At 67.2% G+C, this 461,373-nt stretch carries 403 protein-coding genes, 7 tRNA genes, 3 rRNA genes, 4 pseudogenes, 1 riboswitch and 1 other annotated feature (1 of these 419 running past the window's edge); of the genes and pseudogenes, 154 read left to right on the forward strand and 263 right to left on the reverse strand.

Features of this window, described 5'->3' with window-relative positions:
* Positions 1–9: 9 nt before the first annotated feature.
* From trpA to hisI, 7 genes are all read right to left on the reverse strand, one after another.
* Positions 10–864: a tryptophan synthase subunit alpha gene (gene trpA, locus L0M17_RS11120; protein WP_241054022.1), complete on the reverse strand. Its 855-nt coding sequence runs from the start codon at positions 862–864 to the stop codon at positions 10–12.
* Positions 861–2,228 carry a tryptophan synthase subunit beta gene (trpB, locus tag L0M17_RS11125; RefSeq protein ID WP_372498064.1) on the reverse strand — a complete coding sequence of 456 codons (1,368 nt, stop codon included), beginning with the start codon at positions 2,226–2,228 and terminating at the stop codon, positions 861–863. Before trpB ends, trpA begins: the two co-directional genes overlap by 4 nt.
* Positions 2,229–2,328: 100 nt before the next feature.
* Positions 2,329–3,159, reverse strand: a complete 831-nt coding sequence (gene trpC / locus L0M17_RS11130; protein WP_241054023.1) for an indole-3-glycerol phosphate synthase TrpC — start codon at positions 3,157–3,159, stop codon at positions 2,329–2,331.
* The gene (locus L0M17_RS11135) at positions 3,159–3,422 is read right to left on the reverse strand and encodes an HGxxPAAW family protein (protein ID WP_241054024.1); all 264 of its coding nucleotides are present in this window, start codon (positions 3,420–3,422) and stop codon (positions 3,159–3,161) included. Before L0M17_RS11135 ends, trpC begins: the two co-directional genes overlap by 1 nt.
* A gap of 85 nt (positions 3,423–3,507) precedes the next feature.
* Positions 3,508–4,176, reverse strand: coding sequence for a Trp biosynthesis-associated membrane protein (locus L0M17_RS11140; protein WP_241054025.1), 669 nt, complete (start codon positions 4,174–4,176; stop codon positions 3,508–3,510).
* 1 nt (position 4,177) lies between these two features.
* On the reverse strand, positions 4,178–5,734 hold the full coding sequence (locus tag L0M17_RS11145; RefSeq protein ID WP_241054026.1) for an anthranilate synthase component I: 1,557 nt from the start codon (positions 5,732–5,734) through the stop codon (positions 4,178–4,180).
* Positions 5,735–5,796: 62 nt separating this feature from the next.
* Positions 5,797–6,225, reverse strand: a complete 429-nt coding sequence (gene hisI, locus L0M17_RS11150; protein ID WP_241054027.1) for a phosphoribosyl-AMP cyclohydrolase — start codon at positions 6,223–6,225, stop codon at positions 5,797–5,799.
* A gap of 78 nt (positions 6,226–6,303) precedes the next feature.
* Between hisI and L0M17_RS11155 the strand changes: the two genes are divergently transcribed.
* Together L0M17_RS11155 and L0M17_RS11160 are read left to right on the forward strand one after the other, a co-directional pair.
* Positions 6,304–6,948 (forward strand): TIGR03085 family metal-binding protein, encoded by a 645-nt coding sequence (locus L0M17_RS11155; RefSeq protein WP_241054029.1) that lies wholly within the window; start codon positions 6,304–6,306, stop codon positions 6,946–6,948.
* A gap of 82 nt (positions 6,949–7,030) precedes the next feature.
* Positions 7,031–7,495, forward strand: a complete 465-nt coding sequence (locus L0M17_RS11160) for a hypothetical protein (RefSeq protein WP_241054030.1) — start codon at positions 7,031–7,033, stop codon at positions 7,493–7,495.
* A 40-nt stretch (positions 7,496–7,535) separates the two neighbouring features.
* On the opposite strand, the gene hisF is transcribed toward L0M17_RS11160, so the two are convergent.
* From hisF to L0M17_RS11230, 14 genes are all read right to left on the reverse strand, one after another.
* The gene (gene hisF, locus L0M17_RS11165; RefSeq protein ID WP_241054031.1) at positions 7,536–8,309 is read right to left on the reverse strand and encodes an imidazole glycerol phosphate synthase subunit HisF; all 774 of its coding nucleotides are present in this window, start codon (positions 8,307–8,309) and stop codon (positions 7,536–7,538) included.
* Positions 8,310–8,322: 13 nt separating this feature from the next.
* The gene (gene hisG / locus L0M17_RS11170; RefSeq protein WP_241054032.1) at positions 8,323–9,168 is read right to left on the reverse strand and encodes an ATP phosphoribosyltransferase; all 846 of its coding nucleotides are present in this window, start codon (positions 9,166–9,168) and stop codon (positions 8,323–8,325) included.
* An 89-nt stretch (positions 9,169–9,257) separates the two neighbouring features.
* Positions 9,258–9,521, reverse strand: coding sequence for a phosphoribosyl-ATP diphosphatase (locus L0M17_RS11175; protein WP_241054033.1), 264 nt, complete (start codon positions 9,519–9,521; stop codon positions 9,258–9,260).
* A 99-nt stretch (positions 9,522–9,620) separates the two neighbouring features.
* Positions 9,621–10,094 carry a 6,7-dimethyl-8-ribityllumazine synthase gene (ribH, locus tag L0M17_RS11180; RefSeq protein WP_241054034.1) on the reverse strand — a complete coding sequence of 158 codons (474 nt, stop codon included), beginning with the start codon at positions 10,092–10,094 and terminating at the stop codon, positions 9,621–9,623.
* Between the two features lie 59 nt (positions 10,095–10,153).
* The gene (gene ribA, locus L0M17_RS11185) at positions 10,154–10,834 is read right to left on the reverse strand and encodes a GTP cyclohydrolase II (protein WP_241054035.1); all 681 of its coding nucleotides are present in this window, start codon (positions 10,832–10,834) and stop codon (positions 10,154–10,156) included.
* A gap of 1 nt (position 10,835) precedes the next feature.
* The gene (gene ribB / locus L0M17_RS11190; RefSeq protein ID WP_241054036.1) at positions 10,836–11,483 is read right to left on the reverse strand and encodes a 3,4-dihydroxy-2-butanone-4-phosphate synthase; all 648 of its coding nucleotides are present in this window, start codon (positions 11,481–11,483) and stop codon (positions 10,836–10,838) included.
* A complete protein-coding gene (locus tag L0M17_RS11195) occupies positions 11,480–12,142 on the reverse strand; it encodes a riboflavin synthase (protein ID WP_241054037.1) in 663 nt (220 codons plus the stop codon). Before L0M17_RS11195 ends, ribB begins: the two co-directional genes overlap by 4 nt.
* Positions 12,142–13,257, reverse strand: a complete 1,116-nt coding sequence (gene ribD / locus L0M17_RS11200; RefSeq protein ID WP_241056417.1) for a bifunctional diaminohydroxyphosphoribosylaminopyrimidine deaminase/5-amino-6-(5-phosphoribosylamino)uracil reductase RibD — start codon at positions 13,255–13,257, stop codon at positions 12,142–12,144. Before ribD ends, L0M17_RS11195 begins: the two co-directional genes overlap by 1 nt.
* Positions 13,258–13,406: 149 nt before the next feature.
* Positions 13,407–13,548, reverse strand: a riboswitch (FMN riboswitch).
* Between the two features lie 131 nt (positions 13,549–13,679).
* A complete protein-coding gene (gene rpe / locus L0M17_RS11205) occupies positions 13,680–14,348 on the reverse strand; it encodes a ribulose-phosphate 3-epimerase (protein WP_241054038.1) in 669 nt (222 codons plus the stop codon).
* Positions 14,349–15,968, reverse strand: coding sequence for an RsmB/NOP family class I SAM-dependent RNA methyltransferase (locus tag L0M17_RS11210; RefSeq protein WP_241056418.1), 1,620 nt, complete (start codon positions 15,966–15,968; stop codon positions 14,349–14,351).
* Complete coding sequence (fmt, locus tag L0M17_RS11215; RefSeq protein WP_241054039.1) at positions 15,968–16,906, reverse strand: methionyl-tRNA formyltransferase; 939 nt, start codon at positions 16,904–16,906, stop codon at positions 15,968–15,970. Before fmt ends, L0M17_RS11210 begins: the two co-directional genes overlap by 1 nt.
* Entirely contained in the window at positions 16,903–17,517 is a 615-nt protein-coding gene (gene def / locus L0M17_RS11220; RefSeq protein WP_241054040.1) for a peptide deformylase, read from the reverse strand. Before def ends, fmt begins: the two co-directional genes overlap by 4 nt.
* A gap of 43 nt (positions 17,518–17,560) precedes the next feature.
* On the reverse strand, positions 17,561–18,478 hold the full coding sequence (locus L0M17_RS11225) for a cytochrome (RefSeq protein WP_241054041.1): 918 nt from the start codon (positions 18,476–18,478) through the stop codon (positions 17,561–17,563).
* A 108-nt stretch (positions 18,479–18,586) separates the two neighbouring features.
* A tRNA-Val gene (locus L0M17_RS11230) sits at positions 18,587–18,658 on the reverse strand.
* Between the two features lie 287 nt (positions 18,659–18,945).
* Here L0M17_RS11230 and L0M17_RS11235 point away from each other — a divergent pair.
* The 5 genes from L0M17_RS11235 to L0M17_RS11255 all read left to right on the forward strand — a co-directional run bounded on the left by L0M17_RS11235 (position 18,946) and on the right by L0M17_RS11255 (position 19,458).
* Positions 18,946–19,018 (forward strand) — tRNA-Gly (locus tag L0M17_RS11235).
* A gap of 40 nt (positions 19,019–19,058) precedes the next feature.
* Positions 19,059–19,129 (forward strand) — tRNA-Cys (locus L0M17_RS11240).
* Between the two features lie 33 nt (positions 19,130–19,162).
* Positions 19,163–19,234, forward strand: a tRNA-Val gene (locus L0M17_RS11245).
* A 24-nt stretch (positions 19,235–19,258) separates the two neighbouring features.
* Positions 19,259–19,331 (forward strand) — tRNA-Gly (locus L0M17_RS11250).
* A 55-nt stretch (positions 19,332–19,386) separates the two neighbouring features.
* A tRNA-Val gene (locus L0M17_RS11255) sits at positions 19,387–19,458 on the forward strand.
* Positions 19,459–19,913: 455 nt separating this feature from the next.
* On the opposite strand, the gene zapE is transcribed toward L0M17_RS11255, so the two are convergent.
* Positions 19,914–20,996, reverse strand: a complete 1,083-nt coding sequence (gene zapE / locus L0M17_RS11260) for a cell division protein ZapE (RefSeq protein WP_372498011.1) — start codon at positions 20,994–20,996, stop codon at positions 19,914–19,916.
* A gap of 180 nt (positions 20,997–21,176) precedes the next feature.
* Here zapE and L0M17_RS11265 point away from each other — a divergent pair, with 180 nt between their 5' ends.
* The 3 genes from L0M17_RS11265 to ybaK all read left to right on the forward strand — a co-directional run bounded on the left by L0M17_RS11265 (position 21,177) and on the right by ybaK (position 23,314).
* The gene (locus L0M17_RS11265; protein ID WP_241054044.1) at positions 21,177–22,091 is read left to right on the forward strand and encodes a sulfurtransferase; all 915 of its coding nucleotides are present in this window, start codon (positions 21,177–21,179) and stop codon (positions 22,089–22,091) included.
* A gap of 230 nt (positions 22,092–22,321) precedes the next feature.
* The gene (locus L0M17_RS11270) at positions 22,322–22,792 is read left to right on the forward strand and encodes a SufE family protein (protein ID WP_241054045.1); all 471 of its coding nucleotides are present in this window, start codon (positions 22,322–22,324) and stop codon (positions 22,790–22,792) included.
* Positions 22,793–22,798: 6 nt separating this feature from the next.
* Positions 22,799–23,314: a Cys-tRNA(Pro) deacylase gene (gene ybaK / locus L0M17_RS11275; RefSeq protein WP_241054046.1), complete on the forward strand. Its 516-nt coding sequence runs from the start codon at positions 22,799–22,801 to the stop codon at positions 23,312–23,314.
* On the opposite strand, the gene L0M17_RS11280 is transcribed toward ybaK, so the two are convergent.
* Positions 23,308–24,570 (reverse strand): alpha/beta hydrolase family protein, encoded by a 1,263-nt coding sequence (locus L0M17_RS11280; protein ID WP_241054047.1) that lies wholly within the window; start codon positions 24,568–24,570, stop codon positions 23,308–23,310. The two genes, ybaK and L0M17_RS11280, sit on opposite strands and share 7 nt — an antisense overlap.
* Positions 24,571–24,664: 94 nt before the next feature.
* On the opposite strand from L0M17_RS11280, the gene L0M17_RS11285 reads away from it, so the two are divergent.
* The 9 genes from L0M17_RS11285 (at position 24,665) to L0M17_RS11325 (ending at position 34,734) form a co-directional block, all read left to right on the forward strand.
* Positions 24,665–25,153, forward strand: coding sequence for a hypothetical protein (locus L0M17_RS11285; RefSeq protein WP_241054048.1), 489 nt, complete (start codon positions 24,665–24,667; stop codon positions 25,151–25,153).
* Between the two features lie 14 nt (positions 25,154–25,167).
* Positions 25,168–25,629 (forward strand): peptide-methionine (R)-S-oxide reductase MsrB, encoded by a 462-nt coding sequence (gene msrB, locus L0M17_RS11290; protein ID WP_241054049.1) that lies wholly within the window; start codon positions 25,168–25,170, stop codon positions 25,627–25,629.
* 285 nt (positions 25,630–25,914) lie between these two features.
* Positions 25,915–27,276, forward strand: coding sequence for a DUF6421 family protein (locus L0M17_RS11295; RefSeq protein WP_241056419.1), 1,362 nt, complete (start codon positions 25,915–25,917; stop codon positions 27,274–27,276).
* Complete coding sequence (locus tag L0M17_RS11300) at positions 27,273–28,031, forward strand: SDR family NAD(P)-dependent oxidoreductase (RefSeq protein ID WP_241054050.1); 759 nt, start codon at positions 27,273–27,275, stop codon at positions 28,029–28,031. The genes L0M17_RS11295 and L0M17_RS11300 overlap by 4 nt, the downstream gene beginning before the upstream one ends.
* A 74-nt stretch (positions 28,032–28,105) precedes the next feature.
* Positions 28,106–29,173 (forward strand): threonine aldolase family protein, encoded by a 1,068-nt coding sequence (locus tag L0M17_RS11305; protein ID WP_241056420.1) that lies wholly within the window; start codon positions 28,106–28,108, stop codon positions 29,171–29,173.
* 76 nt (positions 29,174–29,249) lie between these two features.
* Positions 29,250–29,864, forward strand: coding sequence for a DUF3000 domain-containing protein (locus L0M17_RS11310; RefSeq protein WP_241054051.1), 615 nt, complete (start codon positions 29,250–29,252; stop codon positions 29,862–29,864).
* 24 nt (positions 29,865–29,888) lie between these two features.
* Positions 29,889–31,256: an HRDC domain-containing protein gene (locus tag L0M17_RS11315; RefSeq protein ID WP_241054052.1), complete on the forward strand. Its 1,368-nt coding sequence runs from the start codon at positions 29,889–29,891 to the stop codon at positions 31,254–31,256.
* A gap of 109 nt (positions 31,257–31,365) precedes the next feature.
* On the forward strand, positions 31,366–32,583 hold the full coding sequence (locus L0M17_RS11320; RefSeq protein WP_241054054.1) for a thiolase family protein: 1,218 nt from the start codon (positions 31,366–31,368) through the stop codon (positions 32,581–32,583).
* A complete protein-coding gene (locus L0M17_RS11325) occupies positions 32,584–34,734 on the forward strand; it encodes a 3-hydroxyacyl-CoA dehydrogenase NAD-binding domain-containing protein (protein ID WP_241054055.1) in 2,151 nt (716 codons plus the stop codon).
* Between the two features lie 154 nt (positions 34,735–34,888).
* Here the strand turns inward: L0M17_RS11325 and L0M17_RS11330 are convergent, their stop codons facing one another.
* The 12 genes from L0M17_RS11330 to L0M17_RS11385 all read right to left on the reverse strand — a co-directional run bounded on the left by L0M17_RS11330 (position 34,889) and on the right by L0M17_RS11385 (position 50,644).
* Entirely contained in the window at positions 34,889–35,500 is a 612-nt protein-coding gene (locus L0M17_RS11330; RefSeq protein ID WP_241054056.1) for a hypothetical protein, read from the reverse strand.
* A gap of 62 nt (positions 35,501–35,562) precedes the next feature.
* Complete coding sequence (locus tag L0M17_RS11335) at positions 35,563–37,104, reverse strand: ABC transporter ATP-binding protein (protein ID WP_241054057.1); 1,542 nt, start codon at positions 37,102–37,104, stop codon at positions 35,563–35,565.
* Positions 37,101–37,919, reverse strand: coding sequence for an energy-coupling factor transporter transmembrane component T family protein (locus tag L0M17_RS11340; protein ID WP_241054058.1), 819 nt, complete (start codon positions 37,917–37,919; stop codon positions 37,101–37,103). Before L0M17_RS11340 ends, L0M17_RS11335 begins: the two co-directional genes overlap by 4 nt.
* A 1-nt stretch (position 37,920) precedes the next feature.
* Positions 37,921–38,760: an ECF transporter S component gene (locus L0M17_RS11345; protein ID WP_241054059.1), complete on the reverse strand. Its 840-nt coding sequence runs from the start codon at positions 38,758–38,760 to the stop codon at positions 37,921–37,923.
* A gap of 82 nt (positions 38,761–38,842) precedes the next feature.
* Complete coding sequence (locus tag L0M17_RS11350) at positions 38,843–39,916, reverse strand: nucleoside hydrolase (protein ID WP_241054060.1); 1,074 nt, start codon at positions 39,914–39,916, stop codon at positions 38,843–38,845.
* A gap of 23 nt (positions 39,917–39,939) precedes the next feature.
* Positions 39,940–40,917 carry an aldo/keto reductase gene (locus L0M17_RS11355; RefSeq protein WP_241054061.1) on the reverse strand — a complete coding sequence of 326 codons (978 nt, stop codon included), beginning with the start codon at positions 40,915–40,917 and terminating at the stop codon, positions 39,940–39,942.
* A gap of 79 nt (positions 40,918–40,996) precedes the next feature.
* Positions 40,997–41,554, reverse strand: a complete 558-nt coding sequence (locus L0M17_RS11360; protein WP_241054062.1) for a hypothetical protein — start codon at positions 41,552–41,554, stop codon at positions 40,997–40,999.
* Complete coding sequence (locus tag L0M17_RS11365) at positions 41,551–42,147, reverse strand: DUF402 domain-containing protein (protein WP_241054063.1); 597 nt, start codon at positions 42,145–42,147, stop codon at positions 41,551–41,553. Before L0M17_RS11365 ends, L0M17_RS11360 begins: the two co-directional genes overlap by 4 nt.
* Positions 42,144–44,120 (reverse strand): 1-deoxy-D-xylulose-5-phosphate synthase, encoded by a 1,977-nt coding sequence (gene dxs, locus L0M17_RS11370; protein WP_241054064.1) that lies wholly within the window; start codon positions 44,118–44,120, stop codon positions 42,144–42,146. The genes L0M17_RS11365 and dxs overlap by 4 nt, the downstream gene beginning before the upstream one ends.
* A 153-nt stretch (positions 44,121–44,273) precedes the next feature.
* On the reverse strand, positions 44,274–47,123 hold the full coding sequence (locus L0M17_RS11375; RefSeq protein WP_241054065.1) for an aconitate hydratase: 2,850 nt from the start codon (positions 47,121–47,123) through the stop codon (positions 44,274–44,276).
* A 219-nt stretch (positions 47,124–47,342) separates the two neighbouring features.
* A complete protein-coding gene (locus L0M17_RS11380; protein WP_241054067.1) occupies positions 47,343–48,674 on the reverse strand; it encodes a class I SAM-dependent RNA methyltransferase in 1,332 nt (443 codons plus the stop codon).
* Positions 48,671–50,644 carry an APC family permease gene (locus L0M17_RS11385; RefSeq protein ID WP_241054068.1) on the reverse strand — a complete coding sequence of 658 codons (1,974 nt, stop codon included), beginning with the start codon at positions 50,642–50,644 and terminating at the stop codon, positions 48,671–48,673. The genes L0M17_RS11380 and L0M17_RS11385 overlap by 4 nt, the downstream gene beginning before the upstream one ends.
* A 142-nt stretch (positions 50,645–50,786) precedes the next feature.
* Here L0M17_RS11385 and L0M17_RS11390 point away from each other — a divergent pair, with 142 nt between their 5' ends.
* Both L0M17_RS11390 and L0M17_RS11395 read left to right on the forward strand, forming a co-directional pair.
* Complete coding sequence (locus L0M17_RS11390) at positions 50,787–51,461, forward strand: potassium channel family protein (protein ID WP_241054069.1); 675 nt, start codon at positions 50,787–50,789, stop codon at positions 51,459–51,461.
* Positions 51,458–52,177: a potassium channel family protein gene (locus tag L0M17_RS11395; protein WP_241054070.1), complete on the forward strand. Its 720-nt coding sequence runs from the start codon at positions 51,458–51,460 to the stop codon at positions 52,175–52,177. The genes L0M17_RS11390 and L0M17_RS11395 overlap by 4 nt, the downstream gene beginning before the upstream one ends.
* 18 nt (positions 52,178–52,195) lie before the next feature.
* On the opposite strand, the gene L0M17_RS11400 is transcribed toward L0M17_RS11395, so the two are convergent.
* The 4 genes from L0M17_RS11400 to dut all read right to left on the reverse strand — a co-directional run bounded on the left by L0M17_RS11400 (position 52,196) and on the right by dut (position 54,494).
* Positions 52,196–52,900 (reverse strand): DUF3159 domain-containing protein, encoded by a 705-nt coding sequence (locus tag L0M17_RS11400; protein WP_241054071.1) that lies wholly within the window; start codon positions 52,898–52,900, stop codon positions 52,196–52,198.
* Position 52,901: 1 nt separating this feature from the next.
* A complete protein-coding gene (locus L0M17_RS11405) occupies positions 52,902–53,219 on the reverse strand; it encodes an OB-fold nucleic acid binding domain-containing protein (protein ID WP_241054072.1) in 318 nt (105 codons plus the stop codon).
* A complete protein-coding gene (locus L0M17_RS11410; RefSeq protein WP_241054073.1) occupies positions 53,212–53,922 on the reverse strand; it encodes a DUF3710 domain-containing protein in 711 nt (236 codons plus the stop codon). The genes L0M17_RS11405 and L0M17_RS11410 overlap by 8 nt, the downstream gene beginning before the upstream one ends.
* 65 nt (positions 53,923–53,987) lie before the next feature.
* On the reverse strand, positions 53,988–54,494 hold the full coding sequence (gene dut, locus L0M17_RS11415) for a dUTP diphosphatase (RefSeq protein WP_241054074.1): 507 nt from the start codon (positions 54,492–54,494) through the stop codon (positions 53,988–53,990).
* Between the two features lie 58 nt (positions 54,495–54,552).
* On the opposite strand from dut, the gene L0M17_RS11420 reads away from it, so the two are divergent.
* Complete coding sequence (locus tag L0M17_RS11420) at positions 54,553–55,038, forward strand: DUF3093 domain-containing protein (protein WP_241054076.1); 486 nt, start codon at positions 54,553–54,555, stop codon at positions 55,036–55,038.
* 75 nt (positions 55,039–55,113) lie between these two features.
* Here the strand turns inward: L0M17_RS11420 and L0M17_RS11425 are convergent, their stop codons facing one another.
* Positions 55,114–55,413, reverse strand: coding sequence for a DUF4193 domain-containing protein (locus tag L0M17_RS11425; protein ID WP_043122976.1), 300 nt, complete (start codon positions 55,411–55,413; stop codon positions 55,114–55,116).
* Positions 55,414–55,658: 245 nt separating this feature from the next.
* Here L0M17_RS11425 and sepH point away from each other — a divergent pair, with 245 nt between their 5' ends.
* Positions 55,659–57,113: a septation protein SepH gene (gene sepH / locus L0M17_RS11430; RefSeq protein ID WP_241054077.1), complete on the forward strand. Its 1,455-nt coding sequence runs from the start codon at positions 55,659–55,661 to the stop codon at positions 57,111–57,113.
* A 12-nt stretch (positions 57,114–57,125) separates the two neighbouring features.
* Here sepH and L0M17_RS11435 read toward each other — a convergent pair whose 3' ends face one another.
* The 5 genes from L0M17_RS11435 to L0M17_RS11455 all read right to left on the reverse strand — a co-directional run bounded on the left by L0M17_RS11435 (position 57,126) and on the right by L0M17_RS11455 (position 64,370).
* Entirely contained in the window at positions 57,126–57,626 is a 501-nt protein-coding gene (locus L0M17_RS11435; RefSeq protein WP_241054078.1) for a MarR family winged helix-turn-helix transcriptional regulator, read from the reverse strand.
* Positions 57,623–59,500: an MFS transporter gene (locus L0M17_RS11440; RefSeq protein ID WP_241054079.1), complete on the reverse strand. Its 1,878-nt coding sequence runs from the start codon at positions 59,498–59,500 to the stop codon at positions 57,623–57,625. The genes L0M17_RS11435 and L0M17_RS11440 overlap by 4 nt, the downstream gene beginning before the upstream one ends.
* A gap of 155 nt (positions 59,501–59,655) precedes the next feature.
* Positions 59,656–60,873, reverse strand: a complete 1,218-nt coding sequence (locus tag L0M17_RS11445; protein WP_241054080.1) for an alkaline phosphatase family protein — start codon at positions 60,871–60,873, stop codon at positions 59,656–59,658.
* Positions 60,870–61,580 carry a DUF5998 family protein gene (locus tag L0M17_RS11450; protein ID WP_241054081.1) on the reverse strand — a complete coding sequence of 237 codons (711 nt, stop codon included), beginning with the start codon at positions 61,578–61,580 and terminating at the stop codon, positions 60,870–60,872. Before L0M17_RS11450 ends, L0M17_RS11445 begins: the two co-directional genes overlap by 4 nt.
* Positions 61,581–61,649: 69 nt before the next feature.
* Positions 61,650–64,370: a bifunctional acetate--CoA ligase family protein/GNAT family N-acetyltransferase gene (locus L0M17_RS11455; protein ID WP_241054082.1), complete on the reverse strand. Its 2,721-nt coding sequence runs from the start codon at positions 64,368–64,370 to the stop codon at positions 61,650–61,652.
* Positions 64,371–64,435: 65 nt separating this feature from the next.
* Between L0M17_RS11455 and L0M17_RS11460 the strand changes: the two genes are divergently transcribed.
* Entirely contained in the window at positions 64,436–66,961 is a 2,526-nt protein-coding gene (locus L0M17_RS11460) for a DNA gyrase/topoisomerase IV subunit A (RefSeq protein WP_372498012.1), read from the forward strand.
* 60 nt (positions 66,962–67,021) lie between these two features.
* Here the strand turns inward: L0M17_RS11460 and L0M17_RS11465 are convergent, their stop codons facing one another.
* The gene (locus tag L0M17_RS11465) at positions 67,022–68,737 is read right to left on the reverse strand and encodes an MFS transporter (RefSeq protein ID WP_241054083.1); all 1,716 of its coding nucleotides are present in this window, start codon (positions 68,735–68,737) and stop codon (positions 67,022–67,024) included.
* Positions 68,738–69,116: 379 nt separating this feature from the next.
* Here L0M17_RS11465 and L0M17_RS11470 point away from each other — a divergent pair, with 379 nt between their 5' ends.
* Positions 69,117–69,635, forward strand: a complete 519-nt coding sequence (locus L0M17_RS11470; protein ID WP_241054084.1) for a DinB family protein — start codon at positions 69,117–69,119, stop codon at positions 69,633–69,635.
* Here L0M17_RS11470 and cydD read toward each other — a convergent pair.
* From cydD to L0M17_RS11485, 3 genes are read right to left on the reverse strand one after another with little or no spacing between them, the layout of a single operon-like run.
* Complete coding sequence (gene cydD / locus L0M17_RS11475) at positions 69,632–73,051, reverse strand: thiol reductant ABC exporter subunit CydD (protein WP_241054085.1); 3,420 nt, start codon at positions 73,049–73,051, stop codon at positions 69,632–69,634. The two genes, L0M17_RS11470 and cydD, sit on opposite strands and share 4 nt — an antisense overlap.
* A gap of 2 nt (positions 73,052–73,053) precedes the next feature.
* On the reverse strand, positions 73,054–74,139 hold the full coding sequence (cydB, locus tag L0M17_RS11480; RefSeq protein WP_241054086.1) for a cytochrome d ubiquinol oxidase subunit II: 1,086 nt from the start codon (positions 74,137–74,139) through the stop codon (positions 73,054–73,056).
* A gap of 10 nt (positions 74,140–74,149) precedes the next feature.
* On the reverse strand, positions 74,150–75,724 hold the full coding sequence (locus L0M17_RS11485) for a cytochrome ubiquinol oxidase subunit I (protein WP_241054087.1): 1,575 nt from the start codon (positions 75,722–75,724) through the stop codon (positions 74,150–74,152).
* A gap of 261 nt (positions 75,725–75,985) precedes the next feature.
* Between L0M17_RS11485 and L0M17_RS11490 the strand changes: the two genes are divergently transcribed.
* Together L0M17_RS11490 and L0M17_RS11495 are read left to right on the forward strand one after the other, a co-directional pair.
* Positions 75,986–76,348, forward strand: a complete 363-nt coding sequence (locus L0M17_RS11490; RefSeq protein ID WP_241054088.1) for a BlaI/MecI/CopY family transcriptional regulator — start codon at positions 75,986–75,988, stop codon at positions 76,346–76,348.
* 30 nt (positions 76,349–76,378) lie between these two features.
* On the forward strand, positions 76,379–77,356 hold the full coding sequence (locus L0M17_RS11495) for a M56 family metallopeptidase (RefSeq protein ID WP_241054089.1): 978 nt from the start codon (positions 76,379–76,381) through the stop codon (positions 77,354–77,356).
* A gap of 55 nt (positions 77,357–77,411) precedes the next feature.
* On the opposite strand, the gene L0M17_RS11500 is transcribed toward L0M17_RS11495, so the two are convergent.
* Positions 77,412–79,520 (reverse strand): DNA gyrase/topoisomerase IV subunit B, encoded by a 2,109-nt coding sequence (locus L0M17_RS11500; protein WP_241054090.1) that lies wholly within the window; start codon positions 79,518–79,520, stop codon positions 77,412–77,414.
* Between the two features lie 273 nt (positions 79,521–79,793).
* Here L0M17_RS11500 and L0M17_RS11505 point away from each other — a divergent pair, with 273 nt between their 5' ends.
* On the forward strand, positions 79,794–80,015 hold the full coding sequence (locus tag L0M17_RS11505) for a DUF7455 domain-containing protein (protein WP_241054091.1): 222 nt from the start codon (positions 79,794–79,796) through the stop codon (positions 80,013–80,015).
* A 190-nt stretch (positions 80,016–80,205) separates the two neighbouring features.
* Here L0M17_RS11505 and L0M17_RS11510 read toward each other — a convergent pair whose 3' ends face one another.
* From L0M17_RS11510 to L0M17_RS11525, 4 genes are all read right to left on the reverse strand, one after another.
* The gene (locus L0M17_RS11510; protein WP_241054092.1) at positions 80,206–81,516 is read right to left on the reverse strand and encodes an RNA polymerase sigma factor; all 1,311 of its coding nucleotides are present in this window, start codon (positions 81,514–81,516) and stop codon (positions 80,206–80,208) included.
* 250 nt (positions 81,517–81,766) lie between these two features.
* Positions 81,767–83,011 (reverse strand): DUF4192 domain-containing protein, encoded by a 1,245-nt coding sequence (locus tag L0M17_RS11515; protein ID WP_241054094.1) that lies wholly within the window; start codon positions 83,009–83,011, stop codon positions 81,767–81,769.
* A 113-nt stretch (positions 83,012–83,124) separates the two neighbouring features.
* Positions 83,125–84,462: an MFS transporter gene (locus tag L0M17_RS11520; protein WP_241054096.1), complete on the reverse strand. Its 1,338-nt coding sequence runs from the start codon at positions 84,460–84,462 to the stop codon at positions 83,125–83,127.
* Positions 84,463–84,472: 10 nt separating this feature from the next.
* The gene (locus L0M17_RS11525; RefSeq protein WP_241054097.1) at positions 84,473–85,462 is read right to left on the reverse strand and encodes a proteasome assembly chaperone family protein; all 990 of its coding nucleotides are present in this window, start codon (positions 85,460–85,462) and stop codon (positions 84,473–84,475) included.
* Positions 85,463–85,615: 153 nt separating this feature from the next.
* On the opposite strand from L0M17_RS11525, the gene L0M17_RS11530 reads away from it, so the two are divergent.
* From L0M17_RS11530 to L0M17_RS11550, 5 genes are all read left to right on the forward strand, one after another.
* Complete coding sequence (locus tag L0M17_RS11530; RefSeq protein ID WP_241054098.1) at positions 85,616–87,148, forward strand: leucyl aminopeptidase; 1,533 nt, start codon at positions 85,616–85,618, stop codon at positions 87,146–87,148.
* A 310-nt stretch (positions 87,149–87,458) separates the two neighbouring features.
* The gene (lpdA, locus tag L0M17_RS11535; protein WP_241054099.1) at positions 87,459–88,841 is read left to right on the forward strand and encodes a dihydrolipoyl dehydrogenase; all 1,383 of its coding nucleotides are present in this window, start codon (positions 87,459–87,461) and stop codon (positions 88,839–88,841) included.
* 59 nt (positions 88,842–88,900) lie between these two features.
* A complete protein-coding gene (gene sucB, locus L0M17_RS11540) occupies positions 88,901–90,748 on the forward strand; it encodes a 2-oxoglutarate dehydrogenase, E2 component, dihydrolipoamide succinyltransferase (RefSeq protein ID WP_241054100.1) in 1,848 nt (615 codons plus the stop codon).
* Between the two features lie 178 nt (positions 90,749–90,926).
* On the forward strand, positions 90,927–91,298 hold the full coding sequence (locus tag L0M17_RS11545; protein ID WP_241054101.1) for a hypothetical protein: 372 nt from the start codon (positions 90,927–90,929) through the stop codon (positions 91,296–91,298).
* A gap of 142 nt (positions 91,299–91,440) precedes the next feature.
* Entirely contained in the window at positions 91,441–91,869 is a 429-nt protein-coding gene (locus L0M17_RS11550) for an OsmC family protein (RefSeq protein ID WP_241054102.1), read from the forward strand.
* Between the two features lie 107 nt (positions 91,870–91,976).
* On the opposite strand, the gene L0M17_RS11555 is transcribed toward L0M17_RS11550, so the two are convergent.
* Together L0M17_RS11555 and L0M17_RS11560 are read right to left on the reverse strand one after the other, a co-directional pair.
* On the reverse strand, positions 91,977–95,480 hold the full coding sequence (locus L0M17_RS11555) for a S41 family peptidase (protein WP_241054104.1): 3,504 nt from the start codon (positions 95,478–95,480) through the stop codon (positions 91,977–91,979).
* Positions 95,477–97,009 (reverse strand): serine/threonine-protein kinase, encoded by a 1,533-nt coding sequence (locus tag L0M17_RS11560; protein ID WP_241054105.1) that lies wholly within the window; start codon positions 97,007–97,009, stop codon positions 95,477–95,479. The genes L0M17_RS11555 and L0M17_RS11560 overlap by 4 nt, the downstream gene beginning before the upstream one ends.
* A 76-nt stretch (positions 97,010–97,085) precedes the next feature.
* On the opposite strand from L0M17_RS11560, the gene lipB reads away from it, so the two are divergent.
* The 3 genes from lipB to L0M17_RS11575 all read left to right on the forward strand — a co-directional run bounded on the left by lipB (position 97,086) and on the right by L0M17_RS11575 (position 99,620).
* On the forward strand, positions 97,086–97,817 hold the full coding sequence (gene lipB / locus L0M17_RS11565; RefSeq protein WP_255731897.1) for a lipoyl(octanoyl) transferase LipB: 732 nt from the start codon (positions 97,086–97,088) through the stop codon (positions 97,815–97,817).
* Positions 97,814–98,824, forward strand: coding sequence for a lipoyl synthase (gene lipA / locus L0M17_RS11570; protein ID WP_241054107.1), 1,011 nt, complete (start codon positions 97,814–97,816; stop codon positions 98,822–98,824). The genes lipB and lipA overlap by 4 nt, the downstream gene beginning before the upstream one ends.
* 76 nt (positions 98,825–98,900) lie before the next feature.
* Entirely contained in the window at positions 98,901–99,620 is a 720-nt protein-coding gene (locus L0M17_RS11575) for a DUF4191 domain-containing protein (protein WP_241054108.1), read from the forward strand.
* 81 nt (positions 99,621–99,701) lie between these two features.
* Here L0M17_RS11575 and L0M17_RS11580 read toward each other — a convergent pair whose 3' ends face one another.
* Positions 99,702–100,136, reverse strand: a complete 435-nt coding sequence (locus tag L0M17_RS11580; protein ID WP_241054109.1) for an RDD family protein — start codon at positions 100,134–100,136, stop codon at positions 99,702–99,704.
* A gap of 262 nt (positions 100,137–100,398) precedes the next feature.
* Between L0M17_RS11580 and glnA the strand changes: the two genes are divergently transcribed.
* Together glnA and L0M17_RS11590 are read left to right on the forward strand one after the other, a co-directional pair.
* Positions 100,399–101,823, forward strand: coding sequence for a type I glutamate--ammonia ligase (gene glnA / locus L0M17_RS11585; RefSeq protein WP_241054110.1), 1,425 nt, complete (start codon positions 100,399–100,401; stop codon positions 101,821–101,823).
* A 169-nt stretch (positions 101,824–101,992) separates the two neighbouring features.
* Positions 101,993–102,208 (forward strand): hypothetical protein, encoded by a 216-nt coding sequence (locus L0M17_RS11590; RefSeq protein ID WP_241054111.1) that lies wholly within the window; start codon positions 101,993–101,995, stop codon positions 102,206–102,208.
* A 273-nt stretch (positions 102,209–102,481) separates the two neighbouring features.
* On the opposite strand, the gene L0M17_RS11595 is transcribed toward L0M17_RS11590, so the two are convergent.
* The 4 genes from L0M17_RS11595 to L0M17_RS11610 form a co-directional block, all read right to left on the reverse strand.
* Positions 102,482–102,658, reverse strand: a complete 177-nt coding sequence (locus L0M17_RS11595; RefSeq protein WP_156144116.1) for a hypothetical protein — start codon at positions 102,656–102,658, stop codon at positions 102,482–102,484.
* A 177-nt stretch (positions 102,659–102,835) separates the two neighbouring features.
* On the reverse strand, positions 102,836–103,162 hold the full coding sequence (locus L0M17_RS11600) for a cupin domain-containing protein (RefSeq protein WP_241054112.1): 327 nt from the start codon (positions 103,160–103,162) through the stop codon (positions 102,836–102,838).
* A gap of 30 nt (positions 103,163–103,192) precedes the next feature.
* Positions 103,193–106,222 (reverse strand): bifunctional [glutamine synthetase] adenylyltransferase/[glutamine synthetase]-adenylyl-L-tyrosine phosphorylase, encoded by a 3,030-nt coding sequence (locus tag L0M17_RS11605; RefSeq protein ID WP_241054113.1) that lies wholly within the window; start codon positions 106,220–106,222, stop codon positions 103,193–103,195.
* Positions 106,223–106,228: 6 nt separating this feature from the next.
* Positions 106,229–107,569 (reverse strand): glutamine synthetase family protein, encoded by a 1,341-nt coding sequence (locus L0M17_RS11610; RefSeq protein WP_241054114.1) that lies wholly within the window; start codon positions 107,567–107,569, stop codon positions 106,229–106,231.
* Positions 107,570–107,644: 75 nt separating this feature from the next.
* On the opposite strand from L0M17_RS11610, the gene panB reads away from it, so the two are divergent.
* Positions 107,645–108,535, forward strand: a complete 891-nt coding sequence (gene panB, locus L0M17_RS11615; RefSeq protein WP_241054115.1) for a 3-methyl-2-oxobutanoate hydroxymethyltransferase — start codon at positions 107,645–107,647, stop codon at positions 108,533–108,535.
* Positions 108,536–108,599: 64 nt separating this feature from the next.
* Here the strand turns inward: panB and L0M17_RS11620 are convergent, their stop codons facing one another.
* A complete protein-coding gene (locus L0M17_RS11620) occupies positions 108,600–108,788 on the reverse strand; it encodes an SPOR domain-containing protein (protein WP_241054116.1) in 189 nt (62 codons plus the stop codon).
* Between the two features lie 39 nt (positions 108,789–108,827).
* Between L0M17_RS11620 and map the strand changes: the two genes are divergently transcribed.
* Together map and ppgK are read left to right on the forward strand one after the other, a co-directional pair.
* On the forward strand, positions 108,828–109,706 hold the full coding sequence (map, locus tag L0M17_RS11625) for a type I methionyl aminopeptidase (protein WP_241054117.1): 879 nt from the start codon (positions 108,828–108,830) through the stop codon (positions 109,704–109,706).
* 91 nt (positions 109,707–109,797) lie between these two features.
* On the forward strand, positions 109,798–110,595 hold the full coding sequence (gene ppgK / locus L0M17_RS11630; RefSeq protein WP_241054118.1) for a polyphosphate--glucose phosphotransferase: 798 nt from the start codon (positions 109,798–109,800) through the stop codon (positions 110,593–110,595).
* 75 nt (positions 110,596–110,670) lie between these two features.
* Here ppgK and nrdR read toward each other — a convergent pair whose 3' ends face one another.
* The 26 genes from nrdR to dinB form a co-directional block, all read right to left on the reverse strand.
* The gene (gene nrdR, locus L0M17_RS11635) at positions 110,671–111,153 is read right to left on the reverse strand and encodes a transcriptional regulator NrdR (RefSeq protein WP_241054120.1); all 483 of its coding nucleotides are present in this window, start codon (positions 111,151–111,153) and stop codon (positions 110,671–110,673) included.
* A 68-nt stretch (positions 111,154–111,221) separates the two neighbouring features.
* Positions 111,222–112,601, reverse strand: coding sequence for a histidinol dehydrogenase (gene hisD, locus L0M17_RS11640; RefSeq protein WP_241054121.1), 1,380 nt, complete (start codon positions 112,599–112,601; stop codon positions 111,222–111,224).
* A 25-nt stretch (positions 112,602–112,626) separates the two neighbouring features.
* The gene (locus tag L0M17_RS11645) at positions 112,627–113,100 is read right to left on the reverse strand and encodes a hypothetical protein (protein WP_241054122.1); all 474 of its coding nucleotides are present in this window, start codon (positions 113,098–113,100) and stop codon (positions 112,627–112,629) included.
* The gene (dnaE, locus tag L0M17_RS11650; RefSeq protein WP_308196865.1) at positions 113,093–116,629 is read right to left on the reverse strand and encodes a DNA polymerase III subunit alpha; all 3,537 of its coding nucleotides are present in this window, start codon (positions 116,627–116,629) and stop codon (positions 113,093–113,095) included. The genes L0M17_RS11645 and dnaE overlap by 8 nt, the downstream gene beginning before the upstream one ends.
* Positions 116,630–116,659: 30 nt before the next feature.
* On the reverse strand, positions 116,660–117,586 hold the full coding sequence (locus L0M17_RS11655) for an RluA family pseudouridine synthase (RefSeq protein ID WP_241054123.1): 927 nt from the start codon (positions 117,584–117,586) through the stop codon (positions 116,660–116,662).
* A complete protein-coding gene (gene lspA / locus L0M17_RS11660; protein WP_241054124.1) occupies positions 117,579–118,187 on the reverse strand; it encodes a signal peptidase II in 609 nt (202 codons plus the stop codon). The genes L0M17_RS11655 and lspA overlap by 8 nt, the downstream gene beginning before the upstream one ends.
* A 70-nt stretch (positions 118,188–118,257) precedes the next feature.
* Positions 118,258–118,881 (reverse strand): DivIVA domain-containing protein, encoded by a 624-nt coding sequence (locus tag L0M17_RS11665; protein ID WP_241054125.1) that lies wholly within the window; start codon positions 118,879–118,881, stop codon positions 118,258–118,260.
* A gap of 126 nt (positions 118,882–119,007) precedes the next feature.
* Positions 119,008–119,295, reverse strand: coding sequence for a YggT family protein (locus tag L0M17_RS11670; RefSeq protein ID WP_241054126.1), 288 nt, complete (start codon positions 119,293–119,295; stop codon positions 119,008–119,010).
* A gap of 5 nt (positions 119,296–119,300) precedes the next feature.
* Positions 119,301–119,831, reverse strand: coding sequence for a cell division protein SepF (locus tag L0M17_RS11675; RefSeq protein WP_241054127.1), 531 nt, complete (start codon positions 119,829–119,831; stop codon positions 119,301–119,303).
* A gap of 74 nt (positions 119,832–119,905) precedes the next feature.
* Positions 119,906–120,643 (reverse strand): YggS family pyridoxal phosphate-dependent enzyme, encoded by a 738-nt coding sequence (locus L0M17_RS11680; RefSeq protein WP_241054128.1) that lies wholly within the window; start codon positions 120,641–120,643, stop codon positions 119,906–119,908.
* Complete coding sequence (locus L0M17_RS11685) at positions 120,636–121,376, reverse strand: purine nucleoside phosphorylase YfiH/LACC1 family protein (protein ID WP_241054129.1); 741 nt, start codon at positions 121,374–121,376, stop codon at positions 120,636–120,638. The genes L0M17_RS11680 and L0M17_RS11685 overlap by 8 nt, the downstream gene beginning before the upstream one ends.
* Positions 121,373–122,581, reverse strand: a complete 1,209-nt coding sequence (ftsZ, locus tag L0M17_RS11690; protein ID WP_241054130.1) for a cell division protein FtsZ — start codon at positions 122,579–122,581, stop codon at positions 121,373–121,375. The genes L0M17_RS11685 and ftsZ overlap by 4 nt, the downstream gene beginning before the upstream one ends.
* Positions 122,582–122,755: 174 nt before the next feature.
* Positions 122,756–123,871 carry a cell division protein FtsQ/DivIB gene (locus L0M17_RS11695; protein ID WP_241054131.1) on the reverse strand — a complete coding sequence of 372 codons (1,116 nt, stop codon included), beginning with the start codon at positions 123,869–123,871 and terminating at the stop codon, positions 122,756–122,758.
* Positions 123,861–125,279: a UDP-N-acetylmuramate--L-alanine ligase gene (gene murC / locus L0M17_RS11700; RefSeq protein WP_241054133.1), complete on the reverse strand. Its 1,419-nt coding sequence runs from the start codon at positions 125,277–125,279 to the stop codon at positions 123,861–123,863. The genes L0M17_RS11695 and murC overlap by 11 nt, the downstream gene beginning before the upstream one ends.
* Positions 125,276–126,388: an undecaprenyldiphospho-muramoylpentapeptide beta-N-acetylglucosaminyltransferase gene (murG, locus tag L0M17_RS11705; RefSeq protein WP_241054134.1), complete on the reverse strand. Its 1,113-nt coding sequence runs from the start codon at positions 126,386–126,388 to the stop codon at positions 125,276–125,278. Before murG ends, murC begins: the two co-directional genes overlap by 4 nt.
* 26 nt (positions 126,389–126,414) lie before the next feature.
* Complete coding sequence (gene ftsW / locus L0M17_RS11710; protein ID WP_241054135.1) at positions 126,415–127,671, reverse strand: putative lipid II flippase FtsW; 1,257 nt, start codon at positions 127,669–127,671, stop codon at positions 126,415–126,417.
* A 3-nt stretch (positions 127,672–127,674) separates the two neighbouring features.
* On the reverse strand, positions 127,675–129,234 hold the full coding sequence (gene murD, locus L0M17_RS11715; RefSeq protein WP_372498013.1) for a UDP-N-acetylmuramoyl-L-alanine--D-glutamate ligase: 1,560 nt from the start codon (positions 129,232–129,234) through the stop codon (positions 127,675–127,677).
* The gene (gene mraY, locus L0M17_RS11720) at positions 129,216–130,325 is read right to left on the reverse strand and encodes a phospho-N-acetylmuramoyl-pentapeptide-transferase (RefSeq protein ID WP_241054137.1); all 1,110 of its coding nucleotides are present in this window, start codon (positions 130,323–130,325) and stop codon (positions 129,216–129,218) included. The genes murD and mraY overlap by 19 nt, the downstream gene beginning before the upstream one ends.
* Positions 130,322–131,827 carry a UDP-N-acetylmuramoyl-tripeptide--D-alanyl-D-alanine ligase gene (locus tag L0M17_RS11725; protein WP_241054138.1) on the reverse strand — a complete coding sequence of 502 codons (1,506 nt, stop codon included), beginning with the start codon at positions 131,825–131,827 and terminating at the stop codon, positions 130,322–130,324. The genes mraY and L0M17_RS11725 overlap by 4 nt, the downstream gene beginning before the upstream one ends.
* Positions 131,820–133,412: a UDP-N-acetylmuramoyl-L-alanyl-D-glutamate--2,6-diaminopimelate ligase gene (locus L0M17_RS11730; RefSeq protein WP_372498014.1), complete on the reverse strand. Its 1,593-nt coding sequence runs from the start codon at positions 133,410–133,412 to the stop codon at positions 131,820–131,822. The genes L0M17_RS11725 and L0M17_RS11730 overlap by 8 nt, the downstream gene beginning before the upstream one ends.
* Before the next feature lie 164 nt (positions 133,413–133,576).
* Entirely contained in the window at positions 133,577–135,427 is a 1,851-nt protein-coding gene (locus tag L0M17_RS11735; RefSeq protein WP_241054139.1) for a peptidoglycan D,D-transpeptidase FtsI family protein, read from the reverse strand.
* Between the two features lie 46 nt (positions 135,428–135,473).
* Positions 135,474–136,121: a cell division protein FtsL gene (ftsL, locus tag L0M17_RS11740; RefSeq protein WP_241054141.1), complete on the reverse strand. Its 648-nt coding sequence runs from the start codon at positions 136,119–136,121 to the stop codon at positions 135,474–135,476.
* Positions 136,118–137,116 carry a 16S rRNA (cytosine(1402)-N(4))-methyltransferase RsmH gene (gene rsmH / locus L0M17_RS11745; RefSeq protein WP_241054142.1) on the reverse strand — a complete coding sequence of 333 codons (999 nt, stop codon included), beginning with the start codon at positions 137,114–137,116 and terminating at the stop codon, positions 136,118–136,120. The genes ftsL and rsmH overlap by 4 nt, the downstream gene beginning before the upstream one ends.
* A gap of 157 nt (positions 137,117–137,273) precedes the next feature.
* Entirely contained in the window at positions 137,274–137,705 is a 432-nt protein-coding gene (gene mraZ / locus L0M17_RS11750; protein ID WP_241054143.1) for a division/cell wall cluster transcriptional repressor MraZ, read from the reverse strand.
* 387 nt (positions 137,706–138,092) lie between these two features.
* Positions 138,093–138,452 carry a DUF3040 domain-containing protein gene (locus tag L0M17_RS11755; RefSeq protein WP_241054144.1) on the reverse strand — a complete coding sequence of 120 codons (360 nt, stop codon included), beginning with the start codon at positions 138,450–138,452 and terminating at the stop codon, positions 138,093–138,095.
* A 193-nt stretch (positions 138,453–138,645) separates the two neighbouring features.
* On the reverse strand, positions 138,646–139,953 hold the full coding sequence (gene dinB / locus L0M17_RS11760; protein ID WP_372498015.1) for a DNA polymerase IV: 1,308 nt from the start codon (positions 139,951–139,953) through the stop codon (positions 138,646–138,648).
* An 81-nt stretch (positions 139,954–140,034) separates the two neighbouring features.
* On the opposite strand from dinB, the gene L0M17_RS11765 reads away from it, so the two are divergent.
* Complete coding sequence (locus L0M17_RS11765; protein WP_241054145.1) at positions 140,035–140,592, forward strand: hypothetical protein; 558 nt, start codon at positions 140,035–140,037, stop codon at positions 140,590–140,592.
* Position 140,593: 1 nt separating this feature from the next.
* Positions 140,594–141,697: a polyprenyl synthetase family protein gene (locus tag L0M17_RS11770; protein WP_241054146.1), complete on the forward strand. Its 1,104-nt coding sequence runs from the start codon at positions 140,594–140,596 to the stop codon at positions 141,695–141,697.
* A gap of 6 nt (positions 141,698–141,703) precedes the next feature.
* Here the strand turns inward: L0M17_RS11770 and L0M17_RS11775 are convergent, their stop codons facing one another.
* Complete coding sequence (locus L0M17_RS11775; protein ID WP_241054147.1) at positions 141,704–142,057, reverse strand: Rv2175c family DNA-binding protein; 354 nt, start codon at positions 142,055–142,057, stop codon at positions 141,704–141,706.
* 215 nt (positions 142,058–142,272) lie between these two features.
* Between L0M17_RS11775 and L0M17_RS11780 the strand changes: the two genes are divergently transcribed.
* Together L0M17_RS11780 and pknB are read left to right on the forward strand one after the other, a co-directional pair.
* Positions 142,273–143,439 carry a LysM peptidoglycan-binding domain-containing protein gene (locus tag L0M17_RS11780; protein WP_241054149.1) on the forward strand — a complete coding sequence of 389 codons (1,167 nt, stop codon included), beginning with the start codon at positions 142,273–142,275 and terminating at the stop codon, positions 143,437–143,439.
* Positions 143,440–143,487: 48 nt separating this feature from the next.
* Positions 143,488–145,515 (forward strand): Stk1 family PASTA domain-containing Ser/Thr kinase, encoded by a 2,028-nt coding sequence (pknB, locus tag L0M17_RS11785; protein ID WP_241054150.1) that lies wholly within the window; start codon positions 143,488–143,490, stop codon positions 145,513–145,515.
* A gap of 26 nt (positions 145,516–145,541) precedes the next feature.
* Here pknB and L0M17_RS11790 read toward each other — a convergent pair whose 3' ends face one another.
* The gene (locus tag L0M17_RS11790; RefSeq protein WP_241054151.1) at positions 145,542–146,933 is read right to left on the reverse strand and encodes a class II 3-deoxy-7-phosphoheptulonate synthase; all 1,392 of its coding nucleotides are present in this window, start codon (positions 146,931–146,933) and stop codon (positions 145,542–145,544) included.
* 53 nt (positions 146,934–146,986) lie between these two features.
* Entirely contained in the window at positions 146,987–147,727 is a 741-nt protein-coding gene (locus L0M17_RS11795) for a lysophospholipid acyltransferase family protein (RefSeq protein ID WP_241054152.1), read from the reverse strand.
* Positions 147,728–147,794: 67 nt separating this feature from the next.
* Here L0M17_RS11795 and L0M17_RS11800 point away from each other — a divergent pair, with 67 nt between their 5' ends.
* From L0M17_RS11800 to L0M17_RS11810, 3 genes are read left to right on the forward strand one after another with little or no spacing between them, the layout of a single operon-like run.
* Positions 147,795–148,568, forward strand: a complete 774-nt coding sequence (locus tag L0M17_RS11800) for an alpha/beta hydrolase (protein ID WP_241054153.1) — start codon at positions 147,795–147,797, stop codon at positions 148,566–148,568.
* A 1-nt stretch (position 148,569) separates the two neighbouring features.
* Positions 148,570–149,325 carry an alpha/beta hydrolase gene (locus tag L0M17_RS11805; protein WP_241054154.1) on the forward strand — a complete coding sequence of 252 codons (756 nt, stop codon included), beginning with the start codon at positions 148,570–148,572 and terminating at the stop codon, positions 149,323–149,325.
* On the forward strand, positions 149,322–149,852 hold the full coding sequence (locus L0M17_RS11810) for a hypothetical protein (RefSeq protein WP_241054156.1): 531 nt from the start codon (positions 149,322–149,324) through the stop codon (positions 149,850–149,852). Before L0M17_RS11805 ends, L0M17_RS11810 begins: the two co-directional genes overlap by 4 nt.
* Before the next feature lie 58 nt (positions 149,853–149,910).
* On the opposite strand, the gene L0M17_RS11815 is transcribed toward L0M17_RS11810, so the two are convergent.
* Positions 149,911–150,975: an ROK family glucokinase gene (locus L0M17_RS11815; RefSeq protein ID WP_241054157.1), complete on the reverse strand. Its 1,065-nt coding sequence runs from the start codon at positions 150,973–150,975 to the stop codon at positions 149,911–149,913.
* A 142-nt stretch (positions 150,976–151,117) separates the two neighbouring features.
* Here L0M17_RS11815 and L0M17_RS11820 point away from each other — a divergent pair, with 142 nt between their 5' ends.
* Entirely contained in the window at positions 151,118–152,932 is a 1,815-nt protein-coding gene (locus L0M17_RS11820) for an AMP-dependent synthetase/ligase (RefSeq protein WP_241054158.1), read from the forward strand.
* Positions 152,933–152,950: 18 nt separating this feature from the next.
* On the opposite strand, the gene L0M17_RS11825 is transcribed toward L0M17_RS11820, so the two are convergent.
* Both L0M17_RS11825 and L0M17_RS11830 read right to left on the reverse strand, forming a co-directional pair.
* Positions 152,951–154,336, reverse strand: a complete 1,386-nt coding sequence (locus L0M17_RS11825) for a MinD/ParA family ATP-binding protein (protein ID WP_241054159.1) — start codon at positions 154,334–154,336, stop codon at positions 152,951–152,953.
* Positions 154,337–154,476: 140 nt separating this feature from the next.
* Positions 154,477–157,878, reverse strand: coding sequence for a pyruvate carboxylase (locus L0M17_RS11830; protein WP_241054160.1), 3,402 nt, complete (start codon positions 157,876–157,878; stop codon positions 154,477–154,479).
* 211 nt (positions 157,879–158,089) lie between these two features.
* On the opposite strand from L0M17_RS11830, the gene L0M17_RS11835 reads away from it, so the two are divergent.
* Positions 158,090–158,914: a ParA family protein gene (locus L0M17_RS11835; RefSeq protein WP_241054161.1), complete on the forward strand. Its 825-nt coding sequence runs from the start codon at positions 158,090–158,092 to the stop codon at positions 158,912–158,914.
* Between the two features lie 79 nt (positions 158,915–158,993).
* On the opposite strand, the gene L0M17_RS11840 is transcribed toward L0M17_RS11835, so the two are convergent.
* The 5 genes from L0M17_RS11840 to gcvH all read right to left on the reverse strand — a co-directional run bounded on the left by L0M17_RS11840 (position 158,994) and on the right by gcvH (position 161,977).
* A complete protein-coding gene (locus L0M17_RS11840) occupies positions 158,994–159,587 on the reverse strand; it encodes a MerR family transcriptional regulator (RefSeq protein WP_043123121.1) in 594 nt (197 codons plus the stop codon).
* A gap of 242 nt (positions 159,588–159,829) precedes the next feature.
* Positions 159,830–160,336, reverse strand: coding sequence for a bifunctional nuclease family protein (locus L0M17_RS11845; RefSeq protein ID WP_241054162.1), 507 nt, complete (start codon positions 160,334–160,336; stop codon positions 159,830–159,832).
* Positions 160,333–161,055 (reverse strand): transcriptional regulator FtsR, encoded by a 723-nt coding sequence (gene ftsR, locus L0M17_RS11850; protein ID WP_241056425.1) that lies wholly within the window; start codon positions 161,053–161,055, stop codon positions 160,333–160,335. Before ftsR ends, L0M17_RS11845 begins: the two co-directional genes overlap by 4 nt.
* A 15-nt stretch (positions 161,056–161,070) precedes the next feature.
* Positions 161,071–161,559 carry an FHA domain-containing protein gene (locus L0M17_RS11855; protein WP_241056426.1) on the reverse strand — a complete coding sequence of 163 codons (489 nt, stop codon included), beginning with the start codon at positions 161,557–161,559 and terminating at the stop codon, positions 161,071–161,073.
* 31 nt (positions 161,560–161,590) lie between these two features.
* The gene (gene gcvH / locus L0M17_RS11860) at positions 161,591–161,977 is read right to left on the reverse strand and encodes a glycine cleavage system protein GcvH (protein WP_241054163.1); all 387 of its coding nucleotides are present in this window, start codon (positions 161,975–161,977) and stop codon (positions 161,591–161,593) included.
* A 143-nt stretch (positions 161,978–162,120) separates the two neighbouring features.
* On the opposite strand from gcvH, the gene L0M17_RS11865 reads away from it, so the two are divergent.
* A complete protein-coding gene (locus tag L0M17_RS11865) occupies positions 162,121–163,038 on the forward strand; it encodes an Fpg/Nei family DNA glycosylase (RefSeq protein ID WP_241054165.1) in 918 nt (305 codons plus the stop codon).
* Between the two features lie 3 nt (positions 163,039–163,041).
* Here L0M17_RS11865 and L0M17_RS11870 read toward each other — a convergent pair whose 3' ends face one another.
* From L0M17_RS11870 to L0M17_RS11895, 6 genes are all read right to left on the reverse strand, one after another.
* Positions 163,042–163,617 (reverse strand): dienelactone hydrolase family protein, encoded by a 576-nt coding sequence (locus L0M17_RS11870; protein WP_241054166.1) that lies wholly within the window; start codon positions 163,615–163,617, stop codon positions 163,042–163,044.
* A gap of 37 nt (positions 163,618–163,654) precedes the next feature.
* Positions 163,655–165,004 carry an MFS transporter gene (locus L0M17_RS11875; RefSeq protein WP_241054167.1) on the reverse strand — a complete coding sequence of 450 codons (1,350 nt, stop codon included), beginning with the start codon at positions 165,002–165,004 and terminating at the stop codon, positions 163,655–163,657.
* A 199-nt stretch (positions 165,005–165,203) separates the two neighbouring features.
* Positions 165,204–166,256 carry an LLM class flavin-dependent oxidoreductase gene (locus L0M17_RS11880; protein WP_241054168.1) on the reverse strand — a complete coding sequence of 351 codons (1,053 nt, stop codon included), beginning with the start codon at positions 166,254–166,256 and terminating at the stop codon, positions 165,204–165,206.
* Between the two features lie 101 nt (positions 166,257–166,357).
* Positions 166,358–167,260 (reverse strand): carbohydrate ABC transporter permease, encoded by a 903-nt coding sequence (locus L0M17_RS11885; protein ID WP_241054169.1) that lies wholly within the window; start codon positions 167,258–167,260, stop codon positions 166,358–166,360.
* Positions 167,257–168,168, reverse strand: a complete 912-nt coding sequence (locus L0M17_RS11890) for a carbohydrate ABC transporter permease (RefSeq protein WP_241054170.1) — start codon at positions 168,166–168,168, stop codon at positions 167,257–167,259. Before L0M17_RS11890 ends, L0M17_RS11885 begins: the two co-directional genes overlap by 4 nt.
* A complete protein-coding gene (locus tag L0M17_RS11895) occupies positions 168,165–169,466 on the reverse strand; it encodes an ABC transporter substrate-binding protein (RefSeq protein WP_241054171.1) in 1,302 nt (433 codons plus the stop codon). Before L0M17_RS11895 ends, L0M17_RS11890 begins: the two co-directional genes overlap by 4 nt.
* Before the next feature lie 299 nt (positions 169,467–169,765).
* On the opposite strand from L0M17_RS11895, the gene L0M17_RS11900 reads away from it, so the two are divergent.
* The 3 genes from L0M17_RS11900 to L0M17_RS11910 all read left to right on the forward strand — a co-directional run bounded on the left by L0M17_RS11900 (position 169,766) and on the right by L0M17_RS11910 (position 173,218).
* Positions 169,766–170,938 (forward strand): Gfo/Idh/MocA family protein, encoded by a 1,173-nt coding sequence (locus L0M17_RS11900; RefSeq protein ID WP_241054172.1) that lies wholly within the window; start codon positions 169,766–169,768, stop codon positions 170,936–170,938.
* Positions 170,939–170,957: 19 nt separating this feature from the next.
* Positions 170,958–172,067, forward strand: a complete 1,110-nt coding sequence (locus tag L0M17_RS11905) for a Gfo/Idh/MocA family protein (RefSeq protein WP_241054173.1) — start codon at positions 170,958–170,960, stop codon at positions 172,065–172,067.
* Positions 172,068–172,165: 98 nt separating this feature from the next.
* Positions 172,166–173,218: a LacI family DNA-binding transcriptional regulator gene (locus tag L0M17_RS11910; RefSeq protein ID WP_241054174.1), complete on the forward strand. Its 1,053-nt coding sequence runs from the start codon at positions 172,166–172,168 to the stop codon at positions 173,216–173,218.
* Between the two features lie 606 nt (positions 173,219–173,824).
* Here the strand turns inward: L0M17_RS11910 and mobF (L0M17_RS11915) are convergent.
* Positions 173,825–177,367 carry a MobF family relaxase gene (mobF, locus tag L0M17_RS11915; protein WP_443729164.1) on the reverse strand — a complete coding sequence of 1,181 codons (3,543 nt, stop codon included), beginning with the start codon at positions 177,365–177,367 and terminating at the stop codon, positions 173,825–173,827.
* 1,363 nt (positions 177,368–178,730) lie between these two features.
* Between mobF (L0M17_RS11915) and L0M17_RS11920 the strand changes: the two genes are divergently transcribed.
* Entirely contained in the window at positions 178,731–179,591 is an 861-nt protein-coding gene (locus L0M17_RS11920) for a hypothetical protein (RefSeq protein WP_241054177.1), read from the forward strand.
* Between the two features lie 1,304 nt (positions 179,592–180,895).
* Here the strand turns inward: L0M17_RS11920 and L0M17_RS11925 are convergent.
* The 5 genes from L0M17_RS11925 to queC form a co-directional block, all read right to left on the reverse strand.
* Positions 180,896–181,645, reverse strand: coding sequence for a hypothetical protein (locus L0M17_RS11925; protein WP_241054178.1), 750 nt, complete (start codon positions 181,643–181,645; stop codon positions 180,896–180,898).
* Between the two features lie 85 nt (positions 181,646–181,730).
* Positions 181,731–182,546, reverse strand: a complete 816-nt coding sequence (gene folE2, locus L0M17_RS11930) for a GTP cyclohydrolase FolE2 (RefSeq protein ID WP_241054179.1) — start codon at positions 182,544–182,546, stop codon at positions 181,731–181,733.
* Positions 182,533–182,919, reverse strand: a complete 387-nt coding sequence (queD, locus tag L0M17_RS11935) for a 6-carboxytetrahydropterin synthase QueD (protein WP_241054180.1) — start codon at positions 182,917–182,919, stop codon at positions 182,533–182,535. Before queD ends, folE2 begins: the two co-directional genes overlap by 14 nt.
* Positions 182,916–183,551, reverse strand: coding sequence for a 7-carboxy-7-deazaguanine synthase (gene queE, locus L0M17_RS11940; RefSeq protein ID WP_241054181.1), 636 nt, complete (start codon positions 183,549–183,551; stop codon positions 182,916–182,918). Before queE ends, queD begins: the two co-directional genes overlap by 4 nt.
* Positions 183,551–184,246, reverse strand: coding sequence for a 7-cyano-7-deazaguanine synthase QueC (gene queC / locus L0M17_RS11945; RefSeq protein ID WP_241054182.1), 696 nt, complete (start codon positions 184,244–184,246; stop codon positions 183,551–183,553). Before queC ends, queE begins: the two co-directional genes overlap by 1 nt.
* 988 nt (positions 184,247–185,234) lie before the next feature.
* Between queC and dbpB (L0M17_RS11950) the strand changes: the two genes are divergently transcribed.
* The 13 genes and pseudogenes from dbpB (L0M17_RS11950) to L0M17_RS12015 all read left to right on the forward strand — a co-directional run.
* On the forward strand, positions 185,235–186,365 hold the full coding sequence (dbpB, locus tag L0M17_RS11950) for a DGQHR domain-containing protein DpdB (protein WP_241054184.1): 1,131 nt from the start codon (positions 185,235–185,237) through the stop codon (positions 186,363–186,365).
* Entirely contained in the window at positions 186,362–187,597 is a 1,236-nt protein-coding gene (dpdA, locus tag L0M17_RS11955) for a tRNA-guanine transglycosylase DpdA (RefSeq protein WP_308196869.1), read from the forward strand. Before dbpB (L0M17_RS11950) ends, dpdA begins: the two co-directional genes overlap by 4 nt.
* Positions 187,590–188,714, forward strand: a complete 1,125-nt coding sequence (dbpB, locus tag L0M17_RS11960; RefSeq protein ID WP_241054186.1) for a DGQHR domain-containing protein DpdB — start codon at positions 187,590–187,592, stop codon at positions 188,712–188,714. Before dpdA ends, dbpB (L0M17_RS11960) begins: the two co-directional genes overlap by 8 nt.
* Positions 188,715–189,241: 527 nt before the next feature.
* On the forward strand, positions 189,242–192,475 hold the full coding sequence (gene dpdE / locus L0M17_RS22540; protein WP_241054187.1) for a protein DpdE: 3,234 nt from the start codon (positions 189,242–189,244) through the stop codon (positions 192,473–192,475).
* Positions 192,465–195,026 carry a protein DpdF gene (gene dpdF / locus L0M17_RS11970; protein ID WP_255731923.1) on the forward strand — a complete coding sequence of 854 codons (2,562 nt, stop codon included), beginning with the start codon at positions 192,465–192,467 and terminating at the stop codon, positions 195,024–195,026. The genes dpdE and dpdF overlap by 11 nt, the downstream gene beginning before the upstream one ends.
* Positions 195,026–195,916 carry a protein DpdG gene (gene dpdG / locus L0M17_RS11975; RefSeq protein WP_241054189.1) on the forward strand — a complete coding sequence of 297 codons (891 nt, stop codon included), beginning with the start codon at positions 195,026–195,028 and terminating at the stop codon, positions 195,914–195,916. The genes dpdF and dpdG overlap by 1 nt, the downstream gene beginning before the upstream one ends.
* Entirely contained in the window at positions 195,909–198,929 is a 3,021-nt protein-coding gene (dpdH, locus tag L0M17_RS11980) for a protein DpdH (protein WP_241054190.1), read from the forward strand. Before dpdG ends, dpdH begins: the two co-directional genes overlap by 8 nt.
* A complete protein-coding gene (locus L0M17_RS11985; protein ID WP_241054193.1) occupies positions 198,919–199,605 on the forward strand; it encodes a hypothetical protein in 687 nt (228 codons plus the stop codon). Before dpdH ends, L0M17_RS11985 begins: the two co-directional genes overlap by 11 nt.
* Entirely contained in the window at positions 199,602–204,050 is a 4,449-nt protein-coding gene (dpdJ, locus tag L0M17_RS11990) for a protein DpdJ (RefSeq protein ID WP_241054194.1), read from the forward strand. Before L0M17_RS11985 ends, dpdJ begins: the two co-directional genes overlap by 4 nt.
* Positions 204,047–204,565 (forward strand): phospholipase D-like domain-containing protein DpdK, encoded by a 519-nt coding sequence (dpdK, locus tag L0M17_RS11995; RefSeq protein ID WP_241054196.1) that lies wholly within the window; start codon positions 204,047–204,049, stop codon positions 204,563–204,565. The genes dpdJ and dpdK overlap by 4 nt, the downstream gene beginning before the upstream one ends.
* Complete coding sequence (locus L0M17_RS12000; protein ID WP_241054197.1) at positions 204,562–206,496, forward strand: hypothetical protein; 1,935 nt, start codon at positions 204,562–204,564, stop codon at positions 206,494–206,496. Before dpdK ends, L0M17_RS12000 begins: the two co-directional genes overlap by 4 nt.
* Positions 206,497–206,943: 447 nt before the next feature.
* Positions 206,944–207,528 carry a hypothetical protein gene (locus tag L0M17_RS12010; protein WP_241054198.1) on the forward strand — a complete coding sequence of 195 codons (585 nt, stop codon included), beginning with the start codon at positions 206,944–206,946 and terminating at the stop codon, positions 207,526–207,528.
* 320 nt (positions 207,529–207,848) lie between these two features.
* Positions 207,849–208,790: pseudogene (locus L0M17_RS12015) on the forward strand (ISL3 family transposase); the annotation flags it as partial.
* Positions 208,791–208,831: 41 nt separating this feature from the next.
* Here the strand turns inward: L0M17_RS12015 and L0M17_RS12020 are convergent.
* Positions 208,832–210,121 (reverse strand): ISL3 family transposase, encoded by a 1,290-nt coding sequence (locus L0M17_RS12020; RefSeq protein ID WP_241052686.1) that lies wholly within the window; start codon positions 210,119–210,121, stop codon positions 208,832–208,834.
* Between the two features lie 109 nt (positions 210,122–210,230).
* Between L0M17_RS12020 and L0M17_RS12025 the strand changes: the two are divergent.
* Positions 210,231–210,611: pseudogene (locus L0M17_RS12025) on the forward strand (transposase); the annotation flags it as partial.
* A 220-nt stretch (positions 210,612–210,831) separates the two neighbouring features.
* On the opposite strand, the gene L0M17_RS12030 reads toward L0M17_RS12025, so the two are convergent.
* Positions 210,832–212,051 (reverse strand): IS3 family transposase gene (locus tag L0M17_RS12030; RefSeq protein WP_241052982.1). Its coding sequence is split into 2 segments (ribosomal slippage): positions 210,832–211,772 and positions 211,772–212,051, totalling 1,221 coding nucleotides; the frame shifts between segments, so codons are not numbered across the junction.
* Positions 211,660–211,773: a sequence feature (AL1L pseudoknot), on the reverse strand. Its footprint overlaps the gene before it by 114 nt.
* Here L0M17_RS12030 and L0M17_RS12035 point away from each other — a divergent pair.
* Positions 212,050–212,406, forward strand: coding sequence for an MFS transporter (locus L0M17_RS12035; protein WP_241054199.1), 357 nt, complete (start codon positions 212,050–212,052; stop codon positions 212,404–212,406). The two genes, L0M17_RS12030 and L0M17_RS12035, sit on opposite strands and share 2 nt — an antisense overlap.
* Positions 212,407–212,644: 238 nt before the next feature.
* On the opposite strand, the gene istB (L0M17_RS12040) is transcribed toward L0M17_RS12035, so the two are convergent.
* The 6 genes from istB (L0M17_RS12040) to L0M17_RS12065 all read right to left on the reverse strand — a co-directional run bounded on the left by istB (L0M17_RS12040) (position 212,645) and on the right by L0M17_RS12065 (position 219,531).
* Positions 212,645–213,430, reverse strand: coding sequence for an IS21-like element helper ATPase IstB (istB, locus tag L0M17_RS12040; protein WP_255731779.1), 786 nt, complete (start codon positions 213,428–213,430; stop codon positions 212,645–212,647).
* An 81-nt stretch (positions 213,431–213,511) separates the two neighbouring features.
* Positions 213,512–215,035, reverse strand: a complete 1,524-nt coding sequence (gene istA, locus L0M17_RS12045; protein WP_241053337.1) for an IS21 family transposase — start codon at positions 215,033–215,035, stop codon at positions 213,512–213,514.
* 1,123 nt (positions 215,036–216,158) lie between these two features.
* Positions 216,159–217,340, reverse strand: coding sequence for a tyrosine-type recombinase/integrase (locus L0M17_RS12050; RefSeq protein WP_241054200.1), 1,182 nt, complete (start codon positions 217,338–217,340; stop codon positions 216,159–216,161).
* A gap of 4 nt (positions 217,341–217,344) precedes the next feature.
* Positions 217,345–217,551: a helix-turn-helix domain-containing protein gene (locus tag L0M17_RS12055; protein WP_241054201.1), complete on the reverse strand. Its 207-nt coding sequence runs from the start codon at positions 217,549–217,551 to the stop codon at positions 217,345–217,347.
* Between the two features lie 436 nt (positions 217,552–217,987).
* On the reverse strand, positions 217,988–218,209 hold the full coding sequence (locus L0M17_RS12060) for a KTSC domain-containing protein (RefSeq protein ID WP_241054202.1): 222 nt from the start codon (positions 218,207–218,209) through the stop codon (positions 217,988–217,990).
* Positions 218,206–219,531 (reverse strand): ATP-binding protein, encoded by a 1,326-nt coding sequence (locus L0M17_RS12065; protein WP_241054203.1) that lies wholly within the window; start codon positions 219,529–219,531, stop codon positions 218,206–218,208. Before L0M17_RS12065 ends, L0M17_RS12060 begins: the two co-directional genes overlap by 4 nt.
* Here L0M17_RS12065 and L0M17_RS22715 point away from each other — a divergent pair.
* Positions 219,490–219,855, forward strand: a complete 366-nt coding sequence (locus L0M17_RS22715) for a hypothetical protein (protein WP_241056531.1) — start codon at positions 219,490–219,492, stop codon at positions 219,853–219,855. The two genes, L0M17_RS12065 and L0M17_RS22715, sit on opposite strands and share 42 nt — an antisense overlap.
* Positions 219,856–219,961: 106 nt before the next feature.
* Here the strand turns inward: L0M17_RS22715 and L0M17_RS12075 are convergent, their stop codons facing one another.
* Entirely contained in the window at positions 219,962–221,134 is a 1,173-nt protein-coding gene (locus tag L0M17_RS12075) for an SIR2 family protein (RefSeq protein WP_241054204.1), read from the reverse strand.
* A 259-nt stretch (positions 221,135–221,393) separates the two neighbouring features.
* Here L0M17_RS12075 and L0M17_RS12080 point away from each other — a divergent pair, with 259 nt between their 5' ends.
* On the forward strand, positions 221,394–221,657 hold the full coding sequence (locus tag L0M17_RS12080) for a hypothetical protein (RefSeq protein WP_241054206.1): 264 nt from the start codon (positions 221,394–221,396) through the stop codon (positions 221,655–221,657).
* Positions 221,658–222,073: 416 nt separating this feature from the next.
* On the opposite strand, the gene L0M17_RS12085 is transcribed toward L0M17_RS12080, so the two are convergent.
* The gene (locus tag L0M17_RS12085; protein ID WP_241054208.1) at positions 222,074–223,147 is read right to left on the reverse strand and encodes a YaaC family protein; all 1,074 of its coding nucleotides are present in this window, start codon (positions 223,145–223,147) and stop codon (positions 222,074–222,076) included.
* Between the two features lie 166 nt (positions 223,148–223,313).
* On the opposite strand from L0M17_RS12085, the pseudogene L0M17_RS12090 reads away from it, so the two are divergent.
* Positions 223,314–223,483 (forward strand): annotated as a pseudogene (locus L0M17_RS12090) (IS3-like element ISAar45 family transposase); the annotation flags it as partial.
* A gap of 215 nt (positions 223,484–223,698) precedes the next feature.
* Entirely contained in the window at positions 223,699–224,337 is a 639-nt protein-coding gene (locus tag L0M17_RS12095; protein ID WP_241054210.1) for a hypothetical protein, read from the forward strand.
* A 431-nt stretch (positions 224,338–224,768) separates the two neighbouring features.
* Here the strand turns inward: L0M17_RS12095 and L0M17_RS12100 are convergent, their stop codons facing one another.
* Together L0M17_RS12100 and mobF (L0M17_RS12105) are read right to left on the reverse strand one after the other, a co-directional pair.
* Positions 224,769–225,125, reverse strand: coding sequence for a hypothetical protein (locus L0M17_RS12100; protein WP_241054212.1), 357 nt, complete (start codon positions 225,123–225,125; stop codon positions 224,769–224,771).
* 592 nt (positions 225,126–225,717) lie between these two features.
* Entirely contained in the window at positions 225,718–229,251 is a 3,534-nt protein-coding gene (mobF, locus tag L0M17_RS12105; protein ID WP_443729165.1) for a MobF family relaxase, read from the reverse strand.
* Positions 229,252–229,869: 618 nt separating this feature from the next.
* Here mobF (L0M17_RS12105) and L0M17_RS12110 point away from each other — a divergent pair.
* Positions 229,870–230,250, forward strand: coding sequence for a hypothetical protein (locus L0M17_RS12110; protein WP_241054214.1), 381 nt, complete (start codon positions 229,870–229,872; stop codon positions 230,248–230,250).
* Here the strand turns inward: L0M17_RS12110 and L0M17_RS12115 are convergent.
* Genes L0M17_RS12115 through L0M17_RS12125 form a run of 3 tightly spaced genes read right to left on the reverse strand, consistent with a single transcriptional unit; the run spans position 230,238 to position 233,189 of the window.
* Positions 230,238–231,716, reverse strand: a complete 1,479-nt coding sequence (locus L0M17_RS12115; RefSeq protein ID WP_241054216.1) for a site-specific integrase — start codon at positions 231,714–231,716, stop codon at positions 230,238–230,240. The genes L0M17_RS12110 and L0M17_RS12115 overlap by 13 nt on opposite strands.
* Positions 231,709–232,062 (reverse strand): helix-turn-helix domain-containing protein, encoded by a 354-nt coding sequence (locus tag L0M17_RS12120; protein ID WP_208712570.1) that lies wholly within the window; start codon positions 232,060–232,062, stop codon positions 231,709–231,711. The genes L0M17_RS12115 and L0M17_RS12120 overlap by 8 nt, the downstream gene beginning before the upstream one ends.
* Positions 232,059–233,189, reverse strand: coding sequence for a tyrosine-type recombinase/integrase (locus L0M17_RS12125; protein ID WP_241054218.1), 1,131 nt, complete (start codon positions 233,187–233,189; stop codon positions 232,059–232,061). Before L0M17_RS12125 ends, L0M17_RS12120 begins: the two co-directional genes overlap by 4 nt.
* Before the next feature lie 516 nt (positions 233,190–233,705).
* Here L0M17_RS12125 and L0M17_RS12130 point away from each other — a divergent pair.
* Entirely contained in the window at positions 233,706–234,566 is an 861-nt protein-coding gene (locus L0M17_RS12130) for an alpha/beta hydrolase (protein ID WP_241054220.1), read from the forward strand.
* Between the two features lie 396 nt (positions 234,567–234,962).
* Here L0M17_RS12130 and L0M17_RS12135 read toward each other — a convergent pair whose 3' ends face one another.
* The 3 genes from L0M17_RS12135 to L0M17_RS12145 all read right to left on the reverse strand — a co-directional run bounded on the left by L0M17_RS12135 (position 234,963) and on the right by L0M17_RS12145 (position 238,004).
* Entirely contained in the window at positions 234,963–235,394 is a 432-nt protein-coding gene (locus L0M17_RS12135) for a universal stress protein (RefSeq protein ID WP_241054221.1), read from the reverse strand.
* Positions 235,395–235,906: 512 nt separating this feature from the next.
* The gene (locus tag L0M17_RS12140; protein WP_241054222.1) at positions 235,907–237,289 is read right to left on the reverse strand and encodes an MFS transporter; all 1,383 of its coding nucleotides are present in this window, start codon (positions 237,287–237,289) and stop codon (positions 235,907–235,909) included.
* A gap of 187 nt (positions 237,290–237,476) precedes the next feature.
* Complete coding sequence (locus L0M17_RS12145; RefSeq protein WP_241054223.1) at positions 237,477–238,004, reverse strand: cupin domain-containing protein; 528 nt, start codon at positions 238,002–238,004, stop codon at positions 237,477–237,479.
* Between the two features lie 292 nt (positions 238,005–238,296).
* Between L0M17_RS12145 and L0M17_RS12150 the strand changes: the two genes are divergently transcribed.
* The 5 genes from L0M17_RS12150 to L0M17_RS12170 all read left to right on the forward strand — a co-directional run bounded on the left by L0M17_RS12150 (position 238,297) and on the right by L0M17_RS12170 (position 243,170).
* Complete coding sequence (locus L0M17_RS12150; RefSeq protein ID WP_241054224.1) at positions 238,297–239,073, forward strand: electron transfer flavoprotein subunit beta/FixA family protein; 777 nt, start codon at positions 238,297–238,299, stop codon at positions 239,071–239,073.
* Positions 239,074–239,085: 12 nt separating this feature from the next.
* Positions 239,086–240,054, forward strand: a complete 969-nt coding sequence (locus L0M17_RS12155; protein WP_241054225.1) for an electron transfer flavoprotein subunit alpha/FixB family protein — start codon at positions 239,086–239,088, stop codon at positions 240,052–240,054.
* A 747-nt stretch (positions 240,055–240,801) separates the two neighbouring features.
* Positions 240,802–241,635, forward strand: a complete 834-nt coding sequence (locus L0M17_RS12160; protein ID WP_241054226.1) for a cytochrome b/b6 domain-containing protein — start codon at positions 240,802–240,804, stop codon at positions 241,633–241,635.
* 18 nt (positions 241,636–241,653) lie between these two features.
* Entirely contained in the window at positions 241,654–242,046 is a 393-nt protein-coding gene (locus L0M17_RS12165) for a cupin domain-containing protein (RefSeq protein ID WP_241054227.1), read from the forward strand.
* 221 nt (positions 242,047–242,267) lie between these two features.
* Positions 242,268–243,170, forward strand: coding sequence for an NAD(P)-dependent oxidoreductase (locus L0M17_RS12170; RefSeq protein ID WP_241054228.1), 903 nt, complete (start codon positions 242,268–242,270; stop codon positions 243,168–243,170).
* A 44-nt stretch (positions 243,171–243,214) separates the two neighbouring features.
* On the opposite strand, the gene L0M17_RS12175 is transcribed toward L0M17_RS12170, so the two are convergent.
* Positions 243,215–244,024, reverse strand: a complete 810-nt coding sequence (locus L0M17_RS12175) for a sugar phosphate isomerase/epimerase family protein (protein ID WP_241054230.1) — start codon at positions 244,022–244,024, stop codon at positions 243,215–243,217.
* Positions 244,025–244,234: 210 nt separating this feature from the next.
* Between L0M17_RS12175 and L0M17_RS12180 the strand changes: the two genes are divergently transcribed.
* The 6 genes from L0M17_RS12180 (at position 244,235) to prpB (L0M17_RS12205) (ending at position 250,711) form a co-directional block, all read left to right on the forward strand.
* On the forward strand, positions 244,235–245,041 hold the full coding sequence (locus L0M17_RS12180) for an SDR family NAD(P)-dependent oxidoreductase (RefSeq protein ID WP_241054232.1): 807 nt from the start codon (positions 244,235–244,237) through the stop codon (positions 245,039–245,041).
* Positions 245,042–245,081: 40 nt separating this feature from the next.
* Positions 245,082–245,900: a carboxymuconolactone decarboxylase family protein gene (locus L0M17_RS12185; protein ID WP_241054234.1), complete on the forward strand. Its 819-nt coding sequence runs from the start codon at positions 245,082–245,084 to the stop codon at positions 245,898–245,900.
* Positions 245,901–245,960: 60 nt separating this feature from the next.
* The gene (locus L0M17_RS12190) at positions 245,961–247,157 is read left to right on the forward strand and encodes a bifunctional 2-methylcitrate synthase/citrate synthase (protein ID WP_255731945.1); all 1,197 of its coding nucleotides are present in this window, start codon (positions 245,961–245,963) and stop codon (positions 247,155–247,157) included.
* A gap of 446 nt (positions 247,158–247,603) precedes the next feature.
* On the forward strand, positions 247,604–248,257 hold the full coding sequence (locus L0M17_RS12195) for a GntR family transcriptional regulator (RefSeq protein ID WP_241054236.1): 654 nt from the start codon (positions 247,604–247,606) through the stop codon (positions 248,255–248,257).
* Positions 248,250–249,770, forward strand: a complete 1,521-nt coding sequence (locus L0M17_RS12200; RefSeq protein ID WP_241054237.1) for an MmgE/PrpD family protein — start codon at positions 248,250–248,252, stop codon at positions 249,768–249,770. Before L0M17_RS12195 ends, L0M17_RS12200 begins: the two co-directional genes overlap by 8 nt.
* Positions 249,771–249,805: 35 nt before the next feature.
* Positions 249,806–250,711, forward strand: a complete 906-nt coding sequence (gene prpB, locus L0M17_RS12205) for a methylisocitrate lyase (RefSeq protein WP_241054238.1) — start codon at positions 249,806–249,808, stop codon at positions 250,709–250,711.
* 309 nt (positions 250,712–251,020) lie between these two features.
* Here prpB (L0M17_RS12205) and L0M17_RS12210 read toward each other — a convergent pair whose 3' ends face one another.
* A complete protein-coding gene (locus tag L0M17_RS12210; protein ID WP_241054239.1) occupies positions 251,021–251,626 on the reverse strand; it encodes a VOC family protein in 606 nt (201 codons plus the stop codon).
* Between the two features lie 519 nt (positions 251,627–252,145).
* Between L0M17_RS12210 and L0M17_RS12215 the strand changes: the two genes are divergently transcribed.
* Positions 252,146–252,886, forward strand: coding sequence for an IclR family transcriptional regulator (locus L0M17_RS12215; protein WP_241054240.1), 741 nt, complete (start codon positions 252,146–252,148; stop codon positions 252,884–252,886).
* A 69-nt stretch (positions 252,887–252,955) separates the two neighbouring features.
* Here L0M17_RS12215 and L0M17_RS12220 read toward each other — a convergent pair whose 3' ends face one another.
* From L0M17_RS12220 to L0M17_RS12285, 14 genes are all read right to left on the reverse strand, one after another.
* Complete coding sequence (locus tag L0M17_RS12220) at positions 252,956–253,774, reverse strand: enoyl-CoA hydratase-related protein (RefSeq protein WP_241054241.1); 819 nt, start codon at positions 253,772–253,774, stop codon at positions 252,956–252,958.
* Between the two features lie 37 nt (positions 253,775–253,811).
* Positions 253,812–255,914 carry an acetate--CoA ligase family protein gene (locus tag L0M17_RS12225; RefSeq protein WP_241054242.1) on the reverse strand — a complete coding sequence of 701 codons (2,103 nt, stop codon included), beginning with the start codon at positions 255,912–255,914 and terminating at the stop codon, positions 253,812–253,814.
* 38 nt (positions 255,915–255,952) lie between these two features.
* On the reverse strand, positions 255,953–257,101 hold the full coding sequence (locus L0M17_RS12230; protein WP_241054244.1) for an acyl-CoA dehydrogenase family protein: 1,149 nt from the start codon (positions 257,099–257,101) through the stop codon (positions 255,953–255,955).
* Between the two features lie 46 nt (positions 257,102–257,147).
* Positions 257,148–257,915, reverse strand: a complete 768-nt coding sequence (locus L0M17_RS12235; RefSeq protein WP_241054246.1) for an SDR family NAD(P)-dependent oxidoreductase — start codon at positions 257,913–257,915, stop codon at positions 257,148–257,150.
* Positions 257,916–257,966: 51 nt separating this feature from the next.
* Positions 257,967–259,109, reverse strand: a complete 1,143-nt coding sequence (locus L0M17_RS12240) for a thiolase family protein (RefSeq protein WP_241054248.1) — start codon at positions 259,107–259,109, stop codon at positions 257,967–257,969.
* A gap of 4 nt (positions 259,110–259,113) precedes the next feature.
* Positions 259,114–260,574, reverse strand: a complete 1,461-nt coding sequence (locus tag L0M17_RS12245) for an NAD-dependent succinate-semialdehyde dehydrogenase (RefSeq protein WP_308196870.1) — start codon at positions 260,572–260,574, stop codon at positions 259,114–259,116.
* Positions 260,575–260,577: 3 nt separating this feature from the next.
* On the reverse strand, positions 260,578–262,356 hold the full coding sequence (locus tag L0M17_RS12250; RefSeq protein ID WP_241054250.1) for a thiamine pyrophosphate-binding protein: 1,779 nt from the start codon (positions 262,354–262,356) through the stop codon (positions 260,578–260,580).
* Positions 262,357–262,400: 44 nt separating this feature from the next.
* Positions 262,401–263,789 carry an MmgE/PrpD family protein gene (locus tag L0M17_RS12255; protein WP_241054252.1) on the reverse strand — a complete coding sequence of 463 codons (1,389 nt, stop codon included), beginning with the start codon at positions 263,787–263,789 and terminating at the stop codon, positions 262,401–262,403.
* A 146-nt stretch (positions 263,790–263,935) separates the two neighbouring features.
* Positions 263,936–265,249, reverse strand: coding sequence for an MFS transporter (locus L0M17_RS12260; protein ID WP_241054254.1), 1,314 nt, complete (start codon positions 265,247–265,249; stop codon positions 263,936–263,938).
* 200 nt (positions 265,250–265,449) lie between these two features.
* Entirely contained in the window at positions 265,450–265,824 is a 375-nt protein-coding gene (locus L0M17_RS12265; protein WP_241054256.1) for a carboxymuconolactone decarboxylase family protein, read from the reverse strand.
* Positions 265,825–265,876: 52 nt separating this feature from the next.
* Positions 265,877–267,373, reverse strand: a complete 1,497-nt coding sequence (locus tag L0M17_RS12270) for an aldehyde dehydrogenase (RefSeq protein ID WP_241054257.1) — start codon at positions 267,371–267,373, stop codon at positions 265,877–265,879.
* Between the two features lie 45 nt (positions 267,374–267,418).
* A complete protein-coding gene (locus tag L0M17_RS12275; RefSeq protein ID WP_241054258.1) occupies positions 267,419–268,558 on the reverse strand; it encodes an ABC transporter ATP-binding protein in 1,140 nt (379 codons plus the stop codon).
* 35 nt (positions 268,559–268,593) lie between these two features.
* Positions 268,594–270,342: an ABC transporter permease gene (locus L0M17_RS12280; protein ID WP_241054259.1), complete on the reverse strand. Its 1,749-nt coding sequence runs from the start codon at positions 270,340–270,342 to the stop codon at positions 268,594–268,596.
* Positions 270,343–270,684: 342 nt separating this feature from the next.
* A complete protein-coding gene (locus tag L0M17_RS12285) occupies positions 270,685–271,644 on the reverse strand; it encodes an ABC transporter substrate-binding protein (protein ID WP_241054260.1) in 960 nt (319 codons plus the stop codon).
* 552 nt (positions 271,645–272,196) lie between these two features.
* Here L0M17_RS12285 and L0M17_RS12290 point away from each other — a divergent pair.
* The 5 genes from L0M17_RS12290 (at position 272,197) to L0M17_RS12310 (ending at position 278,691) form a co-directional block, all read left to right on the forward strand.
* Complete coding sequence (locus L0M17_RS12290; RefSeq protein ID WP_255732815.1) at positions 272,197–273,132, forward strand: NAD(P)-dependent oxidoreductase; 936 nt, start codon at positions 272,197–272,199, stop codon at positions 273,130–273,132.
* A gap of 78 nt (positions 273,133–273,210) precedes the next feature.
* Positions 273,211–274,176, forward strand: a complete 966-nt coding sequence (locus tag L0M17_RS12295) for an alpha/beta hydrolase (RefSeq protein ID WP_241054262.1) — start codon at positions 273,211–273,213, stop codon at positions 274,174–274,176.
* Between the two features lie 25 nt (positions 274,177–274,201).
* On the forward strand, positions 274,202–275,215 hold the full coding sequence (locus L0M17_RS12300) for a zinc-binding dehydrogenase (protein ID WP_241054263.1): 1,014 nt from the start codon (positions 274,202–274,204) through the stop codon (positions 275,213–275,215).
* A gap of 353 nt (positions 275,216–275,568) precedes the next feature.
* Positions 275,569–277,182, forward strand: coding sequence for a carboxylesterase/lipase family protein (locus L0M17_RS12305; protein ID WP_241054264.1), 1,614 nt, complete (start codon positions 275,569–275,571; stop codon positions 277,180–277,182).
* Positions 277,183–277,296: 114 nt separating this feature from the next.
* The gene (locus L0M17_RS12310) at positions 277,297–278,691 is read left to right on the forward strand and encodes an MmgE/PrpD family protein (protein WP_241054266.1); all 1,395 of its coding nucleotides are present in this window, start codon (positions 277,297–277,299) and stop codon (positions 278,689–278,691) included.
* A gap of 407 nt (positions 278,692–279,098) precedes the next feature.
* On the opposite strand, the gene L0M17_RS12315 is transcribed toward L0M17_RS12310, so the two are convergent.
* The 5 genes from L0M17_RS12315 to L0M17_RS12335 all read right to left on the reverse strand — a co-directional run bounded on the left by L0M17_RS12315 (position 279,099) and on the right by L0M17_RS12335 (position 285,789).
* Entirely contained in the window at positions 279,099–279,875 is a 777-nt protein-coding gene (locus L0M17_RS12315; RefSeq protein WP_255731954.1) for an SDR family NAD(P)-dependent oxidoreductase, read from the reverse strand.
* Between the two features lie 91 nt (positions 279,876–279,966).
* Entirely contained in the window at positions 279,967–281,115 is a 1,149-nt protein-coding gene (locus L0M17_RS12320; RefSeq protein ID WP_241054269.1) for a serine hydrolase domain-containing protein, read from the reverse strand.
* 771 nt (positions 281,116–281,886) lie between these two features.
* Positions 281,887–282,930, reverse strand: coding sequence for an ABC transporter permease (locus tag L0M17_RS12325; RefSeq protein ID WP_241054270.1), 1,044 nt, complete (start codon positions 282,928–282,930; stop codon positions 281,887–281,889).
* Complete coding sequence (locus L0M17_RS12330; protein ID WP_308196873.1) at positions 282,923–284,626, reverse strand: sugar ABC transporter ATP-binding protein; 1,704 nt, start codon at positions 284,624–284,626, stop codon at positions 282,923–282,925. The genes L0M17_RS12325 and L0M17_RS12330 overlap by 8 nt, the downstream gene beginning before the upstream one ends.
* Positions 284,611–285,789 carry a sugar ABC transporter substrate-binding protein gene (locus L0M17_RS12335; protein WP_241054272.1) on the reverse strand — a complete coding sequence of 393 codons (1,179 nt, stop codon included), beginning with the start codon at positions 285,787–285,789 and terminating at the stop codon, positions 284,611–284,613. The genes L0M17_RS12330 and L0M17_RS12335 overlap by 16 nt, the downstream gene beginning before the upstream one ends.
* A gap of 182 nt (positions 285,790–285,971) precedes the next feature.
* Between L0M17_RS12335 and L0M17_RS12340 the strand changes: the two genes are divergently transcribed.
* Positions 285,972–286,631 carry a TetR/AcrR family transcriptional regulator gene (locus L0M17_RS12340; RefSeq protein ID WP_241054273.1) on the forward strand — a complete coding sequence of 220 codons (660 nt, stop codon included), beginning with the start codon at positions 285,972–285,974 and terminating at the stop codon, positions 286,629–286,631.
* 594 nt (positions 286,632–287,225) lie between these two features.
* On the opposite strand, the gene L0M17_RS12345 is transcribed toward L0M17_RS12340, so the two are convergent.
* Together L0M17_RS12345 and L0M17_RS12350 are read right to left on the reverse strand one after the other, a co-directional pair.
* Positions 287,226–288,383 carry an MFS transporter gene (locus L0M17_RS12345; protein WP_241054274.1) on the reverse strand — a complete coding sequence of 386 codons (1,158 nt, stop codon included), beginning with the start codon at positions 288,381–288,383 and terminating at the stop codon, positions 287,226–287,228.
* 68 nt (positions 288,384–288,451) lie between these two features.
* Positions 288,452–288,790 carry a carboxymuconolactone decarboxylase family protein gene (locus tag L0M17_RS12350; protein WP_241054275.1) on the reverse strand — a complete coding sequence of 113 codons (339 nt, stop codon included), beginning with the start codon at positions 288,788–288,790 and terminating at the stop codon, positions 288,452–288,454.
* A 139-nt stretch (positions 288,791–288,929) separates the two neighbouring features.
* Between L0M17_RS12350 and L0M17_RS12355 the strand changes: the two genes are divergently transcribed.
* The 10 genes and pseudogenes from L0M17_RS12355 to L0M17_RS12395 form a co-directional block, all read left to right on the forward strand.
* Entirely contained in the window at positions 288,930–289,538 is a 609-nt protein-coding gene (locus tag L0M17_RS12355) for an MmyB family transcriptional regulator (RefSeq protein WP_241054276.1), read from the forward strand.
* Between the two features lie 17 nt (positions 289,539–289,555).
* Positions 289,556–289,990 carry a cupin domain-containing protein gene (locus tag L0M17_RS12360; RefSeq protein WP_241054278.1) on the forward strand — a complete coding sequence of 145 codons (435 nt, stop codon included), beginning with the start codon at positions 289,556–289,558 and terminating at the stop codon, positions 289,988–289,990.
* Positions 289,987–290,844 (forward strand): aldo/keto reductase, encoded by an 858-nt coding sequence (locus L0M17_RS12365; RefSeq protein ID WP_241054279.1) that lies wholly within the window; start codon positions 289,987–289,989, stop codon positions 290,842–290,844. Before L0M17_RS12360 ends, L0M17_RS12365 begins: the two co-directional genes overlap by 4 nt.
* Before the next feature lie 112 nt (positions 290,845–290,956).
* A complete protein-coding gene (locus L0M17_RS12370) occupies positions 290,957–291,115 on the forward strand; it encodes a MerR family DNA-binding transcriptional regulator (RefSeq protein ID WP_241054280.1) in 159 nt (52 codons plus the stop codon).
* Entirely contained in the window at positions 291,106–291,417 is a 312-nt protein-coding gene (locus L0M17_RS12375) for a MerR family transcriptional regulator (protein ID WP_241054281.1), read from the forward strand. The genes L0M17_RS12370 and L0M17_RS12375 overlap by 10 nt, the downstream gene beginning before the upstream one ends.
* A 109-nt stretch (positions 291,418–291,526) precedes the next feature.
* On the forward strand, positions 291,527–292,384 hold the full coding sequence (locus tag L0M17_RS12380; protein ID WP_241054282.1) for an aldo/keto reductase: 858 nt from the start codon (positions 291,527–291,529) through the stop codon (positions 292,382–292,384).
* A gap of 36 nt (positions 292,385–292,420) precedes the next feature.
* Positions 292,421–293,308, forward strand: a complete 888-nt coding sequence (locus L0M17_RS12385) for an aldo/keto reductase (RefSeq protein ID WP_241054283.1) — start codon at positions 292,421–292,423, stop codon at positions 293,306–293,308.
* Positions 293,281–293,661, forward strand: coding sequence for an FAD-dependent oxidoreductase (locus tag L0M17_RS22925; protein ID WP_372498016.1), 381 nt, complete (start codon positions 293,281–293,283; stop codon positions 293,659–293,661). The genes L0M17_RS12385 and L0M17_RS22925 overlap by 28 nt, the downstream gene beginning before the upstream one ends.
* The gene (locus tag L0M17_RS12390; RefSeq protein WP_241054284.1) at positions 293,546–294,421 is read left to right on the forward strand and encodes an FAD-dependent monooxygenase; all 876 of its coding nucleotides are present in this window, start codon (positions 293,546–293,548) and stop codon (positions 294,419–294,421) included. The genes L0M17_RS22925 and L0M17_RS12390 overlap by 116 nt, the downstream gene beginning before the upstream one ends.
* Positions 294,421–294,732 (forward strand): annotated as a pseudogene (locus tag L0M17_RS12395) (aldo/keto reductase); the annotation flags it as partial. The gene L0M17_RS12390 and the pseudogene L0M17_RS12395, both read left to right, overlap by 1 nt.
* A 302-nt stretch (positions 294,733–295,034) precedes the next feature.
* Here L0M17_RS12395 and L0M17_RS12400 read toward each other — a convergent pair.
* On the reverse strand, positions 295,035–295,916 hold the full coding sequence (locus L0M17_RS12400) for a helix-turn-helix transcriptional regulator (RefSeq protein WP_241054285.1): 882 nt from the start codon (positions 295,914–295,916) through the stop codon (positions 295,035–295,037).
* 307 nt (positions 295,917–296,223) lie between these two features.
* On the opposite strand from L0M17_RS12400, the gene L0M17_RS12405 reads away from it, so the two are divergent.
* Positions 296,224–297,618 carry an IS1380 family transposase gene (locus tag L0M17_RS12405; protein ID WP_229230975.1) on the forward strand — a complete coding sequence of 465 codons (1,395 nt, stop codon included), beginning with the start codon at positions 296,224–296,226 and terminating at the stop codon, positions 297,616–297,618.
* Positions 297,619–297,971: 353 nt separating this feature from the next.
* On the opposite strand, the gene L0M17_RS12410 is transcribed toward L0M17_RS12405, so the two are convergent.
* From L0M17_RS12410 to L0M17_RS12440, 7 genes are read right to left on the reverse strand one after another with little or no spacing between them, the layout of a single operon-like run.
* Positions 297,972–301,133, reverse strand: a complete 3,162-nt coding sequence (locus L0M17_RS12410; protein ID WP_241054286.1) for a putative type IV secretion/conjugal transfer ATPase — start codon at positions 301,131–301,133, stop codon at positions 297,972–297,974.
* A gap of 17 nt (positions 301,134–301,150) precedes the next feature.
* On the reverse strand, positions 301,151–302,857 hold the full coding sequence (locus L0M17_RS12415) for a hypothetical protein (protein WP_241054287.1): 1,707 nt from the start codon (positions 302,855–302,857) through the stop codon (positions 301,151–301,153).
* The gene (locus tag L0M17_RS12420) at positions 302,838–303,629 is read right to left on the reverse strand and encodes a hypothetical protein (protein ID WP_241054289.1); all 792 of its coding nucleotides are present in this window, start codon (positions 303,627–303,629) and stop codon (positions 302,838–302,840) included. Before L0M17_RS12420 ends, L0M17_RS12415 begins: the two co-directional genes overlap by 20 nt.
* 4 nt (positions 303,630–303,633) lie before the next feature.
* Positions 303,634–303,978 (reverse strand): hypothetical protein, encoded by a 345-nt coding sequence (locus L0M17_RS12425; RefSeq protein ID WP_241054291.1) that lies wholly within the window; start codon positions 303,976–303,978, stop codon positions 303,634–303,636.
* Positions 303,979–303,980: 2 nt separating this feature from the next.
* Positions 303,981–305,186, reverse strand: a complete 1,206-nt coding sequence (locus L0M17_RS12430) for a MinD/ParA family ATP-binding protein (RefSeq protein ID WP_241054293.1) — start codon at positions 305,184–305,186, stop codon at positions 303,981–303,983.
* Positions 305,187–305,215: 29 nt separating this feature from the next.
* Positions 305,216–305,764, reverse strand: a complete 549-nt coding sequence (locus tag L0M17_RS12435) for a hypothetical protein (RefSeq protein WP_241054294.1) — start codon at positions 305,762–305,764, stop codon at positions 305,216–305,218.
* The gene (locus L0M17_RS12440; RefSeq protein ID WP_241054295.1) at positions 305,754–306,830 is read right to left on the reverse strand and encodes a CHAP domain-containing protein; all 1,077 of its coding nucleotides are present in this window, start codon (positions 306,828–306,830) and stop codon (positions 305,754–305,756) included. The genes L0M17_RS12435 and L0M17_RS12440 overlap by 11 nt, the downstream gene beginning before the upstream one ends.
* A 435-nt stretch (positions 306,831–307,265) precedes the next feature.
* On the opposite strand from L0M17_RS12440, the gene L0M17_RS12445 reads away from it, so the two are divergent.
* Positions 307,266–307,820, forward strand: coding sequence for an HD domain-containing protein (locus L0M17_RS12445; RefSeq protein WP_241054296.1), 555 nt, complete (start codon positions 307,266–307,268; stop codon positions 307,818–307,820).
* Positions 307,821–307,846: 26 nt separating this feature from the next.
* On the opposite strand, the gene L0M17_RS12450 is transcribed toward L0M17_RS12445, so the two are convergent.
* The gene (locus tag L0M17_RS12450; protein WP_241054297.1) at positions 307,847–308,317 is read right to left on the reverse strand and encodes an NUDIX hydrolase; all 471 of its coding nucleotides are present in this window, start codon (positions 308,315–308,317) and stop codon (positions 307,847–307,849) included.
* Positions 308,318–308,319: 2 nt separating this feature from the next.
* Complete coding sequence (locus tag L0M17_RS12455; RefSeq protein ID WP_241054298.1) at positions 308,320–309,132, reverse strand: helix-turn-helix domain-containing protein; 813 nt, start codon at positions 309,130–309,132, stop codon at positions 308,320–308,322.
* 293 nt (positions 309,133–309,425) lie between these two features.
* Here L0M17_RS12455 and L0M17_RS12460 point away from each other — a divergent pair, with 293 nt between their 5' ends.
* From L0M17_RS12460 to L0M17_RS12510, 11 genes are all read left to right on the forward strand, one after another.
* Positions 309,426–310,511 (forward strand): ArdC-like ssDNA-binding domain-containing protein, encoded by a 1,086-nt coding sequence (locus L0M17_RS12460; protein WP_241054299.1) that lies wholly within the window; start codon positions 309,426–309,428, stop codon positions 310,509–310,511.
* Positions 310,511–311,410: a bifunctional DNA primase/polymerase gene (locus L0M17_RS12465; protein WP_241054300.1), complete on the forward strand. Its 900-nt coding sequence runs from the start codon at positions 310,511–310,513 to the stop codon at positions 311,408–311,410. The genes L0M17_RS12460 and L0M17_RS12465 overlap by 1 nt, the downstream gene beginning before the upstream one ends.
* On the forward strand, positions 311,410–312,072 hold the full coding sequence (locus L0M17_RS12470; RefSeq protein ID WP_241054301.1) for a DUF2637 domain-containing protein: 663 nt from the start codon (positions 311,410–311,412) through the stop codon (positions 312,070–312,072). The genes L0M17_RS12465 and L0M17_RS12470 overlap by 1 nt, the downstream gene beginning before the upstream one ends.
* A 167-nt stretch (positions 312,073–312,239) precedes the next feature.
* Positions 312,240–313,094, forward strand: coding sequence for a hypothetical protein (locus L0M17_RS12475; protein WP_241054302.1), 855 nt, complete (start codon positions 312,240–312,242; stop codon positions 313,092–313,094).
* Entirely contained in the window at positions 313,087–314,148 is a 1,062-nt protein-coding gene (locus L0M17_RS12480) for a ParB N-terminal domain-containing protein (protein ID WP_241054304.1), read from the forward strand. The genes L0M17_RS12475 and L0M17_RS12480 overlap by 8 nt, the downstream gene beginning before the upstream one ends.
* A 66-nt stretch (positions 314,149–314,214) precedes the next feature.
* Positions 314,215–314,724, forward strand: coding sequence for a hypothetical protein (locus L0M17_RS12485; RefSeq protein ID WP_241054306.1), 510 nt, complete (start codon positions 314,215–314,217; stop codon positions 314,722–314,724).
* Between the two features lie 29 nt (positions 314,725–314,753).
* Complete coding sequence (locus L0M17_RS12490; protein ID WP_372498065.1) at positions 314,754–316,502, forward strand: type IV secretory system conjugative DNA transfer family protein; 1,749 nt, start codon at positions 314,754–314,756, stop codon at positions 316,500–316,502.
* 84 nt (positions 316,503–316,586) lie between these two features.
* Positions 316,587–317,048: a single-stranded DNA-binding protein gene (locus L0M17_RS12495; protein WP_241054308.1), complete on the forward strand. Its 462-nt coding sequence runs from the start codon at positions 316,587–316,589 to the stop codon at positions 317,046–317,048.
* Positions 317,049–317,060: 12 nt separating this feature from the next.
* Positions 317,061–317,654, forward strand: coding sequence for a DUF4913 domain-containing protein (locus L0M17_RS12500; RefSeq protein ID WP_241054309.1), 594 nt, complete (start codon positions 317,061–317,063; stop codon positions 317,652–317,654).
* A complete protein-coding gene (locus L0M17_RS12505; RefSeq protein WP_241054310.1) occupies positions 317,642–317,851 on the forward strand; it encodes a helix-turn-helix transcriptional regulator in 210 nt (69 codons plus the stop codon). Before L0M17_RS12500 ends, L0M17_RS12505 begins: the two co-directional genes overlap by 13 nt.
* Complete coding sequence (locus L0M17_RS12510; protein ID WP_241054311.1) at positions 317,835–319,058, forward strand: tyrosine-type recombinase/integrase; 1,224 nt, start codon at positions 317,835–317,837, stop codon at positions 319,056–319,058. The genes L0M17_RS12505 and L0M17_RS12510 overlap by 17 nt, the downstream gene beginning before the upstream one ends.
* A gap of 125 nt (positions 319,059–319,183) precedes the next feature.
* On the opposite strand, the gene L0M17_RS12515 is transcribed toward L0M17_RS12510, so the two are convergent.
* From L0M17_RS12515 to L0M17_RS12535, 5 genes are all read right to left on the reverse strand, one after another.
* Positions 319,184–319,257, reverse strand: a tRNA-Pro gene (locus L0M17_RS12515).
* A gap of 144 nt (positions 319,258–319,401) precedes the next feature.
* Entirely contained in the window at positions 319,402–320,937 is a 1,536-nt protein-coding gene (gene der / locus L0M17_RS12520; protein WP_241054312.1) for a ribosome biogenesis GTPase Der, read from the reverse strand.
* Positions 320,938–320,972: 35 nt separating this feature from the next.
* Positions 320,973–321,755: a (d)CMP kinase gene (gene cmk, locus L0M17_RS12525; protein WP_241054313.1), complete on the reverse strand. Its 783-nt coding sequence runs from the start codon at positions 321,753–321,755 to the stop codon at positions 320,973–320,975.
* A complete protein-coding gene (locus L0M17_RS12530) occupies positions 321,737–322,837 on the reverse strand; it encodes a prephenate dehydrogenase (RefSeq protein ID WP_241054316.1) in 1,101 nt (366 codons plus the stop codon). Before L0M17_RS12530 ends, cmk begins: the two co-directional genes overlap by 19 nt.
* 3 nt (positions 322,838–322,840) lie before the next feature.
* Complete coding sequence (locus L0M17_RS12535) at positions 322,841–323,893, reverse strand: pseudouridine synthase (RefSeq protein WP_241054318.1); 1,053 nt, start codon at positions 323,891–323,893, stop codon at positions 322,841–322,843.
* A gap of 227 nt (positions 323,894–324,120) precedes the next feature.
* Between L0M17_RS12535 and L0M17_RS12540 the strand changes: the two genes are divergently transcribed.
* A complete protein-coding gene (locus tag L0M17_RS12540; RefSeq protein WP_241054319.1) occupies positions 324,121–324,366 on the forward strand; it encodes a hypothetical protein in 246 nt (81 codons plus the stop codon).
* A gap of 8 nt (positions 324,367–324,374) precedes the next feature.
* Here the strand turns inward: L0M17_RS12540 and scpB are convergent, their stop codons facing one another.
* The 4 genes from scpB to L0M17_RS12560 form a co-directional block, all read right to left on the reverse strand.
* On the reverse strand, positions 324,375–324,926 hold the full coding sequence (gene scpB, locus L0M17_RS12545) for an SMC-Scp complex subunit ScpB (RefSeq protein WP_241054320.1): 552 nt from the start codon (positions 324,924–324,926) through the stop codon (positions 324,375–324,377).
* Positions 324,916–325,866 (reverse strand): segregation and condensation protein A, encoded by a 951-nt coding sequence (locus tag L0M17_RS12550; RefSeq protein ID WP_372498066.1) that lies wholly within the window; start codon positions 325,864–325,866, stop codon positions 324,916–324,918. The genes scpB and L0M17_RS12550 overlap by 11 nt, the downstream gene beginning before the upstream one ends.
* Positions 325,835–326,734: a ParA family protein gene (locus tag L0M17_RS12555; protein WP_241054321.1), complete on the reverse strand. Its 900-nt coding sequence runs from the start codon at positions 326,732–326,734 to the stop codon at positions 325,835–325,837. The genes L0M17_RS12550 and L0M17_RS12555 overlap by 32 nt, the downstream gene beginning before the upstream one ends.
* A gap of 213 nt (positions 326,735–326,947) precedes the next feature.
* Complete coding sequence (locus L0M17_RS12560) at positions 326,948–328,345, reverse strand: cation:dicarboxylate symporter family transporter (protein ID WP_241054322.1); 1,398 nt, start codon at positions 328,343–328,345, stop codon at positions 326,948–326,950.
* A gap of 138 nt (positions 328,346–328,483) precedes the next feature.
* Here L0M17_RS12560 and L0M17_RS12565 point away from each other — a divergent pair, with 138 nt between their 5' ends.
* The 5 genes from L0M17_RS12565 (at position 328,484) to L0M17_RS12585 (ending at position 331,955) form a co-directional block, all read left to right on the forward strand.
* Positions 328,484–330,112, forward strand: a complete 1,629-nt coding sequence (locus L0M17_RS12565) for a sensor histidine kinase (RefSeq protein WP_241054323.1) — start codon at positions 328,484–328,486, stop codon at positions 330,110–330,112.
* Positions 330,109–330,807 carry a response regulator gene (locus tag L0M17_RS12570; protein WP_241054324.1) on the forward strand — a complete coding sequence of 233 codons (699 nt, stop codon included), beginning with the start codon at positions 330,109–330,111 and terminating at the stop codon, positions 330,805–330,807. The genes L0M17_RS12565 and L0M17_RS12570 overlap by 4 nt, the downstream gene beginning before the upstream one ends.
* A gap of 135 nt (positions 330,808–330,942) precedes the next feature.
* Positions 330,943–331,095 carry a hypothetical protein gene (locus L0M17_RS12575; protein ID WP_241054325.1) on the forward strand — a complete coding sequence of 51 codons (153 nt, stop codon included), beginning with the start codon at positions 330,943–330,945 and terminating at the stop codon, positions 331,093–331,095.
* 43 nt (positions 331,096–331,138) lie between these two features.
* Complete coding sequence (locus L0M17_RS12580) at positions 331,139–331,348, forward strand: hypothetical protein (RefSeq protein WP_241054327.1); 210 nt, start codon at positions 331,139–331,141, stop codon at positions 331,346–331,348.
* A gap of 4 nt (positions 331,349–331,352) precedes the next feature.
* Positions 331,353–331,955 carry a nucleotidyltransferase family protein gene (locus L0M17_RS12585; RefSeq protein WP_241054328.1) on the forward strand — a complete coding sequence of 201 codons (603 nt, stop codon included), beginning with the start codon at positions 331,353–331,355 and terminating at the stop codon, positions 331,953–331,955.
* A gap of 7 nt (positions 331,956–331,962) precedes the next feature.
* Here L0M17_RS12585 and L0M17_RS12590 read toward each other — a convergent pair whose 3' ends face one another.
* The 5 genes from L0M17_RS12590 to L0M17_RS12610 form a co-directional block, all read right to left on the reverse strand.
* Positions 331,963–333,621, reverse strand: coding sequence for a class I adenylate-forming enzyme family protein (locus L0M17_RS12590; RefSeq protein ID WP_241054329.1), 1,659 nt, complete (start codon positions 333,619–333,621; stop codon positions 331,963–331,965).
* Between the two features lie 60 nt (positions 333,622–333,681).
* Entirely contained in the window at positions 333,682–334,338 is a 657-nt protein-coding gene (locus L0M17_RS12595; protein ID WP_241054330.1) for a GntR family transcriptional regulator, read from the reverse strand.
* Positions 334,339–334,468: 130 nt separating this feature from the next.
* On the reverse strand, positions 334,469–335,422 hold the full coding sequence (locus tag L0M17_RS12600) for a transketolase family protein (protein WP_241056430.1): 954 nt from the start codon (positions 335,420–335,422) through the stop codon (positions 334,469–334,471).
* Positions 335,423–335,478: 56 nt separating this feature from the next.
* On the reverse strand, positions 335,479–336,351 hold the full coding sequence (locus L0M17_RS12605; protein ID WP_241054331.1) for a transketolase: 873 nt from the start codon (positions 336,349–336,351) through the stop codon (positions 335,479–335,481).
* A complete protein-coding gene (locus tag L0M17_RS12610) occupies positions 336,348–337,685 on the reverse strand; it encodes an MFS transporter (RefSeq protein WP_241054332.1) in 1,338 nt (445 codons plus the stop codon). Before L0M17_RS12610 ends, L0M17_RS12605 begins: the two co-directional genes overlap by 4 nt.
* A 189-nt stretch (positions 337,686–337,874) precedes the next feature.
* Between L0M17_RS12610 and L0M17_RS12615 the strand changes: the two genes are divergently transcribed.
* From L0M17_RS12615 to L0M17_RS12625, 3 genes are all read left to right on the forward strand, one after another.
* Positions 337,875–338,699 carry a sugar phosphate isomerase/epimerase family protein gene (locus L0M17_RS12615; protein ID WP_241054334.1) on the forward strand — a complete coding sequence of 275 codons (825 nt, stop codon included), beginning with the start codon at positions 337,875–337,877 and terminating at the stop codon, positions 338,697–338,699.
* 80 nt (positions 338,700–338,779) lie between these two features.
* Positions 338,780–339,553 carry an SDR family NAD(P)-dependent oxidoreductase gene (locus L0M17_RS12620; RefSeq protein ID WP_241054335.1) on the forward strand — a complete coding sequence of 258 codons (774 nt, stop codon included), beginning with the start codon at positions 338,780–338,782 and terminating at the stop codon, positions 339,551–339,553.
* Between the two features lies 1 nt (position 339,554).
* Positions 339,555–341,405, forward strand: a complete 1,851-nt coding sequence (locus L0M17_RS12625) for a dihydroxyacetone kinase family protein (protein WP_241054336.1) — start codon at positions 339,555–339,557, stop codon at positions 341,403–341,405.
* A 30-nt stretch (positions 341,406–341,435) separates the two neighbouring features.
* Here L0M17_RS12625 and L0M17_RS12630 read toward each other — a convergent pair whose 3' ends face one another.
* Together L0M17_RS12630 and L0M17_RS12635 are read right to left on the reverse strand one after the other, a co-directional pair.
* Positions 341,436–342,281: an NAD-dependent epimerase/dehydratase family protein gene (locus L0M17_RS12630; protein ID WP_241054337.1), complete on the reverse strand. Its 846-nt coding sequence runs from the start codon at positions 342,279–342,281 to the stop codon at positions 341,436–341,438.
* Between the two features lie 149 nt (positions 342,282–342,430).
* Positions 342,431–342,988: an NADPH-dependent FMN reductase gene (locus L0M17_RS12635; RefSeq protein ID WP_241054338.1), complete on the reverse strand. Its 558-nt coding sequence runs from the start codon at positions 342,986–342,988 to the stop codon at positions 342,431–342,433.
* Between the two features lie 112 nt (positions 342,989–343,100).
* Here L0M17_RS12635 and L0M17_RS12640 point away from each other — a divergent pair, with 112 nt between their 5' ends.
* Both L0M17_RS12640 and L0M17_RS12645 read left to right on the forward strand, forming a co-directional pair.
* On the forward strand, positions 343,101–343,739 hold the full coding sequence (locus L0M17_RS12640; protein ID WP_241054339.1) for a MarR family winged helix-turn-helix transcriptional regulator: 639 nt from the start codon (positions 343,101–343,103) through the stop codon (positions 343,737–343,739).
* Positions 343,740–343,748: 9 nt separating this feature from the next.
* Positions 343,749–345,140 carry a DUF1731 domain-containing protein gene (locus L0M17_RS12645; protein ID WP_241054340.1) on the forward strand — a complete coding sequence of 464 codons (1,392 nt, stop codon included), beginning with the start codon at positions 343,749–343,751 and terminating at the stop codon, positions 345,138–345,140.
* 98 nt (positions 345,141–345,238) lie between these two features.
* On the opposite strand, the gene L0M17_RS22930 is transcribed toward L0M17_RS12645, so the two are convergent.
* From L0M17_RS22930 to L0M17_RS22935, 7 genes are all read right to left on the reverse strand, one after another.
* Entirely contained in the window at positions 345,239–345,898 is a 660-nt protein-coding gene (locus L0M17_RS22930) for an HNH endonuclease signature motif containing protein (RefSeq protein WP_372498067.1), read from the reverse strand.
* Between the two features lie 35 nt (positions 345,899–345,933).
* Complete coding sequence (locus tag L0M17_RS12650; protein WP_372497987.1) at positions 345,934–347,292, reverse strand: IS256 family transposase; 1,359 nt, start codon at positions 347,290–347,292, stop codon at positions 345,934–345,936.
* Between the two features lie 26 nt (positions 347,293–347,318).
* Entirely contained in the window at positions 347,319–347,966 is a 648-nt protein-coding gene (locus L0M17_RS12655; protein ID WP_241054341.1) for a hypothetical protein, read from the reverse strand.
* 163 nt (positions 347,967–348,129) lie between these two features.
* On the reverse strand, positions 348,130–348,717 hold the full coding sequence (locus tag L0M17_RS12660) for a hypothetical protein (protein ID WP_241054342.1): 588 nt from the start codon (positions 348,715–348,717) through the stop codon (positions 348,130–348,132).
* A gap of 480 nt (positions 348,718–349,197) precedes the next feature.
* Positions 349,198–349,995, reverse strand: coding sequence for an IS21-like element helper ATPase IstB (istB, locus tag L0M17_RS12665; protein ID WP_308196793.1), 798 nt, complete (start codon positions 349,993–349,995; stop codon positions 349,198–349,200).
* Positions 349,992–351,524, reverse strand: a complete 1,533-nt coding sequence (gene istA / locus L0M17_RS12670) for an IS21 family transposase (RefSeq protein WP_290427274.1) — start codon at positions 351,522–351,524, stop codon at positions 349,992–349,994. The genes istB (L0M17_RS12665) and istA (L0M17_RS12670) overlap by 4 nt, the downstream gene beginning before the upstream one ends.
* A gap of 94 nt (positions 351,525–351,618) precedes the next feature.
* Positions 351,619–352,218 carry a DUF6318 family protein gene (locus tag L0M17_RS22935; RefSeq protein ID WP_372498017.1) on the reverse strand — a complete coding sequence of 200 codons (600 nt, stop codon included), beginning with the start codon at positions 352,216–352,218 and terminating at the stop codon, positions 351,619–351,621.
* Between the two features lie 148 nt (positions 352,219–352,366).
* Between L0M17_RS22935 and L0M17_RS12675 the strand changes: the two genes are divergently transcribed.
* Positions 352,367–353,089, forward strand: coding sequence for a PASTA domain-containing protein (locus tag L0M17_RS12675; protein ID WP_241054344.1), 723 nt, complete (start codon positions 352,367–352,369; stop codon positions 353,087–353,089).
* 5 nt (positions 353,090–353,094) lie between these two features.
* On the opposite strand, the gene L0M17_RS12680 is transcribed toward L0M17_RS12675, so the two are convergent.
* Both L0M17_RS12680 and L0M17_RS12685 read right to left on the reverse strand, forming a co-directional pair.
* The gene (locus L0M17_RS12680) at positions 353,095–354,924 is read right to left on the reverse strand and encodes a gamma-glutamyltransferase family protein (protein ID WP_241054345.1); all 1,830 of its coding nucleotides are present in this window, start codon (positions 354,922–354,924) and stop codon (positions 353,095–353,097) included.
* 37 nt (positions 354,925–354,961) lie between these two features.
* On the reverse strand, positions 354,962–355,504 hold the full coding sequence (locus L0M17_RS12685) for an acyl-CoA thioesterase (protein ID WP_241054346.1): 543 nt from the start codon (positions 355,502–355,504) through the stop codon (positions 354,962–354,964).
* A 118-nt stretch (positions 355,505–355,622) separates the two neighbouring features.
* On the opposite strand from L0M17_RS12685, the gene L0M17_RS12690 reads away from it, so the two are divergent.
* Genes L0M17_RS12690 through L0M17_RS12705 form a run of 4 tightly spaced genes read left to right on the forward strand, consistent with a single transcriptional unit; the run spans position 355,623 to position 359,906 of the window.
* Positions 355,623–356,276, forward strand: a complete 654-nt coding sequence (locus L0M17_RS12690) for a GntR family transcriptional regulator (RefSeq protein WP_241054347.1) — start codon at positions 355,623–355,625, stop codon at positions 356,274–356,276.
* A complete protein-coding gene (locus L0M17_RS12695; RefSeq protein ID WP_241054348.1) occupies positions 356,269–357,789 on the forward strand; it encodes an MmgE/PrpD family protein in 1,521 nt (506 codons plus the stop codon). Before L0M17_RS12690 ends, L0M17_RS12695 begins: the two co-directional genes overlap by 8 nt.
* Before the next feature lie 13 nt (positions 357,790–357,802).
* Complete coding sequence (gene prpB, locus L0M17_RS12700; RefSeq protein WP_241054349.1) at positions 357,803–358,720, forward strand: methylisocitrate lyase; 918 nt, start codon at positions 357,803–357,805, stop codon at positions 358,718–358,720.
* A 34-nt stretch (positions 358,721–358,754) separates the two neighbouring features.
* Positions 358,755–359,906, forward strand: a complete 1,152-nt coding sequence (locus L0M17_RS12705) for a bifunctional 2-methylcitrate synthase/citrate synthase (protein ID WP_241054350.1) — start codon at positions 358,755–358,757, stop codon at positions 359,904–359,906.
* Between the two features lie 6 nt (positions 359,907–359,912).
* Here L0M17_RS12705 and L0M17_RS12710 read toward each other — a convergent pair whose 3' ends face one another.
* From L0M17_RS12710 to L0M17_RS12720, 3 genes are read right to left on the reverse strand one after another with little or no spacing between them, the layout of a single operon-like run.
* Positions 359,913–361,715, reverse strand: coding sequence for a glycoside hydrolase family 15 protein (locus L0M17_RS12710; protein ID WP_241054351.1), 1,803 nt, complete (start codon positions 361,713–361,715; stop codon positions 359,913–359,915).
* 1 nt (position 361,716) lies between these two features.
* Positions 361,717–362,766 (reverse strand): glucose 1-dehydrogenase, encoded by a 1,050-nt coding sequence (locus L0M17_RS12715; RefSeq protein WP_241054352.1) that lies wholly within the window; start codon positions 362,764–362,766, stop codon positions 361,717–361,719.
* 10 nt (positions 362,767–362,776) lie between these two features.
* Positions 362,777–364,576, reverse strand: a complete 1,800-nt coding sequence (locus tag L0M17_RS12720) for a thiamine pyrophosphate-requiring protein (protein WP_241054353.1) — start codon at positions 364,574–364,576, stop codon at positions 362,777–362,779.
* Positions 364,577–364,695: 119 nt separating this feature from the next.
* Here L0M17_RS12720 and L0M17_RS12725 point away from each other — a divergent pair, with 119 nt between their 5' ends.
* Entirely contained in the window at positions 364,696–365,181 is a 486-nt protein-coding gene (locus L0M17_RS12725; protein WP_241054354.1) for a MarR family winged helix-turn-helix transcriptional regulator, read from the forward strand.
* Positions 365,182–365,218: 37 nt separating this feature from the next.
* Here L0M17_RS12725 and L0M17_RS12730 read toward each other — a convergent pair whose 3' ends face one another.
* The 3 genes from L0M17_RS12730 to L0M17_RS12740 are packed head-to-tail and all read right to left on the reverse strand — an operon-like array spanning position 365,219 to position 367,571.
* Positions 365,219–365,536 carry a hypothetical protein gene (locus L0M17_RS12730; RefSeq protein WP_241054355.1) on the reverse strand — a complete coding sequence of 106 codons (318 nt, stop codon included), beginning with the start codon at positions 365,534–365,536 and terminating at the stop codon, positions 365,219–365,221.
* Positions 365,533–366,552 carry an SDR family oxidoreductase gene (locus L0M17_RS12735; protein ID WP_241054356.1) on the reverse strand — a complete coding sequence of 340 codons (1,020 nt, stop codon included), beginning with the start codon at positions 366,550–366,552 and terminating at the stop codon, positions 365,533–365,535. Before L0M17_RS12735 ends, L0M17_RS12730 begins: the two co-directional genes overlap by 4 nt.
* A 47-nt stretch (positions 366,553–366,599) precedes the next feature.
* Positions 366,600–367,571, reverse strand: a complete 972-nt coding sequence (locus L0M17_RS12740; RefSeq protein ID WP_241054358.1) for an aldose 1-epimerase family protein — start codon at positions 367,569–367,571, stop codon at positions 366,600–366,602.
* Positions 367,572–367,678: 107 nt separating this feature from the next.
* Between L0M17_RS12740 and L0M17_RS12745 the strand changes: the two genes are divergently transcribed.
* Complete coding sequence (locus L0M17_RS12745) at positions 367,679–369,448, forward strand: glycoside hydrolase family 15 protein (RefSeq protein WP_241054359.1); 1,770 nt, start codon at positions 367,679–367,681, stop codon at positions 369,446–369,448.
* 7 nt (positions 369,449–369,455) lie between these two features.
* Here the strand turns inward: L0M17_RS12745 and L0M17_RS12750 are convergent, their stop codons facing one another.
* From L0M17_RS12750 to L0M17_RS12795, 10 genes are read right to left on the reverse strand one after another with little or no spacing between them, the layout of a single operon-like run.
* Entirely contained in the window at positions 369,456–369,944 is a 489-nt protein-coding gene (locus L0M17_RS12750; protein ID WP_308196877.1) for an 8-oxo-dGTP diphosphatase, read from the reverse strand.
* Positions 369,944–370,879 (reverse strand): site-specific tyrosine recombinase XerD, encoded by a 936-nt coding sequence (gene xerD, locus L0M17_RS12755; protein WP_241056432.1) that lies wholly within the window; start codon positions 370,877–370,879, stop codon positions 369,944–369,946. The genes L0M17_RS12750 and xerD overlap by 1 nt, the downstream gene beginning before the upstream one ends.
* A complete protein-coding gene (locus L0M17_RS12760; RefSeq protein WP_241054360.1) occupies positions 370,879–371,529 on the reverse strand; it encodes an NUDIX domain-containing protein in 651 nt (216 codons plus the stop codon). Before L0M17_RS12760 ends, xerD begins: the two co-directional genes overlap by 1 nt.
* 9 nt (positions 371,530–371,538) lie before the next feature.
* The gene (gene pyrG, locus L0M17_RS12765) at positions 371,539–373,290 is read right to left on the reverse strand and encodes a CTP synthase (RefSeq protein ID WP_241054361.1); all 1,752 of its coding nucleotides are present in this window, start codon (positions 373,288–373,290) and stop codon (positions 371,539–371,541) included.
* Positions 373,287–375,107 carry a DNA repair protein RecN gene (gene recN / locus L0M17_RS12770; protein ID WP_241054362.1) on the reverse strand — a complete coding sequence of 607 codons (1,821 nt, stop codon included), beginning with the start codon at positions 375,105–375,107 and terminating at the stop codon, positions 373,287–373,289. Before recN ends, pyrG begins: the two co-directional genes overlap by 4 nt.
* The gene (locus L0M17_RS12775; RefSeq protein ID WP_241054363.1) at positions 375,104–376,111 is read right to left on the reverse strand and encodes an NAD kinase; all 1,008 of its coding nucleotides are present in this window, start codon (positions 376,109–376,111) and stop codon (positions 375,104–375,106) included. Before L0M17_RS12775 ends, recN begins: the two co-directional genes overlap by 4 nt.
* Positions 376,108–376,938, reverse strand: coding sequence for a TlyA family RNA methyltransferase (locus tag L0M17_RS12780; RefSeq protein WP_241054364.1), 831 nt, complete (start codon positions 376,936–376,938; stop codon positions 376,108–376,110). The genes L0M17_RS12775 and L0M17_RS12780 overlap by 4 nt, the downstream gene beginning before the upstream one ends.
* Positions 376,939–376,941: 3 nt before the next feature.
* On the reverse strand, positions 376,942–377,088 hold the full coding sequence (locus L0M17_RS12785) for a hypothetical protein (RefSeq protein WP_241054365.1): 147 nt from the start codon (positions 377,086–377,088) through the stop codon (positions 376,942–376,944).
* An 18-nt stretch (positions 377,089–377,106) separates the two neighbouring features.
* Positions 377,107–378,108: an HAD-IIA family hydrolase gene (locus L0M17_RS12790; RefSeq protein WP_241054367.1), complete on the reverse strand. Its 1,002-nt coding sequence runs from the start codon at positions 378,106–378,108 to the stop codon at positions 377,107–377,109.
* Between the two features lies 1 nt (position 378,109).
* Complete coding sequence (locus L0M17_RS12795) at positions 378,110–378,970, reverse strand: ICP22 family protein (protein ID WP_241054369.1); 861 nt, start codon at positions 378,968–378,970, stop codon at positions 378,110–378,112.
* A gap of 6 nt (positions 378,971–378,976) precedes the next feature.
* On the opposite strand from L0M17_RS12795, the gene L0M17_RS12800 reads away from it, so the two are divergent.
* On the forward strand, positions 378,977–380,263 hold the full coding sequence (locus tag L0M17_RS12800; RefSeq protein WP_241054370.1) for a hypothetical protein: 1,287 nt from the start codon (positions 378,977–378,979) through the stop codon (positions 380,261–380,263).
* Positions 380,264–380,524: 261 nt separating this feature from the next.
* Entirely contained in the window at positions 380,525–381,919 is a 1,395-nt protein-coding gene (locus tag L0M17_RS12805) for an IS1380 family transposase (protein WP_229230975.1), read from the forward strand.
* A 204-nt stretch (positions 381,920–382,123) separates the two neighbouring features.
* Here L0M17_RS12805 and rrf read toward each other — a convergent pair.
* The 6 genes from rrf to L0M17_RS12835 form a co-directional block, all read right to left on the reverse strand.
* Positions 382,124–382,240 (reverse strand): 5S ribosomal RNA (gene rrf, locus L0M17_RS12810).
* A 218-nt stretch (positions 382,241–382,458) separates the two neighbouring features.
* A 23S ribosomal RNA gene (locus L0M17_RS12815) occupies positions 382,459–385,587 on the reverse strand.
* 590 nt (positions 385,588–386,177) lie between these two features.
* A 16S ribosomal RNA gene (locus L0M17_RS12820) occupies positions 386,178–387,709 on the reverse strand.
* Together the 16S, 23S and 5S rRNA genes form the textbook arrangement of a ribosomal RNA operon.
* A 452-nt stretch (positions 387,710–388,161) precedes the next feature.
* Positions 388,162–389,469: a tyrosine--tRNA ligase gene (tyrS, locus tag L0M17_RS12825; protein WP_241054371.1), complete on the reverse strand. Its 1,308-nt coding sequence runs from the start codon at positions 389,467–389,469 to the stop codon at positions 388,162–388,164.
* 17 nt (positions 389,470–389,486) lie between these two features.
* Positions 389,487–391,739 carry a HelD family protein gene (locus L0M17_RS12830; protein WP_241056433.1) on the reverse strand — a complete coding sequence of 751 codons (2,253 nt, stop codon included), beginning with the start codon at positions 391,737–391,739 and terminating at the stop codon, positions 389,487–389,489.
* An 87-nt stretch (positions 391,740–391,826) separates the two neighbouring features.
* Positions 391,827–392,378, reverse strand: a complete 552-nt coding sequence (locus L0M17_RS12835) for an adenine phosphoribosyltransferase (protein ID WP_241054372.1) — start codon at positions 392,376–392,378, stop codon at positions 391,827–391,829.
* 82 nt (positions 392,379–392,460) lie between these two features.
* Between L0M17_RS12835 and L0M17_RS12840 the strand changes: the two genes are divergently transcribed.
* The gene (locus L0M17_RS12840) at positions 392,461–393,150 is read left to right on the forward strand and encodes a GNAT family N-acetyltransferase (protein WP_241054373.1); all 690 of its coding nucleotides are present in this window, start codon (positions 392,461–392,463) and stop codon (positions 393,148–393,150) included.
* Positions 393,151–393,339: 189 nt separating this feature from the next.
* Here the strand turns inward: L0M17_RS12840 and L0M17_RS12845 are convergent, their stop codons facing one another.
* The 11 genes from L0M17_RS12845 to argC all read right to left on the reverse strand — a co-directional run bounded on the left by L0M17_RS12845 (position 393,340) and on the right by argC (position 404,111).
* Complete coding sequence (locus L0M17_RS12845) at positions 393,340–393,996, reverse strand: DNA-3-methyladenine glycosylase (RefSeq protein WP_241054375.1); 657 nt, start codon at positions 393,994–393,996, stop codon at positions 393,340–393,342.
* Between the two features lie 12 nt (positions 393,997–394,008).
* Positions 394,009–394,755, reverse strand: coding sequence for a maleylpyruvate isomerase family mycothiol-dependent enzyme (locus tag L0M17_RS12850; RefSeq protein WP_241054376.1), 747 nt, complete (start codon positions 394,753–394,755; stop codon positions 394,009–394,011).
* A gap of 77 nt (positions 394,756–394,832) precedes the next feature.
* Entirely contained in the window at positions 394,833–396,245 is a 1,413-nt protein-coding gene (gene argH, locus L0M17_RS12855; RefSeq protein WP_241054377.1) for an argininosuccinate lyase, read from the reverse strand.
* Between the two features lie 5 nt (positions 396,246–396,250).
* On the reverse strand, positions 396,251–397,456 hold the full coding sequence (locus L0M17_RS12860; RefSeq protein WP_241054378.1) for an argininosuccinate synthase: 1,206 nt from the start codon (positions 397,454–397,456) through the stop codon (positions 396,251–396,253).
* A gap of 104 nt (positions 397,457–397,560) precedes the next feature.
* Entirely contained in the window at positions 397,561–398,100 is a 540-nt protein-coding gene (locus L0M17_RS12865) for an SRPBCC domain-containing protein (RefSeq protein WP_241054379.1), read from the reverse strand.
* Positions 398,101–398,120: 20 nt separating this feature from the next.
* Complete coding sequence (locus tag L0M17_RS12870) at positions 398,121–398,639, reverse strand: arginine repressor (protein WP_241054380.1); 519 nt, start codon at positions 398,637–398,639, stop codon at positions 398,121–398,123.
* A 14-nt stretch (positions 398,640–398,653) separates the two neighbouring features.
* On the reverse strand, positions 398,654–399,637 hold the full coding sequence (gene argF / locus L0M17_RS12875) for an ornithine carbamoyltransferase (RefSeq protein WP_241054381.1): 984 nt from the start codon (positions 399,635–399,637) through the stop codon (positions 398,654–398,656).
* The gene (locus L0M17_RS12880) at positions 399,634–400,947 is read right to left on the reverse strand and encodes an acetylornithine transaminase (RefSeq protein ID WP_372498018.1); all 1,314 of its coding nucleotides are present in this window, start codon (positions 400,945–400,947) and stop codon (positions 399,634–399,636) included. Before L0M17_RS12880 ends, argF begins: the two co-directional genes overlap by 4 nt.
* Positions 400,944–401,894: an acetylglutamate kinase gene (gene argB / locus L0M17_RS12885; RefSeq protein ID WP_241054382.1), complete on the reverse strand. Its 951-nt coding sequence runs from the start codon at positions 401,892–401,894 to the stop codon at positions 400,944–400,946. The genes L0M17_RS12880 and argB overlap by 4 nt, the downstream gene beginning before the upstream one ends.
* A 7-nt stretch (positions 401,895–401,901) precedes the next feature.
* A complete protein-coding gene (argJ, locus tag L0M17_RS12890; protein ID WP_241054384.1) occupies positions 401,902–403,068 on the reverse strand; it encodes a bifunctional glutamate N-acetyltransferase/amino-acid acetyltransferase ArgJ in 1,167 nt (388 codons plus the stop codon).
* Complete coding sequence (argC, locus tag L0M17_RS12895) at positions 403,065–404,111, reverse strand: N-acetyl-gamma-glutamyl-phosphate reductase (RefSeq protein ID WP_241054385.1); 1,047 nt, start codon at positions 404,109–404,111, stop codon at positions 403,065–403,067. Before argC ends, argJ begins: the two co-directional genes overlap by 4 nt.
* Before the next feature lie 142 nt (positions 404,112–404,253).
* On the opposite strand from argC, the gene L0M17_RS12900 reads away from it, so the two are divergent.
* On the forward strand, positions 404,254–405,219 hold the full coding sequence (locus L0M17_RS12900; protein ID WP_241054386.1) for a quinone oxidoreductase family protein: 966 nt from the start codon (positions 404,254–404,256) through the stop codon (positions 405,217–405,219).
* Positions 405,220–405,333: 114 nt separating this feature from the next.
* Here L0M17_RS12900 and pheT read toward each other — a convergent pair whose 3' ends face one another.
* Both pheT and pheS read right to left on the reverse strand, forming a co-directional pair.
* On the reverse strand, positions 405,334–407,880 hold the full coding sequence (gene pheT / locus L0M17_RS12905; protein WP_241054387.1) for a phenylalanine--tRNA ligase subunit beta: 2,547 nt from the start codon (positions 407,878–407,880) through the stop codon (positions 405,334–405,336).
* A 4-nt stretch (positions 407,881–407,884) separates the two neighbouring features.
* Positions 407,885–408,946: a phenylalanine--tRNA ligase subunit alpha gene (gene pheS, locus L0M17_RS12910; protein ID WP_241054388.1), complete on the reverse strand. Its 1,062-nt coding sequence runs from the start codon at positions 408,944–408,946 to the stop codon at positions 407,885–407,887.
* 97 nt (positions 408,947–409,043) lie between these two features.
* Here pheS and L0M17_RS12915 point away from each other — a divergent pair, with 97 nt between their 5' ends.
* Positions 409,044–409,703 carry an SIMPL domain-containing protein gene (locus tag L0M17_RS12915; protein ID WP_241054389.1) on the forward strand — a complete coding sequence of 220 codons (660 nt, stop codon included), beginning with the start codon at positions 409,044–409,046 and terminating at the stop codon, positions 409,701–409,703.
* A 43-nt stretch (positions 409,704–409,746) separates the two neighbouring features.
* Positions 409,747–410,829, forward strand: coding sequence for an Rv2578c family radical SAM protein (locus L0M17_RS12920; RefSeq protein ID WP_241054390.1), 1,083 nt, complete (start codon positions 409,747–409,749; stop codon positions 410,827–410,829).
* Here the strand turns inward: L0M17_RS12920 and L0M17_RS12925 are convergent.
* Positions 410,826–411,245, reverse strand: a complete 420-nt coding sequence (locus tag L0M17_RS12925; RefSeq protein ID WP_241054391.1) for a (deoxy)nucleoside triphosphate pyrophosphohydrolase — start codon at positions 411,243–411,245, stop codon at positions 410,826–410,828. The genes L0M17_RS12920 and L0M17_RS12925 overlap by 4 nt on opposite strands.
* 196 nt (positions 411,246–411,441) lie before the next feature.
* Here L0M17_RS12925 and L0M17_RS12930 point away from each other — a divergent pair, with 196 nt between their 5' ends.
* Entirely contained in the window at positions 411,442–412,584 is a 1,143-nt protein-coding gene (locus L0M17_RS12930) for an MFS transporter (RefSeq protein ID WP_241056435.1), read from the forward strand.
* Between the two features lie 124 nt (positions 412,585–412,708).
* On the forward strand, positions 412,709–414,103 hold the full coding sequence (locus tag L0M17_RS12935) for an IS1380 family transposase (RefSeq protein WP_241054393.1): 1,395 nt from the start codon (positions 412,709–412,711) through the stop codon (positions 414,101–414,103).
* A 158-nt stretch (positions 414,104–414,261) separates the two neighbouring features.
* Here L0M17_RS12935 and L0M17_RS12940 read toward each other — a convergent pair whose 3' ends face one another.
* From L0M17_RS12940 to infC, 5 genes are all read right to left on the reverse strand, one after another.
* Positions 414,262–415,176, reverse strand: a complete 915-nt coding sequence (locus L0M17_RS12940; protein ID WP_241054395.1) for a cation diffusion facilitator family transporter — start codon at positions 415,174–415,176, stop codon at positions 414,262–414,264.
* An 18-nt stretch (positions 415,177–415,194) separates the two neighbouring features.
* Entirely contained in the window at positions 415,195–416,094 is a 900-nt protein-coding gene (locus L0M17_RS12945; RefSeq protein ID WP_241056436.1) for a TrmH family RNA methyltransferase, read from the reverse strand.
* 130 nt (positions 416,095–416,224) lie between these two features.
* On the reverse strand, positions 416,225–416,611 hold the full coding sequence (rplT, locus tag L0M17_RS12950) for a 50S ribosomal protein L20 (protein ID WP_138443805.1): 387 nt from the start codon (positions 416,609–416,611) through the stop codon (positions 416,225–416,227).
* Positions 416,612–416,710: 99 nt separating this feature from the next.
* Positions 416,711–416,905 (reverse strand): 50S ribosomal protein L35, encoded by a 195-nt coding sequence (gene rpmI / locus L0M17_RS12955; RefSeq protein WP_241054396.1) that lies wholly within the window; start codon positions 416,903–416,905, stop codon positions 416,711–416,713.
* 125 nt (positions 416,906–417,030) lie between these two features.
* Positions 417,031–418,191 (reverse strand): translation initiation factor IF-3, encoded by a 1,161-nt coding sequence (gene infC, locus L0M17_RS12960; protein ID WP_241054397.1) that lies wholly within the window; start codon positions 418,189–418,191, stop codon positions 417,031–417,033.
* 265 nt (positions 418,192–418,456) lie between these two features.
* Between infC and L0M17_RS12965 the strand changes: the two genes are divergently transcribed.
* Positions 418,457–418,834, forward strand: a complete 378-nt coding sequence (locus tag L0M17_RS12965) for a DUF1844 domain-containing protein (RefSeq protein WP_241054398.1) — start codon at positions 418,457–418,459, stop codon at positions 418,832–418,834.
* 60 nt (positions 418,835–418,894) lie between these two features.
* Here L0M17_RS12965 and L0M17_RS12970 read toward each other — a convergent pair whose 3' ends face one another.
* The 8 genes from L0M17_RS12970 to L0M17_RS13005 all read right to left on the reverse strand — a co-directional run bounded on the left by L0M17_RS12970 (position 418,895) and on the right by L0M17_RS13005 (position 425,104).
* Entirely contained in the window at positions 418,895–420,208 is a 1,314-nt protein-coding gene (locus L0M17_RS12970; protein WP_241054399.1) for an MFS transporter, read from the reverse strand.
* A 46-nt stretch (positions 420,209–420,254) separates the two neighbouring features.
* Entirely contained in the window at positions 420,255–421,148 is an 894-nt protein-coding gene (locus tag L0M17_RS12975; RefSeq protein ID WP_241054400.1) for an SseB family protein, read from the reverse strand.
* A complete protein-coding gene (gene priA / locus L0M17_RS12980; protein WP_241054402.1) occupies positions 421,129–421,869 on the reverse strand; it encodes a bifunctional 1-(5-phosphoribosyl)-5-((5-phosphoribosylamino)methylideneamino)imidazole-4-carboxamide isomerase/phosphoribosylanthranilate isomerase PriA in 741 nt (246 codons plus the stop codon). The genes L0M17_RS12975 and priA overlap by 20 nt, the downstream gene beginning before the upstream one ends.
* A gap of 27 nt (positions 421,870–421,896) precedes the next feature.
* Positions 421,897–422,052 carry a CG2302 family histidine operon protein gene (locus L0M17_RS12985; protein ID WP_241054404.1) on the reverse strand — a complete coding sequence of 52 codons (156 nt, stop codon included), beginning with the start codon at positions 422,050–422,052 and terminating at the stop codon, positions 421,897–421,899.
* Positions 422,053–422,766, reverse strand: coding sequence for an imidazole glycerol phosphate synthase subunit HisH (gene hisH, locus L0M17_RS12990; RefSeq protein WP_241056437.1), 714 nt, complete (start codon positions 422,764–422,766; stop codon positions 422,053–422,055).
* A 35-nt stretch (positions 422,767–422,801) separates the two neighbouring features.
* Positions 422,802–423,434, reverse strand: a complete 633-nt coding sequence (gene hisB / locus L0M17_RS12995) for an imidazoleglycerol-phosphate dehydratase HisB (protein WP_241054405.1) — start codon at positions 423,432–423,434, stop codon at positions 422,802–422,804.
* A gap of 55 nt (positions 423,435–423,489) precedes the next feature.
* Positions 423,490–424,620, reverse strand: coding sequence for a histidinol-phosphate transaminase (locus L0M17_RS13000; RefSeq protein WP_241054406.1), 1,131 nt, complete (start codon positions 424,618–424,620; stop codon positions 423,490–423,492).
* A gap of 106 nt (positions 424,621–424,726) precedes the next feature.
* Positions 424,727–425,104 (reverse strand): LysM peptidoglycan-binding domain-containing protein, encoded by a 378-nt coding sequence (locus L0M17_RS13005; protein ID WP_241054407.1) that lies wholly within the window; start codon positions 425,102–425,104, stop codon positions 424,727–424,729.
* Positions 425,105–425,291: 187 nt separating this feature from the next.
* Here L0M17_RS13005 and lexA point away from each other — a divergent pair, with 187 nt between their 5' ends.
* The gene (gene lexA / locus L0M17_RS13010; RefSeq protein ID WP_241054408.1) at positions 425,292–425,999 is read left to right on the forward strand and encodes a transcriptional repressor LexA; all 708 of its coding nucleotides are present in this window, start codon (positions 425,292–425,294) and stop codon (positions 425,997–425,999) included.
* On the opposite strand, the gene L0M17_RS13015 is transcribed toward lexA, so the two are convergent.
* Positions 425,991–428,024 carry an ATP-dependent DNA helicase gene (locus L0M17_RS13015; RefSeq protein ID WP_241054409.1) on the reverse strand — a complete coding sequence of 678 codons (2,034 nt, stop codon included), beginning with the start codon at positions 428,022–428,024 and terminating at the stop codon, positions 425,991–425,993. The two genes, lexA and L0M17_RS13015, sit on opposite strands and share 9 nt — an antisense overlap.
* On the reverse strand, positions 428,017–429,618 hold the full coding sequence (hflX, locus tag L0M17_RS13020; RefSeq protein WP_241054410.1) for a GTPase HflX: 1,602 nt from the start codon (positions 429,616–429,618) through the stop codon (positions 428,017–428,019). Before hflX ends, L0M17_RS13015 begins: the two co-directional genes overlap by 8 nt.
* A gap of 185 nt (positions 429,619–429,803) precedes the next feature.
* On the opposite strand from hflX, the gene L0M17_RS13025 reads away from it, so the two are divergent.
* The gene (locus L0M17_RS13025; RefSeq protein WP_241056438.1) at positions 429,804–430,427 is read left to right on the forward strand and encodes a class I SAM-dependent methyltransferase; all 624 of its coding nucleotides are present in this window, start codon (positions 429,804–429,806) and stop codon (positions 430,425–430,427) included.
* Here L0M17_RS13025 and dapF read toward each other — a convergent pair.
* The 7 genes from dapF to L0M17_RS13060 form a co-directional block, all read right to left on the reverse strand.
* Positions 430,424–431,374 (reverse strand): diaminopimelate epimerase, encoded by a 951-nt coding sequence (gene dapF, locus L0M17_RS13030; protein WP_241054411.1) that lies wholly within the window; start codon positions 431,372–431,374, stop codon positions 430,424–430,426. The two genes, L0M17_RS13025 and dapF, sit on opposite strands and share 4 nt — an antisense overlap.
* A 38-nt stretch (positions 431,375–431,412) precedes the next feature.
* Entirely contained in the window at positions 431,413–432,333 is a 921-nt protein-coding gene (miaA, locus tag L0M17_RS13035; protein ID WP_241054413.1) for a tRNA (adenosine(37)-N6)-dimethylallyltransferase MiaA, read from the reverse strand.
* Positions 432,334–432,336: 3 nt separating this feature from the next.
* Positions 432,337–433,854, reverse strand: a complete 1,518-nt coding sequence (gene miaB / locus L0M17_RS13040; protein WP_308196878.1) for a tRNA (N6-isopentenyl adenosine(37)-C2)-methylthiotransferase MiaB — start codon at positions 433,852–433,854, stop codon at positions 432,337–432,339.
* A 37-nt stretch (positions 433,855–433,891) separates the two neighbouring features.
* On the reverse strand, positions 433,892–435,154 hold the full coding sequence (locus L0M17_RS13045; RefSeq protein WP_241054414.1) for an aggregation-promoting factor C-terminal-like domain-containing protein: 1,263 nt from the start codon (positions 435,152–435,154) through the stop codon (positions 433,892–433,894).
* 55 nt (positions 435,155–435,209) lie between these two features.
* Positions 435,210–435,725 (reverse strand): regulatory protein RecX, encoded by a 516-nt coding sequence (locus L0M17_RS13050; protein ID WP_255731978.1) that lies wholly within the window; start codon positions 435,723–435,725, stop codon positions 435,210–435,212.
* A 3-nt stretch (positions 435,726–435,728) separates the two neighbouring features.
* Positions 435,729–436,775, reverse strand: a complete 1,047-nt coding sequence (gene recA / locus L0M17_RS13055) for a recombinase RecA (RefSeq protein WP_241054416.1) — start codon at positions 436,773–436,775, stop codon at positions 435,729–435,731.
* A 209-nt stretch (positions 436,776–436,984) separates the two neighbouring features.
* The gene (locus L0M17_RS13060; RefSeq protein WP_241054417.1) at positions 436,985–437,206 is read right to left on the reverse strand and encodes a DUF3046 domain-containing protein; all 222 of its coding nucleotides are present in this window, start codon (positions 437,204–437,206) and stop codon (positions 436,985–436,987) included.
* 51 nt (positions 437,207–437,257) lie between these two features.
* On the opposite strand from L0M17_RS13060, the gene L0M17_RS13065 reads away from it, so the two are divergent.
* Positions 437,258–437,815 (forward strand): MarR family winged helix-turn-helix transcriptional regulator, encoded by a 558-nt coding sequence (locus L0M17_RS13065; RefSeq protein WP_241054418.1) that lies wholly within the window; start codon positions 437,258–437,260, stop codon positions 437,813–437,815.
* Here the strand turns inward: L0M17_RS13065 and L0M17_RS13070 are convergent.
* The 7 genes from L0M17_RS13070 to L0M17_RS13100 all read right to left on the reverse strand — a co-directional run bounded on the left by L0M17_RS13070 (position 437,812) and on the right by L0M17_RS13100 (position 445,922).
* Positions 437,812–438,237 (reverse strand): helix-turn-helix domain-containing protein, encoded by a 426-nt coding sequence (locus tag L0M17_RS13070; RefSeq protein ID WP_290427284.1) that lies wholly within the window; start codon positions 438,235–438,237, stop codon positions 437,812–437,814. The genes L0M17_RS13065 and L0M17_RS13070 overlap by 4 nt on opposite strands.
* Positions 438,238–438,382: 145 nt before the next feature.
* Positions 438,383–438,874 carry a CinA family protein gene (locus L0M17_RS13075; RefSeq protein ID WP_241054420.1) on the reverse strand — a complete coding sequence of 164 codons (492 nt, stop codon included), beginning with the start codon at positions 438,872–438,874 and terminating at the stop codon, positions 438,383–438,385.
* Between the two features lie 7 nt (positions 438,875–438,881).
* Positions 438,882–439,433, reverse strand: a complete 552-nt coding sequence (gene pgsA, locus L0M17_RS13080) for a CDP-diacylglycerol--glycerol-3-phosphate 3-phosphatidyltransferase (protein WP_255732837.1) — start codon at positions 439,431–439,433, stop codon at positions 438,882–438,884.
* A gap of 96 nt (positions 439,434–439,529) precedes the next feature.
* Positions 439,530–442,397 carry an FtsK/SpoIIIE family DNA translocase gene (locus L0M17_RS13085; protein ID WP_241054422.1) on the reverse strand — a complete coding sequence of 956 codons (2,868 nt, stop codon included), beginning with the start codon at positions 442,395–442,397 and terminating at the stop codon, positions 439,530–439,532.
* A gap of 94 nt (positions 442,398–442,491) precedes the next feature.
* Entirely contained in the window at positions 442,492–444,183 is a 1,692-nt protein-coding gene (locus L0M17_RS13090) for a ribonuclease J (RefSeq protein WP_241054423.1), read from the reverse strand.
* 27 nt (positions 444,184–444,210) lie between these two features.
* Entirely contained in the window at positions 444,211–445,119 is a 909-nt protein-coding gene (gene dapA / locus L0M17_RS13095; RefSeq protein WP_241054424.1) for a 4-hydroxy-tetrahydrodipicolinate synthase, read from the reverse strand.
* 53 nt (positions 445,120–445,172) lie between these two features.
* Complete coding sequence (locus L0M17_RS13100; protein ID WP_241054425.1) at positions 445,173–445,922, reverse strand: carbon-nitrogen hydrolase family protein; 750 nt, start codon at positions 445,920–445,922, stop codon at positions 445,173–445,175.
* Positions 445,923–446,178: 256 nt separating this feature from the next.
* On the opposite strand from L0M17_RS13100, the gene L0M17_RS13105 reads away from it, so the two are divergent.
* A complete protein-coding gene (locus L0M17_RS13105; protein WP_241054426.1) occupies positions 446,179–447,510 on the forward strand; it encodes a heparan-alpha-glucosaminide N-acetyltransferase domain-containing protein in 1,332 nt (443 codons plus the stop codon).
* A gap of 3 nt (positions 447,511–447,513) precedes the next feature.
* Here L0M17_RS13105 and L0M17_RS13110 read toward each other — a convergent pair whose 3' ends face one another.
* The 11 genes from L0M17_RS13110 to L0M17_RS13160 form a co-directional block, all read right to left on the reverse strand.
* Positions 447,514–447,957: an HNH endonuclease signature motif containing protein gene (locus tag L0M17_RS13110; protein WP_308196918.1), complete on the reverse strand. Its 444-nt coding sequence runs from the start codon at positions 447,955–447,957 to the stop codon at positions 447,514–447,516.
* A gap of 35 nt (positions 447,958–447,992) precedes the next feature.
* On the reverse strand, positions 447,993–449,351 hold the full coding sequence (locus L0M17_RS13115) for an IS256 family transposase (protein ID WP_372497987.1): 1,359 nt from the start codon (positions 449,349–449,351) through the stop codon (positions 447,993–447,995).
* Positions 449,352–449,364: 13 nt separating this feature from the next.
* Complete coding sequence (locus L0M17_RS13120; protein ID WP_241054427.1) at positions 449,365–450,153, reverse strand: hypothetical protein; 789 nt, start codon at positions 450,151–450,153, stop codon at positions 449,365–449,367.
* 107 nt (positions 450,154–450,260) lie between these two features.
* Positions 450,261–450,893 carry a DUF6318 family protein gene (locus L0M17_RS13125; protein ID WP_308196879.1) on the reverse strand — a complete coding sequence of 211 codons (633 nt, stop codon included), beginning with the start codon at positions 450,891–450,893 and terminating at the stop codon, positions 450,261–450,263.
* A gap of 59 nt (positions 450,894–450,952) precedes the next feature.
* The gene (locus tag L0M17_RS13130) at positions 450,953–451,435 is read right to left on the reverse strand and encodes a hypothetical protein (RefSeq protein ID WP_241054430.1); all 483 of its coding nucleotides are present in this window, start codon (positions 451,433–451,435) and stop codon (positions 450,953–450,955) included.
* A gap of 1 nt (position 451,436) precedes the next feature.
* Positions 451,437–452,195 (reverse strand): 4-hydroxy-tetrahydrodipicolinate reductase, encoded by a 759-nt coding sequence (gene dapB / locus L0M17_RS13135; protein ID WP_241054431.1) that lies wholly within the window; start codon positions 452,193–452,195, stop codon positions 451,437–451,439.
* Between the two features lie 23 nt (positions 452,196–452,218).
* Positions 452,219–452,692, reverse strand: a complete 474-nt coding sequence (locus L0M17_RS13140) for a molybdenum cofactor biosynthesis protein MoaE (RefSeq protein ID WP_241054432.1) — start codon at positions 452,690–452,692, stop codon at positions 452,219–452,221.
* On the reverse strand, positions 452,682–453,158 hold the full coding sequence (locus tag L0M17_RS13145; protein ID WP_241054433.1) for a MogA/MoaB family molybdenum cofactor biosynthesis protein: 477 nt from the start codon (positions 453,156–453,158) through the stop codon (positions 452,682–452,684). Before L0M17_RS13145 ends, L0M17_RS13140 begins: the two co-directional genes overlap by 11 nt.
* Positions 453,155–453,709, reverse strand: a complete 555-nt coding sequence (moaC, locus tag L0M17_RS13150; protein WP_241054434.1) for a cyclic pyranopterin monophosphate synthase MoaC — start codon at positions 453,707–453,709, stop codon at positions 453,155–453,157. Before moaC ends, L0M17_RS13145 begins: the two co-directional genes overlap by 4 nt.
* On the reverse strand, positions 453,697–454,920 hold the full coding sequence (locus L0M17_RS13155) for a molybdopterin molybdotransferase MoeA (protein WP_241054435.1): 1,224 nt from the start codon (positions 454,918–454,920) through the stop codon (positions 453,697–453,699). Before L0M17_RS13155 ends, moaC begins: the two co-directional genes overlap by 13 nt.
* Positions 454,921–454,923: 3 nt before the next feature.
* Positions 454,924–456,525: a molybdopterin-dependent oxidoreductase gene (locus tag L0M17_RS13160; RefSeq protein ID WP_241054437.1), complete on the reverse strand. Its 1,602-nt coding sequence runs from the start codon at positions 456,523–456,525 to the stop codon at positions 454,924–454,926.
* A gap of 70 nt (positions 456,526–456,595) precedes the next feature.
* Between L0M17_RS13160 and moaA the strand changes: the two genes are divergently transcribed.
* From moaA to L0M17_RS13190, 6 genes are all read left to right on the forward strand, one after another.
* Entirely contained in the window at positions 456,596–457,648 is a 1,053-nt protein-coding gene (moaA, locus tag L0M17_RS13165) for a GTP 3',8-cyclase MoaA (RefSeq protein ID WP_241054439.1), read from the forward strand.
* A gap of 8 nt (positions 457,649–457,656) precedes the next feature.
* A complete protein-coding gene (locus tag L0M17_RS13170; RefSeq protein WP_255731985.1) occupies positions 457,657–457,926 on the forward strand; it encodes a MoaD/ThiS family protein in 270 nt (89 codons plus the stop codon).
* A 15-nt stretch (positions 457,927–457,941) separates the two neighbouring features.
* Positions 457,942–458,781, forward strand: coding sequence for a TolB family protein (locus L0M17_RS13175; RefSeq protein WP_241054441.1), 840 nt, complete (start codon positions 457,942–457,944; stop codon positions 458,779–458,781).
* Between the two features lie 92 nt (positions 458,782–458,873).
* Positions 458,874–459,953: a LolA family protein gene (locus L0M17_RS13180; protein ID WP_241054444.1), complete on the forward strand. Its 1,080-nt coding sequence runs from the start codon at positions 458,874–458,876 to the stop codon at positions 459,951–459,953.
* Positions 459,950–460,888, forward strand: a complete 939-nt coding sequence (locus L0M17_RS13185) for an ABC transporter ATP-binding protein (protein WP_241054446.1) — start codon at positions 459,950–459,952, stop codon at positions 460,886–460,888. The genes L0M17_RS13180 and L0M17_RS13185 overlap by 4 nt, the downstream gene beginning before the upstream one ends.
* Positions 460,875–461,373: the 5' portion of an ABC transporter permease gene (locus L0M17_RS13190; protein ID WP_241054448.1), read on the forward strand. Its footprint extends 338 nt past the window's final position; 499 of the gene's 837 nt are visible here — the first part of the coding sequence; the start codon lies at positions 460,875–460,877; its stop codon lies beyond the right edge, outside the window. The genes L0M17_RS13185 and L0M17_RS13190 overlap by 14 nt, the downstream gene beginning before the upstream one ends.

Genomic DNA, 461,373 nt, shown 5'->3' on the forward strand with positions numbered 1-461,373 from the left:
AAGCGGTTGTCACGCTCGATCGGAGCGCTTCAGGCCGCCGCTCAGCTCGGCCGTGAGCCGGCCAACGGCCTCGGGGCCGCCCTCGCGGAGGGCACTGACGATGGCGGTGCCCACAATCACCCCGTCCGCATAGGCGCCAATCTCGCGCACGTGCTCGGCGTTCGAGACGCCGAGGCCGACGCACACGCGTTCAGCACCTGCTGCGCGAGCCTCGGCGACGACGCGCTGGGCGCTCTCGTCGACGGCGGCGCGGGCGCCGGTCACGCCCATGAGCGAAACCGCGTACGTGAAGCCCCTAGTCGCAGCGACGGTCATCGCCATGCGTTCCGCGGTGGTCGACGGCGCGACGAGGAAGACGCGATCCAGTCCGTACTTGTCGGAAGCCTCGAACCACTCGGCTGCCTCGTCAGGAATGAGGTCCGGAGTGATCAGCCCCGCTCCCCCAGCCTCCGCCAGACGCCGCGCAAACTCGTCGACGCCCATCCTCATCACGGGGTTCCAGTACGTCATGACGAGAACGGCGGCCTCGGTCGCCTCCGTCACAGCTTTGACGACCTCGAACACGCTCGCCACGTGGAAGCCGTTCGCGAGAGCCTCGGTCGTCGCCGCCTGGATGACGCTGCCGTCCATGACAGGGTCGGAGTAGGGAATCCCTACCTCGATGACGTCAGCCCCGTTGCGCGCGAGCGCGATGGCTGCGTCGATGCTCTCCTGGACCGTAGGGAAGCCGGCAGGCAGATAGCCAACGAGGGCCGCTCGACCCTCCGCCTTCGCGCGGTCGATCGCAGCGGCCGCCTTGCTCGCCGTCGTCCCTCCGACGCCCTGTGCGCCTGTTTCCTTTGCTTGCTGCCCTACTGCGCTCATGCCAACTCCTCCACCGCACCGGTGCCCTCGCCCGGCACGAAGCCCTTCGGCCGGCGCGTCGAGAGCGTCGTGCCCTTCACTTGGCCGTTCTCGTCGAGCATGCCGAACCACTCGGCCGCCGTCTGGACGTCCTTGTCACCGCGCCCGGAGAGGTTCACGATCACGATCCGCTCTGCGGGTTCTCCGCCTTCAGCCGACAGACGCTGGCCGACCTTGATCGCTCCGGCCAGTGCGTGGGCGGACTCTATCGCGGGGATGATGCCCTCGGTCCTGCACAGGAGGCTGAACGCCTCCATCGCTTCGGTGTCCGTGATCGGCTCATACGTGGCGCGTCCGATGTCATGGAGGTACGAGTGCTCCGGCCCGACCCCGGGGTAGTCAAGGCCCGCCGAGATCGAGTGCGACTCGACCGTCTGCCCGTCGTCGTCCTGCATGAGGTACGACCGCGCCCCGTGGAGCACGCCGGGCCGGCCCAGCGTGATGGTCGCGGCGTGATGCCCGGTCTCGACGCCCTCGCCGCCGGCCTCGAAGCCATAGAGCCGAACCGACGGGTCGTCCAGGAAGCCGTGGAAGATGCCGATGGCGTTCGATCCGCCGCCGATGCAGGCGCAGACCGCGTCAGGAAGCCGTCCAGCCTGGGCCAGGATCTGCTCGCGTGCCTCGTCGCCGATGACCTCGTGGAAGAAGCGGACCATCGCCGGGAAGGGGTGCGCCCCGGCGGCAGTGCCAAGGAGGTAATGGGTCGTGCGGACGTTCGCGACCCAGTCGCGAAGTGCGTCGTTGATCGCGTCCTTGAGCGTCTGCGACCCATTGGTCACGGGGACGACTGTCGCACCGAGCAGCTGCATGCGCGCCACGTTGAGGGCCTGGCGGCGGCAGTCCTCCGCTCCCATGTACACGACGCACTCGAGCCCGAGCAACGCGGCCGCGGTCGCGCTCGCGACGCCGTGCTGCCCCGCCCCGGTCTCGGCGATGACCCGGGTCTTCCCCATCCGCTTGGCAAGGAGAGCCTGCCCGAGCACGTTGTTGATCTTGTGCGAGCCCGTGTGGTTGAGGTCCTCACGCTTGAGGAAGACCCGGACCCCACCAGCGTGCTGGGAGAATCGCTTGGCCTCGGTCAGGAGTGACGGGCGCCCGGAGTAGTTCCGGTTGAGCTCGGCGATCTCCCCGAGGAAGTCGGGATCCTGCTTCGCCTTCTCGAACGTCTCCTCGAGTTCGTCGAGGGCAGCGATGAGCGACTCGGGCATCCATCGGCCGCCATAGGCCCCGAAGTAAGGGCCCGGAGCGTGTCGCAGACTCCCCGAGAGGAAGGCGTCCGCCGGGTGGGCCCCCGCCTCATTCGTCGCAGCGCCGAGGGCGTTCACGCCCGGCACAGATGCTTCTGGTGCGTTGTGGGCCACCAGTCTCTCCGTCCTTGTTGAAGTCCACCGGAACAGGGCGTCCGAGAGCGGGCGCCCCTCCGGCTCAGTTCGCGCCGAGGCGCTCGGCGATAGCCGCCGCGCCGCTGCGCTGGAATGCTGCGATCCGCTCGAGCGGGGATCCGTGAGTCACGAGGGCCTCGCCGACTAGCACGGCGTTGGCTCCGAGGGCCGCGTACTCCGCGACGTCCTCGGGGCTCCGAACCCCCGACTCTGCCACCACCACGGGTCCCGCTGAGATCCGGCCGGCGAGGCGGCCGAACACGCCGCGGTCGACGTCGAGCGTCTTGAGATTGCGCACGTTGACCCCGAGAATCCGAGCGCCCGCCGCGAGGCCGCGGTCGATCTCCTCTTCCGTGTGGGTCTCCACGAGAGCGTTCATGCCCAGTTCGTGCGTGAGGTCGAGGAAGCCTTTGAGTTCGGCGTCGTCGAGTGCCGCGACGATGAGCAGCACGAGGTCCGCGCCATGGGCCCGCGCCTCGTGGATCTGGTACTCGTCGACCGTGAAGTCCTTGCGGAGGAGCGGAGTCCTCACCGCCGAGCGCACAGCATCGAAGTCATCGAGGCTGCCGCTGAACCGGCGCTGCTCGGTCAGCACGCTGATGACGGCGGCCCCGCCGTCGGCGTACTGCTGGGCTAGCGCGGCCGGATCTGCGATGTCGGCGAGATCCCCCTTGGACGGGCTGCGTCGCTTGACCTCTGCAATGACCTTGAGCTGGCGGCGCGGTTCCTCGTTGCCGCCGAGGGCGTCGAACGCATCGAGGGCCGGCGGCCGGGCCGCCGCCGCCTCACGAACCTCGCTCAGCGGGAATGCGCGGCGGCGCTCCTCAAGGTCCTCACGGACGCCGACGATGATGTCGTCGAGGACGGTCGCCATCAGTGGGTGTTGTTGAGCTTGCTGCCGCCGACCCCATAGCCAGCACGGCGCATGACCCAGCCCACGATCAGACCGATCGCGATGATCACGACGCCGGCCCAGAAGATCGGGGAGTTCGCGATGACGAACGCGATGCACGAGACGAGCGCGCCGATCAGCATGATGAAGACGCAAGTCCAGGCGGCCGGGCTGTTCCCGTGGCCGAGATCCTCGCCATGGAGGACCACCTTGGTGCTGTCCTGGGAACCGCTCGCGTTGCTCATGTCGTTTTCTCCTCGATTGGGTGTCTTACGGCCATTCTGCCATCTTCGATGCCGCCTTCGGCGCCTCGTGACGGGTCAGGCCGCTTCAGTTGGTCGGGTCTTCGCCGCGGGTCAGGCGGTCCCATCCGTCGATCTCGTCCACTTGGGCGCCACGGGCCTCGCCGCCGTCTTCGGGCGCCTTCCCCGAGACGCCACTCCCACGTCGACGGGAGGCCGATCCGGCGTCGTACTTCGTCCGCGTCGGCCAGCGGCGCGAGGCGACCATCGCGAGGATGCCGCACAGCGCGAGCAGGGTTCCCGCCACCGCGGCAGCGACCGGGAACCAGGTGAGCACCGTCGTCGCCGGTCCGCCTGCCACACCCGTCGCCTTGGCGATCGAGCTGTCCGCGGCAGCGCGCGGGTCCACGATCACCGCGATGCAGGAGGCAGCGACGCCGAAGCCCGCCAGGACGACGACGGTGCTCGCGACGAAGCGCCCGATGCGGCCCGCGACTGCGGCTGCCAAGACTCCCGCCAGACCGACCAGCGCGAGCGCGGTAACGGCAGTCGCCGCGTTGCTTCCTTGGACCATGACATGCGCCGTCCGTACGGCCGCGCCCTGGACGTCGGCATCGATCCACGTCTGGGTGGTCGAGGCGAACGCGAGGATCGCAACGAGGACACTGAGCCCGACGACAGTCGACTTCCGGGCCCACGCCGGTACGCGCGGAGGCTCGTGGCCCGAGGAAGGAACGATTTGGGAAGATTCGCTCACGCTAGATCCCATCCCCGATGCCCGGCAGCGTCGCAGCAGATCGCAACGCCGACGCGGTGTGGACCGCGCGCAGCGGCGCTGCCGCCTTGTTGACCGATTCGAGCGCCTCGGCGACCGGGTCCGAGTCGGCGACGATGCCGCCGCCCGACTGCACGTAGGCACGCCCCTCCCGGAGCAGCGCGGTGCGGATCGCGATCGCCATGTCCATGTCCCCGGCGAAGTCGAAGTAGCCGACGACGCCGCCGTACACCCCGCGGCGCCTCGGCTCGACCTCGTCCAGGAGCCGCAGCGCGCGCGGTTTCGGCGCGCCCGAGAGCGTTCCGGCAGGGAACGTCGCGGCGAGGACGTCGTAGGCCGTAGCGTCCGGACGGAGGCGGCCATCGACGGTCGAGACAAGGTGCATGATGTGGCTGAACCGCTCTACCGCCATGAATTCGCTGACCTCGACCGTCCCGGGACGGCACACCTTCGAGAGGTCGTTGCGAGCCAGGTCGACCAGCATGAGGTGCTCCGCGCGCTCCTTCTCGTCCGCGAGGAGCTCCTCGGCGAGAGCCCTGTCCGCCTCGACCGTCGCGCCCCGCGGGCGGGACCCGGCGATCGGGTGGGTGACGACCTGTTCTCCCGTCACGGTGACGAGCGCCTCGGGAGAAGACCCGACGATCGAGTACTCGCGTCCATGCGCGTCGGCCAGGCTCAGGAGATACATGTAGGGGCTCGGGTTCAGGGCCCGGAGGATCCGGTAGACGTCGAGCGGCGCGGCGTCGAAATCGAGCTCGAAGCGGCGCGAGATGACGACCTGGAAGACCTCGCCGTCGACGATTGCCTCCTTGCCGCGGGCGATCGCCGCCAGATACCCGGACTCCTCCCAGTTCTCGATCACTTTGTCCCGGTAGTCGACCACAGGGCCGAGGACGGACACCGCAGCCGCGGAGGGCTCGAGCACGCGCTCCACCATGCGGGTCAGACGCACCACGGCGTCGTGCCAGGCTTCGTCGACGCGCTCGTTGCTGTTGTCGAAGTTGATCGCGTTCGCCACGAGGGTGACGGTGCCGTCGACGTTGTCATGCACCACTAGGTCCGTGACGAGGTTCATCGCGAGTTCGGGAAGCTCGAGGTCGTCCTCGGGCGGCGAGAGGAGCTTCTCCCAGCGCCGCACTGCTTCCCAGCCGACGAAGCCGACCATGCCTGAAGTGAGCGGGGGCAGCGAGTCGAATCGCTCGGTCCGCAGCGCGGCCACGGTATCGCGGAGCGCCTCGAGCGGGTTCCCGCCCGTTGGGACCCCAACCGGTGGCTGGCCGGTCCAATGCGCCTCGCCGTCGCGGCTGGTGAGGGTCGCGCGAGACTCGGACCCGATGAACGAATAGCGAGACCACGAACCGCCCACCGCCGCGGATTCGAAAAGGAACGTGCCGGGGTGCCCGTCGGCGAGCTTGCGGTAAAGGCTGATCGGGGTTTCAGCGTCCGCCAGCAGCTTCACGCGGACAGGGATGACGCGCCGGTCCGCGGCGAGCTTCCGGAACTCCCCGAGCGTGGGTTCGATGACTCCTAGGTCCAGCATGGTGTGGGTGGCGGGCCTTCCATAGGCGGGTGGGCGAGGGATGAGCGGTGCGACAGAGGCATTCAGGCTTGGCCGACGACGGCGGGAAGGCCCCGGCCGTCGAAGCAGGTTCTCGTCCCGGTGTGGCAGGCTGCGCCGACTTGGTCAACTTGGACGAGCAGCGCGTCGCCGTCACAGTCGAGGGACACGGACTTGACCCACTGGACATGACCCGATGTGTCGCCCTTGCGCCAGTATTCCTGCCTTGAACGCGACCAGAACGTTACGCGGCCGCTCGTGAGCGTCCGTCGCAGCGCCTCGTCGTCCATCCACCCCACCATGAGCACCTCGAGGGTGTCGTGCTGCTGCACGACTGCAGCGACGAGTCCCGCCGGATCCCGCTTGAGACGCTCGGCGACATCGGCCGCGAGCGCTGGGGAGCCGTCGTCGGCCGCCGCGGGTTCCGCGACGACCTGGGCTTGCTCGGAGGAGGGCATATTCTGCTCAGACATCCCTTCAAGTCTAGTGGCCGCAATGGCTTGGGCTGACCGTGCGCGCGGCCACGCCCGCGCGTGCTAGTTTCGCTACTGATGCACTTCGTTCCGCCGTCCCGGGAAGTCCTGGCCGAGACCCTGCTCGCGGCCGGGCCGAACGCGCCCACTTTGTGCGAAGGGTGGACCACCAAGGAGCTTGCGGCGCACCTCTATCTTCGCGAACGGAACGCGCGCGTCGGCTTTGGCCTCGCGATCCGCAGGCTGCGCGCCGTCTCCGATGCCGCGACCGCCCGCCTGGCCGGCAAGACGGCAACGCCGGCGGCGTACGCGCAGCTCGTGTCGTCCTTCCGGGCAGGGCCCCCCAAGGCCTCGCCGCTCCGGATTCCCCGCCTCGACGAGGCCGCGAACCTCGCGGAGTTCTTCGTCCACACAGAGGACGTGCGCCGCGCTACCGAACGGTGGGCTCCACGTGCCCTCGACGATGATTACGCGGATGCACTGTGGGAGCACCTTGTGCGGCAGGCGGCGATCCTGTACCGGGGCGTCGACCTCGGCGTCGTGCTTGTCAGTTCCCGGGGGCCACGGCATGTGGCCAAACGGTCAGCGGTCTCGGTCGCGATCGTCGGCGAACCCGGCGAGCTCCTCCTGCACGCTACAGGCCGCGGCTCGCACGCACTTGTGACGTTCGAGGGCCAGCCCGATGCCGTGGCACTCCTGACCACAGCCGACGTCGGCCCCTGAGCCCCCGCGGGCGGCGACGCCTTCGCGCTGGCCTTGCCGGCCCTTGCCTCCGCGTCCACGGTCGAAGTGGCAGGATGGGGGCATGCCGACGTTTGACGAGACCTGGAAGTCCATCGGCCCGCTGTGGGCCGCAGTCAACGATTCCGAGGGTGCCGAAGCATCCGGCCTCGCCCCGTCATCCAACGACGGGGAGGCGACCGTCTTCGCAGTCAGGACCGGCGACGTCGAGCAGCCGCCGCAACTGCCTGAGGGAGGCGACGTGGTCGGAGCACCGCTCGGACCCTACGACGCCGTCGAAGTGACCTTGTTCGGCCGGGCCGCGGCGAGGGGCCGCATCGCCTTCGGCGACAGTGTCGCCGTCGTGGGCCGCTTCGATTTCGAGCACGGGACCGATCCCGACAAACTGGGTCCGGCAGTCCTCTCAGCGCTCGCGGAGGAGGCCTTCCTCGAGGGGGCAGACGTCATCTACACCGTCGTCGAGGGTCATCAAGCGCCGTCGTATCTCGGCTCCGGGTGGACCGAGGCCGGGCGCCTCGCCCGCTCGTAGCTGTCCCGCCCCTTCCCGACGTCGCCTCGCGCCGCTGGCCTCAGCGGACTTCGTGACCGGCCGCGCGGATTGCTTCCTTGACCTGGCGGATCATGTCGTCGGGGCCGAAGTGGAACATCGACGCCGCGAGCACGGCATCCGCTCCCGCCTCGATCGCCGGCGGGAAGTGCTCGGGCGCGCCAGCTCCCCCCGATGCGATGAGCGGGACCGCGACGGCCGCACGGATCAGCCGGATGAGTTCGAGGTCGAAGCCTTCCTTCGTGCCGTCGGCATCGATTGAATTCAGGAGGATCTCGCCGACGCCGCGGTCCGCGGCTTCCTTCGCCCATTGGACTGCGTCGATGCCGGTCCCGCGCCGTCCGCCGTGCGTCGTCACTTCGAATCCCGAAGGAGTCCTGACGTCGTCCTGGACCCGACGGGCGTCGACGGAGAGGACCAAGACCTGCGAACCGAAGTGCCGGGTGATCTCGTCGATCACATCGGGTCGGGCGATGGCAGCCGTGTTGATCGAGGCCTTGTCCGCGCCTTCCCGCAGGAGGCGGTCGACCTCTGCTACCCCGCGCACGCCTCCCCCGACCGTGAGCGGGATGAAGACTTCCTCAGCGGTGCGGCGGACGACGTCGAACGTCGTCTCCCGCTCGGACGAGGACGCCGTGACGTCGAGGAACGTGAGCTCGTCGGCGCCCGCTCGGTCGTAGCGATGGGCGAGTTCGACTGGGTCGCCGGCGTCCCGGAGACCCTTGAAATTGACGCCTTTCACGACGCGACCGGCGTCGACATCGAGGCACGGGATGACGCGGACAGCAACGCCCATGGTTCGCCCTCCCCTAGATCCGGCAGGCGTGGATGCTGCTCACGAGGATCGCCCTCGCACCCAACTCGTACAGCTCGTCCATGACCCGGTTCGTCTCCCGCTTCGGGACCATGGAGCGAACCGCAACCCACTCGGAATCCCGCAGCGGCGAGACCGTAGGCGATTCGAGGCCCGGGGTGAGGGCCGAGGCCCGCTCGACGAGTTCCTTGCGGACGTCGTAGTCCATGAGCACGTATTTGCGTGCGACCAGTACGCCCGTGAGGCGGCGGATGAGCACCTCGATCGCAGGCATCACATGCCCCTTGCGGCCGATGAGCACTGCCTCCGACTGGAGGATCGGCTCGCCGAAGACCTCCATTCCTGCGGCTTTGAGCGTGTTCCCCGTCTCCACGACATCCGCGATGGCGTCGGCGACGCCTAGCCGGACGGATGACTCGACCGCACCGTCGAGGCGGACGATGCGCGAGGGCTTCACGCCCTGGTCCGCGAGGTACGTACGGACCAGCCCGTCGTAGCTCGTCGCGACCCGGCGGCCCTCGAGCTGGTCCACGGACGCGAACTCGCCCATGGGACCGGCGAAACGGAACGTCGATGCCGCGAAGCCCAGCGGCAGGAGCTCTTCGGCCTCCACTTCGGCGTCGATGAGGAGGTCGCGGCCAGTGATGCCGACGTCGAGCGTGCCCTGGCCGACGTAGACCGCGATGTCGCGGGGGCGCAGGAAGAAGAACTCGACATCGTTCTCGGGATCGAGCATGACGAGCTCACGGCCCTCGCGGCGCTGGCGGTAGCCGGCTTCGGAGAGCATCGACGAAGCGGCCTCTGACAGGGAGCCCTTGTTGGGGACTGCTACACGGAGCATGGTGGTCTTTCTGGTTTCGAAGGGGAGGTGTACGCGGCTTCTCGCCACGGGGTTCCCCATCCGGCGTGGGATAGGGAAACGCACCGTGGCTAGAGATGCGTGTACACGTCCTTGAGCGTGAGACCCTTCGCGATCATGAGCACCTGGACGTGGTAGAGAAGCTGGGAGATCTCCTCGGCCGCCGCCGTATCCGACTCGTACTCGGCCGCCATCCAGACTTCAGCGGCCTCCTCCACGATTTTCTTCCCGATGCCGTGGACCCCTGAGTCCAGTTCGACGACGGTGCGCGAGCCCTCCGGGCGGCGTTTGGCCTTCTCGCTGAGCTCGGCGAACAGCGACTCGAAATCTTTCACGGAGTCAAGACTATCCGAGCGCATCAGCCGTCCTGATCCCGTGGCACGCGTGTGACTTGGGCCGTGTGACGAAGCCGACAAGGGGCGACCCGAGTCGGGTCACAGCGCCCGCAGGGTGGCCGCCGTGAGGAGCGCCGCCGTCGTCGCCTCGTAGCCTTTGTCCTCGCTCGAGCCGGGAAGCCCTGCTCGAGCGAGGCCCTGCTGCTCGTCGTCGCAGGTGAGGACGCCGAAGCCTACGGGAACCCCTGTGCGGACACTTACGTCGGTCAGCCCGACCGTCGCGGCTTCACACACATACTCGAAGTGGGGCGTCCCACCCCGGATCACGACCCCCAGGGCAACCACGGCGTCATGCGTCTCCGCAAGCTTTCCTGCTGTGACGGGGAGTTCGAAGCTCCCGGGGACGCGAACCACGGTGGGGCTGTCGATGCCGGCTTCCTTGGCCGCGCGCAGGGCGCCTTCAAGGAGCCCGTCCATGATCTGGGTGTGCCAGCTCGCCGCGACGATGGCGAGGCGCAGTTCGGCGAGCTGTGGGTCGTCAAGGGCAAGGGTGGGGGCGCCGTGTCCGCTCACGAGGGAGAAATCCTGTCTGTTGGTGGGCGCGCTCTCCGCGCGTCCGCAAGTTCTTGGGGTCAGCCGTTGTCGGGGTGGGTCGTAGGCAGCGCGGCCTGGACGTCGAGGGTCAGAAGGTGCGCCATGCGCTCCTTCTTCGTCTGCAGGTAGCGAAGGTTCTCGGCGCGCGAGGGAACCTCGGTGCGCACCATCTCGACCACATGCACGCCCGCCTGCGCGAGCCTGTTCTGCTTGTCAGGGTTGTTGCTCAGGAGCCGGATGTGGGTGAGGCCCATCTCCGAGAGGATCTGCGCTGCCGCGTGGTAAGAGCGGGCGTCCACCGGGAGGCCCAACTGCTCGTTCGCCTCGACCGTGTCGAAGCCGGCCTCCTGGAGGGAATAGGCCCGGATCTTGTTCGCGAGACCGATTCCGCGCCCCTCGTGACCCCGCAGGTAGAGGAGCGTCCCGCCCTGCTCTCGGATGAGCCCAAGCGCGTACGCGAGCTGTTCCCCGCAATCGCAGCGGTACGAGCCGAAGATGTCTCCCGTAAGGCATTCGGAGTGGAGGCGCACAAGCGGCGCGACTCCCGGGTCGGGAGGCTCGGGCGAGCTCACCGCGAGATGCTCGGCCCCGGTTTCCTCGTCGATCCAGGCCTGGGCGATGAACTCTCCGAAGGCGGTGGGCAGCTTCACCACTGGACCGCTCGTCACTGGGTGGCTGGGCCGTCTGGCTCCGTTGGCCGGGACCGTACTGGTCGTCATGTCATTCCTCCCCGGCGCCCCGGCGGGCCGCCACGAACTCGGCGAGATCCTCGATGGAGATGAGCGGGCATCCATGCTCGTCCGCGAACTCCCGCAATGCGGGGAGGCGCATCATCTCTCCATCGTCGTGGACCACTTCTGCGATCACTCCTACTGGAGCCAAGCCTGCCAGACGGCACAGGTCAACCGCCGCCTCGGTATGTCCCCTGCGCGCCAGCACACCTCCGTCAACCGCCCGCAACGGGAAAATATGCCCCGGGCGGGTGAAATCTGCGGCCGTCGAGCGGGCGTCCGCGAGGGCAACAACGGCCTTTGAACGGTCGGTCGCGCTGATCCCCGTCGAGATGCCGGACCGCAGATCGCACGAGACGGTGTAGGCGGTGCCCTTGGCGTCCTGGTTGTCCACCACCATGGGCGGGAGCTCGAGGCGGTCTGCGATCTCTCCGGAGAGCGGAGCGCAGACGACGCCGGACGTATGCCGGATCGTCCAGCCCATGAGGGCGGGAGTGGAGAACTGCGCAGCGAAGATGATGTCGCCTTCGTTCTCCCGGTTCTCGTCGTCCACGACGACGACGGCGCGGCCTGCGCGGAGCGCGTCAAGGGCCGCTTTGACTGGCTCGAGCCGGATGGCTTGGACCTGCGCGCTCATGCGGATGCCCCCTTCCCCGCGAGGTTCTCCTGGCCCACGAGTCCGCGGCCCCGATCCTCGAACGAGAGCAGCCTCGCGGTGTACTTCGCGAGGACGTCGACCTCGAGGTTGACTGCGGCGCCGACCGGCTTCGACCCCAGCCCCGTTTCCGCGAGGGTGGCCGGGATGAGGCCCACCTCGAACCATTGCTCGCTCTCCCCCGCCCTGCTCACGGCCGTCACGGTGAGCGAGACGCCGTCGACCGCGATCGATCCCTTCTCCGCAATGTAGGGCGCGAGCGCATCCGGAACGGAGAAGCGGAGACGATGCCAGTTCTCGAGCGGCTCACGTTCTGCAAGAACGCCCACGCCGTCCACGTGGCCCTGGACCACGTGCCCGTCGAGCCGTCCCCCTGCAGGGACGCAGCGTTCGAGGTTGACGGTGTCCCCCGCCTCGAGCCCGCCGATGGTTGTCCGAGCGAGCGACTCGCCCATGACGTCGACGGCGAAGGTGTGCCCGTCATTCCGGGTTGCCGTCAGGCAGCAGCCGTCGACGGCGATCGAGCCCCCGAGTGGCAGATCGGTGGCGAGGGTAGGCGCCGAGAGGGTGATGACGGCGCTCTCGCCCGTCGAATCGACAGCGACGACGGTGCCGCGTTCGGCGATGATCCCGGTGAACATCAGTTGCTTCCTTCTGAGATGGGACGAGTCGGGTCAAGGGGTAGTGCACGTTCGGACGCGCTGGCGGGGCGCAGGTGGAGGCGGAGGTCGGCGCCGAGGCGGCGAACCGCTCCCCCGCTGCTCTCGTCCCAGTCCCAGTGCTGGGCGTCGGCCAGTGTGCGGATCCCCAGGTCTGCTACGGAGGTCTTCCCTGCCCCGAGGAGGAGCGGGGCCTGATAGACGATGAGCTCGTCGACGAGGCCCGCGGAGAGGAACGCAGCAATGATCCTCGAGCCGCCTTCGACCATCACGTGGCGCGCCCCGAGATCGAAGAGCAAGGCGAGCGCCGCCGCGGGATCCTGGGTGCGGAGGTGGTGGAATCGGCCGTCGGCGCCGCGCACGGCTGCCTCTTCGGGCACATCGCGAAGCCCCATGACGGCGCGCAGCGGCTGGTGCTCGAGAAGGCCCCCGTCCTCTGCCCGCGCGGTGAGACGTGGATTGTCGACGGCGACAGTCTGGCTGCCTACGAGAATCGCGTCGATCCGGGCGCGGAGCGCATGATTGTCCATCAAGGACGGCGGGCACGTGATCCACTGGCTCGTGCCGTCCTCCGCCGCGATGCGCGCATCGAGAGTCTGGGCGATGTGCAGGGTCACGAACGGTCGCCTCTCCCGCACGGCAGCGAGCCAACGCTCGTTGAGGCGCTCCGCCTCACCGGCGAGGAGTCCGGCGTCGACTGCGATCCCTGCGTCCCGCAGGGTCCGCGCGCCGCCCGAGGCCACGTCATGGGGATCGTCGATCGCGTACACGACCCGCCCAACACCGGCGCGGATGAGGGCCTGCGCACAGGGGCCCGTCCTGCCGGTGTGGTTGCAGGGTTCCAGTGTGACGTACATCGTCGCCCCCGCAAGGTCGACCCCATCGCGCTCGGCGTTCCGAATCGCGTCCGCTTCCGCATGGGCGGTTCCGGCGCCGCGATGGAATCCGGTCGCGAGGATCTTGCCGTCTGATCCGACGGCGATCGCGCCCACGAGCGGGTTTGCACCGCGCACACCCTGCGCGGCGAGTTCAAGGGCCTCGCCCATATACCCCATGTCCTCCGCCGTCCAAGCGGGCGTCGAGGCTGGGGCGCTCATCCCGCCGCCTCCGACTGCCATGAAGGCAGACTCGAGGGCCGACATGCGAAGAGCCACTGCTTGATGTCCATCGCAACCTTCCTTTCCGGACCGCAGCGGCTCCGGGGTTGCGACAGACGCGGCGCGCCAGCGTGGCGCACCGCAAACTGCACGTGCTTCTCCCATCCAGACTCTGACTGTCGGTACCGGAATTCCACCGGTTCAACCGAAAGGATCACTCGATTCCGAGCAGGCCATCGGGTCGCGGACTGTCACCGCCGGTTCGGACTTTCACCGACCCCGGAGCACGTTCATTGCTGTGGCCGAACACCTTCCTGCGAGGGCAAGATCGGCTAACGGCCACTCACATTGTGGCACACGACGTAGCTACCCCCGTGACGGAGCGTCATCTGCGCACTGTTCGCTCTGAGCGAATGGCTGCTTTAGAAGCTGGCGCTGTCCTGGGCGGCCGCCCGGAGTGCCTCAACTGCGGCGGCAGGATCCTCTGCGCCATAGACGGCGGACCCGGCGACGAACACATCTGCTCCCGCCTCGGCGGCCCGCTCGATGGTGGACGAGGAGATGCCTCCGTCAACCTGAATCGCCACCTTGGCCCCGCTGCCGTCGACGGCAGCCCTTGCCTTCCGGATCTTCGGAAGCGTCACGTCGAGGAACGCCTGGCCGCCGAAGCCCGGCTCGACCGTCATGACGAGCAGCATGTCGATCTCGGCCAACATCTCGAGATAGGGCTCGACGGCGGTCGCAGGCCTGAGCGCCATGCCTGCCTTCGACCCTCGGGCTCGGAGCTCCCGTGCCAGCTTGATGGGCGCGATGGCAGCCTCGGCGTGGAAGGTCACCGATGCGAGGCCCAAGTCGGCGTACAGGGGGGCCCACCGATCGGCGTCGGCAATCATGAGGTGCGCGTCGAGGGGAAGCGGGCTCACGGCCTGGAGCCGCTCGACGACCGGCAGCCCCAAAGTGAGGTTCGGCACGAAGTGGTTGTCCATGACGTCGACATGGACTGCGTCGGCGGTGCTGATGCGCGCAAGCTCCGCCTGAAGGTTGGCAAAGTCGGCGGACAGGATGCTCGGGTGGATGCTGCAGCAGCTCACTCAGGACTCCTTGCTGGGTGCGTCGGTCGGTCCGCCGAGGGCGGGGCGCTTGCGGAAGAGGGCGAGGAACATCGCGTCCGTGCCATGGACGTGGGGCCAGAGCTGCGCGGTCCGCTCGTGGCCCGCGCCAAGCGGGCGGAGGGCGACGGTGTCGAGGGCCTCAGCGGCGTCGAGCTCCTCGATGTCCGTGCGACGGCGCAGGGCGTCCTCGACGACGGCGACGGTCTCGGCCGGATGTGGGGAGCACGTCACGTAGCCGACGACGCCCCCGGGCGCGGCGGCATCGATCGCCGCGTCGAGCAGCTCCCGCTGGAGTGGCCCGAGTTCGGCGATGTCCTCCGGGGTTCTGCGCCAACGGGACTCGGGTCGACGGCGCAGTGCGCCGAGTCCGCTGCACGGCACGTCCACGATGACGCGAGAGAAGGTGCCCTGGAGCTCGGGAGCGAGGGTCCGGCCGTCACCTGTGCGAACGGACCACGCCTCGCCCGGCACAGGCCTGAGGGCCTGCCGCACGAGGTCCGCGCGGTGCTCCGCCGGTTCGTTGGCAAGCAGGAAGGCCCCCCGCTCCTCGGCGAGGGCGCCTAGGAGCGCGGCTTTTCCACCGGGGCCGGCGCACAGATCAAGCCAGCGCTCGTTGGCGCTGGCCGCAACCCCCTGTTGCGTGACGGGCACGGCCGCGACGGCGCGGGCAACCAACTGCGAGCCCACGTCCTGCACGCGTAGGGTGCCGTTCCGCACGGAGGACCATCGTCCCAGGTCGCCACCAGACGAGAGCGCAGAATCCTCGACGAGCTCTCCGAGCGTGGCACCTTCCTCGAGTGCCTCTTCAAGGCTGCCGATCCCTGGGAGGGCCACGAGGTTGACGACGGGGGCCGCGTTGTCGGCCTCGAGCAGGGCCTCGATCTCGGCGGAGGGGCGCCCGTGGGCGACGAGCGACTGGCGCAGTGCCCGAACGATCCATGAGGGGTGGGCGTGGCGGATAGCAGCCGCCTCCGTCTCGTCCGCGCCCGCAGTCAGCCCATCGAGCCATTCCCCGAGGCTCTGCCCGCTGGCGCGCCGCAGCACGGCGTTCACGAGGGACCCGGGCCCGGCACCCACGACGGCGCGGGCGAGGGCGACCGTCTGGTTGAGCGCGGCATGTGGAGGAACCCGCATCGCAAGGAGCTGGTGTGCTCCCAGTCGCAGGACGTCAAGCACGGCCGGGTCGAGCCGGTCGAGCGGGCGGTCTACGCAGCGGGCGAGAATCGCGTCATACATCCCCTGACCGCGAAGCGCCCCGTAGGCAAGCTCGGTCGCGAACGCTGCGTCCCGGCGATCGAGGTGATGGTGGCGGATCCGGGCAGGCAGCACGAGGTTCGCGTACGCGTCATCCCGGGAGACCGCGCGCAGCACCTCGAAGGCGACGAGCCTGCTGGAGTCTGCCGTCCGGGACCGCTGGCTCGGAGCCTGCTGGCTGAAGCGACGGGGGGCCGAGCCTCCCCTGTTCCGCTCGCGGCCCTGCTCGTTCCGGCGTTGGCCGTGCTCTCGGCCGCCTCGCCCCTGTCCGTGGTCGCCCTGGCCGCCGTCGCGCTGACCCGAATTGCCGCGACGTCCGCCTACCGGGCCGGATCCACCCGCCATCATCCGAACCTCAATCCGTCGGGGTTCCCGGCGCCGCGAGCCCAGTCAGCCGCGGCCATCATCTTCTTCCCTGCCGGCTGCACCCGAACGAGTTCGAGGGCGTGCGTCGCCGTCCCGACGAGCAGCACCTTGCCGTCCCACGAGAGGACTCCTCGCTCGAGGCCCTCGACGTCGGGGCGAAGCTTCGGAGGCTCAAGCTTGATCCGCTGCCCATCGAGCAGGGTCCAGGCGCCCGGCTCCGGGGTGACGCCGCGGGCGCGGCGCTCGAGGGCGAGAGCTGGCTGGCCCCAGTCGAGGCGGCCGTCGTCGAGGGAGAGCTTGGGTGCGTAGGTCGGCTGGCCGTCCTGCGGCCGGGGAACGAGGCTTCCCTCCTCGATCCCCTCGAGCGTCCGTGCCAGAAGGCCGGCGCCGCTCTCGGCAAGCTCTGCCAGCAGGTCGCCGGCCGTCGCATCCGGGCGAGGCGTCACAGCCATCGTCCCGTAGACGGGACCGGTGTCGAGGCCCTCCTCAAGCCGGAAGGTCGAAGCACCGACGACGTCGTCGCCGTGGATGACCGCATGCTGCACGGGAGCCGCACCGCGCCACTCGGGGAGCAGGGAAAAATGCAGGTTGACCCAGCCGTAGCGCGGCACCGCGAGCGCAGAGCGGGGCACGAGGCCCCCGTAGGCCACAATCGCGGCCACGTCGGGTGCGAGCGAGGCGAGCTCTGAAGTGACTTCCGGCGTTATCCGCGCGGCCTTGATGACTGGCAGACCAAGCTCCGCGGCACGGCCCGCGACCGGCGACGGCGTGAGGACCCGCTTGCGGCCTATGGGAGCGTCTGGGCGAGTCAAGACTCCAACGAGCTCGAAGCTCCTGTCTCCGGCCTCGTCCGTGCGCGCCAGGCGGTCGAGGGACGGGATCGCGACTGCCGGGGTCCCCGCGAAGAGAACCCTCACGCGGTGGCCCCCGCGCCCTGTGACGACGGACCGCTGAAAGAGCTGCCTCCGAACGACGTGCCCGTGCCGAACGCAGAGCCGACGTGTCCGGCCCGCTTCGTGACGGTCTCGCTTGCGACGCTCGAATAGTCGAGTGCACGGATCGAGCGCTGGGCCGCACGTCGGTCATCCCCCTCGAGCCGATCGACGAACAGGACACCGTCGAGGTGATCTGTCTCGTGCTGGAAGGCTCTCGCCAGCATCCCTTCGGCCGCGACCTCCACCGGATTGCCGTGGAGGTCGTAGCCTCGCGCCTGGACAGCACGGCGGCGTCGGACAGGGAACGCCACGCCGGGAATGCTCAGGCATCCCTCGACGACGTCGTCCTGAAAGTCGTCGGACAGCGTGAGAACAGGGTTCACGAGGTGCCCCCGCTGACCATCGATCTGATAGGTGAAGACTCGCTGCCCCACCCCGACCTGGGGTGCGGCAAGACCCGCACCGTCGACGTCCTCCATGGTCTCCATCATGTCCGCGACGAGACGCTCGAGTTCCGGCCCGAAAACGGTCACGGGGTCCGCGGGCGTGCGCAGCACGGGGTCGCCGATGATCCGGATGGGCAGGATTGCCATGGCAGAAGCAGCCTTTCGATAAGGGTGGAGGACTGGGGAAAGTCTAGTCGCCGACGGTCTCCACAGAAGGCGGAGGTGTGGTGGGCAGCGGCTCACTCGTCAGCTGGACACGCGGTGGTGGTGGAGGAGGCAGTGGCAGAAGAGTCCGGCCCGCAGCGGCAACCTCGACTCGCGCCTCCCATACACGGCGCAGTCCGCAGAACGTGACCCAGTGGTGGCGGCGAACCTCGGGGTTGACTCGGACGGCAGCGAACTCGGTCTCGCCTACGGCGACCGCGATGAGCAGAGGGTCCTCGCCGTACTTCCACGGCTCCCACTCCCCTGCGGCCGGGTCGAGGACACTCTCTTCGGCCTTCATCCCGGCGACGAGCTGCATCGCGACCTTCTCGTCCGGTGGTTTCACGCGACCATCCCTGGTCGTTCCCTTCGTCTTGTAGTCGACGAGGCAGATTCTTCCATTGATCCGCGCCACGAGGTCCAGGGTGCCCGCGTAGCCTAGCGACGTATTCCAGACCGTCTGCTCCGCAGCGATGGGCTCGACGCCGAAGCTCTCCCACCACCGCTCGACGCTGACCGCGAAGCCCTCCTCGCCATGCGATCGAAGGAGATCGCGCGCCTCAGCGAGTTGGTGCGCACGCCCGAGCTCCCGGAGTGCCAGCTGCTCGGCGAACGCGTGGACGCGGTCCCCGCGCTGGGCAGCAGCACGGGCGTATTCCTCCGAGGCGTCGACGGCCGTGCGCACCAGCTGTCGGATCCGGGCAGGACTGTCGAGCGCTGTCCGGAGCTCGGGATGGTCGGCAAGATGGCGAGCGGCCATGTAGCTGCGCCATCCGTCCAAGTCCAGCGGTTGCTGGGCGATGACGGTGGTGATGGAGGGAACGCTCGGATCGGCTGAAAGGGAGCGCCGGTACATCCTGCCGAGGCCGTTCGGAGATTCTGCGGCAAGGCCGGGAACTGTCATAGGGGCACCTTTTCACACCGGTCCGACATTAAGGATCCGCACTGGAGATCCGCACTAAAGATCCGCCGAAAGACAAGGACCCCCGGACAGCGTCCAGGGGTCCATACGTGGGCGATACTGGGTTCGAACCAGTGACCTCTTCGGTGTGAACGAAGCGCGCTACCACTGCGCCAATCGCCCGTTTCGCCCGTCGCCGAGCGCTCTACGACTCTAGCCCACCGCCCCGGCCGATCTCAAATCCCCGCTTCATGCACACACGGCCCTTGAGCCAATCCTTGGGAACCGAATTGCATGCATGTGGTTCCGGTGCCACCCGCGGCATCCATGTGCCGGTCGCGATTTGTGCATCGACCCCGGTTCCTATAGAGTCTTTACTCGTTGAAGCGCGGCCTGAGGCCCAACCAACGACCCGACAGTTCAGCTGATCGCATCGGGTTCTGAGGACAGGGCGGCCAAGCGAAAACCCTGCGGACGTAGCTCAGTTGGTAGAGCACCACCTTGCCAAGGTGGATGTCGCGAGTTCGAATCTCGTCGTCCGCTCGCAGGACACTGTCGGAAGCATCTTGACGGATGCCAACACGGTGGGGTGGCCGAGAGGCGAGGCAGCGGCCTGCAAAGCCGTATACGCGGGTTCGAATCCCGTCCCCACCTCGGTGCAATCCTGGTTCCCGGCCGACGGGATTCGGGCGATTGGCGCAGCGGTAGCGCGCTTCCCTGACACGGAAGAGGTCACTGGTTCGATCCCAGTATCGCCCACGGAGAAGCTTCACGGCTTCCCCTGCGGACGTAGCTCAGTTGGTAGAGCACCACCTTGCCAAGGTGGATGTCGCGAGTTCGAATCTCGTCGTCCGCTCTCTTCTTCTCAACGAAGGGCTCTTGCCGGAGGCCGGTCGCGGGAAGAGGGGCTTGGGCGATTGGCGCAGCGGTAGCGCGCTTCCCTGACACGGAAGAGGTCACTGGTTCGATCCCAGTATCGCCCACACCCTTGGCGCCCTTGAGGCGCCTTTTTCATTGCCTCTCTGATTCCTCGCGTCACGAAACGGGCGCTGCCCGCTCTCAGTCAGCACGTAGCCACGTGTCCGCCGCGCCCAGCACCCCCTCGGAAACCCCGACGCCGAAGGGGTGTTGGATTGGGCGCGACACGTGGCTACCATCGTTCGTGGTGGAGCACAGTGGCTCCCTGAGTGAAAGGAGGTGGCCGTGTCTTCAAGCGACGCCATCATGGACGGGGCCGGTATCAGCGTCAGGAAGCTCGATCGGATCGAGGTTCTCTCCCGAATGCTCGGGGGCCAGTCCTAGAGACACAGTCCTAGGGACTTAGCCGGCGCAACGCCGGACCGACCCACGATACGTCACAGGGATGCCGGTACCGCTGAGAGGCGGGACCGGCATTTCTGCGTCTGGATTTCTGCATCTGGGGAGCGTGCGCCCAGGCTCAGGAAAGCTCGCTCGTCTGCGCTTCCCGGGCGAGGGCGGTGAGACGGGAGACGGCGCGGAAATACTTCTTCAGGTACCCGCCCGCCATCATCTCCTCGCTGAAGAGCTGGTCGAAGGGGACGCCGGAAGCGAGGATCGGAACGTCCTTGTCGTAGAGGCGATCCGCAAGGACGACGAACCGAAGCGCCACGGCCTGCTCCTCGATGGTGTGCACGTCCTTCCAGACGACGCCGTCGATCCCGTCGATGAGCTGCCGGTAACGGCTCGGGTGGACGCCCGCGAGGTGCTTCATGAGGGCACCGAAGTCGTCGACGGCGACGAGTCCGCCGTCGAACTCGGCGTTGATCCGCGAGTCAAGCTCATCCGGGCGAACGGGCGCAGGCGCTGCGGGAAGGCCGCGGTGCCGATAGTCCTCGCCATCGATCCGCACGACGTCGAACTGGTCCGCGAGGACCTGGATCTCGCGCTGGAAGTCGACGGCCGCAAACCGGCCTTCGCCGAGGGCGCCGGGAAGCGTATTCGAGGTGGCCGCAAGCTTGACGCCCGCGTCCGCCAGTTCCCGCATCAGCCGGGACATGAGCACGGTGTCGCCCGGATCGTCGAGTTCGAATTCGTCGATGCACACAAGCCGGTACGAGCTCAGCGCGTCGACGGTCTTGCGGAACGACAGCGCCCCGACGAGATTCGTGTATTCGACGAACGTTCCGAACGCCTTGGGGCCGGGCGAAGTGTGCCAGAGCGACGCGAGGAGGTGGGTCTTCCCCACCCCGAAGCCACCGTCGAGGTAGACGCCGGCGCGGGTCTTGACCTTGCTTCCGTTTCCCCCGAAGAGCCGGGAGAAGAGCCCTCCGCTGCTTCGGGCGCCGTCGATCGATGCGCCGAAGTCCTGAAGCGACCTGACGGCTGCCGCCTGCGAGGGCTGGGCAGGGTCTGGCCGATAGCTCTCGAAGGAGACTTCGCCGAAGCGCGGTGAGGGGTGAAAGCCAGCCAAGAGTTCGTCCACGGACACTTTGGGCGTGCGGGTGGTCAGGTGTGTGACAGTCGCCAAGGAATCCGTCCGTCTCGGGCCCGAAAGGGGCATTACATCGGTCTGAGGGCCAGTGGCAAGGATATCGCGCGGCCGAACGTCATGTTGCGCCTCATGACAGCGGGCGACGACGGCCCTCACTCTTGGGGCGCGTGCTGGCTACGCTGGAAGGGACATTTCAGGGGCGTCGTCCATGGCGCACGCCCCTGGCTCAGCCGAGCGAAAGGCCATGCCATGAGCTACCCTCTCGACACGAACGAGAAGTTCGCTGCCTACGCCCACCCCGAGCGCCTCGTCTCGACGGAGTGGCTCGCTGCCCAGCTCGCCGATGGCGCGCTCGAGGGCGGCAAGCTTGCGGTCGTCGAGTCCGACGAGGACGTTCTGCTCTACGAGACGGGCCACATCCCGGGTGCCGTCAAGATCGACTGGCATACCGACCTTAACGATGAGGTTGCCCGCGACTACGTCGACGGCCCTGCGTTCGCGAAGCTCCTCGCATCGAAGGGCATCTCCCGCGACACGACGGTCGTGATCTACGGCGACAAGTCGAACTGGTGGGCGGCCTACGCCCTCTGGGTCTTCACGCTCTTCGGCCACGAGGACGTCCGCCTCCTCGACGGCGGCCGTGACAAGTGGATCGCCGAGGGCCGCGAGCTCACGACCGACGTGCCGACCCCGATCGAGGGTGACTACCCCGTCGTCGAGCGCAACGACGCTCCGATCCGCGCCTTCAAGGACGACGTCCTCGCACACCTCGGCAAGCCGCTCATCGACGTCCGCTCCGCTGACGAGTACACCGGCAAGCGCACCCACATGCCTGCCTACCCTGAGGAAGGCGCGCTGCGTGGCGGTCACATCCCGACCGCGGCATCGATCCCCTGGGGCCGCGCTGCGGCCGAGGACGGCACCTACAGGTCGCGTCAGGAGCTCGAGGACCTGTACCTCGGCGAAGCGGGACTCACCGCTGGAGACGAAGTGGTTGCGTACTGCCGCATCGGCGAGCGCTCGAGCCACACGTGGTTCGCCCTCAAGTACCTCCTCGGCTTCGACAACGTCCGCAACTACGACGGCTCCTGGACGGAGTGGGGAAATGCGGTGCGGGTTCCGATTGTTAAGGGTGAAGAACGAGGCAGCTGGCCGCTCTCCTAGAGCGCTGTGCATAAGTGCCCGCATCAGGGTGGCGGATGGGCAGCGCTGGCCGCTCTCCTAGAGCGCTGTGCATAAGTGCCCGCATCAGGGTGGCGGATGGGCAGCGCTGGCCGCTCTCCTAGGGCGCCGCACCCAAGTGCTCCCATCAGGCGCGGCGGTCTCCTCGCGAGGCCGCCGCGCTCTTGTCTGGCCGGAACGGCCCGAACGGCCCGGAGTAGTCTGGAAGGAATATGACGACGAATACTACGATCCCCGCCCCCCTCGGCGAGATCATCGACGAGTTCCAAGGGCTTGAAGAGCGTGAGCGCCTTCAGCTGCTGCTCGAGTTCGCCCAGTCGCTCCCCGAGCTGCCGGACCGTTACCAGAACCACCCGGAGCGCCTCGAGCAGGTGGTGGAGTGCCAGTCGCCGGTGTTCATCACGATCGAGACCGAGCCTGGAACCGACGGCGCTTCGCAGGTTGTGCGGCTCTTCCTGACCGCTCCCAAGGAGGCTCCGACGACGCGTGGCTTCGCAAGCATCCTCTTCGAGGGCCTGGACGGCCTGACTGCGGGCGAGATCCTCGCAGTTCCTGACGACATCGCCCATGAGCTCGGTCTCGACCGGGCTGTCTCGCCCCTGCGCCTCCGCGGAATGACGGCGATGCTGGTCCGCATCAAGCGCAAGGTGGCGGGCGAGTGCCATCTGGGCCAGACGGCCTGAGAACAGGTGGCCAAACGGCCTCGAGCGGCCAAGCCCTTCTCGGCAGGTGGCCCAGGAACGCTCGCGACGGCGGCCCTGGACGCTGCTGGCGTTCCCTACACTGCGCATCCTTACGAGCATGACCCCTCTGCCTCGAGCTACGGCCTGGAGGCCGCTGATGTCCTCGGCATTGCTCCCGAACGGGTCTTCAAGACGCTCATGGTGGACGTCGCAGGGAAGCTGTGTGTCGCCGTCGTGCCTGTGAGCGGCAGTTTGGACCTCAAGGCGGCGGCCGCGGCATTCGGCGCGAAGAAGGCGTCGATGGCGGATCCCGTGGCCGCGGAGCGGCGGACCGGCTATGTGCTCGGCGGCATCTCGCCGCTCGGCCAACGTCAGGTCTCCCCCACCGCGATCGACGAGTCTGCATTAGACCACGAGACGATTCTCGTCTCCGGCGGTCGTCGCGGCTTCGACATCGAGCTCGCCCCCGCCGACCTCGTCCGGCTCACGAGCGCTTCAGTCGTACAGTTGCGGTGTCACTGACCGAGTTGTCGCCCTTGTCCGGGGGTCAGCCTCGGGGCGAGGGTCTCGGTAAGCCACGTCACGACCGAGCTTTCCCACCGTTCCGGGTCAACGTTCCATTCCTTCGTGTGGCGTGCCTTCCGAAACGTCTCGAGCGTCACCATCTCCGGGTTGCGCCCGGCAAGTAGCGCTGAAGGGCCGAACGGGACGAATTCGTCATCGACGCTGTGCAGGATGAGCGTCGGAGTCCGGAGTTCGACGGCGCGCGTGACCCAGTCCATGGCGCGGAAGTCCACGGGCGCTGCGAGTCCCGTGATCCGCCGCCCCCAAGGGTGCGCGAGGAGGAACTGTCCGAGGCGCCCGACGCCGCGGGGGATCCTGTTCTTCTGTGCCTGGTGGGCCAGGACGTCCACCCAGTCGACGACCGGCGCGTCGAGCACGAGTGCTCTGATGTACTGGCGGAGCGACGAGAGGTCGGCTGCAGCGAGGCTGATCGCTCCGCCCATCGACCAGCCGAACAGGACGATATCGCTTGCGCCGTGCTCGAGCGCGTAGCCGATGGCCGCCTCGACGTCGCGCCACTCAGTCATCCCGAGCCCGTACCGCCCGTCCGCGGTGGCGGGCGCGTCCCCGTCGTTGCGGTAGGAGACGACGAGGCTCGTGAACCCGAGCTGACGGGCTGGGATGAGGCCGCGGAGGGACTCCTGCCTCGTGGCCCCGCGCCCGTGGACCATGATGGCCCAAGTCGTCGTGGCACCGTTCGGCGCAGGCACGAGCCACGCTGGCGCGACCCCGAGTTCGGTCTCGATGAGAACGTCCTCGAAGTCGTAGCCAAGATCTGCCGGCGAACTGTAGACGACGCCGCTCCAGCGCCCCCGGACCGCCCGATCGAGATCGCCGCTGTACTCGGTGACGACCGGCCGCGTCACCGTCCCTTCGCCCGGGACGTAATCCTCAAGCCGTCCAAGTCGGGCGTGACCGGCGCCCGCGTCGAAGAAGAAGCTGTAGTCGCCGTCGACCACCGTCTCAGGGGTCGCCTTGAGGATGATCCGTCGCTGGGCACCGGTTCCCTGGACCGCAAGGACCTCCTGGTCCTCGATGCGCACGCGTTCCGGCGTCACGATGCGCCGAGCGAAGTAGGCGGCAAGGGCGGAACTGGAGGCCGCGACCGCGGAGGCGGTTCCCAGACCGACCCCGGCGCCGAGGAGAGCCCAGAAGCTGCGGGGTAGGGCTTCTTCGGACCCGTGCTGCCGAGGCGCCTTCCGTGCTGGGGACATACGGCCATTCTTACAGTCGGAACCGGCACCGGGGGCAGCGACCCGGCCAGTGGCGCCTGTGGGGAATTCCGGGGCCGCCCGCTAGTCTGAACCCATGACGGCGCCGATCCTCATCCTGACCGAAGTCGCCTTGGGCCCAGCGGAGCGGACCGCGGTGTCCGAGCTCGTCCAGGGCACTGACGCCCCGCTGGAGGTGCTCGTCCCCTCGGGACGGAAGCGCCGCCTCGTCGTGGACTTCCTTGACCATCTCTCGATGCTCGAATTCGGGAAGGCTTTCGAAGAGCTCTCCGCCAAGACAGACCCGGTGACCGAGCGGGCCGTCGCCGAGACGGCCCTCAACGGTTCCCTCGCAGCCCTCGAAGGCCTGGGCGCTGGGACAACGGGAAACCTCGTCGAGGGCGACCCTGTGGCCGCCCTCGCCAACCGCGCAAGCGCATCGGGGGCAACGCAGGCCGTTGTCGTCACCCTCCCCCACGCCGTGGAGGACACCTTCCATACAGACTGGGCCAACCAAGCGCAACGGAAGCTAGGCATCCCCGTCCTCCACCTGTACGCGGGGACGGGATTCATCGGCGACTCCTGAGCGTTGTGCTGGGTATGGAAGCTTCATTCGAGCCATCACAGGCAGCGACCCGCCCAGCAGATCAGAACACGGTTCCCGCGTCTCGGACCGAAGCGGAGTGGCGCGAGCGGCTCACGCCTGAGGAGTACCACGTGCTGCGGGAGGCCGGGACCGAGCGGGCGTTTACGGGTGAGTACTGGGACACGCACACGAAGGGCAGCTATCGGTGCCGCGCGTGCGGTGCGGAACTGTTCACGAGCCGCGAGAAGTTCGACTCCCACTGCGGGTGGCCGTCCTTCTGGGCACCGCTCGCGAATGACGCGGTCGTGTATCTCCACGACCGCAAGTTCGGCATGGACCGCGTCGAGGTCCGGTGTGCGAACTGCAACTCGCATCTGGGCCACGTGTTCGAAGGCGAGGGCTATGACACGCCGACCGACCAGCGCTACTGCATCAATTCGGTCTCGCTGACCCTCGTGCCTGACGAGAACGAATAGCAGGCTCGAGGCGTCAGCGCCGGCTGTTGACGCGCAAGTGGAAGAGGCCCCGAGCAATAGACCTTCTGTTGCTCGGGGCTTTTCAGCTTTAGCGATGCTTTTTCATGGCTACTCTCGGAATCAGCGTTCCACACCTTCAAGCCGAGAGAAAGCGAGTCCGCCGTGACGACCATTGTGCCCGAGATCCACAGCGTGCCCGAGATCCACAGCGTGCCCGAGACCCACAGCGTGCCCGAGACCCACAGCGTGCCCGAGACCCACAACGCCGCCGCTACAGCAGGAGGCATCGAAAGGTGGTCCGCCGCTGAGGATCCGGCTTGGCTCTCCCTCAAGTCGGCGGCAGTGAGCCTGCAGCCCCTTCAGGCTCGCGATGGCTCCATCCCGGAGCAGTCGGACCACGCCCTCGCCTCGGAGCTCGTCGAGCAGCTCGTCGCCGGCGTCGAAGGGCTCGCCCCACGGTTCCCGCATGATGCGGAGTACCTGCACCTCGCCGTCGCCGATTTCCGCCGCTGGGCCGCAAGTGGCTTCGGCGTCCCCGACTTCCTCGACTCGCTCGTTGCGTTCCAGCCGCAGCTGCACCGCGTGGACGGGCTGCAGCACCTCGTCGTCTTCCCGATGTACACGCAGAACGGGAGCCGCGACCGCCTCGTCGAGGCGGTCTTGGTCGAGGTGGTGTGGCCGGACTTCGTCGGAGAGCTCGAAGCCGGCGCCTACAGCAACAGGCTCTTCGTGCCGATCCGGTTCCTGGACTTCACGCCCGGCTATGCGACGAACTCCGCCGTCCTGTTCCCGGAAACCGTCGCAATGCGCGAGGTGCCGACCTTCACCTGGGGCGCGATCTTCGCCGATCGTGAGGCCGCGCGTTTCCGGCGCGTGCTCGACGCCGCTGCGAAGGTCACGAACCTCGAGCTGCCCGCGGACGCTGCCGAGCTCGTGGCGGATCAGAGGCTCGCGCAGGAGACCTTCGTCATGTGGGACCTCATCCACGACCGCACCCACATGCGCGGCGACCTCCCGTTCGACCCGTTCATGATCAAGCAGCGCATGCCGTTCTTCCTGTACTCGCTCGAAGAGCTGCGCTGCGACCTCACCGCGTTCCGCGAGTCTGTGAAGATCGAGCACGACGAGTCCGCGACGCCCGAGGCGCGCCTGCACGCCAAGCTGGTCCAGTACGCGGTGATCTTCGACCGCATCTTCCGCTTCGCGATCACGGGGAGCCGCGTCCGCAACTACGACGGCCTGGGCGGCCAGCTCCTCTTCGCCTGGATGCACCAGCACCGGGTGCTGCACTGGACGGACACCAAGCTCGCGATCGACTGGGCCGAGGTTCCCGCGGTCGTCAGCGCCCTGGGCGACGCGATCGATGAGCTGTACTGGCGTTCCATTGATCGCCCCAAGGTGGCACACTGGCTCGCAGCCTACGAGCTCGTCTCTGGCACGGTGACCCCGAATCCGGCCTCGGTGTGGGCCAAGGGCCCGGACGCCCTTCCCCTCGCCGGGACCCCTCGCGAGATCACCGACCAGGTGCTCGACGACGAGTTCCCCCTGTCGATGTTCTACGAGGCCTTGGAGAAGAAGATGCGCGCTGTCATCGAATCCACAGCCGGGATCACAGGCGAGACGCCCCTTCCCGGGGCTACGGCGTGAACTCGGACGCGCAGGGCGCGCAGGGCGCAGTCGTCGTTGTCGCGGGGGCAAGCTCGGCCTCTGGGATCGCGACGGTGCGCGCCCTGCGGGCCGCTGGCGCGACGGCGATTGCCGTCGGCAGCAGTGCCGCGCGCCTTGAGGCGGCTTTCGGCCCGCGTGGCGGTGCGGACGACGACGCAGTCCCCCAACGCGAGTGCGACCTCACCGACTTCGGTGCCGTCCAAGCACTGGCTTCGGAGCTGGACACGGCCTTCGGCGCGGTCGACGGCGTAGCCCACCTCGTGGGCGGGTGGCGCGGAGGGCATTCGCTTCTGGACCAGTCGGACGAGGACTGGGATTTCCTCGCGCGCAGCGCGATCACGACAGTCCGCAACACGAGCAGGGCCTTCTACGGAACTCTGCTCGCGTCGCCCCGGGGCCGCTTCGCCATGGTGTCGTCGACGCTCATCGAGCATCCGAGGGCGGGTTACGCAAATTATGCAGCGGCCAAAGCCGCGGCCGAGGCATGGACTCGTGCGGTGGCGCGCGGCTTCGCCTCCGACCAGTCGGAACGCGAAGGCGACCCCGCTCCCCTGACGAGTGCCGCCGTCGTGCTCGCCGTCAAGGCGCTCCTCGACAACGGCATGCTGGCCGCCCAGCCGGGGCGCCGGTTCCCCGGGTACACCCATGTGGACGCCCTCGCCGCCCGCTTTGTCGCCCTGTTCTCCGAGAACGCCGCCGCAGTCAACGGCGCGCGTCTCGACCTCACCAGCTGACGATCCAACGATTAGGCAATACTGTGTCAGTGACTTCGATCCATCCTGCCCATTCCCTCGCCTCAGCCAGCACCGTGACCGACGGCCCCACTGGCTGGCCGCTCCACGACACCACAGTGCGCGGCTTCGCCTCCGACAACTACTCGGGCGCCCATCCGGAAGTTCTCGCAGCCCTCGTCGCGGCGAACGGGGGGCATCAGACCTCCTACGGCAGCGACGACTACACCCTTCGCCTCAAGGATGAGATGCGCCGGCTGTTCGGGGACGGCGTCGAGTCCTACCCCGTCTTCAACGGGACTGGCGCCAACGTCCTGTCGCTCCAGTCGCTCATTCCCCGTTGGGGGGCGGTGATCTGCGCCTCCAGCGCGCACATCAACGTAGACGAGAACGGGGCCCCTGAACGGATCGGCGGGATGAAGCTGCTCGCCGTTCCTGCCGAGGACGGCAAGCTGACGCCTGAACTCATCGACCGCGAGGCGTGGGGCTGGGGGGACGAGCATCGGGCCCAGCCGCTTGCTGTCTCCATCACGCAGACCACCGAGCTCGGCACACGCTACTCGATCGAGGAGATTCGCGCCATCACTGACCATGCGCATTCGGTCGGGATGAGGGTCCACATGGACGGAGCACGCCTCGCGAATGCGACCGCGGCACTTGGCGTCCCCGTGCGTGCGTTCACGCGCGACGCCGGAATCGACATCCTCTCCTTCGGGGGGACCAAGAACGGGATGCTCTTCGGCGAGTGCGTGGTCGCCCTCGCGCCCGAGGCAGCCCACGGTCTCGACTACCTCCGCAAGATGGACATGCAGCTCGCGTCGAAGATGCGGTTCGTCTCGGCCCAGTTCCTCGCACTCCTCGAGGACGATCTCTGGCTCCGGTCCGCTGAGCACTCCAACGCGATGGCAGCACGGCTCCGCGCCGCCGTCGAGGGCCTTGAGGGGGTGGAGCTCACGCAGGAAACGCAATCGAACGGGGTGTTCGCGATCCTGCCGGAGGGAGTGGCGGATCGCCTGCGCGAGCGCTTCCGGTTCTACGACTGGGACGCCTCCCGCCGCGAGGTGCGGTGGATGTGCTCGTTCGATACGACAGAGGGCGATGTAGATGCCTTCGCGGCCGCCCTGCGGGAGGAGCTCGAGCGGTAGGCGAACCGACCCGAGAACGGCGAGGAGTTCCGGCGTGCCATAAGGGCCCTGCCGGAGCCCCGCGACGTACGCTGTGATGGTGACCGCATTAGCTCAGTTGCCTGCGGATTTTCTGAGTGCCCTGCGCTCCTTGCGCGCCGCCGTCGGCCGCCCCGAGCTCCGCCTCCAGGAAATCCCGGCGCCGGCCCGGCTCGCGCCGTATGCCGTGGCGCTCGAGGCCGAGGTTCTCGACCCAGCGAGCAAGAGTGTGGGACTGGACGAAAGCGCCGACGCCTCCTCGTCGCCCGAACTCGCGACAGGCCGCTTCATCCTGCTCCACGATCCGGAGCCGCCCACGGTATGGAAGGGCACGTTCCGGGTCGTGACGTATATTCGCGCCCAATTGGAGCCCGAGATGGCGGAGGACTCCCTGCTCGGTTCAGTTGCGTGGACGTGGCTGGTCGAGGCACTCGAGAAGCACGGCGCGGACTACACGGCGGCGGGCGGGACCGCTACCCGGGTCCTCTCGGAGAGCTTCGGGACGCTTGAGGGCCGCCGCGAGTCGATCGACATCGAACTGCGGGCATCGTGGACCCCTCAGAGCCCGGCGGTCAAGAGCCATCTCGAGGCCTGGGCCGACATGGTCTGCACGTTCGCCGGGCTTCCACCCCTTCCCGACGGCGTCTCCCCGCTGCCCCGCCGCCGTGATTGAGGCCCGGCGTAGACTCAGGAAATCATGACCGCACAGTCCCAAGGCTCCACACAGGCCGGTTCGGAACCCGGCCACCGAGCAGCACCGACCGCTTCCCCTGACACGGAGAACGGATCCACCCACGTCCACGTCGAAGGATTCGTCCATCCCGTCCCCGCCGTCATCGGCCTCGATGAGCCGCGCGAGGGCGTCCCTCTTGTCATACAGACCAAGGAAGGCCTCGAGCGGGCAGCCCATGCGATCGCTGCGGGAAGGGGGCCCGCAGGTGTGGATGCCGAACGGGCCTCGGGCTTCCGCTATGGTCAGCGCGCATTCCTCGTGCAGATCCGCCGCGAGGGTGCGGGCACTTGGCTCATCGACCCGGAGCCGTTCGATGACCTCTCCATCCTCGGAGATGCCCTGCACGGAGTGGAGTGGGTCCTGCACGCCTCGACCCAAGACCTCCCGTGTCTCGCCGAAGTAGGCATGTGGCCCGATCGGCTCTTCGACACCGAACTCGCCGCCCGTCTTGCGGGGCTTCCACGGGTGGGCCTTGCAGCCGTCGTCGAGCATCTGCTCGGGTTCGGGCTCGCGAAGGAACACTCGGCGGCAGACTGGTCCACGCGCCCCCTGCCCGAACCGTGGCTGCGCTACGCCGCGCTTGACGTCGAAGTACTCGTCGAGCTCCGCGACGAGCTTGCCGAACTCCTCGCCGCCCAGAGGAAGCTCGAATTCGCCGAGGAAGAGTTCGAAGCGATCCTCCACGCCGGTCTTCCCACGCCAAAGCCGGACCCCTGGCGCCGCACCTCGGGCGTTCACCAGATCCGCGACCGGCGGCAGCTCGCCGCGGTGCGGGAACTGTGGCTGGAACGGGACGCTCTCGCACGGAAGCGGGACATCGCACCGGGGAAGCTCATCCCGGACGCGGCGATCGTCGCCGTCGCCCGCGCCATGCCAACGACGGTCCCCCAGCTGCTCGCAACGAAGGGATTCCACGGCCGCGCGGCCCAGAGGGAGGCGCCTCGCTGGCTGCGCGCGGTCTCGGCCGCGCGGAATCTGGTGCCTGAGCAGCTCCCGCCGCTTCATCTCGCTACGAACGCACCGCCGCCACCGCGCGTCTGGGAGGACCGGGACCCGGAGGCTGCTGCTCGGCTGCAGACCGTTCGGCCCCGCGTCGCCGCCCTCGCGGAATCGATGGGCATGCCAACCGAGAACCTCCTGACGCCGGACCATCTTCGGCGAATCGCGTGGCGACCGCCGGCAACGCTGACCCCCGCATCACTTGCAGATGCCCTGCACGAACTCGGCGCCCGAAACTGGCAGATCGAACGGGTGCTGCCCACGGTTCTCGAGTCGTTCCAGCATCCCGAGCCCCTCAGCACGAGGAAGAAGGCGCAGCCCGCGGGTGAGTGACAGTCCCGACGAGGACAAATGGGGATTGCCCCTCAAGTTACTCGTCGGTAACATTGGCTCGGGGCGCTCGCAGTCCCGCAACAAGCCACCCTCCCCCTAGGAGCCGCCCATGTCATCGAGCAGGCACATCCGAGACGTCGTCTTCGTCGACGGCGTCCGCACACCCTTCGGCAAGGCCGGCGAGAAGGGCATGTACCACGGCACGCGCGCCGACGATCTCGTCGTCAAGACGATCCGCGAACTGCTACGCCGAAACCCGTCGCTTCCGCCCGACCGCGTCGATGAGGTCTCTGTCGCCGCGACAACCCAGACCGGCGATCAAGGCCTCACCATCGGGCGCAGCGCCGCGCTCCTCGCGGGCCTGCCGCGCACAGTGCCGGGATTCGCCGTCGACCGCATGTGCGCCGGGGCTATGACCGCGGTGACGACGACGGCGAGCGGCATCGCCTTCGGCGCCTACGACGTCGTGATCGCCGGGGGCGTCGAACACATGGGGAACCACCCCATGGGGCAGGGAACGGACCCCAACCCTCGCTTTATCGCCGAACGCATCGTGGACCCGAGCGCCCTCACGATGGGCAGCACCGCGGAGAATCTCCACGACCGGTTCCCTGCGATCACCAAGGAGCGCGCCGACCGCTACGCCGTCGCATCACAGGCCAAGCTCGCAGCCGCCTACGAGGACGGCAAGATCCAGAGGGACCTGGTTCCCGTCGCAACGCACCGGCCCGGGGAAGGATTTGGACTGGCGACTGCGGACGAGCCCCCGCGCCCTGGGACGACGCTCGAGGACCTCGCAACGCTTCGGACCCCGTTCCGCCCGCATGGACGAGTGACGGCGGGCAATGCGGCCGGCCTCAACGACGGGGCGACGGCCTGCCTGCTCGCCTCGACCGAAGCTTCAGAGGAACTGGGGCTGGCGGCGAGAATGCGACTCGTCTCGTTCGCCTTCGCCGGGGTCGCGCCCGAGGTCATGGGCCTCGGGCCGGTTCCGGCGACTGAAAAGGCGCTTGCAAAGGCCGGGCTGGGGATCGAGGACATCGGTCTCTTCGAGATCAACGAAGCGTTCGCGGTCCAGGTCCTCAGCTTCCTCGACCATTTCGGGATCGCGGACGATGACCCTCGCGTCAACCGCGACGGCGGGGCGATCGCCGTCGGCCACCCCCTCGCATCCTCCGGTGTGCGCCTCATGACCCAGCTCGCGCGGCAGTTCGCCGAGTCCCCCGAGACGCGTTACGGCATAACGACCATGTGCATCGGGTTGGGCATGGGTGGGACCGTCATCTGGGAAAACCCGAACCATCCCGACTACCGGAAGGGCGAGTGAATGACTGCCTCAGCCTTCGACCAGTTCGACGCCCTGGCCTCGCAGGTGGCGAACGAGGTCGTCACGCACTCGCTCGTCAAGGACGTCGTCCTTCCTGCTTCGGTTCCGAGCCGCCACCTCACGGTTGCGCTCATCACCCTCGACAACGGGCTCGACCACACCAAGCCCACCACCCTCGGGCCGAACACTCTTGTGGAGCTCGGCCGAACGCTCGAGGGCCTTCGGGAACGCGCTGCTGGGGGTGAGATCGACGCAGTGGCGGTCACGGGAAAGCCCTACTTCCTCGTAGCGGGGGCAGACCTGACCACCGTCAAGCAGCTCCGGGACCCGGAGCAGGGTGCCCAGATGGCCCGACTCGGTCACACGGCGTACGGGCTGCTCGCCGATCTGGGGGTACCGACGTTCGCGTTCATCAACGGCGTCGCTCTGGGCGGAGGGCTTGAGATCGCGCTCGCCTGCACCTACCGGACCGTCTCCTCAGCAGCGAACGGCATCGGCTTGCCCGAAGCCTTCATCGGCCTCGTGCCCGGATGGGGCGGTGTGTACCGCCTTCCGCGTCTGATCGGCCCAGAGGGGGCGCTCAAGATCATGATCGAGAACCCTCTGAGCAACAACCGGACGATTGGCGGCCGAGAGGCCTTCGAACTGGGCATCGCCGACGCGATCTTCGAACCGGCAGACTTCCTCGAACGCTCGCTCGAGTGGGCCGGGGCGATCCTCTCCGGTGAGCAGACCGCGGCGCGGCCGCGCGCCGTCGACCCTTCAGCCGACGCCGACGCCGCCCAACGCTGGGACGCCGCGGCGAAGGCCGCCCGGACCTTCGTCTCGGCCCGGACCGGGGACGCCGCGCCGGCTCCAAGCAAGGTCTTGGACGTATTCGAGGCAGGCAAGCTCGCAAGTCAGAAGGAGGCCGCGGAACTCGAAGTGGAGGCCCTCACCGAACTGACGCAGACGCCCCAGTTCCGGGATACCGTCTACGCCTTCCTCGATCTTGTGCAGCGCCGGGGGAAACGTCCCGCGGGTGCGCCCGACGCAAAGCTCGCGCGTCCCATCCAGAAGGTGGGGGTGGTGGGCGCAGGCCTTATGGCCAGCCAGCTCGCGCTCCTGTTCGCGCGCCAGCTCAAGGTCCCCGTGGTCATGACGGACATCGACCAGTCGAGGGTCGACAAGGGCGTGGCGTATGTCCGGGGCGAGGTCGACAAGCTGCTCGCCAAGGGACGCATCTCGACCGACGCGGCGAACCGGACCAAGGCGCTCGTCACAGGATCTGTCTCGAAGGCCGCGTTCGGTGATGCGGACTTCGTCATCGAGGCCGTGTTCGAGGAACTCGCCGTCAAGCAGCAGGTGTTCGCCGAACTCGAGAGCGTGGTCACGCCCGAGTGCATCCTCGCGACCAACACCTCCTCCCTCTCGGTCACCGCGATGGCCGAGGGCCTCGAACATCCCGAACGGGTCGTGGGCTTCCATTTCTTCAACCCGGTCGCGGTGATGCCGCTCGTCGAGGTGGTTCGTGCCCCTCTCACGGACGACGCCGTCCTCGCCACGGCCTTCGTCCTCGCGAAGTCGCTCAAGAAGACCGCGGTGCTCGTCAAGGACGCGGCCGCGTTCGTGGTGAACCGGGTCCTTCTGCGCCTGATGGGCGAGGTCACGGCTGCGTTCGACGAGGGCACCCCGGCCGAGGTCGCCGACTCCGCGCTCAAACCCCTGGGCCTGCCCATGTCCCCGTTCACCCTCGCCTCGATGGTGGGGCTTCCCGTTGCCCAGCACGTGGCGGAATCGCTGCACGCTTCGTTCGGAAACCGCTTCCACGTCTCGGCGAACCAGCAGGCCCTCATCGACGCGGGGGTCAAGGGCCTGTGGGCGCAGACCGACGAGCGAAGCCAAGAAATCCCGGCGTCCACGCTCGCGCTCCTTCGCTTCGGCAACCACCCTTCGACGAGCGACCAGGTGCTGAGGCGCTGCGAGGATGCCTTGGCCGAGGAGATCGGGCTGCTGCTCGCCGAGGGAGTCGTTGCCGGGCCAGAGGACGTTGATCTGTGCATGATCCTCGGTGCAGGGTGGCCCATGCATCTGGGCGGCATTACACCGTACCTAGACAGGGTCGGAGCGTCCGAGCGGGTCAACGGCAGGAAGTTCCACGCGGAATCCTGACAGCTCGAAGAAGTGGCCACTCGTCGCACTAAAGGTGGCCACTCGTCACCCGAGAAGTGGCCACTCGTCGGGGAGAGTTGACGAGTGGCCACCTTTTCACCGTCGAGTGGCCACTTTTACACCGTCGAGTGGCCACTTCTCGACCGGGGAGTGGTCAGGTCTTTCCGAAGCCCCCGCGGAGGAAATCGCTCAGCGGCTGGTCGAGCCCCTCGAGGGCGGTCGCCTCGGGGCAGGCAAACGTGAGCGCGCCGCCGGACGCGCCCCGGACGAGTTCGCCGTCGTGCGCCCACCACGCACCTACCCGCACCCCGCCGGCGACCACCTCCCACCGCTCAGCACGGAGGCTGCGTCCTTGGGGAAGGTCGATCGTTTCGACACGGCGGCGGTGCACCTCCGCGGGCGCTGCGGGCGCGGCGGGATTGGCCTCATCGACGCGTCGGAAGGTTCCTGTCTCCCGCCCGCTGCGCACAAGGCGCTCGACGAGGAGGTACTCGCCGCTCGCAGGCAGGGTGTCGACCCCGTGCTCGGAATCGTCCCGCCACGCACCGCTCCGCAGACCGCCCGGCTCCTGCCCGTACCGGAATCCGCTCCAAGTATCACCGTTGCGGCTCAGCCGCACGATGGACTCGCAGGTGAAAGGCGAGCCGACGCCGTCGTCGAACGCTACGCGCGTGATGAGGAGGGTGCCATCGAAGCACCGGAAGACGGCGCCCCGCCGCGTTCCGCCAACCCAGAAGCTCTCCCACCGCTCCCACGCCGACTGCACCCTGCCTCCTCCGGCCCTCTAGGCCACAGCCTCCGAGACTACCGGACGTCCGGCCTTGCAGCTCACACTTCATGGAAGCGGCCCGCGGTCAGGACGAGACCGCGGTCAGCTTGCCGGCGCGCCCAGGTGAGGGCGTGAGTCGAGAGCACGACGGCGGCTCCTCCTTCCGCTGCGCGCCGCACCGCGGCTTCGAGCCGCGCGAGCCCGAAGCGGTCAAGGCCAACGGTCGGTTCGTCGAGGAGCAGGACGCGCGGACGCCGCGCAAGCACCGTTGCGAGGGCGAGGAGCCGTTGCTCGGACATCGAGAGCTCGTAAGGGTGTGCGTCCGCGTGACGAATGAGGCCGACGGACTCGAGCGCGGCGAGCGCTCGAGTCCGAGCCTCGCCTCGGGAAGCTCCAAGGAAACCTCTTCGCCCGGAGAGCCCGAACGCAACCTCACGGACGGCGGTGCGCTCGAAGAGCTGGTCGCGCGGTTCTTGGAACAGGGTGCCGACGGTTCCCGCAACGCGGCCTGCGGGCTCGGCAAGGATGTCAACGCCCTCGATGCGGACCACGCCTCGCTGGGGCCTGAGGAGGCCCGCGAGATGCCTCAGGGACGTGGACTTGCCAGCTCCGTTCGGTCCGGTGAGAGCAACCACCTCGCCCGGGAGGACTGCCAAGCTGGCCTCATCGAGCACCCGTGTGCCGGGCGCGAACGCATGACGGCGCCGACCGGCGCGCCCCGCCTCGGGGTACGCGAACGTCACGCGGTCAAGTTCGGCGAGCGGTGTGGAAGCCGCGAGGCCCTCGCCCACGGACCGCGGGTTTTCCGCAGTGCCGGAATCGTCGCGCAGCACTCCAGAGGCGGCGAATGCGGCATCGGCTTCCACCTCGGCCCGTGGCCCTTCCGCGGCCACGGCGCCTCCTTCGAGCAGCAACCAACGCTCGGCCGCTCGCGCAATCGGGTCCGCCGCCGCTGTGAAGACAACCACTGCCGCCCCGGAGGCCCGAAGCGCGCCAATGAGCCGCGACAGGGCAGCGAAGCCCTCGGCGTCAAGGGAAGCACTTGGCTCATCGAGCAATACGACGCCCGGTCGCCCGACGAGCGCGCACGCGATGGCGAGGCGCCTTTGCTCTCCCCCAGAGAGCCGGCCGGGGTCCCGCTGCAGGAACTCGCCGAGTCCGACGGCGCGCGCTGCCGAGTCGACCTGCTCGAGCATCTCGGCCCGGGGCGTGCCGCGCTGCTCGAGCGCAAACGCGAGTTCCTCCCCCACCGTGGCGGCCGCCCCCGTCAAGAGGTCCGCCGCGCGCTGCGGCACGTATGCCACGTGCTGTCCCCATGCCCCGAGTCGCAGCCGCGGATCTTCCGGTGAGCCGTGGAAGTCGAGCCGCTCGGCCGCTCCGCCACGGGCCAACTCGAGCGTGCCGTTGAGCCGGCCGTGGCCACCCGCGAGTGCCCAGCCCGCGAGCACCTTCGCAAGCATCGACTTGCCGCTGCCCGAGGCGCCGAGGACGGCTGTCAGCGAGCCGGGGACGAGCTCAAGTCGCACGTCTCGCAACAGGGGCTTGCCGCCGTCGTCGTACGTGAAGCTGCGGACGTGAGCCGCCAAGACGAAGCCGCTCACCGCGCTGCCCCGGTCAGGACGCCGGCGACGGCGGGAACGACGACGGACGCCACAAGGACGACGCTCGCGCTGGCCAGAGTCCAACGAAGGACCCGCTGCGTGCGCGAGTCTGGCTCATCCACGTACGAGGTGCGTCGGCCAGGAAGCGCGTATCCCCTTGCCTCCAGGGCGGCAGCGCGCTCCCCCGCCTCGTCGACTAGTTGCAGGACAAGAGGCACGACCTGCATGCGTGCGGCGAGCAATCGCCCCGCGGGGCCATTCCGTACGACCAATCCCCGGGCTTCCTGGGCCTCTCGGATCCGCTGAAGCCGCTCGGCGACGGTCGCTGCGAGTCCGAGCGCAGAAGCGAGAACGTAGCCGAGCTGCGCTGGCGCGCCTCTGCGGACGAGGGCGGCACGCAGGGTGGGGACGCTGACCCACAGCGAGAAGGCCAGCATGACGACGACGAGCGATGCCGTGCGGAGGACGAAGGCCCCTGCGTAGGTGAGCCCCTCCGACGTCACGCGCGCGGGACCGAACGCGAGGAGGACGGTGCGGCCTTCGGGGAAGAACAGCCCATGGATTACGAGCGCCCAGAGGGCAAAAGGGACGACGACGATCGAAGCCGCCGCGACGACCCGCCGCAGGATTCCGCCCATCGCGGCAGCCAAGAGAGCCGCGGCGAGCACGGCGGCCCATACGCCCCACGAGGCCCACGCGAGGCACGCGACCGCCCCTGACCCGGCGAGCACGAGCCCGGTGAGGGGATTGAGGCGGCCCGTTCTCGCGCTCGTGGTGAATGCGTGGTCAGCCAGGCCGGTTTCGGGGCGGCTCACCTCATGCGGCCGGGGCAGCCTCGCCGTCCGCGTGCCGGGCGGCGGTCTGCTTGGCTCCCGCGAGCACCCGGTGGCGCCTCACGAACTCGAAGCGCTGGGTGCTGCGGCGCGGCAGGGCGTAGGCGAGCGCGGCGGCGACCGAGAAAGTCACGAGCTTGTCCGGGAGATCGGAGGTGAAGGCTCCCGTCGTCACCGACTGGACGAGGTTCTGGCCCGCCGCGCGGAAGAGCGCGATGACGGCACCCGTGGCGCCCGTAGCGGTTCCGCCGAAGACGATGACGGCGATAGGGGCCGCGATGGCCGCCGCGACAAAGCCCGTGATGAGCCCCGCGACCGGCACGAGGTAGAAGCGTCGAACGACGCCGAGCCGCGCCGCGAGGCCGGCGAGGGCGCCGATCGCGGCCGCTCCCGCGGCGAACGGGAGCACGGTGGGATTGAAGAACGACCAGACGAGCGTGCTCAGCAGCCCCGTTGCGGCGCCCGCAGCCGAACCCGCGAGGAAGCCGACGAGCACCGTTCCGATCGAGTCGAGGTAGATCGGGATGAGGGTGCTGCCGACGAACTGGCCGAGCACGATGTTGAGCACGAGCGCGACGGGGATGAGCGCAAGCGTGGTGGTCGGCAGGGACGGGAGGATGCCGGCGAAGAGCAGCACCATGGCGATGCCGAAGCCGGTGAGCGCGACAAGTGCCCCTGCCGCCGTCGGGCCGTTGGCGACGTCGGCGGGCTGGGACACGATGAGGAAGGCGTAGGTCGCGGCGACGGCCACGGCGCCGAGGACGGTGAGCGTGGTCCTCAGGGGCGAGCGGCGTGGCGCCTCGACCGTCAGGGGATGCGACATGGGGGCGCGTTCCTTCGGTTGGGAGTTGCTGGATGATTGATTCGCCTATGTCACCTCGGCGATCCCGCCTGCACGGGAACCCTCAAAAGTCTAGCCCAGCCGCGAGCCCAGCCACCGCCGTCACGAGCTCCTCGAACGCCTCGTCCGGCTGGTTGCCCCACACGATCCGCGCGTTCGGTGGCTCGCCCCACAGGCCCCTGTAGTCCGCGATGGTCGTGCCGAGGAGCCGTGGGGCGCTGGTCTCGACATGGACCGTGGCCGTCCGGGTCGAGAAATTGGCAGTCCCAGCCGCGACGCTCGCTGCGAAGTAGTCGTGGACGTGGGCAACGTAGCCCTGGTCGTAGTCCCGATGGAACTCGAAGTAGAACCGGAGCATGTCGCTCAGATGGCGCACGAGCGGATTCGAGGCCCGGCTTCGCAGTCCCAAGGCGTGCCCCGGATCCACCAGTTCGGGCTCCGCGCATCCAGCAGCCCTCGCCAGCGCTGCAACATGCTCCGGCCGCATCTCGATGCGCTCGGTCGTCTCGAGAGCGCACACGATCGGCAATCGCTCCTCAGGCTGCCCGGCGAAGGCCCTGAACACTTCGGCGGCGGCCTCGGGGTCGACGTGGGTGTTCCACTCGGCTGTGGGCGTCGTGTTGCCTTGGTAGTAGTAGGCGCCGCCCATGATGACGACGCCGCGCAGGAGTTCCGGGAGCTTGGGCTCGGCGCGAAGGGCGAGAGCGAAGTTCGTCAGGGGCGCCGTCAGGAGCGCTGTGAGCTCTCCTGGACGGGCGCGAGCAGCTTCTACCCATAGCTCGACGGCGTCGCGTTGCTCGGTGCCGCGGCTCGGCACCGGTAGCTCCGCGTAGCCGATGCCTTGGGGACCGTGCGTTTCAGGGGTCGTGACGAGGGGGATGCCCAGAGGCGCTCGCGCGCCGATGGCAACCGGAACGTCCGACCGCCCGCAGAGGTCGAGTAGCGCGAGGTTGTTCCGTGCCACCTGCTCAGCGTCGACATTCCCCGGGGTGCTGGTCAAGCCGACGAGTTCGACGTGTGGCTGGCTGCACAGGTAGACGAGCGCTAGCGCGTCGTCGATGCCCGTGTCGCAGTCCATGAGGATGGACACGGGCTCCCGACGCGCATCGTGCATCACGGGGCGGGATGCGTCATGCATTGGTGCTTGGGTGCCTGCCGCCCTTAGAAGAGCGCGACCTTCGGCGTGCGCGGGAAGATCTCGTCGAGTTCCGCGAGGTCCTCGGCACTCGGCTGCCAGGAGGCGGCCTCGGCGTTCTCGCGGATCTGATCGGGCTTGGTCGCGCCGGCGATCACGCTCGCGACCGACGGCTGGGCTGCGAGCCAGGAGAACGCGACCTGGAGTTCAGTGAGCCCTCGTTCCTCGGCAAACGCGGAGAACCTGTCGAGCTGGTCCCAGTCCGCGTCGTGGACGAGATTGGTCCGAGTGTGCGAGAGCCGCGAGCCCTCGGGCGCGCTGCCGCGTGAGTACTTGCCCGTAAGCAGGCCGTTCGCGAGCGGGAAGTAGGGCAGCACCCCGAGGCCATAGGCCTCCGCCGCCTGCGTCACCTCGAGCTCAGCGCGGCGGTCAAGGAGGTTGTAGTGGTTCTGGCTGGACACGAAGGGGGTGTAGCCGCCGATGCGAGCGGCGAACTCGGCCTCGGCGATCTGCCAGCCGGCGCGGTTCGAGTGGCCGATGTACCGGACCTTCCCCTCGTGCACGAGGTCGTCGAGCGCCGAGAGCGTCTCCTCGATCGGCGTCTCCGGGTCCGGGGTGTGGAACTGGTAAAGGTCGATCCAGTCCGTGTCGAGCCGTCGAAGGGACGCCTCGACAGCCTGCTTGATGTAGCGCCGCGAGCCACGGGCCCCGAAGTCCTTGCCGTTCGCACCGTGCATGTCCATGCCGAACTTGGTGGCGACGACGACGTCGTCCCGCTTTCCCTTGAGCGCCCGACCGAGCATCTCCTCGCTCAGCCCAGGCGTCTTGCCATACACGTCAGCGACGTCGAACAGCGTGATGCCAGCGTCGACGGCAGCGTGAACCACCGCGTCGGTGCCCTCCTGCGTCTCGGTCGGAGTGTTGGCACGGCCCAGGTTGTTGCAACCCAGACCGACGGTAGAGACGGTGAGGCCCGAACGGCCAAGACGGCGGTAGTCAGTCATAGCGCCAGCCTACTCGTGCCGGGTCACACGACCGCCAGCTGGGAAGACGCCGTCCGGAGCTTGCGAGACGGCATTTGAGCTAGAGCGAGAAGCTGCGGATTCCGGCGGGAGCGTGCTTGAGCTTGAACTCCTCGGGGGCATCCGCCTTCGCAACGGCGATCGAGAGCTTGGTGAAGTCGCTCGTGTTCTCACGCAGGCAGGTCTTGATGGCCGCCACGGCCTTCCCAGCGTCGACCGTGCGCATGAAAATCGTCAGGCGTCCCGACTCGATCGCGCTCTCCTCGACCGTCCCGAGTCCCCGCCACGCAAGGTGCCCGGTGAGCGCGCGCACCGCCTGCCGCTCAAGGAAGCGGTCGCGTTCCGTCCCCGCCTGGCTCTTGAGGGCGAACTGAGCCGCGACGCGGTCCTGCTCCGCCTCGGGGACCTCCGCGAAGCCGTCTTCCTCGCACTGGGTCGCGAAGGCGGCGAGAAGACTCTCGGCCGCGGCAGCGTCGACGTCGTTCGTTTCCTGGGTCGTCGAGACGTGACCCACGACGCCGTGGTTCACGACGAACTGGGCGGCCTCGTCGTCGTGCCATGCCTCCCGGAATTCGAGCGTGCCGTCGTCCCGGGTGCGGTAGACGCGCAGGAAACTCATGTGAAGTCCTTTCTTCCTTGGGCGAGCCATACGTCGGCGATTCCGCTGAACGGTCCCAGACGATCGTGCACGAGCTCGACAAGCTGCGCACACTGGGCTCTCACTGCCCGGACGAGCTCGTCCGGGTAGGCCATGCTCGCACGGTGCTCCTCGAACTCGTCCTCGTCGTCGACGAACACGCCCCGGCCGGCGGCACGGATCACGTCGAGGTCCATGTCGATCATGTGAAACTCAACGGTCCCGTCGGGGTCCTGTCGGATCCGCCGCCAGGAGAGGTCCCACGCGAGATCCACGTAGACGCGGAACTCGCCGGGGTTGAAGTCGTCGTAGAACGTCGCGGCGTAGCCTCCGTCGCGCGGTACAAGCAGCACGGCGTCTGTGAGCGTGTAGAGCGCCATGCCCGGCCGCGAGATGAATTCCCCGCGCCCCTGGTACATCCACCAGCCGTGTTCGTCCTCGCCGAGGTGGACTCCGGGAACAACCCAGTGCGCCCCGCCGTCCCACTTGCGGTTGCGGGCGACGACGAGATCACCCGGGCGCGGAAGGTCCGCTGGGCTGTGGTCCGCGAAGGGGGCGGCTGACCCGAGGGTCACAGCTTGGGAAGGCTGCCGGTTGCTGGCGCCGGCTGCCCCGGCAGGGGGCGTGCGAACGGCACCTTCATGCCGAGAACCTGGGCGACGACGTCGTGCGCGATCTGCTGGGCAGTCAGGCCGACCTGGGCGAGGACCTCGGATCGTGTTCCGTGGTCGAGGAACTCGACGGGCAGGCCGACCTCGTTGAGCGCTGTGTCGACGCCGACGGCCCTCATCTCCTGCCGGATCCGCGATCCGACTCCGCCGGCCCGCACGCCGTCCTCGAGGCACACGACGATCCGGTGCTGCGCAGCCAAGCGGATGACGCTCTTCGGCACCGGCAGGACCCACCGCGGGTCCACGACCGTCGAACTGATCCCCTGGTGGTCGAGCCGCTCGGCGACGTCGAGCGCGAGATCGCTCATGGCGCCGACCGCGACGAGGAGCACATCGCCGCCCTTGCCTCGCTTGGTCCCGGTGCGGCGCAGCACGTCGACGCCGTCAGCGAGGCGCTCGACGGCTTCGGTCTCCGGCCCGACGCTCCCCTTCGAGAACCGCACGACGGTCGGCGCGTCGGAGACGGCGATCGCTTCCCGCAACTCCTCCCGAAGCCTCGTGGCGTCCCGCGGCGCAGCGAGGTGAAGGCCGGGGACGCTCTGGACGAGAGCCATATCCCACTGGCCGTGATGGCTGGCGCCGTCTGGGCCGGTGACCCCTGCGCGATCCAGCACGATGGTCACTCCCGCCTTGTGGAGGGCGACGTCCATGAGCAGTTGGTCGAACGCCCGGTTGAGGAAGGTCGAGTACACGGCCACGACCGGGTGGAGGCCGCCGAAGGCCATGCCCGCAGCGCTCGTCATGGCGTGCTGCTCGGCGATGCCGACGTCAAACACGCGGTCGGGGTGCCGCTCGGCGAACTTGTGCAGGCCCACCGGGATGAGCATTGCCCCGGTGATGCCGACGACGTCGGGCCGCTCGTCCGCGATCGCGGCGATCTCGTCAGCGAACACGCTCGTCCAGGACGCGGCGCCGGCTGACGCCAGGGGCACGCCCGTCAGAGGATCGATGACGCCGACCGCGTGGAACTGGTCCGCCTCGTCCGCCCGCGCGGGCGCATAGCCGCGGCCCTTCTCGGTCATAGCGTGGACGATCACGGGCCCGGCGAAGTGCTTCGCCGCAGTGAGGGCATTCTCGAGGGCCCTCTCGTCATGCCCGTCGACCGGGCCGAGATACTTGAGGCCGAGGTCTTCGAACATGCCCTGCGGTGCCCACCAGTCCTTGACGCCCTTCTTGGCGGCGTGCAGGCCCTTGTAGGTGAAGCGGCCCATGGGGCCGCCCTCTTGCAGGCGCTTCTTCCAGAAGGCGAGGGTGCCCTCGTACGCGGGGGCTGCCCGGACGGCGTCGATGGCGGGGCGAAGGGACGCGAGGTAGTCGGCGAAGCCACCCACGGTGGGCGCGTACGAGCGTCCGTTGTCATTGACGACGATCACGAGCCGGCGGTCCTTGTCGGCCGCGATGTTGTTGAGCGCCTCCCAGGCCATGCCGCCCGTGAGGGCGCCGTCGCCCACGACGACGACCGTGTGGCGGTCGCCATGGCCGGTCAGCTTGTGGGCTTTGGAGATGCCGTCCGCCCAAGAGAGGGACGACGACGCATGCGAGGACTCGACGATGTCGTGTTCACTCTCGGCTCGCGACGGGTAGCCGGAGAGGCCCCCCTGCTGGCGGAGCGACGAGAAGTCCTGCCTGCCGGTGATGAGCTTGTGGACATAGGACTGGTGCCCCGTGTCGAAGATGATGCTGTCCCGCGGCGAATCGAAGACCCGGTGGAGCGCGAGCGTGAGCTCGACCACCCCCAGATTCGGACCCAGATGTCCCCCGGTCTGTGCAACATTGCGGATGAGGAAGCGACGGATCTCGTCGGCCAAATCCGTCAGCTCCTGGGAGGTGAGGCGGTCGAGGTCTTTCGGTCCGCGGATGCTCTCCAGAATGCCCAAGGGCTACTCCTTGCTCGAAAACTGCTCAACCCACTGTAGCCCCTTCCCCAGCGGGACCCCGGTTCACTCCGAAACGCCCGAGGGCCCCCACAGCCGTGGGGGCCCTCGGGGTCATGCGGAGGCTGGAGCCTCAACAGTGATGTGTCGAGTGCGTCAGTTCGCGGAGATCTGGCGCAGCACGTACTGCAGGATCCCGCCGTTGCGGTAGTAGTCAGCCTCGCCTGGCGTGTCGATGCGCACGACGGCGTCGAAGGACTTGGTGCCGCCGTCCTCGGCCGTAGCAGTCACCTTGACGGTCTGCGGCGTCGTGCCTTCGTTGAGTCCGGTGATGCCCTCGATGGAGTACACCTCGTTGCCCGTGAGGCCGAGGGTCGCCGCGGACTCGCCCTCAGGGAACTGGAGCGGAAGGACGCCCATACCGATGAGGTTCGAGCGGTGGATCCGCTCGTAGCTCTCGGCGATGACGGCCTTGACTCCGAGGAGCGCGGTGCCCTTCGCCGCCCAGTCGCGCGACGAGCCCGAGCCGTACTCCTTGCCAGCAAGGACGACAAGCGGGGTGCCGGCCTTCTCGTAGTTCACCGCGGCGTCGTAGACGTAGGCCTGCGGGGCGCCGTCCTGCGTGAAGTCCTTCGTGAAGCCGCCCTCGACGCCATCGAGGAGCTGGTTCTTGATGCGGATGTTCGCGAAGGTGCCACGGATCATGACCTCGTGGTTTCCACGACGCGAGCCGTAGGAGTTGAAGTCCTTCCGTTCCACGCCATGCGAGAGCAGGTACTGGCCCGCGGGGGTGTCCGACTTGAACGAGCCGGCCGGCGAGATGTGGTCGGTCGTGACCGAGTCGCCGAGCTTGAGGAGCACCCGAGCGCCCTCAATATCCGAGACCGGCTCCGGCTGCGCCTTCATGCCCTCGAAGTACGGGGGCTTCCGAACGTAGGTCGAATCGTCGCTCCACTCGAACGTCGAGCCCGTCGGCGTCGGCAGGGACTGCCACCGCTCGTCGCCGTCGAAGATCGTCGCGTAGGACTTCGTGAACATGTCCTGGTCGATCGAGGCGTCCATGACCTGCTGGACCTCGGTCGGGTTCGGCCAGATGTCCTTGAGGAAGACATCGTTTCCGTCTTGGTCCTGGCCGAGGGGCTCCGACTCGAAGTCGAAGTCCATCGTGCCGGCGAGGGCGTAGGCGATGACGAGCGGCGGCGACGCGAGGTAGTTCATCTTGACGTCGGGGTTGATACGGCCCTCGAAGTTGCGGTTGCCCGAGAGCACCGACGTCACGGAGAGATCGTTGGCCTGCACGGCCTCCGAGATCTCGGTCTCGAGGGGGCCCGAGTTGCCGATGCAGGTCGTGCAGCCGTAGCCGACCGTGAAGAAGCCCAGCTTCTCGAGGTAGGGCACGAGTCCCGACTTCTCGTAGTAGTCGGTGACAACCTTCGAGCCGGGCGCCACAGAGGTCTTGACCCAGGGCTTGGAGGTGAGGCCCTTCTCGACCGCGTTGCGCGCGAGAATGGCGGCGGCGAGCATGACCGAGGGGTTCGACGTGTTGGTGCAGGATGTGATCGAGGCGATCGAGACCGCACCGTGGTCGAGCTCGAACTCCCGGCCGTCGTCCATCTTCACGTGCACGGGCTGCGAGGGGCGGCCGAAGGCACCGCTCGCCGCAGACTCCACCGGGTTGGCGAGCCGGGCAGTGTCCTGCACGTGGCTGTCGGCCTGAGTGGTCGACGGGGAGTCCGACGCTGGGAAGGACTCGTCGATTGTCTCGTCGACGGTGCCGTCCACCGGGTGGCCATTCCCGACCTCGACGTAGTTGTGCAGGTCCTTGCGGAACTGCTCCTTCGCATCCGAGAGTTCGATGCGGTCCTGAGGCCGCTTCGGTCCGGAGATCGACGGGACGACAGTCGAGAGGTCGAGCTCGAGGTACTCGGAGAAGCGGGGCTCGCGCGAGGGATCGTGCCAGAGGCCCTGCTCCTTCGCGTACGCCTCGACGAGCGCGATGTTCTCCTCCGGCCGGCCGGTCAGGCGCAGGTAGTCGAGCGTGACCTGGTCGATCGGGAAGATCGCGGCGGTCGAGCCGAACTCGGGGCTCATGTTGCCGATCGTCGCACGGTTGGCGAGCGGAACCTCGGCCACGCCCTCGCCGTAGAACTCTACGAACTTGCCGACAACGCCGTGCTTGCGGAGCATCTCCGTGATCGTGAGAACGACGTCCGTCGCCGTCGCGCCCGCGGGGATCGAGCCCGAGAGCTTGAAGCCGACGACGCGCGGGATGAGCATCGAGACGGGCTGGCCGAGCATGGCCGCCTCAGCCTCGATGCCGCCGACGCCCCAGCCGAGGACGCCGAGGCCGTTGACCATGGTGGTGTGCGAGTCGGTGCCCACGAGGGTGTCGGGGTAGGCGCGGAGGACCTTGCCCTCGGGCGTCTCGACCTCGCGGGTCATGACGGTACGGGCGAGGTACTCGATGTTGACCTGGTGCACGATGCCCATGCCAGGCGGAACGACCTTGAAGTCTTCGAAGGCAGTCTGGCCCCAGCGGAGGAACTGGTACCGCTCGCCGTTGCGCTGGTACTCGATCTCCATATTCCGCTCGATCGCGCCCGCGTTGCCGAAGACGTCGATCTGGACGGAGTGGTCGATGACGAGCTCGGCCGGAGCGAGCGGGTTGACGCGCTCGGGGTCACCGCCGAGGTCCTTGACCGCCTCGCGCATGGTCGCGAGGTCGACGACGCAGGGCACGCCCGTGAAGTCCTGCATGATCACTCGGGCCGGGGTGAACTGGATTTCCGTGCTCGGCTGGGCATTCTGATCCCAGCCGGCCAGGGCGCGAACGTGGTCCGCGGTGATGTTGGCACCGTCCTCGGTGCGGAGAAGGTTCTCGAGCAGAACCTTGAGGCTGAACGGGAGGGACTCCGAGCCCTCAACCGCACTCAGCCGATAAATTTCATATTCAGTGCCACCGACGTTCAGTACGCCTTTGGATCCGAAGCTGTCCACAGTGCTCAATGCACCACTCCTCTCGCAACATTGCCATCTTTGCCGCGCGCAGGGACGGTTGCTAGTTAGGCAAGCCTAAGCTAGCTTGCGTCCGACGCGGACGGGCTTTCGGCGCCAAGGCCATCCTAGTTCCGGGACCTGCGCCAAGCGACGGGAGCTGCGGGGGCGCTTACGAGCGGGCTTCAACAGCGCGACCGTCTGCCCTCTCCCCCACCCTGATCAGATTGGCTACGAGCCGGGCTTCAACAGGGCGACCATTTCAACGTGGTGCGTCTGCGGATACAAATCCAACCCCCGCACCCACTCGAGGCTCCAGCCCGCCTCGAGGAGCCAGCCGAGGTCGCGGGCGAAGGAAGCCGGATCGCATGCCACGTAGGCGACGGCCCGGGGCGCGGCTGCCACGAGCTGTCGCACCACCTCGCGACCCGCGCCAGCACGGGGCGGGTCCAGGACCACGGCGTCCAGCCGCTGTCCCGCGCGCTGGCGCAGCACTCGCTCAACCCGGCCTTGGACGACGTCGACCTGCCGCTGTCGCTTGAACGTGCGCCGCGCGTCGCGGCTCGTCCCAGGAGAGCCCTCGACGGAGAGGACGGAACCCGATGCGCCGACACGCGCCGCTAGTGGTGCCGTGAAGAGGCCAGCACCGGCATAGAGATCGGCGACGGCCGCGCCCTCGACGAGTTCCGGTCCCACGGCGTCGAGCACCGCGGCCATGAGGGTCTCGGGTGCGCGACGGTGGATCTGCCAGAAGCCCTCGCCCGTGACCGTGTAGTGGTAGCCGTCGGCTTGCTCTGCAACCGAGCCCCGGCCTCGGAGCGTGAGCGGGGCGCCGCCGTTGGCCGAAACGACGCTCACAGAGGCTGCGTCGCCCACGGCCTCGGCGAGCGCGCTCAAGCGCGCCGACCCGAGGTCCTCGGCGAGGGTGAAGACAACGAGCGGGGTCTCGCCCGACGCCGGAGCCGCGACCTCGACGCGCTCGACTCCGGCGAGGTCCACGTCCCACAGGCCCAGGCGCTCGATCTCCTCGACGGCGAGCGGCATGTCCCTGATGGGTACGACAGTGTCCGAACGGTGGGCATGCATCGCGAGGCGGCCCCCGGCGTCGACCGCGAAGCTGCAGCGGGTGCGCCAGTGGAGCCCATCTCTGGGGGACACCGCGCCGTCGGCCGTCCGCTGCGTGGGAACCTCCTCGACCTCGACGTCGAGCGTGATGTGCGCGATCCGTGACAGCTGCTCGCTTACGACGGCGGCCTTGAGCCGCCGCTGCTCGGCGAGGCTGATATGCCCGAATTCGGCACCGCCGACCGGGACGCTCCCCTTGGCATACGCGGCGAGGGAGTCCGCCGGCGCCCACACGTGCGGACGGCGTTCGGGTGAGCCTTCGAGGACTTCGACGACGTCGCCGCGCCAGAACCTCCGCTCGGGCTCGGTGTCGGTCAGCCGTACGCGCACGAGCTCGCCCGGGAGCCCGTGGCGTACGAAGACAACGCGCCCCTCGTGACGCGCGACCGTGTGCCCGCCGTGTGCGATCGGGCCGAGCCGAAGTTCGAGATCGTTCACAGTTCCTGCAGCCTCCGCGCCGTCTCGGACGACTTGAGCTGCCACGGGACGCTCGCGACCATGACGCCGGGTTCGAAGTGGAGCCTCGCCTTGATGCGAAGCGCTGTCTGATTGTGCACGAGCTGCTCCCACCACTTCCCGACGACGTATTCGGGGATGTAGACGACGATGAGGTCCCGCGGCGATTCCCGCCGCATGCTGTCGATGTACTCGAGCAGCGGTGTCACCGTCTCGCGGTACGGACTCGCGAGGACCGTCAGCGGCACCGGGATGTCGAGCTTCTCCCAGTCCGCGACAGTCTGCGCTGTCTCCTCGGGGCTGATATCCACCGTGACTGCATCGAGGCGGGACGGACGCGACGCGCGGGCGTAGGCGAGGGCGCGCAGCACGGGCTTGCGGACGTGCGAGACGAGAAGGACGGCGTGGACACGGCTCGGCAGGGCACGAGCGGACGAATCATCACCGACGGCGAGTTCCCGGGCCACCTTGTCGTAATGCGCGCGGATGCTCCACATGACGAGGAACAGGACGATCATCGCGAGGATCGCGATCCAGGCGCCATGCTCGAACTTCGTGATGAGCACGATGATGAGGACGGTCGCCGTCATGCCGAAGCCGATCGAGTTGACGACGCGGGAACGCCGCATGCCCAGGCGCACCGATCGGTCCTTGACCCGCCTGAGCTCCCGCGTCCAATGTCGGATCATTCCGAACTGGCTCGCGGTGAAGGACACGAAGACGCCCACGATGTACAGCTGGATGAGGCGCGTGACGTCTGCGTTGAACGAGACGATGAGGACAAGAGCCCCCGTTGCGAGCAGGATGACGCCGTTGCTGAACGCGAGCCGGTCGCCCCGTGTGCGGAGCTGGCGGGGCAGGTAGCCGTCCTGAGCGAGGATCGAGGCGAGGATCGGGAAGCCGTTGAAGGCCGTGTTCGACGCGAACACGAGGATCACGCCCGTCGCAGCAACGACGATGTAGAACGCGATGCTCCCATTTCCGAACACCGCGTCCGCGATCTGGCTGATCACGGGTGACTGCACGTAGCTCGAAGGAAGGAGCTGCCCATTGAGGGTGAGCTCGCTCGAGGGGTCCTGCGCCATGTGGACGTGGGTCGCGCTGGCGAGGAAGAGGATGCCTGCGAGCATGCTCGCGGCGACGATGCCAAGGAGCAGGAGGGTGCGAGCAGCGTTCGCACTCTTCGGCGGCCTGAAGTTCGGGACGCCGTTGCTGATCGCCTCGACGCCGGTGAGCGCCGCGGCGCCCGAGGAGAACGCACGGAGCAGGAGGAATCCGCCTGCCAGCCCGACGAGGCCCTGGCTGAACTCGGCGCTCGGAACGATCGCGAAGGCAGCACTGACGGACTGGTGCAGGTTGCCCGTGAGGAACTGGACGAGGCCCACGAGAGTCATGCCGATGATCGAGAGCATGAAGATGTACGTCGGGGCCGCGAAGACCGTGCCGGCCTCCTTGACGCCGCGCAGATTGACGAGCGCGAGGACGAGGACGCCGACGACGGCGATGAGCGCCTGCTGCCCTTGGAAGAACGGCACAGCGGTCGTCAGATAGTTCGCCGCGGAGGAGATCGACACGGCGACAGTGAGGACGTAGTCGACCAGGAGGGCGGACGCGACGGTGAGCCCCGCGAATCGGCCGAGGTTCGTCGTCGCGATCTCGTAGTCCCCGCCGCCCGAAGGGTAGGCGTGCACGTTCTGACGGTAGGAAGCGACCACGGTGAGCAGCACGAGCATGACGGCGATCCCCACCCACGGGGAGAGCGCGACCGAGCCGACGCCAGCCAAGGCCAACGTGAGGAGGATCTCGTCCGGCGCGTAGGCGACCGAGGAGAGGGCGTCGGAAGCGAAGATCGGCAGGGCGATCCGCTTCGGCAGGAGCGTATGGCTCAACCTGTCGTTGCGGAACGGACGCCCAACCAGCACCCGTTTCACGGCGTTGAATATCTGCAGCACGAAGACACGGTATGCGCTGGGCGCGGCAAGTCATAGTCCGTGGCCCCGCGGCGGGATAGGGATTCGATACATTGGGTGTCGAACCTCCCGTCGGCGGAGGCGGCGTTGGCCTTCGTCTGGCCAGAGGGAGCAAGGAGCGCGGGTGGCGCATTACGTGATCATGGGGTGCGGGCGTGTGGGCGTCTCCCTCGCGCACACGCTCGAGGACTCGGGCCATTCGGTGGCCATCATCGATCAGGACGATCGGGCTTTCCGCCGTCTTCGGCGCACGTTCGGCGGACGCAAGGTCACGGGTATCGGCTTCGATCGGGACACCATGCGTCAGGCGGGGATTGAGGATGCGTACGCCTTCGCGGCCGTTTCGAGCGGCGACAACTCCAACATCCTCGCGACGCGCGTTGCTCGCGAGACGTTCCATGTGCCTCACGTTGTCGCGAGGATTTACGATCCCGGCCGTGCCGAGATCTATCAGCGGCTGGGAATCCCCACCGTCGCAGCGGTGAGGTGGAGCGCCGACCAGGTCCTGCGGCGCATCCTTCCGGAAGCTGGGATCGCGGGTGACTTCCGCGACGCGTCGGGTCGGCTCGTCCTGACGGAAGTAGACCTCGATCCCGCGTGGCTCGGGCAGCCGCTCTCCGCTATCGAGAAGGCGGCTCCCGTCCGCGTCGCCTATGTGACGCGCTTCGGCGAAGGCATGCTCCCCAACCCCAGCACGAGCTATCAGGAGGGGGACACCGTCCACGTCATGATGCGCCTGGACGACACGGGCGATGTCTCCCGCATTCTCGCGGCGCCGCCCGCCAAGGAGGGACTGTGAAGGTCATCATCGCGGGCGCCGGAAGCGTCGGCTCGTCGATCGCACGGGAACTGCTCGCGCACCGTCACGACGTATTGCTCATCGACCCCAAACCTGAGGTCATCGGCCGCAGCGGCCTCAGGGGCGCAAAGTGGCTCGTCGGCGACGCGTGCGAGATCTCGACGCTGAAGGAGGCGCGCGTCGAGGACGCCGACGTTGTCGTCGCCGCGACGGGAGACGACAAGGTCAATCTCGTCGTCTCTCTGCTCGCCAAGACCGAGTTCGGTGTCGGGCGCACGGTGGGGCGCGTCAACAACCCCAAGAACGATTGGATGTTCGACGGCTCGTGGGGCGTCGACGTAGCCGTCAACACTCCTCGTCTCATGACGGCACTCGTGGAAGAGGCGGTCGAGATCGGGGACGTCGTGCGGCTCCTGACGCTCCAGACCGGCGTTGCCTCGCTCGTCGAATTCACCGTCCCGGCGAACTCGGACCTCATCGGACGCACGGTCGGCCAAGTCGAATGGCCCAATGACGCGGCCCTCGTCGCGATCCTTCGCGACCAGTCCCCCATCACGCCCAGCATCGACGACGTGATCGACCACCGGGACGAGCTGTTCTTCGTGACCACCATCGCCGCTGAGGATGCGCTGCGCGCCTTGCTCTCGCCCGGGAACGGGGAGGAAGCGGAAGAACTCCCGAGCGAGGAAGGCGAAGACGACCTCTTCGACGGCTGATCCGCCAGCGGCTGAAAACTAGTCCCCTGCGGTCGCCTGCGACTGGGCCGCAGGGCGGGTGACGAGCCATGCAAGCCAGATGCCGAGCGCGTAGAGGGGGACGCCGAGGAGCAGGCGCATCGCTCCGAGGGCCACGAGGCCCGCGTCGCCCATGAGGTACAGCGGCACCTCGACGACCAGCCTCAGGGCCAGCACTGCGACCATGATCCAGGTTCCAAGCCGGTACTGCCGAGCGCGCTGCGCGTCGCCGCGCCAGTGGACGCCCTCATTGCGAAGGAAGCCGAAGACCACTCCCATGAGCGGCCACTTCACGACCACAGAGATGGCGAGCGCGAGAATGTAGGCCGCGTTCGTCAGGAAGCCCGAGACGTAGAAGTTCTCCGCCTTCCCCGTGAAGAGGGCGAGGGCTGCCGAGACCGCGATGCCCACGATTCCCGCGAACGCCTGGGTCAGAGAAGTCCGGGTGAGAAGGCGGACGACGACGAACACGGCCGCCACGGCGAGCGAGAGCACGGCGGAGAGCACGAGGTCGCGCACCGCCGTGAACGCCACGAGGAAGACGAGGCCAGGCAGGATGCTCTCGAGCACACCACGGACTCCGCCCGCGCTGCGGAGGACGTCAATACGCCCGTCGGCGTGCCGGTGGAGCCCTGCCCTCGCCGCGTAGGCAGCCGCCAACTCGGCGGCTCCGGGTTCCTTCGACGGCTGTCCCTCGGACTCCATCTCACTCCTCCTTCGCGAGGATCTCGTAGCGCGGGTTGTAGATGGTGGGTTCGCCCTGCACGGCGGAGAGCATTCCCGAGAATCGGACGGAAGTGCCCGCGTCGATCCCCCGGATGCGTCGTCGGCCGAGCCAGACCAGACGTATCGCCGGCCCCCGCCCGGGCCGTTCTGCCTCGGCGTCTTCGATCCTCGCGCTGAAGCGTGGTGCCTCGGACGGGGCGACGAAGGTCACGGAGCGGATGATGCCCTCGCCCGCGACCACGCCGCGCTCGGGAAGGCGGGAGAAATCAAGTGGGGCCGGTGTGGATCGCTCAGCCAAGATGCGTGATCTCCGGGCCGCGCTCGGGCGCAGCGAACCCGGGGGCGCCGGCCTGCTCCTGCGGGGGCTGGTCGACAGGGAGACGCAGAGGGAGGAGCTCGCTCGGCGGCAGAGGCGATTCGCCACGGTCGACGACGACGGAGCGGAACAGTTCCTCGAGCTCCTCCGCCGCGGCCCGGTCCATGACGGCATTGCCGGACATGACGCCGCGCAGGAACCAACGGGGGCCGTCGACTCCCATGAAGTGGGCCACGCGGTAGCCCCGCCGACCATCGGCCGTGGACGTTGGGAGCTTGGCGACGAGCTCGGGCCCGAAGCTTCCCTCGATCTCCTCGACGGTGCCGCCCTGACTCGCAACCGACTGGGCGATCTGCGCCCGGATCTCACCCCAGAGGCCCGCCGACCTGGGGGCAGCAAAGGCTTGGAGCTGAAGGCTCGAGCCGTTGAGGTCAAGGGTCACCGCGACGACGCGTCGGGTTGCCTCCTCGACTTCGAGGCGGATCTGCAGCCCTTCGATAGGACGGATGAGGATCGCGCCGAGGTCAACGTAGCCGACGGCGGTATCCCTCTCGCTCGCGTCGAACGGCCCCTTGGAAGAGCGCCCGAAGCCGCTCTTGTCCGGCTCGGCCTCTCGCTGGGGCGTGCCGAGCACCGAGGGGTCCTCGGCAGTCAGCTTGGCATTCTTGCCACGTCCGAACAGCACGTCAACTTCTCCTTCAGTCAGCCGTCCGCGAAGCCGCCCTCGCGCGCCTCCCGTCCGTGCAGGCGCTACCGCGCCGAGAATCCTCCGGTGGAGCCGAAGCCGCCGGTCCCCCGCGCCGACTCGGCAAGCGAGTCGACGGGGACGAAGCGCGCGTACTCGACGCGCTGGATCACCATCTGCGCAATTCTATCGCCGCGGCGCAGGCTCAGTGGTTCACGCGCGTCCGTGTTCAGGAGAGTCACCGCGATCTCTCCCCGGTAGCCAGCATCCACTGTGCCTGGAGCGTTCACGACCGTGAGGCCGTGGCGGGTCGCGAGCCCCGACCTCGGGTGAATGAGCGCGACATAGCCGAAGGGCAGGGCGATGCTGACTCCGGTCGGGACCAGAAGCCGCTCCCCCGGCTCGAGCGTGAAGTCGATCCGCGAGCACAGGTCGGCGCCGGCGTCGCCGGGGTGGGCGTACGACGGGGCGGGGAGGCCGTCGTCGAGCATGACCACCTCGATGTCGAGGGTGGGCTCCCATTCAAGGGCAGTGCGGGCGGTGGCGTCGTCAGTCGTCTCGGCTGCGGTCACCACACCACTCTATCGGTTGGCTTTGGTGCTCGCGTGCACGAGGTGAAAAGCTGGAGCCATGCCTGATTCGCCCTCCTCTGGTCCCGTGCCCCGCGACAGCGCGACGACCATCTACAGTGAAAAGCTCTGGCCCTCGTGGTGGGTCTGGATCGTCGTCATCGGCATTGCGGGTGCATGTATCCTCGTGCTCGCGCCGATCAGCATCGCGGCCGGTTACACGGGCGCGATTCTGGTCTTCCTCGTCCTGTGCGGAATCCTCATTGCGACGACTCCCGCCGTGGTCGTGACGCCGGGCGACTTCCGGGCCGGACGCGCAGTCCTCCCACGCCAGTTCGTGGCGTCCGTCGAGGCGTTCCTCGGCGACGAGGCCACAGCTGAGCGCGGGACGCGTCTTGATGGGCGCGCCTACCTCTGCATGCGCGGCTGGATCTCCCCGGTTGTGCGCGTAGAGCTCGATGACCCGGAGGACCCGACTCCGTACTGGCTCGTCTCGACGCGGCGGCCTGCGAAGCTCCTGGAAGCACTCGCCGGCAGCCAAGCCTGAAGCCGGAAAGAACCGGGAACGTGGAAGGGGCCGAGCATTTGCTCGGCCCCTTCCACGTTCCATCGTGCGGGAGGCTTAGCCCTCGCACTCCTTGCAGTAGTACAGCCCGTTCTTCTCGCGGGCGATCTGGGACCGGTGGCGCACCAAGAAGCAGGACGCGCACGTGAATTCGTCTGCCTGAGCAGGCAGGACGCGCACGAGCAGCTCCTCGCCGGAGAGATCCGCGCCGGGCAGCTCATAGCTGTCAGCGGCCTCGGCCTCATCCTCGTCCACCGAGGCGGACTGCTTGTCCGTGCGCCGCGTCTTCAGCTCTTCGATTGAATCCTCGTTGAGCTCTTCCTCGTTCTTGCGCGGCGCATCGTAGTCGGTCGCCATAGTTATTCGTTCACGCTCCGGTTACTCGCATCAGTCACGTGGCCACTCCACGTAGTCCACTCTCTAACGCACTCGGCCCCCATTTTGTGCCCAGTGACGGGGAGATTGTTCCCGATCGGCGCCAGTTTCGCCACTCGGCCCCCGATTGTGGCCGGAGAAGTCGCGGCACACCGAGCGATGAGGCTGCAAACCAGGCCGGAGAATGGCAGAGTTTCCGTCAAGACTAGGCAACGCTGGAGGCTTCAATGCGGGAGCAACCGCAGGACAATCTGCAGGAACTTCGCCTCGTCGGCGTTCACGACGACGGTCAGCACCTGCTGCTGAGCGCTGCCTCGGGCGAGCTCTTCCGCCTCCGCGTCGACGAGGCTCTGCGTCGTGCGGTTGCACGGCCAGCCCCGCAGCGCCCCGCGCCCTCCGGGGACGTGAATCTGTCGCCCCGCCAGATTCAGGCCGAAATCCGGGCCGGCGCGACTGCCGAGAGCATCTCGGAGTCCTCTGGCATCCCCATCGACCGCATCCGCCGCTATGAGAGCCCCGTCCTCGCGGAGCGCGAACACATCTCGCTGCTCGCCCAGGCAACCGAGGTCGGCCCTCCGCCTCCTGCCCACTCCGCGTTCGCTGCCGAGTTCGGTCACGGCCCCGCTCGCCTCGGCGACGTCGTAGCGCACCGTCTCGGCGTGCACGGCGTCAATCCGTCCTCCGTCGAATGGGATTCATGGCGGCGGCGCGACGGCCTGTGGACCGTCGTTGCCCGCTTCTCGCTGCCGGAGGGTGCGCCAGCGGCAATTGGCGAGGAGCCTCCCGCGATCTGGACCTTCAATCCCGTGCGTCGCAGCGTGGCCAACGCCAATCGGTGGGCTCAGCAGCTGAGTGAGCTTGAGCCGCTCGAAGGTCCGACGTCGCCGAGGCGGCTCTCCGTCGTCGACCGCCCCTTCGATGTGGAAGCCCCCGAGGCGGCCCGTCCCGAGACTCCGCTCCCCGAGCGGAGGGATCCCGAGTCGGACCTCCTCGACATGCTGCGTGCCCGCCGTGGGCAGCGCTTGGGCATCGACGAGGACGCAGAGGACGCCCTCGCTCTCCTGCTCACCCAGGGGATTCCGGCGGCCCATCCGAGGCCCGGAGAGACGAACGAGCGGACCGAGCCGGAGCGCGCGCCGGCCGGATCAGAGGATCGCGGGCAGCGAGAACGGCGCGGCCGAGGTGACGAGCGCGAGAACGAGCAGCGGCCTCGTCGACTCGAGCCAGTGCGGGATAGCGTGGCTCCGTTCTTCCCGCGCCTGCCTCGAGAGGACGATCCCAGCCGCCCACAGGAGGATCCGCACCTCCGGCTGGCCTCCGGCCTGAGCACCTCGACTTGCGAAGTCACGATCGTCCCCGCGCCCCGGACGAATGAGCCCAGCACGAATGAGCCCAGCTCAAATGAAGCAGGGGCCAACGTGCCCAGCGCCGACGGCCCGGTGGAGGATGGGCCCGTGGAGGATGGGCCCGAGACGGACGAATCTGCCGCTCACGCCACCGATCATCCCTCTGGGGGCACCGAGCAAGCTGGTGGCCCGGAGCGAACCGAGTCAGGCAAAGCCTCGGAGACGCCCTCGGACGAGACAGAGAGCATCCCGGAGCCAGCACGCCGTGCGTCCCGATCAAAGCGCTCCTCCATCCCGACCTGGGACGAGATCGTGTTCGGGACCAAGAGCGAATAACAGCTCTCTGGCCTAGGTGCCTGCCCGTGCTTCTGCCGTGAGCGGCGAGCGGGCAAGGCCGTCGAGATGCCGGTCGGCGAGGCCGGTCAGAACAGGAAGCGCGGCAACAAGCGCTGCCCGCTCCTTCGGCGAGAGCAGAGCGACTTCCTCCGCGAGCCGGCTCGTGCCTTCGCGGCGGACATCGTTGATCGTCGCGGTCCCCTCCTCGGTGAGAGCCAGCAGGAAGGCCCGCTTGTCGGCCGCGTCGGGCGTTCTGCGGACCCATCCGCCTCCCTCGAGCGCCTCCGTGAGCCGCGACATGCTCGCCGCGCTGATGCCGAGGCTCGCCGCGAGGTCGCCGGGCCGCTGGGGGCCGCCACGCTCGAGCGCCGCAAGGGCGGCGAGCCTGGACGGGGTCAGATCCCGTTTCCCAGCGTCCCTCCGGAGGTAGAACGCGAGCCGGTTGACAGCGGTGCGCAGCTCCGCGGCGAGGGCCGTAGTCTCGGCGTCACCGCGGGCCGGGCCCCCTGTCATCGCCGCCTTCCCTCTGGAGCGGAGGCTTCCGCGTCCTCCGAGGGAGAGTTTTCCATCCCCTGAGCTCCTGCTGTCTCTGCCGCCCCCGCTTCTTCCGCCCCTGACTCTCGTGGGCTCCCGGCTGTTCCTGCGGTCCCGGAACCGACCGCTGCCCCGGTACCGGGGTCCACATACCTCTCGCCGCGGAGGGCGGAGGCGATGGCCGCGATGAGGCACGCGGCTACGGCGAAGGCGAACGCTACTTCGAGACCGGATGCGAAAGGACCGGAGATGAGCGACGGGAAGAAGCCTCGGCCCGTCAGGTATTGCACGTTGGCCGGCGGCAGCGAACCGAGCACCTGCGGCCCGAGCAGCGTCTGAACGGGGTTGTAGCCGAGGAGCGAAGCGAACAGCACGCCCACGGGTGGCAGCGCAGCGATGCGGTCGGCCGCGGCCGCAGGGACTCCCTGTGCGGTGAGCCCAGCACTCAGCGTGTGCGGAAGAGACCCCGCGAGGCCTGCGATCATGAGCGAGAAGAAGATGCCGATCGAGAGCACCATCGAAGAGTTCTGGAACGTCGTGCTCATCCCCGCGCCGACGCCTCTCTGCCCCGGCGGCAGGCTGTTCATGATGCCGGCACGGTTCGGTGCGGCGAACAGGCCCATGCCGATGCCGTTCGCGAGGAGCGCCAGGGCAAACACCCAGTAGTCGAAGTTCACCGGAAGCACGAGCAGCCAGAGGAAGCTCGCCGCCGCGACCACCATGCCGCCCGTCGCGAGGAAGCGGGCGCCGAAGCGGTCTGAGAGCCAGCCAGAGGTCGGTCCGGCCACGAGGAAGCCGATGGTGAGCGGAAGCATGTAGATGCCGGCCCAGAGCGGCGTCGATTCGAAGCTGTAGCCGTGCCGGGGCAGCCAGATGCCCTGCAGCCAGATGATGAGGATGAACATGAGCCCGCCACGGCCGAGCCCTGAGAGAAGGCTTGCGAGGTTGCCGGCCGAGAACGCCCGGATGCGGAACAGGTCCAGGCGGAACATCGGGTCCGGCGTACGGAGCTCGATGATGCAGAACACGACGAGGACGGCTACGCCGCCGAGGATCGCGACGAGGACCGCCGGGTTGGCCCAGCCCATCGGGCTCGATCCGTACGGCTGGATGCCGTACGTGATGCCGACGAGCACCGCGATGAGGCCGATCGCGAAGGTCAGGTTCCCCCACCAGTCCATGCGCGAGCGCGGCCGCGTGCCGGACTCGTGGAGACGGAGGGAGGCCCAGATCGTCCCGAAAAGGCCCACGGGGACGGAGACGAGGAAGACGAGGTGCCACTCGAGCGGGCCCAGAAGACCGCCGATGATCAGGCCGAGGAATGAGCCTGCGATGCCCGCCACCTGGTTGAGGCCCAGTCCCAGGCCGCGCTGGTTGACGGGGAAGGCGTCGGTGATGATCGCGCTTGAATTCGCCATGAGGAGCGCTCCCCCGATGCCTTGGAGGATGCGCATCGCGATGAGCCAGATAGCCCCAGCCGTGCCGTGGAGCCATGTGACCGAGAGCAGGATGGAGAAAAAGGTGAAGATGGCGAAGCCCGCGTTGTACATCCGTACGCGCCCGTACATGTCCCCCAAGCGGCCGAAACTCACGACGAGGACCGCAGTCACCACCAGATAGCCCATGATGAGCCAGAGCAGGAGGCCCGTATTGCTGGGTTCGAGGGGGTTGATGCCGATCCCGCGGAAGATGTCCGGCAGGGCGATGAGCAGGATCGAGGAGTTGATCGTCGCCATGAGGACGCCGAGCGTCGTGTTGGACAGGACGATCCATTTGTAGTGGGGGCTCGCGAGGTCGCGCTCGGCGTGCGCTGCCCTCCGCGCGCGGTATGCGGTCAAGGCATTCGAGCTCATGGAAGCCTCCGAGTCGACGTGCAGCCGGTCTTGGAAAACGCCGGAGTTAGTTGACGTGTACTAACTACCGTACGCCGGTGGGCTCAGAAGCGGGAGGCCCCTCAAGAAGCGGGAGGCCCTCAAGGGACGGGAGGCCCCTCAAGGGAAAGGCGGCCTCAGCTGCGGCGCCGCCGCTTGGAATGCGCTGGGCCGGACGCACGGAACGCGACGAGTGGGACGAGCCGCTCGGCCTTCGTGAGCGAGCCGTGCTGTCCGACCATGGTGAAGGCGGCAGGCCGGACGCGGCGCCCGTCGTACAGCGCCAGCTCGCCATGCGGGGCCACGAGAAGGTCGCCGATGCGCTCCTGGACTTCCGGGCGCACCTCGCCGAAGAGCCCCTGCTCGATCGCCTGCCCCTTCGTAAAGACCCACGCCTGCTTGCCGAAGCGCGCGTGCCACCTCTCAAGCAAGCGCCGCAGCGCGCCGTCGTCCGAGGGATCCTCGAGATGGAGGTGGACCATGCGAGGCTCACCCGCTGTGAATCTGGTCCCCTCGACGAGCTCCGGCTCCAGGCCGAAGTCGACTCGGTGCGCCTCACGGACATCGACCATGCCGTGGTCGCCGGTGACGAGGATGAGCGTATTGGCTGGAAGCTGCGCGTCGAGCCTGCGGATCGACGCGTCGACCTCCTCGAGTGCCTCCTCCCACGCCCGTGATTCGCAGCCGGCGACGTGCCCCGCCTTGTCGAGCTCGTTGAGGTAGAAGTACAGGAGCATGCGCGGCGCCGCGGCGAGCGTCGAGGCGGCCGCCGTCGTCCTTGCGTGCAGCGTCTCGGCGCCGATGAAGCGGCCCCCGCGCAGCGCAGCGCGCGTCATCGGGGAGCCCTCGAACTGCGGAAGGCTCACGGTCGCGACCGGGATCGCAGGATCGAGGCGCTCGAACACCGTCGGGAACGGCTGCCACCTGTCGGGGTCGACGGCGGGGTCCCAGCCGTTGAGCTGGTTGACGACGCGTCCCAAGTGCGGAGCGAGCACGTCGTAGCCGACCATTCCGTGCTGCCCGGGGGGAAGCCCGGTGCCGAAGCTCGCGAGCGACGCGGCAGTCGTGCTGGGAAACGCGGCGTCGAGCGTCGCCGGGATACTCCCCTGCCCGGCCTGCAGCTTTCCGCGGAGGAAGGGCGTGTGGGCAGCACGCTGGGTCAGCAGGGATCGGCCGAGCCCGTCGACCATGACGACGCAGACGCGCGGGGCGTCCGGCAGCCCGAGGGGGTTCTCGAAGCCCTCTGCGCCAAGCGCTGCCGCGCAGCTCGGCAGGAGGTCGGCGATGCTCCGGCGGCCATACGCAGGAGCGGCAGGAAGGGATTCGACGGCCGTCGGAACGGGCGATCCCGTCACTCGCGTCCCCCGTGCCCACGCGAGGGACGCCCGCCCAGGCCTGCGAGCCGCGGACGGGAGGCGGGCGGAGGGGGCGCGGACGGGCTCTGCACCACTCGGGTGGGGCTTGCGACGTTCGCCGCGCGAAGCAGCCGCGCGAAGTGCTTGGCGGTGTTGACCGCCTCAGGCCCATCGGCCTCTGAGCTGATCCGCAGGACGATGTCCTCCTGCGCGATGCTGCCCGTGTAGCCGTGGTCGGCCTCGCAGTTCGGGTCCCCGCACGAGGCCGGCAGGAGGTCGAGGCGCTGGCCCCCCGACCACGCGATGGAGAGGGTTACCTCGCGGACCGGATCCCCCGGTTCATACGAGGCGGGCTCCGTGAACACATAGCTCAGAACGACGGTCCTGACCTGGGAGAGCGGGATGGATTCCGTGGACACCTGGGCTGTCGTGCGCTGCGGGTCCGCCTCGAGCGGGGCCTCGTCAACATGCGTGATGACAAGGAGCTCCTCGGTGAGCGCAAGGACGGTGATGTGACGCCGGACCTCGGCGCGCTCGAAGTGGGTCTCGAGGTGGACGAGGTGCGCGTGCGGCGAAGCGCCGTCGAGGGCATCGTGGACGACGTCGGCTACGAGCCGGGGGTAGAAGCCCGTGCGCTCGAGGTCTGCGCTCAAGGACCGCGCGGCCGGCTCATGGCCCGGCACATGGGAGGACGGCGTGTGGCTCATACGACCATTCTCCCAGACTGACGCATGGACCCTTCAAATGGGTCATCTGTGTGATAGGGGCATGCGAGGCTACTGATCCGACATCGCCCGGCGCGCACTGTCGGTCCGGTGAGCCGCGTTGCCGAGCCAGACCTCCGCGTGCAGGACGGTGAGACCGTGCTCGCTCACCACCACCGGCTTGAGTTCGAGCACGGAGACCTCGGGATGCCGGTCTTTGAGCAGCGACACCCGCCCGACGAGGCTTTCGAGCGCAGCCACGTCGAGGGCAGGAAGCCCTTCGTACCCGAAGAGCTTCTCGGATGCCCGCGGTCCGCGCACGAGGTCGCGGACGTCCAGCATCGTGAGCGGTGGGACCCGGTGCGCCCAGTCGTCGAGGAGAGCGACCGCATCCCCCGCGAGACCGAACGAAATGACCGGTCCGAGCAGCGGATCCTCGATCGCCCGCACGACGCACGCCTGCCCGAGCGGCGCCATGCTCTGTACTTCGAGCCGCGGCTCCGCGCTCGGGCCGGCCGCGAGCTCACCGTAGGCGGACAGGGACTGCTCCATGAAGTGGAATGCCGATCGGAGCGACGGCTCGTCCCGGATATCCAAGCGGACCGTGCCGAGGTCCAGACGGTGCCGAAGGCTCGACGACGTCGACTTGAGCGCGACCGGCCAGCCCAGGGCCTCTGCTGCCGCGACGGCCTCGTCCGCCGAGGCGACGGGCCGCGACGGGAGCAGGCTGATCCCATAGCACGAAAGGAGGTCGGCGGCCTGCCGAGGCCCGAGCCGTACGAGGTCCGGCCCGGTGACGCCTGCGAGCGCCGTGTCGATGAGGTCCTCGGCGCCGTCGTCGTCATGGGTCGCCTCGAAGGGCTCGCTCGCCTCGTGCGAGAGCCACTCGGTGTAGCGGACGACGGCGGCAAGGGCCGCCACAGCATCGCCTGCGCTCGTGAAGGCGGGGACCGTCGGCGAGCCGAGGCCCTCGGTGCCCCGGTCGGGGATCAGGCCCTCCGCTCGCTCGGGATGCCCGAGGATTCCGGTGAACGCGGCCACGATCGTCGTCGAGCGCGCCTCGGCGCATTCGGCCAGGATCTCCGCGATGCCGTCAGGTTTCACCCCGGCCGTGGGGACGAGGGCGACGACGATCGAGTCGGCAGCCCCTGCGTCGATGAGATCGAGGATGCGGGCCCTGAGGGCCGGAAGTGCTGTCGAACGGCCCGAGAGGTCGAGGTCGGTCACGGTATCGGTCACGGTGAGGTCGTATCCCTCGGCCCCGTCCGCCACGACGCGTCCGAGCGAGGCCGCATTCGAGACGACGGCGATCCGCGGGCCGCGCGGCTGTGGCCCTGAGAGGATCTGGGCGACGTCGACGAGTTCCTCGAGTGTCGAGACACGGATGACGCCGGCCTGCCGCAGCATCGCGTCGAGCGCCTCGGGCGGGGCCTGCGACGTCCGGACGGCGTGCCCGGGCGGCAGGCGCAGGCCGAGGATCTCGCTCTTGGCCACGATGACCGGCTTGCTACGGGCGAGCCGGCGTGCGATCCGGGAGAACTTGCGGGGATTGCCGAAGGACTCGAGATAGAGACCGACTGCGCTCGTTGCGACATCGTCTTCCCAGTACTGCATGACGTCGTTCCCTGACACGTCGGCCCGATTGCCTGCCGAGAAGAGCGAGGAGAAGCCGAGCTTCCGGCGGTCTGCGGCCGCGTAGAGGGCGATGCCTATCGCGGCCGACTGGCTGAAGAGGCCGAGGCTGCCCTGACGGGGCATCGCCGGGGCCATAGAGGCGTTGAGACGCACGTCGGGATCTGTGTTCGCTATCCCGAGCGAGCCCGGCCCGACGAGGCGCATCCCGCGGGAGCGCGCGTGCCGGACGAGTTCACGCTGGAGTGCGAGGCCGCGCTCGCCGTCCTCGGCGAACCCGGAGGAGGCAATCACGACACCCCGTACGCCCGCCGCCGCGCACTCGGCAACGACGGCCGCGACGTCGTCGTAGGGCACCGCGACGAGGGCGAGGTCGACCCTTCCGGGGGTGTCGCCGATCCGCGCGTAGGTGAGCATACCTCCGAGCTCAAGCGCCTCGGGATTGATGGCGCACACGCTTCCTGTGAAGCCCCCGTCGACGACGTGGGCGAGCAGCTGCTGGCCGATCGTCCCCCACCGGCGGCTCGCCCCGATCACGGCGACAGACCGCGGCGCGAGCAGCCCCTGGATCGATAGGGCCTCGGCGCGGTGTTCGCGGGCTTCCATCACCGCACGGGACTTCTCCGTCGGATCGATCTCGAACTCGACGCTCACCACGCCGTCGTCGAAGCGACGGTCGAGCGCGTACCCCGCCTCTGCGAAGACAGCCAGCATCTTGCGGTTCTCGGGAAGGACCTCGGCGGTGAAGCGGCGGATGCCGCACTCCCTCGCGGCGGCGGCCAAGTGCTCGAGCAGGATCGAACCGATACCGCGGCCCTGATGCCGGTCTGAGATGTTGAATGCCACCTCGGCTTCGCTAGGGTCCGCCAGCCTGTCGTACCGGCCGACGCCGATGAGCTCGTCCCCGACCGTGATCACGAGCGCGACACGGTCCCGGTAGTCCACCTCCGTGAACCGTTTGAGCTCGGCGTCCGTGAGCCGGGCCTTGTAGCTGAAGAAGCGGAGGTAGATCGAGCTCTCCGACTGGCTCACGTGAAACGTCTGGAGCGCTGGAGCGTCGCTTGGACGGATAGGCCTGAGGTGCGCGGTGCCCCCATCGCGGAGTACGACATCAGCTTCCCAGTGCTGGGGATATGCGCTGACCGTGCCCTCATCCGCCATAGGCTTAGCCTAGTTCAGGCCCTGTTCTCCCAGACCTCTTCGCATACGTAAGGACTCAGCAAGCGTTGGCACGTCGATCCACCCCGTCCGGGAAGTCCTCCGATCTGCTCCCTCTCGGCGAGGTTCCGGCCGAGAACATCACGGACATCGACGTCGCGTCGGAGATGGAGACGTCCTTCCTCGAGTACGCGTATTCGGTCATCTACTCCCGCGCCCTCCCGGACGCCCGGGACGGCCTCAAGCCGGTCCAGCGCCGCATTCTCTACATGATGAGCGACATGGGGCTGCGGCCCGACCGCGGCCACGTGAAGAGTGCCCGTGTCGTCGGCGAGGTGATGGGCAAGCTCCATCCCCACGGCGACGCTGCGATCTACGACGCCATGGTCCGCATGGCGCAGGACTTCGCCCTCCGCCTCCCGCTCATCGACGGGCACGGCAACTTCGGCTCCCTCGACGACGGACCGGCGGCGCCGCGCTACACCGAGGCGCGCATGGCAGCTGCGGCCCTCGCGCTCACGGACGACCTCGACGAGGACGTCGTCGACTTCGTGCCGAACTACGACAACCAGATCATGCAGCCGGAGGTCCTCCCGGCGGCGTTCCCCAACCTGCTCGTCAACGGCGCCTCGGGGATCGCCGTCGGCATGGCGACCAACATGGCGCCGCACAACCTCACGGAGGTCGTCTCCGCGGCGCAGCTCGTGATCTCCAACCCGGACGCGACGCTAGAGGAAGTCATGGAGCTCGTCCCGGGACCGGACCTGCCCTCGGGCGGCCGCATTGTCGGCCTGGACGGCATCCGGGACGCATACCGCACCGGCCGCGGTTCATTCCGCACCCGCGCGACGGTCGCGGTCGAGCAGCTCACCGCCCGCCGGACGGGGCTTGTCGTGACGGAGCTGCCCTACATGGTCGGACCCGAGAAGGTGATCGAGAAGATCAAGGACGCGGTGGGCTCGAAGAAGCTCCAGGGCATCAGCGACGTCATCGACCTCACGGACCGCAATCACGGCCTGCGCCTCGTCATCGAGCTCAAGAACGGGTTCAATCCGCACGCCGTCTTGGAGCAGCTCTACCGCTACACCCCGCTCGAGGATTCGTTCGGCATCAACAACGTGGCGCTTGTCGACGGCCAGCCGCAGACGCTCGGGCTGCTTCCGCTACTTCGGGTCTATGCGGACCACCGGATCTCGGTCGTGCGGCGCCGGACGGCCTTCCGGCTCGGCAAGCGCAAGGACCGGCTCCACCTCGTCGAGGGCCTCCTCGTGGCCATCATGGACATCGACGAGGTCATCCAGATCATCAGGACCTCCGACGAAGCGGCTGCGGCGCGCACGCGGCTCATGGCGGTCTACGACCTCACGGAGATCCAGGCCAACTACATCCTCGAACTGCGCCTTCGACAGCTGACGAAGTACTCCCGGATCGAGCTCGAGAAGGAACAGGACGAGCTGCGGCGCGAGATCGAGGAGCTCGAGGCGATCCTCGGCTCCGACACGCTCCTTCGCCAACTCGTCGCGGGTGAGCTCGGTGAGATCGCGGCGAAGTACGGCACCCCCCGACGCACCCTGCTGCTCGACGCTGAGGAACAGGCGCCCGCAACGGCACGCGCCCTCGCTGCCGCGGACAGCGCGAAGGACGGCGGGAAGAAGGCGTCCGGGAAGGCGCCCGCCCTAGCTCTGGAGATCGCGGACGAACCGTGCTGGGCGATCCTGACGGCTTCCGGCAACATCGCCCGCACGGCGAACGCCGACCCCCTCGTCGAAGGTGGACCGCGGGTGCGGCACGACGTCTTCCGCTCAGTTGTGCGGACGACGGCGCGGGGCGAGCTGGGTGCGGTGACCTCGACGGGACGCATGGTCCGGCTTCAGGCGGTCGACCTCCCGGTGCTCGCGCCAGCCGCGGGCCTTCCCAACCTCGCGGGAGGCGTCCCCGCGAAAGACTTCGTCTCCCTCGGGAAGGGCGAAACCCTCGTCGCGCTCGTGCCGCTCGACGCGGTCGTCGCGCTCGGAACGGAGCAGGGGATCGTCAAACGCCTGAGCCCCGACTACCCGCTCAACCGAGAGGACTGGGAGGCCATCACGCTCAAGTCCGGCGACCGCGTGATCGGCGCGGCTCCCGCTGGCGACGAGGACGCCCTCGTGTTCATCTCCGAGCAGGCACAGCTCCTGCACTACCCCGCCTCCGGCGTTCGTCCCCAAGGGCGCACGGCCGGTGGGATGGCCGGCATTCGGCTCGCCGACGGGGACAAGGCTCTGCACTTCGGTGTCGTCGCGTCGGGCGACGAGGGCGCCGTCGTCGTGACAATCGCCGGAAGCCGAGATGCCCTTCCCGGGACCGCGCCCGGCACCGCGAAGATCACACCGTTCTCGGAGTACCCCGCGAAGGGCCGCGGAACCGGTGGAGTGCGGGCCCACCGCTACCTCAAAGGTGAGGATGTCCTGCTCGTCGCCTGGGCGGGGCATGGACCGGCGAAGGCGTCCTCGAGCGCGGGCGTCGCGCGCTCCTTGCCGACTGAGCCCGGCCGCAGGGACGGCTCAGGGGTCCCGCTGTCGCAGACCGTGGAGGAGGTCGGCCCGAGCTTCGGCTGATTCCCGAAACTCGGACCGACCTCCTGTCCCTCCGGCAGGAGGGTGATAGAACTCGTCCGTCTAGGCCGACGTGCCCGAGGCGACCGGCTCCTCGCCCGAGACCTGCGCCTCCAATGCGGTCGCTTCGAGGTCGATGCCTGCCTGCTCCGCGGCGGCAATTGCAGCCGGGTGATCGAGCGGAAGCTGGACGGCCTCGCCGTCGGGCGCGACCGCAACCGGCACCTCGGCGAGCGGCATGTGCGCGAGGTCGATGAGGGGATCCTCCTCCTGGTTCTCGACGACGTCGATTGCCTCGGCGTCCGACTCGACGCTCGGCATCGACCCGGGAAGAGGCCGCCCCGCTGACTCCTGGAGGAAGAAGATCGCCACGGCGCCCACGAGCGAGGTGGCCATGAGGTAGTACGCGGGCATCATGTCGTTGTGCGTGGCCTTGATGAGGGCGTCGACGATGAACGGTGTGGTTCCCCCGAAGATCGCGACGGCGAAGTTGTACGCGATGCCCATCGCGCCGTAGCGGCTCGCGGTGGGGAACTGGGCGGGCAGCGTCGATGCGAGGTTCGCGACGTAGAACGTCACGGGGAAAGCGACAAGCGCAAGGCCCGCGAGCGTTGCCGGGACACTGCCGATGCCGATCAGGAGGAACGCAGGGATCGACAGGACGATCGTGCTCACTGCGCCGATCCACAGGACGGGGCGCCTGCCGATGCGGTCGGAGAGCTTGCCCGTCAGCGGGATGCATAGGCTCATGACGACGAGCACCGGGATTGTGAGGAGGGTGCCGTGGAGCTCGTCGTAGCCCTTCGACTCGGTGAGGTACGTCGGCATGTAGGACGTCAGGGCGTAGCCGACGGTGTTGGCCGCGGCGACGACGACCATCGCGACGAGAATCGGGCGCCAATAGGAGCGGACGATGCCGATGGGGCCCTTGGTCGCGCCCTCGTCGTTGGCTGCCAATTCGTGCACGGACCGTTCCTGCGCCTCGAGGGCGGCCTGGAAGGTCGGGCTCTCCTCGATGCGGAGGCGGAAGTAGATGGCGATCGCCCCGAGCGGCCCGGCGGCGAGGAACGGGATCCTCCAGCCGTACTCGCCCATGGCGGCAGAACCAAGGGTCATCTGCAGGACCGATACGAGCGCGGCTCCGACCGCGAAGCCGAGGTAGCTGCCCATGTCGAGGAAGCTCGCGAAGAAGCCGCGGCGGCGGTCTGCGGCATACTCGCTCACGAAGGTGGTGGCCCCCGCGTACTCTCCACCGGTCGAGAACCCCTGGACGAGCTTCACGATTACGAGCAGGACCGCGGCCCAGACTCCGATCTGGTCGTAGCCCGGCAGGAGACCGAGGGCGAAGGTGGACGCCGCCATCATGATGAGCGTCGCCGCGAGGACGCGCTGCCGGCCGATCTTGTCGCCGAGCCAGCCGAAGAAGACCCCGCCGGCAGGGCGGGCAACGAAGGTGGCCGCGAAGGTGCCGAGCAGGAAGAGCGTCTGCACGGACGCATCGGCCTCGGGGAGGAAGACCGGGCCCATCGTCGTGATGAGGTAGCCGAACACGCCGACGTCGTACCACTCCATCGTGTTGCCCACGATGGTGCCGCCGATGGCGCGGTGAAGCATCGAGCGGTCGACGACGTTGACGTCGTCGACCCTCAGCCGGCGTTTGCGGAACGAAATGCGGCGCCGCGGGGCGGTGCGCTGCACCCTCCCGTTGGAGCTTGGCTTGTCGGTTCCCGGCTCGCTTGCTGCGGATTCAGAGGCGGTTTGGTCGAGGTCTCTCGGCATTCTCTCTTCTCTCGAGGCTGTTTCCATGAGCTGTCTTGAAGTGGCTCTTTGCTACCCGGCTGGCGGGCGGTCATCCAGTTTAGTAAGCGGAATTGGGCCGGCGCTCTCGGATGGGCGGCCGGCGGGATGAGCAGAATCACACTCGGGGCGACGCCGCGTCACCGCGGAGGAGGCAGCGCTGACGCGTGCTCGCGCGGCAGATCCGCGCGGTGCAAGGGATCGAGGACGGGGTGCCGAGTGCTCGAACAGTACTGTCCGCCTTGCAAGGCGGCGCCCGTCCAACGTTATCGTTTCGTAATCAATCCTGGAGAAGCTGAGACCTCTTGGGAGCAGATTGTGATCCCGCACACTCGCCGGTCGAGGCGGCTAGACTCCGGACATGGCGATCATTCCCGACACGAAAGACTGGACGTGGGTGTTGGACCGCGTGTGCCCCGAGTGCGGCTTCGATGCTGACAGCCTCACGCCTCAGGATGTCGCTCGCCGGCTCGACACGGCCCTGCCTCGATGGGACGGCGTGCTGCTCCGCGACGACGTGCTCGAGCGCCCGGACCCTTCGACCTGGTCGCCCCTCGAGTACTCGTACCACGTACGGGACGTCTTCGAGGTGTTCCGTCGGCGCCTCGGCCTCATGCTCGACGAGGACGGTGCCCGTTTCGAGGACTGGGACCAGGACGCGGCCGCGGTCGAAAAGGCGTACGCCGACGCCGACCCGGCCGTGGTCCGTGAGGAACTGGCCGAGCAGGGCGCGCTCACCCGCGACGCCTTCGCGCACGTTCCGGAGGATGCCTTTGAGCGCCGGGGACTCCGGAGCAACGGCTCGGAGTTCACGGTTCTGACCCTTGGCCGGTACTTCCTGCACGACGTCGAACATCACCTGCACGACGTGCGCGGCTAGCCTGCGAGCGCAAGCCTCCGCACGCCGTCGTCCAGTGCATCGAGCCGCACGAGCAGGTCCCCGTCCCTGAGCTCGGATGCGCGGTGGGTCACCATGACGACGCTGCGATCCGCGAGCGCCGTGTGCAGGACCGAGACGAGCTCTTGGGCCGACGCCGGGTCGAGGTGCGCCGTGGGCTCGTCGAGGAGCACGACGGCGGCGTCCGCCACGAGCGTGCGGGCGACGGCGAGGCGTTGGCGCTGACCGCCCGAGAGCTGTGAGCCCCTGCTTCCGATGCGCGAGTCGAGCCCGTCGGGGAGCGCCCGGACATGGTCGCCCAATCCCACGCGGTCCAGCGCTTCCCACAGCTGGGCCTCGCTTGGCACCTCGGTGCGGTCTCGCGCGATCGCGAGATTTCCGCGCACGGTCGAATCGAACAGGTGCGATTCCTGGGGGCACCAAGCGATCCTGCCGCTGGACTGCACGCTCCCGGTCCGCTGGGGCAGGAAGCCGAGGAGGACGGCGAGGAGGGTTGTCTTGCCGCTTCCCGAGGGACCGGCGACCACGAGCCACTCCCCCGGTGCCGCCCGGGCCGAAAGGTCCACGAAGACGTCCGGCTGGCCTGGCCATCCGGCCGAGAGTCGGTCGATCGACAGGCCGGGGCCTGTCGCACGAAGTGCGGCGGCGCCTGCGTCTGTGCCGGTGCCCGTGCCCGCGGCGCTGCCTCCGTCTTGGCGGGGCGTGGCTTCGTCGTCGGAGTCCACGCCGACCCGGGCCAGGGCTGAGCCGAGCGCCGGGATCCGTTGGACAGCGCTGCTCGCGGCGGCGAGTGGGTCCGCGAGCGCGAGCTGCAGGAGCACGACGGCAGCGGCCGTGCTCGCGGCAGTGCCCGCGGTGGCTGGCGTCGCGAGCGTCGCGGCCGCGGCGAGGCCGGTCGCGAGGATCACGATGGCCCGGCCGAGTCCCTCCGCCGCGACGCCGCGCCGCTCGAGTGCGGTCAACCGCTGGTCTTCTGCCCGCAGGCGGGCCAAGACTGGTTGGGCGAGGCGGTTCGCGGCAAGGTCAGGGGCCGCTGCGAGAGCTTGGCCGATTGCTTCGAGGAGGCGCGCGGTGCCCCGTTGGACGGCTCGGGCAGCGCGCCGGTCGGCCCAGGCGGCCGCCAGTGGGGCAGCGACGACCGAGACCACGGCGGCGAGCGCGAGAACGGGAAGCTGCGCCGGGAGGAGAATGCCGACGGGGATGAGCGCGCCCGCGGCGAGGAGCACGGCGGTTGCGATCGGCTGGAGAATCCGTGGCAGCTCGTCGCGGACGGACTCGGCGTCGGCGACGAGGCTCTCGAGCGCGGCTCCGGGGACGAGCAGGCGACGCGCGCTCAGGCCTTGGCTCGTCAGAGCCTTCCAGAGTCGGTCGCGGAGCCGGGTGAGCGTCGAGAACACGGCGGAGTGGGTGGCCAGACGCTCGGCGTAGCGGAGGACGGCGCGCGCGATGCCGAAGAAGCGGACCCCGACCATTGCCGCCAGCAGATAGAGGATGGGCGGCTGCTCGGCGGCGCGGACGATGAGCCAGCCGGAGAGGCCGGCAAGGGCGGCGGCCGCCGCTGCAGCTCCCACGCCGGAGAGGGCAGCGACGGCGTAGCGGGTGAGATCCGGACGGATGAGCCTCCAAAGGCCAACGAGCCACCGACCGTCTTGGGACGCCGTTGCCTCGCCTCTCCTGGCCGGCGCGGCGTCCGCCGCGCGGTCTGCGACTGCGAACCTGCTTGAAGCCGAAGCCGCGTTGAGATTCTCGGTCGGTTCGGTCGGAACCAGCTCGATGCGGGTCCGGGCGAGCGCTGCCGTCTGCGGATCGTGCGCCACAAGCACCACCGTCGCGCGGCCGCTGAGCCCCGCGATGGCCGCCTCGACGGCGCTCGCGGAGCGGGCGTCGAGGTGCGCCGTCGGCTCGTCGAGGAGGAGGAGCGTGGCGCCGGCGTCGACCCTGAGGAGTCCGCGGGCGACGGCGATGCGCCGCTGCTGTCCGGGGCTCAGCTCAGCAGGGTTCGCCTGGGCGAGGTCGGCGCACAGTACCGTCTCGAGCGCACGGCACACCGCGGCTCCGACGCCCTCGGCAGGTAGCCCATCGGCGGCGAGCTCGAGTTCCGCCGCAACGGTGGGTTCCGTGAACTGCGGGTGCTGCGGGACGTACGCGACGCGACGTGGGTCGGCGCCCGACACCCGGCCCGTGAGCGTCGCCCCGGCGCCGTCGCGCACGAGGCCCGCGAGAGCCAGCAGGACGGTCGTCTTGCCCGCGCCGCTCGGGCCCGCGAGCAGCGTGGCCTCCCCCGCCGGCGCGGTGAACGACAACCCGTCCACGGCCGCGCGTGTTCGGCCGTCGTAGCGGACCGTGAGTCGATCGATGCAGAGCTCGACGGGACCGGGCGGGGACGGTTCGTCCTCATCCACGGCCACGCCGCCCAGGGCGGAGAGACGGGTCCCGGCAGGAGCCGCGATCGCGTCTTCCGCGCGGCGGAGCGCCTCGGCCCCGTCTTCGCTTGCGTGGTGGGCCGCCCCGAGATCGCGCACGGGCTGGAAGCACTCGGGGGCAAGCACGAGGGCAAGCAGCCCCGCCTCAAGGGGCATCTCTCCGCTCACAAGACGGATACCTATGAACACGGCGACGACGGCGACCGAGATGGTCGAGAGCAGTTCGAGGGCGAGGGACGACATGAACGCGACCCTCAGAGTTCCCATCGTCCGGTTCGAGAAGTCCTCGGACAGCGCGCGAAGAGCCTTGCGCTGCTCCGCTGCGCGCCCGAGGCCGACGAGGACGGGGAGGCCTTGGGCGAGTTCCACGAGGTGGGATCCGAGGCGGGCAAGCGCCTGCTGGGCCACGGAGACACGGTCCTCCGTGTGCTTGCCGATCAGGATCATGAAGATCGGGACCAGCGGGAGGGTGAGCGCGATGATGAGCGCGCTCACCCAGTCCGCGCCGAGGATCCGCAGGCCCACGAGGAGCGGTACGGCGGCGCACTGGACGAGGGCCGGGAGGTAGGCGGTATAGAACGAATCGAGGCCGTCGAGTCCCCGGACGGCGAGGACCGCGGTCGCGGCGGCCGACGACGCGACGCGCCGGTCGGCGTCGTCCGCCCCGTCGCCGGTGCTCCCGCCACGCTCGAGCGCAGCGCCGACAAGACGCGCCCGGAGCTCTTCCCGGACTCCCACGGCCGCCCATCGGCCGGCCTGCAGCGATCCCCATTCGGCGAGGGCCCGGAGCAGCACACCCGCCGCCGCGGTCAGGGCCGCCCCTCGCCAGTCGGTGTGTCCGGCGAAGGCCCCTGCGAGACCCGAGGCGACTCCTTGGGCGATGAGGATCAATGCGCCCGCCTTCACGACGGCGAGGACGCTCAGGAGCGTGACCGCGGCCTTGGTCGCGCTGCCGTTGGGAATGCTCGGGCGCACGCTCAAGCCCCCACTGGCGGTTCTGGTGCCTCACGGCCGGTCACGAGCCGGGTGAGGAACGCGGGGACCACGTTGTGGGCTGGCGGGATGCTCCCCAGAGTGATCCGTTTGCGGAACACCCAGTAGGTCCAGCCCTGGTAGACGAGCACGAGCGGAAGCCCGATGAGGGCCACGATCGACATGAGGCCCAGCGTGTATGCCGAGGACGATGCAGTCGAGACGGTGAGATTGTTCGCCGGGTCCAAGGTGGAGGGAAGCACGACGGGGTAGACGGCGCTGAAGATGGCAGCTGCCCCCGCGGCCAGGAACAGAGCCATGAGGAGGAAGGCGCGGCCCTCGGAACCGCGCTGTGCGAGCATCCACGAGCCAGCGGCGGCCACGGCCGCCACAGAGGTGAGGGCCCAGCTCCACCATTCCCCGCTCCGGAGCTGGATCGCGATCACCCACGCGACGAGCGGGACGACGCCGAGAGGCATCCAGCGGCGGAAGGCAAGATGCGCGCGCAGGCGGATCTCGCCGTCGGTCTTGAGGGCGAGGAACGCGAGCGCGTGGACGAGCGAGAATCCGACGACAGCCGCGCCGCCCAGCACTGCGTAGCCGCTGAACCACGCGAAGGGTCCCCCGACACGATCGCCGTTCGCGTCGAGGGGCAGGCCCGTCGTCGTCAGAGCGAGCATGGCGCCGACGCAGAAGGCGGCGAAGAACGAGCCGAGGGCTATTGCCCAGTCCCAGCGCGCCGCCCAGCGAGCCGAGGCTATCTTGCCCCGGTACTCGAAGGCGACAGCGCGGAGGATCAGCGCGACGAGCGCGAGCGTCAGAGGAAGGTACAGGCCTGAGAACAATGACGCATACCACCGCGGGAACGCCGCGAACGTGGCGCCTCCCGCGGTGATGAGCCACACCTCGTTGCCGTCCCATACCGGCCCGACGGTGTTGAGCAGGACACGGCGCTCGTCGTCGTTGCGGGCGAAGAGCTTCATGAGCATGCCGACGCCGAGGTCGAAGCCTTCGAGGAAGAGGTAGCCGATCCAGAGGACGGCGATAGCGCAAAACCATGTAGTGGACAGTGGGGTGGGAAGAGTCTCCATCAGTGCGCTCCTAGTAGGCGAAGGCCAGGACGTCGTCGGACTGCTTGTGCTCGCCGTCGTCGTCGTGCTTCTGGGCGAGCTCCGGCATCGCGGCCGCGACGCCGCCGCGCGTGTAGCGCCACAGCAGCCGTACCTCGACGACCATGAGTGCCGCGTAGAGGACGCAGAAGACGATGAGGGAGGTGAGGAGCTCCCCCGCGCTCACGCCGGGTGAGACTGCGGCCGCGGTGAACATGAAGACCTGGTCGAAGCTGCCGGCCATCGAGGGATTCGGGGCGACCACGAAGGGCTGCCGGCCCATCTCGGTGAAGATCCACCCTGCTGCGTTCGCGCCGAACGGAGCGAGGATGCCCACGACGGCGAGCCGCATGAGCCACCGCGCTTGGGGAACGGTCCCCTTGCGGGTGAGGTAGAGGGCGACGGCGGCGGCAAGCGCGGCGAGGCCACCGAACCCGATCATCATCCGGAAGCCCCAGTAGGTGACTTCCATGACCGGGACGTACTGGATCGGCTCGCCAGCGCGGTCACCGTAGACCGGGTTGTTGGGCAGGTTGGTCCCGTACGCGGCCTGATATTGCGGGATGAGGCTGTTGACGCCCTTGACGTCGGTGTTGAAGTCGCCGTGGGCGAGGAACGAGAGCAGGCCCGGGATCTCGATGACCGCGGCGACGTTGGAGCAGTCCTTGGAGCCGACGTCGCCCACGGAGAGCACCGAGAAGCTCGTGCCGTCGTGGCATGCGGCCTCGGCTGCCGCCATCTTCATGGGCTGCTGGACGAACATGAGCTTTCCCTGGATGTCACCCGTGATCGCGGTCCCGGCGAAGGAGATCATGGCGACGACGGCGCCGATGCGGAGGCTCCGCAGCCAGACCCGGTGATCGATGCGATCGCGTGCCGGCAGGTCCGGGTTCTCGCCGGGGATGACGCGCCCGTCTTCTCCCACAGTGTCGATTCCATCCTTGCGGCGCTGCCACAGGTGGTACCAGGAGATGCCCAGCAGGAACGCGCCGGCCACGCCGAGGGAGCCCAAGAGAGTGTGCGGCACAGCGACGAGTGCCGTGTTGTTCGTGAACACCGCCCATGCGTCGGTCATGACTGGGCGTCCGTCGACGACCTTGACGCCCACAGGGTGCTGCATCCAGCTGTTGGCGACGATGATGAAGTACGCCGAGATGGCGGAGCCGACGACGGCGCACCACAGTGTGGCGAGGTGCAGGCCCGGCCGGAGGAGCTTCCAGCCGAAGATCCAGAGGCCGAGGAACGTCGACTCGACGAAGAACGCGAGCAGTGCCTCCATGGCCAGGGGTGCGCCGAAGACGTCCCCGACGAAGCGGCTGTACTCGCTCCACGCCATGCCGAACTGGAACTCCTGAACGAGGCCGGTCGCCACCCCCATGATGAAGTTGATGAGGAAGAGCTTTCCCCAGAACTTCGTCATGCGGAGGTATTCGGGTTTGCGGGTCCGGAACCACACGGTCTGCATGACGGCGACGACGAGGCCGAGGCCGATCGTGAGCGGGACCATCATGAAGTGGTAGACGGTCGTGATGCCGAACTGCCAGCGGGCGATTTCCAAGGCGTCCATATGCGCTCCTGTCGGGGGCAGAAACCCGTCTTCTACAAACCGTAGAAGACTGACTTCTACAGAGTGTAGAACACTTGGGAGCCACGTACGAATGGATACGGGCCGCTTTCTCCGTGACGCGCGCACGACGCGCGTCTGTTGACCACTTTTTCTTCTACCTCGCGTAGAATGGGTTATGGGCCTCACAGGACGCTAGTGGTGGACATCACCTCGGGAGTCATCCAAGTGAGACCCGCATCGGAATCATGGAAGGACACAACGATGGCAAGCCTGGGGGAGCTCGAGCGCTCGGTCATGGACCAGCTCTGGTCGACAGCGGAAGCGGCAACGGCCAACGAGCTCCGGGATCGTCTCGCACAGAGCGAAGTGCAGAGCAAGGACCTCGCCGTCACGACCGTCCTCACTGTTCTCTCGCGTCTCGAGAAGAAGGGCCTCGTGGAGCGTGAGCGCGGCACCCGGCCCCACCGCTACCGTGCCATCTCGACGCGCGAAGACCACACGGCCCGGCTCATGCATGAGGCGCTCGGCACAGCCCCGGACCGCGAGGCAGTCCTCGCACGTTTCATCGGGAGCGTGTCCGAGGCCGAGGCCGCCACTCTCCGCAAACTGCTCACCCGGGGCTGACTCACAAGCCGCTCGTCGCCGAGGACGTCCGTGCTCGCAGCCTCGTATCTCCTCGCACTGCTGGCAATCCTGCTCGCATGGCCGGTGCCAGTGGCACTCTCCCACGCCCGGTGGACGTCGCGCTCGCCGTTTGCCGCGATGGTCCTGTGGCAGTCGATAGCCCTCGCGGGCGGGCTATCGATGATCGGAGCAATGCTCGTGTATGGCCTCCAGCCGCTCGGGGACAATCTACTGCAGGCCATCGGCCGAGCCGCATCCCTCGTCCTGGAGAACAAATCCTCCGACGAACTGCAGTTCTGGCACCTCTTTGCCCTCTGCGCCGCGGCGCTGCTCGGAACACACCTCGTGTTCACGCTTGGGCTCACCTACGCCCGCATCACAAACCAGCGTCGGAGGCATAGGGAACTCCTCGAGGTGCTCAGCCTGCCTTCAGGCGCTATCGAACGAACCCTCGTCATCAACCATCCGGCTCCGGTTGCCTACTGCCTCCCGGGCGGTTCGAGATCCGTCACGGTCCTCTCGGACGGACTCGTCGAGGCGCTCTCCCCCGGTGAGCTGGCCGCCGTCGTCGAACACGAACGCGCTCACCTCACGCAGCGGCACCATCTTCTGCTCTGGGCCTTCGAGGCCTGGCGCCAGGCGCTCCCGTGGCTTCCGACCTCACGGCTCTCGCGCGAAGCAGTGTCCTCGCTCGTCGAGATGCTCGCGGACGACGTCGCCCGAAGGACCGCACCCGACGACGTCCTCGTCCGGGCCATCGCCCTCGTAGCTGTAGGAAGTGCCGGGGCCGCAACGGATCCAGCCGAGGCTTCGCTCGAAAGCTCGAGAGTGACCGGAACCCCCGGGACTCCCGGCGACGGCGAGGCCTCGGTGGCCGCGCGTCTTAGCAGGCTCCTCACCCCCCAGCCTCAGCTCACGGCGGCGCAGACGACGGCGGTGCTCGCCGCGTCGGGGCTCATGCTCGCGGTGCCCACGGTGCTCCTGCTGGCTCCCGGCCTGCTCAGCTGAGCCCCGCAGGCCCCCCGAGCGAACCGCCGGCCCCCACCCGCTGCGGGACGTCCCGTCAGGCGTCGATGCGCTCGCGATCGAGGTTCGCGCTCCCCGAGACAATGAAGTCCTTGCGCGGGGCGACCTCGGATCCCATGAGGAGCTCGAACACCTCCTCGGCGCGCTGGGCGCTCTCGATGGTGACCCGGCGAAGGCTCCGGTGGCGCGGGTCCATCGTCGTCTCCGCCAGCTGGTCGGCGTCCATCTCGCCGAGCCCCTTGTAGCGCTGGATCGGCTCCTTGTAGCGCCGCCCGTCGCCCTCGAGGCGCTTCAGCAGAGTGTGCAGCTCGCCTTCCGAATAGGTGTAGACCATCTCGTTCGCCTTGCTCCCCGGGTTGATCACCTCGACCCGGTGAAGCGGGGGCACCGCGGCATACACTCGGCCCTCCTCGATCATGGGGCGCATGTACCGGAAGAAGAGCGTGAGGAGGAGCGTGCGGATGTGGGCGCCGTCGACGTCCGCATCGGTCATGAGGATGACCCGGCCATAGCGGGCCGCCTCGATGTCGAAGCTGCGCCCAGACCCGGCTCCGACGACCTGGATGAGCGCCGCGCACTCCGCATTGGAGAGCATGTCTCCGACAGAGGCCTTCTGGACGTTGAGGATCTTGCCGCGGATCGGCAGGAGCGCCTGGAACTCGGAGGAACGGGCGTGCCGTGCGGTGCCGAGCGCGGAGTCGCCCTCGACGATGAAGAGTTCTGACCGGGTGACGTCGTCCGTACGGCAGTCGATGAGCTTTGCGGGCAGAGTCGAGGACTCGAGCGCGGTCTTGCGGCGCTGCGTCTCCTTGTGCAGGCGCGCGGTGACGCGCGACTTCATCTCGTTGACGACTTTCTCCAGCAGGACCGAGGTCTGATTGCGGTCCGCGCGCGCCGTAGAGGTGAGCTTGGCACCGAGTTCCTTCTCGATCACCCTGGAGACGATCTGCCGGACCGGGGCCGTTCCAAGGATCTCCTTTGTCTGGCCCTCGAACTGCGGTTCCGCCAGCCGGACGGTGAGGACCGCCGTGAGGCCGGCCATCACGTCGTCCTTCTCGATCTTGTCGTTGCCGGCCTTGAGCTTGCGGGCGTTTGCTTCGACCGCCTTGCGGAAGACTTTGAGCAGCGCCGCTTCGAAGCCGGCCTGATGCGTTCCGCCCTTGGGCGTGGCGATGATGTTGACGAAGGTCCGCACCGTCGTGTCGTAGCCGACTCCCCAGCGCATTGCCACGTCGACGTCGCAATCGCGCTCGACCTCGGCGATCTGGCTGTGTCCGCGCTCGTCGAGCACAGGGACCGTCTCCTTGAACGTCCCCGAGCCGTGGAGGCGCCAGGTCTCAGTGACCGGCGCATCGATCGCGAGGAAGTCGACGAACTCGGAGATGCCTCCGTCGTGGTGGAACACTTCCTCGTGGGGACCCGACTCCCCCAGGGTGCCCGGCAGCCGCCGCTCGTCTCGGACGGTGATCCGGAGGCCTGGGACCAGGAACGAGGTCTGCCGCGCGCGGCCCACGAGCTCGTCGTAGGAGAACTTCGCATCCGGAGTGAAGATCTGCCGGTCGGCCCAGTAGCGGATGCGTGTTCCCGTCACCCCGCGCTTCGCCTTGCCGACGACGTCGAGAACGGAGTCGTCGACGAATGGTTCGAAGGGCGCTTCCGGGCTCAGCCGTGAGCCGGTGTCGACGAAGCGGCCAGGCTCGCCTCGACGGAAGGACATCTGGTAGGTCTTTCCGCCGCGGTCCACGTGGACGTCAAGCCGCGCCGACAACGCGTTGACGACCGAGGCCCCGACGCCGTGGAGGCCGCCCGAAGCCGTGTACGAGCCACCTCCGAATTTGCCGCCCGCGTGCAGCTTCGTGAACACGACTTCGACGCCCGTCAGGCCCGTCTTGGGTTCGACGTCGACAGGGATGCCGCGCCCGTCGTCGTGCACCTCGACAGAGCCGTCCGGGTGAAGGATCACCTTGATGTCGTGCCCGAATCCCGCAAGCGCCTCATCCACCGAGTTGTCGATGATCTCCCAAAGGCAGTGCATGAGACCGCGGGAGTCGGTCGAACCGATGTACATGCCGGGGCGTTTGCGAACAGCCTCGAGCCCTTCGAGGACAGACAGATGCCTAGCGGTGTATTCAGAGCTCGGGGTCACGCTCGAGGGGCTCCTTCATGGTGCAGGGGAAGGCAGGCGCGCGGTGCACGCACTACCGTTACAGGGTAGTCGCACCCGCGCCGGTTCCCTCTCTCGCCACCCAGGAGGAGTCAGAATCCGGGGTGAAACGCTCCTCGCCAGCTCCGCCCCGTTATCGAACATTGATACGCCGCCAGCGAAAAGCAACCTTTTAATGGAAGGTCCTGTGGGGGCCGGGGTGTTAGATGGGTAAGACCACCGTGGAACCGCCCGGTATCTGTGAAGGAGGCCAAGATGACTTCAGCCCTTGCGGACCGCACCCTGACCGCCGTCGACCGCTGCGACCGCTGCGGCGCCCAGGCCTACGTCCGAGTGGTTCTCGAGACGTCGGGCGGGGAACTCCTGTTCTGCGCCCACCATGCGCGCGCGGTCGAGGGGCGCCTGCGCCCCCTCGCGTCGCACTGGCACGACGAGACGGAGCGGCTGAACGAGCGCGCAGCCGTACCAGAGGACTAAGCTCCAGCTCGAAGAGCTCCAGCTCGAAGTTAAGCGAGGGCCCGGACACCGTTAGGCGTCCGGGCCCTCGCACGTGCTCACTGTATTTGCCGGCTGGTTGGTTTGTCAGCTGGCCCTGCTGGCTGCCGGCCGACCGTGCTGGTTGCCGGCTGACCGTGCTGGGCTCGCCGCAACGAGCCCAGCATCCGGGTTAGTCGAGGTAGTCGCGCAGCACCTGGGAGCGCGACGGGTGACGCAGCTTGGACATCGTCTTCGACTCGATCTGGCGGATGCGCTCACGCGTCACCCCGTAGACCTTGCCGATCTCGTCCAGCGTCTTCGGTTGGCCATCGGTGAGGCCGAAGCGCATCGCAACCACTCCGGCTTCACGCTCGGAGAGCGTGTCGAGGACCGAGTGCAGCTGCTCCTGCAGGAGCGTGAAGCTCACCGCATCGGCCGGAACGACGGCCTCCGAGTCCTCGATGAGGTCGCCGAACTCGGAATCGCCGTCTTCGCCGAGCGGAGTGTGCAGCGAGATCGGCTCGCGTCCGTACTTCTGCACCTCGACGACCTTCTCGGGCGTCATGTCGAGCTCCTTGGCCAGCTCCTCCGGAGTTGGCTCGCGCCCGAGGTCCTGCAGCATCTGCCGCTGCACACGGGCGAGCTTGTTGATGACCTCGACCATGTGCACGGGAATGCGGATGGTGCGGGCCTGGTCCGCCATGGCGCGCGTGATGGCCTGACGGATCCACCACGTAGCGTACGTGGAGAACTTGAAGCCCTTCGTGTAGTCGAACTTTTCGACGGCGCGGATAAGTCCGAGATTGCCTTCCTGGATGAGGTCCAAGAAGAGCATGCCGCGGCCGGTGTACCGCTTGGCGAGGGAGACGACCAGTCGGAGGTTCGCCTCCAGCAGGTGGTTCTTGGCCCGCTCGCCGTCGTGCACGATGCGCTCGAGGTCATGCCGATACTGGGCGTCGTAGGTCGCGCCCTCTTCCTCAAGCTTGTGCTTGGCGAAGAGCCCGGCCTCGATGCGGAGCGCGAGGTCGACCTCCTGCTCTGCGTTCAGCAGAGCAACCTTGCCGATCTGCTTGAGGTAGTCCTTGACCGGGTCCGCCGTCGCGCCGGCGGAGGTCACCTGCTGGACCGGTGCGTCGTCTTCATCGGCGTCGGAGATGACCATGGCGGCGGAGGTTCCGGGGGCGGCCTTCCCTTCGCCGTCTTCCTCGGCGTCGGTCTCGGCCGCGATCTCCTCCTCGCCGGGAGTCACCGCGTCAAGATCAGTCGCTTCCGCTTCGAGATCCTCGGTCGCGGTGGCATCCTGAGGAGCATCTCCCTTTGCGGACGTCTTCGTGGCCGCAGAATCGCTGTCGGCGGACTTCCGCGCACTCGCCTTGGCCTTGGTGGCGGTCGTGCTCTTGGAGCGCGAGCCCGCCGAAGCGCGCCTGGTGGATGCAGCCTTGCGCGCCTCGGTCTCCACCGTGGCCTTCTCAGCTGTTTCCTTCTCCGTGGGGGGCGTCACGATCACCTTCCTGCCGCTGTCCTGGCGCCGCCATGAGGGCAACACCACTATGACCCTGTCAAGTCCGTGCTTCGCGCAGAACGCGTCCCGGACCGAAGGGTCTTATGTATCAACCCCTCGGCTGCCAGATTCGTTCCCGAGAGTTCGAAATTAACGGGAGATTCTGGCTTCCAGTGCTCGGACCCGACCGGGTCTGTCGTCCATTGTCGCATGGCCGCGCCCCTGCAGCCGCATTCGCGCGCTCCAGGACCTAGGCTGCCTCGCTCATACGACGCCACGCCGTCTCCGGACTCCGCGCCCAACCAGCGAGCTCCCCCCTGTCGACGACGCGTGCAAGGAGGTCCGCGAAGCGGTAGCCCGGCACTGCGGACAGCGACCGTCGAAGGAATCCGGACGCCTTCGACCCTCTGCCTCGTGCCCAGAAGATCCACCCGAGGATTGCAAGGGCCGGCGCGCGGACCTCGGGCTCCTCCTTCTCGACAAGCAGTCGCATGATCCGCTCGAGCCGCTCGATCCGCTCCCACTGCGGGCGCTCGCGGGTCTGGCCGAGAATGACCGATCCGAATTCGAGCACCGTGTCAATGTCGATCGAGTCGCTGACCTGCTGCTCCTGCCACGCGCGGACGCGCAGACTCACTTCGTCAGGACTGAGGCCTCCGGCGAGCGCAGGCAGAGCCACAGCGCCGTTCTCAGGCCACGGATCGAGCACACCGATGGCACAGCTTCCTTGCCAGGCCGTAGACGCGCCGAGCGCCGCGGCGACAACAACCGCGTCACGGAGCGCTGGCCGGTCGAGCGATGCGGCGAGAAGCCCCAGCCGTTCATCCGCTGGAGCGCGACCCGTCGAAAGGGTCTCATCCCATACAGCGAGTGCCGCGGCGAACGTAGCGGCATCCCACCACTCCTCAGCAGACTCTCGTCCGGAGCCGACCCCAACTGCCGCATCGATCCGCTCGGCGGGAGTCCCCGATCCGAAGGAGCTCCCCCGATAGACGAGCTCGGCGCCCACCCGACTCGCCGTGATCGTCTCGATGGACCGGCCGGGCCACGGGCAGCAGCTCGCTTGCTCGCACAGGACGCTACGCCACGTGTGCTCACCCACGAGCCAGGCGTCGAGGAGCGGAATCCCGAGCTCCGAGAGGGCGAGCCGCACGGCCGTCACAGCGTGGCCGTGCGGAGGTGCCTGGATGTCACGCCATTCGTCCGCCGTGTAGATGGCCAGAACAGCAGCTTCGACCAGCGGATCGGTCAGGAGATAGTCGGTCACGGTCTTGGCAAAGCCCTCAAGCTCGTCGGGTTCAAGCCGTTCGGGCAGATCGACGCGGACAGACACCCCGAGGGAGCCAGCCCCAAGCGTGACGACCACGAGACTCTCCTGGGGCCACTCACCCAGAGCGTGGGGAATGTAGCCAAGAAGGTCCTCCGGCTCACGCACCGAAAGGGTGTCGCGGCCCGGGTGGGAGGCGGGTAGGAAGTGCTCGTTGCTCTCATCCATGCCGCCAGTCTTGATGCCCTCCGGCGGGTAGCGCAGCCCGACAGGTGGCTATGTGGACAACTTGAGGAAATGACCGCCGAGAGCCGAGTGGGGAGGACCAGTCGAGTGGGCGCCTAGCTTTCGGTCTCCGCCGTGCGCCGGGAACGATAGTCCGCCCAGACCGTGCGGACCACCACGAGCAAGGGAGCAACATGCACCCCATTCGCTGCGAGCTGCCGCCGCACTTTGCGTCGCACACGAAGGATCATGACGACCCCGAATGCCATGACGAGCAGCTGGACGGCGAGCGCCACGCGGAAGGCACTGAGCGAATACAGGCCAGCCGGCGAGAGCCCCATGGCGTGTTGGACGTCGAGGAGCCAGCCGACGAGGAACATCGTGATGAGGGCCGCCACGAATCCGCCTGAATTGACGATGCCCGTCGCCGTGCCGAGACGATGCGATGGGTTGAACGTGCGCGCGAAGTCGAACCCGATCATCGACGACGGGCCACCGACGGCGAGCGCTGCAACGAGGATCACGAGTAGCCACGAGGGAGCTTGGCCGGGGTACACGAGGACGACGGCCCACATGAGGGCTGTGAGCGCCGTGATGAGCAGGACGAACGTCGATCGACGGAGCGGGTGCCTGGAGACGAATCGGCCGACGGGCGGTCCTGCGAAGAGCGCGACGACGACGAAGAAGGACATGAGTCCGGCCGCGGCTCCGGAGCTATACCCTTCCCCTGCCACGAGGAAGGGGAAGCCCCAGGCCAGGGCGAACACGTTGCCGCTGAACTGGACCGTGAAGTGGCTCCACAGTCCGAGACGGGTTCCGGGCTGGCGCCAAGCGGCGGCCAGAACGGCCCGCGTTCCCTCCGGCTGTGTCTGCTGGGCAGGTGCGGCGCCTTCCGGCGCGTTGCGCAGCAGGGAAAGGACAAGAACGACGACGAGTGCCGACATCGAGGCCAGCGTGAGGAAGCCTGCCGTCCAGCCGCGCGCATGCAGAAGCGAGAGGAAGGGGATGACGCTCACCAGCTGGCCGAGCATTCCGAGCATGCCGGTGAGCTGGGTGAGCAGTGGGGAGCGCTTTGCAGGGAACCACAGGGGAACGAGGCGCAGGACCGAGACGAACGTCATGGCATCGCCCATGCCGACGAGCATGCGGCCGATGATCCCAGTCACGACCGAATCGGCGACGGCGATCTGGAGCTGCCCCAGCCCCATGAAGACGGCCCCCGTCGCCACCATGATCCGCGATCCGAACCGGTCGACGAGCAGGCCGACCGGGACCTGGAGCGATGCGTAGACCACGAGCTGGAGTACCGTGAAGGACGAGAGGACAGCGCCGCCGACATGGAAGCGGGCAGAGGCCTCAAGGCCGACGACGCCGAACGAGGTCCGCTGCATCACCGCCACGAGGTACGCGAAGACCCCGATCCCCCATACTGTCCACGCGCGCCAGCTATTCACTCCCCCGATCCTAGTCGGCGGGGGCGCCGCCTCCCTGGGTGTCGTCGCCGTTTGCGCCAGTGTCCTTCGTCTCCTCTTGAGAGGCGAGGTACGCCTCGACGGCCGCTCCGAGCACTTCGGCATCGGGAAGCTCCCCGCTCATCGCGGCGAGGAGCGAGCGCCGCGGAGCATCCGCCGACCGCTCGTCGAAGCGCTCCTCAAGCCCTTCGACAAGCTCGCGGACGTCGTCCGAGCCTGCGACCTGGTCGGCGATCTGCCCCTCGACCTCGCGGCTGGCCTCGCGGAGCCGGTCGGTCGGCAGCATGAGCGACGCCGCGGCACCGAGGTGCTCGAGGCCAGTCACGGCAGAGGCCGGGTATTCGGCCTCGGCCAGATAGTGCGGAGTGTGCACGACGAATCCGACAACTCCGCGGCCGGCCTCGGTGAGACGGAGTTCGAGGAGGTGGCCGATCGCAGCGGGAACGCTGACGATGGGCTTCCATCGGGAAATGCCGTCGACGAGATCAGGCCGATTGCCGTGCACCGTGACACCGAGCGGGCGCGTGTGCGGAACCGGCATCGGGATGGAATGCGTCCAGAGGACGAGGCGGACGTCCAGCTTCTCAACGAGCTCGACGACGGCTCGGGAGAACCGCTCCCACTGGAAGTCCGGCTCGGGCCCGGCGAGGAGGAGGTAGGGCTGTCCGAGGCCGTCGACGAGTGCGTAGAGGGCCAGCCGATGGGGGGTGTAGCCCTCGAGGTGGTCCTCCACGAACGTGATCCTCGGACGCCGAGCCCTGTAGTCGATGAGGGTGTCGACGTCGAATTCGGCGACGGTGCGCGCAGTCCCCTCCCCGAGGAGCTCACCCGTGATCTGTTCGACGGCATGGCCAGCATCGGCAAATCCAGTGAATCCCATGAGCATCGGCAGGCCCCGGAGGTCGGGGTCTCCCAGCAGCTCCTGGGCTGCGGCGTAGAGACCAGCGGGTTCCTGAAGCGGCCCGCTCCGGGCATGGTCCATCTGGCTTTCGCTCCTCTCGTGGTCCTCTAAGTGTCAACCGAACACGGCTGTCCATCATTCCACCACCGGCTACGATCGAAAGTCCGGAAGCGGGACAGCCCTCCCCCCGGAATACTGCCCACCAGAAGCCCAGAAGAATCGAGGCCTCCTTCCGTGTTCATCAATGCCGAAGCATCACTGAGCGCCATCGCCCGGGACCTTCGCAAGAATCCCAGCGACGCGGTCGTCATCGGCGTCGCGCAGGGCGGCGACGGTCCGCTCCTCCTCGACAGCCCCCTGAGCGCAAAGGACGCGGAGGCGATCCAGAGCACCCTCGGGCTGCTCGGGATGAGCGGAGCACCCGATTCCCTGGTCCGGCTCCCAGGCCTTCCGGAGCTCAACACGCAGATCATCGCCCTGGCAGGGGTGGGAAAGCTCACTGGCGATGCGCCCGCTCCCGAGCAGCTTCGCCGGGCGGCAGGCTCGGCTGTGCGTCAGCTTGCAGGGCTTGAAAAGGTGGTTCTCGCCTTCCCTGCCCCCACCGTCGCCGAATTCTCGGCCGTTGCCGAAGGCGCGGCTCTCGGCGCCTACTCCTACACTGAGCACCGCACTCGGACGGGGGAGGCAGCGAAGCCCAACGTGGCGCGCGCCGTCGTCCTCTCCCCCATCGCGGGAAGCGCTGCTGCCGAGGCCGCTCTGCTTCGCGCCGCGGCCGTGGCGAAGGCAGTGAACACGACCCGCACGCTCGTCAACATGCCTCCGAGCCAGCTGTACCCGGCGTCGTTCGCAGACGCAGCGAAGGAACTGGCGAAGGGAACACCGGTCAAGATCACGGTCTGGGATGAGAAGCGCCTAGAGAAGGAGGGCTTCGGCGGCATCCTCGCGGTAGGGCAGGGAAGCGCGCGCCTCCCCCGACTCGTCAAGGCCGAATACGTGCCCGCCCAGGCCTCGAAGGCTCCGTCCGTACATCTCGTGGGCAAGGGAATCACCTTCGACACGGGCGGAATCTCGATCAAGCCCGCAGCCAAGATGGACGAGATGAAGAGCGACATGGCAGGGGCCGCGTCCGTTCTCGCCACTGTCCTCGCCGCCGCGCGCCTCGGAGTCCGCACGAAGGTGACGGCGTGGCTCTGCATCGCGGAGAACATGCCCTCGGGCAGCGCCCAGAGGCCGGCAGACGTGATCACGATCCACGGAGGGACCACGGTCGAGGTCCTCAACACCGATGCAGAAGGCCGACTCGTCATGGCGGACGGCCTCGCGGCGGCAAGCGAGGAGAAGCCCGACGTCATCATCGACATCGCGACGCTCACCGGCGCTGCCCTCATCGCACTCGGCACGCGCACCGCGGGGCTCATGGGCGACGAGGCGGTGACGGGCGCGCTCAAGGACGCCGCCGACGGCGAGGGCGAGGCCGCGTGGGCGATGCCGCTTCCCGACGAACTGCGGGCAGGCCTCGACTCCGCCGTGGCCGACATCGCAAACGTGGGCGACAGGCCCGGCGGAATGCTCACCGCGGGCATCTTCCTGCGCGAATTCGTCGGCAAGAACGGCAACGGCTCAACGATTCCGTGGGCGCACATCGACGTCGCCGGGCCGGCATTCAACACCGGCGGGGCTTGGGGCTACACACCGAAGCAGGGCACGGGCGCAATGGTCCGCACGCTCGTTCGCTACGTCGAGGATCTGGGGAACACGAGCTCCTGACTTCAGTTGCGGGACAGCGAGGAGGGCGTTCGGCTTCCGGCCGGACGCCCTCTCGCTGTCTGTGAGAGGGATCACCAGCCCTAAGGATCGCCCTCCGCTTCCGAGAAGTGAGAAGATAAATCCACCAAGCGAAACCCGGGTTGGTGCGTGACCCTTGCCACAAGGCTGGGACAAACGGCCCTAGGAAGGTGGAGCATAGTCGGTCAGGGCGATAGGGTTGCCCTGATACCGGGCCTGCCAGCGCACCAGCTGGTGGGCAGATTGTCACCCATGACGGCTTATCGCCGTCCTTCATGCGAGGGAGCGTCACGTGGCCGACCAGCCAACTGCGCAGGAATTCGACATCTTGGTCCTCGGTGGCGGCAGTGGCGGCTACGCTGCCGCACTGCGTGCCGTCCAGTTCGGCTACAGCGTCGGGCTCGTCGAGAAGAGCAAGCTCGGCGGGACGTGCCTCCACAATGGCTGCATCCCCACGAAGGCCCTCCTTCACTCCGCAGAACTGGCGGACCACGCCCGCGACGCGGCGAAGTACGGCGTGAATGTAACGCTCGAAAGCATCGACATGGACGCGGTGAACGCCTACAAGAACGGCGTCATCGCGGGCAAGTTCAAGGGCCTGTCGGGCCTCATCAAGTCCAAGGGCATCACCGTCATCGAGGGCGAGGGCCGCCTGACCGGCCCGGACACGATCACTGTGAACGGCACCGCCTACAAGGGCAAGAACATCATCCTCGCCACCGGCTCCTACTCGCGGACTCTCCCGGGCCTCGAGCTCGGCGGCCGCGTCATCACCTCGGATCAAGCCCTCGAGCTCGACTACGTTCCGAAGTCGGCAATCGTGCTCGGCGGCGGCGTCATCGGCGTCGAGTTCGCTTCCGTCTGGAAGTCGTTCGGCGTCGACGTCACGATCGTCGAAGGGCTGCCGTCCCTCGTCCCCAATGAGGACGATGCGATCATCAAGCAGCTCGAGCGGGCGTTCAAGAAGCGCGGCATCAAGTTCAACACCGGCACGTTCTTCCAAGGCGTCGAGCAGGACGAGAACGGGGTCAAGGTAACCCTCGTCGACGGCAAGACGTTCGAGGCCGAGCTCCTCCTCGTAGCCGTCGGCCGCGGACCCGTCACCGCGAACCTCGGCTACGAGGAGCAGGGCGTCACGATCGACCGCGGCTTCGTGATCACGAATGAGCGGCTCCACACGGGCGTGGGCAACATCTACGCAGTCGGCGACATCGTGCCGGGCGTCCAGCTCGCGCACCGCGGCTTCCAGCAGGGCATCTTCGTTGCCGAAGAGATCGCTGGCCTCAACCCGGTCGTCGTCGAGGACGTCAACATTCCGAAGGTGACCTTCTGCGATCCCGAGATCGCGACCGTCGGCTACACGGAGAAGGGTGCCAAAGCGAAGTTCGGAGACGATCAGGTCCAGGTGCAGGAATACAACCTGGCCGGAAACGGCAAGAGCTCCATCCTCGGCACGTCCGGGATCGTCAAGGTCGTGCGCCAGAAGGACGGCCCTGTGGTCGGCGTCCACATGATCGGTGCGCGCATGGGCGAGCAGATCGGTGAAGCGCAGCTGATCGTCAACTGGGAGGCCTACCCCGAGGACGTCGCGCAGTTCATCCACGCCCACCCGACGCAGAACGAGTCCCTCGGCGAGGCTAATCTCGCTCTGGCCGGCAAGCCGCTCCACGGCTGAGACGCCTGCGGGCAACGACATCAATCGCACGATTAGAAGCACGAAGGAGCACGGAGACAATGTCTGAATCCGTCAACTTGCCGGCTCTCGGGGAGAGCGTCACCGAAGGTACCGTCACGCGCTGGCTCAAGCAGGTGGGGGACCGCGTCGAGGTTGACGAGCCTCTCGTCGAGGTCTCGACGGACAAGGTCGACACGGAGATTCCCTCGCCTATCGCCGGCGTCCTCGAGGAGATCCTCGTCGCTGAAGATGAGACCGCCGAGGTCGGAGCTCCCCTGGCCCGAATCGGAGACGGCACAGGCGGCGGTTCTGCCCCGGCAGGTGCTGCGCCCGCTGAGGAGTCTGCAGCGGAGGCCGCCCCGGCCCAGCAGGCCGCACCCGCGGCTCCCGCCCAAGCAGCGCCCGCGGAGGAGCCGGCCGAGCCGTCGGTCGATCAGGCGGCTCCCGAGGGGCACGAAGTGACGCTTCCTGCCCTCGGCGAGAGCGTCACCGAAGGCACCGTCACCCGCTGGCTCAAGAGCATCGGCGACGCCGTCGAGGTCGATGAGCCTCTCCTCGAGGTTTCCACCGACAAGGTGGACACCGAGATCCCCTCGCCCGTCGCGGGCACGCTGCAGGAGATCCGGGTCAACGAGGACGAGACGGCCGAGGTCGGCGCTGTCCTCGCAGTCATCGGTTCCGGCGCCGCCGCCCAGGTTGCGCCGGCCCAGCCCGCTCCCGCCGAGGAGTCGGCCCAGACAGCGCCTGCACCCGAGTCCGCCGCGTCGTCGGCCGCGGTCGCCTCCGCGCCTGCCCCCGCCCCCGCGGAGGATGAGGACAAGGCGCTGGCGCAGGCAGCTCCCGCCCCGGCCGCTGCGCAGCAGGCGCCCGCCGCGCCGACGGCACCCGCTCAGACGGCACCCCCTCAGGCAGCCCCCGCCCAACAGGCTCCCGCCGCACCCGCCGCCTCGAACGGCGCGGAAGGCGGCTACGTCACGCCGCTCGTGCGGAAGCTCGCCAATCAGCAGGGCGTCGATCTCTCGACGGTGAAGGGCACCGGCATCGGTGGCCGTATCCGCAAGCAGGATGTCGTCGCTGCCGCGGAAGCGCAGAAGGCCGCCCAGCAGACAGCTGCCCCGGCACCTGCCCAGCCGGCTGCCGCTCCGTCGGCTCCGTCAGCGCCCTCGGCTGCGCCGGTCTCGTCGCTCCGCGGCACGACCGAGAAGGCCCCGCGCATCCGTCAGGTCATCGCCCGCCGGATGCGAGAGTCGCTCGACACGTCGACCCAGCTCACGCAGGTGCATGAGATCGACATGACGAGGATCGCCAAGCTCCGTGATCGGGCCAAGGCGAACTTCCAGGCCCAGAACGGCGTCAAGCTCACGTTCCTCCCGTTCATCGCGAAGGCCGTCGCCGAGGCGCTCAAGCAGCACCCGAAGCTCAACGCGGAGTACAACGAGGAGAAGCAGGAGATCACGTACCACAACGCGGAGCACCTTGCTATCGCCGTGGACACCGAGAAGGGGCTCCTCGTCCCGGTCATCAACGATGCTGGCGATCTGAACCTCGCCGGCCTCGCGAGCCGCATCGCCGACGTCGCGTCGCGGACGCGCAGCGGAAAGATCGGCCCGGACGAGCTTTCGGGCGGGACCTTCAGCATCACGAACATCGGTTCCGTCGGGGCGCTCTTCGACACCCCGATCATCAACCAGCCGCAGGTCGCGATCCTCGGCACCGGTGCCATCGTGAAGCGCCCGTGGGTCACGCAGAACGCTGAGGGCGACGACGTCATCTCGATCCGCTCGATGATGTATCTCTCGCTCACGTACGACCACCGCCTTGTCGACGGTGCGGACGCGGGACGGTTCCTGCAGACGCTCCGTGCCCGCCTCGAGGCTGGCGCGTTCGAGGCCGACCTCGGCCTCTGACCGGCATCGCTCCGGCCGACCTCGGCCTCTGACCGGCATCGCCTCCGGCTGGCTCAAACCGCGGCCCGGATCCCCCTCAGGGATCCGGGCCGCGGCCCTTCCATTCGTTATCCACTTGGAACCCTCGAGGCTCCGGATCGAGCGGGACGGCCACTGGGCCAACACTAGAATCGAGACCATGACTGTCGTCCTGAGCATCTTCGTCTTCCTCCACATCGTCGGTGCAGCGATGATCGTGGGCCCGTGGATCGCGAACATGAAGAAGCCCACCGTGGGCGCTCGGCAGTTCGATGGTGCCATGACCCAGCTCGTCACCGGCATCATCCTTGTCGGCCTCATCACGGTGCTCTCGAAGCAGGCGGACTCGAACGTCTCCTCCCCCGACTACCTGAAGCTCACGATCAAGTTCATCATCGCCGTCGTAGTCGGCGCGCTCGCCTTCGTCGGGAACCGCCGTCGGAAGGCTGGCGAACCGGTCGCACCGGGACTCGCACACGCCGTCGGAGGACTCGCCCTCCTCAACGTCGCCATCGCGACGATCTGGCCCTGACGGCCTCGGCTGGCACCGTAGCCCCGCGAGCTTCATGAGAAGCAAGCGGGGCTTTTTTGTGCCTACGATGGCGGAGCCAGTCCACTCACTCCGGCCCTCTGGCCGGCGAAGCAGTCCACAGGACCCAACGAAGGAGCGAAGCATGGCTACCATCCGCACTGCCCACACCGTCTGGAACGGCACCCTCATGGAGGGCTCGGGAAGGACTACTCTGGACACCTCCGGGCTGGGCACGTACGACGTGACGTGGAAGGCGCGCAGCGCCGAGGCCAATGGCAAGACGAGCCCTGAGGAGCTCATCGCTGCTGCCCACTCCGCGTGCTTCTCGATGGCTTTCAGCAACGGCCTTGCCGAGGCCGGATACACGGCCGACGAGATCAACACCCAGGCCGAGGTCGACTTCATTCCCGGGAAGGGCATCACGACCAGCAAGCTCACCCTCTCGGCGAAGGTGCCGAACCTCGCGCAGGACGAGTTCGAGAAGATCGCCGACGGCGCCAAGCAGGGCTGCCCTGTCAGTAAGGCGCTCGCGGGGATTGAGATCACCCTCGACGCGAAGCTCGAGTCCTAATTCGGAGGGAGGCGCCGAGCCGCCCAGACGGACAGGGCCCCTGCCGCACCATTCGGTGCGGCAGGGGCCCTGTTGTCTGTTCAGCTCGTTCCTCGGTCCAGCCCGGATCAGCCCTCGTAGGCGACCGCTGAGCCCGCCGCTGTCAGCTCTTGGGGACGCGGGGGCAGGGCTGCCGGACGCACGGAACGGTAGCCTGTCCGTGCTGGCGGCCGCTCGGTTGGGATCTCGATGAGCATCTCCTTGAGCACGCCGATTGCCTGCTCGAGCTGGGGGTCAAGACCCGCCGCATAGGCGTGCGGCGGGAAGGCGACCTCGATATCGGGCTCCACCCCGTGATTTTCGACACCCCAGCCGACGCCGCCCCCGAACCAGGTGGCGTACCGCGGCTGCGTCACGCCTGTGCCGTCCGCCAGCCGGAATCGGTTGTCGATACCGATGACTCCACCCCACGTCCGCGTCCCGACGACGGGGCCGATGCCCCGCAGCTTGCCCACCTGGGTGATGATGTCGCCGTCCGAACCCGCGAACTCGTCGGCGAGGATGACAACGGGACCCCGGGGGGCGTGGCGTGGGTACGTGCGGGGCTGTTCGCCACGGGGGATGGTCCAGCCCGTCACCCGGCGTCCGATGAGTTCCGCGACGAGCTGGGAAGTATGCCCGCCACGGTTCCGGCGGATATCGACCACGAGGGCGTCAAGCGCCGTCTCGGTGTCCAGGTCGCGATGCAGCTGAGCCCACCCGCGCGCCCCCATGTCCGGCACGTGGAGATACCCGTACCTGCCCTCCGACGCTTCCCGGACGAGCCGGCGGTTCGCCTGGACCCAGTCCTGATACCGGAGGCGCTCCTCGTCCTTGAGGGGGACGACGGCGATCCGGCGCCGCTGGCCTTCCTGCTCACCGTGCGCAGCCCCGTCGAGCATCGTGAGCTCGACGGTCTTGCCGGCCGCCCCGACGAGGGCCATCGCGGGCCCGAACTGGGAAGTGAGCGGGACGCCGTCGACCGCGAGGATCCGGTCCCCGGGCCTCACATCGGCACCGGGGGCAGCAAGCGGTGAAGTCGCGAGCGGGTCGGACGATTCGCTCGCGAGGACCCGGCGCACAACCCAGCCCTCGTGGTAGTCGAACTCACCGCCGAGACGCCCCTGGCCCCCTGCGTCGGGCTCCGAGGCGAGACTCGGTGTCACGTACGCATGGGAGGTCCCGAGTTCCCCATGGACCTCCCAGAGCAGGTCGACCAGATCGTCGTGGGAGCCGAGGCGCTCGACAAGTGGCTCGTACTGGGAGCGCACCTCGGTCCAGTCCCGTCCCGCCATGTCTGCTGCCCAGAAGAAGTCCCGCTGGAGACGCCATGCCTCGGCGAATGCCTGACGCCACACGGCAATCGGCTCGAGGCGCACGCGGATCCGGTCGAGATCGACCCGGATGTGCTCGGGCGAGCCCTCCTCGACCTTTCCGCTGCTCGGCACCGAGCTGACATGGCGTTCGCTGACGTACACGACCTTCGAGCCGTCCCCGCTCAGGCGGTACGTGTCCAAGGCGCCCACAACGGTGGTGGTGCGAGCATCGGCGAGGTCGAGCCGTTCGAGGCTCGGCTGGGGGTCCTTGTCCCCCGGCTTTGCCTTGCCCTCCCCGGTCGCCCCCGAGAGGTCGTGTGAGAGCCACAGGAGCGCTCCGGGTGCGGCCGTGAGGCGCGAGTAGTTCCCCTGCCGGACCGGGAGGGCCACGACCCGGTGGGCGAGGCCCTCGAGGTCAACCCGCGTCTCCTCGGATTCGGCCTTGTCACCGTCTGCATTCTCTCCGGCCGGAGCTCCGAAGTCCGCGACGCGCGGGCCGAACGGCGCAGCAGTCGTAGCGGCGAGCGGCACGATATAGGGCTTGATGGGGCTCGGGAACGCGAGGTCGAACGAGTGCCCGTCGTAGACGGGGTCGAAACTCCGTCCCGACAGGAACGCCAGGTACTTCCCGTCGGGGGTGAACGCTGGCCACGCGTCCCAGAAGCGTCCATCTGTCACGTCGGCAATCTCACTCGAGAAGACGTTGGCGATGCGCAATTTCGACCGCGTTCCGAAGGCGGTGACGGGCTCGCTCCAGGCCAGCCACTCCGAATCAGGGCTCCAGGCAAGCTGTTCGATGGTGCCCTCTTCCACTGTCGAGAGTGTGCGAACCGCCTTCGATTCGAGGTCGACGAGGTGGACTTCGCCAAAAGCCGTTCCGAGTGCAATTCGGCGGCCGTCCGGGCTCGGGACGAGCTGGGCGACGCGGCCCGGAGTCGGCAGGTCGAAGCGCAGTGGAGCGGCCGCAGGGGTTTCAGCGGTACCGCGCGATCGGCGTTCGCCCTGGACTGTGACGGTAGCGGCAGGGTGTTCCGCGCCGTCGCCAGCGTCATCAGGAACAGCCTGCAGCGCCGAGCTGGACGCCGCGCCGACGGGCACTGGAGCCGGCAGACCACTGTCTGCCTCCGCCGCCTGGACAGCCGTGGGAGCAGCCTCAGCCGAGGGTTCCTCGGCGATGGCGTAGTCCCCTGCATCCCTCAGATCCTTCACGAACAGCGCCTCCTCCCCCGCAGGGTCGGCGATGTAGGCGACGCGGTCGCCTCCGAGGGGACGAGCCAGACGCGCGCGGACGCCGGGCGCCGCCTCGACGACGCGCGACGGGCCATCCCGGTGGGTGAGCCAATGCACCGTCCCGTGGGACTCCACGACGCTCGCGTCGCCGTCGTGCGTCGGTACCGCCTCGCCAAGGTGACGTCCGACGGCGAGTGGGACCGGGCGGCGCGACGTCGACGCCGAGCCGAGGCTCACCTCGAGCCGGCGAGGTTCCGCCTCGAGGCTGTCGAGGAGCCAGAGGCCCCCTGCCGACTCCACGATGATCCTCGAGCCGTCCGAACTCGCGTGGCGCGCGTAGAAGCGGTCGAAGTCGGTGTGACGGCGGAGGTCAGAGCCATCCCGCTCGACCGAATACACGTTGCCGTAGCCCTCATGGTCTGAGAGGAACGCAATGCGGCCGCCGATCCAGACCGGATCGCACAGATTGCCGTCGAGTTCCGGGGCCAGACGCCGGAACTCGCCCCCGCCGTCGACGTCGATCCAGAGCTTGCCGGCGGCACCGCCGCGGTACCGCTTCCACGCGGCGGGCTCGCGGGAGAGGACGCTGCCGACGACAACGGGACGCTCGTCGCCGACGGACGGTCCGAAGGCGACCGAGTCGATGGGCCCGTAGGGCAGTTCCTCGAGCCTGCCTCCCTCTGGAGCGACGGCGTAGCCGTAGGTAAGACGGGAATCGGGCTGATTGTGGGCGCTCGTCACGATCACGCGCCCCCGGGGGTCGATGCCCTTCACCCGGGTGGACTGGTGACCGAAGTGTGTGAGCTGTCGAAAGCCTCCACCCTCAACGTCCGCGGCCACGGCCTCGGGCGCACTGCCCTGCACGACGCTCCAGACCACCTTCCTGCCATCTGGGGTAAAGCGAGGGTTGCGGGCTGGGAGCTGGAGCGCCGAGATACGCCAGGCCCGGCCGCCGTCGACCGGGGCAAGCCACACGTCGTCCTCGGCCACGAACGCAACGAGGTCGCCGTGCACATGGGGGTACCGAAAGTAGCTGGAGGCTGTCATCCTCCGATCATAGGCAGGGCGGCTGGGAGCACTCGTGACACCTGCCAGCCCGGATCGCGCCGCTCGAGGACGATGCGCAACCACTGCTCCTTTGCCTCCGCAGGGCGCTGGAGCTCCGCGCCGTCGCTCCCGCGCACCGAAAACGCGGAAGTCACCACCCGGACGCGGACGACGGCGGTGCTGCCGCGGGCTTCGGCGTTGTCCGCGCCGGGCGCCGCGCCGTCTCCTGAGTCTGTTCCCGCCAGTTCTACAGACAGGACCCTCGAGGTGAATCCTTCGAGCCATCGTCCCGACGCCTTGAGGTCAGCAGCGAGTTTCCGGTCCGCCACGTCCGCCTCCGAACCCGGGACGTTGACCCGCCCGAGGAGCTCGTCATCGGGCCGCGACACCGCCTGCGCCCTGATCTCAGCGAGCGCCTGGACCGCCTGCACCGGATCCTCCGAGTCGGCCGCACGCCTGAGCGGTTCAGGCAGGGCGGACCATCTCGTGCCCGTGGCGGGAGCGCTCGCGGCGCCTCCACGGGAGCGGTCCTCGATTCCCAGGGCGCCAGCTCCGGCAAGCGCCACGGCGGCCGTCCCTGCCGCAGCGGAAGCTGCCCAGACGGCGATGAGGAACTTGGAACGAGGACGCCGCGGAACAGCGAGACCGCGTCGACGTGGTACCGCGGGCCGCCGGCGCCGCGAGCCCTCCTGCAGGCGCGTGACCAGCTCGGGGAGGACCTCGGCCTCGACGGCTGGTGCGAGGTCGACAGGGTCAGCAGAACAGCTCCTCAGGACAGCCCGTGCGAACTCCGCCGCCGTCGGACGCTCGCCGGGCTCCTCGGCGAGGGCGGCCTCGACGGCCGCCGCGAGCTCCGTCGGGATGCCGGGGACGAGCAGGCCAAGCGGCGGTCTGGTCCGCCGTGGGCCCGGGGGTGAACCCACGAGGCAGAACCAGGCAACGGCACCGAGCCCGTAGACGTCGGCCGCAGGGCGGACGGCGCCGGCACCCGCCGTGAAGGGGTCGAAGAACCCGTCCGTACCCCTCGTAGCCCCCGCGCCGTCGCCGACCTGCCGCGCCTCGCCGAGGTCGGCGAGCAAGGGGCGGCCTTCAGAGGTGAAGAGGATGTTGCTCGGCGCGATGTCGAGGTGCGCTGTGCGCTGTACGTGAAGAGAAGCCGCTGCCTGTGCGATGGGGCCTACGGTTGTGACGGTCTCCCCGGCGGTCAGCCGACCTCGCGCCGCCACGAGCCGGGCGAGCGAACCTCCGGCGGCGTACTCGGTCAGCAGCACGGGCGAACCTGTCCGGGCCTCCGTCGCAGACGCGAGGCACGTCAGCAGGTTCGGGTGCGAGCGGACAGTCTGCCTGCGGAGTTCGTGCCGCAGAGGATGCACCGCCGTCGGCTTGCTTCCCACCCCGGCTCGCAAGACCTTCGCGGCGCGGAGGCAGCCGCTCTGCTGCTGGCGGACGAGCCAGACGTCGCCGGTGCTTCCGCGCCCGAGGAGACGGACGACGTCGTACCCCTGGACCGCTGGTTCGGTGGGTTCCATGCCCCTTGTCTACCGCAGATCCCGGACGAGTGCCGGAAGTTATCCACAGGGCGCGATCCGCGGTGTGAGTCATCTCATGGCAGCGCTGGTCCTCCGGGGGATTAAGCTGGTCGGCATGACTCTTGCGTTCACCCGGCTGGGGTTTGCGCCCGACTTCGTCGACTACACGGCCGGTCTCGCGGCCCAGCGTCAGCTCCACGACGAGGTGGCAGCAGGCGAGGCCCCCAGCACTGTCCTTCTCCTCGAGCACGCCGCCGTCTACACGGCTGGCAAACGCACCGAGGACCACGAGCGCCCGCTCGATGGCACTCCCGTCGTCCCCGTCGATCGCGGCGGGAAGCTCACGTGGCACGGACCCGGCCAGCTTGTGGGCTACCCGATCGTGCGGCTCAAGGAGCCGAGAGGCGTGCGCGCGTACGTCGAGCTGCTTGAGGACGTGATGATCACCGTGATCTCGGAGTACGGAATCAAGGCCGAGCACGTCGACGGACGCTCCGGCGTTTGGGTGCGCGCCGACGAACGAGGCGGCGACCGCAAGATCGCAGCCATCGGCATCAGCATCCACGAGGGCATCACGGGGCACGGCTTCGCGATCAACTGCAGCAACAGCCTCGACCCCTACGAGCAGATCATCGCTTGCGGCATCACGGACGCCGGCACAACAACAATTTCCGCTGAGCTGGGCCGCGAGGTCGGCCCGCTGGACATCATCGATCGGATCACCGAGGAACTCAACCGCCGGGCTGGCGAATTCGTCGCCGACGAGGTTTCTTCCTCTTCTGACCACACTGAAGGAGCACTTCTGTGACGCTCGCACCCGAGGGGCGCCGGCTGCTGCGCGTCGAGCAGCGCAATGCTGAGACGCCTGTGGAGCGCAAGCCCGAATGGATCAAGGCCAAGGTCCATATGGGCCCGGAGTTCATCCAGCTTAAGAACCAGGTGAAGAAGGAAGGCCTCCACACCGTGTGCGAGGAGGCCGGCTGCCCGAACATCTTCGAGTGCTGGGAGGACAAGGAGGCCACCTTCCTCATCGGCGGCTCCGAGTGCACCCGGCGGTGCGACTTCTGCCAGATCGACACCGGCAAGCCCTCCCCGCTGGACCGCTTCGAGCCCACCAAGGTCGCCCGCTCCGTGCAGTCCATGGGCCTGCGTTATGCGACCGTCACCGGCGTCGCCCGCGACGACCTCCCCGACGAGGGAACCTGGCTCTACGCCGAGACCATCCGCAAGATCCATGAGCTCAACCCCGGCACGGGCGTCGAGATCCTCATCCCCGACTTCTCCGGCAAGCCCGAGCACATCACCGCGATCTGTGACGCCCAGCCCGAGGTGTTCGCGCACAACGTCGAGACCGTGCCCCGGATCTTCAAGCGGATCCGCCCGGCCTTCCGGTACGAGCGCTCCCTCGACGTCATCACCCAGGGCCGCGACCAGGGCATGGTCACCAAGTCCAACCTGATCCTCGGCATGGGCGAGACCCGCGAGGAGGTCTCCCAGGCCATGCGCGACCTCCACGAGGCCGGCTGCGACCTGCTCACCATCACCCAGTACCTGCGCCCCTCCGAGCGCCACCACCCCGTGGACCGCTGGGTCAAGCCGCAGGAGTTCCTCGAGCTCTCCCAGGAGGCCGAGGAACTCGGGTTCCTCGGCGTCATGAGCGGACCTCTCGTCCGCTCCTCGTACCGTGCCGGTCGCCTCTGGGCGACCGCCATGCGCAAGAAGGGCCGCGAGATCCCACCGCATCTGGCCCACATCGAGTCCTCGGGCACCACCCGCCAGGAGGCAGCAAGCCTTCTGGCCGCTCAGGCTCACTGATACACCCTGCTGGTTCTCACGCCGCCCTTCCGGACGAGGTCTGGGAGGGCGGCGTTTCACTTAGAATTGAAGCACTATGGCGAAGAACACCTCCAACACGCCCTCGGATCGAGCTCCGAAGAAGGCGAAGAAGCCAAACAGCTTCCAGCAGATGCTCCAGGTCTTCCAGATGACCCGACGAGCGGACCCGAACGTCGTCTGGCTCATGGCGCTGGTGTTCCTCGTCGTCGTCGGCCTCGGCGTACTGGTCGGCGCTCTGCTCGAGAACTGGATCACGGGCCTCATCGTCGGCATCCTCCTCGGGGTGCTCGGTGCAATCTTCATCCTGAGCCGCCGGGCCGAGCGGGCTGCGTTCTCTCAGATCGAGGGGCAGCCAGGCGCCGCCGGAGCGGCGCTGAATACGCTGCGGCGCGGCTGGATCATCGAAGAGCAGCCCGTCGCGATGAACCCGCGCACTCAGGACCTCGTCTTCCGCGCCGTAGGGCGCCCCGGCGTCGTCCTGGTCTCGGAGGGACCGACTCAGCGAGTCCGTCCTCTCGTCGAGTCCGAGCGGAAGCGGCTCGCCCGCGTCCTCCCCAACGTTCCGATCACGGTCATCGAGAGCGGGCGTGAGGAGGGCCAGACCTCGATCGACAAGGTCGCGAAGCGCATGCAGAAGCTCAAGCCCGAACTGACCAAGACTGAGGTTCAGGCCATCAACAAGCGGCTCGCCTCCCTCGGCCCGCGCCTGCCCATCCCCAAGGGGATCGACCCAACCCGGATCCGTCCTGACCGCCGTGCGATGCGCGGTCGCTGAGCACAGGTTCTTGAAATCCGAAAAGGGCCCGGACGTCCCCGTCCGGGCCCTTTCGCGTGGGCAGTCCCTGTTCCTCGGCGTCTACAGCCGCACGAGAAGCGTCTTGGCGGCCTTGTCGTGAAGCCCCCGTTGATCCGCGTCGAAGACGACCGCTGGAATCACGAGGCACAGCAGCACGGTCCGCAGGATCGCCGCTGGGATCCCCGCTGGCGCGCCCCCCAGACGGACAACCTTGAGCCCGAGGACTCGGTGTCCGAGGCTGTAGCCGACAGTGCCGACGAGGACGATCTGCTCAAGTGCGAAGATGCCCAGAGTGGCCGATGAGTTGCCGTGGAAGAACGCGCTCGAGATCAGGAGACACGCCGCCCAGTCGATGCAGAGGGCGACGACGCGGCGGCCGGGCCGGGCGATCGAACCTCGGCCCGTGCGCGGTAGCCCGAGGGCCCGTCCCGGGTAGTGGCCGGGTTCTGTAGGGGGCCCACTGATCCAGGAACTGAGGTCTCTGCGGTCGATCACCGATCCAGTCTAGTTGGCTGTCCTGTTCCAATTGGCTGCTCTGTGACGTCCCGCCTTGGTGGTCCCGCCCGTTCCCGCCTAGCGTAGGTCCAGCAGCAATAGGTGCGATGTAACGTCGCTGAAACAATATGGACACTGCCGAGTAACGCCGTCTTCGTAGGCTGAGTCGCGTTGCAGCACGGTGCCGCCCGCGCGGCGATCCTGCCCGCGCGCCGCCGTTTCGCGCCCCGGTGCGTGCCATCCCGATCTGTAAGGAGAACAGATGTTCAAGTCTGCGGAGGAAGTCCTCGCGTTCATCAAGGACGAGGATGTCAAGTTCGTCGACATCCGCTTCACCGACCTCCCCGGCGTCCAGCAGCACTTCAACGTCCCCGCCAAGACGGTGGACGAAGACTTCTTCGTCAACGGACAGCTGTTCGACGGCTCTTCCATCCGCGGCTTCCAGGGCATCGCCGAGTCCGACATGCAGCTCATCCCGGACGTGACCACCGCTTACGTGGACCCGTTCCGAGTGGAGAAGACGCTTGCGCTCAACTTCTCGATCGTCAACCCCCGCACCGGCGAGCCGTACCACCGCGACCCGCGCGGCGTGGCCGAGCGCGCTGAGGCCTACCTCGCATCGACGGGCGTCGCCGACACGGCGTTCTTCGCGCCCGAGGCCGAGTTCTACGTCTTCGACAACGTCCAGTTCGAGTCCTCCCCCCAGGGCTCGTTCTACAAGGTCGACTCGATCGAGGCTCCGTGGAACTCGGGCCGCGAGGAAGAGGGCGGTAACCTGGGCAACAAGACGCCCTTCAAGGGCGGCTACTTCCCCGTCTCGCCGGTGGATCACCAGGCCGACCTCCGCGACGCCATGGTCCTCAACCTGGACGCTGTGGGCCTTGAGGTCGAGCGCTCCCACCACGAGGTCGGCGCGGCCGGCCAGGCGGAGATCAACTACAAGTTCTCGACCCTCGTGCGCGCTGCGGATGACCTGCAGAAGTTCAAGTACGTGATCAAGAACACGGCCACCGAGTGGGGCAAGTCGGTCACGTTCATGCCGAAGCCGATCTTCGGTGACAACGGCTCTGGCATGCACTGCCACCAGTCCCTATGGAACGGCAGCGAGCCGCTCTTCTACGACGAGAAGGGCTACGCGAGCCTCTCGGACCTCGCGCGCTGGTACATCGGCGGCCTCCTCAAGCACTCCTCGGCGGTCCTCGCGTTCACGAACCCGACCGTGAACTCGTACAAGCGCCTGGTCAAGGGCTTCGAGGCCCCCGTCAACATGGTCTACTCGCAGGGCAACCGCTCGGCCGGCATCCGGATCCCGATCACGGGCACCAACCCGAAGGCCAAGCGCATCGAGTTCCGCGCTCCGGACCCCTCGTCGAACCCGTACCTCGCGTTCGCAGCCCAGCTCATGGCCGGCATCGACGGCATCCGCAACCGGATCGAGCCGCCGGCTCCGATCGACAAGGACCTCTACGAACTCCCCGCCGAGGAGGCCAAGGACATCCCCAAGGCTCCGGGCTCGCTCGAGGAGGCCCTCGATGCACTCGAGGCCGACAACGAGTTCCTCCAGGCTGGTGGAGTCTTCACCCAGGACCTCATTGAGACGTGGATCGCGTACAAGCGCGAGAAGGAGATCGCTCCTCTCTCGCTCCGCCCGAACCCCTACGAGTTCGAGCTGTACTTCGGCGTGTAACCCAGTTACTGGGCAGAAGCGGGCATAGTCCGCAACGAGTCCGCACGAGCCGCGAGCACTTTTTGCACAGCGGCCCGTGCGGACTCGTCTTTTTCACACAGGTCTTGCCTGAGCGCTCGCTCACCCGGCGGTCGGTAGTCTTGGTGAGGTATCGGACGAAGGAAGAACGATGAATTTTGCACTCTTCGTGAAGGAGCCCGGCCAGGATTCGGTCCTGCATCTGCGGTTCGAGGCGGAAGACGACGATGACGCCCTGCGGATCGCAGCGAACGAGGTCGAGCAACTCCGGCTCGGCCCAGCCGAGTTGATCCTGGAGGAGGCCGATCTGCGCCGCGACGACCGTCTTGCCGTATGGCAGTTCAACAGCGAGACAGACGAACCCTGAACCTTCCGGGCACCTGCCTCAGCCGAGCGCCCGGACGACGTCCACGAGCATCGGGCAGGGCCATGGCTCCCCGCAAGCCGCGCATGGAGACCCGGTCAGCTCAGAGGTAGGTTGATGCCTTTCAACCACCGGACGCCACATCTCTGCCGTTGCCACGAGATGCTGCGAATCGCTCGAACGGAGCGCGTTCAGCTTGCCCAGAATGCCGAGGTAGATCGGCGCAGCCAGCTCCCCCTTATGCATGCCGAAAGCGTAGCGCAGACAGAGGCCCTGCTACTGCCCCCGTCGCCATGCATCAAACGCGGCTGCGCGGTCACGCTCCCTCATCGCTTCGAGCGTCCGGACGAGCTTTCCCTCGCTGGCGGCAAGTGCAACGGCCGCCTCCTCAAGTCGTTCGACGAGGCCTTCAAGTCGGCCGAGATCGACTGACGGAACTGCTTCTTCGCTCATCGCTCTCCCTCTCGCTGGAACGCCCGATTCTGCGGGCCTTTGGCACCCCCACGTCAACTCTCCCAAGTGAGAAGGGGGTCCGCATCCGTAGCCAGTACTCGAATCTGCGGGCTCCGAGGGAGCGCATCACGTGGGCAGCAGGCCCTGTTGTACTCGCCTTTGTACTCGCCGCGGCGGTCAGCCTGCGATCGTCGAAAGGATCACCACGGCGTCGCCCAGGGCCACGACGTCATGACGGGGCCCCGGCAGTGCGATGAGCTGTCCCTCTTCGACCCTTGTCTCACCCTCGTCGGCACGGACGAGGACAGAACCGGAGAGGACGTGGAGCGTGGCTGCCTCGGGTTTCGTGTGGTCGCCGAGGGCCTGCTCGTCGAGCAGGGCGATGAGGGTGTGCCGGAGCCTTCCGTCGTGGAGAAGAGCCCTCGCGCTGCGTCCGTGTGGGCTCATCCTCGCTCGGTCCAGCTCCAGCTCGGCCGCCGCCGCAACATTGATCAGCTCCGCCATGGTTGCCCTCCTTGATCGCGCCCTCGCCCCTCATCGACCGACGGCATAGAACTTCTCCTCGAACACGTGGCGTGTGCGCCGCGTGAGCTGAAGGTACTGCTGCTCGAGGGCGCTGGCCTGGCCGGGGGAATACCCGCACCATCTCGCAACGGCTTCGAGATCCCTCCGTGACGAGGGAAGCATGTCGGATGCCCGCCCGGTCCACACCACATTCGCACTGCGGATTCGACTCGAAAGCCTCCAGGTCTCGGCGAGCAGGGCGGTCTCCCGCTCGTCGAGGAAACCCAGCTCGGCCGCGGCATGCAGGCCACCGAGCGTCGATGTCGTCCGGAGTTCGGGGTGCTGCGCAGCGTGTTGAAGCTGGATGAACTGGACGAGCCATTCGACGTCGCTGAGCCCACCGCGGCCCAGTTTGAGGTGCCGCGCCGGATCGGCTCCCCGGGGAAGACGCTCCGCCTCCACCCGTGCCTTGATCCGGCGGATCTCCGTGATGTCGGCCTGCGAGAGGTGCTCAGGGTAGCGGACGCTGTCGGCGAGGCGCATGAAGTCTGCCGCCAGTCCGTCGTCGCCCGCCATGGGGCGCGCGCGCAGAAGGGCCTGCCACTCCCAGACGAGCGCCCAACGGCGGTAGTACTCCGCGAACGAATCCAGGGAACGCACGAGCGGCCCGGACTTGCCCTCGGGCCGCAGGTCAGCGTCGAGCTGCAGCACGCGCTCCGCGAGGACTGCCGGGCGAAGTGGCTGGGTCAGGAGCCCCGACATGGCGGTGACGATCTCCTTCGCCTGCCGCTGGGCCTCAGCGGGGTCCACGCCGGGCAAAGGACGGTGCACGTACATGACGTCCGCGTCGGAGCCGTAGCCGATCTCGCGGCCACCCTGCCGGCCCATCGCGACGACGAGCACGCGTGTGAGGAGGGGGCCCCTCGCCGCTGCCTGTTCCTCGGCGACGCGAAGAGCGCCGAGGACGGCGGCCTGGTCCGCGTCCGCGAGGGCATTCCCCACCTCGTCCTGATCGAGCAGGCCGGCGCTGTCGGCGATTGCAGTCCGCAGGATCTCCCGACGCCGGATGAGCCGCACGAGCCGCATGCGCGCCGTCGGATCCTCGTGGCGGGAAATCTTCGACTGGATCTCCTGCCACTGCGCGTCGAGGGGCACGGGCGCGAGGTCCTTTTCGTGGCCCAACCACGCCACGGACTCCGGCGAGACCTCGAGAAGGTCCGCGATGAGCCGGGAGTTGGCGAGAACGTGGCACAGCCGCTCTGCCGCGGCTGCGGAATCCCTCAGCATGCCGAGGTACCAGTGCGTCGTGCCGAGGGCCTCGCTGACGCGACGGAAGGCGAGCAGCCCAGCGTCCGGGTCGACACCTTGGGCGAGCCAGTCGAGCAGGACCGGCAGGAGCTGGCGCTGGAGCGAGGCGCGACGGCTCACCCCTGCGGTGAGGGCCTCGATGTGCCGCATTGCGCCCTGCGGATCACTGTAGCCGAGGGCAGCGAGGCGACCCTGAGCGGCCTCGGGTGAGAGCCTCGCCTCCTCGGGGCTCAGGTTCGCGACCGTGTTGAGCAGCGGCCGGTAGAAGATCCGCTCGTGCAGCTCCCGGACGCTGCGTTTGGTCCGATGCCAGGAGTCGAGCAGGGCTTCGGGCGAGGACTTCCCCGTGTCCATGATGCCCTGCACCGCCCGGGCGAGCGCGCGCAGGGCATCCTCCTTGACGGGCATGAGATGCGTTCGGCGCAGTTGGGCGAGTTGGATACGGTGCTCGAGAAGACGGAGCCGCCGGTAGGAGCCGTCGAACTCGGCTGCGGCGCTGCGCCCGATGTAGCCTCCTGCCGCAAGGGCGGCAATCGCAGACGTCGTGTCCCGGACGCGCAGCGACTCGTCCGCCCTCCCGTGAACGAGCTGGAGGAGCTGCACGGTGAACTCGACATCACGCAGACCGCCTGCCCCGAGCTTGATCTGGCGATCGGCCTCCGCGGGCGGAATATGTTCCGTGACCCGCCGGCGCATCGCCTGCACGGAGTCGACGAAGCCATCGCGGCCTGCCGAGGACCAGACGAACGGTGCCACCGCCTGCTCGTAACGGCTACCGAGCTCCGGATCTCCCGCGATGCAGCGGGCCTTCAGAAGTGCTTGGAACTCCCAGCTCTGGGCCCAGCGCTCGTAGTACGCGACATGCGACTCGAGGGTCCGCACGAGCGGCCCGTCCTTGCCCTCGGGGCGGAGGTTCGCGTCCACCTGCCACAGGCCAGGCTCCCGCGCAGTCCCGGACACGGCGCGCGCCAGACCGGTGGCGAGGCTTGTCCCGATGCTGATGACCGTCGAAGGATCGGCATCCGGGTCCTCGCCATCGACGACATAGATGACATCGACGTCTGAAATGTAGTTGAGCTCGCGCGCCCCGCACTTTCCCATTCCGATGACGGCGAGGGCGACGGCGTCGACGGCCTCAGCGCCGAATGTCGGCGCAGCCTCGGCGCGGGCGACGGCGAGACCCGCCTCGAGCGCTCCGGCCGCCAGATCTGCGAGCTCGGCGGCCGCGGCTGGCAGGAAGTCCGTCGGAGATGCGGCGCCAAGATCACGGATTGCGAGTTCACACAGGTGACGGCGATAGCGGATCCGGAGCGCCTCCCACGCGTCGGCGCCGACCCTGCTCGCGACGGGCCGATGCGCCGCCGGATCGGCGCCCACAGACTGGAGAAGCGAAGCCCTCAGCGCGATGGGGTCGGCGCCCTGCGGCTCCGCCGAAGGCACCACGTCGAAGACGTCGAGGTGTTCGGGGTGCCGGATCAGGAAGTCTCCCAGGGCCTCCGACGCACCGAGAAGCCTGAACATCGGCTCTGAGCGCGTCAAGCCGGCCTCGACGGTCTCCCGGAGACGCGGTTCCTTCTCGAGGAGCCGCACGAGCGAGACGAGCGCGCCGTCCGGGTCCGGCGCCGCTGCCAAGCCCTCGAGCAGCAACTCCTCGTCGATCCCCTCGAGTTCGGGGGCGGCGAGAAATCGCTCGGCCCTGTCTGGGTCGGACGAGCCGAGAGCGATGAGCCGGCGGGTCAGGCTTGGGGCCATGGCTGGCTAGAGGATGCCGAGGTTGCGGTGCAGCTCGTAGGGCGTGACCTCGAGCCGGTACTCGCTCCACTCCTGCCGCTTGTTGCGCAGGAAGTACTCGAAGACTTGCTCCCCGAGGATCTCGGCCATGAGCTCGGAATCCTCCATTGCCCCGATTGCGTCGTAGAGGCTCGCGGGGAGCGGGGAATGGCCGAGGACGCGGCGTTCGGCGGAAGTGAGGGACGAGATGTCGTCCTCCGCCACCGGCGGCAGCTCGTACTCCTCCTCGATCCCCTTGAGCCCCGCCCCGAGAAGGACCGCATAGGAGAGATAGGGATTCGTAGCCGAATCGATGCCCCGGTACTCGACGCGCGCGGACTGGCCCTTGCCCGGCTTGTAGAGCGGGACGCGAACGAGGGCCGAGCGGTTGTTGTGGCCCCAGCTCAGGTAGCTGGGCGCCTCCCCACCGCCCCAGAGGCGCTTGTACGAGTTCACAAACTGGTTGGTCACCGCGGTGAACTCGTTCGCGTGCCGCAGGAGCCCCGCGATGAAGTGGCGCGCCGTCTTCGAGAGCTGGAACTCCGCGCCCGGCTCGTGGAACGCGTTCGAGTCCCCCTCGAACAGCGAGAAGTGAGTGTGCATGCCGCTCCCGGGAAACGCCGTGAACGGCTTCGGCATGAACGTCGCGTAGGCGCCCTGCTGGATGGCGACCTCCTTGACGACAGTGCGGAACGTCATGATGTTGTCCGCCGTCTGCAGGGCGTCGGCGTAGCGGAGGTCGATCTCGTTCTGGCCCGGGCCACCCTCGTGGTGGCTGAACTCGACGGAGATCCCGACCGATTCGAGCATGTTGACCACGGTCCGGCGGAAGTCCTGGGCAACACCGCCGGGGACGTGGTCGAAGTAGCCCCCCTGGTCGATGGGAACCGGCGCGCCGTCAGGGCCGAGCCGGTCGGACTGCAGGAGGTAGAACTCGATTTCAGGATGGGTGTAGCACGTGAACCCCATCTCGGCCGCCTTGGCGAGGGTCCGCTTGAGGACGTTGCGCGGGTCCGCCGGCGACGGCTCGCCGTCGGGCGTCAGGATGTCGCAGAACATCCGCGACGTCGGCTCCGTCTCACCGCGCCATGGGAGGATCTGGAAGGTCGAGGGATCCGGCTGGAGCAGCATGTCGGATTCGGAGACGCGCGCGAGTCCCTCGATCGATGAACCGTCGAACCCGAGCCCCTCGTCGAACGCTCCCTCGACCTCCGCAGGGGCCAGAGCCACCGACTTGAGGGAGCCGACGACGTCGGTGAACCACAGGCGAACGAAGCGGACATCGCGCTCCTCGATGGTCCGGAGCACGAATTCCTGCTGACGGTTCATGGGGGGAGGTCTCCCTTACGTTAACGGGCCTGAGCGCTTCCCCCACTCTACTCAGCTTGGACTACTCTCGTCCGTATGGTCCCCACCACTTCTGACGAGTCTTCTGCGCCTTACGGAACCGGGCCTCAGCGGGTCTCCGGCGGCCTCTCGGCCGGCCGTCCGGCAGCCCGCGTGCGCATCCACCACTTGGCCGCGGCGAAGGAGCGCGGCGAGCACTTCGCGATGCTGACTGCGTACGACCAGTACGCCGCGCAGATCTTCGACGAGGCCGGCATCGAGGTGCTCCTGATCGGCGATTCGGCGGCGAACAACGTCTTCGGGTACGAGACGAGCCTGCCGGTGACTGTCGATGAGCTGCTCCCCCTCTGCCGCGCCGTCGCCCGCTCGGCACGGCACGCCCTCGTCGTGGCAGATCTCCCCTTCGGCAGCTACGAGATGTCTCCGGCCCAAGCAGTCGAGGCCGGCGTCCGCTTCCTCAAGGAGGGCCTCGCCCACGCGGTCAAGATGGAAGGCGGTGCCTACTACGCAGACACCGTGCGCGCGATGGTCCAGGCTGGCATCCCGGTCATGGCCCACATCGGCTTCACGCCGCAGAGCGAACACGCCCTCGGCGGGTACCGCGTCCAGGGAAGGGGCGACGACGCAGCGCGCCTCATCGAGGATGCCAAGGCCCTCGAGGCGGCCGGGGCCTTCTGCGTCCTCATGGAGATGGTGCCCGCGGAGACCGCCGCTGCCGTCGACGCAGCCGTGAGCGTGCCCACCATCGGAATCGGCGCAGGCGCCTCGACGACGGGCCAGGTCCTTGTGTGGCAGGACATGGCCGGACTTCGGGGCGGGGAGGGCACGAGGATTGCCAAGTTCGTGAAGCAGTACGCCGATCTGCGCGGAACGCTGCTCGATGCTGCGCGCCGCTACGGCGACGACGTCCGCTCAGGCGCCTTCCCCGGCCCCGAGCACAGCTTCTAGCCGGGAGCGCCGGCCCTGTCCGGCCGGTGCTGTCTGTCTCCGCCGGTTAGTCCGTCTTCCCGGGTCAGTCCTTGTCCGACCAGCCATCGCCGTTCGCGTCGTCCGGGTCCCAGGAACGGTTGCGCTCCCTGACCTTCTCGAGCGCGCGCTCAGCCTCTTCCCGCGTCTCGTAGGGCCCGAGGAGCTGGGTCCAATCGCTCAACGCGTCCTCTTCGACCTTATGCGTGCGGACGTTGTACCAATACTGCGTCATGCCGCTCGCCCTCCCTTCCCTCACGAGTACACTCAGCCTATGCCTTCACCGTCAGCCACGGCACCCGTGGGCACTCTTGTGCCCGGGACCGTCTCTTCCCTCCGTGCCGTCCCGGGTTCCATCCCCCGGCCGGAGTACGTCGGCAAAGATGGTCCAGAGAGCTACCAGGGCAATGATGTGTACACACCGGACCAGCTCGAGCGCATCCGGGAAGCGGGAAGGATCGCGGCGCAGGCCATCGTCGAGGTCGGGCGGCAGATCCGGCCGGGGGTGACCACCGACGAACTCGACCGAGTCGGACACGAATTCCTCATTGCTCACGACGCGTATCCGTCGACACTGGGCTATCGCGGCTTCCCCAAGTCGCTCTGCACCTCGCTCAACGAGGTGATCTGCCACGGCATCCCCGACACGACGGTCTTGGCCGACGGCGACATCATCAACATCGACATCACTGCCTTCAAGAACGGTGTCCACGGAGACACGAACTACACGTTCCTCGTCGGAGACGTGGACGACGAGTCGAGGCTGCTGGTGGAGCGGACAGAGGAGTCCCTCCGCAGGGCCATCAAAGCCGTCGCCCCGGGACGCGAGATCAATGTGATCGGACGCGCGATCGAGTCGTATGCCAAGAGGTTCGGCTACGGCGTGGTGCGCGACTTCACAGGCCACGGAGTGGGCGAGGCTTTCCACTCAGGGCTGATCATCCCGCATTACGACGCCGCGCCGGCCTACAGCCGAGTGATGGAGCCGGGGATGGTCTTCACGATCGAGCCGATGCTCACCTTGGGCACCATCCAGTGGGAGATGTGGGACGACGGGTGGACCGTCGTCACACGCGACCGGCGGCGGACGGCCCAGTTCGAGCACACCCTCGTGGTCACCGAGACCGGCGCCGAGGTACTCACTCTCCCTTAGCCACAAGACCCGGTCCCGCTGCCGGATCCGCCCGGCCCGCGTCTCGACCAGCCCCATCGAATCCCTCCCCCACCTGCGAGAGGCCCAACGCATGTCCAAAGACGGCAAGAAGAAGTCCATCCACCTCATCGGCGTCGACATCGGCGGCACGGGGATCAAGGGCGGCATCGTCGATCTCAAGAAGGGGAAGCTCGTAGGCGACCGCGTTCGTATCGACACGCCCCAGCCCGCGGCGCCCGAACCCGTGGCCGAGGTGGTCGCACGCGTTGTCGAGGAGCTCTCCGAACGCGACGACGCACCTGACCGGGACACCCCGATCGGCGTCACGTTCCCCGGGATCATCCAGCATGGCGTGGCCTACTCGGCCGCCAACGTGGACAAGTCATGGATCGACTTCGAGATCGACAAGTACTTCAGCGAGCGGCTGGGACGCCCAGTCGAAGTCATCAACGACGCCGACGCTGCCGGCCTTGCAGAGGTGCGCTACGGCGGTGGCGAGGGAGTCGACGGGACGGTCCTCGTCATCACGCTCGGAACCGGTATCGGCTCCGCCTTCGTCTTCGACGGCAAGCTCGTCCCCAATGTCGAACTCGGTCATCTCGAGGTCGACGGCTTCGATGCCGAGACCAAGGCCTCAGCAGTCGCGCGCGAGCGTGACGGCATCGGATGGGAGGACTACAGCGTCCGCCTCCAGCGCTACTTCTCGCACGTCGAGTTCCTGTTCTCGCCTGAACTGTTCATCGTGGGCGGCGGCATCTCGAAGCGCGCCGACGAATATCTTCCCCGGCTCAAGCTTCGGACCCCGATCATCCCCGCCAAGCTGAAGAACGAGGCAGGGATTGTGGGCGCGGCGCTGCAGGTGGCCATCCACCACAAGCTCAAGAAGTAGCCGACAGATTCGGAAGACGCCAGGAGGGGCCCGGTAGACCGGACCCCTCCTGGCACTTCTGGCGTTCGCTCGCGGTCAGTCCGCGTTGACCGTATCGTCCGCTGCCACCTCGGCCTGCTCGGAGCGGAGGAGCTTGATCGCAGACTCGAAGTCTTCGAGCGAGTCAAACGACTGATACACACTTGCGAACCGCAGATACGCCACGTGGTCCAGCTTGCGGAGCGGCCGCAGGATAGCGAGACCCACCTCGTGGGCCTGAATCTCCGCTGCCCCGCTCCCCCGCACCGTCTCCTCGACCTCTTGGGCGAGCATAGCGAGATCGTCTTCCGTGACCGGCCTGCCTTGACACGCCTTCCGGACGCCGTTGATCACCTTGGAACGGCTGAAAGGCTCACCGACGCCCGAGCGCTTGACGACCGTGAGGCTCGTCGTCTCGATTGTCGTGAAGCGCCTCCCGCACTGAGGGCACTGCCGCCGCCGGCGGATCGCTGAGCCGTCGTCTTGGATGCGGCTGTCGACGACGCGCGAGTCCGGGTTGCGGCAGAAGGGGCAGTACATCCCTCAATTCTAGGGTCCATGGCAAGCACCGCCAAGGCGATGACCACTATATGTAGTGGTGGCCCCTACTAGGGGCGGGGGTCGAAGGCGCGTTCCTCGAACCGACGATCGACAGCGTCGCCGTGCCCGGGCAGGTCCTCAGCATCGGAGAGGCTTCGGATGTGGCGGGCGACGGCGTCGAGCGCGGCCTCGCTGTAGTCGATGATCTGGACGGCCTTGAGGAACGTCGCGACGTTCAGTCCGGACGAGAACGCCGCGGTTCCGCTCGTGGGAAGCACATGGTTCGATCCAGCCGTGTAGTCGCCGAGGCTCACGGGGCTATAGTCGCCCACGAAGATCGCCCCCGCGTTCCGAATCCGAGTGGCGACTCCAGCGGCGTCCGCGGTCATGACCTCGAGGTGCTCGGCAGCGTACGCGTCGCATACGGCGACGCCCGCGTCGACGTCGTCCACGAGCACGGCGCCCGACTGCCGCCCGGACAGCGCAGTCAGCACGCGCTCACGGTGCTTCGTGACCTCGGCCTGTTCGAGCAGCTGGGCGCGGACCGCCTCGATGAGCTCGGGTGAGTCGGTGACGAGGACCGAGCCAGCCCGTGTGTCGTGCTCGGCCTGGCTGATCAGATCGGCCGCGACGAACTCGGGACGCGCAGTGCAATCGGCGAGGATAGCGATCTCGGTGGGGCCCGCCTCGGCATCGATGCCCACAATCCCCTTGACGAGGCGCTTCGCAGTCGCGACGAAGATGTTTCCGGGTCCTGTCACGACGTCCGCCGGCTCGATCAACGGGAGCGGCCCCTCGCCGTCCTCCGCGGCAGGAATGCCGTACGCGAACGTGACGACCGCCTGCGCCCCGCCAATCGCGTAGACCTCATCGATCCCGAGCAGGGCAGCCGCGGCGAGGATGGTCGGATGCGGGAGTCCGCCGTTGTCGCGCTGCGGGGGCGAGGCGAGGGCAATCGATCCGACGCCTGCAGCTTGGGCCGGGATCACGTTCATGATGACCGAGGACGGGTAGACGGCCAGGCCGCCTGGCACATAGAGCCCGACCCTTCGCACGGGGACCCAGCGCTGCGTGACCGTGGCTCCGTCGCCCGGCCGGACAGTGACGTCCGCCGGCCGTTGCGCTTCAGCGAACAGACGCGCACGCCGGATCGACTCCTCGAGCGCGGCTCGCACCGATGGATCAACGGATTCGAGTGCGTGGTCGATTGCTTCGGCCGGCACGCGCGGGTGCCGCTGCGCCACGCCGTCGAACTTCTCGGCGAACATCGACAGCGCCGCGAAGCCGCCTGAACGGACATCCGCGATGATGCCCCGCACCGCGTCCTCGACCGCCGCGCCTTGCTCGGCCTCGAGCCGTGGCACGAGGGCCCGGAGTTCGGCGAGGCCGAGGCTCCTGCCCCTGAGGTCAATCGTGCGGAAGTCGAGGGCGGGTTCTGGCGATGTCACCCGCTCAGTCTACGTGCCGAAGCGGTCAGCGGCGTGTGGGAGGGCTCCAGAGGACGGTCACCAGCGCGAGGATGACAATCGCGACGATCGCCGGCCACAGCGCGAGTGCGCTGAGCGTATAGAGCCCGAAGGCCGAGCCCGGAACGCTGGGATCCGTGCGGGACGAACCGGCTGTCTGGCCGAGCCCGGTGCCGGTGAGCCACATCAGCAGGCTGCCGATCCCCGAGCCGACGAACGCGGCGAGGTATCGAGCAGCGAAGCCGAAACGTACGTGGGCACGGACCAGGAAGATCACGACGACGACCGCAGCCACGGCCGCGAGGCCTGTGAACACGAGGTCGCGAGGGAGCCATTCCTGATAGTTCGAGCCATCGCCGTACAGCCGCCCTCCCGGGGCAGCGAGCCACCAGACGACGCCGAGCAGGACTCCCGCTACAAGAGGCGCGAGCAGCCATCGGAGGACGACTGGCCAGCCAGGCCAGAGGCCCGACTCATGCATCGAGGCACGCGGGGCCGAGGAGGACCTTGAGGTCCCCGAAGAGGGCCGGATTCGGATTGACGCGCAGATGGACTCCTAGTCTCATGATCTCGATGCTGCGGGTCCCGTGGAGGCGCAGCTGCACCTCGCTGTGGCCGGGATGCGTCTTGAGCACTTCGCCGAGGCGCGTGACTACCCGCTCAGTAGCCTTGTGGGTCGGCATCGATATGACGACGGGACCGCCGTCGGCCTGGCTCAGGTCAGGGACGGTGAGTTCCATAGCGCTCAGCATGACGGCGCCGTCGTCCCTACGCTGCAGGCGGCCCTTGACGACGACGATGAGGTCCTCGGCGAGAATCGACGAGATCGGCCCGTAGACCTGGCCGAAGAACATGACCTCCATGGAGGCTCCGAGGTCCTCGATTTCGGCGCGGGCGTAGGCGTTGCCGCTCGCCTTCGCAATGCGGCGGCTGAGCGAGGTGATCATGCCCGCAATGGTGACGATCGCGCCGTCTGCCGGTCCCTCGTCTGAGATCAGCTGGGAGATCGCGTGATCCGCGTGACCCTCGAGCACCCCCTCGAGACCTTGCAGCGGGTGATCCGAGACGTACAACCCGAGCATGTCCCGCTCGAACGCGAGCCGGTCCTTCTTCTCCCACTCGGGAAGCTCAGGGATCTCCACGGCGAGTCCCGAGGAGAGCTCCCCGTCGGCGCCGCCGTCGAACGCGCTGAAGAGATCGAACTGGTTGGCCGCCTCGTTGCGCTTGAGCACAATGACGGCGTCGACTGCCTCTTCGTGGATCATCGCGAGGGAACGACGTGGGTGGCCGAGGGAGTCGAACGCTCCGGCCTTGATGAGCGATTCGATGGTGCGCTTGTTGCACACGACAGCCGGCACCTTCTGGAGGAAGTCACCGAAGCCGGTGAACGCTCCCTTCTCCTCGCGTGCCTCGACCATCGAATGCACGACGTTCGCTCCCACGTTGCGGATCGCCCCCATACCGAAGCGGATGTCGCTCCCGACCGGGGTGAAGTTGAGCGCGGACTCGTTGACGTCCGGCGGCAGCACCGTGATGCCCATCCGCCGGCACTCATTGAGGTACATGGCGCACTTGTCCTTGTCATCGCCCACTGACGTCAGGAGCGCCGCCATGTATTCGGCCGGATAGTGAGCCTTGAGGTAGGCCGTCCAGTAAGAGACGACGCCGTAGGCCGCCGAGTGCGCCTTGTTGAAGGCGTAGTCGGAGAAGGGCAGCAGAATGTCCCAGAGGGTTTTGACCGCTTCCGCTGAATAGCCGCGTTCGCGCATGCCAGACGAGAAGCCCTCGAACTGCTTGTCCAGCTCGGACTTCTTCTTCTTGCCCATCGCACGGCGGAGGATGTCGGCTTGGCCGAGCGAGTAGCCGGCGAGCTTCTGAGCGATGGCCATGACCTGCTCCTGGTACACGATCAGGCCATAGGTTCCGCCGAGGATGTCTTCGAGGGGCTCCGCGAGCTCCGGATGGATCGGGGTGATCTCCTGCAGCCCGTTCTTGCGGAGGGCGTAGTTGGTATGGGCGTTCGCGCCCATGGGCCCAGGGCGGTAGAGGGCGAGAACGGCGGAGATGTCCTCGAAGTTGTCGGGGCGCATGAGCTTGAGAAGGGACCGCATAGGTCCTCCATCAAGCTGGAAGACGCCGAGCGTATCGCCGCGCGCGAGGAGCTCATACGACGCCGCGTCGTCGAGCGGGAGGCGTTCGAGGTCAAGGTCCTCGCTCCGATTGAGCTTGATGTTGTCGAGCGCGTCCGTGATGATCGTGAGGTTCCTCAGGCCGAGGAAGTCCATCTTGATGAGGCCGAGGCCCTCACAGGTCGGATAGTCGAACTGCGTGATGACCTGACCATCTTGCTCGCGCCGCATGATCGGGACGATGTCGATGAGCGGATGCGACGACATGATGACGCCAGCCGCGTGGACGCCCCACTGGCGCTTGAGTCCTTCGAGGCCGAGCGCCGTCTCGAAGACGCGCTGCGCGTCGGCGTCGGAGCGCAGGAGCTCCCGCATCTCCTCGGCCTCGCCATAGCGCTTGGCCTCGGGATTGTGGATGTCCACGAGCGGCATGCCCTTGCCCATGACATCGGGCGGCATGGCCTTGGTGAGCCGCTCGCCGACGGAGAAGGGATAGCCGAGGACGCGCGAGGAGTCCTTGAGCGCCTGCTTGGCCTTGATGGTCCCGTAGGTCACGATCATGGCGACGCGGTCGTCACCGTACTTCTCGGTCACGTACTTGATGACTTCAGGACGGCGGCGATCATCGAAGTCGACGTCAAAGTCAGGCATCGAGACGCGGTCGGGGTTGAGGAAGCGCTCGAAGATGAGGCCGTGGTCCAGAGGGTTCAGGTCCGTGATGCGCATGGCGTAGGCAGCCATGGAGCCGGCGCCTGAACCGCGGCCGGGGCCGACTCGGATCCCGTGGTCCTTCGCCCAGTTGATGAAGTCCGCGACCACGAGGAAGTAGCCCGGGAAGCCCATCTGGGTGATGATCCCGATCTCGTACTCCGCCTGCTTGCGGACTGCGTCCGGAATCCCCTCCGGGAAGCGGTAGTGGAGGCCGCGCTCGACCTCCTTGACGAACCACGTCTCCTCGTTCTCCCCTTCAGGACAGGGGTAGCGCGGCATGTAGCTCGCCTTGGTGTTGAACTCGACGTTGCATCGCTCGGCGATGAGCAGGGTGTTGTCGCAGGCCTCGGGGTGATCGCTGAAGATGGCCCGCATCTCGGCTGGCGACTTGAGGTAGAACTCGTCGGCGTCGAACTTGAACCGCTTCGGATCCGCGAGGGTGGAACCAGACTGGACGCACAGGAGCGCGGCGTGGCTCGAGGCGTCCTCGGCGTGGGTGTAGTGGAGGTCGTTGGTCGCGACGAGTGGGAGACCGAGGTCCTTCGCGAGCTTGATGAGGTCCGCCTGAACCCCGCGCTCGATATCAAGGCCGTGGTCCATGACCTCGCAGAAGAAGTTCTCGTGGCCGAAGATCTCGCGGAACTCGGCTGCGGCCTCCCGGGCCTCCTTGTAGAGGCCGAGGCGGAGCTTCGTCTGGACCTCGCCCGAGGGGCAGCCCGTGGTGGCGATGAGACCCTTCCCATAGGTCTGGAGGAGCTCGCGGTCCATACGGGGCTTGTAGAGATAGCCTTCGAGGGAAGCGAGCGAGGACATGCGGAAGAGGTTGTGCATGCCCTGGGTGTTCTCCGCCCACATCGTCATGTGGGTATAGGCACCGGCACCCGAGACGTCGTCGCGGCCGCCGTCTCCCCACCGCACACGCGTCTTGTCCTGACGGGCCGTTCCGGGCGTGAGGTAGGCTTCGACGCCGATGATGGGCTTGATGCCTGCGTCCGTTGCCTTCTTCCAGAAGTCGAAGGCGCCGAAGACGAAGCCGTGGTCGGTCGTCGCGACGGCGTTCATCCCGAGCTCGTCCGCGTGGCTGAACAGGTCACCCAGGCGTGCAGCGCCGTCGAGCATCGAGTACTCGGTGTGGTTGTGGAGATGAACGAACGACCCGGTAGAACTCACTGGTCCAGTTTAGGCGCGAGGTCCGACAGCTTAGTGGCGGTCGCCGCGCAGCGTGTCGATTGCGAACTGCAGGTCAGCCGGGTATGGGCTCGTCACCTGGACCCACTCCCCCGTTCGCGGGTGCGCGAAGCCCAGACGGTGCGCATGGAGCCACTGGCGCGTGAGCCCGAGCTCCGCCGCAAACCTCGGGTCGGCCCCGTAGGTGAGGTCGCCCGCGCAGGGATGGTGGAGGGCCGCGAAATGGACGCGGATCTGATGGGTCCGGCCGGTCTCGAGGTGGACCTCGACGAGGCTCGCCCGGCCGAAGGCTTCGAGCACCTCATAGTGGGTCACCGACGCCCGCCCGTCCTCGACGACGGCGAACCGCCAGTCGTATCCCGGATGGCGTCCTATCGGGGCGTCGATCGTGCCCTCGAGGGGATCCGGCAGTCCCTGTACGACGGCGTGGTAGACCTTGTCCACCGTCCGTTCCTTGAACGCGCGCTTGAGCGCGGTGTAGGCCGGCTCGGTCTTCGCGACGACCATCGCACCAGAGGTCCCGACGTCCAGCCGATGGACGATCCCAGCACGCTCCGGCGCGCCCGACGTCGAGATGCGGAAGCCGTCGGCCGCGAGCCCTCCCACCACGGTGGGCCCGACCCACCCTGGGGAAGGGTGTGCAGCAACGCCGACCGGCTTGTCGACGACCACGAACTCCTCGTCGTCAAGGAGGATCTCGAGGCCGTCCACGTGCTCCACCACCACTTCCAGAGGATCTCGCCGCTCGGGCGCGTCAATCTCAATCACTTCGCCGGCCGAGAGGCGTCCCGACTTCGCCAACGGTCGGCCCTCTGCCTTCACGTGGCCCCCGGCCAGCAATTGGGCGGCAGCCGAACGGGAGACCCCCAACAGCGCCGAGAGTCCGGCGTCGGCCCGGAGGCCGGCGAGCTCTTCCGGCACGCTGTGCCGCTCAGGCACGCGGCGTCTCCCCGCCATCGTCCGTGGGAGGAGCTGACCGCTGGCCGGCGCCCTTCCCGTGGCGGCTTCCGTCCGCCCCGATTCCGAGCAGCGTCAGGAGGCAGATGAGCGCGACACCGGTCACTACCGCTGAATCAGCAAGGTTGAAGATGGCGAAGTTCGGCAGCTGGATGAAGTCGACGACGTGCCCCATGCCGAAAGAGGGCTCGCGGAAGAGCCGGTCGGTCAGGTTGCCCAGCGCGCCCCCGAGCACGAGCCCCAACGCGACCGACCAGCCGATCGACCGGACGCGCCGGGCGAACAGGATGATCGCAATCGCGACGACGGTCATGATGATGCTGAAGACCCACGTGACGTTCTCTCCGATGGAGAACGCAGCCCCGGAATTACGGATGTAGTACCAGTGCAGGAGCGGCGGGAGCACCGGTATCCGTTCCCCCTCCACCATCGTGCTCGTGACCCAGTACTTCGTGGTCTGGTCGAGCACGTAGGCGACAGCAGCAAGGACAGCGAGGACGATGAGGGCCTTGCGAGAGGCGCGACGCCGCGCAGGAGCGGGCTGCTGGTTCCGCGGAGGCGTCACCGAGGAGGAGTTGTCCATATTGCTTTCCGTTGACATGCCGAAGCCGGCGACCGCACTGCAAGCGGCCGCCGGCTCTCGAGTTCGGGTCTCAGACCTCGGCGTTGTCCGGGATCTCGCTCGACACGACAGAGCCGCGTGCGTCGAGATCGCGGAGCTGGCCCTCGATGTAGGCCTTCAGGCGAGCACGGTAGTCGCGCTCGAACCCACGGAGCTGCTCGACCTTGCGCTCGAGCACCGAACGCTGCTGCTCGAGAGCCCCGAGCGTCTTGCGGGACTTCTCCTGCGCCTCGTTGACAAGGCTGCTCGCCTCGATCTGAGCCTCGGCGATGATCTTGTCGCGCTGGTCGACGCCGTCCTGCACGTGCTTGTCGTGCATCTGCTGGGCCATCGCGAGAAGGCCTGCGGCCGACTCTGCCGTCTGGCTCACGTTGGACTGTGCGGGGGCCGGAGCCTGAGCCGGGGCCGGCTCGGGCTTCGCGACCTCAGCCGGCTTCGTCTCCTGTGCAGCAGGCTTCTCAGCAGGAACGGCGGCGCCGCCCTTCGAAGTGAGCTCGGCGACCTTCTTGCGGAGCTCGTCGTTCTCCTGGTTCAGACGGCGAAGCTCAATGACGATCTCGTCAAGGAAGTCATCAACCTCGTCCTGGTCGTATCCCTCGCGGAACTTCGTCGGCTGGAAACGCTTGTTGACGACATCTTCTGGCGTCAGAGCCATCTGCTCACCTCTTTGGTCTAGTCAGTCAGGGGCTTGCGCCACCTTGACTACCGTAACTGACTTGCGCCCGCACGCTCCACTTCACGGCCTCATGCCGCCGTGTGGCGCCGGGACTCTGCTATGAACCTACGCGAGATTCCTGACGATTGCCATAGCGATATTGACGACGATCGCCAAGACGATGAAGCCAAGATCGAGACTCATGGAGCCGATCCGGACTGGCCGGAGAACCCTCCTTGACAGTCGCATGGGCGGATCGGTCACCGAGTAGATTGCGCTGGCCGCAACCAGCGAGGCTCCTCTGGGCCGCCATGAGCGGGCGAAGGACTGCACCCAGTCATAGACCAATCGCCCCAGGAGCGCCACAAAGAACAGCTCGAGGAACAGGTACACGACAGCCCACAGAATGCTCACGGAGATCAGCTCTGATTGAAGAAAGCAGCCTGTCCGTCACTGACCTTCTTGTCCTCGCCGAGCACCTCGATGCTCGCGGGAGTGAGGAGGAAGACCTTGTTCGTGACACGCTCGATGCTGCCGTGAAGGCCGAAGACAAGGCCTGCGGAGAAGTCCACGAGCCGCTTCGCATCGGCCTCGCCCATGTCGGTCACGTTCATGATGACCGGGATACCGTCGCGGAAGCTCTCGCCGATCACCTTGGCGTCATTGTAGGAACGCGGATGTACGGTCGTGATCTGACGGAGGCCTGAGTCCTCGCGGACGGCGGCGGCGCGCTTGATGGGCGTCACGGGGGCGCGGTACTCCTCTACTTCGGCAGCAGCAGGCTCGCGGGTGGCAAGCGCCTGACGGCGTTCTTCACGCTCGGTGTGCACCGGCTTGTCCTCTTCCGTACGTACGTGTTCCGTGCGGGCGTTCTGGGGCTCAGCCTCGAACTGCTCATCGCTGTCCGCGAGACCGAGGTAAACCATGGTCTTCCGCATAACTCCGGCCATGCTCGACTCCTGTACTCGGGCCGCGCGGTCCTCGTGCACCGGGTCCCGGCCCTGAAGGTCCCGACTCTTCGACGCTACAACACGCGGGGCCGCGGACCGAGCACATCCGTACCGATCCGAACGTGTGTCGCACCTGCCGCAATCGCCTGCTCCAGATCCTGGCTCATGCCTGCAGACACCATCGTCGCACGCGGATGGTTCTTCCGCAGATCCGCCGCACAAATCGCGAGCCGGGCGAACGCACGTGTCGGGTCCTCGCCGAGTGGGGCGACGGCCATGATGCCCGCGAGCCGCAGCCCAGGAGATGCCGCGACGAGGTCTGCGAGCCCGCCGACTTCGGACGGCAGGGCGCCGCCGCGGCCGGGCTCTGCATTCTCGTCGAGGTTCACTTGGATCAGGCACGCGAGCGGTGGGCGGCCTTCACGCGCTGGCTCCGAGGCAGCTGCTTTGGACAGCGCTGCGGCGAGGGCGGGGCGGTCCACCGAATGGACCACGTCGGCGTACCGCACCACGCTCTTGGCCTTGTTCGTCTGCAGTTGGCCGATGAAGTGCCACGAGAGGTCGAGATCGGCGAGTTCCCGAGCCTTCGCCGAAGCCTCCTGATCCCGGTTCTCCCCTACGTCAGCAACCCCGAGCTCGGCCAAGGCACGGACGTCACTCGCCGGATGAAACTTTGTGACCACGATGAGCTCAGGTGCGTCGTCGCGGCCTGCGGCGCGCGATGCAGCCGCAATTCGTTCCCGTACGCGCGTCAGGCTCGCGGCGAGCTCTGCCCGACGTTCGGCCGTCGCGACCGAGACCGAATCAGCCATGCGACCACACGATCCCCGCGAACCGCCCCTCGCCGGGCGCCCGCCGGTGCGAGAACAGGCGGGGCTCCTCGAAGGTGCAGGCCGCGGCTTCCAGATGACCGGGAACACCCAACGCGGCTAGCTGGGCCATGACACCGGCGGGCAGATCGAGCGCTGGCGTTCCCCACGAGGTGGTCGACGCCGTCCCAGGGACGAGGGAGGCGACCTCTTCCCGGAGGGAGGCGGGAACTTCATAGCACCTGCCGCAGATGCTCGGCCCAATCCAGGCCTCGAGGTCGACGACCCCGCGGCCCCGAAGGGCTTCGACCGCGGCAACGACCACACCGCCCGCGAGCCCGACGCGGCCTGCGTGGACGGCGCCCACGGCGACGCTCCCGTCGTCGAACTGGCCGACGAGAAGTACGGGCACGCAATCAGCCACCATCACCGCGACAGGGAGGCCTCGCGACAGAAGTGCATCGGCCACCGGAGCAGTCCCGCACTCCTCGGCCCATACAGCCGTCGAGCCGTGCACCTGCTCCATGTACTGCACACGCTCGGCTCCGACCGCAGCGGCCAAGGCCGAACGATGACGGCGGACGCCGTCGTCGTCCGAACCGACGTGGAAGGCGAGATTCCCGGCCTCGACTTGGGTGAAGGCAGCGGTGGCGCCGGGACGGATGTCCCGGCGCCACCAGAAGGTGCCCGTGGCGACGGCGCCCTCCGGGGCCGGCCCGGACACGCGTGATGTCACTTGAGGAAGTCGGGCACGTCGAGATCGTCGCGCGAACCGGTGAGATCGTGCTCGACCACCGCGGGCAGCTCCACGTCGAACCCTGAATCGGCCGGCGTCGTGTGCGACTGGCTCCACTGGCTGAGCCCGTTGTGGCCCTGCGCAGGCTGGGCGACGGGCCGCGTGGGAGCCTGCTGCTGGGCGGCCGACGACGGCGGAGTAGCCGGAGCAGGCGGCGTCGCCTTGGCCTTCGTGTCCTCGAGCGACGGCGACGTCGCCTTGACGTCGTCGAAGCCCGCGGCGATGACGGTGACGCGTGCCTCGTCGCCGAGCGCGTCGTCGATCACGGCACCGAAGATGATGTTCGCCTCCGGATGCGCGACTTCCTGGACCAGGCGGGCCGCCTCGTTGATCTCGAAGAGGCCCAGGTCGCTGCCGCCCTGAATCGAGAGCAGCACCCCGTGGGCACCGTCGATCGATGCTTCGAGGAGCGGAGACGCAATGGCGAGCTCCGCGGCCTTGACTGCCCGGTCCTCCCCACGCGCCGAGCCGATGCCCATGAGGGCCGAGCCGGCGCCCTGCATGACGGACTTGACGTCGGCGAAGTCGAGGTTGATGAGACCGGGAGTGGTGATGAGGTCGGTAATGCCCTGAACGCCGGAGAGCAGCACCTGATCGGCCGAGCGGAACGCGTCGAGGACCGAGACGTTGCGGTCGCTGATCGAGAGCAGCCGGTCGTTGGGGATCACGATGAGGGTGTCCACCTCGTCGCGGAGGGCCTCGATCCCGTTCTCGGCCGAGGTGGCCCGGCGGCGGCCCTCGAACGTGAAGGGACGCGTGACGACGCCGATGGTGAGCGCGCCGAGCGAGCGTGCGATCCGAGCGACGACGGGCGCACCGCCAGTACCGGTGCCGCCACCCTCGCCGGCGGTGACGAAGACCATGTCGGCCCCGCGCAGGACCTCCTCGATCTCGTCCGCGTGATCCTCGGCGGCCTGACGGCCGACCTCGGGGTTGGCGCCTGCGCCGAGACCACGGGTGAGCTCGCGCCCGACGTCGAGCTTGACGTCCGCGTCGCTCATGAGCAGCGCTTGGGCGTCCGTGTTGATGGCGATGAATTCCACACCTCGCAGACCGACTTCGATCATGCGGTTGACTGCGTTCACGCCACCGCCGCCAATGCCGACGACCTTGATGACGGCCAAGTAGTTCTGCGGTGCTGCCACGTTGAGTGTCCCTTGTTCGAAAGCCTGCTAGTTCTGCAAGAGGCTGGATCCCACAACCTTAACCCTCAACTCGAAGGTTATAGTTATGTCAACTAGCTCTTGGTGAAGACGGTATTTCCCACGATTCGTGGGCGCAACGACCGTTACAGCGTGTCGCGGTTGTTGGGTTCGGCGCTACCGGGTCACGGGGTGCCACGGCGTGCTCACGTCGAAGACGTTCACGGGCGCCTGCCCCTGCGGAGGATTCTGTGCGCTCTTCATGAGCGCCTCGAGCACCTTGGCCTTGAGATCGCGATCCTGGGTGTTTCCCCAGACCACAGTCTGGCCGTTGGAGAGCTTGAGCTGCACCGAGTCCACGGACTGCGCCGAAGCCGTAGCCAGCTGGCCGAGGACGTCCTGCGGGAGCGCCGAGAGCACGCTCGTCACCGCCAGGAATGTGTCGTGGGACATGTGCGCACCCTGAGGGTCGATCACGGGGACGGGATAGGCGGACTGATCTTTCGCGGTCGCAATCTGGACGCCGTCACCGTCCACGACGGAAAAGCCATCAGTCTGCTTCACGAGCGCCACCGGCACTCGCTCGACGACTGTTACGAGGAGCGTGTTCGGTGGAACCGCGCGGCTCTGGACCGACTTGACCTGCACGATCGGGGCGACGAGGCGACTCACATCCGAGGGCCCGACGAGCGGCAGCGGCTTCCCCTTGAGTGGCGCGAGGGCCTCCTGGACCTGGGCCGGGGCCAGCATCTTCGTCCCCTCGACGGTGATCGTGTGCACCGCGAGGACTGGCGTGAAGAGGACCAACCCCATGACGGCCGCGACGACGGCGACGAGGGCGACGGCGACGAGGACCACGCGCCGTCGGATGCGCTTGGCGCGGGGAACGGGGAACGCGAGAACGTCGCGTGAACCTCCGGCCGCTGACCCGGCGTCGGGCGTCCTCCGGCCCAGGAGACGCGCGGGACTCAGCGAATGGGATCCCTTGGACGGCGCTCGGTGAGCCTTCGTCGGCTGTTCCCGGGCCGGGTTCGAGCGCAGGGGCTGATCCTCGTCCGGCTCGTCGGCGCCGTCGTCAACCGGATGGAGCACCGTGACCTTCGCTGAGCGGCCCACGGAGACCCGGCCCCCGGAGGAGCGGCCCACGGAGGATTCCCCCGCTCCACCCCGGACAGGAGGCAATTGGTCGGAAGGCGCCTGGTCGAACGAGGCCTCGTAGTCCTCCTCCCTCGACTGCGGCGGACCCGACGGCCCGACGCGGGGCACCCGCGGCTTGCGTGGACTAGGCGCCATGACCGGCTTCCCTTCTCCCGCCCGACCCTTCGAGCGCCTCCACGAGGGCCGGCCCGAGGGCAGTCACGTCACCGGCCCCGATGGTGAGCATGATGTCCCCGGGCGCGGCGATCGCTGCGAGCTCGGCGACCGCCTCGGCGGCCGACGGCGCATAGGATCCTGCGGGCAGCGCGTCGGTCACGAGCTGACTCGTAACACCCGGGATCGGATCTTCGCGGGCGGGATAGATGTCAAGCACACGTACCGTGTCCGCGGCGGAGAGCGCCGCCGCGAATTGCGGGGCGAACTCGCGCGTGCGCGAGAAGAGGTGCGGCTGGAACAGGACGTGCACGCGGCCCTCCCCCGCTACCCCGCGCGCCGCCTCCAGCGCGGCTCGGACTTCAGTCGGGTGGTGGGCGTAGTCGTCGTAGACCCTGACGCCCCGGGCCTCGCCCTTGAACTCGAATCGGCGCGCCGCGCCGCTGAAGCTGGCGAGCGACTCCGCGGCGGCCTCGGGCTGCGCGCCCAGGCCGACGACAATGGCCGCGAACGCCCCGGCCGCGTTCAGTGCGTTGTGCGTTCCAGGTACCGAGAGGGGAAGCGGGACCGTGCCGCCCTCCCATTGAAGAAAAGCGCCTTCCGGTCCCGTGAGGAGCCGCACGTCAGCGTCCGCCGTGGTCCCGTACAGGAGAACGCGTGGACGGCCACCGAGCGCGGTTCGCCGTCTTTCGGCGACACCACGGGCGCCCGCGTCATCACCGCAGGCCACGAGCAGGCCCTCGGACGGCAGGAGCCCCGCAAAGTCGTCGAAGGCTGCCTGGACCGCTTCTGCAGTTCCATAGTGGTCGAGATGGTCGGCCTCGACGTTCGTGATGACCTCGATGAGCGGCCGGTAGTTCAGGAAGGAGGCGTCCGATTCGTCGGCCTCCGCGACGAAGACGTCGGTGGACCCGTGGGCGGCGTTGACGCCGAGGGCCGGGACGTTGGCGCCGATCGCGAAGCTCGGATCGAGGCCAGCTCCGCGCAGCATCCACGTGGCCATGGACGTCGTCGTCGTCTTGCCATGGGTTCCGGCGACGGCGAGGACGCGACTCCCCGCCATCGCGGCGGCGAGGGCCTCGGAACGGTGCAGGACGCGGAGTCCGCGGGCACGCGCCTCGACGAGTTCGGGGTTGTCGGGCCGGATCGCGGAGCCTGCAACGACGGTCTGGGCGTCGCGAACGTTGCCTGCGTCATAGCCGGCGGCGATGCGTGCGCCGAGCCGGGCGAGATCGCGCATGACCGGCAGGTCCTTGGCATCCGAGCCGCTTACCTGTAAGCCCCTTGCCACCATGACCCGCGCGACGGCTGACATGCCCACGCCGCCGACGCCCACGAAGTGGACGCGCCCGAGTTCCGCTAGGGCCGTGCCCACATTCTGCCCGTTCATGCCTGAGCCGCCTCCATCACCATCTCTGCCATCGCATCGTCCGCGTCGCGGACCCCGAGGGCTTTCGCTCGCTCCGACATGTCCTTGAGCCTTACCGGGTCAGCGAGGAGCGGCAGCACTTCGCGTTCGAGCCAAGCCGGCGTGAAGTCCTGATCCCGGACCAGGAGAGCTCCTCCGGCGTCGACCAGCCCGCGCGCGTTGAGCGCCTGCTCGCCGTTGCCTATCGGAAGCGGAACGAACACGGCCGGCACTCCGACGGCTGCGACCTCACAGACGGTCCCAGCGCCCGCACGGCACACGAGCAGATCGGCAGCCGCGTAGGCGAGCTCCATGCCGTCCACATACTCGACCTGGTGGTAGCCCTCCGCGGCGAGGGGCACGCCGTCGTCATCCATGACCGCCTTGCCGCGCCCGGTGATGTGGAGTGTCTGGATGCCGGCCTCTGAAAGTGTCCCCAACGACCCCGCCAAAGTCCGGTTGATGCTCAGGGCACCCGAAGAGCCGCCTGTGACGACGAGTGTAGGCCGCTCGGGATCGAGGCCCAGTCCGCGCCGTGCCTCCGCCCGCGCCGCTTCACGGTCCAACCGGGACACCTCCCGCCGCATCGGCATCCCGACGAGCCGAGCGTGCCGGAGCTTCGTCTCGGGGAAGGCCTTCCCGACCTGCTCGGTGAAGAGTGCTCCGACCCGGTTCGCGAGCCCTGCGCGCGTGTTCGCCTCGTGGATCACGATGGGGGTCCCGTGCCGCCGCGCCGCAAGGTACAGGGGGGTGCAGACGTAGCCGCCGACCCCGACAAGCACGTCCGCGTTCGCACGCTCGAGGACGTCCGTCGCCTGACGCACCGCACCCGCGAGCCGCTGAGGCAGGCGGACGAGGTCGATGCTCGGCCGGCGCGGGAGCGGAACCCGATCGATCGTCGCGAGTTCGAACCCTGCTGCCGGAACGAGCCGCGTCTCCATGCCAGACTCCGTCCCGACCGCGAGGATCTTCGCCGCAGGATCCCGTCGCACGACTGCTCGCGCGATGGCCAGGAGGGGGCTGATGTGGCCAGCGGTCCCTCCGCCGGCGAGGACGACGGACGGTCCGGACGGCGACGCGTGCGCGGGCATTCCAGTGGAGTCCTCAGGGGGCATTGCTACGTGGTGACCTTCCGCTTCGTCGCCGTCTGCGACTTCCCTGCGCGGCCGAAGAGTCGCTTCGGGCGCTTGCTGCCCTCGGGCTTCATCTCCTCGCGGGCCAGAGACAAGACTACGCCGATGGCGCAGAGACAGCTCACGAGCGCTGAGCCGCCCGACGATATGAAGGGAAGCGGTACGCCGATGACCGGCAGGAGGCCCGTGACCATCGCCATGTTGAGGGCGGCCTGACCGAGGATCCAGGCCATGATGGTGCCGGCGAGGACCCGAGGGAAGAGCTCCTTCTGGCGCACCACCACCCGGAAGATCGCGATCGCGAGGACGGCGAAGAGGGCCAGGACAAGCAGAGTGCCGAAGAGCCCGAGCTCCTCGCCGAGCACGGAGAAGATGAAGTCGTTCTGAGCCTCGGGAATCCAGTTGTACTTCTGGCGGCTCTGCCCGAGCCCGACGCCCAGCCAGCCTCCCGAGGCGAGGCCCTGCAGCCCGTTCTGAACCTGGTAGCCGAAGTCGGCACCTTGGGTGCACATCGCGGGCGACTGCCCCAGCCACTCATAGATGCGGCACATTCGGTTGGCGCTCGTCACGGCGAAGCCGATGGCGCCCACGCTCATCACAGCGCCGGTCACGACGAAGATGCGCGTCGGGATGCCCCCGAAGAAGAGGCCCGCCGTGACCACGAGCAGGATCACAAGCGTCGTTCCGAGGTCGTGACCCCAGATCACGAGACCAGCCACAAGGAGTCCCATGGGAACCACGGGCACTAGGGCGTGGCCCCACCGGTCGAGAAGCTCCGACTTCTTGTTGAGGACCGTTGCCATCCAGAGGGCAAGGAGGAGTTTCGCGAATTCGGAGGGCTGGACGCTGAATCCAGCGACATCGATCCAGTTTCGGTTGCCGAGTACGCGGCTGCCCACGATCTGCACGAGACCGAGCAGCACCAGGGTGGCGGCCATCCCTGGCCACGCAAACCGTTTGAGCCATCTCACGTTGATGCGGGAGATCACGAACATGCCGATCACGCCGAGAGCGCCGAAGATGGCCTGCTTGAGCGCCGCGCTGTAGGGGCTCTGGCCCAGCGAGATGCTCTCTACGCTCGACGCCGAAAGCACCATCATGATCCCGATCGCCGTGAGCGCGAGCGTCGAGCCCAGAATGAGGTAGTACCCCGCGCCCGCACCGAGCTGTCCCGGTCCCTCAAGGCGCCGCCACAGCGTTTGGGCCGTCCCCGTCGGACGTTCCTGCTGCGCTGTGGCCATCCTCTACTCCTTGCTCTGGGCCTTCCCCTCGACGAGCCTGTGAACGGCGTCTATGAACGCCGTGCCACGCTGCGCGTAGGACGCGAACTGGTCCATCGAGGCAGCCGCCGGTGCCATCAGCACCGTGTCGCCCGTCCCCGCGGTCTCTGCCGCATGCTCGACGGCACGGGCCATGATGCTCGCCCCGTCGGGCCGGTCTTCTTCAGTTTCGCCCGGGTCGACACGGATCACCGGGACATTCGGTGCGTGTCGCCTGAGGGCTCCCTCAAGGTCGCTGCTGTCGACGCCGATGAGCACCACCGTCTTGAGGCGGGCGGAGTGGCGAGCGACCAGTTCGTCGTAGGTGACGCCCTTGGAGAGGCCGCCCGCGATCCACACGACCGAATCGAAAGCCGCGAGCGAGGCGCTCGCAGCGTGCGGGTTGGTCGCCTTGGAGTCGTTGACCCACACGACGCCGTCGATCGTCGCCACAGGTTGGATGCGGTGATCGCCGGGCAGATAGCTGCGCAGGCCTTCACGCACCGCGACGGGTTCGACGCCGATGGCTCGCACCAAGGCTGCCGCGGCGAGGGCGTTGGCCACCATATGCCGCGGGGCGATCTCGCCGAGATCCGCCACAGACGCGAGTTCGGCCGCGTGATCCTTCCGCTCGGGGATGTAGGCGCGGTCCACGAGAAGGCCGTCAACCACCCCCAGCATGCTGAGTCCCGGGGTGCGGGTCGTGAAGCCGATCGCCCGGCAGCCCTCGACGACGTCGGCTTCCTCGACCATCCGCTCGGTCTCGATCTGCTCGGCGTTGTAGACCGCCGCCTTCTGGGTGTTGCGGTAGATCTTCGCCTTGTCCGCGAGGTAGCTCTCGTAGGAGCCGTGCCAGTCCACATGGTCCTCGGCGACGTTGAGCACAACGGACGCTACGGGCGAGAGCGACTCTGCCCAGTGCAGCTGGAAGCTTGAGAGCTCGACGACGAACGCGTCGTACTCGACCGGCTCTCGGAGGGCGTCGAGGATCGGAGTCCCCACGTTGCCGACGGCAACCGCCTTGAGTCCCCCGGCGCGGAGCATCGACTCAGCCATGCCGACCGTCGTCGTCTTCCCGTTGGTGCCCGTCACGGCGAGCCAGGCTGCCGTCTTCTTGCCGCGCCGGGATCGCACACGCCATGCGAGCTCGACGTCGCCCCACACGGGGATGTGCTTCCGGCCGGCGCCGGCAAGGACCGCCTGGTCCGGCCGCCAGCCGGGCGACGTGACCACGAGGTCTGGCAGCTCTCCCTCGATGAGCGGCAGCGTCTGCACCGCCTCGGGGCCGAGCAGCACGTCGACAGCACCGACGATTCGGAGCGTCTCCGCCTGGGCCTGTGTCCGCTCGGTCACCGACCCGTCCACAACGACGACGCTCGCCCCGAGCTCGATGAGCGTGTCAGCGGCAGCGAATCCCGAAATCCCGATGCCCGTGACGACGACGCGCAGCCCCGCCCAATCCGCATCCCACGAGGTGAGCGCCGCGAGGCGCTCCCGCCGTCGCTCGACGGAGTCCCTGCTTCCGGTCACAGTCCAGCCACCCATTCCGCGTAGAAAACTGCCAGTGCGACGGCCACGAAGAGCCCCGCGAGAATCCAGAATCTGACGACGACGGTTACCTCGGCCCAGCCCTTGAGTTCGAAGTGGTGCTGGAGCGGCGCCATCTTGAACAGGCGTTTCCCCTTCGTGAGCTTGAAGTAGCCCACCTGGAGGATGACCGAGAGCGTGATGAGCACGAAGAGGCCACCCATGATGCCGAGCAGGAGCTCCGTGCGCGTGAGGATCGCGAAACCGGCGATCGCGGCTCCGATCGCAAGCGAACCGGTGTCGCCCATGAAGATCTTTGCCGGTGAGGTATTCCACCAGAGGAACCCGACGAGTGCAGCGCTCATGATCGCTGCCAGGAGCGCGAGATCGAGCGGGTCTCGGACCTGGTAGCAGACCGAGCCCGACACCCGCGCTGAGCCGCAATGCTGATTGCTCTGCCAGATCCCCATGAGCGTGTAGGCGCCGAAGATCATGATCGATGCGCCCGCCGCGAGGCCGTCGAGGCCGTCCGTGAGATTCACACCGTTGCTCGCGGCCGTCACGAGGAAGTTGGCCCAGATCACGAAGAGGATCGCTCCGAGGACCGAACCGCCGAACGCCAGATTCAGCCACGGGATGTCGCGCAGGAACGAGATCATCGTGGAGGCCGGCGTCCTGCCTTGGCCGTCCGGAAATTGGAGGACGAGGAGGGCGAAGATGATGCCGACTGCGCCTTGCCCGATGAGCTTGGCGCGTGCGCTCAGGCCCAGGCTTCGCTGCTTCGAGATCTTGATGAAGTCATCGAGGAATCCGACGATCCCCATGCCCACCATGAGGAAAAGGAGGAGCATGCCGGACATGGTCGGCCCGGCTGCCCCGGGATGCATGATCCAGACGATGAAGTGTGCCAGGAAGTACGAGATCACCGTCGCGAGGACGAAGACCGCGCCGCCCATGGTCGGTGTTCCGCGCTTCGTGTGGTGACTCGTTGGTCCGTCGTCTCGGATGAACTGCCCGTAGCCCTTGTGGACGAGCACCCGGATGAACAGCGGCGTGCCGACGAATGCGAGTACGAGGGCGAGCCCGGCACCGATGAGCAGTGCGATCACATGAGCTCCGTTCGCGCGGTGTCAGTGGGCTGATCCTGAGCGGCCCATGCTATCCGATCGCCGAGATGCCGCAGCCCCACGCCATTCGAGGACTTGACGAGGACGAGATCGCCCGGCTCGAGTTCACTCTCGAGCAGCGCGAAGGCTTCGTCGACATCCTCCACGAACGTGCACTCGTCGCCCCAGGAGCCCTCGTTCACGGCCGAGACATACAGCGCCCGCGCCTCGCGGCCGACGACGACGAGCCGGTCGATGTTGAGCCGCACCACGAGCGTTCCGACTGCAGTGTGGGCCGCGATCGACTCGTCGCCCAACTCGAGCATGGCGCCGAGGACGGCCCACGTGCGCCGGCCGCGCCCGAGGTCGGCAAGCGTCTGGAGGGCCGCACGCATCGACTCGGGGTTGGCGTTGTACGCGTCGTTGATCACCGTGACGCCATCCGCGCGATCGGTGCGCTCCATGCGCCACCGGCTCGCGGGCCCCTGCGACGACAGGGATGCTGCGATGGCCTCGGCGCCGATGCCGGCAGCGTACGCCGCAGCGGCGGCAGCGAGCAGGTTGCCGACGTGGTGCGCGCCGATGAGCCGGCTGCGAACCTCTACCGGCGCCTCTCCCCCGATGCTGAGCCCGAACACGGGCCGCCCATCGCCGTCAACGTGGCTGTCCAGGGCGGCGACGAGGGTGCCTCGCGTGGCCGCCTCCCTTGCCATGTCGGGGTGTGCCGTGAAGAACATCTTCCGTGCAACTGTCCTGGCCTCCATGGCACGGACGCGAGGATCGTCGTAGTTCATCACGGCCGTCCCCTCGGGTGCGAGGGCCTCGACGAGTTCGCCCTTGGCGATGGCGATGTTCTCGACGCCGCCGAACTCTCCCGCGTGCGCGGTGCCGACGACGAGGACGACGCCGATATCCGGGACCACCATGTCCGCGAGATAGCGGATATGGCCGATGCCCGTTGCACCCATCTCGATCACGAGGTATCGGGTCGATTCGTCCGCGGTGAAGACCGTCAGCGGCACGCCGACCTCGCCGTTGTACGAGCCTTGGGGCGAGATGGTCGCCGTCGGGCCTGCAGAACCTTCGGCAGTCGAGCGGAAGATCCCGGCGATGAGATCCTTGGTGGTCGTCTTCCCGGCCGAGCCCGTGATGCCTACCACCGTGAACTCGAGCCCGCGAGCCCTGCGGGCCTCCCGGATCCGCCGCACGGCCTCCTTCGCGAGAGCGCCCATGGCCAGCACGGCGTCAGGCACAATGACCGACGGGAACACGCTGCCTGCCCCGTCCGTGACCTCACGTTCGCAGAGTGCAAGCACCGCTCCGGCCGCGAACGCCGCGGCGATGAAGCTGTGCCCGTCGGCATGTTCGCCCGGCTTCGCAACGTACAGGGAGCCCTTGCCGGCCTCCCGGGAATCGGTGGCCACGCGGGTGGGGATGGTGTGCGGGTCGCCCACGAGGCGCCCGCCGGTGATGCGGGCGATCTCCGCCGCGCTGAACTCAATCATCGGTTGTGGACTCTATCTGCTCATCGACGGGGCTGAGGAATCCTCGGGCCACGAGGGCGGCGCGGAGCTCGACCCGGTCGTCAAGGGCGTGGTTGATGCCTTTGACCTCCTGGAACACCTCATGCCCGCGGCCGGCGACGAGGACGACGTCGTCCTCGCGTGCGAGTTCGACGGCTCGGCGGATGGCGGCGGCGCGGGGAGCGACCTCCTCGATCGTCCGTCGCAGACCGCGCGTGGCATCTTCGCTCCGGGCACCCTTGAGCACGTCCTGCCGGATGCTTTCGGGATCCTCGTCGTGCGGGTCGTCGTCGGTCACGATGACCACCTCGGCCCCCCGCACGGCCACGGCTCCCATGAGCGGTCGCTTGCCCTGATCGCGTTGTCCCGTGGCACCGAAGACGATGATGACCCGCCCCGCGCCGTCCACAGGCCGGACCGCCGCAAGAGCCCTCTCGAGCGCGTCTGGGTTGTGCGCGAAGTCGACGACGGCCGCGGGCTTGGTGCCCACTAGCTGCATCCGCCCGGGCACTTCGACACTGAAGGGGTCGCGGTCGTCGGCAGCCTGCTGAATGCGCTCAAGGGGTACGCCCGCGGCATGGACGAGGAGCGCGGCGAGGGCTGCGTTGGCGACGTTGAACGCCCCAGGGAGACCTGTGCGGAGCCGTAGGGCCTGGCCATCTGGACCCTCGAGTTCGAAGGCCGTGCCGAGGCCCGTCCGGTGGCTGTCCGCCAGCCTCCAGTCGGCCGGGGCGCCGGTGAGCGAGAGCGTGGTGACCGGGATCGGTGCGGAGTCAGCGAGGCGGCGCCCCCAGGAGTCATCGACGACGACGACGCCGTGCCCCGCGCGCTCAGGCGTGAAGAGCCGCGCCTTCGCGGCGAAGTAGTCCTCCATCGTCACGTGCAGGTCGAGGTGGTCCTGGGTGAGATTCGTGAAGCCCACCGCGTCATACCGCACCCCGTCCACCCGCCGGTACTCGATCGCATGGGACGAGACCTCCATCGAAGCCGCTGTCACTCCCTTTTCCCGCATGAGCGCGAGCAGCGCGTGGACGTCGGTCGACTCGGGCGTCGTCAGGCGGCTCGGGATCGGCTCGCCGCCCGCCACGATCTCGATCGTGCCGATGAGTCCAGTGCGGTGCCCGAGGGCTTGGAAGAGGGAATTGGCGAAATAGGTCGTCGTCGTCTTGCCATTCGTCCCCGTGACTCCGAGGAGGAGTGGGCTCGAAGCACGTGGCTCGTTCTCGTACACGAGAGCAGCGACGGGGCCGACGGCGGCCCTCGCGTCATCAACCACGAGGACCGGGATGGTCTCGTCCTCGCCGAGGGCCAGAAGGTGGGCGCCAGCCTCGTCCGTCAGGACGGCGACAGCTCCGGCTTCGATGGCCTGCGGAACGTACGACGCCGCGTGGCGTGCCGTGCCCGGTACGGCAACGTAGAGATCCCCTGGCTCGACACTTCTGGAATCGAGCGACACCCCCGTGAGTTCGACGTCCTGCGTCCCTTCCTGAGGAAGCCCGAGCAGTTCAGCGACTTTCGCGAGCGCCACCGGCGGGGTGTTCTGAGGACGGAAAGCGGACCTTGTCACTGTGGTGCCTTCGTGGGGTCTGGACGGCTTGTCCACAGAACTCGCGTGCTCGCTCACATTCACCTTCGTTGCATTTCGGGGATTCCAACTCTAGTCGCTGAGCGGGAGACAGGTCGGACCTGCTCCCGCTCAGCGGGGATTCCGAGGACCCCTCGGGATGCTCGCTACTGCCCGTACTGGGGGTACGCGACGGGAGTTCCGGTTGACGGCGGAACGTTGTAGAGCCGCAGCGCCTGGGACATGATGCTCCGGAACACGGGACCCTGCGTAATGCCGTAGATGTTGCCCTGCGGTCTCTGGATGACGACGGCCACGATGAACCGCGGATTCTCGATCGGTGCCATGCCGATGAGCGAGGCGGTGTATCCGTCGTAGCCGGGCGTGCCGTCGTCTCGGGGCGCCTGGGACGTACCGGTCTTGGCGCCCACACGGTATCCGGGAATGCCGGCGTCCTTGACCTCGCCCATCGTCACGTCGCTCTCGAGCATGTTCTTGACGAGCTGGGAGGTCTGCGGGCTGATGACCTGGGTGGTCGGCTTGTCTGGAGTCTTGTTCTCGACGCCGTTCGATCCGATATAGCCGTCTATCAGCCTCGGCTGCACCATGGTGCCGTTGTTGGCAATCGCGTCATAGGCGCGCACAGTCTGCAGCGTGGATTGGGTGACACCCTGCCCGAACAGCACCGTGTTCTGCTGGCGTATGTCCCATTTGTCGGGCGTTGCGAAGATCCCGGATGCCTCACCCGGAAGCCCGATGTCCGGTGCTTGGCCGATCCCGAACTTGGTGAAGTAGTCGTACCGCTGCTGGTTCGTCAGCGCCTGGCCGGCGAGGACGGTACCGGTGTTCATCGAGTATCCGAGGATGCCCGCCAAGGTCCGCTTCTCGGTGCCGTGGGTGAAGGCGTCGCTGAAGGTCTCACCGTCGATCGTCACGGTCGGCGGAACGGTGTATTCGCTCAACGGGTTGGCCTTGCCCTCTTGGATGAGGGCGGACATGGTGAGGGCCTTCTCCACCGATCCCGGTTCGTAGGCCGCGGTAACAGCGCGAACCCCGCGATCCTTCGCGGAAGTCTTCGACGGATCATTCGGATCGACCGGGTTCGTGTCGGCCATCGCAAGGATGTCGCCCGTCTTCGCATCCATGACGATCGCGTTGCCCCACTCGGCGTGGAGCTGATCGACCGAGGACTGAACGGCCTGCTGGGCGAAGTACTGAAGATCGGAGTTGATCGTGAGCTTCACGGTCTGGCCGTTCTGGGCCGGGGTCAGATCGTCCGTCGCGACCGGGATCCGCAAGCCGTCCGCGCCGATCTCGTACGTGCGCTTCCCGTCCGTGCCGGAGAGCAGCGAATTCTGGGTCTGCTCGATTCCGGCAAGTCCGGTTCCGTCACTCCCCACGAAGCCGATGAGGTTTCCCCCCACCTCCCCCTGCGGGTAGACGCGCTGAGAGGTGCCCTCCGAGTAGACCCCGGGGAAGGCGAGGTCGGAGACGTGCTGCTCGACATCGGGCGTCACGTTGCGCGCGATGTAGTTGAACTTCTTGGTCCCAGTGACGGCCGCGGTGACTTGGTCCACAGTCATGCTGAGCGCGCTCGCCAGATCTGAGATCGCCTGGCTTCGGGATACGGTGACGAGGTTGGTTCCGTTCCCGTCCTTCTCGGTGCGCTGATAGTCCGTGAAGTTCGACGCCACGGTTTGGTCGACTGTGATGTTGTACCGGATGACGCTCTGGGCCAGAACCTTGCCGGATGCGTCGACGATCTCGCCCCGCTCCGCGGGGAGGACAGTTGTCTGGAGGCGCTTGTCGAGCGCGGCCTGGGCGTAGCCTCCGATGTCAAGGCCCTGGACCATGACGAGCCGGCCACCGATGACCAGCAGGAGCACGAGCATCATGCCGACTCCGAGACGGAGGCGCCCGGTGACGTGTGAGGGCCTTACGGGAAATCCCCCGGGACGGCGGCCGCGTCCCGCCGTCGTGCGCCCTGTCCGCGCCGTGCTCTTGCTCGCTTTGGCCACGCTTACGTCCCTTGCTCGTTCTGTCGCCCGGCGCCGGGCCTACCGGCTACTGGCCGGGCGTCCTCTGCTGCGGCGCGGGAACGGTCCCGCCGTTGAGCACCACCGGCGGTGCCGGGGCGGCCGGCGCCGTTGCCTTCGGCGCCGGAGATGCGGCGGGCGTCGCCTTGGCCGCGGCGTTGGTCTGCTTCAGCGCGTCCGAGGGCGACGGCGAGGGCGCGGGTGACGCGGCGTACCCCGCTACTTCGGGGGCCGCGATGACCGCACCCTGCGGCGCGCCCTTCTGGGCAGGCGTCGGCTGGCCGGTGACGAGCAGGGTCTTCAGGTCGATCTGGCCCTTCGACGTAGCCGCCACCATTCCCAATTGTGCCGCCCGAGCTGCCAGATTCTGGGGAGCCTCGTAGTTTTGGACACGCTGCTGCAGGTCTTGGTTCTGCTGCTCTAGCGAGAGCTGCTGGTTCCTGAGCTCCACGAGCTGGTACTGCCCGGACGTAACGGAGATGTTGAGCACGAGCACGGCGATGAGCGCCACGGCGAGGACGCCGAGGCAGAAGATGGCGAAGGGAGCGCGGCGGCGCACGGGGAGAGTGCGGACGAGCGAGAGGGGTGCCCGTTGGGGCGTACTCGCTGGTGCGGGGCGTCCCGCGACGGCGGAGGTGCCCGACGTCATGGCCTTCGTCTGGGCTGCTGCGCTCATCGTGTGCTCCTGACCTTGATGCGTTCGGCGGCTCGCAATCGGGCCGAGGCGGCCCGAGGGTTTTCTTCGATCTCTTCGGCGGTCGGAACCTCGGTGCCCCGAGTCACGACCTTCAGCTCCGGTCGATGCTCCTCGAGCTCGACCGGGAAACCCGGAGGGGCGGTGGAGCGCGACCGGGATTGGAGGGCGTTCTTGACGATCCTGTCCTCGAGCGAGTGATAGGACATCACCACGATTCGTCCCCCGAGACGGAGCGAGTCGACTGCTGCCGGCACTGCCCTCTCAAGGACATCCAGTTCCTCGTTCACCTCGATGCGGAGCGCTTGGAACGTCCGCTTGGCCGGATGCCCTCCGGTGCGTGCTGCGCTGGCCGGCACGACCGCGCGGATCGCGTCCACAAGCTCGCCGGTGGTGGCGAAAGGACGGGCGGCACGCTCCTCGACGATGCGCCGCGCGATCCTCCCCGCGAACTTCTCCTCGCCCCATGCCCGGATGATGCGAATGAGGTCCTCGACCGAATAGGTGTTTACGACGTCGGCTGCGGTGTGGCCCCGACTCGTGTCCATACGCATGTCGAGCGGCGCGTCATACGAGTAGGCGAAGCCCCTCTCGCGCTCGTCGAGCTGAAGGGACGAGACACCGAGATCCATGAGGACGCCGTCTGCGCCGTCCAGCCTCTGGCGGTCGAGGACTTCGGGAATCTCGTCGTAGACGGCGTGGACGAGCTGGGCACGTTCACCGAAGGGTGCAAGCCGTTCGCCTGCAAGACGGAGCGCCTGCTCGTCACGGTCGATCCCGACGAGCGTCACGTCCTCGAAGCGCTCGAGGATCGCCTCGCTGTGGCCGCCCATGCCGAGGGTCGCATCGACGACGACGGGAGCCCGGCCGGCGTCCCGAGCGGCCTCAACACCCGGGGTCAGGAGAGCCACGCAGCGCTCCTTGAGCACCGGGACGTGCCGCTCGGATGTCGGGCGGTCGTCGTCCTGCTGCGGCATGTCCCCTCCTTTTGTGCCGTATTGCCCTCTACTGCCGTCGTCCTGCTGCGGTGAGCCGGGATCCCCCTCCGCACCGTGGGTCCCTCCCTGGCTCCGGGGAAGGTGAGCCAGGACGGGGCCGCGGGCGGCTGGAGATCTCGGTCCGCCGACCATTGCCTCAGAGAAGCCCGGGCAGGGCCTCTTCGTCGGTGTCCGAGAAGGAGGCTTCCTTCTCGGCGAGGTAGTCCTCCCATGCCTGGGCGTCCCAGATCTCAGCCCGGGAACCTACGCCGATCACGGCCAGGTCCCGGTCCAGACCCGCGTACTTCCGCAGGTTCTGGGGGATCGTGACGCGCCCCTGCTTGTCGGGCACCTCATCAGAGGCTCCAGACAGGAAGACCCGGAGGTAATCACGGGACTGACGCGAAGAGATAGGGGCTTCTCGCATCTGCTCGTGAATCCGTTCGAACTCTTTCTGGCTGAAGACGTAGAGACAGCGTTCCTGGCCCCGTGTCAGAACCAGCCCGTCGGCCAGCTCGTCGCGGTATTTGGCCGGGAGGATGAGCCGACCCTTCTCGTCCAGGCGCGGCGAATACGTACCGAGCAACATCGGCACCACCACCCGTCTGGCCCGAGGGGCTGCACGTCCCTATTCCGTCCACTTCCCTCTTACAGCCACCACTTTACTCCACTCTTCTCCCCGGTCAACGCGACACGGCAGCTTTCTTCTTTCGATGCACACGTAAAAACCCCGGAATCTCGCGAGAGAGCCGGGGTGGGGGGAAGTGGGGGCGCAGTGGAGGGCCAGGGAGGCCCGACGAGCCGTCCGAAGCCGCGCTCAGCCACACCGAGCGCCGCAGAGCGTGTTAAAGCGCCGCAGAGCGCGTTAAAGAGCGCGTTAAAAGGTGCGGGACCCGCCAAAAGCGGGTCCCGCAGAAACTAGGTCAAGCCAGCTGGGGAGCGAAGTGGGGAGGAAAGTGGGGGGCCCTTCACGCCCTCAGCCCTGTTCCCTCCGGCGCTCGTCCCAGCGCGCCTCGAGCCGGGAGAGGAACCCGCTCTTGGGGCGCCCTCCGCGCGAGGCGCGCATCCTGCCCGGCCGCCTCAACGTCGCGTAGTAGACGCTCGCACCCATAATCAGAAATCCGATGACCCCGACAAACACGTTTGAGAACTGGACCCCGCCCAAGAGCAGGACCAAGAGTCCCACGATGCCGCCGAGCACTCCCAGGACGACGTGACGCGTCGAGAATCGGCGTAGCGCGTCAGCCCCCATGGAGTCCGCGAATTTGGGGTCTTCCTCGTGCAGCTGCTTCTCCAGCTGCTCGAGCATCTTCTGTTCGTGCTCGGAGAGAGGCATCGCGACTCCTTCTTGCTTACTGCGACGGACACAGGACCGCCATCAGCACAACGCACCGGACCGACGTCCAGTTCCGCGAGCATCGGTTGGGGCTCAACGAGCTGCCCCGCCCGTCCGTGATCGTTGTCCGGCTGCCCGCCGATTCGATGCTTCACCGATATTCAAGGTCTTTTAAGGATATGCTTTCGGGTTCTCATCCAAAAGGGGCCGTGGGTTCATCGGGCCCTTTCGCGGCGTCCGGGAGAGAGGGCGGACGACGCCGTTCCTCACCGTCGTCCAGAAGGCTCGCCGGGCGGAGGGAAGAGTTCCCGAAGCGGGCAGTCACAGCATCGAGGGCCTGCTCGGCCGTCCGCCAGTTGTCGTCACGCCGTTCCAGGCTCAGCTGGACGGCGCCACCTCCGCGAGCGAGACGCTCGCCTCGGAGCCCGATGAGGCGGACACTCTGCGGCCGCGGGCCGAGAGCTGCGAGAAGACGGACCCCCTCCTCGAACAGCACTTGGGCCGAGTCGGTGGGAACTGTCAGCGCCCTCGACCTGGAGAGCGTGGAGAAGTCGGCGTAGCGAAGCTTGAGGGCAACAGTTCCGGCTTCGAGCCCAGCGGAGCGAAGGCGACCCGCAATGCGATGGGCGAGCCTCAGGAGCTCGCGGCGCAGCACCGAATCCTCCGTCACGTCCACGCCGAACGTCTCCTCGGCGCCGATGCTCTTCTCATCACGCTGGGGCGTGACGCGCCGGTCGTCTATTCCCCAACTGAGCGCCTTCGCGTGCAGCCCGGACGCGCCGAGCATCCTCTGGAGCGTGGAGTCGGGCGTGTGAGCGAGGTCGGCAACAGTGTGGATGCCGAGCCGTGCGAGCACCTCTGCCGTCTTGCCGCCGATGCCCCACAGCGCATTGACCGGCAGGGAGTGCAGATAGGGAACCGTCTCCTCCGGGCGGATGACGAGGAGGCCGTCTGGCTTGCAGCGTGCTGAAGCGATCTTCGCCACGAACTTGCTGGATGCGACGCCCACAGACGCAGTGAGACCCAATCGTTCACGTACGGCAGCCTTGATCGAAGCGGCAATCTTCTCGGGCGCCCCGAGCCGCCGGACAGCTCCTGAGACGTCGAGGAACGCTTCGTCCACGCTCAGCGGCTCCACGAGGTCGGTGTATTCGCCAAGGAGCTTCATGAGCTCCCGCGAGGCCTCGTAGTACAGCGCGTGCCGGGGCTCCACGACGATCGCCCGTGGACACAGCCGCAACGCGTTCGCCATGGGCATCGCGCTGCGCACACCGTAGGCCCGTGCCTCATAGCTCGCCGAGAGCACCACGGAGCGTTCCGAGGGAAAGCCGACGATCACCAGCTTGCCACGCAGGTCAGGACGTTCCCGCTGCTCGACGCCCACGAAGAACGCGTCCATGTCGACGTGGAGGATTCCGCGGCGGCGAAGGTCCTCGAGAGGTTCGACCAAAGGGCCCCCGCTCGCTCCCCCGCCGACTCCCCCGGCGTCCTGCGTATCCACTCCTCCATGCTAGGCCGCCGGCCCGCGCCCCTTAGACTTGACCGGGACTCAGGCCGGAACAACAGGAGGATGCGAGTGACAGTGCCGAGAATGACAGCGCCGTTGAGGGATCGTCGCGGAGGGCTGATCGGGGTCATCGCCGTCGTCGCCCTGCTTCTCGCCGGCTGCTCCGACTCAGGCACGACCAACGCGCAGTCGGCGTCTTCCCCGACCGCATCTGCAACGCCCGCTGCCACAGCGACGGACACCGCGTCGCCGACGGTCAGCGCGAGCGACACCCCGTCGTCGTCCGCTTCCTCCACGGTCAACGCCCTCGTCCCCGGCTTCCCCACCAAGGTCATCCCGATCATGCCGGGTTCGACCCCGCTCTCGACGAGCTACGACGCCACGACCAACCCGGCCAAGGCCTCTCTCATCGCCTCGACTTCCGCAACTTCCGCCCAGATCCTCTCCTACTACTCAGGTCAGTTCACCGGCCAGGGCTTCACCGCGGTGTCGCCTACGAAGGTCGGTTCGACCGATAGCCAGGACTTCGTGCGCTCGAACGGCAAGGAGACAGTGAACGTCGCCGTTGTCGTCGTCGACGGACGCACGACCTACACCGTCGGCGCCTCCGTGAACCCCTCAGCCCTCCAGTAGCATGGCGGCGCACGCAGCCACGTCTGCCCAGCAGGACGAACAGGCTCGCTATCGCGAGTCCCTCGCGCAAGAGCTCAGCCGCTTCATCGAGGCACGGGCCGCGGCGATGGCTCGAGTCTCGCCCGACGTCGCTCCCCTCATGGAAGCGATCTCCGGCCTCGTCACCGGCGGGAAGCGGCTGCGTGCGCTCTTCTGCTACTGGGGCTGGCGCGGCGCCGGGGGCGAAGTCCTCGGCCGGGACGCAGTTCAGGCCGGTGTCGCGCTCGAACTCTTCCAAGGCGCTGCGCTCATCCACGATGACATCATCGATCGCTCCGACATCCGCCGGGGCGGTCCCAGCGTGCACCGGCGGTTCGGGCAGCTGCACCGGGACAGCCGCTGGGCCCTCGACGAAGAGCGGTTCGGCCAGGCGGCCGCGATCCTCACTGGCGATCTCTGCCTCTCCTTCTGCGAGGAGGCTTTCACTGCGATCGGCTCGGCGGCGGGTTCGACGACGTCCGCGCGCCGCATCTTCAACACGATGCGCGCCGAAGTGATGGCCGGCCAATACCTCGACATCCTTGAGGAGGTCGTCGGGCCGGGCCGGCCCCGAAACGAGGCTGTGGCAGCCGCGGCGAACGTCATCCGCTACAAGTCCGCCAAGTATTCGACCGAGCATCCGCTCGCTATCGGGGCCGCGCTCGCTGGCGCCGACGAGGAACTGCTCGCCGCGTACTCGCGCTTCTCGCTCCCGCTCGGCGAGGCCTTCCAGCTGCGGGACGACGTCCTCGGCGTCTTCGGAGACCCGCAGACAACGGGCAAGCCCGCCGGCGACGACCTGCGCGAGGGCAAGCGAACGGTGCTCGTCGCCTATGCGCTTGAACGGTCGACGGCGGAGGGTGCGGCGCTGCTCGAGCGAAGCCTGGGCCGGCAGGACCTCACCGACGACGACGTCGAGCGTCTGAGGGAGGTCATCGCCACCAGCGGTGCGCTCGACGCGACCGAGACGCTCATCGAGCGTCTCTCGACGCGCGCCTTCGAGGCGCTCGGCGAACTCACCATTCCTGGGGATGTCCGCACCGCGCTCCAGAGCCTCGGCCTCGCCGCCGTCCAGCGCGCGGCCTGAGCCGCCCTACCAGGCGAGGATCTGCGCCCGGCGTCGGATCTCGGTCTTCCGCCCCTGGCGGAGGGCGTCGATCGGCCGCCCACCGAGCGAGTCGTCGGGCGTGAAGAGCCATGTGATGAGCTCTTCGTCCGAGAAGCCGGCATCGGCGAGGACCGCAATGGTGCCCTTGAGGCTGTCCACCACATGGTCGCCGTCGATGAAAAGCGCCGGAACCGAGCGGATCCCCCGCTCCCCGATCCGGAGGGCTACGAGCGCCCGCTCATCCAAGAGCCCGTGCACCTTGGTGATCTTGCAGCCCAGCCTTTCGGCAATTTCGGGCAACGGAAGCCACTCTGACACCAGCTCTTCAATCTCACTCACGGCATAAGCGTGCCACGGAGCAGGCCACGGCACCTAGTCCGGCCGTTCTTCTCCCTGTCCGCCTGCCTTGTCCTTTCGCCTGCCCGAGCGCCCCCGTCTGGGCGCCTTGTGCTCACCAAGGATCCGTGAGAGATTCACTTCAGTCACATCTGTATCTGGAGTTGTCATAAGGCACTTCCATCACAGGAGAAACACGGTCACAGGGAGGACTTTTCATGTCGGCCACCCGTCAGGCACTGCCCGGGCACAGGTCCAAGCTGCCCACCGTCGCTGTCACGACGGCCACGCTCCCTGCCGTGGTCCTCTCGTCCCTTGCCCTCGCCGAACCTGCCACGGCCGCAACCGCCCCAGCACAGCTCCAAGGCGCCCAGGCCGACGTGAGTGCGAGGATGCCTCAGGCTGATGTCGTGCCAGCGTCCGAGATCGCGGCGCTCGTCCCGAGCAGCCTCGCGCCCTCGGTCGTACCTGCAGCTCCTGCGGCGCCCGCCCAGTACACGGTCGCCCGAGGCGATACTGTGATCGGCATCTCCAGCCGCTTCGGGCTCGACTGGCACCACGTCCTCGAGCTGAATGGTCTGGACGAGAACTCGCTCATCTTCCCGGGCCAGAAGCTCCAGCTCACGGACGCCCCGTCCCCCGTAGCCACTGTCGCCCCAGCCGCCGCTGTCGCCCCCGCCGCGGTATCGCCTTCAGCTGCCCCCCAGCCCGGGGGAAGCTACACGATCCGGCCGGGCGACACGCTGTATGGCGTCGCAGCGAGGCTCAAGGTCTCACTCGGAGACTTGCTCTCCGCCAATGGACTGAGCCTCTCCTCGGTCATCTACGCCGGTCGCTCCCTCAAGCTGCCCGGAGGTGCTCCTGTGGTCGCGGCAGCCTCGGCGGCTCCCGCCAAGCCCCTCGTCGGCGACAGCTTCCTCGGCTTCAAGTACCCGGACGCTGTGGTCTCCTCGGCGAACGAGAACAAGCGGATCCTCAACGCCTCGCCTGTCCCGACGCGGGACCAGATGAAGCAGATCGTGGCAGATACGGCCCGGACGATGGGCGTCGACCCGGTCCTCGCCCAGTCGCTCGCATACCAGGAGTCCGGGTTCAACCAGCGGGCGGTCTCCCCCGCCAACGCAATCGGCGTCATGCAGCTCGTGCCTTCCTCAGCGGACTGGGCCTCCGGACTCGTGGGCAGGAAGCTCAACCCGCTCGACCCCCGGGACAACGCAACTGCGGGCATCGCGATCCTGCGCGCGCTCCTCGATGCGGGGCCGTCCCAGGACGCGGCGATCGCTGGCTACTGCCAAGGCCAGACCTCGGTGGCGAAGCGCGGGATGTTCGACGACACCAAGGCCTACGTCAAGGCTGTCACGGCGAACATGTCGCTCTTCCGCTGACTGCGGGCCTTCCGGTCCGCGCACCCTCGTTCGTCATAGGATCGTAGGGTGAACGGACAGCACACAGACGGCCTCGTCGGCGGCCTCGTAGGCGGCCGCTACGAGGTTGAGTCGCTGCTCGGGACGGGCGGGATGGCGACGGTCTATCTCGCCACCGACACGAAGCTCAAGCGGCGCGTCGCCCTCAAAGTCCTGCACCCGCATCTGAGCCGGGACCGGAACTTCGCGGAACGCTTCGAGCGCGAGGCCATCGCTGCAGCACAGCTCTCGCATCCCCACGTCGTCTCCATGCTCGACCGTGGCCAGGATGGCGGAGTCCTGTACCTCGTCATGGAGTACATCCCCGGACGGACCCTCCGGGAACTGCTCGACGAGACCGGCGCCCTCGCACCGAAGCAGGCGCTCGCTCTCATCGATGCTGTGGTGGAAGGACTCGCGGCCGCGCACGCCGCAGGGATCATCCACCGAGACGTCAAGCCCGCGAACGTGCTTCTCGCGGACGACGGCCGGGTCAAGGTCGGGGACTTCGGACTCGCTCGCAGCCTCGCCGCCACCAACGTGACGGACACCCTGTTCGGGACCGCGGAGTACATCGCGCCTGAAATGCTCACGGGGCGGCCGGTTGACGCCCGCACAGACCTCTACGCCACGGGCGTGATGCTGTTCGAGATGCTGACCGGGCGCCCGCCGTTCACGGGTGGCGAGCGGAGCTATGTCGCCTACCGCCACGTCAATGAGGACGTTCCGGCCCCCTCGACGCTCGCACCGGGACTTGCGCCGGAGCTAGATGAACTCGTCGGGTGGATGACCCGAAGGGACCCGGACGGCCGGCCGCCGAGCGCTCTTGCACTGCTCGGCGAGGTCCGCGACATCAGGCGTTCCCTCACTGACGAACAGCTCGACTACCGGGCTCCCGGCGCGAAGGCGCGCGCGGCCGAGGCCGCCACGAGCCTCCTAGGACCCGACGAGTCGCTCACGGAGCAGATGGGAGGGAGTCGGACCCAGGCTCTCGCCCAGGGCACGGAGGTCATCAGCGCCATGGGCTCCGGGCACACGAGCGTCATGCCGCGGCCCGCTCCCGCCGCCCCTCTCAGTCCGCGCGAGCAGAGGCGTCAGGCAAGGGCGGAGGACCGCGCCGCACGCGCCGCAGCTGCTCGGCCCACTCATCAGCTCGGCAAGGGAAATCCCCGGCGACGCGGGGCAATCTGGCTCGCCATCGTCGTCGTCCTCGCCCTCCTCGCCGCGGCCGTCGGCTGGTTCTTCGGCTTCGGCCCCGGCGCCCTCGCGACCGTGCCGCCCGTCAAGGACCTCACCGTCCCGCAGGCCCAGTCGCTCCTTCAGCAGGCGGGGCTCGCCTTCACGACGCACGACGTCTACGACGACACGGTCTCGTCAGGCCTCGTCGTGGCGAGTGATCCAGGCGCAGGCAGCCAGATCCGGAAGTTCGAGGGCGTTCAAGTCATGGTGTCGAAGGGACCCCAGCTCTTTCCCCTCGCGGACCTGACCAACAGATCGCTCGACGCGGCCAAGACGGCGCTCTCAGACGCGCAGATGTCCCTCGGCACGGTAGCTCAGGCGTACAGCGACAGCGCGGCGCCGGGGACGGTGATGTCCCAGAGCCCGCCACCGGGGACTCCCGTCAAGCACGGCACTGCGATTTCGCTCACCGTCTCTAAGGGACCCCAGCCCGTCGCGGTTCCGCGCGTCGTCGGGCTTAACCAGGACGATGCCGTCGCCGCTCTCCAGGCTGCAGGGCTTCAGCCGGCGATCGCCGACTCTCCCGTCTTCGACCGCAACGTCCCCGCAGGCTCAGTCGCCGCTCAGACACCGGCTGCAGGCCAGAACGCACCCAAGAGCTCGACCGTGACGCTGACCCTCTCAAAGGGCCCGCGCATGGTCCATGTGCCCAACTTCGTCGGCCAGCAGGCGAGCGTCGCGCAGGCCGCCCTGGAGAAGCTCGGCTTCACCGTCAAGGTAGAGAACATCCTCGGCGGCTTCTTCGGCACCGTGCGCGCACAGGATCCGGTGGACCGCGATGTTCCGGAGGGGTCGACGATCACGCTCACCGTCGTCTAGGCGAGCGTGATCGCCGGCCTTAGCGGTCAGTCTCGGGTCAGCGCCTCCGAGACGAGGAAGGCCATCTCGAGGGACTGCATGTGGTTGAGCCGAGGATCGCACACTGACTCGTAGCGGTCCTCGAAGGCCGCCTCGTCGATGGGGTCCGAGCCACCGAGGCATTCCGCGACGTCGTCGCCCGTCATCTCCATGTGGAGGCCGCCCGGCACCGTGCCCAGCGCGTGGTGGACATCGAAGAAGCCGCGCACCTCGTCCACGACGTCGTCGAAACGCCTCGTCTTGTAGCCGTTGCGGGACGTCACGGTGTTGCCGTGCATCGGGTCCGTGACCCACAGCACCTGTGCGCCGGACGCGGTGACCTTCTCAACGACGGGTGGGAGCTTCTCCCGGATGTTCTTGGCGCCCATCCTGGTGATGAAGGTGAGCCGGCCCGGCTCACGCTCGGGATCGAGCTTGTCGATGAGCCGCAGCGCGTCGTCGCCCGTGACATTCGGGCCTAGCTTGACGCCGATCGGGTTGCGGACGCGTGAGAGGAAGTCAACATGCGCGTGTTCGAGGTCCCGGGTGCGCTCGCCGATCCAGAGGAAGTGGCCCGAGGTGTCGTACGGAAGGCCCGTGCGTGAGTCGATGCGGGTCAAGGCGCGCTCGTAGTCGAGCAGGAGCGCCTCGTGGCTCGCGAAGAACTCGACGCGCTTGAGGGCCTCGAAATCGGCCCCGCACGAGTCCATGAACTTGACGGCGCGGTCAATCTCGCGGGCGAGCGATTCGTAGCGGGCGTGAGCGGGGTTCCTCGTAAAGCCCTGGTTCCACGCGTGGACGAGCCGCAGGTCCGCGAAGCCGCCCTGGGTGAACGCCCTGATGAGGTTCAGGGTTGCGGCCGAGGTGTGGTACGCCTGCAGCATCCGCCGCGGGTCGTGCGCACGTGACTCCGGCGTGAAGTCGTAGCCGTTGACGATGTCCCCGCGATACGCGGGCAAAGTGACTCCCTCGCGCGTCTCCACGTCCGAAGAACGCGGCTTCGCGAACTGGCCCGCCATGCGGCCCATCTTGATCACGGGCATTGCCGCGCCGTATGTCAGGACCACGGCCATCTGGAGGATCGTGCGGATCCGCCCGCTGATCCGGTCTGCCGTGGCAGCCTCGAAGGTCTCCGCGCAATCGCCGCCCTGAAGCAGGAACGCTCGCCCCTGGGCCGCGTCGGCAAGCCGGTGCCGCAGGAGGTCGACCTCGCCTGCGAACACGAGCGGCGGGAGGATCGAAAGCTCGGCGACGGAGCGCTCGAACGCGTCGGCGTCAGACCACGATGGCTGTTGCGACACGGGCAGCGAGCGCCATTCGTCGAGACCCGGATAATCCGCGGCACCGCTCTGGGAGGTGCTCGTGAAAGGGGCCGGCGGGGGCGTGGAGAGTTGAGTCACGAGACAAGGCTAGCTCAGCCGCGTCGCCCCCCAAGCAGCATGACGACGGCGCCTCATGTACCCGCCGTCGTCTCCTCTCCGCGCGCCTTTTCCACGGCATTGCGCGCGGCCTCTTCGGCAGCGAGCTGCGCCTTGACGGTGGCTGCGTAGACGTCGGCATACTCCTGCCCCGAGAGGCGCTGGAGCTCCTGCATGATCCGGTCGGCGACTGCCCGCTGAACGGCCCTGTCGTCGGCGCTCCCATAGAACTCCGAGAAGTCGAGGGGCTGTCCGAAGATCACGCCGACCCGTCGGATGCTCGGAAATCTCTGGCCGATGGGTTGGACCTTCTCGGTGCCGATCATCGCCACGGGAACGACCGGCACGCGCGCCTCGAGGGCGAGGCGGGCGACGCCCACCTTGCCCCGGTACAGCCGCCCGTCCGGCGAGCGCGTGCCCTCGGGATAGATCCCGAGCAGGCCTCCACCCCGGAGAACCTGCGCCCCCGCCCCGAGCGATGCCGCCGAGGCCGAGCCGCCAGAGCGGTCCATGGGAAGCTGATTGGTGAGCCTGAAGAAGGCAGCGGTCAGGCGCCCCTTGAGCCCCGCGCCGGTGAAGTACTCCTGCTTGGCGAGGAACACGACCGGGCGGCGGACCATGAGCGGCATGAAGATCGAGTCCGAGAACGAGAGGTGGTTGGACGCGAGGATCGCCGCGCCCGCCTCCGGCACATTCGCGCGACCTTTGACCCACGGCCGGAACAGCAGTCTGACGATTGGCCCGATGAAGATCCGTTTCAGAATCCAGTAGATCAACGCTTGCCTTCCGTCGACAGCGCGAGCGTGCTTCCTGACTTCACTCTAGCGATGCCACGATGAGTCCATGACTTCGCGCGCCGATGATTCCCAGCCCCGCTGCGGCGTGGCGATCTGCCACGGGTTCTCGGGTGCGCCGTCGTCGGTCTTGCCCTGGGCCGAAGGACTTGCGGCGCGCGGCTTCGACGTCGAGGTGCCTCTCCTCCCCGGCCACGGAACCGACTGGCGGGACCTCGAGGGCAGGCGTTGGCGCGAATGGGCGGAGTGCTTTGAGGACGCCTGCGCCCGCGTGGCCGCGCGGACGGACCTGCTGTTCGTTGCGGGGCTTTCCATGGGTGGGGCCCTTGCGTTGAGAGCGTCCACGAGGCTGGACGTGGCCGGCGTCGCCGTCGTCAATCCGGGGCTCGGGTTCTACGACTGGCGCGTCCGCTATCTCGGGGTGATCCGACTCGTCCGCCGTACGACGCTGCCCATCGACGAAGCGGCGGCCCCCAACCCGGTCGGGGACGAGGGGGATTACCCGGTCACGCCTCTCGCGGCCGTCCACGAACTCCGGCTCCTGTTCCGGGATACGGCGCGTTGCCTGCCCCGCGTCACGGCTCCGCTCATCGCTTTCAAGTCCGACGTCGATCCGGTCATCCCGCCGTCGTCCGTGCGCCGGATTCTGCAGACGGTCTCAAGCCACGAGGTGGACTTCGTGCCACTGCACCACAGTCCCCACGTCGCGACGCGGGATATCGAGGCACCCCTCATCGTCGCCCGCACCGCCGAGTTCTTCGCGCGATGCGCGGCAGGTCATGAGACTCGCGCGCCCGGAACCCGATCGGGGCATAATGCTTGACATGAACAGCGTCTCGGCGATGGTCGGCGTCGCCTTGAGCCATGGCTTCACGGGTAGCCTCGCTCCGGTTGCCCCATGGGCGGAAGCCCTCAGGGTGGAGGGCTTCCGGGTCGTGACCCCGCTGCTCCCAGGCCACGGTACGACGTGGGGGGACCTCGCGAAGCGCACATGGCGGGAATGGTACGACGCGTACGAGGCGGCGTACCTCGAGCTTGCCGAGGAGTGCCCGGTGGTCGTCGCCGCTGGCCTCTCGATGGGGGGCGCACTCGCGTTGCGCCTCGCCGCGCTGCACCCCATTGCCGCCGTCACGGTAGTGAACCCTGCGCTCGTCGTCGACGATCCCCGATCCCACATCTCCGGGGTCATGCGCTACGCATTGCGGTCCGTCCCGGCAATCGGCAACGACATCAAGCGGCCGGGACAGGACGAGCAGGCGTACGATCGCACTCCCGTGGCCGCCGCCCATCAGGTCAAGCTCCTCTTCCGCGACACCGTCCAGCTGCTACCACGGGTGACGGCGCCGCTCCAGGTGTTCCGCTCCGCCGTCGACCACGTCGTGACGAGCGAGCGCAGCGTGGGTGCCATCACGCGCAGCTACGGCGGCTCCGATCTTCGTTTCGTGAGGCTGCCGGACAGCTACCACGTCGCGACCCTCGACAACGACGCCGAGTCGATCTTCACGCGGTCCGCTGCGTTCATCCGGGAGGTCACGGCCTCCGCTGCCCCCAAGCCCGAGCACACCGAGGAGCACGCATGAACGGGCGTCCCGACCCGGACCGCGCCAACCACGCTGCCGACGACGACATCTGGCGCGACCTCGTCGCGCGGCTGAGGGCCGACGACCCCCGATTGGGACCGGGATTCGCGGACGAGGAGTTCGGGCCGGCACCCATGGAGCCCTCGGCGGCCGAGCGCGCCGCAGCGGTGCGCGAACTCGAGCAGGCCGAGGACGACGCCCAGACACCCAATTTCGAGGAATTCGACCCCTTCGGACTTGCCCGGCCCCGCGGCAAAGCGTTCCATGACGACGAGCCGGAAGGCGACGGCGAGTTCGTGCCCGAGGAGCCCGAGCCGATCCTCGCGGGCGCCGATCCCGCCGTTGTACTCGCCTGGCTCGGCGCGCTCGGCTCGCCCGTGGGCCTCTTGCTCTCGGCCCTCTTCTGGAGGGACATCCCGGCGTGGGCCATTGCGGTGCTCGTGGCGGCGTTCATCGGCTCCGTGGGCTACCTCATCATGCGCTTGCCCCGGGAGAAGGACGAGGACGACGACGGCGCTCGCCTCTGAGAGCTCGGTATCTGACGAGGAATCAGCGTCCGGCGACGAATCTGCGTCCGGCGACGAATCAGCGTCCGGCGGGCCAACCGGCTCGTGGGCCCGAGCCTGATGCAGCCCAGCCCGCCCGCGGGCTCACCCGCGAGAGGTCAGCAGCACCGATGAGTCCCGCCTGAGGCCCGAGTTCGGCCCGTTCGATGCGAGCCGCCGGGCGGAAGCCGCGACCCGTTAGGTTCCGGGCGAACGCGCGCCGCGCGGGCTCGAGGAGGAGATCCCCCGCGTCGCACAGGCCGCCACCCACCACGAAGGTGCCGGGATCGAGGGCCGCGGCGAGATTCGCGAGGCCAAGGCCGAGCCACTCCCCGACGTCCTCGAGGAGATCATGCGAGGCTTGGTCGCCCTTTCGGGCGAGCTCCGTCACAACCGCTCCAGTAATGGCGTCGACGTCCCCGCCCACGGTTTTGAGGAGCTCCTGTGCCACGGGCGAATTGGCCCGTGCCAGTTCCCGGGCCTCACGTCCGAGCGCATTCCCCGAGGCGTACTGCTCCCAGCAGCCGCGGTTGCCGCACTCGCATCGGTGCCCTCCGGGCATGATGACCTGATGCCCGAATTCCCCGGCCACGCCATAGCGCCCCCGCTCGAGCCTGCCGCCGATCACCATGGCGCCGCCGATCCCCGTGCCGAGGGTGATGCACACCAGCCGCTGCTCGCCCCGCCCCGCGCCGAAGCGCCATTCCGCCCAGGCGGCGGCGTCGGCGTCGTTCGTCAGAAGCACCCGACGGCGCAGGAGCCGTTCCAAGTTGTCCCTCAACGGCTCGTTTCGCCAGGCGAGATGAGGGCTGAACAGCACGGTGCCGCCCTCGAGATCCATCCAGCCGGCCGCGCCTATGCCGACGGACGCGATGCGGTGCTCGACGCTCAGCTCGTTGACGAGTTCGACGATGACCCGCTCCACCTCGCGGGGCTGCGAGCCCGGCGTCGCACGCCGTGCCTCCCGGACGATCTGGCCTTCGGCGTCCACCACCCCGGCCGCGACCTTCGTCCCGCCGATGTCGATCCCGATTGCGAGTCCGCGCCGGCGGAGCCGCGGGCCTGCTGGTCGACGGGGCGGGAACGGGCGTCGCGGAGTAGGCACCGAGCCAGTCTAGTGGCGGACCCAAAGCTCGCCGAGTAATGTTACTGACCAGTAGCATTCGAAACGTGGCACGAGCCACACCGGGAGTGGCCTTGGCTATGGTTGAGGTACGCACCTCTCGAGGGCAAACAAAGGAGTGAACGTGCGCGAGAAGATCGTCCCGCCCCTTGTCCCCCACGCGGTTGCACGGAATATCACAGATTTCCTGATCGAGCAGGCAGAGAAGCCTGCGGACCCTGCTCTCTTCGCCCGCCGGGATCCCTCTGGGGCCTGGCGCGATGTCCGGGCGACCGAGTTCCGCGCCGACGTCGAGCGACTCGCGAAGGGGCTCATCGCGAGTGGGGTCGGGCAGGGCGCCCGCGTGGGCGTCATGGCACGCACGTGCTACGAGTGGGTGCTCGTCGACTTCGCCATCTGGTTTGCCGGCGCCGTATCGGTGCCGATCTATGAGACGTCCTCGCCCTCACAGGTCGCATGGAATCTGGGCAACTCGGAGGCTGTCGCCGCCTTCGGCGAGACGGCCCACCACGAGGACATGATCCGTCTCGCGATCGAGTCCGAGGACCTACCCGTCAGCAACGTCTGGCAGATGACGCCCGCAGGCTTGGACCAGCTCCGAGCGGCAGGCGAGCAGGTGAGCGACGAGCAGCTCGAGGCCCGCAGAAGCGCCGCGACCCTCGACTCGCTTGCGACCATCATCTACACCTCGGGAACCTTAGGCCGGCCCAAGGGCTGCGAGCTGACCCACGGCAACTTCGTCGGCCTCTCCGAGAACACCATCGCCGCGGTGCCACAGGTCTTCGCGCCGGGGGCGAGGACGATCATGTTCCTGCCCCTCGCCCACGTCTTCGCGCGGTTCATCTCGGTGCTCTGCGTCGCGTCGGGGATCCAAGTGGGCCACACCCCGGACATCAAGAACCTGCTCCCCGATCTGCAGAGCTTCCAGCCCACGTTCCTCCTGGCTGTCCCCCGCGTGTTCGAGAAGGTCTACAACTCCGCCACCACGAAGGCCGAGAACGAGGGCAGGGGTCGGATCTTCGCGCTCGCCGCCGAGACCGCGATTGCTTGGTCGGCGGCGCACGACGACGGCGGCAGCCCGGGCCTGCCCCTCCGGCTTCGGCACCGGCTCTTCGACGTGCTCGTGTACCGGAAGCTGCGCGCGGCCATGGGCGGCCACATCCGCTACGCAGTCTCGGGCGGCGGTCCCCTCGGGAAGCGGCTCGGCCATTTCTTCCACGGAATTGGCCTGCTCGTGCTCGAGGGCTACGGCCTGACCGAGACCACCGCCCCGATCGGCGTCAACACGCCGTCCCTCGTCAAGATCGGCACCGTCGGCGCCCCCCTCCCCGGCAATGCCGTGCGTATTGCAGACGACGGCGAGATCCTCGCCAAGGGCGTGTGCGTCATGCGCGGGTACTACAAGCTGCCCGAGCTGCAGGCCGAAACCTTCACGGACGGCTGGTTCCACACGGGCGACATCGGCGAGCTCGACGACGACGGCTTCCTCACCATCACGGGCCGCAAGAAGGATCTCATCGTGACGGCCAGCGGGAAGAACGTGGCCCCGGCACCGCTCGAGGACCAGATCCGCGCCGATGCGATCGTCTCGCAGGTCGTGGTCGTGGGCGAGGGACGGCCCTTCATCGCCGCCCTCGTGACTCTCGACGAGGAAGCCCTGCCGGGGTGGCTCGAAAGACACGAGCTGCAGTCCATGGGTCTCGCTGCGGCTGCGGAGAACGAGACGGTGCGGAACCACGTCCAGACCGTGATCGACCGGGCGAACGAGTCCGTCTCCAAAGCCGAGGCGATCAAGGCCTTCCGGATCGTTCCCACGGACTTCACGGAGGAATCCGGGCACCTCACGCCCTCGCTCAAGGTGAAGCGCGCCCAGATCATGGCAGACTTCGGGGCTGTCGTGGACGAGATCTACGCGGCGCCGAAGGCAGCCTCGGTCTGAGTCGAGGCTGCCTTCAGCTCAGCCGACCAGCTCGTCCACGACGAGGGCGGCGAGTTCGGTCGCGGCGGCCCGAGTGGTCTCCCGGAGCTTGCCGAACTCGATCTGTGAGCCCTCCGCGAGATGGCGGTCGTGCGGGATCCGGAGAACGTGGGCCACTCGGGTGCGGAAGTGCTCTTCGATCTCGTCGATATCGACTCGAGTACCGTCACCCGCACCGAGATTTATGACGACAATGGCCTTCCTGACGAGGTCTTCACGCCCGTGGGCCTCAAGCCAGGTAAGGGTCTCGGATGCGAGACGGGCCTCGTCGACGCTTCCGCCGGACACCAGGACCACGGCGTCGGCCTTCTCAAGCGTGCCCTTCATCACCGAATGGACCATCCCGGTTCCGGAATCGGTGAGGACGATCGAGTAGTAGCGCCCGAGGACGTCCGTCACCGCGCGGTAGTCGCCGTCGTCGAACGCGTGCGCGACCATGGGGTCGGGGTCAGAGGCGAGCACGTCCAAGCGCGATCCCTCGCGCGCGGTGTACTCCGAGAGCTGTGCGAATGAATCGACCGAGAAGCGGTCCTTGACCAGATGGCGAGCGGTGTGGGTTGCGCGGCCCGGGTTGCGGTCCGAAAGGGTTCCACGGTCCGGGTTCGCGTCCAAAGCGATGACACGGTCCTCACGCAGGTCAGCGAGGGCCATGCCAAGGAGGGTTGTCACCGTGGTCTTCCCCACTCCGCCCTTGCGCGAGAGCACGGGAACGAACCGGGTCCGCTCCCCCAAACGCGTGGCGATGCGGTGTTCGAGGGCGCGCCGCAGCCGTACATGATCCGGGTCGCCCACATTCACATAGCCGAGGGTGAGCCTGTACAGCCAGAGGCGCCAGCCCGCCTCGGGCGCCACCGCCGTCTTCTCGATGAGCCGGTCCGACGTAAGCGACGACGCCGGTTCCGGCCCTTCGGGGCGCGTCCGCCGCTCGCTGGGCGGGTGCTCGTCCGAAGGCACGGGGTCGGGAGTCTCGGCAGCTTCGGGCTCCGGCAGCTGCTCTGGGGCGCGCGAGGACACCTGAAGGTAGCCGGCCGGGGGCTTGCCCGGCGCGGGCGGAACAGACGCACCGGCCATCGATGGGGGCAGAGCGAATCCCGCGAGGGAACCCGCGGAGGCGCGCTCGTGGGCGTCCGCTACCGACACCACCTCGAAGGGCGTGCCCGTCTCCTCGGCGACGCTGCCAGCGTCATCGTGCACTGCGCCGTCGTGCCCAGCGTCGTCGTGCCCTGCGTCGTCGTGCACTGCGTCGTCGTGCACTGCGTCGTCGTGCACTGCGCCATCGTGGACAGCACCATCATGCTCGGCGCCGTCGTGCTGGGCAGGGTCGTGCTGGGCAGCATCGTTCTCATGCTTCTTCTCGTCGGTCATGGCTCCCGCTCAGGCTCGGCTGCTCACCTCGGTGAAGGCTTGATCAAGGTCTTGCGAAGAGCCGGGGCGGGCGGCACCATTGCGCCGCCCGCCCCGGCTCTTCGACCGCAGCCAGTGTAGCGGGTGGTTCCCGCGCCGGCTCAGGAGCCCTTGACCACCAGAAGGAGATCGCCGCCCTGGACCTGCTGCACGCCGTTCATCACGATCCGCGAGACAGTACCTGCCGCCGGGGTCGTGATGGATGCCTCCATCTTCATCGCCTCGATGGTGGCGACGGTATCTCCCGCCTTGACGACATCGCCTTCCTTGGCCGTCACCGTCACGGCGCCGGCGAATGGCGCGGCAACGTGGTTCGGGTTGGTCGGATCGGCCTTCTCCGCTTGCGCGACATTGCTCTCGACCGAGCGGTCGCGGACCGATACCGGCCGCGACTGGCCGTTGAGGAGGGCCAGAACCGTCCGCATGCCCTTCTCGTCGGGCTCGGAGACGGCCTCGAGCTGCGCGATGAGCCGGACCCCACGCTCGAGCTCGATCACGTGCTCCTTGCCGCGCTGGAACCCGTACAGGTAGTCGCGCGTGTCGAGCACGGACAGGTTGCCGTACGTCTCGCGGTTGGCGAGGTACTCCTTGGTCGGGCCGGGGAAGAGGAGCCGGTTGAGCGTTGCGCGGCGCGTTGCGGAGTCCGCGCTGAGGGCCTCGGAATCCTCGGCGCTCAGGGTCTCCTCACGGACCTTCACAGTGCGCCCCTGCAGCGCCTTGCTGCGGAATGGCTCGGGCCAGCCGCCGGGCGGGTCGCCGAGCTCGCCGCCGAGGAAGCCGATGACCGAGTCCGGGATGTCGTACTTCTGCGGGTTCTCCTGGAACTCGGCCGGGTCCGCGTTGAGGCCGACAAGGTGGAGCGCGAGGTCTCCGACGACCTTCGACGACGGTGTGACCTTCACGAGGTGACCGAGAATTCGGTCGGCCGCCGTGTACATGTCCTCGATCGCCTCGAAACGCTCGCCGAGGCCCAGCGCGATGGCCTGCTGGCGCAGGTTCGAAAGCTGGCCACCCGGGATCTCGTGGCGGTACACGCGCCCGGTCGGGCCCGGAAGGCCGGACTCGAACGGAGCGTACACGCGGCGCACGGCCTCCCAATAGGGCTCGAGCGCACTCACGGACTCGAGCGAGATGCCGGTGTCCCGCGGCGTGTGCGCGAGGGCGGCAACGAGGGCCGACGCCGGGGGCTGGCTTGTCGTGCCGGCGAGCGACGCCGAGGCGACGTCGACGGCGTCGACCCCGGCATCCACGGCGGCGAGGAGCGTCGCGAGCTGTCCGCCCGCCGTGTCGTGCGTGTGCAGATGGACCGGGAGGTCGAACCGTTCGCGCAGGGCGGTCACGAGCTTCGCAGCCGCGGCCGGACGCAGGAGCCCCGCCATGTCCTTGATCGCGAGGATGTGCGCCCCGGCGTCGACGATCTTCTGCGCGAGGTCGAGATAGTAGTCGAGAGTGTAGAGCTTCTCGTTCGGGTCAAGGAGGTCACCCGTGTAGCACAGGGCCACCTCTGCGACGGCAGTACCCGTCTCGCGCACAGCGCGGATCGCGGGCGCCATCTGGTTCACGTCGTTGAGCGCGTCGAAGATGCGGAAGATGTCGATTCCGGTCTCGGCGGCCTCCTTGACGAAGGCGTCGGTGACCTCCTCCGGGTACGGGGTGTAGCCGACAGTGTTGCGGCCACGGAGGAGCATCTGGATGCAGATGTTCGGGATGGCGGCGCGGAGGGCAGCAAGGCGCTGCCATGGGTCCTCGCCGAGGAAGCGGAGCGCGACGTCATAGGTCGCCCCGCCCCACGCCTCCACCGAGAGCAGTTGCGGGGTGAGGACCGAGACCGCCGGGCCCGCCGCGACGAGGTCGCGGGTCCGGACGCGGGTCGCAAGGAGCGACTGGTGCGCGTCCCGGAACGTCGTATCGGTCACCGCGACCGGGGTCTGCTCGCGGAGGGCCTTCGCGAAGCCCTCAGGACCCAGTTCGAGGAGGCGCTGCCGTGAGCCGGCGGGCGCACTCGACAGATCGACGGCAGGGAGCTTATCGCGCGGATCAGCGTGCACCGTGAGCTCGCCGTTCGGCTTGTTGACGGTTACGTCGGCGAGCCACGTGAGCAGCTTGGTTCCGCGGTCTGCGGAGCTCCGTGCGTGAAGCAGTTCGGGCCGCTCGTCGATGAAGGAAGTCGCGACGTTTCCTGCGACGAAGTCCTTGTCGTCCAGCACGGCCTGAAGGAACGGGATGTTGGTGGACACCCCTCGGATTCGGAACTCGGCGAGGGCGCGACGCGCACGCTTGACCGCAGTCGGGTAGTCGCGCCCACGGCACGTGAGCTTGACGAGCATCGAGTCGAAGTGGGGGCTGATCTCCGCCCCCTGGTAGACGGTGCCGCCGTCGAGCCGCACCCCCGCGCCGCCCGCGGAGCGGTAGCCGGTGATCTTCCCGACGTCGGGGCGGAACCCGTTTGCCGGGTCCTCGGTCGTGATGCGGCACTGGAGCGCCGCGCCCTTGAGGTGGATCGACTCCTGCGAGAGGCCGAGGTCCGCCAAGGTCTCGCCGGAGGCGATGCGGAGCTGCGCCTGGACGAGGTCGACGTCCGTCACCTCCTCGGTCACGGTGTGCTCGACCTGGATGCGGGGATTCATCTCGATGAACACGTGCTGGCCCGCGCGGTCCCCGACGGTGTCGACGAGGAACTCGACGGTCCCTGCGTTGACATAGCCGAGAGCCTTCGCGAACTTGACCGCATCCGCGTAGAGGGCCTGACGGATTGATTCGTCGAGCTGGGGCGCGGGAGCGATCTCGACGACCTTCTGGTGGCGGCGCTGAAGGGAACAGTCGCGCTCGAACAGGTGCACGACATTGCCCTCGCCGTCCGCGAGAACCTGGACCTCGATGTGGCGGGGACGCAGGACGGCCTGCTCGAGGAAGACCGTCGGATCGCCGAAGGCGGCGTCCGCTTCGCGCATCGCGGCGTTGAGCGCTTCGGGAAGGGCCTCTCGCGTATCGACACGCCGCATTCCACGCCCGCCCCCGCCGGCGACGGCCTTGACGAAGATCGGGAAGCCGATCGAATCAGCAGCTTCGATGAGCTCGTCGGCGTTGGAACTCGGCGCGCTTGACTTGAGCACGGGGATTCCCGCCTTGCGGGCGGCCTCAAGCGCATGGACCTTGTGGCCTGCGAGCTCGAGGACCTCGGCCGGCGGCCCGACGAACGTGATGCCAGCTTCCGCCGCGGCGCGCGCAAGCCCGGGATTCTCAGAGAGGAAGCCGTAGCCCGGGTAGATGGCGTCCGCGCCGGCTTCCTGGGCGACGCGGATGATCTCCTCGACGTCCAGGTAAGCGCGAACAGGGTGGCCCTCCTCGCCGATGAGGTAGGCCTCGTCCGCTTTCTGACGATGGATTGAGTTGCGGTCTTCGTAGGGGAATACGGCAACGGTCTTGGCACCAAGTTCGTAGCCTGCGCGGAACGCTCGGATAGCGATCTCTCCGCGATTGGCCACCAGAATTTTCGAGAACACGTCGACTCCTGATCGGGGGCACTGAAGGGTGCGGCTAGGTGGTGCCTAGTCTCTACACCAGCAAACTACCAACTCAACGCCGTGTGGTCGGAATCACCTGCGTCCCGGCTTGTAATGTGCGTGACCGAAGGCCCGGCGTGTGGCCCTGAACGGTCCCCCGGCCCCACTAAGATGGTGGAGAGTCGGCCAGCGGATAGGTGTGGATTCTCCAGTGCAAGTAGTCAGCATCAGCAGCCTCAAAGGTGGGGTTGGTAAGACGTCTGTGACCACGGGACTGGCATCGGCGGCACTCGCCGCCGGAATCCCGACCCTCGTCGTCGACCTCGACCCCCACGCCGATGCTTCTACCGCCCTCGGGGTGGCCTCGGAGGGCAAGCTCGAGGTCGGCCGGATGCTGAAATCTCCGCGCCGGGTGAAGCTTTTCGACAACATCGTCAGCAGCAGCTGGGTCCGGCGAGCGGCCAGCCTCGAGGGCAGGGGTACCCGCAAGCTCGATGTTGCGTTCGGTGGATCCCTGAGCAGCCTGTACGACCGCCCCGACCTCGGCCGCCGCGACCTCCGCCGTCTCTCGCAGATGCTCGATGGGCTCGACGACTACGGTCTCGTGCTCATCGACTGCCCGCCGTCACTCAACGGTCTGACCCGGATGGCGTGGAACGCCAGCAACCGGGTTCTCCTCGTCGCGGAACCGGGGCTGTTCTCGGTCGCCGGCACCGAGAGGACCATGCGGGCAATCCAGCTCTTCCGTCAGGAGTTCGCCCCGAAGCTCGCGCCCGCGGGCATCATTGCTAACCGGGTGCGCGCCTCCTCGACTGAGCATGCCTACCGGCTCGAGGAGATGAAGCAGATGTTCGGCCCTCTCCTCCTCGCCCCGCACATCCCCGAACTCGCTAACTGGCAGCAGATCCAGGGCGCGGCCCACGCAGTCCACCACTGGCCGGGAGACGCGGCGCGCACGACCGCCGCCCTCTACGACCAGCTGCTCAAGGCTGTCATCAAGCAGAGCCAGGAGTTCCGTCCTCGCGCCTCTCGCTGACGGTTCAGTTCAAGATCCAGGCAACGGAAAGGGCACCCCAGCGGGGTGCCCTTTCCGTTGGTCTCTCGTTGTCGGTGCGTCAGCCGGTCTTCCGGGCAGCCCGACGCCGGCCGAGCTCGTCGCCCGGGAATGTCTGGTCTTCGGCGTGCTCGCTGGGCAGTTCGGCGAGGCTGCCCTCGACCTCGCGCCACACGCGGCCGACTGCAATCCCGAAGACGCCCTGACCGCCTTGCACAAGGTCGATGACTTCATCCGCCGACGTGCACTCATAGACTGAGGCGCCGTCGCTCATGAGGGTGATCTGGGCGAGGTCCTCGACCCCGCGTTCGCGTAGGTGCCCGACGGCGATCCGGATCTGCTGCAGCGACACCCCCGTGTCGAGAAGGCGCTTGACGACCTTGAGCACAAGGATGTCACGGAAGCCGTACAGCCGCTGCGATCCGCTGCCAGCGGCGCCGCGGACCGTCGGTTCGACGAGGCCGGTGCGGGCCCAGTAGTCGAGCTGCCGATACGTAATGCCTGCCGCCTTGCACGCGGTAGGGCCACGGTAGCCCGCTTCTTCGTCGAGCACAGGCAGGTCCTCACTGAACAACAGGCCCTGCTCGCCGACGGGGACATCAGCGCCGGGTCCGCTGATCTGACGCAGCTTTCCCGACTCGCCCTTGGGACTCACGTCACCCTCCTTCTCTCGCCCCCCGCGGGGATGCTGCACCGCCCCAGAGAGGGAGGCTACTGAAGAGCAGCACTGTAATTACATCCAGCAGTGCAACTACCAGTGTCACCCCAGCCAGTCGGCGATGCAATGGGAGCTTCCAACGACGACGTTAGAACCGACGGGAAGCGAAAGCAAAGACCACGGCCTTGAGCCGATGCCGTGTCGGATTGGATGCCGGGTCAGACTCGATGCTGGCCCGATCACTCGTCGAAGTCCTCGGGTTCCACGTCCGCGAGGAACTCGCGGAAGCGGCGCATCTCGCGCTCTTCCTCCTCGGGGCTCGGAGAGGCCTCCTCGGCGCCTTCCTCACTGCCTTCGGCGAGCTGGACGCCTGCCTCCTCGAGGACGGCGTCCGCGCACCAGATACGGCAGTCCACGCGAAGGGCGACGGCGAGTGCGTCCGAGGCGCGCGACTCGATGACCGTGCCGTCATCGAAACCGAGCTGGGCGTAGAAGACACTGTCCTGGACTGCGACAATCGTCGCGCTCACGACTTGGCGGCCGAGGCCGTGCACGACGTTCACGAGCAGATCGTGCGTGAGCGGCCGGGGCGGGACGACGTGCTGCTGGGCAAGTGCGATCGCGCTGGCTTCCGCAGTGCCGATCCAGATGGGGAGGTGCCGTTCACCTTGCTTCTCCTTGAGGAGGACGAGCGGCTGGTTGGACGGCAGCTCGATGCGCACGCCGACGACCTCTACTTCGATCATGACCCCTCCATCCTCGAGATGCGGCCGTGCACGAGCGCACGGTGGAGCGTGAGGCACAGGTCGCTGATCTCCCGCGCCGCTTCTGCCGTCCGTGCCCGGGCCGCCTCGTCCCTGCGCGACGCGATGGGTGCCACGGCTCGCTCGACAAGCCCGAACTCGCGTTCGGCGGCGGCGCGAAACGGGCCTAGATGGCGCGGCTCGATCCCATGCGATTCGAGTTGCACGCACGCCCTCGCGACTTGGAGGGCATGTTCGTCGTACCGGCCGTCTTCCTCGGAAATGAGGCCGTAGCTTCTGAGGGACTCCACAAGCGACGCACTCGCCCCGGACTCTGCACGCAGCTGTTCCTCGGACAGTTCCCGCGCCCTCGTTGTGCGAAGCTCTGCCGCGACGTCGTCGCTCACGGCGCGGGGAGCGAGCGTCAAGCCGCCCGGGAGACTCTCGGGACGCTCTCCGCGGTCAATGGCATCGAGATAGTCCTTGATCACCTTCAGCGGGAGGTACTGGTCCCGCTGAAGGGCGAGCACGAACCGCAGGCGCTCAACGTCCCGCTCGCCGTACTGCCGATAGCCGGCAGGCGTCCGCTGGGGAGAAATGAGGCCCTTCTCTTCCAGGAAGCGGATCTTCGAAGCCGTCATGCTCGGGAACTCCTCGGCCAGGGCAGCCAGAACTTCACCGATATTGAGGCTCGAAGCCCCCCTGCGCTCCGAATGAGCCAGTGCCATGCGCGCCCCCTAGGCGGAGTGCCTCACCGTGCTCGTCGCGGGGCTCTGGTAGTACGTGAGCCGGAATTTGCCGATCTGCACTTCAGCCCCGGTCCGCAGCACCACGCGGTCCACACGGTCGTGGTTAACGTAGGTGCCGTTGAGGCTCCCGGCGTCGACGACCTCGAAGGCGCCGCTCGGCGTGCGGCGGAATTCGGCGTGCCGCCGCGAGACCGTGACGTCGTCGAGGAAGATGTCAGCATTCGGGTGCCGTCCGACGGTCGTGGCGTCCGAGTCGAGAAGGAACCGCGCCCCCGAGTTCGGCCCCGAGTGGGCGATGAGCAGGGCTGACCCGAACGGCAGCGCATCGATGGCCACCTCCTCCTCGGGCGTCAGCTGACGCGGCCGATGGGGCTCCTTGCCGATCGGCGGGAGATGGATCGACGTCGTTTCAGACGCAGTGATGTCGCGCTCCGTGGCCTCTCCTGCGTCTAGACCACGACGCTCCTCGCTGCCCATCATTCCTCCTCTTCGGTGTATCCCCAGATGTCTACCCTACCTGCTGTTCGTACTGCGATGCACTGAGCAGATCGTCGACCTCGGCGGTGTCCTTGAGCTTGACGTCGATGAGCCAGCCTTCACCGTAAGGATCGCTGTTCACGAGGGCGGGATCGCCGTCGAGCGCTTCATTGCGGCCCACAACGGTGCCGCTCACGGGAGCGTAGATGTCGCTCACGCTCTTGGTCGACTCGACCTCCCCGACGACGGCGTTGGCGCTCACCTCGGTGCCGACCTCCGGCATCTGAACGTAGACGACGTCGCCGAGGGCGTCCTGGGCGAAGTCAGTGATGCCGACGCGCACCACGCCGTCGCCATTCGCGGCCGAAACCCACTCGTGCTCGGCAGTGTAGGCGAGGTCGCCTGGGACATTGCTCATGGTGCGCCTTTCGTCGAACTGGTGCCCCTCGGAATCCCGCAGGGCCGTATCCGCTGAAAGTATAGGCATAACGAAACTCCTGCTCAGGGAGCGGTTTTCTGGCACGATGATGGATCAGGTGGCCAGCGACGAAAGGCAGTGCCATGCCGGAGCTCCCCGAAGTCACAGCACTCGCGGCCTACCTCGACCGTCGCCTTCGAGGGGCGCGGATCGAGAGAGCCGTCTTCCCATCGATCCACGCCCTCAAGACCGCCGATCCCCCGTTCTCCGCACTCGTGGGACGGCGGGTCGACTCGGTGGGACGCCGGGGCAAGTTCATCGTCATCATTACCGTGCCCGACGGCGCAATGGGCGAGGACGGCGCAAGGTCGGACGACGGCGCTGGCCGGATCGCCGTCGTCGTCCACCTCGCGCTCGGGGGCTGGGTGCGGATCTACGACCAACTGCCCGAACCCAGGCCTCCGCGCGGCAAGGGCTACGTGGCAGCACGCTTCGGCTTTGAACGCGACGGCGAGGTGACGGGCATCGACCTCACGGAGGCGGGGACCTGGAAGCGCCTCTCAGTGTTCATTGTGCGGCGGCTCGAGGACGTCCCCGCGATCGCGGACCTCGGACCCGAGCCGCTCGAACCAGGATTCACCCTCGAGACATTCCGCGGCCTCCTCAATCACCGTCAGCAGATCAAGGGCCTCCTGCGGAACCAGAAGATCATCGCCGGAATTGGGAACGCCTACAGCGACGAGATCCTGCACGCCGCGAAGCTCTCACCTTTCGCGATTGCCTCGACGCTCTCCGATGACGAGACCGAACGGCTGTACGAATCACTGCGGAGCATTCTGCAGGAGGCCCTGGAAGACGATCTCGGCCACGAGCCGGACGAACTCAAGGACGAGAAGCGACGCAGCATGCGCGTCCACCGGCGGACGGGAGAGGCATGTCCCGTCTGCGGCGACACCATCCGTGAAGTCACATTCTCGGACAGTGCCCTCCAGTACTGCCCGACTTGCCAGACCGATGGGAAGATCCTCGCGGATCGGACCACCTCGAAGTTCCTGAAGTAGGCCTCAGACCGTATCCATAAGCGTGAGCGCCCGCTCGAGCAGCAACTCCGCCGAGGCCGAGTCGTAGCCCGGCTGGCTCGAGTCGGCGAAGAAGTGCTCCCCGCCTTCGTAGAGGAACAGGTCGGCATCCGGCGTCATCGCGATGAGCTCGCGTGCGGCGGCAAGGTCGCCGTCGGGAGCGAAATAGGGGTCAGCGTCCTTGCCGTGGATCTGGACCGGGATGCCGGGAGGCCACGTCGTGCCGAACTGCGCGACCGGAACACATGCGGCAATCAAGAGGGCAGCCCGCGCTCCTGCCCGGGTCTGGGCGAGCTGCTGGGCCGGCAGGACTCCGAGCGAGTACCCCACGTAGACGAGTCCCGGAGCGAGATCTTCGACCGCGCGTGCTCCCCGCGAAAGGATCTCGCCAAAGCCGAGCTCCTCGGCGTGGGCGACCCCGTCGTCCACGTTGTCAAACGTCTTGCCGTCGAAGAGGTCCGGGGTGTGGACGACATGCCCGGCATGCCGGAGCTCCTCGGCAAAGTCGAGGAGCCCCGCAGTGAGCCCTAGGGCGTGATGGAAGAGGATTGCTTCTGCCACGCCTACGGGCCCTGCCGTTCGTTCACGCGCCGTTGGCTCATGCGCGGCCCGCCTCCGTCGTCGTCCGTTCCTCCTGGTCCACGTAGCCGTAGAGCTCGGGGAGGATCAGCCACGCTGACAGGAAGCCAATGAGCGAGAGGACCGAGACGGCCAACGTTGCGCCGACCTTGCCCCACGAGACGGTCATGACCGGGAAGATGAAGGCGCCGAAGAACGAGGCCGCCTTCACGAACACATAGCCGAAGCCTGAGGCTGTGGCCCGGAACCGGGCTGGGGCGACCATCGAGGTGATCGTCATGCCGTTCGAGGCGTCCCAGTAGTGGCCCCACATGAGGACGCATGCGCCAATGACGATGAGCCACTTGATGTTCCCTCCAAGGGCGAACGCTCCGACGAGCAGGCCGACGAACGCGAGGCCGAACCCCCACATTGCGACGCCCTTGTGGCCAATCCTGCCGATCATGATCGGGGCAACGAAGCCCGAGATGGTCGCGAGGACGTAGATCGCAGCCGTGACGAGGTTCGTGCCCGTGATGTTCGAGCTGCCACCACTGCTGGTGACGCCAACGCCGGCGGTGACGAGGATGACCGGGAGGTAGAACCCGAACGCGGTGAACTCGGCACCCTGGCAGGCGTTGGAGATCCAGCCGAAGATCGTGGCCCGACGCTTGATCCGGTCGGCCCAGATAACCCTGAGGAAGTCGCGCACCTTCGGCTTCTCGATCTCGACGTCCTCGTTCGGCAGCATATCGAGCGGGTCATTGAAGAGTCGCTGGGAGACTTCCTTGGCCTTGACGAACTGCCCTCTGTGGATGAGCGACATAGGAGTCTCAGGCAGGTTGAGGCGCGCAAGCAGCAGGATCAGGGCCGGAATCGCACCGATCGCGAGGGCGACGCGCCACAGGATGTGGTGGTCCATGCCAGTCGCATACATGATCGTGATGACCACGATGGAGAAGACCTCGCCGAGGCCGAACATGAACTGCCAGCGGCTGCCCATGACCTCACGGGCTCCCTTGGACATCGACTCCATGATGTAGGCGTAGCCGTTGGAGATGTCGCTGCCGAGCGGAATGCCGATGAGGAACCGGACGACGATGAGGTCCCACACTCCGACCGAGAAGCCCTGGACGATGGCGAGGACGATGAAGAGCACCATCGTCAGAATGAAGACCGCCTTGCGGCCCAGCTTGTCAGCGACGAAGCCGCCAATGAGCGCACCGATGAGGGCACCGCCCTGAACACCGGCCGTGACGAGACCCAGCTGGAAGGCGTTCGGGTGGTACTCGGCACTGATGAAGACGAGGACGAAGGAGATCGCATACAGATCCCACGCCTCGATCAAGATGGTTGCGATCATCATCCAGCCGCCCCGGAAGCTGGACACCGTTCCTTGCTTGTTCAGGAGGGTTTGGGTCGCATCGTCGGACAGCCGACGGATAGTCGCTTGGTCCATCATCGCCCCTCGCGTCGTGGACCCCGTGAGCGCTCACAAGGCCCCTCTACCCCGGAAGACCGGGCACAACCGCTCTCTACCCAGTAACCCCGTCCTCGAACCAGTTCAACGTCGCTCCAGTCAGACGCCGTCAGGCTCGCGCGGGATATCCCTCCACAGGCCCGTCGGTGTTCGGCTTCCAGCCGAGGGCGGGCGCGACGTGCTCCGCGAAGGTCTCCAGAATGTGGAGGTTGTATTCGACTCCGAGCTGGTTGGGGATCGTCAGCATCACCGTGTCTGCCGCGGCGACTGCGCTGTCCTTCAAGAGCTCCTCTACCAACTCGTCGGGCTCCCCCGCGTACGTCTTGCCGAACGTTGAGCGGAAGCCGTCGATGATGCCGACCTGATCACCGTCCGGACGAGATCCGAAGTACATAGCGTCACGGGAGCTGACGATCGGGAAGACGCTCCGGCTCACCGAGACCCTGGGACTGCCGGTGTGGCCCGCGGCAAGGTACGCGGCACGATAGCGGTCGATCTGCTGACGTTGGAGCTCGTGGAACGGGACACCCGCGTCCTCGGTGAGCAGCGTGGAACTCATGAGGTTGAGGCCGAGCTTCCCGGCCCATTCGGCGGTGTCCCGGGTGCCACTCCCCCACCAGATCCGCTCGCGCAGGCCCGGTGATCGCGGCTCCACCGGCAGGCGGGTGCCGTGCGGGAACTGGTGAGGGTCGCCGTCGGCCACGCCCTCCCCGTCGATGGCGCGCAGGAACAGCGCGAACTTCTCGCGGGCCATGTCCGCGCCGCGGGGGTCGGCTGAACCGGTGTAGCCGAACGCCTCGTAGCCACGAACGGCGGGCTCGGGTGAACCTCGGCTGATGCCGAGGGCGATTCGGTTGCCGGCGATGATGTCGAGGGCTGCCGCCTCCTCGGCGAGGTACAGCGGGTTCTCATAGCGCATATCGATGACGCCCGTGCCCACTTCGATCCGCTGCGTCCGCGCGGCCATGGCCGTGAGCAGCGGAATGGGCGAGGCCTGCTGGGGCGCGAAGTGGTGCACGCGCACGTAGGCGCCGTTGACTCCGAGTTCGTCCGCCCCGACGGCGAGGTCGACCGTCTGCAGGATCATGTCCTTCGCGGACTGCGTCTGGGAGCCCCGGAAGGGTGCGTAGTGCCCGAATGAGAGGAATCCGAAAGCCTTCACAACAGCGCCTAACTCCGCGAGAGGCGAGCACATTCCCGCCAGCACCCACCACCCGACGGACTAGCCCGCCGACACAACTAGCTCCGGCGGCGCCAGGCAGGTCATTTGATGCTGCCTTGGGCGAGACCAGCGATGATGTGCCGCTGGAGGATCAGGAATATGACGATGATCGGGAGGATCGTCACGACTGAGACGGCCAGGATCTGATTGAACGGTATGGCCTGCTGGCTGGCGAACCGAGCGATGGCCACCGGCAGTGTCTGGACGGACTCGTCTTGGGCGACGATGAGCGGCCAGAGGAAGTCGTTCCAGCGCCAGATCACGGAGAAGATCGCGACCACCGCCAATGCTGGGCGGCTGAGCGGAAGGATGATCCGCAGGAAGATCTTGAACTCCCCCGCGCCGTCGATGCGCGCAGCCTCGATCATCTCGTCTGGCAAGGTCAGCATGTACTGACGCAAGAGGAACACCCCTGTCGGCGTCGCGGCCGGCGGGATGATCAATCCCCAGAGCGAGTTGACCATGCCGAATGAGGCAATGACCTGGTAGACGGGCAGCAGGATCACCTGAAGCGGGATCATGATCGTCGAAAGGGTGATGAGGAAGAGCACCGTACGGCCGCGGAAGTTGTACTTGGACAGGGCGTAGGCCGCCATCGAATTGATGATGAGGGTGAGCACGGTCGCCGAGGCCGTGACGATGACGCTGTTCGTGAGGAAGTGCACGAAGTCGAACGCCTGCAACCCGCTGGTGTAGTTGTCCGTTGTGGGGTGGTTGGGCCAGAGCGTAGGCGGGGTCTGAGCAAGCTCCGCTTGCGTTTTGAAGGAGGACATCGCCGCCCACAAGACCGGGGTGACTACAAGGATGGCTCCGGCGATGAGCAGGGCCGTGCGGACGACGGCGCCGGTGCTGGGTGCGCGGCCACCCGTCGACGTCCATTTGGGCTGCTGGGGGTTGGCCGAACCGGACCGGCGGGCGGTCGGCGCGGGGGCTTGTGTGCTCATATCGACTCACTCCGTCGGCCAATGGCGTAATTGACGAAGGTCACGGCAAAGACCACGACGAAGAGGATCACCGCGGCCGCGCTGGCGAGACCGTACTGGATGGGGTAGCTGAAGGCATTCTCGTAGATGTACTGGATGATCAGCGTCGTGGCCCCCACGGGTCCCCCGCCGGTCAGGGTGTACACGAAGTCGAAGGCTTGAAAGCCTGCGATGGTGGCCAAGATGATAACCACCATGAGCGTCGGGCGCAGGAGGGGAAGGGTGATGAGACGCACCGACTGCCACACACCCGCGCCGTCCATTCTGGCCGCCTCATACAGCGACGTATCGATGGACTGCAGGCCTGAGATCAGGATCATGGCGTAGAAGCCGAGGTGGATCCATGTCCCCACGAGGATGACCGATATGAGGGAGAGGCTGGAGTCCACTAGCCATCCCGGTGAGCCCAGGCCGATTGCGGACAGGACCTGATTGACGAGGCCCGTGGTGCGATCGAGTGCAGCCTTCCAGATGATGCCCACGACGACCGGCGAGATGAGGACCGGCAGGAAGTAGGCGGCGCTGAGGGCCCCTCGGCCGCGCCGCTGGCTATTGAGCATGAGGGCGAGGGCTGTGCCGAGCACCGTGGAGAGCACAACGAATCCAAGCGTGAAGAGAACGGTGTGCTGGACCACACCCCAGAACTGGGAGTCGCTGAGGATGTTGGTGTAGTTGCCAGTCCCAACGGGGCGATATGTCCTTCCGTTGCTGCTGTCGTAGAAGCTCAGGTTGAAGCCGTTGAACGCGGGCCAGATTGTGAAGACCGCGAAGATCAACATGTTGGGCAGGACGAAAAGGTAGGGCGCAAGGTTCTTGCCCCTCATCCACCCCCGGACCCCCCGAGCTCGGGCGGGAGCCAGGACGCTCATGAGCCTGCCGCCTTGATGGCCTTGTCAATAGCGGTCGAGATGTTCTCGACGGCGGTCCGAACGTCCTGCTGGCCCGCAACGACCTTGTCTGTCTCGTTGATCAGTGCGGTTGCCGAGGCGGTGAAGGCAGGGCTGTTCGCATCCGTCCAGGTGTCGGACGGTGTCGCGTTGATCTGCGAGAGGAAACTGCTCATGTCGCTTTGGCGATTGGCGTACTCGACTCCGGAGTCGGTCAGGTCTTTGCGCGTGGGAAGCCAATACGCGGTCTTGTCGACCTCGCGCTGGTTCTCAGATCGATTCATCCACTGGACGAACGCAGCGGCGAGGGCTGGGTTCTTGCTGTCCTTGAAGGCAATCATGAACTTGCCGCCGGGGAACCCGCCGCAGCGCTCCTGGCAGGGGTTCGGCACGGCCGCCCAGTTGAACGTGGCGCTCTTGGCAAATGCGCCCACCTGCCACGGACCCGACAGGTACACGGGAACCTGCCCGGCCAGGAAGATCTCGTTGGCGCCCGTGTACTTGCTGCCCGAGCCCAGCCAGAAGTCCTTCGGGGAGACGTTGCTTTTCACGAGGTCGGTGAAGAAGGTGAGGGCCTTGGCAGCCTTGTCCTTGTCGAGGGCGTTCTTGCCGTCGGGTCCGATCATCACGGTGCCGAATTGGCTCAAGACCGTGCTCAACCGGTTGCCCGACTTGTCAATGGCGAATGCGTAGGGCATGTTGTTGGCGGCGGCCACCTTCTTGGCGTCGGCGACCAGCTCGTCCCAGGTCCATTTGGCGGGCACGGGGACACCCGCCTTTTTGAACGCGTCGACGTTGATCATTGGCCCGTTGATAGTGACGTCGCTCGGGACGGCAAGCATGTGGCCCGCGCTGTCCATAGCCGTGGCGGCGGCTCCGGAAGCGAACTCGGACGGATAGCTGCTGCCGAAGTACTGCTTGAAGTCGACTTCCTTGTCGGCGTACGGGTGCCAGTCGGTAACGCGCGCGACTTCGGGGGCGTTGCCCGCGGAAAGTCGTGCCTGAAGCGACGTCGCCAGGTTGGCGAACGGCACGATCTGCAGGTTCACCTTCGCGCCGGTGGCCGCTTCGAACTTGGCGATCATGTCCTTCGTGGCCTGCTCGTCGGGGCCGTCTGTGAAGTACACGTACGTGAGCGTCTGACCCTTGAAGCTGTTGAAGTCGACGCTCGCCGGTGCACTCTGCGCGGCCTCCGACTGCGGTGAGCCAGGCGCGCACGCACTCAGGCTCGTCGCTAGAACCACCGCGCAAAGAGCGGCGATCTTGGTACGGAGTCTCATGGGGTTCCACCTCTCTGGGGATGGCCTGCTGCGTTCCGTGAGCGCTAAGGCCGTATGGCGTGTGTCACAAGTCGCCAGCATAGTGACCGATCACTTTTTGGTCAATCACCCCAAACTTGCCGAAATCACAGGCACTTGACTAACCGCAAGCGATGGTTGAAGTATTTGAAGTGACCGATCACCTTTTCACCTCCAGCGATGGTCGAAGGTCGGGCTTGCTGCAGACTCATCATGAGGAGCGGCCCAAGACTGGGCGCCACCCGATGCAGCCCCAACAAAACCACTACCGAGGACCGTAGATGCTCAGAGTAGGAATCATTGGCGCCGGCGGGATCTCCAGCGCCCATATCCGCGCCTATCTTGCCTTTCACGAAGAGTGCGAGATCGTCGCTGTTGCCGACACCGCGCCCGGAAAGGCCGCCTCCAAGCTGGAATCACACGGGATCCGCGGAGCCAAGGCGTATGAGGACCCCCACCAAATGCTCGCCGAGGAGCCGTTGCTGGACTTGGTGAGCATCACTACGCCCCCGTCCAGCCACGCCTCCCTCACGGTGGCGTTCCTGCTCGGCGGCATGCACGTGATCGTCGAGAAGCCCATGGCTCCCTCCCTGGAAGAATGCGACGCGATGATCGCTGCCCAGCGCGAATCGGGCAAGATCCTCTCCGTCGTTGCGCAGAACCGGTTCCGTGACGACATGGCAACCCTCAAGAAGGCTGTCGACTCGGGCTTGATCGGCTCGGTTTCGCACCTCCGTATTGAGTCAGCGTGGTGGCGAGGACTGGCCTACTACGATCTGTGGTGGCGCGGCACATGGGAGTCGGAGGGCGGCGGCTGCACGCTCAATCACGCTATCCACCACATCGACCTCGCCCTCTGGCTCATGGGGCGGCCGACGGAGGTGATCGCCATGCTCGCCAATGCGCAACACGAGAATGCGGAGGTCGAAGATCTCTCAGTCGCAGTGCTGCGCTATGGCCGCGGACTTGCCCAGCTCACAAGCTCGGTAGTGCACCACGGCGAGGAGCAGGAGATCGTCATCCAGGGCCAGTTCGCCAGGATCTCGCAGCCCTGGCGGGTGACCGCGGAACTGTCTCAGCCCAATGGATTCCCGGTCACCGGCGGCAACACAGCGCTGGTCGATGAGCTGAACGCCCTCGCCGACGCACACATCCCGTTGCTCCACCAGGGACACGAGGGTCAGATCGGGGACGTCATCGCGGCGATTCGTGAGCACCGCGAGCCGGCGACTGATGGCACGGATGGCCGCAACGCCGTCGAAGTCGTGACGGCCATCTACAAAGCTGGCATCGAGCGCGAGATCGTACAGCTTCCTCTTGATCCCGAGGACCCGTACTACCGGTCCGGGACTCTCGTCCAGCGCGCCCCTCACTTCTACGAGAAGCGGGCGTCCGTCGGCGAGCAGTCCGGCGAGATCATCGTAGGCGCCTCCACTCCCACATCCAATGACTGAAGCTTCGAAAGGACTGCTGATGCCTGCATCGGAAGGCGCCAACTACGCCCCCGCCCCTATGCCGCAGCCGGTCGTCGGCCCCGGCGAATTCACCTTCGCCGCCGCCCATCTCGATCATGGCCATATCTATGCAATGAGCGAAGGCCTGATCGGCGCCGGTGCCACGCTCAAGTGGGTCTACGACTCGGACCCCGCCAAGGCCGAGGCCTTCCAGGCCCGGTTCCCACAGGCCCAGATCGCCAGCAGCGAGGCAGAGATCCTCGCCGACCCCGAGGTGAGGTTGGTTGCGGGTGCGGCAGTTGCCTCAGAGCGGGCTGACCTCGGATTGCGGGTCATCGCGGCGGGCAAGGACTACTTCACGGACAAGGCGCCTCTGACCACGCTCGCGCAGCTGGAGGCCGTCAGGGAGGCGACCGCGCGCACTGGGCTCAAATACGCCGTGTACTACTCGGAGCGAATTCATGTGGAAGCCGCTGTGTTCGCCGGGCAGCTTATTGAGCAAGGCGCGATCGGCAAGGTCCTCCAAGTCATCTGCCTTGGCCCCCACCGCATCGGCGACCCTAACACGCGTCCAAGCTGGTTCTTCGACAGAGACAAATCCGGCGGAATCCTCTGCGACATCGGCAGCCACAACTTCGAGCAGATGCTCTACTTCGCGGGCGCAAAGGACGCGGAGGTGGTCAGCGCATCCGTCGCCAACCACGCCCATCAGGAATACCCCACGTTCGAGGACTTCGGCGACGCCCACATCGTGATGGACAACGGCGCAACCGGATTCGCCCGCGTTGACTGGTTCACCCCTGCCGGCCTTAGCACCTGGGGCGACGGGCGGACCATCATCCTCGGCACCGAGGGCTACATCGAGCTGCGCAAGTACGTGAACATCGCTACCGGCGACGGAGGAGGCCATGTCTTCCTCGTGAACGACGACGGCGAGCATCACATCGATGCGACGGGACAAGTGGGCTATCCCTTCTTCGGAGCCCTCATCCGCGACTGCCTCGACCGCACCGAGACCGCGATGACGCAAGAGCACGCGCTCAAGGCGGCCGAACTGAGCGTCAAAGCTCAACTTGCCGCCCGGGATCTAACTCCGGTAGTGGGAGACCGATCGATTAGCGTTACATAAGGAGAAGGCAAGAGAACGATACTGTTTCAGGGTCCAGTTCGCGAGCACCACTCGGTTAGTGCGTGCTTGGCGGAAAGAGGCCATGGAGGACCAATAAGTTGAGCTTTGGCAGCAGCCCTGTTCCCGCTCGGACGCCTAAGCCGTCCACGATCTATGAAGTTGCGCGACTCGCTGGCGTCTCGCACCAGACCGTCTCGCGTTACCTCAAGGGAAATGGGGGCCTCAAGCCCCAAACGATCGCCAAGGTCGAAGACGCCATGGCACGGCTCGACTATACGCCGAACCTTGCAGCGCGTGCGTTGCGTAGCAAGCAGTCCTATCGCATCCTTATCGCCACTCCCGAAGAGGTTCGTTTTCCTGCATCTCGCGTCCTTCGAAGCGCAGTCAGCACGGCCGACGAAGCTGGGTATGTGACTGAGGTTGTCCAGATAGGGACCGAAGCGTCCAAGGCTTCGGAGCGCCTTCTCTCTCTGGTGTCGACCGAACGGTTGGCCGGGATCTTCTCGCTGATACCACTGGGGCCACTGGAAGAGCAGATCACGTCCAAGCACTCGAACATTCCACTCGTCGTAGCCGCGAACTATGACGAGAAGATGCACGCGCGCGGCTTCCTAGCGGACGCAACCCCAGCTGCAGAAATGATCGAGCATCTGGCCACCCTCGGCCACCGTTCCTTTTACCACGTCGCGGGTCCACAGCTGTGGACATCAGCCGCCAACAGGCGCAAGACCTATGAGACGACCATCGCCCGACTCGGTCTCCACTCAGCCGGTTTCGTGGTCGGCGACTGGTCCATGCTCTCGGGTTACCGGGCCGGACTGGAAATACCTCTGGGTGACGGCCCCATTACCGCGGTGTTTGCGGCAAACGACCACATGGCCATAGGAGTCATGCGCGCTCTCTACGAACGCGGCAAAAGCGTGCCAAAGGACATCAGCGTTTTCGGATGGGACAACCTGGAGGAAGGCGAATACTTCATCCCCTCGCTCTCCACAGTGAGCATGGACTTTCAAGCCGCCGGCCGCAACAGCATGAGGGAATTGATCTCCCGCATACGAAACGAGCCTGACGGCTCCTACGGAGACGAGTCCACCCCGATGCAGCTCATCTTCAGGGAATCCACGGCCAAGGCTCCGACACACCAAAACTAACGCCCTTGGGCTAAAGCACAGACTCTGACGGGTTTCTGGTCACCAAAGTGGTCACAGGATCGGCTGTTCGCCGATCTTCTCGAATAGCGCATTGTGGACGAGCCCACGGGGCCGGACCGCCGAGGTTCCGACGAGAGAAGCGACGGGAATCCGGCTCGGCCACATTGACGAGCGAAGCCAAGACGCGGTTCCACACCGAGTAGACCTCATGGCTCGCCTCGGGGTGAAAGGCCGAACTCATGCCACACCCTCCCCAACAACAAAGCCGCGGAAACCCTAGAGTTTCCGCGGCCTCGTGGTCGGGCTGACAGGATTTGAACCTGCGACCCCTTGGAGGGTCCGAGCCATTTCGGGGACTGACCGGTTGTCTAGGGAACTCGCGGATTCCCTTGTGTTGACAGGGAACCGGGCGGTTCGCTTGCTCCGAGTGTACCTGGTCGTTCCCGGTTCGTGCTGGGTGATTGAGATGGGTATTTGATGAGCACTCGGCTCCGGATTCGGACCCTTGGGCAGTTGTGCGGGGACCGCAATCCTTGCCCCTCCCGACATCGCGATAGAAGGAACATCTGCTCCCGAGAGGATGACAGAGCCGCGACACTCGGAAGGTCACAGGCCGAGGCCCGAGCGTTGCTGGCTAGGACGATGCGTCGATTCCGGCGCAGGATGGCTCGGGCTCAATGCGGTGGCTCGGTCAAGGGCCGCGCGGGCTCGGGCGGCATCGGTCCTCTGCGCGGCATTCTCGGCCGGTGCGCCGAGGGGTGTGGGTGCGGTGATCCCGTATCGGTCGCGGTAGGCGGCGACGGTTCGGGCGAGGCGACGCCAGTTCACCATCGTCCGTTCGTCGCGGGGCGGGGTCCCGAGGGCGGCGGCCCAGCTTCCGCCATCGTTGAGGGCTTGGTCGAGGAAGGCGTCTGCGCGGGCTTCGATGAGGTCGCGCCGTTCGTCGAGCGCTTGGCGCATCTCGGGGGCCATCGGGCCGAGGGCTTCGGGGATGAGCCCGGCGATGAGGCGCGGGGCGTTCCTTGTGCGGCCGGATCCCGCGGGCCGGGCGGTCGCCACGGCGAGGCGGTGGTGGAGGACGGCGGCGACGTCGTCGGCATCGTTGAACCCATGCGCCTGGACCAGGCGGGGGAACAGGGCCTCGACGTCGTGGTGGTTGGCCTCGGCGCGCCGCATCCCGGCGGTGAGGGGCCCGAACCCACCGGAGGCGATTGCTTCGTCTGCCTGCCCTGGCGTGAGGCCGGAGGAGCGGATGAGGTTGGCCCAGCGGTCGTGTTGCGCGGCTGCGGCGAGGGTCTCGTACTCGGCGGCGAGCTGGGCGATCGAGCCCCACTGCTCCTGCTCGGCGTTGATCGTCTCGTGGGCCGAGGGCTCGGCGCCGACGTGCTGGAGGACCCCGTGCAGGATGCTCCGCCCGGTGGCCTCAGTGCTGTCGCCGGGGTGCGGTCCCTCGTGTGCGGTGTCGGGCTGGTCGACGGCGACATAGAGGGTGTTCGAGTTCCGGCCGCGGGTCATGGCGACGTACAGGTTCTCCCTCGTCATCGAGGCATCGACCAGGACGTGGGAGGTGTCGACCGTTATGCCCTGCGCCCGGTAGGAGGTGACCGCGTAGGCGAGCTCAAGGTGCTCGGCCGCGTAGGCGGCCGGCAGCAGGGTGGTGGCGCCATGCCGGGTGCCGGTGCGGCGGAGGGTGAGGGAGCCATCGTCGTGCACGGCGGTGACGGTCCAGCGGTCGCCGTTGCGGACCCAGCCCCTGCCGGCTCGGAGACGGCGGTCGTTGCGGCGCGTGATGACTGTGTCCCCGGCCGCGGCGCGGGTGCCGTCGTGCATCTCGACGTCGCGTGCCCCGCGGACGGTGCCGTCGAGGATCAGGTCGGTGCGCGCCCGCTCGTTCAGGGCGGTGACTGCCTCGGCGGAGTCGGCCACCAGCACCGTTCCCCGCCCGGCGAGCTGGTCGGCGCGCCAGGCTCGGTAGGCGGCATCAGTCATCGCCCCCGTCTCGCCGTCGAGCACGCGGCCGTTTTCGATGTAGGTGTCGATGACCTCAGTGCGCCCATGGCGGAGGCCGAGGGAGGCGGCCTTCTCCCACTCGTTGGCGAAGCGGCGCACGTCCACGAGCTCGGGCGCGTCGTCGCGGTCGTGGACGAGCAGTGAGAACGCTCCGCCGGCGTCGACGGACTGGAGCTGGGCGTGGTCGCCGACCAGGAGTACCTTCGCCCCGGCCTCGGCGGCTAGGCCGGTGATGCGGTCAAGGCTGAGCGTTCCAGCGAGGGAGGCCTCGTCGAGGATGACGAGGTGGCCCTTGCGGAACGACTGCCCGGTGCGCTTGTGGGTGTCCCACCACTTCGCGGTGTTCTCCGTCTCGATGCCGAGGTCGTCGGCGAGGACCTGCGCGGCGGCGGCAGACGGGGCGAGCCCGACGACCGAGCCGGGCCCGTGCTCGGCCTCCCAGACCCGCCACAGGGCGCTCATCGCGGTGGTCTTGCCGGCCCCGGCGGGGCCGAGGAGGACATCGACGATGCGCCCGGAGACGGCGACCTTGGCCAGGGCCACGGCCTGGTCGTCCCCGAGCATCCGCCCCTGGCGGTCGGGCCCGGCGGTGATCCTCTCGACCGTCGCCATGGCGACAGCCGGCCCGGTGGTCGTGCGGGAGCGTTCGAGGAGGCGGTCTTCGGCCGCCAGCAGGGCCTCGGAGGAGAACACGGTCGAGTGCTTCGGGCGGAACAGGCTGGTCCCGTCAGGGCGTTGGAACACCGCAGGGCTGGTTGCGAGCTCGGGCGGGGTCAGCCGCAGCGAGGCGGCCTCGGCGGCGTCCACGACCAGGCCGAGGACGGCCTCCCGATCCTCGATGGTGGCGAACCGGTAGTCCATCGTCTGCCGGGCCGCCTCTGCCGTGAGGTTCCACCGCCGCCACGTCGACCTCTTCTCGCCGACCGCCTCCACGACGCTCGCACCGAGCAAGGCGATCGCGTCCAGCGGCACGTCGTCGGCGCGCAGCAGCAGGGGCGCGCCGCTTTTCGCCACGCCGAGCGCCCATGACGTTGCATCCGAACCGAGGATGCGGCTGGCGCGCTGCCGCCACTGGGCGGTCAGGTCCGCGAGCGAGCGGACCTCCTTCTCCGGGCGGGTAGTGAGGGTGGCCTGGGCGCGGAGTTTGATGACCGTCGTAGCCGATGGCTGCCGGCCGTGCCGCGCCGCGTACTCCGCGATCAGCCGGTCCTTCTCCACCTCGATATGCCGCGAGCGCACGGAGAACTCTCCCACCAACTGCTCGGGGACAGCGGTGATGGCCCAGGCCGGGTTGCGGTCGCGGCCGCGATCGCGCCTCTCCCACTGGACCCCGAGGGCGCGGGTGAGGTGATCGGCGAAGACGGCTTCGTGGAGTTCAGAGAGCGCAACGGTCGCCGCGTGCATCGGGCGGGAGTCCAGGCTGCGCCACCTGCCATCGAGCACGGTCTTGGCCTTGTTGGAGATCACGACGTGCGTGTGCAAGTGCGGGTCCCCCGCGCGGGAGTCGAAGTGGTCGAAGGCGGCCGCGATCAGGCCTGTGACGTCGATCTGCGCGACCGCGCCGCCGCGCCCGGTTGCGCCCGCGCGCGTGGCTGCAACCTCGCGCTCCATGTACGCAACCACGTCCGCAACCGCCGCATGGTGCGCCGCCGCGATCATCTCCTGCATCCCCGCATCGGCGACCGCCCACAGCACAGACGCGGACTTCGGGACCGAGAACGTGAAGTCATACCCCGCCACCGCACGCCGCGACGGGACCGCGGCCTCCTCGGCCACGATCTGCGCGACCGCCGCCTCCCGTTCCCCGTCGCTCAGGTTCGACCCGAGCGCCTTCGTACGATTCTCGATCCGCTCGGCACGGCTGGCATACGCCGGGTACGCGCGGCCAAGCGGATCCCCGCTCAGCGGGTCACGGCCCATCCCGACCAAGAGCTGAAGCTGCGCCTCGGAAACCTCGTCTCCTTCGCGAAGCCGCCCGCCGCCCAGGGCGGCGACCCCGGAGCCGAGCCAGCGACCGGGCGGGGTCCCCTCGGCGGTGTAGTACCGGGTCAACGGCGTCGACAGCGGCCGGCTGCCATCCCCCGCAGCGACACTCCGCAGGAGATACCTGTAGCCCTCTCTCGCCGACATCAACCGCATCGACACCGTCACGCACCCGCCCCCAGACCTGGTTCAACAGGTCAGGTGCGCAGGGGAACCCCTCGATCTGCCAGACGCGTGGCCGCTACAAGTCGGGGTTCGCCAGAAGACTGGCGGAGACGAGCGCCAAGCGCGAGGGAACCGGAAGCAGTTGGTAGCCGTTGCAGCGGAGGTCCAGGGCGAGCGCAAGGCGGCTGGGGGGTGAGAGCGATCGAGGATGCCGAATCCGCGACCCCTGTTCATGTTCGTGATCAACGCGGTCGCCACGGGCGCGGTTGTCGACACCGACGGGGAAGGTCTACCGCGGGAGTTGCGCCCACGTGGACTCTTCGCTGAGACCCCAAGTCACGGCCGCGCGGCACCCACCCCTCCGTCCCGGCGAGCACCTGCAGGTCGATGTAGACGAGGTCACCCACCGGTTCACTACGGGGCATTCCCAGGGCCGCCTTCCAGGCCCCGCCGGGCCTTGGCGCCCACGCATCGACCAACGACTGGGCAAGAGCGGCGGGCCATTCCGCCGGCACCGGACCTTCTGAGCTCACCGAAGGAACTAGATTCTGGCCGAACAAGACTGAGACAGAATAGTCCTAGAACAATTGCTAGTTGACTGTCAGTTGCTCCCTTCACGAACGCCGGTTATCGGCGTTCTTTTCAGACGCTCATCACGCGAATCGTGCATCCTGTATGGCTTCTCTGGCTTGCTGAAGTTGGCGAACAGCCAAACGATGTGGCAAATCCCAGTCCGTGACCATGCGACCTATTCGAGCCACATCATCGCCAGGAAGATTGCGGTCTTCCCTCAACCTGCTGTGACTGCTCGGCGAGAGGGACGTGACGGCGCTGATCCGGGATGCCTTGGCCGCACTGGGCCACCCACCGCTCGTGATTCCCCCGCCTGAGCAGTTTCCCGGCGACCGCCGCGCCCACGATTCGGACACCGAGGGTTGAAGGCGAAACGGAAAATCCGTAAGGCTGCCCGGGACCGGGCTGCGCCCTCAGCTTTCAGGAGCCTGCTTGCTGGCAAGACATCTCGTAGGCCGTGACCGGAGGAGCTATGGAACCTGAAGAAGAAGCTGTCGTCATTCCGCTTGTTCCGTTGGATGCGGAGCCGAGCAACGATGCAATGCTCCGGATGCTCTTGAACCGTGAGGCTATCGTCCTCAGCCGTGTTTCGGCGCCGGTTGCGGGGGCTCCGTCCGAGATGGTCGCCCAGACCTCGGGAGCGTTCGCAAAGGCGATCGGCCAAGCGGTCAGCCAGATCGGTCATGCCCCGTCGCCGCCTGACGGCCTCTACCGGCTGATCCTGCCGAGCGGTTCGGTGACGAGGGACCTTGTTCCAGCGGTCGGCGGCGGATTCCGGGGGATGGTTCGCGCCGGCGGATCGAAGACGATCTCCGGGCACGCTCGTCTTGTCCCGGCGGCAGCCGGCGCTGGTGCGGCGGTGGCGGCCGGACCGTTGATCGCGACTGTGGCTCTCGCGGTGGCCGGTGAGATGCTGACGCAGCACCAGATGAACAAGAAGCTCGAATCGATCAAGGGAGCGGTGCTCGGGGTTCAACGTCACCTCGACCGGGAGGACCGAGCAGTTCTGACGAGCGCGGGTAAAGCGGCGCGAACAGTCGCAGGTTATCTGCTCGATCAGGCGAGGCTGCCCGACTTCTCGAGCGCCTCTCACGCATTCGGCGAACTTGCGCAGCTGACGAGCGAGCAGGTCGAACGGCTCGACGGGTGGCTCGAGGTCGTCGCGAAGCATGAAGGTGCGGATCAGGTGAACGGGCCCCAACTGATGACTGCGCTTGTCGGCAAACGAGAAGACCAGATCGAGGAATTCGAGCGATCGGTGGCCCAGACTTACGAGGCGCTTGCACTCAGTGCGCGGGTCGTCGTGCTGGAGAAGATTGCCGCCGAATTCTCGAACCCGGGCCTGTCTCTCCCCCATGTCGAGCATGTCCTTCGCGACGAACTTTCGGCATTGTCCAACCGCCAGAACCAGCTTGTAGGGCTTCTCGACGATCTCAGCGCCATGAAGATCGATGGGGGCAGGCTTCCGAATCCGGTGGCCGTCAAGCGCATTCTCAGCGCACGGACCAGCTTTGGCCGCCTCGCGAGGGCGCTTCACGCTGCTCCTGACGGACTACCCCTCCTCACCGAATCCGATCAGACCGTCCTGGAACTGAAGCCGACGGCGAAGGGCTTGTCGGTCATCTCGCCAGCAAGCAGGTAGGAACTACCGCCACGTCGAACCGCGCGGACAACTGATGCCCGTGATCGTGCAATCCTCGCGCACCTTCGATTGCGATCGGGACCGCCGCCGCGGAGCCTCCGGCTGCGTGGCGACGCCATGCTCGATCCGCCGCTGCCGCTACGCCTCACGACCGCTATCCGGCTGAAGCGCAGACCACACCGGAGACACTGCGGCGCGTCGGGCGGGGACCGAGAGGCATGACACATGCCTGCCGCCGCTTCCTTTACCCGCTGGGCCGCGTTTGTGTTTGCTGCTGGCTGGAATCGGAGCGCCGGAATCGGCTGGCGAGAAGAGGACGTCCCCATAGGACTAGCTGGAACCGAGAGACCGTTTTCGAACTCCCCTGGGCGCCGCCTGGGCCGGCGGCGCTGCGCGAGATCCCCGAGGAATACCCGCAGGACTGGCAGGTGGAAGTCCCCGCAGCCTGTTCGATGAGGAATCCGGCGAGGACGAGGAGGTGCCAGACAGGGCAAGCGCATAGGCGAACCCGGAGGCTGCCGCCGAGCAGGACCTCGTCCTCACCCTAGACGCACGCAGCCAGCATCTCGCCGACTTCGGCGAGATGCTCCACGTCAGCCCTCCGGACCTCGCGGCCCTGGACTAGTCGTGGGGCGGCGACGTCCGAAACGTCTCCAGCATCGAACTCGAGCAGGGCCACCGCGGCCCATGGGTTCGGCCGAGCGGTCCTGGACGGCATCCGGGACGGGGTCGGCCGGTATGCAGGACTGGTCGTCCTCCAGGCGGCGCCGCTGCTCGGCGACGGCACCCCAGATGAGGAGGGCTGCTGCACCTTTTAGCCAGGCGCCCCCTGGCACGCTATTGGTCTGCTGCCCGGATATGCCCCTCCACGGTCACGTCTCACCAATCGGTGGACTCAGACGCGACGGGCAGAAACTGCTCGCCAAGGCCAGCGCCCGGCACTGACCGGCGGCCGATCGTGCAGGGCGCCGAAGCGTGGATGATCGGCCCCGTCGACAAGAGCCTCATACGCCCATGGCCACGGCGGGGGCCTTGGAAACGGCGAAGAGGTGGTCCTGCTCCACTTCGAGCAGGCAGGTGTCCCCGCGACATCGACCGCTTCTTCACTCCCCGCACTGCGGTCGACGGCGAGCCAACGCCGCATGACCCGGCCAGGGGTGATGATCTCCTCAAGCAGGGTCAGCCTCGAGACTTCGCACGCTCGACTTTGAGGATCTGGGAGGTCAAAGATGGAAACGCAGGCTGAAACGCCAGTTGCCAGGACACTCCGCAAACGAGCGATGTGGCCCGAATTACTGCACCCGTCACAAGGTGCGCGGCCGGTCGGCCTTCAGTTGTGAGGTCAATTTGTCAAAGAGTGTCTGCAGGTCCTCCAATTTGTGGCCCGCGCTGGCGTCGTCCGCCTGCAAGTCTTGCTCCAACTCTTCAAACCAGGGAACCATCGTCGTGTCATAGCCATCCATGAACCGTGCGAACCCCATGACACCCTCCGCGCCGGAAACGGACCGGTCCCGCATCAAATCCGCGATGCCGCGCTGCTCTTCACGCCACACCATGAATTGGGGGGATCCGTAGGCATCGTTGGCAAACGTTCGGCTAATCTCCTTAAGCAGGGATGCCACCTTTTTCGTTTCCTCTTCAGTGGCGAACCGCAATTCGCTTACGGAGTCGTACAGGCTTTCCACTACTGCCCAGTACCTGCCCAACCGATACAACGTGCTGAGCAGCGCAAGACGGCGGCGTCGCTTGTCCGGATGGTGAAGATATATAAGGAAAGACCCCTCCCGGATGTTTCTCAGACGGTCCCCAGCATCTCGGGCGGCGGACAGAAGAGGCTCTCGGTATCGGTTTAATTGCTCCAGGGCAGCGTGGCGTCGCTCTTCCCGAAGAGACTTGACCTTTAACTCCTCTTGCAGGCGCGCCAATTGCTGGGCGGATTCACCTTGCTGTTGAGCCACATCCCGGGCCATCCTCTTCTGCCGACCAGAAGTGATCAGCGCCGTGATTAAACCACCTGCGGCAGCAATCAAGGCCACGACCACGGGAATGTCCATATCGTCGGTGTCCTCTAGTTCGGTTAGCAAGTCACATCTCGCCCACAAACTGCGATGCAGTTGTTAAGTTCACGAGAAGAGGCGGTCAGGAGTCCTCGCCGATTCCCACGCCTGCGCTACTGTTTGGAGACCAGTCAAGGCAGGCAACGGCATCGTGGCTGTGTATGCTCTCAAGATTCCGTACCCGCACACTGTGCTCAAGGTTCTTGCTCCTAAGATCAAGTGTGAGCTCCCGGACTATATCCTCCGCGAAGGCGGGCCGATCGAAAGCTTGCATGGTGATAAGGCGTTCATCCGGGCGCTTTACTATTGGATAAACTGGGCAAGAACCCGCCGAACGGATGAGGTCGACGATGTCTGTCACCGACATAGGATAGGGATCGATGCCCGATCCAGTTATGGAAATGACGACTTCGCTGCGTTGGTTGTGCGCACCGTAATCGCTAATCGCCTTGCTGCAAGGGCAAAGGCTGGTGACCTCTGCCTTCACTCTCGTTTGAAGGGAAAATCTATCCGTGTCCAGCAACGCGTGAAAGGACGCATCGCATACTTGAAACCCTTCCAGCCCGGTGGCTGGAGACATCACCCGAGTGGCAATCGGCAGCGCGACGCTGACCTGCGCGACCTCGACTTCCATTCGGGTGACTACGTGCTTCATCACAAGTTCGAATTCTCTGGGATCTATTCGCCCCATGTGCTCGTGGATCAACTGCACCATGCGGCTCATGTGGGTCCCGCGTCGATCTGCCGGTAGGCGCACCAGTACATCGAATGAACCGATCATGGACTGAGCCAGGACGCCGTCAGAAAATTCGGTCGGATAGCGGACATTCGTCACGCCCACCTCTGCAAGTTCCACGCCGCGGTTATCCAACTCGTCCTGGATATCAGGAAGCCGCATCGACTTCCTCCCCTCTGTAGATACAACCGGACGTGCAGGTTTCCCACACATGGACGGCGGACAATAGCGGCAGAGCGTCTTTGAGACGTACCCAGATCCAGCGCGCGAGCACTTCGCTGGTTGGGTTGTCGAGTCCCTCGATCTCGTTGAGATAATTGTGGTCCAACTGGTCTTCAAGAGGCTTGAAGGCGCTTTTCAGGTCACCAAAATCCTGAACCCACCCCGTCGCCTCGGGAACTTGGCCCCTGACATGAATCTCCACACAGTAGGAGTGACCGTGCAGCCTGGAGCACTTGTGCCCTTCCGGAACGTAGGGGAGCCGGTGGGCTGATTCGAAAGTGAACTTCTTCGAGATTTCTGCGACGAACGTCATGGAATTCCTAAGTATTTGTGCGTTTGGAGACTGAGTTGCCATCGAGGATGATCAAGGCAGTACTGCACAGCCTTCCTCGTGTTCTCAGCGACATCTGGACCGTCCATCGGCTGCAGGCGGAAGGAGTTGAAGTTGAGCCCTTCAAATCCCTCGGGATCTGCTCCCGGCTGCGGGAACACCAGCTTTAGCTCGTTGCCGGCAGCCACAACCAGTTCGGCGCCGGCCTTCGGGCTCACGCACAGCCAGTCGATGCCTTCCGGGGGTACTCGCGTCCCGTTGGTCTCGACGGCCACATAGAATCCTCTGTCCTTGAGAGCCATCACAGCCGGGGTGTCCAACTGAAGCAGGGGTTCGCCTCCAGTGCAGACAACCATCCGATGGTCGTCCCACTCCCCCGGCCAGGCCGATTCGATGGCGTTTGCGAGTTCATCCGCCGTGTTGAACCGGCCCCCACCAGGCCCGTCCGTTCCGACAAAGTCGGTGTCACAGAACTGGCAGATCGCCCGGGCGCGGTCCTTTTCGTGGCCGGTCCAGAGGTTGCACAGGCTGAAGCGACAGAAGACTGCGGGGCGCCCGGCATGAGTCCCCTCGCCCTGGAGGGTGTAGAAGATCTCCTTGATCTTGTAGGCCATCAGGCGACCTGGTAGGCGACAGGATCGGAGGTGCCCGCTTCTTCGAAGCCGCGAAGTCGAAGCAGGCACGAGTCGCAATGCCCGCATGCTCGTCCTTCATCGTCCGGGTCGTAGCACGAGGAGGTGAGCGAATAGTCAACGCCGAGCGCTAGGCCGGACTTCACGATCTCGGCTTTCGTCATCGCGATCAGCGGAGTGTGGATCTTGAGGGCGTTGCCCTCCACGCCGGCGCGCGTCGCCAGATTCGCCATCTTCTGATAGGCCTCGATGTATTCAGGACGACAGTCGGGATAGCCCGAGTAGTCCATGGCGTTGACGCCGATGAAGACATCGCTGGCGCCGACAACCTCAGCGTAGGCAAGCGCAAACGAAAGGAAGATCGTATTCCGTGCCGGGACATACGTGACCGGGATCTCCTCGGTGTCCAGGTCGCTGGCGTCCTCGTGCTTCGGAACATCGTCCGGCGACGTCAGGGCCGAGCCCCCGAAGGTACGCAGGTCAATGTCGCAAACGATGTGTCCCGCCACGCCCTGTGCAGCGGCCACCCGTTTCGCGGCATCGAGTTCCACGAGATGACGCTGACCGTACCGGAAGCTCAGCGCATACGGCTCGTATCCCTGGCTCCTCGCGATCGCGAGCACAGTAGTCGAGTCAAGCCCTCCGCTGAGGAGGATTACTGCCTTAGGCTTTGACATCAAGGCTCCTGTTCGTTTTCGACGCTCGGCATAGCATCACGGTAGGCGATAACTGTACGTTACACTAGCTGCAACATGCCTGCAGTTTTCGAGGAGCGGTGATGCCGAAGCGTCTGACGATCGTAGTCACCTGCACTGACCGGAAGTCGTTGCCGACGACCCCTGAACGCCGCCTTCGTGCACTGAGTTCACCTTCCTTCTCCGATCGAGTTGACCGTTGGCGGCGGCAACTCGCGGTGGCCTCGGCGCGTACAAGCCTCCGCCGCCTGTATCAGGGTGAGGCTTGGTCACGGGTATCAGCGCTCGAGGCAGCCGCCGTCGGCGCAGGCTTTGACCCAACAGTCTATGTTGCCTCTGCTGGCGTCGGACTGCGTCACATTGACGAGCAGTGGCCGGCATACGGGGCGACGTTCTCGCCCGGCAACCCTGACTCGGTCCCGGGTGATGTCAAGGAACACCGTGAATGGTGGGAGGCCCTGAACTCCGACTCCCCCCACCTGCAAACTGTGGCGTCAAGCCACGACTCGGTGCTCATGGTCCTCTCGCCTCGGTACGCCAACGTTCTGAGCCCGGCGATCGATCAACTCGCTAGCTCCGCGGACCTGCTTGTCGTCGGAGGGTCTGGCTCTGTTCCAAAACAGCATCGACTGCCGGCCGATGGTGCGCTCCGGTCTCGGCTTGGCGGCACGATGAACGGAATCAGCATGCGGATGGCTGTGGAGTGGCTGAGCAGCCTGGAGACGGCCCAACTCAACTCGGCGGACAGACGAGGTTCGTGGGAACAGTGGGCGAACCGAGTCAGACACCACGAGCGTTATGCACGGGCTGCCCTTGGAGATGATGAGGTGCGCCTGTTCATAGAGCAAATACGTCATCGTGAACCATCGGTCACCAAAACTCGGGCGCTTCGCCAACTGCGCGACGGCGGCTATGCGTGCGAGCAGCGCCGCTTCTCGGAACTTTTCGAATCAATAGGACAGGCGGCGTCATGACCGAAGGCTGGATCGAACGGCGTGCCCTCAAGGTTCTGCAAGGAGATATCCCGCTGTACCTTTTCACCCTCGCTGCGGAAGAAGTCGATCAGGTAGCCGACGTCGCGCGCATCTCCCGGGACGAGGCCGGGAAGCTCATTGGCTATCAGCGTCCGGAGAAGAAGAAGCACGTCAACCAGATTCAGGAGTATCTGGACGGCGAAAGCGTCCTTTTCCCGAACGGGCTCATCCTTGCGCTGCCGACAGAGGTTCGGTTCAAGTCCAGCCGCGGGCCTGCAGCGAGTGACGGCCTCGCCGTCTCGGGCACGCTCGAGATCCCCGTCGCGGGGGGCGAGGGCGGTCCTCGGCCCGCGTGGATCGTCGACGGACAGCAGCGCAGCCTCGCCCTTGCTCGCACCCGCAATCGGCATCTCCCAGTTCCGGTCGCGGGATTCGTCACCGACAGCCTGGAACTCCAACGCGAACAATTCCTACGCGTGAACACGGTTCAACCATTGCCGGTCGCTCTCGTGACGGAACTCCTCCCCGAGATCGCACGTGTGCCTTCAGGACGCATGTCGACCCGCCAACTCCCCTCTGCTCTCGTGGACATGCTCGGCTCCGATCCCGCGTCTCCGTTCCATGGGCTCATCCGACGAGCGTCCACGTCCGCCGAGGACCGGAACCAAACTGTCGTCACCGACACCGGCCTGGTCGAGGCACTCCGCGAGTCCATCGAGTCGCCGTCCGGCGTGCTCTTCCCGTATCGGAACATCGCCGCGGGAACGACCGACACAGAGGGCATCCGCAAGGTCCTGCTCACATTCTGGAACGCCGTGAAGGCCACATTCCCGAACGCATGGGGCAAAACCCCGAATGAATCGCGATTGATGGGTGGGGTGGGGCTTCGGGCCATGGGCCGTCTTATGGAACGGGTGATGGCGCACGTCGACGTCAATGCGCCGGATGCAGACGCACAGGCACGCCGCGAGGTCGCACGCATCGCACCACAATGTCGCTGGACCGAGGGCGTTTGGCCCGACCTGAATCTGCCCTGGAACGAGCTTCAGAACACGCCGCGCCACATCAGCGCCCTGTCCAACTTCCTCGCCCGCGCGTACCTTGCCGAAAGGGCTGGCAACCGGTGAAGTTCTATTTCCCTGACAGCCAGGACCTCATCAGCCCCACTTACGACTTTCTGCACGACGAGTATGCGCCTCACCGTGTCCGGCAACGCGATGACCGGTACGCGCACGAGGTGCTCGAAACCCCGCCCTACCACGGAATACTCGTGAGCAAGGCGATCGTCGATGGCGGCGTCTCAGGCGCGGGCAAGTATTCGTCATCGCAACGGGCGCGCTTCTATCGCATGGGAGTGCGGCGGTTCTTCAGGCTTCCGGACCACATCGCCACCTTGGGCGACAACGGCGCCTTCAACTACGTGGGCGAAGAAGTTCCCCCGGTCACGGTCGACGGAACCCTTGATTTCTACGACGAGTGCGGATTCGATGCCGGCGTCAGCGTCGACCACGTCATCTTCGGATATGACGCCAACGCCACCCTGACGCAAGCAGACCCAGCCTGGATTCGACGTCGCGAAATCACTCTGGACTTGGCGTACGAATTCATGAAGCGCGTTAGCGAGCGTGGGAGCCATGTCGAACCCGTTGGGGCTGCCCAGGGTTGGAGTCCGACAAGCTATGCGGACAGTGTCAAACGACTTCAGGAGATGGGTTACACCCGAATCGCGCTTGGCGGAATGGTCCCGCTCAAGACCCGTGACGTGCTCCAGTGTCTCTACGAGATCAATGAGATCCGCAGCCCAGCCACCGAGCTCCACTTGCTCGGTCTGACGCGTGTGGATGCGATGGAGACCTTCGCGCAGCTAGGGGTAACGAGCATCGACAGCACCTCGCCATTCCGCCAGGCATTCATGGACGAACGGAAGAACTATCACACTGCCGACCGGGCCTTCGCCGCGATCCGCGTGCCGCAGGTAGACGGCAACGTGACCCTCCGCCGGGCGATTCTCGCCGGAGACGTATCACAACGCGACGCCATCGAAGCCGAACGCGAGACCCTCCGCGCCTTGCGATCGTTCGACGGATCTCCGAGGTCTCAGAAAACTGCTCTCGACGCACTCGCCCAGTACGAACGCGTGAACCGTTCCAAGAAGTCCTACCTGGACGCCTACGAAGAGACGCTGACCGCGGCCCCCTGGCTGTCGTGCCCTTGCAGGCTCTGCCGGACGCACGGCATCGAGATGGTGATCTTCCGCGGCACCGAGCGAAACAAGCGCAGAGGCTTCCACAACCTCACAGTCCTCGCAAACAAGATTTCCAAACTCGCCACCCCGGAGGCACTCGAACAATATGTCTAACACCGAGTTCTTTTCACTCCCCGCCGTCCGGGTCCGCCAGGGATCCCAGTACATCTACGCCTTCGGGGTGGACGGCAAACAGATCCCCCGCTTTGCAGCCGTGAGTCGGGTGCACCGGAAGGACCAGCAACTTGCTGGCTATCAGCGTCCAGAAGTGCAGAGCCACATCCGTGCAATCCGCCGATACCTCGAAACGGACGGCGCGATCCTCCCGAACGCCATCGTGATCGCCTTCGACGATCGAGTTCGTTTCGAACCCGTCGACCAACCCCAGAACGGGGTGGACTACTCGACCATCGGCCGTCTGCTCATCCCGGTCGACGACTCGCTCCCGGACGACGAGAAGCCGGCCTGGATCGTAGACGGTCAGCAGCGAAGCGCTGCCATCCGCGATGCCGAAATCGAAGCCTTCCCGGTTGCGGCCGTTGGATTCATCGCGAAGGACGAGGCCGAGCAGCGTTCGCAGTTCATCCTCGTGAACAACACCAAGCCGCTTCCCAAGGGCCTGATCCACGAACTCCTGCCCTCGACTTCGGTGAAGTTGCCAACGACCTATGCACGTCGCCGACTCCCGGCGAGCGTGCTCAACCTCCTGAACTTCGGTGCAGGCGGCGGCAGAGGCCCCTTCACTGGCTGTATCAGCACGCCAACCATGGCAAGCGGCTATATCCGCGACAACAGCGTCCTCAAGATGATCGAGAACAGTCTCTACGAAGGTGCGCTCTACCAGTACCGACACGCAGACGACGGCACCGGCGACATCCCCTCAATTCTCCTGCATCTTAACCACTTCTGGGGCGCGGTTCAGCGCGTATTCCCCGAAGCATGGAGTCTCCCGCCGACCAAGTCCCGCCTCACCCATGGTGCCGGAATACAGGCACTCGGGTACGTGATGGACTCGCTCACGGAGGGCGTGCCGGCTGCAGACCTATCGGATCTCGCTATCGAGGAAACCCTCAGGAATCTTCGAGATGAGTGCGCCTGGATGGACGGTTCATGGCATTTCGCCGACGACCAGGTACGCCGCTGGAACAACATCCAAAACACCCCGAATGACGTTCGCCTCCTGACCAGTCACCTGCTGAACCTGGTCCGCCACGCGAGTCCCGTGCGTTGAGTTGCGCGGGCTTGCACGGTCTGACTTCATTCAAAGGATGAAGCGGGGGGCTTCTGAATTCCTCACCTAACGGACGCCGAGCGGGCATCGGCACGTCGACAGGCGGTGCGGACGGGTACCAGTCCCACCTCCGCAGGCCCGCTCGGACAGGAACAGTTGAGCACGACTCTCGTGGGGGCGCGAACCGGCGCCGTATGGGGCACCGGGGGCCACTAGGCGGCGCTCCGCGGTGAGTTGGAGACCGTTTTCTCTGCGACTTGTGATCCGCTACGCTGAGCCAAGTGCGGATAACTCACTTCAGTAATGCAGATTAAGGGGGCTGAAGGACGCGGAATGAACCGCTTAAGGGACGAGACCCTGTCAGTGCATCGCGTCGGGTTTGAGTTGGGCCTTCCTCCATCGCTTCAGTCCCTGACGCGCATCGTGGGTCCGAACCCTGCGCTCGGCAGTCCCGCCCTTCATGACCCTCCTGCCGCGGCTACGGGGCGACAGAGAATCGTCCCTCGGCGCCATGGAGGGGATCGCAGGTGACCGGCTCTCTTAGCATGCGCGTTGGCCAGTTGGTGCTGTACCCAAACGCCATCGGAATCGCGCGCATAAGTGCTGTGGATGGGTCTCAGTTGAAGCTTGAAATGTTCGAGTCCGCCGCGCTCCCTGTCGTCGGCGAACGTTGGGTGCCCGCTGCTGAAGTGAGGCGCCACCAACTCGGCGTGCAGACTCGGGTGTACTGGCGTGACCAGGCGACCGGCGCATGGCACGCCGGCCGCGTAGTCGGCGGTGGGCCGGATGAGTACTTCGTCCGTGTCCCAAACGCCGACAGCGACTTGCGAGTGAATGAGGCCGACCTTCGCGTGCGCTGGGATCGACCGGTTGCAGATCCGTTGCAGGTGCTTCTCGCCGGCGCGCAGGAGTCGCCGTTGTACCGGGACGCGCGTCTACCGGTGCTGCGCAGCCATATAGATCAGCGCGCCGCCTGCGCGTCCGTGCCCGCCGTGTTTTCCTCGCGCGTGCAACTTCACGCCCATCAGGTCGAGACCGCGGCCCGAGTCCTGGGTGACCCGGTGCAGCGGTACCTGCTGGCCGACGAGGTTGGACTCGGGAAGACGATTGAGGCGGGTTATGTCATTCGCCAGCGGTTTCTGGACGATGCCCGCTCGAAAGTCGTCGTCATCACGCCGGACTCGCTACGCCGACAATGGCGAGACGAAATGGTGGGGCGTTTCTTCGTCGACGACTTCCCAGCAGGCTCCTTCAAGATCGGCTCCCACGAGACACCCGAACGCTGGGAGCGATACAGCGACTTCGACCTCGTTGTCATCGACGAGGCACACCAACTGGTCGGTACGGACCCTGCGGAGCATCCGTACCCTGAACTCCGGGCACTGTGCCACGCGGTTCCGCGATTGCTCTTGCTCTCGGCGACTCCGAACCTGCAACGCGAAGAGACGCACCTCGGCTTGCTCCACCTGCTTGACCCCAGCCTCTACCGGTGGGAAGCCTTGGAACCGTTCAGACAACGACTGGCCGTACGCCGCGAATTGGCGCGTGCGATGTTTGCTCTTGACCCAGAATTCCCATTCCTGCTGCCGGACGCGTTGAAAGACGTTCGCGAACTGTTGCCACATGACCGTCGCTACGAGGAACTGGCATGTGAAGTCACGGCCAAGATCGACGCTGCGGGCGATCTGATCGCATCAGAGGATAGCGCCGCGCTGGCAAGAGCAGTGGAGGCGGTGCGAGGTCACGTCGGTGAGACGTACCGGCTGCACCGCCGGGTCATTCGACACCGCCGCGCGACGGTTCTCGACGCAGATTTGGACGACGAGGCACTTCTCCCTGCGTTCGAGGTCACCGGACGGCACCGGCCGAAGGTCGTTGTCCTCTCCTCACTCGAACACCGAGAGGCCATCCGCGTGCTGGAGGAATGGCGGACATCAGTAAGCGATGCTGCGTTGGATGCTGGCACCGACCCCGCGCTATACGCGGCGGCGTTGGCAGTCCTGACGTCGCGGACAGGTGGCCCCGCCGCCGACTTACGCGAGGCGCTCCGCTGGCGGCTCGTCGGCGACCAGGATGCCGCTGCGGCGGCCGGATTGTCGAAGGAAGAACGACGGGCCCTGGCGGCGCCGCCCGCGCAACCGGCAGAGCATCGGATCGCCAACTCCCTCGATGACCTACCGGAACAAGATGGGCTCGCCGAGGTGATCGCCAAACTGATGCCGACAGCCGGGGCGCGAGTTGTGATCTTCGCTGGGGCCGGGTCCTTGGCGGAGGAAGTCGCACACGAACTCGTCCGGAGAAATTATCCGGGCGCCGTCCATAGGCATACCATCTCGGTCGGGGCCGAAGCATCTGAGGCAGCGGTCACAGCCTGGGGTGAGCACGGCGGGGTCCTCGTCTGTGATAGCTCTGCCGACGATGGCCGCAACTTCCAGCAAGCGAACCTGGTCGTGCACCTGCGACTGCCAGCCAACCCGAATACGCTCGAGCAGCGCATCGGGCGCGTCGACCGATACGGCAGCGGCCGGCCTGCGCAACAGCTTGTGTTGGGCGATGAAGGGCCGTCAGTAGGCGCCGCATGGCGAGAATTGCTCACAAATGGCTACCAAGTCTTCGATCGATCAATCTCCGCTCTCCAGGACGCTGTGGCGCGCGACCTCGATGGAGTTTGGGCAGCAGCGGTTCGCGACGGCGCCGAGGGCATTGCAGGCATGCGTGGGACGATCGAGGAAACCGTGACCGATGAACTTCGATCTCTAGCCCAGCTTGACATGCTTGAGGCCAGCTATGACGCGGATTCCAACGCCCGTGATCTGGCGCTCGACATTGCTCGGTATGAATTCGAAACCGCCGGCCATCAAGACCCTCTGCTGCGCCTCGTCAGCGGCGACGATGGCTTCCGCATGTCTATATGGCGACGTCAGAACGGCGGTTTTGACGTGGAGCCTGCGTCAAGAGCGCCCCTGATGAGCCCAAGGCTGCTCGCCAAATTGCGCGCCGTCCCGACCCAATCACGGTCGGGATTCACCGACCGCTGGTTAGCGCTGAAGAACGGCGGACGCTTGTTCCGCATAGGGAACCCGCTGGTTGACGCAGTCGGCGCTGTTCTACAACTCGATGACCGCGGCCGAGCCAGCGCCCACTGGCGCTTCGACCCGACCTGGCGAAGCGACTCCCTTGCCTACTTCGGATTCGTCTATCTGGTTGAAGCAGACATCTCCGCCGCATTAGGCGTTATCGGTGATCGGAGCGCCGACACCCGCTCGGTTCGTCGACGAGCGGACCGAGCACTTGCGCCGTTCATGCGCACGGTCTGGATCCCAGCAGACACCGAGAAGGCAGTCGAAGACCCAGCTTTGCTGGCCTGGCTGGAGGCGCCGTACCGGCGTAGTGACAACGACGTGAACCTCAGCTTCAAGCGTCTCGCCCCCCTACACGCCCTGTTTGGCGGCCAACATGGCTTTGCCGCTGGCGCGACCAGCGCCGAGTCCGCCGCCCGCTCTGAACTAGCGCGAGTGACCGACCTGCGTGCCCGGTGCAATTCCGCGGCGGAGGCGCTACGCAGCGAAGGGGCCGTGCTAGCTGCCCAGGCCGAAGCGCGTGGCGCTGCTGGCCGACTGCTTGACGATGACGAATCTCTCGTGCTCGACCAAGAACTCAGTGACGCACTCGTCTCTGGCATCGACACGCCAACAGTCCAGTTAACTGCCGTGACCTGCTTGGTCCGCAGTTCGCGTCGCTGGAGGCCCGATGCCTCTTGACTTTCCTGCTCTCCAGGATGCGATTGACGCCTGGCCGGACGCCCCCCAGGAGCAACCTGTCACAGACTCGGGCCGTCGGCTGGTGGCCGCTATTGCCGGCCTTGGTGCAGGCGCGGCGAGTGGCGGCGATATCGCAGCGCTAACGCGCCAAGTGCTCCTCGAGGACGCCGCTCAGTTCGGAGGCGAGCCTCGACTCACTTTTCCCTCTGGGGCGCCGTGGCCCGACGCCGCCCAATGGCGCGCCACGGCCTGCGAACCCCGAACAGCGGGCGGCAGGACGGTCGTCACCGCGCGTGACTGGCATCCGCCCGTGAGCGGGGAGGAGGACGCGTCCGCGGCAGCCGCACAACTCCGCGAGGTCTATCGCGCTCACCTGTCTCCGTACCGCCGTTCACTTGTGGGCGCCCCCGCAGACCCCTTCTGGACCCGCACCCTGGGACGCGATGCCTACCTTAGCCCTGCACAGCGCGCGGCAGCGCGAGCGGTCGTGCTCGCCCCTGAAGGATCCACCATGGTTGTCGTGCTCCCGACGGGACGCGGAAAGACAGACGTCGCCTGGAGCCGGGCGCTGTTGCGCGCAACCGGTGTCACTATCGTTGTGGTGCCGACTGTCGTCCTGGCACTCGACATGGAACGTCGCACACGCGCCGCGTCGGCGCATCAACCTCACCCTCTGAGCCCAACCGACCGTTACGCGTACGTCGGCGGCCTCGATGACGACACGAAGCGCGCCCTGCGCCAGGCAATCCGCTCAGGTCAACAGCGCATCCTCTATACGTCGCCAGAAGGCCTCATGACGGGCCTCCGTGACGCAGTCTTGGCCTGCGCCGAGGCAGGACTCCTGCGACAGTTCGTGGTAGATGAAGCTCACATGGTCGATCAGTGGGGGCAGGACTTCCGCCCGGAATTCCTCACCATGGCAGGCCTCCACGCGCAATTGCTGCGCAAGTCGCCGCCGAATGAACGCCCGGTGACGCTGCTACTCAGCGCGACGCTGACCGGACGACAAATCGACCTGCTCTCGCGAGCATTTCCGTCACCGAACGGCACCCACGTTGTGTGGGGTTCATCGCTGCGAACGGAGCCGGTGTATTTCTGCACCCGTTTCGATGACGTTCACGCACGCCGCGATGCAGTGCTCGAAGCCGTCCGCCGTTTACCGCGCCCGCTTGTGCTGTACGTCTCAAAGGTGGAGGACGCCAACGCCTGGTGTCAAATACTTCAGGATTCCGGGATCCGCCGCGTAGCCAGCGTTACCGGACGAAGCTCTGAAGATGACCGACGCACCGTCGTGCAGCGTTGGCGCGGCGAGGACACAGATGGTGCGCTGACAGCTACGGAGTACGACGTTGTGGTCGGCACATCGGCGTTCGGTCTCGGCATTGATGTGAGCAATGTTCGGACCGTGATCCACGCCTGCGTCCCTGAGACGATCGACCGCTTCTACCAGGAAGTCGGCAGGTCCGGCCGGGACGGCTTGCCGACCGTGTCGTTCCTGGCAACCACAGCCCAGGACGATGTCACGGCGAAGCAGTTGAACAGAGTCGCGCTGATTGGATCGGACAAGGGATGGGAACGGTGGACAGCCCTACGTGACAGCGCAGTACTGCATCCCGAGACTGGGCTGCGGGTCAACCTCAGATCACTTCCGGGCTATCTCGTGGAGGGGTTCCACCGCAGTGCCCAGTGGAACGTCAAGTCATTGACCCTCATGGCACAGGCAGGGTTGATCGCACTTTCTGCGGCGGCTGCACCGCCGCGGGAACCAGGCGAAGACGAGACCGCATGGCAAAGACGGCGGGAAGAGTTCTACGAGATCTCGCGCGACGTGATCGACATAGCTGTTTTGAACGGCGCCGGCCTCGAACCCGCAGCCTTTGCCGCGTTCATGCAACGCGCTCGCGACGACATCGCCTCTGGCCAAGATACGGCCTTGCGCGCGATGAACGAGGTGGTGGCTGCTTCAGGTTGCGTCGGCTCGATCCTGGCCCGGCAATACCGCGCTCAACTGTCGTACGGCATTCTGACTACTCAACCAGCATGTCGTGGCTGCCCGTCATGCCGACGTAGCAACGCCTCCGACCCCATCGACGCCTTTCCGGTCGAGCCTGTACCCCACCTGCCCGTGTTTGACGAGACCGGCGCCGACCCACTTCGCGCCCGGAAACCAGGTCTCTTCGTTTGGTGGAGCACTGACGCCGAATACCACGACCTAGTGCCCAGTCTCGTTGCTGGCCTCGCCGTCGCCGGGGCCGCAGTCTTCTGTGGCCCGGACGTCGCCCTCTTGGCGGAGGCTCAGCGCCGAGTGCCCAGTCGGCCCATGCTCAATGACGATGGTGAACTGCTTGCGAACTATGAGGGCCTGATAACCGCGATACTGGAACCCAGCGCGAAAGCTGTTCCCAGTGACGTTCGCGCTCGCTACGAGAAAGGGCTCCCCACATACGTGTTTGGTCCAGAGTCACTCGCGGCGCCCGACAAACCGCAGTGGAAATGGCGTGATGTAATCGACGCAACAATCAGCGTTCGCGCAGCCCTAGGGAGTCTGTAATGGCCCTGCTCAACCCGAGACCTGTACTCGCGCTGCCCACGACGATGTGGCTCACGTTTCGGGTGATCGCGGAGTTCGGCCCGATTCCGGAGTCCGAAATGTTCGCCCTGATCAGTCCACCCGCTATTCGCGTCCGGGACGGGGCCTCTGAACCTCCGCCGACATCCGCCGCGAGCGAGGCCTACCGCGTGCTGCGCGAACTCGGCATCACCGAGACAGACGAGCAAGGTCGGCTCCGTTTGGCCACGGCGGGTCCTTCGAGCTACGCCGACTTCTGCTCCCTCCTGCGAAATGTTGTGCTGAGCCGCCCAATCTCCGAACCGCCGCTGGATGAATCAGGAGCCAACGACCTCCTTCGCGGCCTTGCGTGGTTGCTCACGACGGATCCGATGGGCGAACCCTGGTCGCAGTCTCGAAGCGAGCAGGAGCAGGTGCCAGCCGGCGGCACACCGGTCTTCCGCAACAGCAGTGTCCTGTGGACCGGATTTCGGTACTGGGCCGAGGCGATGGGCTTCGCCGAGATCGCTGCGACAGGGACAGGGCCCGGGAGTCACCTGCTGCCGAATCCCACGCGTGCCCTGCGTGACTTCGTCGTGTCGACCTACAGGCCTGGTGACGACATTCCTATCTCCCGCCTTGTGAGCGACTTCCGCCTCGCTGCTCCGGTCGTCCCCGGCGGTGCCGTGAGCCGGGCACTCGGGTACGAACACGACGCCGACGAGATCGACAGAGCCACAACGTACGCATTGGAGAGCGGCCGCGCTCGCGGTTGGCTGACTCTGGAGCGCCGTGCTGACGCTGCCGATACGATGCGGCTGGCTGGTCTTGACCACCGCGGCACGGTCCGGGTGATCTCCGATGTCGTGGTCGGCGAGGTCGAAGATGTCTGATCAGACAGGCTTCATCTGCTGGACGAAGAAGAACGTCCTACAGACAATCGCGACCGAGGCCCCCAACCCGAGCGACAGCGTGTTTGTCGCGACGCACGCACCGCTCGACATCCGCCGAATCGGTGCAGCCGGCCGGGAGGCACGCGGTGAACAGTTGGTCACCGAGTCTGAGTTGATGACCGATTTTCTGGAGCGGCCAACGAACAATGGCGTACTCGTGGTGCCGGTCCTCGGTGCCTCTGGTGCGGGCAAATCCCACTTAGTCCGTTGGGTGCGTGCGAACGCACCCAAAAAACCGGGTCGTCGGATCATCTATCTCCCGAAGGGCAGCACGAGCCTGGCAGGCGTTGTCGAGAAATTGCTGATGGGGCTCGAAGGCGCACCGTTCGATGACATTCGCCGTGATGTCTCACGGCTCGGCCGAGACATCACGCAAGAATCGCTGGAACGCCGCCTCCTTGATGAACTCGCCGAATCTCTACGCACCGCCGCCTGGGCCACGGCCCAGGAACGTGCGCTCGTGGGCGAGCAGGGCCTCTACCTACTACTCCATGATCCGTTCTTCCGCGCGCAGTTGCTTCGCGACGAATCCTTGATCCGGCGCCGAGCCGCGCACGCCATCAGTGGGCGTGGGAACGATGAGTCAGATGTCCCGCTCCAGTTCACATCCGACGATCTGCCTTCAGACGTCCTCGATATTGGGCAAGCTGCAGTGGCTAGCCAGCGCCTCTTCCGCAACATCGTCGCAAATGACGCACTGAAACTCGCAGCTATCGGACTCCTCAACCGCCACCTCGACGTCGCAGTGATGCAAGCTGCGAACCTCGGGGTCGGGCGTTTGCACAAGGCGTTCATCGCAATCCGCCAAGCCCTGGCCTCTGAAGGTGAGGAGATCGTCCTACTCGTTGAAGATTTCGCACTAGTGCAGGGCATCCAGCGCGACCTGCTCGACGCGGTCCTGGAAACCAGCGTACGCGAGGGGCGCACCGTCCTGGCTCCCATCCGAACCCTGCTCGCCGTTACAACGGGCTACTACGGCAGCCTCGTCGACACCGTCAGGACGAGGATCGAGTCGAGCACTCCCTTCCGGTACGAACTCCGGGTCACGCTCGGGCGCGGTGCCCAACAGTCGCCGGAAACCGAACAACGCGTCGTCGATTTCGTGGGGCGCTACCTCAATGCCGCCCGAGTTGGACAAACGAAACTCGACGAACTAAGAGCTACGGATTCGCGCGCGGTCGCGAACGCCTGCGAGGGCTGTCCTGTGCGTGAACCTTGCCATGCCGGCTTCGGTACGACGGCTACCGGCCATGGGCTCTACCCGTACAACCGGCCAGCCGTGCTGAGAGCAGTCCGCGCGAGCGCACTGTCGGAGGAGCCGGACGCCTTCAACCCACGCGCGGTGCTGGCACGTGTGGTCCGTCATGTGCTGACGGAGTACGCCGATGACATCGCGCACCGCGAGTTTCCGAACGAACGATTCGCCGAAGACTTCCCGCCGCGCCGCGACGAGCGGGTGCTTTCACCGAGAGTCTCCGAGCAGGCCACTAGTGCGAGCGAGGGGCAGCGGCGCCGAGTGCTACTGGAGTTCTGGGGCGGCGCGCCTGAAGAGTTTGGGAACATCGCGCCCGAGATCCACACAGCGTTCGGCATCCCAGCAGTCAGCGGAGCCGAGACTGTGCGCACGACCCCGTCGAGGCCAAGGTCAAGTGAGGGGCCCGCTGAGCGCGAGGACACGGCCCCCGCTGACGGGTTGAAGGAGAGCGATCGCAAGCGACTGGCGGCAATTGCGGAATGGAACGGACGCAACGCAGTGCTGCCTGCGGATGTGGCTAGGGAAATCCGGAGAACCGTGCGGGCTGCAGTGCTGTCACGACTGTCGTGGACGGATCCGGCCACACGCCCAGCCCCGAGCGCCGTGATCGAACGAGCATGGCCGCTCAACGCGCAAACCGTCTCGATCGAAGGGGCCCAGGAGGCAATTGCTCGGAGCGTTACCCCAGCCATTAGATTCGCCCGCACGCCCACCAACGCCCGCTTCTTCGAAGATCTTGTGAAGATGCAGGCGGGGATCGAGGAGGGGACGCTCGAGGCGAGGTTAAGACTCGACGAATTGGCAGAACGGTACGCACCCGTCGCGCAGGAGGCTGCTCTTGAATCTGCTCACCGCACAGACGGCCTCCTAGTCGAGGCCTTGCGCGTATCGATAGTCGGTGCAGCCGCAAGGGGCTTGGTAGTTCTCAGCGACAAACCAGCGATGCTGCTGAGCGCGTCGCTGTGGAATGGTGGGGATGAGCGCGGCGACTCGGCGATTCGGTCGCCGCTGTGGGTGCGTACCGAGGAACGGCACACCGAAGCACGCCGCAATCTCATCGCAGAGATCCGCAACGCGCTGGGCGCCTCGCAGGGCAATGGCGAGGTGCAGACGATCGATGGCGTCCGTGCGCTGTCTCTCATCAATATCGCCGCCGACTCGTGGGATATCGATCCAGCACGACCGCGCCCAGGCTGGGCCGGGCCCGCGGCCGCTTCACTGTCTTCGCTTGCTGCCGCCGTCGCTGAGCAGGTCGAGTTGCTCACCAATCTTGCCGCCGAGATCCGCTTGCGACTCCCGCGCGGTACCGGCTTCGCCGAGACCGCCAAGGCCGTCCAACAAGCCATAGAGGCGGGTGAGCATCATGGCTATGTCCGCCACGATGACATTCCCACGCTCAAGCAACGGAACGCCGCCGCAACCGCACAAGCCGGAAGCCGCGAACTCGAGGTCCTAGAGAATGACCTCGCCTCGCTTGACGAGGACGCCAGCTTTGAGCGTCGCCTCGCGGTCGCGGCACGTGACCGCGGACCCGGGATCGGTCTGATGCGAAGCTTCCTGATCGAGAACGAGAAGTGGCTGGACGCCGGTCTGAACCGAGTCGAGTCCCGCGATGCGGACGACGTGGGCGAACTTGTCTCACGCCTCGCCGCCGTGACCAAGCGCTGGCGCGAAGCAGCCACCTGGGATGGGAGTTGAGATGTCGGTATTTGAGAAGGCCACCCGACTTCGCGCGGTCGCCCACACCTACGCCGAGGGCGCAAAAGAACGCCGGGACCGCGAGCAGGCAGAACTCGCTCTCAAGGAAGTCGAGGATGCGCTCGACGCATTGGTCAAGCTGACGGAAGCGGCACGATCAGCCGCAGAACTCGGGGTGACCTTGCCCGAGATGGCTTCGCTCGTGGGCCGGGGGCTAACGAATCTGGAGGCGAGATCTGCAGGAGGCCTCCTTCCGACAAAGCAGGCGCTGCAGGCCGCGAAGGGAAGACTCATCAGCAACCGCGCCGAGTTAGAGACGGCATTTGGTGCTGCATGGCGGGCGTGGGCCACTGCTCGCGTAAGAGAAGTCCCTATCGCAAAGATCGCCCTCGTCGCTAGCAGGATGTCACGCCAGTCCATCGAAGACGACCTGCGATCGCTGCATGGGATGACGCGATCGATTCCGACCGCCCGCGAAGTGCAAGCGTTCGGACAGAAGTGGAAACGCGTTCGCGACGTCCTCGACGCCTTGGAAGCCGAAGACGACATGGTTGAACTGCTCACCCGCCTCGGCGCATCCGAGGGCGTCCTCCTGGCCGACCTCTCCGATAGCGAACTGGCCTTGCTCCGCAACCGCGTCGCGGTCGCGGAGCAGATCGTCCTGCGACGCCGATGATCGAGGATCGTTGGCGGCGACTACCCGAGATCCTCAACGCACTCGAGGATCTCGAATTGCCCATGTTGACCTGGGGGATCACTGAAACCAGCCTCAGCGCAGACGAGGTTCGCGCAGTCCTCGCCGAAGCAGTTACGGCGGACCTCGTTGCGGGTGTTGTTGATGTGCCGAGCGAGGACGAGTACCTGTCAGCGCTTACAAGTCGTGCGCTGCTGCACCACGTGCCCGGCACCAGTCCGGCTCGCTTCAGAACTCGGCTCGCCGAGGGACTGCGACTGCTGTCCAACCTTCGGCAACTGTTCCCCCCGGGACGAAACGCACCACAGCGATGGTGGCAGGGTGGTCTTCCGCTCGTCGCCGACTACAGACTGCACGTCGGCCCTCGCCGCTACCCGCAGCGAAACATTCCTCCACATGACGTGGTTGCACAATTGGAGCGTCGCGACGGGTGGTCGCCAGTGCATAGCGCGATCACGAACAGCATGGTTGACGGACGCGACCTATCACGCTTCCAAGTTGAAGCGACCGAGGCAATACTCGCCGCAGTAAGCGACAGCCGAAGCCGCGGTGTGGTCGTTGGCGCCGGCACCGGAAGTGGCAAGACCTTGGCGTTCTACTTGCCAGCGCTGCTAACCCTTGGGCCCGCACTGCGTCCCGGGGTACACCAGGTAGAGGTACTCGCGCTGTATCCGCGCAAGGAGTTGCTTCGCGACCAGGCCCGCGAGGGCGTCGCCGCGGTGCTACGAACCGAGGCCGCGCTGCGCTCGGCGGGCGGCCGTTCTGCTCGAATCGGGTTGCTCTACGGCGACACGCCACATGACAGGAGTGATTCGCGCATCGGAAGCTCGAATTCACCCTGGGCACCCCTGGGAGATGGCGTACGCTGCCCATACTTCCCGTGCCCCAACGACGAATGTGGCGGCGATCTCGTCTGGCTCACGACCGACCGCAATCGGGGCATTGAGCGGTTGCACTGTCTGCGCTGCCACCTCGTCCTCGGCGAGGAGTACCTTTCCCTCACACGGGAGTCCATAGTTGCGAGGCCGCCGGACATCCTATTCACTACGACCGAGATGCTCAGCCGGTACGCTTCAAATCGGACCAATGGCAGTTTGCTTGGATGGTTTGGACGGACGGCGCCTCGGCTCGTGCTGGTCGATGAGGTCCACACCTATGCCGGCGTGCACGGCGCCCAGATCGCGTTGCTGCTCCGACGGTGGAGAAACGCCTTACGTATGCGCAGAATGCAGCCACCAGCGTTCGTCGGGTTGTCGGCGACACTGCGCGACGCAGTGCCATTCTTCAGTACCTTCACGGGTCTTTCCGAATCGGCGGTCGAATACGTCACCCCCGCCACGGATGACCTGATGCCCACCGGCAGGGAGTACTCCGTCGTTCTGCGGGGCGACCCGGTCTCAGGCACAAGCCTCCTGTCGGCAACCCTGCAGTCCGCGATGCTCATGGGCCGACTGCTCGACCGACCAGGCACCGACGGGCCATACGGTTCGTCGGGATTCCTGTTCACCGACGATTTGGATGTCACCAACCGCCTCTACGACGACCTGCGAGACGCTGAAGGCGGGCAAAGTCGGCGCGTCCGGCCCGGGCCGAGCCGCAAGCCGGTGCTCGCACAACTGCGCAGCCCGCAATTCTCGCATGCAGGCGTTACGCAGGCCCCCGAGCGATATCGCGACGGACAGGCCTGGATGCTGACTACTGAGATAGGCCACCCTCTAACCGGTGATCTCTATGGGGGCGCGCTGCGGATCGCCCGCACCTCCTCCCAGGACATCGGAGTCGACGCGGCCGCCGACCTTATCGTCGCGACGGCGTCGCTTGAGGTGGGCTTCAACGATCCACGCGTCGGTCTCGTCCTTCAGCACAAGGCACCCCGCGATCCCGCAGCATTCATCCAACGTCGTGGCCGGGCGGGCCGTTCGCCGGAGATGCGCCCGTGGACGGTCGTCGTCCTGTCCGACTACGGCCGCGACCGCGTCGTCTACCAGGGCTACGAACAACTCTTCTATCCCGAGGTGCCTGCGCGCCGCCTGCCGGTGCGCAACAGATTCGTCCTCAAGATGCAAGCAGCGCACGCACTGCTCGACTGGCTTTCACGCGAGGCATCGCGTGCCGGCGGTCCTTGGGTCGACGCACGTGATGTCCTCCGGGCACCCAGCCAGCCGGGAAGAACCGCTCCCGGGACAGACCGGATGCTCTCGGTGCTAAGTGACCTTCTGGCATCCACTGACAGGCAGGACGATTTTGCAGCGTTTCTGGAGCGTTCGCTCTACCTCGCCGACGCAGACGTCCAGTCAGTGCTCTGGGAGGAGCCGCGCTCGATCCTGCTGGCCGTTGCACCCACTGCGTTGCGCCGCCTCGAGGCCCGGTGGCATTCGATTGACGGCGCTGATGTCGAAACCGGCGAGTTGTTGCCCGAGTTTGTGACCAGAGCACTCTTCGATCCGCTCGACGTCCCCGACGTCGAGATGCAAGTACCTTTCAATGAAGCCGAGAACAACCGAATGCCCATCCTCGCGGCGCTACGCGAAGCTGTCCCCGGCCGCGTCAGTCGCAGATTCGGGGTCCGGCGCGACGAGCATCGCACATGGCTCGAGCCGCCACCCGGCGGATCCGTCGATCTCGCGGCATACGTCACGAGGGGCGCTCGGCTGGGAGTCTGGACAGGAGAGGGCAGCGCGTTCGAAGTCGTCCGCCCATTCCGGCTCGCGCTTACCCAACCACCCGGCGACATCAGGGACTCCAGCCAGGCTGCGCCCCGATGGTGCTCGGAATTCGTCGTCCCGACCGACGCCCCCCTCTTCCCGATCCCACGGGATACCCGCTGGTCCGAGATCGTCACGTCGGTGCAATTCGCGCTCCACGTATACGGCGCGCCCATCGAGGTCCGAAGGATGACGCCCGGCGCCAGCGGTGAACTTCGCCTAGCCAACGGCACTACACAGCGTACTGAAACGAACTACACCATAGATGGTCGGCCAGCCGCCCTCGGCTTCGCACTCGAAGTGGACGGGCTGGTCATCGACGTCGCGCCTCTGGATCGCGGCGACCCGGCCGTGCTCACACACCTGCGTACACCTGGATGGCGCACGCTCGCGTTCCAAACCTTGGTTGCTGAAGATCCGACCTTGGAGACTCTTACCAACACCTTCCAGCGGTCGTGGCTTTCCCTGCTTTACCTCACGGCCTACGGTCTTGCCGCAGTGACGTTGCCCCCTGGGACCGACCTCACCGGCGCACTCGCCGGAGGGGCATGGGCGGCGGACCTCGAGACGATCCTGGGCGTCCTCTATCGCGCCGCCGACCCCGACGATCCCCACCAAGGGATACCTGAGCGCTTGGCCCACGCACTCAAGGAACTAACTGACCAGCAAGCGATCCGCGACTCCGTGGAACTCCATGCGAGAGTGCTTTCATCCGCCGACCCTGCCGCCCTGACCTGGAACCTTGCCGAACGCACGTACCTCGACACGCTCGCCGCCGCGGTGCGGAACGCGGCCCTGCGCGCCGTGCCGGATGCGCAGGACGCCGACCTCGTTGTCGACGTTGTCCGAATGGACGGCCAGGCGCGCATTTTTCTGACCGAGACGTCTAACGGCGGTCTCGGCCTCCTTGAGCAACTCAGGACGAGTTATACACGCGATTTCCGACGTTTTTGGGACCGCGTCACCAATTCAATCGGGCGCTCCGACTATGAGGAGGTCGATCGGTCGGTGCGACGATTGCTGGATGAAGCAGTAGCCCAGCCGGACGGTCACGTGGCAACTGCCCTGTCAGATATTCGTGCGGCATCGGGCGCCCGGGCGGCAGATCATGCCCTCGCAGAATTGCGGGCAGCCTGGACAGCACTTGATGGCCCACCCCGTCATCTCGCCGTCGCGGCGGTTTCGTCGCGATTCCTCCGACCCGGCGCGACAGCAGAAACCGTGGCGGACGCACTCCGACTGCTCTCGGCTTGGGACGAGATCGAAACTAGGTCGGGCGCCGAGGTCGACGCCCGGGTGGTCGCGTATGCGGCCCGGCACGTTGATCCGAGCATCGCGCTTGGGGCTGACCAAGTGTTCAGCCTTCTCTGGCCACGAGGGAACGATGCGCGCAATCGTCACCTGCAGCACTGGCAACCCTACGCTAGATCCATCCTGCTCGACCGGCTACTGGCACAAGCGTTCGTCGAGCGTGCGGTTCCGGCAATCGATGTGACTGAAGACAACTGGTCCACCCGCTATCGCGAACTGCTCGCGTCCGCCGACGCCGTAGAACTGCGCGCCCCAGCCAACGCGCGGAGGATCCTTGGCGAAGCGGTGCGACGCGTTGGCGTGCTTGCCATCGACCGAGGTGCGCTGCGAATCTATGGGCGCATCGGCCGGATCACCCACGCGGGCGGAAGCCTCACGGTCCGGGTGACCGTGCTGGAGGCGGACCAATGAGCATCTGGCGTCGCACAATTCGCACAAGTCCCCGCTTGAGCCTGCGGCTGGATGACGGGTTGGCCGCTGTCTTTGCCGGTGAACTGCTTGACCCGAGTCCGGAGATCTGGATCGTCTCGCCGTGGGTCAGCGACGTCCCAGTGCTCGATAACTCCGACCAGGACTTCGATGTACTCCTCGGCGACGGCTTCGTCGGCCCCGTAGCATTCACAGCTGTTCTCGGTCGTCTCGCCGAACTCGGATCGCTGCTGCACCTGACAGTCAAACCAGACGATCACAACCGCGACTTCATCAATCGACTTTCACGACACGTGCCGACAACGCACCTCGACATACATCACGCCGCCGACGTGCACGAGAAGACCTTGTGCGGGTCGAACTGGGTGGTGTCGGGTTCTATGAACTTCACATGGCGCGGCTTCGAGGTCAACGAGGAATCCGTCGTCTACGAGATCGACCCTGCACTCGCAGCCCAAAGCCGCCTCGACTTCGAGCACCGGTGGCCGACGCCATGAACCAAGCCGACGAATTCCTCGCCGTGTTCTTCGGGCCCGGAAACCTCGTGCTTCCAGATCTCAACTTCGAGGGGGAGGTCGGCCGCCGGCTGACGCCCTACCTCGAACCGCTGCGCCAGGGCACCAAGACTCCGTTGGTGCTCCCCCGCCGTACGCGCGAGATCACCGACGCCTACGTCATTTGCTGGGATCGTCACCAAGCCACGTCATTGCGAGCCATCCTTGAGGCGTTCGTGGCGCACTCGTACGTGGCGTTCGATGGCAGGCCGAGGCGGCTCGACCCAGCCGACCCGGTCGAGGGCGCCGTCCTCCGGCTCGTCGGGCCGGACACCGCGTACGTGCTCCGTCCGCCAGGCCCCGCTCATGCAGCCAGCATGTGGCGGGCGCTGGACCTGATGAGGATCCTGATCGCCGGGCGGCCCGAGCGGGTGAGCGCCGTCCCTCGCCCCCTGGGACGGATGCTCTCTGAGTTCCACGCCGCGCTTGCAGCAGGGAACGCTGCCGGCTCGGCCGATCTTCTTGACGAACTTGCGGGCGCCGGACTCTCGGCTGTAAACCTCGCATACCTGCGAGTTCATCGGCTCAGCCGGCTTGGCCGAGATGCGGAACTGCTGGCCCTCCCCCAACTCGGAGATGTCGTCGCATCGGGTCCTCCCCAACTCGTCCGCGACGGCATCCTCGCCGCATGGGGCAGGTTGCAACTTCTCGATCTGCCCATGAGTGACCCGGACCTCGTCAAGAAGGCCGCGGACGCCATCTTGCGGGACACGCGCGGCATAGTCGCCCTCGCGCGGACGCCGTTGGCCACTTTGAGCGACGATGCCCTCGCCGCAGTCACGTTGGTAGCGCTCGGCCGAGATGATCGCGACTTAGCGCGCTCACTGGCCTCATTGCCCGATCTCCCCAACGAGCTACGCAGCCAACTGCCCAAGCTCACTGGTGCGCCGTTGGTTGAGACTGCCAAGCCGACCGTGCCGAGGGTAAGGCTGGCGCCGACGGCACCCGCCTCATGGGTCGACTGGGTATTCGAGGTGGCCGATTTCACAGCAGACGACGTGGACTGGACAGCCTGGCCAGCACCGGTGGAGAGCGACGCCTTCCTCGCCGAGGCACTCGAGGGAGTCAAAGACGCGGAAGCGGACCAAGCGTGGAATCTGGTGGGGCCCTTCCTGGAAGCGGACGACATGCGCCGGCCAGCGTGGCGTACGGCGAAGGCCCTGCTGGTCCTAGCCGCGAGCTATGACCGTTGGGCACCTAATGACGTTGCCACTGTCCAGGCGCTCCTCGAGGTCTTCCTCCGCGGTGCTCCGCCGGCGGACGAGTACCGCGAGATCCTAGACATGCTTGCTGAGAACGCCGGACGATGGGCAGTTGTCGGGAACACCCTCCCCGCTCTCGACATGGTGGACGATGTTGCACGCTCTCCAGTGAGTGATGTGGATGCGAGGTTGCGCTTCGCGCTTGCAGCACTTGAACCCTTCTCTCGTCACCGGCGTCGACTCAGCACAGATCTACGTTGGCTCGGCGAGCAACTCTCGGTCGAACTCTCGGCACCCTTGGCATGGGACGTCCCGGAGCCGTTGACCGATACTGGGGAGGAGATTCCGAACGTGATCGGAGCGAAGGTGCTCATCTATTCACTAGATGATGGCGTCTTGCAGCGCTCGGCCGACCGCCTGGCTCAACTGTTCCCGCGAGTTACGGTCAACCGAGCCCACGACCGTGTCGGCACCCCACAGCTTCGTGCTCACGCCCGCGGTGCCGACGTAATCGGCCTTGCGACGCGGTGTGCGAAGCATGCAGCGACTGGCTTCATCCGAGACCACGCCTCTGAGGGCGCCGTGATCATCGAGGCAGACGGCGCTGGATCCGCGTCCCTAATTCGAGCCGTTGCCTCCGGCTTGGCCGAGATGGGTCCCCCCTTTACTTGACCCGCACCTAGGATCGGTTCGCTTCGGTCGACGGTCGCGTTCGCGTTGACCAAAGCCCCCTGTCCGCCTCCCCGGATTCGGTGACAGCACTCTGGACATGGCATCGGTACCGACCAGGCTCTTGCTGCTCAGGGTTGCACCCCGCCGCAACAAAGGAGAGCGAAGCTCAGGCCGGAGACCGACGGACGGAGAGCAGCTTCCGTCCATCGGGGCGGAGCACCGCCGGTGGCGAGACGTAACGGTTGAGGGTCTGACGGGTGATGCCGAGTTTTTTGCACAGGTCAGCGACGCGGCTTTCGGCATTATCGATCAAGGGACGGCGCGAGCAGCCGTCCCGAAGCCAGCCCAGCCCCTGGTCTCGAACCTTCCTGCATGTTGCGGCGACCCTTCGTGGTGCAGTCCCCGTTCTACATGCACAACCGTTTCCTGCGTCGCTAGAATGAATTCGTGACGGGGAATGGGGAATCCGAGCATGCGCAGGTCACCGAATCCGAGCAGACAGAAAAATCGAAGATGAACTCCGCCGCGGCCGACGAATCGACGGATGAGCAATCCTCTGAGCCGGAGTACCCCGAGGATCAAATGAAGCTCATTCACGATGAGGTGAATAGAGCGCGCTTGGCTACAGTTTCTCGAATTTCGGGCTTCTACACGAGGGCTACCATCCTCGTTTCCGCCTCGGGCATTTACACCGCCTTGCAGGCGACAAAGCACGTGGACGTCCTCGGCATCGCCGGGATCGCACTCTTCCTTGCCGCAGCGTTGATCGGGATTTCTGCACTCTGGCCACGGTCACACCGGCCGGAAGCTGACATTGCAGCTAGCGTGGATGCACTCCTAGCTGGCCCTTCGCGCTATCGCGTCCAGGAAGCGATCATGCACGCGAACCGAGAAGCGCTAATCGACGACATGCAACTCGCCGAAAAGATCGGCAAGAGAGTGCGGTGGGGATACGCCGTGCTAGTCCTGGCGTGGGCCGTGAGCTCCGCCTCGGCCTTCATGACAGTCAGCTTCAATTGGAAAGGAGGATGATTGGGCAACAACGACAGCAAGAAGCCGAGCGACAAAGATGGACCTATCAAGCTGGCAATGACCAGAGTGACCAAGTCCCTCGAAGAAGCACGACGTGGAAACCACCACGGGGAGCCGTCGAAGCCTGCGCCGAAGCCGGCGCCGAAGCCGAAGCCTTCAGAGAAAGACTGATTCCCCCAATGGGCCGGCCGGGCACCCCCAGGCTTAAGGGGCTCTTCGCAGTTGAGGGTGTAGTCGGGGTGGGCGCGTCGTTGGCCGGGTAGGGGTCGAGGTCTTCCGATGATGGTGGTTCCTACGCCGCCCATCCGAAAGACCTCGACGTGTCCCACGGTACCTTCCTGGCTCCTGACCTTTCCACGTTCTGCCGGCTCGACGGGCTCGGCCTCGAAGCCGTCGGGCAGCGCCTCGGGCCGGACCGGGCCGTGCTGGAGTGCCGCGTCGTGGAGCCCGACGAGTGGTGCCATTCCTGCGGTGCGCAGGGCATCGCGCGCGGCACGGTCACGCGTCGGCTCGCCCACGAGCCGTTCGGCTGGCGGCCGACGACGCTGCTGGTGAGGGTGCGTCGCTACAAGTGCACGGGGTGCGGCCGCGTGTGGCGGCAGGACATCGCCAAGGCCGCGGAGCCGCGGGCGAAGATCTCCCGCGCAGGGCTGCGCTGGGCACTGGAAGGAATCGTGTGCCAGCACCTCACGGTCGCCCGCGTCGCGGGCGGCCTGGGAGTGTCCTGGCACACCGCGAACACCGCCGTCCTGGCCGAGGGGCACCGGGTGCTGATCGGCGATCCGTCCCGGTTCGACGGCGTGAAGGTCATCGGCGTCGATGAGCACGTCTGGCGGCACACCCGGCGCGGGGAGAAGTACGTCACCGTGGTCATCGACCTCACCCCGATCCGCGACGGCACCGGGCCCTCGCGGCTGCTGGACATGGTCGAGGGACGCTCCAAGCACGCGTTCAAGGCCTGGCTGGCTGCCCGGCCGAAGGCGTGGCGGGACGGGATCGAGGTCGTCGCGATGGACGGGTTCACCGGGTTCAAGACCGCAGCCGCCGAGGAGCTCCCGGACGCGGTCGAGGTCATGGACCCGTTCCACGTCGTCCGGCTGGCCGGCGAGGCCCTGGACCGGTGCCGCCAGCGGATCCAGCAGGAGACCCTCGGCCACCGCGGCCGCACCGGGGACCCGCTCTACGCCGCCCGCCGGACCCTGCACACCGGGCACGATCTCCTCACCGAGAAGCAGAGCGCACGGCTCGAAGCGCTCTTCGCGGCTCTTCGCGTTTCCGCGGGAATGGTCCTGCTGGGTGATTGTCACGCTGCTGTCTGAGCGGCGCTCCTGAGCAGGATACGGGATCGGTAGTTGTCCGGGTTCCGGAAGCCCCGTCCGGTTCGTTTGATGTTCTTGATCGCGGTGTTGTTCGCCTCGACCTTGGCCGTGGTCGCGCCGGTGGTGATGAGGACTTCGATCTCGTTCCACCAGCGCTTCACGGTGCGCAGGAGCCGTTTCGTCTCCACGGTCGGGGCGGCCTCGACGAGGCCCTCGAGGATCCGCAGGTGGTCCCGCGCCTCCTCGAGCGCCCCGGACGCGAGCAGGGTGCGGAGCTGCTCCTTGGCCTCCCAGGCGGCCTGCAGCTGCCCGGTCGGGTCGTCGGATTCGAAGACCGCCCGCAGTCGGGCCCTGCCGCGGCCGGAGAGGGTCTCGGCGCCGCGCAGGAGCAGGCGCCGGTTCGCCCACCCCGGGTCCACCGCCCTGCCGCGGCGGCCCTTGATCTCCTGGCTCAGCCGCTGCCTGGCCTCGGTGACGGCCTGGTTCGCCAGCTGGACGAGGTGGAACGCGTCGACCGACACCGCGGTGCGCGGAAGCCACATCCGCAGGGCCTTGCGGAACGCCGCCGACGGGTCGATCGCCACGACCTCCACCCCGAGGCGCCACGCCAGCGGCCGGGCGAACAGCCAGTCCCCGACACCGGTGCTGTCGCGGCCGTCCACGATGCCCAGCACCTGTCCGGTGTCCAGGTCAACGATCGTGGTCATCCACGGCTCGACCCGCACCCACGGCGATGCCTCGTCGGCCCGGTACCAGCGCACGGACCGGTACCTGTGCTCGTCGATCCCGAGCCTCTTCGGCGCGAGCAGGTCGACGTCCGGCAGCGTCGCCGCGGCGGCGTCCAGGGCGGTCTGGGCCAGCCACCACGAGACCCCGTGGGCCCGGGCAGCCTCGAGTGCGGCACGGCCCGAGCGGATCACGGCATCCACAAGCGCATGCAGGAGCCGGCGCGTGGACCGGGCCCGCCTGGGCACCTCGTCCGTGGCCTCGGTGAACGACCCACGCGGGCACGCCGGCTCGTCGCAGAACCAGCGCCGCTTGCGCCACAGCACCACGACAGCGCCGGCCAGGGGGACGTCGCGCAGCCGCTGGAGCCGTCGGTCCTTCACGCGGGCCGAGACGACCCCGCAGGCGGGACAGCCCGGCACCCCGGTGGACTCCACAGTGATCCGGCGGACGCCGAAGGCGGTGAGCGCGGCGGAGAGGACGCGGTATTCGGGCAGGTTGAAGATCACGGTGGCAGCACAGGGCTGCCCCGTCGTAGGCTCGATCAAGGCTCGTGGATCCTGTTCCGGACGAATGACTAGACACCACTCATCCAACAGGGCCACGAGCCCCTTCACGCCCTACGGCGCGAGCCCGATTCCCGCGGAAACGCGAAGAGCCCTCTTCGCCGCCGACGACCACGCCGAGGTCGAGGCGACCTGGGGCATCTACCAGCGCGTCATCGCCGCCTACCGCGACGAGGACCGGGCCCGCGGTCGGGCCCTGATGCGATCCGTGATCGACGCCCTCAGCACCGGCGTCCCGGCCGCGCTGACCGAGCTCATCACGCTCGGCCGCACGCTCAAGCGCCGCGCCGGGGACGTGCTCGCCTACTTCGACCGGCCCGGGACCTCCAACGGCCCCACCGAGGCGATCAACGGCCGGCTCGAGCACCTCCGCGGCTCCGCCCTCGGATTCCGCAACCTCACAAACTACATCGCCAGAGCACTGCTCGAAACCGGCGGATTCAGGCCCCAACTACACCCCCGATTGCGATGAGCCGCTTAAGGGGTTGCACGGCCGGCCCATTCGATCTTGAACGAAAGCCCTAAGGCTGCTTGGGGTCGGCCAGTACCGGCCGCAGCGCTTCCCTGGGCACCCAGCGCTCGATCACGACCGGGTCGGGTCGCCCTCAACGTCGACCACCCGACGGGCACCCCGGGAGGCGCAACCAGAAGATCTGGCAAGGTGTCAAGCCCCGTGTTTGATGGAGTACTTTTTAGTTGGTTTTCGTGGGTTCTGGCTGTTGGGCTGGTGCGGCATGGGCCGCTTCGTATTCGGCGGGGGGGACGTGGCCGAGCTCGCCGTGGAGGCGCCGGTGGTTGTACCAGTCGACCCATTCGGCCACGGCGATCTCGAGGTGGTTGATGTCGCGCCAGGGGCCTCTGTTGCGGACCAGCTCGGCCTTGAACAGGGAGTTCAGGGCCTCGGCCATGGCATTGTCGTAGCTGTCCCCACGCGAGCCGACGGAGGCGACCGCGTCGGCCTCGGCGAGGCGCTCGGTGTAGCGGATGGCCCGGTACTGGACCCCGCGGTCGGAGTGGTGGACCAGACCGGCCAGGTCGGCCCCGTCCCTGGTGCGGGCCCAGATGCCCATCTGCAGGGCGTCGAGGGCTAGTTCGGTGTAGAGGCTGGTGGAGACCTGCCAGCCCACGATCCGGCGGGCGAAGACGTCCAGGACGAACGCCGCGTAGACCCAGCCGGCGAAGGTGCGCACATACGTTATGTCCGCGACCCAGAGCCGGTTCGGCGCCTCCGCGGTGAACCGGCGCTCGACCAGGTCGGCGGGGCGGGCCGTCTCGGGGGCCGGACGTGTCGTGCGCGGGCCCTTGGCGCGGCTGATCCCGCGCAGGCCCTCGGCGCGCATGAGCCGCTCGACGGTGCAGCGCGCCACCGGGATGCCCTCACGGTTCAGGGCAGCATGGACCTTGCGGACCCCGTAGACGCCGTAGTTCTCCTCATGCACGGTGCGGATCTTCTCGGCCAGCCCGGCATCCCTCAGCGCCCTCGCGGAGGGCTGGCGGGTGCGGTGGGCGTAGTAGGTGCTCGGGGCGATCTGCAGGACGCGGCAGATCGGCTCGACCCCGTGCTCGTCGCGGTGCTCCTCGACGAAGGCGCACATCACCTCGACGGGCGGTCGAGCTCCGCCGCGAAGAAAGCCGAGGCCTGCTTCAGGATCGTGTTCGCCCGGCGCAGCTCGCGGTTCTCCCGCTCGAACTCGGCGATCCGGGCAGCGTCAGTGCTGGTCGTCCCCGGTCGCAGCCCCTCGTCGACCTCCGTCTCGCGCACCCACGTCCGCAGCGCCTCGGGATGGATCCCCAGCTGTTCCCCGATCCGCTTGTACGCCCCGACCCTGGTCGCGGGATCGGCGCGGGCCTCCAAGGCCATGCGCGTCGCGCGCTCCTTCAGTTCGGCCGGGTACTTCCGCGGTGCTGACATGAGAGAAATCCTTCCGGGTCATCGATCTCTCCATCAAACCCGGTGCGGTTCACGTCCAGGGCAACGCAACACCCTACCCGGACCCGTCGGGCCGTCGATCCTCGAATCGACCTACCCCAACGAACTCTTCCCCACCGCCCTCCGCGCCACCGCCGTCGGTCTCTGCACCGGCACCAGCCGGATCGGCGCGACCATCGGCGCCCCCGCAACGTCTCTCGCCCTGACCCACCTTGCTCCCCCGGGCACCATGTGGATCGCGGACGCGATCGCCTTCATCGGCGCGGCCATCGGGCTCTTCATGGCACCCGACACCAGCGGACAGGACCTGGAAGACTCAGCCTCCCTCACCCAATAGAAGTGAAGGTGCGCATGCGAGTTCCCCGTACGGATCTGTGCATGCGCACCTTCATGCGCCTTCTTGAGAGCAATCGACTGTCGACCGCCACGGAATTCCCCAGGGCTTTCGCCACGGAATTCCCCAGTGCCTGATGCGATGGTAGCCGGACGACGGCGTGAGCAGGGAGCCCTGAGAGTGCCTCGCTGACGGCTTTGGCGGCGCCTGTTTAGGGCAGGCGTTTCTGTCCTGTTCTGGGTCAGTGCGTGGCGGGTCGTCGCCGCGCCCGGTAGGAGCCGGCCTGGATGGTGATCTGGTAGGCGTTGTTGACGAGCCGGTCCAGGAGGGACTCGGCGACGACCTGGTTCGGGAACAGGGGGTACCACTCCTGGGGTGCCCGGTTGGTGGTGACGACGATGGAGCGGGCGGGGCGCTCGTTGACGATCTCGTAGAGGTCGTCGCCCTGGGCCGGGGTGAACTCGCGCATCGCGAAGTCGTCCAGGATCAGCAGGTCGGGCTTGGTGTAGGCGCGCAGGCGATGGGCCCAGCTCCCGTCCGCGTGCCCGCCGGCGAGGTCGGCCAGGACCCGGGAGGTGGCGGCGAACCGGACGGTGTGCCCGGCCCGGATGGCCTGGTGCCCGAACGCGGTGGCGATGTGGGTCTTGCCGGAGCCGACGGCGCCGCTGATGATCACGTGCTGGCCGGTGCGGACCCATTCGGCGTTGGCGAGGTCGCGGATCCGGGCGGCGGGGATGCCGGGGTCGGCGGTGAAGTCGAAGTTCTCGATCCTGCCGTCGGATTCGAACTTCGCGGCCCTGGTGCGCCGCTCCAATGCCGCGGAGTCGCGGCGGTTGATCTCGTCCAGGCACAGGGCCTGGAGGAAGTCCAGGAACCCGAGCTGGCCCTCGGCGGCTTGGGCGAGCCGGTTCTCGAGGGAGTCGAGCATCCCGGAGAGGCGCAGGGTGCGCAGGGAGGCGGCGAGCTGGGTGCGGTCGGCTCCCGCGGGGCTTGGAAGGGCCGGGGCGGTGCTGGGCGTGGTGGTCATGGTGGTTCTCCTCTTCGTCGTGATGGGCGCGCGCCCCCGGCCGGCACGCCGGCCGGGGGCATGCGTTCGCGTCTGCGGGGTTCAGCTGGCGGTGAAGGCGCCGGGGCCGCGGAGGTAGGCGCCGGCGCCGTTGTCGCCGTTGGAGCGCACGGGCAGGACGGTCACGCCTGCGGTCAGGAGGCCCCGGACGGTCTTCAGGGTCGGGTCCCCGGCCGCGATCGCCGCGGCGCAGGCGGTCTCCACCGCCTCGGGGCGGTGGGTGCCGGCGAGGCGGATGATGCCCTGCGCGGCGCGGATCCGGTGCACCGCCGGCTCCTCCAGCAGCCCCTCGACCAGGGCCGCGGCGGCAGGGCCGATCAGGGAAGAATTCTCCCGGCACCATGCCGCGTCCCGGGTGAAGAACCCTGCGGCCGCGGGCGGGTAGTCGGACAGGTCGGTCTGGCGTCCCTTGGCGATCCTGGGGTGGACCTTCGCGATCGCCCCGTCGAGGTGGAACTCGACCGTCGTGCCGCTCAGCCGCACGTCCAGGCGGGTCCCGACGAGCTGGTAGGGCACCGAGTAGAGCACCCCCTTGACCGAGGCGTGGCAGTCCGATCCGACCATGGCGGTGCGCCACTCGGCGGGCTCGAGCCTGCGGGGCGGCAGCGGGACCAGGGCCGGGCGCTCCACCGCGGCCAGGACCTCCCAGGACGTCTGCCCGGCCAGGGCCCTGGGCTTGTGGGCCCCGGCGACGTCGCGGCACCACCGCACGGCCTCGGCGCGCATCTGCGCCATCGAGGTGAAGGACCTGCCGGCCCAGAACGAGCCGCGCACGTACTGGACCATCCGCTCCACGTGCGGCTTGTCCTTGGGCCTGTTCCCCCTGGCCGGGTCCAGCAGGGTCCCGTAGTGCTCGGCCAGCTCGGCGTAGGCCCGGTTGAGCTTGGGGTCGTAGAGGTCGGGCCTGATGACCCCGGCCTTGAGGTTGTCCGAGGTGATCCGGCGCGGGACGCCCTCGAAGAGCTCGAACGCGGCCACGTGCGCGTTCGTCCACACCGTCTGGTCCATCCGGGTCGTGGGATAGACGAAGGGCAGCTTCGAGAACGGCAGCGTGAGCACGAACGCCCACACCCGGTGGCCCCTGCCGGTCTCCGGGTCGCGCCAGTGCCCGAGCATGCCATAGTCGACCTCGCCGAGCTCTCCCGGCGCGGACGGGGGCTTGAGCACCGTGGGCTTCCGCCCCGCCCGCCCGGCATCGGGCAGGGTCGCGGCCAGCCAGCGGTAGAACGAGCGCTGCGAGGCGTTCACCCCGTGCTCGTCCACGAGGCGCTGGTGGACCACGGCCCCGGCGACCCCGGCCTCCAGCTGCTCCCTGACCCACTCGATGCGGGCGTCGAACTCCGGCCAGGAGACCTGCCGCAGCCTCCCGTCCACCACCGTCGGGAACCAGCCCGCGACCATGTCCCGCCACTCCTCGGCGTTCAGCCCGAGCCCCGGGGACAGGCCCTCGGCCTCGGCCGGGGCAAGGTACTTCGCCACAGTCTTGCGGTCCATGCCCAACGACACTGCCAGCTCGCTCTTCGAGCGGCCCGCGTCCCAGTGCATGAACAGTTCGATCAGATCCATCGCTGCCACACTCCTACGCGCCAAACCACGAACCCCGCCTCCGGCCCGACCATCGGACCCGAGGCAAGGCTCTCGGACAAGGCACCGGCGGCGCGTGACGTCATCCCCATGGGAATTCCGTGGCGAACCACCGCTCAAGGTGGGGAAATCCGTGGCGAGAACCGACCTACGAGTGAGGAATTACGCGGCGGACGACACAATCGACTCCTGCGGGTTGGGTAGCCGACTGGTTCGCTTGCACCTCGGGTCGGCACAACGTCCGAGTTTCGAGCGGCTCGTGAACTCTCGCCGAGGAGTTGGCGAAGAGCCGTCGCAAGCCGCGGCAGCCGAAGGGGCCGTCAACCAATAGGGCGGCCGGTTCCAGGATCGGGCTGATGGCCTGACCTTTACCGGGCCCGGCGCCGGGCCGACCTCGGTTGCCGGGGAGAGTGTGTGCACCTGCCTGCTGGGAGGTGTCGCACCGATGCTCACAACGAGCCGCAGACGGAAGGGCCAGTACGGGTTCGCCCTGCTGGAATGGTCCGGTCCGAGGTCGCCGCGCGCTGGCAGAGGCGTCCCGGCTCACCAGCGCCGGCAAAAGCCCCGGTCAGGCGGTGGGGCCACGGTGGCCCCAGCGCCGGTGATTGAACGGGACGAAGCGGGAACAGGCCGCCGCGCCTATGGTTGCCGGCGAGACTCGAATGCTTCAGCGACCTGCAACGCCTGGAACCAGCGAGTCGAGCCGGTTCACCGACAGCGCGTAAAAGCCCAGGTCGCGCGGTGCCGCCACGGTAGCGGCACCGGCACCACCGGCCGAGAACGCACCTGAAGCATGCCCGCGCGCCGATCCGCTCGCGCCACAAGCGCGCGAAGGATGGTCGGAGTCTGGCCTCAGCGAAGTCATCCTCGCCGAGCCTTGAACCCGAAGGACTCGCACGACCTGACCACCCCCACCAGGAACGAGACGACACCACTGCATGCTCCATCACTATTGGAGAGCACAAGGCGCGATCCGCACAACCCTCCGGTCCGACGAGTCCACCGCGCAGTCCGACACGGTCCAGCTTCTCCCTCCCGGGCAGCGCCCCGGTCCCGCTGAGCTCCCATCGCCCACTGTGCCATGCCCGCAGCCGGCCGGCGAAGGTCACGCATCCTTCGCGAACGCGCGCCCGAGCATCTCGGCGGTGGCCGGGTTCACCATCTCGTTGCGGCGGATGTAGTGCGCGATGGTGATCTTCGGGTCGGTGTGGCCGAGCAGTTCGGCGGCGAGATCGACGCCGGCTTCCGCACTGATGGCAGTCGCGACAGTCCGACGGAACAGGTGCGGGGTGACCCCGGTGATCCCGGCGAGGTCCATCACATGGCGGAGCTGGCGTCGGACGTTGTTGGTCGTCAGCGGCGTTCCCTCCCTGCTGCAGAACAGCAGGGCATCTAGCGACGGGGCCTCCATCCGGACCAGCCGGCGCCGAACGGCCTCGGCGGCGAACGACGGGATCGCCACCGTCCGCCGCGACTTGGCCGTCTTCGGGTGATCCTGCCGCACGGTCGGCTCGCCCCGGTGACTGACGATGGTGCCGGCGATCCGGATCGAGGGCACGGCCCCGGTGACGTCGACGTCGCGTCGGCGGATGGCCAGGACCTCCCCGATCCGGGCGGAGGTGCCCAGCATGACCTCCACGATCGCCCCGAGCTGCCCGTCCGGCTTCGGCCCCGACGGCGAGCGCCCGGCCTCCCAGTCGGCGATCGCGGCCCGGATCGCATTCACTTCCACCGGGGTGAGCGCGTCCGGAGTCGACGCGGGCCGATACAGGCGGGAGACGTGGTCCATCGGGTTCCGCGGCAGCACCTCATGCCGGACCGCCAGGCCCAGGGCCAGGCGCAGGACAACGCGGGCCTGCTTGGCCCGGCCGTAGCTCTGCCTGGCGAGCTGCTTGAGGAAGTGGTCGCAGCGGGCCACGCCAATCTCCCGCAGGGTCAGGCTCCCGAAGACCGGCAGGACGAGCCTGCGCATGTTGCCCTCGTAGAGCTGCCGGGTGCGCCTGGAGAGCCGGCCCTCCAGGTCGAGGTCCTCGAGCCAGTACGCGACCAGGTCCCCGAACGGGCTGTCCGCGGTGAGCTTGGAGGAGGAGGGCTGGAAGAGGCTCCGCTCGGAGAGCTTGGCCTTCAGCGCGCGTTCGGCGGCCCCGCGGGTCGCCCCGGTGGCCTGCACGAGGCGGGTCCTGCCGTCCCAGCCGCGGTAGCGGGCCCGGGCGACGCTGCGGCCGCCGGGGGCGGGCAGGTAGCCGATCTCCCCGAAGGTACCGATTGCCAGGCGCTGGCGGCTCACCTGGTCACCTCCCGCCCGCCGGCGGCGGCGGCCCGGGCTCGCGCTGGCCTTCGATCCAGACGCGCACATCGGAGACGGCGAACTTCAGGTGCTTGCCGAAGCGGTAGGCGCGCGGGCCCAAGCCCCGCGTACGCCAGTCGTAGACCGTGGAGACCGGCACGCCCAGGTACGCTGCGAGCTCGCCGACATCCAGCAGGGGTTCCAGCCCCAAAGGGGTGCCTGCAGCACTGTGCTCTGTGTCCATGCCGGACAGGTGCGCCGCGCTGCCCCGCAGGGACCGGAGCCAACCGCAGCGTTCGCGGGGCGGCCGGAGAACGGCGGAGCCGGAGAGCCGCGGAGAGCCCAATTCGATGGGTTTTCGATGACCGGATCAAATCTCACCAACTGAAAAGTCCCGGAAACCCTTGAGTTCCCGGGACTTCGTGGTCGGGCTGACAGGATTTGAACCTGCGACCCCTTGACCCCCAGGCGTCAGAAACCCTGAGCAGAAGGAAAATCCGCGTGGTTTCCGCCGGTCAGATCATCCAGAGCACGTCACGAGATGAATGGTTTGTATGATTTTGGTCCCCTTCTGGTCCCCCGTCTTGTACAGGCACAAAGCCTGGCACACTGGGCCTCGACGTGTGCCTGGGGCGCTGAGGACGGACCTAACTCGCCCAAGGGCCGTTCGGCTTCGCATTGAGGACGGCCGCGATGTATTGACCTCGGGATTGCCCATCAGCGGTGAACTCATCCCAGGTGGTCTGTGGACATGCGGAGTAGGCCCATTCGACTCCGTTCGGGAAGCGGACAAGGATGGTCTCGCTCTCAGGCAGGTATGCCTCAGCGACGATTCGAGACGATCCGTCCACGGGCTGCCAGTCGATCATGTTTCCTCCATGTTGTAGATTCCTCGCCACGACGCGATCGCCGCTGCCACGTTCGGTGGGCTGCCTGGTTGGCGCCAAGACTCAAGAGAGGGGTCGTGTGCATTCGGGAAGGGCGTTGGGGCGTCCACCAGAGCGCGCGCTGGCAAGCTAATCGCCTCACCGGTGACGATCGCCTCGCCGGTTCGTAGTGCCGGCAGCACAGTGGCCAGTCCGGATACGCTGTCGGGCAACGCGGCTCTAATCTTCGCCTGATCTGCTGAGTTGCTGAGCCTCAACGCTATAAGAGTTCCTGCTTGTGCGAGCGCAGTGTCGGGAAGCTCGGAAGGTCGTTGAGTCACAAGTACCAACCCCACGCCATACTTGCGGCCCTCTCGAGCGATGCGATTCGCTGCGTTGCTGGCCATGTGCGCGGCGGCCGGCCCGAGGTAGCGATGTGCTTCCTCTAGGACGATGAGCACAGGGCGGGAGCGGCCAATACCGGTCCCGCCAGCAGGGGTGCGAACCGCTGTTTCAAATATCAGTGTGAGAATGACGCCGATCGCCAGCTCGCTGGCTTCGTCGGGAACTCCGCTGAAGTCGAGGATGGAGACTGGTCTTTCGCGTCCTAGCCAGTTGGCGACCTCGTCGATGAGGGGATCTTCTCCCTGCGGATCGCCTACTGGTTCCTGAAGGAAGGAGCGGCGTGGATCCAGGAGCCCAAGACGAAGCAGCTCCGGGACAGCACCATAGGTGCCGTGGATCGGGCTCTTGAACGGGGGCGCACTCGCGGGACCATACGGCGCAAACTTCTTAGGGGTTAGCGTCTGCGGGTCGCCCTCGCTTTCCGCGACTGCTGTTGCCGGGTCAGTCTTGACCTGTCGAACTTCGTTGTTTTCGGCGTCGAGCTGATGCCATACCTTGCGGAGATCAAAAGGGATCGGGGTGTCAGCAGTGACCGATGCGGAGTCGAGTGCGAGCCAGTCGGCTTCGGTGGCGAAGGCGCGTCGTTCCTGAGTGACTAGTTCACGGAAGCGACTTTGAGCTGTGCCTCCCCCATGTGTTCCTGCAAAGGCATGGAGGATGTCGAGCGCTGGCAAAGCCCAATAGGGCACGCGGATGCCGCGGTCTCCACTGTCGAGTACGGAACGAATGGATGCGTGGCCGCTGAGCGCCTCGGCGTACTCCCCATGGGGATCGATGACGACGATGTTGGCTGCGTCCCAGCCTCCTCGGGCAAACCCTTGGAGAAGTGAAGCCACGCAGCTCGTCTTGCCAGCGCCGGTCGAGCCGACGATTGCCGCGTGTCGGGTGACGAATCGGCTGGCTTCAAGGCATACCGGCACTTCTTCAGCAGCCGCGAGTCTGCCGAAGCGCAGAGATCGATCGCTAGGCGATGGGAACAGCGCGTGGAGGTCGTCGGGCGTGGCGAAGTGGACAGGATCATCGAGACCAGGGTAGGTCCCTATGCCTCGCTGGAAGTGTCCGGTGCCTCGATCTATCTCACCGAGCAGCTCGATCTGAAGCCATCGCTCGCCGACTTGAACGGTACCTACCGGCTTAGTAGCTCCGCTCAGTTCAGCGATACCGAGCAGGCTGACCTGTCCGATGAGGTCAACGAGCCCTTGGGGGATTCGCACGATCGAGCCGACTTGACCTATGCGCTGTAAGCGACCGCGATAGATTGGTGCTGCTCCGGCGAGGTCGGGGTCGAGAGCTACTGTGACCTGCGCTCCGAGGACATGTCTGACCCGTCCTATGCAAGTTGGATCCTGTTCACCCATTCGATTCCACCGCTTTCGCAAGCAAATCTGCGAGACGCGATTCCAGCTCCCCGCGTGGTGGGGAACTCCGTGCCAGGAAACGAGTGAAGAACTCGAAGTCACCCAGTAAGAATGCGTCGTCCTTCCACACATCGTCGGGGATCGATTCAGGCGTTTTCCAGGGTTGTCGGATACCTCCCAGGATTGCCTCGCTGCGCGTGACGACCTGGACGTTTGGCGTCGTGGCCGCGAGTGTCGCGACTTCGTCGGGAATCGTGGAATAGCAGAAAGCGATGAACTCAGAGCGCGGCCGTCGACGAGCCGCATTGAAGATCGTCTCGTTCAGGTGTTGATCGCCGAACGCGTAGCCAGTGATCAAGGTAAGAGTCTCGGGCTCATCAAGTGCATGCCGTAGCCGGTCCTGGAGCACGAGGAATGGCACCCGTCGCGACTCATCGTACTTCGCGTCCGAAGGATAGATCGCAGCCGGGTGGTCATCCGGCGCTGGCGTTCCGAGGCGCACGACGGTGGGACTTTCGTCCTCGCTCCAGACCCAATGCACTGATCCGTGGAGCTTCCACAGACGGACGAGGAAGGACGGAAGTGAAGCGCCCGCTGACTGGACACCGCGCTCCGTGTCTCCGACGCCTTCAACGAGATCCCCGCGGAACTGGGCGCGCAAGGTGCCTACGAATCCATCAAAGTAAGGGACGCCAAGTGCCTCAAGCCCGGATTCGGCGAGCAGGTCGTAGTTGACCGTGAAAAGCTCGATGGGCCGGTGATAGTCCGCTCTGGCTGCCCACGACGCAAGCCGCCACATCGGCTCATGCGTAACTTCTCCGGACATGAGCCTATCGATAATTAGCCGACAAATCTCGATATCCAGGGCGCCCGCCTGCGCCCCAGTCAGCCCGTCGACCGTGTCCTCGCCTCCTTCAAGCAACGTCGCAATGCGGCGTAGCCTGCTGAGCACTTGCTCCAGATTCCGACCCGTCGCAAGGCGCTCAAAAGCGGCCAACTCATCGGCCGTCAAGGAACCCCGGACATGCTCAGTCAGTCCGGCCACGTCAGGGAGGCCACAAGCTTTCGACGCACCGGCGCCGAGGAACAGGCACACATGACGCGAACGGGAGGCAAGCTTCTCGCTCAACCCGTTCACGAACCCCATGACATCGTGTGCCCGCATGATCCATAGACTACGGTGGCAGCTCGCCCGTCGACGCTGAAGTGGCACCGTGTCTCCGACAGGTCAGCGGACCCACCTGCGCCTTCGGCTAGGCTTCCCCTCGACCCCTCCTCCTCGCGCGAGGCCTTACTGCCGATCTACAGCGTCGGGATGGTGCTCCTCGAAGTCGATGGTCCCGCCGGTCTCTCCCAGAGCGTGGTTTCGCCCGCACACTAACGACCGCGATCCAGAAGCGCTCGACCACCACGGGGATGCGCTCGTGGAGGACGGGAGTGAACTCGTCCCAGCCATGGTCGTCGCCAACGTCCTTCATCGCCTGCTGGTAGAGAGTTGCGTCCGCTGGGTCGGCGAGCGCGGCCTGTTCGATGTTCTGCCACGCGTTGTCGGGACTGATCGGCTGAGGATCATCACCGAGTTTGTCGAGATAATAGAAGCTTCCAAGGGCCCGTACGTGTCGAGCGCTTCGATGATCGGCACCATGACAGGGTCGTTGTCGACAGCGGGCACCCCGCGAACGTACTGACTGTTGTTCGCGGTACGCGCTCGCAACTCGTCCATGACCGCCTCGTGCATGGGAACGAGCCTGTGTCTTGCTCCTGCATCTCGGTCTTGATGGCCACATGTGGTCTCAGTCTATCGCGATGAGCCCGAGAGTGACTTTGTCGAGCTTCTCGACGCCGATCAACAGCACGGTGAGGATCGGGTCGCGGGTGGTATCGATGAACGCGCCAGCGCGGACCATATCCGTCGCGCAAGACCCAGGAGACGTGCTTGAGCGCACGATGGTGCGGAACTCTTTTGTTTTCGCTCGGACCCCACACCGCCGTCTGAAACGATCAACCAGATTGGACAACCGGTGCGGTCAGGTCGGCACCTGCGCCGCTCGCCGGCCTGACCTCTACGGATTTGGCTTACGCGTTCGACAGTTTCCACCGTTGGTCAAACATGCGGGATCATGGACCAGCTTATGGCCCTTAGTGCTAGCTCGGGAACGGCTCGGATGGCCTCCCGGAGGATGAACTCAATAGGGGCCGCATGCGGGTCACTCGATATTGAAGTCAGTTTCATCCACACGCCCGGGTAGTACCTTGCCAAACGGGAGAGGGGATAGAGCACGGCCCACCAGAGCATGAAAGGGTGGGCGGGCCGCCCACCCTCGTCGAGCGCCGGGTATACGTAGCGGGCTCCGTGGTAGATCTGGGCCCGCTGATCTGCTGGAGTCCTGGGGTCGTCCTCCCGGGGCTTGAAGGCGAGTGAAATCGACAAATAAGACCCATAGGAATCAGACTCTCCGCGAATGTATGGGACCCGCTGAAGCAGGCCTTGCGTATGCCAGCCGCTAAGCGTCGGATAATTCGCGAGGAATTCCCTGAGCCGCCTCCACTCTTCTTCTATGATCTCCCCCGGGACGCAATTCGGGTCTTCCACGTCCATCTGAAGATGCGTCGGCAGAAGATTCAGGCTGCCGGCTTCCTCTTCGTCCACCCGCCCAAGGAAGGAGCGGGCCGGCATGAAGTCGAGCCGGAGCAGACGTCCTGCGTAAGGTAGAGGGAATCTCTCGGAGTAGGGCAACAGCGCCCAGATGTCGCCCAACGGGACCGGCTCGACCATGGGGGACGCACCGAGAGCCTTGGCCACGACGGGAAACGCTCCGTTCTTCTCGGCGCGGATCATCAGCTTCGCGAGGCCTCCATTCGATGTAGCCCCCTGCAACTGCCGCCCATCGTCGATTCCGTGACCGCTGAGGGCATATTCATTGTTGGACAGCAACGGCGAGGATGCGGCTATGGCGCGGCCCAACTGGGAAAGCCCGTACAAAAGGATGATCGGCTGTGTGGCAGTGCCAACCACAGATGCAGCTGTGAACAGTTGTTCAGCCTGCTCGAGGGCTGCATCGAATGTAGCAAGTCGATCGCCCTTCTTCGCCGCCCCAGGCTTCTGTGAACGAAGCGCACGGAGTTCCTGCCAAATTTGGGCAATGGGCTCGGCACCCATCTCGGCAATCGAGATCATGCCGCCGAGAATACCGAGCTTCTTCGCGTTACGCTCAAATTGCCTTCCTGAGGGCGTCGTGCAGCGGCACCTCGTTCATTGAGGAACTGAAGCTTGGTTGCTGCGCGTCCGCTCAGGCTCACAACTGATCCAGTTCCGGTCGAAGGCGACCGACATGGTGTCGAAGTACGTCCTCGACACCCGCAGATGGGCCACCCCTGAGGCGAGCTCCGCGCCGCGATCATCACCTGGACCGAGCGCACCTACCACCGCTGGCGACGCCAGCGACGGCTCGGGCCGTTTGACCCGATCGAATACAAACCAATCAGAACCAAGACCGTCGCAAAAGTGGCATGACCGAAGAGTCAACTAAATCATCAGCAGTCCCGACTCGTCGGTCGCGGCGCTGCGCCCCGAGCAGCTGCCGGGGATCGCTGGGCGGTAACTCCAGTCCCCTGATGTAACCTCGCACCGCTCCCGTGCGGAGGCGACATCATGACCGCCCCGCGGCGGCGGGGTAGCGTCATCCAATAGGGAGAGCAGGGAGGTGGGTCACTTTGGAGGAAAGAGTAGTGACGACCGCCGAGGCAGTCGACACCGAACAGCCAGCGCCGACTGACCTCGATGCGACGTCACGCTCTGCGGAAGGACTTCCGGCCCCCGGGGATGTTGCCGCGCCCGACACGGATACCAAGGTACCGTCGGCCCAACTGCGACTCGTCCATGACGAGCTGAATCGGCAGCGAGACCTGACGCACAAGCGGCACGACTCGATGAGGACACGAGCCATCTTCTTGGCCGGGACGGCGGCGGCCGTACTTGCGGCGCAGTCGTCGAGACTTCAGAACTCAACGTTGGTGATGTATCACCTGACAGTGGGACGTCTCAGCATCACACCGATCCTTGCTTGGGCGCCTGCAGCTTTCACGTTGCTCGCCGTAGCCAGCGCATTGGTCGCAGCCTGCTATGGCCTCGTCTGCCTGCGCGCGGAATACGGCCCAGAGATCAACGCCACGCTGTTCGCGCAGAATGCGCTCGAGGTCGGCGTCGACGCCTATGCCGCCGAGTGGGCCCTCGTGGGAGACAAACTCGCGGTGCACAACGACGACAACCAACGACTTGAACAGCTCAGGAAGAAGTTCCATCGCGGCGGTACCTACCTCGTCGTATCGTGGGTTCTAGTAATACTTCAGTTCGGGACTACTCGTTAGGACGTGTAATGGGCAAAGAGCAGACTCCGCCGCCGCGGGTTCAGTTGCCGTCCCCGCCACCGCAACAACTGCCCACGAACATCAGCATGGTGGTCAAGGAGAGTGGAGTACCGCTCGAAACCCGCAGCGGCGGACAGCGGCAGCCGCCCGCTCAGAAGCAGGGATAGCCCGATCAAACTGCACGGCTACGGCTGTCCGTCAGAGTGTCACGACCTGGCCAAGCGAGTGGAGCGTGCGCATTGAAGTGCACTATCGCGCTCCCTGCCGCATGGTTCTTGCTGCCGCTGGACTCACCCGTCGTTTCGGATCCTGACCTCCAAGACGATTCGCCCCGGTACAATTGTCCGCCGAAGGGCGGGTGGAAGCCCGTCGGCGATGCCGTTCTCCGGGTCTATGCGGAGCTTCAAACCGTCGTCGACGATCCGATCGCTTCAGAGATCGATGTCGAGTATGAGCACGAGGGTCGTCTCTCTCAGGACCAGGAGTTGATCATCCAGCCGGTTCATGTCAGAGGCTCCTACGCTCGGTTCCGGTGACGAGTCCTGGGTAAACGGCCGGCACCGGAGCTGGGGGTTGAAGTCCGCCGGGCTTCCCTTCGCCCCTGTTCTTCTTATCCCCCTCTGCGATGCCGTCTCGCTCTGGCACCCTGACCTTGACAGTGGGTGGTCCTTCGACGGCGAGGATCTCTTGTCCCAGAGACGGGAGCTGACGAAATGGCAGACGAGCGATACCACTCGATCATGGCGCGCTGCAAATCCAGTGATCGAGGCGCGCTGGAGCGGGGTCATCGATCGATGGGACAAACGTCTCGTTGATGGCTGCCAGTCGCCTTTCACCAATGACAAGTAGGATGACGGCATCTGGTAAAGTTGAACGACAATTCAATAGAGTACTCGTTGGTTGAGGTACCCGAGCGGAGAAGGGTTCGACCCCCTCGCACGGGTAGGAACTTTTGCAACAACTGTGGTTCTCGCTGCCATTCGTCTCTCTTCCGAAATCCGAATTGAGAAGAAGGTACGATCACAGATGGAAACTAAAACGAAAACTAGGCAACTCCGCGGCACCACAACAATCATCCCCCGAAAAATCTGGCAATACCTGCTGGAAACTATCTGGACGATGGCCGCGGGAGCTACGGTTGGCTCGCTCGGTTCCTGGATCAACGATCGCCGCAACACGCTCTACGAGCCCAAGATGCACGCGAGCTCCCAACACCAAAGGTTCCGAGTAGCGTGTCTGCGTGGGTGACTCGTCTCCGAGTCGAGGTCGGCTATCGACTGAACGGAACATCAATCCCACAAATCGCCTGCTGTAGAGCCACGGTGTGATGGGCGTATGGCACACGCGATGCGCCCCTCACCCGGTGCCTCCGGCGCGTAGTCACAGCGTGTGCTGTCTTGTCGGCTGGCGCGAGAGCCTTCGCTCGGAACCGGTCTGCGCTTGTGTGGCGGCGAGGGCGCGGAGTGCTGCTTCAGCGCGTGCCCTGTCGATCTTCTGGGCCACCGTCTCGGGCGGAGCCACCAGCGGGGTGTCTGCGGTGATGGCGTACCGATCCCGGTACGCGGCGACGACCCGCGCTTGCTGCCTCCAGATCCCTGCCCCCCGATGGTCCCGAGGCGGGGCGCCAAGAGCCGCCACCCAGGCGGCGTTCGCATCCAACGCCACCTCAAGCACGGCGTCGGCGCGTGCCTCGATGAGCTCTTCGCGCTCGTCGAGGGCGTCGCGCATGTCCTGGCTCATCGGCCCGTCGGCGCGCGGAATGAGCCCCGCGATGAGACGCGGCGGTCTGCGGGTGCGCCCGGAGCCGGTTGGGCGCGCGGTGACCCTGGCGAGGCGGTGGTGGATGACGGCGGCGATGTCGTCGGCGTCCTCGAATCCGTGGGCCTGGACGAGGCGGGGCAGGAGCTGGTCGACGTCGTGGTGGTTCGCTTCCGCGCGGCGCAGTTCGGCGGTGAGGGCGCCGAAGGCGTCGGAGTCGATGACGCCCTCGGCCTGCCGGGCGGTGAGGCCGCTGGTGCGGATGAGGGCGGCCCAGCGGTCGTGTTGGGCGGCCTGGGCGATGGTCTCGTACTCTGCGGCGAGCTGCGCGATCGAGCCCCACGCCTCCTGCTCGGCGGTGATGGCTTCGTGGGCGGAGGGTTCGGCGCCGACGTGCTGGAGCACCCCGCACAGGACGCTTCGGGCGGTGGCGTCGGGGTTCTCGGAGGGGTGTGCTTCGGCGTGGTCGTCGGGCCTGTTCAGAACCACGTAGGCATGGTTCCCTTCGCGTCCGCGGGTCATGGCGACGTAGAGGTTCTCCCTGGTCGTGGTCGGCTCCACCAGCACGTGGGCGGTATCGGCGGTGATGCCCTGCGCCCGATGGGCCGTGACCGCGTACCCGAGATCGACGTGCTCGGCCGCATACGAGGCCGGCAGGACGATCGAACCCCGGAGCCGGAGCCCGGACTTGCGGACGGTGACCGAGCCGTCCCCGCGGACGGCGGTGACCGTCCAGCGTTCGCCGTTGCGGACCCAGTCCCTGCCATTGCGCAGTCGCCGGTCGTTCCGGCGGGTGATGACCGTGTCACCGACCCCTGCATGCGTCCCGTCGTTCAGTTCGACCTCGCGGCCGGGTGTGAGGACGCCCTCGAGGATGAGGTCGGCCCGGGCCCGCCTGTTCAACGCGGTCACGTCGTCGCGGGACTCGGCGATCAGCACTGAGACCAGTCCCGCCGCGCGGTCGGCGCGCCAGGCCGTGTACGCGACGTCGATCATTGCTTCGGCGTCTCCCCCGGCGATCCGGCCGTGGCCGAGGTAGGCGTCGACGGCCTCGGTGCGCCCGTGCCGCAGCGCCAGGGACGCGCTCTTCTCCCAGTCGTGGGTGAACCGGTGGACGTCGATCAGCTCCGGGGCGTCGTCGCGGTCGGAGACGAGGAGGCCGAACGCGCCGCCGGCGTCGACGGACTGGAGCTGGGCATAGTCCCCGACGAGCAGGACCTTCGCGCCGGCGTCGGCGGCGACGTCGGTAATGCGGTCCAGTGACAGGGTGCCGGCGAGGGAGGCCTCGTCGATGATGACGAGCCGCCCGGCCCCGAACCCTGTCCCGTGGAGCTGGTGCTCGGTCCACCACCTCGCCGTGTTCTCCGCGGGAATGCCCAAGTCGCCGCCGAGGACCTGCGCTGCGGCCGCGGACGGGGCGAGCCCCACCACGGAGCCCTTGCCGTGCTCTGCCTCCCACGCCCGGCGCAGGGCGTTCATCGCCATCGTCTTGCCTGCTCCGGCCGGCCCGACGAGGACATCGACGACGCGGCCGGAGACCGCGACCGCGGCAAGGGCCGCGGCCTGGTCCTCGCCGAGCACCCGGCCTCCACTGTCGGGCCTCGCGGTGGCCTTCTCGACCGTGGCGAGCGGGACCGTGGGGCCGGCGGTGTTGCGGGAGCGTTCGAGGAGGCGGTCCTCGGCGGCCAGCAGGTCCTCGGAGGAGAACACGGTCGAGTGGTTCGGCCGGAACACAGACGACCCATCCGGGCGGCGGAACACGGCCGGACTGGTCGCGAGCTCCGGCGGGGTCAGCCGCAGCGACGCGGCCTCGGCCGCGTCCACGACGAGCCCGACGACGGCCTCGCGGTCACGCGTGCTGGCGAACCGGTAGCCCATCGTCTGCCGGGCGGCTTCGGCGACCAGGTTCCACCGCCGCCACGTGGACCGCTTCTCGCCCACTGCTTCGACCACGCTGCGCCCGAGCTCGGCGACCAGCTCGAGCGGGACGTCGTCGGCGCGCAACAGCGGCGCCGGCCCGTTCCCGATGACCTTTCGCGCCCATGCTGTGGCGTCCCCGCCCAGCATGCCGGCGGCGCGGTGGCGCCACTCCGCGGTGAGATCCGCGAGCGAACGGACTACCTTCTCCGGCCGCGTGGCGAGGGTCGCCTGGGCGCGCAGCTTCAGGATCGTCGCGGTCGAGGGCTGGTGCCCATGGCGCGACACGTACTCCTCGATCAGCCGGTCCTTCTCCACCTCGATATGGCGGGAGCGAGTGGAGAACTCCCCCACCAGCCCCTCCGGCACAGCACTGATGGCCCACGCGGGGTTGCGGTCCCGGCCCATCTCGCGCTGCTCCCAGCTGAGGCCGAACGCGCGGGTCATGTGGTCGGCGAAGACCGCCTCGTGCAGCTCCGAGAGCGCCACAGTCGCCGCGTGCATCGGCCGGCCATCCAGCGACCGCCACTTCCCGTCCTGGGCTGTTTGCACCTTGTTCGAGATCACGACATGGGTGTGCAGGTGCGGGTCCCCCGCCCTGCTGTCGTAGTGGTCGAACGCGGTCGCGATCACCCCCTTCACGGCCGCCTGCGCAACCGCCCCCTCGGCACCGGTTGCCCCGATCCGGGTCGCTGCAACCTCGCGCTCGAGGAACGCAACCATCTCCGCAACCGCAGCATGATGCGCGCCCGCGATCAGCGCCTGCGTCGCCGCGTCCGCCACCGCCCACAAAACGCTCGCGGACTTCGGGATCGAGAACGTGTAGTCGAAGCCCGCAACCGCCCGCTGTGTCCCGCGCGCTGCCTCCTCCGCCTCGATCGCGGCGATCGCGTGAGCCCGCTCGACAGGACCCAGCTCGGAGTCGAGCCTCCTCACTCGCTCGGCGACCCGCTCAGAGACGGATTGGTAAGAGGGGTAGGCGCGGCCCAAGGGTTCACCGGTGAGCGGGTCGCGACCCATCCCGACCAGCAGCTGCAGCTGGGCCTCTGAGACCTCATCGCCCGCACGGAGCTGTCCCGCCCCGAGGGCAGGCAGGCCGCTGCCGAGCCAACGGCCCGGCGGGGTCCCCGCCTCTGCGTAGTAGCGGGTCAGAGGAGTCGACAGGGACCGATCGCCATCAGCGGCGGCCACAGTGCGCAGCAGGTACTTGTACCCGTCCCCCGCACTCATCACTCGCATCGAAACCGTCACCGCCGCCTCCTCGACGGTCAGGTGAGCAGCAGCAGCCCGGCACATCTGACGCGATAAAGCCCGCTTGGGCCTCGTCTGCAAGACGCGTGGTGCTCTGGGGGAGGCACTCTCCCGACCCACTCGGATCGAAGCTGGTTCCCAGAAGGGACTCCCAGGCTTCATGCCCGGCTCGCCGCCCAGGTCGTTTACCGATACTCGAGCCGACGAGTGTCCAAAGCACCAAGAGCGGCGAACTCCGGCGTCAATCGGCTAACGATCTCGGCCATCAACACGCGGCCCGTCGGGCCCGCTTTTCCCCACGCACTTCCGAACTGGCAGCGAGACGTGTTGAAGGGGGACGAGCTGGAGCGTGGCGGTGGGGGCGGTTGATGGCAGTATCGGGCCATGACGTTCTTCGAGGGTCTGCCGGCTTCACCTGAACCTCGTCCTCGCCCGGCTCCGGCGCGGCCTGTGTGGGCGGGTCCTCCGGCGAATGAATTGCCGGTCGTCATCCATGTGGGGCAGTTCCTGCATCGCGGGCCGTCTTTGGTGATGGGCGTCCGATCACTGGAGGTCTACTCCACTGGGTGCTGCATCGAGATTGCCTGGGTCGCTCGGAGGGACGGCATGTCCGAGCATGAGTGGGGCGAACTCGAATCGAAGGGGTTCAGGATGCCTATGGGCGGCCGCTGGTCCTCCGAGTCGGGTCTGCTCTTCGGCATCGAGTATGCCGATGGCCGCAAAGCGGTGATCGGCCATCCTCGCCCGGGCATGTTCGGAACCGAGTCCGCGGTCACCGAACCGGTGCTGCTGCAGGCAGGCGGTGGAGGCGGAATGGGAACCGGCGACGAGTGGGTCAGCTCCTCAAGGCTGTGGCTGTGGCCGCTGCCCGAGCAGGGCGATCTCCGTCTGGTTGCGAGGTGGAACGACGCGGGCATGCCCGAAACGTCGATTGTTCTGGAAGGGAACAGGATCGTGGCTGCCTTGGACGGTGTTCAGCCGTTCTGAGGTGTGGCGCGCTTGCCTCGTCTCGTCGCGACGTACTGGCTGTAGGCAGCGGCGGAGTCGGTGGCGTGGCGTTCGATGGTGGCGGGTGAGTAGCCGAGCGTTTCGGCGATGATGGCCACGGGTGCGAGCCTGGTCAGCTCGTGGAGCGTGCCGAGTCGGGCGGCGCGGGCGCTGAAGACGGCTCGGAGGCGCTGCCGCAGGTGCGCGGAGCTGATGTGCCGTCCGGGGGAGAGGCCGCGGAAGATCCAGTTGCTGTTCGGGTGTGCCGCGGTGAGGCCGTTTCCCGGGGCTGAGGCGAGCTCGCGCCAGGGCGCGTCGAGCGGGGCCGGGAGGGCGATCTCGATGCCGCCGAGGCGGACGGTGACGAGCTCGTCGGTGACGGCGACGTCGTCCCAGGTCAGGGCGGCGACGCGTTCGATCTGCTGCCCGAAGACGATGACGAGGATGGCGACGGCGCGGTCCCGCGGGGACAGCAGGTCGCTGTGGAGGACCTGCTGGACGGCTTCCTCCTGCTGGGAGGCGCTGAGCCTGGGGCTGGTTCCCCTCTTGTGCGGGGCCATCCTCAGCCCGGCCGGGGCTGTGTGGGTCTTGATGGCCCAGTTGAGGAATCGGTCCGCGACCTCGCGGGTGGTGGGGCCTTCTGCCTGCCATGCATCCAGGTGGGCCTGCTGGAGTTCGGCGAGGCGGGTTCCCCTGCCGGTGAGCCAGTTCAGGAAGTCGATGGCGACGGTGACGCTCTGCTTGCTGCGCAGGAAGGTGCCGTGGCCGACTCCGTCCGCGTGGTTCATGCGGCGTTGGTGGTGCCAGCGGATGTAGCGGCGGACGAGCTCGCGGTTCTCCGGGTCGCCGACCCGTTCGAGGGCTTCCTTCGCCCAGTCGTCGTAGCGGGCGCGGAGTTCGTCGCGGCGTGGGAGGACGCCGTGTTCTACGAGCAGGCCCCGGACGTATTCGCGGGTGCGCGAGTTCGGCAGACCGTCGAAGGCCTCATGGCTGACCGAAGGGGCGACGGCGAGGCGGCGGAGGAACGCGCTGACGTGCTCCTGCCGGATCCAGGTCAGGCCGCTGTTGGCACGCTTCATCGACTTCAGCGCTGTCGCGAGCGGGACGAGCTCCGGGGAGACGGTCCCGCGTGTCGGGCGGGCGAGGAGGCCGTCGACCGTGTCGGCAAGGGTGCAGCTCCAGCAGCGGCCGCCGCTGTGGAGCTCTTCCTCGGCCCCGCAGGAGGTGCAGTCGACGTTCAGGCGGACCCCGGAGCAGTGCCGGCAGGCGGGGGCGCCGTCGACCAGCCCGGGCAGGATGCCTTCGTGGCCGCAGGCACAGGTGCCCCGGGTGCGCTTGGCCTGCTGGTAGCAGTAGCCGCAGACCCCGCCGTCGGACCAGTTCGCGACGGTCTGGTGGTGCTGGCCGCAGCGGGAGCAGGGGACGGGCCAGCGGGTCGGGTCCTCGGCCTTGCGGGGCCTAGGCATCGTCCTCGGGTGGGATCAGGCGGATCCTGCGGGCGATGGGATCGCCGGGCTTGACCCCGATGTCCTCGGGCCTGCGCGGGGCGTTCGCCGTGGCGGCCGCGCGCATCTGGACGTAGGGCTCGAACAGGTCGTTGGGGGTGCACTCGAGGATGTCGCAGAGGGCGGCGAAGGTGTGCGCGGGGATCCGCTCGGGGGTGCCGGTGACGAGCCGGTGGACCTGGGCGTTGGAGAGGTTGATGCCCCGGGCCCTGAGCAGGGGGAGGAGCTCGGTGGTCTTCCAGAGGTTCCGCTGGGCCATGAGCTTCCGGAGGTTCCAGTGGTAGCCGATGCGGCGCTGTTCGCTCATGCTCGGTTCCTGCCTTCGTTCTCCGGGCTGCCGATCCTGGCCGCGATCATGCGCTGGATGGTCCTGTGCTTGAAGTCGGACGAGACGGAAGTGTAGAGCGCGGTGGTCGAGGAGTAGCTGTGGCCGACCTGCTGCTGGACGAACAGCGGGTCGTATCCGGCCTCGATCAGGTGCGTGACGTAGGAGTGGCGCAGCGCGTGCAGGGACAGCTCCTCGGGCAGGCCGGCCAGCTTCCGGACGGATTGGAAGGACCGGTCGAAGTTCCGTACCGCTGCAGAGGCCGAGCGCTCCGAGGGCCACAGGCTCTGGGAGCGGTCTGCGGTGGCAAACCTGCCTCGGCCCTCGGGGGAGAGCCAGAACCGGAGCAGGTCGACGACCCACTCGAACTCCGGGACGGTCAGCACGGTGCGGCGCCGCGGCCCGGAGCCCTTGGTTCCCTTGGCCCAGCGGACCTGGAGCGAGCCGAAGGCCCCGAACGCAGGGACATGGGGATTCGGGCCGAAGTCGACGTCCTCGAGCATCGCCAGCTCGCGGCGGCGCAGCCCGTAGGCGTAGGCCACCTTGAACGCGACCGAGTCCCGCATCGCCGGCAGCCAGCGCTTGGAGCCCTTGGCGAACTCGGTGTCCACGACGTCGTCGGCGGCATCGAAGAACGCCTGGAGCTCCGTCTTCGTGAAAGCCCGCCGGCGCGGCGGCACGGCGTCGTCGGTGGTGTGCCTGGGTGAGTTCCACTCGAAGACGACCTGTGTCGGCACGGCCGCGAAGACCCGCTCGCACAGGGCTGCCCAGCCGTAGCGGGAGTCGGTCAGGTACGCGCAGAACGCCCGGATCGCACCCGCGTAGGAGCGCAGCGTCGACAGGCTCAGCGGCCCCGCGCCACCGCGCTGGTCGGACAGGAAATCGTCCACGTGATGGGCCGACCAGCGCCACGGGTACTCGTTGGCATGGTCCCTGAAGCGCTCCACGGTCCGGCACGAGGACCTGATGAACGCCGTCGTCAGCCCGCGCGCGAGCATCTGCGCACGCCACCGGTCCAGCATCGCCTCGAACACCCGGTCCTCGGCACGCAGCAGCCCGACGTCCTGGTCCGTCAGGAAGTCTGGAATCCGTCCCGGCAGCAGCTCCACAGCCTGAACTGTACGCGAAAATCTCTCATCTAATGCGAGAAACCATTGCTGACCTGCGCCGACACAGCAGGCCGGCACCGACCCGGCCAGCTGCGGCACAAGGACGAACCACCGTCTGACCTGCGACAACGCCCCATGGCACGGTGGGACGAGTCCTCGCACCTCTTTCAACTCGTCCTACTCCACCGCCGAGAACCGGCGTTATGTCAGCCATTAGTCTGCGTATCTCATCAGATGAAACACCGGACCCATCTCCCCATCCACAAGCCTTTCAACCTCCGCGGCGATCTCCCCGGGTTGCCCGCGCCCTGCCATCAGGGCACACAGCTGCGACCGAGACTTGAATGACGAGAACGCCTTCAACCCCCGCGTCGGAGAGCGCGAGAGATCGGCGTACGTTCCTGTTGTGGTATAGTCATTCGTGACTGCGAACACGTCTCTACCGAACCAGCGGAAGCAAGAACCGGGAGGTGACTCGTGAGGAATACGACGCCCAACCATAGATTTGCATTCCCTGTGCCGATTGCCGGTGCCGAAGATGCACAATTCGCTGGCTTTTTCTATCCAGCCGAAGGTGATCGGCGGGGAGTGCTGCAAGTTCTGGCGCACGGGAACACTTACGATCACCGCTATTGGGACGCACCGTCCATCAACGGTCGCGAATACTCATACGTGCGCTTTATGACCAAGCGCGGCTTCGACGTCGTTGCCCTCGACCTTCCTGGCGTGGGAGAGAGCGATAAGCCCGAGTCGGGCGCATTCACTGTCGAATCCGTCGGGCAGGCGCTGAGTTCGCTGATCGACTCATTTCGTCGGCCAACCTCAATACTCGGGCGACGCTTCACCCAAATCATCTCCATCGGGCATTCATTGGGAAGCATGGTAGGAGTGTTCGCGGAGGCGAATTGGCCCGCAGCGGACCTGCTCGTTGTCACGGGGACCGGCTATTTCCCCCTTCGGCCGAGGAACAAGTGGGCACCCGGTGAGCGCGAGTCCCTCCTCGTCAACCCATACGCCCTGGTTCCACCCCAAAGCCGGCTCAAGTACTACCACCAACCCAAGGCAGATCCCGCTGTCATCACCTACGACAACCAGAACCTTCGCACCTCAATGCCCAGCCGGCTATGGGATGACACCATCCACTTGTCGAATAACCCGGACGCGGCCGGAGTCCACGACGTCCGCTGCCCCGTCTACATCCAACTCGGAGAATACGACCCGACCCTTCCAGCGCGATACAGCGAGCAGGAGCGGGAATGTTACAGGTCGTCGATCGAAGTTAGTGTCGATCCATTGCATGACATGGGCCACTGCTTCAATTTGCATCTGAATCGAGAGCTGAGCTGGAACGCTCTCATTCGCCGCCTAAGCCAGTAGATTGCCGGCCCTTCGGGTGGGAAACAGCGACATTGCTCAGGGCCCGGATCGCCGAACCGACGGACTGAGCCAGAGGCAAGTCGTCCTAGCAATGCCTGAGCCGGCGTGTTCTTCCTCGATACGACTGCTTACATGCCCCATGCCCCCTCGCGAACTCCCCGACGGATCATCACCTATACAAAGCCACATCCCAACTGTGGACGGGATGGCATAGTTGCACGGCTGGCAGTCGGACCCACCAACCTGTGCCGCGAAGTATTCATCCGGCGCCTGGCGCGAAAGGACCCAGACTACGAGGGGTACGAGGGGCCCCTCCCCTGCTGACACCAGGGCCCCTCCCCCTCCCGACTGGAAGCCCCGTTGGGGAGCCAGAGGTCGAATGCTTCGCCTAAGGCGTTACTCGTCAGTCTTGGCGATCAGCACGTCACAAGGCGCATTGTGTGCGACGCTGTTCGCGACGCTTCCGAGGATGCGACCTATACCCTGCATTCGCCGATTTCCCACCACGATCAGACTGGCTCCGGAGTCTGCCGCGTATTGGATCAAGGCTTCAGCAGGCTTTCCCCTCACGGCAGTGCCGAGGATGTCGACACCGCTCCGCTCCATGGTCAGATCGGCTGCGACAGACTGGGCGGTCTTCGCGGCGAAGCTCAAGTCCGATACCACTCGCTCGTCGGAGCCGGTTCCGACGACCTCCGGTCGATCGCTACCGTACGCCGTCACTATGTGCAACGGGGCGTTCAGCGCCGCAGCGAGGTCGAGGGCTTTTGTCGCCGCGCGCCTTGCCGTGTCACTGCCGTCGACCCCAACGACGATGATTCCGGACATTCTTTCCTTCTTCCTCTAGGGTGTTCTCGCCCGCTCATTCATGGAGGGCGGAACTTGGTAGCGTGACGATCGGGTCCGGCGGACAACGCATCCTCTCCAGCTGGGTGCCAAGGAGCCCCACGTCCGTGGCGGATGCGTTGAGCGCCGCAGCATCGAGGGTGAATCGATCGATCGAGACCTTAGTCGGTCTCCGGGCCTTCGCAGTACACGCATCGCTCGGCCTGCTGGGCCTGCGTGCACACCTCCTCGTCGAAGGTGTCGGCAGCGTCGAGTGCGCCGATGATCATCGTTGCTCCTTCAGTTTGTGTGTATTGGGGGGGGCGAGGACGATCGGAAGACGATTGGATGACATCGCGGCCGTCGAGGCCCTCCACCTTGAGACTTGCCTGTATCAAGAGCATTGTGGGCGACCGCACCTTTCATACATGACGCCCTCGAAACGTCTTCTCCGAAAGAAGTAGGAGACGTCACCAGGGATGCGATCGACCGTGTCTGGCGGCGTCATTCAACGACTACTCAGCCAGTCGCTGACCGGATGGAGTTGCCTCAGCGAAGGGCGCATCGAACGAGGCGTTCGCGCCGGATGGCACAAGTTCACGTCGAGTTGACAACCACAGCATTAGAGCGGCGCCTGTGGCGATGAAGACGAAAACAGAAGCAGATAGGTACATCGTCTGTGGGGAGATAACCGAGAGGATGTAGCCGACCAGCAGCGGCACGAGGATAGTGCCGACCCGGCTGATTCCCATCATCAGTCCCTCCGCGCGCGCCCTGATCAGTGTCGGGAATATGCGAGTGCAGCTTGCGACGTACGCCGATTGAACGGCTTGAAGGCTCATGCCAAGCAAGGCAGCTGCCGCTATCGCCGCACCGTTCGCCAGAGTTAGCGCGAACGCGACCTGGGCAACGCACGCAATAATTCCAGCCACCCAGCTCACCTTTGTGGGAGCGACGCGAGTCACGATCACGATGAAGACAATGGTGGCGACGAACCCGCCGACGCTGAGGATCGTTCCGACGAGTGTGCCGGTCGCTGTGCTTCCGCTGGCGGTTGAGACCAGTTGCGGCGTCCAGCTGGTGACGAAGTAGAACGCCGTGGAACTCGTGGCGTAGCCGATCCAGATGATCCAGGTCCGTCGCCGGTAGCGGGGTGCCAGTACCCCGACTTTAGTGTCCGTGGAGGCGGCGGGCTCAACCGTGGCTGGAACTGCGGCGGGATCCACATCGGTCAATCCCATCCTTGCAGCAATTCTGGCGATACGGGCGTCCGCGCCATGAGGCGCTCGCCCGACCAGGAAGGTCAAACTCTCTGGCAGGAACGCTAGCGCAACCAGGAAGACTATGAAGCTGATCGCTGCGCCGAACAAGAAGAGCGCCTGCCAAGCACCGCCGAAGGAATTGATGATGAAGAGACCAATCATTCCGCCCACCGTGCTGCCGATCGGGTAGCCGAGAGCCACGATTCCGACGCAGACGCTCCGGCGGGACTCGGAAGCGTACTCGTCGGCGAGCACGAACGACAGCGGGGTCACGGTTCCGACGCCGATCCCCGTGAGGAACCGCATCAGAAGAACCAGCTGAATCCACGGTGACGCAGCCGTCACAGCCAGGGAGATGGTTGACACGAGTAAGCTGGCGACAATCAGATTCTTTCGCCCGATACGGTCGGCGAGGGGTCCGATGAAGATAGATCCGAACGCCATGCCGGCGAAACCGAGACTGATCAGGAATCCTTTTTCTTCGGCGGTTGCGAATGCCGCCGGAAAATGGGGAAGGGCAAATGACGCGAGTAGAAGATCGAGGCCGTCGATCACGTTGCAGAGCACGCACAACAAGACGGCGCCCCAACGTCCTAGGCTCATGCGGCTACACCTCAGCGCAGTAACAACATCCATGAGCTTTCTCCTTTCTCCCTTATGTCATTGGAGCAACAACGGGCCGCCGCAAATTTCTTGGCATTCGATCTCGTTGCTGCCCGCGCCTTGAGGCGCATATGTGTTCGAGCACGGACAACCTCAGGCTTCGGCTGCAGCTCCTTTGCGCAGTGCCTCGCTGAGAATTTCGAGCGGTCGTAAAGATGAGCTAGTTTGCGGCAGAGATCATGATGGCCTGAACCGTCACTGGCTCGTTGGTGCGGTTGCACCAAGCGTGCTTGACCCCCCGCATGATGATGGTGTCACCGGCCCGAAGCACCGTTTCTCCGGTTTCCATGACAGAGACGAGCTCTCCGTTCAGAACGGTGACAATGTCGACCGAGTCCGTGAAATGAAAGCCCGCGACCCCGTCCGCGTCCTCGGCCGGCACGGTTCCCCTGAGCTGGCCCTTCGAATCCGAATACCCCAGCGACTTGTCCCATTCGGTGTCCGGGGCGAATGTTGTCTGCCGGAACACCAGTCCACCCAGAGGCGGCTCCGTGATGACGGCATCAATGCCATCCCCGTCTGTGTACCCGACGGGCAGACCGGCGGCCCTCCAGATGTCGCATTTCGTGTTGCCGGGGCCCACCAGGCGATGAGGCGTGAGTTCGTCGCTTTCGAAGCAAGACTTTCCATCGGCATCGAGTCCGGTGATGATGCGGCGCGCTTGAGCATCAGCATGCTCCCCTGCCATGTTTCTGCCTCCTTAATATGCTTTGGAAAATCGACTGCGTGAGGTCGCTCTTCGCCCAACGCTGTACGTAAATAAGTATGGAGATTCATAATGAGATGCGGAGACTCTACCGATAGGCCCAATGCGGGGTCAAGGCCTGACTACAGCGGGCCGAGCGGTCGGCTCTCGGGACGGGCCCGCCGCCCAGGGTGCTCGACGGCGGCCCAACCCTCGGACTTGCCCCCTTCCATTCGTATAGTGGTACAGTTATTCCTGTATCCGAATGATGACTTCGTCGCAGAGGGATGGGCACATGAAGATAGTCGTCTTGCTCAAGGAAGTCCCCGACACGTACGGGAGCCGCAAGCTTTCCCTAGAGACTGGTCTCGCCGATCGCCGGACGTCCGAGAACGTGCTGGACGAGATCTCCGAGCGGGCGCTCGAGGTTGCCCTGAACCAGGCTGACACCTCCGCCGGCACCGAAGTGGTCGTGATAGCGATGGGCCCGGAGACGGCCGCCGCATCCCTGCGCAAGGGACTGGCGATGGGCGCTACGTCCGCTGTGCACGTCACGGACGATGCGCTCCTAGGAGCTGATCTTGGCCTGACCGCCGAGGTTCTCGCCGCCGCCATACAGCGGACAGGCTTCGATCTGGTCATCGCTGGGAACCAGTCGACAGACGGCGCGGGCGGAGTGGTCCCGGCCATGATCGCGGAACGCCTTGGTGTACCGCAGCTGACGTCGCTCGCGTCCGTTGAGATCGGCGACGGGAAGGTGTCAGGGATTAGGGCATCCGATGCCGGTACCGCGAGGGTGTCTGCCGACCTTCCGGCAGTTATCTCCATCACCGAAGCCCTGCCTGATGCACGCCTGGCCAACTTCAAAGGGATACGAGCGGCGAAGAAGAAGCCGTTCGAGACCCTCTCCCTCGAAGATCTCAAGGTGGACGCGAACCGACTGGACGTGCCGAGATCGATCATGGTGGCGGTCAGTGAAAAGCCAGCGCGCGGGCCGGGCCTGAAGATCCTCGACGAGGGGGACGCTGGCACACGGCTCGCGGAATATCTCATCCAGAACCGGCTCTCTTAGAGGACTGACCAAATGCCTGATTTTCCTACTGACTCCATTCTTGTGCTGCTAGAGGTGGCTCCGGACGGCGGTCTGGCGAAGTCCTCGGCGGGGCTAATAGGAGCCGCAGCCGAGGCAGGCACGCCCGTGGCGCTCGTCGTATCCGACTCCGACGGACTCGCCGATGAGGCAGCCGCCCTAGGAGCCGCACGGGTGCTGATGGCCCCCACTGGCGATGGAATGACCATTCCGCAGGTAGATGCTCTAGTCGCGGCTTCGGAACTGGTTGGTGCCGATGCGATCCTGATTTCCAATTCCGTCGAGGGGCGTGATGTCGCGGGTCGCTTCGCGGTCCGCACCGGATGCACCATCGCCGCCGATGCAATCAAGGTCTCGCGCGATCCGGAAGGGGTGGTGGCTCACCACTCGGTCTACGGAGGGTCCTACAACGTGGACTCAGCCGCAACGTTCGGCACGCTCGTGATCACGGTGCGCCAAGGCGCCGTGGAAGCCCGCGCGCAGCGGCAGGCCGCCCAGGTCGAGCGGCTCGACGTAGCTGCGTCGGCCACGCGGTCGGCCAAGGTCGAGGGCTTCGAAGCGACGGAGGTCAGCTCGACCCGTCCGGAGCTGAGGGGGGCGAGGAAGGTGGTCTCGGGTGGACGGGGCCTTGGCTCAGGCGAGCACTTCGCCTTGGTGGAGCAGCTTGCCGATGCCCTCGGGGCAGCAGTCGGAGCATCCCGGGCTGCTGTCGACGCCGGATATGTTCCCCAGTCGTACCAGATCGGGCAGACAGGGGTGTCTGTTTCACCACAGCTGTACGTCGCGGTGGGGATCTCCGGGGCAGTCCAGCATCTGGCAGGGATGCAGACCGCCAAAACCATCGTCGCTATCAACAAGGACGCGGACGCCCCGATATTCGACATCGCCGACTTCGGCGTAGTAGGCGACCTATTCACCGTGGTGCCACAGCTCATCGAAGCGCTGCAGGCCAAGAATGGATAGGCGATGACGGCCCGCACCCCGCGGCGGGGGCTTCCCCGCACAGCCGGCGGCGAGCCTTGGCCGCCGCTACCCGAAACCACAGCGGAATCGACAGCCGCGATCGACCTAGGCGAAGATCCACCCGTCGCCGGAGACGCTCCTCTGAACGGCGTCTCAGGGGCTCCGATGCAAAAAGCCGCGGAATCGCCAGCTCCTGCGCAAGGACGCGGCAACCGAGAAGCGCAAGTCCCCGTCGGGCTCCGCCGCGGCCTACCACGTAGGCCCGGCGGAGAGCGATGGCCCAGTGGGAGTGCGATCACCGCAACCGATACGGTTTCGGCGGCTCCCGTGGCGTACCGAACCTCGCCAGGACGACACTCCACTGCGGTCCAACAGGGCGATCTCGTCGCCTCACCATTGCCCAATCAGCCCCCTCCTGGGAAGGGCGAGGTCCCCTTGCGGCGCGGGCTGCCCCGAGAGGCAGGCGGCGAACCGTGGCCGCCGGCCGGCTGCGCGCCGGAGAGCGTAGCCGGGACGGACGCTCCTGCTCTTCCCTTGGAATCCGACACGCAGCCCTCCGAGCCGGTCTCCCAGAAGGAACTGCCAGACCACCGAGCTGACCAGCGGGAGTTCCCAGCCGAATTGCCTACGCCTCCGAGCGCAGCCCAGGAGCCGGACGTCCTGATGCCCCAACCGAAACGCTATGGCCCTTTCACAAGGAGGCAGTGGGCCGGGGCAATCGTCGTTGGGACGGCCGGAGTGATTATCGTGGCGACGCTGATCGTGATGCTGGTGCGGTGGTTCGTCTCACTCGGGTTCATGCAGGACTTCACCTCCGCATTCCCTGGACAGTACCGCCTGCCAGCCGGGTCACCGGTCGGGTTCCCCGCATGGGTAGGGTGGCAGCATTTCTTCAACGTGTTCCTGATAGTTCTGATCATCCGCTCCGGCCTGACAGTGCGCCATCAGAAGCGCCCGCCTGTTGTCTGGTCTCCCCGTCGTGACAGGACGCGCAAGATCAGCCTGTCGCTTTGGTTCCATCAGTCCCTCGACATCCTGTGGCTGGTGAACGGCGTCGTCTTCGCCGTGCTCCTCTTCGCGACAGGACAATGGACCCGGATCGTCCCGACCAGCTGGGAGGTATTCCCAGACGCGATTACCGCAGCGCTGAGGTACCTTTCACTGGACTGGCCCACCGAGGACGGCTGGGTGAACTACAACGCCCTCCAGCAGCTCGCGTATTTCGCGACCGTCTTCATCGCCGCTCCTCTCGCCTCCCTCTCCGGCGTGCGGATGTCCGGAGTGTGGCCAAAGGGTGCACGAAGGCTGAACAAGGCCTACCCCGTCGAGTGGGCCAGGGCCGTCCACTTTCCGGTGATGGCTTATTTCGTCCTGTTCATCATCGTCCATGTCAGTCTCGTGCTCGCAACGGGCGCCCTTCGGAACCTCAATCACATGTATGGCGGTTCGGATGAGGTGAACTGGGTAGGCTTGTGGATCTTCGTCGGGTCCCTGTGTGTGATCGCTGCCGGCTGGGTCGCCGCCCGTCCCCTCGTGCTCGCCCCATTAGCCAGGCTCTTCGGAACCGTGTCGAGAGGTTGATGCATGGAAGGAAACCCTATGTTGACCGTCGTTAGAAGCGATGTCGAGACGATTCGCGCTGAGCGGGCAAACGGCCCGTGCACGGGCGAGATGTGGCGCGAAATCCTCCTCCAGGAGAGTGGAACGAGTTTCAGCAAGAACTTCTTCACGCCGTGCGCCCGCACTCATTGGCACAGCCACGAGGGAGGCCAGCTCCTGATTGTCGAATCAGGCGAGGGATTCGTGGCCACCGCGGATCAGGTGGTTCGGATGGGCGTCGGCGACATGGTCTGGACTCCGCCCAAAGTACGCCACTGGCACGGGGCCTCCCACAGCCGAAGCATGCTTCATCTGGCCTTCTCCCTCGGCGGAGTCGATTGGCAGGAGGCGGTGCAGGACGAGATGTACGAGTCGGTTCGGGCAGCGGGTTGAGCGTCCCGTCCTGGAAGCCAGTCGCGGCGGAGACCGGGCCTCTCAGCCCTCGGCAAAGCCGGTTGGGTCAACGGCGCTATTCCGCATCCAACGATGCCCTCCAGGAGAGCGCCTCGCGGGTGGAGTCTCCCTACCGTCAGAGAACGCAAGCAGGTTTTCTTCAGCAGCAAGATGGCACGAGCGAGCCTCGGGTCTAGGGCACGGCCAACGAGAGGATCACAATGACAATCGGGTACATCGGCCTCGGCGACATGGGAGGCGCGCTCGCGAGCCGGTTGCAGAGCCAACGCAAGATTCACGTGTACGACAGGAACCCTGCTGTCGTCCGCGTGCTGGAGGACCAGGGCGCCGTGGCATGCGACAGCATCCCCGAGCTCGCACGGGAATGCACCGCAGTGCTGCTATGCCTCCCTACCTCGGACCACGTACGGTCCGTGATTTTCGGCCACGGGGGCCTGGCAGAGACGCTGGCGCCACACTCTCTCATCATCGACCAGACTTCAGGAGATCCCGGAGAGACCAAGGCCATTGCCAAGGAGCTCGAAGCACGCGGCATCACGCTGGTCGATGCCCCCGTCAGCGGCGGTGCCCCGGCGGCCGTTGCCGGCACGATCTCGATCATGCTCGGCGCCGCCCCCCGAGATGTCGAACGCTCGATCGAGGTCCTCGAGTTGATCAGCCCCAAGATCACCCATGTCGGTGGAATAGGCGCAGGCCACACCATGAAGCTGATCAACAACCTTCTCTCCTGCTCACAGCGTTGGCTGTCCCTCGAAGCGCTCACCCTGGCTGCGAAGAACGGCATCGATGCCACGACCGCCCTGGAGGTGCTTGTCGCCGGCGGAGGCCGGAATGCGTACCTCGAGCAGCAAGGAAGCCGAATCCTGGCGGGAGACCGCGACCGGGGATTCAGCCTTGCACTGGCGCACAAGGACCTCAGGCTCGCTTGCTCGCTGGGAGCGGCCAGCGGAGTGCCAACGTTCTTCGGAAGCCTCAGCCGAGAGCTGTACCAGACAGCGATGGCGCTCATCGGCCGGGACAGCCACGTCGAAGCCTTGGCCACCGCGGTGGAGCGGCTTGCGGACGTTGAGCTCACCACCGCCCGGCCCAGCGCTCAGGCTTGATCTGCTGAACCCGAGGCCGTCCACATCCTGTGGACGGCCTCGACTCACGCACTCTTCGATACGAGTTGCCGTGCGGTACGGGCTGCCTTCTTGGCGCGGTCGAGGATAGTCATCCCGCCGTGATCCCGGGCGGGCACCTCGACGCAGACGGGCAGTCCAGTGGGAAGGGAGGCGACGAAATCTTCCAGCGGAAGTCCTCCCTCTCCCGGGAAGAGGCGCCCGTAGCGCGCCTCGAAGGGAAGGTCGGCGGGGGCGATCGCCGGCGCGTCGCACAGCTGAGCACACGCCAGAAGCTCTGGTTCGGCGAGCCGTATCTCCCCGGCCTCCCCGCCCGAGCGGTGGAAGTGGAGCGCGTCCAGGGTTACTCCAAGGCCCGGATGACCCACTTTGCGGACCACGTCCAGCGCCTCCCCCAGCGAGGAGATCCCGCGGTACGGAATGAATTCCAGCATGACGCCCACTCCGTAGGGTTCAGCCGCGAGGCAGAGCTCCTCAAGCCGCCGCAGGAAGTCATGTTCGTCCTCCGCGCGGTGCTCTGCCGGGGTGCCGGAAGTGACAGCAAGCCGGCGCGCCCCGAGGACGCCGGCGAACTCGAGCGCAGGAAGTACCTCCGCCACAACTGTTCCAGCAGTCACGCGCACGACTTCCACATCGAACACCTCAAGACCGCTGCTTCGAAGGCTGCGCTCCATTTCCTTCCGCAGCACGGCGTCCGCCATGACGTCGATGTCGGTATCCATGACGGGGAACAGCCGCAGGCTGACGCCGTCGAACCCGGCCTCCCGAGCCACATCGATCTGCTCGAGCGGCGTGCACGGAAGAACCGTCAGGGCGGAGAGCGACAGTGGATGCATAAGTTTCGATCCTCTCCCCGACAGAAGGCCCAAAGCAGGCCTGCTGTCCATATTTGCGAACTTCCGTATCTTATGGTGTACACTTCTCTAAAGGCAACCGTCTGGACCGCCGATGCCGAGCGGCCTTCTTCGTCCGATCGGCCGCTGTTTCTGGCTCGGCCCGTTCAACGGTTCTGAACGTCGTGGTTCTCACGATCCGAAAGGAAAGCCATGGGCAGACTTGCTGACAAGGTCGCTGTTGTAATCGGAGCGGGGCAGAGCCCAGGGGAATCGATCGGAAACGGTCGTGCAACCGCCCTGCGCTTCCTGGAAGAGGGAGCTTTTGTTCTCGCCGTCGATCGAGACATCGATTCGGCCCGGGAGACCCTGAAGATGTCCGAGCAGGGTGCCAGCGGCGAGCCATTCGAAGCCGATGTGAGGCGAGTCGAGTCGCTCAAGCAGGCCCTCGACTTCGCGGTCTCCCAGTGGGGACGGATAGACATCCTGCACTACAACGTCGGTGTCAGCGTCGGGGCAGGGGACGGCCCGCTCGAGGTGGTCACCGAAGACTCGTTCGATGTCGTCATGGAGGTCAATCTCCGGGGAGCGGTCATGGCTGCAAAGCTGGTCGAGCCCATTATGCGAGAGCAGGGATCGGGCGTCGTCCTCAATGTCTCATCGATGTCCGCGATAGAGACGAGCTCTCAAAATGTCGCGTACCGCGCAAGCAAGGCGGGGATGATCGCGTTCACCCAGCAGTTCGCCTTGAGGAATGCTGAATTCGGCATCCGTGCCAACGCGATCCTGCCCGGACGAGTGGAGACCGCTATGGCGGTGGACACCCGCGCGCGACTGACGGGCGCATCCCGCGATGACATCATTGCGCAGCGGAAGACCCTGATCCCGTTGCAGGGACACGTGGGGACTGGCTGGGACGTGGCGAACGCGGCGGTCTTCCTCGCCTCCGAAGAGGCCGCCTTCATCACAGGAGTCTCGCTCCCGGTCGACGGCGGAGCACTTGTCAAGATCGGTTGGTAGACCCAATTCCACTGCTCAGAACAAGAAGGGGGAGGCATCTATGAAGGAACAGATTCAGGGGGCGCCGACCGAGCCCGACTTCGCATCGCTGACCGGCCTCATTTCACAGGTGGCCGATCTGGACGAGTTCCGGAAGTCCGCGTGGACGTCACTGCCGGTAGCCTCAGATTACTGGCGCGCTCCGATGGAGAGCTCGCACCTCACGGCCCGGATGAAGGAGCTCGTCCTGCTCGGGATGCACGCTTCGGCCACGAGCCTGAACGTTGATGGCGTGGAGCGCCACATCAGGCGCGCCCTCGCCGCGGGCGCCACCGCCGCGGAGATCATCGACGTGCTGATCACCATCGTTGCGCTGGCAAACCATGCGCTCTACTTCTCTGTGCCAATCCTGCAGGAGGAGCTCAGGAAGCGGGGGGGTGACGCGGACGGCACGGAAGAGTTTGACCCGGATTTTGAAGCTGCGAAGCAGGCCTTCATTGAGTCACGCGGGTTCTGGAACTCGGATCGCGAGGCGATCGCCCGGCTCATGCCCGAGTATTACCAGGCTCTGGATGCCGTCTCGACCGAGTCCTGGAACAACGGCAAGCTCACCACCAAGGAACGCGAATTCGTGTGCATCGGCATCGACTGCACAGTGACGCACAACTACGAGCCTGGGCTGCGCCGGCACATCCGGAATGCCCTTGACCTGGGAGCAACCCGCGAGGAGATCCTGGAGGTCTTCCAGCTCGCCGGACTCCTCGGACTTGAAAGCTACATCCTGGGGGCCAAGATCCTCTTCGGCCACCAAGCTTCGATGACCACGGCCCAAGAGGCAGCGGATCGAGACCTGTGCCGGCTCACTAGCTGCGAGCAGTAGGTCCCTTCCCAATCCAAACACCACAAAGGTCCTGATCCTTGGCATCACGAAGGAGTGAGCATGACTGACATCAAGAAAGGGCTCGCGGGAGTCACCGTCGACTACACCGCTGTGAGCAAAGTCAACCCGGAGACCAACTCTCTGCTCTACCGTGGATACCCCGTCCAGGAACTTGCAGCAACGCAACCGTTCGAGGCGGTCGCCCACCTGCTGTGGAAGGGCGAGCTTCCAACCGACGAAGAGCTGGCAGCGCTCCGTGCCGAAGAGCGACTTCATCGTGCCCTCGATCCGGATGTGCGAACGGCAATCGAGCTCGTTCCGCTCGACGCTCACCCGATGGACGAGGTACGGACAGCCGTCAGCCTCCTCGGCGCACGCGATCTCGCCGGCACGGGTTCGGTGCTCGATGCCGGAGGCAATCCCGAGGAAAACCTCGCCCGAAGCATACGTCTCTTCGCTGCGCTTCCGGCGATCGTTGCCTACGGCCAGCGCCGGCGTCGCGGACAAGATCTTGTCGAGCCGAGGGATGACCTCGACTACGCAGCGAACTTCCTCTGGATGACCTTCGGGGAGGAGCCTGACGACATCGTCGTCGACGCTTTCAACCGCTCGATGATCCTCTACGCGGAGCACTCGTTCAATGCTTCGACCTTTACCGCCCGCGTCGTTACCAGCACACTCAGCGATCTTTACTCGGCTGTGGTCGCCGCAATCGGCGCCCTTAAAGGACCGCTGCACGGCGGAGCCAACGAAGCCGTGCTCCACATCTTCAACGAGATCGGAGACGCATCCAACGTCGGCCCGTGGCTCGATGAAGCTCTTGCCTCAAAGCGCAAAGTCATGGGCTTCGGGCATCGGGTGTACAAACGCGGCGACTCGCGAGTGCCCACCATGAAGGCCGCGCTCGACACGCTGATCGAGCATTACGGCAGACCCGACGTCGCAGCTCTCTACGACGCCCTCGAGTCGGAGTTCGTCAGCCGCAAGGGCATCTATCCCAACCTCGATTTCCCTTCTGGGCCGGCGTACAACCTCATCGGCTTCGACACGCTCACATTCACACCGGTGTTCATCGCTGCGCGCGTGACGGGCTGGACCGCGCACATCCTGGAACAGGCCGCTTCGAATGCTCTCATTCGCCCTCTCTCGGAATACAACGGCCCCAAGGAACGGCATGTCGAGGGATACGTCGCCGATGCCTCAGCTGCAGCGGCCGAGGCGGACGTCGCACAGCGGGCCGAGGAGATGGCTGAATGATGAATCGGAACGAGCTCGCCATTCCGTCTCGTTGCATCGGGGAGCGGGAAGAGCGCGCATGATCGAATCCGTCGGGTGGTACAACACTGATTCGGAAAATCCTTCCGACGCTTTGTTCTGGGACGGCTGGAGGATGCATTCCAACGAGCGCGGGGATCCTCTCGCCCCGGGGAGCAGACTGCCGTCCCTCATGTACGTGATCAGCTTCATCCGCCGCCTCAACCGTTTCCGGACGATACCGAACACCGGGATGTCAACCTCATAAGGCAGTTCCCCGGGCCCTCATGAGCGGCATTCGCAGTCGCATCTACCTTGCCCAACGCCAACGAGGGTGCCGCGGGTGGCCCATGACTAACTGCGCTCCACGACGGCATGCTCTCCACCGCCCGTCCAGGTCCTAGACGGGCGGTGGGCGACCACGCCGTACGAAAATTGAAGGAGAAGCCATGAAGGCGGGCGATCGAGCGTATGCGGCGCTCCGCGACGACATTGTGGAGTGGCGTCTGCTCCCCGGGGCGGTGCTGGTTGAGGTCGAGCAGGCCGAGCGTTTGGGCCTGTCGCGGACTCCGCTTCGAGAGGCGCTCGCGAGGTTGACGGCGGAGGGGCTGGCAACCGCGCAGCGGGGTCGTGGCGTCGTCGTGAGCAATTTGTCCCTCAGCCAGCTCGGCGAGCTCTACGAGCTGCGCGAAGCCCTCGATTCGAAGGCCGCGGCCCTCGCGGCTCAGCGCGGCGCCAGTGCCCGCTTCGCCGACCTGCGGGACCGCTTCTGGGCCTCGCCGGCGCTCTTGGCCGATGAGAACATCCAACGCAGCGTGTACTACGCGCTTGCTTCCGAGCTCGACGCCGCGATCGGCGCGGCTATCTCCAACAGCTTCCTCTCCCAGTCACGGCGCAGGCTGGGCGTGCACCTCGCCCGGGCGCGCCGCATTGCGCGTGATGACGTCCCCCGGCTGCGGCAGGCCGCCGTCGAGCACGCGACGATCGCCGGGGCGATCGCCGGCGGCGACGCCCCGCTCGCCGCGGCCGCGACGGCGGTGCACCTGAGCAACAGCCTGAACCACATCAGAACGAACTACCCGAAAGAGGCCATCGATGGTTGAGCTGCACAAGGTCCGCGTCTACCGCAGCGAGGAGAACCTCCCACGCGAGGGGCAGCTCGCCTACCGGATCGCGAGGGTCGCCGCCGACCCGGTCGAGGTCGCCCCGGAGGTGGCGGAGATGGTGGTCAACCGGATCATCGACAACGCCGCGGTCGCGATCGCGTCCCTGAACCGGGCCCCGATCGTCTCCGCGCGCGCCCAGGCCCTGGCCCACCCGGCCTCCACCGGCGGCCGGGGCGCCCTCGTGTACGGGATCGGGAACCGTGTTTCCCCCGAGTGGGCGGCGTGGGCGAACGGCGTCGCGGTGCGCGAGCTGGACTACCACGACACGTTCCTTGCCGCCGAGTACTCCCATCCGGGTGACAACATCCCGCCGATCCTGGCCGTGGCCCAGCATGTGGGCTCGACCGGACGGGACCTCGTGCGCGGCATCGCGACGGGGTACGAGATCCAGGTGGACCTCGTGAAGGCCATCTCCCTCCACAAGCACAAGATCGACCACGTGGCCCACCTCGGCCCCTCCGCCGCGGCCGGCATCGGGACGCTGCTCGGCCTCGACGTCGAGACGATCTTCCAGGCCGTGGGGCAGGCGCTGCATACGACGACGGCGACGCGCCAGTCGCGCAAGGGCGAGATCTCCACGTGGAAGGCCCACGCCCCCGCCTTCGCCGGGAAGATGGCCGTCGAGGCCGTGGACCGGGCGATGCGCGGGCAGACCTCCCCCGTGCCGATCTACGAGGGCGAGGACGGGGTCATCGCCTGGCTCCTGGACGGCCCCGACGCCGCCTACGAGGTCCCGCTCCCCGTCGAGGGCGAGGCGAAGCGCGCGATCCTGGACACCTACACGAAGGAGCACTCGGCCGAGTACCAGGCCCAGGCGTGGATCGACCTGGCCCGCAGGCTCCACCGCGAGCGCCCCGAGGCCACCGACCCGGCGAACGTGGCGCACATCCTGATCCGCACCAGCCACCACACCCACCACGTGATCGGCTCCGGGGCGAACGACCCGCAGAAGTACGACCCCACCGCGTCCCGGGAGACGCTGGACCACTCGATCCCGTACATCTTCGCCGTGGCCCTCCAGGACGGGATCTGGCACCACGTGGACTCCTACGCCCGGGAGCGGGCCGCCCGCCCCGACACCGTCGCCCTGTGGCACAAGGTCACCACCGAGGAAGACCCCGAGTGGACCCGCCGCTACCACTCCCTCGACATCGCCGAGAAGGCCTTCGGCGGCTCCGTGGTCATCACCATGAACGACGGCACCGTGATCGAGGACGAGATCGCGGTCGCGGACGCGCACCCCCTCGGCGCCCGCCCGTTCGGCCGCGAGCAGTACATTCAGAAATTCAGGGCGCTCGCCTCGGAGGCCGTTGCCCCGGAGGAGATCGAGCGCTTCCTCGACACCGTCCAGCGCCTCCCCGAACTCCGAGCGGGCGAGCTCGATGCGCTCAACATCATCGCCAAGGACGGGGTCATCGACCTCGCGTCAGCACCGAAGGGACTGTTCTGATGGAGGTTTTGGGTCTGATGGAGGTTTTGGTCTAGATGCTGTACTCCAAGTCCACCCCGGAGCAGAAGCGGATCCGCCTGCGCGAACTGCTCGCCTCGGGGAAGGTCCAGCAGTTCCCGGGCGCGTTCAATCCGCTCTCCGCGCGCCTGATCGAGGAGAAGGGCTTCCCTGGGGTCTACATCTCCGGCGCCGTCCTCGCCAACGACCTCGGCCTGCCCGACATCGGCCTCACGACCCTCACCGAGGTCGCGACCCGAGCAGGGCAGATCGCCCGCATGACCGAGCTCCCCGCGATCGTCGACGCCGACACCGGCTTCGGCGAGCCCATGAACGTGGCCCGCACCGTCCAGGAGCTCGAGAACGCCGGGCTCGCGGGCTGCCATATCGAGGACCAGGTCAACCCCAAGCGGTGCGGCCACCTCGACGGCAAGGCCGTCGTGGACCTCGACACCGCGCTGAAGCGGATCCGCGCCGCCGCCGAGGCGCGGCGCGATCCGAACTTCCTCATCATGGCCCGCACCGACGTCCGCGCGGCAGACGGACTGGACGCCGCCGTTGACCGCGCCAAGGCACTCGTCGACGCCGGCGCCGACGCGATCTTCCCCGAAGCCATGGGGAGCCTCGAGGAGTTCAAGGCCATCCGCGACGCGGTGAGCGTCCCCGTCCTGGCGAACATGACCGAGTTCGGAAAGAGCCGCCTGTTCACCGTCGCCGAGCTCGAAAGCGTGGGGATCAACCTCGTCATCTACCCGGTCACCCTGCTGCGCAGCGCGATGGGCGAGGCCGAGCGCACCCTCGACGCCATCCAGGCGGCCGGCACGCAGGAGGAACAGGTCGAGAACATGCTCACGCGGGCCCGCCTGTACGAGCTGGTCGACTACGAGGCCTACAACCGCTTCGACACAGGCGTTTTCAATTTCCTCGTCCCGGGTCAGCACTAACGGGTCCGGCATCTGGCCACCCCTTTGCCGGGCTTCCTCCCCGCAGCCGGGCGGTCATCAGACTTCCGGCCCCGGTGCGCACGGGTACTCGCAACAGGCACCTTGACGGTCAAGGACCGGGGCCGGAATTCCGGTTCATGCTAGAACTGGAAACAGCCTGCGGGCAGCCGAGGACACGCCTCCTCCGCTGCCCGCAGCATCGTGCCACGCACACCTCTATAGCGCGGTGTCTCGTGAGCGGTCCGCGCATTGTCCGCAGATCAGAAGCGCGCTTCTCGGGGAGTCGATTCGTCCTCCACCGACGATCTATCAGTCGAGACTGTCGACCTGGAAGTCCGCTGACGCAATGAAATCGTTGCGAGTGCCGAAGCGACGCACAGGCCTCGTCCCGTCCCAAGCAGTCGAAAGCCGCTCTATTGCCGTCATGTAGGTCCTCCTGAAGGGTGTCAACGGCGCAAGCTCGACGATGCCGCCAACCATTGGCGGAGCGGTGTAATAGATCCCATTCCTGGTTCCTTCGGGGAGATGGATAGAACACAGTTCCACAAAACCCGCGGTCTCCAGAGAACTACAGGACGCTTCGAAGTCCTCTGGCCAGAACCCGAGATGGTGAATCCCTTCCTTCCCAGAGGCGAGGAAGTCTCGAAACGGGGAGGGGGCGGAGTTGGTCTGCGCAATCAGCTCCAACTGGGTTTCCCCGGTGTAGGAGAACGCCACCGAGAATCGGACTTCGCTCGTTTCGCCTCGGTACATGAAGCGCCGGTCGCCGATGCCATCTTCGATCAGGATCCAAGGGCCGACGTGCATTTCTTCGGCCCAGAAGGCGGCTGCCTTTTGAATGTCGTCGACCACCATGCCGACCTGCATTCGCGGCCCCAGAAGGTGCGGCAGTGCCGCGTCGATTCTGCTCGCCATCTCCGAATTTCCTCCCTGCGATTCCCGCCCCGACAGCAGACCGAACTATATGGAAGAAGCGGCGGGGCATATACATTATTACGAACACACGTACTGAATGTCGTAAAGAACTATAGGGGGCGGCACCCAGACCGGCAAGGGCTCATACCCCTTCTCCCCGCATCCGCCCCTTGGGCGAGCATGTCAATGCCGGTTGACCGCGAGGCGCTGCATGGGGTCGCGCGGATGCCTCAGCCACGTGGCGCCGAGTGGGGCAGCGAAGGAACGTTTCGCATGGGAGGTCGTTGGCAGCCCGCCGCCTGGAGCCCGCCGGCTGGCACCGACGCTCCGCCTGCTCGCATGGGTTCATCATGAGCGTCGGCCCACAGCGGCGTCGAGCATGCATGGACCCAACGAGAGCGGCGCATCTACTGCTCGATCTCGAACCTTTGGGACGATGGGATGGGGTTCGAGAATCTGACCGCGTATACTTATATACGAAGAGTCGGCCTGAGAGTAACAGACGAAGGGCAGCAACCCATGTCATCAATTGTAAACAGCGGCGCAGCGGCCGCCGAGCATCGCACGGTAGGCCGGGTGATGACCATTCTCGAGCTTGTCGTCGCCAGCGGCGCGCGAGGCATGCGACTCGGGGACCTCGCGACTGCGCTGTCCGCCCCCAAGTCGTCTCTTCACGCACTGACGAAGGGGCTCGTGGCCACCGGCTATCTCCGGGAGGCCGACGGCGGTTATGTGGTGGGTCCCGCGATCTCGAGCCTGATCACCGCGGAGTCCCTGACCGCCCAGTTCGCCTACAAGCACATCCTGTCTGAGCTGGCTGGGCGCTGGAACGAGACGGCCATGCTCGCCACCCTCGTCGGGGACTCGGTGGTCTACCTCGACTCTGTCGAGCCCGACATGCTCATCCGTGCGATTCCGACCCTCAACAGACGCCTCGTCCTCTGGCCGCGCAGCTCAGGAAAGGTGTTCCTGGCCTTCATGGAGCAGAAGAGGTTCGACAGCTACATCCGGCGCCATCATCCCGAGCCCTCCGACGCCGACTATGTGCGGTCCGAAGTCGATCGAACGCGTGCGACGCACGTCGGGGTGAACATCGGCCAGTCGGGGCAGGACCACATCGGCCTGGCTGTGCCGATTTTCGTCGGCCAGTCTCCTGTGACGACCTCGCTTGCGATGGCCGGCCCGAGATCGCGCATGGAAGACCGAATGGACGAAATCTCGGCGGACATGCTCGCCGCGGCAAAGACGATCTCCGGCTGACCCGGCAAACCGGACTCGCTCAAGGAAAAGGGCCGCCGCAGCGAAATCGCCGCGGCGGCCCCTGATCCTTCAGCGTCCCTGGTACTCGGGGGTCCGCTTCTCGAGGAAGGCACGCATTCCCTCTTTCTGGTCCTGCGAGTCGAAAAGGATCTGGAATGCCTTGCGCTCGAGCAGCAGAGCGGTGTCGAGCGGCACGTCAGCTCCCGCACGAACCACCTCCTTGATGGCCGTGACGGCAAGCGGTGGCATCTTGGCGATGTGCTCGGCCATCTCGGTGGCGGCCTCAAGCGCTTTGCCCTCGGGGGCGATCTCCGAGACGAGGCCCATGGCGAGTGCTTCGTCGGCGTAGACGTGCTTGCCTGTCAGCAGAAGCCTCATCGCTTGGTAGCGTCCAACTGCGCGCAGCAGGCGCTGCGTTCCTCCGGCGCCGGGTATCACCCCGAGCAGTATCTCCGGCTGACCGAACCTCGCCCGCTCCGAGGCGATGATGATGTCGCAGCAGAGCGCCAGTTCGCACCCGCCGCCCAGTGCATATCCTTCGACGGCAGCGATCAGGGGCTTCGGGCAGGACCTAAGCACCGAGAACATGCGGTCCGTGACCTTCAGCGTGTGCTCCACGGGAGTGAGGGACTCCATCTCGGCGACGTCTGTGCCGGCCACGAAGGCATTCCCGGCCCCTGTAATCACAATTGCGCGCACGGCAGGGTCCGAGCCCAGGGCCTCGATGGCGCGGGCAACGAGCTCCTTCACCTCGATATTGAGGGCGTTGCGTCGCTCAGGGCGGTTGATCGTCACCTGCGCCACCCCGGGGGCAATCCGTGCTACGGCTACAGTGTCGGTTGACAGGTCCGCCAGGATCTCTCCGGTGGGAGCGTTGTCGATCGTCATGGTCTTCATCCTTCGTCTGGAAGATCCGGTGTCGGATTCAGCTGCGCGGAGAGCAGATGACGAGGCCGTCGACGGCTACCACGCCTTCTCCGTCTGGTAGGACGAGCAGGGGGTTGATCTCGGCTTCGGCGATGCCAGCTTGCGGATCGTCCGCCAGCTGGGACATTGAAACGACGGCCTGTGCCAGCGCCTCTGTATCACCGAGCGGGAGCCCCCGGTAGCCGCGGACCACGGCCAGGCCCTTGACCTGGGCGACCATGGAGCGGGCTTCCTCGATTCCGACCGGTGCTATGCGCACCGCGATGTCCCGATATAGCTCGGCCAGGATTCCGCCGATCCCCAGCACGACGACTGGGCCGACTTCGGGATCTCGACGGAAGCCTAGGATGACCTCTGCCAAGCCTGATTCCATCTTTTGGACGAGCACGCCGTCAATCTTGGCCGTGGGGTGCCGTGTGGCGACATTGCCCCGGATCCGATCGATCGCCTGCGTCAGCTCGTCAGTGTTGCGGATGCCCAAGACGACCCCACCGGCGTCAGTCTTGTGGGGAACATCGGCGGAAAGGACCTTGGCCACAACCGGGAATTCGTTGACGCTGTCGGCAGCCGAATCCGATTCGCGCACCACGATGGCTGATGCCGTGGGAATCCCGAGCGCCGCGAAGATCCCGGCAGAGTCGAGCTCGTTCGGGCGTCTGCCGTTCAGCCCCGCAACAGCAGAGGCCACGGCGGCAAGCGCTGCATGGTCGGATTCCGGTGCGGCGGAGGGGAACCGCCACTGGCTCCAGGCCCGAATTGCGTCGGCGCACGATTCCGGAGTGCGGAAGCCGGCAACCGCGGCTTTGCTGAGCCGTTCGAGTGCCTCCGGGGCGTGCGGAGCGAAGAAGGCCGCCAAGGGCTTGCCCTGCTTCCCCGCCTGGACCAGCGGCCCGGCGGAGATCTCAGGCTGGAACTGCGCCGAACTCCCCGCAATGGCGAGTACAAGGTCGCAGTGGTCGGACGCAACGAGCTGGTCGAGGACGGCCCCGTACACGTCGGCCCGGGTTCCGGCGTGGGTGAGGTCGGTCAAGGGGCCGCGCGGGATGTCGATCCCCTTATCGGCGAGGGAGCTGACGACGGCCTCGCTCGGTGGGACGACTTCGACCTCCATCGAGCCGAGGCGGTCCACGACGGTCGCCGCACCGCCGCCGGTGGTCGACATGACGGCGACACGATGGCGTTCGCTGGGGCGCCGACCTGCCAGCAGCGCGGGGAGCTCGAACATCGTCTCCAGATTGTCGATCCGCAGGATGCCATGGGCGCGGAAGAACGCGTCCGAGACTTCTGCGGAGCCTGCCATCGCCCCGGTATGGGACGCTGCCAGGCTGCGTCCTACGGCTGAGCGTCCGAGCTTGTAGGCGATGACAGGCTTGCCGGCCTCGATGGCGCGGCGCGCCGCAGATGCCAGTCGGGGAGCGTCGCGGATCGTCTCGAGGAAGAGGAGGATCGTGCCGGTCTCGGGATCGTCCACGAGCCAATCTGTGATCTCCCCGACGGTGAGGTCGCTCTCGTTGCCGATGGAGACGACCTTGGAGAAGCCCACACCACGTCCGAGGCCCCGCGAAAGCAGGCCACCGGTCATGCTCCCCGACTGGGAGATCACCGCCAGCGGACCGGGCTTGATGTCCAGCTGCTCGATGGCGGCGTTGACGCTGAGAGCGCTGGACGGCCTGGTGCTCAACACGCCGCTGCAGTTCGGTCCGAGGATCCGCACTCCGCCTTCCCGGGCGCGGGCCACCAGCTCCTCCTGCCTGCGCCTGCCTTCCGGGCCCGCCTCCGCGAAACCATCGGCATATATGGTGGCGACGGGGACGCCTCTCTCGATGCACTGCTCGATCGCCTCGGGCACCGCAGCCGCGGGAACCATGATGAACGCGTGATCGATCGTGTCCGGCACCTCGAGGAGGCTGGGATAGGCACGGTCGCCGAAGATCTCGTCCCGCTTCGGGTTGATCGGGACGATCTTGCCGCCGTACCCGTGGCGCCGAAGCGACCTCTGGGGGCGGGACGTGTGCTTATTCTCATCGCTCGACGCACCGACGAGTGCGATCACCCGTGGAGCGAACATCCCCTCGAAAACCCGGCGGTCCTGCTCGTTCAATCCTGATCCTTCGGGCAGCCTTGATAGTGTCTCGGTCATCACGAGCGCCTCTGGGAGAACCGGCGGTCAAAGACTGACTCGGCGATGCGGTTGAGAAGCATCTCGATCGTGCCGCCGGCGATCATCCATCCTCGGGTGCGGCGCAGGCAGTACTCGACGAGCATCTCGTCGCTGTACCCCATGCCGCCGAGCACCTGAAGAGCCTCGTTCGCCACGTCGAAGCCCGCACGGTTGCACATGACCTTCGCGATGGCCGTTTCCTCAGCGGACGGGAAACCTGTGTCCGCGTGCACTGCAGCCCTGTAGAGCAGGAGCTGTCCGGCATCGAGCTTGATCTTCATGTCGGCGAACTTCCACTGCAGACCCTGGAACTCGCACAGGGCTCGGCCGAACTGCTTGCGCACGAGGGCGTGCTCGCGGGCCCGCTCGTAGGAGTAGCGTCCCAGTGCGAGGGCTCGGGCACTGTTGCCGATCCGCTCGACATTGAAGCCGCTGATCTGCTTCTTGAACCCTCCCGGGCCGAGGAGGACGTTCTCCTTAGGGATGTAGACGTTGTCGAAGAAGATGGGGTTCCAATCCTCCCCGCCCATGAAGCTCGCCGGTGAGCCGAAGTTCAGGCCCTCGGTGTCCCGTTCGATCAGGACCGACCCGATCCCGTCGATGCCCGGCCCGAACCTGACGTAGACCAGGAACACGGAGGCGTGCAGCCCGTGGGTCGTGAAGATCTTCGTGCCCTTGATCCTGTACCCGTCCCCGTCAGGGGTGGCTGTGGTGGTGAGTTCGGTGACCGCCGAGCCGGCGTCGGGCTCGGTCATCGCGACGCAGATCAAACCCGTGCCATCGAGCAGCGGCTCCAGGAAGCGCTCCTTCTGACCCGGGGTGGCAAAGTTCGCGAGCACCCGCAGCGCTCCGAAGTTACCGGCCTGGATGACGTCGGCGCTGCGGGGGCATACGGCCGCGATCTCTTCGATGGCGATCACGGCGTCCATCAGGGATCCGCCCCCGCCTCCGTCCTCCTCGTCGACCGTGATCCCGATCAGGCCGTTGTCCGCCATCTTCTTCGCGACGTCCCAGGGGTAGTCGCTGCTGTGAGCGCGCTCCCGTGCTCCGGACGCGAGTTCGCGTTCTGCGAACGCGCGAACCATCTCGCGGAAGTCCTTCTGCTCTGTGGTGAGTTCGAAGTCCACCCGTTTCTCCTTCGTTCAGTAGCTCAATGTCGTCGGCACGTCTGCGTCACCGCGGTGGCATGCGGATGGCCCCGTCGAGACGGATCGTCTCTCCGTTGATGTATTCGTTCTCCAGCAGCGACACCGCCAGCTGGGCGAAGTCCTCCGGGTTGCCCAGTCTGGAAGGATGCGGGACGGCAGCGGCGAGGCCGTCGCGTATGTCGCTGCGAAGCCTGGCCAGCATCGGGGTGTCGAATGTCCCGGGAGCAATGGTGTTGACCCGGATCCCGCGGCTGGCCAGATCCCGCGCAGCCACCAGGGTCAGCCCGTGTACGGCCGCCTTCGATGAGGTGTAGGACGCCTGTCCGATCTGCCCATCGAACGCGGCGACAGATGCCGTGAGCACAATCGCACCCCTATCGCCGTCCGCGACCTCGTTGCCGGCCATCCGCGCTGCGCTGAGACGGAGCACGTTGTACGTCCCGAAGAGGTTGATCCGGACGACGTTCTGGAAGCTGTCGAAGTCTCCGGGCTTGCCTTCCTTGTCGACGATCCGAAGCCGGTCTCCGCCGCGGCCGGCGCAGTGCACGACCGCCCGCAGCGGCCCCTTCTGCTCCGCTGCATCCAGTGCGGCGGACACCTGGTCCTCGTCGAGGATGTCGGCGGGGACGAACCTCGCCTTCTCCCCCAGTCGTTCGAGTGCCTCGTCGCCCGGAGAACCGGGCAGATCCAGCAGTACGACGCTTGCGCCTCTGCCCACGAGACGTGCAGCGGTCGCGAAGCCGAGGCCGGACGCACCGCCGGTGACGAGCGTCGATGTTCCCTCGAGTTGCAAGAGTGGATCCTTCCGAAGTCGATGAAGCCGGACGCGCCAGGCGCCCGGGTCTCAGTTTGCGAGCTCGACGAGTGTGGCGTTCGCAGTGCCGCCGGCCTCGCAGATGGCCTGCAATCCGTACCGGATGCCGTTGTCGCGCATGTGGTTGATCATTCGGGTCATCAGGATTGCCCCTGACGCGCCCAGAGGATGGCCGACGGCGATGGCCCCACCGAGCGGGTTCAGCCTGGCTGGATCGGCACCGGTCTCGGCCAGCCAGGCCAGCGGGACCGTGGCGAACGCCTCGTTGACCTCGTACACCCCGATCTCCTCCAGCCGGACGCCGCTTCGCTTGAGGAGCTTCGCCGTCGCCGGAATGGGTGCCGAGAGGACCAGGGTCGGGTCATCTCCGGCAACGACACCGGAGTGCAGCCGCACGATCGGGGTGAGTCCGAGCTCGGCGGCACGCTCGGGCGTCGTCACAATGACGCCCGCGGCCCCGTCAGAGATCTGTGAGGCGTTGCCGGCCGTGACCACGCCGTCCTCGCGGAAGGCGGGGGAAAGCCCGGCGAGTGCCTCGAGTGAGGAGTTGCGCCGGATTCCCTCGTCGGACAGCAGTTCAGGTGCTGCGGGGACGGGGATGAGCTGCCGGTCGAATGCGCCGGAATCCGTGGCGGCGGCGGCCTTGGTGTGGGACCCGAGAGAGAACTCGTCCAGAGCCCCGCGGGCGAGACCCCAGCGCTCGGCCATCATCTCCGCGCCGGGCCCCTGCTCGAAGCCGGCGTGGTGATAGCGGGCGTTCATCCCTGGCCCGTAGGGCTCCCCGACAGCGCGTGTGGAGCCGATCGGGACGCGGGTCATAGATTCGACGCCCCCCGCGATGACGAGGTCGTATCGGCCCGACATCACGCCCATGGCGGCGAACTCGATCGCCTGATGGCTGGACCCGCAGGCGCGGTTGATCGTCACCCCGGGAATCGATTCGGGCCAGCCGGCGGCCAGCAGGGCGAATCTGCCGACGTTGCCCGACTGGTCGCCCAGCTGGGTCACGCAGCCCCACACCACGTCGTCGATGTCCTCGGGTTCCAGGCCTGTGCGGTCGAGCAGGCCGTTGAGCACGTGGGCGGATAGGTCTACCGGGTGGACGTGGGCCAGCGAGCCCTTTCGCTTCCCGATCGGTGTGCGGGCCGCCTCGACTATGACTGCTTCGCGCATTTGCTCAGATCCCGCCCATGCAGAGGTACTTGACTTCCAGGTAGTCCTCGAGGCCGTAGTGGGACCCTTCCCTGCCGATCCCCGATTCCTTGATGCCCCCGAACGGCACGGCCTCATTCGCCATGAGCCCCACGTTGAAGCCGACCATGCCGGTCTCGATGGCTTCGCCCATCCGCCAGATCCGGCCGATGTCGCGGGTGTAGACGTAGGCGGCCAGGCCGAGCTCGGTATCGTTGGCGGCCTTCAGGACCTCCTCCTCGTCCGTGAACCGGAAGATCGAGGCGAGCGGCCCGAACGTCTCCTCGTGGGACACCCTCGACTCGGGGCTGACGTCGACCATCACGGTCGGTTCGAAGAAGGAGCGCCCCAGGGCATGCCGCTTCCCGCCCGCGATGACCCGCGCTCCCTTGTCTACCGCATCCGCGATGTGCGACTCGACCTTCTCGACGGCATTCGTGTCGATGAGGGGTCCCATTGTCACAGCCGGATCCGCTCCGTCCCCGACGACCAGGGACTTGACCCGTTCGGCGAGCCTGGCGGAGAACTCGTCGTAGACGGCGTCGTGGACGTAGAAGCGGTTCGTGCCCACGCAGGCTTGGCCGGAGTTGCGGAACTTCGAGGCGAGCGCGCCTTCGACTGCCTGGTCGAGGTCGGCGTCGTCGAAGACGATGAAGGGTGCGTTGCCGCCGAGCTCGAGCGCGAGCTTCTTGATCGTGCTCGCGCTCTGCCCCATGAGGATCCGTCCGACTTCCGTGGAACCGGTGAAGGAGAGCTTGCGCACAGTCGGGTTCGTCGTGAGCTCGAGCCCCATGTCCTTCGAATGTCCGGTGATGACGTTCAGGACGCCCTCCGGGATCCCTGCCCGTGCCGCCAGCTCTGCAAGCGCGAGGGCCGAGAAGGGGGTCTCGGTGGCCGGACGCACGATCATCGTGCATCCGGCCGCGAGGGCCGCAGCTGCCTTCCGCGTGACGATGGTGTTCGGGAAGTTCCACGGCGTGATGGCAGCGCACACCCCGATGGGCTGCTTGATGACGACGACCCGGCGGTCGTGTGCGGGTGGGGGCAGCGTCTCTCCGTAGGTCCGCCGGGCCTCCTCGGCAAACCACTCGATGAACTGGGCCCCGCTCACTACTTCCGCGAGAGCCTCCTTGTGCGGTTTACCCTGCTCGGCGGTGAGTATCCGCGCCAGGTCGTCGCTGTTCTCGATGATGAGGTCGAACCAGCGACGCAGGAGCCGGCCCCGTTCCTTGGCCAGCAGTCCGCGCCATGCGGGCAGAGCCTTCTCGGCTGCTTCGACGGCGCGCCGGGTCTCCTCTGCTCTGAAGAACGGCACGGATCCCACCTCCTCCCCCGTTGCCGGGTTGAGGACGGCCACTGATTCGCCGGAATCCGCAGCAATCCATTCCCCTCCGACACGGCAGGACTGCCGGAGGAGAGAAGGGTCTGTGAGTCGCAGTTCGGCCACGGGTTACTCTCCTGCCGGGGTCTCGACGGGGCCGGGCCGCCACGTCTCGTTGAAGTTGGCCGGGTACGGGTACCAGATAGCCCGGTACTGGGGCGTCTCGAGTTCGGTCTCGACGTTGATGAGGGTCGGCTGGCCCGAGTCGATGGCCTTTTCAAGCGCCGTCCTGTATTCGTCGGCCTTCGTGACGCGGATCGCGTTGGCCCCCATGGCTTCGGCCATTGCGGCGTAGTCGGGTCCCCACAGCCCTTCCTCGTCGGCCTTGCGGTAGTCGCACATGGACTCCCGGCCGTAGACCTTGATCATCGTTTCGCGCTCGATCTGGAAGGACCTGTTGTCCATGATCACCCAGACGATGGGGAGGTTGAGTTCGACCGCGGTCGGGACGACAGTGGCCCGCATCAGGAATGCGCCGTCGCCGAGGAGTGCTATGACAGGGCCGTCGTTGCTGGCAATGCTCGCACCCAGCGCGGACGCTGCGCTCCAGCCCATCCGGTGCATGAAGCCGGAATGGGCCACATGCCGTGAGGAGGCCGGCATGAACGAGGGACCGAAGCTGAGCAGGTTGCCCGTGTCGAAGTGGATCGAGGCGTCGGGGCACTTCTCCGCCACAACCGCCGCCGTATCCCAGGTGACCCGCGCATAGTGCAGAGGCGCGATGTCAGAAGTGCGCATCCCTTCGGTCTCCGCCAGCCACTCGTCCCGCTTGGATGACAGGAGCGAGGTCCATTCGGTCCGCTCCGTGATCCCGGCTTCCCGAGCGCTGGCGGTGAGCGCTTCCAGGGCCAGGCGGGCATCCGATGTCATCGCAACGGCAGTCGGGTACGCACGGCCGAGCTCGGTAGTGTCGATGTCGATGTGGATGAGCTTCGTGTTCTTCGGAATGTCGAACAGCGTCCAGCCGCCCGTGTCGATGTCGGTGAAATGCGTTCCGATCGCGACCACGACGTCACTGTTCCGGGCAGCGTAGTTTCCCTGGCCCGTCCCTGCCCGTCCGATGCAGCCCATGGACAGCCTGTGGTCCTCGGGAATCGCGGCCTTCCCCGTCGGGGTGGTGAGCACGGGGATGCCGGTCGTCTCTGCGAACTCCAGGAGCGCCTCGTACGCCCCCGAGTTCGCGATTCCGCTCCCGACGACGACCGAGGGTCGCTCCGCCGTGTTCAGGAGATCCACGGCCTCGGCGATGCCCTGAGGGTCGGCAGCCGGCCGGCGGCTGACCATGTAGGGGCGGGGGTCCGGCAGGTCATCGGAGATGAGTGTGTTCTGGATGTCGAAGGGAATGGCCATCACGACGGGGCCCGGGCGTCCGGAGTGCGCTGTCTGGTAGGCGCGGAGGAACATGTCGATCACCGTGTCGGGACGCGTGGCCATCAGCGACTTCTTGGCAATGGGCCTCATCACGCCGGCCCAGTCCTCCGGGCTGTCGCGGTAGAACTCCTCGATCCCGCCGCGGTCGAACCAGTGGGTGGCGCCAACGCCAGCAAGGATCAGCATGCCGATGGACTCGTAGTACGCGGACGCGATCGGTGGAACAGTGTTCATGTTGCCGGGGCCGACACTGGTCGTCACGATGGGCAGGGGCGCGGTGCGCTTGCGCCGCCAGTAGCCGTCGGCGAGTTCCACCGCGTGGTCCTCGCTCCGGACGGCGACGCTTCGGATGTTCGACTCGTGCACGAACGCGTCAAGCAGGGCCCAGTTGCCGTGGCCGTTCAGACCGAATACGACTTCGGTGCCCATCTGCTCCAAGAGGCGTGCGATTGCCTGAGCGACAGTGATTTGTCCCATGAACTTCTTCCTCAATCAGTTACGAACCGACCCTTTGTGGGCGGTTACTGGACGTTGGTTGCGAGCCGGCTCTCGAAGAGACCCGCGGCCGTCGGGATCGATGCCGCCGAAGGGAGCGAGTCGATTCGCTGGAGCGCATCGAAGAGTTCCCGGGCTTCGTCGTCGGAATGCGTCTCGGCGGTGCATTCCCGGAACTTGCCCCACATCTGCTCCCTGGTCAGGGGCTCGCCGGCCTGGCCGGGGACGGTGAGGATCGGCCCGCTCTCGATCACCTCTCCGCTGCGGAGGGTCATCTTGACCGATTCGTAGGTCGAGAACACCGGGTCGCGCTCGTCAACCTCGTCTATGGGGATGAGCTTGACCTTCGGGTAGAAGGCCTGGAGGTCAGCCTGCTGGACCACCTCGTCGGCGAGTTCGGGCACCCCCATCTTCCCGAGGATCACGGCGGCTGCGATGCCGAATTGGCCGCTGAACTCCGCCTCATACCGCGTCTGGGGCCGGTCGTAGACGAGGACCGTCACCTGTCCGCGACCCATGCGGACCTCGACCGATTCGACGTCCTCGGGATCAATCTTGCGGCCCTCGAGCATCTTGACGGTTGCGTTGAAGGACCGGTGCAGGAAGTAGCAGGTGGGGTGCAGCTTGAACTGGATCTTGTGCTTCGGCAGGTACCACTCTTTTCCGAGCCTCGAATCGGACGTCAGGTCCGGCGTGCGCTCGGTTGAGAACGCCATGAGGAAGCCCTGCTTGTTCTCGATCGCGTCCGGCCCGGCAGTCATGCCTGCAGCCGCCAGCCGAGCCGCCTCCAGGCCGAAGCGGGCCGCCATGCCCGCGTGGTAGCCCTTCATCATGGATCCGAAGTTGGAGAAGATCCCTCCTGCATGGCTTCCCGCGATGGCCACTGCTGCCGCGGCACGTTCCGCCTGAAGCCGATGGAGCACCGCACCTGCGGCGGCGACTGCCATGACGCCGAAGACCGACGTGGGGTGCCACCCCTTGGCGTGGTAGCCCCGGTCGCGCCGCCACAGTTCGCACCAGACTTCGTAGCCGGCGACGTAGGCGGTCATCATTTCCTGCCCGGTCGAGCCGAGGACCTCGGCCTCTGCGAGGATCGCGGGAACGAGGACTGTGCTGGGATGCCCGGACATCGACTGATCGTCGTAGTCGAGCGAGTGCGCGATCGCACCGGCGAGCAGCGCGGCGCTCGGCGCTGCGACTCGGAGATCCGAGAGGCACGCTCGGGCCTCCGCAACCCCTGACGGCTCAACGAGCGTGGTCTGCACGATTTCCGCGACAGGCTGGTCCATCCCGACCATGACAACCGCCACGGTGTCAGTGAAGGCGTCGCGAACCATCGGAAGGACCTCGAGGGGCAGATCCTCGTACTTCACGTTCGCCAGGAACTGGCCGATCTCGGCCGTCAATGAGCTCACGCTTCTCCTTTGATCACGTTCTTCGCTTGGTGCCACCAGCGCCAGCGCTCGTGCTCAACGCCCGGAGGATGAGTTTGGCCTTGGCGGTGTTCACGATTACGAACATACATTCAGCATTACCAACGAAGAATGTACTCAGCCGGGTCTTATTCGTCAAGCGACGGCCCTGAGTGGGGCCCTCGCCCAGACGACGTCAGAGTCGGCGCACCACCGCCTTGGGACAGTTCAGCCGGAGACCGACGCTGTTCGCCGAGCCCCCAGCGCACCCCGAGGGTTCCCCCCACCGTCAAAATGCCCGCGCCGATCACTGCCGTCAGGGTCGAGGCGTGGTCCGAGGCGAATCCGAGTGCAAGTCCAGCCAAGGGCCGGATCCCCGAGAAGGCCATGATCCACACCGCCATGACCCGTCCCAGGAAGGCGGCAGGGGATCGCTGCTGGACAATGATGCTGAAAGCGGTGATCCCGGTGACCATGCTCGCTCCAGCGACGACTAGCATTGCGGTCGCGAACGGCAATGATGGCGCAATCCCTATCGCCGTCATGGACGCCCCCAGAAGGAACATCGCCAAACACCCTGCTGTCCCAGGCCGGCAGTACCGGCTGCAGACCCTGAAGCCGACTACGCCGACAAGGCCTCCGACACCGAAAGCCCCAGTCACCCATCCGGCCCCAGGCGCCCCGATCCCCAGCACGTTAGCGAGGGGAGGAGCCAGTGTGATCGCCGATTCGGATCCGACGCCGATGACCGCAACCCCTGAAAGCACAGCCAGCAGAGGCCGGTCTGCGCGCAAGTACCTGACGACGCCTCCGAGCCGGTGCTCGTGGGCGGTGTCGCTGCCCGGAGAGCCGAGCCGTCGGATGAAGAGGAAGATGACGGCCGCGCCGAGGCACGCACCGCCGACGATGGCGAGGGTTGGTACGGAGCCCAGAGCGGACGCGAGACCGGCCCCGGCAATGGGCCCAAGCGTTCGGGCCAAGGCCGTCGGAAGGAAGTTCAACGACATCGCTCTGGCCCGTTCGCTCGGGGCAGAGAGCCGCGGCGGGACGGCCTGCATGGCCGACGAGGCGAGCGCGATGCCTATCCCACTGACGGCCGATGCCGTCAGCAGCGGTATCTGCACCGGAACGGCATTCGCTGTCTGTGGGATTCCGATCCAGAGGGCGAGCCCGATGCAGCCTAGGCCTGAGCAGATTCCTCCGCTGACGATAGGCAGCTGTGGACCGCGCTTGTCGGCCATACTCCCACTCAGCAGCGCAAGGCAGAGCTGTGGCAGAAGCTGCGCCGCGGTCACAGCGCCCACCCACGCAGCTGAGCCTGTTCGCTCGTAGGTCAGGACCACGAAGAGCATGGTCTGGGCCCAGAACCCGGTGACCAGGACGACCTTCCCTGCTAGAGCGGAGCCGAACTCGGGATGGAAGATGAGCTCGATCGTGCTCCTGGGCGCTCCGTGCTCTCTCACGGGCGCGCCGATGGTATTTCGGGCATGCAGAATCCCCCTGTTGATGTTTGCCGGACGCGGCTCCCGCGGATGGCAACTTCAACAGAAGGTCAGCCGAGAGCCTGTGGGCGCTGACGTTTCATGAACCAGCGGGCCGGGAAATGGACTCCGCGCGCTCTCGGGGGCGCGGAGCCATCTCCCTTCGCCGCGTCAGGAGTGAGCTATTCGGACTCGCCGATGATGCCGCTTGCGACCTTGAAGGCCGCAAGCCCTGCGGGCATGCCTGCGTAGACCGCCACCTGCAATAGGCATTCTTGGATCTCTGCCGGCGTGAGCCCGTTCACGAGGCCGGATCGGATATGGCCGGCAAGTGCATCAGGCCGGTTCATGGCCGCCAGCATGCCGATGTTCAGGATGCTCCGGCTCCGCCGATCCAAGCCAGGTCGCCCCCAGATCTCGCCCCAGCAGTACTCCGTGACCAGATCCTGGATGGGGCGGGAGAAATCGTCGGTCTCGGCTTGGATCCGGTCGACGACGGCGTCGCCGTTGACTTCCCGGCGGATCCTGAGGCCTTCTTCGTAGCGGTTTGCGTTCATCCGCGTCCCTTCTGACTGCCTGGTTTGGCGCTTGGATGCCGTGGGGATGCCGTCATGCGTCAACGGCGTGGGCTTCCTGCCCCTCGTTTTCCAGCCCGATCGCGAAGTCATATGGCAGTCCGTATGACTTGGGTTCGACATAGGCCTCGAGACCCTCGTACCCGGCTTCACGTCCGATGCCGCTGTCCTTGAACCCTCCGACTGGCGCGTGGAATCCGGCCGAGTTGCCGTTTATCTCAACTGTGCCAGTACGAATGCGAGAAGCGATTTCCACTCCGTGGTCGAGGTCACTGGTGAACACAGCGCCGTTCAGCCCGTACGGCGAATGGTTTGCGAGGTCCACGGCCATGTCCTCGTCGTCGTAGCGCAGCACCGCGAGAACTGGTCCGAACACCTCCTCGAGCGAGATCCGCATGTCCGGGGTGACGTCTGTGAATACGGTGGGATCGACGAACCATCCCCGATCCACAGGTGCTTCGCCGCCTCCGACGACAGGGGTGGCTCCCTCGTTCTTTCCGGCCTCGATGTAGCCTTGGACCGAGTCCCGCTGGCGTGAGGTCACCATCGGTCCGATCTGGGTCGCGGGATCGTGGGGATCGCCGACCGGCATCGACCCGAGGAGGCTGCGCAGACGGTCGATGAACTCGTCGTGGCGGCGGTTCGAGACCAGCAGCCGGGTTTTCAGGCTGCAGATCTGTCCGCTGTTGCGAAGGGATCCGAGCCGTAGGGCCTCGACGGTCGCATCCAAGTCGGCATCATCGAGGATCACCGCGGCCGACTTCCCTCCCAGCTCCAAGGTGGCCCGGGTTAGGTTCTGACCGCAAATGGACGCGAGTCGACGCCCTACACTGGTTGATCCTGTGAAGGTCAGCTTGTCCACGCCTTGATGGCTGACCAGGTACTCGCTCACTTCCCGGCTTGCAGGTAGCACATTCAGCACGCCCTGCGGGAGCCCAGCCTCATGGAAGAGCTGGGCCAGGGCCAAGGTAGTGAGAGGGGTTTCTGATGCCGGCTTGAGCACCACGGTGCAGCCGGTCAGCAGCGCAGGGGCGACCTTCTGGATGGCGACGGTCAATGGCACATTCCAGGGGACCACTGCTGCGACCACACCGACGGGCTCCCTCGTCACGAGCGCGCTGCCGGAGGAGGATGTCCGGATGTCTCGGAACGGGAAGCTTTCCACCAGTTCGAGGTAGGAATCGAGCAGGGAGAGAGGGGCGCCTACCTGGATGGCCACGGACTGAGTTATCGGGCTGCCCATTTCATCGGTGATCAAGGAGGCGAGGTCTTCGCGGCGTTCGGCGATGGCATCGCGAACCCGGCGAAGAATCGACGCCCGCTCCTGCACCGACATCCTGGGCCAGGGCCCGTGGGAGAACGCCTTCCGTGCCGCGGCGACGGCGAGGTCCGCATCTGCTCTGGAGGCCGCGGGAGCCGATCCGATGACCTCCTCGGTGGCAGGGGACACGACGTCGATCCGATCGGAGCTCGCCGGCTCCATCCATTGCCCGTCGATGTACAAGGTGTCGTAATTGCGCGTTAGTGTCATCCTTCTCAAATCCTTCTGTTCCCGCTGATGTCGTTTCCGTCCGCGCTAGTGGTCAACCAGCTGCTCCCCCTGGTAGAGCAGCGCCGTGGCCGCGGGGGTGCGGACCCGCACGTCCTCTCCGGGTTCAAGGTGTGGGTCTTCGGCGTGCTGGGCATACCAGAGCCTGCCGTCGATGTCGATGACGTACTGCCTGCGCCCCCCTTCTCCGAGCACGACCTGGGCGATCGTCCCCTCAACCTCGATGTCACCGGGATTCAGGTCGAGTCCTGCGGCATTCCTGCGGACATGGGTGTCCCGGGCGCGCACGAACAGCTGGAGCGGCTGCTCGCCCGAGACGGCCGCCGCGAGCGACTCGCTTCCAATAATGAGCCCGTTCTCGTGCCGAAGCCTGTGGCCGTCCGTGGTGACCGTCAGACGGTTGCGCACGCCGAGGAAGTTCGCCGCATACGGTGAGACGGGCCGGGCGTACACTTCCGCTGGCGGACCCATCTGTTCGATGCGGCCTTCTCTCATCAGCACGACCCGGTCACCCATCTCGAGGGCTTCTTCCTGGTCGTGGGTGATATGGATGGCTGTGTAGCCGAGAGCTCTGTGCAGCCTGAGGAGCTCGCTTCGCAATGAGACTCGGAGCAGCGCATCGAGCGCGCTGAGCGGTTCGTCGAGCAGCAGGACCTCCGGCTCGTAGACGAGGGCGCGCGCCAGTGCGATGCGCTGCTGCTGGCCACCGCTCAGCTCGGCAGGCAGACGCTTCGCAAGGGCTGTGCACTCGAGCGCCTCGAGGACCTTCGCGACCCGTTCGCGCCGCTCCGCCTTCGGGACTTTGCGCATCTTGAGCGGGTACTCGACGTTCTGCTCGACCGACATGTGTGGCCAGAGGGCATAGTTCTGGAAAACCATCCCGACGTTGCGGGTGTTCACCTTCTTATCGATGGACTTTTCGGCGTCGTACACCGCGTTGCCGCTGATGCTGATGGTCCCGGCGGTGGGGCTTTCAAGGCCGGCGATACAACGGATGAGGGTCGACTTCCCGCACCCGCTCGGGCCCACTATCACGACGTACTCGCCTCGCTCCACCTCAAGATTGAGGTCTTGGATGGCGTCGACAGTGCGACCCTTGGCGATGAAGGATTTGCCAATCCCCACTAGGGAGGCGCTGATGGGCCTGGCGTCCTCAGCCCCGTCCACGGCTGCGATTCTCTCCTTGACGCGTGCACTGTTCATTAGAAACTCTCCAAAGCTGATTTGCCGCCGATTCGCACTGTTATCGCGAGGATTGCGGCTGTTACGAGTGTGACGAGCAAAGACATCGCGGCCACGGCGGGAACTTCGCCCTGCTGTCCGAACTGATACAGAAGGGTTCCCATGACCTGCTGGTTGGGTGACTGAACCATCACTGACACAGCGAAGTCGTTGGACAGCATGACGAATGAAAGTGCAAGTGCCGCAGCGATGCCCCGCCGTGCGACCGGCAAGGCGATAGTGGCGATCATCCGGATCTGGCTCGCTCCACTCACACGCGATGCCTCAAAGAGGGCTTTGTCCACCCCGATCAAGCTCGAGTACTGGGACCGCAGCGCGAAGGGCAAGGCGACGAACGAATACCCGATGACGAAAAGCGCCACAGAGCCATACAGGGAGAAGGGTGGGCGGATGAAGACGAACACGATCACCATTCCGAGAAGGGCCCGCGGAACGGCCAGGGGCGCGATGAAGATGAAGTCGAGAGTCTTCACGACTGCGCGGGGGGCCCGGACGACCCCGCTGAGCGCGAGCGCGGTGGCGAATCCGAGCGGAATGACGACCAACGCGGCGAGGACTGACGCTAGGAGGCTCGTCGCGATGGACTGTCCGACTTGGGGGTTGTTGATGAGCGCGATGATGTTGTCGAGTGTGAATCGGAGGCTGGTGAGGTTGCCATCCCAGAAGGGCGAGAACGCCACCAGAGCGATCGCGACCAGAGGCAGCCCGACGATGATGACCCCGTAGCCGACTACGATGGCGACTGCCCCCTTTGAGTCCTTCCGGGTCATTCCACGCCCAGAGCTCTGCGTGATGTAACGTCGCTGGTCTCCGACCACGCGGCGCTGGACCACGATGGCCAGCACGCCGAATATCAGCAGCGGCAGGCCGAGTGCGGCAGTCAGCGGATAGTCGATTGGGAACGCTTCCCGCAGGCGGAAGATCTCTGTCGACATGACTTCGATGTTCTGTCGAGCACCGAGGAAGAGCGGTGCGGTGAACTGGCCTACCCCGATGAGGAACGCGACGACGATGCCGGCGATCAGCCCTGGCCGCAGGAGCGGGAACGAGATGGTCATGAAGGCCCTCAGACCGCTTGCTCCCGCTACGCGGGCGGCGGCCTCCACTGACCCGTTGATCTCGAGAAGGCGCGGGTATACAAAGGCGAAGATCATGCCTGTGACCTCGATCGCCGTGAACAGGATGATTCCGGTGTAGGTATAGATGTCGATCGGCCCGTCTTTGAGGCCGCTGAAGAAAGGCAGCATGCGCAGCGAGGTGTTCAAATAGCCCACGGTCGGATCGCAGATGAAGATCCAGCCATAGATGAAAGCCACAGGCGGGATCACCAGCGGAATCTGCGGCACGACCGCCGCGAACGAGCGCATCCGCGCCGGGACTCGAAGGGCGGCAACGGCAAGTCCGACGGCGGCGACGGTACCGATGGCGGTGGAGCCGGCGGCCAGCAGGACGGTCGTGAGCATCGTCGAGCCAATATCGGGGATGGCCATCAGCCGCCCGAAAGCCGATCCTCCCTCGTCGAACGTCCGCAAGAAGAAGAGCAACACAGGCCAGACGACCAGCAGCAACAGCGCTGCCGTGAACGTGTACCACAGGGCAGGCCTACCAAGACTGGAAGGCGTGACCGGTCGACGCGGCGCGAGGTCAGCGCGGTGGCCGGCCGGCCCCGCCTTTTCTCTCTGCTTCGACTCCATCGTCGGACTAGTCATTGGCCATCTCTCCTTCTTCCGTCCTCGGGGTCATCACTCCTCGGACAAGACCGGCTCTCCCAAGAAGGGTGTCGTCCGTTCTCATGGTCTCCATGTCAGACGCTCCTTTTCCTTCCTTGGCGTCGGTCGTCTTTCTCTTGGGGGCGGACTCCGTCTGCTGTCCGGCGATGAAGCTCTCGCGGCCCGCCGCGAACTCAAATGGCCGCCGCCGCCCGCCGGTCGGTTTCACCCCTGGGACGAAGCTCCTACTACTTTGACGGCAGGCTCCTCGGGGGGCCGTGCCGCTGCGCTTCTCTGGAAGGCCCAAAGAATGCATCGAACACGGCCTCCCGAGCACCTCGGTCACTTGAAGCGGGGAGTCCAGTACTTGGCGATCCACGCATTCCACTTGTCGTTGGTCCACTGGCTCGGGTCCAGGAAGTTGACCTGGTCCCAGGGAGCAGCGCCCGGAACGTTCGTGGGAACTGTTCCCGCGGGGGCATTGTCCTGGACGATGGCCTCTTGGCCGTCTTTGCTCATCACGAAGTTGGCCCATACCTGAGCCGCGTTCGGGTGAGGCGCGTTCAGCATGACGGCGACGTTGTAGTTGGCGCCCGCCCGAGCGTTCTTTGTTACGAGCTGGGCGACCTGCGCCCCCTTCGCGATCAGAGGTGCGGTCGTGTTGACCTGGTCTGGGTAGGCATAATCGACCGCGCCGGCGCCGAACGCAGCAGACAGCTCAGAGTTGCTGTTGTAGACCGTATACCTGGCTTTCGCGAGCTGGTCGAGGAACCCGTCTCCATACGTCTGGCGCAGCGTCTCGTAGACGTTGGCAGCGGCTTGGGACGCCTTCGGGCTGACCAGTCCGATCTTCGCCTGGGGATTAGCGTCGAGCAGCGCCTTGAGGTCTGCCGGAGGGGTCGGCTGTGACTTGGAGTATCCGAGCACGTACTGGAAGCCCCACCAGGTCGCATAGCTCTTGCCGTTCAGCAGCTTGTCCCAGCCGGCCGCTTGATTGTCGGGGCTCACCTGAAGCGCTGCGAATTGGTTCGCCTTGTAGGTGTCCGCAAACCAGCCCGGGGATGCATGCATGACGGCATCGGCGCCCTTCACCTGACCGGAGAGCTCCTGATTGAGCTTGTTGATGAGATCGCCCGTGGCCAGGAAGGTGAGGTTGATCTTGATGTTGGGGTACGCCTTCTTGAACGCCGCGTACAGCTTGGGCTCAGCGTTCTCCTGGCCCATCGACGTGTAGAGGGTGAGGGAGCCCTCGTCGTTTGCCTTCTTCACGATGTCGTTCCAGGCAGAGCTTTGAGCGTCCACCGGCGCTCCAGTCTTCACGTCACTGGACGGCGTGGCACTGCTGCCGCAGCCAGCTACCCCCAGTGACGCGGCCACGAGCATGGCGGATGCGGCAAGCATCCGCGTTCTGGTCAACCCAAAAAATCTTCTCACTTGCGCTCCTCCTTGAGCCGGACGGCTAGCCGTCGAGGGCCGGGCCGGCAGTGTGGCGAACATCATGACGAACATGCATTCGCTTTACAGTACAGCGAACGGCTGATGGCTTCAATAGCCCGACCCGGCCAATGCGTTCGTATTTGAGTACCGCTGTACCGTAACGTGAACCAAGAAAGGGGTCAAGACTGCCCTCCCGCCACTCTCGCCCCCACCCGGGCCGCCCTCGGTCTGCAGATGGGCACCCGGAGCGGCAACAGGTGCACATCGGCCATGTCCCGGGTATCATTGCTTTCGTCATTGCGTACGCTGATTCACAATCAGAAACGAATCCTTCCATTGCGGCCCACTTCGGCGCGTGGGCCATCAGAGCTAGCAAGGGATCCTCTGGGATCCGAGTCGTGCGACAGGAGTGAGCGGATGAAGGTCGGATACATCGGTCTGGGGCATATGGGCCGTGGGATGGCTATGAACCTCGTCAGGGCTGGAAATGACGTGGTGGTTTTCGATCTCTCGGCAGAGGCCATGGCTCCAGTGGTTGCAGCAGGGGCAACTGCCGCCTCGAGCGTCGCGGACCTCACCAAGTCAGTCGATGTCGTGTTCACTTCCCTGCCCGGCCCGCCGCAGGTAGAAGCTGTGGTTCTTGGCAAAGACGGCATCCTGGCCAACATCGAAGCGGGGAAGGTCCTCTTCGAGCTATCGACCAGCTCGCGCGAACTGGCCCTGCGCATCCATGACGCGTTCGCCGAAAAAGGTGCGACCATGCTCGATGCGCCTGTCAGCGGCGGCCCCGCCGGTGCGGAGTCGGGCGACATGGCGTTCTGGGTGGGCGGGGACGTCGATGTCTACGAGCGCCATCTTCCGCTGCTGAAGGCCATGGGCGACAAGCCGCGGCATTGTGGCCCCATCGGCTCCGGCACCACGGTCAAGCTGGTGAACAACGTGATTGGCCAGATGTTCCTCACTGTCATGGCGGAGGCGTTCTCCGTGGGTGTCAAGGCCGGGGTGGATCCCCTCGAGCTGTGGGATGCCCTCCGGCTCGGTGTGATTGGCAAGGGTTCGGCGCTGAACATGCTCACCAATCAGTTCCTGCCCGGCCGCTTCGACCCGCCGGCATTCGCCCTTGACCTGGCATTCAAGGATGTCACTCTGGCAACCCAGCTTGGCCGGGAGCTCGGCGTGCCGATGCGGATGGCCAACCTGACGCACGCGGAGATGACCGAAGCCGTTGCGCGCGGACTCGGAGCCAAGGATTGCCGCATCTACCTCCAGCTCCAGCTGGAGCGGGCCGGCGTCACCATCGCTGTGGACCCCGAGGAGCTGGCCCAGCGGCAGAAGGCGGCGAAAGTCGCATAGGCAGCTCCCCCCACCCCCCAGCCGCGACTCCCTGTGGGCCTCGAGGCTGGCCTGAGCTCGACGAAGGAAGGTTAGACGATGGCGCTGAGCGCAGTCACGAAGCTCGACTATCCGATTGGAATCGGCGGCGACGGGGGCAGGGGCCGATTCGCGGCCCACTTCTTCCCCGCCGTTGGCGCCCGGAACAGGGTGCTGCAAGTTCTCGTCCATGGCGTCTCCTACGATCACCGCTACTGGAATGCGGACACGATCAACGGAGAGGACTACTCGTATGCGGCTTATATGACGGCGCAAGGGTTTGACATCCTCGCCATCGACCTCCCAGGGGTCGGCGCCAGCGACAAGCCGAACGGACATGACATATCCCTCCACGCTGTCGGGTCTGCGATCAGCGGCATGGTCGCTTTGTTGAAGGAGCATGACGCCATCCCCGGCTTCACCTTCGACCATGTCTCCCTGATCGGGCATTCGATGGGGGCCTCCATCTCGGTGTACTCGCAGGCAAGATGGCCGAGCGCCGATTCGGTCGTAGTGACAGCGACGGGCTTCTATCCAGGGCGACCCAAATCGGCCTGGGCGCCCGGGGCACGGGAGAAGCTCCTGAGCGACCCGTATCCGATCGTGCAGCCGGAGGCCCGTCTGAAGTTCTACTACCGGCCCCAAGCAGACCCCGAGGTCATCTCATACGACAACGACCTCCTCAGGTGTCCGACCCCAAGCGGGCTCTGGGCCGACTGCATCCCTCTCCAGGACGATCCCAACGCCGGGTTCGCTGAGCTCAAGTGCCCGGTGCTCATTCAGCTGGGTGAGCATGACCCGATCCTCCCTGCCAAATTCGCCGAGGACGAACGCTCCCTCTACTCGTCGTCCTCCAGAGTCAGCATGGAGCCGCTGGCCGACATCGGCCACTCCTTCAACCTCCACCTGAACAGAGAGAAAAGCTGGGAGGGCATCAGCCAATTCCTCCTCGGCCTCGCCTCCCATAGCAAGGCCGAGCACTCTGATTCCGCGCCGAGCGATTCAGCCCTAGAACACCGGGCCTAGCCCGTCGATCGAGGAGGAAGACGACTTGCGAGGCATCCTCTTCCACGGAGAGCGACAGCTCGAACTGGCAGCCTTCGCCGATCCCAGTCCCGGGGCTCGCGAAGTTGTGATCGCCGTCAGGGCTTCCGGCATGTGCGGATCTGATCTGCACACCTACCGGGGGCCAAGAATCGATGATCCGGTCATAGGAGGGCATGAGCCGGCGGGGGTCATCGTGGGCGCCGGTTCTGAGGTCCCGAAGGAATGGCTCGGCCGCTCGGTGATGGTCCACCACTACTTCGGCTGCGAGATGTGCGACCAGTGCCGGTCAGGGTGGACACAGATGTGCAGGAACGGCGCCAAGGCAATGGGGGCCACCGCCCACGGATCCCACGCCGACCTCATCTGCGTGCCTCTCAGCACCGTGCTGCCGATGCCGGAAGGCCTGTCATATCTGGCGGCCGCGGCTATCAGCTGCGGAACCGGCACCGCCTGGGGAGCACTGAAACGGCTCCAGCTCAATGGCAGCGACACGATCGCCATCTTCGGCCAAGGGCCAGTCGGAGTCGCTGCCACCCAGCTGGCAACCGCGATGGGGGCCCAGGTCATCGCCCTGGACATCTCACCCGAAAGGCTCGAGCGTTCGCGGCATTTTGGGGCGGCTGCCTGCCTCGACCCGTCCGGGGTCGAGTCAGTCCCGGATGCGGTACGAGAACTGAATGGCGGGCGCGGCGTGTCGAAGAGCTTGGAGACGTCGGGCGCGTCCAGCGCGGCGAGGGCAGTTCTGGAGGTGCTCGACCTCTGGGGCTCAGCCTGCTGGGTGGGAGTGGGCTCGACGATCAGCTTCAACCTCAGCGATCACCTGTACCGCCAGATCACAGCAATGACCTCATGGACCATGTCCGTCCCGGCCATGGAAGAGTGTGCGCGGTTCGTGGTGGAACGGGGCGTCGACGTCGACGCTATTTTCACGGACCGATGGAGCATCGACCAAGCCCTCAAGGCATACGAGGTCTTCGACAGACAGACATCAGGAAAGGCCGCCTTCGTCGCGGACTAACACCTGGATCCAAGGAAACGCTCGCCGTGGCGGGCGCAATGGAAGTACGAGGGGTTGGGGATGAAAAGTCCGCTCCCAAGAGAGCTGAAGGAACGACGGATGCGAAAACAGCAGACTTGGCTGCCGGAGGCCGGCGAACAGGTAGAGCTGCGGCGACAGGGCCGGCTCGTTCGCAGAGGGACCATCGATGCGGTCATGCAAGACCATTCGGGCTTTTGGCTGGCCGCGGACGGCATCGACCCTCGCATCTACGTGCACATCGAAGATCCGAGCCTTCAGATCTGGGCGGGCTCTCCTCCCCCTGCTCCCTCCGCCGCGGAAGCCCGACCCCAGGAACCACACGAGCGGTTGCGATGACAGACCGGGCCGGAGACGCGAAGACGGTGCGGTCGGCCGCGGGCCGCTCTCCCACTGGACTGCATCCCATCGTCGAAACCGACAGCGGCGCGGTCAGAGGGTCCCTGGTAGATGAGGTTCGGGTCTTCCGCGGAGTGCCGTATGGAGCCGACACCGGCGGAAACCGCCGGTTCCTGCCCCCACAGCCCGTCCGGTGGGCCGGGGTCTTCGATGCCATGGCCTACGGGCCGACCGCTCCGCAACCCCATCCAGGTGCCCTGAGTGTGCCGCTTCACCTCGCCTGGATCTTCGATTCCCAGCCCCGCAGCGAAGACTGCCTCGTTCTGAACGTGTACGCACCGCGGGAGGCCCTCGACCATGCGGTCCCCGTGATGGTCTTCCTCCACCCGGGAGGGTTCGTCAACGGCTCCGCCAGCCCTCCAGGCTTGGACGGCACAAACCTAGCGAGCCTCGGCGTAGTCGTCGTCACCCTCAACCACCGCCTCAACATCTTCGGCCACCTATACCTTGGCGAGCACGATGGAGACTACGGAGGTTCCGGCAACGTCGCCCTGCTCGACATCATGGCTGCCCTTCGCTGGGTGCAGCGCAACATTGCCCAATTCGGGGGCGACCCAGGGTGCGTGACGGTTTTCGGTCAGTCCGGGGGCGGTTCCAAGGTGGCTGCCCTGATGGCGATGCCGGCTGCCAGAGGATTGTTCCACCGGGCCATCATTCAAAGCGCGTCATCAATGCTTCGGTTCGCGACCTTGGAGGAGGCGGCGCGCAACACGCACCATGTTCTCAAGGAACTGCAGCTCGACCGCCGGCGGCTGCGGGCCCTGCACGAGATTCCGGTGCCGGAGCTCGTGGCCTCCATTTCACGCACGATCCAGTCGTCCGGGAAACGGGACGAATTCCGCCCAGTCATCGACGGCATCCATCTCCACGACCAGCCGTTCTCAGGTTCCTCCCAGCAGCTCTCGGCAGACGTGCCCCTTCTGATGGGCTGGTGCGAAACCGAACAGCGTGCGGCCTTCTCTCTTACTCCCGATGTCCTGGATCAAGACCCTCCATCCGCTCTGCAACGGGTCGCGCGATTCCTAGACGTGCCGGAGGATGTTGCCGCCACCGTAATGGACACCTATGCAGCCGCCCGTCCTGAGGACTCTCCAGGCGACCTCATGGCGATGGTCTACGGAGACCATCGGTACAGGCGAACTGTCACTACTGCGGCAGAACGACGCGCAACTGCCCCTAAAGCACCCACCTACATGTACCTGGTCAGGTGGCGGAGCCCGGCCCTGGGAGGCCTCCTCCGATCGCCCCACTTCATGTGCCTGCCCTTCGCCTTCCGCAACGTCGAACGGGCGCGCGAGTTCGTCGGTACGGGTTCTGACCGATTCAGGCTCCAGGAAGAGATGTCCCGCGCGTGGGTGGCGTTTGCCAGCCGAGGCGAACCCGGCAACGGAATGGGGCCTTGGCCGTCCTACAACCTGCGCGAACGTCCCACCATGGTTTTCGACCGCGAATCCTGCTTGGAGAACGATCCCGCGCGGGATGAACGGCGCGTGCTCGAACTCTGCCCGCCGTACATCCCGGCCGAAGGCGAAGGAGGTAGCCGCGGATGACTCCGCGGCATAGGAGCTCATCTATCTGCACCACCAAGCTCCAACGGGCGCAGGCCACGCTAACGACTTTCCCTTCCAATCCCAACATTCCGCGTCGAAGGAGACAATCGCACAATGAACGCCCCTGTCACGACAGCCGTTGCCGCACATATCGCCCATGCGAAACGCGACCCCCTACCCGACGGGATCGCAGACCGCGCGAAGCAGCATCTGCTCGACAGTTTGGTGGCAATGCTCAGCGGTGCCACCCTCCGGCCAGGAAAGCTTGCCGTCGCCTATGCTGAATCACGCGGGGGCGTCGGCGAGTCGACCATCATAGGCGGCACACGAACGAATCCCGAACTTGCCGCGTTTGCCAACGCCGTGTGCGCGCACGCTGACGAGACCGACGACGTGAACAACAGGGCCCGGATACATCCCGGCTCATCCATTGTCCCGGCTGCCCTCTCCGTGGCCGAAGCTCTCGACTGCTCCGGCTCGGACCTCTTGGCCGCCGTGTCCCTCGGCTACGACGTGGCAGGCGCCGTGAACATCGGTGCGTGGCGGTCCATGAAGGCGATGGACAGGTCTCCCCGCACCACCCATGGCGTGGGCCAAACCTTCGGGTCCTCGGCCGCAGCCGCCTGCCTCGCCGGTCTGACCATGGAGCAGAACCGCCACGTCCTCTCCTACGCGGCCCAGCAGGTCGCTGGGATCGCGACGATATACAGAGACCCCGAGCACATCGGCAAGGCGTTCGCCACCTCAGCCGTGCAGGCCCATGCCGGCGTACGGGCCGCAGAACTGGTCCGCTCCGGGTTCACCGGGATAGACGACGTCTTCGACGGATCCCCGAGCGCCTTCGACGCCTTCGGAGAGGACGGCAGCACGGACCGGATGCTCGAGGACCTTGCCAAGAGTCGCCACGTCACAAAGACCGACATCAAGCAATATCCGGTCGGCGGCCCCATCCAACCTGCAGCCCAAGCGCTAGAACAGCTGATGGCCGCGGAATCGCTGCGGGCGGACACTGTGCGTTCAATAGAGGTTCGTCTGCCCACCGGATTCGCCTACGTCGTCAACAACCGCCCCATGCCGGACATCAACCTGCAGTACATCTTGAGCATCCTGCTGCTGGAGGGCCGCATCACGTTCGAGAACTCCCACGATTACGAGCGCTTCGAATCCCCTGAGGCCGCAGAGATCATGCGCCGTGTTCGGCTGATCGGGGATCCGGAACTGGACCTCAGCGACGAGTACATCGCGGCCAACGGAAGAACGTGGCGCGCGATTGTCACCGTCGAAACCACAGACGGGCGGGTACTCACCGAACGCGTCGACGCCTGCCGCGGCGCCCACAACAATCCAATCAGCTGGGGGCGGCTGGCAGATAAAGCTCACATGGCGTTGCAGGGAGTGATGCCTGGGGGCCAAGTCGATGATCTGATCAAATGGGTGCAAGACGTGGAAACGGCGACGAGCAGCCGGGAAATCAGGGCCTTCCTATCCGCGGTGCGGGCAACACCGTGACGAAAGTGCCGTTTACGCGCGAGCCCCTACACACGATCTTCTAGGGCGTCCCGGTCGAGATCGCAAGTCTGCTGAAGCAAGGCTGCCCTTTTTCCTCCAGCCTGTCTTGTGGACAACAGAGGCGGGACCACCCTGGAGTATGGGTTCTTTCAACGAACAACCCGATCAACGACAGTGCAGGGGCCGTCAGTCAGATGGTGCTCTTGCCGGGCCCCACGGCCCGGCAAGAGCACCATGTTCTCGATCGCTCTCAGAAAACCCTGGCTTTCAGCCGAGCTGTGAACGCGCCGAAGGGCGCGGAAGTCACGTGGCAAACGATGAGCAGCCTCGGCTCCGGCAAGTCCCTTGTGCGGAGCTTCCGGCCATGCGGCTTCTCGGGGATGGCAGAGCCTAGGACCTCGGCCACGCTATTGGCGCCCGCCGAAAGAGGGGATTCCGGCAGTGTGCCCTCCGTCCACCGGCAGGATCGCGCCGGTGATGAAGCTGGCTTCGGCGGAAAGCAGGAAGGCAATCGCTGCTGCTACTTCGTGCGCCTCGCCCGGCCGGCCGATAGGGTGAGCGGCACTGATCCTCTCCACATTCTCCGGATCCGTGAACATCGGAGCCGTCATAGGGGTTCGGATCATTCCGGGAGCAACGGCATTCACGCGCACGCCGGAACTGGCAAGTTCAAGGGCCATCGTTTGAGTCACGCCGACGACCCCGAACTTGGAGGCAGCATAGGGCAGCCGGTTCGGATTTCCGCGAATTCCCGCAGCCGAGCTCACATTCACGATCGCGCCCTCGCGATTAGCGGACACAAGGGAAGCAGCGAAGGCCTGGCACACGAAGAGTGTCCCCGCCAGATTGACCGAGAGCACCCGGTCAAGCTCCTCCGGAGTGAAGTCCAGAATGTTCCCGACACCCCGTATGCCAGCGCTGTTGACGAGCCCGTAGGGCTCCCCGAAGGTATCGTTCGCTGCCGAGATGAGCTCGGATGCCTGGCCCGGGTCTGAGACGTCGACGCCGACCGCCCGGATCCGCGGTGGATCATCGAGACCGGCCAGCGCTGCCTCCACTTTCGCCGCGTTCAAGTCCGCGGCAACCACCGAAGCACCTTCCGCATGGAGCCGCACCGCCGTTGCGGCACCGATTCCGCTGGCAGCTCCCGTCACAATAAAGGTTTTGTCTCGAAGCCCGTTCATACAATCACATGCTTTCTATTCGTCCGGACCATGCCGGGAACTGAATACCAAACCGAACAAACACAAGCCCAGGTGATGGCAGTCGCATCGCTCATCGCCCGAACTCCTCGTACACGGCGCGCTCGAAATCTTCATAGCAGGCCATGAAGTCGGGGTCGCAGAACGGCATCATCTGCGTCATGAAGACTGCGGCAATTCCGCTCGTTGGATCAATCCAGTAATGAGTGTTCAACACACCTGCCCACGTGAGCGATCCGGCACGCCTCATTCCGGGAGCCTCTGCTTCGGTCCGGAAGAAGCCGGCAGTGTGCGTCTTGGGAATCCCCGGGCAGGGTTCGATGTCATACGACATGTCCGGTATGTAGGACTTGAGAACGGGAGTTGGAAGCAGCACGCCCCCGAGCTGGTTTTCGAACAGCAGCCGCATGGCATCCGGGCCGACAATACGCTGCCCGTCGTATGTCCCGCCTCCCAGGACGAGCCTGAGAAAAGCAATGTAGTCCGAAGCGCTCCCGTAGAGGGCATGGCCCATGTGGTATATCTCGGGGTTCGCTGCTGGATAGTTCTCGAATGGCGCGAATGAGCCGTCCGGCCGTTTGAACACGAGTTCGGCCATTCGGTCGCCCGCTTCGGCGCGCTCGAAATAGGTGCTCTTCATGCCCAGCGGCTCGATGATTTCCTCATGTACGAATCGATCGATCGGGCGTCCGTCCAGTTCTGACACGAGAGCACCAACCCAGTCAGTTGAGACACCGTAGGCGAAGCCCTCGCCTGGTTCGAACAGCAAGGGGTAGTTCAAGGATTCCAGGGTCCCGGTGATGTCCGAGGGAGCTCCGGTGACTTTCGCGTACTCCGCCATCAGAGGGTAGAAGGCTTCATATCCCATTCCGCTGGTGTGAGTGAGAAGGTGGCGGAGGGTCGCACGCCTCCTCGGCTTCCGATATTGCGGCCCGTCGGGTGTCACGGTTTCGAGCACTTGGAGCTTGTCGAAATATGGCAGAACATCGCCGACCGGCGTATCGAGGGTCACGAGACCTCGATCGATCGCCATGATTGCCATCAGGCTGCCAATGGCCTTCGTCATTGAGAACCAGCTGAAGACCGTTTCCGGACCGGCCATGCGGCTGTTGTTGGCACGGCCGGAAGCGTGCTCCCAGAGAATGCCGTGCCGATCAGCAACCATTCCGACGACGAATGGTGCCACCCGCCGCTCCACTACATAGTCGACAACCTTGTCCAAGCACGACACCTGCGCTCCTTTCGGATTTCCTTGCATTTGCTCTCGGGACGAATGCCAGATCTGCCCGCCCACCGAATTCATGTGTCCTGAGCGAATCATGCGCGGATCGCAGGCAACACAGTTGACACCAATGTGCATGGGCGAGCAGAACGGTTTCGCCACGCATGTCGTGTTCCGCGTTGAATGAGGCAATCTCCAGTTCGCAGGAGCGCTTCCCCTTCATCGAGTAGAACCCAAATCATGCCGTCAACCACAGTGATGACGTCTATTGTGTCGGTGCGATGCATTCCGGCTTTTTGGGTGGCAGCTTGCTCCCCTTGGTCGCCGTAGAGGTCGCGCATCGACGCCTCGTATTTCTCCATGGCCTCCGCATCGATGTCTTGGTCAGGGGGGAAGACAGCGAGTCGCACCACTACACCTGAGGGCGCTGGAGCCACGATCTTTCCAGACCGGAGCACTTCTTCGTCCATGCGGGGGGGAATGGAGTCTGCTCGCCAGACTTCTGTCACCGACAGTCCGGTGGGCCGATTCACCCAGTCCGTGATGATCGAATCAGAGACGACCCGAGAGCGGCCCCCGGCATCATTGCCGGTGACTAACAGCCGCGGGGACCCCAGACCAGAATCAGATTTCGCCGTGCCCGTCAAACCAAATCACCACCCGGCGTCCGGAGGCTCCCTTGGCAGCCAAGCCCGCCCGAGAGACGAGCGCTCCTGCCCAGCCTGGTTTCTTTCCGGTGGAGGAAAGCCGCCGCATTTCCGTAACCTCTCATCACGATGACGCACGTAGCCTCTCGAGTTGGATCTCCCTGGCCTTCCGCTCTCGGGCGCGGACACTGAGGGTCGCGACCGCAACGCTGACGATCAGCGCTCCCCCGTTGAACATCTGCGTCACACTGCTCGCAACGCCCAACAAAGTGAAGCCATCCACTGCGACCGCAACCAGGAACAGGCCGAACATCGTCCCCCAGACGTTGTAATGGCCTGGCCGGATGGCTGTGCGGCCAAGGAACACGGCTGCCAGGGCGGGGAAAAGGTAGGAGATCGCGCTCGTGGCATCGCCGCCCCCATTGCTTGAGGTCAAGAGCCCCCCAGCCATGCCCGCCATCACTCCGGAAAGGAGATACGTAATCGCAACCGCCCGCCGAGTTCGGATTCCCGCTAGCCTTGCTGCGAGCTCATTGCTGCCGATTGCCGCCAGTTTCCTCCCGAAGGGAATGTGGTCAAGGAACAGCCATACGGCAACGGCGACCACGATCAGAAGCCAGAACGGGAGGGGTATCTGGAGCCATTTCTGCGTCGTCCACAGAGAAAAATCCAGCGGGATATTGCTCGAAATCGTCTGACCCCCGGTGTAGAGTGCCAGGGCCCCTGACCAGAAGATGTACGTTCCGAGTGTGGCGATGAAGGGATCGAGGTTGAAGCCGGACACCAGAACCGCGTTCACGGCGCCCGCAAGGACGCCGACTAGCACCCCGGCAGCCAGACCGACCCAGACCGGCTGTCCGAACTGGGACAGGAGACTGGCAACGGTGACGTTGGACAGCCCGGCGATAGCTGCAACCGACAAGTCAAAGTATCCCGCTACGAGCGGGATCACCATCGCGAGGGCAATCAAGCCGGTCACCGACTGGTTCGCGAGCACGTTCTGCACGTTGAGCAGAGTCCGGAAATGCGCTCCGGTGATCGGCAGGACGGCGAAAGTCGCAATCAGGAGTACCAGAAAGACAGGGAGACCGGACTTTTCGATGTACGAGCGGTAATTCCGCTCGACGGTCTTCGTTCGCTCCGGCGATCGTTGCGCGGTATCAGTCATTCTTACCACCACTCTTCATGTGGACGAGTTCGTTTAGGCGGTGTGCCGTGAGTTCTTCTCGCGGCACGCTGGCAACTATGCGGCCGTTCCGGAGTACCAGGGCCCGGTCGACGAATTGGGCGAGTTCTTCGAGATCGGACGTGACTACGACTGCGGCCGCACCGGCGGCAGTGGCTTTCCGAACCAGCGCATAGATGTCGGAGCGTGCCCCTACGTCGACGCCTTGGGTTGGTTCATCAAGCAGCAGGACCGATGCCTCATCTCGCCGCAGCCAGCGAGCCAAGATGGCCTTCTGCTGGTTTCCACCTGACAAAGTCCTCATTGGCACTGAGCCTGACGGCGCCTTCACCCCAAATTGGGCGCGAAGCTTGGCGGCGTCGACGCGCATCCGTTTGCGGGCGAATCCGAGCCCTCTCCAGTACCGGTCGAGGACCGATACGTCCATGTTCTGATCGACTGTCATGTCGAGGAAGGCGCCAGCACGCGGACGGTCTTCGGGGATCATCACCACTCCGGTTCGGATCGCTTGGTCGATGCGATCGAAGTCAACAGGTTGACCCTTGACCCGCACCTCTCCCCTTTCCTTCCGAAGGCCACCGCATATGGCGCTGAGCAGCTCGCTGCGGCCGGACCCGAGCAGACCTGCGACTCCGACCACTTCGCCAGCTCTGATCTCGAATGTGGCCTCCCGCACGGGACCCGCAGCGAGTCCCGAGACCGACAAGACCTCTTCGCCGAGAGGGGCGGCCGAACGCTGCGGTCGCAGCTCCTCCGCGGTCCGCCCCACGATCGACTCGATCAGTTCCGCTTCGGTCAGCTTCTCCGTCCGATGGTCCTTGAACACCCGGCCGTCGCGCATCACCGTGACTCGGTCGGTCACGGCAAGGACCTCGTCCAGGCGATGGCTGACGAAGATGATTGCGTGGCCCAGGGCGGCAAGCTGGCGCATGGCGCCGAGCAGCACCTGCACTTCGGCGGCGGGCAATGCGGCGGTGGGCTCATCAAGAGCGACGACGCATCTTCCGGAGTCGACATCCTGCAGCGCCGCGGCAATGGCCACCTGTGTACGCACGGACACAGGAAGGTCACGAACGAGGGTCCCTGGCGAGGCTTGGATACCGTAGCGCTCGATCAACTCCTCGGCACGCTGCCTGACGCCTGCCCAGGCAATTCGGCCGAGACGTGTTCTCGGGTAGCGGGCAGCAAGCGCGATGTTCTCTGCGACGCTAAGGTCGGGATAGAGAGGCGGATCTTGGTGGACGACTCTGAAGCCGAGATCGTAGGACGTTTGGGCGTCGATATTGGCGGCGTCGAGCTGCTTCCCATTGATTGTCACGGTCCCGCGGTCTGCGGGCCCCGATCCGGACAGCATCTTGATCAGGGTGGACTTTCCACAGCCGTTGCCCCCGCACAGGGCATGCACCTCGCCGTAGCGGACGTCGAGGTCTACGTCTCGAAGAGCCTGAGTGCCGGGGAACACCTTGGAGAGTCCCCTAATGGACAAGGCGAGCGGCTTCTCGACTGCGGAGTCGACTTCGCCTGCCGGCACAGTGGAGAGTCGTGCTGCATCCAGCCTGGTCATATTGGTCTCTCTATTCGCTGCGCCGGTGCTGGCCGGGGCGATGCCGCGATCGTCCCGCCCAGCACCTGGCGATTGCCGGTGGATCGGCGGGGCCACGCTCAGCTGACTCCCCATGCCTTCTTGTAGAGCTGTTCGAAGGGGACTGCGGTCTGGTAGCCCTGGCCCGAGGCTGAGGGCAAATTGTGGGTCTTGTCGATTGAGATGAACCCGACGCCTTCGGGGACCGAAGGCTGATGGTTCAGGTAGCGGTTCACCTCATCCATGGCAGCCCACGACAGCCAGTCGGAGGAACGAGCGACGCCTTCCGCGTACATCTGTCCCGAGCGGATCAAGTCCAGTCCAGGTCCGGTTCCGATGCCGGACACCACTTTGGCCTTGCTGCCGCTTTGGAGAACCGCCTTGGCGCCGCCGCTGTCTACCCCGTTTGTATCGAAAGGCCACCACACGTAGTCGGCATCGGGGTATTTGATCAAAGAGTTGCGCAAAGCAGTGACCCATGGGCCGTTCGGGGCCAAATCCGAGACCGTCCAGGGCGCGTCTCCGGCGATCGAGCAGCCGGCGCACTTGGCCAACTCGCTCTTGAAGCCGTTGTTAAGCAGGTCGAATTGAGGATCGCCTTGGCCCATCGAGGTGATCACTTTCGCGGTGCCATTGGAGTCAGCCGCGAGGAAATCTGCGGACCAGGCGCCCCAACCGGTCCACCACGCCTTGTTATCCGGATAGGTCTTGCTGTAGATCATCGGGATTGTGAACAGGGAGGGGCCGCTATTGGCATCAGAGCAGTCCAAGGTCTCGAGACCCAGAACAGGAACTCCCTGCTGCTTCGCCTGCTGAAGTTCGGGCTGCACTGTGGAGCACGAGAAGGCGTCTTCGACAATGGCGTCGGGGTGCGCCGCCAGAGCGGTGCGCATTGCCGTCGCATAGCCGTTTGCCTGGTTCAGATTTCCGTCAGCAAGATGGAAGTCCCAGCCCAGCGCCTCGGCCGCGGCCTTTCCTGCTGCTGCATAAGACGCACACGACTGGGTCTGCTGGCCACACGAGATCCACCAGACGCTCTTGCCCTTCGCGGGCTGCGGCGACGTCGTGGGAGGTGTGCTTTCGTTGCCTTTGAGGACTTGATCGAGCGAGGGCAGTCCGGAAGCAGCGAGCGTTGAACTACCTTGAGCGGTCGCACCGGAAGAAGCAGATGAATTATCGGAGCATGCAGAGAGCATGAGTGCTGATGCGGCGACGGCGCCAACAACCGCTGCAAGACTCCGGGACTTGAGACGAGCCAATCGAAACCTCCCGTAAGTGTTAGGACGTGGGGGGAACCCCGTCGTCCTCGGGTCCTCCTCGACCCATGAGGCCTGAAGTTCGTATCTACGAACATTCGTTCCTCGTGACGTTCATCACTGTAATGGCCTCGTAAGCGGATGTCTAGTATCCGCTTTAAGGCTTAGATCTGTAGACTGGTCGGATGACAGAACAGGTGCTTCGGAAGGATGCTGCGCGCAATCGCGAGCGTCTCATCGCTGCTGGCCGCGACCTGTTCGCCCACGGAGGGCTAGACGTCACGCTCAACGACGTGGCCCGCCACGCTGGCGTTGGCATAGGCACTGCCTACAGGCGCTTCACGAACAAAGAAGAATTGATTGACGCCATCTGGGAACAGCAGGTGGACGAGATGGAGTCGATCCTGCGCGACGCACTGGGCACCCCGGACCCGTGGGAAGGGCTCGTCCTCTACCTTGAGCGGTCCCTTGATGCGCAAGCGAGGGACCGGGGCTTGGCTGAGATTCTTGCTGGCCGCGTGTGGCCGAGCCATTACGACCGACAGCGCGACCGTCTCGCCCCGCTCGTCGACGAAATAGCGGACCGGGCACGCGAGGCAGGCGTTCTTCGAGAGGACGTGGTCGGAACGGACTTGATCCTCCTGCAGATCGCCATCACAGCCGTATCAACCACGGTCAATAGCAATGCCTTGCCAAAGCGGAGCAACGATGTGGCAAGGCTGTACAGCCGCTATCTGGCGATCGTCTTGGACGGCCTCCGGGCATCAACGAGACAGTCCACGCTCCCAGTTGGGCCCCTGACCGTTGAGGAGACGCACGCGCTACTCGATCCTCGCAGACGCTGATCTTCCCTGACGAGCAGGATCCGCCCCAGTGGGGTCTCGAGATCCCGGAGGCATGGGGAAGAAGAATACGAGCGATTCAGCCGTCCATGCGGTGATCGTCGGAGGTCTGCTGGCCGGGCTTGTCAGGACACACGCACTCGCCCGGAAGGTGCTAACGAGTCATCCGTGCTCGAGCATTTCGTTGCTCAGCCGAAGTACGGTGGCGGCCTCGCGGTCGACGGCGCACGACTTGCGCGGCTTACCGGAGTAGCGGCATTCCTCGATGAACCAGCGGGCTCATCTGTCCATTCTCCATCGACGGCTCTCCGTTCGACGCTGCGAAGAACAGCGGAACTGCATCCAAATGGCGGTGTCCATCATCATGTCGCGCTAGTAGAGAGCGGACAGGACGACTAGGAGCGTGGTCGGTCGCGAGGGACGGGCCGACGACAAGGCCCTCTTTCTTCACCGAGCTTCGGCATCACCGCCGAAGCCATCACCGCCTTCGCCAAGGTTTCCATCGCGCACGCCGCAGCCTGACCCCACCAGGAGCACCTCGAGGACCGCGAGTCGGCCCCCGAAGCGCCTCGGGGGCCACGACGACGTCGTCCAGGCCTAGTTGAATCGGCTTTGGCGCCCAGGCCGAGAGAAGACCATGACGATGAGCGCCGCGAGGATGGCCAGAGCGGCGTACCCGAGGGAGATCCGATCGAGTTCCAGCACGCCGGCGAGCCGTCCGGAAACCAAGCTGGGGATGGCTGCGCCGCCATAGGAGAACAGATAGACCGTCGACATGAGTCCCGCCCGGTCCGTGGAGTTCGTTCGGGCGAGCAGGGAGCGCATGGAGCCGGTGAACGCCGCTCCCTGTGCGGCCCCGGCGATTACGCCGCCAACGATCACGGTCACGACGGCGCCGGTGAACAGCCCAATGACGATGCCGATCACCCCGAGGGCGAACACCACCATCCCTGCCCGCTGGGCCGTGAGGGGCGAAAGCCGACCGGTTAAGGGGCCGCCGATCGCGTAGGGGGCCATGAAGGACGCGAACACGATTCCGGCGACCAGGCTGTTGCTCGTGCCGAGGTTTTGAGCGGAGATGGTAGGACTGAAGGCCTGGTAGAAGCCGCCGAGGGCCCAGGTGCCGAAAAAGACGGAGACTGCGGCGGGCAGGAGCGGCCGGATCGCGTGGGGCAGGTGAACGCGCGGCTTCAACGAGGCCACGGTGCCGTGCCGCGGCGTGATGGCTTCCGGACTGACGAGCAGCCCCAAGGTGCACACGAGGAGCAGCGCCGTGGCCCCGAGATAGGGGGCCTGCAGGGGCGCGGGCCCGTACTGGGCGAGCGCGCCGGACCCGACAGCGCCGATGGTCAGGCCGATCAGCGGAGCGCCGGCTGCGGTGGTGGCGGCCAGCCAGCGCGGCCACTGCGGGGCAAGGTCGACGATGTAGGCGGCGATGGCGGAGGAGCCGAGCCCACAGGCAAGACCGTGGAGGATGCGGCCGGGGACGAGCGCCGCGAGACTGGTGACCTCGAGCAGTGAAAGGCATCCGGCGGCGGCGAGGGCGACGGCGATGACACCCACGGCCTTGCGGCCGAGGTGATCCGAAAGGCGGCCGAAGACGACGAGCGCGACCATGACGGCGACGAAGTACGACACGGCCGCGATCGACAGGTCGCCAGCGGTCAGGCCGTCCGCTGCTCGGTACCGCTCATAGAGCGGGACCGGCGCACCCGACGCGGCGAACACCGCGACCAGCGACACCGCCGCGGCCAAGAACCCGAGTCTCTGGCGCGGCAGCAGCCGACCTGGGTCCGGCAGCGCTGTCGCGGGTTCCTTCGCGCTCACTCCCCGCCGCCGAAGACCTGCTTGGCGACGGCCATCGCCCCCATGGCGTTGGGCCAGCCGGTGTAGAAAGCCAGGTGGGTGATGGCTTCCTTGAGTTCATCCTCGCTGACGCCGTTCTGGCGGGCGAAGTCGAGGTGGAACCACAGCTGGTCCGCCTTCCCCAGCGCCATCAGCGCCGCCACGGTGGCGAGGCTGCGGTCGCGCTTCGAAAGCTCCTCGCGTTCCCAGACCTCGTCGAAGAGGACCTTGTCGGTGTAGTGCACCAAACCCGGAGCGAAATCGCCAAAGGCGTTCTTCCCGCCCGTCCAGCCCGTACTCTGCTGCTCGTCGCTCATCTCAGTCCCAACCATGCTTATTTGCTCCTGCTTACCTCGTCCATGAAAACCCGTTCTCCCCGCCGCGTGGGAGGCCCGGCTGTGAGGGGGTACTCGCAGGGACTGGCACGGGAGCCGGGAGGGGCCTTGACTCGATGGCATGAGCACTTCGGGAACCAGGCGCGCCGTCGATCGGGCAAGGCCCGCCCGGCTGCGCGCCGGCCTCCGGGCCGCTCTCGACGCGATCGCAGAGGCCCCGGCGGTTGTCTTCACCGACCGGCTCGACGTGGTCGCGGCCAACCGGCTCGGCCGGGCGCTGCTGACACCCGTGTTCGAGGACGACCGTCCCAATCTCGCCAGGTTCCTCTTCCTGCACGAGGGCGCCTCCACGGCGTTCTTCCCGGAATGGGACCGGATCGCCCACGAGCACGTCCACCGCCTGCAAACCGCGGCGGAGCATGGCCCCCACGAGCGAGAGCTGCACCGGCTGATCGGCGAGCTCTCGACGTCCAGCGCCCCGTTCAGGGCCCGCTGGTCGGCCCGACGGGCGTGCCCCTACCGCCCGCCCCGCATGCTCGTAGGACACCCGTTGGTCGGAGAGCTGGAGCTGGTCCGCGAAGACCTCATCCCCAGCGCCGACCACGCGCTCACGCTGCAGATCTGCACCGCCGAGGCCGGATCGGCGAGCCACGAACGGCTCCGGATCCTGGCCAGCTGGACCCAGGACGGCGCCGCCGCAGAGAACACGGTCCCTGACGGGGCCCACTGACACAGAAGGAGAGACGAATGAACGACATCCGATTCGACCAGATCTTCCCGCTCGGGGAGAAGAACGACGCCTACGCCCAGTACTTCATCGGACAGAGCTACCTGGCTCCGCTGATTTCGGGGAGCGTCCCGGTCAGCAACATCACCTTCGAGCCCGGGTGCCGGAACAACTGGCACATCCATCGCGGCACCGCCGGCGGGGGGGACCAGATCCTGCTGTGCACTGCGGGCAGCGGGTGGTACCAGGCAGAGGGCGAGGACCCGACCAGCATGGAACCGGGCACCGCGATCCGCGTCCCGGCCGGCACGAAGCACTGGCACGGCGCGAAGGCCGACTCGTGGTTCTCCCACGTGGCCTTCATCACCCCGGGCGAAGGCGTCAGCAATGAATGGCTAGAGCCCGTCACAGACGAGGCATACGGCAAGCTGCCGAAAGACGGAGAGAAAGCATGAGCATCCTGAACGAGACCCACACCCTGTCCAACGGGGTGACCATCCCGAAGCTCGGGCTGGGCACCTGGTTCATCGACGACGACAAGGCCGCCGACGCCGTCAAGGCAGCCATCGAAGTCGGATACCGGAACATCGACACCGCTCAGGCGTACGGCAACGAGCGCGGCGTCGGCGAGGGCGTGCGCATGTCCGGCATTCACCGAGGCGAGCTGTTCGTCTCCACGAAGCTCCGGGCGGAGATCAAGGACTACGACAAGGCGATCGCCGCGATTGACGAGTCGCTGGCCAAGCTGGACATCGGCTACATCGACCTCATGCTCATCCACGCCCCGCAGCCGTGGAACGACTTCCGCGGGGGCGATTACGCGGAGGGCAACCAGGAAGCCTGGCGCGCTCTGGAGGACGCCCACAAGTTGGGCAAGGTCCGCTCGATCGGCGTCTCGAACTTCCTGCAGTCCGACGTCGAGAACATCCTCAAGCACGGCAGCATCGCACCCCAGGTGAACCAGCTGCTGGTGCACGCCGGGAACACGCCGAGCGAGCTCCTGTCGTTCTGCGAGAGCAAGGGGATCCTCGTGGAAGCGTACTCCCCGATCGCGCACGGGGAGATCCTCGACAATCCCGACGTCAAGGCGATGGCTGACCGGTACGGCGTGTCAGTACCGCAGCTGTGCATCCGCTACACGCTGCAGCTGGGCGCCGTATCGCTGCCGAAGACCGTCAACCCCGAGCACATGCGCTCCAACGCCGAGGTCGACTTCGAGATCTCGGAGGCGGACATGACTGCACTGAAGAACCTGCACGACCAGGACTACGGCGAGCACAGCGCCTTCCCCGTCTACAGCGGCAAGTAGGACTCACTCCGGAGCAGCGGCCCAGACCGAATCGCCGGACGACGAAGGATGTTTGCCCCAGGGAAAAACGTCCTTTGACTTCGAGTCTACTTTAAGTACTCAGACTCGAGCTATGGCGGTTGCGACGAAGACTTGCTCGATTAGGGAAGCCTCAGAGCTCAGTGGCTTGGCGGCGAGCACCTTGCGCTACTACGAGCAGATCGGGATCATCCAGCCCATAGGGCGGGATGCCGGCGGCGTCGCCGCTACAGCCAGGAGGACATGGACCTGATCGACGGCATCGCCCGCCTCGCCGCAACCGGAATGTCCATTCCCGCGATGCGCGAGTATCTCGACCACCGGCTTGACGGCGCCGCCGGCGCGGCGCAGGAACGTGCACTGCTCATCGACCAACAAGAGCTTCTCGAGCAGGAGGCACACCGCGTGCGGCTGCGGCAGGAGTACGTCGATCTCAAGATCGCGTATTGGCAGGCGGTCGAAAAAGGCGACGAAGCAGGCGCTGTGGAAATCGCCGACCGCGCACGCCTCGCCGCGACCTCGATGCGCCAGAGCATCGAAGAGACCACCGAGTAACGCGCAGCGGACCGCCTCTCTAGAGAGCACATCGCCGAAGTCCGCGGGGCTGTCCAGCGCCCGGGCGGCGCTCATCAGCGCGCCGCGAAACGTCACGAAGGAGAACAACATGTCCGAACCAACCCCTACCGTGACGCTCAACAACGGCGTCGAGATGCCCGTCCTCGGCTTCGGCGTCTTCCAGATCCCCGCCGAGGAAACGGAACAAGCGGTCCTCGACGCGCTCGAGCTCGGGTATCGGTCTATCGACACCGCGGCCGCCTACCAGAACGAGGAGGCCGTTGGCCGGGCGATGGCGAAGAGCGGGGTCCGGCGCAACGAGCTGTTCGTCACCACCAAGCTTTGGATCCAGGACGCCGGTGAGGAGGCTGCGCTGCAGGCGTTCGAGACGTCGATGAGGAAGCTGGGGCTTGACTACCTCGACCTGTGGCTGATCCACCAGCCGTACGGCGACTACTACGGCTCATGGCGCGCGATGGAACAGCTCTACGAGCAGAAGCGCGTTCGCGCGATCGGCGTCAGCAACTTCTACCCCGACCGCCTCGCCGATCTCATCACCCACAACACAGTGGTCCCGGCGGTCAATCAGATCGAGACGCACCCCTACTTCCAGCGAATCGACGACGAGCAGGTCATGCGCGACAAAGGCGTGCAGATCGAAGCGTGGTCGCCGCTGGCGCAGGGGCAGCACGGGCTCCTGCAAGACCCGGTGCTGACGGAGATCGGAACCCGCTACCAGAAGTCCACCGCGCAGGTGGTTCTGCGCTGGCTGACGCAGAGGGGGGTCGTCGCCGTCGTCAAGTCGACGAAGCCGCCGCGCATGCGGGAGAACTTCGACGTCTTCGATTTCGAGCTCACCGACGACGAGATGAGCCAGATCGGTGCTCTCGACGGCAAGAGCGGTCCGTCCTTCGACCACCGCGACCCGGCGGGCGTCGACTTCATCAACAACATGAACCTGACCTGACCGCTCGAGCTCCAGCGAACGAAAGGACCAACCAACATGAACAAAACACTCATGCTCCATAACGGCGTCGCAATGCCCGTGGTGGGCTTCGGCGTCTTCCAGACCCCGCCGGAGGAGACCGCCACCGCGGTGAAGACCGCCCTCGAGGCCGGCTACCGGCACATCGATTCGGCGTCCTCGTACTTCAACGAGCAGGGCGTTGGCGAGGGCATCCGCCGTTCCGGCATCGACCGCTCGGAGATCTTCATCGAGACGAAGGTCTGGGTATCCGACTACGGCTACGGTGAGACGCTGCACGCGTTCGAGAAAAGCGCAGCGAAGCTCGGCGTGGACCAGATTGACCTGCTGATCCTGCACCAGCCGATGCCGCAGCACTTCGACAAAACCCGCGAGGCATACGGCGCACTCGAGACGATGCTCGCCGACGGCAGGGTCCGTGCGATCGGCGTCAGCAACTTCATGCCGCACCACCTCGACGCGCTCATGGAGACCGCCACTGTCGTCCCCGCAGTCAACCAGATCGAACTGCACCCGTACTTCACACAGCCCGCCGTCCGAGAGGCCGACTCGCAGCGCGGCATCGTGACGCAAGCGTGGTCACCGATCGGCGGCATCACCTTCTACCCGGGCTTCGGCAAGGACCGCAAGAGCGTCCTCGAGGACGAAACCGTCGCGGCAATCGCTGAATCGCACGGCAAGACGCCCGCGCAGATTCTCATACGCTGGCACATCCAGGAGGGTCGCTCCGCCATCCCGAAGTCGACCAACCCGTCCCGCATCGCCGAGAACTTCGACGTGTTCGACTTCGAGCTGAGCGCCGACGAGATCGCGGCGCTCGACGGCCTCGACACCGGCCGTCGTCTCGGTCCGGACCCCGACGAGCGGGACCCGTCGCAATGGGGCCTGGAGATCCCCGAGGCGTGAATCGCAGCCGGTCCCGCAGGCCAGAACCCCAGCTTCACGCCATCATCGTCGGTGGATCGCTCGCGGGACTCGTAACGGCCCTCGCGCTGGCCCGAACCGGCATCGCGGTCACCGTCCTTGAGCGATCCGAACCCGACCCGAAGTACGGCGGAGGCCTCGCGGTCGATGCGGCACACCTCGGCGCGGGTCACCGGCGTGACCAGCTTGGGCAGGGGATCAGTTCTCACGCTGTGGTCCATGCTGCGAATGAATCTCCGCGAGGCGGCAGACACCCACCCACTGGTGCACCTGCGTCACCGGGTACGTGTCGTCGACGTCGGCCAGGACGAATCCGGGGTATCGGCCGCGTCTGACTCGGGTGAACGCTTCCGCGCCGATCTTCTGATCGGTGCGGATGGTCACCGCAGCTTCGTGCGCTCTCACGTTGCGCCCGAACGTCCCAACGCCGACTTCGCTGGCTACGTCATCTGGCTCGGCATGGTCGAGGAATTGAAACTGTCGTATCCAGGGCCGCGTCCGTCACGCTGGGAGATGTTGCACTCGGGCGAAAGCATCCTGTTCGGAATTCCCGCACCCGGAGCCGACGGCTCGACCGCGCCGGGCCGTGGGCGCATCGGCTGGGCCTGGTACGACAAGCACAGCAACCCCATGCTGCATGAAGCCGGTGCCGTCGCGAACGGCGTCGTCCAGCACTCCGTACGACCGGAGGACGTCCCCGAGTCCATACTGGCGATGCTGGAGCAGGAAGCGTCGCAGTGGTCCCGTCCATGGCGGGACGCAGTCCTGCAGAGCATCGCCGACCGCAACGTCCTCGGGACTCCCATCGCCGAATACGTCCCGCTGCGGCTCATCGCCGGGCGGCTGGTGCTCGTCGGCAACGCCGCGCACGTGCCGACACCGATGACCGGGCAAGGCTTCGACTCATCGCTTCTCGACGCCGAAGCCCTCGGGCGCGCCCTCCGCGGCGCCGACACGACCACCGCACCCCACCGGCTCGGAGACTATGACGCCCGCCTGCGCGACGCGCAGCGACTCGTCGAGAGCGGCAAGAGCTTCAGCCGGAGCTACACGGCAAAGGAATCGCCCCAACATGGGCAGAAAAGAGGAGCCTGATGGAACGACGACTGCTGGGACGGACTGGCGTGTCCGTGAGCCCGCTGGCGCTCGGCGCAATGATGTTGGGCGCGTGGGGCAACAACGACCGCGACGCCTCCGTCAAGATCATCCACCGCGCGCTCGAAGCCGACATCAACTTCATCGACACCGCCGACGTGTACGGCGCCGGCGAGTCGGAGGAAATCGTTGGAGAAGCGTTGCAGGGCCGTCGGGATGACGTTGTGCTCGCCACAAAGTTCTTCATGCCGATGGGCGAGGACCCCAACCGGTCCGGCGGCTCCCGCCGGTGGATCATGCGGGCCGTGAAACTCGACATTCTCATCGTCGGATCCGAGGAGCAGCCGGCACGTCCATGGCTGACCGTGATCCTCGCCTATCACTCCCGCTCCGTCTGTGGCTACTTCGTGTTCCTCGGCGCACCGTACGCAGCGAACACCGCTCGCGCTCGGCCAAGGGATCTGGCACAAGGTCGACCTCCATGCCGCAATCGAGCAGCTCCACCAGAGGTCCCATCGCTGAAAATTACCTCGCGAAGCACGGGGAGCCGAGATCCTGGAGGCCTGACCGGTAAGGAGGAAGCTGTCCACACCGCGGCGGTCGGGGCAGAACTTCAGCGCGAAACTACGGACTGCCGCCCCGCTTGTCGTCGGGCACCGGCGTACGTCAGCTCAATCAGCTCGAGCATCCGGGTTTCTGACGGGGTGTTCGGATCCGCGCTGTAAGCCGTCAGCGTGAGCCCATGCTCGGCCGGAAGCAAGAGCGAGTCCAGGGCCAGGTGCAGGTCACCAACCTGCGGATGACGGAAGTCCTTATAGCCGCTCAGGTGCAGACGCACGTCGTGTTTGGCCCAGAGCTTCCGGAACTCCTCCGATTTGGTGCTGAGTTCGCCGACGAGCTCGGTCAGGCCCTCGTCCGAGGGGTCCCGGCCGGCCTCGATGTGCAGTAGCGCGACCGCCGTCTCCGCCGCTACCTGCCAATCCGGGTAGAGCCGGTGCGCTCCCTCTTCCAGAAAGCAGAAGCGGGCCAGATTCACCGGCCGCTCGGAACTCACGAAAGCCTCCGAGTAGAGCATCTGCCCCAATGCATTGATCCCGAGCACGTCCAGGCGACCGTTGCGGATGAAGGCCGGGACCTCGGTCATACCGTCCAGAAGCCGCTGCAGGCTCGCCGACACCTGCCCGCGTTTTCGGCGCGGCGCTCGAGGAGCAGGGCCCGCCGCACGGGCGAGGTCGAGCAGGTGCTGCCGCTCGGCATCGTCCAGCTGCAGGGCCCGCGCGAGCGCCTCCAGCACGTTCTCGGACACTCCAGCCATACCACCGCGTTCAAGGCGCGTGTAGTACTCGACGCTCAAGCCTGCCAGCAGGGCCACTTCCTCGCGGCGCAGGCCGGGCACGCGCCGGATGCCGCCGAAGTCCGGCAGACCCGTGTCCCCGGGGCGCAGTTTCGCGCGTCGGGTTCGCAGGAACTCGCGGATCTCGGCTCGATTGTCCATGCGACCGATTTTAGTTCGGAGGGGTTCCGCCCCAAGAGTCCCTGCCCGTACCTGGCACGGCTCGAGACTTCGCCACATGGTTGAATGCCTACGTTCAGCCGAGGCCACGAGCACGCCCGACAAGTCCTCTGCCCTTACCTAAAGGAGCAATCCCATGGCTGCTTGGACACCTGACCAGCTCTAAACCTTGATCCACCGATGGGGTTCGTGGCGGCGTGGCGTAATTAAGGGCAAGATGCCCGCCATCCCGGGGAGAATTGGACTTGCGACAGAACCAGTTCCCTGAGGATGAGAGGGCATCTCGTAGGTGCAAGTTTCCCACAGTCAGGCCGCGGTGGCGGTGTCCTTCGACGAGCCGAACCTCGTCTCCGCGGCAGGCCTGCTGCCGGTGATGCGCCTGGCCGAGGCCGCAGGGCTCCGGGCCCTGACCGACGCGCATCTGAGCGTGCCGACGGACAAGGGCGCGAACGCGGGCCTGAAGATCGCCTCGCTGGTGGCCGGGATGGTCGCCGGGGCGGACTCGATCGATGACATGGCCCTGCTGCGCCACGGCGGGATGGGCAGGCTCTTCAAGGCCTGCTACGCGCCCTCGACCCTGGGCTCCTTCCTGCGCGCGTTCGCCTTCGGCCACGTCCGCCAGCTCGACGCGGTCGCCGCCCGCTTCCTGGCGAACCTCGCCGCGCGGGCCCCGCTGCTGGACGCCCCGGCCGTCGGGGAGTTCGTGTTCGTGGACGTCGACGACACGATCATCGAGGTCCACGGCCACGCCAAGCAGGGCGCTGGCTTCGGGTACTCCGGGGTCCGCGGGCTCAACGCCCTGCTGGCCACCGCCACCACGGCCCAGAGCGCGCCGGTGATCCTGGCCCAGCGGCTGCGCAAGGGCGCTGCGGCGTCCCCGCGCGGGGCGTCCCGGCTGGTCGCCGACGCCCTCTCCGCCCTGCGCCGCGCCGGGACGCCGGGGAGGGCGCTGGTCCGGGCCGACTCGGCGTTCTACGGGCACCCCACCGTCGCCGCCGCCCTCGCGGCAGGGGCCGAGGTCTCGGTCACGGTGCGCCTGGACCCGGCAGTTAAGCGTGCCATCGCCGCCATCCCATCGGAGGCCTGGACGGCGATCGAGTACACCGATGCGGTCTTCGACCAGGCCGCCGGGACCTGGATCTCCCGGGCGGAGGTCGCCGAGGTCCCCTTCACCGCCTTCGCTTCGCGGAAGAAGGCCGAACAGGTCACCGGGCGGCTCGTCGTGCGCCGCATCCCGGACCTGAACCCCAAGGCCCCCGACGGGCAGGGGACCCTGTTCGACACGCACCGGCACCACGCCTTCTTCACCACCGTCCCCGCCCAGGACCTGGGCACTGTCGCGGCCGATGCCACGCACCGTGCCCATGCGGTCATCGAGCAGGTCCACGCCGACCTGAAGGACAGCGCCCTGGCGCACCTGCCCTCGGGGAAGTTCGCGGCGAACTCGGCCTGGCTCGTCGCGGCGGTGATGGCCTTCAACCTCGCCCGCGCGGCCGGGACCCTGGCCGCCGGCCCCTTCGCGAAAGCCAGGACCGGGACCATCCGCCGCAAGCTCGTGAACCTCCCGGCCCGGATCGCCGCCAGCGCCCGGAAGATCCGGCTGCGGCTGCCGGCGAACTGGCCCTGGCAGAACGCATGGGAACAGCTCTTCACCGCCGCCCACGCCCCGCCGTCCATGCCCTAGGAAGACGCAGCCTGGCCCCGCGAGGCCCCGAACAGCACCAGAAGTGGAACACCGCCGGCAGCGAGGCCGCGCCCCCACCCCTGCCCGAAACATCCATCATCCACCGCCCGCACAGGACCGCCGGACCCAACACCCGATCGGTGGATCAAGGCTAAAGGATTGCGACGGGCGACGCCTTCCACATCTCCCGGTTCCACGGGGAGCGACCCCTTTCATGGCTGTGTGGATGGGGGCCGGCGTCGTTGACGGCCCGGCTACGTCCGCGCCCTGATTCTCAGAGCAACGCCGCCCAACCCAGGAGGCGCGTGGCACATCAAGGCCACCTGATCATCATCTTCGAGGAGAGTGGTTGCTCATCTCGGCTGTTCCGTCAGCTGTGTGGTGGCGCGGGACTTCATTGCGTGGTCGGTGTCGGTCAGCTGGGCCTCGAGCCGGCTGCGGAGGTGTATTGCGACCACGGGGTCGGCCGAGCCGATCTTGAACAGGCAGTGGGCCTTCGGGAGCGAGGTGATCTCGGCTGCGGTCCCGGGCGGGAGGCTGAACAGCCGTTCGCAGGCTTGGGCGTCGTCGCTCTTGGACTGCTTGTAGATCAGGGCGGTGCCGCATTCCCTGATCATCGCGACCGCCGGGCTGTCGGCGGGGATGTCGGAGATGTGGTGGAAGGCGAACTGGCAGGAGAGGGACAGGGCGCGGGAGAGCTTGGTGTTGCGGCGGGTCACGGTGGCGACGGAGCCCTGCACGGTGTGCCAGGCCTCTTCGATAAGCAGAGCCGTCGGGACCGCGTTCACCTGCCGGTGGAGCGTGTTCGCCAGCCAGGTGCTGATGATTGTCATGACGATCGGCAGCGCCGGCCCTTCTTCGGGCAGGAGGGAGACGTCGAAGACGGTCAGGCCGGCGTTGAGCTGGATCTCCTCGCTGGTGGGACCGTCGATGAGGCCGGCGAGGTCGTCTTCGATCATCCGCTCGAGCTCGAAGGCCGGATCTCTGCCCCATTCCTTCAGTTCGTCGCCACTGAGCCCGGCAGCCTCGGCCGCCTCCGTGTCGGGACGGTACAGGGCGGCGAGCACGTCGCCGATGTCGGCCACGCGTTCCTGCCCTTGGCCGGCTTGGAGGGCCTGCCGGTGGGCCATGCGCAGGGCCTTGCCCTCGCGCGGGGTCAGCTTCCTGCCCATGGCCTCCTCTGTCACGGCCCGCAGCAGCATCGACTGGCCGGCGGGGGTGTCGGACACGGCGGCCTCGGCGTCCCCGGCAGGGTCGGAGTCTTCGTCGAGGCGGGTGGCGATGCGCGGGTCGAGGATGTTGATCCTCGCGCCTGCGCCGCCGATCCGGAAGCGGATCGGCGCGACGCCCACAGCCTTCGCCAGTGCCGAGTACTCCCCTGCCCTCTGGTCGATCTGGTACTTCTTGTCGATCACGACGATGCGCCGGCCCAGGATCAGCTGCCGCAGGACGCCCCAGGTCTTCATGGCGGAGCTCTTGCCCTGGCCGAGGTCGCCGATGTAGACGACGTTCGGGGACTCCACGGTCTCCCCGTAGCCCTCGAACACGTCGTGGACGAGGAACCACCCGGATTCGGCGTCGATGCCGAAGATGAGTCCCTTGTGCGAGGTCGGCGGGGCGGCGACGGCCATGTGGGAGAACTCCATCTGGCGGGTGGAGGTCAGGATCCCCGGCGCGGCCGGGTCGTAGAACCCGAGCTCGGAGGCGAACTTCCAGGCCCGGGCGTGGAACCACTTCGTCTGCAGAACCGTCTCGGTGCCTAGCGGCGCCGGGGCGCCGTGGCGGGCCTTCCGGTCGGCGACCGATCGCACTGCCTCCCCGTGCCGCTGCGCCTCCTCGGTGCGGGCCGCGGATCGCTTGACCCTCTTGGGGGCGGGGAACAGGGACCAGCGGCGCCGCGCCGAAGGCTCCGCGTCGACATCCAGGGATGCCTCCCGCCTGTCCGCTGTCCTCGTGTCGGTGCTCATCGGATCCCCCTGGTGAACGGCATGGTCGTGATCGGGGCGAGGTCCTGCCGGCGGTCGAGCCACTCGATGCGCTCGATCGCGGCGTCGGCGGCGGCTGCTTCGATGATGTCCGCGGTCGGGAGGATCTCCTCGGCGTCCTGGACGGAGTAGGTGATGTAGAGGGCGAAGGCGGCCCCGGTGTCCCGAGCCGGGCTTGAGGTCGACGAGGCGCTGCTGCGAGGCCTCCAGGAGGACGTCCTCCTCGCCGTCGGTGACTTTCCCGGCTTCGTCCGCTGTCTTCTTTTTCGCCTTGTCGTCGGCGACGTGCCGCCTGGCCTTTCCGCGTGCGCTGCGGGCGTCTTCCAGTTCGGTCACGACCGAGACCGTGTGGACCACGGGCGGCTGGATCCCGCGCAGCAGGGGACGCAGGGCTTCCACGGGGAGCGCCTGCGGGCTGAACGCTGTCGCCGGCACGTAGCCGGTGCGGGTGTGCCACTTGCCGTTGACGACGACGGAGTTCGGCGAGGACGAGCCGTCCAGGTGCTGCCAGCAGTGCGCGAGGTCGGCTTCCTCGTGGTCGTCGATGTCGTAGTCCGGGTCTTGGAGGTGGCGCATCAGCGCGGCCATCTCGATGGGCCCGAGCGGCCTGTAGCCTGTGATGGATCCCAGGAGCTCGGCCTGGGCCATGGCGGAGCGGACCTCGTGGAAGACCGCGAGTCCGATCCCTTCGTCCCCTGCCCCGTACATCCTGGCCCTGCGGTACAGGGCGTCCCCGGCCGGGACCCGGAACGTCTCGTAGGTGCGGTGCTGTTCCGCCCGGGAGCGGACCACCTCGCACAGCTCGCCGTAGGACTCGAGCAGGATCCGCGGCGCGCCGGCGGAGATCTGGCGGCGGATCCACAGCAGATGGTCCGCCGAGTCGACCGGGACGCTGCGGGAGAGCGACTGGACGTGCGTGATCAGCTGCTGGCGGCGTGCGAGCCGCGCCAGGAGCCGCCCGTGGGCGAGGTAGGCGGCGTCTTCGCGGTGCTCCTCGCGCAGCCCCGAGCTCGTGCCGATCGTCTCGACAGTGGCCGTGTAGTACGGCTTCCTGGCATGATGCCTGAACACGGCCATCGGGCCCAGGGGGGTCTCCACCGAGAAGAACCTGACCGATCCCACCATCAGGGGCGCTGTGTCCCGGTAGCGGATCGGGACCTCGACCATGCCGTCTGCGTCGGCCTCGGTCGCCTTCGACTTGCGTGCCCTGACAGACCTGGTGGCGGGGCGGGCGTTGACGGGGACGAAGCTCGCTGTCCCCTTCCGGCGGCGGTGCCGTTGGTGCCAGCGTTCCAGGAGCAGGGCCCCGGCGCTGCGGTAGCCGGTGAACTTGGTCGGGGTCGTGGCCACTGCACCGGCCAGCAACACGGCCGCGGCCCCGAAGAACGCCAGGATCCATTGGAGTCCGCTGAACATCACGATCAGGGCCACCGATATCGCGGCGGCGAACCCGGCCCACTCCGGGCCCGAGCGCCGTCCTCCCCACAGGCCCCGGCCGGCGACTTCGCCGCCGAGCACGACCATCCTCATGGCCAGTCCCTCCCCCTCTAGCGTCCGCTGATGTGGTCGGTGTTCGGTGCCATCGACTCGGCCGCGGTCCGCCCGCGGCGGGCGGCGGTCCGGGCCGCCTCCCTCCCGGCGAGCAGGAACGCCGCGGCGCCGCCGGAGGCGACCTTGCCGGCTGTCTTGGCGGTCACGGCCCCGACCCGCCCGGCGGTCTGGAGGGCAGACCGACGCCCGCGCGGCTCGCCCGCTGGCGGGCCGGCGGGCCCAGTGCCGTGTCCCTGCTGAACGGGGACCCGGCCGGCGTCCTGGCCTCGATTGAATATGCTGCGCTGCTGGCGGATCAGCGAGCTCAGACCGGCCCCGGCACCCGCCACGGCGGCCGCCCCGACGACGGAGCTGCGGCCGGCGCCGATGCTGGTCGAGGCGGACGGGAGCAGCGGCACCCATTTGAACAGGCCCATCGGGGCGAAGGCCAGTCCCAGCATCGCGGCGGCGGCGATGAACACGCTCGAGGCGTTCACCAGGGCGTCGTCGACGCCTTCCTTGAATGCCGGCTGGCCGGCCACGAAGACAAACACTGCCCCGACGAGGAGGATCAGCAGCGGCTTGGACAGGCAGATCGCAAGCCAGAGCGTGCTCATCTTGGCCACCCGGGCCCGGTAGGCCGGGTGGGCGAGGAACCCGATGGCCAGGGCTATGCCGAGGCCGATCATGTAGAGCGCGAACGGCTGGAGGAAGAGCGTTCCCAGGAGCCCCCAGGCGCCGAGGAAGAGCAGCCCGAACAGGATGACAGCCGCGAGCGGGCCGAAGGCCCCGTTGGACTGGTAGGAGGCGAAGCGGGAGACCACCTCCATGAAGGCGGCGATCCTGGTCGCGGTCCAGTCGGTGAAGGCCTCGGTGAAGCCGGCGAACCAGTCGTTGACCACGTGTCCGATGGCCGGGCCGAACAGCACGAGCACGACGGACAGCGGCCCGTACCAGAGGAGGGAGCGCCGCACTTCGTCCAGGTCGATGTCCTCGTCCTTGGCGGCGTCCTTCCAGAGCTTGAAGTACATCAGGGCCAGGATCACCAGGCCGATGGCTGAGAACGCCGCCCAGGTGTCCCGGAATCCGTCGTCGATGCTGAACGCCGTGGTCTTGGTCAGGTTCTGCACGACTTCGCTGGTGGCCTTCACGCCGTCGGCCTTGACGGTGTTGGCGAACTGCTCGAAGCCGTCTTTGGGGTTGGAGATGAACCCGATGACGTCCATGGTCCCGAGGATGAACTGGCCGCCGGGCGAGGCCGCGATGACGCCCTTTAGGACCGATCCGGCTATGGGAGCCATGGATGCGACGGCATTGTCGAGCCTGCAGGCCATCGAAGCGGCAGGGTTGCCGATGGCCATGTAAGCCGAGCAGAGGCTCGCGCCGTCCTGGGCCGGGCTGTAGGCGAGGGCCTGCTCGGGAGTGGTCAGGAACATCCCGAACGCCTTGGCCGTGTCCTGCTCGCACGAGCTTGGCAGTGCCAGGTGCAGGGCGTTGATTCCGCAGGCGTCCTGCGAAAGCTTCTGCACGATCGAGTCCCGGATCTGGCTGCGCTGTGCGGGCGGGAGCCCCGCGAGGCGCTTCATCTCGTCGGCGTTCAGATTCGAGGACTGGGGCTGCGACGGGTCGGCCGCATAGGCGGCCTGGGCCGAGACGACGCCGAAGCTGAACACGACGATCAGGGCCGCGGCGACGGCGCGCGTTCTAGCGGACAGCGTTCGCATAATCGATCCACCCTTCCCGGGAGACGTCTTTGAATGCCTGGTTGGCCAGGTCCTTGGTCAGCACCGGCGGTTTGCCCTCCGGCGCGGGAAGCGCGGCGAGGTTCGGGCCGCGGTCTGGAAGACGGCCTCCGAGCGTGCCGTTGTCGCCGAGCGGAGGCTGGCTTCGGGCGACCTTCCAGTCCCCTCCCTGCCACGAAAGGTCCAGTGACTGGGTCACGAAGCTCGCCTTGGGGCCGGCGCCGGTCTGGGCGTCGATGCGGGCGTAGACGACCTGCACCAGGGCACTTCTGCGTTCGGTGCAGGAGACCATCCGGTAGAGCCCGCCGCTCTCGACGTCGGTCCTGGTGACCCAGTCGCCACCGAAGGTCCGGATGCCGCTGGCGTTGAGGTTCTTGGCCTCGAGGTCGGCAAGCGTGGCCAGGTCCTTGAGCTCGTCGGCGTTCACGTCGATCTGGGCGAGGGCCTTCTGCTGTACCGGCCAGGCGCTCGGGTGCACGTCGGCGATGACGGGCATGAAGTTCGCCGCGGCTGCTGCCGCGGAGTTGCAGCTCCCGTCGTACCCGACCGGGGTCCTGCCGTCGGCGGAGACGCCGGTTCCGCCCGCACCGATCTTCACTGGCGAGACTGGGAAACCGAGCTTGCCGCCGCCGGCGACCGTGGCCACTGGCTCGGGGGCCGGCTGGTCGTGGCGGGTGCCGAGGATGAGCGCGGCGGCCGTGACGGCTGCCACGACCATGGCGGCGGCCAGGATGGCCTTCCAGTGGCGGTGCATGCCGCTATGCCCCGATAGCGCCGGCGAGGGCCAGGATGAACCCGAGGATCAGCCCGGCGGCCGCGGTGCAGCCGAAGACGAGCGTGGTCTTCTTCACGCCCTGGGCGCCCTCGGCGATGTCGTCGACGTGGCCCCTCTGCCGGGCGACGCCCCACCGGGCCAGGGCCATCAGGAACGCGCCGGCGACGACGATGAGCGCCAGGCCCCAGATGCCGCCCAGGAGCAGGCCCGCGGCGTTCTTGAACTTGACGCCGAAGACGTTGAAGTTCGGGCTGGTCCAGTCGAGCGGGTTCTCGACGAATGGCGCCGCGGAGCGGATGACGAGTTCGGAGGTGAGAGCGGTCAGCATGTTTAGCGCCTTCCATGTGTGATCGGGTCGGCCTGGGTGGGTGCGGAGGCGGCATCGACGGAGTGGAGGCCGTCGGCGATCGCCGCGGCTGCGCGCTCGAAGGCGCGGCGGACCGGGTGCCCTACGAGCTGCCAGTCGATGATCGAGCCGGTGTCGAGGGCCTTGTCGTAGGGGACGTCGATCACAGCGCGGACGGTGCCCTGGAGGGCCTTGCGCAGCTCGGCGCGCTCGGCGGCCGCCGAAGAGGCACCGCCTCCCTGCGTGACGAGCACCACCGCATCGGCGACGAGCTCCCTGTAACGAGGGTTGCCGGTGCGCTCGGACATCGACTCCAGCTGCTCGATCATCCGCAGCGCCGAGACAACGGCGTTGCGCTTGAGGGTCGTGGGGATCACGAGCTGGTCCGCGACGTCGATCGCGGCCAGCCAGTTCGCGCTGCGGGTGTTGTTGCCCGTGTCGACGAGGATCGTGTCGTAGAAACGGGTCAGGACCGCATGGAGCCGGTTGAACTCCTCGACGCCGATCTGCTTCATCCGGTCGGGGTCCTCGTCGGAGACGAGGACGTTGAACGAGTTGTTCCCCTGGTGGCGGGTGTAGAAGGACAGTTCGCCCTTGCGGGCCTCGATCCGCTCGAACGACCCCAACGCCCGCAAGAGGTCCCAGACCGTCCGGGTCGAGTCGTTCGAGCTCGTGCGCACACCGAGCGTGCCCATCGTCTCGTTGTTGTCCCACACGAGCGTCTGCAACGCCGAGTGCCTGCCGAACGTCGAGCCGAGCCCGATGCTGCAGGTCGTCTTCCCGACCCCGCCCAGAGGCTGGGCCACCATCACCATCATGGGGCGGCTGTAGATCCGCTGGATCGCCGCGATGTCAGCCCTGCGCCCGAGCTCCTCGGTCCCGGCCTTCGGGCTCACCAGGCCGAAGGTCACCGCGCGGATCAACGCCTGCCACCCGGAGGTCGGGGGCAGCTGGTCGTCGACGTTCTCCTTCCGCAGGATCGCCGAGCTCCTCCGCCCGCGCACGAGGGGCTCTGCCTGCACCGGTGCCTCGGGCTCAGGTGGCGACGGTTCCGCCATCGGTGCGACCAGGTCGGGGACCGCCCCCACGGCCGCCTCGGGCGTGAGGTGGTCATCGATATCGGCGGCCAGGTCCGCGATCGCCGAGCGGTGAGCGGCGCCTCGCTCCGTCCCCTGCCAGTTCGTCGTCATGGATTCCTCTTCCTCTTGCGCTGTCTGTCTCATCCGGAGCCCGGGACGTTGAACCGGACGACTTTCCATGGGGCCTCGGCGCCGTCGCGGTGCAGGACCACCTCGTAGGCCCCCTGCGGCGATCCGAACCGGGCCGACGCCGCATAGCCGTTGGCCTCGTCAACGACCAGCTCCCCGGTTCCGAACGAGGCGATCTCGATCGTGGACGGATCGACGTCCGCATAGTCCTGCACCGCCTGGGCTGTCAGGAGCGGGCGAAGGTCCGCGATCCATGCCTGGGCGTTCACCCCCGGGCGGGCGTACAGGGTCATGGCCCTCGTTGCGACGTCGAGGGCTGCTGCCTTCGACCTCGCGTCCCACGCCACGCCCAAGGTCGCAGGAGGCGTCCCCCCTCCCGGCGCCTGCGGGCTGTCCTCGGCACTGAGCGACACCGAGGCCGAGGCGGTGGGGCCGGCTGGCGACGACGCGCCCGGATGCGGGGTCGAGGCCGCAGGGGATGCGGCGCACCCTACTGTGAGGGCGAGCGCAAGCAACGTCGCGGCCGGGGCAGCCGTCTTGGCGGCTGGGCTAGGAGGCAAGGCCGAAGTCCTTCCGGGCGGGCACGTACAGGAAGGCGCTCGGCGTGCTGCTCCTGACCGTGCGCGTGTAGTAGGCGTGGTCGTTGGGGGCGGGGTTGCCGTTATACCCCTCCTCGAGGAACGTCCCGTCCGTGTTCACCGCCTTCACCACAGCGACGTGGCCGAGGCCTCCGGCTCCGCCGACGTTCGGCGCGTACCAGACGATGGCGCCGGGCTCTGGGTCCTTGCCGGTGGGCCAGCCCCTTGCGTCCCAGCCGTCCTTCCACGTCAGGGCCGATCCGAGGGGCTTCCCGTCGGGGCGGAACGTGGAGTTGAGGACCTTGAACGGGAACGTGGTGCTGCCAAGTTCCTGGTTGACCCGCCAGAGGGCGAAGTCGACGCACTCGCGCGTGAACATGCCGTCCGGAGACGTCGCATCGACCGGACCGGCGCCCCAGGGCAGGTCGTCCCCCGAACCCCCGGCGGCCGGGCAGGCTGTCCCCCCGGCGATGTCGGAGGCGTTCACGCCCTCCAATGCGCTCACCACTGCGGTCGCGGCGGGCCAGTAGCTCGCGTAGTGGTACGGGTCGGCGTTGCGCTGGACCCTGTGGGCGGCGATCGTCGGATCCAGCTCCGCCCAGCCCTGGACGCCCTGAAGCTTCTTGAAGAAATCGGCGGCGCTCGTGCCCGGGTCCATACGGTCCTCCGGCGAACCCCACGCACCGTTTCCCCGCTGCTGGAACAGGCCCAGGCTGTCGGGGCCGGCGGCGTCCCCGTGGTCCAGGACCCGCAGGCCGGACTCCCCCATCGCCGTCATCACGCCGATCGCCTGCCCGCGGACAGACAGCCCCATCGCCTTGCCGGTATCGATGATGGTCCTCGCGTTCGCCAGCTGGACACCGGAGTAGCCGTCGATCTCCCCGGACCCGGCATCCACGGCCGACGATCCCGAAGCGGCCGGGACGCACGCGGCTTGGGCCGCCACGGGCGACGCACTGCCGCTGCCGTCTGTCACGACCGTGACCAAGGCCACGGACCCGGCGAGGAGCGCAGCCGCTGCCGCCCCTAACGCCGTCCTTGAACCCATGCGGAGTCACCTCCCCGAATTGCTTCCACTTCTCGAGGTGCACCGACAGGGCCGACAGGGAGGCCGCAACCTGGCATGAACGAGACCGAGTTCATTCAGACGTGGATCAATCGACAATTGCGGATTCTGGCAGACGAAGCCACGGCTGGCGACACCACACGTCAAATCCATACGGCATTCCGTCAAATCTTCAAGAGTACGCTCCGAGAACGACGGGCCTCATCGGTAGGGCCCGAAAGCGCAACCCCGGGTTGATCTGGGCGAACGCGCAAGGGCCTCGTTCCCGGCTGAAAGCCGCCGGTTGCGTCGTTGATCTGAGCTGCCACTGGCTATAAACTCCCTCGGTTTCTGAACGGCCTGCCAATCGGAATCCCGTTCCCTCGGTTGCCGACACCCGACCGGGGCCTGGGCGACTGACTGGCTAGTCTGAGGTCTATGACTTCTCTGGTCGAGCGGGCGCGGGCTGTGGCGTTGGAGACGCTTTCCGATCTTCCGTCGAGGCGGGCGCACGTAGTCGGGGTTGCCGCCACGGCCCGGTCGACCGCCGAGCAGTTGGGGCTGTCGGGGCGCGATGAGGTGGTGGCAGCAGCGTGGCTTCATGACGTCGGCTATGCCGAGCATCTCGCGGTGACCGGCTTCCATCCCATCGATGGAGCCATGTTTGTCAGGGACCAGGGTTTTCCCGATGCGGTGGTGTCGCTCGTGGCGTACCACACGGGAGCGGAGACCGAGGCCGCGGAGCGGGGACTGTCAGATGCACTGGCTGCGTTTGAGCGGCCTGATGCCGCGCTGCTGGATGTGCTGACGTTCTCCGACCTCACTGTCGGACCGGAGGGCGAGCCCGTAGAAGTGGAGGACCGGATCGCGGAGATTCTGTCGCGGTATCCGGACAGGCACCCGGTGAACAGGGCGGTGGTGCGGTCGTCTCCTGTCCTGCTTGCTGCGGCGCAGAGGGTGAAACGTCGGATTGCCGCAGTGGACGCCGGCTAGCGGCCTTTTTCGGGGTCGGGAGATGCTCAGCCGAGGTAGGGGGCGGGGCGGCGCTCGAGGTAGTGGCTGATCCTCAGGCTCATCGAGGGGTGCATGTCCAGTTCGGGGATGCGTTCGGGCTCGACCCAGGCAATGTCGGTGCTCTCGGTGTCATAGGCGAGGGTGCCACCGAGGAGTTCGGTGGTGAAGCAGAGCGAGAACTGTTGGCGGACTTCGCCATCGGTGTATTCGATGACGTGATTGGGGTTGGTGTAGACCCCGACGAGCCCGGTAATGCGGACATCGAGCCCGGTTTCTTCCCTGACTTCACGGACCGCGCAGTCTTCGATGGACTCCCCGAGCTCCATCCCGCCGCCCGGGAGCGCCCAGAGCCCGTTGTCCTTGCGATGCACGAGGGCAATCCTGCCCCCGTCGTCTATGACGACGGCTGTGGTGGACGGGACGACGCTGTTGGGCTTGGGGGCGTTCGGGTTGTTGAAATGGTCTGTTCGGGACATCCTCAGATTCCTCCGTCGTTGCTGTGAACGGGATAGGCCGTCGCCCAGATGCGTTCGAATGCGGTTGTGTAGGTCTCCCAGGGGACTGCGGCGGTGTCCTCGGTGAGGATGAAGACAGGGTTGTCGCTGGCCGGAGAACCGTAGACGTGGGGATTGACGACCATGGTGCTGTCCGCGCGGAAGATCGACGTGTACAAGGACGTGCCGTGGACTCTGATGCTGACGTTGGCTTCGTCTGCTATCGGTTTGAGGCGCCGGATAGTCATTCTGCATCTGTCGCCGAGGCTGTGTTCGATCTGTTCCTCGATGCCGCGCCGGTGGACCGCCTCGGAGGTCGGGTCGCCCGCCATGAAGCGAATCAGCGCGCCCCTGCGTGCTGCGCCGCGGGCGAGATCCAGGAACCTCGGAACGGTGTCGAATAAGAACGTCCCGCCGTACACGCAGATATCGATCTGCTCGGATGCGCCGCCGAAGAGGTCGGCCCAGGTATCCCTCGGTACGTGGGCGCGGCTGGGGTAGAAGACGGCGGGGATCGTCCCCGCGCCGCTCGCGCGAGGTGGGGAGAAAAGCTGAGGCCAGAGGTCGTGGAGTTCGCATTCAAGCGCCCGGGCGACGGCATTCGCGTTCTCCCGCTGGGGCTTCGTTTCGCCGTCGAGCCAGCGTTCGATGGTGCGCTGGTCGATGCCCGACTTGCGCGCTAATGCCGCCGCTGTGAGTGCCTTGGCGGCCATGCGCGCGCTCAGCAGCTTGTTCCGTTCGCGCACCTGAGCGGCGGGCCTGTCTTCTTCCCGGGCGGTGGCATTGGTTTCGGTCAACGGCACTCCTTGGACATCGGTAAGCCTCATTCTGCCGTGGTGTGGGGGGCTTCTGTCCAAGGACTGGCGCCTGAATGACGTGGGAATGCCGGAAATGGGCGCTTTAAGTGGTCATGTACTCCAATCAGGTGGGGGCACAGACCTCGACAGCTGGGCGAGCCCGCTTGAGCCGGGTCACCGGACACTCGCTCGCCCGCTCCTTGTTGCCCGTCGCTGGCTCGGTGATTCGGTGACGCACCTCATGGTTGCTTGGCCGCCCGGCGCTTGGGCGGCATCGAACGGAGGAGGCTGTGATGGCCGCAAGTGAGGATTCCCGTACGGCGCGAGATGCCAAGCTCGACGAGCTGCATGACCTTCTCACCAGCGCCGTCGAAGCGCTTGTTTCGGGTGATGACTGGAATCGGGCGCTTGAGTTCGCGGCTCGTTTCCGGGCCAGGTCGTTCAACAACACGCTGTTGATCTGGGCGCAGCACACGGCGGCCTTCGAGGCGGGTCATGTGCCGGATCCGTTGCCGTCGTATGTCGCTGGATACAGGCAGTGGCAGTCGCTCGGTCGCCAGGTGGAACGGGGGCAGCCGGGGTACATGATCTTCGCGCCCGTGACAGGCCGGTTTGCGTCGCCGACCCCGCAGGATGCCCAGTCGTGGCGCAGGCTCGGGAAGTTCGAGAAGCCGAAGTCCGGTGAGGTGGTGCGCTCGTGCATGGTCGGCGCCCGCCCGGCATACGTGTGGGATGTCTCCCAGACAGCGGGTGATCCGATTGCCGAGCGGCCCATCCCAGCGCTGTTGGAAGGCGAAGCGCCTGCTGGGCTGTGGGAGGGCCTCGCTGCTCTCGCGGAGGCGGAGGGGTTCGCGGTGCTGCGGGTGCCGGATGGGGATTTGATCGGCGGGGCGAACGGGGTGACCGACTTCGCCGCGCGGACGGTCGCCGTGCGAGTGGACATGGATCCGGCCGCCCAGGCGAAGACCCTGGCGCACGAGCTCGCGCACGTGAAGCTGCACGGCCCCGGCAACCCTGACGCCACTCGTCATCGCGGGATCGGCGAGGTGGAGGCGGAGTCGGTCGCGCTCATGATCGGCGCCGCACATGGGATGGACACAAGCTCCTACACGATCCCGTACGTATCCGGCTGGGCCGGACGCATCGAGGGCAAGTCCCCGGTCGAGGTAGTCCAGGCTACCGGTGAGCGGGTCCGGCGGACCGCCGGAACCATCCTGGACGCTCTGTCCACGATCCAAGTCGGGGCGGGCGGCCCACCTGGCCTGACCCATGAACGCGAGGACATTGAACGAGCCCCCAACTCCGGGCACGCCTCGTCGCCGCCGGCCAGCGGTCATCGAGTGTCGAGGGCGGCGGCCCCCGAGCTGCGGAGCCTCTGATGGATCCCGCCGAGCTCTTCCTCGAGGTCGCGAACCTGCCGCTGGCAGAAGCGGCCGCGCGATTCGCCGCTTCACGGGTACCGGTGTTCCCCTGCGTGCCGGGCGGGAAGCGTCCGCTGACGGCGCGTGGCTTCCACGACGCGACAGCCGATACGTGGCGAGTGGCGTCGTGGTGGCGTCGGTGGCCCGGCGCGAACATCGGTCTTCCCACCGGGGCAACATCCGGGGTAGAGGTCGTCGATGTCGACCGGAAGGCAGGCGGCAGGACTGGATTCAGCTCATTCGAGCGGGCTCGCCGTGCCGGGCTGGTCGGCGGGTGGCAGGCGTTGGTGCGCACGCCATCGGGCGGGATGCACGCCTACTACCCGGCGGACCCGGCGCGGCCGCAGCCGTCGTGGCAGGCAGCGTCGGCGCGAGTGGACTTCCGCGGCGGGGGCGGCTACGTCATCTTGCCCCCATCCATTCTGGACCTGGAGACCGGGCGGCGCGCGTGCTATGCATTGATCCCCGGACAACGAGGGAACGTGTCGCCGGTCGACGCCGCCGCGCTGCGGGACCTGCTCGACCCCAGGCCCGCCCCTGTCGTACGCCCGAAGGGCATCGTGACCGCGACCGATGGCGAGCGGCTAGCGGCATGGGTCGCCGGGCGCGGTGAGGGTGAGCGGAACCGGGGCCTGTTCTGGGCGGCGTGCCGGATGGCCGAGGCGGGCGCCGCCCCGGAGGTGACACAGGAGCTGTTGGCGCCCGGCGCCGAGCAGGCGGGGCTCCCATCCCGCGAGGTGGCCGTGACGATCCGGTCCGCCTACCGAGCACACCACAAAACCCAGCGCTCGGACGACACGTCGAGGCGGGATGGCGCCGCGGGTCGTACCGTGCAGGCCGAGAGCCGAGGGCTCTGATGTTCCCGACCGGTCTCGGCGGCAGCGACCTGGCGGTCCGAACGGCGGTCACGGGGACTGTGCTGATCGCCGCGTTCGCGTTCTGGCTCTCCTTCACCGCCCTCTCAGATCTGGCGCGTCGGTCAGGCGTCGAGGCGGGCCAGGCGTGGGCGTGGCCGCTGATCGTGGACGGGTTGATCGTGGTCGCCACCGTCGCGGTCGTCGCGCTAGATCGGCGCCCGGCGGCCTGGTATCCGTGGCTGCTGCTGATGGCCGGGACCGTGGTGTCCGTGACAGCGAACGCGCTGCACGCCAGCGTGGCAGCCGACGCGGACGTGCCCAGTCTCCTGGCCGCCTGTGTCGCGGCCGTCCCACCGCTCGTGCTGCTCGCGAGCACGCATCTGACGGTCGTCTTGGTCCGCTCGCGTCGTACCGTCCGAGGCCTAACTCCCGCTGAAGGCCCCAAAGGCGTCGAAGACGGTGCCCTGGCCGGAATGGCATCCGTGCCAGGGGCGGTTGGCCGGCGGGAGTCCGCGGCGGCCCTGCACGCGGAGGGATGGTCGAACAAAGCGATCGCCCGACACCTCGGGGTCGCCCCTTCCACCGTCGGTCGCTGGTTCTCCAACGCCGAGGCGGCCAACGCAGCTGACGGATACGGGACACCGAAGGAGCTGACCACGTGAACGACTCTCCAAACTGGGCTCGCCCGCCGCACCTGACGTCTCCCGATCCAGCCGGTCGCCGCCGGCCTCCCGGATGTGAAGTGACCGTGTCGGGCCCCAGCATCGCGCCCGCCACGTCGATTGCTGGGGAACGTGTGTGCACCTGCTGGCCAGGAGGTGCCGCACTTATGGCCAGGACCGAACGCGAACGGAAGCACCGCTATGGCTTCGAGGATTCCGAGGGGCTGCGAGCCCTGCTGACCCGCCTTCACGACGCCGGCCGCGGGGCCTGGCGGGAGGACCCCGAAGCCGCGGCACTGATGCGGCACGCCGCCGAGAAGTACGCCGCCCTTGCCCGCAAGCACGGGCTGGACCCGTGGGAGGCCGCGACCGCAGCGTTCGAGGCGATGCGCAATCCCTCGGTGCGTCGGGCCCAGGACCCGTGGGCGGTGATCACCCACGCGGTGCGGATCACCTGTCTGGCCGAGGAACGCGGCCAGGGTCTGCTGTGCTCGGTAACCCGCGCCCGTCGCCCGCAGTACAGCGGATTCCATGACGCGCAGCGATTCAGCGACCGCGAGAGCCCGCTGACCGACTACCACCCTGCCTTCTGCACCAGCTTCGGGGACGAGGCCGATCAGGCCACGCCCTCCAACGCGGGCGAAGCATCCACCAGGATCCGCTCCGCCGTCGAGGACGCGATCGTCTTCTTCGCCCTGCTGGGCTGGCCCCCGGCGACGGCGCGCACGGGGATCGAGTACATCTGCACCAGGCTCGCCGAGGCGCCGTCGCGGGCCTCGGCGTTCGAGGCCCTGCACCGCGACTTCCACGCCCGCGCCCTGCTGGACATTCCCGGCAGGTCGTGGCTGGCGATGCTGCGCACCGTGCTCGGCAATCCCGATGCGGACCTGGCGCACACGGCCGCGGGACGAGGAATCCTGTTGCGGCTGCTCGTCGGCGAACCCTTGGGGGGCCTGCTGGCCGACGACGCCCTGCTGGCCGAGGTGGTCCTGTGCGCCCCGTCGGGCGGAGGCCATGGGTAGCCGGCCGGGGTACATCGAGCTCGAGCGCGCGCTCGACTCCATCCGGGTCGGGCGCCGACACCGCGCCGACCTGGGCGACATCGGCGAGCTGGCCGCGTCCATCGAACGCGAGGGCCTGCTCCAGCCGATCACGATCGCCCCGGACGGGGTCCTGGTCTGCGGGCTGCGACGCCTGGCCGCGATGCGCCAACTGGGCTGGAGGACGGCGAACGTATGGGTGCGGTCAGGGATCAGCGACGAGCTCGGGCAGCTCCTGGCAGAACAGGACGAGAACGCCCTCCACAAGCCCCTCACCCAGACCGAGCAGGCCGCCCTCTACCGGGAGCTCAAGGCCCTGCTCGCCGAGGACGCCGCCCGGCGGCAGGAAGCCTCCCGGTTCCCCGCTGACGGACAAAAGCCCAGGTCACACGGTGGGGCCACCGTGGCCCCACCGTCAAGTGCAAGCGGAAAGACGCGGGAACAGGCCGCGCTCATGGTCACCGGCCGGAACTCGTACACGAGCCTGGAACGCATCAGCGAGCTCCAACGCGTCGCGGCCGACCCGACCGTGCCATCGGGGGTCAGGGACCGGGCGGCAGCAGAACTGGCGGGGATCGACGCAGGCGGGTCGATCAGGGCAGCGCATCAACGCACCAGTGCCGAGGTCTCCCTGACCGAGCTCGACCGCCTCGCCGTCGACCCCATGGTCCCCATGGGGATGCGGGAGCGTGCCAAGCAGGATGCCGCCCGGCTGCGTGCATCCCAGGCGCAGACCCGCGCCGGCGACCTGGAACGTCTCGCCGCCGAGGCACTCGCGCGCGTCCGCGCCGGGCAGAAGCGCCCCCGACACCCCCGCCCCGCACCGACACCGGCGGCCGGGGTTATGACGGTCCGGGCGTTCGTCCTGACCTGGGACGAGCTGACGGGATGGTGGGAGCGCTGCGACCCCACCGAGGTCGCCGCGGCCCTGACTGATGATCAATGGGAACGCTTCCAGAACACCCTGACCGGCACAATCAGGTTCGCCGAGGCCATTTCCGCGGCCCGCGCCAGCTCCGAGCCCCGCACCGCCTGAGGACCGCCAGGCGCGGGCGACAATGAGCTCCACGCCCTGCGACAGCCGACGGCGCACCTCACCTGTATGAAGAAGATCCATCCCCATTCGGCCCCGAGCCTGGTTCCCCACGTCGTCCTCGATGTCCATGCCGACGGCACGCTGATCGCGTCCGTGGATGGCGTACCGTTGGATCCGCCGCCGGCCGCGGGGCCGTGGCGTCGGTCCTCGCTTGGGCAGATCATCGACCTGGCGACCGGCGGCCGCACGGCCCCTGTCCGGGTCGAAGTCCACGAGACCGATGACACCGTGTTCACCGAGTTCATCACCCCGAGCTCCCGCCGCCGCAACGCGGCCCTGGAACCCGCGACCCCCGTCGAGGAGATGCTTGAGACTCACCCGCCTGCGTTCGTGACGATTGAGGAAACCGGCTTCCTTCCGGCAGAAGACGTCGCGGTCGCAGTCATCGTCAGACACGCTGAAGCGGACCCGTCAGGGATGGCACGGGCCTTGCTCGACTCCGCACGCCTCGGAGCCGGTGAGGTCGTTCTGCTCGGGCGCGTCTCCGGCACGCTCGTCATCCGGAAGATCCGGTGAGCGGGGACGGCCGGCGGTCGGAGCAGTTCGTGGACGAACTGGCCGACATCGTGATCCTCGCGCTCCTCGGCCTGCTCGCCATCGCACTCGTCCTCCGGGCTGCCGGCGCTGTGGCGGCGTTCCTGACCGGCACGCCGCAGCCCGCTTCCGGGATTGCCTCGGGAGCCGGAGTGCTGTTCCACCCGGGCGACCCGGCCCGAGCTCTGGACGCGGACAGGCTCGACCCCTTCGCCTACTGGGCCGTCGCCGGGCTGCTCCTTGCCGGGTTCGCATCGGTCGGGTCGTGGGCATGGATCGCTGTGCGGCGACACTCCCGGGAGACGGAAACGGACCCGGGACGGATAGAAGGGACGGCGACCGCCGCGGAAATCAACCGGACGGCGTCCGCGAAGGCCTTGCTGAACCGGGCCGAGAACATCCGCCCCTCCCTCGACCGCCCGCGTCCCCACGACGTCGGGTACCTCCTGGGGAAGAGCCGCGGCAAAGAGGTGTGGGCGTCGGCGGAGGACTCGATCCTGCTTATCGGCCCGCCCCGCTCGGGGAAGGGCCTGCATGTCGTGATCAATGCGATCCTCGATGCCCCCGGCGCGGTCGTCACCACCAGCACCCGTCCCGACAACCTCGCTGCGACTCTGCGGGCTCGCCAGCGCATCGGCCCGGTCGCGGTGTTCGATCCGCAGCATCTCACCGAGGGCCTCCCGGCCGGGCTTCGCTGGTCCCCGGTCCGCGGATGCGAAGACCCCCTGACCGCGATGATCCGCGCGACAGGCCTGGCCTCCGCGACCGGACTGTCCGCTGGCGGCGTCGAGTCCGGCGGGTTCTGGGAAGGCAAGACCCGCACCGCTCTCCAGGGCCTCCTCCACGCCGCCGCGCTCGAACATCGGCCGCCTGCGGAGCTGTTCCGGTGGACACTCGACCCCACCGCCGCCGCGGACGCTGTCGCCATCCTGAACAGCAGCCCGTCCGCGGCCACCGGGTGGGCCGAGTCGCTGGAGTCGATGATCGATGCCGACCCGCGCACCAGGGACTCGATCTGGCAGGGTGTCTCCCTGGCGCTCGGGGCTCTCGCGGACCCCCGGGTCCTGGACGCGGTCACACCGCGCGACGGGGAGGGCTTCGACCCAGAGGCGTTCCTGACCGGAGACGGCACCCTGTACCTGCTCGCCACCGGGGCCGGGGCTGGCGCGTCTGCTGCCCTCGTCGCGGCGTTGGTGGAGGACCTCGTCGAGACCGCTCGCCGCCTCGCGGCCCGCTCTCCCGGGGCGCGGCTCGATCCGCCGCTGCTGCTCGCGCTCGACGAGATCGCCAACCTCGCCCCGCTCCCGTCCCTGCCCACCCTCATGGCCGAGGGCGGCGGCACCGGGATCACGACCATGCCGGTGCTGCAGTCCCTCGCCCAAGCCCGCGACCGATGGAACGAGCACCAGGCCAACGCGATCTGGGACGCCTCGATCGTGAAGGTCATCCTCGGCGGTGCCTCCAATAGCCGAGACCTCCAAGACCTCTCTGCCCTGATCGGGGAACGCGACGAATACACCGATTCTGTGACCTTCGGCGACCAGGGTTCCCGGTCCAACCAGCGCTCCGTCCGCCGCGTCCCCATCCTGCCGCCCGACCGGATCCGCACCCTCCCCTTTGGCACGGGCATCACGATGCTCCGCTCCGCCCCACCGATCGTCACGGATCTGAACCCGTGGCCAGCCCGGCGTGACGGCGCCGAGCTCAAGGCCGACCGCGCCGAGATCGAAGCCCTCCTTCGGAGTCCGACGTCGTCCTGACCCGCACTGCAGGGAGCTGCTGCGCACCTTCCTGTTGACGGCGACCCAATCCCGGGTCCCCGCAGATGTCAGGAGGGCAGTCCCATGGCGATCCACACCCAGCAGTCCGTCTCCGGGTTCATCGCATCCGAGCCGCAGCTGACCTACACCGCAAAGGGCGATCCAAGGTTCTACGCCCGCATCGGGCAGGAGCACTACCGGCGCGAGGCCGACGGGTCCTTCACCGAACTCGAGCCGACGTTCCACGACCTCGTGGCCTACCGGGCCACGGCAGAGCGGGCATACGAGCGGCTGGCGAAGGGCGACAGCTTCGTCGCCGAGGGATACGCCCACACCTTCGAGCACGAGCGCGACGGGCAGACCGTCGAGAGCGAGGAATTCGTGGCCAAGAAGATCGGACACAACCTCGCCCGCACCACGTACGAGGTCGACCGCAGCCGCCGGGCACAGGCCGTCGCCGAACGCGAAACCCCAGCCACCGGGCCCCAGACGAGCGCACCACCCCGCAGGGACCCGGCAAACACCTCCTCCGGGCTCGGACTCTGAACGGCCGCCGCGATGAGGACCAACCGCGACACGGCGCCCGAGCCCGACGAGCCCGAGCTCTACGACACCGGCAGCGGATTCGACGGCCCAGTGCTGCCCGAGCCCCCGCACCCGATCAACTGGAACCTGCTCACCGCCGACGAAGCCGAATCCGAATGGCTGGACCTCAACGCGTGGGTGAACTGGCTCCGCCGCACCTATGGCCTCCCGGCCGCGGTGATCCCGCCGTCCTGGCACCGGCATCCCGAACTGGTCTGGGAACTCTCCGCGCTCCACCTGCACTGGCTCTGCGCCTACGACCCCGAGCAGAACGGCTCCGCGCCCTTGGGATGGCACCGGGACTTCGCCGACGCCAGACAGCGCCTCCGCGACTGGGTGACCGTCTCCGGCACCCGCCTCGACCGGGACCGACCCACCCGGCAGACCGCCTGGCCCGGCGAGGAACACGCCACACCCTTCGAGGACACAACCATCACCAACCGCGACGAGGACTTCGTCCAGTTCGTCCTCGACGACGTACGAGGGCGCCGGGACGCGGAAGATGAATTCTTCCGCAACCTCGACGGGCCTCATCCAGAGGATGCCCGGTGGCCGTGGATCCCGTGACCGCCGCGGCCTCGCCCTTGCTGGACAGCCGGGAGGTCGCCGCATACCTGAAGGTGTCCGAATCCACGCTCTCGCGCTGGCGGTCCGCCGGAACCGGGCCGCCGGTGCTGCGTCTGGGAGGGATCGCCCGCTACCGGCTGGAAGCTGTGGATCGTTGGCTCGGCAGCCTGGAGCAGTCCAATGCCGAAGAGACCTGACGCCCTGCCGAAATCCCAGCCGAAGCCAGTGCCCCCGATCGGGGTGAAGCTCTCCACGGACCTGGAACGCCGCTCCTACGGCATCCGCGCCCGGGCCCGCTGGACCGATCCGATCACGAAGCGGCGCATCACCCGGTCCGAGATCGTCCCTGACGAAGATGCAGCCCTGGCCTTCTTCGGACGGCTGCGCCATTCCTCCCGGTCAGGCACCGACGCGACAATCACCCTGTCCGAGTTCGTCGCCTCGATCGGGGACCGGTGGGCCAGAGGACTGGACCCAACCTCGACCGGCGAAACGTACGGCTACGGGCTGAAATTACGAGTACTGCCCTCCCTGGGGCACCTCCCCGTCACCCAGATCACCGCGGGAATGATCGACCGCACGATCGACGATTGGGAGACGAGGTACGGGCCCTCGACGATCAAGAATGCCATCGCCCCGCTCGTCCGGGTCCTCGACGAAGCCGTTCGCGACGGGCTTCTGATGAACAACCCGGCGAAGAACCGCGCCAAACGGAGCCTTAACCGGAATGCCTTCCGCGCCCAGCGGCCAGAGGACGACTCGCCACGGAAGCATGCAATCCCCGACTTGGCCACCCTGAACCGGCTTGCCGCGGCCTGCGGCACGGTGCACCAGTCGTATTCCGACTACGTCATGCTCGCGGCCCTCCTGGCCGCCCGGTCCTCCGAAGTCTCCGGTCTGCAGGCCGGGGATGTCCTCCTGGAGAAGAACCTCGTAGCCATCCGGCGGCAGATCTTCCCCGGCAAGGGCGGTCTGGTGACCAAGGCAACGAAGAGCCGCAAGGAGCGCCGCGTCCCGATCCTCGATCCCCTCCGTCCGGTCCTGGAACGCCTGACCGCCGGAAAAGAACCCGGAGACCAGCTTCTCGTCGGGCCGAAGGGCGGGGTGATCACCACCGCGACCTTGCGCGACGCCACCAACTGGGATGCGCTCGTAGCCGATCTCGGCCTGCCGAACCTCACACGGCACGGGCTCCGCCACACGGGGGCAACTTGGATGGCCGACGCGGGTGTCCCCCTGCACGTTCTCCGAGAGATCCTCGGTCACGCCTCGATCGAGACCACCCGCGGCTACCTGCACCCCGACGAACGGCACCTCGCCTCCGCGGCCGAACAGGCCAACGCCTTCCTCAACCCTCCCGGGCAACACCGCAGGACGCCCCATCCGGGCGGACCTGCGCTGTGACAGGATCTCTGCCCGGAGCGCCGGACTGGATTCTGGTCCCCTTTTGGTCCCCTCGTCCACGGAAGACCGTGCCCGAATACAACGAAGTCCTGGCGAGACAACCGTCTCACCAGGACTTTCTTCAGTCGGGCTGACAGGATTTGAACCTGCGACCCCTTGACCCCCAGTCAAGTGCGCTACCAAGCTGCGCTACAGCCCGAAAGTGCCTGCCCGTTCTCGCTGTTCGCGCCCGTTCAAGCAACCGCTTCAGCATATCCGACGAGGGCTTTGAAGGCGAATCGAAGCGGGCCGGCGCGCCTGCTTGAAAGGCGCGCCGCGACGTCGTCCGCCCCTCCCCCGAGCGCTACTTCTTGCGTGAACGCTTCTCCCGAACCCGCATGCTGATCTCGATCGGCGTGCCTTCGAAGCCGAACGTCTCGCGCAGCCGCCGCGTGATGAAGCGCCGGTAGCCGGGGTCGAGGAAGCCGGAGGTGAAGAGGACGAACTTGGGTGGGCGGCTCTGGGCCTGGGTACCGAAGAGGATCCGCGGCTGCTTGCCTCCGCGCACCGGGTGCGGGTGCGCCGCGACAAGCTCGCCGAGGAACGCGTTGAGCTTGCCGGTCGGGATGCGCGTGTCCCATCCCGCGAGGGCTTTGTCGAGGGCGGGCACGAGACGGTCGCGATGCCACCCCGTCTTCGCGGAGAGGTTCACGCGGGGCGCCCATTCGATATGGGCTAGGTCCTTCTCGATCTCGCGCTCGAGCCAGCGCCGCCGCTCGTCGTCCATGAGGTCCCACTTGTTGAACGCGATGACGAGGGCGCGGCCTGATTCGATCGCGAGGTTGATGATGCGGACGTCCTGCTCCGCCAGCACCTCGTCGGCGCCGAGGAGGACGACGGCGACCTCCGCCTTCTCGAGCGCGGCTTGAGTTCGCAGGGAGGCGTAGTACTCGGCGCCCTTGGCCATGTGCTGACGTCGACGGATGCCAGCGGTGTCGACGAAGCGCCAGATGCGTCCCCCGAGTTCGATGAACTCGTCGACCGGGTCACGGGTCGTGCCTGCGAGTTCGTTCACGACGACGCGCTCGGAACCAGCGAGCTTGTTCAGGAGCGAGGACTTGCCCACGTTCGGACGCCCGATGAGCGCGACACGACGGGGCCCGCCCGAACGCTCGAGCCCGGCGATGGCCGAAAACTCCGGCAGCACCTCCATGGCCGCGTCGAGGAGGTCGGCCACACCGCGGCCGTGCATCGCCGAAACGGGGTACGGCTGGCCGAACCCGAGGCCCCATAGGACAGCCGCGTCGGATTCCTGGGCGAAGTCATCCACCTTGTTCGCCACGAGAAGCACCGGCTTCTTCGACTTCCGCAGCATTCGCATGACGGCCTCGTCGGTAGCCGTCGCCCCGACCGTCGAGTCGACGACGAACAGGACCGCGTCAGCCATGCTCACCGCGATCTCCGCCTGCTCCGCAACCGAGGCGTGGATGCCCCGCGCGTCGTGCTCCCAACCGCCGGTATCCACGAGCGTGAACTTCCGCCCGCTCCATTCCGCGGGGTACGAGACGCGGTCACGGGTCACGCCCGGGACGTCCTCGACCACGGCCTCCCGGCGCCCGAGGATCCGGTTCACGAGCGTCGACTTGCCGACGTTCGGGCGTCCGATGATTGCCAGCACGGGATCCATGCGGGTGGGAGCCTCGGCATCCCACTCCTCGCCTTCCACAGCGAGGAGGCGCGCATCCTCCTCGTCGAGCTCGTAGTCCTCGAGCCCGGCGCGGAGAGCCGCGGCACGCTGCTCGGCCTCGTCGTCGCCCATTGTTGCGAGGTGCTCGGCGATCTGGTCGCCGCCCTCGGGCTCGTACTCTTCAGCGGCGATGTCGCCCACGGCGTCGCTCATGCTGATTCTCCTTCGTTGATGTCAGAAACGGCGGGTCAGTGCCCGGCCTGAGGTGCGGCAACCGCCGCGTGGACGACTGCGAGGACCGCCTCGACGGTCTCCTCGAAGTCGAGGTCTGAGGAATCGACGGTGTACACGCCGTCGGCGGCTTGACTGAAGCTCGCCACAGTCGAGTCCTTGAGGTCCCGCTCGATGACCTGCTGATGCAGGTCCTCCGCGGTCTGCGTGCCGCCGAGCTGAATCCCGCGGCGGCGCATCCGTGCCTCCTCCGAGGCCGTCAGAAGCAGGCGCACCTCGGCGTCGCGGGCGACGACGGTCGTGATGTCGCGGCCCTCGACGACCATGCGGCGCCCGTGGACTGCGATGAGGGCCCTTTGACGGCGGATGAGCTCGTTCCGAACGCCGAGGTTCGTGGCCACCGCGCTGACCGACTGCGAGATCCGCGGCTCGCGAATCTCGGCGGTCACGTCATGACCCCGGACGGCGACGCTCTCGTGGTCGGCGCTCGTGCTGAGCTCGAGGTCGAGCGCACGGGCCGCCGCCTCGACGAGAGCGCTGTCCGTGAGGTCGAGCCCCCGATCGAGGCAGTCCCACGTGACCGCACGGTACATGGCGCCGGTGTCCAGGTACGCGACGCGCAGGCGCCGGGCCACTTCCTTCGACACGCTGGATTTGCCCGAACCTGAAGGACCATCAATCGCGACGACGAGCGGGCGCCCGACGCGCAGCGGCTCTTCCCCGGGCACGGGCGTGTAGCGAACGCTTGTGCCCCTCGACGTGCTCGACGAACTGAATTCCGTCACTGCAGCACCCGCCATCCCCGCTCCTCCAGTTCTGCCACAAGATCATCGTGCTTGCTCGGGAGCACGGAGATCTCCACCATGCCCACGTTCCGCCCCGACGAGTGGTCGAGGCGCAAGTCCTCAAGGTTCACGCCAATCTCGCCGATCTCGGTGAGCAGCTTCGCGATCTGCCCGGGCCGGTCGTCGACGAGCACGGTCAACCATGCAAACGCCTGCGGCGGACCGCCGTGCTTGCCGGGGATGCGCGCCTGGCCCGCGTTGCCCTCGCTCATGAGCTGTGCGAGGTCAAGCCGCGCTCCCGGCGCCGTCGGGGCCTCGAGCGTCCCGATGAGCCGCTCGACGTCCTCCCGCACACCGTACAGGTGCTTGACGAGCTTGTCCGCGTTCGCCCCGAGGATCTGGATCCAGAGGTCCGGATCGCTTGCTGCGATACGTGTGGTGTCCCGGAGGCCGTTGCCGGCGAGCGAGAGGAGGCGGAGGTCCGTGCCCTGGAGCCGGCTCGCGAGGAGCGAGGACATGACCTGCGGCAGATGGCTCACGAGCGCAACCGCCTCGTCGTGCTCATCGGGGTCGAACTCCGTGACGATCGCGCCGAGGTCCGCTCCGAGCGCCTTGGCGAGGCGCACGGCGTCGTCCGATGCGTCCTTGTGGGCGCACACGACCCACGGCATGGAGGTGAAGAGCTCGCCGCGCGCCGCGACCGGCCCGGACTTCTCCCGACCCGCCATCGGGTGCGTGCCCACGTAGCGAGAGAGGTCCAGCGAACGGAGACGCAAGTCCGCGAGGATCGCGGACTTCACGCTGGCGATGTCGACGACGACGGCGCGAGGCCAGCGAGCGAGCGCGTGTTCGACGACGTCGGCCGTCACGTCCGGCGGGGCCGCGACGACGACGAGCTGCGGCTCGACGCCGCGGTCCGCCTCAAGCTCGGCCACGGGCCGGCCTGCGCCGATGTCGACCGCGACAGCCTGGTGGGTGGGCGAGGGATCTTCAAGGAAGACGGGGACGCCGCGGTGCTCGAGCCCGAGTCCGATGCTCGTGCCGAGGAGGCCCGTGCCGATCACGACGACGGGGCCGCCCAAGTGCGTCGGGGCCATCCTCTAGAGCCCCACAGCCGCCATGAGATGCCCGACTTCCTGCTTGCCGAGCTTCCGGATGGTGCCCTGCTTCTGGTCGCCGAGGCCGATAGGCCCGATCTTCGCGCGGACGAGCCGCTGGACCGGGAACCCGATCGCATCGAACATCCGACGGACGATTCGGTTCTTGCCCGAGTGCAAAACGACCTCGACCAGGACGAAGCCCGGAGTTGAATCTACGAGCTTGAACGAGTCGACCTTGGCGAGGCCGTCCTCGAGCTCGATGCCACGGCGGAGCTGCGCGCCGACGCCGTGAGGCATCGGGCCGCGCACCTGCACGACGTATGTCTTGGGCACCTCGTACGAAGGGTGGGAGAGGCGGTTGGCCAGCTCGCCGTCGTTCGTGAGGAGGAGAAGCCCCTCGGTGTTCGTGTCGAGCCGCCCGACGTGGAAGAGTCGCTCCGGCGTGCCTGCGCGGAGGTAGTCCGAAATGCAGGGGCGGCCCTCGGGGTCATCCATGGTGGAGACGACGCCGCGCGGCTTGTTGAACGCCATGTAGACGAGGTTCTCGTTGAGCTGGACCCGCACGCCGTCGACATGGATGACGTCGGTCTCCGGATTGACCCGGCTGCCGAGCTCCGTGACGATCTGGCCGTTGACCTCGACGCGGCCCTGCTCGATGAGCTCCTCGCACACCCGCCGCGAGGCCACGCCCGCGTTCGCCATGACCTTCTGAAGGCGCACGCCCTCGTCGTTCATCTCTGCGCGGGTCCGCGGCTTGTGCTGGGGCAGCGGAGTCGGAGACTTCCGATCCGTCCGCTGAACAGCGCCGAGGTTGCGGCCGAAGCGCTCGTTCGCGAAGGGTGCCGCTCCGGTTCCCTTCGCTTGGGGGCGCTCGCCGCGCTTCCGCTGCGAACCTTTCGGAGCGCCCTTGGCGCCGCCCCTGGCAGCGTTCCCGCGGCCTCCGAACGACCCCGAGTTGCTCTGGGCTCCGCCGTTCTTCTGGCCTGCGCTGTTCTTCTGAGTGGGGCGTTGCCCTCTGTTGCGTGGTGAACCCTGGCGTCCCGCCTGTGTCATGACCCGGCCTCAAGTGTGTTGGAAGAAGAAACTCGGCCCGCTTTCGTGCGGGCGGGGCCTGAAGGCCCCCATCTACGATACCGGATAGGGCACTCCCGCTTGAGTCAGGCGTGAGCAAAATCTCGCTTCCGCTCACGGACGGGACAAAGTGCCTGGAACGAATTGCAGATTGGATAAAATGAATTCCTGACACGCAGCCGTCCGGGAGCCCAGGAGATACCACTGCCATGACCTTCTTTGACTTTCTCAACCCCCGCTCTACTGGGCGGATCGAGCGCCTCTCACGCCAGGTCGCCAGGCTGAATCGGATGATGGGCTATGACGAACTCACCGACCCGGATTTCCAAGACATCATCGGCGAGATCCGGGCCGGCCGCGAGATCAAGGCCGCGGAGCTGTACTGCAAGCGCTTCGGGGCCTCAATCGGTGAATCCCATGCCGCTGTCAGTGACCTCAGACAGCGGCTGCGGTAGGCGCAGGGTCACTGCTCGAGTTCGATGCCTGCGAGGTCTTCGAGTCCAGGCAGGTGGGGCGAGATCTGCGGAAGCTCGGAGACCGAGCCGATGCCGAGCCGCTCGAGGAAGTACGACGTCGTCTGATACAGGATGGCGCCCGACTCAGGGTCCGTCCCGACCTCCTCAATGAGGCCCCGGGTAACAAGGGTGCGCACGACCGAGTCGACATTGACCCCGCGGATCGCTGCAACGCGAGAGCGGGCAACGGGTTGCCGGTAGGCGATGACGGCGAGCGTCTCGAGGGCCGCCTGGGTGAGCCGGGCCGTCTGGCCCTCGAGGACGTAGCGCGAGACGATCTCGGCGAATTCCGGCCTTGAATAGAACCGCCATCCGCCCGCCACCGAACGGAGCTCGAACCCTCGGCCCTCGGCCATGTACTCCGCCGCGAGCCCCGAGAGGAGTTCCTCGACCTCGGGCTGGGGCAGCTCGAGCGTCGCGGCGAGCTCGGCCGCGCTCACGGGTTCGTCGACAACCATCAGCACCGCCTCGAGCGCGGCGGCGTGCGGATTACCCTGCATGCTGCTCCTCCTCCATCTCACCGGCTTCAGCCATCTCACCGGCTTCGCCCATCGCGCCCGCTTCGCTGGTCTCGCTTCCGACGCTCGGCGCCTCGCCGTCGTCGTACTCCTCGCTCAGACGCTCGGCACTCCAGTCCTCCCCTGCCGTCCACCGCACGCTGAGGTCGGCGAGCGGCGCCGCCTGCTCGAACGCCACGGCTCGGTCGCGGAACATCTCGAGCAGTGCCAGGAAACGAACCACGATCATGAGGCGCGAATCGGCGTCGGTGGTGAGTGCCCGGAAGCTCTGAGGACCGCCGGAGCGCAGACGCTCGCCTAGAATTGCCGCCTGCTCGCGAACGCTCACCGGCGGCGCGTGCAGGTGCGCGAGTCCGACTTCCGACGGCGGGGCCTCCTTCGGCGCCAACGCCTTCGCGGCAAGCGCGGCGAACTGCTCCGGCGTGTGCTGCCACACGAGCTCGGGCAGGAGGGCGGCGAACGCCGGCTCGAGGCTCACCGTCCTCGCGAACCGCCGCCCCTCGGTCTCGAGCGTCTCCCCGAAGATCGCAGCGATTTCCTTGAACGCCTTGTACTGGAGCAGCCGCGCGAAGAGCAGGTCCCGGGCTTCGAGTCGCGCGACGTCCTCCTCATCCTCGACCTCGCCCTGCGGGAGCAGCCGAGCGGCCTTGAGGTCGAGCAGCGTCGCCGCGATCACGAGGAACTCGCTCGCCTCGTCGAGGGCCCACTCCTCGCCTCGATCCTGCATTGCGCGGATGTAGGCGATGAAGTCGTCGGTAACGGTCGCAAGCGCCACCTCGGTGATGTCGAGGCGGCGCTTGGCGATCAGCCCGAGGAGGGCATCGAACGGGCCGGTGAAGTTCTCGAGCCGGACTTCGAAGCCGGAGGCGGACTCCCCCGCAGTCGGATCGCTAGGGTGCTCCACCACGGGCCACGAGCTCACGCGCGAGCCGTCGGTAGGACTCGGCACCCGGATGGTTCGTCGCGTAGCGGGTGATGGGTTCGGCGGCGACGGTGGCGTCGGCGAACTTGATGGTGCGCTTGATGACGGAGTCGAAGACCTTGTCGCCGAAAGCCTCGATGAGCCGTGCGAGCACTTCGCGGCTGTGGAGCGTCCGCGAGTCGTACATGGTGGCAAGGACGCCGTCGACGACGAGCCGCGGGTTGAGGCGGTCCTGGACCTTCTCGATCGTCTCGACCAGGAGGGCGACGGCGCGCAGCGCGAAGAACTCGCAGATGAGCGGGATGATGACACCGTGCGCGGCCGAGAGCGCGTTGACCGTCAGCAGGCCGAGGGAAGGCTGGCAGTCGATGAGGACGAGATCGTAATCGTTCTCGACCTTCCGGAGCGCGCTCGCGAGGACCTGTTCGCGCGCCACCTCGGTGACGAGCTGGACCTCTGCCGCGGACAGGTCGATGTTCGCGGGCAGGAGGTCGAGGTTCTCGATCTCTGTCTTGCGGATCGCGTCGCGGATGTCGACGTGCCGGTCCATCATGACGTTGTAGACGGTGAGGTCAAGCTCATGCGGGTTCGTCCCGAGACCTGCCGACGCCGCGCCCTGTGGATCGAAGTCGACGATCAGGACCCGCCGGCCGTACTCCGCGAGCGCCGCAGCGAGGTTGATGGCCGACGTCGTCTTGCCGACGCCGCCCTTCTGGTTGACCATGGCGATGATCCGCGCGGGCCCGTGGGACTCGAGCGGAGCGGGCACGGAATACTCGCGTTCGGGACGGCCCGTAGGGCCGAGTACGACGTCGGTGAGGTCTTCGGTGATGCCGTCCAGAGTCGCCGAGCTCTGCTCTGTGCTCACGTATCCATCCACACTTTCGAATCGCTGTCTGCGGCTTCCTGAGACCCCACCCTACACGCGCACGAGAGGCATCCCGGGCACCTTGACACTTACCTCAGGTTGAGCCTTTACCCTCAGCTAGAGGCTCAATGTTCGTCCCCGCACGAGTTGCGCCGTCACCTTTGCTGGGTGCAGACCCAGCAAAGGTGACGGCGCGAGGGGACAGGCCTCGGGTCAGACGCGGACAGGCTGGGGCAGCTCGGCGCTAGGCGAAGCGCCGGCGTCGCTGGACCCAGCCGAGTCCTCAGGGGAGCCGTGACCGTCGGCGAGCATGGTGGTCTCGTCGAACGGCAGGCGTCCGGAGAGCACTTCGCGGACCCGGGGACGGTCGATCTCATGCGTCCAGACGCCCATGAGGATGGTCGCGACGGCGTTTCCGGTGAAGTTCGTCAGAGCGCGGGCCTCGGACATGAAGCGGTCGATACCGACGATGAACGAGACGCCGCCCACGAGCTGCGGCGCGTGCGACTGGAGGCCGCCCGCGAGGGTCGCGAGGCCGGCACCGCTGACGCCCGCCGCACCCTTCGACGCGATGATCATGAAGACGAGAAGCCCGACCTGCTCGCCGATGTTCATCGGCTGGCCCATCGCCGTCGCGATGAAGAGCGAGGCCATGGTGAGGTAGATCGCGGTTCCGTCCAGGTTGAACGAATAGCCGGTCGGGACGGTCACGCCGACCACGGGCTTCGATACGCCCAGGTGCTCCATCTTGGCGATGAGGCGCGGCAGCGCAGCCTCGGAGGACGACGTCGAGACGATGATGAGGTACTCGCGGGCCAGGTACTTCATGAGCTTGAAGATGTTGACGCCGCCGACGGCGCGCAGGAGCGTCCCGAGGATGACGACGACGAACAGTAAGCACGTGATGTAGAACGCGACCATGAGGGTCAGAAGGCTCACGACGGCCTTCCAGCCCGTCGTGCCGACGACGGCGGCGATCGCGCCGAAGGCGCCGATGGGGGCGACCCACATGATCATGATGAGGATACGGAACACGAGCACCTGCGCCTGGCGGATGAACTCGAGCAGCAGGGCTCCGGTCTTGCCCATGCGCTGGAGCGCGAAGCCCACGAGCAGTGCTACGAAGAGCGTCTGGAGCACCTGGACGGAGGTGAGCGCCGAGACCAGCGTGTTCGGGATGATCCCGAGCAGGAAGTCCGACGTCCCCGAGGCAGCGGGCGCCTTGTACGTCGCGTCCTTGAGGTCGAGGCCGGATCCGGGGTGGATGACGTTGCCGACCAGGAGGCCGACGGCGAGCGCGAAGGTGCTCATCACCATGAAGTAGACGAGCGCGAGGCCACCGACCTTGCCGACGGTCGCGGCCTTCGCGATCGAACCGATGCCGAGCACGATCGTGCAGAAGATCACCGGAGCGATCATCATCTTGATCAGGTTGACGAACGCGTCACCGAGCGGCTTCATGTCGGCCGCGAACCCGTCCTTGCCGGGAAACATGAGACCGACGACGACGCCGAGCACCACCGCAACGATGACGGCGATGTAGAGCCAGTGGGTGCGGTCGGCCTTCTTCTTCACCGGCTGCTTCGCCGGTGCCAGGGGCACGGTTGCCATGAGTCCTCTTCCTCGAGTGGGGGGCCGCGTCCCTGTGACCGCGGCCATACCACCTTCCCGTAGAGTGTGAGGAGGACCACCCTTGCGTTCATATTGGTCACGCGGACTGGTCACTGGGATTCGATCGGAGGGAAGCAGTTGAGCCTCGCACGGAGGCTGTTCCTCCTGCTCGTAGTCGCCGTCGTCCTCTTCACGGCCTTCGCCGGCACGGCGTTCTACCTCGACGCCCGCGACCAGCTACACCAAGCCGCCGGGAACAGGACCCTCGCTGTCGCCGAGGCGATCGCCGACAGCCCCGTGGTCGCCAATGCCGCGCTCGACGCGCAGCGCACGAATCCCACTCCCGTCCTCCAGCCGTATGCGGAACAGGTCATCTCCGATGCCAAGCTGGACTTCATCACGATCATGGCCCCGGATGGGACGCGCTGGACCCATCCCAATCCTTCGGAGATCGGCGGCAAGTACATCGGCTCGACTTCCGAGGCGCTCGCTGGCCGCCCCTTCACGGAGACCTACACGGGGACGCTGGGGCCCTCCGTGAGGACGATCGTCCCGATCAAGGCCCCGGGCTCGGACCGCGTCGTCGGGATGGTCGCCGCCGGCGTGACCGTCACGAACCTTGACGTCACGCTCGCGTCGCGGCTCCCGGCCCTCCTGGGGATCGCCGTCGTCGTCCTCCTCCTCGGCTCGCTTGGGGCCGCCATCCTCGAGCGCCGCCTCTCTGCCGCCACCCACGGCTATGGGCTCGAGCAGCTGAGCCAGCTCTTCGCGTACTACGAATCGGTGCTGCATTCGGTGCGGGAGGGCGTCGTCATGGTTGATCCCCGCGGACGGCTCGTGATCCGCAACGATCAGGCCTCCGAGCTGCTCGGCCTCCCGCCGACCGCCGCGGCGGGCCCTTCTCCCAGCCTCGCTCCCCTGCTCGCCGACGTCGACCTCCCCGAGAGCCTCCGCGAGCTCCTCGCGAGCGGACGGACGGCGCGAGACGAGATCCATCTCACGAAGGACCGCGTGCTCGTGGTCAATCAAGAGCCCGCCCTGGCTCCGGACGGGCGGCGGACCCGAAGGCTCGGCTCCGTCGCGACTCTGCGCGATCAGACGGAGATCGAGACGCTCGGCTCGGAGCTCGCGACCATGCGCACGCTCTCCGATGCGCTCCGCAGCCAGACCCATGAGCACGCGAACCGCCTCCACACGATCGTCTCGCTCCTAGAGCTTGGCCGTACGGATCAAGCCCTCGAGTTCGCGACCGAGGACCTCTCGCTGAGCCAGTCCCTTGCCAACGAGCTCGTCGTCTCCGTGCAGGAGTCCGTCCAGGAACCGGTCCTCGCGGCGCTCGTCATGGGCAAGGCTGCGCAGGCCCACGAGCGCGGCGTGCGCCTCGACGCCGAGGCGACGGGAAGCCTCGCTGAAGTCGGCCTCGAGCCCCAGCACCTCGTTACCATCGTGGGCAACCTGCTGGACAATGCGATCGACGCCGCCGCGGCGGCTGAGCCTCCCCGTTGGGTTGCGCTCGAGCTCCACGAGGAAGCAGGGGGCGTACTCATCGAGGTTTCGGACTCCGGGTCCGGAGTGCCTGCCAGCGAGCGCGAGCGGATTCTGCACTTCGGCTATTCGACGAAGCCCCATGGGGCAGAGGGTCGCGGTCTGGGCCTCGCCCTGGTGCGCCGATCCGCCGAGGCATTGGGCGGTACCCTCGCCGTTGAGGGGACGAGCGGTGCGGTGTTCACCGTGTCGATCCCGGCGCGAAAGGGAAGGAAGGAATGAGCGAACTCCGCGTCCTCGTCGTCGAGGACGAGCCGATCGCCGCGGATGCCCACGCCGCCTACATCGGGCGCATCCAGGGTTTCACTCACGTCGGCACAGCCCACGACGGCGCCTCCGCCCTTCGGCTCGCTGGCGAGCTCGCCGCAGCAGGGCGCCCCGTAGACCTCGTGCTGCTCGACATGAACCTGCCCGACCTCCACGGGCTCGACGTCGCGCGGCGGCTGCGAGCGGCAGGCCACCACCCGGACATCCTGGCGATCACTGCCGTCCGAGAGCTTCCCGTGGTGCGTCGCGCGATCTCGGCCGGCGTCGTGCAGTACCTCATCAAGCCGTTCACGTATGCCGCGTTCGCCGAGCGGCTCGAACACTACCGGGAGTTCCGCGAGTCCCTCTCCCACTCGGAGGGCACGACGTCTCAGGACGCGGTGGACCAGGCACTCGCCGCGCTGCGGACCCCCGTGGGAACACCGCTTCCGAAGGGCCTCTCCCCCGACACCCTCGACGCGATCCGCGCTTTCGTCCGGACCCGGGGCGCCGCCGTCTCGGCGAACGAGGTCATGGAGGCCGTCGGAGTCTCCCGAGTCACGGCACGTCGCTACCTCGAGCACCTCGCGGATGCGGGCGTTCTCACACGTTCGGCCCGTTACGGCACCCCCGGGCGGCCCGAGAAGGAGTACCGGTGGGCCAGCCTCTAGCCGCACGATCTAGCTGCACCCGTCTGCCCCTGCCGTTGGCGCCCAGACAGGCCTAACGTGGTAGCGAGGGTTCTTCCCTCGCTAGCAGGAAACCAAGCAGAAGCACTAGGCACGGCACGAAGGGCAGGAGGAGCGATGAGCACCGAGCGCACGGAGCGTATTGCCAGCGAGGCCGACGTCCTCGGCACACCCAGCCCCCGGAACGCGGATGTCTCCGCGATCCCCGACGGCTCCGGCAACGACCGCGACGACGACGAACGGGACGACGAGCGCTTCGACGCCGGCTGACCCCGCGACCCGTCGTCAGGCCGGGCGAAGAGAGGAGCACGCCATGACCCACGACGTCGACTACGGAAACACCGAGGACGACGACCTCACGGAGCCGCTCGACGGCCGCAACAGTCAGGCACCTGAGGAAGGCTCATCGGACAACCCCGAGATCCTCGACGAGGTCGATCCCCTCCACAACCCGCACCGGCTCATCGATCTGGATGCGGAAGACGAGGAACCGAACCCCGACATCGACCTCGGGTACGACTGAGGCGATGGCATTCTCGAACACTCCCTTGGCCGGAGTGCTGCTTGCCGCGGGCGCCGGACGGCGCTTCGGCGGCCCGAAGGCGCTCGCAGCGACCCCCGACGCCGGGGGCTGGCTCGAGCGCGGCGTGCGGCTCCTGCTCGACGCGGGCTGTGATCCCGTGGTCGTAGTCCTGGGCGCCGAGGCCGAGAGGGCACGAACCCTCCTCCCGGCCTCTGAACCGCGCGTCGTGCCCGTCATCGCCGACGATTGGGCCGAGGGCATCGGCGCGTCGCTTCGGGCCGCTCTCGCCGCCCTCGAGGGCACCAGGCTCCCTGTCGCCGCTCTCGTCACCCTCGTCGACCTCCCCCGCCTCGCACCAGAGGCCCTCGAGCGCGTGGCGGGGGGCGATGTCGTCCCTTCCTCGCTACGGCGCGCAGTCTACGAGGGGATCCCCGGGCACCCCGTGCTGATCGGGCGCGACCACTGGCACGACCTGCGGCAAGGGCTCAAGGGCGATGTCGGCGCGGGCCCCTACTTGCGGGCGCACCGCGCCGAGCCCATCGAGTGCTCCGGGCTGGGCGGGGACGACGACGTCGACGCGCCGGCCGGGGTCCGGGACGGCTTCTAGGCCCCCTCTAGGCCCGATCCGGCTCCTCGAACAGCCCGCGAGCCTGATCCTCTTCGGCCTGCTCGGCAAGCACGTAGTGGATCTTCTTGCCCGTCGCGGTCATCGGCAGCTCGTCGATGAAGCGGTACGCACGCGGGCGCTTGTAGTTCGCGAGCCCGTCGTCGCCGACGCACCACTCCTCGAGCTGGCCAGCCGTGAGTTCCTCGTCCCTCCGCACGACGTACGCGACGACTTTCTGACCCCACCGCTCGTCGGCAAGCCCCACCACGACCGCGTCCTTGACCCCGGAGTGCGCGGCGAGGACCTCCTCGACTTGGACGGGGTGCACGTTCTCGCCGCCCGAGATGATCATGTCGTCCTTGCGGCCGAGGATCGTCACGAACTCGCTCTCGTCCCACACCGCCAGGTCGCCTGTGTAGAACCAGCCGTCGTAGAACTTCTCCTCATTGATGCTCGGAAGGTTGGCGTAGCTGAAACCGGACTTTGCCGAGCGCATGATGACTTCGCCCTGCTCCGTGTTGTCGTGCGCGACATGCTCGTCGGGGCGTCCGCGACGGTCGGGGAAAATGCGGACGACGGCGACGTCGTCGTCCGTCGATGCCCTCCCCGCCGTGCCGGCATGCTCGGGCAGATCCTCCGGGCGGAGGAAGGTGTTCCAGAACGTCTCGGTGGTGCCGTACCCGTTGAAGATCCGCGGCGTGAGAGTGCGCTGGTACCGCAGGGCGGCGGCCTTGTCGAGCGGGGCGCCCATCGTCACGATCCCCCGGAGCGGCCCGAGGTCGCGCGGGTTCCGCTCCTGCTCATCGGCAAGCATCTCGAGGGTCGTGGGGGCGCCGATGAGGAACGTGATCCCGTGCTCGGCGACCCAGTCGAGGGCCGTTCCCGGGTTGAAGGCCCGCATGGGTACCACGCTGCCGCCGACGTAGAAGACCGGGTTCGGGCCTCCCGAGTAGAGGCCGCCACGGTGGAACCAGGGCGTCATGTTGAGGGTGCGGTCGTAGGGCGTGAGCGGGAAGTGCATGATCACGTCGTGGGCCGACATGACCTCTACGAGCGAGGGAAGCGAAACGCCCTTGGGCATCCCTGTGGTCCCGGAGGTGTAGAGCCGGGTCGTCTCGTCGTAGACCGTCGTCGAGGAATCGTATTCAGGGAGCTCGCCGTGCGCCGCCTCGCGCGCGTGGGCGAAGTCCTCCGCCTCCGCGAGGTCAGCGACGTCGTCCTCAGAGCGCCCGACGACGAGGAGCAGCGGAGCGGCGTCGACCTGCTTGAGGGCACGTCCCACACTCGCCGACACCTCATGGTCGAACACGAAGACGACAGGCTCGCTGTCGCGGAGGATGTGTGCAATCTCGCCGGGGGCCAGCCGGAAGTTGATGGGCACGCCGACGGCGCCGAGCCGCTGGGTTGCGAGGTAGAGGAGCGCGAACTCTAGCCCGTTGAACAGCTGGTAGAGCACGCGGTCGCCACGGCCGACGCCGCGCTCGGCGAGCGCGAGCGCCGTCTTGTCCACTTCGGCCGCGAGCTCGCCGTAGTTGAGCTGGACGCCCGTGACCGGGTCGAAGAACGCCGGACGGTCCCGGTACCGACGCACGTTGCGGCGGAAGCCAGCCTCGTACGTGAACTCGTGCTCGAAGTAATTCCTGAAGCGACCGGCGTCGTATGCCATGCCGCTGCCTCCCTTCGCGGTAGAACAACTACTCGCGAAGGCTACTCCCTAGTACCCGTCTCAGCCGACGAGCGTTCTCGCCGCGCCGTCCATGTGATCGTGGATGGTCTCACGGGCCAGCTCAGCGTCCCCGGATTCGATCGCGTTCACGATCTTGCGGTGGCGGTCGATTCCCATGTTCTGGGTTGCCCGTTCGGAGCCCGCGAACATGATCGACATCCGGATCGATCCCTCGAGCGACTCCCACGAATGAAGGAGGGTCTCGTTGCCGGAAAGCCTGCAGAGGAGCCGGTGGAAGTCGAGGTCGGCCTCGATGCGGTCTTCGAGGCCGCGCGCCGCGACGTCCTCCATCAGCTCGATCGCCGCCCGCAGCTCGCCGACCGCGCGTGCCCGACGGGGCTGCTCGATGAGCGTCTGGGCGGCGAGGGATTCGAGCGCCGCGCGGACTCCGAAGATGTCCCGGATCTCCTTCGCGTCGAGATGCCGGACGCTCAAGCGCCCGCGCGGCCCTGCGGAGGCGAGGCCCTCCTGTTGAAGTTGGCGCAGCGCCTCACGCAGGGTCCCACGGCTGATCCCGAGCCGTTCGGACAGCTCGGTCTCGACGAGATGGCGGCCGGGTTCGAGTTCGCCGGAGGTGATGGCGCGGCGCAGCGCAACGAGAGCCTGTTCCCGCAGACTCGTCTTCTCGAGACCCAGCAGGGCTGCGGTGGCCGCCATTCAATCTCCTTGGATAGCTGCCGCATAGTGCGGCATTGTCAGTCGTGCGGCGATGTTACTCGTGCGGCATTGTCAACAGTCATCATAGGACAGCCCCCTGAGGATGACCGGTGAAGCGGGCCTGGACCGCTCAGCCGAGTTCGCTCAGGACGCGTTCGACGATGCGGTCCTTCGAGAGGCCGTACCGGTCGTGGAGCGTTGGAAGCGCGCCCGCGTGGAGGAACTCGTCGGGCAGGCCGATCGGCACGACCCGGCGAGCCTCGCCGCGGCGGACGAGGGCTGAAGCGACAGTCTCGAACAGGCCCCCGACCACGGTGTGGTTCTCGAGCGTCACGGCGAGGCGGTCGCCGGCCAGCTCGGCCAGGACGGTCTCCTCATCGAACGGCTTGAGCGTGGGGGAATGCACGACGGCGACGTCGACGCGGTGGGCAGCGAGCGCCTCGGCGGCCTGCAGCGCACGCATCGTCATGAGCCCCGAGGAGACGAGGACGACGTCGCGTCCGCCGCGCAGGACCTTGGCCTTGCCGAGCTCGAACGTGTAGTCGTACTCGTCGAGGACGGCAGGGACCTTCCCGCGCAGGAGCCGCAGGTACGTGGGGCCCTGGGCGGCGGCAAGCTGAGGCACGGCCTGCGCGATGTCGACGGCGTCGCACGGGTCCACAATCGTCAGGTTGGGCATGCCGCGGAAGATCGCGACGTCCTCCGTGGCCTGGTGGCTCGGCCCATAGCCTGTGGTCAGGCCGGGAAGGCCGCCGACGATGTTGACGTTGAGCTCGGGTTCGGCGATGTCGAGGCAGATGAAGTCGTACGCGCGCCGGGCGGCGAACACCGAGTAGGTCGTGGCGAACGGCACGAGCCCCGCCTGCGCCATGCCGGCTGCGGCGCCGAAGAGCAGCTGCTCCGCCATGCCCATCTGGAAATACCGGTCCGGGTGCCGCTGGCCGAAGATGTGCAGGTCCGTGTACTTGCCGAGGTCCGCGGTCAGGCCCACGATCCGCTCGTCCTGCTCCGCGAGCTCTGCGAGCGCGTGCCCGAAGGGCGCCGAGGCAGTCCGCTGCCCCGGGTCCGCGAACGAGGCGATCATCGCCGAGGTCTTGAGCTTCGGCGACTTATGGTTCTCCGTCTGTGGGGCTGTTGTTGTCACAGTGCCGCCTCCTGACGGTTCTCGGTCCGCGCACGGTGACCAGCCTCGAGCTGCTCGCGGCAGATGGCCCATTCGTGTTCTTCGATCCGCATGAAGTGCGCCTTCTCGCGCTCCTCCAGCAGGGGAACTCCGCGGCCCACCCTGGTGTCGCACAGGATGACGGAGGGAGCGCCGTCGTCCGCCGCGCCGGCAGCGATGGCCTCGAAGGCCGCGAGCAGCGCCCCGACGTCGTTACCGTCCACCCGCTGGACGTTCCACCCGCACGCGGCCCACTTGTCGGCGACCGGCTCGGTGCGCAGGACGCCGGCGGTGGGTCCGTCGGCCTGGAGCGCGTTGATGTCGACGACGGCGGTCAGGCGCCCGAGGCGGTGGTGGGACGCGCCCATGGCCGCTTCCCACGTCGAACCCTCGTCGAGCTCGCCGTCGGAGAGGAAGTTCACCACACGGGCCGGGTTGCCCTTGGCCCGGAGGCCGAGTGCGTAACCGACCGCGACCGTGAGCCCGTGGCCGAGGGACCCACCGGAGATCTCCATCCCGGGGGTGTAGGTGGACATGCCGGACATCGGGAGCCGGGAATCGTCCGAACCGTACGTCTCGAGCTCCTCGACCGGCACGATCCCGGCCTCGGCGAACGCGGCGTAGAGCCCGATCGCGTAGTGGCCCGTCGAGAGCAGGAACCGGTCGCGGCCCTCCCATTCGGGGTCCTCTGGCCGGAACGTGAGCTGGTCGGTGTAGAGGGCGGCGAGGATGTCCGCCGCGCCGAGCGCCTGCCCGACGTACCCCTGGCCTTGGACCTCGCCCATTCCGAGGGCGTAGCCGCGGATCCGGTATGCCGCGTCTTCTACCTCCGCGACCCTCGACGCCTTCATGCGCGCACCTCGTGCGGGGTCTCGGCGGTGGCCTTCGCGGCGGCCTCGCGCACGGCGCGGCCCCAGGTCTCGCGGGTCGACAGTGCGGCCCAGAGGCCGATTGCACCGTAGAGGCTGAAGAGGAGGGCCGGCCCGAGCCAGCCAAGCCACACGAAGAGGATGGTCGTGATGAACGGTGTGAAGCCGGAGATCATGGCCGAGATCTGGTACGCGAGAGAAGCCCCCGACGAGCGGGTGTTCGCCCGGAAGAGCTCCGGGAACCAGGCACCCTGCACGCCCGCGAGAGAGTTCTGGCACACGGCGTACGCAATGACGATCGTCGCGATCACGAAGAGGAATAGGCCGGTGTTCACGAGCAGGAACATGGGCACGCCGAACAGCACGGCGAACAGGCTGGACCAGATGTAGATGGGGCGCCGGCCGATCCTGTCCGTGAGCTGACCCCACGCGGTAGTTGCCCAGATGCCGATCGCGGAGGCGATGCAGAGCGCGACCAGCGTCTCGGCGGTGTTCGCAAGGTGCTTGCTGTTGAGGTAGGAGATCATGTAGGTCACCGACACGGCGTAGCCGGCCGTCTCGGCGATCCGGAGCCCGATGCCGCGCACGATGTTGCGCCAGTCGTGCTTGATGACCTCGACGATCGGTGCCTTGGTGATCTGGCCGGCGTCCTTGACGTTCTCGAAGACCGGGGACTCGGGGACCTTCGAGCGGATCACGATACCGACGGCGACGAGCACGATGCTCGCGAGGAACGGAACGCGCCACGCCCAGCTGCCGCCGAGGTGGACGCTCACGAGGAACACCAGGTTCGCAAGGAGCAGCCCGACCGGGAAGCCCGACTGGACCATGCCCGTGAACTTGCCCTTGCTCTTCCACGGCGCATGCTCGTACGCCATGAGGATCGCCCCGCCCCACTCTGCGCCGAACGCAATGCCCTGGATGATGCGCACGGTGACGAGGAGTGCCGGCGCCAGAAGGCCGACTTGGGCATAGGTCGGCAGAAGCCCGATCGCGAACGTCGCAAGGCCCATGGCCACGAGCGACGCGACGAGGACCGGTTTGCGGCCGAGTCGATCGCCGAGGTGCCCGCCGATGAAGCCGCCGAGGGGGCGCGCAGCGAAGCCGACTCCGAGCGTTGCGAACGAGGCCAGCGTGCCTGCGAGGGGATCCGCTCCGGGGAAGAAGGCCTTGCCGAGATAGAGGGCGGCGGCGGTGCCGAAGCCGATGAAGTCGTAGGTCTCGATCACAGCACCGACCGAGGAGCCGATAGCAACGCGACGCGCGTCTGCTGTGCCATGGACCGGGCCGCGAAGGGCCAGAGCCTCATTGCTCATTGATCTTCCTTCCACAAATCGACGGCCTGCCCAAGGACTGGGGCCGCGGGACTGAGCATGTCGACGGTTGACATGCTAGCCAGTGTGCGCAGCATCACGTCGAACTGTCAACCGTCGACTTTAAGAGTTGACTGTTAACATTGCTTCTGCCTACCGTGTTGTGCATCACCTCACCGGAAGGACACGACGATGTTCCACTCCCGGCTCGGCTGCTCCTCGATCAGCTTCCGCCACCAAGATCTCCCGACGGCGCTTGCGACCATGAGCGGGCTCGGCTTCCAGGAGATCGACCTCGGAGCGCTTCCCGGGGTGTGCGACCATGTGCCGTTCGTGCTCGACGACGACGCCGTGGCGACCGTGGCGGAGCAGGTGGCCACGAGCGGCCTCCGCGTGCGCTCCGTCAACGGGGACGTGGGCGACCTCAACCTCCCGCTCGACCCTGCAGGTCAGGCCGCGCGCCAGGAACACCTCGACCGGCTCCTCGATCTCACGGAGGCCGTTGGCGCTCGGGCCCTGGTCCTCCCCTGCGGGGCCCTCGACCACGAACCAGTACGGACCCTCGAGCAAGACCTCGACCTCGTCGCTGCCGAGCTCGCTGCCTCAGCCGAGACGGCATCAGCGCGCGGGCTCGAACTCTGGACTGAGTCGCTCCACGCGCTCCGCCTCTCCTGGAACCTCGATCGCGCCCTCGCGCTCGCCAAGCGCCTCGACGGGACGAAGGTCCGCCACGTCCTCGACGCGAGCCACGCCGTCGCCTCCGGAGGAGACTTCGGCGAAGCTGCCCGCGCGCTCGGCGACCGGATCGCCCACGTCCACCTCCGAGACGCCGTCGAAGGCGACATCCACCGCAGCATCGGCGCCGGAGAGGTCGACTTCGGCGCGGGGCTCGCGGCCTTGCGGAACCTCGGCTTCGCTGGCCACTTCACGCTCGAACTCGAGACCCGAGATCTCGAGCACAGCGAGCGCCCCGCCGCCGCCGCCAAGGCAGCAGACTTCATTACCGCGCTCATCTGACACCGGCAAATTTCCAGAACAAATCTGCCAAAAACAAATCTCAAAACAGCAAACAAACCGCCAAGCAAGGAAGCATCATCATGAACACCACTCAGCGCACCGCCGTCCTCACGGGAGCCACCTCCGATCGGGGCATCGGCGTCGCCACCGCCCGCCGCTATGCCCGCGAGGGCTGGGGCGTCGTCATCCTCGACCTCGACGGCGAGAAGTCCGCGAAGGTCGCCCAGGACATCGCGAACGAATTCAACGTCCCCGCGTTCGGCCACCAGATCGACGTCGCCGACGAGGCTTCGGTGAGCGCGGCCGCGAAGGCGGTTGCCGCCGAAGTTGCCGCCGGGCGTCTTCCCGTCGTCGGTGCCCTCGCCAACATCGCAGGCATCACCTCGCCGGTTCCGTTCCTCGAGACCGACCTCGCCCTCTGGAACAAGGTCATGGCGGTCAACGCGACTGGCACCTACCTCGTCTCGAAGGCGTTCCTGCCGGCCATGATCGACGCCGGCTGGGGCCGGATCGTGAACATGTCCTCGGTCTCTGCCCAGCGTGGCGGCGGCGTCTTCGGCCGCGTCCCGTACTCCTCCGCGAAGGCCGCGATCCTCGGCTTCACGAAGGCCCTCGCCCGCGAGATCGCCCCGACCGGCGTGACCGTCAACGCGATCACTCCCGGCGCCGTCGACACCAACATCCGGGTCGGCAGCACCAATGAGCAGGAGGCCGCTATCGCGCGCGACATCCCCGTCGGACGCACGGCCACGACCGAGGAGATCGCTGCAGTCATCACATGGCTCTCATCCGAGGACGCCTCCTACCTCACAGGCACCACGGTCGACATCAACGGCGGAAGCCACATCCACTGACATGACACGCATCTCGAACGATCCCGCCGACTTCGCGGACGAGGCGCTCGCCGGCTTCTGTGACGCTCACGCGCCGCTCGTCCGTCAGGTAGACGGAGGTGCGGTGCGCCGCGCACGCCCAGCTGCGCCCAAAGTCGCTGTCCTGCTGGGCGGAGGCTCCGGTCATTACCCCGCGTTCGCGGGGCTGGTCGGAGCCGGTTTCGCAGACGGCGCCGTAGTCGGCAATATCTTCACGTCACCCTCGGCGCAGCAGGCAGTCGCGGTCGCCCGCGCCGCACATTCGGGAGCCGGCGTGGTCTTCGCCTACGGCAACTACGCCGGCGACGTCATGAACTTCGGCGTTGCCACGGAGCGGCTGCGCGACGACGGGATCGAGACCGAGAACGTCATCGTGACCGATGACATCGCAAGCGCACCGCCCGGCGAGCGAGAGGGCCGCCGCGGGATCGCTGGCGACTTCACGGTGTTCAAGGTCCTGGGCGCCGCCGCCGAGGAGGGCGCCGACCTCGCCGAGGTCGTCCGGCTCGGACGCAAAGCCAACGACTTCACGCGGACGATGGGTACTGCCTTCGCCGGCTGCACATTCCCCGGCGCCGAGAAGCCGCTGTTCTCGCTGCCCGAAGGGATGATGGGTCTCGGTCTGGGCATCCACGGCGAGCCCGGGCTCAAGGACTTGCCTCTCCCCCGCGCCGAGGAACTCGGACGCAACCTCGTCGAGCGAGTCCTCGAGGAGCGTCCCGACGGCGCCGGCGATCGCGTCGCCGTCATCCTCAACGGCCTCGGCAGCACGAAGGCCGAGGAGCTGTTCGTCCTGTGGCGAACGATCGGCCCCCTTCTTCGAGATCACGGGCTCGAGCTCGTTGCCCCGGAGGTGGGCGAGCTCGTGACGAGCCTCGACATGGCAGGGGTCTCGCTCACGCTCATGTGGCTCGACGACGAGCTCGCGAGGCTCTGGCTCGCACCGACGGAAACCCCGGCTTTCCGGCGCGGCCGAATGGATGCCGCCAACGCCTCCCCCGGCACAACCGGGTCGCGCACCGCCACCGAGTCCACCCCCGCTGCGTCGGCGAACCCAGCGCCTGCCCCGGCGGCGCCTGCCCCGGCAGCGCCTGCCCCGGCGGCGCCTGCCCCGGCAGAGCCTGCCCCGGTCGCGCCTGCCCCAGCGTCCGTCGCATCGCGCGACTACGCGCGCTCGTGCCTCCAGGCACTCGCCGAAGCCCAGCGCACTCTCCACAGACTCGAGCCCGAACTCGCAGCCTTGGACTCAATCGCTGGCGACGGCGACCACGGCCGCGGCATGGTCCGTGGCGTGGACGCGGCAGTCACCGCGGCGCGCGAAGCCGCCGACGCCGGTGCGGGCGCGGGAAGCGTCCTCGCCGCCGGCGGCGATGCGTGGGCCGACAAGGCGGGCGGAACCTCAGGCGTCCTATGGGGCGCCGGGCTCCGGGCGTGGGGTCAGCGCCTCGGCGACGAGGACGCCCCGGACGACGCTGCCGCTGCAGCAGCCGTCGCGTCGTTCGCCGAGCGGATCGTTGCCTTGGGAGGCGCCCAGCCCGGGGACAAGACCCTCGTGGACGCACTGGCGCCGTTCGTCGCGGAGCTGACTGCCGGCGTCGACCGCGGGACTCGCCTCCCCGAAGCCTGGGAGGCGGCGTCCGCAGCTGCCGAAGCTGCCGCTCGGGCGACGGCCGGGCTCCGCCCGCAGAAAGGGCGCGCCCGTCCGCTGGCCGAGAAGAGCCTCGGCACCCCCGACCCCGGGGCCGTCTCCCTCGCCGCGGTCTTCGCCGCTATGGGCCCGGCGTTCGCCGACGCGCGTTCGCGGTTCGCGCCAACGGGCTCCGTGATCCGATGAGCGGCCTGCGGGGGCATCCGCAGGGAATTCTCACGCCTGCTGCCGCCAGCCGTACTTCGGGTCGAAGCCGAGGAGCCGGCGGGCCTTGTCGATGCTCAGCATCGTCTCGTGCTCGCCGAGCTCCTTGGTGACTTTGACGTTCGGGAAGACTTCCGCGGCCAAGGATGCGGACGAACGGCTCATCACGGTGTCCGCGGCGGCGATGATGTACGCCTCGAAGCCCGGACCCGCTGCCTCAAGGGCCTTCTCAACCGCCTGAGCCCCGTCGCGTGCATCGATGTAGCCCCAGAGGTTCCACTTCCGTCCCCGAGGGTCAGCGTCATAGGACGGGAACTGCGCATAGTCCTCCGGGAGCATCACGTTGGAGAACCGGAAGGCCGAGACGCTCAGCTCGGGATTCCACCGGCACATCTGGCGCGCCATCTGCTCCTCGAGGTGCTTGACGAGGGAGTAGGTGCTCTCGGGGCGCGCCTCGTACTCCTCGTCGACGGGGATATACGGCGGGTCGATGTCGAACGGGAGGCCGAGGACCGTCTCGCTGGACGCATACACGATCCGGTTGATGCCGAGCTTCCGCGTCGCCTCGAAGATGCTGTAGGTCGAGAGCATGTTGTTGCGGAACGTCGCGGAGTCAGGGGCGAGCCCCGGGGCCGGGATCGCGCCGAGGTGTACCACCGCATCGATCCCGTCGTAGCGGTCGTCGACCCCGCCGAGGGCGTCGATCACCTGCCCGTAGTCCGAGAGGTCGGTCTGGATGAAGCCCGGTTCCCGGGCGCCGACCCGATCGAGGTTCCACACGTCGTGGCCCACCGACCGCAGATGGGCTACAACCACGTGCCCGAGCTTGCCGCTGCCACCCGTCAAGGCGATTTTCATACCGCTCCTCCTCTTGCAGGTCAGATTGTCCCTGCCTATCAGACTCGCGGGCCCTTCGGAAGGTCGGACCACACAGCGGACCGCATGTAGAACGGCCCCGCACCGTGCGGGTGCGGGGCCGCTGGCCAGAGACTTAGCGTCGGGATCGGCTAGGCCACAGCCGCTTCGGAACGCACAGTCTCAAGGGCACGCGCCCAGCGCACGACCTGATCGAAGACAGGGAGCACCGAGGAAGCCTGGAGCTCGCTCGGCGAGAACTCCCCGTCCTTGAAGTCAATGAAGAGGGAGAACATTCCGGTCTTCTGGACGTGGGCGACCTGCAGCTCGGAGAGGATGCCCCGGAGGTGCTCAACCGCGCGAGCGCCGAAGGCCGAACCGTACGAGACGATCCCGGCAGCCTTGTCGGCCAGCTCAGGCTTGAGGTAGGTCAGCGCGTTGGAGAGGGCGGGCGAGACCGAGTGGTTGTACTCGGGCGTCACGAAGATGAAGCCGTCGAACTCGTCCATACGAGCCGAGAACTCCTTCACCGACTTGAGCGCCTGCTCGTTCCCCGGCTCGCCGAGGAGGGGCAGCCTGTAGTCTGCGATGTCGACGAGCTCGAACTCGGCGTCCTCGCGTTCCCGGCCTTGGGCCACGACCCACTCGGCCACCTGGCGGTTCTTGCGCCCGTCGCGGGTACTGCCGGTGACAACGGCGATCTTGGTCACGCTTCCTCCTGATTGACGTATCAACGATTCTTGGATGATTCAGCTTTACACCCATATGATTGATGCGTCAAGTTCGTTGCATCATCACCTTGCACTATCCGGGGGCAGCACCATGGAGGCACACGTCACGCCCGCCGAACCCGCCGCCCGTGCGGCGGAGAGCGGCGCCGGCGCCAATTCGTCGGCTGGCTCGTCCGCCCGTTCGTCGGCAGGCTCGTCCGCCGGTTCGTCCGCTCGCGAAGGCCGCTGGCTGAACCCCCGCGAGCGTGAGGTTTGGCTCGCCCTCCGGCACCTCCTCTGGGGCCTGCAACCCGCCGTCGACCGCCAACTCCAGCGTGACTCCGGGCTATCTGGGCCGGAATACTCCGTGCTCGCCACGCTTTCGGAGGACCCGGAGGGCATGGTCCGCTCCGGGACCGCAGCGCGCATGCTCGGCTGGGGTCGCAGCAGGCTCTCGCACCTGCTTCGGCGGATGGAGGGCAAGGGCCTCATCGCCCGCTCGTGTTCGCCCGACGACGGGCGCGGCCAGGACATCGCCCTCACTCCCGCGGGGCGCGATGCGATTGTCGAGGCGGCACCGGGGCACGTCGACTTCGTCCGCAGCGTCGTCTTCGATCCGTTGACTCCAGAGCAGCAAGAAGCCTTGCGCGAGGCCTGTCAACGGATCTCGGCTGCCATCGAGTCTTCCGGCACGTGCGACGCCGTGTGCGACGGGGAAGCTTCGGGCTGCGACGAGGGGCCTGCCGCCTAGACTGGCCCAGTGACCTGGCACCGTACGGCATCCCAATGGTTCCGCCTCCCCGCAGAGCGCCTGTGGGACGTCCTTGAACGCGTGGACCGTTGGCCTGAATGGAATCCGGCCGTGGGGCAGGCAGCAGTGGACGGCCCGATGCGCGAGGGCGCAGCCGGCCGTTATTCGCCGTCGCACCGCCTGCTCGGACCCCTGCACCGCCGAACAGCCCCGTCGTTCCGCGTGAGCGCGTTCGAACCCGGTCGGCGCCTCGCCCTCGAGCAGCCCCAGCCTGGGGGCAGCCAACTCATCGAGTGGACGCTGGAAGCACGCGACAATGGAACACTGTTCACTCAACGAGTCACGCTCGACGGGCCTCTCTCCCAACAGTTCGGCCTCACCGCGGGCGAGCCGCTCGTGCGGGACTTTTCGACCCAGTGCGCGCGGCTGTATCGCCTGAGCAGCGCGGCGGACGACGACGGAGACTCCGGCGCGCTCACGGTCGTCGCGGGCGGCACGGGCTTCCTTGGCACGCTCCTCGCGGCGAACCTCGTCTGCGACGGCCGCCGGGTTGCCTTCTTGGCACGCAACCCCCAGCGGTCGCCCTTCGAACAGATCTTGTGGGACGGGCGGCAGGCCGGAGCCTGGAGCGAGCGTCTCGGCGCGGAGGCCGAACTCGCCGTCGTCAATCTCGCCGGGGTGAGCCTCGACATGCCTGGAACTCCCGAGAACCTCGCACGACTCGAATCGTCTCGCACCGAACCCACGCGGGCGCTCGTCGAAGCGAGCCGGTCCTGGAGGCGTCCAGCTGCGCGCTGGCTCCAGCAGAGCGCCGTGGGAATCTACGGCGACTCGGCCGAGGAGTTCGACGAGCGAACCCCGCCGCCCACCGCGGCACCCGGGCTCGCCGCCGTCGTCCGCGGTTGGGAGGCCGCCGTCGACGGCGCGAACGCAGACAAGCTCACCGTCTTCCGGACCGGCGTCGTGCTCGCTCGCGAGGCTGCGCTCATGAATCGGCTGACGGCGATTGCGCGGCTCGGCGGAGGGGGCCCGCTCGGGTCCGGTCAGCAATGGTTCAGCTGGATCCATGCCGAGGACTGGGTGCGAGCAGCGCGGGCGGCCCTGGGCTTGCCAACCGCCCCCGGCGAGCCGTACGTCGAGGTGCCGCAGGGGGTCGTGAACGCGACCTCGCCGCACCCGACTCAAAATCGGGAGCTCATGGCACACCTGCGCGAGTACGTCGGCGTCCCGCTAGGCATTCCAGCCCCGGCAGGTCTTCTCCGCGCAGCCGCCACCGTTTTGCGAACGAACCCTGACCTTGCTTTGGACAGCGTCCGAGCAGTGCCGACGGTGCTGCGCGAAGCCGGCTTCGCCTTCCGATACCCGCAGCTCGCTGGAGCGTTCCGGGAGATGGCTGCCTAGGCCGGGCTCCGGACGGACAGTATGCCCAAGGCCTGAGCGAGGACCCTCTTGATACCCCAGCTTTGGCGAACTTCGACTGCAAAGTCAGACTGCAGCGGTCAGAAGGGCGGAGGCTCGCTGGGGCGTGGTGACGCGTATGACTTCGGTGGGGCGTCTGTCGTTGGCGGGGTGGTCGCCGCTGGTGATTGCTCTTCATCAGGGCGCGTTTCGTCGGTAATCGGTGACGGTTGGGGTGTGCCGTGGCGGGCGATGGGTTGCCGGTCTGCGGGCTCGCTGATGTAGGTCCGTCCCAGGGGTGATGTCCATTTCAGGAGCCCGGGCGCGGCGGTCTCGGTCGGTTCCTCGGGGTGGGGCTGGCGCCGTCCCTGTGGTGGGTGCTGCACTTCGGGTTGGCATTGCCCCTGTGGTGGGTGCCGGCCGTCGGGTTGGCATTGCCCCTTTGGTTGGTGCCGGCCGTCGGGTTGGTGTCGGTCTGGTTGGTGGTGGTAGGTCCAGGCGCCGATGGATTTGAGGGCGTGGTGTTTTCGGCACAGCAGGGCGAGGTTGTGGGGGTCTGTTCTGCCGCCGTGCTGCCATTCGGTGGTGTGGTCGGGTTCGCAGGCCCTGGCGGGGCGGGTGCAGCCGGGGAACCGGCATCCGCCGTCGCGGTGGGCGAGGTAGCGGCGCAGGGCCCTGGGCGGGCGGTAGGCGCTGCGCCCGACCCCCAGGGCCTCCCCGGTGTCCCAGTCCGTGAAGAGCCTGCCCCAGCTCGGGGCCAGGGACGCTTGTCAAGTCTTCTGTGTAAGGGGCGGGGTCATAGGTAGGGGTTGATGCGGTCGGGGTAGGCGAGGGCGAGCTGGGCGAGGGCCTGCTTCCAGTTGGTGGTGACCTGGCCTTCGACGAGGCGTCCGTCGGCGTGGCGCTTGTCGGAGGGGACGTTCTGGTCGCGTTCGCGCTGGCGGTCGCGGGCGCGCTTGTCCTCGATGTTGCAGATGGCGAGCCAGAGGAGCTTGACGACGGCGTCGTCGTTGGGGAAGTGGCCGCGGTTCTTGATGATCTTGCGCAGCTGATAGTTCAGGGACTCGATGGAGTTGGTGGTGTAGATGACGCGGCGCAGCATGGGCGGGAAGGCCAGGAACGGGGTGAAGCGCTCCCAGGCGTCGGCGAAGACGCGGACGGTGTTGGGGTTCCTCTTGCCGAGCTCGCTCGCGGCGAAGGCGTCCAGGGCGGCTCTGGCGGTGGGGGCGTCGGGGGCCTGGTAGACGGTCTTCAGGGCGGCGGCGACGGCCTTGCGGTGGCCGTAGTTCACGAAGCGCATGGCGGCGCGGATCAGGTGCACGACGCAGGTCTGGACCATCGAGCCCGGCCAGGTGGCCTCGATCGCCTCGGGCAGGCCGGTGAGGCCGTCGCAGCAGACGACCAGGACGTCGGCGACGCCGCGGTTGGCCAGCTCGGCGCAGACCCCGGCCCAGAACTTGGCGCCCTCGGCGGCCTGGACCCAGATCCCGAGTACGTGCTTGATGCCCTCCAGGTCCACGCCGACGGCGATGTGGGCGGCCTTGTTGCGCACGTGGGCCCCGTCGCGGACCTTGACGACCAGGGCGTCCAGGTAGACCACCGGGTAGAAGGCCTCCAGGGGGCGCCGCTGCCAGGCCAGGACCTCCTCGAGGATCTCGTCGGTGATCTTGGAGATGGTCTCGTGCGAGAGCTCGGTGCCGATGGTGGAGGCGAGATGGTGCTGGATGTCCCGGATCGTCATCCCGCCGGCGTAGAGGGAGATGATCATCTCGTCCAGGCCCCCGAGACGCCGGGATCCCTTCGGGACCAGGCGCGGGGCGAAGGTCCCGTCCCGGTCGCGCGGCACCTCCAGGCCCACATCCCCGACCTCGGTGGCGACCGTCTTCGGGCTCGTGCCGTTGCGCGAGTTCGGGAACGACGCTGCCTCCGGGTCGCCCTTCTCGTAGCCCAGATGGGAGCTCATCTCCGCCTGCAGGCCGCGCTCGAGGGCCGCCTTGAGAAGCCCGGGCAGCAGGCCCCCGTCGCCGGTGAGCTGGACCTCGCCCGAGTCGATCCTGGCGAAGAGAGCGTCCAGGGCCCCGGAGGCCTCCAGGTCCGCGGCGACCTCGGCCGTCGAGCGGCGCCGGCCCTGCTCCTCGTCCTCTGTCATGGTCATGATCCTGATCCCTTCAGATCCGGCCGTCACCCCTTACACAGAAGATCTGACACCTCCTCCGCCAGAGCGGCCCCGAGCCGGGCCAGGGCCTCCAGCTTCGCCGCGCTCGCCCAACCGATCACCCGCTCCGCGCACTCCACCACCGCCAGCGCCTCCGCCGCGGAAAGCGACGCCGCCGCGGGCAGGCCCACCGAGCCGTGCAGCGGCGAGGACGACGGCTCGTCCAGCACCACCAGCTCCGCCCAGCCCCCACCCGGCACATCCTCCGAGAACCCCATCTCCTCCGAGAACCCCATCGCGTCTCCGGCCCCGGACGGACCCACCGCAACAGACTGCACCGCCCCGGAGGGACCGGCCTCCGGGCGGACGCTCACGGAGGGAGCGGCCTCGGAGGGAACGGCCTCGGAGGGGACGGCGGCGGAGGGAAGGACGCTAGACGGGATGATCTCGGAGGGAGCGGCCTCGGCGGTGATGCCGGGAGGGTTCCCTGAGGGGACGGCCTCGGAGGGGAGGGGGCCGGTCCAGCCTCCGGCCTCGGCCCAGCCTCCGGCCTCTGTCCAGCCCCCTGACCAGAAGTCCGGGCAGGGCTCCGGGCAGACGTCCGGCCGCCCGTGGTCGGCCGCGTGCGGCTCCGCGCCCATCCCGTCACCCCCCGTCCCGCCGGAAAGTCCCATTCCCCCCGGCCTCTGATCCGAGCCTACGGAGGACCTCCGACAAAACAAGGGCCGCCCTCGAGGGCCGCCCTCGGAGGCGGCACCGGGAAGCCGACACGCCCCAGCCGGTGCCCGGCCCGGAAGCCCCGGGGAAGGCAGATCCGGCCGGCGGGCGGCGGCGGGCTCAGCAGCCCTCGCCCTCGGGGTTGGCGTTGCAGTCCTCGGCGTAGAGCCTGACCTCCGAGCGCCACACCGAGACCGGCCGCGGCGGGGTGGGGACCTCCGTGGTGCCCGCGATCGGCTGCCACGGGCCGCCCTCGACGGAGAACTCCCCGGCGAACACGCTCACCAGCCCCACCAGGTAGTCCCCCGTCGCCTTGTACACGTGGCTCGTGACCGTCTTCTCCCCCCACCGCTCCTGCGGGAGCGGCCCGCCCGGGGCCGCACTGTCCAGGGCGGCCCCGTCCCCGTAGTCGAAGCGGTGCACCACCGGGCGCACCCGCACCTCCACCCCCCGGCCCAGCACCGTGACCCGGAACGACTGCCCCGCCGGCTCGGCGTACACATTCGTCTCCGCACCCTTGAGCGTGTCCCGCCCCGGCTGCACCCCCAACCCCGCCGGCGCGATCGGAAGCTCCCGCAACTGCCGCTGCGTCACCGACACCACCAGACCCCCACCCGGACGCTCAGGCGCCTCCCCCGGATACAGGCACCCCGGCTCCAGCCGCTCCCGCTCCGACCCCGGCAGCTGCCGGTACCAGTTCACCAGCATCCCCCCGGGCCTCTCCCGGCACGCCGCCGCAGCAGCATCGCATACCGGCGAACCGCCCAAACCCGAAGGATCCGACAGGCACGCATGACCATACGAATAGGCATAGGCATCAACAGCACCAGGAACAGGAGGCGGGAACTCGACCTCGACGCGACCGCCCGTAGAGGCATGCACTTCCGCATTCGTGCCATGAAGTCGTCCTCCTGTGTCGGAATAGGGGGTATCCGAAGGAACGCCGGTGATGACCACGCTGAGGACAATGAGGGATGCGCCGAATCTCCAAGGCATTAGAGGTTACCGGTCTCTAGAACTAGCCATCGACCGGCTTCGTAGCTCGCATATATCTCCTGATAGGTGCCGGTGTCAACGGCCAGTTGGTTTTCCCCGTGGACGGCCAGTTGTTCTCCCCGGTGGCGGCCATCTTTCCTCCCCACGTATGGCCAGTTGATTCCCCGGTTCGGGTTTGGACTGTCTGTCGGGTCAGCGGAAGGGCGTCACCCCCTTGCCGGAGGCGGCTTGGGCGAGGCGGTAGGACTCGCCCTTGGTCTCGACCCGGTGGGCGTGGTGCATGAACCTGTCCACCGTCGCGGTCGCGATGGTCTTGGGCATGATCTCGTCGAATCCGGCCGGGGCGAGGTTCGAGCTGACCGCCATCGCCCGGCGCTCGTAGGCGGCGTCCACGAGGCGGTAGAACCCCTCGGCGGCGTCTGGGGAGACCGGGAGCAGGCCTATGTCGTCCACGATGATCAGATCGCTGCGCACGACCCTGGTCAGGGCCCGGGCGATGGAGTCGTCGGCGCGGTGCTTGCGCACCAGGGCGCCGAGATCCTCGATCCCGAACCAGGACACGATCATGCCGGCCTCGACTGCCGCGTGGCCGAGCGCCTCGCAGAAGTGCGACTTCCCAGTCCCCGACGGCCCGTAGATCGCGAGATTCTCCCGCCGGCGGACCCATTCGAGGGACTTGAGTGCTTCCTGGGTCGGGCGCGGGATCGGGGAGAGCTCCTCGTCCCAGTCGCCGAAGGTCTTCCCTGCCGGGAAGCCGGCGGATTTGCGGCGGGTGATCAGGTTGGCGCGGTCGCGGCCGGCGACTTCCTCCGCGAGCAGGACCCGCACGAGCTCGGCTGGGTCCCAGCGCTGGGCCTTCGCGGTGGGGATCAGGTCCGTGAGCGCCTTGCGCATGTGGGGCAGCTTCAGCCGGCGGGTCAGCTCCAGGGCCTCGGCCAGCGGGTCGCCGTGGGCGCGGGCGACCACGGTCTGCATCGTTGTGATCGTCACCGGCCCTCCTCCTCGCCCGTCATGTCGGCGGCGGCGGGCTCTGAGCCATCGAGGCGGCCCCAGCCGCCCGTGCCCGGCTGGAGGGAATGGGCCTCGGAGGCCCGGGAGGGCTCCACGTGGGCGAGCCCGGCCTGGTAGCCCAGGATCGAGACCAGGTCCCTGTCGGCGAACCTGCCCGTCGTCGCGGCCGTGCCCAGGGCCCGGTCGACCTGGTCGGTGCCGTAGAGCTTGGCGAACGCGACGGCCTCGGCCATCTTCGCCCGGATCCGCCTGGCTCCCGCGGCGGCGGCCTCGACCAGCCACGCCTTGGCACCCGCGCCGAGCATCAGGAACGCTGCCTCCTCCGGGGTGGTCGCCCTGGGCTGGCGGTCCGCGGCCTCATCCGCCCGGGGCGGGTAGTGCGCGTCGTCCAGGACTGGGGTCCCGGGACGCCCGGTCGCATGCCGGGCCACCTCGCGGGCCTCCCCGCGCTCGGCCACGGAGGTGACGATGACCTCCTCGCCCGCCTCGCGCACCCAGACCCTGGTGTTGGCCAGCTCGTGCGGGACCGAGTACCGGACCCCGTTCATCGACACGGTCGCGTCCCAGTTCACCCGGCGGGTGGTCCCGAACACCACCGTGAACGGCGCCTTCGGAAGCAGATGCAGCCGCTCCCGCTCCGCAGCGAGCATCGCCGCCGGCGCCTGCCGTGTCTCCCGGTGCGGGCGGGCGTTGACCTCGTCGCAGAAATCGTGGCACGCCTTCTCCAACTGCCCGAAGGTGCGGTACTCCTCGAGCAGGTTCGCCGCCGTCGGCACCAGGTCCGCCTTCGAGATCCGCACCGTGGACTCCGAGCCGCCCTTGGACTGCGGGTCGGCGGGAACGCAGGTGCGCACGGTCATCCCGTAGTGGCGGCCCATCTCCACGATCTGCGGGTTGCGCACCGCGACCCTGGCGATGTGGTCGGCGGTCACGGTGCGCTCGTTGTCGGTCAGCGCGAACGCCGGGACCCCGCCCATCCTGCGCAGCGTGGCATCCATGCACGCCACGACCGTCGGCAGGCTCTTGTCCCAGATCGGGATCACGACGCGGAACCGCGACCACGCCAGCCACGCGCACCACAGCAGCGTCGCCCGGCCCCCGATCCTCGGCCCCCATCCGTAGTCCCACTGCAGCCACAGCCCAGGCTCGACGATCCAGGGGCGGAACACGCGCCGCCGCCCCGCCGCGAACTGCGCCTTGGCCTCCGCGACCGTGCGCCTCGTGGTCCTCTCCGCGCCGGTGAACCCCATCGCGACCAGCCGCTCATGGACCACATCCGCCCGGACCCGGCCTCCCGAGCGCTCGACGAGTTCTTCGATCTTCGGCAGGAACCCGTCGATCGGCCTGGCCCGCTGCCCCTTCTCGCGATCCGGCCCTCCGGCAGCCCGCAGCTTCACATACCTGGCCACCGTGTGATGGTCACACCCCGCGAGCTCCGCTGCGGCACGGTAGCTGCCGGTGAGGTCATACGCCTCAAGAATCTCCATGATCTCCTCGTTGCTCTTCATCCGCGATCATCACCACGACCGGCGGAAGGAATCCCGCACCCGGGGAGAACAACTGGCCGTGGACGGGGAGAAAGAACTGGCCGTCAGCGGGGAACTATCTGGCCGCCAATGGGGAGAATCTCATGGCCGCTGACATGCCGGATGGGTCGCCGGGAAAGGAGCGCCTAATAGACCCGTCCGAGCTGTAATCCACCGAAGTTGATTCGATTCCGAGGTAGCGACCGAGGAACTGGCGGCTTGGATCGCGAGTCATGTCGGTAGTAAAGCTCCGGACGGTCCAAGAGGGACCCGCTGCCCACCCGCCCTCGTCATGCAATTGGCGGACCTGATCTATAAATCGGCCGCAGACTTGACACGAAGACGACGACGCGAGTTTTAGCGGTTCGATGTCCCCGCTTCCGAATGCATAGGTCACGCTATCTAGCCAATACTGCGTGAATGCCTCGAAGCCCTCCGCCGTGTTCTGCTTCGCGGCCTCCGGAAGCGCCGGCGGAGGCACGTTGCGGGCCGGCCCGCGTGAACTCGCGGGCGTGGGCCGCGGGTCGGGCGTGGGGGGCGGGGCCGAAGCGTCGGCACTGGCCGAAGCAGCCGTGGATGCTGACGCTGGATCTGCGTCAGCCGAGGTCCCGCATCCTGTCAATAGCAACAAGCAGATGAGGAGAAGAGAACAGCAGAAAGGGCGGCGCGGTGCCATGACATCCCCCAGTCAGTGGTCCGGTGTGGGTGCTGAAATCGACAAGCAAACGATCTGGTTCCGAGACACTAGCGCGGGCAGAGGACACTGAGGCGCGACCACTTAGGGCTCTATCGACGCAGCCCGAGTGTCAGGCTATCCTGACACCATGGCAACGACGTCAGAACACTGGCGCGAAGGACGGAAGGCGTGGGAACGCCTTCGCCGCTGGTTCGGTGACGCACCCGGCTCGACGCCGGATGGATCTGGCGCACTCGACGCCTTGAGCGACGTGGGACGCATGCGGAACCTCCTCGACCAAGCGGAGCTCGCAGCCGTCCGCACCTCGCGGCGGCGCGGTTCCTCGTGGGCCGAAATCGCCGCTCGACTCGGCGTGACCCGCCAGTCTGCCTGGGAACGCTGGCGCGACCTCGACGATGCAGCCCCCACACTCGAAGCTTCCACCCAGACGCCCGCGGGCCAACCGGCGCAGCAAGAAGAAGCGCAGCCCATGGACCCAGCTTTCGTGGAGGAGCTGCAGGCAGCAGCGGCCGCGGAACTGATCAACGAGACCCGGAGGCGCTCCACCGTGGCGGTACCGGACGTCGTCGGCCTCTCCTTCGCGCAGGCGAGGGAAGCCCTCCTGGACAAGCGCCTCGTCCCGATGCCCTCGGACCCGGATGGTGCACCCCTTGTGGCGCAGGAATGGCTGAGCGCCGTCGTGACAGATCAGAGCCCAGAGTCGGGAGCGAAGGTACCACCCGGATCGAGGGTCACCCTGTGGCTGGCCCGAGGTGGTTCGGCGGGGGTCCGGGAACCGCGACGCCCGTCGCCAAGCCCGCGCAGCCTGCGAGCCATGCGCGATGAGCGCACTGGAGAAACCCTCCCCTGAGGGAACTACCGCCCCACGGCGTAGCCGGTCATGCCACGGGGGTTGGCGCCCGCCCGAAGCAGGCCAGTTTCGGGATCTCTGGAGACTGCGCACAGGCGCCCGATCTGCCAGTTCCCTGTGACGCCGACACGATGGCCGCGGGCCCGAAGCCCGTCGATGACCTCCTGCCCGATCCTGCCTTCGGCGAGCGCGACGCCCGGTTGGGCCTCATGCGGATAGAAGCTCGATGGCAGGTGGACCGAGTGGAAGGCTGGCGCTTCGATGGCTTCCTGCAGTCCCGCGCCCGTTAGCGCAATGTCGAAGAAGAAGTGCGGTTGCCATTGATCCTGCTGGTCCCCTCCCGGCGAACCGAACGCGAGCACGGCCTCTCCCCCTCGCGTGGCGAGGGAAGGAGAGAGCGTGGTGCGAGGACGGCGGCCTGGTGCCAGGGTGTTCGGCAGACCCTCCTCGAGCCACGCCATCTGGAGCCGGGTGCCGAGGGGGAAGCCGAGCTCCGGGATGACGGGAGAGCTGGAGAGCCAGCCGCCGCTCGGCGTCGCCGACACCATCATTCCCCAGCGGTCGACGACGTCGAGATGGACGGTGTCGGTCCGCGCCCTCCCCTCGGCGTCCGGAAGCGCATTGGCCTCGAGCAGCGCCCGAACCGCGTTCGGCTCGCCCAGCCCGTTCACACCTGCAGCCTCGAACTCTCCGCGGACGGTCAGATCAGGAAGTCGCGGGGCGCGACCGCCCGGCGAGCCCGGCCTGACCTCAAGCGATGCCGTTTCCCCGATCAGACGCGCCCGTTCCGCGCCGTAGCTCGGCGAGAGCAGCTCCTCGGCCGGAACATCCGGCGAGTCCCCGTACCAGGCGTCGCGGTCGGCGAGCGCGAGCTTGGTCGCCTCGAGGACGGCGTGGGTGAAGCCCGCGCTTCCCGGGGCGAGACGGCCTTCCCCAAATCCCGGAACAGCATCGAGGATCCTGAGCTGCTGGAGGAATGCCGGCCCTTGACTCCAGAATCCGCACTTGTGGACGGTCCACCCGCGGAAATCGACGGACACGGTGTCCTCGTAATGGGGCCGCCACGCGGCGAGGTCCCTTGAGGTGAGCAGGCCCGAATGGTCTGTGCCGCTCGAATCCCGGTGCGGCGTACGGCAGAAGGCATCAATTGCCGCCCCGACGAACCCTTCAGTCCATTCACGGACGACGGCGGCCAGCGCCTCTCGTCGTCCGGCGCCCCTCGCAGAGGCACTCGCCTCAGCTTCGATGAGGCCGCGCCACGTCGCGGCGAGGGCGGGGTTCTTCAGGAGGCTTCCGACCGGATGCGGCTGCCCCCCGGGCGCATATAGCGCTCCGGAGCTTGGCCAGTGACGGACGAAGTGCGGTGCCATCCGCTCCAGCACAGCAGCCAGCCGCGCCGTGACGGGCACCCCGTGCTCGGCGACCCTCAGTGCCGCCTCGACAACCTCGGCGAACTTGAGCGTTCCATGGTCTGCAAGGAGCGTGAGCCACCCCAGAGTCGCACCCGGGATCGCCGCGGCGAGCAGGCCCGTTCCGGGCACCTGGTCGAGGCCGAGCTTCCGGAAGGCGGCGACACTGGCTCTTTCCGGTGCTGGCCCCTGAGCGCAGAGGACGCGGGGCTGGGAGCCCGGCTTGGCGAAGATGAGGGTCAGATCCCCACCCGGCCCGTTCTGCTGGGGCTCCGCCGCCTGGAGCGCGAGGCCCCCGGCGACGGCGGCGTCGACAGCGTTGCCGCCTCGCTCGAGCATCGCCATGGCCGCCTGCGCACCGATCCAGTGGGTTGCCGAGACCATGCCGAATGTGCCGGCGAGCTCGGGCCGCGTCGTGAACACCATGGATCCACGCTATGCCCCCGCGCCTGCCAGCCGGCATCTACCACGCGTGGGGTGCAGGACGTCGCGTGCTGGGGAGGGCATTCTCCTCGCGCCAGCGGTGAAGGAACTCAGGCAGAACGAGGTCCACGGGCGGATGACCGACCTCGGCGAAGATCTCCTCGTTGGTCACCGGCTGGCCAGCGTGGACGAGGCGCGTGGCGATGTAGGCCCGCGCGTAAACCTCACCGCCGGCCACCATGCGCTGCTCAAAATAGAAGGCCCGCTCGTCTACCCCGATGACGCGGGTTTCGATCGTGTAGGCCTGCCAGAGGGTCAGGGACTTGCGGAAGGTGATTGTCTCTAGGTTGACGACCGGACTCCAGCCCTTGGCTCGCATCTTCGCCCAGGCTCCCGACCGCACCATGAGGTCGAATCGGCCGAGGTCCATGAGGGAGAAGTACATACCGTTGTTGACATGCATGGCGATGTCGATGTCGGTGGGGAGGACCCGAAGAGGCATGCTCGACGTTCCCCAGAGGCTGAGGGGCGCACGACGACGGGACGTGACCAGCAGCATGAGGGTCCGGAGGAGGAGGTGCATGGGAATACATTACCGGTGGGTAACCCCTGTCGCAGCAAAGCTTTCTGTATACACAATATGGGGCATCTGCGATGTCCTGCGCTTGCAGACGAGGAGTCCCCGTGGGAATGTATACATCGTGAAGGCCAGCGACCGCGCGTATGCGACGCTCCGCGACGACATCGTGGAGTGGCGTCTTGCGCCCGGGGCTCTGTTGGCCGAGGTGGAGCAGTCGGCGCGGCTGGGCGTTTCCCGGACTCCCCTGCGCGAGGCCCTCGCCAGGCTCACGGCGGACGGGCTGGCTACCGCCCAGCGGGGTCGCGGCGTCGTCGTCAGCGAACTCTCGCTCCACCAGCTTGGGGAGCTGTTCGAGCTGCGGGAGGCCTTGGAGTGCAAGGCCGCGGCGCTGGCCGCCCAGCGCGGGGAGCCCGCGGGCTTCGCCGATCTGCGGGGACGCTTCGCGCAGGCGCCGACGCTTCTGACGGACGACGATCCGCAGCGGCAGGCGTACTACGCGCTTGCCGCCGACTTGGATGCGGCCATCGACGAGGCGATCGCCAACTCGTACCTGTCCCAGGCTCTCGGAGGCCTTCGAGTGCACCTCGCCCGGGTGCGCCGATTGGCGAAGGACGACGCCGCGAGGCTGCGGCAGGCCGCCGTCGAGCACGCGACGATCGCCGGCGCTATCGCCGACCGGAACGCTCCCCTGGCCTCTGCCGCCACCGCCGTTCACCTGAGCAACAGCCTGACCCACATCCGAAGGAACTATCCGAAAGAGGCCGCCCATGGTTGAGCTGCACCACGTCCGCGTGTACCGGAGCGAGGAGAACCTGCCCCGGGAGGGGCAGCTGGCGCACAGGATCGCCGAGGTCGCCGCCGACCCGGTCGAGGTCGCCCCCAAGGTCGCCGAGATGGTGATCAACAGGATCATCGACAACGCGTCGGTCGCGATCGCTTCCCTCAACCGCGGACCCATTGTCGCCGCCCGCGCCCAGGCCCTCGCCCACGCGCCCTCGACCGGGGGCCGCGGCGCACTCCTGTACGGGATCGGCAAACGCGTCTCCCCCGAGTGGGCGGCGTGGGCCAACGGGGTCGCCGTGCGGGAGCTGGACTACCACGACACGTTCCTGGCCGCGGAGTACTCCCACCCGGGCGACAACATCCCGCCGATCCTGGCCGTGGGCCAGCACGTCGGCTCCACGGGGCACGACCTGATCCGGGGCATCGCGACCGGGTACGAGGTCCAGGTCGACCTGGCCAAGGCCATCAGCCTGCACAAGCACAAGATTGACCACGTCGCCCATCTGGGTCCCTCGGCCGCGGCCGGGATCGGGACCCTGCTGGGCCTCGACGTGGAGACCATCTTCCAGGCAATCGGGCAGGCCCTGCACACCACGACCGCGACCCGGCAGTCGCGCAAGGGCGAGATCTCCACGTGGAAGGCCCACGCCCCCGCCTTCGCCGGGAAGATGGCCGTCGAGGCCGTGGACCGGGCGATGCGCGGGCAGACCTCCCCCGTGCCGATCTACGAGGGCGAGGACGGGGTCATCGCCTGGCTTCTCGACGGCCCGGACGCCGCGTACGAGGTCCCCCTCCCCGCACCAGGGGAGGCCAAGCGCGCCATCCTGGACACGTACACCAAGGAGCACTCGGCCGAGTACCAGGCCCAGGCCTGGATCGACCTGGCACGCAAGCTCCACCGCGAGCACCCCGAGGCGATCGATCCGGCCCACGTCAAGAGCATCCTGATCCGGACCAGCCACCACACCCACTACGTGATCGGCTCCGGGGCGAACGACCCGCAGAAGTACGACCCCACAGCCTCCAGGGAGACCCTGGACCACTCGATTCCGTACATCTTCGCCGTGGCCCTCCAGGACGGGGCGTGGCACCACGTGGACTCCTACGCTCCGGAGCGGGCCGGCCGCCCGGACACCGTGGAACTCTGGCGCAAGGTCACCACCGAGGAGGACCCCGAGTGGACCCGCCGCTACCACTCCCTGGACATCAGCGAGAAGGCGTTCGGCGGCTCCGTCACCATCACCCTCACCGACGGGACGGTGATCGAGGACCAGATCGCGGTCGCCGACGCCCACCCGCTCGGCGCCCGCCCCTTCGGCCGCGAGCAGTACATCGCCAAATTCCGCACCCTCGCCGCCGACACGATCGCCCCCGAGGAGATCGACAGGTTCCTGGACACCGTCCAGCGCCTGCCCGAGCTCGGGCCCGGGGAGCTCGATGCGCTGAACATCCTGGCCAAAGACGGGGTCATCGACCTCGCCGCCGGGCCCCGCGGCCTCTTCTAAGGACGGTTCTAAGATGCTGTATTCCAAGACCACCCCCGAGCAGAAGCGCCTCGCCCTCCGGCAGGGTCTGGCCTCCGGGCGGCTCCAGCAGTTCCCCGGCGCGTTCAACCCGCTCTCCGCCCGCCTGATCCAGGAGAAGGGCTTCCCCGGGGTCTACATCTCCGGCGCCGTGCTCGCCAACGACCTCGGCCTGCCCGACATCGGCCTGACCACCCTGACCGAGGTCGCCACGAGGGCCGGACAAATCGCCCGCATGACCGACCTGCCCGCCATCGTCGATGCCGACACCGGCTTCGGCGAGCCCATGAACGTGGCCCGCACCGTCCAGGAGCTCGAGAACGCAGGCCTGGCCGGGTGCCACATCGAAGACCAGATCAACCCCAAGCGCTGCGGGCACCTCGACGGCAAGGCCGTCGTCGACCTCGACACGGCGCTCAAGCGCATCCGGGCCGCCGCCGACGCCCGCCGCGACCCCAACTTCCTCATCATGGCCCGCACCGACATCCGCGCCACCGAGCCCGGCACGGGTGGGCTCGAAGCCGCGGCCGACCGCGCCCGGGCCCTTGTCGACGCCGGTGCCGACGCGATCTTCCCCGAGGCGATGGGGACCCTCGAGGAGTTCAAGGCGATCCGCGACGCCGTCGACGTCCCCGTCCTGGCCAATATGACCGAATTCGGCAAGAGTCGCCTCTTCACCGCCGCCGAACTCGAAGCCGTCGGCATCAACCTCGTCATCTACCCTGTGACTCTTTTGAGGATTGCCATGGGCGCTGCAGAACGTACGCTGGAAGCAATTGCTGCGCACGGCACTCAGGAGGCCCAGGTCGAGGAGATGCTGACTCGTTCCCGCCTCTATGAGCTAGTCGACTACGAGGCGTATAACCGCTTCGATACGAGTGTGTTCAACTTTCAGGTTCCCGGCCGATACTGAAGCCCTGGGGCAGCACCAACGAAGGAGCCCTGCCATGACGCAGCAATCAAACACTGACGAGATCAAGAAGGGCCTCGCCGGGGTGGTGGTCGACTTCACGGCCATCTCCAAGGTGAACCCCGATACGAACTCCCTCCTCTACCACGGCTACCCCGTCCAGGAGCTCGCAGCCCGCTGCACGATGGAGGAGGTCGCCTGGCTCATCTGGAACGGCGAGCTCCCCAGCCACGACCAGCTGCTCGCGTTCGAGCGGCAGGAGCGTGCCGGCCGCGCGTTGGACCCCGTCGTCAAGCGCGTCATCGACGAGCTGCCGACGACGTGCCACCCCATGGACGTCTGCCGCACCGCCGCCTCGGTCCTCGGCGCCCGCGACCCGAAGGCCGCGGACTCCTCACGGGAGGCGAACCTCGCAAAGGCCCTGGCCCTGTTCGCGGCGATGCCCGCCGTCGTCGCCTACGACCAGCGCCGTAGGCGCGGCGAAGAGCTGGTCGAGCCGCGCGAGGATTTGGGCTACTCGGCGAACTTCCTGTGGATGACCTTCGGCGTCGAGGCTGCCCCAGAGGTGGTCAGGGCCTTCGAGGTCTCGATGATCCTCTACGCCGAGCACTCCTTCAACGCCTCCACCTTCACAGCAAGAGTCGTCACCTCGACTCTGGCCGACCTGCACTCGGCCGTCACCGCCGCGATCGGCGCGCTCAAGGGACCGCTCCACGGCGGGGCCAACGAGGCCGTCATGGAGACGTTCGAGGAGATCGGCATCAACCCCGACGAGTCCCACGAGGACGCCAAGGCCCGCGCCAAGGCCTGGATGGACAACGCCCTCGCGGCCAAGAAGAAGGTCATGGGCTTCGGGCACCGCGTCTACAAGCACGGCGATTCCCGCGTCCCCACCATGAAGGCGGCCCTCGACGACCTCATCACCTACTACGGCCGCCCCGAGATCCTCGGCCTCTACGACGGACTCGAACAGTCCATGGACGAGGCCAAGGGCATCAAGCCCAACCTCGACTACCCCACCGGCCCCGCCTACCACCTCATCGGCTTCGACATCCCCACCTTCACGCCGCTGTTCGTCGCCAGCCGGATCGTCGGATGGACGGCCCACATCATGGAACAGCTCGAGAACAACTCCCTGATCCGCCCTCTCAGCGCCTACAACGGCCCCGACGAACGCCACCTCGACTGAATCTGCTCAGCTCTGCCCCTGATGGTGGATAGGGCTGTTGCTATGGTGCCTCAGCCCAGCGTGCAGCTGGGTGGCGGTCGTGATGAGCGCGAAGTGGCTGAAGGCCTGGGGTGTGTTTCCGAGCTGGCGCGCGGCCTGCGGGTCCCATTCCTCGCTCAGAAGACCGACGTCGTTGCGGAGCCCGAGGAGTCGGTGGAAGAGTTCCTCGGCTTCGGGCCCGCGGCCCGCCCCCAGCAAGGCCTCGACAAGCCAGAACGAGCAGGCGACGAAGATGCCCTCGCGGCCCGGGAGCCCGTCATCGCTCGCCTCTGGCTTGTAGCGGAGGACGAAGCCGTCTTGGGTCAGCTCGCGCTGGATCGCATCGATCGTGCCGAGGACCCGCGGATGACGGCGCGGGAGGAACCCGACGCGCGGGATGAGGAGCAGGCTCGCGTCCAGTTCCTTGCTCCCGTACGACTGGACGAACGTGTTGCGTTCGCTGTCGAACGCCTTCTCCATGACTTCGTCGTGGATCCGATCACGTAGGTCCTCCCATCGGTCGGCTGGCCCCGGGAGGCCGGAGTCGCGGACCGCCTTGACCATCCGGTCTGCCGCGACCCAGGCCATGACCTTCGAGTGGGTGAAGTGGCGACGCGGCCCTCGCATCTCCCACAGGCCGTTGTCCGGCTGGTCCCAGATCTTCTCGAGATGCTCCATGATCGCCGTCTGCAGATCCCACGACTCGTCGGGCTGCCCGAGAAGGGAGTTGCGGGTGAGGGCGAGGCCGTCGAGGACCTCGCCCCATACGTCGAGCTGGAACTGCCCTGCTGCGGCGTTGCCGATGCGCACCGGGGCTGAGCCCTCGAATCCCTTCAACCAGCCCAGCTCGGTCTCGGGCAGCCGCCGCGCGCCATGGAGGGAGTACATGATCTGCAGGTCCGCTGGATCCCCGGCAACCGCCCTCAGCAGCCAGTCACGCCACGCCGCTGCCTCGTCGGTGTACCCGCCGGCGATGAGCGACTGGAGCGTCCATGTCGCATCGCGGAGCCAGCAGTACCGGTAGTCCCAGTTGCGCGGGCCCCCGATCTGTTCGGGAAGCGACGTGGTGGCAGCCGCCACGATTCCCCCGGTGGGCATGTAGGTGAGGGCCTTCAACGTGATGAGCGAGCGCTGGACAGCGTCACGGTGGGGTCCCGAAGCCTTGCTCTTGGACGACCACTCCGTCCAGTAGGAGGTAGTGCCCTCGAGCGCCTCTTCCGGGTCGACGGAGCGGGGGCGCGGCAGATGGCTGGGTGCCCAGGTGAGGACGAAGGGCACTCGTTCCCCAGCCTTGACGGTGAACTCGCTCACGGTGCTCATATGCTCGCCGTGGACTCTCGTGCTGGTGTCGAGGTAGAGGGCGTCCGGGCCAGCGACGGCGTGAACCCCCGTGTGATTCCGCCGTACCCACGGGACGATGTGACCGTAATCGAAGCGCATGACGAGCTCTCCGCGCATCTTCACTTCGCCGCTGAGCCCCTCGACGATCCTGACGACGTCCGCGACCTCGTCGCGTGGGGGCATGAAGTCGATGACGCGGACGGCGCCGCCGTCAAGCTCCCACTCGGTCTCCAGGACGAGGGTGTCCTCCCGGTACTGCCGTTGGGTGCACTCGCCCCCGCCCTCCGGGGCGAGCAGCCATCGTCCCGCTTTCGGCCCGTCGAGCAGGTTAGCGAAGCAGGCCGGCGAATCGAAGTTCGGCAGGCAGAGCCAATCGATCGAACCATCGGTGCCCACGAGGGCGGCTGTGTGGAGGTCACCGATGATCGCGTAGTCTTCGATCCTGCTCATCTCAGCCCGCCTTGATCTCGAGCACGACCTTCACGTCGGTGGGTTGGCGCTCGAAGGCCTGCCGGTACTGCTCCAGCGGGACCCGGCGTGTGATCAGGCGCCCGAGCCATTCCTTGTCCGCCTTCTTCAGCGCCTCGGCGGCAGCCTCGTAGTGGCCCCGGTTGGCGTTGACGCTCCCGAAGACCACGTCATTGCCGAGGACTGCTTCGCGGTTCACCCCGCCGACATCGACCTGAAGCTCCTTGCCCGTCGAGGAAACCCCGGTGAGGCAGGTGATCGCGTCGAGACCGTGTTTCGTGATGGCCTCCATGACCACAGATGGTACGCCCGTGCATTCGAGGACGATGTCAGCCTGGACCCCGGACTCGGTGAGAGTGTCAGTGTGATACGTGGCGCCGAGGCTCCGCACGAGGTCCGGCTTCGGCCCATCCTCGACCCGGTCGTAGACGTGGACCTCAAGCCCGCGCTGGACACCGAGCAGTGCCGCGAGCAACCCGACAGGCCCAGCACCCGTGACGACCACGACCTTCGGATCGAAGAAGGCGCGCTTGCCGATGCCCTCGATGTGCTCCCAAGCCTTGGCGACGATCGTTGTGGGCTCGAGCAGGACGCCGACACCAGTGAGTGCCGGGTCGAGCCGGACGAGGGCGTCGGGGTCGGCCCGGTAGCGCTCGCGGGCGAAGCCGTGCCGACCCTTGATGCCGTGTTCGGTGTACTGGCCGTTCCGGCACATGTCCCACTCCCCCGCCGCACAGGCGGCACAGGGGACAGGGTCAGGACGCCGGACGATGCCCACCACGAGATCCCCCTCCGACAGGCCGCAATCCTTCGGCGCAGAGATCACCCGGCCGAGGTTCTCGTGCCCTATGACGAGGTGCTTGCTGCCCTCGGGCGCCTCACCGTATTGGGCAGTGATGATCTCTATGTCTGTCCCGCAGAGCCCGACGTCGAGAGCTTCAACCAGGACGCTTCCATCGGATTCCGTGGGTTCGTCCATCTCCAGCAGTTCCAGCGAATCCTTCACGCCGGGGGTTACGGCCAGTGTCTTCATGGATATCTCCTTAGTGGTCGTTTCCCTGATGAGGAATGAATTCCTGCGCCTTGGTCTTGACGCCTTCGCGGATGACGCCCCAGACGCTGTCATCCCCCTTGAGCATCGCCTTGGCGCTGTTGAGCGCCTGCTCGAACGTCGCGTGGGGCGGGATGGGAGGGATGTCCGGATCCGTACGGACGTCCAGGACGGTGGGGCGGTCGGCAGAGAGAGCCTTCTCCCATGCGGAGGCCAGCTGGTCTGGGGCCGTGACTGAGATGCTGCCGAGGCCGAGGACCGAGGCCATGGCCGCGTAGTCGACGTCGGGCAGGTCCTGGGATTCGCGGAAGGCTGGGGCTCCGCCCATGGCGCGCATCTCCCATGTGACCTGATTGAGATCGTCGTTGTGCAGGATGGCGACGATGAGCCGTGGGTCGGCCCACTCCCGCCAGTACCGCTTGATCGTGATGAGCTCGTTGAGCCCGTTCATCTGGATCGCGCCGTCGCCTGCGAAAGCGATGACCGGGCGGTCCGGATGGCCGAACTTGGCTCCGATCGCGTACGGAACGCCGGGCCCCATGGTCGCGAGGTTTCCGGAGAGCGAGCCGCGGACGTCACCCCGGAACTTCAGCTGCCGGGCGTACCAGTTCGCCGAGGAGCCGGAATCGGCGGTCACGATGGCGTTCATGGGAAGCTGATCGGAAAGCTCCGAGAAGAGCCGCATCGGGTTCACGGGATCGGCCTCGACCATCGCCTGGGCCCGCATCGTCTCCCACCAACGGGAGACCTTCGATTCGATGTCGTCCCGCCACGAGCGGTCCTCCTTCCGGCGCAGGTGCGGGATCAGCGCCCTGAGCGCGGAGGCAGCGTCCGAGACGATGTTGAACTCGTAGGGGTAGCGCAGGCCGATCATGCCTGGATCGATGTCGATCTGCACACCTCTGGCCTGCCCTTCCTTCGGCATGAACTGGGTGTAGGGGAAGCTCGAGCCGACCGTGAGGAGGGTGTCGCAGTCCCGCATCATCTCGTAGCTCGGCCGGGTGCCGAGCAGGCCGATCGAGCCGGTCACGTACGGCAGATCATCCGGCAGGGAATCCTTGCCCAAGAGCGCCTTGGCCACCCCCGCCCCGAGAAGATCTGCGACCTCGCGCACCTCGGCAGCCGCGCCGCGCGCCCCCTGGCCGATGAGCATTGCCACCTTCGAGCCCGAGTTGAGAAGCTCCGCGGCGCCGCGGATCGCGTCGTCGTCGGGCTGGATCTCAGGCCAACGGATGTCCATGCTCGACGGCACCATCTTGAAGGCATGGGTCGGCGGGGTGTATTCGAGCTCCTGGACGTCGCTGGGGATGACGATGGCGGTGGGTGCCCGCTTCCCGACGGCGATCCGGATCGCGCGGTCGAGGACGTTCGGGAGCTGTTCGGGAACAGTCACCATCTGGATGTAGTCCGAGGCGACGTCCTTGAACAGGGTGAGCAGGTCCACTTCCTGCTGATACGCCCCGCCCATCGCGCTCCGTGCGGTCTGGCCGACGATGGCCACCACGGGGACATGGTCGAGCTTCGCGTCGTAGAGGCCGTTGAGCAGATGGATCGCGCCCGGCCCGGAGGTCGCCATGCACACCCCGACCCGGCCCGTGAACTTCGCGTAGCCGACAGCTTCGAAAGCCGCCATCTCCTCGTGCCGGGCCTGGATGAACTTGGGATTGTTGTCGGACTTGCCGAACGAGGCGAGGATGCCGTTGATGCCGTCGCCCGGGAAGGCGAAGACGTTGTCGATGCCCCATTCGCGCAGGCGGCTCAGAAGGTAGTCGGCGACTGTCTGGGTTGGCATGGGGTCACTCTCCTTTTCCTGTAGGTAAGACACGGGGTCCTGCGTCAAAAACGGCGGTCGGAACTTGTGTGTCGCCGCAAGCTTTGCGGAGACGCAAAAGACAAGGGGATACTTGGCTCGTGGAGAACATTGGATTCCGGGGGGAGCGAGAGCAGGTGGACGCCGTCCTGAGGGCAGCCGATGTGCTGCTGCGCGTGGCCGCGACCTCGGTCGTCGAGATCGAGGACGTGGTGACCACTCCGCAACTCCGCGTCCTCGTGCTCATCGCCTTCCAAGGGCCGCAGAACCTCGGTGCCGTGGCACGGGAGCTGGGCGTGCACGCCTCGAACGCGACGCGCACCTGCGAGCGGCTCGTCGTCGCGGGGCTCCTGAGCCGACGGGAAGACCCCTCCGACCGGCGCTTCCTGCAGTTGGATCTCACAGCCAAGGGCCGGGACCTCGTGGAGACGATGATCGAGCACCGCCGACGGGCCATCGCCGACGTGCTCGAGCGCGTCCCAGCGGACTCGCGGGAAGCCCTCGCATCCGCCATGTCTGCCTTCGCAGATGCCGGCGGTGGGCAGGGCACGGACGACGGGCGATTCACCTTGGGCCTCGGGAGCTGATTGCCTCCAACAGGGCGGGGTTCCCCAGCGGTCAGGGTCACCGGAACTCCCCTGCGGCAAACGCGAGAGCAATCGCAGCATTGAGAGCGGCCGCGCGGCGACGCTTCGGATCGAATGCGGCCAGAGCCGCCATCGAGAGAGCATGCAGGGCATCGGCTCCGCCCCCGAGACATCGCCCCGTACGGCCCGCGCGCGCTGTGACGATTGCTTGGAGCACGTGCCGCGCCCCGAGGATCCGAATCGTCGTCCGGGCGCGCTCGTCCGCGACCGTTCCGACCAGTAGGCGCTCGAGCGCTCCCGGAGCGAACAGCTCGGTGGCCCCGTAGGCGGCACGGAAGACCTCGAGGGGCCTCATCGGGAGGCCTTCCGCCACACCGTGCCCACAGTCGTGGCGAGCCCGGCCAGGAGTGCGCCTGAAACGGCGGCGACGAGTCCGTGGTGATGCGAGGCCTTGAGCTGGTAGCTCCGTGACGAGGACTTGTTGTCGAAGATCCCGTGGGCGCCGTAGTCGCGATTCGCGTCCGCGGGCTCCCACAGGTTCGCCGGCTGATCCGGGTCGTGGGGATCCGGGGTCTGCTGGGACTTGAAGCCGGTCTTCGCCAGATACCTGTCAAGCAGTCCGGGCACGATGGCGTTGGCAATGAGAGTCGCCGCCGTGCTTCCGCCGACCCAGTACTCGCGTCGTTCGGGGTGCGCGGCAGCGTAGACGACGCCGCGCGCCGCGACCTCTGGCTGATAGATGGGCGGCACGGGCTGCGCCTGATGAGGCAGGCGCGAAAGTACCCAGGAGAACTGGGGGGTATTCACGGCAGGCATCTGCACCATCGTGTTCTTGATGCCGCTCCTCTCGTGCAGGAGCTCGGTTCGAAGGGCCTCGTTGAAGCCTTGGATGGCGTGCTTCGCGCCGCAGTAGGCAGTCTGGAGCGGGATGCCGCGGTAGGCGAGGGCCGAACCGACCTGGACGATCGTGCCGCGGTTCCGGGGCCGCATCCGCTTGAGTGCTGACATGGTCCCGTAGACGAAGCCCAGATAGCTGACCTCGGTGACGCGCTTGTACTCCTCCGGCTTGATCTCGTCGAAGCGGGAGAAGACCGAGGTGAAGGCGACATTCACCCACACATCGATGGGGCCGAGCTCGCGCTCGACGCGCTCCGCGGCGTCGTCGACCGCCTGCGCGTCGGCGACGTCGACCGGAATGACCAGCGCCTGGCCTCCTGCCGCCTCGACTTCTGCGGCCGCGCCGGCGAGTCCCGCCTCTCCGCGCGCGAGCAGGGCTACGGCGTCGCCCTCTCTGCCGAAGGCCACCGCCGAGGCACGGCCGATCCCTCCGCTGGCTCCGGTGACGACGACAACGCGACGTGCTGTTCCCATCGGGATTTCTCCTTCGGCTTCTAACGTTGGCGAAAAGGCGAACCTATCTATGCTGAGCGTCCCCCGCGAGCTACAGGCTCAATACCCCAAGTACCGGTGTGCGACTCCCCCGGGGCGAGCGTGACGAGACCCTCGCCTGAATTGAAGGCATTTGGCGCGCAGGTCATGGGTTCGACGCCTAGGCCGGTACGACGCCGGTCCTCCTGTGGGAGGGTGTCCCCGGTGAAGATCTCGAAGTAGGGGTAGGCCTCGTCGGACCACAGCGCGACTCCCGGGGAGCCGTCGGGATGGGCGAGATGAACCCGCGCACGCCCGTCGTCGTCCCGTTCGAGCTCCGTGTAGGTGACGTCGATCTGCCGGTCGCCGAGGGCCTGCATCTCGCGCAGGTCGTACGGGGTCCCTTCCACGGGCCGGTGTCCGGTCGGGATGCCCTGTTCGTCGACGGGCAGGTAGACGGAGCCCGGGACGCGGGCCTGGGCGGGATCGATGTGCGGGGTGCCGACGGTCAGGTACGGGTGGGCGCCCGTTCCATAGGGGCAGGGTGTGCTGCTGCGGTTCACGGCCGTGGTCCGCACGGTCAAGCCGGTCTCGTCCAACGAGTACTCGAGATGGCACTCGAGGACCCACGGCCACCCTTGGCAGGCATGCTGAGTGTGGACGAAGGCGATGCTGCTCTCCGAGCTGCGCTCGACCTCCCAATTCGCCCAGCGGGTCAGGCCGTGGATGGCTCCGCCTTTCTCAGGCTCGCTCAGGTCAAGCTGCTCCTCCTGCCCCTTCCAGGTGTAACGACCGTCTCGTATGCGGTTCGGCCAGGGGATGAGAGATTGACCGCGGGCGCCAGTGCACATCTCGCCCTGCGCGTAGCCGTCCAGGAGGTCCCTGCCGTCAACATGGTAGCGGCGGAGTGCCGCGCCGACTTCGGTGATCAGTGCCGTCTGGCGCTCGTACGAGATCGTGAACTGCCGCCCCGACGGCGGCAACCCGGCTTGCGGCGTCTCCGTGGTTCCTCCAGCATCCATCGCACACTTCTCCCTCGTCAGGCATCAGGCTCGCAATGATTGCGTACCCGCAAGGGAGGCTTCCAAACGTGGTTGCGCTAACGCAATCGACTCCTTACTGTGGCGGCATGGCTGCCGACGGCGAGGAGTTCCCACCGCACGTTCTGCGCGAGTACGCGATGCTCGCCGATGGAGCCCGCGCCGCCCTTCTCGGACCGCGCGGGGACATCTCCTGGATGTGCGTCCCCAAGTGGCACGATGGGGCGATCTTCTCCTCGCTTCTGGGCGGCCGGGGCTGCTTCGCGGTCACGCCGACTGACCGCCGCTTCGTGTGGGGTGGTCAGTATGAGGACGGGACCCTCATCTGGGTCAGCCGTTGGATCACGAGCACCGGAATCATCGAGTGCCGTGAAGCCCTCGCCTATCCCGGGGAGCCCCATCGGGCAATCCTGCTTCGCCGGATCAGGGCCGCCCAAGGTCCCGCCGAGGTCGAGGTCCGCCTCGACGTGCGCGCCGAATACGGCCACCATCCGATGAACCGCATGCGCGAGGAGGACGGGGTCTGGACGGCGCGCAGCGGTCCCCTCCGGATCCGGCTCTCCGGCGCCGTCGAAGCGAAGGCCGCCGGCGGCGAGATCAGGTTCCTGGTCCGGCTGCCGGAGGGCCGGCACCACGACATCGTGCTCGAGGTCTCGGACGAGGAACTGCCCGCCCAGCCGGTCAGTCCGGACGAAACGTGGAGCGCCACGGAGCACGGGTGGCATCAGGAGGTGCCGCAGTTCGAGAACACGATCGCGCCCGACGACGCGCGGCAGTCGTACGCCGTGCTGCGCGGCATGACGTGGGCTGGCGGGTCCATGGTCGCGGCCGCGACGATGGGACTCCCCGAGCGGGCCGAGCAGAAGCGCAACTACGACTACCGCTACGCGTGGATCCGCGACCAATGCTTCACTGGGGTCGCGGTCGCTTCCTGCAAGGAATTCCCGCTCCTCGACGACGCGGTCCGCTTCGTCGCCGCACGCCTGTTGGAAGACGGTCCCCAGATGCGCCCCGCCTACACCGTCGGGGGTGGGCGGGTCCCTGATGAGCACGACGTCGGACTGCCGGGCTACCCGGGCGGGTCCGGGAAGGCCGGCAACTGGGTCAACGGGCAGTTCCAACTCGACGCGTTCGGCGAAGCGCTCCTGCTGTTCGCGGCGGCGGCAGAGAACGACCGCCTGGATCTCGACCAATGGAAGGCCGCCGAGGTCGCCGCCGACGCCATCGCCCAGCGGCACACCGACCCTGATGCCGGGATGTGGGAGCTCGAGGACAAGCGCTGGGCCCATTCGCGGCTCATCTGCGCGGCAGGCCTTCGGGCGATAGGGCGGCAGGCGCCTGCGAGGCAGGGTTCGCTCTGGTCCGCGCAGGCCGATGAGCTCATCGCCGACGTGACCAAGGAGTGCCTCCACCCGAGCGGGCGATGGCAGCGCGCCCCCGACGATCCGAGGGTCGACGCCGCACTCCTGCGGCCGGTCCTTCGGGGCGCCGTGGCGCCCGAGGATCCGCGCTCGGTCGCCACCCTTGCCGCAATCCGCGAGGATCTCGCACGCAAGGGCTACCTCTACCGCTTCAGCCAGGACGAGCGGCCGCTCGACCAGTCGGAGGGCGCGTTCCTCCTGTGCGGCTTCGACCTTGCGATGGCCCTGCACCAGAGCGACCAGCCCCTCGAGGCGGCGCGCTGGTTCGAGCGGAACCGCGCCGCGTGCGGCTCTCCCGGTCTGTTCACTGAAGAGTACGACGTCGAGCAGCGCCAATTGCGGGGCAACTTCCCCCAGGCGTTCGTGCACGCCGCGATGCTGGAGTCATCGAGAAGGCTTGCCGACGAGGCTCCTCCGTGGGGCGGCCTCCAGACATGAGCTCGGCCTAGTCCTGGCCTGCGCCCTTCACACTGAACTTCGCCACGGTCTCATTGTCTTCGGCCATGACGACCAGGAAGTCCGACGCGACCCCTGAGAGGACGACAGGCAGCCAATGGTCGGCGTCCTGCCACATGTCCGTCAGCGGAAGCGCGCTCGCCGGGTACCAGGCAGGCTCGATCTCCTCGCTCTCGGCGATCTCGCCCGTCCACCGTGTGCACGTGAACATGGAGCACTCCATGTCCCACTCGGGCCGAGCGGGAAAACGGAAATCCACCGTCCCGGCGGGCCGCATCGCACCCTCGACGAGGGTCACACCGGCCTCCTCGAAGAGCTCGCGCGCGGCAGCCTCGGCCGCCGACTCCCCTTCTTCGAGGTGTCCGCCGAGACCGACGATCTTCCCGAGGCCGAAGCCACGCTTCTTCCGGCCCAACAGCACCTCGGGCCCATCGGCGGAGGCGCGGAGGAGGAAGCAGAGCGCGACTCGGGCTGCCATCAGCCCCTCGCCCGCGGGTGAGCGGCCGCGTAGACTTCGCGGAGCGTGTCGGCGGTGACGAGCGTGTAGACCTGCGTCGTCGTGACAGACGCGTGGCCGAGCAGCTCTTGGACCACCCTCACATCGGCACCCCCCTCAAGGAGATGCGTCGCGAACGAATGGCGGAGGGTGTGGGGCGAGACATCCCGATCGATCTGGGCACGCTCGGCAGCGTCCTTCAGGATCGTCCACGCGCTCTGACGGCTCAACCGACCGCCGCGCGCGTTGAGGAAGAGACCGGGCGTCCCACTCCCCTTCGCCGCAAGAACGGGACGCCCGCGGACGAGGTAGTCGTCGACGGCGCGGGCGCCGAACGAGCCCAGTGGAACGAGACGCGCCTTCGAGCCTTTTCCGAAGAGCCTCACGATCGACGGGCCGCCGTCCGCCTCGCCGTCCAGACGAACGTCGTCGACGTCGAGGCCGACCGCTTCGCTGATGCGGGCGCCCGTGGAGTACAGGAACTCGAGGAGGGCACGGTCCCGGAGACCGGTCGGCGTGTCCAGCGAGGCCGCCTCGAGGATCCGGGCGACGTCGTCGACGGGGATCGCCTTCGGCAGCCGCTGCCCGGGCAGCGGCGGGTGGACATCCGCGGCGGGGTCTCCCGCCGTCGTGCCCTCGAGCGCCCAGAAGCGGTGGAGGCCGCGGACGGCGACCACCGTCCTGGCCGCCGAGCGGATGCCCAGCACCGTGCCGCCGTCGGCCCCGTCCCGCAGCGCCTCCGCGAAGCGCGCGACGTGCTGGCGCGTCACGCCGTCGGGCGCTCCGATGCCCTGGGCGGCAAGATAGTCGAGATAGCGGCGCAGATCCCGCCGGTAAGCCGCGAGCGTGTTGGCCGCGAGGCCGCGTTCGACCGACAGGTGGCGCAGGTAGTCGTCGACGCCGGTCGCGAGGTCCATCAGCGCTGGGCCGGGTGCGCCGGCCACGGGGCATCGCCCGGCCGGAGCCCAGCGAACCCGGATCGGCTCGCGGCCTGCGCCGCAAGGATTCCGACGACGGCGCTCGGGTTGTGGAGGCGCCCGTCGAGGACGGCAGCAACCGCCTCGTCGAGATCGACCCACGCAAACTCGATCTCCGACTCCTCAGCCGTCCGCACGTGACGGTCGGGCTCCGGGACGTCCTCGAGCCCACGTGCGAGGTAGATGCGGATGGCTTCGCTCGAAGAACCGGGCGAGTTGAAGACGTCAGCGAGGATGTGCCATTCAGCAGCCGTGAGGTCAGCCTCCTCGGCAAGCTCACGAGCTGCCGCTGCGAGGTTGGCTTCGCCCTCGACGTCCAGGAGGCCCGCGGGGATCTCCCATAGCAGCATCCCGACCGGATGCCGGTACTGGCGGAGCAGGAGGACCCGGCCCTCTTCGTCCATCGGCAGGATCGCCACGGCGCCGGGGTGGTCGATGAATTCCCGGCGGAGCGGCTCCGAGCCTTCCGAAAGCTCGAAGGTGTCCGAGCGGACGTCCCAGATCTTGCCGTGGAAGACCGGTTCCGAGGCGAGCACGCGCCGCGGACTCAGCGCATCCTCGATGTGCGGCCGCGGCGCGTGCGTCGTCACCGGCGTGCCCTACTCGGCCTTGGCGGCCTGGACCGCCTTCGCCGAACGGTCGGCCTTCTTGGACTCCGGCTTGGCCGCGGAGAGGCGATCGAGCGCAGCCTTCACGAGGCCAACGAAGAGCGGATGTGGCCGTGTCGGGCGCGAGCCGAGCTCCGGGTGCGCCTGCGTTGCCACGTAGTACGGGTGGGTCTCGCGCGGGAGCTCGACAAACTCCACGAGCTTCCCATCCGGGGACGTCCCGGAGAAGACGAGGCCCGCCTCCGCGAGCTGACCGCGGTAGGCATTGTTGACCTCGTAGCGGTGCCGGTGGCGCTCGGAGACCTTCGTCGAGCCGTAGGCCTCCGCAACGACCGACCCTTCGTCGAGGACCGCGTCGTAGAGGCCAAGCCGCATGGTGCCGCCCATGTCGCCCTTGCCTTCGACGATCTCGAGCTGCTCCGCCATGGTCGCGATGACCGGGTACTTCGACTCCGGCTCGAACTCCGTCGAGGAGGCCCCTTCGAGGCCCACGATGTTGCGTGCGTACTCGATGACCATGCACTGGAGACCGAGGCACAGCCCGAGGGTCGGAAGGCCACGCTCCCGTGCGAAGGTCAGGGCCCCGAGCTTGCCTTCGAGGCCGCGGATGCCGAACCCTCCGGGCACGACGATGGCGTCGACTCCGGCGAGGGACCGCTCGGCACCGGCTGGCGTCTGGCACTCGTCCGAGGCGACCCAGCGGATGTTGACCTTCGTATCGTTCGCGAAACCGCCGGCGCGGAGTGCCTCGGTCACCGAGAGGTAGGCGTCCGGAAGGTCGATGTACTTGCCGACGAGGGCGATGTCGACCTCGTGTGCCGGCTCGTGCACGGCCTTGAGGAGGCGGTCCCACTTGGTCCAGTCGACGTCCTTGAACGGGAGGTCGAGCGCGCGGACGATGTACGAATCGAGGCCCTGGGCGTGGATGACCTTGGGGATGTCGTAGATGCTCGGGGCGTCCGGGCAGTTGACGACGGCGTCGGTATCGACATCGCACATGCGCCCGATCTTGTCCCGCATCGCATCCGGGATCTGGCGGTCCGAGCGGACCACGATCGCCTCGGGCTGGATGCCGATGGAGCGCAGGGCCGCGACCGAGTGCTGGGTCGGCTTGGTCTTGAGCTCCTGCGACGGCCCGATGTACGGGACGAGGGAGACATGGAGGAAGAACACGTTGCCGCGTCCGATGTCCTGGCGCACCTGTCGTGCCGCCTCGAGGAACGGCTGCGACTCGATGTCGCCGACGGTTCCGCCGATCTCCGTGATGATCACGTCCGGCGCGTCCGGGCCCTCGGCGGGCAGGCGCATGCGGCGCTTGATCTCGTCGGTGATGTGCGGGATGACCTGGACGGTGTCGCCGAGGTACTCGCCGCGCCGCTCCTTGGCGATGACTGCGGAGTAGATCTGGCCGGTCGTCACGTTGGCGGAGCCGTCGAGGGACTCGTCGAGGAAGCGCTCGTAGTGCCCGATGTCGAGGTCGGTCTCGGCCCCGTCCTCGGTCACGAAGACCTCGCCGTGCTGGAACGGGTTCATCGTCCCCGGGTCCACATTGAGGTAAGGATCGAGCTTCTGCATCGTCACGGAGAGACCGCGGCCCCGCAGGAGGTGCCCGAGGCTGGACGCCGTCAGACCCTTCCCGAGCGAAGAGGCCACGCCTCCGGTCACGAAGATCTGCTTGGTCGTCTTGTCGGCGTCTGAAAAGCGGGAATGAGAGCGATGCACCACGGAATTCGAGCTTATCATCTCTTCCCCGCGCGGACCCGGCCGCCACGGCGCGGCGCGCCGGTCGCGTCAACAGGGTGTGGGCCCGGGTCGGGATCAGGGTCGCTCCGCGCGTCGTCAAGGAGCTCCTGGGCGTGCGCCCGTGCGGAGGCCGAGTCCTCCTGGCCGGCGAGCATGCGCGCGAGTTCGACGACGCGTTCGTCCTCCGCGAGGAGCGCGACGTCGCTCGACGTGAAGCCCGCTACCCCCGCGCTCCGATCGGCGGACTCCCCCGTCGCGACCGAGGTCTTGGTGACCCGGATGTGGCGGTCCGCGAACGCGGCAACCTGGGGAAGGTGCGTCACGACGAGCACTTGGACGTGCTTCGCGAGCATGGCAAGCCGCCGCCCGATTTCCACGGCAGCGCGGCCGCCGACGCCGGCGTCGACCTCGTCGAAGACGAAGGTCGGCACAGGGTCGACCGCGGCGAGGACAACCTCGATCGCGAGCATGACCCGCGAGAGCTCACCGCCGGAAGCGCCCTTCCCCAGAGCGCGGGCGGGCGCGCCGGCGTGGGGGCGCAGGAGGATCGCCACCTCGTCCGAGCCGAGTGGCCCGAGGTCCGGGGTTTCCTCGACCGAGACCTGCAAGGTCGCGTCAGGCATGGCAAGGGCGGTGAGCTCCGCGCTGACCCGCTCCGCGAGTTCGGCCGCCGCGTCGCGTCGCCGGACCGTGAGCTCCCCTGCGAGACCGCGGAGCTTCTCCTCGTCGCGCGCGACCTGCTCGGTCAGCACGTCGATCCGGCCGCCGTCGTCCTGAAGTTCGTAGAGCCGCTTCTGCGCGGTCTCGGCCCAGGCAATGACCTCGTCGACGCTCGGTGCGTATTTCCGAACGAGCCCGCCCAGCGCAGCCCTTCGCTCCTCGACCTCGGCGAGACGCTGCGGGCCCTCGGCGTCGAGCGAGGCGCCGTAGCTTGCGAGCTCCTGGGCGATGTCTGCCAAGACGTAGCCGACGTCGGCGAGCCGCTCGGCGGCGCCCGCCAGGGCCGGGTCGTGCTCGGAGACGTGATCGAGGGCGCGCTTCGCGGCGTCCACAAGCGTCGTCGCATCCCCTGCCTCGCCGAAGTCCTCCGCAACCAGCGCCTCGTGCGCCTGCTGGGCGGCGAGGCGCAGCCCCTCGAGGTTGGAGAGCCGCAGCGACTCGGCCTTGAGGGCGTCGTCCTCTCCCGGCTGGGGGTCGACGGCCGCGATCTCCTCGAGGGCCTGCTCGAGGGACTCGGCTTCGCGAAGACGCTCTCTGGAGGCCGAGGTGAGTTCGTTGAGCTCGCGCTGTGCGCCCACCCACCGCGCGTACAGCGCCGCGTACTCGGCGAGCCGGCCCGCGAACTCCTCCCCCGCGAAGCGGTCGAGTGCCTCCCGTTGGGCTGCGGCACTCTTTAGCCGGAGCTGCTCGGACTGGCCATGGATTACGACCAGCTGCTGGCCAACCTCTGCGAGCGCCCCGACCGGTGCGCTGCGCCCCCCGAGGTGCGCCCGACTCCGCCCGTCCGCACCCACCGTGCGGGCCACGATCAGCTCAGCGGCGCCGTCGTGCTCTTCGACGTCGGCGCCCGCCTCGACGGCTCGCTCGACGGCGGCATGGCCCGGTTCGAGGCGCACACTCGCCTCCGCGAGGGCGGACTTGGCCCCCACGCGAACCGCACCGGCGTCGGAGCGTCCGCCGAGCAGGAGGCCGAGCGCGGTGACCACCATGGTCTTGCCGGCACCGGTCTCGCCCGTTACCACACTCAGTCCGGGCCCCAGCGGCAGCGTCGCGTCGGCGATGACGCCGAGGTCACGGATCCGGAGCTCCTCGATCACTCGTCGCTCTCCTTTCGGCTCTCTGCCCACCGCGGCGTGAGGCTCTTCCCGCTCCACGGCTGCGGCGGGACTTCCTCGACTTGGCCTCCGTTCGTCCCGAGCGGCGCGGGTCCGCGCCATCCGTGGATCGGCAGCTCGAACTTCCGAACGAGCCGCGCTGAGAACGGGGTCGCGCTGATCCTCGCGAGCTGCACCGGCTGAGCAGAGCGCGTGACCTCGACCCGGGCCCCCGGCGGAAGATCCACCGAGCGGCGGCCGTCGCACCACAGCACCCCCTGGGCGTCGGTACGCGTGAGAATCTCAACCGCGAGCCGCGAATGCGGCGACACGACGAGCGGTCGCGCGAAGAGGGCATGCGCGCTGATAGGGGCGATCAGCAGGGCCTCGACCTCGGGCCACACGACCGGCCCGCCAGCCGAGAACGCGTAGGCCGTGCTCCCCGTCGGCGTTGCGAGCACGATCCCATCGCAGCCGTAGGACGTGAGCGGCTTGCCGTCGACCTCAGTCACGATCTCGATCATCCGCTCGCGGCTTGCCTTCTCGATCGCCGCCTCGTTGAGCGCCCAGCTGTGCGCAACCTTGCGGCCCTGGATCCACACGCTCACGTCGATCGTCATGCGTTCCTCGACCGAGTAGCTGCGGCTCGCAACCCACTGGACGGTCTGGGCGAGGTCGGCGCGCTCGCTCTCGGCGAGGAAGCCCACGTGGCCGAGGTTGACGCCCAGCAATGGCACGTCGATGCCGCGGACGAGCTCGGCCGCGCGCAGGATCGTGCCATCCCCGCCGAGCACCATGACGAGTTCGACGTCGGCCAGAGCGACGTCTGCTTCCAGGATCTCGGTCGGGTGGTCGAGGCTCCCGAAGTGGGTTTCGAGGTCCTTCTGCTGCTGGGCCGTCATAACGGGCACTAGGCCCGATCCGTGGAGCTGGGCGCACGCCTCGCGTGCCGCGATCATCGATTCCTCGCGGCCGGTGTGGGCTAGGACAAGCACGCGTCGGTTCATCGGGTTTCCCTCCCTCGTGCTTCGGGCCAGACCGCCGCCAGAAGCTCCTCGACTCCCCGGCCAGCCTTGTGGCCGCCTGCCGTTCCGTCCGGAAGGGGCCTGGTCAGCCACAGGAAGTATTCCACGTTGCCGTCTTGCCCAGGCAGGGGGCTCTCGGCGAGCCCCCGAAGGAGCAGGCCGGCGTCGTGCGCGGCGCGCGCGACTCCAGCGACGGCCCGCTGCCGTTCGCTGGGTGATTGGACGACGCCGGTCCTCGCGAGGCGTTCCCTTCCCACCTCGAACTGGGGCTTGACCATGAGCAGGAGGTCGCCTCCGGGCACCGTCGATGCGCCGAGGGGGCCCACGACGAGCGTGAGGGAGATGAACGAGAGATCCGCGACGGTGAGCTCGGCGGGGCCCCCGATGCTGTCCGGGGCGAGGTCCCGGACGTTGAGCCCTTCGTATACGTCGACGCGCGGGTCTGCGCGCAGGCGCTCGACGAGCTGCCCATGCCCGACGTCAACGGCGACGACGCGCGCGGCGCCAGCTTCTAGCAGGACGTCCGTGAAGCCGCCCGTCGAAGCTCCGGCGTCGAGGCAGCGGAGCCCCTCGGGCATGATCTCCGGGAAGCGGGCGAGCGCCCCTGCGAGCTTATGCCCGGCACGGCTCGCGTAACGGTCGTGCTCGGACGCTTCGACTTCGATCGGCTCGTCCGCAGAAACGGGCTGAGAGGCCTTGCCCGCCAACTGTCCGCTCACCGACACGTGGCCGTCCGCGATGAGGTTTGCAGCGTGCGTGCGTGACCGGGCGAGGCCACGGTGCACGAGTTCGAGGTCGAGTCGGGACACCCGTTAGGCTCCCGGCTCCTCGTCGAGCGCCGCCGCCAGGGCGTCGTGGAACCGCTCAAACGCCTCGGCCCGGTCGGTTCCGGCGAGTGAGCCCGCCTCGTCCAGGAGCGCAAGCGCGCGTTCGACAGCGACGTGAGGTTCCTCGCTCATGAGCCCCAGCCTATCGGCTCAGGACTCCCACACGAGTTCAGGCGCAGTCTCGCGCTCAGCCGCAGGGTGAGCCTCCCACCATGCCGCGCAGGCTGCACGCCACGCATCCACGTCCTCGGGACTGCCCGTGACGCGGATGGAGCTGCCTTCGACTCTCGCCGTGGACCGGGCGGCCCGCCACCCGCCGTCGAACGCTTCCGGGGCAGCGTAGGGCTCGTAGAGATCTGCGAGCGTCGCGAGGATGTACTTCGGGCGCTCGTCCGTGCGGGCCGCGAGAATCGTCTCAGTGGTGTCGACGCCGGTCAGGACGGCGGCGGTTGCGAAGCCGGCACGGTTCCCGCCCAGGATATCGGTGTCCAGCCTGTCGCCGACGACGACGGGCCGTTCGGCGCCCAGCCGCTCGGCGGCAGTCAGGAACAGCGGAGCCTCAGGCTTGCCGGCGACGAGGGGTTCCTTGCCGGTCGCGGCGCGAACGGCGTTGACGAGGCTCCCATTGCCAGGGGCGATGCCCCTCGCCTGCGGAATCGTCAGGTCCGTGTTCGTGGCGATCCACAGCGCGCCGGAGGCTACCGCGTAGGTGGCCTCAGCGAGGTCGCGCCAGCCGAGGTCGGGGCTGAAGCCCTGAATGACCGCGACAGGGGCATCGTGGGCTGAGTGAACCGGAACGAGGCCTCGCGCCTCGACTTCGTGGGCAAGCGCGGAACTGCCCGTCACCAGCACGCGCGACCCGGCGGGCACCTGCCGGGCGAGCAGGTCAGCCCCCGCCTGGGCCGAGCTCACGACGTCCTCGTCCGCCGCGGGCGCGCCGAGTTCGCGGAGGTGAGCCGCGACCTCGGCGGTGCTACGCGAGGCGTTATTGGTCACGTAGCCGAGGCGGACGCCTCGTGGGGCGAGGGCCTGGAGCGCCTCGGGCGCCCCAGGTATCGCATGCGGGCCAGCGTAGACAACCCCGTCGAGGTCCGACAGGACGGCGTCGAAAGCGTCGATGAACGCTCCGGACTTGTCGTAGTCAGGCACCATGTCAGGCGTCAGCGTCCCGCTCGCCGTCCTCTGCGCCTGCGTCTTCGATACCGGCCTCTGAGCTGGACTCGCGCTCCGTGACACCGATCTCGTCCTCGGCGAGCCCTGCCTCCTCGTAAGCCGGGCCCTCGCCCTCCGAGCCAGCAGAGGGCTCGTCTTCAGCCGAGGCGTCCTCACCGGCAGAGGCCTCGTCGTCAACAGACGCGCCGTCACCAGGCAAGACCTCATCGCCAGGCGAGACCTCATCGCCAGGCGAGACCTCGTCACGATCGGAAGCCTCTTCAGCACCATAGCCGTCGGACTCGTCGTCCTCCGCGAAGTCCATGATGTCCGGCTCAGCGAACTCACCGACGCCCAGCGCGCTCTCGGCGACCCCGATCTGGCGATACCACTTCGCCGCCTCGTCGGCGCGACCCGCCGCTGCAAGGGCATCTGCATAGGCCTCGAACAGGCGGGGGCTGAATGAGAACGCCCGGTTGATATCCAGCTGCGGGATCTCGAGCTCGGCAACGGCTCCCGCGTAGTCGCCGAGGTCTCCCCGCGCTCCGGAGGCGACGATCGCCAACTCGACCTTGCCCGCGGCATCGAGCATGTTGCGCTCCTCCGACGTCGCGAGTTCGAGGGCCTTCTCCGGCCGTCCAAGACCTCGTTCGCAGTCGGCCATATGCGGAAGATGGATGCTCGAGCCCGTGATTCGACGGAAGGTGCGGAATTCGCGCAGCGCATCGTCGTATCGACCGGCCTCGTAGGCAGTCATGCCCACCGCTTCGCGTACGGCGCCGATGCGACCTCCGCGGCGGCTGGCCGCGAGGGCGTGCTGGTACGCGAGCTCCGGATTGAAATCAATGAGCCGCCCCGCCATCACGAGGTGCTTCGAGACCCACTCCGCGTTGCGGCCTTCGAGCGTGCGCAGCTGCGCCGCCGTGGCCCGGTCGAGCTCCTTGCCCGTAACGTCCGGGTCGATCTCCGGGGAACGCTCACGGTCCGGTCGATTCGAAACCCGCAGGTCTGCAGCATTCGGGTCACGGCGGAACTCGTTCTCGCGTTCGCCACGCTCGTCCTGACGCTCGTAACGTCCGCGATCCTCATGACGAGGCCTATCGAAGCTCGGACGGTCGCCAAAGCCCGGCCTGCCACCGCCGTTCCGGCCTCCTGCGGGGCGCTCACCTTGGCGACGATCCCCGAAGGGACGGCGGTTTCCGCGGTCCCGGTCAGTACGGTCAGGCCGCTCGCCACGCGCTCCGCGGTCGTCGTAGGACCGGTCGCGGTCACCCCGGGCGCGGTCATCCCTGTCGCGTTCAAAGCCCGGGCGTTCGCCACGCTCCGGACGGTCGCCGTAGGGACGGCCCTGGCCTCGGTCCCCGCGATCGAAGCCGGGACGACCGCCACGATCAGCACGGTCACCGTACGGACGACGCTCACCGCGCTCGGGCCGGTCGCCGTAGGGGCGACGCTCACCACGGTCCGGACGATCACCACGATCAAAGCCGCCGGGACGACCACCACGCTCCGGGCGGTCGCCGTAGGGGCGACGCTCACCACGATCGAATCCTGGGCGACCCCCACGGTCACCGAACGGACGACGCTCACCACGGTCCGGACGATCACCGAACGGACGACGCTCACCACGGTCCGGACGATCACCGCGGTCCGGACGACCACCACGATCAAAACCGCCGGGACGACCACCACGGTCAGAACGGTCACCAAACGGACGACGCTCACCACGATCGAATCCTGGGCGACCCCCACGGTCACCATAAGACCGACCCTCACCGCGGTCCGGACGGTCTCCCCGGTCAGGGCGATCGCCGTACGCGCGACGCTCACCACGGTCTCCCCGGTCGCCATACGGACGGCGCTCGCCCTGACCAGCTGGCCGATACGGACGGCCCTCGCCCCGGTCGTCACGGCGGTCGTCGCGCCTGTCGCTCCACGGACGATCGTCCCCGTCGCGCCGACGATCGCGGAAACCGCGAGGGTTGCCGCCCGAGTTATTCGCGCCGCGGAAAGCACCACCGGACCGATCCGAACCCCGGCCGGAGCCGGACCCGCGGCGCGGGCCGCCGAACCCCCGTCCGCCTTGACCGCGTCCGAAGTCGTCTGCCATGTGGTTCCTTTCCTTGTGCAATCGCCGTATAGCGGCTGCAAATAACGCGGTCGAAGACCGCGCACCGAATGTCTGAAACAAGTCTAGTTGGAATTGCGGGGGCGACCCTCCGGCGGGGGCTTCGGGGGTGGGTTGCTTCCGGCTTGCCCGACGGGGGTCCTTCCCGCTGTGCGGTCCCGTTAAGCCTTGATCCACCGATGGGGTTCGTGGCGGCGTGGCGTAATTAAGGGCAAGATGCCCGCCATCCCGGGGAGAATTGGACTTGCGACAGAACCAGTTCCCTGAGGATGAGAGGGCATCTCGTAGGTGCAAGTTTCCCACAGTCAGGCCGCGGTGGCGGTGTCCTTCGACGAGCCGAACCTCGTCTCCGCGGCAGGCCTGCTGCCGGTGATGCGCCTGGCCGAGGCCGCAGGGCTCCGGGCCCTGACCGACGCGCATCTGAGCGTGCCGACGGACAAGGGCGCGAACGCGGGCCTGAAGATCGCCTCGCTGGTGGCCGGGATGGTCGCCGGGGCGGACTCGATCGATGACATGGCCCTGCTGCGCCACGGCGGGATGGGCAGGCTCTTCAAGGCCTGCTACGCGCCCTCGACCCTGGGCTCCTTCCTGCGCGCGTTCGCCTTCGGCCACGTCCGCCAGCTCGACGCGGTCGCCGCCCGCTTCCTGGCGAACCTCGCCGCGCGGGCCCCGCTGCTGGACGCCCCGGCCGTCGGGGAGTTCGTGTTCGTGGACGTCGACGACACGATCATCGAGGTCCACGGCCACGCCAAGCAGGGCGCTGGCTTCGGGTACTCCGGGGTCCGCGGGCTCAACGCCCTGCTGGCCACCGCCACCACGGCCCAGAGCGCGCCGGTGATCCTGGCCCAGCGGCTGCGCAAGGGCGCTGCGGCGTCCCCGCGCGGGGCGTCCCGGCTGGTCGCCGACGCCCTCTCCGCCCTGCGCCGCGCCGGGACGCCGGGGAGGGCGCTGGTCCGGGCCGACTCGGCGTTCTACGGGCACCCCACCGTCGCCGCCGCCCTCGCGGCAGGGGCCGAGGTCTCGGTCACGGTGCGCCTGGACCCGGCAGTTAAGCGTGCCATCGCCGCCATCCCATCGGAGGCCTGGACGGCGATCGAGTACACCGATGCGGTCTTCGACCAGGCCGCCGGGACCTGGATCTCCCGGGCGGAGGTCGCCGAGGTCCCCTTCACCGCCTTCGCTTCGCGGAAGAAGGCCGAACAGGTCACCGGGCGGCTCGTCGTGCGCCGCATCCCGGACCTGAACCCCAAGGCCCCCGACGGGCAGGGGACCCTGTTCGACACGCACCGGCACCACGCCTTCTTCACCACCGTCCCCGCCCAGGACCTGGGCACTGTCGCGGCCGATGCCACGCACCGTGCCCATGCGGTCATCGAGCAGGTCCACGCCGACCTGAAGGACAGCGCCCTGGCGCACCTGCCCTCGGGGAAGTTCGCGGCGAACTCGGCCTGGCTCGTCGCGGCGGTGATGGCCTTCAACCTCGCCCGCGCGGCCGGGACCCTGGCCGCCGGCCCCTTCGCGAAAGCCAGGACCGGGACCATCCGCCGCAAGCTCGTGAACCTCCCGGCCCGGATCGCCGCCAGCGCCCGGAAGATCCGGCTGCGGCTGCCGGCGAACTGGCCCTGGCAGAACGCATGGGAACAGCTCTTCACCGCCGCCCACGCCCCGCCGTCCATGCCCTAGGAAGACGCAGCCTGGCCCCGCGAGGCCCCGAACAGCACCAGAAGTGGAACACCGCCGGCAGCGAGGCCGCGCCCCCACCCCTGCCCGAAACATCCATCATCCACCGCCCGCACAGGACCGCCGGACCCAACACCCGATCGGTGGATCAAGGCTAAATGCGGCGAGGGCCCCACTGTCGTTGTGGGGCCCTCGGCGTGTGGTGCTGTCCGGCGGTGTCCTACTCTCCCACACCCTGGCGGGTGCAGTACCATCGGCGCTGTGGGGCTTAGCTTCCGGGTTCGGGATGGGTCCGGGCGTTTCCCCCACGCTATGGCCGCCGTAACCTTCTCTCCTCGCACCGGCCCCCGGCTGTTCGGGGGTGGTGGGGAAGCGTGCGGTCGCGGTGCGCTGGTGCGCGGTGCTGTGTTCTGTTGTGCTGTGTTCTGTTGTGCGTGTTCGGTCGTGCTGGTCCCCCCGTGGGGGGTGTTCCCCTTTTTGGGGGGTGTCCCGTGGGGTTGTTGTCCGGGGACCGTAGAGTGGACGCGGGCAGTGCCGTTGTGTGTGTGAGGCTGTCGGCCTATTAGTACCGGTCGGCTTCGCAGGTCTTTGGTCCCTGCTTCCACGTCCGGCCTATCAACCCAGTGGTCTGCTGGGGGCCTTCAGGACAGATGTCCTTGGAGATCTCATCTCGAAGCGGGCTTCCCGCTTAGATGCTTTCAGCGGTTATCCCATCCGAACGTAGCCAAGCAGCGGTGCACCTGGCGGTACAACTGCCACACCAGAGGTTCGTCCGTCCCGGTCCTCTCGTACTGGGGACAGCCCTTCTCAGATCTCCTGCGCGCGCAGCGGATAGGGACCGAACTGTCTCACGACGTTCTAAACCCAGCTCGCGTACCGCTTTAATGGGCGAACAGCCCAACCCTTGGGACCTACTCCAGCCCCAGGATGCGACGAGCCGACATCGAGGTGCCAAACCATGCCGTCGATATGGACTCTTGGGCAAGATCAGCCTGTTATCCCCGAGGTACCTTTTATCCGTTGAGCGACGGCCCTTCCACGAGGTGCCGCCGGATCACTAGTCCCGACTTTCGTCCCTGCTCGAGATGCCTCTCTCACAGTCAAGCCCCCTTGTGCACTTGCACTCGCCACCTGGTTGCCGACCAGGCTGAGGGGACCTTTGGGCGCCTCCGTTACCCTTTGGGAGGCAACCGCCCCAGTTAAACTACCCGTCAGGCACTGTCCCTGGCCCGGATCACGGGCCGAGGTTGAGATGCCCAAAGCGACCAGAGTGGTATTTCAACGGCGACTCCACCGGCACTGGCGTGCCCGCTTCGCAGTCTCCCACCTATCCTACACAAGCCGCTCCGGACACCAATACCAAACTGTAGTGAAGGTCTCGGGGTCTTTCCGTCCTGCTGCGCGTAACGAGCATCTTTACTCGTAGTGCAATTTCGCCGAGCTCGCGGTCGAGACAGCGGGGAAGTCGTTACTCCATTCGTGCAGGTCGGAACTTACCCGACAAGGAATTTCGCTACCTTAGGATGGTTATAGTTACCACCGCCGTTTACTGGGGCTTGAATTCTCCGCTTCACCCCACGGAGGGGGCTGACGGGTCCTCTTGACCTTCCAGCACCGGGCAGGAGTCAGTCCGTATACATCGTCTTGCGACTTCGCACGGACCTGTGTTTTTAGTAAACAGTCGCTTCCCCCTGGTCTCTGCGACCCCTCCCCCCTCGGGCCAGCGCGTGGCCTCCAGGGTCGGGGTCCCCCTTCTCCCGAAGTTACGGGGGCATTTTGCCGAGTTCCTTGACCGCGATTCTCTCGATCGCCTCGGTATCCTCTACCTGATCACCTGTGTCGGTTTGGGGTACGGGCGGCTAGGACCTCGCGCCGATGCTTTTCTCGGCAGCATAGGATCACCCGATCCCCCCTCGCGGGGGTCCCGTCGGACCTCAGGCACATGGACGGCGGATTTCCCTACCGTCCGCCCTACATCCTTGGACCAGGTCAACCATCGCCTGGCCGGGCTGCCTTCCTGCGTCACACCTGTTAATGCGCTTGCCTCGGGGCCTCGGTTCCCGCGCTCACCCCGCACCCCCCGCCCCGAAGGGCGGGAAGGGCGACGGGGATCCGTCGGTTAGCATCGGCCCTCCGGCACTGGCGGTCCTTCGCCGGTACGGGAATATCGGCCCGTTGTCCATCGACTACGCCTGTCGGCCTCGCCTTAGGTCCCGACTCACCCAGGGCAGATTAGCTTGACCCTGGAACCCTTGATCATCCGGCGGACGGGTTTCCCACCCGTCTTTCGCTACTCATGCCTGCATTCTCACTCGTGCGGGCTCCACCGCTCGGTCACCCGGCGGCTTCAGACGCCCGCACGACGCTCCCCTACCCAGCCCCACCCCTGAACCACGAAGGCTAGGGACGCATGGGACTGCCGCGGCTTCGGCGGTGTGCTTGAGCCCCGCTACATTGTCGGCGCGGAATCACTTGACCAGTGAGCTATTACGCACTCTTTCAAGGGTGGCTGCTTCTAAGCCAACCTCCTGGTTGTCTCTGCGACTCCACATCCTTTCCCACTTAGCACACGCTTGGGGGCCTTAGCCGGCGGTCTGGGCTGTTTCCCTCTCGACCACGGAGCTTATCCCCCGCGGTCTCACTGCTGCGCTGGTCTTGCCGGCATTCGGAGTTTGGCTGACGTCAGTAACCTGGTCGGGCCCATCGGCCATCCAGTAGCTCTACCTCCGGCAAGGAACACGCAACGCTGCACCTAAATGCATTTCGGGGAGAACCAGCTATCACGGGGTTTGATTGGCCTTTCACCCCTACCCACAGCTCATCCCCTCCATTTTCAACTGAAGTGGGTTCGGTCCTCCACGACGTCTTACCGTCGCTTCAACCTGGCCATGGGTAGATCACCCCGCTTCGGGTCTAGACCGCGCCACTGAACGCCCTGTTCAGACTCGCTTTCGCTGCGGCTCCCCCACACGGGTTAACCTCGCGACACGGCACTAACTCGCAGGCTCATTCTTCAAAAGGCACGCCATCACCGGAACAAGCCGGCTCTGACGGATTGTAGGCGCACGGTTTCAGGTACTCTTTCACTCCCCTCCCGGGGTACTTTTCACCTTTCCCTCACGGTACTGGTCCGCTATCGGTCATCGGGTAGTATTCAGGCTTATCAGGTGGTCCTGACAGATTCACACGGGATTCCTCGGGCCCCGTGCTACTCGGGGACACCCGCAAGGACGAAAAGCAGGGCATTCACGGCTACGGGACTCACACCCACTCCGGCCGGCCGTTCAAGACCGTTCGCCTATACCCCACCACGCCCCGGCACGCCGGCAGACGCACCAAGCAGGACCCCACAACCCCATGCGCGCAACCCCTGCCGGGTATCGCACGCGCACAGTTTGGCCCTCGTCCGCGTTCGCTCGCCACTACTGACGGAATCACTGTTGTTTTCTCTTCCTGCGGGTACTGAGATGTTTCACTTCCCCGCGTTCCCCCCACACCGCCTATGCGTTCAGCGGCAGGTCACCGCACATGACATGCGGCGGGGTTTCCCCATTCGGACACCCTGGGATCACCGTCCGGTTATCGACTCCCCCAGGCTTATCGCAGATTCCCACGTCCTTCATCGGCTCCCGATGCCAAGGCATCCACCGTACGCCCTTGAAAACCTCGCACCCACACGGGCACAAAAAAACACTTCCAAGGAACAAGGCCCGCAACCCCACCACCCGAAAGCAGCAGGGCGCAGGACCAAGAAACAAAAAGAAGAAATTGCACACGGCACCACACGACCCCCGCACCCCCCACAGAAAGGGAGGCACCCGGGCCCATGGCACCGCAAGATGCTCGCGTCCACTATACAGTTCTCAAACAACAACCCCCACCGGCCCCCCGCACCCCACAAGGGGACAACGGGGAGGACCCGGAAGGGAACAGATCCGGGACTGCTGCCCCAGGACCCAACAGCGTGCCACCACCCGCACACCCCCCACCAAGGGAAGGCGCACGCGCCGGCCCGGCCCCACCGGGCACCGCAGCCGCTTTCCAGCCCCAGCACACCCCCCGCACCCGCACAGAGACGGGAACAGGGAGGGCACGGGACGTACTCGCACCACGGCACCCCACAGGGCGCCAGGCCATCCGATATGACGTTCCACCCACGAGCACCCGCCGCAGGGCATCCGCCTGCGCAACGGGCTCCCACCTGCCCCACGGGCACACCGGCGCAGCGCGCCGGCACCCGCAACGGGGAGGGGCTCCTTAGAAAGGAGGTGATCCAGCCGCACCTTCCGGTACGGCTACCTTGTTACGACTTAGTCCCAATCGCCAGTCCCACCTTCGACGGCTCCCTCCCCACAGGGGGGTTGGGCCACCGGCTTCGGGTGTTACCGACTTTCGTGACTTGACGGGCGGTGTGTACAAGGCCCGGGAACGTATTCACCGCAGCGTTGCTGATCTGCGATTACTAGCGACTCCGACTTCATGGGGTCGAGTTGCAGACCCCAATCCGAACTGAGACCGGCTTTCTGGGATTGGCTCAGCCTCACAGCATCGCAACCCTTTGTACCGGCCATTGTAGCATGCGTGAAGCCCAAGGCATAAGGGGCATGATGATTTGACGTCGTCCCCACCTTCCTCCGAGTTGACCCCGGCAGTCTCCCATGAGTCCCCACCTTCAAGTGCTGGCAACATGGAACGAGGGTTGCGCTCGTTGCGGGACTTAACCCAACATCTCACGACACGAGCTGACGACAACCATGCACCACCTGTGGACCGGCCCCGAAGGGAGGGACTGTCTCCAGCCCTGTCCGGCCCATGTCAAGCCTTGGTAAGGTTCTTCGCGTTGCATCGAATTAATCCGCATGCTCCGCCGCTTGTGCGGGCCCCCGTCAATTCCTTTGAGTTTTAGCCTTGCGGCCGTACTCCCCAGGCGGGGCACTTAATGCGTTAGCTGCGGCGCGGAGGACGTGGAATGCCCCCCACACCTAGTGCCCAACGTTTACGGCGTGGACTACCAGGGTATCTAATCCTGTTCGCTCCCCACGCTTTCGCTCCTCAGCGTCAGTTACAGCCCAGAGACCTGCCTTCGCCATCGGTGTTCCTCCTGATATCTGCGCATTTCACCGCTACACCAGGAATTCCAGTCTCCCCTACTGCACTCCAGCCTGCCCGTACCCACTGCAGACCCGGGGTTGAGCCCCGGGCTTTCACAGCAGACGCGACAAACCGCCTACGAGCTCTTTACGCCCAATAATTCCGGATAACGCTCGCGCCCTACGTATTACCGCGGCTGCTGGCACGTAGTTAGCCGGCGCTTCTTCCGCGGGTACCCTCACCACCGAAGCGGCTTGTTCCCCGCCGAAAGGGGTTTACAACCCGAAGGCCGTCATCCCCCACGCGGCGTCGCTGCATCAGGCTTGCGCCCATTGTGCAATATTCCCCACTGCTGCCTCCCGTAGGAGTCTGGGCCGTGTCTCAGTCCCAGTGTGGCCGGTCACCCTCTCAGGCCGGCTACCCGTCGTCGCCTTGGTAGGCCATCACCCCACCAACAAGCTGATAGGCCGCGAGCCCATCCAAGACCGCACAAGGCTTTCCACCCCCCACCATGCGGCAGGAAGCGGACATCCGGTATTAGACCCAGTTTCCCAGGCTTATCCCAGAGTCAAGGGCAGGTTGCTCACGTGTTACTCACCCGTTCGCCACTAATCCACCCCCGAAGGGGCATCATCGTCCGACTTGCATGTGTTAAGCACGCCGCCAGCGTTCATCCTGAGCCAGGATCAAACTCTCCGTCAAAAAACAAAAAAGCACAGGCAGCCGGCACGCCCCGGAAAAGGACACCCCCGACCACCAGATCCAAGCCAAAAACCCAGCCCGCACACACGAGGGCGCACAGGCCAGGCAATACAGCCATCAAAAAAAATGGCGTCAATCGAACATGGCACACTATTGAGTTCTCAAACAACAGGCCCAGAAAGTACATCCCCCAGGCACCAAAACCCGGGATATCTCCCAACCGAACGAGGTTCTAATTTACCTTCCCGAAGGCTTCTCCGCAAATCCCGGAATCTAGTCCGTGATGATGCTTTTGAGGCAACTTGAGGAAGGATTTCGTCCGCCACTCTGCGGTGGCGACTCGAAATACAGTACACGGCCGTCCACGAGACGGCAAATCCGCCCAGACCCCCGGGCGTGTCGCACGAGAGACTGGGCGGATCAGGTGCTAGGCGGTCCGCAGGCGGCCGTGGTCAGTCCGTCAGCACCGCGGTCGCGAGGCTCTTCTTCCCCCGGCGTACGAGGAAGTACCTGCCATGGAGGGCGAGGTCGGAATCGACTACGGCGTCGGGGTCAGTGACCTTGACGTTGTTGACGTAGGCACCGCCCTCCCCCACCGTCCGTCTGGCCGCGGACTTGCTGTCCGACAGCCCTGTCACGACGAGGAGGTCGACGATGCCGAGCTGCTCAGGTGTCACGGCGGCCGTCGTGAGCTCGGCGGTCGCGGCCTCGAGGGTGCCCTCATCGAGCACCCCGAGGTCACCGTTGCCGAAAAGGGCGGCTGACGCCGCAATGACCTTCTCCGTCGCGTCGACGCCGTGGACGGTCGAAGTCACCTCGAACGCGAGCCTGCGTTGCGCCTCCCGCGCGAAGGGCCGATCCTTGACGGCCGCCTCCAGCTCCTCGATCTCCGCGCGGGTGAGGAACGTGAAGACCTTGAGCCGGTCGACGACGTCCGCGTCCGAAGTGTTGAGCCAGAACTGGTAGAACGTGTACGGCGAGCACATGGAGGCGTCGAGCCAGATCGCGTTGCCCTCGCTCTTGCCGAACTTGGTCCCGTCAGCGTTCGTGATGAGCGGCGTGCCCAGGGCGTGGACGCTCTTGCCTTCGACCTTGCGGATGAGCTCGGTCCCGCTCGTCAGATTGCCCCACTGATCCGAGCCGCCCGTCTGCAGGACACAGTCGTAGGCCCTGAACAGCTCGAGGTAGTCCATGCCCTGAAGTATCTGGTAACTGAACTCGGTGTACGAGATCCCCTCGTCCGAGGAAAGCCTGGAGGCGACAGCATCCTTTCGGAGCATCGTGCCCACCCGGAAGTGCTTGCCGATGTCGCGCAGGAAGTCGATCGCGCTGAGCGGCGCGGTCCAGTCCAAGTTGTTGACCATTCGCGCGGCGCTCTCGCCCTCGAAGCTGAGGAATCGCTGCACCTGCGCTTTCAGGTAGCCGACCCACTCGGCGACGGTGTCCTTCGTGTTCAAGGTGCGCTCCGCCGTCGGACGCGGGTCCCCGATGAGCCCGGTGGAGCCGCCGACGAGCCCAAGTGGCCGGTGACCCGCGAGCTGGAGGCGACGGAGCACGAGGAGCTGGACCAGGTTGCCGAGGTGGAGGCTCGGGGCCGTGGGGTCGAAGCCGCAGTAATACGTGATCGGATCCCCCGAGAGCAGAGCCTCGAGCTCAGTCTCATCGGTCGAGACGTGGACCAAGCCACGCCACTTGAGCTCCTGCCAGATGTTCGGGAAGCTCGGATCGTTCTTCTGCGTATCGAGTACTGTCTGCGGCACGGCTTCTACGGTATCAGTCAGGCCTCGGCAAATTGGGCTTCGATCCCCGCCGGCAGCGGGTCTGCCGCGATGAGCCGAAGCCGCTGGGTGGCCCGCGTCATGGCGACGTAAAGGTCGCCGACTCGGCCGTGATGCTCGTCGACGAGACGGCCCGGCTCGAGGACGACAACGCCGTCGAATTCGAGCCCCTTCGCCTCACGCGGATCGATCACGACGATGTCCTGGTCGAAGCTCCCCGCGCCCGCGCCGACGCGGGCGCCGTAGACCTCCCGCAACGCATTCCGGGCGCCCTCGACGAACTGCTCCGGCGCGATGACGGCGACCAGACCGCCGTCGGCCGCTTCCAGTTCCTCTGGCATGACGGCGACCAAGCGCTCGACGACGGTCCCCGGATCAACTAGGTCGACGATCGGCGGCCATTGGCCCTCGCGGACCGCCTTGGGCGCCGAGACGGTGAGGCCCGCGGCAGCCGCCATGCGCGCCGCCGATTCAGCGATCTGACTCGGCGTCCGGTAGTTCACGGTGAGCTCCTCGAGCTGCCAGCGCTCCCCGAAGAACGGCGTGAGCGCTGCGCTCCAGGACGACGCGCCTGCGGCCGAGCTCGTCTGCGCGATGTCCCCCACGATGGTGAAGGACTTGAGCGGGCACCGGCGCACGAGCAGGCGCCACTGCATGTAGGAGAGCTCCTGCGCCTCGTCAACGATGATGTGGCCGTACGCCCACGTGCGATCCCCCACGGCCCGTTCAGCCGCCGTCAGCCGCGCCTCGGGTGCCTGCTGGAAGTCAGCGAGGTCCTCGGCGCTCACGACGCCGTCGACGCCCTGTTCCCGCAGCGCGTTGTTGAGGTTCGCGAGCGTGCGCTCGGCGTTCTCGAGGTCGCGCCGTCGTTCGGCTTCACGGCGCGCGGCCTCCGTGCTGCCCGCTGCGTCGGGCTCCCCAAGCAGCTCCGCCGCCTCGTCCAGGAGCGGAATGTCCGCCTCGGTCCACGGGAAGTCAGCCGGACGCTCGAGAAGGTCCCTCTCCTCGGCGGTCAGACCGGTCGCGACCGTATCGAGGATGGCCCGCTTCGAGAACAGCTCGGTGAGCAGCTTCTGTGGCGTCATCGGCATCCAGCAGAGGTTGAGCGCGACGCGCACGTCCCGCGACTGCCGCACATCCTCCGCGAGATACGAACGGTCGGCGTTGTTCCCCACACTCGAAGCCTCGAGCTTCGACTGGAGCTGCTCCGTGAGCTCGCGGAGGAGAATCTTGACGAACGTGTTCCGGGCCTCGTTGTAGGGCTTGCCGGTGGCACGCGCCTTGTCCCGCGCACGGCGCACCTGCCGAGGCGTGAGCACGAGCTTCTGACCCTCGACATCGACGACGCGATCCGCGGCCGGGATCCGCTGGCGATTGGATACGGCGGCGGCCACGAGCTCGACCATGCGCTTGCTGCCCTTGAGCCTCGCAATCCGCGGATCCTCTTCGGGAACCGCGCTGATGCCCGGCATGAGCCGGCCGAGGCTCGACATGACGACGCCTGTCTCGCCAAGCGACGGGAGCACCCGCTCGATGTACTTCATGAACGACGGCGACGGCCCCACGAGCAGCACGCCCGCCGACTTGAGCCGGTCCCGGTGGCTGTACAGGAGATAGGCCGCGCGGTGGAGGGCGACAGCCGTCTTGCCGGTGCCCGGGCCGCCTTGGACCACGAGGGCCCCAGGCATCGGCGCGCGGATGATGCGGTCCTGTTCGGCCTGAATGGTGCTGACGATGTCCGCCATGCGGCCTGTGCGCTTCGAGTTGAGCGCGGCGAGCAGGGCGCCCTCGCCCTGATGATGGCCCGCCTCGAGCATGTCCGCGTCGAGGATGTCGTCCTCGATCGCCTTGACTTCCCTGCCCTGCAGGATGAGGTGGCGACGCCGGCGCACGCCCTGCCGGTCGAACGCCGTAGCCTGATAGAAGTGGCTCGCTTCAGGCGCCCGCCAGTCGACCATGAGGCGGCGGAGATCGTCCGTGCTCAGCCCGATGCGGCCGATGTACTGTGCCTCGCCGTCGTCGAGATCGAGGCGGCCGAACACGAGCCGGTCCTCGACCGCATCAAGCTGCGCAAGCCGATCCTCGTACATGGCGGCGAACGCGTCGCGCTCAGAGATGTTCTGCACGGAGCCGACGGCCCCCGCCTTGCGCACGGTGGCGAGCTGGCTGCGCTTCTCGTCGCGCAACTCATCGAGCCGGCGGTAGAGGCCCCGCACGTAATCACGTTCGTGAGCCAGATCGGCGTCGGGCATCGGCATGTTCCCCTTACTGCAATGACGGACCGTCCATTCTACAGCGATTCGGGTGAACATGCCGGTAAGCGCATCCGCTGTGTGACGCTACAACTCGATGCGCTGGAGCGAATGAACACCGTGCCCTTCGAGGGCGTCCCGTCCGCCGAGGCCGGCAAGCTCGAGGACGACGCCGATTCCCACCACGTGCGCCCCGGAACGCTCCATGAGCCGGGTGGCCGCAGAAAGAGTCCCGCCTGTGGCCAGGACATCGTCGAGGAGCAGGATCCGGGCCTCTGGCGGGACGTCGTCCTCGTGGACCTCGATCGTCGCGTGGCCGTACTCGAGGGCGTAGTCCTCCGAGAGCGTCGGTCGTGGGAGCTTGCCCTTCTTCCTCACCGTGATGACGCCGGTCCCCGTTGCGTACGCTGCGGCGGCCGCCAGGAGGAAGCCGCGGGCCTCGACTCCGGCCACAAGGTCGAACTTGCCTGCGAAGGGCGCCGTGAGCTCGTCCACCATGACGCGGAGGCCTTTGCCGTCCGCGAAGACGGGAGTCAGGTCCTTGAACGTGATGCCGGGGCGCGGATAGTCCTCCACAGTGGCACAGAGTCGGTTGAGGAGGTCGACGACGCTTTCGTCGGGCGCGGTTTGTGGGATCACCCTTCCACGTTACCGAATGTTCATATCCACATAGCCTGATCGCGGGTCTCCCCGCTCCCACACGGCTGCTTCAATGAGCCCCATGCAGCACCGCGTTTCTCTCGCCGGACATGGCGTGCGCCTCGTGCCGCTCGCGCCCCTGCAGGCCGAGCAGCTCTTCCCACTCATCGACGCCGAACTGTGGTCCGGGATGGCCGCCCCGCGCCCGGAAACTCCGGAGGCTCTCGCACGGCTCTTCGCCATGCGGCTCAACGATCCCGGCGCCCTGCCCTTCGCTGTCGCGCAGGACAGTGTTGCTGAGGGCAGCGTCGCAGCGGGAAGCATCGCAGCGGACAGCGTCGGCACCGACAGCTTCGCCGATGACATGACCGGCGCCCTCATCGGCACGACCGGACTGTACGAGCTGAACTCCGAAGAGGGCAGAACCGAGGTCGGTGGCACCTTCTTCGGCCGGGCCTACTGGGGGTCCGGCGCGAATGACGCATCGAAGCTCCTGCTCCTAGGCCATGCCTTCGACGCCCTCGGCCTCTCGCGAGTCGGGTTCCGGGTCGACACACGCAATCGACGCAGCGCGAAGGCCCTCCTGCGGATGGGAGCGCAGTACGAGGGAACGCTGCGGTCCTACCGGGCCATGGGGCAGGCCACCATGGGCGCGGAGGCGCGCTCCGACACAGCCGTGTTCTCAGTCCTCGATACCGAGTGGTCGGCGGTACGCGCGCGGCTTCTCGACCGGCTTGCCCGTCGCGACGAGACCTGCCGCGACGCCGCTTGACGGGCCCGAACTCCCCAACCTCTCGCCCCACCTCCCCAACTCTTCGCCCGAACTCCCCAACCTCTTGCCTTCTTGAGCGCCCGAACGACGCGTAATAGCGGCGAACACGCCCCGGTTGACGACGAAAGCCGGGGAGACCGGCGCCAAAACCGGGGAGACCGGCGCCAAAGCTGGGGAGACCGGCGAGACTCAGCGGACGACGGCGTTGCCCGCTGTGCGAGCGCGAGTCCTCGGCTTGGCGGCGCGGTAGGCCGAAACGCTCGGTTCGCCAGGCAGCCAGAACCGCCATGGATAGTCGGCCGAGCCCCCGGCTCCCGCGACGCCGACCCGAGGGCCGTTGAGGACCGAGGGCGCGCGGCGGGCCGGCGGAAGGAGCCGAAATTCGCCGTCGAGCGCTGCACCGTTGTGTTCCCGGGTGATCCCGAGGGCCTGCGCGAGCCTCGCAGGGCCCCGTGCGAGCTCCGATTCCTTGCGGGCGGCAGCTCGTCGCGCCATAGCGAGGTCAATTCCCTCCACAATTTCCCCGGCACGCAGAAGACACCCGGAGGATCGACCCGCGGGTCCGCACACGATGTTCGCGCAATAGTGCATGCCGTACGTGAAGTAGACGTAGAGATGTCCCGGAGGTCCCCACATGACCTCGTTACGGGCGGTTCGGCCGTTGTAGGAATGGGAGCCCGGGTCTGCATGTTCCGAATCGCGATGGCCGCGGTACGCCTCGACCTCGGTGAGACGCACGCTGACCGCGCCCTCCGCCGTCGTATGGGTCAGGACGGCGCCCAAGAGGTCTGGGGCGACGGCGACCGGGTCGCGCAGGAGCCAGTGGAGGAGTTCGTCGTACTCCATGGACCGCAAGGGCTACTTGACGGCGAGCGCCGACGGCCAGGGGCCGATGGCGGGCAGCGAAACTGCCTCCCCCGCATGCTCCGCCCGGACGGACCCCCTGCCGACCTCCCGTCCCGCAAGCCACGCGGCTAGGTCCTGAAGGCGGCCTTCGACGATGACGCCGTCGCTGCCGTCCCCTAGCCGAATCTCCTCGCCATGGTGCGGCCGCAGATAGAACGTCTCCCCCTGCGGCACCCGCGGCTCGAGGAAGCCGAGGAGATGATGGCAGAAGTCAGAGCTCCATTCCTGCTGGCTGCAGCCCGTGCCGAGGTCAGTGTGGTGGATGACGAGCTCGCGCCAGAGGGCGAACGCGGCGTCGCGCACCACGCCATTGCGGAAGCGCACGCGGGCGTCCCATTCGCCGGGCTTGAGCGCAGCGAACTCATCGAGGACCCCGTCGAGCGCAGCGCCCACGCGCTCGCGGCACTCGTCCGCGGTCGCGTGGGCACCGTCCTCGATGGCCTGATCGCGCGCCAGCTGACCGCCGTCGTAGAGCTCGACCTGCTCCCCTCGCCGGGCGTACTCGACCTGCCGGCCGACGGCAGCGCTAATCCCCTGGATGTGGGCCAACACGTGGCCCCTGGTCCAGCCCGGCAGCTCGGAGGGCTGCCGGGCCGACTCGTCGGTCAGTCGCTCGAGCTCGTGACGGATTCCCGCGGCGGCTGAACGGATCTCGGCTAGGAGGTGCTCATCGGTGAGGGCAGCGGCTTCGGTTCCCATGCCATCAGATTAGCCAGTGCCATCAGATTAGCCACTCGAAACCTGCCACGGGATCAGCCAATCAAGCGATCAGCCAATCAGCCTGCGAAGCCGCGGGCCTCCCCGAGCTGTGCCTTGAGACTGTCGAGCTGCCGGGCGACGGCGGACGGCGCGGTGCCGCCCTGTGCGCTCCGGCTGGCGAGCGAGCCCTCGGTGCTCAGAACCGAGCGCACCTCCGACGTGAGGACGGGACTGATGGCCGAGTACTCCTCGTCCGTGAGGTCCCAGAGTTCCACTCCCCGGCTCTCTGCCTGCCGCACCGCCGCGCCCGAGAGTTCGTGCGCGTCCCGGAACGGAACGCCCTGGCGGACGAGCCACTCGGCGATGTCGGTCGCAAGCGCGAAGCCCTGCGGCGCGAGCGAGGCCATGCGCTCGGTGTTGAAGGTGAGCGTTGCGATCATGCCGGACACTGCCGGGAGAAGGAGCTCGAGTGTATCGGCCGCATCGAACACCGGTTCCTTGTCCTCCTGGAGGTCGCGGTTGTACGCGAGCGGGAGGCCCTTGAGCGTCGCGAGGAGCCCTGTGAGGTCGCCGATGAGCCGCCCGGCCTTCCCCCGGGCCAGCTCGGCGACGTCCGGGTTCTTCTTCTGCGGCATGATCGATGAGCCCGTCGAGAACGCATCGTCGAGCGTGACGAAGGAGAACTCCTTCGTGGCCCACAGGATGACTTCCTCGCTGATCCGCGAGAGGTCGACACCGATCATGGCGGCGACCCAAGCAAACTCTGCGAAGACGTCCCGCGAGGCGGTGCCGTCGATCGAGTTGTGCACTGCGGAATCGAAGCCGAGGTCGGCTGCGACGGCTTCCGGATCGAGACCGAGCGAGGAGCCCGCGAGTGCTCCCGAGCCGTAGGGGGAGACAGCGGCCCGCTTGTCCCAGTCCTGGAGGCGCTGCACGTCGCGCAGGAGCGCCCACGCGTGGGCGAGCAGGTGATGGCTCAGGAGCACGGGCTGCGCGTGCTGGAGATGGGTCCGGCCGGGCATTGCTGCGTCAGGATGCGCCTCGGCTTGGGCGACGAGCGCGTCGACCGTATCGAGCACCCCGCGCGCGATGAGGCGGGCGTGGTCGCGGAGGAACATGCGGCCGAGCGTTGCCACCTGGTCGTTGCGGGAGCGTCCGGCGCGCAGCTTCCCGCCGAGCGCGGTTCCGGCGCGCTCGATGAGACCCCGCTCGAGGGAACCGTGCACGTCCTCGTCGGATTCCGCGGGCTGGTAGGCCCCGGAAGCGACGTCGGCGTCGAGCTCGTCGAGTGCCGCGAGCATCCCCGCGAGCTCCCCGTCGTCGAGCAGGCCCGCGCGATGGAGGACCCGCGCATGGGCGCGGGAGCCCGCGATGTCGTAGCGCGCGAGGCGCCAGTCGAAGTGCGTCGACTTGCTCAGGGCGGCGAGGGCATCAGCGGGTCCGCCGGCGAAGCGGCCACCCCAGAGGGCGCCCTCGTTCGTACTAGCCACGCCGGCTACTCCCCCGCGACCCGCTGGTCGCGGCCCGAGGCGACCTTCGAGGCCATGCCCCAGATGTCGATGAAGCCCTTGGCGCTCGACTGGTCGAACGTATCGCCGGTGTCGTAGGTAGCGAGGCTGAAGTCGTAGAGCGAGGTGTCGGAGCGGCGCCCGTTCACGACGGCTGTGCCGGCGTGCAGGACCATGCGGACCTCGCCCGAGACGTACTTCTGGCTGTCGTCGATGAAGACGTCGAGGGCGCGCTTGAGCGGGGAGAACCACTGGCCGTCATACACGAGCTCGGACCAGCGCTGGCCCACCGTCGTCTTGAAGCGCGCATGCTCGCGCTCGATCGTGACGTCCTCGAGGTGCTTGTGCGCCGTGATGAGGGCCATGGCGCCCGGTGCCTCGTAGATCTCGCGGCTCTTGATGCCGACGAGGCGGTCCTCGACAACGTCGATGCGGCCAACGCCCTGGGCGCCGGCTCGGCGGTTGAGCTCCTGGATGATCTGCAGCGGGGTGAGCTCGACGCCGTCGATCGCAGTCGGGACGCCCTGCTTGAAGGTGATGGTCAGCTCGTCCGGCGCAGGCGGGAACTCCGGGCTCTGCGTGTAGTCGTAGATGTCCTTCGTCGGGGCGTTCCAGATGTCCTCGAGATAGCCCGTCTCGATGGCGCGGCCCCACACGTTCTGGTCGATCGAGTAGGGGTTCTTCTTCGTCGTGATGATGGGGAGGTGCTTCTCCTCCGCGTAGGCGATCGCCTTGTCGCGGGTCAGCGCGAGGTCGCGGACCGGTGCGATGCACTTGAGGTCGGGGCCGAGCGTCTGGATGCCGACCTCGAAGCGGACCTGGTCGTTGCCCTTGCCGGTGCAGCCGTGAGCGACGGTCGTGGCGCCGAACTCGCGTGCGGCCTTGACGAGGTGCTTGACGATGACGGGACGGGAGATCGCCGAGACGAGCGGATAGTGCCCCTGGTAGAGCGCGTTCGCCTTGAGGGTCGGCATGCAGTACTCGTTCGCGAACTCGTCGCGCGCGTCGGCCACGTACGCCTCGACGGCGCCACATCCGAGGGCACGCTGGCGCACGGTCTCGAGGTCCTCGCCGCCCTGCCCGACGTCGACGGCCACGGCGACGACCTCGGCGCCGGTGGCATCAGCGATCCAGCCGATCGCGACGGACGTGTCGAGGCCGCCCGAGTAGGCGAGGATGATGCGATCCTTCACGTTGTTCTCCTTGGAGTGACTGGTCTTGAACCCGCCCGAAACTAAAACTGGGCGCGAAACGAATGACTATTCAGAAGTCTACATAACTATTCAGTGCTTTCGCACTATTCAGTGCTTTCACACACCGAGCGGGCAACCTCCAGCTCGATGTCCCAGCCTTGGCTGTTCCCATCGAACGCGGCCCGCCTGTCCGCGTCGCTTCCCGGGAGGGACGCGAAACCGGTCTCGACGACGCGAAGGCGGGCTCCGCCGTCGTACTCCTCGACGAAGAACTCGAGGAGGGTCGACCCCGCGCCTTCCCCCACCCAGCGGAAGACCACATGATGGGGAGCTTCGAGCGCCACCGTGAGGATGCCGAAGTCGCCGTGGACCGGATCGCGGACGAGGCTCACGTCGCCGTCGCGGTCGATTTCGTGCGGACGGTATTCCCCGTCATTGACGAACCAGCCGGGCTCCGATACAAGCGCGAAGACGCGCTCGACCGGGGCGGAAATCTCGATCGTCTTCTCGATCCGGTCGAGTTCAGCCATGTCGGAGGGCTCGGGGTTGGAGAGGATCAGGCCGGACGCTGCCTCGTTAGACGCCTCTGCCTCGTTAGACGCCTCAGCCTCGTTAGACGCCTTTGCCTCATTAGACGTTGTCATGGCCCCATCGTCCCGCCCGGTCAGCCGCCTTGTGAAGCCAGTTCGAGGAACCGGGCGGCGACGGCCTCCCCGCCGAGCGGATCGCGGGTGACGATCATGACCGTGTCGTCGCCGGCGAGCGTGCCGAGAACCGATGGGATGACCGAATGGTCGATCGCGAGCGCGAGGAAGTTCGCAGCGCCAGGGGGCGTGCGGAGGACGACGATGTTCGCGCTCGCTTCGGCCGTCACGAGGAGCTCGGCGCACAGCTTGGCGAGCCGCGCGTCGAGGACCTCGGGATCGAGCCCGATACGGGGACTGCGGTCGCCGCCCTCGCCGCGGACGGCGTACACCAACCCGCCGTCGGCCCCGCGCACGCGAACCGCGCCGATCTCGACCAGGTCGCGCGAGAGCGTGGCCTGGGTGACTTGCACGCCGTCGTCCGCGAGAAGCGCCGCCAGCTCCGCCTGCGAGCGCACGGCCTGTCCCGCCAGGAGCGCGCGGATACGTGCCTGACGGGCTGCCTTCGTCTGGGGCGCCGGGCCGGGAGCGAGGCTCATGACGCTGGCCCCATCTACTCCAGGCCCTCCACGCTGGCTTGGCCTGACCGATGAAGAAGCCACGCGAGCAGCGCCTTCTGCGCGTGCAGGCGGTTCTCGGCCTCGTCCCACACGACCGACTGCGGCCCGTCGATAACCTCGCCCGCGACCTCGTATCCCCGGTAGGCTGGGAGGCAGTGGAGGAAGATGGCGTCCTCGGCCGCCTTGCCCATCGCGGCTGCATCGATGCTGTAGTCCCGGAACAGGGTCATCCGGGCTTCCTTCTCGGCCTCCTGCCCCATCGACACCCACGTGTCGGTCGCGACCACGTCAGCACCCTCGAGGGCCGCCGCCGCATCGGCCGTGACGAGCACCGAACCGCCGGTCGCAGCGGCCACGGCCTCCGCCTCTGCCACGACCCCGGGATCCGGAAGGTAGCCCTCCGGGCCCGCGATCCGCACGTGCATGCCCGCGGTGACTCCCGCGAGGAGGTAGGAGTTGGCCATGTTGTTCGCCGCGTCCCCCAGGTACGCCATCGAAAGCCCGGCGAGCTTCCCCTTGTGCTCGCGGACGGTGAGGAGGTCCGCGAGGAGCTGGCACGGGTGGTAGTCGTCGCAGAGCGCGTTCACGACAGGAACACGCGAATGGGCCGCCATGTCCACCAGCCCCTGATGCGGCCCCGTCCGCCAGACGATTGCCGCGACCATCCGCTCGAGGACCCGCGCAGTGTCCTCGACGGACTCCTTGTGGCCTATCTGGCTCTCTCCGGGATTGATGATGAGCGGGGTCCCGCCGAGGTCCGAGACCCCGGTCGAGAACGAGACACGGGTGCGCGTGGACGTCTTGTCGAAGATGACCGCGACCGTCTTGCGGGCGCTCCCCGGGCCCGCGAGCGGCTGGGCCGAGTATGGCGCGGCCTTGAGCCGCAGCGCGAGGTCCAGCACCTCGGCCTGCTCGGTCGGGCTCAGATCGGTGTCCTTGAGGAAGTGGCGGACTCCCCGTGAAGCTTGCTCTGTCATGACTGATCCTTCTGCTTGAGTGTGGCCGCGGCTGCCTCCACGAGGCCGGGCAGTGCGGCGAGGAACGTGTCCGCCTGCTCCGTGGTGAGGATGAGCGGCGGGGCGAGCCGGATGGTCCGTGGTCCGGGCGCGTTCACGATGAAGCCCGCCGCGAGCGCGGCATTGACGACGGCGCCGGCGAGGTTGGCGTCCTCGGCCACCGCCGCGGCGTTTCCTGCGGGACCCGCGAGATCGAAGCCCACGAGGAGTCCGCGCCCGCGCACCTCGGTGACCTCGGGCAATCGCTCGAGCCCGGCCCTGATGTGCTCCCCGACCGAGCGGACGTGCTCGAGCAGGCCCTGGCTCTCAATCGTGTGGAGGGTTGCGAGCGCGGCGGCGGTGGCGACGGGGTTGCCGCCGAACGTCGTGCCGTGCTGGCCGGCCGAGAGCAGGGCGCTGTTCTCGGGGCCGAACGTGATGAGGGCGCCGATGGGGAAGCCGCCACCGAGGCCCTTGGCGAGGGACACTGCGTCGGGAACCACTCCCGAACCGTCGATCGCAAGCCACGAGCCGGTCCTGCCGATGCCGGTCTGGACCTCGTCGATGATGAGGAGGGCTCCAGCCTCCCGCGTGATCCGGCGCGCCTCTGCGAGGTAGCCCTCCGGGAGCGGGATGACGCCGGCTTCGCCCTGGATGGGCTCGAGGAAGAGGGCCTGGGTGGTCTCGTCGACTTCGGCGCGCAGCGCGTCAAGGTCGCCGAACGGGACATGGACGACGCCGCCGGGCAGGGGCGCGAACGGCTCGCGGTATGCCTTCTTGGCCGTCAGGGCGAGGGCGCCCATCGTGCGGCCGTGGAACGCGCCCTCGAGCGCGACGATCTTGGTGCGGCGCTGCGACTGGCGCTCGCCCCCGTTCCGCCGTGCCAGCTTGAACGCCGCCTCGTTCGCCTCAGTGCCTGAGTTCGCGAAGAAGACCTTGGATCCCGCCGGCGCGCTCGTGATCTCGAGGAGCTTCTCCGCGAGCGCCACCTGGGTGGGACTCGTGAAGAAGTTCGAGACGTGGCCGAGGGTCGCGAGCTGGGACGAGATGACGCTGGTGACGAACGGGTGGGCGTGCCCCAGCGCGTTGACCGCGATCCCGCCGAGCAGGTCGAGATACTGCTTGCCGTCGGCATCCCAGACATAGCAGCCTTGGCCCCGGACGAGCACTCGCTGCGGCGTGCCGAACACGCCCATAAGCGATCCCGAGTAGCGGGCCAGCCACGCCTCGCCGGTCGACGCGCCCACGAGCTCGGAGACCTGCCGCGCCTCAGGGGTTTGGGAAGTGCTCACGCGGTTCCTCCTGCATGTTCTGGTACGACCTGCGTGCCGACGCCGGCGTCTGTGAAGATCTCGAGCAGCATCGTGTGCGGGCTCCGCCCGTCGACGATCGCCGCGCGGTCCACGCCCTCGGTCACTGCCTTGAGGCACGCGCTCATCTTGGGGATCATGCCCGATTCGAGGCTCGGAAGCATCTCCCGGAGCTCTGAAGCAGAGATCTGCGAAACGAGCGAATCCTTGTCCGGCCAGTTGCGGTAGAGGCCCTCGACGTCGGTGAGCACCACGAGCCGCGACGCGCCCAGGGCGACGGCGACCGCGGCTGCGGCCGTGTCCGCGTTGACGTTGAGGACCTGGCCGGTCGGCTGGTAGGAGGCAGCGCCGTCGTCCGCTCCCGAGACCTCCGGGGCGACCGTCGAGATGACCGGAATGCGGCCGGCCTCGAGGATGTCGTGCACGGCGGCGGGATCGACGCCGACGACCTCGCCCACGAGCCCGAGGTCGACCTCCTCGCCATCGACGACGGCGCCGGTGCGCACGGCGCGCAGGAGACCGGCGTCCTCGCCCGAGAGGCCGACGGCGTACGGGCCATGGGAGTTGATGAGGCCGACGAGCTCGCGCCCGACCTGCCCGGTGAGCACCATGCGGACGACGTCCATGGCCTCGGGCGTCGTCACCCTGAGTCCGCCCTTGAACTCGCTCTCGATCCCCACACGCTCGAGCATGCGGTTGATCTGAGGGCCGCCGCCGTGGACGACGACTGGCCGGATCCCTACGTGGTGCAGGAACACGATGTCCTCGGCGAACGCTCGCCGCAGCTCGTCGTTGACCATCGCGTTGCCGCCGTACTTGACGACCATCGTGCTGCCCGCGAACTTCTGGATCCACGGGAGCGCCTCGATGAGGGTCGCGGCCTTGTCCATCGCGAGGCGGATATTGGTGTTGGATGCTGCCTCTGTCATGCCGCCCTCAGCTCGAGTAGGCGCTGTTCTCATGCACGTAGTCGTGCGTGAGGTCGTTGGTCAGGATCGTCGCCTCGGCCTCGCCGGCCTGGAGGTCGATCTCGACGAGAACTTCGCGAGGCTCGAGGTCGACGAGCGAACGGTCCTCCCCGATCCCACCCTTCTGGCACACCTGCACCCCGTTGATCGCGACGCTCAGCTCGTCCGGGTCGAAGACGGCATCGGTCGTGCCGACAGCGGAGAGGACGCGGCCCCAGTTCGGGTCCTTGCCGAAGATCGCGGTCTTGAAGAGGTTCGAGCGGGCGACGGCGCGCGCTACCACTTCTGCGTCGCTCTCCGAGGCCGCGTTGAACGCCCGGATCGCGATGTCATGGCTCGCGCCCTCGGCATCGCCGATGAGCTTGCGTGCGAGCTCGGCGCAGACCTGCGTGAGGCCGGCCGTGAACTCTGCGGCGGCTGGCACCGCTCCCGACGCGCCGGACGAGAGCAGCACCACAGTGTCGTTGGTCGACATGCAGCCGTCCGAGTCCGCGCGGTCGAAGGTGACCCGGGTGGCGTCCCGCAGGGCGGCGTCGAGCATCCCGGGCGCAGTGGCGGCGTCGGTCGTGAGGACAACGAGCATCGTTGCCAGGCCCGGCGCGAGCATGCCGGCACCCTTGGCGATGCCGCCGATCGTGTACGCCGTCCCCTCCGCGTCCGTCCCGGTGAAGAGGGCTTCCTTGGGCACCGTGTCGGTCGTCATGATGGCGACGGCGGCCGCATGCCCGCCGTCGTCCGCGAGCGCGGCCGAGGCCGCGTCGATGCCCGAGAGGACCTTGTCCATCGGGAGCTGCTCGCCGATGAGCCCGGTCGAGCAGACGATGACGTCCACGGCAGAGCCCCCCAGCACGTCCGCCGTCTTCTCGGCCGTCTTGTGGGCGTTCTGGAAGCCCTGCGGCCCGGTGCACGCATTGGCTCCGCCGGAATTGAGGACGACGGCGTCCGCCCGGCCATCGCTCACGGCCTGGCGGGACCAGCGAACCGGTGCGGCGGCGACGCGGTTGGAGGTGAAGACGGCCGCGGCATTCTTGTCGGGGCCGTCATTCACGACAAGTGCGAGGTCCGGCTTGCCCGAGGCCTTGATCCCGGCGGTCACGCCGGCTGCCCGGAAGCCCTTGGGTGCAGTGACGGTCACGGTGCGACTCCCAGCTGTGCGAGGCCGGCGCCCTCAGGGAGCCCCAGCGCGATGTTCATGGACTGCACCGCGCCGCCCGCGGTGCCCTTGGTGAGGTTGTCGATCACAGAACTGACGATGACCCGGCCCGCGTGCTCGTCGAACGCGAGCTGGATGGCCGCGTTGTTCGAACCGAGGACCATCTGCGTTGCAGGCCATTGGCCCTCGGGCAGGACGTGGATGAACTCCTCGTCCCCGTACGCGTCGCTCCAGGCGGCCCGCAGCGTGGCGCCGTCGACACCAGGCTTCACCCGCGCCGTCGCCGTCGTGAGAATGCCGCGGCTCATCGGCGCAAGGGTCGGAGTGAAGGAGATCGTGACGGATTCCCCCGCGGAGTTCGAGAGCCCCTGCTCGATCTCGGGCGTGTGCCGGTGACCGCCCCCGACCCCGTAGGGGCTCATCGAGCCCATGACCTCGGAGCCGAGCAGGTGCGGCTTCGCGGACTTCCCCGCACCGGAGGTGCCGGAGGCCGAGACGATGACGACGTCCTGCGGCTCGAGCAGCCCCGCCGCGAAGCCCGGCACGAGCGCGAGCAGGGCCGAGGTGGGATAGCACCCCGGCACGGCGATGCGACGGGCTCCCTGGAGCTTCTCGCGCTGGCGATGGCCGCCGTCGAGCATCAGCTCAGGCAGCCCGTACGGCCACGTCCCCGCATGCTCCGAGCGGTAGAACTTGAACCACGCCTCCGGATCCTCGAGCCTGTGGTCCGCGCCGGCGTCGATCACGAGCGTGTCCTCTGGCAGCTGCGCGGCGACCGCCGCCGAGGCCCCGTGCGGGAGCGCGAGGAAGACGACATCGTGACCTGCCAGGTTCTCTGCGGTCGTCTCGGTGATGGTGCGGTCCGCGAGAGAGAGGAGATGCGGCTGAAGCTCGCCCAGCCTGCTGCCCGCGCTGCTGTGCGCGGTGATGGCGCCGATCTCGATCTCGGGGTGGTTGGCCAGCAGGCGGAGGACCTCTCCCCCGGCGTAGCCGCTGGCCCCGGACACTGCTGCGGTAATAGTCACCCGACCACTATAGGCAAAGTTATGCATGGCCATCAATATTTATGCATGAAAGAATCGGCCGTGGCCCACCTCAGGGGATGACGCTCCTTAGGATGGGTCCGGACGAGAACTCATGAAGCAACGCTGGAAAGAGGAAGACTCCATGATGAAAGCCATCGTCGCCACCGAACCGGGCGGACCCGAAGTCCTGGTGCTCGAGGAGGCCGAAAGGCCACAGCCGGGCCCGGGCCAGCTTCTGGTCAAGATCGCCGCGACCGGGGTCAACTTCATCGAGACCTACCAGCGCCAGGGCATCTACAACGTCCCGTTCCCCTTCACCCCGGGCGACGAGGCTTCCGGCACCATCGAGGAAGTCGGCGAAGGCGTTGAGGGCTACGGGGTGGGAGACCGGATTGCGACCGCCGAGGGCCGCCGGACGTACGCCGAGTACATGCTCGTCGACGCGGACAAGGCACTTCCCGTCCCGGACAGCCTCGACCTCGAGACCGCGGCGGCCCTCCCTCTCCAGGGCATGACGGCGCACTACCTCATCAACTCGACGTTCCGCGTCGAGCCGGGCCAGACGGCGCTCGTCCACGCTGGCGCCGGCGGGGTGGGCCTGCTGCTCATCCAGCTGCTGAAGGCCAAGGGCGCGCGGGTCCTCACGACCGTCTCCACGGATGAGAAGGCACAGCTCGCTTCGGAGGCCGGCGCGGACCACGTCCTCAAGTACTCCCAGTTCTCCGAGCACGTCCAGGAGCTGACAGGCGGCGCTGGCGTAGATGTCGTGTACGACGGCGTGGGCCGGGACACGTTCGACGGCTCGCTCGCGAGCCTGCGCCCGCGGGGATATCTCGTGCTCTTCGGCGCTGCGTCCGGTCCGGTGCCGCCCGTGGACCCGCAGCGGCTCAATTCCGGAGGCTCGCTCTTCCTCACGCGCCCCACCCTCAAGCATCACCTGCTCAATCCGCAGGAGAGGCTGTGGCGCTCCTCGGAAGTGTTCGCGGCTGCGGCGGATGGCTCGCTCTCGGTGCGCATCGGCGCGACGTTCCCGCTCTCCGAGGCGGCCGACGCGCACCGGGCCCTCGAGGGCCGAGCGACGACGGGCAAGGTCCTCCTGGTTCCCTGAGACTGCTTGCCCTGACCGGATCTCCCAGAGACCGGGCGCGCTGGAGCTCCCCGGCCGTCGGTTTGCCGACGAGCCAGGGAGGCTCCGCCCCTGGGAGCGGCAGAGCGCGGAGGATCAGCGCTGGACGGCGCCGAACTGCTCGGCCGCGCGTGCCACCGCCGCCGCACGGGCTTCCGACGCCTCGTCAGCCGTGAGCGTCCGGTCGGGCGCCCGGAAGCGCAGGCCGAACGCGAGCGACTTCTTCCCTTCGCCGATGTTCTGGCCTGCGTACACGTCGAAGAGGTGCACCTCTTCGAGCAGCTCGCCTGCCCCCTCGCGCAACGCCTCCCTGACGTCGTCGGCGGGGATCCCGGCGTCGACAATGAGCGCGACGTCCTGGGTGGCCACGGGGAACGTCGAGATGTGCTTGGCAACGATCACGTCGGGGGCCGCCTCGAACAACACATCCGCGTCGAGTTCGAGGGCGACCGAGCGCGCCGGCAGGTCGTGCGCCGCGAGCAGCTTCGGGTGCAGTTCTCCAGCGAAGCCGACGAGCTCGCCCGTGCGAAGGGCAAGCTTCGCCGTCCGTCCGGGGTGGAAGGCCTGATGGACGCCTTGGGTCACGACGAGTTCGACCCCCAGGACGTCGCCGGCGAGACGCGCGATGTCGAGGGCGTCGGACCAGTCCCAGAGCCTGGGCGTGTGGTTTGCCGCGGCTGGCGAGTCGTGGCCCGTGAAGACCGCGCCGATGTGGAGCGGCTGATGCGGAAGGCCCGCCTCGAGGACGTCGAGGACGTCGTCGGTGGGCAGAGCGCCGAGGGGCGGGATCGAAGCCGTGCCGATCCTGCTGTCGTCGGGCAGGAACACGAGCCCAGCCTCGAAGAGTGCGAGGTCGCGGAACCCGCGCGAGAGGTTGCGCTTGGCCACCTCGAGCAGGCCGGGCAGCATTGAGGTCCGCAACCAGCCGAGTTCCTCGCTCAGCGGGTTCGCGAGCTTGACGGCAGGGCGCGCTGCGCCGGCCTCGGCGACACCGAACGTATCGTTGGCCGCCTGCGAGACGAACGGGTACGCGAGCACCTCGGTCAGGCCGGCGTCGGCGAGCGCCTGCACGAGGCGACGGCGCTGCTGCTGCGCCCGGGTCAGGCCGCGACCCGGGGGCGCTACAGGGAGGCGCGAGGGGATCTTGTCGTAGCCGACGAGCCGCGCAACCTCCTCGGAGAGATCCTCCTTCGTCTCGAGGTCGAGGCGCCAGCTCGGCGGAGTCACGAGGTAATCGGCACCTCGCCGCTCGACGTTGGCCCCGAGGTCCCCCAGCGTCCGCGCAATGAGCTCCTCGCTGAACTCCATCCCGATCCGTTCGGACGCGAAGGTTCCGGGCAGGAGGATCTTGACGGGCTCGGGAGCGCTGCCGACATCGGTGCCGGCCTCGTCCGCGACGCCACCGCCCAGTTCGACCAGCAGGTCGACGACGCGCTGCGCAGCCTCATCTGCGACCTGCCAGTCCACACCGCGTTCAAAGCGCTTGGACGCCTCCGAGGGAAGCTTGTGCCGACGGCGGGAACGGCCGACCGTGACGGTGTCGAAGTGGGCAGACTCGACGAGAACGTTGACCGTGGCGTCCGAGCACTCCGTCGAGGCGCCGCCCATGACGCCGGCGATCCCGATGGGGCCCGACTCGTCGGTGATGAGCAGGTCCTCGGGATCGAGCTCGCGGACCTTGCCGTCGAGCGTCTCGAGCTTCTCGCCCTCCTCTGCACGGCGCACCGTGATCGTGCCGGTGAGCTTGTCGAGGTCGTAGCAGTGGGTCGGCTGGCCCAGCTCGAACATCACGTAGTTCGAGATGTCGACAGGCAGGGAGATCGAGCGCACGCCCGCAAGCCGAAGGCGGGAGACCATCCACTGAGGGGTCGGCCGGGTGGGGTCGATCCCGCGGACGGTCCGGGCGACGAAGCGATCGCACCCGAGGACGCCATAGATCGGCGCACGGTCGTCGAGGACGACGTCGTAGCCGCCTTGGAGAGACACCGGCGGGGTGACGAGCGTGGCCGGGTCCTCGAACGAGGTCCCCGTGGCATGCGCGTATTCGCGAGCGATCCCGCGGATCGAGAAGCAGTAGCTGCGGTCCGGGGTCACGTTGATCTCTGCGGCTTCGTCGTTCAGTCCGAAGAGCGCAAGTGCGTCCGTCCCGAGCTCGGGGTCGAGGCCGAGGCGCGAGAGCACGATGATACCGTCGTGGTCCTCGCCGATGCCGAGTTCACGCGCCGACGCGATCATTCCGGCGGAGACGTGGCCGTACGTCTTGCGGGCGGCGATATGGAAGTCGCCGGGCAGCGTGGCGCCGGGCAGGGTCACGACGACCTTGTCGCCCTCAACGAAGTTGTGGGCGCCGCACACGATGCCCTGAACACCCGAGGGGTCTATGCCCTTGCCTGCGAGCGTCTGTTCCTGCCCCTCGGGCACCACGCGGACCTGGCACCAGTTGATGGTCTTGCCGTTGGTCTGCGGCTCCTTGACGAGGCTCAGGACCTGGCCGACGACAATCGGCCCGCTGATGCTCTCGGAGGGCCGGTGCACGGCCTCTTCCTCGAGTCCCACGGAGACGAGGTCTGCCATGAGGTCTTCGGCGGTCGCGTCCGCCGGAAGCTGCGTGTATTCGCGCAGCCAGGAAAGGGGGATTCGCATGTCCCTAGATCTCCATCCCGAAGTGCTCACTGAAGCGGACGTCGCCCTCGATCATGTCCCGCATGTCCACGACGTCGTTGCGGAACATGAGCGTCCGCTCGATGCCCATCCCGAAGGCGAAGCCGGAGTAGACGTCAGGGTCGATGCCGGCGGCCCGCAGGACGTTGGGGTTGACCATGCCGCAGCCGCCCCACTCGATCCAGCGGGGTCCGCCCTTCGCACCCGGGTGCCAGATGTCGAGCTCGGCGCTCGGCTCAGTGAACGGGAAGAAATTCGGGCGAAGCCGGATCTGTGCCTCCTGGCCGAACATGAGCCGAGCGAAGTGCTCGAGCGTGCCGCGGAGGTCCGCCATGCTCAGGCCCTTGTCGATCGCGAGGCCCTCGAACTGGTGGAATACGGGGGTGTGGGTCGCATCGAGCTCGTCCGTGCGGAACACCTTGCCTGGGCACAGGACGTAGATCGGCACCTCGCGCTCGAGCATCGCCCGCACCTGCACCGGCGAGGTGTGCGTCCGCAGGAGGACATGCCGTTCGGGCGGGTCGACGAAGAACGTGTCCTGCATCTCCCGGGCCGGGTGGTCCGGCTTGAAGTTGAGCGCGTCGAAGTTGAACCACTCGGATTCGACCTCGGGGCCCTCGGCGATCTCCCAGCCCATGCCCACGAAGATGTCGCTCACGCGATCCTGCAGCGTCGAGAGCGGGTGCCTCGCGCCCGCACGACGCCGTCGCGGCGCGGCCGTCACGTCGACCGTCTCCTCGAGGAGGATCCGGGCGTCGTTCTCCGCCTCGAGCACCTCGGACCGCTCGGCGATCGCCCTGTTGACGCGCCCTCGCGCCGAGCCCACGATCTTGCCCGCGCTGGCCTTCGATTCCTTGGGCAGCGCACCGATGGCTCGATTGGCGAGAGCCAGCGGAGACTTCTCACCGGTGTGGGCGATGCGGACGGCCTTGAGCTCGTCCAGATTGGACGCGCCCGAGATGTCCTCGAGGGCGCGCTCGACGGCGGCGGTGACGGCAGCTTCGTCCAAAGGATCCGGGACGGTGGCGCCGGGCAGTGTTTCAGTCATGGACCGTTCTTACGCAGCGGGTGGGTTTGCGCCCTCAGTCTAGTAGACGTGCCCTCAGCTCTGGGCGAGCCGGGCATGCCCGGCTACCGTGAGAGACGTGGTACGCAAGCCCGACATCGTCAGCACTACCGGCACCGGCTCCGTCCGCGCCGCGCCGGACACCGCCGTCCTCCGCCTCTCGGTCGAAGTGCGCGAGGCTGGCTTGGCCCATGCCTACTCGGGCGCTTCCGCGGCGGCCCGAAGAGTTGTGGAGAGCGTTCTGGAACAGGGCGTTCCGCGCCCCGACGTTTCAACCAGCGGCCTCAGCGTGCACAGCGAGACCGTATGGCGCGAGAACAGCGGGCAGCAGGTTGTCGCCTACGTGGCCAGCACGGGACTCACAGTCACCGTGCGGGAGCTGGCACGCACACCCGAGGTGCTCGACGCCGTCGTCCGCTCCGCCGGGGATGCCCTCAGGGTCAACGGCGTGGCACTCGAGGTGAGTGACCGGGCGAGCCTCGAGGCAGCGGCTCAGGAGGCGGCGTTCGACGACGCGCAGGCGACAGCGGCACGACTCGCCCGGAGGGCGGGGCGCGCTTTAGGCGAGGTCCTGCGAATCGACGCGGCCGCCTTCAGCGCTCCGGGACCGCCCATGCCCCTCGCGCGTGCGGCCTTGGCGAGCACGGTCGAGCCCATGCCGGTCGAGGCGGGCGAGACGGACATCCGCGCCTCCGTCTCGGTGACCTGGCGGCTCTCGCGGCCGGCCGAGCAGCATTGAGCAGGCTTGACACGAGGTTCGAAACTGTATTCGAATAGTTGCCATGCGATGGAACACGCAGACGGCGCAGGGCGAGTCCGAAGCAAGCGGCGAGGCAGTTCCTCTCATTCCGCTTGCAGGCCTGCTCCGCGCCGTCCGGACGCCGGAGTTCCAAGGCATCACTTTCCATGAGGTCGCCGCGAGATCGGCGCTCAACAAGGTGCCGCCGGCGTCCTCCATGCCATTTCGGTGGACGATCAATCCCTACCGAGGGTGCAGCCATGCGTGCGTCTACTGCTTCGCGCGCGGCACCCACAAATATCTGGACCTCGATGCCGGCCTCGACTTCGATCGACAGCTCGTCGTCAAGGTCAACGTCGTCGACGTCCTGAAGGCGGAGCTCGCCAAGCCGTCATGGTCGCGTGAGCACGTGGCCCTCGGGACCAATACCGACCCGTACCAGCGGGCGGAGGGCCGGTACGCCCTCATGCCGGGCATCATCCGCGCCCTCGCCGAATCGGGCACCCCCTTCTCGATCCTCACGAAGGGGACCCTCCTCGCAAGGGACCTGCCGCTCTTGAAGGCAGCCGCCGCGCACGTGCCGGTGGGCACCGCCATTTCGCTCGCGATGCTCGACCCCGGCCTCCAGTCCGTGGTCGAGCCGGGCACCCCGAGCCCATCCGCCAGACTGTCCCTCATCTCGAAGCTGCGGGACGCGGGCCTCGCGTGCGGCGTCATGGCCATGCCGATCCTGCCCTGGCTCACGGACGGCGAGGAACAGCTCGATGCACTTTTCGCCTCCCTCTCCGAGGCTGGCGCAACCGGAGTGACGGTCGGCGCACTCCACCTGCGCCCCGGAACCAAGGAATGGTTCATGCAGTGGCTCGCGCGCGAGCATCCACGCCTCGTGGGACGCTACCGAAGGCTCTATGGGACCGGTGCGTACGCGCCCAAGGACTACCGGACGTGGCTCGCCCGCCGAGTGAATGCCGCGAAGGCGCGGCACGGCTTCGCCGGCTCCGAAAGCTTCGGCCACCGCATGGGCGGCGGGGGCAGGAGCGAAACCGGCCCCACTGAGAGCAGCATCGGCCCCTCTGAGAGCAGCATCGAACTCCGCCCGGTTGCCGTGCAGGGCGAGCTGTTCTAGGCGCTGTGCAGGCGAACAGCCTCGACGATGGGGAAGTCGGCGGGGATCCAGGCGAGGCCAGTGAGACGCTCGACGTCGTCCAGCGGCACCCAGCGCAGTTCGTCGTGGTCCTGGAGCGGCGCGGCGTGGCCGTCGACGATCTCGGCGAACCAGACCCGCATGACTGCCTTGGCGTTGAGCGGCCAGCCGTCGGACTCGGGGGCCGGGACTTCACGACCAAGCCTCACGCGAACGCCGAGCTCCTCGGCTAGCTCACGGTGCAGCCCGGCTTCGTGGGTCTCCCCCGGTTCGACCTTTCCGCCCGGGAACTCCCACATTCCAGCGAAGGCGGGCGGTGCGGTCCTTCGGGCGGCGAGCAGCCGCGTCGGGCGCGCGAGCGAATCAACGATTGCCGCGCCCACCACTTGAACTGTCACCGGTCAAGTCTAGGCGCGCGAAGATTGGGCCCGCGAAGATGGGGCACGGAATGCGCACGGCCTGGAGCAGGTTGAAGCCCGCGTGACGAAATCCGACGCCCAGACCGCGCCGAGCTCCGCCCGATACACAGCTCCCAGCTCAGCGCAAAGCTCCCTCCACCGCCCGCCGCTCGCCCCGAAGGCCCTGTTCTGGGCCATGTGCGCCCTAGCGATCGGAGGCTTCGGCATCGGCACCGTCGAATTCACGACCATGGGCTTGCTCAATGAGATCGAGCGTGGCCTCGGCATCACGACCCCGCAGGCCGGGGAACTCATCTCGGCTTACGCGCTCGGCGTCGTCGTCGGCGCGCCGGTGCTTGCCGCGGTCGGAGCGCGTCTCCCGCGCAAGTTCCTCGTCATGGGTCTGGCAGCGTTCATCGCCCTCGCGAACCTCTCGTCCGTCTTCGCGGCGGGCTTCGGGCAGATGCTCGTGTCCCGCTTCGCCTCCGGACTCCCCCACGGTGCCTATTTCGGCGCAGCTGCCGTACTGGCAGCTTCGCTCGTCGCCCCGACGAAGCGCGGCTGGGCGATCGCGACGGTCATGTCCGGGCTGACCGTCGCAAATGTCCTCGGCGTCCCCTTCGCGACTTGGCTCGGCCAGTCCTTGGGCTGGCGCCTTCTCTTCGTCCTGACAGGTGCCATCGGGCTTGTCGCCGTCGCGATGATCTGGCGCTTCGTGCCATTCGAGCCGGCACACCCCGAGGCGAGCATCCGCCGAGAACTCGGGGCGCTCTCCCGCGTGCAGCTGTGGTTCGCCCTCCTGACCGGCATCGTGGGCTTCGGCGGCTTCTTCGCCACGTACACGTACATCTCGCACACGATGACCAGCGTCAGCCGGCTCCCCGAGGACTTCATGCCGCTCGTCGTCGCGCTCTACGGACTCGGCATGGTGCTCGGCAACATCCTGGGCGGCCGTCTCGCCGACCGCTCGGTCATGGGTACGATCTACGGTGGTCTGGCGATCGTCGCGATCTGCATGGTCCTCTACGCGGTTGCTGCCGTGTGGTGGCCCACAGCGCTCCTGATGGTGTTCGTCGTCGGCGGTTCGGGCTCGATGCTCATCCCAGCCCTGCAGACGCGGCTGCTGGACTCGGCGCCGGACGCGCCCACGCTCGCCTCGTCCCTCAATCACTCTGCGCTCAACATCGCGAACGCCCTCGGCGCGTTCCTCGGCGGCCTCGTCATCGGCTGGGGATGGGGCTTCACGGCACCGGCCCTTGTGGGCGCCGTCCTCGCCGTCCTGGGCCTTGGAGTCGCCGCGGCGAGCGGGCGCGTCGAACGGCGCGGTCGGCTCGCCTAAGCCTTGATCCACCGATGGGGTTTGCGGGAAGCATGGCGTAATTAAAGGCGAGATGCCCGCCATCTCAGGGAAAACTGGACTTGCTACAGAACCGGTCTCCTGAGGATGAGAGGGCATCTCGTAGGTGTTAGTTTCCCACAGTCCCGCCGCGGTGGCGGTGTCCTTCGACGAGCCGAATCTGGTCTCCGCTGCGGGGCTGGTGCCGGTGATGCGCTTGGCCGAGGCAGCTGGTCTCCAAACCCTGGCGGACGAGCATCTGAGCGTGCCAACGGACAAGGGCGCCAACGCCGGGCTCAAGCTCGCCGCGCTGGTGGCCGGGATGGTCGCCGGGGCGGACTCGATCGACGACATGGCCCTGCTGCGGCACGGGGGCATGAAGAAGCTGTTCAAGGTCTGCTACGCGCCCTCGACCCTAGGCTCGTTCCTGCGCGCCTTCGCGTTTGGGCACGTGCGCCAATTGGACGCGGTCGCCGCCCGATTCCTGGCGAACCTGGCCGCCCGGGCACCGCTGCTGGGGAACCCCGAGGAGGGGGACTTCGTGTTTGTGGACGTCGACGACACGATCGTCGAGGTCCACGGCTACGCCAAGCAGGGATCCGGGTACGGGTACTCCGGGGTTCGCGGGCTGAACGCCCTGCTGGCCACCGCCACCACGAAGGACACCGCCCCGGTCGTCCTGGCCCAGCGCCTGCGCAAGGGGGCCGCGAACTCCTCCCGCGGGGCCTCCCGGCTGGTCGCCGATGCGCTCTCGGCCCTGCGCCGGACCGGCACCGCCGGGCGGGTGCTGGTGCGGGCCGACTCGGCGTTCTACGGCCACCCCGCCGTCTCGGCCGCCCGCGCCGCAGGGGCCGAGGTCTCGGTCACGGTCCGTCTGGACCCGGCCGTGAGGCGCGCCGTCAGCTCCATCCCGGCCGAGGCGTGGACGACGATCGAGTACACGGACGCCGTCTTCGACGAGGCCGCCGGCGCCTGGGTCTCCCGCGCGGAGGTCGCCGAGGTCCCGTTCACCGCGTTCGCCTCCCGGAAGAAGGCCGAACGGGTGAGCGGGCGGCTTGTCGTGCGCCGGATCCCGGAGCTGAACCCCAAGGTCCCCGACGGGCAGGGCACCCTGTTCGAGATCCACCGCCACCACGCCTTCTTCACCACCGTCTCCGCCGAGGACCTCGGCACCGTGGCCGCCGATGCCACCCACCGGGCCCATGCCGTGATCGAGCAGGTCCACGCCGATCTGAAGGACTCGGCCCTGGCCCACCTGCCCTCCGGGAAGTTCGCCGCGAACTCGGCCTGGCTCGTCGCCGCGGTCATGGCGTTCAACCTCGCCCGCGCCGCCGGGACCCTCGCCGGCACCGCGTTCGCCAGAGCCCGCACCGGCACCATCCGCCGCAAGCTCGTGAGCGTCCCGGCCAGGATCGCCTCCAGCGCCCGGAAGATCCGCCTCCGCCTGCCCGAGACCTGGCCATGGCAGGCCGCGTGGGAAAAGCTCTTCACCACCGCCCACGCACCTCCGGCCACAGCGTAGGAACCCGCCCGCAGCCGGCAACGGCCAAACCGAACTCCAGTGGAACACCCCGGCAGCGAGGCCGGCCGATGTCCCATGCCCAGCAGCCAAAACCGCGACCGCTGCCGAGAACTACTCAGGAACGGCCGCGGATCGGTGGATCAAGGCTAAGTGGCGCGCTAGTCCGCGCGCGGGATGTCCGGCTCGAGGTAGATGACCCGGGCGCTCGGAACCGCGGCCCGGATCCGTGCCTCCGCGTCGTCGATCGCCTTCGCGATCTGCGCTCCCGTCGACGCGGTCCCGACGCTGAACTTCGCCGCGACGAGCAGTTCGTCCGGGCCGAGGTGGAGGGTGCGCAGGTGGATGATGCGCGTCCCATCGCTCTTCAAAGCGGATTCGATCTTCGCAATGTCCGAGGAGGTGGCCGATTCGCCGACCAAGAGGGAACTCGTCTCGAACGCCAGGACCGCCGCGATGACCACGAGCAAAGTCCCGATCATCGCGGTGCCGACCGCGTCCCAGACCCCGTTGCCCGTGATGAGCGTGAGCGAGACGCCGAAGAGCGCGCACGCGAGGCCGATGAGCGCACCGAAGTCCTCGAGGAGGATGACGGGGAGCTCCGGCTGTTTCGCCGCACGGACGAACTGTGCGAGGCTCTGTCCCCCACGCGAAGGCCTCGACGCCCCCATCGCAGTCCGGAATGAGAGTCCCTCGGCGACAATTGAGCCGACGAGGATCGCAAGCGGCACCCACCACCACGCACCCTCGATCGGGTGGGGATTCTGGAACTTCTCCCACGCTTCGAACAGGGCGAAGAGGCCACCGACCGTGAAGAGGACGATCGAGACGATGAACGCGTAGATGTAGCGTTCGCGACCGTAGCCGAACGGGTGCTGGGGGCTCGCCTCGCGGGCCGAGCGCTTGCCGCCGATCAGCAGCAGGATCTGGTTTCCAGAGTCGGCAACCGAGTGGATCGCCTCGGCGAGCATCGACGAAGACGAGGTGAGGATGAACGCGACAAACTTCATCACCGCGATGGAGAGGTTGGCCGCGAGCGCCGCGACCACGGCCTTGGGACCCCCGGAAGACGACATGCCTTTGAACCTACCCGTTCAGTCCGTCTTCAGTCCCACGCCAAGCCGCTGTGCCCGCGCGCTCGCGTACAGGCACACAGTGGCGGCCGTTCCGACGTTCAGGCTCTCCGCATCGCCATAGATGGGCACGGCAACCCTCGCGTCCGCAAGGGCAAGTTCCTCTTCGGAGAGCCCCTGGGCTTCGTTCCCGAAGAGCCACGCCGTGGGTGCCTCGAGCGCGTACGACGACGAGGAGTCGCCGGAGCCTTTCGGCTCTCCGACGGGTGCTGCGCTCAGGCGACGCGCCGCGCTCTCGTCCTGAAGCACATCGAGGTCGACGACGCCGTAGCCGTCCGCGGCCAGAACGCCTAGGCCCGCTCCGCGAAGCCGGGAGACGAGCTCGCCCTCATCCACTCCGGTGACGACCGGCACGTGGAACAGGGATCCTGCTGTGCTCCGGACGGCCTTCGGGTTGTAGACGTCCACGCTGCCCTCAGTGAAGACCACAGCATCCGCGCCTGCTGCGTCCGCAGCGCGCAGGATGGTCCCGGCGTTGCCTGGGTCCTGGACGCGGCAGAGGACGGCCACGAGACGGGGCGCTCGCGCGAGGACGTCGTCGAGGGAGGCATCCAGGTAACGGCAGACGGCCACAATTCCCTGCGGATTCACCGTGTCCGCCATGGCAGCAAGGACCTCGTCTGTCGCGAGACGCAGGGCGCCTGTGGCAGTGGCGAGTTCGCCCAATTCGGGATACCGCTCAAGACAGGAGTCGCTCGCATAGACCTCGGTCACAAGGCGCGTGCCGCGGCGAGCGTCGAGCCGCAGGGCTTCGCGTACTGCTTGCGGCCCCTCGGCGAGGAACAGGCCGCGCCGTTGACGGGCCGAGCGCTGGGCCAGCTTGGCGACATCCCGGACGCGGTCGGCGCGCGGGTTCGTCATGGAAGTCACTGGTCCACCCTAAATCCCGCGAGAGCAGATCAAATCCCCGAGGACAGATCAAATCCCACAAGAGCAAACGCCCGCACTGCCGAGTGGCAGTGCGGGCGTTCGAAACGTGTGCGCGAAAGGACTACTTCGCGGCGACCGGAGCGTTGACGTCCGAGGGGAGGGCCTTCTTGGCAACCTCGACGAGCGCGGCAAAAGCTGCAGCGTCGGAGACGGCAAGCTCGGCGAGCATGCGGCGGTCAACCTCGACCTCGGCGGCCTTGAGGCCCTGGATGAGGCGGTTGTAGGTCAGGCCGTTGGCGCGGGCAGCGGCGTTGATGCGCTGGATCCACAGGCGGCGGAAATCGCCCTTGCGCTTGTGACGATCCTGGTAGCTGTACACGAACGAGTGCAGCAGCTGCTCTTTTGCCTTGCGGTAGAGGCGCGAGCGCTGGCCTCGGTAGCCGGACGCCCGCTCGAGGACGGTGCGGCGCTTCTTGTGGGCGTTGACTGCCCGCTTCACACGTGCCATGTGTGTACTCCTTCAGAAATCCTTCCCAGAGCCGCGGGCGCCTTGCGCCCGGCCGGGACGGCTAGGTGGCCCCGAAGGGCCGGTTGACTGGGAAAGAACTCAGATGCCGAGCATCCGCCGGATGACCTTGGCGTCGCCACCGGTCACGATCTTGTCGGCGTGCAGGCGGCGCGTGAGCGTCGTCGGCTTGTGCTCGAGGTAGTGGCGGCGGTTCGACTGCTGGCGCTTGAGCTTGCCCGAGCCGGTCAGCTTGAAGCGCTTCTTGGCGCCACTGTGGGTCTTCATCTTCGGCATGGTGACCGATCTCCTTTGTTTCCCGCGGCACCAGGCCGCGGCTTTCTCTGGCGGCCCGCTTGCGCGGGCCGACTGGTGGTTCCGCTGGCCGCCAAGACCCGAAGGTCTTCAGCGGCTGCGGTGGACTAGTTGCCCCGGCGACCCGACGGGCGCGGTGCCGAGGGCTTGGGCGCTCCCGCCCCGGGGCGGGGTGCACCCGGCTTCGGAGCCTGCGGCCGAGGTGCCGACGGCTTCGGCGCTGCGGGCTTGGCGGCCTCAGCAGGCTTGGGCGCCTGCGGCCGAGGAGCCGGTGCCGGCCTGGGCGAAGCAGAAGGAGCCGGTGCCGCAGCCCGAGCAGGAGCCGGCTTGCGCTCGGGCTCGGCTGCGGGCTTCGCAGCCGCCGGCTTCGCAGCTGCCGGCCTCTCAGCTGCCTGAGCCGGTTCCTCTGCCGCCGGAGCAAGCTCTGCAGCCTGAGCCGGTTCCTCTGCCGCCGGAGCAGGCTCTGCAGCCTGCGCGGTCTCTGCCGCCGGAGCAGACTCTGCAATCTGCGCGGTCTCTGCCGCCGGAGCAGACTCTGCAGCCTGCGACGTCGGTTCCTCAGACTCCACCGCCGCGGCCGGCTGCTCGTCAGCCTGGACGGCAGCTTGCCGCAGGGCCTCGGGAAGCGCATCGCCCAGAGACTGCGTCATCGGCGCCTGCTCTGCGGTCACGCTGGCGGTCTTCGCCGCCTCAGCCTTGGCCTTGTCGGCGGCACGCTGGGCGACCCTACGGGCCTCGGCCTTTGCCTCAGCCTTGTTCTTGAGCGGACCGATCACCATGACCATGTTGCGACCGTCGATGCGCGGCGCGGACTCGATCGTGCCGACCTCGGCGACGTCGTCCGCGAAGCGCTGAAGGAGGCGGATGCCCATCTCCGGACGCTGCTGTTCGCGGCCACGGAACTGGATCATGGCCTTGACCTTGTCCCCGGCGCCGAGGAAGCGGAGCGCGTGGCCCTTCTTCGTCTCGTAGTCGTGGGTGTCGATCTTGAGGCGGAAGCGAATCTCCTTCAGAACCGTATTCGTCTGGTTCTTGCGTGCCTCGCGAGCCTTGACCGCGGCCTCGTACTTGTACTTGCCGAAGTCCATCAGCTTGCACACCGGCGGTTTCGCCTGGGGTGCTACCTCAACGAGATCGAGGTCTGACTCGGCCGCCAGACGCAGCGCGTCCTCGATACGCACGATGCCGACCTGCTCGCCAGCAGGCCCCACGAGGCGCACCTCAGGGACGCGGATTCGCTCATTGATGCGTGGATCGCTAATGTTCAAGCTCCTCAAGTAGTCCGGGACAGCCCCGACAACGAGGAAGGCCCCCGATTGTCGGTGCAATCGGAGGCCTCGAAGGTGGGCGTCTCCATGGACGCCATGTCCGGCTGCGGCGGGTGCCGCGCCAGCCAACCTGAGTACCCGGCAGCAATGCGATTGCACGCCGACGCGGGTGGGAGAGATCTCCGCTTGCAAACTGTCAATCAAGTATACAGGCAAAAAACGCCTGAATAACGACATCCAGTCGGTCTGTGCCAAGCTTAGCAGCATGAGCACTGACCACACTGACCAGAACGGCACGAGCGCTGGCGCGAACACGGATGCCAGCACCGAACTTCGGGACATCGCGGAAGTTCCCGCCGTCGAGGTCATCACGACCACCGCGGTTCACCTCATGAGCGCGGCTGCCGTCAAAGTGGGTCTGGCCGACGAGGGCGAAGCGCTCAAGGACCTCGACGAGGCGCGGAAGCTCATCACAGCGCTCGCTGGCCTCGTCACAGCGGCGGCGCCCGAAATCGGCTCCCAGCACGCGGCCCCCCTCCGCGACGGGCTGCGTTCGCTGCAGCTCGCGTTCCGCGAGGCGTCGACCATCCAGGACGCTCCCGGAAAGGGCCCGGGAGAAAAGTACACCGGACCGGTCAACTGAAGCTTCCAGTCAGCTGAGCCTTCCAGTCAACTGAGCCGTCCAGTCAACTCAGCCTTCCAGTCAACTCAGCCTTCCAACTGTGGCGCGGCGCCGTCGTCGCACGGCTTGTGCCAGAAGGCCCGCACCACAGAGCACGACTCCGACCGCACCGATCCCTGCGAAGCCGGCCCAAGGGCCGGCAGCGTCGATCGTAAGTCCGGTGAACGGTGACCCGAGGGCCGTTCCTGCCGTGAGCGCAGATCCGTACCAACCCATGGCCTCGCCGCGACGCCCCTCGTCCACGAGCAGGGCCACGGCTTCGGAGGCCGCAGCGAGCGTTGGCGCGCAGAGGAATCCGGCAGGCACGGAGAGTAGGGCGAGACTCCCCACATCGCTGGCGAACCCCATCGGGATCGTGAGCGCCGACATGAGGAGCAGCAGCACAAGCGGGTGCACCTTGCTGGTCATCGCTCCGTAGACGAGGCCGCCGAGGAGCGAGGAGAGGCACCAGGCGAAGAACACCACTCCCAGCTGCTCACTCTGCCCATGGCCCCGCAGGACAGCGACAATCCCGACGTCGGTGCCGGAGAGCACCATTCCCGCTCCGGCGGCAACAACCAGAACGACGACGACGCTGGTCGAGAGCCAGCCGAGCCCTCCGCGGGCACGCCCGATGAGCCGGCGCAGTCCCGAGGCGCCGTCCGCCTGACCCGCAGCCACCTCCGCTGGTGCTGCACTCTCTGCGGATTCGACGCTCGAAGCCACGTCGGTCTCGCACGAGTCCGCACCGTCGTCGGCGACAGCGCCTGGCTGACCTGACCGGGTCGGCGGGTTGAACCAGACGAGCGCTAGCCCCGCCACGGCCGCTGAAAGCCCCACCGCTGTGATCCCGACGACGGTGGAGAGCTGCACCCCGACGAGCGCCGCGAGCGCGGGCCCGACCATGAACGTGACCTCGGTGCAGATGGAGTCGAGGGCAAAGGCCGTCCGTCGCTGCGCAGGTGTTGTCATGACGCCGAGCGACTGCCGCACCACCGAGAAGATCGGCAGCGCGAATACACCGCCGATGAGCGCCGCAGCCAAGAGGCCGGGGTAGTTGAGGTGGGGAGCAACGGACCAGACGACGGCCTCCGCCACGATCGACGGGATAAGAGCGCGGCGGAGCCCGACCGTGTCCACTCGACGGCCGCGCCACGGTGCACCGATCGCGATTCCGATGGTGAGGAGCGCCGCCACGGCACCGGCCGGGCCGTAGCCCAGTCCGAGGGTCTGTACGACATGGAGAGTGAGCAGGACCCCGGCTGCCGAGTGCGGGAGCCGCGCGACCATCGCGACGAGCAGCAGATTCCTCACCGGACGCCGCCGCCAGAGTTGCCCGTAGAGGGCGAAGTCCATCAGTCCCACCTTCCGTGCTCCGCACGGCAGGGTAGGCACGTGCGGATCAGTCCCCCGCGGTGCGGAGTGAGATCTCGATCGAATCCACGGACTCCGCGAAGCGCTCGCTGCCGGCGAGTCGGCCGTTCAGCTCTGCCACGATGTCACGCACCGACTCGGCAGGCAAGCCGGGACTGAGCTCGAGCACGATCCGGAGCTCGGGCCCCGGCCCGCCGCCGTTCAGGATCCGCCCGGAGCGGTCTCGGCTCACGACGCCCTTGCCGGGCTCGAGGCGAACGCCGCGAATCTCGTCGAGCCCTTCGATGGCCGCTGCGACGACCTCCACGAGCGTCTGGTCGCGGTAGGACGGCGTCCAAGTCTGCTGCTGCGCCAAGGCCCACACGGCGGGGCGGCGGAGGACGAACGTCCTCTCCGCTCCAGGATCGAGGACGAGGAGCTCGGCCCCTTCCGATACGGCCGAAAGGGCGGCACGTGGAGCGAAGACCGCGACGGGGCGCGCCTCGGGGTGCCACGCTTCGAGCCGCGCGACGGAGGTGAACGCCGGGAGTGCCTTCCGCCCGTCGGGGGCGCTGAGCGTCACGAGGGCCATATCGGCCTCTTTGTCCTCAGCGAAGCCGTGGTCGCCCAAGCCTCCCTCGGCAAGGGTCGCGACGACGGGCACGAACACTCGGGCCTCTGCGAGTGCCTCGTGGACAGCCTCCTCCGTCCCGCCCGAGGCGAGTGCCGCCAAGGCAGCCTCGACGCCCGGGTCGGCTACGCCGTCGTCCGCGTCGAAGCGGTGGAGCGGATTCCCCTCGCCGGCGAGGTCGCGTCCCGCCCACGACTGCCCGGCCGAGTCGGCGTGCTCCCCCGCGCGGGCGAGTGCCGCTGCGATGTGCCCCGGAAGGTGCCGCGGTGCAGGATGGCCTTGGGCGCCCATGTCACCGGCGGCCGGCGACATCGAGGGCCTCCGGCAGGGTGAACTTGCCGGCGTACAGCGCCTTGCCGACGATCGCTCCCTCGACGCCGAGCGGGACGAGTTCGCGGAGCGCACGGAGGTCGTCGAGGCTCGAGATGCCACCTGAGGCGACGACCGGCTTCTCGGTCCGCTCGCACATCTCGCGGAGGAGGTCGACGTTGGGGCCGCGCAGCGTTCCGTCCTTTGTGACATCCGTGACGACGTAGCGCGAGCAGCCCGCGTCCTCGAGGCGCGCGAGCACCTCCCACAGGTCCCCGCCCTCCTTGGTCCAGCCGCGGGCCGCGAGCGTCGTCCCACGCACGTCGAGGCCGACGGCGATCTGGTCGCCGTAGCGGTCGATGGCCCGGGCGGTCCATTCCGGATCCTCGAGCGCGGCGGTACCGAGGTTGACGCGCGCAGCGCCGAGCTCGAGGGCTGCGTCGAGCGACGCGTCATCGCGGATGCCGCCGGACAGCTCGACTTTCACTGACAGCTGGCGCACGACGCCGGCAAGCAGCTCGCGGTTGCTCCCGCGACCGAAGGCAGCGTCGAGATCGACCAGGTGCACCCACTCGGCACCGTCGTTCTGCCAGGCGAGCGCAGCTTCGAGGGGCTCGCCGTAGCTCGTCTCGCTCCCGGCCTCGCCCTGCACGAGGCGCACGGCCTGGCCGTCGGCGACGTCAACAGCGGGCAGCAGCTCGAGGATGGGCTCCCCAGCGGTCATGAAGGATCTCCTTGCGGTGGGCGGCTGTCAGGCCGATTGGGTGAACAGATACGCGGCGACGAGCGCGGCAGCGGCGAGAACACCGAACGAGATCCAGACCCAGTTCGCCATGCCCTGACGCCGGAAGGACACGACGCCGCCGATGAGGATCCCGGCCAGGCCGAACAGGAGGACGGACCACATCTAGACGGAAGCCTTCTCATTCGAGGGGGCGTTCTTCGGCTTGAGCGAAGCCACCCAGTTCCGCAGGAGCCTCGCACCCGCGGCGCCCGACTTCTCGGGGTGGAACTGCGTCGCGCACAGGGGGCCGTTCTCGACTGCGGCGATGAACGGAGCACCGTGCTCGGACCAGGTCACGAGGGGCGCCGCCATGCTCGGGTGGGTTGCGTCGAACTTCCATTCCTGCACTCCATAGGAGTGCACGAAGTAGAAGCGCTCATCCTCGACGCCCTCGAACAGACGCGATCCTTCGGGGACGCTCACCGTGTTCCACCCCATGTGCGGGACGACGGCCGCGGGCAGGAGCTCTACCGTCCCGGGCCATTCGCCGAGCCCCTCCGACTCGACACCGTGCTCCACACCGCGTTCGAACATCACCTGAAGACCGACGCAGATGGCGAGGACGGGGCGTCCTCCGGCCACGCGTCGGCCGATGATCCTCAGGCCGTCCACGGACTTGAGCTCGTCCATGACGGTCGCGAACGCGCCGACGCCGGGCACCACGAGACCATCGGCGTTGAGCGCGTCCTCCGGCTTCGAACTCAGGGTCACAGCCGCCCCCGCGCTTTCGAGCGCGCGGACTGCCGAGCGTACGTTGCCCGAGCCGTAGTCGAGGACGACGACGGTGGGGCGCCCCTCCGGATCGGGTGCAGGCCCGCCGTGGTTGCGTGAGTCCACGGCGACGCCGTTGGGCGCGGACTTCCCTGTCTCGCTCACAGCGCGCCCTTCGTCGACGGGATCGCCTCCCCGATGCGCGGATCAGGTTCGACGGCGGCGCGGAGGGCGCGCGCGAACGCCTTGAACTGCGCCTCGACGATGTGATGCGGGTCGCGGCCCGCGAGCACCCTCATGTGCAGGCAGATCCCTGCGTGCAGCGTGATCGCCTCGAACACGTGGCGGGTGAGGGATCCAGTGAAGTGGCCGCCGATGAGGTGATACTCCTGTCCCGCCGGCTCCCCGGAGTGGACGAGGTACGGGCGGCCCGAAACATCGACCACGGCATTCGCGAGCGCCTCGTCAAGCGGAATCGTGGCCTCGCCGAACCGCCGGATGCCCGCCTTGTTCCCAAGCGCCTGCTTGAGCACCTCACCGAAAGTGATCGCGATGTCCTCGACAGTGTGGTGGACGTCGATGTGCGTGTCACCCGTGGCCCTGACCGTGAGGTCGATGAGCGAATGCTTCGACAGCGCCGTGAGCATGTGATCGTAGAACGGGACGCTGCTCGAGATCTCGGAGCGGCCCGTGCCGTCGAGGTTGATCTCGACGACGACAGACGACTCTGAGGTCGTGCGCTCCATCCGCGCCGTTCGCGAAGTGCGACGCGCAGCCTGCAGCTCGGTGGTCATGGGTGAACGTCCTTCAATGGAAGCTGATGCGGGGGACCAATCCATTCTAGGCCGCCTAGGCTTGCTCCTCCTCGAGGAGCTCTTCGAGCCGGGAGAGGAAGGCCGACGTCTCGGACTCCGTTCCGGCCGTCACCCTCAAGGAGCCGGGGATTCCGACGTCACGGACCAGCACGCCCGCCTCGAGCAGCCCCCGCCAGATGCGCTGGGGATCCGCCAGACCAGTGAAGAAGACGAAGTTCGAATCGGACGACGCCGGCCTCAGCCCGAGCCGTTCGAGCTCCTTCACGATGCGGTCGCGCTGATGCTTGATCGCCTCGACCTCGGACATGAGGGAGGCACGGTGACGGAGAGCCGCCAAGGCCGTCGCCTGCGTTATGGCCGAAAGGTGGTACGGGAGCCGGACGAGACGGAGAGCGTCGGTCACCTCGGGTGCTGCCGCAAGATAACCGAGCCGAGCCCCGGCAAGGGCGAAGGCCTTGCTCATGGTCCGGCTGACCACGAGCCGCGGACGGCCGGGAAGCAGCGTGAGCGCGCTCTGCGTCCCGAGCTGGGCGAACTCCGCATAGGCCTCGTCGACGATCACTATGGCCTGGCTCGCTTCGCTGGCCTCGTACACCGCCTCGACCACGTCGAGACCGAGCGCCGTCCCCGTCGGGTTGTTCGGCGAGCAGAGGAAGACGACGTTTGGCGCCAGCTCCCTGACCTGCCGCGCAGCCGAGTCGGCGGTGAGCTCATAGTCAGCATCCCGGACTCCCTTGAGGTACGCCGTCCCGGTACCAGCCGCAAGCAGCGGGTACATCGAATACGTCGGAGGGAAGCCGAGGGCCGAACGGCCGGGTCCGCCGAACGCCTGAAGGAGCTGCTGAAGCACCTCGTTCGAGCCGTTGGCTGCCCAGAGCTGCTCGGGCGTCAGGCCATGCCCCAGATACTCCGCGAGGGCCTCGCGAAGTTCGGTGAATTCGCGGTCCGGGTAGCGGTTGAGGCTCGAGACGGCCTCGCGCACGGATCGGGTGATGGCCTCCTGGACGTCCTGGGGCACTCCGTACGTATTCTCATTGACGTTGAGCATGATCGGGACGTCCAGCTGCGGCGCCCCGTATGGGTGCTGACCGCGCAGATCCTCGCGAAGAGGGAGCCCCGCGAGGCGCTCCTCACGGGAGGTGGGCTGAGCAGTCTGATCGTTCACCGGTCCAGCCTACGCCCGGGTGCTTGACGCCTCCGCATTCATGACTCGGCGTACGCCCAGCCCCACGCGGGCTCAAGCCCGGGCCGAGCTCGACCCCCAGCCCGGTTCAACCCTCAGTCGGGACAGCGATCTGCTGCCCTGAAACGACCCTGGTCGAATCGAGGTTGTTGAGTTCGACGATCTCGTCGATGACCACGCGCGGGTCGCGATCGGGAGCGTACTGTGCCGCGACCGTCCACAGCGATTGCCCCTGCTGGAGAGTGACCTGCTTCGTGTGCGTCACCGACGGCGCCGTGTCGCCAGCGTGGGCAGGCGCGATGAGTCCGCTCAGAAACGCGAGCAGCAACACCGCTCCAAGGAAGGACGGGAGGGCAATCAGCACGAGCCGCCCCCGGCGAGTGAGCCGCAGGCGGGGGTGGGGAGCCTGTGCGCCGGTCGAGCGAGCCGGTGTCCCTGCGAACGGAACTGCGAATGCGTGTGCCACGGTTCTTCCTCCTCAGGAATGCCTTCGAACATGTCTTCGAACCATTCAGAACACTTTTAGCACTTCTCATCGAACGATGTCCAGACTCGCTAGAACAAATGTTTGAAAGGTGCCGCCGTGTCCCCTACGGTGGAATCAGCATCCAGATGGGCACCGACAAAATAAGAAGACGAGAAAGAGGGCACGCATGGCAGGAGTGGCCAGAGCCGCAAAGGGACTCACCGTGCGCCAGCGGAAGATCCTCGAGACGATCCAGCGCTCGGTCCAGACCAAGGGCTACCCGCCGTCGATGCGCGAGATCGGAGACACGGTCGGCCTCGCAAGCCTCTCGAGCGTGACCCATCAGCTCGCCCAGCTGGAGAAGCTCGGCTACCTCCGCCGCGATCCCAAGCGACCGCGCGCGATGGAGGTCCTCATGCCGCTGAACCTCGACGAGCGCCCGCTCACCATGGAAGCCGAGAGCGCGGCGCCGGTGCTCGGCGTCGGAGGAATTCCTCTGGACGACATGGCGAGCGCCGCCGACACCGCGATGGTTCCCCTCGTCGGGCGCATCGCCGCAGGCGGACCGATCCTCGCAGACCAAGTCGTCGAGGACGTCATGCCACTCCCCCGCCAGCTCGTGGGCTACGGGGAGTTGTTCATGCTGCGGGTCCGCGGAGATTCGATGATCGACGCAGCCATCTGCGACGGAGACTGGGTGGTCGTTCGACGGCAGAACGACGCAGAGAACGGCGACATCGTGGCGGCTCTCCTCGACGACGAGGCGACGGTCAAGACGTTCCGGCAGCGTGACGGCCACACTTGGCTGCTCCCACAGAACACCCGCTACGAGCCCATCCTGGGCGACCACGCAACCATCATGGGTCGCGTGGTCTCAGTGCTGCGCTCAGTCTGAAGCGGCGAGGCGCTCGAGTGCCTTGAGCACGACTCCGCGGTCCGTCGTGCCCCACAACGGGGGAAGCGCCGACCGGAGGAAGGCGCCATAGCGCTCGGTGGCAAGGCGTGAATCGAGGACCGCAACCACCCCGCGGTCTTCGGTCGATCGGATGAGCCTGCCAGCGCCCTGCGCGAGACGTACCGCCGCGTGCGAGGCGGAGACGGTCATGAAGCCGTTCCCCCCGGCCTGGGCGACTGCGCGCGAACGTGCCGTGGCAAGGGGATCGTCCGGCCGCGGGAACGGGATGCGGTCGATCACGACGAGTCGGCACGAATGCCCGGGCACGTCGACCCCCTGCCACAGGGACATCGTCCCGAAGAGGCACGTGTCCGGCTCGTCGGCGAACTGCCGGACAAGCGCGCTCATCGATGACTCGCCTTGGCAGAGGATCGATACGTCGAGCCGGTCGCGCAGCTCGTCGGCCGCGTCCTCGGCGGCTCGCCGAGACGAGAAGAGGCAAAGGGCCCCTCCGGACGATGCCCGGATGAGGGTTTCGAGCTCGTCGATCGCCTCGACTGACACGCCGCGGCCCGGCTTGGGCAGATGGCGCGCCACATACAGGATGCCCTGCCGGGGGTAGTCGAAGGGTGAACCGACGTCCACGCCGGTCCAGGTCGGGGCGCCGCCGCCGAGCAGGCCGAGTCCCCCGGCGGCTGGCTCGAACGCCGCTCCGATCGCGAGCGTCGCGGACGTGAGCACGACCGTGTGGTCCGCGAAGAGACCGTCCCGCAGCTTTCCGCCCACGTTGAGCGGCGCGATGCAGAGGGTCGCGGGCGCATCATCGGGGGGCGCGGAGTAGCCCGACGCCGGATCGAACGTCCCGGTGCGCGAGGCCCAGATCACCTCGCCCTGGGCCTCAGCGTCGAGCATCCGCTCGCAGCACTCGAGAACCGCGCTGACGCGGGACCGCGCGACCTGCCGCCCGCCGTCGGACGCCTGCCCATCGCTGGGCTTGGAGTCCGAGATGGCCGCTCGGCTCGCATCCCTCAGCAGCACGAGGGACTGCGCAAGTTCCTCCGTGAGCCCCCGGGCAAGAAGGCCCGTGGGGACATCTGCCAGCGCAAGCTCAAGCTGCGTGGCAGCCGACTGCAGCGCCTCGACGGAGAGGCCGCAGTGGCGGCGCAGGCTGGAAGCGGGGGCCATGGCCATCGCTGCGGAGAGCTGGCCGCTCACCGCCCCCGTCACGCGGTCCTGGAGCTCGTGCGCCTCGTCGACCACGACGACGTCGTGCTCCGGCAGCACGTTGAGCCCCTCGAACGCGTTGATCGCGAGCATCGCGTGGTTCGTCACGACGATGTCCGCCTCCGCCCCCCGCTGCCGCGCGAGCTCGCTGAAGCACTCCGCTGCGAGGGGACACCGCTGGGAGCCGAGGCACTCGAGCGCCGTCACCGAGACCTGCCGCCAGGCCCGATCGCTCACCCCCGGGATCAGGTCGTCGCGATCCCCCGTCTCGGTTTCTTCGGCCCACTCCCGCAGGCGTTTGACCTCGCGGCCGAGCTGGGTAGTGGGACCCGCGCCGCCCGGATGGGCGACGGCGGTGTCCTCGCCGAGGGCGAAGAGCGTCCCCTCACCGCCCTCGTCCGAGGGGAACCCGCCCGAGAGCTTGTGCTTGCACAGGTAGTTCGAGCGGCCCTTGATGAGGGCGACGTCGACGGGATGGTCGAGCTCAGGGGTGATCGCCGAGAGCAGCCGAGGGAGGTCGCGCCCCACGATCTGGGCCTGCAGGGCGAGCGTCGCGGTAGCGACAACGGCCGGGCGGCCGCTGCTCTGCGCGTGGGCGATGAGCGGCACGAGGTAGGCAAGCGACTTGCCCGTTCCCGTCCCCGCCTGCACGAGGAGATGCTTGCCCTCGTCGATCGAACGGGCCACGTGCCGCGCCATCTCGTGCTGCCCGTCGCGCTGCTGGCCCCCCATCGCGGCTACTGCGACGTCCAGCAGCCGCACGGCAGTCTCCTCGGCCGCGCTCACCCTCACCTCAGTCATTGACGACGAACGGCTCCAACTCTGCGGCGAACTCCTCGCGCACCACAACGCGCGCGACCGTGCCGTCGGCGGTGTGCTCGAGCGAGCGGATCTCCGAGCTGCTCTCGTGGAGCTTGCTGAGGAGGTCACCTCGGCTGTACGGGATGAGCAGCGTGAGCACCACATCAGGCCGCGGGATCGCGGCGCTGATCGTCTGCTTGAGCTCGTCGATTCCGAGGCCCGTCCGCGCCGAGACCACGACATTGCGAGGCTCGTGCTGGCGCAGCCGCTCAAGCACGAACGGATCGGCCGCGTCGGCCTTGTTGAGGACGATGATCTCAGGGATCTTCCGCGCGTCGACCTCGGAGAAGACCTCCCTCACCGCGGCGATCTGGCCCTCCGGATCCGGATGCGACGCGTCGACGACATGGAGGATGAGATCCGCGTCGGCGACCTCTTCGAGCGTCGACCGGAAGGCTTCGACCAGCTGGGTCGGAAGCGAGCGCACAAAGCCCACCGTGTCCGAGAGGGTGTACGGCAGCCCGTCGGGCGTCTCCGCACGGCGCACAGTCGGATCGAGGGTGGCGAACAGCGCGTTCTCGACGAGCACGCCGGCATCCGTGAGCCGGTTGAGCAGGGAGGACTTGCCCGCGTTCGTGTAGCCCGCGATCGCTACGGACGGAACCTCGTTCCGCTTGCGGTTCGCGCGCTTCGTCTCCCGGGCCGGCTTCATCCCGGCGATCTCACGCCGGAGCTTGGCCATGCGGGTACGGATGCGGCGACGATCGAGTTCGATCTTGGTCTCGCCAGGACCACGGGAGCCGATTCCGCCGCCTGCGGCGCCCACACGGCCGCCGGCCTGACGGGACATCGACTCACCCCAGCCGCGGAGGCGCGGGAGCAGGTACTCGAGCTGCGCGAGTTCGACCTGCGCCTTGCCTTCGCGGCTCTTCGCGTGCTGGGCGAAGATGTCGAGGATGAGCGCGGTGCGGTCGATGACCTTGACCTTGACGATGTCCTCGAGTCCACGCCGCTGCGAGGGCGAGAGCTCCGAGTCCACGATCACGGTGTCTGCACCGGTCGCATAGACGATGTCCTTGAGCTCCTGCGCCTTGCCCGAGCCGAGGAACGTCCCGGCGTCCGGCTTGAGCCTCCGCTGGACGATGCCGTCGAGCACCTCCGAGCCTGCCGTCTCAGCGAGGGCTGCGAGCTCCTGAAGAGAGTTTTCGGCGTCTTCGAGGGTGCCCTCGCTCCACAGCCCGGCCAGCACGACGCGCTCGAGGCGCAGCTGCCGGTACTCGACCTCGGTGACGTCCTCGAGCTCGGTCGAGAGACCCGCAGTACGGCGGAGGGCCCTGCGCTCTTCGAGGTCACGCTGTTCGCCGTCGTACTCGCCGTGCTCGTCGTCCAGCTCGGACAGCGCGAGGGCCTTGCCGCTCGTGAGGCCGCCACGTCGAGCCGACGGGGCGCCGTCGCCGTCGTCCTCCGCTCGGTGGCCTGCGCCCTTGGCGGCGGCCGCTTCCTCCTTGGCGAGGATCCGATCGATGACGGCCTGGATGTCCTGCGCACTCAGGTCCTGCGGCTGCGGCTCGGGCGCGGCGTCGTGGTTGGTCATGTTCTCCTTCGTAGGGAAGTCCTTTCCAGAATAGTTCTCAGGGGTGACAGAAGAGAGGTCACGCTTCAAGGCGTCTCCAAGGGGTTGTCCTGTTATGCCCGGCCGGACAGCGGTCGACGGCGGGGCGTGGGCCAGCGAGAAGAGGTGGCTACTTGAACAGGCGCATGGATCTATTCTACTTGATGATGGAACCCGCCCACTATTTCAACGCTCAGCCGGACGTGCCCGACGTACGCCGCCCCCTCGCCGTCGTCCTCGAAGGAGCCGAGCGCGCTCTCGAGACGTCCGCGGGCATCTTCAGCCCGGACGGGGTGGACAAGGGTACGGCCGTGCTGCTCGCGGAAGTCCCCGACCCTGCCCCAGAGGGCAATCTCCTGGACATCGGCTGCGGTTGGGGCCCGATCGCCCTCACGATGGCGCTGCGCTCCCCCGGCGCGACGGTGCACGCCGTCGACGTCAACGAGCGGAGTCTCTCCCTCACCGCGGCCAACGCCCGCAGACTCGGGCTCGAGAACATCCGTGCGGCTCTCCCCGAGGATGTGCCTGCCGGCACGCGCTTCTCCACGATCTGGTCCAATCCGCCCATTCGAATCGGCAAGCAGGCCCTGCACGAACTGCTCCTGCTGTGGCTCCCCCGTCTGGAGGTGGGCGGGGAGGCGTGGCTCGTCGTGCAGAAGAACCTCGGGGCCGATTCGCTCCAGCGCTGGCTTGCGGACACCCTCGGGGACGCCTACGACGTCGGCCGCGAAGCGACGTCGAAGGGCTTCCGGCTTCTCCGGGTCGCCAGGAGAGCAGAGGCCAGCTCTTAGCTCAGGGTGCCGTGCGCGACGATCACGGCGGGACCGCTGAGCTCGACATGCTCTGCACCTTCGGCGTCGGTCACAAACGCTACCTGCACGATTCCGCCCGGGACGCGGACGTCCCACCGGCTCGGCGCGCCCGCGCCGGCCCAATGACGGATCGCGACCGCTGCAGCGCACGCGCCGGTGCCACACGACTGCGTCTCGCCGACCCCCCGCTCGTGGACACGCATCGCGATGGCACCGATCCCCTCGCGCACGAGGGGCTCTGCGGGCACGACGAATTCGACGTTCGTTCCGTGCGGCGGCACGGGCTCCACCTTCGGCGAGTCGAACAGGCGGAGCCTCTCGAGCTCCGCGTCCTCGGCAAGGGCGACGACCGTATGCGGGTTGCCCATGCTCACGCTCAGCGCAGGGCGCGAGACGTCGAGCCCGTCAGCTGTGACAAGAGAATCCCCGGCCTCGGCTTCCGCCTGGGCGGGGTGAATGAACTGCCACGGGCCCATGTCGACCGCGAAGCCCCCGTCACGGCGCTCCACCCGCTTGACACCGGCCCGCGTGCCGACGGACAGCACCCCTCCGGGCTCGAGTTCGACGAGTCCCTGGTCCAGGAGGAACGCGACGAAGACCCGCACCCCGTTGCCGCACATCTCAGAGACAGAGCCGTCCGCGTTCCGGTAGTCCATGAACCACACGGCCTCGGGGTCCTCGCCGAGGATTTCGCGGCCTTCCGGGAGGTGCTCTGAGCGCACGGCCCTGATGAGTCCGTCTCCACCGATGCCCAGATGGCGATCGCAGAGTGCGGCGGCTTGGCCGGCGGTCACGTCGCGGACTCCGTCCGGGTCGGCAACGAGGACGAAGTCATTGCCGGTCCCATGCCCCTTCGCGAACGGGAGCCCGGCGAGCTCCGCGAGCGGGCGCGCGGCCAAGGTCAAGGAATCTGGGGCGGCGGTCATGCGTCCAGAATACCGACCGCGCTTCACGAACCCGCGCTTCACGAACCCATGGTCGAGGCGAGGGCCAGCGCAGCGGGCACGAGGTCGGGGCGAAGAGCGTCGAGCCACTGGACCCTGGGATCGGCACGGAACCACGTCACCTGTCGCCTGGCGAACTGCCGCGTCGTGACGATTGTCTCGTCGGCAGCTTCCTCGGCTGTCACCTCGCCATCGAGCACGCGGAGGAACTGCGCGTAGCCGAGTGCGCGCGATGCCGTCCGGCCCTCGCGGAGCCCCATGCCGTCGAGCCTCCGCACCTCCTCCATGAGTCCCGCCCGCACCATGCCGTGGACCCGCTCGGCAAGCCGCCCGTGTAGAGACGGCCGATCCATGTCCAGGCCGATCTGCAAGGTCGGCTGCACATACTCCCTGCGCGGCATGTAGGCACTGAAGGGCCGGCCGGTCACCTCGTAGACCTCGAGGGCCCGGATGATCCGGCGCGCGTCCTTCAGCCGAGACCCGGACTCGGGATCGCTCTCCTGCAGCCGTCTGGCGAGCAGGCCAATCCCCTCGGTCTCCGCCTCTCTCTCGAGGCGTGCCCGGACCGCCGGGTCAGTTCCAGGGAACTCGAGGACGTCCGTCGCTGCCCGAACGTAGAGGCCCGAGCCGCCCGCGAGGATAGCCCGGCGCCCCCTCGCATGGATGTCCTCGATGGCAGCGCGCGCGGCAGCCTGGAACGCCGAGACACTCGCCTCCTCGCGCACATCGAGGATGTCGAGAAGGTGGTGGGGAACACCCCGTCGCTCATCGTCCGAGAGCTTTGCCGTCCCGATATCCATGCCCCGGTAGAACTGCATGGAGTCGGTGTTCACGATCTCGCCGTCCAAGGCGAGAGCCAGCTCCACCGCGAGATCCGACTTGCCCGTGCCCGTCGGTCCGACGACGGCGATCACCGGCCCGGGCGACTCGCCTCCACTCACGCGCTACCCCACGCGCACGGGAAGCGAGGGCATCCCGAGGCTCACAGAACCGCGCGCACCCGGCGCCGCGCCCGCCGTTGCAGGGGCAGCCGCACCGCACGACTCCGCTTGGGAGCGGTCCCACGCGTCGCCGGCGCGGGACCGGCGCACGGAGTACTCCTCCGGCCGTGGGTCCGCGATGAGGTGATGCGGCGCGGCCTCGGTCACCCTCAGCGTCACGAGGTCCCCGGGACGAGGCTCCTCGGCGCCGGCGGGAACGCTGAAGTGGACGAGCCGATGGTCCTTCGCACGTCCGGAGAGCCGATGGGTCTCCCCGGCCTTCCGGCCGCTCTGAGCGGTCACGAGAAGCTCGACCTCATGCCCGACCTGACGCGCGTTCTCCTCCTCGGAGATGCGCTCCTGCAAGGCGATGAGCCGCTCGTAGCGCTCCTGGACGACCGCCTTGGGCAGCTGGTCCGGCATGTCAGCGGCTGGCGTGCCGGGCCGCTTCGAGTACTGGAACGTGAAGGCGCTCGAGAAGCGCGAGCGTTCGACGACGTCGAGGGTCGTCTGGAAGTCTTCCTCGGTCTCCCCCGGGAATCCGACGATGATGTCGGTCGTGATCGCAGCGTGCGGGATCCGTTCGCGGACGCGGTCGAGGATCCCGAGGAACTTCGACGAGCGGTACGACCGGCGCATGGCCCGGAGCAAGCGGTCGGAGCCCGACTGGAGCGGCATGTGCAGCTGCGGCATGACGTTCGGCGTCTCGGCCATAGCGTCGATCACGTCGTCCGTGAAGGCCGCCGGATGCGGGCTCGTGAAGCGCACCCGCTCGAGTCCACGGATCTCACCGCAGGCTCGAAGGAGCTTGCCGAACGCGAGCCTGTCTCCGAACTCGACACCGTACGAGTTCACGTTCTGACCCAGCAGCGTGACCTCGATTGCCCCGTCGTCGACAAGCGCCTGGATCTCGGCGAGGATCTCTCCCGGGCGACGATCGCGCTCCTTGCCCCGGAGGCTGGGAACGATGCAGAACGTGCACGTGTTGTTGCAGCCGACGGAGATGGACACCCAACCGCTGTAGACCGAATCGCGCTTTGTCGGCAGGGTCGAGGGGAAGACCTCAAGGGACTCGAGGATCTCGAGTTGGGCCTCGTGGTTGTGCCGCGAACGCTCGAGCAGCGCGAGAAGGGCGCCGACGTTGTGGGTCCCGAAGACCGCGTCGACCCAAGGCGCCTTCTCGAGGATCGTGTCCCGATCCTTCTGCGCGAGGCAGCCCCCGACTGCGATCTGCATGCCCGGGTGCCGGTCCTTGACGGGCCGGAGCTGGCCGAGGTTGCCGTACAGGCGGTTGTCGGCATTCTCCCGCACTGCACAGGTGTTGAAGACGACGACGTCCGGTTCGGCCCCCTCCTCGGCACGGACATAGCCCGCTGCCTCGAGAAGACCCGACATGCGCTCAGAGTCGTGGACGTTCATCTGACAGCCGAACGTGCGCACTTCGTAACTGCGCGGGCTGCTCTCGTCGATCGTGGAACTCACCCATCAAGGGTACCGGTCACGCGCGCATGGCCGACGCTCAGTACCAGCTGTTCGACACCTCGTGCGCCCACGCGTTGCACGGGCTCCCGTATCGGTCCTGGATGTAGCCGAGACCCCAGTTGATCTGGGTCCGGTAGTTGGTGAGCCAGTCGGCGCCCGCGGAATCGTACTTCGACGCCGGCAGGGCCTGGGCCACGCCGTACGCGCCGCTCGAGGGGTTGGTCGCGTCCGTCATCCAGCTCGATTCCCGCGTCCACAGCTGCAGGAGGCATTGGAACTGCGAACCGTCCCAGCCGTAGCCACCGATCTGCGACGACGCGTAGGCCTGAGCTCCTGCAGGGTCGTCCGTCACGGACCCGACTCGGGGGCTCACGACCGTCGGCGCGGACTGAACCTGGACCTGAACCGGCACCTGAGCTGCCGCAGCGGCGGCAGCAGCGGCGGCCGCCTGCTGTTGCTGCTGAAGCAGGGCGGCCTGTTGCGCGGCCGCCTCCTCCGCTGCCTTTCGCTTCGCCTCCTGGGCGGCCTCATACGCGGCGAGAGCCTGCTGCCCCTCTTCGTACTTCTGCTCGACAGCCGTCGAGGTTCCCTTGAGGTCTGCGAGCTGCGCGGTCATGGTGCTCTGCTGCTGCTGCGTCTGGGAAACGACCTGTTCGGCGTGCTGCTGCGCCGCTTGCGCCACGCCGAAGGCCTGCTTCGCCGCATCCGATAGCTTTGCGAGGGAATCCTCTGCCGCGCTCGATTGAGCCTGTGCCTGAGCAGCGTTGTTCGCGGCGCTCTGATAATCGGCGACGGCCTTCGCCGCTTGGTCGCCGAGAATCTGCAAGGTACCCAAACGGTCGAGCCCGTCCTGCTCATTGAGAACCGAGAACGCATCGAGGGCACCGGACGGAGTGCCTCCCGTGTACGCTGCAGCGGCGATGCGTCCCGCCGCCTGCTTGCTTGCGTCGCGCTCCTGGATCCGCTGCTGGGTGACCTGCTGAAGGGCGTCGACGATCTTCTGCTGGTTCTTTACGGCCAAGTCGGCTTTCGCATAGGCGGCGCCTGCTGCCACAGCCTTCGCGGATGCGTCCGCCGCAGTCGCCTGAACCGAGGAAAGCAGCCCGTTGATCTTGTCGACCTCAGCTTGTGCAGCAGCGACGTTGGCCTTGGCCGCCTGCACATCAGCCCATGTGGGGAACCCGGTCGGCGGACCATCGTCGGCGACGGCAGATGGCGCGGCGAGACTCAGCGCCAAGAAGGCGCTGACCGTGGCCGCGAGGGCTGACTGGCGCAGTCGGATGGCTGTTTGACGTCGCATACTGCCTCAGAGTATTAAGGTACGGCAACACCTCAGTCCACGCACCACGCCCAATTCACTGGTTATTCCCAGCATCGAGCGCCTCGGCAGCTACCCGGAAGGCTCTTCCCGGTGGGTGCCCTTTGCGTGCCAGCATTCCCACGAGCCGCCGCAACTCTCGATCCCGAGCGGCGGGATCCTCCCCGTCAAAAGGCCGCATCCGACGCTCGACGAGCTCACGAGCTGCCCCCAGTTCGTCCTCGTCGCTGAGCTCGGTGAGGGCCTCCTCGGCCACCGGACCGTCAATGCCCTTGGAGGCGAGTTCCCGGCGAAGAGCAGATTTCGAGAGACCTTTGGTGGCGAAGCGACTTCGGACCCACATCTCGGCAAAGTCAACGTCGTCGATGAGGCCGATATCCTCGAAGCGGTCGAGCAGCGCCGCAGCCACGTCCTCCGGGACACGTCGCTCCCGGAGTTTCACCGCGAGCTGATGCTTGCTCCGCGGCCCCAGCGTGAGTTGCCGGAGGAGGATCGCTCGGGCGACCGACTCGGGGTCGGCCTCGCGGTCCTCCTCCGGGTGGATTCCACTCAAGGACTACTCGCCGTCGACAGCCTTGAGCCGCGGCATCTCCTCGGAGGGCTTGCTGATCCCGACACCGAGCTTCTCCTTGATGAGCCGCTCGAGCTCATCCGCAAGCTCTGGGTTGTCGCGGAGGAACCGTCGCGAATTCTCCATGCCTTGGCCGAGCTGGTCGCCGTCGTAAGTGAACCATGAGCCCGACTTCTTGATGATGCCGTGCTCGACCCCCATGTCAATGATCCCGCCCTCGCGCGAAATCCCCTGGCCGTAGATGATGTCGAACTCTGCCTGCTTGAACGGCGGGGCCATCTTGTTCTTGACGATCTTCGCCTTCGTCCGGTTGCCGACCGAATCAGCACCCTCCTTGAGGGTCTGGACGCGACGCACGTCGATGCGGACGGACGCGTAGAACTTGAGCGCCTTACCACCGGTCGTGGTCTCGGGCGAGCCAAAGAAAACGCCGATCTTCTCGCGCAGCTGGTTGATGAAGATCGCCGTGGTCTTCGTCTGGTTGAGGCGGCCGGTGACCTTGCGGAGCGCCTGGCTCATGAGACGAGCCTGGAGACCCACGTGGCTGTCGCCCATCTCGCCTTCGATCTCCGCACGCGGAACAAGGGCCGCCACCGAGTCGATGACGATGATGTCGAGCGAACCTGAACCGACGAGCATGTCCATGATCTCGAGAGCCTGCTCACCCGTGTCGGGCTGAGAGACGAGAAGGGCGTCGGTGTCGACGCCGAGCTTGGCAGCATATTCCGGGTCGAGCGCATGCTCAGCGTCGATGAAGGCGGCAATCCCCCCATTGCGCTGGGCGTTGGCTACGGCATGCAGGGCAACGGTCGTCTTACCCGACGACTCAGGGCCATAGATCTCCACCACGCGGCCGCGCGGGAGACCACCGATTCCGAGTGCAACGTCGAGTGCGATCGAGCCGGTCGGAATGACCTCGATGGGCGCGCGCGTGTCATCGCCGAGCCGCATGATCGAGCCCTTGCCGAACTGCTTGTCAATTTGCGCGAGAGCCGCCTCAAGGGCCTTTTCACGATCTGGCGCTGCCGCCATGGTCCACCTCCGGTCGGGGTTGTCGTTCAATCCACTCGCTACGCTACCGAGGGTCACCGACAGTCCAGCGCCCCGCGCTGGCGTATGTGGACAACTCGGCGGGAACCCGTGAATCTCCTCGACAACGAGAATACGCCGGCCCGAACAAACCTTCGAATAGGCAGGCGGGCGTGTTGCGGTTCTCCAAAGCGAGCCCAGTCCTGGCGATCTCAGTCCTTGAGCGGCCTGTCCTTGCCCAATCGGCGCTCGGGCGGGACGTCCTGCATGTCGCACACGGCGAGCCACACGGTCCGCGGGTTCTGCCCCGCCTTGAGGGCCTCCACAGCAGTGCGTCCGCCAACCGAAGTCAGCACGAGCGTAGACGCGAGGACCCGGGCATAGCCCGCACCGAACTCGTCCTCCATGAGCCGCCAGAAGTCGCTGTGCCGCATCGGATCATTCTCCCATCGGTCCGTCTTCACCCGCCCACCTATGATGGGCTCATGCCAACCCCGAGCCAGGAACCGGAAGAGTTCGACGCTGCATTCGAGTCGATCGAACAGCAATTGAGCCTCTTCTGGCGCCGGGCCCGGGCGGTCTCCCACACGATCTCTCGTTCTCTGCACCCCGAAATCGAGCCGGGCGCGTACGGCCTGCTCATGATCCTTCAAAGGGAGGGCCCGCTCCGCGTCACGGAACTCGCAGCCCTCATCGGCATCGGAAAGCCTTCCGTAAGCCGACAGGTCGCTCTTCTCGAACAGATCGGACTCGTCGTGAAGGAAGACGACCCCTCGGACCGTCGAGCCCAGAGAGTGACCCTCAGCCCCGCGGGTGCTGCGGAGGTCGAGGAACTGCGACGCCGTCGGCTGTCGTTCTTCCGTGACGCACTCGGATCGTGGGACCTCGCCGACCTCTCGAGCCTTGCCGGCTACTTCTCGCGCGTCAACGCGGACCTGGCAACCGCGGGTCGCCGAAGGTCCGAGAGCCTCAGGCACACGCAGGAGGGGCCGGGTGTAAGCCCGGCCCCTCCTGACAAAGAGTCTGTGACTGGCGAAGATTAACGAGACCCGCTGAGCTCGATGCCGAGTTCTTCAGAGAGGTCGCGTCCGTAGCGCTGGGAAAACTCCTGAGGAACGGTGTCCGGCACGGAAACGCCTTCGGCGACGGCGACACGGTCACTTACCTCGCGGAGCATGGCTGACAGCGGAACGTCCAACGCCGAGCAAATCGATGAGAGAAGCTCGGAAGAGGCTTCCTTCTGGCCCCGCTCGACCTCGCTCAGGTAACCAAGCGAGACCCGCGCGTTGTGAGAGACTTCACGGAGCGTGCGGCCCTGACGCTGGCGGACGTCACGGAGGACGTCTCCAATCTCATGACGCAGAACTACCATTTTGCGCTCCTTCTTCTCTTCAGGGGCGATTTCAGCCAAGCCCACATTGCGCCAGCGGACTACGCCATTGACGGTTACGGGCTGCTTGACCATGTGTATCAGTGCGCTCCTTGTTCGCGGGGCCCGGGCTCCCGGGCTTCCGTGTGACCCATCCTAGTGCCGCCGATCCTTGACGACACTAGAGACAACTCTCTGACGTGGTGGTTTGTTCCCCGCTGACTCCCGAGCCTACCCAAAGTCACAGCTCGCTCTCAGTTTCCGGAAAAGCCAGAGCCGTGAAGAGAGTCTCGAGGGCCGCGTCCCGTGCGGCGCCCCGGATCTCAGCGCGCGAGCCCGAAAAGTGGCACTCGCGCACCTCCGTCCGCTCCGGTCCAGCGACGGCGACGAACACAGTTCCCACCGGCTTCCCGTCGAGAGGGTCAGGTCCCGCCACGCCCGTCGTCGACACCCCGTAGTCCGCGCCGCACGCTTTTCGCGCCCCCTGCGCCATCTGCCGGGCGACCTCGGCATCCACCGATCCCGCCTCAGCCAGAAGCTCTCGCGAGACCTCGAGAAGCTGAGCCTTCACCTCGCTCGCGTAGCTCACGACGCCCCCGCGCAGCATTGCCGAGGCACCGGGAACATCCGCAAGGGTGGCGGCGACGAGGCCGGCGGTGAGCGATTCCGCCGTCGCAGCCGTCACCCCGCGCGCGATGAACGCCGCAACTACGTCCTGGGCTCGCACCAGCATCCCCACCTCACCTTGCCTTCAGCGCTTCGGCGCGAAGCCGCGCAGCCTTCATCACGTAGTCGACCCCGGTCACGACCGTAACGGCGACGGCCGCGAGCATGACGACCAGAGCGACGACCGGCACAACAGGCGCGACGTACCGCAGTGGCAGAAGGAACAGAACGAGTGCGATGGTCTGGAGCACGGTCTTGAGCTTGCCCCCCGACGACGCCGGCATGACTCCGTACCGGATCACCACGAACCGCAGAGCCGTAATCCCCCACTCCCGCACGAGGATCACGATCGTGATCCACCACGGGAGCTCACCGAGCACCGAGAGCAGCACGAGTGCCGCACCGGTGAGAAGCTTGTCCGCAATCGGGTCTGCAATCTTCCCGAAGTTCGTCACCAGATTGCGACGGCGTGCGATCTGGCCGTCGAGCTGATCGGTGTACATCGCCACCGCGAAGGCCGCGAGAGCAAGCCACCGGAGCAGCCCCTGATGCGAATCATCCGCCAGCATGAACCAGACGAACACCGGGACGAGGACGATCCGGAACATCGTGAGGGCGTTGGGCAGATTCCAGAGCTGGGACGGCCCGGGGCCACTTTGCTCCGGACCCTCTTGTTCAGGTCCGCCCTGCCCAGGCGGCTGTGCGGTGCTCACCAACCCAGCCTAGCGGCCGGTGAGCTGCCAGGCGTCCTCGCCCCCGCCGTCGTCGTCCTCGTCGTAGTAGTCCACCGCTTGGGTGCGGTCGTCGAGGTCCGCCGCAACGAGGTCTTCTGCGTAGGGCGAGGCGACCGCCTGATCGCCCAGGTGGTGGTTCGCGTTGGCGTTCTCTGCCAGCGCCTGCTCGGTGTGGCTCGCCGGGGAGGACGACGGCGAGTCCTCCCCTCGGAGGGCCGCAAGGACGGCAGGCAGATCGTCGGGCTTGACCAGGACGTCGCGTGCTTTCGAGCCCTCGGAAGGGCCGACGACGCCGCGGCTCTCGAGGAGGTCCATGAGCCGACCGGCCTTCGCGAAGCCGACCCGAAGCTTCCGCTGGAGCATCGAGGTCGAGCCGAACTGGGTGGTCACGACAAGCTCTGTGGCCTGGAGCAAGACTTCGAGATCGTCGCCGATCTCCTCGTCGATCTGCTTCTTCTCAGGCTCGGCGGCGACGTCCTCCCGGTACGTCACCTGCAGTTGGCCCTTGACGTGCTCGACCACCTGATGGATCTCCGACTCGGAGACCCACGCGCCCTGCACACGCATCGGCTTGGAAGCGCCCATCGGCAGGAAGAGTGCATCGCCCTGGCCGATGAGCTTCTCCGCGCCCGGCTGATCGAGGACGACCCGGGAGTCGGTGACCGACGAGGTCGCGAAGGCCATACGCGAGGGAACGTTCGCCTTGATGAGGCCGGTCACGACGTCTACCGACGGCCGCTGGGTCGCCAGCACGAGGTGGATGCCCGCCGCACGCGCAAGCTGCGTGATGCGCACGATCGAGTCCTCGACGTCTCGGGGGGCGACCATCATGAGGTCGGCGAGCTCGTCCACGATCACGAGGAGGTAGGGGTAGGCCTTGATCTTGCGCTCGGAGCCCGGCGGCGGCACAACCTTCCCAGCTCGGACCGCCTTGTTGAAGTCGTCGATGTGCTTGAAGCCGTAGTTGGCCAGGTCGTCGTACCGCGCATCCATCTCCCGCACGACCCACTGAAGGGCCTCAGCCGCCTTCTTCGGGTTCGTGATGATGGGCGTGATGAGGTGCGGGACGCCCTCGTACGCGGTCAGCTCGACCCGCTTGGGGTCGACCATGACCATGCGGACCTCGTCCGGAGTGGCCCGCATGAGGATCGACGTGATCATCGAGTTCACGAACGACGACTTGCCCGCGCCGGTCGCACCCGCGACGAGCATGTGCGGCATCTTGGCCAGATTCGCGACGACGAACCCGCCCTCGACGTCTTTGCCGACCCCCATGACCATCGGGTGTTCGGTCCGCCGGGCGTTCTGGCTCCGCAGCACGTCCCCGAGCGATACGGTCTCGCGGTCGGTGTTCGGGATCTCGATGCCGATCGCGCTCTTGCCGGGGATGGGGCTCAGGATCCGAACATCCGAACTCGCAACGGCGTACGCGATGTTCTTGCTCAGCGCCGTGACCTTCTCGACCTTCGTCCCGGAGGCGAGCTCGATCTCGTACCGCGTGACCGTCGGGCCGCGGCTGAAGCCCGTCACTTCGGCGTCGACGTTGAACTGCTGGAGCGTGTTGGTCAGCGCCGCGACGATCGCGTCGTTCGCCTCGGTGCGCTCCTTCGGGGCAGTCCCCTGCACGAGGAGCTCCGACGACGGGAGGGTGTAGGTGACGTCTCCCGCGAGCTGGAGCTGCTCGGTCCGCTGGGGAATGGGCGACGGCGGGGCCACTGGCGGGCGGGGCGCGGAAGGCACGATCGGCGCGGCTGCGGCGACGGCGGGGACTGCCACCGTCGGAATGGACTCCGTGGCCCCTTCCGGCGCCTTGTCCGCCCCCTTGCCGCCCCCGCGCGCGGCGCGGATCTTCTCGATCGCGGCCTCGGCCTGTGATCGGCCTTGGCCTGACAGAGCCTCGGTGGGCTCATCCTCTCCGACGACGGCGCGCTCGTACGGCTCGTCGCCAGCGAAGCCGTCCGGCAGCTCCGATTCTTCCGCGTCCTCGTCACGGCCGAACAGGCGGCGCTTCTTCTTGGGCAACTTCTCAGAGCCTCGCGCGGCCTCTTGGGCGCGCCTCTCCGAATCGTAGAGGTAGCTGCGGTCGTGGCCGGCACCCTCGTCGCCACGGTCCCTCAGATCCGCGCCCACCAAGTAGTCCCACGCTCCTCGGAGCCGCCGCGGAATCGCGGTGAACGGCGTCGCCGTGACGATGAGCACCGAGACACACGCGAGGAACGAGAACACGAGCAGCGGCACCACCGGATGGATGGACGCCAAGAGCGATGCAGCGAGGAAACCGAGCATGCCGCCTGCACCGCGGAGCGCGTCGAAGCCGTCTGCCGGGGAAGGGAGACCGCCGATGACGTCGGCGATGCCGCTTCCGGAGAAAGCCATGATCAGGAACCCGATGCCGACGCGATTGTTGCCACGCTGGTCCTCCGGATGCCGAAAGAGCCGCACGGCGCACACCGCGAGCATGAGCGGGAGCACGAGCGAGATCCAGCCGAACGTCCCGTTGACGACGGCGTACACGCCATCCGGGAACCAGCCGTGCCAGCCCCACCACGAGAACGTCGCAATGAAGACGGCAAGCGCGAGGTTGAACAGGCCTGCGCCGTCACGGCGGGCCGCAGGATCGAGATCGCTCACGTCCGTGCCGATACGGCGCACCCCTGCACCCACTGCGTGGGCGACACCCTGCCATGCTCCCCCGACGACGCGTGCGAGCCAGGGCTGGCCCGAATCTCTCGTCGTGACGGAAGATGACCTGCCCGAGGGGCGCTTCGACCCGGAACCAGAGCTCTTGCCCTGGCCTGACCGGGCCGATTGGCCGGACCGGGTGGCTCTTGGCGCGGAGGAAGTGCGAGTCGCCATGGTCCCTACGGTAGCGCGGAGGGCCGCCGAATCCGGGGACATCCACGACTAGCGCTCCCCGGTTCGGCGGCCCTCCTGCGGCCGGCAGTTCCCGTCAGGCCTCGAGGACCACCGGGATGATCATGGGACGGCGCCGCAGCTTGCGGCTCACCCACGTACCGATCACCCGGCGGACTACCTGCTGGAGCTGGTAGGCCGTGTGGTCTGGCTTCGCGAGGATGGCCTCTTCGAGCGCCTCGTTGACCCTGGGGATGATGTCGTCGAAGACGGCGTCATCCTCGGCCACGCCGCGAGCATGGATCTCGGGGCCGGAGACGACCTTGCCTGTCGACCGATTCACGACGGTGATCACGGAGATGAAGCCCTCGTCGCCGAGGATCCGGCGGTCCTTGAGGTCGGCGTCCGTGATCGCGCCGACGCTGCTCCCGTCGACATACACGAAGCCGACCTCGACCTGGCCCACAATCCGGGCGCGACCGTTCGCGAGATCCACCACGGTGCCGTTGTCCCCGAGGATGACGCTGTCCGGCTCCATGCCCGTCTCGAGCGCGAGGTTTCCGTTCGCGATGAGATGACGCGTCTCGCCGTGGACGGGCATCGCGTTGAGGGGCTCGATGATGTTGTAGCAGTAGAGGAGCTCCCCCGCGGCCGCGTGGCCCGAGACGTGCACCTTCGCGTTGCCCTTGTGCACAACGTTCGCGCCGAGCTTGAGCAGGCCGTTGATGACGCGGAACACGGCGTTCTCATTGCCGGGGATGAGCGACGACGCGAGGATCACCATGTCCCCCGAGCCCACCTGCACGCGGTGGTCGCCGTTGGCCATGCGGGAGAGCGCGGCCATCGGCTCGCCCTGCGAGCCGGTGGACATGAGGACGAGCTGGTGGTCCGGATAGTCCTCGATGTGCTTGACGTCGACGAGTATGCCTGGGGGCACGTCGAGGTAGCCGAGCTTTGCGGCGATCGTCATGTTCCGCACCATCGAGCGGCCCACGAAGGCGACCTTGCGGCCATGGTGATGGGCGGCGTCGAGCACCTGCTGCACCCGGTGGACGTGCGAGGAGAAGCTCGCGACGATGATCCGCTTGCGGGCCTGCCCGAACAGGCGATCGAGAACGGGCCCGATCTCCTTCTCGGCCGTCGTGAAGCCGGGAATGTCGGCGTTGGTCGAGTCGGCCATGAGGAGGTCGACGCCCTCCTCGCCCAGCCGAGCGAAGTGCCGCAGGTCTGTGATGCGGCCGTCGAGCGGGAGCTGGTCCATCTTGAAGTCGCCGGTGTGCAGCACGCTTCCGCCGGCCGTGCGGATGAACACCGCGAGCGCGTCCGGAATGGAGTGGTTGACGGCGACGAACTCGGTCTGGAAGGGCCCGAAGTCGAGGACCTGGCCCTCTTCCACCACGCGCAGGACCGGCGTAATGCGATGCTCGGCCAGCTTGGCCTCGACCAGCGCCAGAGTCAGCTGCGACCCCACGAGGGGGATGTCCCGGCGGTGCCGGAGAAGATACGGGACAGCCCCGATGTGATCCTCGTGCCCATGGGTGAGCACGCAGGCCACAACGTCCTGGATGCGGTTCTCGATGTAGGAGAAGTCCGGGAGGATAAGATCCACGCCGGGCTGATTCTCCTCTGGGAAGAGGACGCCGCAGTCGACGATGAGGAGCTTGCCGTCGATCTCGAAGACGGCCATGTTGCGGCCGACCTCGCCCAGTCCCCCGAGGGGCACGATCCGGAGCGTGCCCTGCGGCAGCTTCGGTGGTGTCGTGAGGACCGGGAGGGCAAGTTGGGTCATTGCTTCTTCTTTCTAGGTACTGACCATCTAGGCAAAGTCCATTCCGGCTTCGGCCAGATCGGCTCGGATGAGGGCGAGCTCCGCGTCGCTCGGCTCGACAAGCGGCAAGCGAACGGTGGAGCTAGGCAGGACTCCCTGCCACGTGAGAACTTGCTTCGTCGCGACGGCGCCCTGGACGCGGGTCATGATGCCGCGGATGACGGGGTCGAGCTCGAAGTGGATCTTGCGGGCGGTCGCGAAGTCCCCGGCAAGGGCAGCGTCGACCAGAGCGCGGAACTGCTTCGTGACAACATGGGCCGTCACGCTCACGACGCCGAGCGCTCCCGCAGCCATCCACGGAAGGGTGAGGCCGTCGTCGCCCGAGTAGACGGCGAGATCAGTCTTCGCGAGCACCCGGGTGATCGAGCCGAAGTCAGCCTTGGCGTCCTTGAGGCCCTGGATGTGCGGATGCTCGGCGAGCCGGAGGATCGTCTCGGTCGCAATCGGGATGCCACTGCGCCCGGGGATGTCATAGAGCATGACGGGGAGGTCGGTCGCGGAGGCGATCGCCTCGAAGTGCGCCTGGACTCCCGACTGGCTGGGCTTGTTGTAGTAGGGGGTGACAATAAGGAGGCCGTCCACTCCCAGCTCCGCTGCCCGGCGCGAGAGGCTGATCGAGTGACGCGTGTCATTGGTTCCGGTTCCGGCGATGACCTTCGCCCGGCCGCCGACGGCCTCCAGAACCGCCTTGAACATGCCCAGGTTCTCCTCGTCCGTGAGGGTCGAGGTCTCGCCGGTAGTGCCCGTGACGACGAGGCCGTCGCAGCCGTCGTCGACAAGCTTCGCTGCCAGCTGACCCGCCGCTTCGTAGTCGACCTCGCCGTCCTTGGTGAAAGGAGTCACCATGGCGGTCAGGAGAGTGCCGAAAGTTTGCGTCCGGATGTCAGAGTCAGCCATGTTCAAAACGTTACCCTGTCCCAGCACTTCCTGGACAACGGCGGCAGCCCGCTTTACCGCCGGTAGCGCTCGAGTGCTGACCTGAACAGCAGGGCTGAGACCACCTCTGGGCCGCTTCCCCGCGCGTGGGTCATCCGGTGCCCGTCAGGACCCCACACTCCGCTCCCGCCGCAGGAGGGGCCCAACGACGTCGTTCCAGCGGCGTTCGCGAGGAGTGCGAAGAAGCGGCTGTCCATGGCCCGTGCCCCGAAATGCAGGTCAAGACGGCGCTCCTCCCCCACCACGTAGATGGCTGACGCCGCGTAGAGGTCCGCGCCCGCTGAGGCGGCCTCCGCGGCGTGGGACGGCTGCGCTACGTCGAAGCAGACGGCGAGTGCAACGCTCCATCCGTCGAGGTCGACGAGCGTGGGACCTCCCCCAGGCTCGAAGTAGTGCTGTTCGTCACCATGGAGGTGCGTCTTCGGCGCGATGAGCGGTGCAGCCCCCGGCCGCAGGAGCACGGATGCCAGGCGGGGCGTGCCATCGGGCTCCCGCACCGCTGCGCCGACGACGGCGACAATCCCCATGTCCTCGCACGCGGCTTGGATTTCAGCGAGCTCGACAGACGGATTCGTGAGCCAGCAGGCGTCGTCGTCGAGCCTTGAGAGGTCGTAGCCGATCAGCGACAGTTCCGGGAAGACAGCGATCCGCGCGCCGTGGCCGTCTGCGTCCTCGAGGGCACTTACATGGGCAGCGACGTTCGCCGCGATCCCGCCCGGGCTCGACTCGTACTGCACGGCTGCGACGGTGAGCTCAGCGGACATGCGGCCCATATTAGGGCATGAGCATGGGAGGCTTACCGGGCGCCGAGGAGCACGGCAAGACCTCAGGATCCGGGGCTGCCGCGCCGCGGGACAGGTGCGACTCGGCGGCCCCGGATGTCTTGCGCCGGGATGTCGTGGGCCAGAGGTGGTGGGCCTACCACGGGAGAACGTCCCTGAACCTGATTGTAGTCGAACACGCATTCGACAATCAATAGGTCATCTCGAAAACCAGTCTGTACATGAGAGCATAAGCCGCATGGCAGCGCGAAGACCTTCTCAACCCCTCTCCGCTGATGTGGTCTCCGCCAACCGCCTCCTAGGGGTCGACCTCGCACGGGGGGCCGCACTACTCGCCATGATGGCAGTGCATGTCTTGCCGACGTTGGCGCCGGACGCGTCTGGACGTCTGGAGCCTACCTGGACAGCACTGGCCTTCTCCGGTCGCGCGGCAGCGCTCTTCGCGGTCCTTGCAGGAGTATCCCTCTCCCTCGGCACCTCCCCCGCCGCCAGCCATCGCCTCGGGGTCGCCCTTCGCGCGGCCGTAATCGCCGTCGTCGGTCTCTGCCTCGGGACCCTCAGCGTGAATATCGCCGTCATCCTGGTGCAATACGGCGTGCTCTTCTGGTGCGTCATCCCTGCGCTGCGTCTCGGCCAGCGCGCTCTGGCCCTTCTGGTCACGGCATGGATCCTCCTTGCACCGATCGCGGTCTACCTTGCGCGCCCGCTGCTCGTTGTGGGCGGCCATTCCGTGCAGCTCGGTCACAACCCGACGTGGCACGACTTCGGCGATCCGGGACGGCTCCTCGCAGACGTCCTGATAACCGGGAACTACCCCGTCCTCGAATGGCTCGCGTACATGCTTCTCGGACTATGGGTAGGCCGGATGCGTCTCCGTCGGGTCAGTGTGCAAGTGGGCCTCGTGTTCGGCGGTGCTGCAGCCGCTGTGCTCGCCAAGACCACCGAGTGGGCGCTCATGGTTCCCCTCGGCGGCCATAACGCGCTCCTTGCGACGCCGCAGGCGAGCCAATGGCCCCTCGATGCCATGCTCCGCGTCAACCTGCTTGGGGTCCAGCAGACAGGGAGCATCTGGTGGCTCGCAACTGCTGCCCCGCACTCGGGCACCACCCTTGACCTCCTTCAGACCTCGGGGAGCGCAGTCGCCGTGCTGGGCGCATTCCTGCTGCTGGCTCGCATACGGCCGATCGAGAGAACGCGTATCCTCGTGCCCCTTGCTGGAGCTGGCGGAATGACTCTGAGCCTGTACACCCTTCACGTCTGGGCAATCTCCTGGTCCGAGGCAGGAGGTACACCAGGTCTTGTGGGAGAAGGACTTTTGGCCACCCATATCGTCGTCGCGCTGGCCGCAGGGCTGTTCTTTCGCGCCAACGGCTGGCGAGGGCCGCTCGAGTTGATTGGTCACGCAGCGTTTCAAATGGGGTCTCCACGTCGGCGGACGACGGCGCGTGGTTCAGGGGGCAGGAAGAGTCCCACCGGCATAGGGAGGCCCAGTGAATCCGGGAGCCCGGCGGGGTCGGGGAGGTCCGCGGGGTCAGGGAGGTCCGCGGCAATCACGGTGCGGGGTCGCTAAGCCCTAGAAGGGGGGAGGGTCATCCCTTCGCGGAATGCTCGCTCCCACTGTTGAGCCTTGCCGAAGATGGGGTGGAACATCTTCGAGACGGTCCGGTTCACTCGTGTACCACCGCCCCAGCACCGGTCGCCAACGGAGACAGCCGTCTGGTTGGTGTCGGTCTGGTTGGTGGTGGTAGGTCCAGGCGCCGATGGATTTGAGGGCGTGGTGTCGTCGGCACAGCAGGGCGAGGTTGTGGGGGTCTGTTCTGCCGCCGTGCTGCCATTCGGTGGTGTGGTCGGGTTCGCAGGCCCTGGCGGGGCGGGTGCAGCCGGGGAACCGGCATCCGCCGTCGCGGTGGGCGAGGTAGCGGCGCAGGGCCCTGGGCGGGCGGTAGGCGCTGCGCCCGACGCCCAGGGCCTCCCCGGTGTCCCAGTCGGTGAAGAGCCGGCCCCAGGTCGGGGCCAGGGGAGCTTGTCAAGTCTTCTGTGTAAGGGGCGGGGTCATAGGTAGGGGTTGATGCGGTCGGGGTAGGCGAGGGCGAGCTGGGCGAGGGCCTGCTTCCAGTTGGTGGTGACCTGGCCTTCGACGAGGCGTCCGTCGGCGTGGCGCTTGTCGGAGGGGACGTTCTGGTCGCGTTCGCGCTGGCGGTCGCGGGCGCGCTTGTCCTCGATGTTGCAGATGGCGAGCCAGAGGAGCTTGACGACGGCGTCGTCGTTGGGGAAGTGGCCGCGGTTCTTGATGATCTTGCGCAGCTGATAGTTCAGGGACTCGATGGAGTTGGTGGTGTAGATGACGCGGCGCAGCATGGGCGGGAAGGCCAGGAACGGGGTGAAGCGCTCCCAGGCGTCGGCGAAGACGCGGACGGTGTTGGGGTTCCTCTTGCCGAGCTCGCTCGCGGCGAAGGCGTCCAGGGCGGCTCTGGCGGTGGGGGCGTCGGGGGCCTGGTAGACGGTCTTCAGGGCGGCGGCGACGGCCTTGCGGTGGCCGTAGTTCACGAAGCGCATGGCGGCGCGGATCAGGTGCACGACGCAGGTCTGGACCATCGAGCCCGGCCAGGTGGCCTCGATCGCCTCGGGCAGGCCGGTGAGGCCGTCGCAGCAGACGACCAGGACGTCGGCGACGCCGCGGTTGGCCAGCTCGGCGCAGACCCCGGCCCAGAACTTGGCGCCCTCGGCGGCCTGGACCCAGATCCCGAGTACGTGCTTGATGCCCTCCAGGTCCACGCCGACGGCGATGTGGGCGGCCTTGTTGCGCACGTGGGCCCCGTCGCGGACCTTGACGACCAGGGCGTCCAGGTAGACCACCGGGTAGAAGGCCTCCAGGGGGCGCCGCTGCCAGGCCAGGACCTCCTCGAGGATCTCGTCGGTGATCTTGGAGATGGTCTCGTGCGAGAGCTCGGTGCCGATGGTGGAGGCGAGATGGTGCTGGATGTCCCGGATCGTCATCCCGCCGGCGTAGAGGGAGATGATCATCTCGTCCAGGCCCCCGAGACGCCGGGATCCCTTCGGGACCAGGCGCGGGGCGAAGGTCCCGTCCCGGTCGCGCGGCACCTCCAGGCCCACATCCCCGACCTCGGTGGCGACCGTCTTCGGGCTCGTGCCGTTGCGCGAGTTCGGGAACGACGCTGCCTCCGGGTCGCCCTTCTCGTAGCCCAGATGGGAGCTCATCTCCGCCTGCAGGCCGCGCTCGAGGGCCGCCTTGAGAAGCCCGGGCAGCAGGCCCCCGTCGCCGGTGAGCTGGACCTCGCCCGAGTCGATCCTGGCGAAGAGAGCGTCCAGGGCCCCGGAGGCCTCCAGGTCCGCGGCGACCTCGGCCGTCGAGCGGCGCCGGCCCTGCTCCTCGTCCTCTGTCATGGTCATGATCCTGATCCCTTCAGATCCGGCCGTCACCCCTTACACAGAAGATCTGACACCTCCGGCCAGGGACGTCAGGCGCCTGGCGGTGGCGGGGTCGATCGGCCCGTACCCCTCCAGCTCCGGGAACCACGCCCCCGCCGGGTCCGGCTCCGGCACGCTGAGCGCCGCGGCGGCCGCCGGGCGCCCTCCCTCGCCGCTGGTAGTGTGTCGCCTTCGGCGGGGTGGAGGGTTCGGACGGGGATGGTGTCAAGCCGATCACCCGCTCCGCGCACTCCACCACCGCCAGCGCCTCCGCCGCGGAAAGCGACGCCGCCGCGGGCAGGCCCACCGAGCCGTGCAGCGGCGAGGACGACGGCTCGTCCAGCACCACCAGCTCCGCCCAGCCCCCACCCGGCACATCCTCCGAGAACCCCATCTCCTCCGAGAACGCCATCGCGTCTCCGGCCCCGGACGGACCGACTGCAACGGACCCGACCGCCCCGGAGGGAACGCACTCGGACTGGCGGGGGTCGGAGGGAACGGCCACGGAGGGGACCGTCTCCGAGGGAGTGCCGGAGGGAACGGCCGCGGAGGGGACGGCGGCGGAGGGAAGGACGCTAGACGGGATGATCTCGGAGGGAACGGCCTCGGCGGTGATGCCGGGAGGGTTCTCTGAGAGGACGGCCTCGGAGGGGAAGGGGCCGGCCCAGCCTCCGGCCTCGGCCCAGCCTCCGGCCTCGGTCCAGCCCTCCGACCAGAAGTCCGGGCAGGGCTCCGGGCAGACGTCCGGCCGCCCGTGGTCGGCCGCGTGCGGCTCCGCGCTCACCCCGTCACCCCCTGTCCCGTCGGAAATTCCCGTCCCCCCCGACCTCTGATCCGAGCCTACGGAGGACCTCCGACAAAACAAGACCGGCGGAACAAGCCGGACGACACTCAGGCATGCCCGGCTTGCACTGTCTTCCATTGGCCGTGATCGTAGAGGGCGTAGATCGCCTTGGCCCGATCGCTCCGACCGCCGTTGTGCGACTCGGCCACGACGCCGGAAGGGTCCAGCCTCCTTGATGGCGACTCCTCCACGACGAAGAAGCCGAGGACTGCCCCGGGCCGATCCCAAGGCACGTCCGAGGTGAACGCCACGATGCTCCAGCGGGGGCCCTCGGAGATCCAGCCCTTGTCATGGGTGCCGAGGGCTGCCTCCACGTAGCCGGTGCAGATCGCGCAAGAAGGAGCGGAGGCTTCCCTCAGAGGCACGACGTCGCCGCTCTCGAGGGCATAGGTGACGGTATCGAACCAGTACTGCGTGAAGGCAGCAAAGCCTTCGCGATTATTCTGCTTCGCCTGTTCCGGCAGCAAAGGCCTTGCTGCACTACTGGCTACACCGCGAGAACCGGCGCCTCCGGAGGACCGGGCAGCCGAGGGAGACTCGGCGGTCGCCGGAGAACCAGCGGCCTCAGAGGACTTCGCGGGAGCGAGGGGCTGTTCTTTCGGATTCCCACATCCCAAGGGGATCGAGAGCATCACCACGAACAGAGGCAGGAGCCAGTACCGCAACCGTTGCCCAGCCATGCAGTCCCCCTGAGTACGAAACGGGCATTGTTCGCACTCTATGCATGTCCCGAGAAGTCTCAGTGGGACGAGCCCGGCGCCTCCGTAGTTCCACGGTGAAGGGCGATGGCCCGACGCATCGCGGCGCGCGCACGCTTTCGGTCGCCCGAGGCGTCGTAGGCAAGCCCAAGTCGGTACCACGAACGCCAGTCCTCGGGTGCTGCCTCGGTCTCGGACTGGTATCGCGGGAACTCGGCGTCAGCGGCCGAGCGGACAATTCTCCCTCCGGGGGTCCGGGGAAGTGCGTCCACGGGCAGCCCGCCTTCCGCTTCGAGTTCACGGCCCAGTCGCTCGAGCCCGGCTCCGAACATGATCTCGCGCACAAGTGCCCAGGCCCCGATGATGGGCAGCACGAGGTACGCGGCTCCGATGGCCTTGGCAATGAGCTGCGGGTCGGCGAGGAGGAGGATCGCCCGGTTGAGGGTGAGCACGAGGTAGAACACGAGGAGCAGCGCAACGCCAGCGACCCACAGCTTGGTTCGGTGTTCCTTGAGCCAGTCCATTTCAGAGCCCCAGATCCAGGTAACCGTCGAGCCCGACGGTGAGGCCGGGGTGTTCAGCGACCGCGCGGACGCCAAGGAGGACCCCTGGCATGAACGAGGCACGGTCGAACGAATCGTGACGAATGGTGAGCTGTTCCCCGGGGCCGCCGAGCAGGACCTCCTGGTGGGCCACCAGGCCGCGGAGCCGCACCGCGTGCACCCGTACGCCGTCGACATCGGCGCCCCGCGCACCCTCGAGCTGCTTCTCCGTAGCATCCGGGGAGCCACCGAGGCCCACCTCAGTGCGATTGGCCGCTATGAGCTGTGCGGTGCGTACCGCCGTCCCCGAGGGTGCATCGACCTTGTCCGGGTGATGCAGTTCGACGATCTCCACGGACTCGAAATAGCGGGAAGCCTTGGCGGCGAACGCCGTTGCAAGCACCGAGCCGAGCGCAAAGTTGGGAGCTATGAGCACTCCGACGCCCGGGTGCTCGGCCAAGAGGGTACGGAGGACATCCAAACGCTCGCCTGTCCACCCGGTCGTGCCGACAACGGCGTGGATGCCGTGTTCGACGGCGAAGCGGACGTTCCGCTCTGTGGCGTCCGGAACGGTGAGGTCGACGACATAGCGCGCTCCGGCGTCGACAATCGCCTCGAGGGCGTCGTTGCGGCCCAGCGCAGCCACGAGCTCCATGTCCGGGGCCGACTCGACGGCCTTCACCGCCTCGGAACCCATGCGCCCGTTCGCGCCCAGCACTGCCACCGGAAGTCGTTCTGCCATGGGTTCAAGCCTAATGGAGCGCGTCAGCCAAGCGCGGCGACCCATTCCTTGCCGCCGTCGTCGAAGAACTGCTCCTTCCAGATGGGCACTTCGGCCTTGACGCGATCCACGAGGTCTGAGCAGAGACGGAATGCCTCGCCCCGGTGTGCGGACGAGACGGCGCACACGAAGGCGACATCGCCGATCCCGAGATCACCGATCCGGTGCGCGATCCAGACGCGCATGGCTCGCTCCGAAGCCCCGAATCGCTCGAGATGCTCGGCCACCACCGTATCTACCACTCCCCGGAGAGTCGCCTCGGCAGTCGGGTGAGCCGTGTAGTGGAGCCGCAGGACGCCGCGGCCCTCATCGTGGTTGCGCACAATGCCGGCGAAGGAGACGACGGCGCCCGCATCCGGAGTATCCACACCGAGGCGGGCCGCGGATTCGTCCAGTCGTTCAACGGAGATCTGGGCGTTCACGATCTCCACCTGCACTGAGGTCTTGTCAGTGGCCATGGCCGCCCTCCAGTTGGTCGCAGAGATGCCCGATGATCGGGTCCAGCACGGTGAGCCCGTCCATGACCCCCGACGGCGACCCTGGGAGGTTCACGACGAAGGTCTTCCCCGCGACCCCGGCGTGCCCGCGGCTCAGGGCCGCGAGAGGGGTCTTCGCTGCCCCTGCGCGCCGGATCGCCTCCATGACGCCGGGAACCTCGCGGTCGAGGAGTGGCAGGGTTTCCTCGGGGGTGGCATCGTCGGCGCTCAAGCCGGTGCCTCCGCTCGTGACGACGACGGACGGCGCGAGCGCGAGAAGGCCACGGAGGGCGGCACCGACGGAGGGACCGTCTGGAACGACAGCGGCGGGGATGATGTCGAAGCCGTGCTCGGCGAGCCAGTCGGCGATGACCGGCGCGGACTGGTCCTCGTAGATCCCCGTCGCCGCACGCGTCGAGGCGATGACGATGCCCGCGCGGCGGGTCACGCCGGCTCTCCTGCTGTCTCCCCTGACGCCCCCGGCTCCCCCGCTGCATCGCCTGAATCGAGGGTCCAATCGCCGCTCTTTCCACCGCTCTTGGCCAGCACCTTGAGCTCGCTGATCACGGCGTGCTTGTCGACCGCCTTGATCATGTCGTACATACCGAGTGCGGCGACGGACGCGGCGGTGAGCGCCTCCATCTCCACGCCGGTCACCCCGCGGGTCTTGACACTCGCGAGGACGCGGACGGAGCTCTCGGCAAGCTCGAAGTCCACGGTCACCTTGGAGATCGGCAGTGGGTGGCACAGCGGGATGAGCTCAGGGGTCTTCTTCGCCGCCATGATGCCGGCCACGCGTGCGACGGCGAGCGCGTCGCCTTTCGGGAGACCGCCCTCGGACAGGAGCGAGATGACCTCCGTGGTCGTCCGGAGGACGGCCTGGGCGGTCGCTTCGCGGCTCGTCTCGGGCTTCTCGCTCACGTCGACCATGTGCGCGGTGCCGTCGGCACGCACGTGCGTGAGGCTCTGGGCGGATTCGGAGTCGTTCACAGGAGCCATACTTCCACGTCGGCCCCAGCGTCGAGCTCCGTCACGTCCTCGGGGGCGAGGACGAGGGCGTCCGACGCCGCGAGCGCCCCCAGCAGGTGCGAACCGGGACCGCCGACGAGACTCACGCGCCCGTCGTCCCCGAGGCGCGCTCGGCGCACTTGGAGCTTTCCGGAGGGCGAGTCGAGGGGGTCTGCGAGTGGGAGCCGAAGGCGCGGCCGGGCGGCCGGCGAGCCGAGGAGTTCCGCGAGGACGGGCCGAAGGAGGACTTCCCACGAGACCCAGCAGCTGACGGGATTTCCGGGGAACCCGAGGAACGGTACGCCGGCTACAGTGCCAATCCCCTGCGGGCCACCGGGCTGCATCGCGAGGTGGACGAACTCGACGTCGGCGTCCGCCAGGGCGAGCTTCGTCGCCTCGAACGCGCCTTTCGAAACGCCCCCCGTCGTCACAAGGAGGTCCGCGGATTCGGCACAGTCCGCGAGTACCGCCCGGAGCGCGTCCGGATCGTCGCTGCGCACCGCCGTCGCCCTCGCCTCGATCCCCGCCTCGTGCAGGGCCGCAACCAGGAGCGTCCCGTTGGAGTCGTAGATCTGGCCCGGCAAGAGAGGCTGGCCGGACGCGGCGAGCTCGGCTCCCGTACTGATGACGGCGACCCGTAGCGGAGCGCGGACGGGAACCTCGGTGAGACCCAGTGCGGCGGCCAGGCCGAGCTGCGCGGGGCCGAGCCTGGCCCCGGCGGCAAGGACGACGTCGCCCGCGGCCACGTCGCTCCCGGCTCGCCGCACATAGCTTCCCGGCTCTGCTGCAGGCAGCACGACGCGCGCGTGGTCCGACAGCTCGGTCGCATCAGGGAACCGCGGGGGCTGTGCCCTTTCGACGGGAACGACGGCGTCGGCGCCGGCGGGCAGCATGGCGCCGGTCATGATCGGTGCGGCCTGCCCTACCCCAAGCGGAACCGGGGCAGCACCAGCGGGGATGGGCTTTGCGACAGCGAACTGCCGCACAGATCCCTCATGCCTCGCCCCGAAGTCCCCGCTCTGCACCGCGAAGCCGTCCATCTGCGAGTTGTCGAAAGGCGGGAGACTCAGCGGCGCGGCAAGGTCACGGGCGAGGGCGAGGCCGAGTGCCCGCTCGAGTGGCCGCACCACGGGCTCCCGCTGGGCGAGCGGCGCGAGGAGGGCCCGGATGGACCTTCGGTAGTCGGCGACGCTCGTTCCCATGCCTCAAGCTCCTGCCTCGATCGTGACGGTGTGGTAGCCGGTCGCCCCGTCGGGCGGCGGCGGCGCCGTCTGCTCCGCTTGGAGAGCTCCGGTGCCGTCCGTGGCACGCACGCTGATCTGGTGCTTCCCTGCGGAGAGCTGCACCTTTGCCGACCATTGGTACCACGTGTCCCGGGAGATCCCCGTGCCGAGCGTAGCTGGCTGCCACGGGCCTTCGTCCACCATGACCTCGACTTTGGAAATGCCGCGGTGCTGCGCCCATGCCACACCGCCGACCATGAGATCGCCGGTCGGGACCTGAGCCGCGTCCTTCGGCACATCGATCCGCGACGACGTCTTGATCGGGCCGCGCTCGGACCAGCCGCGCGTCGACCAGTACGCCTGATCTGCGGCGAACGTGGTCACCTTGAGCTCGCTGACCCACTTGGTCGCGGACACGAAGCCGTAGAGGCCCGGCACGATCATCCGGACTGGGAAGCCGTGCTCGGGCGGGAGCGGCTCGCCGTTCATGGCGATGGCGAGCATCGCGTCCGTCCCCGTATCCGTGAGGACTTCGAGCGGCGTGCTCGCCGTGAAGCCGTCGACGCTGCGCGAGAGGACCATGTCCGCCCCTGGCTTCGGCCGCGCTCGTGCCAGAAGCTCTCGGATGGGCCACCCGAGCCAGCGGGCATTGCCAATGAGGTTTCCCCCGACGGGGTTCGAGACGCAGGCGATGGTCACGTAGCGCTCGACCAGCGGCTTGGCCAGAAGCTCCTGCCAGGAGAGGCTGAGCGGCTCCTCGACCATTCCGGTGACCTGCAGCGACCAGCCGCTGGGGTCTACAGACGGGACGACGAGCGCCGTATCGATCCGGTAGAAGCTCTCGTTGGACGTCACTAGCGGGTCGATGCCGGAGAGCCCCAGCGATGCGGTCTGTGGAATTGTCGGGGCAGGGGAGGCGGGAGCCGGCAGCCTGAGGGCTTCCCGCGCCGCGCTGGCGGCGAGAGCGGTTCCGCGGACGACGGCGGTCACGACGCCGCCGAGCGCGACGACGACGGCGCTGCCCGCCATGACCCGGAGGAACTTGCGCCGGGCGAAGCCGGATCCCTCTTCGCCTCCTCCGGGACCGCCCGGGTAACTGTCGTCCGCGTACATCCCGTCTGCACGGAGCGTCCGCACGAGCCAGCGCACAAGGGCGGCGGCCACTGCAGCCGCGGCGACTGCGCAGGTGATGGCGAGCGGATTCGAGAGCGAGCGTGTCGCCACTGCGGCGATGCCGACGATGCCGATGAGAGTGGCGATGGCTACACCAGTGCCTGGACGCCGGAATTCGAAGACGCCCGCCGCTGCCCCGACAGCCAACAGGACGATCGCGATCACGGTGACGAGGAAGGTCTTGTCGCCGGTCCCGAACGTCTGGATCGCCCATTCCTTGGCGGTGGGGGGCGCAAGGTCGACGACGGCGCTCCCGACGGCCGAGACAGGGCTGAGCGATGGGCTCGCGAGACCCGCGAGAAGCTCGCCAGTGAGGACGCCCGCGATGGCCGCGAGCACTCCCGCTGCAGCGGACCACCAGTACGGATGCCGCGCCGTGCGGACCGGGGGGCGCAGCTGGGTTGCTCCCATGGATCCAGAATAGTTCCGCATCCTGAGCGCGAGCGGGGCGTGGTAGGAGTCACTGGCGTAACGTGGACTCATGACAGTAGAGCGCCCGGCATTCGAAGGGCTTCGGGATCGCTTCGGGCGCGTTGCGACCGACCTTCGGCTTTCCTTGACCGACAAGTGCAATCTGCGCTGCTCGTACTGCATGCCCGAAGAGGGCCTCGCGTGGCTTTCGAAGCAGGCGGTGCTCTCGGCGGAGGAGATCGTGCGGCTCGTCGGCATCGGTGTTGACCGGCTCGGAGTCCGCGAGCTCCGGCTCACTGGGGGCGAGCCGCTCGTGCGGGCCGACGTCGTCGAGATCGTCGCGGCGCTGCGGGCCGCCCACCCCGACCTGCCCATCGCGCTGACGACCAACGCCGTCGGACTGACCGCGAAGGCCGCGCCGCTCAAGGCGGCCGGCCTGAGCCGGATCAACGTCTCCCTGGACACCCTCCACCCAGAGACGTTCGCCCAGCTCACCCGCAGGCCGTTCTTCGACCGCGTCCTCGCGGGCATCGAGGCTGCCGACGCCGCGGGCCTCGGGCCCATCAAGATCAACGCCGTGCTCATGCGCGGGATCAACGACGGCGACGGAGCCGAACTCCTGGAGTGGTCCCTCGAGCGCGGCTATGAGCTGCGGTTCATCGAGCAGATGCCGCTCGACGCCGACCACGGCTGGACCCGGGACGGGATGATCACCGCTTCCGAGATCCGTGAGCGTCTCGGCGAGCGGTTCGACCTCTCACCCGACCCGAGGGAGCGCGACGGCGCCCCGGCCGAGCGCTTCGAGGTGCGAGCCCGCGGGGCTGCCGCAGCCGATCCTCCGCTGGGGACGGTGGGCATCATCGCCTCCGTGACCGAACCATTCTGCGCCGACTGCAAGCGGACCCGGATCACGGCCGAGGGCAAGGTCATGAGCTGCCTCTTCTCCCGTGAGGAAGTCGATCTCCGCGACCTCCTGCGCGGCGGCGCGGGCGACGACGAGATCGCCTCCCGCTGGCAGGACGCCATGTGGCTCAAGCCACGCGCCCACGGGATGGGCCACGTGGGCCTCGGCGCGCCCGACTTCGTCCAGCCCGACCGCTCCATGAGCGCGATCGGGGGCTGAAGACACCCATGGTCATCACGCTCCGGTACTACGCCGCGGCCTCCGCCGCGGCAGGCGTGGAAAGCGAGACGCTCGAGGTGCCCGACGGCGCGACCCTCGCCCGGGCGCTCGAGGCCGCGCGCGCCGTCGCCCGTTCGCCGCGTCCCGACGCGCCCGGGCTTGAAGAGGTCCTCCGCCGGTGCTCGTACCTCGTCAACGAGACAGCGGCGAGGGACCCGCAGCGGCGACTCGCCGAGGGCGACCTCGTCGACGTCCTGCCGCCGTTTGCGGGCGGCTAGCAGGAGGATGAGGGAGTGATTTCCCAGGTCTTCACTACGTCGATCGGCGGCGACCCCGAACTCGTCCTCGAAACCCACCACATGCACCTTGAGGCACCCAACTGGACGCGGGACAGCCGAGCGCTGGTGCTCAACGGCGACGGAGTCCTGTGGCGCTTCGACCTCGGAAGCCACGATCTTGACCGCATCCCGATCTCGGGCGTCCCCGAACTCAACAACGACCACGTACTCGACATCGACGGCGAGCACGCGTTCGTCTCGGCGAATGACGGGCACATCTATAGGGCGCCGCTCGCGGGCGGCCGAGCTGAACGTGTGACCAACGAGACCGGGCGGCAGCAGTTCCTCCACGGCGTGAGCCACGACGGCAGCACCCTCGCGTACGTGGGCCTCGAGCCGGGAGACGGCGACGTCCGGGGGCAGGCGAACATCTTCACGATCCCGGCCCAGGGCGGTCCCGACCATCAAGTCACGTTCGGCACTGCACCCGCCGATGGCTGCGAGTTCTCCCCCGACGACGAATGGATCTACTTCAACACTGAGGCGTTCTCGCCGGGTCAGGCACAGATCGCACGGATACCAGTGAACGGCGGGGAGCCCGAGCAGCTCACGTTCGACGAGCGGGTCAACTGGTTCCCGCATCTCTCCCCCGACGGCACGGCGGCGGTGTACCTGAGCTACCCGCTCGGGACGACCGGCCACCCCGGCGGTCGCGACGTTGAGCTGTGCGTGGTCGCAGACGACTGGAGCGAGCCAGTCCGCCGACTGCCGCTTTGGGGCGGCCAAGGCACGATCAACGTCCCGAGCTGGTCGCCCACGGGCGACCGCTTCGCGTACGTCGCGTACCAGCCCTGAGGATCCTGCAGAGGCCTGAGAGGGCTGAGAGCACCTCAGAGATACGACTCAGGGAGGACGACACGCTCGGGCACCCGGCGTAGCGTGGAGGTATGAAGCGCATTTGGACCCGATGGCTCCCCGCGGCCGCTGTGCCAGCCGCGGTGGCGGTTGCTGTGCTGGCAGGAGGGGCCTCGGCTGTGACTCCGCCGTCGCCCTCGACCCCCGAGCAGGTGCTCGCCCTCGTCGCGGGACACACCGCCCAGCGATTCTCGGGGACGATCGAAGAGAAGACCGACCTCGGGCTGCCTTCCATCCCGTCCCAAGCGCTCGGACCGGCGACGAGCAGCTCAAGCCTCGGTTCCGCCGCGACAGTCCTCGAACTCCTCACGACGCCCCACACCGCGCGCGTCTACGCCGACGGCCCGACCAAGCTTCGAGTCCAGGTCATGGACCAGCTCGCCGAGCGCGACGCCGTCCGGAACGGGAGCGACGCCTGGACCTACGATTCGAAGACCAACACCGCAACTCACCTCAGCCTGCCCTCCGGCACGACGGCCCCCAGGATGCCGGCCCCCAGCATGCCTGCCGTCACCCCTGACCAGCTGGCCCAACGGTTCCTCGCAGCAGCCGGCCCGAGCACGAACATCGCCCTCGGCCCGACGACGACGCTCGCCGACCACACCGCCTACACGCTCGTCCTGACCCCGAAGACCTCGGACACCCTCGTGGCGTCGGTGCAGATCGCCGTCGAATCACAGACCGGCCTTCCGCTTTCCGTGGACGTGTACGCGAAGGGCCAATCCGACCCTGCGTTCCACACCGCCTTCCAGAAGCTCGATCTGAACGCCCCTGACGCTTCGGTCTTCTCGTTCACACCTCCAGCCGGCGCCACAGTCAAGCAAGAACAGCTTCCCGCGCGGAAGACGGCTTCTGAGCCGACGCCGAAGCCGACAGCAACGGCTCCGCACAAGAGCGCTGAGCCCGCGAAGAGCTGGGACTCCGTCGTCGTCATCCCGGCCGACAAGGTCCCCGCAAGCTTCACCGGCTCCGCGCTTGTGAAGCAGCTGGCTTCCCCCGTCGCAGACGGACGCCTGCTCTCGTCATCCCTCCTGAACATCCTCATCACGAACGACGGAAGGGTCATCGCCGGCGCCGTCCCCGCAGCGACCCTCATGGCCGCCGCCAAGTGACGGAAGCGCTCGCTGTCCGCACCAACGGACTCACCAAGCGCTTCGGGCGCCAGACCGCCGTCGACGGCCTTGAACTGGCCGTGCCCCAAGGAGCCGTCTTCGGCTTCCTCGGGCCCAACGGCTCCGGGAAGACGACGACGATCCGCATGCTGCTCGGGCTTGTCGCCCCGACGGAGGGCCACGCCGTCGTGCTCGGCGAGGAGATGCCCGAGCGGCTCGGCAGCGTGCTCCCCCGAGTGGGTGCGCTCGTCGAGGGTCCGGCCTTCTACCCATTCCTCTCCGGTGAGGCGAACCTCCGCCGCCTCGACACCGCAGACCTCCAATCCCCCGCAGGCACCCGCTCAGCGCGCGTGGCTCGCGCGCTCGAGCGGGTCGGGCTCGCCCACGCCGCCCGCAAGAAGGTCCACGCCTACTCGCTCGGCATGAAGCAGCGTCTCGGCCTGGCCGCGGCGCTGCTTGTGCCTCGCGAACTGCTCGTGCTCGACGAGCCGACCAACGGGCTCGATCCTCAGGGCACGCGGGAGGTGAGGACGCTCATCCGCTCGCTCGCCGACGACGGCACGACGGTTTTCGTCTCAAGCCACCTTCTCGCCGAGGTGGAGCAGATCTGCACCCACGCTGCCGTCCTGCGGGCGGGGCAGCTCGTTGCCCAGGGGCCTCTCGACGAGCTCCGCGGAGCTGCGCACCACCGCGTCGAGGTCCAGACGCCTGACACCGGGGTGGCGGCGGACGTCTTGCGCAAGCTCGGTCTGGCACCAGAGATCGCGGCCCCGGACCGGCTTGTCGCCGAGGCCGACGGCGCTCCGCCCGCTGAGGACATCGTCGCCGCCCTCGTGAGGGCCGGAGCCCGGGTGCGAGGTTTCAGCGCCGCGGGCGCGAGCCTCGAGGAACGCTTCGTCGAGCTCACCGGGGAGGGGTTCGATGTCGCCGAATAGGGTCCCGCCCGGCGCCAGGCTCTTCGCGTCCGAAGTGTCCGTGCTGTTCCGGCGCTGGCGCACGTGGGCCATGCTCGCGGCGCTCGCCGCCGTCCCGGTGCTCATCGGGCTGGCGGTCCGCTTCTCGCCCAAGGGGCCGCCCACGGGGCGCGGCCCTGCCTTCCTCGACCAGATCACCCACAACGGGCTCTTCGTGGGCGTCGTCGGGCTCGTAGTCTGCACGCCCCTGTTCCTCCCGCTCACGGTCGGGGTCGTGTCCGGCGATACGATCGCGGGCGAAGCCAACCTTGGGACGCTGCGCTACCTGCTCGTGGCACCCGCGGGGCGGCTCCGCCTGCTCGTGATCAAGTACCTCGCCTCGGCGGTGTTCTGCGTCGCCGCAGCATTCGTCGTCGTCCTCGGAGGGGTTCTCGCAGGCCTCGCCCTGTTCCCGGTCGGGCGTGCGACCCTGCTCTCAGGCGACACGATCGGTCCCGGCGAGGCCT

The sequence above is a fragment of the Sinomonas terrae genome (genome assembly GCF_022539255.1).
GTDB classification, from domain to species: Bacteria; Actinomycetota; Actinomycetes; order Actinomycetales; family Micrococcaceae; genus Sinomonas; species Sinomonas terrae.

What these genes read in the sequence shown, in the direction of transcription:
- trpA (WP_241054022.1), bottom strand. Translation starts at nt 864, where the DNA reads ATGAGCGCAGTAGGGCAGCAAGCAAAGGAAACAGGCGCACAGGGCGTC.
- trpC (WP_241054023.1), bottom strand. Translation starts at nt 3,159, where the DNA reads ATGGCGACCGTCCTCGACGACATCATCGTCGGCGTCCGTGAGGACCTT.
- L0M17_RS11135 (WP_241054024.1), bottom strand. Translation starts at nt 3,422, where the DNA reads ATGAGCAACGCGAGCGGTTCCCAGGACAGCACCAAGGTGGTCCTCCAT.
- L0M17_RS11145 (WP_241054026.1), bottom strand. Translation starts at nt 5,734, where the DNA reads ATGCTGGACCTAGGAGTCATCGAACCCACGCTCGGGGAGTTCCGGAAG.
- hisI (WP_241054027.1), bottom strand. Translation starts at nt 6,225, where the DNA reads ATGTCTGAGCAGAATATGCCCTCCTCCGAGCAAGCCCAGGTCGTCGCG.
- L0M17_RS11155 (WP_241054029.1), top strand. Translation starts at nt 6,304, where the DNA reads ATGCACTTCGTTCCGCCGTCCCGGGAAGTCCTGGCCGAGACCCTGCTC.
- L0M17_RS11160 (WP_241054030.1), top strand. Translation starts at nt 7,031, where the DNA reads ATGCCGACGTTTGACGAGACCTGGAAGTCCATCGGCCCGCTGTGGGCC.
- hisF (WP_241054031.1), bottom strand. Translation starts at nt 8,309, where the DNA reads ATGGGCGTTGCTGTCCGCGTCATCCCGTGCCTCGATGTCGACGCCGGT.
- hisG (WP_241054032.1), bottom strand. Translation starts at nt 9,168, where the DNA reads ATGCTCCGTGTAGCAGTCCCCAACAAGGGCTCCCTGTCAGAGGCCGCT.
- ribA (WP_241054035.1), bottom strand. Translation starts at nt 10,834, where the DNA reads ATGACGACCAGTACGGTCCCGGCCAACGGAGCCAGACGGCCCAGCCAC.
- ribB (WP_241054036.1), bottom strand. Translation starts at nt 11,483, where the DNA reads ATGAGCGCGCAGGTCCAAGCCATCCGGCTCGAGCCAGTCAAAGCGGCC.
- L0M17_RS11195 (WP_241054037.1), bottom strand. Translation starts at nt 12,142, where the DNA reads ATGTTCACCGGGATCATCGCCGAACGCGGCACCGTCGTCGCTGTCGAT.
- ribD (WP_241056417.1), bottom strand. Translation starts at nt 13,257, where the DNA reads ATGAGCGCCCCAGCCTCGACGCCCGCTTGGACGGCGGAGGACATGGGG.
- L0M17_RS11210 (WP_241056418.1), bottom strand. Translation starts at nt 15,968, where the DNA reads ATGGCGGGTGGATCCGGCCCGGTAGGCGGACGTCGCGGCAATTCGGGT.
- def (WP_241054040.1), bottom strand. Translation starts at nt 17,517, where the DNA reads ATGGCAATCCTGCCCATCCGGATCATCGGCGACCCCGTGCTGCGCACG.
- L0M17_RS11225 (WP_241054041.1), bottom strand. Translation starts at nt 18,478, where the DNA reads ATGACAGTTCCCGGCCTTGCCGCAGAATCTCCGAACGGCCTCGGCAGG.
- zapE (WP_372498011.1), bottom strand. Translation starts at nt 20,996, where the DNA reads ATGCCCCTTTCGGGCCCGAGACGGACGGATTCCTTGGCGACTGTCACA.
- L0M17_RS11265 (WP_241054044.1), top strand. Translation starts at nt 21,177, where the DNA reads ATGAGCTACCCTCTCGACACGAACGAGAAGTTCGCTGCCTACGCCCAC.
- L0M17_RS11270 (WP_241054045.1), top strand. Translation starts at nt 22,322, where the DNA reads ATGACGACGAATACTACGATCCCCGCCCCCCTCGGCGAGATCATCGAC.
- L0M17_RS11280 (WP_241054047.1), bottom strand. Translation starts at nt 24,570, where the DNA reads ATGTCCCCAGCACGGAAGGCGCCTCGGCAGCACGGGTCCGAAGAAGCC.
- L0M17_RS11285 (WP_241054048.1), top strand. Translation starts at nt 24,665, where the DNA reads ATGACGGCGCCGATCCTCATCCTGACCGAAGTCGCCTTGGGCCCAGCG.
- msrB (WP_241054049.1), top strand. Translation starts at nt 25,168, where the DNA reads ATGGAAGCTTCATTCGAGCCATCACAGGCAGCGACCCGCCCAGCAGAT.
- L0M17_RS11310 (WP_241054051.1), top strand. Translation starts at nt 29,250, where the DNA reads ATGGTGACCGCATTAGCTCAGTTGCCTGCGGATTTTCTGAGTGCCCTG.
- L0M17_RS11315 (WP_241054052.1), top strand. Translation starts at nt 29,889, where the DNA reads ATGACCGCACAGTCCCAAGGCTCCACACAGGCCGGTTCGGAACCCGGC.
- L0M17_RS11320 (WP_241054054.1), top strand. Translation starts at nt 31,366, where the DNA reads ATGTCATCGAGCAGGCACATCCGAGACGTCGTCTTCGTCGACGGCGTC.
- L0M17_RS11325 (WP_241054055.1), top strand. Translation starts at nt 32,584, where the DNA reads ATGACTGCCTCAGCCTTCGACCAGTTCGACGCCCTGGCCTCGCAGGTG.
- L0M17_RS11345 (WP_241054059.1), bottom strand. Translation starts at nt 38,760, where the DNA reads ATGTCGCATCCCCTGACGGTCGAGGCGCCACGCCGCTCGCCCCTGAGG.
- L0M17_RS11350 (WP_241054060.1), bottom strand. Translation starts at nt 39,916, where the DNA reads ATGCATGACGCATCCCGCCCCGTGATGCACGATGCGCGTCGGGAGCCC.
- L0M17_RS11355 (WP_241054061.1), bottom strand. Translation starts at nt 40,917, where the DNA reads ATGACTGACTACCGCCGTCTTGGCCGTTCGGGCCTCACCGTCTCTACC.
- L0M17_RS11360 (WP_241054062.1), bottom strand. Translation starts at nt 41,554, where the DNA reads ATGAGTTTCCTGCGCGTCTACCGCACCCGGGACGACGGCACGCTCGAA.
- L0M17_RS11400 (WP_241054071.1), bottom strand. Translation starts at nt 52,900, where the DNA reads ATGGAGTCCGAGGGACAGCCGTCGAAGGAACCCGGAGCCGCCGAGTTG.
- L0M17_RS11420 (WP_241054076.1), top strand. Translation starts at nt 54,553, where the DNA reads ATGCCTGATTCGCCCTCCTCTGGTCCCGTGCCCCGCGACAGCGCGACG.
- L0M17_RS11425 (WP_043122976.1), bottom strand. Translation starts at nt 55,413, where the DNA reads ATGGCGACCGACTACGATGCGCCGCGCAAGAACGAGGAAGAGCTCAAC.
- sepH (WP_241054077.1), top strand. Translation starts at nt 55,659, where the DNA reads ATGCGGGAGCAACCGCAGGACAATCTGCAGGAACTTCGCCTCGTCGGC.
- L0M17_RS11435 (WP_241054078.1), bottom strand. Translation starts at nt 57,626, where the DNA reads ATGACAGGGGGCCCGGCCCGCGGTGACGCCGAGACTACGGCCCTCGCC.
- L0M17_RS11440 (WP_241054079.1), bottom strand. Translation starts at nt 59,500, where the DNA reads ATGAGCTCGAATGCCTTGACCGCATACCGCGCGCGGAGGGCAGCGCAC.
- L0M17_RS11450 (WP_241054081.1), bottom strand. Translation starts at nt 61,580, where the DNA reads ATGAGCCACACGCCGTCCTCCCATGTGCCGGGCCATGAGCCGGCCGCG.
- L0M17_RS11455 (WP_241054082.1), bottom strand. Translation starts at nt 64,370, where the DNA reads ATGGCGGATGAGGGCACGGTCAGCGCATATCCCCAGCACTGGGAAGCT.
- L0M17_RS11465 (WP_241054083.1), bottom strand. Translation starts at nt 68,737, where the DNA reads ATGCCGAGAGACCTCGACCAAACCGCCTCTGAATCCGCAGCAAGCGAG.
- L0M17_RS11470 (WP_241054084.1), top strand. Translation starts at nt 69,117, where the DNA reads ATGGCGATCATTCCCGACACGAAAGACTGGACGTGGGTGTTGGACCGC.
- cydB (WP_241054086.1), bottom strand. Translation starts at nt 74,139, where the DNA reads ATGGAGACTCTTCCCACCCCACTGTCCACTACATGGTTTTGCGCTATC.
- L0M17_RS11485 (WP_241054087.1), bottom strand. Translation starts at nt 75,724, where the DNA reads ATGGACGCCTTGGAAATCGCCCGCTGGCAGTTCGGCATCACGACCGTC.
- L0M17_RS11490 (WP_241054088.1), top strand. Translation starts at nt 75,986, where the DNA reads ATGGCAAGCCTGGGGGAGCTCGAGCGCTCGGTCATGGACCAGCTCTGG.
- L0M17_RS11505 (WP_241054091.1), top strand. Translation starts at nt 79,794, where the DNA reads ATGACTTCAGCCCTTGCGGACCGCACCCTGACCGCCGTCGACCGCTGC.
- L0M17_RS11515 (WP_241054094.1), bottom strand. Translation starts at nt 83,011, where the DNA reads ATGGATGAGAGCAACGAGCACTTCCTACCCGCCTCCCACCCGGGCCGC.
- L0M17_RS11525 (WP_241054097.1), bottom strand. Translation starts at nt 85,462, where the DNA reads ATGGACCATGCCCGGAGCGGGCCGCTTCAGGAACCCGCTGGTCTCTAC.
- sucB (WP_241054100.1), top strand. Translation starts at nt 88,901, where the DNA reads ATGTCTGAATCCGTCAACTTGCCGGCTCTCGGGGAGAGCGTCACCGAA.
- L0M17_RS11545 (WP_241054101.1), top strand. Translation starts at nt 90,927, where the DNA reads ATGACTGTCGTCCTGAGCATCTTCGTCTTCCTCCACATCGTCGGTGCA.
- L0M17_RS11550 (WP_241054102.1), top strand. Translation starts at nt 91,441, where the DNA reads ATGGCTACCATCCGCACTGCCCACACCGTCTGGAACGGCACCCTCATG.
- L0M17_RS11555 (WP_241054104.1), bottom strand. Translation starts at nt 95,480, where the DNA reads ATGACAGCCTCCAGCTACTTTCGGTACCCCCATGTGCACGGCGACCTC.
- L0M17_RS11560 (WP_241054105.1), bottom strand. Translation starts at nt 97,009, where the DNA reads ATGGAACCCACCGAACCAGCGGTCCAGGGGTACGACGTCGTCCGTCTC.
- lipB (WP_255731897.1), top strand. Translation starts at nt 97,086, where the DNA reads ATGGCAGCGCTGGTCCTCCGGGGGATTAAGCTGGTCGGCATGACTCTT.
- L0M17_RS11575 (WP_241054108.1), top strand. Translation starts at nt 98,901, where the DNA reads ATGGCGAAGAACACCTCCAACACGCCCTCGGATCGAGCTCCGAAGAAG.
- glnA (WP_241054110.1), top strand. Translation starts at nt 100,399, where the DNA reads ATGTTCAAGTCTGCGGAGGAAGTCCTCGCGTTCATCAAGGACGAGGAT.
- L0M17_RS11590 (WP_241054111.1), top strand. Translation starts at nt 101,993, where the DNA reads ATGAATTTTGCACTCTTCGTGAAGGAGCCCGGCCAGGATTCGGTCCTG.
- L0M17_RS11595 (WP_156144116.1), bottom strand. Translation starts at nt 102,658, where the DNA reads ATGAGCGAAGAAGCAGTTCCGTCAGTCGATCTCGGCCGACTTGAAGGC.
- L0M17_RS11600 (WP_241054112.1), bottom strand. Translation starts at nt 103,162, where the DNA reads ATGGCGGAGCTGATCAATGTTGCGGCGGCGGCCGAGCTGGAGCTGGAC.
- L0M17_RS11605 (WP_241054113.1), bottom strand. Translation starts at nt 106,222, where the DNA reads ATGGCCCCAAGCCTGACCCGCCGGCTCATCGCTCTCGGCTCGTCCGAC.
- L0M17_RS11610 (WP_241054114.1), bottom strand. Translation starts at nt 107,569, where the DNA reads ATGAACCGTCAGCAGGAATTCGTGCTCCGGACCATCGAGGAGCGCGAT.
- panB (WP_241054115.1), top strand. Translation starts at nt 107,645, where the DNA reads ATGGTCCCCACCACTTCTGACGAGTCTTCTGCGCCTTACGGAACCGGG.
- L0M17_RS11620 (WP_241054116.1), bottom strand. Translation starts at nt 108,788, where the DNA reads ATGACGCAGTATTGGTACAACGTCCGCACGCATAAGGTCGAAGAGGAC.
- map (WP_241054117.1), top strand. Translation starts at nt 108,828, where the DNA reads ATGCCTTCACCGTCAGCCACGGCACCCGTGGGCACTCTTGTGCCCGGG.
- ppgK (WP_241054118.1), top strand. Translation starts at nt 109,798, where the DNA reads ATGTCCAAAGACGGCAAGAAGAAGTCCATCCACCTCATCGGCGTCGAC.
- nrdR (WP_241054120.1), bottom strand. Translation starts at nt 111,153, where the DNA reads ATGTACTGCCCCTTCTGCCGCAACCCGGACTCGCGCGTCGTCGACAGC.
- L0M17_RS11645 (WP_241054122.1), bottom strand. Translation starts at nt 113,100, where the DNA reads ATGCATGAGTCGGGCCTCTGGCCTGGCTGGCCAGTCGTCCTCCGATGG.
- lspA (WP_241054124.1), bottom strand. Translation starts at nt 118,187, where the DNA reads ATGGACAACTCCTCCTCGGTGACGCCTCCGCGGAACCAGCAGCCCGCT.
- L0M17_RS11665 (WP_241054125.1), bottom strand. Translation starts at nt 118,881, where the DNA reads ATGGCTCTGACGCCAGAAGATGTCGTCAACAAGCGTTTCCAGCCGACG.
- L0M17_RS11675 (WP_241054127.1), bottom strand. Translation starts at nt 119,831, where the DNA reads ATGGCCGGAGTTATGCGGAAGACCATGGTTTACCTCGGTCTCGCGGAC.
- L0M17_RS11680 (WP_241054128.1), bottom strand. Translation starts at nt 120,643, where the DNA reads ATGGCTGATTCGGTCTCGGTCGCGACGGCCGAACGTCGGGCAGAGCTC.
- L0M17_RS11695 (WP_241054131.1), bottom strand. Translation starts at nt 123,871, where the DNA reads ATGGCGCCTAGTCCACGCAAGCCGCGGGTGCCCCGCGTCGGGCCGTCG.
- murC (WP_241054133.1), bottom strand. Translation starts at nt 125,279, where the DNA reads ATGAACGGGCAGAATGTGGGCACGGCCCTAGCGGAACTCGGGCGCGTC.
- murG (WP_241054134.1), bottom strand. Translation starts at nt 126,388, where the DNA reads ATGCCCGCGCACGCGTCGCCGTCCGGACCGTCCGTCGTCCTCGCCGGC.
- ftsW (WP_241054135.1), bottom strand. Translation starts at nt 127,671, where the DNA reads ATGGCCACAGCGCAGCAGGAACGTCCGACGGGGACGGCCCAAACGCTG.
- murD (WP_372498013.1), bottom strand. Translation starts at nt 129,234, where the DNA reads ATGGGTGGCTGGACTGTGACCGGAAGCAGGGACTCCGTCGAGCGACGG.
- L0M17_RS11725 (WP_241054138.1), bottom strand. Translation starts at nt 131,827, where the DNA reads ATGATTGAGTTCAGCGCGGCGGAGATCGCCCGCATCACCGGCGGGCGC.
- ftsL (WP_241054141.1), bottom strand. Translation starts at nt 136,121, where the DNA reads ATGAGCGCAGCAGCCCAGACGAAGGCCATGACGTCGGGCACCTCCGCC.
- rsmH (WP_241054142.1), bottom strand. Translation starts at nt 137,116, where the DNA reads ATGCCGCAGCAGGACGACGACCGCCCGACATCCGAGCGGCACGTCCCG.
- mraZ (WP_241054143.1), bottom strand. Translation starts at nt 137,705, where the DNA reads ATGTTGCTCGGTACGTATTCGCCGCGCCTGGACGAGAAGGGTCGGCTC.
- L0M17_RS11755 (WP_241054144.1), bottom strand. Translation starts at nt 138,452, where the DNA reads ATGCCTCTCTCCGAGCACGAACAGAAGATGCTCGAGCAGCTGGAGAAG.
- L0M17_RS11770 (WP_241054146.1), top strand. Translation starts at nt 140,594, where the DNA reads ATGGCGGCGCACGCAGCCACGTCTGCCCAGCAGGACGAACAGGCTCGC.
- L0M17_RS11780 (WP_241054149.1), top strand. Translation starts at nt 142,273, where the DNA reads ATGTCGGCCACCCGTCAGGCACTGCCCGGGCACAGGTCCAAGCTGCCC.
- L0M17_RS11800 (WP_241054153.1), top strand. Translation starts at nt 147,795, where the DNA reads ATGACTTCGCGCGCCGATGATTCCCAGCCCCGCTGCGGCGTGGCGATC.
- L0M17_RS11805 (WP_241054154.1), top strand. Translation starts at nt 148,570, where the DNA reads ATGAACAGCGTCTCGGCGATGGTCGGCGTCGCCTTGAGCCATGGCTTC.
- L0M17_RS11810 (WP_241054156.1), top strand. Translation starts at nt 149,322, where the DNA reads ATGAACGGGCGTCCCGACCCGGACCGCGCCAACCACGCTGCCGACGAC.
- L0M17_RS11825 (WP_241054159.1), bottom strand. Translation starts at nt 154,336, where the DNA reads ATGACCGACGAGAAGAAGCATGAGAACGATGCTGCCCAGCACGACCCT.
- L0M17_RS11845 (WP_241054162.1), bottom strand. Translation starts at nt 160,336, where the DNA reads ATGATCGAAGTAGAGGTCGTCGGCGTGCGCATCGAGCTGCCGTCCAAC.
- L0M17_RS11855 (WP_241056426.1), bottom strand. Translation starts at nt 161,559, where the DNA reads ATGGGCAGCGAGGAGCGTCGTGGTCTAGACGCAGGAGAGGCCACGGAG.
- gcvH (WP_241054163.1), bottom strand. Translation starts at nt 161,977, where the DNA reads ATGAGCAATGTCCCAGGCGACCTCGCCTACACTGCCGAGCACGAGTGG.
- L0M17_RS11865 (WP_241054165.1), top strand. Translation starts at nt 162,121, where the DNA reads ATGCCGGAGCTCCCCGAAGTCACAGCACTCGCGGCCTACCTCGACCGT.
- L0M17_RS11885 (WP_241054169.1), bottom strand. Translation starts at nt 167,260, where the DNA reads ATGAGCACACAAGCCCCCGCGCCGACCGCCCGCCGGTCCGGTTCGGCC.
- L0M17_RS11890 (WP_241054170.1), bottom strand. Translation starts at nt 168,168, where the DNA reads ATGAGCGTCCTGGCTCCCGCCCGAGCTCGGGGGGTCCGGGGGTGGATG.
- L0M17_RS11895 (WP_241054171.1), bottom strand. Translation starts at nt 169,466, where the DNA reads ATGAGACTCCGTACCAAGATCGCCGCTCTTTGCGCGGTGGTTCTAGCG.
- L0M17_RS11900 (WP_241054172.1), top strand. Translation starts at nt 169,766, where the DNA reads ATGCTCAGAGTAGGAATCATTGGCGCCGGCGGGATCTCCAGCGCCCAT.
- L0M17_RS11905 (WP_241054173.1), top strand. Translation starts at nt 170,958, where the DNA reads ATGCCTGCATCGGAAGGCGCCAACTACGCCCCCGCCCCTATGCCGCAG.
- mobF (WP_443729164.1), bottom strand. Translation starts at nt 177,367, where the DNA reads ATGCGGTTGATGTCGGCGAGAGAGGGCTACAGGTATCTCCTGCGGAGT.
- L0M17_RS11920 (WP_241054177.1), top strand. Translation starts at nt 178,731, where the DNA reads ATGGTTCGCGCCGGCGGATCGAAGACGATCTCCGGGCACGCTCGTCTT.
- L0M17_RS11925 (WP_241054178.1), bottom strand. Translation starts at nt 181,645, where the DNA reads ATGGACATTCCCGTGGTCGTGGCCTTGATTGCTGCCGCAGGTGGTTTA.
- folE2 (WP_241054179.1), bottom strand. Translation starts at nt 182,546, where the DNA reads ATGCGGCTTCCTGATATCCAGGACGAGTTGGATAACCGCGGCGTGGAA.
- queD (WP_241054180.1), bottom strand. Translation starts at nt 182,919, where the DNA reads ATGACGTTCGTCGCAGAAATCTCGAAGAAGTTCACTTTCGAATCAGCC.
- queE (WP_241054181.1), bottom strand. Translation starts at nt 183,551, where the DNA reads ATGGCCTACAAGATCAAGGAGATCTTCTACACCCTCCAGGGCGAGGGG.
- queC (WP_241054182.1), bottom strand. Translation starts at nt 184,246, where the DNA reads ATGTCAAAGCCTAAGGCAGTAATCCTCCTCAGCGGAGGGCTTGACTCG.
- dbpB (WP_241054184.1), top strand. Translation starts at nt 185,235, where the DNA reads ATGACCGAAGGCTGGATCGAACGGCGTGCCCTCAAGGTTCTGCAAGGA.
- dbpB (WP_241054186.1), top strand. Translation starts at nt 187,590, where the DNA reads ATGTCTAACACCGAGTTCTTTTCACTCCCCGCCGTCCGGGTCCGCCAG.
- dpdF (WP_255731923.1), top strand. Translation starts at nt 192,465, where the DNA reads ATGCCTCTTGACTTTCCTGCTCTCCAGGATGCGATTGACGCCTGGCCG.
- dpdG (WP_241054189.1), top strand. Translation starts at nt 195,026, where the DNA reads ATGGCCCTGCTCAACCCGAGACCTGTACTCGCGCTGCCCACGACGATG.
- dpdH (WP_241054190.1), top strand. Translation starts at nt 195,909, where the DNA reads ATGTCTGATCAGACAGGCTTCATCTGCTGGACGAAGAAGAACGTCCTA.
- L0M17_RS11985 (WP_241054193.1), top strand. Translation starts at nt 198,919, where the DNA reads ATGGGAGTTGAGATGTCGGTATTTGAGAAGGCCACCCGACTTCGCGCG.
- dpdJ (WP_241054194.1), top strand. Translation starts at nt 199,602, where the DNA reads ATGATCGAGGATCGTTGGCGGCGACTACCCGAGATCCTCAACGCACTC.
- dpdK (WP_241054196.1), top strand. Translation starts at nt 204,047, where the DNA reads ATGAGCATCTGGCGTCGCACAATTCGCACAAGTCCCCGCTTGAGCCTG.
- L0M17_RS12000 (WP_241054197.1), top strand. Translation starts at nt 204,562, where the DNA reads ATGAACCAAGCCGACGAATTCCTCGCCGTGTTCTTCGGGCCCGGAAAC.
- L0M17_RS12035 (WP_241054199.1), top strand. Translation starts at nt 212,050, where the DNA reads ATGAGAGAAATCCTTCCGGGTCATCGATCTCTCCATCAAACCCGGTGC.
- istB (WP_255731779.1), bottom strand. Translation starts at nt 213,430, where the DNA reads ATGACCACCACGCCCAGCACCGCCCCGGCCCTTCCAAGCCCCGCGGGA.
- istA (WP_241053337.1), bottom strand. Translation starts at nt 215,035, where the DNA reads ATGGATCTGATCGAACTGTTCATGCACTGGGACGCGGGCCGCTCGAAG.
- L0M17_RS12060 (WP_241054202.1), bottom strand. Translation starts at nt 218,209, where the DNA reads ATGATCGACTGGCAGCCCGTGGACGGATCGTCTCGAATCGTCGCTGAG.
- L0M17_RS12075 (WP_241054204.1), bottom strand. Translation starts at nt 221,134, where the DNA reads ATGCGGGCACACGATGTCATGGGGTTCGTGAACGGGTTGAGCGAGAAG.
- L0M17_RS12085 (WP_241054208.1), bottom strand. Translation starts at nt 223,147, where the DNA reads ATGATCTCGATTGCCGAGATGGGTGCCGAGCCCATTGCCCAAATTTGG.
- L0M17_RS12100 (WP_241054212.1), bottom strand. Translation starts at nt 225,125, where the DNA reads ATGACCCCGCTCCAGCGCGCCTCGATCACTGGATTTGCAGCGCGCCAT.
- mobF (WP_443729165.1), bottom strand. Translation starts at nt 229,251, where the DNA reads ATGCGAGTGATGAGTGCGGGGGACGGGTACAAGTACCTGCTGCGCACT.
- L0M17_RS12110 (WP_241054214.1), top strand. Translation starts at nt 229,870, where the DNA reads ATGTCCGAGCATGAGTGGGGCGAACTCGAATCGAAGGGGTTCAGGATG.
- L0M17_RS12115 (WP_241054216.1), bottom strand. Translation starts at nt 231,716, where the DNA reads ATGCCTAGGCCCCGCAAGGCCGAGGACCCGACCCGCTGGCCCGTCCCC.
- L0M17_RS12120 (WP_208712570.1), bottom strand. Translation starts at nt 232,062, where the DNA reads ATGAGCGAACAGCGCCGCATCGGCTACCACTGGAACCTCCGGAAGCTC.
- L0M17_RS12135 (WP_241054221.1), bottom strand. Translation starts at nt 235,394, where the DNA reads ATGTCCGGAATCATCGTCGTTGGGGTCGACGGCAGTGACACGGCAAGG.
- L0M17_RS12140 (WP_241054222.1), bottom strand. Translation starts at nt 237,289, where the DNA reads ATGGATGTTGTTACTGCGCTGAGGTGTAGCCGCATGAGCCTAGGACGT.
- L0M17_RS12145 (WP_241054223.1), bottom strand. Translation starts at nt 238,004, where the DNA reads ATGGCAGGGGAGCATGCTGATGCTCAAGCGCGCCGCATCATCACCGGA.
- L0M17_RS12150 (WP_241054224.1), top strand. Translation starts at nt 238,297, where the DNA reads ATGAAGATAGTCGTCTTGCTCAAGGAAGTCCCCGACACGTACGGGAGC.
- L0M17_RS12155 (WP_241054225.1), top strand. Translation starts at nt 239,086, where the DNA reads ATGCCTGATTTTCCTACTGACTCCATTCTTGTGCTGCTAGAGGTGGCT.
- L0M17_RS12165 (WP_241054227.1), top strand. Translation starts at nt 241,654, where the DNA reads ATGTTGACCGTCGTTAGAAGCGATGTCGAGACGATTCGCGCTGAGCGG.
- L0M17_RS12170 (WP_241054228.1), top strand. Translation starts at nt 242,268, where the DNA reads ATGACAATCGGGTACATCGGCCTCGGCGACATGGGAGGCGCGCTCGCG.
- L0M17_RS12175 (WP_241054230.1), bottom strand. Translation starts at nt 244,024, where the DNA reads ATGCATCCACTGTCGCTCTCCGCCCTGACGGTTCTTCCGTGCACGCCG.
- L0M17_RS12180 (WP_241054232.1), top strand. Translation starts at nt 244,235, where the DNA reads ATGGGCAGACTTGCTGACAAGGTCGCTGTTGTAATCGGAGCGGGGCAG.
- L0M17_RS12185 (WP_241054234.1), top strand. Translation starts at nt 245,082, where the DNA reads ATGAAGGAACAGATTCAGGGGGCGCCGACCGAGCCCGACTTCGCATCG.
- L0M17_RS12190 (WP_255731945.1), top strand. Translation starts at nt 245,961, where the DNA reads ATGACTGACATCAAGAAAGGGCTCGCGGGAGTCACCGTCGACTACACC.
- L0M17_RS12195 (WP_241054236.1), top strand. Translation starts at nt 247,604, where the DNA reads ATGAAGGCGGGCGATCGAGCGTATGCGGCGCTCCGCGACGACATTGTG.
- L0M17_RS12200 (WP_241054237.1), top strand. Translation starts at nt 248,250, where the DNA reads ATGGTTGAGCTGCACAAGGTCCGCGTCTACCGCAGCGAGGAGAACCTC.
- prpB (WP_241054238.1), top strand. Translation starts at nt 249,806, where the DNA reads ATGCTGTACTCCAAGTCCACCCCGGAGCAGAAGCGGATCCGCCTGCGC.
- L0M17_RS12210 (WP_241054239.1), bottom strand. Translation starts at nt 251,626, where the DNA reads ATGGCGAGCAGAATCGACGCGGCACTGCCGCACCTTCTGGGGCCGCGA.
- L0M17_RS12215 (WP_241054240.1), top strand. Translation starts at nt 252,146, where the DNA reads ATGTCATCAATTGTAAACAGCGGCGCAGCGGCCGCCGAGCATCGCACG.
- L0M17_RS12220 (WP_241054241.1), bottom strand. Translation starts at nt 253,774, where the DNA reads ATGACGATCGACAACGCTCCCACCGGAGAGATCCTGGCGGACCTGTCA.
- L0M17_RS12240 (WP_241054248.1), bottom strand. Translation starts at nt 259,109, where the DNA reads ATGCGCGAAGCAGTCATAGTCGAGGCGGCCCGCACACCGATCGGGAAG.
- L0M17_RS12250 (WP_241054250.1), bottom strand. Translation starts at nt 262,356, where the DNA reads ATGGGACAAATCACTGTCGCTCAGGCAATCGCACGCCTCTTGGAGCAG.
- L0M17_RS12265 (WP_241054256.1), bottom strand. Translation starts at nt 265,824, where the DNA reads ATGAACGCAAACCGCTACGAAGAAGGCCTCAGGATCCGCCGGGAAGTC.
- L0M17_RS12270 (WP_241054257.1), bottom strand. Translation starts at nt 267,373, where the DNA reads ATGACACTAACGCGCAATTACGACACCTTGTACATCGACGGGCAATGG.
- L0M17_RS12280 (WP_241054259.1), bottom strand. Translation starts at nt 270,342, where the DNA reads ATGACTAGTCCGACGATGGAGTCGAAGCAGAGAGAAAAGGCGGGGCCG.
- L0M17_RS12290 (WP_255732815.1), top strand. Translation starts at nt 272,197, where the DNA reads ATGAAGGTCGGATACATCGGTCTGGGGCATATGGGCCGTGGGATGGCT.
- L0M17_RS12295 (WP_241054262.1), top strand. Translation starts at nt 273,211, where the DNA reads ATGGCGCTGAGCGCAGTCACGAAGCTCGACTATCCGATTGGAATCGGC.
- L0M17_RS12305 (WP_241054264.1), top strand. Translation starts at nt 275,569, where the DNA reads ATGACAGACCGGGCCGGAGACGCGAAGACGGTGCGGTCGGCCGCGGGC.
- L0M17_RS12310 (WP_241054266.1), top strand. Translation starts at nt 277,297, where the DNA reads ATGAACGCCCCTGTCACGACAGCCGTTGCCGCACATATCGCCCATGCG.
- L0M17_RS12315 (WP_255731954.1), bottom strand. Translation starts at nt 279,875, where the DNA reads ATGAACGGGCTTCGAGACAAAACCTTTATTGTGACGGGAGCTGCCAGC.
- L0M17_RS12325 (WP_241054270.1), bottom strand. Translation starts at nt 282,930, where the DNA reads ATGACTGATACCGCGCAACGATCGCCGGAGCGAACGAAGACCGTCGAG.
- L0M17_RS12330 (WP_308196873.1), bottom strand. Translation starts at nt 284,626, where the DNA reads ATGGGGAGTCAGCTGAGCGTGGCCCCGCCGATCCACCGGCAATCGCCA.
- L0M17_RS12340 (WP_241054273.1), top strand. Translation starts at nt 285,972, where the DNA reads ATGACAGAACAGGTGCTTCGGAAGGATGCTGCGCGCAATCGCGAGCGT.
- L0M17_RS12350 (WP_241054275.1), bottom strand. Translation starts at nt 288,790, where the DNA reads ATGAGCGACGAGCAGCAGAGTACGGGCTGGACGGGCGGGAAGAACGCC.
- L0M17_RS12355 (WP_241054276.1), top strand. Translation starts at nt 288,930, where the DNA reads ATGAGCACTTCGGGAACCAGGCGCGCCGTCGATCGGGCAAGGCCCGCC.
- L0M17_RS12360 (WP_241054278.1), top strand. Translation starts at nt 289,556, where the DNA reads ATGAACGACATCCGATTCGACCAGATCTTCCCGCTCGGGGAGAAGAAC.
- L0M17_RS12365 (WP_241054279.1), top strand. Translation starts at nt 289,987, where the DNA reads ATGAGCATCCTGAACGAGACCCACACCCTGTCCAACGGGGTGACCATC.
- L0M17_RS12370 (WP_241054280.1), top strand. Translation starts at nt 290,957, where the DNA reads ATGGCGGTTGCGACGAAGACTTGCTCGATTAGGGAAGCCTCAGAGCTC.
- L0M17_RS12375 (WP_241054281.1), top strand. Translation starts at nt 291,106, where the DNA reads ATGGACCTGATCGACGGCATCGCCCGCCTCGCCGCAACCGGAATGTCC.
- L0M17_RS12380 (WP_241054282.1), top strand. Translation starts at nt 291,527, where the DNA reads ATGTCCGAACCAACCCCTACCGTGACGCTCAACAACGGCGTCGAGATG.
- L0M17_RS12385 (WP_241054283.1), top strand. Translation starts at nt 292,421, where the DNA reads ATGAACAAAACACTCATGCTCCATAACGGCGTCGCAATGCCCGTGGTG.
- L0M17_RS22925 (WP_372498016.1), top strand. Translation starts at nt 293,281, where the DNA reads ATGGGGCCTGGAGATCCCCGAGGCGTGAATCGCAGCCGGTCCCGCAGG.
- L0M17_RS12390 (WP_241054284.1), top strand. Translation starts at nt 293,546, where the DNA reads ATGCTGCGAATGAATCTCCGCGAGGCGGCAGACACCCACCCACTGGTG.
- L0M17_RS12400 (WP_241054285.1), bottom strand. Translation starts at nt 295,916, where the DNA reads ATGGACAATCGAGCCGAGATCCGCGAGTTCCTGCGAACCCGACGCGCG.
- L0M17_RS12410 (WP_241054286.1), bottom strand. Translation starts at nt 301,133, where the DNA reads ATGAGGATGGTCGTGCTCGGCGGCGAAGTCGCCGGCCGGGGCCTGTGG.
- L0M17_RS12415 (WP_241054287.1), bottom strand. Translation starts at nt 302,857, where the DNA reads ATGCGAACGCTGTCCGCTAGAACGCGCGCCGTCGCCGCGGCCCTGATC.
- L0M17_RS12420 (WP_241054289.1), bottom strand. Translation starts at nt 303,629, where the DNA reads ATGCACCGCCACTGGAAGGCCATCCTGGCCGCCGCCATGGTCGTGGCA.
- L0M17_RS12425 (WP_241054291.1), bottom strand. Translation starts at nt 303,978, where the DNA reads ATGCTGACCGCTCTCACCTCCGAACTCGTCATCCGCTCCGCGGCGCCA.
- L0M17_RS12430 (WP_241054293.1), bottom strand. Translation starts at nt 305,186, where the DNA reads ATGACGACGAACTGGCAGGGGACGGAGCGAGGCGCCGCTCACCGCTCG.
- L0M17_RS12440 (WP_241054295.1), bottom strand. Translation starts at nt 306,830, where the DNA reads ATGGGTTCAAGGACGGCGTTAGGGGCGGCAGCGGCTGCGCTCCTCGCC.
- L0M17_RS12445 (WP_241054296.1), top strand. Translation starts at nt 307,266, where the DNA reads ATGACTTCTCTGGTCGAGCGGGCGCGGGCTGTGGCGTTGGAGACGCTT.
- L0M17_RS12450 (WP_241054297.1), bottom strand. Translation starts at nt 308,317, where the DNA reads ATGTCCCGAACAGACCATTTCAACAACCCGAACGCCCCCAAGCCCAAC.
- L0M17_RS12460 (WP_241054299.1), top strand. Translation starts at nt 309,426, where the DNA reads ATGGCCGCAAGTGAGGATTCCCGTACGGCGCGAGATGCCAAGCTCGAC.
- L0M17_RS12465 (WP_241054300.1), top strand. Translation starts at nt 310,511, where the DNA reads ATGGATCCCGCCGAGCTCTTCCTCGAGGTCGCGAACCTGCCGCTGGCA.
- L0M17_RS12470 (WP_241054301.1), top strand. Translation starts at nt 311,410, where the DNA reads ATGTTCCCGACCGGTCTCGGCGGCAGCGACCTGGCGGTCCGAACGGCG.
- L0M17_RS12475 (WP_241054302.1), top strand. Translation starts at nt 312,240, where the DNA reads ATGGCCAGGACCGAACGCGAACGGAAGCACCGCTATGGCTTCGAGGAT.
- L0M17_RS12480 (WP_241054304.1), top strand. Translation starts at nt 313,087, where the DNA reads ATGGGTAGCCGGCCGGGGTACATCGAGCTCGAGCGCGCGCTCGACTCC.
- L0M17_RS12485 (WP_241054306.1), top strand. Translation starts at nt 314,215, where the DNA reads ATGAAGAAGATCCATCCCCATTCGGCCCCGAGCCTGGTTCCCCACGTC.
- L0M17_RS12495 (WP_241054308.1), top strand. Translation starts at nt 316,587, where the DNA reads ATGGCGATCCACACCCAGCAGTCCGTCTCCGGGTTCATCGCATCCGAG.
- L0M17_RS12500 (WP_241054309.1), top strand. Translation starts at nt 317,061, where the DNA reads ATGAGGACCAACCGCGACACGGCGCCCGAGCCCGACGAGCCCGAGCTC.
- L0M17_RS12510 (WP_241054311.1), top strand. Translation starts at nt 317,835, where the DNA reads ATGCCGAAGAGACCTGACGCCCTGCCGAAATCCCAGCCGAAGCCAGTG.
- der (WP_241054312.1), bottom strand. Translation starts at nt 320,937, where the DNA reads ATGAGCGACGCCGTGGGCGACATCGCCGCTGAAGAGTACGAGCCCGAG.
- cmk (WP_241054313.1), bottom strand. Translation starts at nt 321,755, where the DNA reads ATGGCGGGTGCTGCAGTGACGGAATTCAGTTCGTCGAGCACGTCGAGG.
- L0M17_RS12530 (WP_241054316.1), bottom strand. Translation starts at nt 322,837, where the DNA reads ATGGCCCCGACGCACTTGGGCGGCCCCGTCGTCGTGATCGGCACGGGC.
- L0M17_RS12535 (WP_241054318.1), bottom strand. Translation starts at nt 323,893, where the DNA reads ATGACACAGGCGGGACGCCAGGGTTCACCACGCAACAGAGGGCAACGC.
- L0M17_RS12540 (WP_241054319.1), top strand. Translation starts at nt 324,121, where the DNA reads ATGACCTTCTTTGACTTTCTCAACCCCCGCTCTACTGGGCGGATCGAG.
- scpB (WP_241054320.1), bottom strand. Translation starts at nt 324,926, where the DNA reads ATGCAGGGTAATCCGCACGCCGCCGCGCTCGAGGCGGTGCTGATGGTT.
- L0M17_RS12560 (WP_241054322.1), bottom strand. Translation starts at nt 328,345, where the DNA reads ATGGCAACCGTGCCCCTGGCACCGGCGAAGCAGCCGGTGAAGAAGAAG.
- L0M17_RS12570 (WP_241054324.1), top strand. Translation starts at nt 330,109, where the DNA reads ATGAGCGAACTCCGCGTCCTCGTCGTCGAGGACGAGCCGATCGCCGCG.
- L0M17_RS12575 (WP_241054325.1), top strand. Translation starts at nt 330,943, where the DNA reads ATGAGCACCGAGCGCACGGAGCGTATTGCCAGCGAGGCCGACGTCCTC.
- L0M17_RS12580 (WP_241054327.1), top strand. Translation starts at nt 331,139, where the DNA reads ATGACCCACGACGTCGACTACGGAAACACCGAGGACGACGACCTCACG.
- L0M17_RS12585 (WP_241054328.1), top strand. Translation starts at nt 331,353, where the DNA reads ATGGCATTCTCGAACACTCCCTTGGCCGGAGTGCTGCTTGCCGCGGGC.
- L0M17_RS12590 (WP_241054329.1), bottom strand. Translation starts at nt 333,621, where the DNA reads ATGGCATACGACGCCGGTCGCTTCAGGAATTACTTCGAGCACGAGTTC.
- L0M17_RS12595 (WP_241054330.1), bottom strand. Translation starts at nt 334,338, where the DNA reads ATGGCGGCCACCGCAGCCCTGCTGGGTCTCGAGAAGACGAGTCTGCGG.
- L0M17_RS12600 (WP_241056430.1), bottom strand. Translation starts at nt 335,422, where the DNA reads ATGATCGCCTCGTTCGCGGACCCGGGGCAGCGGACTGCCTCGGCGCCC.
- L0M17_RS12605 (WP_241054331.1), bottom strand. Translation starts at nt 336,351, where the DNA reads ATGAAGGCGTCGAGGGTCGCGGAGGTAGAAGACGCGGCATACCGGATC.
- L0M17_RS12610 (WP_241054332.1), bottom strand. Translation starts at nt 337,685, where the DNA reads ATGAGCAATGAGGCTCTGGCCCTTCGCGGCCCGGTCCATGGCACAGCA.
- L0M17_RS12615 (WP_241054334.1), top strand. Translation starts at nt 337,875, where the DNA reads ATGTTCCACTCCCGGCTCGGCTGCTCCTCGATCAGCTTCCGCCACCAA.
- L0M17_RS12620 (WP_241054335.1), top strand. Translation starts at nt 338,780, where the DNA reads ATGAACACCACTCAGCGCACCGCCGTCCTCACGGGAGCCACCTCCGAT.
- L0M17_RS12625 (WP_241054336.1), top strand. Translation starts at nt 339,555, where the DNA reads ATGACACGCATCTCGAACGATCCCGCCGACTTCGCGGACGAGGCGCTC.
- L0M17_RS12630 (WP_241054337.1), bottom strand. Translation starts at nt 342,281, where the DNA reads ATGAAAATCGCCTTGACGGGTGGCAGCGGCAAGCTCGGGCACGTGGTT.
- L0M17_RS12640 (WP_241054339.1), top strand. Translation starts at nt 343,101, where the DNA reads ATGGAGGCACACGTCACGCCCGCCGAACCCGCCGCCCGTGCGGCGGAG.
- L0M17_RS12650 (WP_372497987.1), bottom strand. Translation starts at nt 347,292, where the DNA reads ATGACCATGACAGAGGACGAGGAGCAGGGCCGGCGCCGCTCGACGGCC.
- L0M17_RS12655 (WP_241054341.1), bottom strand. Translation starts at nt 347,966, where the DNA reads ATGGGACTTTCCGGCGGGACGGGGGGTGACGGGATGGGCGCGGAGCCG.
- L0M17_RS12660 (WP_241054342.1), bottom strand. Translation starts at nt 348,717, where the DNA reads ATGCTGGTGAACTGGTACCGGCAGCTGCCGGGGTCGGAGCGGGAGCGG.
- istA (WP_290427274.1), bottom strand. Translation starts at nt 351,524, where the DNA reads ATGAAGAGCAACGAGGAGATCATGGAGATTCTTGAGGCGTATGACCTC.
- L0M17_RS22935 (WP_372498017.1), bottom strand. Translation starts at nt 352,218, where the DNA reads ATGGCACCGCGCCGCCCTTTCTGCTGTTCTCTTCTCCTCATCTGCTTG.
- L0M17_RS12675 (WP_241054344.1), top strand. Translation starts at nt 352,367, where the DNA reads ATGGCAACGACGTCAGAACACTGGCGCGAAGGACGGAAGGCGTGGGAA.
- L0M17_RS12680 (WP_241054345.1), bottom strand. Translation starts at nt 354,924, where the DNA reads ATGGTGTTCACGACGCGGCCCGAGCTCGCCGGCACATTCGGCATGGTC.
- L0M17_RS12685 (WP_241054346.1), bottom strand. Translation starts at nt 355,504, where the DNA reads ATGCACCTCCTCCTCCGGACCCTCATGCTGCTGGTCACGTCCCGTCGT.
- L0M17_RS12695 (WP_241054348.1), top strand. Translation starts at nt 356,269, where the DNA reads ATGGTTGAGCTGCACCACGTCCGCGTGTACCGGAGCGAGGAGAACCTG.
- prpB (WP_241054349.1), top strand. Translation starts at nt 357,803, where the DNA reads ATGCTGTATTCCAAGACCACCCCCGAGCAGAAGCGCCTCGCCCTCCGG.
- L0M17_RS12705 (WP_241054350.1), top strand. Translation starts at nt 358,755, where the DNA reads ATGACGCAGCAATCAAACACTGACGAGATCAAGAAGGGCCTCGCCGGG.
- L0M17_RS12710 (WP_241054351.1), bottom strand. Translation starts at nt 361,715, where the DNA reads ATGAGCAGGATCGAAGACTACGCGATCATCGGTGACCTCCACACAGCC.
- L0M17_RS12715 (WP_241054352.1), bottom strand. Translation starts at nt 362,766, where the DNA reads ATGAAGACACTGGCCGTAACCCCCGGCGTGAAGGATTCGCTGGAACTG.
- L0M17_RS12720 (WP_241054353.1), bottom strand. Translation starts at nt 364,576, where the DNA reads ATGCCAACCCAGACAGTCGCCGACTACCTTCTGAGCCGCCTGCGCGAA.
- L0M17_RS12730 (WP_241054355.1), bottom strand. Translation starts at nt 365,536, where the DNA reads ATGAGGCCCCTCGAGGTCTTCCGTGCCGCCTACGGGGCCACCGAGCTG.
- L0M17_RS12735 (WP_241054356.1), bottom strand. Translation starts at nt 366,552, where the DNA reads ATGGGAACAGCACGTCGCGTTGTCGTCGTCACCGGAGCCAGCGGAGGG.
- L0M17_RS12740 (WP_241054358.1), bottom strand. Translation starts at nt 367,571, where the DNA reads ATGGATGCTGGAGGAACCACGGAGACGCCGCAAGCCGGGTTGCCGCCG.
- L0M17_RS12745 (WP_241054359.1), top strand. Translation starts at nt 367,679, where the DNA reads ATGGCTGCCGACGGCGAGGAGTTCCCACCGCACGTTCTGCGCGAGTAC.
- L0M17_RS12750 (WP_308196877.1), bottom strand. Translation starts at nt 369,944, where the DNA reads ATGGCAGCCCGAGTCGCGCTCTGCTTCCTCCTCCGCGCCTCCGCCGAT.
- xerD (WP_241056432.1), bottom strand. Translation starts at nt 370,879, where the DNA reads ATGGACCTCGCGACCGGCGTCGACGACTACCTGCGCCACCTGTCGGTC.
- pyrG (WP_241054361.1), bottom strand. Translation starts at nt 373,290, where the DNA reads ATGATAAGCTCGAATTCCGTGGTGCATCGCTCTCATTCCCGCTTTTCA.
- L0M17_RS12775 (WP_241054363.1), bottom strand. Translation starts at nt 376,111, where the DNA reads ATGAACCGACGCGTGCTTGTCCTAGCCCACACCGGCCGCGAGGAATCG.
- L0M17_RS12785 (WP_241054365.1), bottom strand. Translation starts at nt 377,088, where the DNA reads ATGAGCGAGGAACCTCACGTCGCTGTCGAACGCGCGCTTGCGCTCCTG.
- L0M17_RS12790 (WP_241054367.1), bottom strand. Translation starts at nt 378,108, where the DNA reads ATGGTGCCTGACTACGACAAGTCCGGAGCGTTCATCGACGCTTTCGAC.
- L0M17_RS12795 (WP_241054369.1), bottom strand. Translation starts at nt 378,970, where the DNA reads ATGGCGGGGCGGCTCATTGATTTCAATCCGGAGCTCGCGTACCAGCAC.
- L0M17_RS12830 (WP_241056433.1), bottom strand. Translation starts at nt 391,739, where the DNA reads ATGCCCGACGCCGATCTGGCTCACGAACGTGATTACGTGCGGGGCCTC.
- L0M17_RS12840 (WP_241054373.1), top strand. Translation starts at nt 392,461, where the DNA reads ATGCAGCACCGCGTTTCTCTCGCCGGACATGGCGTGCGCCTCGTGCCG.
- L0M17_RS12845 (WP_241054375.1), bottom strand. Translation starts at nt 393,996, where the DNA reads ATGGAGTACGACGAACTCCTCCACTGGCTCCTGCGCGACCCGGTCGCC.
- L0M17_RS12850 (WP_241054376.1), bottom strand. Translation starts at nt 394,755, where the DNA reads ATGGGAACCGAAGCCGCTGCCCTCACCGATGAGCACCTCCTAGCCGAG.
- L0M17_RS12865 (WP_241054379.1), bottom strand. Translation starts at nt 398,100, where the DNA reads ATGACAACGTCTAATGAGGCAAAGGCGTCTAACGAGGCTGAGGCGTCT.
- L0M17_RS12870 (WP_241054380.1), bottom strand. Translation starts at nt 398,639, where the DNA reads ATGAGCCTCGCTCCCGGCCCGGCGCCCCAGACGAAGGCAGCCCGTCAG.
- argF (WP_241054381.1), bottom strand. Translation starts at nt 399,637, where the DNA reads ATGACAGAGCAAGCTTCACGGGGAGTCCGCCACTTCCTCAAGGACACC.
- argB (WP_241054382.1), bottom strand. Translation starts at nt 401,894, where the DNA reads ATGACAGAGGCAGCATCCAACACCAATATCCGCCTCGCGATGGACAAG.
- L0M17_RS12900 (WP_241054386.1), top strand. Translation starts at nt 404,254, where the DNA reads ATGATGAAAGCCATCGTCGCCACCGAACCGGGCGGACCCGAAGTCCTG.
- pheT (WP_241054387.1), bottom strand. Translation starts at nt 407,880, where the DNA reads ATGCGAATCCCCCTTTCCTGGCTGCGCGAATACACGCAGCTTCCGGCG.
- pheS (WP_241054388.1), bottom strand. Translation starts at nt 408,946, where the DNA reads ATGACTGAAACACTGCCCGGCGCCACCGTCCCGGATCCTTTGGACGAA.
- L0M17_RS12920 (WP_241054390.1), top strand. Translation starts at nt 409,747, where the DNA reads ATGCGATGGAACACGCAGACGGCGCAGGGCGAGTCCGAAGCAAGCGGC.
- L0M17_RS12930 (WP_241056435.1), top strand. Translation starts at nt 411,442, where the DNA reads ATGTGCGCCCTAGCGATCGGAGGCTTCGGCATCGGCACCGTCGAATTC.
- L0M17_RS12940 (WP_241054395.1), bottom strand. Translation starts at nt 415,176, where the DNA reads ATGTCGTCTTCCGGGGGTCCCAAGGCCGTGGTCGCGGCGCTCGCGGCC.
- L0M17_RS12945 (WP_241056436.1), bottom strand. Translation starts at nt 416,094, where the DNA reads ATGACGAACCCGCGCGCCGACCGCGTCCGGGATGTCGCCAAGCTGGCC.
- rplT (WP_138443805.1), bottom strand. Translation starts at nt 416,611, where the DNA reads ATGGCACGTGTGAAGCGGGCAGTCAACGCCCACAAGAAGCGCCGCACC.
- rpmI (WP_241054396.1), bottom strand. Translation starts at nt 416,905, where the DNA reads ATGCCGAAGATGAAGACCCACAGTGGCGCCAAGAAGCGCTTCAAGCTG.
- L0M17_RS12965 (WP_241054398.1), top strand. Translation starts at nt 418,457, where the DNA reads ATGAGCACTGACCACACTGACCAGAACGGCACGAGCGCTGGCGCGAAC.
- L0M17_RS12970 (WP_241054399.1), bottom strand. Translation starts at nt 420,208, where the DNA reads ATGGACTTCGCCCTCTACGGGCAACTCTGGCGGCGGCGTCCGGTGAGG.
- L0M17_RS12975 (WP_241054400.1), bottom strand. Translation starts at nt 421,148, where the DNA reads ATGTCGCCGGCCGCCGGTGACATGGGCGCCCAAGGCCATCCTGCACCG.
- priA (WP_241054402.1), bottom strand. Translation starts at nt 421,869, where the DNA reads ATGACCGCTGGGGAGCCCATCCTCGAGCTGCTGCCCGCTGTTGACGTC.
- L0M17_RS12985 (WP_241054404.1), bottom strand. Translation starts at nt 422,052, where the DNA reads ATGTGGTCCGTCCTCCTGTTCGGCCTGGCCGGGATCCTCATCGGCGGC.
- hisB (WP_241054405.1), bottom strand. Translation starts at nt 423,434, where the DNA reads ATGACCACCGAGCTGCAGGCTGCGCGTCGCACTTCGCGAACGGCGCGG.
- lexA (WP_241054408.1), top strand. Translation starts at nt 425,292, where the DNA reads ATGGCAGGAGTGGCCAGAGCCGCAAAGGGACTCACCGTGCGCCAGCGG.
- L0M17_RS13015 (WP_241054409.1), bottom strand. Translation starts at nt 428,024, where the DNA reads ATGACTGAGGTGAGGGTGAGCGCGGCCGAGGAGACTGCCGTGCGGCTG.
- hflX (WP_241054410.1), bottom strand. Translation starts at nt 429,618, where the DNA reads ATGACCAACCACGACGCCGCGCCCGAGCCGCAGCCGCAGGACCTGAGT.
- L0M17_RS13025 (WP_241056438.1), top strand. Translation starts at nt 429,804, where the DNA reads ATGGAACCCGCCCACTATTTCAACGCTCAGCCGGACGTGCCCGACGTA.
- dapF (WP_241054411.1), bottom strand. Translation starts at nt 431,374, where the DNA reads ATGACCGCCGCCCCAGATTCCTTGACCTTGGCCGCGCGCCCGCTCGCG.
- L0M17_RS13045 (WP_241054414.1), bottom strand. Translation starts at nt 435,154, where the DNA reads ATGCGACGTCAAACAGCCATCCGACTGCGCCAGTCAGCCCTCGCGGCC.
- recA (WP_241054416.1), bottom strand. Translation starts at nt 436,775, where the DNA reads ATGGCGGCAGCGCCAGATCGTGAAAAGGCCCTTGAGGCGGCTCTCGCG.
- L0M17_RS13060 (WP_241054417.1), bottom strand. Translation starts at nt 437,206, where the DNA reads ATGCGGCACAGCGACTTCTGGCGGCTCATGGAGGACGAGTTCGGTGCG.
- L0M17_RS13065 (WP_241054418.1), top strand. Translation starts at nt 437,258, where the DNA reads ATGCCAACCCCGAGCCAGGAACCGGAAGAGTTCGACGCTGCATTCGAG.
- L0M17_RS13070 (WP_290427284.1), bottom strand. Translation starts at nt 438,237, where the DNA reads ATGGTCAAGCAGCCCGTAACCGTCAATGGCGTAGTCCGCTGGCGCAAT.
- L0M17_RS13075 (WP_241054420.1), bottom strand. Translation starts at nt 438,874, where the DNA reads ATGCTGGTGCGAGCCCAGGACGTAGTTGCGGCGTTCATCGCGCGCGGG.
- L0M17_RS13085 (WP_241054422.1), bottom strand. Translation starts at nt 442,397, where the DNA reads ATGGCGACTCGCACTTCCTCCGCGCCAAGAGCCACCCGGTCCGGCCAA.
- L0M17_RS13090 (WP_241054423.1), bottom strand. Translation starts at nt 444,183, where the DNA reads ATGACCCAACTTGCCCTCCCGGTCCTCACGACACCACCGAAGCTGCCG.
- dapA (WP_241054424.1), bottom strand. Translation starts at nt 445,119, where the DNA reads ATGGCTGACTCTGACATCCGGACGCAAACTTTCGGCACTCTCCTGACC.
- L0M17_RS13100 (WP_241054425.1), bottom strand. Translation starts at nt 445,922, where the DNA reads ATGTCCGCTGAGCTCACCGTCGCAGCCGTGCAGTACGAGTCGAGCCCG.
- L0M17_RS13105 (WP_241054426.1), top strand. Translation starts at nt 446,179, where the DNA reads ATGGCAGCGCGAAGACCTTCTCAACCCCTCTCCGCTGATGTGGTCTCC.
- L0M17_RS13115 (WP_372497987.1), bottom strand. Translation starts at nt 449,351, where the DNA reads ATGACCATGACAGAGGACGAGGAGCAGGGCCGGCGCCGCTCGACGGCC.
- L0M17_RS13125 (WP_308196879.1), bottom strand. Translation starts at nt 450,893, where the DNA reads ATGGCTGGGCAACGGTTGCGGTACTGGCTCCTGCCTCTGTTCGTGGTG.
- L0M17_RS13130 (WP_241054430.1), bottom strand. Translation starts at nt 451,435, where the DNA reads ATGGACTGGCTCAAGGAACACCGAACCAAGCTGTGGGTCGCTGGCGTT.
- dapB (WP_241054431.1), bottom strand. Translation starts at nt 452,195, where the DNA reads ATGGCAGAACGACTTCCGGTGGCAGTGCTGGGCGCGAACGGGCGCATG.
- L0M17_RS13140 (WP_241054432.1), bottom strand. Translation starts at nt 452,692, where the DNA reads ATGGCCACTGACAAGACCTCAGTGCAGGTGGAGATCGTGAACGCCCAG.
- moaC (WP_241054434.1), bottom strand. Translation starts at nt 453,709, where the DNA reads ATGGCTCCTGTGAACGACTCCGAATCCGCCCAGAGCCTCACGCACGTG.
- L0M17_RS13155 (WP_241054435.1), bottom strand. Translation starts at nt 454,920, where the DNA reads ATGGGAACGAGCGTCGCCGACTACCGAAGGTCCATCCGGGCCCTCCTC.
- L0M17_RS13160 (WP_241054437.1), bottom strand. Translation starts at nt 456,525, where the DNA reads ATGGGAGCAACCCAGCTGCGCCCCCCGGTCCGCACGGCGCGGCATCCG.
- moaA (WP_241054439.1), top strand. Translation starts at nt 456,596, where the DNA reads ATGACAGTAGAGCGCCCGGCATTCGAAGGGCTTCGGGATCGCTTCGGG.
- L0M17_RS13170 (WP_255731985.1), top strand. Translation starts at nt 457,657, where the DNA reads ATGGTCATCACGCTCCGGTACTACGCCGCGGCCTCCGCCGCGGCAGGC.
- L0M17_RS13180 (WP_241054444.1), top strand. Translation starts at nt 458,874, where the DNA reads ATGAAGCGCATTTGGACCCGATGGCTCCCCGCGGCCGCTGTGCCAGCC.